Origin of the sequence: Aliikangiella sp. G2MR2-5 (assembly GCF_015687155.1) — a bacterium.
In the GTDB taxonomy this organism is placed as follows: Bacteria; Pseudomonadota; Gammaproteobacteria; order Enterobacterales; family Kangiellaceae; genus Aliikangiella.
In genome coordinates this window covers 57,672-519,044 of record NZ_JADPQF010000002.1, presented here as the reverse complement: position 1 = coordinate 519,044, position 461,373 = coordinate 57,672, and the positions used below count along the sequence as shown (strand labels likewise).

Here is a 461,373-nt window from a genome sequence, read left to right as displayed (position 1 = left end):
GGCGCCCATGTGATGCGACTGAAACGGCTGTTGCCTGGAAGAAAGCAGTTGAAAATCAGTCTGGACCGACTGCGTTGGTATTGACTCGTCAAGGAGTGCCTACCCAGCCAAAAACAGATGCCCAGTTAAGTCTGATTGAAAAAGGTGGTTATGTATTAGCGGATTGCGATGGTGAGCCTGAGCTTATTATTATCGCGACCGGATCAGAAGTAGAACTGGCAATGCAGGCCAAAGCTGAGCTATCTGGCAAAAGTGTGCGAGTGGTATCCATGCCAAGTTGTGAAGTGTTTGAAAAACAAGATGTTGCTTACAAGGAGAGTGTACTTCCTTCAACCGTAGTTAAGCGTCTTGCAGTCGAAGCGGCGCATGGAGATTTCTGGTACAAATATGTAGGCCTGAACGGAGCTATTGTCTCTGTTAACCGATTTGGAGAATCTGCCCCGGCAGGGGAGCTCTTCAAAGAGTTTGGCTTGACCGTTGATAATGTTGTAGAAAAAGCCAGGGGACTTCTTGGTTAGATTTTAGTTTTAAATGTTCTCGCGTAGTAAGGTAGGACGCGAGAACAAAATTAGCACGATTAAAAAATAAAGAGTGCAAAAGCACTGGCAGAAACAATAAAAATAATTGAAGTTAAATTTGAATATGGCTAGCCAGACTAGCCCAATTACAAACGTTTGAGGAAAAGCAATGACAGTTAAAGTAGCAATTAATGGTTATGGACGTATCGGTCGCATGGTTCTTCGTGCGATCTATGAATACAACCGTGAAGATGAGATCAAAGTGGTTGCCATTAATTCATCTCACCCGATAGAAACTAACGTTCACTTGACTAAATACGATACCACGCATGGTCGTTTTGAAGCGAATGTTGAAGGTGATGATTCGAATATGTATGTTAATGGTGACAAGATTGCCATGTTGGCAGACCGCAATCCAGAAAATCTGAAATGGTCTGACTACGAGGTTGACGTTGTTCTGGAATGTACAGGTCACTTTAAAGATCGTGAAGGCGCTTCGAAGCATTTTGTTGGTGGAGCAAAAAAAGTTTTGATTTCTGCTCCTGGCGGAAGTGATATCGACAAGACAATCGTGTTCGGGGTAAACGATGATACCTTGACCGCTGAAGACCGAATTGTTTCAAATGCTTCTTGCACAACTAACTGCCTGGCTCCTGTTGCCAAAGCTTTGCATGAAGGGTTAGGAATCAAAAAAGGTCTGGTTAATACTATTCACGCTTACACGAACGACCAGAACATTATTGATAACCAACATAAAGATTTGCGTCGTGCTCGTGCCGCTGCCATGTCCATTATTCCGACTAAAACAGGTGCAGCTAAAGCCGTTGGTCTGGTATTGCCAGAACTTCAAGGCAAGCTCGATGGTTTCGCACTACGTGTGCCAACAGTAAATGTATCGGTTGTTGACCTCACTTTTGAAGCTTCTCGCGATACTACTGTTGAAGAAGTTAACGAAATTGTAAAGAAAGCATCAGACAACTATGTGTTGGATTATAATGTAGAGCCTTTGGTTTCAACTGATTTTAATCATTCGCCAGCATCTTCATCTTTTGATGCAACACAAACTCGTGTTATTGACGGCAACATGGTTAAGATTCTGACCTGGTATGACAATGAGTGGGGCTTTAGTGTCCGTATGATTGACACTGCTATTGCAATGATGAAAGCTTAATCTTTGAATAATGGGTTAAGTAAAGCCTTGCTGTTTGTCGCACTCAGATTTTGAGCGATAAAAGCAGGGCTTTTGTTTATTACCTCTCCTAATACTCAGAAGGAAGGGTAAAAGAGTTTATTTTATTTTTGTTTATTACAACCGGAGCTATAAAGAATCATGTCAGTACTCAGAATGGCAGACCTTGATTTGGCAGGGAAGCGGGTGTTAATCCGCGAAGATCTTAATGTCCCTTTTAAAGACGGACAAATTACTTCTGACGTCAGAATTCAGGCGGCACTGCCGACGATTAAACTGGCACTGGAAAAAGGCGCCAAGGTGATGGTGATGTCACATCGTGGTCGTCCGACAGAAGGAGAGTTGAGCGAAGCTGATTCAATGGCTCCTATTGCTGATTACATGAATGGGTTACTGGATGCTCCGGTGCGTCTTGCCACTGATTACCTTGCAGGTGTTGAAGCCAATCAAGGTGAAGTTGTGTTGTTTGAAAACGTTCGCTGCAACATTGGTGAGAAGAAAAACGCCGATGAGCTGGCTAAAGCCTATGCTTCATTGTGTGATGTTTTTGTCATGGATGCTTTTGGTACTGCACATCGTGCGCAAGCTTCGACTCATGGCGTCGCCAAATTTGCTCCAATAGCTTGTGCAGGACCTCTACTTGCGGCAGAGCTTGATGCTTTGGGCAAGGCGCTTGATAACCCTGCTCGCCCAATGGTAGCAATTGTTGGCGGTTCAAAAGTTTCAACCAAACTGACCGTCCTGGAATCGCTATCGAAAGTGGTTGACCAGCTGATTGTCGGTGGCGGTATCGCTAATACTTTTATCGCTTCGGAAGGCCATTCCGTTGGTAAATCGTTAGTTGAAAATGACCTGATTGAGCAAGCCAGAACGCTTTCACAAAAAGCGATAGATAACGGTGGTGAAATTCCAAAAACTCTGGATGTAGTTGTCGGAAAAGAGTTTAGTGAGTCTACCGAGGCGACTCTGAAGGATGTCGCTGAGATTGCTGAAGATGATATGGTTTTTGATATTGGTCCGAAAACAGCAGAGAAGCTATGTGAGATACTGAAAAATGCAGGAACCATTGTCTGGAATGGCCCGGTTGGTGTATTTGAGTTTGATCAATTTGCAGAAGGTACGAAAAAAATTGCTGAAGCCATTGCCGACAGCTCAGCTTTCTCTATTGCTGGTGGCGGTGACACTCTGGCGGCGGTAGACAAGTTCGGAATAAAAGAAAAAGTATCCTATATTTCTACCGGTGGCGGTGCTTTTCTGGAATTTCTTGAAGGTAAAAAACTGCCTGCGGTAGAGATACTAGAGCAAAGAGCAAAAGACTAGCGAACAACTAAAACTATAAACAGAATTTTCAATTACAAACGATTTAAAAGGAATATTACGGAGAGTATAAGATGGCACTGATTTCAATGAGACAAATGCTAGATCATGCAGCTGAGCATGATTATGGCGTTCCGGCATTTAATGTTAATAATCTGGAACAAATGCGTGCAATTATGGAAGCGGCCGATGAAACTGACAGTCCGGTTATCGTTCAGGCTTCTGCAGGAGCGCGTAAATATGCTGGCGCACCTTTCTTACGTCATTTGATACTGGCGGCAATTGAAGAGTTTCCACATATTCCAGTGGTTATGCATCAGGATCATGGTACTAGCCCGGCGGTATGTCAGCGTTCTATCCAGTTGGGCTTTTCATCAGTAATGATGGATGGTTCTTTAGGTGAAGACGGTAAAACTCCAACATCTTACGAGTACAATGTTGATGTAACTCGTCGTACTGTAGAAATGGCGCATGCATGTGGCGTTTCGGTAGAAGGTGAGTTGGGGTGTCTGGGATCTCTGGAAACCGGTGAGGCTGGAGAAGAAGACGGTATTGGCGCTGAAGGAAAGTTAACTATGGAGCAAATGTTAACTGATCCGGAAGAGGCGGCAGACTTTGTTAAAAAGACTAATGTGGATGCACTTGCTATTGCTATAGGGACTTCACATGGCGCTTACAAGTTTACACGTCCGCCAACAGGTGATGTATTGGCGATTAGCCGTATCAAAGAAATTCATGCACGTATACCAAACACTCATCTTGTTATGCATGGTTCGTCTTCAGTTCCACAAGAGTGGTTGAAGGTTATTAATGAGTTCGGTGGCGAAATCCCTGAAACTTATGGTGTACCTGTTGAAGAAATCTGTGAAGGTATCAAGCACGGCGTACGCAAGGTTAACATAGATACTGATTTACGATTGGCTGCAACCGGTGCTATTCGTCGTAACCTTAAAGAGAACCCAAGTAACTTTGATCCTCGAAAGTACCTGGCTGTTTCGACTCAAGCAATGAAAGAAATCTGCCTGGCTCGATATGAAGCCTTCGGTACAGCTGGTAATGCGAGCAAAATCAAACCTGTTTCTTTAGAAACCATGTTTGAGCGCTATGCTTCCGGTGAGCTGGATGCAAATGTTAAATAAGGCTTTTTAGCTTGCTCAAAAAAAAGCCGAACCAATGTTCGGCTTTTTTATCTTTGTAAGCATTACTACAATTAAAACCTGAATTCAAAAACAGCGTAGCGCCGACTCAACGACATGTAATCAAGGCGAGAGTATCCTGCTTTCAATCCCCAGCGTTTAGAAAAATTCCATTGGAAGCCCATGCCCAGTTTGGTACCTGTTTCGGAAAAAGAGTCTGATGCAAGGGTAACTCGCTGGCTGTCTACCCGCTCGTATATGGTTGCATCCACTTGATGTAAAGCCAGACCTCCGGTGACAAACAATGCGGCATTATCACTAAAATTGAAAATATCATATTTGATATCGAGTTCTATAAGGTCCATATCTGCGTCGTAGTTTTCATCGCCAAATAAAGTATCAAAAAAACCAAGTTCAATACCATCACTGTAATTTAGTCTTACGCTCATTTTGTCGGAAATGTAATAGCCCAGCGCAAAATTAACATTGATTATGTCAAACTCACTTTCGGTTAAATCATAGCTGTCCATATGTTGGGTAAAGGAATCCGGTAATTCACTTCTTGCATCGCTGTTATCGTATTTGTACCAGTTTGTACCTGTGGCGAAGTTAATAAAGTATTTACCTTCTAGCGCAATGGAGTTCGGATTGGCAAAAGCGTTGATATTTACGCCTGAGTATCCGATGGTTATCGCCAAAATTAGAAAGTACTTAAATTTCATTTATCATCCTTATACTTGAACAGATTGTCAGGTTCCCTGTTGTAGCAAACTTTGACTGGAGGGTAATCTAACAACACTTGGTGAGTCGCAACAGATTATTGGAACAGGGCTGAAGGATCTAGAGAAAAATTCACTTTTCACCCTCCAAATAAGCTGCTAGCATTGTTCAGATAATATCTAATCACCCGAAATCAAAGGGTTTAAATTAAGTTCAGGAATTTTGTCCTCAAGGAATGTTAGATACCACCCGCGAAGTTGAAGTCCCGGAAGGGATCACTCTGGAGTTACCGATTGCAGGTTATGTGAGTCGAGCTCTGGCTTTTATTATTGATTTGTTTGCACGCGGTGCGATCATATATATCTTTTATTGGCTTATCATGATATTCGGAGATTTTGGTGCCGGTATCATAATGCTCATCATTTTTTTTGTTGAATGGTTTTATCCTGTTTTGTTTGAAGTTCTCTGGCATGGACAAACCCCGGGTAAGAGAGCGATGGAGCTGGTCGTTGTCAATGATGATGGAACGCCCATTGATTGGTCATCATCAATCATCAGAAATCTGTTGCGATTTGCTGATTTCCTGCCAGCACTATGGGGGTTTGGCGCCATCAGTATGCTACTAAATCGAGACTTTAAACGCCTCGGTGATATGACTGCCGGGACTTTGGTTATTCATAAGCAGCAAACAATAGTGCCAGGTAAGCGAGACAGGGTTGATGGTCTGGCACCGAAAGAATCTCTTACGCTTGATGAACAGAGTGCGATTATCGCATATGCTGATCGCCTGAATCGTATGAGTGATGCGCGTAACCGGGAGCTAGCGGGTATTCTTTCTCCCTGGCTGGATCAGAGTAAATTAAAAGCAAATAGTGAAAGTGCTGTGACTCAACTCAGTCGTATAGCGAAATGGCTACGTGGTCACGGATAGGAGTGAGGGATGAGACAGGAAGAGTTTGAGCTTCGATACAACCCTCAGTGGAATGAATTTGAGAAACAAATTCAACTAGCAAAAGGAAGTTGGCGGAAACGTAAACAGCACTCTTTAACGTTAAACGGATTTGCCGATAATTATCGCCTGCTGTGTTATTGCCTTTCTCTGGCAAGAGAGCGTCAATATAGTCCTCAACTGATTCAACGATTACAGGCTCTAGTTTTTTCAGGACACCAAACATTTTATCAAAAACGCTCTGGTCTCTTTCATCGTATCTATCAGTTTATATTGGTTGGGTTTCCGAGAGCAGTTCGAGAACAATCAAAATTTGTATGGACTGCTACTCTAATTTTCTACCTTCCAGCGTTAACTGTTTTTTTTATTACCTTACTATTCCCTGAACTTGTTTATTCCGTTATTGACCCAGACTCAGTTGCTCGCATTGAATCAATGTATGATCCGTCACTTAATCATATCGGTCGAGAAAGACAATCTGATACTGACTTTATGATGTTTGGCTTCTATATCAAAAATAATATTGGTATTGCATTTCAATCTTTTGCAGGTGGAATACTAGCAACTTTGGGAACACTTTTCTTCCTGATATACAACGGTGTCTTTTTTGGCGCAATTGATGCGCATATTATCAATATCGGTTATCAGCAAACCTTCTATGCATTTGTCGCGGGACACTCCTCATATGAACTTACCGGTATTGTCCTATCTGGTGCCGCTGGACTGCAGTTAGGTTGGGCCGTTATCGCTCCGGGAAACTTCACTCGCAAACAGGCGCTGGTCAATGCCGGACGAAGTGCGATGTCATTGGTCTACGGGGCAATCGTATTGCTTATTGTTGCTGCATTCGTTGAAGCTTTTTGGTCATCAAGCTCGAGCATCACTCCCTCAGTAAAATACTGGGTTGGCCTGGCGGGCTGGCTATTCATTATTCTTTACCTGACTTTAGCCGGAAGAAGAGTTTAAGAGGTTTCTATGGATCTGGAGAAAGTTACCGCCAAAATCAGGCCTAGAAAACAATGGGAGGCGATCGACCTTGGGATCGCGATGGTTCAAAAGCATAGCAAGCAACTGTACGCCATCTGGTTTATTATCACTTTCCCCGTATTTATATTGCTTTCCGCAATTTTTCGAGCAGATCCATTTTGGGTTATCATTATTTTCTGGTTACTAAAACCACTATGGGAAAGGCCATTATTGCATTTTCTTAGCCGGGATTTATTTGGAGAAAGGTTAACCATAAAGGACTGCGTCAAAGCTTTTTTTAAGTTAGCAATAATTCAGTGGTTTGCCAGTCTTACATGGCGCAGGCTAAGTTTTACTCGCTCACTCGATCTTCCCGTTATTCAATTGGAGGGGTTAAAAGGAGCTAAGAGAGGGCAGAGAATTAAAGTTATTCATTCTGCAGGCTCTGGTGGTACTGTCTGGTTGACTATTTTATTTTCAATGTCTGAGATGCTGTTCTATTTTGCTTTTCTCTCACTTGTCTATTTGTTACTTCCAGCTCCTTTTACTGAAAATATTGAAATTTACGAGTGGGTTGCATTTGAGTCGGAAGAAGGTGTTATTGCTCATCTACTGAACTTAATTAGCTACCTTTCAATGAGTTTGATCGCGCCATTTTATGTGGCCGCAGGCTTTTCTATATACTTGAATCAGCGAACATTGCTAGAGGCATGGGATGTTGAACTGGCATTCCGCCGGTTGGCAAAGCGATTAGGCGAGGTAGAAAAGCATCGAACCGTCAGGCTCGCCAGTATTACTTGCTTTGTAATCTTTATTGGCCTTTTAAACCCGATGAACAGTCAGAAGCTACTAGCAGAAGAGGGTGCTGCAGCTCAAAAAAAATTGGCGGTAACGGAAAGTGAATCAGAGCTAACTGATATTCTTAAGCAGTTGAATATGGACGCCGAGAAAGTTTCGAATAATAAAAGTGCTCATCAACTCGCTAAAGAACAGATTACAGTGATCAAAGGAAGTGAAGACTTTGGTGGTAAAGAACGTATCTATTTTGATCGACGAAGAGATAGTGGTAAAAAAGTTAAAGAATATCGGGACAGGGAACCTGCCTATTATAATCTATGGAATGCTATCGGAAGGTTGATTTCCTTTGTCGTGGAGTTTGCTTTATGGGTTTTTGTCGTCTTAATTGTGATCTTCCTGATCGCCAAGTATGGAAAATTTATCAACGGCATTAAGCCAAAGACAAATACTGGTAAGGCAAAGCCAAGACAGTTATTCGGTCTTGACATGCGGAATGAATCGTTACCGGATAAGCCATGGAATGTTGCTGCAACACTAATTGAAAAAGGAGATGTCAGGCAAGGCGTTAGCTTGCTTTATCGAGCTACTTTAATCTGGTTTATCGAGAACTCTGCTGTTGTTATTAAAGAAGGTGATACTGAACTTGAATGCTTGAGAAAGATAAAGCCCTATGCCAATGGTGAGCAATTAGAAATATCGGTCGAACTAACAGGCGTCTGGCGAAAACTGGCATATGCTCACTTAATGCCTGAAAAGGAAAAAGTCCTACAGTTATGCCAGCAATGGCCGCTTAAAATTTCTCAGATGGCAGCTCCTGAATCAAAGATGGGAGCAGGATTATGAAAGCTCATCTAAAGGTTTCACTTCCTGTTATTATTTTCTCTATTGTGGCTCTATTCGCGGCCTTCATTGCGCGCTGGTACTTTCATAATTTCGAAAAAACATCATATGAAAGATCTACGGGATATAGTCAGGAAGCTCGTCGAAATCCATTTTTGGCGGCTCAACGATTTCTTAGGTTGCGGGGTATTCAACTAGAGACTCGCAATAATTATAAACTTTTTGAAGAAGAACTAGGCCAATACGATACGGTGATTATTAATTCGTCCCGAGTTGGCATGAGTAGTCGAATCAAAGAGATAATGATCGAGTGGGTAAAGCAGGGGGGGAATCTGGTTTTACTAGCCACTGAAGCATTTGACTATGAACTTGAGTCTAGTCGCGATATTTTTCTAGATGAGTTGGGGCTACGTTACTATCCAGATAACTATGTACCAGAAAGTGATGATGAGGCCTTGTCAGAGTTTACCTTTAGCGAGTTTGATGAAAGTACTCAGGTGCATTTTAATTCGAGTGGTTATATTGAAGATACATCGGGAGAAGCATCTTTTGTCGCAGGTACCGAGTACGCTGACCAACTGATTCAATATCAGTTAGAAAGTGGACTGATTACTATTACTGTCGATTTCAGTATTTGGCACAATAATCGAATTGATCAGTTTGATCATGCCATGTTTTTAGTTCAGCTGATTGGAAATTCGGATAAAACCTGGTTGCTCTATAGCCGCGTTCAGCCATCGCTATTGAGCCTGGCATTCAAGCATGCCACTACAGTTTCTATTTCGGTTTTGGCCATATTACTATCTATTTTCTTGAGCAGTTTGTGGCGAAAAGGAGCCAAAACAGAGGATGACAAACCGATTAATCGAGAGATAATGCAGCATGTTCATGCTGCTGCCGAGTTTGATTATCGTCTCGATAAAGGGCAACAGCTGATACAAAGTTTAATGGATATTATTCATCAACAAATGACTAGAGTAAGCTATGGATATGCTCGATTAACACCTGCTAAACAGCTTGACAAAATAGCTCAGCATACGGGGATCGAGCGAGATAGAATTTCCAGTTTATTTGAAATAGAAAATCAAAATCACGAAAGCTTTCTTGAAAAAATAATACTGATTCAGCAGATTAGGAAACACTTATGAGTGAATTAAATAACAATACAGAATCGACTGTAAAGTCAGAGGCGTCGAACGCTATGGATAATGTTATCAGTGAAGAAGCCGGGTCAGACGAAAACAATCATGATGATATAAAAGTTGGCAGTTTTCCGAGCGAATCATTTGAACAAGCAGTAGAGTTAGCTAATCGCTTGAAGGACAACGTTAATCGAGCACTGATCGGTCAAGAAGAGACTGTTGAAATGGCTCTAACCTGTCTGATTGCTGCTGGTCATCTTTTGATTGAAGGTGTTCCGGGACTTGGAAAAACTTTACTTGTTCGTTCGATTGCAAAAAGTTTTGATGGTGAGTTTTCTCGTATCCAGTTTACTCCCGATTTGATGCCTAGTGATGTTACTGGGCACGCAATGTTTGACCCAAAAAGTGAAAAGTTTCGATTAAGGAAAGGGCCTGCATTTACTAATCTCTTATTGGCGGATGAAATCAATCGAGCACCGGCTAAAACGCAATCTGCTTTGCTTGAAGTAATGCAGGAAAAGAAAATCACCATCGAAGGCAAGTCACATCCGGTAAGTGACCCTTTTATGGTTTTAGCGACTCAAAATCCTTTAGAACAGGAGGGAACCTACCCGCTCCCGGAAGCTGAGCTTGATCGTTTTTTAATGAATGTTCATATTGGCTATCCTGACTTAAAAGATGAGGTGAAACTGGTAAAAATTCTTACCGAAGGGGAAGTGGATGACTCAGCACTTATGCGCGAAATAGAAGCAATTACTTCTCCCGAGTCTATATTGCAACTTCAAAAGGTTGCGGCGAATATTAAAGTGGATGACTCCTTGTTTGAATATGCGGTCAACATTGTAGCGGCTTCAAGAGATTGGTCTGGTGTTCAAATGGGAGCAAGTCCGCGAGCTTCAATCGCGCTGATACGTGCAGCCAGGGCATTAGCGCTGGTTAGAGGAAGTGATTTTATCAGCCCTGATGAAATCAAGTCGGTTGCTCTACCTGTTTTACGTCACCGGATTGTTCTTTCCGCAGAGTTGGAAATAGAGGGGATCAGTATTACCCAGGTTATTAGTGATTTGTTAGCGCAAGTGGCCGCGCCAAGAGAGTAACCGCTTACATGAAACTGACTTCTCGATTTTTCTGGCTACTTTCTGTATGGCTAACAGTTGCTTTGGTCGAAGCCCTGTTGAGGCTTAACAATTATTGGCAAAAGAAAACTGTTGTCGAAAACTGGTTCAGTGATTTGTGGTATCTTATGGCGATACTCATGGTTGCCTTGCTGATATTTGAATTCTTGTCGGTTTCCAGATCAAAAAAATTTAAAGTTGATCGAGATATTTCGCAAACTTTGCCGGTGAACTGTTTTAGTGAGGTGGTACTTACTATTAATAACCCGTTTGATCGAAGAATTGAATTAGAAGTAATTGAGCATTTACCTGAATTTTGTAGGGCCAAGGGTCTCCCGACGAAAGTCGTATTAGGCAGTGCTGAAACTGCCGTGTTGAATTACCAGATCAAGGCCGTTGAGCGCGGTGGACTTTCAATTAAGCAATGCGAGATCTGGTTAACTTCACAGTTTGGCTTCTTGCGACGTAGAATTTTTGTCGATTGTGAGACATTTTCCAAAGTCTACCCCAATTATCGAGCAATCAATCAGTACGTCTTATTAGCAACGGAGCAAAAGACTATTCAATTGGGAATTCGTCAAAGGCAGCAAAGAGGCGACGGTCTGGAGTTTCACCAGCTGAGAGAGTATCGAACAGGGGATAATTTGCGACAGATTGATTGGCGCGCTACTTCACGTTTGCGAAAACTTATTTCAAAAGATTATCAGCAGGAGCGCGATCAAAATATCATTTTTTTGCTTGATTCAGGAAGAAGAATGCGTACGAAAGATGGTGAGCTGTCACATTTTGATCAAGCTCTGAATGCAACACTATTGGTATCGTCAATCGCTCTACGACAAGGAGATGCCGTTGGGTTAAAAATTTTTGGCGCGAAAGATCAGTTTCTCTTACCTCGCAAAGGACCTGCAGCTATTAGTACCATGCTCAATCAAGTTTACGATCTCCATCCCGCCAATCGTGCTTCCGATCTTGTTGGAGCAGCGGAGTCTATCAACCAACAATTTAAAAAGCGTTCGCTCATTGTAATCGTTTCCAACGTTCGAACTGAAGATCAATACGAATTAAAAACGGCTGTTTCCCTGTTAAAGAGACATCACCTGGTCATGCTCGCTAACCTTAAAGAACAAGTGCTCGAAGATGTGAGTAGTGAAAAGGTTTATCAACTGGATGATGCACTCAAGTATGCAAAAACGCAGGATTATCTACAGCAAAGAGAAAAGCTTCATCAGCAGTTAGCACATGATGGGATCATTGCAGTAGATAGTTTGCCAAAAAATTTGATGGTCAATATGGTCAACCAATATTTTGATATTAAGCGAAGCGGGCGACTTTAGGCGCCATTAATTTTAATCGATTTTTCTCAATCTCCAGGATTTGAATCATTAAGCTTTTTATTTTTTGGCCACAAATCCGGTTGGATAGTCTGTTTGTATCCATGCCAGGTAGCGTAGCCAATAACCGGCATAATGACCAACATCGCGATATACGCAGTAATTAGGCAAACTAATAAAGATAAGACGATGGTGCTTGCCCAGATCATGAGAGCCATCTTGTTTTTCTTTACAGCATTGACACTGGTGAGAACTGCGGTGATGGCATCTGCTTTTCTATCCAGCATCATCGGCAGAGAAAAAGCGCTTGCACTAAAAACGATTAGCGCAAAAATAGAACCAACCACTGAACCGATGGAGAAAAAGGCAATAAAATCACTGATATGTGAATCAGTATTCATTGGGAAAAAAATATGTAAAGCTGAGCCTGCTCTTACCCAGATAAGAAAAATAATCAGTAGAACAAATGAATAAATCATTTCATTACCAAGGTGGCGTTTTCCCTCACGCAAACAGTAAGCAACTTTTGGTTTGTAACCTGCATTTATTTGGTGGCTGACTGAGTAAAGTCCAAGTGCCATAGCTGGAGCCATAAATACAAAACCGGAAAGCAGACTAAAGAGAAGAATCGCACCACCCCATTGCCAGCTGAGATAAGTAAGCAAATAGCTTAGTAAGGTAAAAAAGGCTCCAAAGTATAAACTGATGGTTGGCGCGCTTTTAAAGTCCTTCCAGCCTGACTTAATCCATTCGACCGCCGAAAAAAGCGGTAAGTCATTACAAGGTGCGACGAATGGCAACTCATGCTTGTCCACTCGCTTTGCTGTCTCGGCCATGTAACCTCCCTCAGAATACAGTACTATTATTTTTTATTGATATATCTCTTTCAAAAATACTCATTACTACTTCCAGCCTATATCGCTACTATAACCTGATATTTGAAAAAAATTCAAAAAAATACTTGAAAATATTTTGCCCGACCTTATATAAGTTTCAACAGCAAAGGATATAAAACCGGTTTTGTTTTTTTTGCTCAGACAGTTTAATGCATGGCTTGTCGCTGCCAATGGTCGTATTTTGCGGAGCGCAAGATTAGTCAGGTTGTGAATGATATTTTTCTGAGGAGAGTACAATGAACCTAGTAAATTTTAATCCCTTCAAGGAACTGGATTCCTGGTTGAATACTTATAACCAATCGCTCGCGACCGGAGGCCAAAAAGGTAGTTCCGACTGGCAGCCAAGAGTAGATATTACCGAGAATGAAGAAGCTTTTGTTATTAAAGCAGAGCTTGCCGGCGTACCTAAAGATGATATCAAAGTTTCGCTGGACAATAATATCTTATCAATCAGTGGTGAGCGTAAGTCTGAAATCGAGGATAAAAAACATCATCGAATCGAACGTTTTTATGGTAGTTTTTCTCGCAGTTTCTCTTTACCGGAAAATGTGAATGCGAATGCGATTAAAGCAGAAAATAGGGATGGTGTTCTGATCTTGAGCCTGCCCAAAGTAGAGCCAGAAAAGCAGGTTAAACAAATTGAAATACATTAATCGATTGTGATTGTTTTCAGCTTTTAGCATAAATTACGAAAAGCCGACTATTTAAGTCGGCTTTTCTATTGTAGGGTCTGAATTAATTTGCATTCACTGTACGCTCTGCAGCCCAGCTTCTTAGTGCTTGAATTTTTTCTGCCATAACAACCGATAGAGGACTGGTCTGAGTGATGGTGTCCAATATAGACTGGGTGCTCATTTGGTTTTTTTCTGCATAGGCACGGTATAAGGAAGAAACGACCGCCTGTTCTATTTCAGAGCCAGTAAAGCCTTCACTTGCCTCAGCCAATGACTTGAGATTTATCTGGTTGGTATCCTGGTCACGACGTTTTATATGTATGCTAAAAATTTCCATACGGGCTTCAAAATTGGGCAGATCGACAAAGAATATTTCGTCCATACGACCTTTCCGCATAAGTTCCGGAGGTAAGCGAGAAATATCATTAGAAGTGGCTACCAGAAAAACCTGGTTATTGTGTTCAGCCATCCAGGTGAGTAATGTGCCCAAAACTCGCTGAGAGGTTCCACCATCATTGTCTCCTGTGGAAATTCCTTTCTCTATTTCATCCAGCCAGAGAACGCATGGGGACATTAGTTCTGCCATTTTAAGAGATTCGCGAAGATTCCTTTCCGTTTCTCCATGAAATTTATTATAAAGTGCACCAAAGTCGAGGCGAAGAAGAGGTACACCCCACATTCCGGCTACTGACTTGGCTGCAAGACTTTTTCCCCCTCCCTGTACTCCGACGAGCATTAACCCTTTAGGAGGATCGAGTGGAATACTGCGATCAAGAAATACCGCTTCCCGCTGTTTGAGCCAGCTCTTGAGGCGATTTAGGCCGCCGACCTCACTGAATTTTGATGTTTCGTACTCAAAGCTGAGAACGCCGTCCATATCAAGTAACTCAAATTTGGCTTTGTTGATTGCGGGTAGCTCATCTTCGGTGATGGCTCCGTCGCTAATCACGTTTTTAATCAGTGTTCTGGCGTCGGCATAAGTCATACCAATAAGGTTTCTTACCATCTTCTTTAGTGTTGCGCTGTCAGTTTTTACTTTCTGCCCACTGTGCAAACGTGACCAGCGTTTGGCTTCATCCCGAATAAGTTTTTCCAGTTGCTCTTCATTCGGAAGTGAAAGTTGAAAACTTGCAGAAAAGCGTTTCACTTCTTCCGGTAAATCCAGAGAGTGGGAAATGAAAATCAATGTGTGAGCTACTTTTCCATGGTTCAGAGCAATCTCTTTTAACAGCCTGACTTCTTTGTGAGCGTCTTCGAAGTGAGGATGGAAATCGCACAAGGCAAAGATGCAGGGACGATGAGAAGCCTTTATCTGGGCGAGGGCTTCCAATGGTTCCTGAGTGTTCTCAATTTCCGCCAGGTCATGAGCCAAATCAATCCGACGCATTCCATCAACATGATCCCAGCCGAAAAGAGGTTTGTTATGGTAAGCGGCAATTTCTTCCAGCAATTGTAATGCGCGTGTTTCTTCATGAGTTTCAATCGTTATTATTGGATTTCCAGCTTTGATTAAAATGCTCAGGTCGTTGAAGTCGGTTTTGCCTGTCATTGGTATCCAGTTCCTTAATACTGCAAATTATTCTTACCTAGATTAATTAGGACTTTTAACGGCATTTGTTGGCATTAGCCTTTATATTCACTAAAATGCCGGAGTAAGCTTTGGGTTTTAAACCATCCCCTATACGGGCCTTAATTATTGTAATCTGTTTTGACTGAGTGTCTAGCCTATGCGCCAAATAAGCCTTGCCGACAAGTTGATTATGCTTGCGGATAATTCTCTGAAAACTCTGGCGGGAGGTTACCAAACCTCGAATAGAGTAAAGCCTGCGTCTCAGTCGGGCCAGCAAACTGAAGAGTTAACGGCTGAGCAAGCAAAACATTCCGCTGGACTTATGCGAATCAATCATTGCGGTGAGGTATGCGCGCAAGCGCTTTACCAGGGACAAGCATTGACTGCTCGCTTGCCGGAGGTAAGAGATAAAATGGAACAGGCAGCCATAGAAGAGAATGACCATCTCGACTGGTGTGCTGAGCGTTTACAGCAACTGGATAGTCGAGTTAGTCTGTTAAATCCTCTTTGGTATCTGGGCTCATTCTCGATTGGTGCAGTCGCTGGCGCGATTGGCGACAAATGGAGTTTGGGGTTTGTTGCCGAAACCGAGCACCAGGTAGTACGGCATCTGGATGACCATTTGCAAAAACTACCGGAAAAGGACTCTCAAAGCCGAGCTATTCTGATGCAAATGCGAGAGGATGAATTACAGCATGCGACCAATGCTATCGCTGCCGGAGGAGCTGAGTTACCGGGGCCGGTGAAAGGCGTTATGCAATTAATGTCAAAAGTGATGACATCGACGGTTTACTACATTTAATTGTTAAGTTAACCCGCTAACTATCACCCACCGGGTCCATTTCCAGTCGCCAGCGAACCTTTCTTGCCGAAGCGAGTTGTTCTATATCTTGAAGTGTCAGGTCCAGCAGGCGATGGAGTTCATTTCGTCTGGCAGTTTGCAAAAGTAGCTGATAACGGAACTTGCCTGCCTTTTTTACATAAAGCGCAGGGGCCGGACCTAGTTGTTCAACTTTCAGATCGCTGTAACGATCAAGTATTTCCTTAACGTCATTCAAAAATATTTTCACCGGCTGTATTTGTGGCGATTCAGCCTGAAACATGGCGGCGAAAGAGTGGGGGGGTAATTCTGTTTCCATGCGCTCGCGTATTGCCAGCTTGGCAAATTCGGCATATCCCTGGTTTATCACCTGATGCAACATCGGATGTTCACTATGGTGCGTTTGAATGATTACTTCACCTTTTTTATTGGCTCGCCCCGCTCGTCCTGCAACCTGGGTGATGAGCTGAGCAGAGTATTCCGGTGCTCTGAAATCAGCACTGTAAAGCGCGCCGTCCATGTCAATCAATGCCACCAGAGTGACATTGGGAAAATGGTGACCTTTGGCGAGCATTTGTGTGCCGAGTAAAATATCAACTTCACCTGACTTAATTGAAGAGACAAACTCCTGCATTGCACTTTTTCGGCGGGTGGTGTCTCTGTCGATGCGTGCCACTTTGGCTTCAGGAAAAATAGATTTGACCGTTTCTTCGAGTCTTTCCGTCCCCAGACCGACAGGGACCATTTCAGGGCACTGGCACTGGGGACAAACTTTCGGAGCCTGTCTGCTCGATCCGCAATGATGACATTGCAGGTAATGGTTTTGGTGGTGGTAGGTATAGTGGACATCGCAGCGTTGACAAGTTTGACTCCAGCCGCATTGATGGCATAGCAGAACCGGTGCATAACCGCGACGATTCAAAAACAGAAGTACCTGGCCACTAGAATCTAGGTGCTTTCTAATGGATTCAATTAGCGGAAGTGATAAACCTTGTCTTAACACCTGGTTTTTCAGGTCAATCACCTGAAATGAAAGAGGCCGATTCTGCTGGGCTTTGTGTTTAAGCTCGAGCTGGATAATTTTATTTTTTTCTACATTATAAAGCGTTTCTACTGAAGGCGTTGCGCTGCCCAGCAAAACCGGGATCTGTTCGAAGTTAGCCCGGACCAATGCCAGATCTCTCGCAGAATAGCGAAATCCCTGCTGTTGTCTGAACGACATATCATGCTCTTCATCTATGATTATAATACCCGGATTGGCCATGGGGACAAAAAGCGCGGAACGGGTACCTATTATTATATTTGAAGCTCCCTCACGGGCTTTAAGCCAGCCTTGCAAGCGCTGTTTTTCCGTCATGCCGGAGTGAAGCAGGGTAACTTCGGCATTAAACCTGTCCTGGAAGCGCTTGAGTGTCTGTGGTGTCAGACCAATCTCCGGGACCAGTACAAGTGCTTGTTTTCCTTGCGCTATTACCTTTTCAATTAACCTCAAATAAACCTCGGTCTTACCGGATGCTGTGACACCAAAAAGCAGGAAAGCCTGGTAGCTGGCAAATGATTCGGCAACCCTGTCGACAGCTATCTGCTGGGCGTCATTGAGCTGAATGCCGTGATTTTGATTGGTAAGTTCACCCTTGGTTTGACCTGAGGTATCACTAAAGCTACGTTCTACCCATTTTTTCCCCGCCAAAGACTTTATGGTGGTTGCCGGTATATCAAAAACCTTTAGCTTTTCGTGAACAATTCCATCGGGATGATTGGCAAGAGCTTGTAATGCTTGTCTTTGTTTAACCGCATTTTTGGGCAAAGTATTATTAGCGATTGCCTCCTTACCCTGCTCGCTAAGTCGCCAGCAACTGCTTCGTGCCAGTGTTGCTTCCTCCCCTTTCAATAAAGCGGTTGGTAACATGGTTTGCCAGGCTTCCCCTGGTGGAGCATGATAGTAACGAATCATCCATTGATTTAATCGCTGAAGTGTTGCCGGCAAAAGCGGCTTTTGATCGACAAACAGATGAATCGATTTCAGTTCCTTGAGTTCAGGCATATTGGCATCGACTTGAGTTACCTGCTGAATAATGCCGATTTTGAAGGTTTTGCCAAAAGGAACTTTTACCCGCATTCCGGCAGCTGGCTCGAAAGTTAGCGGCTGATTCCAGTAATAGTCGAAGCAACGCCGCAAAGGAACTGTTATAGCTACGCTGATAATCAAAGTTGAGCTGGTTGTTTCGTCTGACACAGATACTCATTGTCGTCGGGTAGTGAATAAGAGGCAGTATTGTGAGTGATAGCGAGTTAATACTCAAGGGGCCTGGCAAGTAGTTTTAGTCCGATATTGTGCTAATTGAATATAGTAATATCGTCACTGCAAATTTCTTCGGTTTTTACTAGTCCTCTTTCACTCAGATCTTCAAAACTATTGACCTGGTTACGCCCGGCAGATTTTGAATAGTAAAGTGCTTTGTCAACCCGGTTGAGAAGGTCATGCGGATTAAGCTTTGCATTGACTCGGGCGGTTCCTACACTGATAGTGACTTTGCCAACAAGTGGAAACTGGTAGCGTGCGACTTTATCTTTGAACCTGTTCATCACTGCAAGCGTATCCTCTGAGCTGATATTGTTCAGAACAATAACAAACTCTTCGCCGCCATAGCGAAACAAGGTGTCACTCTCGCGAAATGTTGCTTTCATTAATTGAGCTAGATGAACTAGTACTTCGTCACCATATAAATGTCCGAAGTCATCATTAACTTTTTTAAAATAATCAATATCAAAGAGAACAATAAAAGGCGCCCTATGTTTCTCTGCACGCCTATCGCGGTTCAACGAATGAAAAATGCTTTCCAGCTTTTTATCTAGTGCAGCGCGATTACCCAGACGAGTCAGTTTATCCATAGAGACCTGAGAGATAGTACGGTGTTGGTATTGATAGAGCTGAACCAAAAACGCGAGTCGCTGGTAATGGGACTCGTCGATCTCTCCTTCAATAACAAGTTGACCGATCGATTTTTTTCCGTCATCAAGATCGAAACGTGTTTTTTTTGTACTGATATTAATAAGACAGACTTTATCAGAGTGTTTATGCAGGTATACCCTAAAGGCCCCGGCCAAAATTTTAACTTGAGTAACCAGCTGTTTATCGAGCTCGGACAGACTGGTGGCAGAGGCTAACTCGAGCATTGGCAGGCAAAGTGTTGCATCTGCAAATTCTTGAGTTAATTTGAATTTCGACATATTCACACTCTAGACGTGGTTGCACTTAAGGTTATTTCACATGGCAGTCGATTATATTCTTTGTCGCTTATATTTTTTGTTGCCTTCAATAAATTAATTATAGCAGCTAACCTGGGGAACTAGTGGTTATGGCATTTAGGTATTTCGATAGTTATTTTAGGATAGAAAGGTGTTAAGACTTTGACGTTAACGTAAACGGTAAAACTTTTTTGGTGGAAAAATTATCTGCCGAGCTTACTTGATTTGTGTCAGAGTTTAAAGATCGAAAAGCTATGCCAAAATAAATAAAGAAAGCGTAGTGGAAGAGTTAAAAGCGCTTTATAATTCAGTGCCTATTTGAATCAGTTTGACTAAACTAGAAGACAAATTCACAACCATTCGTTATTTTAAACCAGATTAACTGAAAGCATCAGGCTAGTCATGCTGGGTTTAAAATATTTAGCCATAGTCGAAACAACATTTATCGATCAGAAATATCATTATGAATAATCAGAATTCTAGCAAACGTCCTCTTTATATTCGTTATGCCGGTCCAGTCCTACTGGAAACTCCTTTGCTTAATAAAGGGAGTGCTTTCTCGCTTGAAGAAAAGCGAGCTTTTAATCTGGAGGGATTACTACCGGCTGCGATAGAGACTATTGAAGAACAATCGCAACGCTCTTATCAGCAGTTTTCACAATTTGACAACGATTTAGACAAACATATCTATCTGCGTCAGATTCAGGATACTAATGAAACACTTTATTTTCGCCTGATAACCGATCATCTTGAAGAAATGATGCCAATCATTTATACACCAACCGTTGGTTTGGCCTGTCAGAAGTTTTCACAAATATATCGACGTAAACGCGGGCTCTTTATTTCTTATGAAGACCGTGAGCGTATGGACGATATGCTACAAAATGCGACCAAGCAAAACGTCAAAGTAATTGTTGTGACCGATAGTGAGCGAATTTTGGGGTTAGGTGATCAGGGGATTGGCGGTATGGGAATTCCCATCGGTAAGCTTGCCCTCTATTCGGCATGTGGCGGAATTAGTCCTGCTTATACGCTGCCGGTTGCGCTGGACGTTGGAACCAATAATCAGGAGCTGTTAGATGATCCTATGTACATGGGATGGCGTCACAAAAGAGTCAGTGGAGATGAGTACTTTGCCTTTGTCGACAAATTTTTAAAAAGTGTGAAACGCCGTTGGCCGAATGCGCTTATTCAGTTCGAAGATTTTGCTCAGGCTAACGCTACTCCATTGCTGAAAAAATATCAGGATAAACTCTGCTGTTTTAATGATGATATTCAGGGGACTGCGGCAGTAACGGTAGGGACTTTATTAGCTGCCTGTCATGCTCAGGGGACAAAGCTTAAAGATCATCGCGTAGTATTTGTCGGCGCCGGTTCGGCTGGATGTGGTATTGCGGAACAAATTGTCGCCCACATGATTGAAGATGGTATCAACGAAGCGGACGCGATTGAGCAGGTTTATCTGACCAGCTCAAAAGGGCTACTGACTGATGATATGCTGCTAAGAGATTTTCAGCAGAAATTTGCCAAGAAAAAATCCGAAGTTGCTAGCTGGAGTAGTGACGGCGAAAAGGTTACCTTGCTTGATCTGGTTAAAGCAAGTAAGCCGACCATAATTATTGGAGTTTCAGGTGTAGCCGGCTTGATCAGCAAAGAAGTAGTAGAAGCTATGTATGCTGAATGTAAAAGGCCGATCGTTCTTCCGCTTTCTAATCCTACCTCCAAAGTGGAAGCACTACCGAGTGATGTGATTGAGTGGACTGAAGGTAATGCTATTGTCGCGACCGGTAGTCCATTTGAACCGGTTGAGTACCAGGGCAACAGCTATCCGATCGCGCAATGTAATAACAGCTACATATTTCCTGGTGTTGGCCTCGGGGTCATCGCCAGCGGTGCAACTCGAGTGACAGAAGAAATGTTTATGACTTCGAGTGAAGCGCTCGCTGAGTGTTCGCCCTTAGTTAAAGGTGAAGGGGATGACCTGTTACCCGCACTCAATCAAATTCGTGAAGTGAGTAAGTATATTGCTAATAAAGTCGGGCTTAAGGCGATGGAGCAGGGAGTTGCGACCAAAATCGAACCGAAAGTCCTGGCGAAAAGAGTAGAGAAAAATTTCTGGATGCCGGAGTATCGGGAGTATAGAAGGACTTCTTTCTAGTTCTGGTTTTTGATAGGCGCTTTGTTTTGCACCGCTACGCTTGCGTGCGACCTACTTTTGTCAGGAGTAACAAAAGTAGGCAAAAGTACCCCTGTGTGCTAACAAGCCAGGCGAACAGCGCCTGGTACCTTGCGCGCTTCAAATAATGCTGGATTTTTTAAACGGCCTTCCTGGCCGTTAAAAAAGTTCGGCATCCTTGCCTCACCCCTTCGGGTCTTATCATCATTATTTTCCAGTGCTCTGCTTGTTAGAACACTTTAAAAAATCTGTGGACGATTCGCTCTGCTGTTATAACGGCCTTGTGGAGTGAATGAAACTTCAGAAAGAGTAGAGGAATGTTAGGGCATAGCGAGTCTGCTTTAGACTAGGCTTGTTCACTAAATCTAATTATCACCCATCAACATTCCCGGATGTTTCAACTTTACTCTTAACTTGCCGTGTGATTGATAAACAAAACCGTTTAACGACAGTCGATCACCGACTTTTTTATTGAGCAGTTCTTTTTCAAAATAGCTGTGACGATCATTCGGGAGCCCGACCCAAAGTTTATCGTCTAACACGAACCATAGATTTTTCTTTGACTGGTAGCGCTCGGTAATCGTTCCGGCAACCCATTGAAAGCCTTTTTTCTGGAGAATAGCATTTTTGCTCTTTGCCCGGTTTGCCTTAACGGACCAGAGTCCGGCTTTCATTTTGACTGCGTTATTTTCAATGGCTTTCAGGCATTGCCAGTAACCGTCGTTGGGCGGAATGACCAGCATTCTGGCGTGGCCCTGCTCCAGTAGTTTTGCGCTTAGCAGCTCGCCTTTTTGATTAAAAACATGGGCGAGTATTCGTCCGTAGCGATCTTTTTTTTGGTAATCGGTTTGCCAATAAATTGTTTGTGGCGGGCCGATAAGCTTTTCCAGCCGTTCTTTGGCTGCGACTGAAAATGGCTCGGCGGGTTTATCCTTGTTGGCGTTGATTTCCGGGGTATCGATATTGAGCAAGCGGAGCTTTTTACCATTTTCGGTATGAATTGTATCGCCGTCGGGGAGCCACTTCACTTTATCCACGCTGATATTCGTCGATTTTATAATGTCTTTGCTAGGGCAGTGGGCGGGAAGTGCTGCTGTTTTGAATGAGAAAAGACAGGCAATAAAAAAGACGCTAAAAAGCGTCTTTTTTGATATTGGGTCAAGTAACATGACTCGATAAAGCCAGGCTTACTTTTTAAGTGAACGTGCACCGAAACGTTTACGGAATCTGTCAACACGACCACCAGTATCAACCATTTTTTGCTTACCAGTGTAGAAAGGGTGGCAAGCTGAACATACGTCCAGATTGATGTCTTTACAAAGAGTTGAACCAACTTCAACTTTGTTGCCACAGCTACAAGTTGCAGTGATTTGCTCGTAATTTGGATGGATATCAGTTTTCATCGTCTAATCTCTATATTTTGGGTATCGCCATAAAAGCCAGACTGGACTTAAGTCTTATTTAAGACTAGTTCGACTGCTCAAATACCATACACCATTAATGGGACGCGCGATCTTACCGATCTTAATCAGGTAATGCAACCCCTGTGTGCCTTTAATGGCGGGCGATTAGGGGCTGAATTCGTATTTTGTTCGGAACAGCTGGTCAGGCAGAGATATTCGAAGGCCAAAGAATTTTTCTTTAACTGGTTGGATGAGTTGTTAAAATCCTCTAAACTGGCGGAATTACAGCAAAATTCAAGGGAAGTCCTATTAAAACCTATCGATTACAGAGTTCTGATGGCGCTGAGCATGATTTGATTGTTTCCGCAGGTAATCAGAATCCAAAGCAGCCCGTGTTCCTGTGTTTGCCGGCCATGGGCGTACCGGCTCGTAAATACTTACCCCTTGCCGAAAACCTTAACGCAGAAGGGGTTGCGACGGCGTTATTTGAATGGCGTGGATTGGGAAGTAGTAATTTGCGGGCTTCGCGCAAGGTAAATTTTGGCTATAACCATATCTTAAGTGATGATCTCCCCGTTGCCATCAAGCAAGTTCGTGAGGATTTTCCACAAAACCCGATGTACATTCTCGGTCATTCTCTTGGGGGACAGCTGGGGTTGCTTGCCCTGTGTCAATACCCGGATGAGTTTGAGGGAATGGTTGGAGTCGCTACTGGTACGCCATATTTTAAAGGTTGGCAGTTTCCCAGTAATTTAGGCCTGTTTATTTCGTCCAAACTGATGCGTTGGATTGCCGCTGCAATCGGTCATTTTCCTGGACGAAAACTGGGGTTTGCCGGACGAGAGGCTCGTCAGGTAATTAGAGACTGGAGTCGCTCGGTCAGCAGTGGCGAATATAGAGTGGAAGGTAATCCGCATGAATTTGAAACTCTCTGTCATCAGCTCAAAAAGCGAGCGCTATTGATTACTATCGACGATGACATACTTGCACCGCCAAAATCAGCTCAGAATCTCGGTAAAAAGCTCTCGGCAAGTGAAGTCACCTACATGCATTTAGGTAAGGGGGATTTTCCATCAGGGAAAACCGGTCACTTTAACTGGATGCAAGACCCTTTGCCGGTAGTTGAGCAAATACTAAAATGGAACTCCGACTAAGTCGGCTTTTTGCCCCACAAAATATAAAACGACGTATTTTTATAATGAATGGTCGTAATAGTTCAAAGATTCTTCGTAAATAAATCAAGCACTTGTAATAGGATTCCTCAACTAGAAAACTATACAGCAATAAAGTTGACGTTGAGGGAAGAGTGAAGCAAAGCCGTATCTTATTCGTACTATCCTACGTATTTTTCCCAGCTTTTCGATTGTGTTTGACCTGTGCAACATCGAAATCCTTTGAGGGGTTGATTGCCTCTTACTCTGTCTCATCAATACTCTCGACTTTTAGTTTATTCAACTTCCTTGCCTCTAGTTTTCAAATTTTATGTTCTCTATTTATTAATCAAAAGGATGCTTATCAATGATGACTTTGAGTTTGCGGGCTATTGGACTCGTTGCTTTGTTTTCGTCGACGACGATTTTAGCTTCGTCTTCTACTAGCTACCAATATGATGCAAGAGGAAGACTTGTTCAGGTGAAAAATTCAGCTAATGAAGAAATTAATTATACCTATGACAAAGCAGGGAATCGTTCTGCCGTGACCAATGGTGGAGCAGTTGAAACTCCAGAGCCAATTATTTCCAGTTTTAGTGTGCCTAGTTCGGTTGCCAGTGCGGGTGACTGGGCAACCGTTAGCTGGGTTTCCCAAAACGCAATTAGTTGTGAACTTGCCAGAAACGGAAGCACCAACGGATATACGGATTTACCTACTTCAGGGAGTCGGTCCTTTAGAGTTTTTGAATCGATGATTGTAAAGATTACTTGCGTGAACGGAAGCAAAAGCGCATTTCAATCAAAAATGATCCGAATATCTAGTGGCGGCTTTAACCTTCGATAGCCTCAGAAATAATTAACCTATAGTTTGCGAGAAATTCATGAACAAGATCATAAGATTCTTTTATTTTGTAGCTTCAATTGTGCTACTACATTCGAATGCTGCAGGCGCTACGGAGTCCGCCGAGTATCATATTAAGCCGCTTCAAATTGAACCGGATATCAATTCTGTTGACCTTCTCAGTGGTAAGTATAGACCTCAGCTACCCGTATTGAGCATTCCTGCCGCGCCAAACTTAAATTTTCAAACATTACAAAAACTGGATTCCAAAATTACCGGAACTCTTTGGAGAGATTCTGCTGGTGGTGGTGGTACATCACAAAGAAGAGAAACCTACTCTCTAACTTATGGAGCAAGTACTTCCGAATACTTCACTTGTCTTTCCTATGATTGCGTAGCTTCCAATTCAACAGGTTCGCAATTAAGAGGAAATATGCGTACCAAAAACTTTCTTTATACGCAGGGAGGTACAGGCATTGAAGTGAGATATAATCTGCAATCCTCATTATTTCAGTGGAATAATGCACTTGATAAAAAAGCCGAAGAGGGGACCTGGTATGCGAGCAGCATCAAGTTTCCTACGGGTGAAATACTATCGCTTACCTATGATACAACAACTGAAGGCGTTGTAACTTATCATCGTCCTACAAAGGTTAGTTCCTCTCTGGGATATGAACTCCATATTTCTTATCGGTCCAATGACATCACAACAGGTTCGTATGGTTGGGGCGCTCTTAAGCAAGCTTACATAGTTGCAACTAAAAATCCATCGACAGTTCTGGCAAAGTTTTCCCATCCTGGCAATAACGGATATTTTGATGATCTCAGTGGACGGACTTTTTACTACACAGGATTGATCAATGCGCTTGGTACTTCTGAACAAGCCAGAAATTATAAGTTTAAACTGCCTTCCTCAACTAACTATGTCACTAGCGTTTCTTCTGCAACTCAAAATTATGCGGGCATCAGCCACAGTAATTTTGTAACTTCAGTCGAAACGAAAGGGGTTACTTACAATTATGCCTATACCGCCAAATCAGGGACAGGTTATGACCCTCGCAAGCAGTTTTCTACACTCGTCATTACCGGTCCGGAAGGCTATTACCGAAAACTTGATTATGCAGTATGGGGGGCACCTAATCATCGTCAGTTGGTTACTGCTGAAACTGATAGTCAGGGCAACACAACCCGGTATGGCTATACCACAAATAATAGAATCAAAAAAATCATATTTCCCGAAGGAAACTCGGTTCATTATACTTATGACGCATACGGAAATGTCACATCTAAAACAACGAAAGCAAAGCCGGGAAGCGGGCTTGCGGATATCACAGTAGTTGCTAACTACAACACAGGTAGTTGTGTCTTATTTGGATGTTATCGACCTACCTATACCATTGATGGTAAGGGAAACCGAACAGATTATACCTTCGATTCTACTCACGGTGGTCTGCTAACAATGTTAGAGCCCGCTGACGCGAATGGAAACCGTCGTAAGACAACCTACACCTACTACTCGAGTCCTTACCGCGTAAAACAAGTTTCTGTTTGTGCGGAAAACGAATGTGGTACAGAGAATGAGCAGATTACCAAATACACTTATTGGGGAAATACAAGCCTACCTCTTACTGTAGAGCAAACTAACGGCGCTGGTACACTGAGCCAGATTACTACCCATCAATATGACAGTGCTGGAAGGTTAGTTTCTACTGACGGTCCTCTGGCTGGTACCGCGGACAAAACTTACAGTCGCTATGATTCTATTGGCAGAAAAACATGGAGTATCGGTCCAGTTAATCAAGCGGGGTATCGTGTTAGTAACCGCATGGCTTATCGTAATCAGGATGATCAACTTTCAAAAGTCGAAACTGGCACGGTGACTTCACCGACAAGCACGAACCTGTCGGTTTCACATACAAAAACTTTTCAATATGATTCATATGGCCTGTTAACACAGACTACCAAATCTTCACCTGCAGGAATCGTAGCTTTGTCACAGACCAGCTATGACGATCTCAATCGAATTCAATGCGAAGCAACAAGGATGAATCCATCAATATTCGCCTCTCCTCCATCTTCTGCATGTGTTTTGGGAACAGAAGGTAGTTACGGTAAAGATCGAATCACACTAACGGCATATGACTCAGAGTCGCGAGTTATAAAGAAAACTTCTGGATACGGAACACCAAGCCAGGGCAATGATATTCGAATGGACTACAGCGCAAATGGTCAAGTGTCGATTCGTATTGATGGTAATGAATACTATACGACCTATGATTATGACGGATTTGATCGACTATCTAAAATTACCTTCATGGACGGAACCTATGAAGCTTTTGAATATGATAAAAATGGAAATCAAACCAGTTATCGAAAAAGAGACGGAACAACTTTTACTCACGTATTTGATGGGCGAGATCAAACGCGCTATACATCGGTGCCAGGTGAATCAACTATCTATTTTAACTACGATGGACTAGGCCGCCAGACTTCCGTTAGTCGTGGTACAAGTACTGTTAGCTACGCTTATGATGGGCTGGGGAGAAAAAAATCCTCAACAATCGACGGAAAGACTCTATCTTACCTATACGATGCAGCCGGACGACGCTCGCGTTTGAAACACCCCGATGGTTACTACATCACATACAATTATGACGCTGTTGGTTCGTTGACTGCTCTGAAAGAGTATGGAAGTACTAACCTGGTAAACTACTCCTATAACTCTTTAGGGCGTTTAACAAGAATTACGCGAGGCAATGGTGTTGTTTCCAATCTTAAATATGATGAAGTAGGTAGAGCTAGCGACTTTGATCATATCGGTTTTAATAATACGGATCTATCCTACAATCCATCAAATCAAATTGTTTCGAGGCAGGTTTCCAATAACAGCTACCAAATAAAAATACCAACTGTTGGAACTGAGAACTACAGTGTCAATGAACTCAATCAATACACTCAGATTGCAGGTAAATCTTTACGCTACGATCTGAATGGTAACCTTGAAGGTTATGATGGCTGGAGCTATTCGTACAATGCGCACAACAGGTTGATATCGGGAGCAGCTTCCGGGAAATCATTGACTCTGAAATACGATGCGATAGGCCGATTAAACCAATCAACCTATAACGGTAGTTCTACCAAATTTCTTTATGATGAAGATGAATTGGTTGCCGAATATAGCACTTCGGGAACAATTTTAAGACGTTATGTTCATGGTATTGCCGAAGACAACCCACTGGTCTGGATGGAAGGGAGTTCCACAGGTAATAAGCGCTATCTTCTTTCTGATGAGCGCGGCTCGATTATTTCGGAAACGAATAATAGTGGTGGACTAGTTACTACTCATCAATATGGACCTTTTGGTGAGCCTGTTAATAATAGTTCATCACGATTTCGCTACACGGGGCAGATATTAATACCAGGGACCGAGCTTTATCATTTTAAAGCGCGAGTGTATCACCCTGAACTAGGGCGTTTTCTGCAGACAGATCCGATCGGCTACCAGGATGGGATGAATTGGTATGCTTTTGTTGGAAACGACCCTATGAATAGTTTAGACCCAAGTGGTATGGTTAAATTATCGTTAGGAATTAATGGGGAATTAGTAGCTGTGGCTGGCTTGAAAGTTGGAGTTAGTGTGTCCTTTGACACTGAGACTCTAGAACTAGGATTCGCTGCAGGAGGAGGGCCTAGACTAGGTGCTGGTCTCGGTATCGGTGTTAGTGGAGCTATTGAAAAAAGCGGAACATCCCCTGCGAAAAATGACGTGTTTTCAAGTACAAAAGTTACTGCTGAAGGAAATTTTGGTCCCGTGTCTATCAGCAAAACATTGGTATCTAGTGATGGAGCAGGAAAAGTTTCAGGGTTAGCTGATGGAACAACTAGTATAGGTGTCAGCGAAGCAGTTGTTGAAATTAAACCACAACTCAAAATAGGTGGCTCTATTGGTATTGAATCGACAGTAAACGTTACGTCATCAATTGTTCCAGATACAATTGAAGCTGTGAGTAATATTGCTCATGAAATTGCTGATACTTTAACTGACCAGTGCACATACAACAGAGACAAGATAGGTGGTTGCTAAGAGTGAGTATTGAAAAATCATATGCGAGAATTAGATTTTTAAGAGTAATGCTTTTCGCATGGTTAGCTGCTTTATTGATTACAATCTTTCCAAGTGGATTGATTAGTTGGCTGTTATTGTTGTTTTTCTCAATATGTTCGATTTATGCTCTCTTTATTCGCTGTGAAAATTGTGATGTGCTGTTATACCGGTATGACAAGAGTTATCACGGAATGCCGCATCCATTATTTATGATTCCACCTAGAAAGTGTCCAAAATGTGGCGTAAAAAGAGTGTGAGCGATTAAAGCTAGAAAAAATTTAATTAAAAGAGCTGGAAGGAAATATGGTAATTTTTTATTCCTAGAGTAATCTAATACAAGAATAGTTTCTTTCGGGCTAAAAAATACCTTGTTTTTTTAGCTCTTTCTAAAAATATGATACCTCACATCCAGCACGCTTTGATTGTAAGCCTGTCTATTATGATAGGCTTATTTTTTAATCTGACTATATTTTCTGTCGAAGTAATACTATTTTCAATTGACTACTATGTAAATGTGGGGGATGAATTCTTTAGAGTAGTAAAAGCATCATGAGTTGAAATGAATGAACTATGCTAAGTGATACTCTTTAATGATTGGGGCTTTGGTCACCTAAATAAAAATAATGGTTAGTAAGTTTTTTTGAATAACTAAATCATGCGTGGTCTCAGATTATTAACTAATCGTTAGTCGGATTGTTATAACAAAATGTCGTAATTTTTATTTTAAAAGCTAAGAATTAAATGCTTCAGTCGATTATTATTTTATCTCCTTAATAATGGAGTTAAAATATGTTGTATAGTGTAAAAATAAAATTACTTTACTATCTGATTTTTCTGTTTTTAGCTTCGCTAAAGGTAGAAGCCAATGTAATCGGATGTGACTCAAAAGATACCTATTCCGGTATTTTACGAATAGAAAAAGGTCCAACTACTGACTTGCCTGTATTAATCGGAACAGAGCAAGAGTTTAAAGCTTATGCAAAATTCCCAAACGATCGAAAAGCCTATTGGTCTGTCTGGAAAAAGTACTCATCTGGTTGGGGGCAAGTAAATTGGATGGAATACGAAAAAGATATTTACGAGAAGAGTACAAAGTATACTGCCCGAATCTATTCAAGCGGCAACTATATGACTGTTGTAAGAACAAAAATAGATGGAAAGGAAGATTATTGTAATAATCGCCAATGGTACGTTCAGAAAAAACCGACTGCATCCGCTAGTCATTCTTTGGGCGATATAACTGATATTGATGCTGGACTTGAAATACAGTTTACCGGAAAAGGATGGATCGACCAGTGGGCAGCCCAAATGTCTCTGAGCTATTCATGGGATTTTGGTGACGGCACAACATCAACCGAAAAAAATCCTGTTCACACCTATAAAATCGAAGGAGATTATACTGTAAAGTTGCAAACATATGATGGTAATTATTATTCCGACAATACTGTGATAGCAACTTTTCATGTTAGTGGCCCTCCCCGAAATGTCAGCAATATTTTGTACGAGTTTGGCGCATGTGATTTTTATACTAGAACAGGCTTGATTAGCTGGGAAGACAATCCTGATGCAGATGATTACCAAGTCGAGGAGTTGGTTGGTAGTGGCTGGCAATTATTGTATCAAGGAAGAACGACCGCAAGGTCATATAATAGTTCTGATTACGGGATACACAAACTGAGAATTCGTTCTGGAAACTATTTTGGGTTTGGAGAGTGGAAGGAATTTGAAGCGAATGTACCCAGTTGCTCTGGCACTAATCCACCTCATCCGTTTTAAAAGAATGGTAATTGGAGGTTATCGCTTGGAAGTTAAACATTGCTCGATTATTCATTTGTAGTAAGCGAGCTTACGTCCTGCTTTGAAAGTTTGAAGTTGCTTTTTGTCGGGTCTTTACAAAACAATGTCGATATTCTGCAATGAAAGTGAGAGGTTTATTAATATACTCCATGTTAATCTAAACGCTAGATTGTAAGATATTAAAGTTCGTCCTTTGTAAAAGGAAAATCAATCTTCATCATTTTCAACTTTTAAATTATTTTAACTTCTATGGAGAAAAATATGAATGTGAACACGCTACTTCTACTAATTGCATTAATGGGATTTGCAAATTCCAATGCATTAAATAACGAAAGCGATAGAATGAATAATAACCAGGAAGCAAGTGTGCAGCTTTATCCAGATCCACCGGTGTGTCCTATTTGTAGTGTCAACGACGATTAGAATCTCCTGTTTCCAGTTTTGTTCTCCACCAATAGGGGCATTTATGCCCCTTTCTTACTTTCTAAATTAGTGAACGATCCATCAATCAATCAGGTTAAAGTCAGTTTAAAATAATGCTGTGTCGTAATACTGCAAAACAATGTCGCAGAACTACAACCTAACTGGCGAAAGCTATCTAACTGCTTGTTTTAGAAGAAGTGTTTACTCTTTCGTGGTTGGCTAAATCTTATTAAGTTTGCAAAATTGCTTAATTTATCTCGCTCAAAATTAGATAAAGAGCAATGGCGTGTAATTATTTACATCCTAGGGTGCAGTAAATGGGTATAATGAAGCGGCTTGGAAACAAAGCGATTAAATAAAAATATAAATGTAAAGCAGGAGCTTATAGAGAAATGTTAAAAAAGACTTTTCTTAAAATCATCGCTATGGCTGGCTTGAGTTTTTCAACGCTCGCAATGGCAGATATCATGTATAAGTTTTTTCGTAGTTGGGATGAAGTGGTTGAGTTCTGTGAAAATAACCACTGCATAAGTGTCTCCGATATTTATGGAAGAGAATTCCCGACAGAGCTATATATGGTAACTTATGATGACAGTAATTCTGAACCAGGTTGCGCTCCAGATATGGACGGTGATGGAAATTTGACCTGTCGTCCAATTGAGCCTCCACCAAGAGAGCCAGACGACTAGTGATTAAGTGGTGACTTTATTTGATTAATCAAAAGCAGCAGTTTCTCTGGCTTCGCACGAAGTAATTTTGCGTGAAACTGTTTGCTGACATTAGGAAACCAACTAAGGACTAATAAAGTCGCTTTTCTACAGTAAATAGACGTTTTAGTACAACACCAAATGATTCCTATTTATCGCTTTTTAGTTGATTCTATAGAAGAGCGCAAAAGCGCCGATATAATTTATATAAAAGGAATCAAATATGAAACTAACAAAATTAAAAGCACTACTGCTCGGTCTCTCTCTGGGGTTATTGGCTACCTCTAGTGTTAGCTTTGCAGATGAGCCTGATTCGGGCGACGATCCCGTTTTTATCGTTCCACCAAAGGATATACCGGATGAAGATCCAGTGGATGAGGAAGTGCAGGATGGTTGTATCGAAATACTTGGAGTCACGTTCTGTGTTCTAAAATAAACTCCTTCATTCAAGTAGAGGTTGAGTTAACTTTGATGCAATTCTTCAATCTCTACGTGCGCATGTTTTTGAATGGAACTGTGTCCTATAGTTGCCACTTTAAATATCGCGTAATATTAATGGTGATCAAGCTTCATCGAGCTGGGGCATCTAACCCTGCGTATCGCTAGTTATCGATACTATTATCTTCATAAATCGCTGAATGATTCACCTGTCACACTAAACTGGTTAGAAAATAATGTTATGTCGTGATATTGCATAACTAAGTCGCATAATTACAATCGCACCCCGAAATTCAACTTAACTGATTGTTTTACAAGAAGTAATTTTTCCTTTTGTCGCTTGCTATGGATTACAACGCTTGGCTAAGTCATTGATTTTTTTCTCAATCGAGCAGAAGGGAAGACAAATGAATGTAATTATTTACATCCTGAGATAAAGCAAACGAGTATAATGACCCGGCTTGGAAACAAAGTGCTTAGACAAAAAAGAACAACTGTTAAGTAGGAGCTTATAGAGAAATGTTACAGAGAACTTTTCTTAAAATTATTGCCATTGCTTTCTTGAGTTTTTCAACACTATTAATGGCCGAAATATTGTACAAAATTTTTAGTAATTGGGATGATGTGGTTGAGTTTTGTGACAATAATCACTGTATCAATGTTGTTGATATTTATGGTAATGAGTTTCCGATTAAACGATATGGCGTGACATACGATAACAATGATCCAACTCGCGGCTGTTATCCCCATAAGGATGAGTATGGTCATGTATCCTGCCCTAACTCTCCACCCCCAAGAGAGCCTGATAATTAAAATTCAATTTCGGCAGGTGGAAAGATAGCAGTGAGAAATTACAAGATAACCGTCTTTCTCATTATTGGGATTTGGGCTTTGTCCGCTTCTACAAGCGTAAAAGCCCAATTCTCCAAAGAAAGTATTCGTTTGCACAGTGTTGAACCCGGCATTTCGAATCAAACGGTCAATGATTTCGCCGAGGATAAGTTTGGATTTATCTGGATTGCGACCTCTGAAGGACTCAACCGATTTGACGGATATCAGTCGCGAGAATATTTACCGGCAATTGATCGACCTTTTTCGTTGCCCCACTTTCACATCAACAAACTATATCTGGATCATAATGAAGTACTTTGGGTCGGTACAAAGAAGGGGCTAAGACAATACGACCATAACACTGACACCTTTCCGTTCATCGGCAATGGAGATGAGTACTTTTCTTATGCAGATATTAATGTTACAGAGATTTCTGAAGATAAGAATGGGGTAATATGGATAGGTACATCGTCAGGTACCCTCACTATCTCTGCTGATCGAAAGTCGATACAGCCAGCAGAAAGCAGCTATTCGTTGTTATCAGACATTGCTAAATTTTATGTTACCTCGATTCTTCATGATGATGAGGGTAACACCTGGATTGGAACAAAGAAGGGTCTCTATAAGCTAGATAAGAAAAATAACCGATTAGTTTCAATTTCCAAAGTAAACAATATCGAGCCTCATAAAGTCAGAACATTATCCACTGACCAGTCCTCTAATCTTATCGTTGGTACTCAAAGAGGTGTTTACAAACTGGAACCGACTACAGAAAGGCTCCTGGAAAAGGCAGATGATAATGAACTGGCAAACTCATTTATAAGAGCAGTAAAGCAATTACCAGATAAAAGACTTCTCATAGGAACTTATGGCAATGGTCTGTTTATTACAGACCAGATGTTAAATGTTCTACAAAGATTCACCAGTGAATCCAATAATCTGTTAAAGAGCAATATCATCATCAGGATCTTTGAAGACAGCAAAGGTGTTTTCTGGGCGGGTACAAATAGTGGACCAATAATCATAAAAACCAATAATCAAAAAATAGAGTCCTACACATGGCGCTCCAGTCCTGATTGTTTAATGGAAAAGGTCGTTTATGCAATATCAAGTATGAACAATGGTGAGCTTCTATTTTCTGTCGCCGGAAAAAATTTAGTGAAAGTGAATCTAGAATCGATGCAGTGTGAAAAAATTTCCAGCTTTGAAGGAGAGAAGTTTGAACAGCCTCTAGATAATATCGTCTCGATATTTCAAGATGAAGAAGGTGATCTTTGGATAGGTACTTTTAATAAAGGTATTGTTCATTACGATTACTCAGAGAAAAGCTATAGTCACTATGTTTATAAAGAAGGCGACGACTTATCACCAGCTTCAAACTCGATTAATCATATAACCGGTCAAGGAAATAATGTATGGATTTCAACTTACGATAAAGGTGTTAATCTATTTGATAAAGCTACAAAAAAGTTTAGTCGTATTCAAGTCGCGGCTGAAAACTTGTCAGGTTACTCACCTAATATTTCTCTTGTAGATTCAAAAGATGAGTTATGGGTAGGTACTAGAGAAAAGGGGCTGTTGAAGTTAAATAAGCAAACCAACACTCTGGAAAAATTTGATGTGAATGAAGGTTTTATTCCTTCAGCTATTTATGCCATTACAGAGACTAAAGCGGGGTCTTTATGGCTGGGAAGTAAAGGATATGGTGCAATAAAACTGGATTCAGAAAATAAAATAGCAAAAGTCTTTAATGTTAAGAACAGTAATATTTCCTCAAATATGATATGGAGTATTGCAGAGGATAACTCTGGTAATCTATGGATGGGATCCAGCAAAGGGGTGTCCAAATATAATAATGAAAAAAAGAAATTCACAAAATTTTCTCATCATGAGGGAATTCAGAATGAAGACTTAACATCCGCTATTAGTATTGATAAGAAAAACGGTGATGTCTGGCTGGGCGGTGAAAACGGTATTAATCGAATTATAGAAAACACAACAAAATACAATCGAGAAGGCTCTAATACACAAATTGTTTCTTTTCAACTCTTTTATGAAGAAATCGATTTTTCTGATAGTAGTGTCTTAGAGGTTTCAGGTAGTAGTATGTTTGATGCTTCTGCTTTAAATCTGGACCATGACCAGAATGTCTTTTCTTTCGAATTTTCTGCGATGGATTATCTTAAATCTGATGAGCTATTTTACGCCTATAGGTTAAAAAATCATGACGAACGCTGGAATATTGTTGATTCAAATAAAAGATATGTGAGCTATACCAATATTCTTCCCGGAAACTACGAATTTCAAGTTAAGGCAAGCGACAATAAAGACAACTGGGATGTGCCTGCCAGAACTATTTTGATTAAAATTGATAAGGCCTGGTGGCAAACCTATTGGGCGTTGTCTGCTTACCTTTTTATTCTTGTGCTATCGATTTTTCTGTTGGTTCAATTCAGGACCAAAATGCTTAGAAGAAAAGCTGAAGAATTAAAGAGTTCTGTAGCAGAACGAACAAAAGAACTTGCAATTGAAAAAGCACATGTGGAAAAACTGCTTGCCCACAAAAATAAAGAATTTGCCAATGTTTCTCATGAGTTTAGGACCCCGCTAACATTGGTTTTAGGTCCATTGAAGTCAATGCTTAAAATTGAATCGGACCAAGATAAGAAGCGTAAGTTAGAGACTATGCAAAGAAATAGTTATCGATTAATGCGAATGGTTGACCAATTGATCTACATGGAAAAGTTTAGAGCCGCAAAAGAGGGTGTTAGAAAAATAGTCGACTTGCAGGAGCTGATCAATCATCTTGCAGGTGCTTTTGAAGATCTGGCGAAAGAGAAGGGGATTTCCTTATTCTTGGAAAGAAACGAACCAATCTATGTTCAAAGTGCTCCCGATGCACTTGAAAAAATACTGTTGAATTTACTGTCTAACGCCGTTAAATACACCCCCTCGGGACAAAGCATCGGAATCTCTTCGGAAAGGATTGGTGATTGTGAGTGTCAGATAAAAGTTTCTGATTCAGGGATCGGTATTCCTGAAGATATGCAGCATAAAATTTTTGGTCGTTACGAGAGAGTTTTAAGTGAGTATAGTGAGAAAATTACCGGTGCAGGAATTGGTTTGTCTCTGGTTAAAGAATTAATTGAAGCACATAATGGTAAAATTGAGCTTGAAAGTGAGCCAGGAAAAGGATCCTGTTTTACGGTTTATCTTCCTGTACTGCCTTCTTCATTTGTGCTGGATAAAAAAGAAAAGGTAAACAATCCTTCAAATGAGTCTCTAGAACTGGAAATAGAAAATTTGATTGGACAGTCGGCTCAGGAAAATATGCTCGCAGAAGTTATCGATAGTAAGCCTGTTGTTGAAGATACTACAAAAGAGCAAGTCCTAATAATTGAAGATAATCCAGATATGCGAGCCTATATTGCAGAAACGCTTGCGCATGATTATCAATGTTTGACTGCTGAAAATGGACAGCAGGGGATAAACATTGCGTATGAGTCGATCCCGGACATAATAATTAGTGATGTAATGATGCCGCTTATGGATGGATTTCAGGTGAGCGAAACACTGAAGCAAGATGAAAGAACATCCCATATTCCAATTATTTTGTTAACTGCCAGAGGTGATAGAGAAAGTCGTCTGACCGGCTGGAAAAGTCAGGCTGATGAGTATTTAAATAAGCCTTTCGACGAAGAAGAACTGGCTTTAAGAGTAGCCAACCTGCTGACCATCAGGCGGATTTTGAGAAGTCGTTTTGGCCAGTTGATGAATAGTGGTGACTCAACTGAAGTAACACTATCACAAGTAGAAGATATAAGTGAAAAAGATAAAGCCTTTATTAGTCGACTCGAAGCCATTATCAATGACAATCTGGAGGACAAAAGCTTTAAGCTGCCAGAGATGGCTTCTCGAATGATGATGGGGGAGAGACAACTTCAACGTAAACTGAAAGCATTGCTCGATGTTTCACCAAATGAATACCTACGGGTTACACGGCTTAAAAAAGCGAAAGAGATGTTACAAAAGGGAGAAATTATTAAAGTTGTAGCTTACTCAGTAGGATTCTCATCTATTGCCTATTTTTCAAATTGTTTTAAGGCTCACTTCGGCAAGACGCCTAATCAAGTTCGCGAGGGAAAATGAGGCAATTTTCCTGCTCCTGGCAAAGCTCATTCTGACTCTCTGGCGTAGCTCTACCTATTGATGGTACAAGATTGATACATCAAAACTGAATCTACTATTAAATAATGCCCATTAGTCATGCTAGTATAACCGTTGGAACTGAGATCTATGTGAAGCGAAGGGGTATCCTTTCTAGTTAAATGGAAAGTGGTGCTTGTTAAAACAAAGGACTAATCAAAGAACATGTCTAACGTTGGTGTGCAGAACAATGACGGAAGCTGGATTTATTCCAGCGATACATGCTTGCCATTAGAAAAGGGCGGTGAGCTTTGTGGTATCGATCTGGTTTATGAAACCTGGGGATCTCTGAATGCAGATAAATCCAACGCCATTCTGGTTCACCATGCCTTGTCTGTAGGCGCTCATGTCGCCGAGTCTGAACGCAATCCGGAAAAGGGTTGGTGGAACGATATGGTGGGGCCGGGTAAGGCAATCGATTCAGACAAGTATTTCGTCATCTGTATTAATAACCTTGGTAGCTGTTTTGGCTCCACCGGGCCTACCAGCATTAATCCTGAAACGAGTAAGCCTTACAACGCTACTTTTCCTGAAATTACCATCGGTGATATGGTCAACAGCCAAAAACGCCTTATCGATGCTCTGGGGATTAAAACCCTTTATGCTATCGTTGGTAACTCCATGGGCGCGATGCTGTCGCTAATTTGGGCGATTGAGTACCCAGAAAATGTCGATCGGGTGATGCTCAGCTGTAGTTCCTATAAAGCTTATCCAGCCAATATTGCCAACCGCAATATTCAGCAGTCTGCCATTCGACTGGATCCGGCGTGGAACCAGGGAGACTACGAATCCAATGAACAGCTGGAAGGATTTAAGCTCGCCAGAAAGCTGGGACTTTATACTTATCGCAATTCGGCCGAGTGGAATCGACGCTTTAACAGCCATGACGATAAGGACACTGAAGATGGCGAGATCACGCGGTATATGGATTACAATGCCGAAAAGTTTGTCAAAATATTCGATGCTAATAGCTATCTGGCGATCACGACTGCTATGGACTCTTACGATGTCACCCAGAACTATACTTCTAACAAAGAAGCCTTTTCGAAAATTAAAGCCAACGTAGTCGTTGTTTCAGAGCAGTACGATATCCTGTTTACCCCGCAACAGCAGGAAGAGCTTTTTATGGCGTTGCAGGAGGCGGATGTAAACTGTCATTTTATCAGTCACCATTCCCAATTCGGACACGACGCTTTTCTAGTCGAAACCAATCGATTTGGTGGCTATATCCGGGAATTTTTACAAGACCTGCATTTTGAGGAGTTCAAAATACATAGCCTTTAACAGTTAAATAAAAATAGTGTGAAAGGATACACATCTTTAAACTGCTAAGGGCGTCATAATTTTCACTTCAAACTCATTAATCAAAGGAATGACCAATGAAAAAGTTCATCGCACTAATTGTGCTTTCTACATTAATTTCTTCTTGTGATGATGTTTCCAAAGGAATGGATGCTCTGGATGCACTTGAAGAATCGACCAATCAACTTGAAGTGCTTGAAGCCTTAGAGCCTGTCCCTACCGAAAAATTTAGACCGCTGTTTCCCGAAAAAATTAATAATGTTCCCAAGGATTTTGGTAGTGATACTGTTACTCGCTATGCAAAATCGGTAATTGAGGGGGATGAACCTCGTTACGAATATACGATGGTTATTCAGGATCTGGCTAATCCGGGAATGACGGCATTTATTTTGGAGTTTCAGGGATTGGACGCACTCGGAGTTAACGAAACGGACAAGGATGGTAACAAGTTGGTCTATACCAAATTTAAAGGTTACCCAAGATTGAATTCGATCCCTATGGAGAACGGCGTGCCGAGTATCAAGGTGTTGGTTGAGAATCGATTTATTTTAATTTTAAATGGCCAGTGGGATTCAACCTATGAGCAGATTGATGAAGCTATCAATCGGATTGATATCGGGCTGTTGACTTCGCTTGCTCAATCTTGAATTTAATCTTTTTTGGGAGGGTTGTCCGATTTTATTCATCTGAGTTTATTCAATTAAACAACCCTCCGCTTAACTTCGATTCCAGCGTCATTAATAAAATTAATACATCTGCCAATGCTGCACAAAGAGCTTCAGGTAGAGCGCCAGGTAAATCGATTCAAATCACTCCATTTCAATCCATAACGAGCCAGATATTTCTGCAGTCGACTGGAGTCGTTTACCATGCTTTTTGATTCGCGACTTTTATTAAAAAGATACCGGCCGGCCGCAGCCATGCTCGAATGCTTTTGGCAGACGCCAATCACATAGCTCAGCTGTTCAACTTCAAAGCGATCAAGGTTTTCCAGCTGTTCAGCATTCAGGTAGTTTTCCAGTTTGACTCTATTAAGTTTTTCCTCAGGATTTCGCCAGCTTTGGGTTAACCGGGATACTTCCTGACTGACATCTTCCACCCCAATTCTGCCCCCTTCGGCCAGTGTACTCATGCGCAAAATCGCAGCGTTAAGATCGCGAAAATTACCCTGCCAGCTTGATTGTGGCGACATGGCAAATTTGAGGAAAGCCTTTTTCGCTTCGGCATTAAATTCAACCCGCAAATTTTCTTTGGCTTCAAATAGTCTCAGTTCAAATTCAATATTGGGCTCAATATCTTCGCGCCGGTCAGCCAGTCCGGGGAGCTGATAGGTCCATAAATTGATTCGCGCCAGCAGATCTTCTCGGAATTTCCCTTCGCTAACCTGTTGTTGCAGATCGCGATTAGTTCCGGCAATCAGCTGAAAGTCAGAGCAAACTTCTTTATCGGCGCCCACCGGATAAAAGCTTTTGTTTTCCAGCGCGTGCAGCAGCATGGCCTGTTCATCCAGTCCCAGTTCTCCGATTTCATCGAGAAATAGAACGCCGCAGTCGGCACTGACCAGAAAACCTTCGCGCTTATTCTGGGCACCGGTAAAAGCGCCTTTAACATGGCCGAATAAAGCCGACATTGCATTGTCACCACGCAGGGTCGCACAGTTAACCGCGACAAAGCTGCCTTCAACCTGTTTTCGCAAATGCTTTAAATCAAAAATCCGTTGTGCCAGTTGCGACTTACCGGCGCCAGTTGGACCGGTGAGCAGAATGGAGGCCTTCGAGCGGATGGCGACTCGCTCAATCTGATCGATCATATGGTTAAAGGCTTTGTTTCTGGTTGCTATACCGCCTTTCAGAAACTCGGTGCCCTGCAACTGCTTCTGTTTAAAGCGGGCCGCGACTTTATCGTATTTACTCAGATTTAAATCGATAACCTGATAAGTTCCCAGTGCTTTGTTGTCTCCTTTGGCCGGAGAGGTCTGGATCAGCTTGCCCGGAAATATTCGGCTTTCCGCCAGCAGGAAACAAACAATCTGGGCGATATGGGTACCGGTTGTAATATGAAACAGGTATTCATTTTTCTCAGGCTGAAATGGGTGTTGATCGCAGATATCAAATAGCTTGGCGTAAACCTCTTCCAGATCCCATGGATTTTCGAACTCGGTTACATGGTGAACGACTTTGGTTTGCGGCGAGATTTCGTTGATATCCAGAATGACCTTATCGGCGAGGCGGCTACTGCGAGATTCATGGATCAAATGTAGCTCGTCTATCGGCAGATCGTCCTGATAACACAAGGCGACATTGGGTCGCCAGCGCTGCCAGCGGTCTTTTTTGCGGCCGACAAAGTCTTTTACCGTGCCCAGAATACTGAATGCTATTCGTTTGCCTGACATAAGTGATGCATATATTTCTATAAAGATATAGATATATCCTACAGGATATTTCAAAAAAATTCTTCAATAAGCTTGCTGCTCTTGCTAAAAGCAGAAATATAAAAATAAATCCTTTATATACAATGAGTTAAAAAATATTTTCGACCATTTTTCAAAAACTGGCACGCGCCTTGTAATAGTCTAACTGCACAAAGTCATTGTTTGCGGGTGTTTCTGGATAGCACCGCGGTACGTCAGGTTTTACCGACACGTATTCCACAGTGAAGTGCTCCATAACTTGGAAGCGAAAGCTTGAGGCTCAAAACCTCGCTCTTTTTAGGTAAGAGATAATTTAGTTGCTCAGTCCGGTAGAGCATTAGCCTTTCACGCTAATTGTCGCAGGTTCGATTCCTGCCTAAATGTTAAGTAACTCAATTGGATAGAGTAGCAGACCGTTAATCTGTTGGTTGTGGGTTCGAGTCCCACCTTAAACACCAAGTTAGAAAGTGCCGACTTGTCGGCAAGGGATTACAAGCAGACTTTAACCGCTGGTCCGGTAATTGCGCAGAGTACAACTTAACTACAGCAAGCAGGAAGCTTCCTCGTTAAGTCCTACCTTGCAGCTGGCTGAACCAAGTTAACAGCCCTTGTAATCATTTTATTGAAATGACTTTTAAGTCACAGCAAAGAAGGAAGAAAAACAATGTTTGGTTTACGAAAAACTCTGGTACTGGCTGAAAATCAGAAAGCTTACCTGATGCGTAACAAGCAATTTGAGCGAGTGTTAGCTCAGGGAAAACATTCCATCTGGGATCTGAAAAATGAAGTAACCTTCGAAATTTTTGATATCAGTACCATGTACTACACAGAAAAATTTGCCAAAACCCGTGTTAGCCAATTTCCGCAAATTGCCGAGTTGCTGCACGACTGGACAATTGCCAACGATGAGGTCGGTCTGTTTTATATGAACGAGCAATTGATGGGCATTGTCGTCCCTGGTGAGCGTGTTTTTGTATGGAAAGATGCCGGTGAAGCGAGACTGGAGCGTATCAATATTAAAGATAACGTAGACGTTACCAGTGAGCTGGTCACCGAAATTAACAGACGTAATGCCAATACTGCAACGTCTCTGATTAAAACCGCGAGAACCAAAGCGGTGGTGCCTGTTGCTGAAGTGCTGGTTTCCAGTGATCAGATTGGTCTTTTATACCTCGATGGCAAACTGGAAAGAATGCTCGAACCAGGTAAATACGGTTTCTGGCGATTGCTTCAGGAAGTTGAAGTTAAATTGTATGAAACCAAAACGCAGGCAAACGAAATTTCCGGTCAGGAAATCCTGACCAAAGATAGAGTGAGCTTGAGAATTAACCTGACTGCGCATACTCGACTGGTTGATGTCAGACAGGCAGCTGAAAAAGTGGTAGATGTTTATGATTACATTTACAAAACCATGCAGCTGGCGTTAAGGGAAGCGGTTGGTACCAGAACGCTCGACGAATTGTTGGTGGACAAGTTGTATATCAACGAAACCGTTAGAGAGCTGGTTGAAGCTGATTTGACCGAAGTTGGCGTCAAGCTGGAACGTGTTGGTGTGAAAGATATTATTTTACCCGGTGAAATGAAAGCGATCCTAAATCAGGTTGTTGAAGCGCAAAAAGCGGCAGAAGCAAACGTGATTAAACGTCGTGAAGAAACCGCAGCGACCAGAAGCTTGCATAACACCGCCAAAATGATGGAAAACAACCCAACGTTAATGCGTTTGAAAGAGCTTGAGTCTCTGGAAAAAATCGCTGAAAAAGTCGATAGCATTAAAGTCTACGGCGGACTCAACGGTTTGATGAACAACACATTATCTTTTAATGAGTTGGATGTTTAGTTTGTTGAGTGGGTTGGGCAAAAGTCTAACCCATCCTGCAGACAAACAAATTTGTATTAAGGGAAATTAAAATGAAAACAAGTATAGTAGAGGAAACTATCGAACCAGCGATTGATACAGCTATCGAAAAAGAAATCGCTCAAAAGCTTGTGCAGATAGAAGAGGAATACCAGGTCAAGGTGCTCTATGCTTGTGAGTCAGGCAGCAGAGCCTGGGATTTTGCATCACCCGATAGTGATTACGATGTCAGGTTTATCTATATTCACCAATCTGAGTGGTATTTAAGGGTGGATAAGGAACATCAACGCGACGTTATCGAATTACCGATAGTCGATGATCTGGATATTAACGGTTGGGAACTGCAGAAGGCTTTAAAACTGCTGCGAAAATCCAACCCTACATTACTCGAGTGGATAGCTTCACCTATTGTCTACAGTGCAGCGGAAGGGTTCAGGCGACAGTTGTCGCAACTGGCTGACGAATATCTATGTCCAAGGGCGAGTTTTTATCATTACCAGCATATGGCAAGCGGTAACTATCGCGAGCACTTAAAGCAGGATATGGTCAAAACCAAGAAGTACTTCTACGTGCTTAGACCTCTGCTGGCGATGCGCTGGATAGAACAGAGACAAACGCAAGTGCCAATGCGTTTCAGAGAACTGCTGGATAGCATGTGTGTCGAAGCCGAGGTGAAAGCGGTGATTGAAGAGCTGTTGGCGAAAAAAATTGAGGCTAAGGAAAGCCAGCTACAACCTAAAGTAGCGGTGCTCAATGAGTTCATTGAGCAGGAGCTTGCTGACGTTGATAGCAGGGTGAAAAAGCTGGAGAAAAAAGTTTCTGGTATTCATCCGATCAATGAATTTTTCCTGCGATGGCTAGAAAGCATTAAAAATTAAAAGCGGGGGCAGCTGTAGAGTAGTGGAGGCGAAAGCATATTGCCCAATATTCTGCAGAGGCTCTTTGAGGATTATTAAAATGAATTACCAATTATTTAAAGAAGAAAACAGAAAGCCCATTAAAGCCTGGGTGAATGATGTGCCTTTTGAAAAAGAGGCGCAGGAACAGTTAAAAAATATTTCACAAATGGACTTTATCCATTCGCATATTGCGGTAATGCCGGATGTGCATATGGGAAAAGGCGCCACTATCGGTTCGGTGATCCCATCGGTTGATGCGGTGATCCCTGCAGCCGTGGGTGTGGATATCGGTTGTGGAATGGTGGCTGTGAAAACCAGTTTAAAAGCCGAGCAATTGCCGGATAATTTATTTGCCATCCGCGCCGCTTTTGAAAAAGCGATTCCGCATGGTAGAACTGCGGGAAAAAGAGGGCGTAAGGTTCGTGATAAAGGTGCCTGGCATGATATTCCAACGCTGGTTTCCGATGAGTGGCAAAAACTGGCTAAGCGTTTTAAAGCGATCTGTGAAAAGCATCCGGCAATCGAAAAAAGTAACCATATTGTTCACCTGGGAACCATGGGCACAGGGAATCACTTTTTGGAGTTGTGTCTGGATGAATTTAACGCAGTCTGGATTATGTTGCATTCGGGAAGTCGTGGTGTCGGAAACCGGATCGGAACCTACTTTATCGAGCTGGCAAAAAAAGATATGGAAAGGAACGATGTTCATTTGCCGGATAAGGATCTGGCTTACTTAAAGGAAGGAAGTGAGCACTTTGATGATTACGTCGAGGCAGTTGAGTGGGCGCAGGATTTCGCAAGAATCAATCGTGAGATTATGATGACCAATGCGATTAAAGCGCTGAGAGATGAAATGGGAATTCCTTTCGAGTGTGATGAGTTGGCGGTTAACTGTCATCATAATTATATTTCACGTGAGCATCATTTCGGAAAGGATTGCTTTGTAACACGTAAAGGTGCGGTAAGCGCGAAAAAGGACGAGCTTGGAATTATTCCAGGATCAATGGGCGCCAGATCTTACATTGTGAGAGGACTAGGAAATGAAGATAGTTTTCATAGCTGCTCGCACGGTGCAGGACGCGTTATGTCGAGAACCAAAGCGAAAAAACTGTTTAATGTAGAAGACCAGATCAAAGCAACGGAAGGCGTTGAGTGTCGTAAGGATTCGTCAGTGATTGATGAGATTCCAATGGCCTATAAGGATATCGATAAGGTGATGGAAGCGCAGAAGGATCTGGTTGAAGTTGTGCATACATTGAAGCAGGTGGTTTGTGTTAAGGGGTAGGGATGCTCCTTTACATTCTCATATTACAGGCACTATAGTACCGTTATTTATGAAATTCACTGCATATAAAAACCGTAAGGAAAATATGAAATTTCACGACTATCATATGGAAAGCTACAAAGTCTCAAATAGGGGAGAAAAAATCGAACTTAATTTGGTCTATGATTATCCTGGAGAGGAAACTGACGATAGCCAAATTATTTTTAATGATGTGGCACTCTATCATTTCATTAATACTCAGGGAGCGATTATCAATGATATCGAGGAGGTTTCTTTAAATAGATTTATCATTTCTTTAGAAAAGGAACTGTCGGAGTGGAGCCGCATGTATGGAGTAAAATTTTGGCAGTCAGATATCGCTAGCTATATCGACGAGTTGAAATCTATGGGGTTACGAGTTTGGGAAATTACATCAGCAATTGGCTTTTATGGCTTTGTCATTGCTAAAGAGGTCAATTCAAGTACTTGATAATTTGTCACCGCGATTTGTTTTGCTACGTTTTTGTATATAATTAGTGTCATAAATAATAGCAGCAACGTAGCCTTGATGCAGCTTGCGGAATCAAGGAACATGTTTAAACGGAAATTTAAAAAAATTATGGTTGCATATAGACGAAATTTTGTTGCTGGAGACTCATATTTCTTTACTGTCAACTTGCAAGATAGAACAAAGAGAATTAATCAAATGCCATAAGCTCTACTGGTATTGATTTCTAATGATTCAGTTAGCAAGCATTTAATCTACCGGAGTCGACGAACCGGAGACTTAAAATCTCCTCGACCTGTTGGGCCTACCACTTGTGAGGTATATCCTGCTTACCTCCCCTCTATTAGAATTTAGTTGCAACTAGTGACTGCCATATCTCAAATCCGATTTTAAATGAGATGCTAACCGAAGCTCCCTAGCCATTGAATGGCCAGTCATCCCAACCAAGCTACCAAAAAGACGATAAAGCATGCTAGAACTCAGCACTCGCCAAAAAATCATTCTGGAGAAATGTTTCTCAGAGGAAGATTATTTTGATGCGCAAAGCTATATCGAAAAAAATGCCGGAAGAACCATTCCTTTTTGTGGTAACAGCAGTCCTGAGCAGCTGGATCGAATTCGATTCGCTATTATTAAACAAAGTGATGGCTGCCTTTCCAAGCTAAAAGAAGGGATAGATCTTGCTCATTCCGACTGGCGAAAACTATTGATATCGGCTGACTTTGGCATACATCCACAAGCTCACGATGACTGGTTTAAAAAGAAACTGAATATTATTGCCTGGTGGCGCTGTTAAATTTAAACTTGATGCCATGGTTTTGCATGGAGCGATAGTTTGAATAACTCGGGAAAGAAAGCAGCTCAGACTAGTATCAGTCGTGAATTGAATCATGAGTACACAGGTCACTGCGCCTGTCATTCAGTTACCCTCAATGTCTCTCTTCCTCAACCGATAGAAAACTTTTCTCCCAGAGCCTGTGACTGTGATTTTTGCACCAGCCGTCATATTGAATATATTTCGCATCCCGATGGTAAGCTTTATTTGAAGAGTAGCAATCCGCTGCAAGAGCTGCGTCAGGGCTCGAATCAAGCGTGTTTTTTAGCCTGTCCTAATTGCCAGGATGTTATCGCCGCTACTTTTAAAGTAAACCATATGATTATTGGTTCGTTAAACTCACAGCTACTCGATGAACGTACCAAATTAAAGCCTGCTGAAACTGTTTCTCCAAAGCAACTAAATGCCCGCGACAAAGTCGAAAGATGGCAAGCTCTTTGGTTATCTGTGAATACGAATTCGTGACATCTGTAAAACTTACTAAGGGAAAATAAAATGAAATTTATTACAGGATTATTTTTAATTTTTTTCAGTTTCGGCACCTGGGCCGCTGAAAACGAAGACTTAAAAGCTGAACTCTTAGCCATGCTTAAGGTCGATCAGCAAATTCGAGACCAGCATATCAAGGCAAAAACGCCTGAGGATGAAAAACGTCTGGGCACGGAAATGAGTCAGATCGATAGTAAAAACCTGATTCGTATCAAACAAATTATTAAAGAGTTTGGATGGCCAACAAGCAAACTGGTTGATGCAGAGGGGGTTAACGCTGCCTTTATCATGGTTCAACATGCTTCCGACAAGAGCTTTCAAAAGGAAATGCTACCTCATATTGAAAAAGCGTTTAATAACGATGAAGGTATCAATGGCGAAGCTTTTGCTCTGCTGACCGACAGAGTTCGAATTCGTCATGGAGAAAAGCAGATCTACGGGACTCAGGCGAATGAAGAGAATGGCGAAATGGTCTTTCTTCCGATTGAAGATGAAGCCAATGTCGACAAAAGACGAAAAGCGATGGGAATGCCGCCGCTGGCTTTTTACAAGAAAATTCTTGAAGAGGCTTATGGTTTAAAAGACCATCCAGATGTTGAGTTAAACTAATCTCAATACTTGAGTCACTCACGCTTGCTTGGTTCCTCCCCTTCTTGGTTTTTTAGCAAAAGAGGGGGAATTTCTAGTCAACAATAAGTCCCTCTTTTTCACTTCCAGCAAACAAAAAAGCGTACTAACTCTTTGATTTTTAAGATTTGTCAGGCTATTGTCAGGTTAGTGTCGTGGATTGGCTGCCGTTGAACCATCACAATTGGTTCCACAAACACTAACTGCAAATTGCTAAAGGTAGATTCTATGTGGGTGAAAAAATTCCGACTTCAAAAGTGCTGGTCACAAGAGCAATTGGCTGAAATGTCAGGCTTAAGCGTACGTACAATTCAGCGTTTGGAGAAAGGACAGCCGGCCAGTATGGAAAGCCTGAAAGCTTTGGCATCTGTGTTTGAACTTGATGTTACTCAACTACAACAGGAGCAAACAATGACGTCTGATCTATCCTCAAATGAGACAAGTATCGATAATTCGCAGAATAATCAGCAACAGGTGGCCGGGCAGCGCCAGTGGATTAGCTATGAAGAAGAGCAAGCTATTAAATATGTTGAAAACGTGAAGGGGTTCTATATGCACCTGATTGCCTTTATCGTAGTTATGTCCGGACTTGTTATGCTAAACCTCTGGGTCACTCCGAATAGGCTATGGTTCTTCTATGTGTTGGGATCCTGGCTGGTAGGGCTGGTAATGCACGCTGCATTTACCTTTCCCGTTTTGAAAATATTTAGCCCCGAATGGGAAAAACGTCAGGTTGAAAAGCGGCTGGGGCGTAAGCTTTAATTTATGCGTTCAATTTAGGCTGATTACTTGCTGGAATAATTCGCCTTTTGCTTCGTTTCTTTGACTATTGAGCAATGTTCAAAGGAGATATGCTGTGAAAGAGCTGGTTATGAGCGCAATGATGATGCTGGCATCGGTGCTATTTTTTATTGACTATCATCGCGGGAGTGAACCCGATATTTATCCTGCGGTAATCTATGGGATATTCGCTTTAGTATTGATGTATCAGGGGTATAACCGGTTTAAATTAAAAGAAAGTGAAGAAATGGAAAAGGGCCGTTAGGCCCTGATTCTCATCATTAAGCTGGGGGCAGTCTTTGCTTTGTGAAAGCGATTGGTTGTGAACCAAGAACCAAGAACCAAGAACCAAGAACCAAGAACCAAGAACCAAGAACCAAGAACCAAGAATCAAGAATCGGAAAAAGGAAAAAGTTGTCTGGCTATTGCTTGCCAGCTAGTTCGCGGAGCTGTCTCTGGAACCTGAGCGAGCACAAAATTAAAATCACAGGCCGGACGAAGCAAAGATACGGCCATAAGACGGCCTTGTAACTCTTCGGCTGGACATTGTTCGAGTAACCCGTAGGATTCAATCAGAAGCCTACATAGCTCAGCATTTCCCTGGCACATAAACAACAGCGGTGTCGCTAGCTCCAGTAGCCGACTTTTTCCAATTACAGCATCACCAAAGTCGAGTATGCCGGTGACTTTGTATTCACCATCTATCTCTTTCACCATCAGGTTCCATGGATGTAAATCCATATGAATAAAGATAGGAGGAGCTTCCTCTGCCAAATCATCCAATATTGAGTCATCGTCAGTTTTACTTGCCTTGAAGTAAGAGTCAATTTGCTCCACCAGATCCGGTGCGACATTTTTTCTCTGATGGCGAGGGACACAGTCATTTTTTAGTTGCTGATAATAATCTTTCCAGTTTGGTGCTATTTGTTTGGCGTTGCCGTGCATACCATTCTTGTCGACAGCAAGCTGGTGGATCTCTTTCATTAACTGGCCCAGGTGTTCAATTATGGAACGCTTGTTGGCAATCCCCAGCTTAGCCCACACCTGCGCAAGAGAAATGCCGTCGAGCCGCCGCATGATCAGATATAGCCAGTTATCAAGCTCACCATAATGAATTAGTTCGGGAATTGTTACCGACAACTTACCCTTCAGTAAGTCATTGGCAACAATCTCTGATTCGCCTTGATAGCGCCAGTTGGGAGGTACTATTTTAAGGATGAGGTTGTCATCAATTTGGTATAGCAGATTTCCCCCTTCATGAATACGACTTGCATTGCTATCGCTTAAATCATACTTGCGACAAATATATTCAACCGCCGGGCGCCAGTATGAGTCATCTGCGCTATCCAGCAGAAGACAAATCTCCTTATATTCCGGTGATGCAGGGAGCAGGTGAGTCATGGTGCAGAGTCTTCCTCCTGAATTGAGTTGTTGGATTAACGTAACTGGAAAAAATCTTCGGTTACAACTGCGCGATAGATATCTCCTTCTTTAAATCGCTTTACGGTGCCACTTAACAGTTGTTCCGGTTTTAAGTGAACTTGCTCTACTAACAGTTTGATATGTGGGAAGGTGATTTTTTCGAGGGCTTTTTCTATCGGCAACCACTCTACCTGTTCAATCATTTCAGGTAGAGAAAGTCTTTGCGGAGTCGCGTGGGCAATATAAAAATTGCGGATAGAAAAAATAGCATCCTTTTCATTTTTAAGCATAAAAATTCCGGCTAGTCTGGGTTCGGTAATCTCCAGGCTATATTCCTCTTCGAACAGTCCAAAACCTTGCGCAATACTCTGCGTACTATTTTGATACCAGCCTGGAGTGACCCAGAAATCCTTATCCTTTATTTTTACCAGCATCAACTCATTCTTTTCGTTAAAAACCAGAATACGATGGAACGTACTTACTTCTTCTTTAGCCCACAGCGACTGGGCAAACAACATGAGCAAAATAGCAGCAATCGTTTTCATCAGCGTTACTCTCTTTAGTAATTCTTTGTTTGGTATTTTTCTTACAGTATTTTTGTTGTCAGTATTTTAGATAATAAAACAGACTGGAATACTAACAAAACAAAGAAACAGATCGAGGTCTAGATTGTTACCGGAGGTGACAGAAAGCTCGGTAGCATATCTGCACTGGCCAGCAGGTTTCCACAAAAAGAAATGGCATTATTGACAATATGGCAGAAAATGGCGGGCCATATGGAGCCACTTTTAACGTAAAGATAAATAATCAGGAAGGACATTAATGCGGCTGAAATTGCTTGCGGTGGCACAATATGCGAGGCGCCAAACATTGCTGAGCTGATTACTGCAGCTAGCCAAACCGGGCGACGATTTGCCATCCAGCGAAACAAAAATCCGCGGAAAAAGATTTCTTCCACTATCGGGGTAAGTATGACAGTAAGTAATAGAAACAGCGCGAGCGTAATGCCACTTAAGGATAGGTCTTTTAGCGGGGGCTGCATAAACCTGGTCCAGCCGGGAATCTCCACTGCCAACCATTTCATTAGTAAAAGGCGGAGAACAAAACCAAGGCAAGCAACTAACAGGGCAATAGCAAGCCACTTTTTTGTGGTAGAAACAAATCCCAGTGAAGTCCAGTTGAGCCGGTGTCGTTTAAGTGCCATAAACCAGATGGCGGCTAAAATGGCTAGCCCTTTAAAAATTTGCCCGGACATTAACACCTTGGTATAAAAATCGGTGTCCGACTTTAAATAGACTTCAAATCCTACTGTCGACTTAACCCACAGCATGTGGGCTGCGGTTAACGCGATGTACAAAACGATAAAGGTGACTAACACCAGCAGCCCTTGCGAGAAGTTCCAGGGGCTTTCCAGTCGTTGATTTAGCATGTTTGATTTCCTCGATTAGTTTGATTGCTTGAGCTTAACCGAGTTTTTGCTAAGTGACTGTTTCTAATATGTTAGTTGATGTCAATTGACATCGACCAGGCCTAATTGCCGAGCTTTTTCGCTGGCCTGCTTTCGATTCTTTACCGCGAGTTTGCGGTAAATTGTTGAGTTGTAGGTTCTAACGGTGGCAGGTTCAAGGTTTAACTGGCGAGCGATCAACTTGTCCGACAGACCTTCCGCCATCAGTTGAATAATTGAAACTTCAAGTTCGCTCAGCTCCATGGGTGGAGAGTGTGATGATTGGTCGTGAGTATCAGCGTCGCTTACGGCAAGTTCATCTACTTTGGCTGACAAAAGGGTAAGGGATTGGGGCAAATAGCGGACCTTTATTCTTTGACCAATTAAAAGCTTTTCCACAGGAAAACCCTGTAGGTCCATTGTGATTCCACTGACACTGACTTGTTGCGGAGGCGAGAAAAGAATACGAAAGCCTGGTTTATTGTGGAGTATACCGATCCCGCGGACTTGCTCAACATTCTTATTCTTTAAATCATTTTTTAAATGCCAAAGTTGTCGCGGGTAGTGGCGCAGTAGATAAATCCAGAAAACCAGCAAAGGAATAATGACAAAATGCTGATCCTGCGGATAGGTTTGCGGAGCTTCTATCGCGATGATAATGACACCGGTCAACAGCAATATGGCGGCCAGCAGGCCGACAAGCCCCCACAAGATTTTCGTCTGGACGTAGTTAAGTCTTCGTTGCTCTTCCGGTGTCATAGGGTTCAACAATTTTATCAAACTTTACGCAGATAGAACCCGGCTGATAAAGCCTTTAATATAGCGAGTTTCCGGAATTGCCGGGTGGATTGGGTGGTCCTGTCCCTGATGGCACTGTTCAATAATTTGCAGTGTCTTGTCCAGATGACGGCTGCCGCCGCGGAGCGCATCTTCAAGCTCTGTTTCTTTTAAGTGCATTGAGCAAGAGGCCGATAGCAGAATGCCGTCTTTGTTGAGCAGACGCATCGCAGCTTCGTTAACTTTGCGATAAGCGTTAAGTCCTTGCTTGTGATCTTTTTTCTTCTTGATAAAAGCTGGTGGATCGACAATTACCACGTCGAATTTTTCGCCGGCTTGTTTCAGTTCTTTCATCGCGTTAAAGGCATCGCCTTCAACACAGGCGACTTTATCAGAGACTTTATTGAGTTCTGCATTTTGTTCCAGCTCGTCCAGTGCCTTGGCGGAAATATCGATACACCAGACATCTTCCGCGCCAGCGTTCGCCATTTGAATACCAAATGCACCAATATAACTAAACACATCCAGTACTCTTTTTCCCTGGACATATTGGGCTATCTGTTTGCGACTAACCCTGTGGTCGTAGAACCAGCCAGTCTTTTGACCCGTATGCGGGTGGATTAAAAACTGGGTATCATTTTCTTCGATTTGTAATGTTTGCGGAGTTGTTCCCGATGCTTGCTCGACCCCGCTTTCCAGGTTTTCCGCCTTGCGGGAATTGGCGTCGTTTCTTAACAAGATCGACTCAGGTTTGAACACTTTGGTCAGGGCATCGATGATCGCTGATTTTTGTTGCTCCATTCCTGCTGTAGTGATCTGTACTACCAGGTGGTCACCAAAACGATCAACGATCAAACCGGGAAGACCGTCACTTTCACCATAAATCGCGCGATAGAAAGGCTTGTTAAAAACGCGTTCTCGCAAAGATTTGGCTATATTAAAGCGGTGAACAAAGAAGGAGCGATCGATGGCCACCTTGTGATCACGATTTAAAATTCGTACACAAAGCAGGTTGTTCGGGTTGATATAGCCGACCCCCATAGCTTTCCCTGTATCAGCCTCTATAATCACCTGCTCTCCTGCGGAGAATGGTTTGAGTGGGGTGGCTTTGGTATCAATTTCATTGGAGTAAACCCAAAGGTGGCCACTCTTAATGCGTTTGTCTTCGTTTTTTCTGAGGCGTATCCTGGCTAAATTCATTGTTGTCGGTTTCTTATAGAACAAACCGTTATTGTAGCATTGATAATTTGTTTTCATTAGCACCGAGGCTGAAATTTACGATAGTTTATGGAACCTAAACTCGATAGTGCTGTAAACACTCTGTAATTTGCAATAAAACCAAAGGATGAATTGGCATGATACTGGAGCCACTTACTCTTTACCGAACTGAGGATTTTTTTATCTATCTGGATGATCATCTTGCGGACAATGGTGTCGGTGAAACATTCTTTTTTCACCCATTTGCAAAAGCTGGTGAGCCCTTTTCTGACTCCAGAAAGCCGGGCATTCGCTCTGGCATACAACAAAAAGCGGGCGAGCCAGAATGGAAGCGTTTCTGGTTAGCGACATCAGATGACGATGAAATTATTGGTCATGTGGATCTGAGAGCTTACAGCGAGCCAAACTCTGAACATCGAGTATTGCTTGGCATGGGAGTTAAGCGCGACCATAGAGGTAAAGGATTAGGAAAGGCGTTGATGGAGTTTGCCATTGACTGGGCCAGAAGTTGCGACTTTCTTGAATGGCTTGATCTTTATGTAATCAGCACTAATCTTCCTGCGTTGAAACTCTATCGTAATCTAGGATTTAAAGAGCTGTGTACAGTAGAAGACCGCTTTCGTGTGGACGGAAAATCTTACGGCTATACCATGATGACGTTGGCAGTATCCTGAGTTTACTTAATGTGAACTTTGACTAGAACTCAGCTCTTCAGTCATTAAGCGATAACAACCCGCAGCGCCAGCTGACACCCTGTCGGTTGGTCAGGGTTACTGAGTCTAACAGCTGATAATTTTGTTCAATGCTTTTCCAGTGAGCCTGACTTACCGGTTGTTCATGCATGGAAATCACAATATATCCGTCTTTTTTCAGCATTTTCTGATAGTGCCTGATGATAGCGATGCAGTCGTTGAAACAGTAAAGGCTTTCATTAAAAATGATGAGATCATAACAAGTGTCATTATTGAAACTCGAAGCGTCGGCAACAACAAACTCGGTTTTTTCATTGGCAAAACTCTGAGCTTTTTCAATCGCCTTTCCAGCGATATCTATCCCGCAATAGTATTGGTAGGGTAGCACTGATAGCCTCTGCTGTAAGACCCCCTGACCGCAACCGACATCAAGAATTTTCCCATAAGCTTCTGCGTGACCGGGTAAGTTCTCGGCTGAGCCCAGAGCACCTGACTGGTGATTGATAACGTATTGTGCATACCCCAGAATAACCGAGTAATGCGCTAATTCTGACAGACTGTCCAGGTAGTCCCACTTTCCTTTGTCATAAAGCTCATCCCACGCCTTTTGGTCGAGTTCTTTTACCTGAGGTTTGGACGAAGAAACCTTCTGAATTAAACTCGATGTTAGTTGCTTTAGCATAATCATTCCTTTGAAGCATTAGTGAATACACGTCATCTGGACGATTTACCATTCTGGCCCTTCTAATTTTTATGTGCAACTATTAAACGCGTTTAAAAAATACTTAAGACAAAGGAAAGTTTGAATAGGCCAATATCAGCCTATACGAATTAAATCTCGTGGAGCTTTGGTGATAATCTCGCAGCCGTCCTCAGTGACTATCACATCGTCTTCAATTCTGATGCCTCCCCATCCTGGAATATAGATACCCGGCTCGATAGTTATTACCATATTTTCCTCAAGCAGAATGTCACATTGAGGTCCAAGAAATGGTTGCTCATGAAGGAAAAGGCCAACGCCATGACCGAGGCCTTCACCTTGATGCTGCGCAAACTCACTTGCGGACAAGACCCTTTCACTTGCAAAGTAGGGGATGTTACCTTTGATGCCCGCTTTTACTGCTTCTATGCCGGCTTGTTGTGCTAACTTAACGGTATTATACACTTGCAGCTGTCTGGCCGATGGTTCTCCCACGACAAAAGCGCGTGTCATATCCGAACGATAACCATCGACTACTGCACCAAAGTCAATGGTCACCAGGTCTCCCGGATCCAGTGTTTTTTCTGAGGGCATGCCGTGAGGAAGTGAAGTTCGCTCTCCTGCGAGCATTATTGTGGCAAATGCAAACCCTTCTGAACCGGCCTTTTGTATTTGGTATTCCAGCTCCAGAGCAATATCTTTTTCAGTCATTCCGGGGCGCATTTGTTCAACCAGTTTGGCTAGTGTATTGTCGGCGATAGCTGCTGCTCTTTTCAGGGCTGAAATTTCAAATTCATCCTTAATCATCCGCAGCGCCTCGACCCAGCCAGCAAAAGCTTCCAGCTGGATATTTTTTAATGCTGCTGCAATGTCTTTTAGCATTCCATACCCCATTGCATTTCTTTCGAAAGCAAGGGTTCTGATATTATGCTGTTTGCACACTAGTTCAAATTGCTGCCCTAATGAAACTTTTTGGCGGTCTCGTTCTATTATTTCAAAACCGGGACACTCCTTTTCTGCCTGCTGAGAGTAACGATAATCAGTTATCAGATATTTGTCGCTCTGTGTGATTATTAGAAACGCGACATTAGGATCACTGTTCTCAAAGCCGCTCAGATAGCGAACATTCTCAACCTGATTGATTAGTAACGCATCAAATCTTGAGTCAGCCAGCTTTGCGCAAAGCTTGTTAACTCTCTGTTTTCTTGGGTCAAGCATAACCGGGACTCTTTTTTTGTTTATTGTGTACAATTATATCTATTGGTTGTCGCTTGGCAAGTCCTGTTCTCATTGACCAGGAAAACAGGAAGATCGCCACGGGAAATTATTATTTGGTATACTAAAAGCGAAATCCGTTTATTCAGGCCGATTGCTGGTTACAAGGGGGGCGTCCCGCTTGTAAGTGACAAAAGCGGTCAGCCTGAGTTGAAAGGTAAAATCAGAGAAACAGAACAATAAAAAGTAGGATATCGTCGATATGAGCTCCAAAGTCACGGATAAAATAAAAGAAGACTTAACCCACCAATTAACAACGTATAAGAATTTGCCTTTCAAACTCACGCTTGGTGCGATCGCTGATTATTACAATGTTTCTCTGACACCTGTGCGTCAAGTTGTTGAAGAACTGATCGAAGAAGACGTTTTGATCAGAAAGCCTAATGGCCGTCTGGAAAGAGTGGTTGAGCCAAGCGGGGACGCTGAAGGTGAGAAGGTAGCGAAATTTCAAAAGCCGGTTAAGCTTCACTCGGATCTGGATGAGCAGGTAACCAATTATGTTGTGCAGCTAAGTTTGCAAAACCATGAAGAATATTTACGTGAAGAAGCGACCGCCAAAAAATATAACACTGGCCGTACAATCATGCGTCAGGTTTTTTCTCGCCTGGCCGGTGCAGGGTTAATTGAACATGTGCCTCGTTGCGGCTGGAAGGTAAGAACTTTCCGCGAAAAGGATATGCTCGACTATCTGGAAATTCGAGAAATTCTTGAAGTCAAAGCGATGGAACTGGCAAGGCCCTATTTTATGCAGGATGAATTACATATGTTTCTCAAGGGCAATATCGCAAGCGATGATCCTGCCTTGGCCGAGCTGGATAATGACCTCCACAACTATTGGATAAGTCGTTGTGATAATCTTTACATTCAGGATTTTTTCACTCGCCACGCCGCATTTTACACAGCACTATTTGATTATGCTGCGCTGGGCGAAAAAGTGAAAACGGAAATGGCGCAGGAGCACATAGATATTCTTGAAGCATTGATTGCTGAAGATTATAAGGCAGCAGAAAGAGCGTTGGTTAAGCACATTCGGGATCAAAAGAAGAATGTAATGCGTCTGGTGCAGTTTAAGAAACGACAAAACCTGTATTCAAATCGCTAGCGCCAGATAAAAGCATGAGCTTGTTGTTAGTGGCTTAATTGGGAACGGCCACTCTATCTCCTTTAGCGGGAGGTGTTGAAGTTACCAGAAATATTAGTTCTTCTGTTCCCCGGTTGATAAGCTGGTGAGGCGTATTGGCCGGAACATGAATGCCTTGCTCAGGATGCAGCTGGTATTCTATACCCTTAATCTCCAGCGTGGCAGTACCCGAAAGAACAAAGAAAAATTGCTCAGCCCTCTGGTGCAGGTGTCTTATTTCACTGCTCCCGGCAGGAACTCTCTCCTGAATGATGCTCAGATTCTGCGATTTAGCAAGATGCCAGCCATCACAGTTTTCACCCCAGATATAGTGTTCTGTATTCTTTGTTGATTTAATCTTCATTTTTCTACCCGGCGGCATTTACGGCAAGGCGAAGAATAATAAACTAGAATCGCTCTATTGCAAAAGCATCCAGGTCCTTACTTGCGCGATGGTTATTCAATTCGCTGATCAGATCTGCAGTCACCGCGGCTTGAGTTAAGCCCAGATGCTGGTGTCCAAATGCCATGATCACCTGAGGGTGTTTTGGTGCCCTACCGATGACCGGTAGTGAGTCCGGTAGTGAAGGACGTCGTCCCATCCAATGAGTTGCCCCCGATTTATTTAAGCCGGGCAAAATTTGGCTGGCGTGTTCAAATAGAATATCGGCCCTCTGCCAGTTTTCCTCCGCATCCTTACTCGCCAGTTCGACGGTGCCGGCAAGTCGTAAGCCGTCTTCCATGGGAGTCATTACAAAAGAGCGTTCAAAGGAAGTTACCGGCCGGTTCAATTCAACATTGGGTTCTGGAAGGGTTAGGTTATATCCTCTTTCGGCTTCTAGTGGGACTGAATAGCCCAGCTGTTTGGCTAATGATTTTGAGTAGACACCACAGGCGATTACAACTTCTCTGGCTTGAATATTTTCACCGTTAGTGAGCAGTTCAACCCCTTTTTCTCCAAAAGCAAAATCTTCTACCTGAAGCTTTTTAAACTCGCCTCCAGCTTGAATGAAGGATTCGAAAAGGCTGGTTACCAGTCGATAAGGGTTAATTGTGTGGGCTGTATCCGGGTAATAAAGACCTCCTGCCACATCTTGCGTGAGTGCGGGTTCAAGCTCTCTTATCTGATCTCCAGTCAAATGCTCAACCTTGACGCCATGTGCACTGACTTTTTTCAGGTGTGCCAGATTTTTGACCGCTGATTCCGGTTTTTGGTAAATGGTTAGCGCGCCTTTTTGGGTCATCAGATGCTCGAGCCCTGTCCTCTTTAACAGTGCATCAAAACGTTCAATGGAGGGCCTGTTTAATCTTTTCAATGCATCTATTGTGGCTGCAGTTTTGTGTGGCATCGCTGCCCATGCAAAACGCATTAACCAGGGAAAAAGCTGAGGTAAGAAACGCCACCGCAAAGTCAGTGGTCCAGTGGGATCCATTAATAACCTGGGGACGCTTAACAGGGTTGAGAAGTTGGCCAGCGGCAAAATAATATCGGTGGCAAAGTGTCCTGCGTTGCCTTTTGAGCAGCCTTCACCGGGCCCTTGACGATCAATAAGAAGTACTCTCTTTCCTTCAAATTGCAGGCGTTCAGCAATACAGGTGCCAATGATTCCCGCACCAACAACGGCAACATCTGCGATGGGTTGTTTCACTTATTCTACTCCAAAAAATCCTGATAGCTTTTCCTCGGGGATACTGGTTTAGCAACAACTCTATCACAAGTGTTAACTCGTGCTTCCTCTCCTGAAGGAAGCGTCAGGAGAGGCTGGCTAGTCGCGTAGCAGTATTGAGTTTTAGTTAAGCCTCGTATCCAAAGGGATCATCGATTGAATATGAGGGTTCGGTAAACCATTTAGGGCCGGTTTCTGTCATATAAAAATGATCTTCCAGACGTACACCGAATTCACCGGGTAATACCATCATCGGCTCGTTGCTAAAACACATGCCGCTAGCCAGTGGAGTTCGATCATTTTTTACCAGATAAGGCCACTCATGGATATCGAGTCCTATGCCGTGACCTGTTCGATGTGGGAGCCCCGGGACCTGATAGCCCGGACCAAAGCCTTTGGACTCCAGATAACTACGGGCGGCAGTATCGACATCACCGCAAGGTGTGCCTGGCTGAGCCGCGGCAAAGGCTGCTGCTTGAGCTTCTTTTTCTATTTGCCAAATTTCTCTGTGCCTTTGTGTCGGCTCTCCAAAGACATAAGTTCGGGTGATGTCGGAGTTATACCCCTCAATCTGGCAGCCTGTATCAATCAATACCAGGTCGTTCTGCTCCAGTTCTTTTGGGTTGCTAACACCATGCGGAAAAGCGGTATCTCCCCCAAACAGAACAATACAGAAATAGGAACCACTTGCGCCAACTTTCTGGTGGGCCTGGTTAATGAAATCTTCGACTTCCTGGGTGGAAATTCCCGGGCGCAGGATTTTTGCAGCTGCTTTATGGACTTCCAGCGTCATATTTTTTGCTATTTGCAGTAATTCCAGTTCAGTTTCAGACTTCTGACTGCGACAGCCAGCAGTCACTGGCTTGGCGTCCACAAACTGTACTGCAGTACATGCTTTTCTTAAGCCATCAAAAATGAAAAAACTGGATGATTCATCAATTGCAAAGGTGGCGGTTTCCGGCGCAATCTCTCTGAGCAAGGAAGCAGTTAGCTCATATGGAGATTCATCTTCATGCCAGCCATGGATATCCCCGGAAATTTTCATAAAGCCTTTTAAGGTATCAATTTCAAAGTGGGGTGCGATGTAATGTAGTTGTCCGTCCTTGGTAAGCAGGGCCCCTACCATTCTTTCACTGGCGTACCAGCGGGTGCCACTAAAGTAATAAAGGTTTGTCCCTGCATTGAGATAAACCACATCAATTTGATTCCGGTTCATCAAATCAACAGCATTATTGATACGTTGCTGGTACTCAGAGAGTGCTATCGGTTGAACATCGGCTGTCATATCGGTTAATGAAGCCAATACTTGTGAAGGTTCGAAACCACCAACACCTATAGTCATAGGGACTCCTAATGGATTAAAATATCCAATAAAATATATTTTGTGTACACAGATAGCAAAGAATTCTTTAATATGGTTCCGTTTTGCTTCGGCCCAATGTACTTGATTAGTCTCACAGCAAGGGCTTTAGTAGTCGAAACCCGGTAAAAACAAGCTTCTGTTGTCTAAAATAATAGAAGCAAAATCAATTCACTACCGACGTTTTGGCGTACTATAACAAAATATTGTTTTATTGTACACAAAATAATGTTATTCTGTTTGCACTTTAGTGGCAATCAGTGGCTGAACTACGTGAGCACTATGGATGAGTCTGAAACGGATAATTCAGAAAACTTCACGGTGCAGCCACCTTTCTTTAGAGGTTTATAAAAATGCAAGTTAATTGGAGAGGGGTATATCCCGCAGTATCAACTCAGTTTAAGGAAGATTTTTCTGTCGACCATGCAGAGAATGCGAAGATGTTGGATAACCTGATCAATGAAGGTGTTCACGGCATTATCGTCTGCGGTACAGTTGGCGAAAACTGTTCGCTTTCGGCTGATGAGAAAAGAGCTGTGATGCAGCAAGCAGTGGAAGTAGCAGGAGGCCGAGTACCCGTATTGTCCGGCGTAGCTGAGACGACTACTGCACAAGCTGTTCAGTACGCACAAGATGCTGAAAAAATTGGTATCGATGGCCTGATGACCTTACCTGGAATGGTGTATCGTTCCACCGAAGATGAGGCTATTCATCATTATCAGCAAGTTGCTCGTAACTGTGGTTTGCCGATTATGATTTACAACAATCCGATAACTTATGGGGTTGATGTATCGATTGAAGGTATGAAAACCCTTGCTGCAGAAGACAATATTGTCGCTGTTAAAGAAGCGACTGAAGATACTCGTCGTATTACCGAATTATTCCGCGAGTTTGGTGATCGATATACCGTTTTTGGCGGTGTTGATGATATTGCGCTAGAAAGCTTGATGTTAGGTGCTACTGGCTGGATCTCTGGACTGACTAATGTATTCCCAAAAGAGTCGGTGGCCATATTTAATCTTGCTGCCGAAGGTCGTTTTGAAGAAGCACGTGAAATCTGGCGTTGGTTCATGCCACTACTTCGTCTGGATACTATTCCGACTTTGGTACAGTGCATCAAGCTTGCCGAGCAACTTGCTGGTCGAGGCTCGGAAAGAGTCAGAGCACCGCGTCTGCCGCTAAAAGGTGAAGAACGAGCTTACGTAGAACGTATATACAACGAAGCCGTAGCTAACCGTCCAAAGCTTTAATAGATTGAGCTAAATACCGGCTTTTTTGTTTTTGAAATAGCTAATGTTATTCAAGGCAACAAAGCTGGTGTGAACCCAAATTTCCTTCGATTGTAATTACCGAATGTTAAAACCAGAGTAAAAATTTATGCAGCAAAAAGTATTAATCAACGGTCAGTGGCAAGCCGCCAATGCTGAAAGCGAGTTCAGCGCGTTTAACCCGATGACAGGAGAGCAACTTTCAGAGGTTTATCCTGTTTCCAGTTGGAGTGATATTGACAAGGCTTTAAGCGCTGCCGTGGAAAGTTTTGTTCAGTTGCAAAAAATTTCTCGTGAAACAGTAGCGGCATTTTTGGAGCGTTATGCGAGCCTGATTGATTCCAACAAGAACGCAATTGTTGAAATGGCTAATCTGGAAACTGGATTGCCGCTATCGCCGCGACTGGCTGATGTGGAAATTCCGCGTACAGTTGGTCAGTTACGACAAGCTGCGCAAGCTGCACAGGAAGCAAGCTGGACTCAGCCGACAATTGATAGTGCAAACAATATTCGTTCCTTATTGACCGCAATTGGACCGGTAGCTGTTTTTGGACCCAACAATTTTCCTCTGGCTTTTGGCAGTATTTCGGGAGGCGACTTTGCAGCTGCAATTGCTGCCGGTAATCCGGTAATCGCTAAAGCTCACCCTTCTCATCCGGGGACTACTCGTTTATTTGCGGAGTTGGCACAAAAGGCTTGTGAGGAAACTGGTTTGCCGCAAGCAACAGTTCAACTTGTTTATGCTATGTCCAATGAGTCAGGACTTAAAATGGTAAGCGACCCGAGAATAGCGGCAACTGGCTTTACTGGTTCTCGACCGGCAGGGCTTGCACTGAAAAAAGCGGCGGAAGATGCCGGCAAACTTATTTATCTTGAACTATCCAGCGTTAATCCCGTGATTGTTTTGTCTGGAGCTCTCGAGCAGCGGGGTAATGCTATCGCTGAAGAATTTGCTCTTAGCTGTACAATGGCGGCAGGACAACTTTGTACTAAGCCTGGACTGCTTATTGTTCAGGAAAATGAGTCGACAGACAGTTTTGTTCAGGCGGCTTGTGAAAAATTTCAACAAGGGCCGGTTGGAACTTTACTTTCGCCAAATGCGGCGGATCATATTGCAGCAGCTTCCAGTGAACTGGTTGCAGCCGGCGCAACATTACTAACTTCTACGCGAGAACTGGAGGATGGTCGCTTTTGTCACTCCAATACTTTGCTTGAAGTTAGTGGTAAAAGTTTTATTGCTGATAGTAAAACTTTTCAGACCGAAATATTCGGTAATGCTTCTTTAATCATTCGAAGCGAGTCACTTGAACAAACTCAAAAAATACTGAGTTTGCTAGAGGGGAATTTAACCGGGTGTGTCTATTCTGCTGAAGATGGTATTGATGATACTGATTATGATCTGATTGCAGCGACTCTGACAAATAAAGTTGGTCGAGTAATCAATGATAAAATGCCAACCGGTGTCGCGGTTTCTCCTGCTATGAACCATGGTGGACCTTTTCCATCCAGTGGGCATCCCGGGTTTACCGCTGTCGGTTTGCCCGCAGCAATCAAACGATTTGCTGCGCTGAAGTGTTTTGATAACGTTCGACAGCATCGACTACCAGACTTATTGCAGGATAAAAATCCAGACGGAAAAATCTGGCGGTTGATTGATGGAGCATGGACACAAGGAGATCTGGGAGCTTAATTTTCTGATCGCTTTTTCGGTAAAAAAAATGTCTCAAGTTAATTTAAAAATTATCGATTCACACACCGGTGGTGAACCGACCCGAACTATCGTTGAAGGCTTTCCTTATTTGGGCGATGGTTCAATGGCTGAACGTTTAGTGCTGTTCAGGGAGAAATATGATCATTTGCGTTCTTCGTTGGTAAATGAGCCGAGAGGGAGTGATGTCATGGTGGGCGCGCTTTTATGTGAGCCGGTCAATCCTGATAATGCCGCCGGTGTTATTTTTTTCAATAACGTCGGCTACCTTGGCATGTGTGGTCATGGCACTATCGGTCTTGCGGTAACTCTTTATCATATGGGAAAAATCGGCCTTGGTGTTCACTGTATTGAAACTCCAGTCGGGGAAGTAATCGTTAATTTACACTCTCCAAATCGAGCTTCGATCCAGAATGTGGCCAGTTATCGGCTCGCTAAATCAGTCGATGTTGAAGTCGATGGCGTTGGAACGGTAACCGGTGATATCGCCTGGGGTGGCAACTGGTTTTTCTTGGTTGAGAAGCATGGCCAGAAGATGTCGCTGGATAATGTGACCCGGCTGACCGACTACAGTGAGCGAGTGCGCGATGCTCTATGGCAGCAAAAAATCACCGGAAGTGATGGCCAGATGATTGATCATGTAGAGTTATTTGGTCCGCCAACTTCCAAAGATATTGCCGACAGTCAAAGCTTTGTACTTTGTCCAGGTAGTGCCTACGATCGTAGTCCATGTGGAACTGGCACTTCAGCAAAATTGGCCTGTCTGATTGCAGATGAAAAATTACAGCCAGGACAAATCTGGCGTCAGCAAAGTATTATAGGCAGTGTGTTTCAGGGTTCAGTTGAAATAAAGGGAGAGCAAATTATTCCGACTATTAGCGGAGAGGCATTTGTTAATCTAAGTGCCGAAATTTTGTTCGATGAAAAAGATCCTTTCCGTTTTGGAATCGGCATTAGTTAATCGATAGCTGCCGTTTCTTCTATTCCAGATTTCCAAACTTAGCGAGGGAGAACTTTCTCACTAAGCAAATTATCTCGCCAAATAATTTTCTTGCCAGTCTGTTACTAATGTAATAGGCTGGGTATAAAGCTAACACCCGCTTATAGCAGCTAGATATAGTAGTTAAAAAATAGTAGCTCGACTCTGTCTTAGGGATTTATCTGCAAAATTGAGCAGAGCGATCTAACCCCCGCAGGAGTGCTGGGTCGTTTGTGCGTTCTAATGGCTTTTTTGAGCGACTAATTAAACAAGGAAAATAATGAAGAACAATAAACTGATTCTGGCGCTTACTCCACTGGTTTTTGCCTGTTCTGCTTTCGTATCAACAGCTGCGACTGGAAAGACAGAAGAACAATCCGAATCAATTCAAACTGTAATTCAACAAGTTGAAAATAGCCTGCGTGCGAGTAATCGTTTTCAAGGTGATCCTTTGTGGACGATAGAAGAGCGCATGAAGCATTATGGTGTACCGGGGGTTAGTCTGGCGGTAATTAAAGACTACAGAATTCATTGGCACAAAACCTATGGTGTTACCGATAAGGAAACAATGGCACCGGTAACCGAAGATACTTTGTTTCAGGCTGGCTCCATATCCAAACCGGTAGCTGCTTACGGCGCATTAAAATTAACCGAACAAAAGCTCCTTTCTCTGGATGAACCGGTTAACCACAAACTAGAGGGTTGGAAAATTCCAGAAAATGAATTCACCAAAAGTAATCCGGTGACGTTAAAACATTTGATGAATCATTCTTCGGGGTTAACGGTTCATGGATTTTGGGGGTATTCACAAGGGTTGAAAGTACCGACCATTGAGCAGGTGCTGGATGGCGAGAAGCCAGCCAATTCTGATCCGGTGCGTGTCGACTTCATGCCGGGTGATAAGTTTCGTTATTCGGGGGGCGGTTATACGGTTATGCAAAAGGCCACAACGGATGTGACAGATAAAGCCTACCCGGAAATTATGGCGCAGCTGGTTCTTTCACCAATTGGCATGCAGCGCAGCAGCTACGAGCAACCTTTGCCGCCGGAGAAGCTAAAATTTGCTGCCGCAGGTTATTTGCCCAATAAGGAACCCGTTCCCGGGAAAAGACATGTCTATCCGGAAATGGCAGCTGCGGGACTTTGGACAACGGCAGAAGATTTAGCAAAATTTGCCATCGACATACAGCTGGCGATTAAAGCTGATAAAAGTAAAGTTTTAAAACAGCAGACCGTCGAGCAAATGCTAACACCGTATGTCAGTCCTCAAACTGGTTTGGGATTATTCTTGCGTAATCCGAAATCAGACGATGTATATTTCGAACACGGAGGTTGGGATGAAGGCTTTAGTGCCGATCTAAAAGCGCACAAAAATAAAGGCTACGGTGTGGTTGTGATGATTAATTCGAATCATCCGGGTTTTATTAACGAACTGGTCAACAGCGTTGCCAGCGTTTACCAGTGGGATGAGTTTTTGCCTAAAGAGTATCAATCGCTTCCTATTTCAAAAAAAGACCAAGATAGAATTTCTGGTCGCTTTCGATATTCGGATGACATGCTGTTTAGCATTTATTCAACTGACGACAAAGTTTTTATGCAGTACCTCAACGGCGACCCCATGGAAGTTTTGAGAGTCGGTGACAATGTCTATGTCAGACGTGAGTTTGCGAGAGAATTTAGTTTTGTTAAAGGAGATAATGGAGCCGTTAATCTGGCGTTCAATATGGGAGATGAACCTCCTGCAATTAGAGCGAGAGTATCGAATGAAGTAAAGGTGCCATTTGAATTCATCATTCAAGGACAGTTAGGAAAAGCGAAAAATGCCTACCAGACAATGATGAAAGAGAGCCCGCAAAGCGCTCAGGAAGCGGAAAATAATATAGTTGAGTTTGCACAGAAAGAACTACAGGCAGGAAAAGAAGAGCAAGCTGAAGATTACCTTAAATTGGCCGCAGAATTATTTCCCGAAAGTGCATACCCTTGGTTGGAGATGGCGAAGTTACGTTTGAAACAGAAAGACCATACTGCTGCTATGTCTAATTTTAAAAAGGCGCTTTCGATACAGCCTGATAATGAAATGATTAAGTTGAGGATCAGAGAGTTGGAAACGAAGTCGAAATAGTCATCGTAATATTTCGACTCTAATTAAAGAATTACAAGATAACGAAGTGAGAATGTTATGCCTCTGTTTGTGTTGACATGCAATAGGGCTGCATTCTCACTAAAGGGGACCTTTTTAGTTTTTTTATAAAAGCTAGGAAAAATTTAATTTAAGAGCGTTTCGCAGCGCTGCGCTTTCCTGCGACAGTTTTTTGCTCCTGCAAAAACTGCATACAGTCCATCCATGGACATAAGTAACTTTTTGTCAAGAGCAACAAAAAGTCACCAAAAAATGCCCAACGCTCAGGCCACTGGGCCAGCGCAATTGACTCTTGATAAGGCCTTAGCACTTCCTGGTCGCCCACCAACAATTTGTATTCACGCCCCACCCTCTAGTAGGACCTCTCTAGGAACCATGAATAATACATTTTGAGTCGTGACTATAGTCGTTGGTAAAAACTATTTTTAGGGTTAATAAAACCAGAACTGATCGAAATAAATTAAAGGTTTGGATGGATTTTACAGCCTGAACTTAACTCAATTCGTAACCCCGGCGCGAAAGCAACCATTCCCAGCTTTGGCTGCAATTATACCTTGAGGGCGATAGCAATTATCAGTTTTATCCAGGTCAAAGTTTTAGGTGACATCAACGCGCTCATGTAAGAGTGCCAGCGCAGCGAAAAAGGGCGTTTTTGGGTACTTTTTTCGCTCTTGAAAAAAGTATCTCGCAGGAAAGCGCAGCGCTGCGAAATGCTCTTGAACTAATAATTTTGCTAAGCTTTTAAAAAAGCGAAAGTCCCCTTTAGATAATTTTATGCCACGTTAACTTTTGTCAGAACTCATCAAACATAAAATTTTGAATGCCCTAGTTTGAGTATAAAGAAATGCAATTTAAGTGAATATGACAAACAATAATTTATCGTTTATAAAGGAGGTTATTATTAAAAAAGGTTGAGTAATATTGCTTTATTAATTCATTGCGTTGTTTATAGGTGTTGAAGCCCAAGTTCTCTGTAACGAAAAAATGAATGATCTCTACTGTAGAGTAAGCGAAAAATATTAATCGCGAGTCAGCGGCACAAAGCTAACCGGTAGCACTTGCTTTTTTTTAACTTTTCCCTGTTTATCTTTAGTAACCAGCGTCAGAAACTGGATCTGATCTTGTTCTCCTACAGGAATCACCATTCGACCACCTGCTTTTAACTGGTCGATTAGCGGTTCCGGAATATGCGCCGGCGCTGCTGTCACAATGATAGCGTCAAAAGGCGCTAACTTTTCCAGTCCTCTATAGCCATCGCCGTGATAAACCGAAATATTTTCAAAACCGAGATTTTTCAACCTTAACTTTGCTTTTTCAGCGAGGGACTCGATAATTTCGATGGTATGAACCTTTTTACTCAGACGGCTCAAAATCGCTGCCTGATAACCGGAACCGGTGCCAACTTCCAGTACGACCTCTTCGCCCTTTAGTTGCAGAAGCTCGGTCATAATGGCGACGATAAAAGGTTGTGAAATGGTTTGTCCTTCGCCTATAGGCAGCGGACGGTTTTCATAGCTGTAACGCAGGTAGGGCTGGTCGACAAATTGATAACGCTTAACTGATTGCATCGCTTCCAGCACTTTGGGTGAAAGCGTATCGATCCCGGTTTCGCGGGATGTGGTTTTAGTATCCTTGATGATTTCAGCAATCAGCAGCTGCATTTTACTCTCGCTTTGGCTTTTAGCCTGTACATTAAACACACTCGTTAACAGCAGATAAAAAACAATGGAGGTTGTGAGTAGCTGCTGTTTCATCGAAATTCCCGAGTTTGTTAAATAGCAAACCAAAGCGGGTAAAGAACAATCCGTTTAGTCTATTCAGCGACTGACTGGCGACGAGTTATAAAATAAAACTAGCACAATTGCGCTATCAAGTGTGACGTTGGCGAAAGCATAGTATGAAACATTACTATTAACGACTTTTTAATAGCATGCTTTTATACAGATACCTGCTTTCATAAATTTCACAGAAATAAACGAAAAGGAATTCGTTCGTACAGCTTACTTTTCCAGCTAAGCAGTTCCTAATTAGCCTAGCTGTTTGGCCTTCTCGACAAAGTCATCCACATGACTTTGTTGTACATCATGGGATAAAACGAAACGAGCGATATCACTGCCCGGCATAATATAGAAGTAGGTATGTGCTTGCAGTGTCTCCACCCATAGCTGTGGTAGTCTGGCGAAAAACATATTGCTTTCTGCAGGGTAAAGGAGTTCGACACCGTCAAACCTTTGCAAACTGTCAGCCAGAGATGTTGCCAGCTGATTACTATGTGCCGCCAGGTCGAGGCCAAGATTATCGGTAAAAAGTGCTAAAAATTGCGCTGAAACGTAACGCATTTTTGAAAAAAGCTGTAGTCCCTGTTTTTGTAAGTGTTCAAATCCTTGAGCTAGCTCGGGATTAAGAAAAACAACTGCTTCACCAAACATCAAGCCAGCCTTGGTTCCACCCAGACTCAAAACATCGATGTCTTTGACTAGCTCTTCCAAAGGCACATTTAATTCAGCCGCTGCGTTATAAAGGCGACAGCCATCCATATGAAGTAATAAATCTAGCTCGTCACACACTGCGCGAATCGCCGAAAGTTCTTCCGGATAATAGACGGTGCCGAATTCGGTGGTCTGGCTAATACTCACCAGACGGGGTTTAGTAGCGTGCTGTCCCCAGCAGGCTTCCGCGTTGTAGACTTTGCGGATAGCCTCCGGCGTCAGCTTACCTTGCTCATGAGGGCAGGTTAGCAACTTGACGCCGCACCACTGCTCTGGCGCACCAGTTTCATTGCATTGGATATGCGCCGAGTCAGTGCAGATAACGCTTTGATAACTTCTGAGTGAAGCTTTGATCGCGAGGGTATTTGCCGCGGTGCCAGTGCCGACAAACCAGACCTTTGCCTTTTCCGAAAGTGTTTGCTGAATGAGTTTGATTGCTTTTTGAGTTATCTCGTCATTGCCATAAGCCGGAACATGACCGTGGTTGGCATCGACAAGTGCCTGCATGATTTTTGGATGGACACTGGCGTAATTATCGCTGGCAAATGAAATCATCGAAGATTCGTCCTGAGGAGTTTTTGATTCGTCAATTTAAACTATTTTTATGACGAATTGTAGTCCCGACAAGTCGTAACGAATGTTAAACAATCGATTTTATCGGTTGGCTCTCCATGCGAAATAGTCAATATATTTACTACCAATTGCTGCAATCCAGAGTATATAACTGGTCGCTCGACATTTGCTTAAAGGCTATCTCTGACCTATAACGATTATAGAAGGCCGATAGAGAAAATCCTATGCACAAGACCCTTTTAAATGCCGCTGACTTGACCTCTTCGATTGATGAGAAATCTCTGCCTTTTGCCAGATTCTCTGACTTACAAGCATCTAGTGAGTTTCTCGGTCAGGATCGGGCTATTGAAGCGATGCACTTCGGACTGACCACCAAGCAAAAAGGCTATAACCTTTTTGTGATGGGGGAGCGGGGAGACGGACGCCTGTCTATTGTTACCCACCATTTGGAATCCAAAGCCAAGATTGAAAAATGCCAGTCAGACTGGGTCTATGTGAATAATTTTGAAGAGCCGACAGATCCCTGGGCGATGCAGTTGCCATCTGGAGTCGCAAAAAAACTTTTGGACGATTGTAAAAATTTGATTTCGCAGCTGATGGTATCTTTGTCCGCTGCAATAGAAAACCCCGCCTACCAGCGAAAAAAAACTTCACTGGATAAATCTTTTAATCGCAAAGTCGAGGCGGTTATCAGTGAGATCGAGAAAATGGCGAGCAGCCAGAGTATTGCTCTCTATCAGGAAGGAGGGGATGTGTCTTTTTCGCCGATCATCGATGGTAAACCAGTCGACGATGTGGTATTCGCAGGCTTGTCGCAGTCAAATAAAGACCATTTTAACCGCCTGATTGACCGTCTCGAAGAAGAGTTGGTTGAATCTTTATTGGAAATGCCTCAGTGGAAGCGAAAGATTTATGACAAGGTAAAAAGGCTCAACAAAGAAACAATCAGTAAGGTTGTTTCGCAGCTTTTCGATGAAATTGAAGATGACTATTTGGGGCTGGCCGGTGTGCAGATCTATTTTAAGGAATCTCGAAAACACCTGGTGGATTTAATTTTGGACTATATAGGTTTGCTCGAATCGAGTGAAAGCAAAGATAACGAAAAGTTGAGGGATACTCTACTGCATAGTTTTGTTCCCAATTTATTGGTGGCTAATAATCAGGTATCGGGAGCACCGGTAGTGTTTGAATCTCGTCCCAGCTATTCGAGTCTTTTCGGTCAAATAGATTACTGGAACGAACAGGGCATCACCAAAACAAGCTTTCAACATATTCGTTGTGGCGCATTGCATCGCGCTAACGGTGGTTATTTAGTGCTGGAGGTTGAAAAATTGCTGGCCGACCCCGTGCTATGGCGGCAGCTGAAGCAGGCGCTACAAACCAAAGAAATCAAACTGTCACCGCCGACAATCGAATATTTGCCAGGCTCGACAACCGGACTAAATCCCCACGGAGTGCCGCTGGATGTAAAAGTTATTTTGGTCGGGGAAAGGGACTTCTACTATTGGCTGGAAGAGTTCGACAGTGAGTTTGGCGAGCTTTTTCGTGTACTGGTCGACTTCTCTGAAGACATGGAAGCTTCTCGGGAGAACATTGAGCACCTTGCTCGCCTGGTCAAGGCTCATTGTGAAAAAGACAATATTGGCGAGTTGAATAACCGTGGTTTCATCGAGTTACTCAAGTACAGTGCTCGTCGTTGCGGCCACCAAAATAAGTTATCGACCAGGCTATCGGAAATATTCGAAATCTTGAGCGAAGCTGAAGTAGTGCGTCGCGCTCGCGGTGATGATCAGTTAAGTGACAACAATATTCTTGAAGCGCAGGCTAACCGGGAATACCGCCATTCAAGGATCCGCGATGAAATGCTCGACAAAATAATTGAGGGTCAGGTGTTGATAGAAACTGCAGAGCGTCGAGTCGGTAGTATCAACGGTCTGACTATCTGGCGAATCGGTAGCAGCGAATTTGCCATGCCGGCACGTATTACCGCGACGGTTTTTCCGGGGAAAAAAGGCATTATCGATATCGAGAAAGAAAGTCAGCTTGGACTTTCGCTTCACTCCAAAGGAGTGATGATTATCTCTGGCTATCTGGCAAATCGATATGCCAAGGCGTTTCCGTTGACTTTGTCTGCCAATATTGTGATGGAGCAATCTTACGGCCTGGTTGACGGTGATAGTGCTTCGCTGGCGGAGATCTGTTGTCTTATTTCTGCGGTCAGCGATTGTCCCATTCGCCAGTCACTGGCGGTCACTGGCTCAGTTAGTCAGTTTGGTGAAGTTCAGGCTGTCGGGGGAATCAACGAAAAAATCGAAGGTTTTTTTAATATCTGTCAAAAGCGTGGTCTTGATGGAAATCATGGCGTGATTATTCCCAAGGCCAACAGCTGCAATCTGGTGTTAAATAAGCAGGTTATTGAGGCTGTCGAGCGAAAACAATTCAAAGTTTATGCTGTAGAAAACATTGACCAGGCCGTTGAGTTACTTTGTCTGGAGCCGGAGGAGTCGATAGATACGCTCAGTCGCCGAGTTAGTGGTGAGCTAGAAAAACTCTATCTGGCATCGAAAGTTAAAGCGACCTAATGTCAAAATACAAATGCTTTTCATATATCAATGGTGATTAGGAATCATTGAACAAAACCGTTAAACTATCGCCAATTTTAAGACACAATATTAATTAATATGCCCTGGCTACAACTAAGACTAAACACAACCGAGCCCCATGCCGATAATATCGGTGATGCCCTGATGGAAATGGGGGCATTATCCGTCACTTTGATGGATGCCGAAGATGTCCCTATATTGGAGCCGGCACCGGGTGAAACCCCTCTTTGGCAAAATGTTCATATGATGGTGCTGTTTGACGCTGAAACTGATACCCGAGGCATTCTTGATGCCTGGCAGCAGCATCCGCTCAGTCAACATTCCAGTAATGAAAAGTTTGAACTGTTAGAAGACAAAGACTGGGAAAGAGAGTGGATGGAAAGGTTTGAGCCGCTCCAGTTTGGTGAAAAACTCTGGATTTGTCCTAGCTGGAAGCCTGTGCCCGATGAATCTGCGGTGAATGTGATGCTCGATCCCGGCCTTGCCTTTGGTACAGGAACCCATCCGACAACCTCGCTCTGCCTAAAGTGGCTCGATGGACTCGATTTAGACGGGAAAACCGTCATAGATTATGGTTGTGGTTCCGGCATTCTGGCTATTGCTGCGCTAAAGTTAGGAGCGGCAAAAGTTTATGCAGTCGACATTGACGAACAGGCGATAATTGCCACTAAAGACAACGCCGAGCGTAATGGGGTTATGGACGAAAGACTTTTAGTCGGTAAGCCGGAACTGGTCAACGGGATCAGTACCGAAATAGTCGTTGCCAATATACTAGCTGGGCCATTAAAAGAGCTGGCTGCACAAATTTCAGCCCATTGCCAAAGTCATGGTAGACTAGCGCTATCTGGACTATTGGATGTGCAGTCGGAAGAAGTCAATTCTTGCTACCAGCAGTGGTTTGATATGGAGCCTGCTGTTTATGAGCAAGAGTGGACTCGACTTAGTGGTATTAAACGATAATACGACCGTTAAAAGTATTTAGTCCTGATTTCTCTACCTGACGAATAACTAGAAATACAAGGAAAGGTTTCGTGGCCGAACAAACACAATATACACGTTGTCCCAAGTGTGAGACCGCTTTTAAAGTTACCGAAAAGCTATTATCGATGGCGAAAGGTAAAGTTCGCTGTGGGGCATGTCTAGAAGTCTTTCAGGCGGATCAGTATTTTGTAAAGCCTCGCCAGGTTGTCTCTGCAACTTCTGCAGTGGCCAATACTGAAAGTGTCGCAAACAATGTCGTCGAGTCATCCGAAGTTGCCTCAGCAAGCCTGGGCGCTACCAAGTCTTCTGATGACGAAGTGGTAGCAAGCGATATTGAATCAGTTCCACAGCAGCAAGTATTCTCAGAACCAGAACCAGAACCAGAACCAGAACCAGAACCAGAACAGTCGCTTGCCGAAGATAAGGATTTGTTGAATGCAAGTTTTGGGGAAGATATTGAGTCACAAGTTTCTGTTGCGGAGTTTGACGATCCGCAAATGAGTCTGGATGACGACTTGGATATCGACGCGGCTCTTGATGAGCTGGATATGGTAGACGATATCGATAACGAGCCTCTCGATTTTGAATTAGACAGTGATGAAGTGATTGGTGAGGAGTTGGACACAACCGTCCCGGAAAGAGAATCGACAGAAACTAGTTTGTCTGAAGACTTTTTGACTGAAGAACCGATTGCCATTGAGCCTGAGATTGAATTGTCGGAGTTAAACGAAGTTGCTATTGAGTCTGGTGAAGTCGAAGATGTGGCTTTGCAAGCATTTGAGCTTGAAGCGGCAGAACAGGATGATTTGAGTCTTGATGATATGGATCTGGATGATATGAGTCTGGATTCTTTAGAAGAGAACGAATTTGATTTGGCGTTACAAAATGACGAACCGAGTGAAGAGGTTGTTAGCGAGCAACTTTCCGAAGTCGATGTTGCTGACTCGGCTATGGAAATTCCAGAAAACAATCTTGATGAAGAATCATTTGACGACTTTTTGGAAGATGCAGAAGAGTCGGTAGAAGAGTTGCTGGCAGAGGATTCTCTTGCAGTCGAAGTGCATGTCACAAATGACAAGCAAGCCGCGTTAAGCGAAGAGTCTGCGCCGGAAAACGAGCTGACAGACGACGTGTTTGATATTGATACAAGTTCAGGTGATTCAAATGAAGCCGACTTTGGGCTCCAAAATCAGACTATGGAAAGCTCTGAACTGGATTTGGACAGTCTTGAGGAAGATGCTGATTTGCTAGCTGATAACCTGGCAAACCAAATTGAAGAAGTAGATACAGAGCCCGATCCTCTGGATGAATTTGAAGAGCGTGTAGTCGACAAGAAAACTGGACTGCGGAATAGCATGATTGTTGTTCTTGTATTAGCATTATTGGGTTATGCAGGTCAAAGCTTCTGGAAAAATCGACAGACCTTATCGTGGGATCCTACCTGGGGATCTATGACCAAGTCGATTTGTTCTGCACTTCCCTGTGATCTTCAACCTCGTCGTGATGTTGCAAAAATCAAATTACGTCAACGAATTGTAAAGCCCTCTGAATCTGATGACAGCATATTGGAAATCAAGCTTTTATTGGTAAATGAGGCAAATTTTGCTCAACCTTACCCGGGTATCACCATCCGCTTCAGTGATAGAGATGGCAGTTTCGTTTCGCAGAAACGCTTTGAGGTGAGTGATTACTTCCCTGAAAAAGCTGAGCAGTTTATGCCGGCTAACGCTGAAGTTCACCTGACTTTTGAGACTAAGCTGCCACACCCTGATGCATTGGGCTTTGAATTTTTGTTTGATTAATATTTTGTTCCGATTTTGGAAGCATTTGACACTTTTTATGAATATTAACTAGCTATTTGATTCTCAAAAGAATTTCAAATTGCAAGTCTTTTTTATTGCTTTTTATGAGAAAAAAATCGGTAAATTAGTCTTTTTTCGCATTTTCATCATTGTTTAAACAGTGTAAAATCTGGTGCTTTCTTGACCAACCCCAGCTGTCGTCTCAGACAACCGACGATCCTGCTAATAAATGAGGATTTGATCCCGACATGAGGATTGGTTCTTACTCTTTAGATAACAATCTGTTTCTGGCTCCAATGGCTGGAGTGACAGACTTGCCTTTTCGTCGACTTTGTAAGTCGATGGGGGCGGGTGTTGTTGTAGGAGAAATGGTGTCGAGTGATCCTAGCTTGAGGCAGTCAAGAAAAAGCCAATTGCGATTACGTCATGATGACGAACCTGGCTTACGTATAGTCCAGATCGCAGGGGGCGACGCTGATATGCTGGCACAGGCAGCCCAATACAATGTCGAAAATGGCGCACAAGTCATTGATATCAATATGGGGTGTCCGGCAAAAAAGGTTTGTAAAAAAGCCGCTGGTTCTGCGTTACTTAAAGATCCAGTGCTGGTTGAACAAATTCTTAATGCCGTAGTCCAGGCGGTTGATGTACCTGTAACTCTGAAAATAAGAACAGGCTGGGATCCAGAAAATAAAAACGCAATAGATATTGCGCAAATGGCCGAAGCAGCGGGCATCCAGTCCCTTGCTGTACATGGCAGGACCCGAGCATGTAAATATCAAGGATTTGCAGAGTACGACACAATTGCACTGGTTAAGCAGTCGGTTTCAATCCCGGTGATTGCTAATGGTGATATTGATTCGCCGCAAAAAGCAAAATTTGTGTTGGATTATACCGGTGCAGATGGATTAATGATCGGTCGAGCGGCACAGGGGAGACCCTGGATATTCCGTGAAATTAATCATTATTTAGAAACTGGCGAACTAGCTCCGGAACCTTCAATTGAAGAAGTTGAGCAAGTGCTGGTGGATCACATTAAAGCACTACATGAGTTTTATGGGGAATTTCAGGGCGTAAGAATAGCGAGAAAACATACGGCTTGGTATTTGGCGGAACACTTATCCGCGCAATCATTCAAGCAGCAATTTAATCAGATTCAGTCTGCTGAGGCGCAGCTCGATGCGTTGACAGCTTATTTTAAACAAAAGAAATTTGATAAGGCACAAGTGGCATGAACTTAGATAGCATGGAAATAATGGAACAAAAAGAAACAGGCTCGTTTGAGATTACCAGTCAGCAAACGACTCTCCGTGAAAGTGTAGAGCAAGCGATGAAAGCTTATTTTGCACAACTGGAAGATGAAAAACCAACCGATATTTATAATATGGTTCTGGCCGAAGTAGAAGCGCCTTTGATGGAATGTGTAATGGCTTATACTCAAGGGAACCAGACAAAAGCTTCACAAGTTCTTGGTTTAAACCGAGGAACTTTAAGAAAGAAATTGAAAATGTATGGTCTAAACTAAGACCTGACGGATCGAATACAAAGCGGGCGTTTGCCCGTTTTGTTGTTTGTAGAATCCTGTAAAAAGCAAACCGCTTTTAAATTTTTGATTAATTAAGTGACCCCTTTCAAAGCAGATAGAGAAAATCATGAGCTCAATTCGACCTATCAAACGTGCACTTATAAGTGTTTCGGATAAAACCGGTGTTTTAGAATTTGCTAAAGCGCTAGCAGCAAAAAATGTAGAAATTTTGTCAACCGGCGGTACCGCCAAGTTGTTGATGGATAATAACGTTCCGGTGACTGAAGTTTCTAGCTACACCGGCTTTCCAGAAATGATGGATGGCAGAATTAAAACGCTTCACCCCAAAATTCATGGCGGTATTCTGGCTCGTCGTGGCCAAGATGAGTCCGTAATGGAGGAGCACGGTATTCAGGGGATCGATCTTCTGGTCGTTAACCTTTATCCATTCGAAGCGACAATAGCGAAAGATGATTGCTTGCTCGCTGATGCGATAGAAAATATCGATATCGGCGGACCAACTATGTTACGAGCAGCGGCCAAGAACCACAATGATGTTGTTGTGGTGGTGGAGCCAGAAGATTATCAAAAAGTGCTTGAGCAAGTTGAAACTAATGGCGGTACTGAATACAAGCTTCGTTATCAACTAGCATGGAAAACATTTGCCCACACCGCAAAATATGATGCGGCTATTTCTAACTATCTGGGAGCGCGCCTGGAAAACCTCGAGCAAGCAGAAACTTTCCCGCAGAGCTACTCGATTCAATATAAAAAGGCTCAGACGATGCGCTACGGTGAAAACCCACACCAATCAGCGGCTTTCTATGTAGAAGCCGAGCCGAAAGAAGCATCGGTTGCGACTGCTGTACAAATTCAGGGTAAAGAGCTTTCATTCAACAATGTTGCCGATACCGATGCAGCGCTGGAGTGTGTAAAGCAATTTGACGCACCTGCCTGTGTTATCGTTAAACATGCCAACCCATGTGGTGTTGCAGTTGAAGCCAATATTCTCGAGGCTTATAACAAAGCGTTCCAAACCGATCCTACCAGTGCTTTCGGTGGTATTATTGCTTTTAACCGCGAACTTGATCATGAAACAGCGAAAGCGATCGTTGACCGCCAGTTTGTTGAAGTCATTATCGCCCCCAAAGTATCGGAGCGTGCGAAAACGGTTGTTGCAGCCAAACAAAATGTTCGTCTTCTAGAGTGTGGCCAATGGGACGCACCTGCTGCCGCGTGGGATTACAAACGTGTCAATGGCGGTTTGTTAGTCCAGGATCGAGATTTGGGTGTCATCACTGCGGATGATCTTAAAATTGTTACTGAAGTTCAACCGACTGAGCAACAAATAAAAGATTTACTTTTCTGCTGGAAAGTTGCCAAGTCTGTTAAATCTAATGCGATTGTTTATGCTAAAAATGAGCAAACCATCGGTGTTGGTGCTGGTCAAATGAGTCGTGTTTACAGTGCTAAAATTGCCGGTATTAAGGCCGCAGATGAAGGTCTTGAAGTCAAAGGTTCGGTTATGGCATCTGACGCTTTCTTCCCGTTCCGTGATGGTATTGATGCAGCAGCTGAAGCGGGTATCAGCGCAATTATTCAGCCTGGTGGCTCAATGCGTGATCAGGAAGTCATTGATGCTGCTAACGAGCATGGTATGGCAATGGTCTTTACCGGAATGCGTCACTTTAAGCACTAAAGAAACTAAGCGCTAAGTGCTAAGAAATAAATCATAGCCCTCTCCCTAACCCTCTCTCAGGGGGAGAGGGGACAGAAAAGCTAAACTGGTGAGAGCAATTATTTAAAATCAAAACGGAAAAACTATGAAAGTTCTGGTTATTGGTGGTGGCGGTCGTGAACACGCACTGGCCTGGAAAGCAGCTCAATCTGAGCAAGTTGAAAAAGTCTTTGTTGCGCCCGGTAATGCAGGCACAGCGCTTGAAAGCAAATTAGAAAATGTTGCTGTTGGTGCCGAAGACGTTGATGGTTTATTGTCTTTTGCTAAAGAAAATGGCGTCGAATTGACTATTGTTGGCCCTGAAGCTCCACTCTGTCTGGGCGTTGTCGACAAATTTAATGAAGCCGGTTTGAAGTGTTTCGGACCAACTCAGGGAGCGGCGCAGTTAGAAGGCTCAAAAGCTTTTACCAAAGATTTTCTGGCCAGGCACAATATCCCTACCGCTGCTTACGGCAACTTTACCGATATTGCTCAAGCAAAAGCCTATGTCGAAAAGGTGGGCACGCCGATTGTTATCAAAGCTGATGGCCTGGCGGCAGGCAAGGGCGTTATTATTGCACAAACTCAAGAAGAAGCTTTCGCTGCGATTGATGATATGCTTGATGGCAACAAGTTTGGTGATGCTGGTCACCGCGTTGTTGTTGAAGAGTTCCTGGTCGGTGAAGAAGCTAGCTTTATTGTCATGGTTGATGGTAAGAATATTTTGCCTTTGGCGACATCACAGGATCACAAAGCGCGAGATAATGGTGATAAGGGACCCAATACCGGTGGTATGGGCGCCTACTCACCAGCTCCGGTTGTTACTCAACAAATGCATGATGCCATCATGGAGCAAGTTATTGTTCCTACTGTTGAAGGTATGGCGAAAGAAGGTCACCCTTACACAGGTTTCCTCTATGCTGGAATTATGGTTTCACCGGAAGGAATCCCTAAAGTACTAGAGTATAATTGCCGATTCGGTGATCCGGAAACCCAGCCTATTATGTCTCGTCTACAATCGGATCTGGTTGAGCTGTGTTTAACCGCACTCGACGGTAAACTGAATACTGCCAGTGTCAACTGGGATCCTCGTCCAGCGGTTGGCGTGGTGATGGCTGCCGGCGGTTATCCTGACAGTTATCCTAAAGGCGATATTATTTCTGGTCTCGATACAGAAATTGCTGACACTAAAGTTTTTCACGCAGGTACCAAAGAAGAAGACGGCAATGTGGTGACGGCCGGAGGTCGTGTTCTTTGTGTTGTTGCTTTAGGTGAGAATGTTACCAAAGCGCAGGCTTTAGCCTATGAAAGAGTGAAAACCATTTCGTGGGATAAGGTCTACTATCGCGATGATATTGGCCACAGAGCCATTGCTCGCGAGCGATAGCGCGATACAATATTCTTCAGCTTATGCTGAAAACAACGCTTGGAAAGGAGCCTTAGGGCTCCTTTTTTATAATTCTGAAAAAACATATCAAATGTGCGATAACTTATTTAAAAGGTATTAGTGATTCAAGGCAGAGAATTCTTTTCTTTTCTATACTTTGAGTGTTAGATAAAAGGGAAGTCTTTTGAAATTCAATCAGCACTCATTACTTGCATTTATTATCCTCACACTTCTGCTAGGAGTGTTATTTCTACTAGGAAATTGGCAGGCAATTTTTTATTCCAAAACTGAAGATATTCGGATTGCAGTTTCACGTACCCCGCTTTCGGCACCAATCTATATCGCCAAGGATAAAGGCCTATTTGACCCAAGATGTATTGATGTACAGTTAACGGAGGTATTTGGTGGTAAAGCGAGCTTTGAAAAAATGATTCGAGGAGAGGCTGATTTTGCAACCAGTTCTGAATCTGTAATTGCTTTCCAAAGCCTTAAAAGAAATGACTTTGCCAATATTGCGACTTTTGTGCAATCTGATAATGACGTCAAATTTGTCATATCAAAAAAATCCGGCATTATTGTTCCTCAGGACCTGGTTGGTAAAAAAATCGCTGTTACTAAAGGTGCCGCCGGGGAGTACTTCCTTTCTATCTATCTTGCTCTTTCAGGAGTCGATCTTAAAAATGTAGAAGTTATTGACAAAGCACCAGAGGCACTCGCCAAATCTCTACAGCAAGGAGAAGTTGATGTCGTTGTTCCGTGGGAACCTTATGCCTATGAAACCCTTCGCCTGTCTGATGGAGATGCTGAGATTTTACCGAGTAAGAACCTTTATACTCTAACTTTCAATCTGGTCGCAAAAAAGCTTAATCTTGCTGCGAAACCACAAGCGGCCAGATGTATTCTTATGGGGCTGAAAAAAGCTCAGGAGTTTATTGCAAAACACCCTGAAGAATCTCGTCAAATATTAATTAAGCGGCTTCGGTTAGATTCAAATTTTGTCAACTGGGTTTGGCAGGACTACATATTTAAACTGTCTTTAAGCCGATCTTTAGTATTGAATATGGAATCTCAAATTGAATGGGCTATCAGTCAGGGGATTGTCAAGTCGGTAGTCATGCCTGATTTTGAACATCTTATTGACCAGGAATATTTGATGGATGTAGTTCCTTATGCTGTTACTCTAAATTAACGAAATATAACTATAAAGTATATGCTGATTGATTGGACACTAAAAAAGAGGCTAGGACTGTTTGCATACGGCAATCTTGTTGTTGTTATCTTAGTCGTTTTAACTCTAGTTTACTCATGGTTGAAAATTGAAAAAGCACTGGAGCGGCAAGACTATGCACTAAAAGTGCAAAACATGAGTTTTTCGTTACAGCGAACTATTTTAAAAGAAGATGTTGCCCATTTAGAGGGTGCTATGAAATGGGAGACAAATTTAGTTTCGCTAACAAAAATATTAAATCAGCCTCCTGAGCTAACTCCCGCACAACAGACGTTGCAAAATAGCTTAATTACACAAAATAAAAGTCTTGATATTTTGTACCGGAAATTGATGGGAATTGCTTCTAAGACGATAGGTGGAAAAATCGAGAATTTGCTCACCAAAAGGTTGTTAGTACAGGTTGATATGATAGTTACCGATTCCCAACACCTAGCCGCGTTGGCTCGAAATGATATTAAAAAAATTGAGAAACGCCAGATCCTGATTATTTTGATAACACTACTTTGCGGAGTACTGATTCTTTTTGTAGGTGCTCACCGCATAGGTTTTCTTGTGAGTGAAGCGGTATATAATTTGAAGCAGGGAATCGATAGCATCAATAAGCGACAGTTTAAGCAACTTCCCTCAATTCACGGATTTGAAGAATTATCCAGGTTTATTGCACAATTCAATCAAATGAGTTCGCAACTGGAAAAAACGACGGTGACTCGAGATGTTCTGCAGCAAATCGTTGAAGAGCGAACAGCTGTGTTGAAGCAAATTGCTAATACCGATCATCTTACTCAGATTGCAAATCGTGTAGCATTGTTTGAACGAGGAAATATGGAATTTGCTCGCGCAAAGAAATACAACCATTCACTTACGCTTTTGTTGATTGATTGTGACTGGTTTAAGAAAATTAATGAAAACTATGGTCATTCCATTGGTGACAATCTACTTTTCCAGCTAGCGAGGATATGTGAAAGACAGCTAAAGGATGAAGACTTTTTAGCAAGATATAATGGAGCAGAATTTGCCATTTTATTACCTCATAGCGACATAACTGGGGGGCTGGATATTGCCTACGCCATAAAAGATGCAATTAGTGAAAATGCGCTTTACAAAGAAGAGGAGAAAATCGAGTTTTCAGTCAGTATTGGTCTGGCTGCATTAATGAAAAAACATGACTCATTTGAAAATATGCTTGCAGACGCAGAAGCCGCCCTGACCAGCGCTAAAGATAAGGGCAAAAACTGTATTGATGTTACCTCTCCATGACTCCATAGCGCTTCCTACTCCAGTTGTTACGCTTTTTTACATTTTCTCCTTTGCCTTAATTGAGTGAAAAGTAGACTATAGGTAGCTTTATCAGGTCCTTCATGCATGGCTTTTAGACCTATGCGCTTTTCTCTAAGGTGCGTTTTGGCGGCTGCTAGGGGTCAAATGAAAATTAAAAATAGAGGTGACTAATGGAAAGACGGGATTTTATCAAAATAACTGGAACTGGAATGGGGGCGCTTGTACTACCCATGACAGGCAATATTGTGACGGCGGCTGAGTTGCTTGATAAACCAATGGACGTCGGGCTAAAAAAGCAGTTAGCTGATATTGCCCTGAATGCTGCCAGATCAGCAGGCGCAAGTTATGCCGATGCAAGAATTGGCCGTTATCTGAATCAATTTATCACAACTAGAGAAAAGGTTGTTAACAATGTGGTTAATACCGAGTCTGCAGGGATCGGAATACGCGTTATTGCAAATGGAACCTGGGGATTTGCAGCAACCTCAGATATGACTCCTGATAGTATTGCTAAGACTGCGAAACAGGCAGTCGCTATCGCCAAAGCTAATTCCAAGTTTCAATCAGAACCGGTAAAGCTAGCACCTGTCAAAGGAGTCGGAGAAGTCTCCTGGAAGACTCCAATTAAAAAGAATGCTTTTGAAATTCCGGTAAAAGAAAAAGCGGATATGTTGCTGGAAGTTAATAATGCAGCCTTATCCAGTGGAGCAAATTATATAACTTCAGTGCTTTTTTTGGTCAATGAGCAAAAATATTTTGCATCAACGGATGGATCCTATATAGATCAAGATGTTCACCGTCTTTGGTCTCCATTTTTTGCGAGCGCAGTTGGTCCATCTGGATTTAAACAACGCAATGGCTTAGGTGATCCCGTTGGAATGGGCTTTGAATATCTTGATGGTCGCAAGGAAGATAAAATTCATGTTCAGGGTGCAAATATTGGCTATAAGAATTCTTACGACATGATTGAGGATGCTCGTAATGCGGGTGAACAGCTACAGAAAAAATTAAAAGCCAAGTCGGTAAAGCCTGGTAAATATGATTTGGTATTGGATCCGGCTCATCTGATGTTAACGATCCACGAATCGGTAGGCCACCCTCTCGAGCTTGATCGTGTACTAGGCTATGAAGCCAATTTCGCTGGTACCAGTTTTGCAACTTTGGACAAATGGCGTTCTAAGAAATTTCAGTATGGTTCTGAAATTGTTAATCTTGTGGCTGATAAAACTCAGGAACATTCGCTTGGTTGCGTTGGCTATGATGATGAAGGGGTTAAGACAAAGCGTTGGGATCTGGTTAAAGATGGCGTTTTGGTTAATTATCAGGCAACGCGTGATCAGGTCCATATGATCGATCAAAAAGAATCACATGGTTGCTGCTATTCACAAAGCTGGCGTGACGTACAGTTCCAGCGCATGCCTAACGTGTCTTTAATGCCAAATGCTAAAGAAGATTTATCTGCAAATGATGTTATTAAAGATGTAGAAGATGGCATCTATATTGTCGGTCGAGGTTCTTTCTCAATTGATCAACAAAGGTATAACTTCCAGTTTGGAGGACAGCTTTTCTATGAAATCAAAAATGGAAAAATCGTTGATCAAATTGAAGATGTCGCATATCAATCCAATACTCAGGAATTCTGGAATTCTTGTACGCAACTGGCAGGTAAGTCTGACTATCGTGTAGGCGGTTCATTTTTCGATGGTAAAGGACAACCTGTTCAAGTAAGTGCGGTTTCTCATGGTTGCCCCACAACGAGATTTAACAATATCAACGTTCTCAATACCAAACGTAAAGTTTAGTGGTCGCGCAAAGAATAAACAGAATTTAATGAGGTGAATCATGTCAATATTATCTGAAAAGGAAGCGAAAGCGATTTTAAAAAAGGTCCTGGCTTTTTCCAGGGCAGACGAATGTGAATGTAATCTAACGGGACAAAAAAGTGGCAATATTCGTTATGCACGAAACACCGTAACGACTGCAGGAGAAGTGAACGATTTAACGTTAGTAGTACAATCTTCTTTTGGCAAGAAGAGTGGCGTTGCAACAATCAATGAATTTGATGATGCATCACTGGAAAAAGTGGTACGTCGTTCTGAAGAGTTAGCAAAATTGGCGCCTGAGAATCCGGAGTATATGCCGATTTTAGGCCCTCAAAAATATAAGCAATCAAAAACAAATTTTTCATCAACGGCTAATATCACGCCCGAAGTAAGAGCGAAAGCTGCTGATGATAGCATTTCTCCTTCTAAGAAAAATAAACTGATTGCTAGTGGCTTTCTCAATGATAATCAAAATATGAGTGCAATCATGAACTCTAAAGGATTGTTTGCCTACAATGTATCAACGGATGTGAGCTTTTCGGCAACAATACGCACCGAAGATGGAAAAGGATCCGGCTGGGTTACTCGAGATTACTCGGACGTCAAGCATCTGGACACTGCAAAAGCTTCCAGAATTGCAATTGATAAGTCAACCGGCTCTGTTGATGCTAAAGAAATGGAACCAGGCCGATATACTGTCATTCTGGAGCCGGCAGCAAGTGTTCAGCTTCTTCAAAATATGGTCGGGAGTATGGGACAGCGAGGAGCTGATGAAGGAAGAAGTTTTCTAAGCTATAAACCCAAAGAGGGAGAGGAAAATCCACCCAAGAATAGACTCGGTGAAAAGATGTTTGATCAACGAGTGAATATTTATACAGATCCTGAGCACCCTGAGGTTCCACTTGCACCTTTTGGCGGTGATGGACATCCTCGTGAAAAAATGTACTGGATTAAGGATGGTAAAATTGAAAATATGCCGAACTCTCGTTATTGGGCGAAGAAAACCGGGGTCGAGTACAAACCGGGTAGCGGTCAATTTATCATGGATGGAGGAGACAAATCGCTACAGGAAATGATCAAAGGAACCCGTCATGGGATTTTGGTCACAAGACTTTGGTATATTCGTGCTGTTGATCCTCAAACACAGCTTTACACTGGGTTAACTAGAGATGGTACGTTTTATATTGAAGACGGTAAAATCAAATATCCTGTGAAGAATTTTCGTTTCAATGAAAGCCCGATTGTTATGCTAAATAATATCGAGGAGCTAGGAAAACCGGTGCGAATCAATGGTAATATGGTTCCACCAATGAAGGTAAGAGACTTCACTTTTTCCAGTCTTTCTGATGCTGTTTAACAGTTAGAAAACAATATCTAATGCGCTATTGTCAGAGTAGACGATAGCGCAAATAGCGTTACTCGAATAAATTTTTAATAATAGAAATTATAAAGTTACCATCATAAATACTGTTTTAAATGATTAGTCGTCGTCAGTTTCTTCAATATGCAACGCTTAGCTGCGCTACTGCATATTCGTTACCATCATTGCTACATGCGCAAGGTAGGAGCGATTTCGACTTCTATTTTACTCGATTGAGTTATGAGTCAGGAGATTGGGATGTTGACGAGCGGATGCCGGCGAACATTCTAAATTCTCTGATTGAATACACTACAATGCGCGTGGATATAAATGAGCGCATAATACCCTTATCCGATCCTGCAATGTTGAGTTCACCATTTTGTTATCTTGCAGGACACCGGCTGGTTGCGTTTGGTCACGAAGAAAGACAGAATTTTGAAACCTATGTTAAAAACGGTGGATTTGTTTTTGTTGACGACTGTAATCATGATATCGATGGAGTTTTTGCACAGAGTTTTGAAGCTCAAATGTCTGAAATATTTGGCCCTGATGCGTTAAGAAAAATTTCTAATGATCATGCCATTTATTCATCTTTTTTCAGATTTGACGGACCTCCTGATACTAGTATTGAGCTTAATGGCTGGGGGGATGATCTTGTTCATGATTACCTTAAAGGAATTGAAATAGACGGACGAATTGCCGTACTTTACAGTAACAAAGATCTAGGTTGTGAATGGGATTATGACTTTCGCAATAAACGTTTTATGTATGAAGATAATACGAAATTTGCGGTTAATATCGTCGTTTATGCCATGACAGCTTAACCGTTTTATTGGTAAGAGTATCTATCAGTATCCAGTAAAGGCACAAATGGTTGTAATTAATTCAGCGAGAAAATAATGTCTGAGTCAAGTCCGCGTGACGCGCTTGAGCGCGCCGAAGAAAATATCAATGAGAAACTTAATCTGCTTGCCGCTGTTGGTGATGAAGTAGGTAAAGTTATTGTGGGTCAAAAACAAGTAGTCGAAGAGCTGTTAATTAGTTTGTTGGCTGGTGGTCACTGTCTATTAGAAGGCGTCCCTGGATTAGCTAAGACTATGATGGTAAGTACTTTGGCTAAAGCTCTGGAGCTTGATTTTCATCGAGTCCAATTTACTCCCGATCTGATGCCAAGTGATATTGTTGGCACTGAAATTTTAGAAGAAGATCACGCGAGTGGGAAAAGGTTTTTCAAATTTCAGAAGGGACCTGTTTTTACCAATATTTTACTTGCAGATGAAATTAATCGAACGCCACCAAAAACTCAGGCTGCATTATTAGAAGCGATGCAAGAAAAAAGTGTTAGCTACGGTGGTAAAACCTATTCTTTGCCTGAACCCTTTTTTGTGCTGGCTACACAAAACCCGGTTGAACAATCGGGGACCTATCCTCTACCTGAAGCCCAACTCGATCGTTTTCTTATGTTTATACGTGTCGATTATCCTAGTGAAGCAGAAGAACTGGAAATTTTAAAGCGGACGACCGGTAATCGAAAAGTTGAGCTTGAACGACTTTTAAATGCAGACACTTTAGTTGAATTACAAAAAATGACTCGTAGTGTGGAAATATCAGACTCACTATTAGCCTATATTGCTAACCTTGTAAGAAATACTCGGCCACAATCGACAGTTATTGATCAGGTAAAGGACTTTGTCCGTTGGGGGGCTGGACCCCGTGCAGGTCAGGCTTTGGTTCTGTGTGCTAAAGCAAAAGCTCTGCTTGCAAAGAGATATAGCGTAACGTTGGATGATATTGCTTTTGTAGCACCTGCGGTTTTTCGACATAGAGTTTTGTTGAATTTTCAGGCTGAGGCTGAAAGATTATCTTGCGACCAGGTTGTTTCGACATTACTCGATGGAATAGCCAAACCGAAAAGTAAGCTTTAACAACAGGTTCTATTTTGGAAAAGTTTATTGATCCCAGGATACTTGCTCGCATTAAAGACCTGCCTTTAATTGCGAAATGTGTAGCGGAAGGTTTTCTATTTGGTTTGCAAGAAAGCAGGCAGCGCGGAGTTGGTGTTGAGTTTAGTCAATATCGACCCTATGAGACCGGGGATGAGCTATCGAGAATTGACTGGAAACTTTTTGCGCGTAGCGACAGATACTTTGTTCATGAAGCGGAACGTGAGAGTGAGATAGATGTCTGGTTCTTACTGGATAGTTCTGCATCGATGGCACAAAAGTCTGAGTCACAGGAAAGCATAGACAAACTGACTTATTCGAAATATTTACTCGCAAGCCTTGCTTATCTTTCAATCCAGCAAGGAGACTCGGTTGGGTTCATGAATTTTAGTAAGCAGAATTTCGAAATTGTCCCTCCAGGAAATGGAATTAAGCAATTTCAGCGACTTTTGATTCATCTATCTTCGTTAGAGGCAAAGAATTATTTTCCGGATATTCAGGAATTAATTCCTTACCTCCATTATTTTCAGAGGCCTTCACTCATTTTTCTTATAAGTGATTTTTCACAACACCACAACGAGATAAGTCAATTTCTCGGTAAGATTAATACTTCTTTAAGTGAAGTGGTTGCGATCCACCTCAACAGTCCTGAAGACGCTGATTTTACTTATCGAGGCGCTGTACGATTTAAAGACCTGGAAACCCGGGAAGAAGTTTTGGTAAATGCGAATGAGGCCGCAAAATATTATTCAATGGCTAGAGAAGAATATATTAAAGAGTTAAAAACTGAGCTTATGAGCAAAAATATTGGCTATGCAAACTTTAACACCGGTCAGCCACTGGATTATGTGCTAATGGAGTATTTGAAACAGAGAAAAAGAGCAGGCTAGTATGTTTGAATGGTTTGCAGGACTGAATGTTACTAATCTCTCTGGCCTTTTTGCTCTTGGCGCCATTAGTATCCCAGTGATAATCCATCTTATAAATCCTGGTAGAGGAAAGCTTGTCTGGGTTGGTGATCTGACAATTATTAAGCGATTGAAGGAAACCAGAATAAGGCAATTTAGACTAGAGCAATGGTTATTACTATTTCTTAGAATAACAATTGTCTCTATTGCTGCGATTGCATTAAGCGAGCTATTTCTTAGTAAAAGTTGGACTAGCAACAAAAAAAAATTGGTAATACTTTCTCCACAATGGCTTGAGTTGGTTTCAAATGCAGAATTCCACTCAATTAAGAACAGTTTCTCTGAAAGCGAAATCTTTGTGCTGGACTCGCCTGTAATTCCAGTAGATTTCGAAAAAACGCGGGCTCAAATAATCGAACAAATTAGTGAAGACAGCAAAAGCCTTCAATCGGTAAGTAAAATACTAGAATTTGTACAACAAAAGAAAGTGCCGGCTGAAAACATCTATCTCTATCTAGTTAATGATTTTTCTGCGTATGAAAATCCAGCCAAACTTAGTTATATTTCGAAAAACATTACAATTGTCGAAGAAGATGAAAACTCGGTAATACAGAATCGAAGAATTTTAAAAGGCAAAAAGCTTAGCTTGCTGATCTACGCCGGTTCAAAACGAAAAGTTGATGGGCAAATTCTCTACAAGGCTTTAGAAAGCTTACCTGCTGCCTATCGAGCTAACATTGACCTGACCTATATTGAACAGGATAGCCTTGGTAAATATTTAAGTAAAGAGCAGTTCTTTGATGTGGTATTTGAATTGACGGGAAGTAAACCTGAATTGACTCATCTGGTAGCAACAAGAGGTTTTCATTTTTCAGATGAGTCAGGTTTGAAGCAGGAAATTAATGAAACAATGGGAGATGCGTTTCAACGAGCTTTTATTGAAGGAGAAATGTTTCTGTTTCGATCGTTTGTTGCGCAAAATACCTCTACCAAGGCTCCGAGTAGCGAGTTTTTTCAAGCAATTTGGAAGAATATCCAGGGAAATGAGCTGTTAGTCCGTTTTCGGTGTGATGATAAGCAGTGTTTTAAGTTTAATAGTAGATTTCATCCCGAATGGACCAATATGGTTAGTCGCGAGTCATTTCCTTTTATTATTAATGAGCTGATCATGCGGCAACTGTATACGCCTGTTCAAAGTTCCTATTTGCCTGCGATTCAGCACAAAGTTGACAACAGAGAACAACTATCCTGGCAAACAGGGCGTGATAGTTTGTATGCCTATCTAATGCTTTTACTGGTAGTCCTCTGGTTGTTTGAAAGAATAATTGCGGAAAGATCAAGCTCTTCTATCAATGAAATGCATCGTATGGATGGCTCTGATAGGGCTGGTCGAGCATGATGAAACATTCTCAAGAAGATCCTGCCTTAGCTATTATCGAGCGATTGATAATGGAGTTTCGTCGCAGAGTGCGCTATCAGTCTCTGCTCGGTGCCATGCTTGTCGATTTTGCGACATTTGCTTCACTAGTGACTATCAACGTGGAGGCAGGTAAGGCTATTCTGACTAGTCTGATTTTCGCCCTCATCTATCTGGTCGTGACTCTATATTACAATCATAAAACTCGAATTAACCGGGTGAATATGGTTGAGCATTTAAATCGAAACTATGCAGAACTTGAAGAAAGTCTTCAGCTTGTACTGGCAAAACCAGAGTCGCTATTGAAAGAAATACAGCGCCAAAAGGTAACAGATAAATTGATTCAGCTAGAAAAATCTGGCGAATTAAACAGGCTATTACCGAAAATAAGTACTAAACGTAGCATTTCCTGGAGTCTGAGCATTATTGCTCTGATCATTTCGTTTTGGCTAATAATGAAGCTCATACAACAGTCGAGTTTTGGTGAAATAGATATAAATGAAGTAAATCAATCGTCAGATGCTCTGGTAGTGTTAAATTTTTCAAGACTCACTGTCTCTTCTCCTGATTACACAGGTCTTTCGCCAATAACCCAATCTGATCTAAATGTAAAGGTACTGGAAGGAGCCATGATCGAGTGGGAGGTTGGTACTACAAAATATATTGAGAGTCTCTATTGGCTTGGTGTTGATGGTAAGCCGCAGAAGATGACTTATATGGAAAACGGTAGATTTGGATTTCAGCATGAAGTCAAGGGATCCGGTTTTTATCGGCTGGCCTATTTTGAAAATAAACGGCTAGTTTATATTGGGGATATATATACGATCCAGGCAATAAAAGATCGCGCACCAAAGATAAAAATACTCACCCCGAAAACAACCTTGACAGAAATCAGAGAGAAAGCACCCAAAGATTTTAATCTGAAGGTACTGATTAACGACGATTTCGCGATTTCGAATACCGTCATCGAGGTGTCAGTTGCCAAAGGAAGTGGGGAGGCTGTCAAGTTTAGAGACAAAGTTTTTAAATTTTCACAGGCTGAAGATACTGAAAAAGGAACGTTATTTACCCGAAAGTGGAAATTAGCTGAACTTGAAATGGAGCCTGGTGATGAGGCTTACTTTCATATCAAAGCCTGGGATAACAGAACACCTGAATCTCAATTGAGTAAATCATCCAGCCTAATTCTTCGTTGGTTGGAAGAAAACGATGAAGAGACGCTGGCTGAAGGAATTCAAATAAGATTCATACCGGAATTTTTTCGAAGCCAACGACAGATTATTATCGAAACAGAACAGCTGATTGCTGATCGAAACGACTTAGAATCAATTGAATTTGAAGAAAAGTCTCACGACCTGGGATACTCACAAAAAGACTTAAAAGAGAAATATGGACAATTTCTGGGGGACGAGTTTGGTGAAGGAGAAGGCGCTATGCATGGGCTGGCCGATGGCTATCATGGCGGTGAAGATGTCAGTCAGGGGGAGGCGACTGCCGGATTGGCTCAGATGGAACACTCTGACGAAGAAAGGCATGAAGAACAACATGAAGAACAGGACAAAGCTAGTATAGCTGAATCTCATCAGGCAGAGCATATGCATGACTCTGAGTACCATCTGGAGGATTTGTCGGGGGCTAGCGATATCATTGCACAATATACCCATGAGCATGGCAGTGTTGAAGTTGCTCCTCTGTCAAAGTCTGATCCTAAGACCTGGATGAAAAAAGCCGTTCACGAGATGTGGCAAGCAGAAATGCATTTGTTACTCTCTGAACCAGAAAAAGCGTTGCCATTTGAATACAAGGCTTACGACTATCTGAAACGTGCGCGTCAGGCGGAAAGGATCTACGTTAAACGCCTTGGGTTTGAACCTCCACCAGTTAGTGAAGATAGACGATTGAGTGGAGAATTGGATGCGATCCTTTCTTATTCCCTTAATCAAAGCGCTGTCATTATGTCGAATAATCAGGAAGCTCTATTGCAAAAAGGATTTAGCGCGCTAGATTCAATTCCAATAGACCGACCCCTATTCTCGGAGCAGCGTAGCAATTTGCAGAACCTTCGAGAACTACTGCTTGAATTAAGCGAAAATAGACCGGTGCTGATCAACTATGCGGTTATTCTGGAGAAAATATTGGCCGCCAATCAATTGCAGCTGGAAAACTGTAGTGACTGTCTTGCCAGGCTTAAGCAAAAGCTGTGGCAAATTAAAGCGCTGCCAGTTGCGTTACCGAGAAATCGATATCGAACAGGGATTATTCCAGAGCAAGATTTTAATGAATTCAAGCAGTTTGTAGAATCATTTGATCCGGAAAAAAACGGGAATAAACAGCATGATTGATGGAGTTCTGTTGTCGGAGTATTTGCTTTTCCCTGAGTTTGGCGGGCTTCAGGTTATTGCTGTCATCATTGTTTTCTCCTCCTTATTGATATCGCTAACGAATACAAGCTCGCGGCTGAAAGGCATATCAAGAAAGTACCGATGGTTGGTTTTTTCTCTGAATTTGAGTGTGGCGCTGGCACTATGCGGCTTGATCTTGAAACCTGAAATAAAAGTTAGTGAAGGAAAGAAAGTTTATTTGATTACTGCAAATACAGACTTTAGTTCTGAAGGCTTGAACAAAATTAATACAAAGCTAAGCAGAGCATCTTTTTATTGGTTAGAACCTACAACTGAAATGATAGAAAGTTATGGCATTACCGGAGAACAAGTACTTCTTTCTGCAGCTCAACTTCAAATTAGAGAACCGTCAATTGGTCACTTAGTGGTACTTGGTGATGGCCTTACTGAGAATGAATGGCAAGCGATTAGTGCCGAAATTATCGAATTTATACCATCTTCTAGAGTTTCTGGAATTCTTTCACCAGAGTGGACCCAGCAAGTTAACATTGGAGAATATTTCAGGTTTTCAGGAAGATTGAATATTTCTGATGCCAAATCATCGGATGTTTTTGAAATGCAGTTGATAGACCCTGCAGGGCAAATGGTAGTTAAAAGAGCCTTATTGAACGCTGAATTTTTTGAAGTTTCTCATCGTCCAAAGTTATCAGGAAATCATTTGTATCGACTGCAGATTAGTCGCATGAATAAAACAATTAAGCAGGTACTTATCTCTGAAGAAATTGATGTTGAGGTTACCGGGCATTCTAAACTGAATCTATTGCTATTGCAGTCAGCTCCTTCTTTTGAATTGAAGAATCTACATAACTGGGCCGCGGCAAGTGGTGCAAAAATCTTGAGCAAGATTCAAATCAGTCGTGATAAATATATCACCAAAGCAGTGAACAGGGAGCTTCCTGTTTCAAAAAGTCTGGATTTGGAGTTTTTTTCGTCATTTGATCTGGTTGTTGCAGATGCTCGAATGCTAAGCCAATTATCAGAGAGTGAAACCGAAGCACTTATCAATGAAGTTAACAAGGGATTGGGGATGATCGTTATTGCAGACAATAGTTTGCTAGTGCAAAACACAGCCTCGGCAAAAATAAAACCGCACTGGTTACATCGACACTTTCAACTAGGGTATCCTTCGCCAAAAGAAGGAAGTGAGCCGGTTCAATTGTCCTGGCATGATGGGAATGGTGGCCTGGTTTCACCCAGGGAGTCGTTAGTTTCCAGAAGAGCCATAAAGTTTGAGCATCAAGATCGTCAGTTGATATCCCTGGTCTATTCATCTAAAGGTGAACCGCTGGTTGTCTCGAGAGCTCAGGGTAAAGGAAAAATTGCTCTCTCTCTGTTAACAGGAGTTGCTGGTTGGTCAACCAGCGGCGACAAAAGTAACTACAGTCTCTTTTGGCAGGCAATGATTAAGCAAGTTGCAAGGCTCGGTGAGATGAATCCAATTATCGCTCTGGATCAGAGGCACTCATCAAAGGTCGGAAAAGCTCAGCGACTATGTATACGCGGTGGTGATAAACACGAGCTGATATTCCTGAATCATGGGGGAGGTCAAAAACTGAAGCTTTCCCCGGCGCTGTCGGAGCCGAATAGGAAGTGTGCTCAGGTTTGGTTGACTCGAGAGGGCTGGTATCAGCTATCATTGAAAAATAACGGGTTAGTTGAAGCAAAAAAAGCTTTTTACAGCTATAGCAAAGAAGCATGGCATGCTCAGGAACAGAATGAAAAATTTATCGCCAGTTTAAACAGGGTAAAGAACTCAGAAGGGCAGTCCAGAATTTCTGTAGGAGACTTTACTCCGATCAATCTATGGTGGATGTGGAGTTTGTTTATTTTGAGCGCATCGCTACTCTGGCTCGAGAGAAAGTTAGGGCATAAAGAAAGTTAGGCTATAAAGAGAGTATATTGGAGAAATTTCAATAATTCCTGAAAAGTTATACCTGAGAAGTTATACCTAAAATAAGAGTTGCATACAAATTATGGTATTCTTGATAGTAGACAGGAGACATTAGACAAAGGTAATAAACTAATACATATTAGTGATGCAAAAACTTACAATTTACCTGTTTAAATGTCTGTATAAAACTTTAACCAAACAATATGATTTAATCTCCATAGCAACAGGTTTTAAAGGGGAGCAAAGGAAAATGACTCAAACTGCATTATTTTGGGATAAGATTTCCAAAAAATATGCCGCCAAACCAGTCGCGGATGAAGAGGCCTACCAGAAAAAGCTGGCGATGACCCAGGCCTATTTAACCCATGAGTCGAAAGTTTTGGAGTTTGCCTGTGGTACCGGCTCAACGGCTCTGGTTCATGCACCGCTCGTCTCAAGTTACACTGCCATCGATATTTCTCCAAAGATGGTCGAAATTTGCAAGAACAAGCTTTCGGATACAGAGATACACAATCTTGAATTCAAGGTGGCGACTCTGGATGATTATCGGCAGTTTGAAAACGAGTATGACGTAATATTAGGGCTAAGTATTTTACACCTGTTGTCCAATTATAAAGAGGTTATTGCGCAAACTTTCAAAATGCTCAAGCCGGGTGGTATTTTTGTTTCCAATACTGGATGTTTGAGCGACCACATGGCTTATATGCGATTTATTTTGCCATTGATGAAGCTGTTGGGGCTAGCGCCTCATGTTGAGTTTTTTAGTCGCAAAGAACTTGAACAAAGTATGCTAAGCTCTGGTTTCATTATTGAAAAAGCCTGGTTACCGCCAAAAAGTAAGACTTCCTACTTTGTCATTGCAAGAAAGCCTGAAAGTTAACTTTTGACGATAAAGAATAAGACTCTATGATTGTCACTCTATCGGGGATGATAAGTGATTGGATGATCAATCGATAACAATGTAAACTTTTTTACGAGCATTCCATCGTAGATAGACACCGTCAAAATGATAAATCCAAAGGCCATTACGTTTAACTTTTACAAAGCCTTCCGGCAAAAATTGTAGCGCTAGCCCTGTAGGAGGTGCTATTTTGGTGTGCCCGTGACCATGGCTTCTATAGAAATGTCCTTTGTGAATGAAATAATTCCCGCCCGCGTGGACAACTTTGCGAGTGTTTTTAGGCAATACGAACACTGCAGACGCATGCTTTTTGTTAACTACGACTGTTTTACTTCGCTTGTGGTGATGTGGCTTATGGACAATACAGCCGTTTAGAAGAACACTGGCAATAATTCCACTAAGGAGCAGGGTAGATCTTTTCTGCATGTTTATTTAACTCCGCTAATTTTAGTCTTTGTATTCATTAAACGAATAACTAATCCTTTGGTTGACTTGAAGTTCTAAAATTCAGCTAAACTTAGTGGATTGATGGTATGGAGCCAAGCTGATGGGAATCTACAACCGATATATTCTGCCTCGCGTAATTCATTTCACCTGTGGTTTAAAGCCCAATATGCGGCAACGAGAAAAAATCATTCCTATGGCTGAAGGGCGGGTATTGGAAATAGGTATCGGTTCGGGCCTCAATTTGCCTTATTACGATGCAACCAAAGTAGACAAGGTTATAGGTCTTGATCCATCCCTTGAAATTACACAAATGGCAAAAGATATCGCGCTTAAAGCTTCCTTTGATGTCGAGTTTATTGGTCTTCCAGGGGAGGAAATACCGTTGGATAGTAAAAGTATCGATACATTGGTAATGACATACACGCTGTGCAGCATTTCTGATTACCTGAAGGCTCTCAAACAGATGCTGCGCGTACTTAAACCTGGCGGCAAGCTGGTTTTTTGTGAGCATGGACTGGCGCCTGACCCTGTTGTTGAGAAGTGGCAACATCGACTGACTCCGGTTTGGAAGCGACTTGGTGGCGGCTGTCATCTGGATAGGAATATACCTGCCCTGCTGAGAGAGGGGGGATTTAATCATATAGAACTGGAAACAATGTATATACCAGGTTGGAAGCCAGTCAGTTTCAATTATTGGGGGATTGCAAAACCCTGACGGTTTCTATTGATAAGTCCCTTCTTTTTCACATTTATTTCACAGGTATAAAGCTAGGCTTTAGTTCTCAGATGATTGGAGGACAAAAGATGAAATTAGTATCGGTGATAGGTCGCAATATTTTTTTACTGGCTTTAGTCACATTAACGCTAGAGGTTTTTGCGGGAACAAAAGAATTGGACGAGCAATATGGAGATAAAGCGAATCACCGAATTCTGATGGTGGTTAGCAGTTATGGGAAAAAGCAGGGAGAGGAACAGCCCGGTTTCGAGTTTGATGAGCTTGCCAAGGCCTATTTGACTTTTAGAGATAGCGGTTTTGAGATAGATATCGCCAGTCCTCGCGGCGGTAAAGTTGAGGCGGATAAATTTAACGCTGAAAAAACTTACAACAAGGAACTATTGTCTGATAGTCAGGCAGTAAATAAAATTAATAATACTCGAGCAATCGAAGTTGTAAATAAAAGTGACTATGATGCTATTTTTATCGTTGGTGGAAAAGGAGCCATGTTTGATCTACCAAAGAATGAAAAACTTAAGCAATTGATCGCGGAGGTATACCAAACTGGCGGTGTTATTGGTGCTGTTTGCCATGGTCCAGCGGCACTTGTGAATGTTAAATTGAAAGATGGGAGTTATCTGGTTAAAGGGAAAAAAGTTAACGGGTTTACTAATCAGGAAGAAAAGCTTTTTGGTAAGAAATGGGTGAAGCACTTTGACTTTCTATTGGAAGATAAATTGAAAGAAAGAGGTGCAATATTCGAGAGTAGTCCTATGATGTTGAGCCATGTTGCTATCGACAATAGATTGATTACCGGGCAAAATCCGACTTCAACAGTTGATGTTGCCCGCGCTATGATTGGTTCCTTAGGTGGTGTTTTAGCCAAAGGTAATGATTATAGCGACGACATGACTTTGAAGCTGGTTGCGAAAATTATTCAGGGTGACAAATCAGCTCTCAAGCGTTACAGACAGGATAAAAATAATCTAGAGCCTTCTTTGCTTGGTATGTACGGTTTCTATATGGGAATGTCAGCTAAGAGCGATGATGCAATACGAACAGCACTTCAGTTGATGATTATCGCCCAGGAAGACATGCAGCATCCTAGAATGGGACTTGAAATTGCAAAGGCTCACCACAAGCTTGGCCAAGTTGAGCAGGCAAAAAGTGTTCTCAATAAGTTATTAAAAAACAATCCAGAATTTGTCGATGCTGAAAAGCTTTTGCAAGCTTTATAATGGATCGGCTCGTTAAATTACTCTGAGTTTTCAGGGTGTTTTTTTACAAGTGTTTGCTAAAACGGTTATGTATTTATGAACCAGAGTCTGTCGCTACAAGTGCTGTTGATTGAAGACAATACCGATCTTGCTGGTAATATAATTGACTATCTGGAACAGCGAGCTTGCACGATGGACTATGCAAAAAATGGTGCTCAGGGATTGAGTCTTGCATTGGACAACTACTACGATCTGGTTATCCTTGACTTAATGTTGCCCGGATTAGATGGTATTGAAGTGTGTCGACAGATAAGGAAGCTGGCCGAGCGTTATATTCCGGTTATTATGCTAACGGCCAGAGATAGCTTGCAAGATAAAGTATTCGGTTTTGAGCAGGGTGCCGACGACTATCTAACCAAACCCTTCGCGCTGGAAGAGCTCTTTGCAAGATGTCTTGCGATAAGCAAACGAAACCAAATTAACCAATCTTTTAGCTGTGAACTAGGTGAACTCAAGCTTGATAAGAAGAGGAAAGAGGCTTTTCGTCAGGGAAAGAGCCTGGAACTGAGTAGTATGGGTTATAAAATCCTGAGTATTCTAGTTGACGCGCATCCCCAGGTGATCACGCGTTCAGAATTGATAAATCGCTTATGGGGGGACAACCCAACAGAATCAGATTCATTGCGTTCTCATATCTATCAACTCAGAAAGGCATTAGATAAGCCATTCGAAAGAGCGCTGCTCAAAACATTACATGGCGTCGGTTTCGGCCTGGATATAGATTAGTGTTTAGCAAGGATAAAATATTGAGCTTATATCATCCTAGCGTCAGTTTAAGAAAAACAATTGTTCGTCACTTTGTTGGCATGGCTATTTTACTTTCCGTGTTATTTAGCGGCTTGAATTTTCTAAATTTGTATGCGTTAGAAGATGAATATTTTGAGCTTCGGCTGGAAGAGGAAGCGAGTTATCTTTTACAGGAATTTCAAAAAACAAAGGAATGGAAAACACCACGAGCCGAATATATCAAGCTTTACCAGAGGCTTGAAGAATTTCCCGGGGAGATTCGAGCTGTGCTTATCGAAGAGCCCGAACGTCGAGAAGTCAGAGGAGAGAATGAGCGCTACTATCATCTCTACCGCTTCAGTGGTAGTCAAGGACCCTTTCTAGTCGCAGAGGTTAGTGAAATGCTTATGGTGCGTTCCAGCCGTGAAGCGATTATCTGGTTTCTAGCTGTCTGGACTTTACTGATTTCCTTACTAGCTATTTTTTGGGGAGCTCGAATAGCTCAGCGGACAACAAAGCCGCTTACCGAGCTGGTCAATTTTATTAGCAATCTGGAACCAGATGAAGTTCGAGAAAACTTTAAACAGGAGTACCCGAACAATGAAATCGGGCAACTGGCCCATGCGCTTGAAGGTTATATGTCGAGAATTCAGAAGTTCATCGAGCGAGAACAAAATTTTTCTCGGGATGCGAGTCATGAATTACGCACGCCAGTAGCGGTCATTCGAGGCGCAACTGAGCTATTGATTCAGGATATTGATAAACTGGAAGTGGACCAAAAGCAAAAGCTCAATCGCATTATAAATGCCTGTACACAAATGGAACAAACAGTTAGCACCTTGCTTTCATTGTCTAGAGAGAATGAAGCAATCAGTTGTTGCGAAACTCTGGTGCTTCCAGTATTGGAAAAAGTAATAGTTCAACAGTCTCATTTGCTTCAAGGTAAGCCGGTTGAAATAGCAATTCATGTTGAGCGATTCGATAAATTAAATATCGGAGAAAGTGAACTTCATATTCTACTGACAAACTTAATCGGAAATGCTTTTCAGTATACGCAACGGGGCGAGGTTGCGATTCGATTTTCCAATAATCAACTATCAATTGAAGATTCTGGTGATGGCATTGATGAAAAATTAAAGAGGAATGTCACAGATACCTGGGTTAAGGGAAGCCAAAGTCAGGGATTTGGAGTTGGACTTTCTCTGGTTAAAAGACTATGCGAGTATCAAGGTTTAAAGCTCGATATTGAGCACCTCAATATTGGAACAAGAATAACAATAAGTCGCTTATTGAACTGACACTTCATCAATAAGAGAAATCGCCGTGTTAGACATTAAAGCGGATATCAGCTCTTTAATATAGCGAACCCTCTTGTCTTGCAGGGTTGTGACGTGTCATAAAGTTGTTTAGATTTATCTGAATTTATTGACTAAGCTTTAATAAGGCATTTAACGATTCTTATTTGAAAGCCTATGTTATCAAGTCGTGTAAATAATAATTCTTGTCGCCGGAATTTTGTTTTTTATTTCTTTTGCAGTTTACTCTGCGGTAGTCTGTTTGCCACGAAACTCTCTTCCAATGAATATGATGGATATGAATACTACACCTATAGAAACTCGATTGAATTGCGAGTTCAAAATTTTGGGCAAGCGGTCAAGTTGTTTGATTGGCTGGATAAAATCACTCTCACCGAGTCGGGAGAAAAGTTAATAGACTCAATTGTGAACTCCTCCTATTCACTACTAATTCACCACAGTCGCTCAGCCTATATTTCTGCTGGTGTTACCGGAGCTGACATTTCTGATAATTTAATCAACGGTGTTGGCGCATCAGCTTATATAAAGTTTTTTCTCGATATGGATGACCGCGGAAGCCATTGTGTATTGGCGATGAATGGAAGAGATTATATAGAGTATACTGCGCTACAAAACCTTTATCATGAGTTGGTCCATGCCAAACATAAGATGAGAGGAAGTTGGCTTTATTTTGACTCGGAAGGTCAGGCTATTCGAGAAGAAAACGTGTTTCGTCAGGAGTGGGCTAAATATCGATTTCAGAAAGCGCCGGTGCTTCGATATGATGAGTCTGATGATAATCCTTTAATACTGAATCAGAATGGACGTTGTATTCCTTTAACTTAGCAAATGAACAATTAAATTTTATCTTTTGCTGCGAGTAAGAAGTCCGTATTGTTGTAATGTTTATATTCCTGAAAGCAACTGTATACCAGCTTTATGGTATGATCGTTGTCAGATTTCACCGCCTGTTTTTTTATTAAAGAAATTTCATTCTCGTCCATCTTCGTTATTTTATTTTCTGAAGATACTTCCCAGGTTTTAGTGGTTTGATATGCAGCCCAATAGGCGATCCAGAAATATTTCAACGCCAGATCTTGCTTTTGAATATAGGGCATAAGAACTCGTAATGCGTGCGTTCCGGTAACACCATGGAGCAGAGTGAAATCCTTATCGCGCAGATACAAACGAATGGCTATAGCAGCGATGGTTTCCAGGTTTAACGACTGTGGCACTAAGGGGGTTGTTTCCCAGTTTGTGGCAGCGGAAACCTGATTCATTCGGTCAACGATGATTCCTTTCTCAAAGTGAAGCTGTTCAAAAAAATGTTGCTGACTATTAAGTATTTCGAGTGGAGACTGATTGCTATAACTTTTCGCTGAACCAAAAAATTCACAGGTTCCCAAAAACTGGTAATCTGCGCTCCAAAAAGCCAGAGCCATGGCAACTTCATCCGGTTGTTTAACTTCTAGTGCGTAAGCTAAACGGATTAAAGCATGAAATGCTGACGCAGCGACACCCGGGATCAGTCGGTCAATATGTTTGGCTACAGTTTTCTCAATTCCGTATTTTGCTATTTGAAATTCAAAATAAGCGAGGTATTGTGGGAAGTAGGAAGTATCACCGAGATCATTGTCGAAGTTGAAATCGCTAGCAAGATCCTGACGCTCAAAAGTTATCAGTTTTTTGGCGTAGTACTGATAGAAAGTCTCAAGACGGGAGCTATCTGCTCCAAGTTGACAAAGCGCCGTTAGCGCCATCGGCAAATGATTGGCAAGCCGATTTCCATAATGAGGATGGAATTGTGCTCCCTTTTGAATTAGTTCTATCAGATAGGGGGCCGCTTGTGTTGAAAGTATCACTGGTTACTCCCTTGTTCCAAGTGTTCAATTTCTTTGAACGATTAACTTCATTGTAAACAAAGATGAACTAGATTATCAAAAAAGCAGGGGCTAGCGAAACCACCTTCCGGGATTAAATGGTTTGCCCTGATGTCTGAGTTCAAAGTAAAGACCGGGTTGATGCTGGCCTCCACTTTGACCGACTGTCGCAATAGCTTCGCCAGCTTCAACCCAGTCGCCTACCTGTTTATAAAGTGCCTGATTATAACCATATAAACTCATGTAGCCTTCGCCATGATCTAGAATCACTAGCAGGCCAAAGCCTCTTAGCCAGTCGGCATAGACGACTCTTCCATAATGTATTGCGTTAACCGGTTTACCTTCGCTCGCGCCTATCACAACGCCGTTACTGCGTAATCCTTCAGCCAATCTGGAACCGTAGCTACGGATTCTCTTTCCAGCGGTTGGCCAGTTCAACTTACCTTTTAATTTTTTGAGACCTTCCATTGGTTGGGAAAAATCAACTTTTTCTATTGCCTCGCGAACACTATCAATTAACTCCTGTAATTCTTTTGCGTTAATTTGTAGTTCGGTTAATCGTTCGTTCTTCGCGTCGATTTCTTTGTTGAGGTTATCAACAATTTGCTTACGCTTATTTTTCAGCTTATTAAGGCGCTCGCTTTCTTCCTCTTTTGATTGCTTTAAAAGATTAAGGTTGCGAATTTCTTCCTGGATAGTTTTATCGATGTTCTCCAACTCCAAAAGTGTTTTTTGCAGTTTAGCAACCTTTTGAGATCGAGCTTTATTCATGTAATCGTAGTACACCAGCATTCTGCCCAATGCTTCTGGATCTTCCTGGTTGAGTAGCATTTTAAGGTATTCCTGACTACCGCTGATATAAGCGGCACGAATTTGCGAAGCGAGGGCTGCTTTTTGCTCTTTTTTGCTGGATTCAAGGTTTTTTTGCTGACGCCTCAGTTTTTTTAGTTCTCTTTCTTTTTGTGAAAGCTGGCGTAGGGTCGAGCGCAGTATTTTTGAGGTTGTTGCTATCTGTTTTTCTGACGACTGAAGACGTTTTAGTGCTGCACTTTGTTGTTTTTGCTTGCTTTTTAGCGTTGCCTGTAAAGATTTGATCTCTTTTTTGAGCTGGACCAGTTCCTGCTCTGCTTTTTCAGGATCATTCCCAGTCCCGTAGCCATTCTGCGAAAAAGTGGCAATGAGTCCAAGCAATAAATATTTCCCTAAATTAAATTTCAAAAAGCAACCTTGATAGTTTAATAGAAAGTCATTTAATGATTATCTGTATTTTCGTGTTTTGTTATTAGAAAAACGGGAGGTCTTTCCTCCCGTTGATTCTATTGTCAATTCATTATTTTCTCAATGAAATCCCACTACTCAGTGATATCCATTAGTGGTGTTCCAGTCATTTCTTCTGGTATTGGTAATCCGGCGGCCTTTAACATCGTGGGTGCTACGTCGGACAGGACTCCATTCTCTTTGCTCGGTCTGGCTTGCCGTCCAACATAGATAAAAGGTACCAGAAAATTGGTATGGGCTGTGTGAGGTTGGCCTGTAGTATGGTCTTCCATCTTTTCTGCATTACCATGGTCTGCTGTGATGAAAGCTTCTCCGCCTTTTTCTTTCAGTTTGCTGATAATACGTCCGAGGCACTCATCCAGGCAGCTAATTGCTTTAACGGTTGCGGCAAAGTTACCGGTATGGCCTACCATATCAGGGTTGGCAAAATTACAGATAATAAAGTCGTATTTTTCTGACTCGATAGCTTCGATAAATTTGTCGGTAAGCAACGGTGCATTCATTTCCGGTTGCAAATCATAAGTTGCTACTTTAGGACTGGGGATAAGCTCTCTGTCTTCTCCCTGAAAAGGGGCTTCGATTCCGCCGTTAAAGAAGAATGTTACATGAGCGTATTTTTCTGTTTCAGCAATCCGTAATTGAGTTTTGCCCAGGTCTTGCAAATGCTCGCCAAGTACTTTAGGCAAGTGGAGAGGGCCGTACGCACAACTGGTTTTAATATCTGCTGCGTACTGAGTCAACATGACAAAATGTACGTCTAACCGCTCACGTTTAAAACCTTCAAAGTCTATATCTACAAATGCGCGAGTCATTTCACGAGCGCGATCTGCACGATAATTCATAAAAATTACTGCGTCCCCGGATTCAACAGGTACAGACTGACCAATAACGGTAGGCTTTACAAATTCATCGAACTCTTCACGTGAGTAGGAGGCGTCGAGTCCAGCTGCGGCAGAATCGGCTCGATAATCACTTTGACCAGTAGTAATTACTTCATAAGCTGCCTGCACTCTTTCCCAGCGTTGATCACGGTCCATCGCATAATAGCGGCCAGTGATGCTTGCGATACGGCCGACGCCCTGCTGTTCGATCTTTTCTAAATATTGGGCTGCGCTCTGAGGAGGAGTGTCACGGCCGTCAAGAAAAGCATGCAGGTAAATTGCTTTTGCTCCTCTATCTTTGGCCATATTCATTGCTGCAATAATGTGATCTATGTGACTATGGACACCACCATCTGACAGTAGGCCCATGAGGTGAACCGCTTTTCCTGCGCTAATGGCCTTATCCATCGCTTCGACCAAAGCAGGGTTCTTCTGAAACTCACCATCATTGATAGACTTGGTAATACGGGTAAAATCCTGGTAGACAACGCGGCCGGCACCGAGGTTTAAATGGCCTACTTCAGAGTTGCCCATTTGTTGGTCTGGCAAGCCTACATCCAGTCCAGAACCTGAGATCAATGTTTTAGGACAGGTTTGCCATAGTTGATCAAAGTTTGGGGTTTGGGCCGCCATAATAGCGTTAGATTCGGCTGATTCACTGTATCCCCAGCCGTCCATAATAATCAAAGCTATAGGTCGCTTTTGCATTGGATTTACTTCTTTCATTAATTTGGATGGTTAATTGACGCACGATTATACACTATTGTTATTCGAATGTGGCTCTCAGCGGGAAACGAAAGCGAGTAGCCCGGAAAGCTTTCAGATTGTGATTTAGGTCGGTAACTTGTGAATTATTGCTAAACACCCCGAGGCAACTTGCCTATAATGACCTTTTTACTGGCTAATAGCACTTATTGGCTTTTGCCCATGCCAGCTTAATGACTGCATGTCAGCTTAATGACAGAATATATAAGCTTAATTACATAGCCGCTGCCCATATAAAGATAATAACTATTGGAGCCGTTGTTTTCTCATGACTAACAGCCGAGTTTTACCCTTCCACCATACAGGCTGGTTTTACCTGTTATTGATCTGCTTTGTGGCGGTTTTCGGACTTTTATGGGGCGGTCAATTTTCAGTAGTTGAACAGTGGAATCGTGATTTGCTTTATCGTGTCTTTCCTCAGCAAGAAAACACTTCCAAAGCCGCCAGTGTCAAGGTTGAGCTTTCAGACAGAGAAAGCTTAATCAGATTAATCAATCGCTTACCACAAACAAAATTTATTCTATCATCTAAGGCTCCAGAAAAATGGCTGAATAGCATAGCCGGAGTACTGGAGTCATCCGTTGGTAAAAATCAGTTAGACAACCTGGTTATACTCAGTACCCGGCAAACTACTGAGAATGGACTCTTTGCAAGAGCTGATAGCTGGACATTTATCGGGCACGGATGGCGATATCTCCAAGATGACAAAGAGCTGACCTGGAGAACCGACAATGATGTTGTAGTGGCACCGCTAATGAGTCGTGATGCTGCTTTTTCCGCACTATGGCACAGCGGAAAATACTTTCAGCCAGCTGCCGTAGCCTGGATACTGGCGGGTGTTGGTCAGGCCCAGCCTGAGCTCAGTGCGCAAGCAAATTTGGCATTAACCGTTGGTGAGCAATTTTATCCGTTGGGGTATAACGGGAAAGTTTACGGCGGAGGCAAGGCTGTTGACACTATTGGGCTAGATTCACTTTTACAAATGCAGCCGCAAAGCGCGCCAAATCTAATACTATTGCAGCACTCTGGTTTTGAGATTGATGAGCTTTTAAGCCAGATTGTCGCTCGACTGGAACAGAAAAACTATCTGACTCAAAGCTGGGCGACCATTTTGCTCAATACTTTTCTTTGGGTCCTGCTCACCCTGGCTGCGACTTTGGTTGCCAGGCAAAGGGGCGTTGTCCAAATAGTCAGCATTAGCGGTATAGTGACTCTTCTCGTACTTTGTCAATATCTGGCTTTTACTCAGCACCAGTGGTTTTCCGTGATCCCTCTAGCCAGTTTGCTCGCCATCGTATTTATTCTGGTCAATGCGTATTTTTATGAATATCGCCGTTTTTCCCGCTTGCAAGCCGAGCAATCGCGTTTATTGGCGCTAACGGCGCCATATCTTTATCAGGCGAGAGATTTTGAAAAGATTCAGCCCTGGTTGGAAAGTGTTGAGCCAGGAGAGCAGTTAAGTGAAACCCTTTTTGATCTGGGATTACGCGCTGAAGCGGAAAATAACCGGACCTTTGCCCTAAAGCTATTTGAATGGCATGAGCGCAGAACAAGTGGTCATAAGGGAGCGCTTGATAAACTCAACGAGTATCGCCAGTTAGAAGAAAGCGAAAATAAAGATGGGCTTGACTCAACACTAGTTATCCAGCCAGGACAAACGTCTCCGGGAAGTGTAACTAATCCTATTTTCCAGATTGAAAGCTTTGGACGCTATCAGGTTGAGGGGGTGCTTGGGCGCGGTGCCATGGGGATTGTCTTTCAGGGCGTTGATCCAAAGATTAATCGTCACGTTGCAATCAAAACTCTTCAGCTATGCGCTGAAGATGCAGACGAACATTTTACCGAGAATAAAGATCGTTTTTTCAGAGAAGCCGAAACTGCCGGTAATTTAAGTCATGCAAACATAGTCACTATTTATGATGTGGGTGAAGAAGGAGACCTTGGCTATATCGCGATGGATCTCCTTACCGGTGCGCCATTATCCAACTTTTTAAAACCTGAAAGCCGGCTACCGGTACCTTTGGTTTACCAGTTAATGATACAGATTACCGATGCGCTCGATTATGCACATAAACAAAATGTGGTGCATCGGGATATTAAGCCGGCAAATATTATCTATGATGATGATATTCAGCGAGTTACATTGACTGATTTTGGCATTGCCTATGTTACTGATCAAAGCAAAACTCGTACTGGTACTATCGTCGGAAGTCCATTCTATATGTCGCCAGAGCAAGTGATGGGGAAAAAAGTTGATGGCCGCAGTGACATATTTAGTCTGGGAGTAACTTTCTATCAGTTATTAAGCGGTCACTTGCCGTTTGGGGGAGAGTCCATTGCCAGTGTTGCCTATCATATTACCAAGAGTAAACAGGAATCAGTCCGCAGCTGGGATAGTAAGCTTCCCGCAAGCGCGGTCAGAATTACCAACAAAGCGTTACAAAAAGATGCGAGCAAGCGCTTTCAAACTATGCTTGAATTCAAACAAGCACTAATCAGTGCATTGAAGAGAGATTTTAGAAAGGCGCCGATAGTATGATATTTAGAGCTCAGGCGATATGCGAACAGGGCAAAGTCAGACCGAATAATGAAGATGCAATTCGGTATGGAAGTCTTGAAAATTCTGATGTTGCGAAGGGAAATTTGCTCTGGATGGCTGTAGCTGATGGCATGGGAGGCCACAAAGCTGGCGAAGTAGCCAGTTGCATGTTTGTTCAGCATGCCGAACAGTCTTTGCAGAAATGGCTGAGTAATTTGCATGAGCAACCAAAAGCACAACAAAGCGAACAATATTTAGCGAAGATAATTGAAGAGGCTAATAGCCTGATTTTTGAGGCGGCCAGAAACAATGAAGAATATCTTGGAATGGGGACTACAGGGGTACTACTGGTCTGTTGGCAAAACTTTGTTGCTTTTGCCTGGGTTGGAGATTCCAGGCTTTACCGACTGAGGAAAAATGAACTCCAGCAGTTAACAGAAGACCATACTATGATTCAGTACCTGCTAAATAAAGGCTCGATTTCCCAGGAGGAGGCCAGACGTTCAAATACCAGGCATCTATTGTCCAGGGCGGTAGGCGTCAAAGCGAACATTGAAGTGGACTCCGGAAGTACGTCGCTGAATACAGGAGATGCGCTTCTTGCTTCGACTGACGGACTGCATGAAAGCCTTTCCGATGGTGAAATGGCCGGATTTTTAGCGCAGGCAGCAATGGGTTACACCGTTGTTGAACCTATGGTGAGAAGGGCTATGGCTGAAGGTAGTCGAGATAATCTAACCTTGGGGATTATTTCAACCTTGCAAGAAACAGATTGAAATTTTATTCATTTTTAAGACAAATCACTTTAAATTAAAGCGGAGTTATTAATGGCTTACCTGGCACTTATTGTTGAAGATGTTGTTATCAACAAATGGGAAATTAACGATGAAGTTATTATCCTGGGGCGAGCAAAGGATTGTGATATTCAAATTGACGACCAATCGGTTAGTTCCAAGCATGCTCGTCTTGTTGTTGAAGCAGACCCATACCTTGACGGGGCTGAAAACATCTATATTGAAGATTTAAAAAGCACAAATGGTACTGAGCTTAACGGACGCAAAGTAAGCAGAGAGAAGCTGGCTGATGGCGATATGATTAAAGTAGGGTTTAATCAGTTTCGTTTTGTTAACAGTGATAGCAAAGGGCTCGATGATACTGCGGTAATTGTTAATTAGTGGTTTGGAGTTGAGGCGGAATATTTGAAGTAAACAATCGTTAACAAAGAATAACGACTGTAAACAATTAAACTAACCAGATAAAGGAACAGATATGGACGCAGGATATATAGTTTTAGGTATTTTAGGGGTAATTGTTTTTCTTGTCTTTCTTGGCGCCAAAACGGTTCCGCAGGGTCATGAATACACGGTAGAGAGATTTGGAAAATATACCAAGAGTTTACGTCCGGGTTTTAACTGGATCACACCTGTTATCGAAACCGTTGGCGCGAAAGTCAATATGATGGAGCAGGTACTGGACATTCCAGAGCAGCAGGTTATTTCTCAAGATAATGCGACGGTAACAATTGATGCTGTCTGTTTTTATCAGATAGTCAATTCGGCACAAGCTATCTATGAAGTAAATGATCTGGAAAGGGCAATGCAAAATCTTGTCATGACTAACATTCGTACGGTACTGGGTTCTATGGATCTGGATGAAATGTTGTCTAAGCGAGATCAGATTAACGCACGCATTTTAGGCATCGTAGATGAAGCTACAAATCCATGGGGGGTCAAAGTCACTCGAATCGAAATCAAGGATATTTTGCCGCCGAAGGATCTTGTTGATGCTATGGCACAACAAATGAAGGCAGAAAGACTTAAGCGTGCCAATATTCTTGAAGCGGAAGGTTTTAAACAGGCTGCAATTTTGAAAGCTGAGGGTGAAAAAGAAGCTGAAATTCGCCAAGCAGAAGGGGAAAGACAGGCCGCATTTCTGGAAGCAGAGGCCAGAGAAAGGCAAGCCCAGGCGGAAGCTGCAGCAACCAATATGGTTTCTGAAGCGATTGCGAAAGGTGATATTCAAGCGGTCAATTATTTCATTTCGCAAAAATATATCGATGCACTTACAGAAATAGGCAAAGCTGAAAACAGCAAACTGGTTATGATGCCGCTCGAAGCCGGCTCTGTTATTGGATCTATTGCAGGTATTGCGGAAATTGCCAAGGCAGTAAAAAGCTAAGTCGTCGCAGTGATTGAGGAGATAAATATGTTAGAGAATCTGGTTTACTGGCATTGGATGGTGCTTGGACTCGTACTCGTTATTCTGGAAATGCTTGCGCCGGGAGCCATTTTAATGTGGTTTGGCTTTGGGGCAATTATTGTGGGCGGGTTGTTGTTCCTTTTTCCAGAAATGGGATGGGAATGGCAGGTATTAATTTTCTCTCTCATTTCATTTGCCAGTATTTTTGCCTGGAAAAAATTACGTAAAAGTAGCCCAGATGATGACACTGAGTCCGGCACTTTGAATCAAAGAGGAAAGGCGCTTGTGGGACGCAAAGTGCCATTGAAGGAGGCTATTGTTAATGGCGTTGGCCGAATTCAAATTGATGATACTTTCTGGCGAGTTGAGGGCGATGACATGGAGGAAGGCCGGTTGGTGAGAATAACAGACACTGATGGAGCGACATTAAAGGTGGAGCCCTCTGAATAAGGTTTCCAGTGTTTTTAATTATGGCGCCAGGCATTGCCTGGCGTTTTTGTTTATTTCTGGATAACTTTATGGAGCCAAGGCTTTTCAAAATAGCGCTGTAAGTCAATAGATCACTACATGCAGTGTGTGTATAATGCTCAGCCCCTAGCCTGATTTCAAAAGGTTTCAGGCGACGAAAAGGTATTCGTCCAAACAGATATTTAAGGTAATTTATGAACGAATTTGTACAATTTGCAATCGATAACTGGCAGCTTTCCAGTGCGTGGCTGGTTGTTGCTATTGTGTTGCTAAGTATTCAAATCAAAATCACAGCTCACGGCCCAAAATCACTGACAACTCAGATGGTTACCGATATGGTAAATAGAGAGAATGCAGTAGTGGTTGATATTCGAGGGCAGGCTGATTTTGGCAAAGGACATATACAGGGAGCTTTGAATATACCCCTGAGTAAAATAAAAGAAAATACAAAAGACCTTGAAAAATATAAAGACAGTCCCATTATTATGGTCTGCGCTAACGGCATCCAGGTCGCTGCGGCTTGTCAAATCCTGAACAAAGCAGGTTTTCAACAGGTTCACAAGCTAGCTGGAGGGATGGCGTCTTGGATTGGGGATAATTTACCCGTAGTGAAGTAGTTAAAGGGGGGTGAGTAGAATAATACTTGCCAATTTCGCTTCCAGGGCAAATACCAGAAGATAATTAATTTTTGGAATAAAAGAGAGAAATCATGACAGATCAAGTAGAAAATAATCAGGAAGCAGCGGCAGAGGGTCAACAAGCAGCTCCTCAATTTGCGGTACAGCGCGTTTATGTAAAAGATATTTCATTTGAAGCACCTAATTTACCAGAGCTATTCAATGTCGAGTTCAAGCCTCAGGTAAAAATGGAGATGAACAGCAAGTCTCGTTTAGTTGCTGACAATAACTTTGAAGTTGTATTGAGCGTAACTTTAAGCGCAGAAGTTGAAGAGAAGACTGCGTTTTTGGCTGAAGTTCAGCAAGCAGGTATCTTCTTTATTAAAGACTTCAATGAGCAGCAAACGCATCAACTTTTAGGTGCAGCAGCACCAGAAGCTCTTTACCCTTATGTTCGCGAAGCTATTGCTAACCTTATCGGTCGTACAGGTTTCCCTGCAATTCAGTTGACTCCGGTTAACTTCATGGGACTTTACATGGAAAGAATGCAGCGTGCACAAGCTGAAGCACAGCAGCAAGCAGAAGCTCAAGGCGAAAACGCAGGCTCTGAAACCGTACAGTAATTTCTACCCACGCTAAGTGATAGTGAATTAATGACGGATATATTTAAAAGACCTATTGCGGTACTGGGCGCAGGCTCGTTTGGTACCGCATTAGCTATCTTGCTTGCCAAAAATGGCAACCCGACGACTCTTTGGGGCAGAGATGCCAAACAAATTGAAGACGCCAAACAGTCGGGATTCAATGCAAAATACCTCCCCGGTGTACCTCTTCCTGAAAGCCTTGAGTTAACCAGTTGTTTTGAAGCAGCGGTTAAAGGCGTACAGGATATACTGGTAGTGACTCCAAGCCATGCTTTCTCGAGTACTCTTGTTAAGCTTAAACCGCTGGTCGCTGAAGATGCTCGTATCGTTTGGGCCTGTAAGGGGGTTGAGCCAGAAACTGCAGAGTTTCTGGAAAAAAGGGTTATCGAGGTTTTTGGCGAAAGTTGTGCCAAAGCTGTTTTGTCGGGGCCTACTTTTGCCAAAGAGCTGGCGGTGGGCTCTCCAACAGCGATCACTCTGGCTTCTGATAACGGCCAGTTTGCTTCTGACCTGAGTCAACGTCTGGTCAATGAAACCTTCCGTATCTATTTGTCTTCCGATTTAAAAGGCGTGCAGTTTGGTGGAGCCTTTAAAAATATAGTGGCTATCGGTGCCGGTATGGCAGATGGGCTGGGGTTTGGTGCTAATGCCAGGACTGCTCTGGTCACCAGAGGGCTCGCCGAGATGATGCGTATGGGCGAGAAGCTTGGTGGACGCAAAGAAACTTTTACCGGTATGGCTGGGCTGGGTGATCTGGTTTTAACTTGTACCGATAATCAATCACGTAATCGTCGCTTTGGACTCGCTCTTGGTAAAGGAGCTAGCGTCGAGCAAGCTGCGAAGGAGATTGGGCAAGTTGTTGAAGGTGTGAGAAACACAAAGGAAGTTTTCCATCTGGCTAACAAGCTGGAAGTGGACATGCCTATTTGCCAGGCTATTTACAGGATCATATACGAAAATCAAGACCCTAAAATAGCGGCAAGAGAGCTGTTAACTCGAGATCTTAAAGTCGAAGGTGATTAACAGTCTACTCACTGTTTTTTCAAAACATAATTTTTTGCATTAATCTTCAGGCAAAAATGCCCCTTTGAAATCTAGCTGACGCCATGCTTCGTAAACAAAAACGGCCACGCAGTTAGATAAGTTCAGGCTGCGACTATTTTCCATCATTGGCAGTCTGAGTATGTTACTTTTGGGTAAGCTTTCCAATATTTCAACTGGCAGTCCCCGAGATTCGGGACCAAACAATAAATAATCATTTGCTGCGAATTGCGCCTGAGTCGGGTTTGCTCTGCCTTTGGTAGAACAGGCAAATAATCTTTGTGGTGATTCATTATCCAGAAATGTCTGGTAATTTTTGTGAATTTTCAGTGCCGCAAATTCATGGTAATCGAGCCCTGCTCTTCTGAGCCTTTTGTCATCTAACTCAAAACCGCAAGGCTCTATGATATGAAGGTTAAATCCAGTATTGGCACACAGCCGAATGATGTTACCGGTGTTAGGCGGAATTTCTGGCTCGAACAGGACTATATTAAGCATTTTGAAACTTGAATCGGATTACATTTAAATCTGGGTAGCTAGTTTACCCTGTCTTGAGCTTTCTTGTTAGTGTATTTCTACCCCACCCAAGGACTTTCGAAGCTTCTGCTTTTTTCCCAACCGTGATTTCCAGAGCCGTCTTAATCATCAATTGCTCGATATCTGATTGCGCTTTGATTAATGCATTATGATTGCCTTTTTGGTATTCGCTAATCAACTTATTGGCGAGTATATTTTGCCACTCGACAGTCGGCAGATTGGGAGTCGATTGATCGGCGATATCTGGCGGTAAATCCTGCGGTAGAATTATTTGTGAGTTAGCCATTACTGACAGCCAGCGACATGTATTTTCAAGCTGTCTTACATTTCCTGGCCAGTGATAGGCCTGTAGTATGGTAAGCGATTGTTCAGATAGCTGCTTGCGAGGCTCGCCAATCTCATTGGCTATCTTGGATAAGAAATAATCTGCCAGTAATGGTATGTCGCTACTTCTTTGTCTTAACGCAGGTAATCTCAATGGAATCACGTTGAGGCGATGATAGAGATCTTCCCTGAACTCACCTCTTTTTACTTTTTCGCCCAGGTCCTGATGGGTTGCTGCAATTATTCGAACATTGACTCGAGTAGGCTGAGTTGAGCCAATACGATAAAAGGAACCTTCGGACAATACCCTGAGTAATCGTGTTTGTGTTTCTAATGGCATATCACCAATTTCATCAAGGAAAAGGGTGCCGCCATCAGCTTGTTCAAATCGACCAAGGTAACGTGCATTTGCACCGGTAAAAGCCCCTCGCTCATGACCAAATAACTCTGACTCGATCAGGTCTCTGGGGATTGCTGCCATATTTAGCGCAATAAATGGGGCCCCTTTTCTGGGACTATGCTGGTGAAGTGCGTTAGCCACCAGTTCTTTTCCGGTTCCGGATTCACCATGAATGAGCACTGTGACCTGTGAATTGGAAAGTCTGCCAATTGCTCGATACAGATCTTGCATAGCTGGCGACTCGCCAACAATTGAAAAACGTTCAGAGTGCTCCTCCAATCTTTCCGGTGGTTGCTCAGTGTGTTTTGCATGCAGTGCTCTGTCCACTGTGGCAACAACTTCATCAAGATCGAATGGTTTTGGCAAATACTCAAATGCTCCTTGTTGGTAGGCTTGTACAGCACTATCAAGATCGGAATGAGCCGTCATGATGATCACCGGTAATTCCGGTAGGATTTCCTGGCAGTAATCGAGTAGCTCTATTCCGCTTTTTCCCTGCATTCGAATATCGCTCATCAATAAATCAAAAGATTGACGTTCGAGTTGAGTCTGAGCGTCTTCTGCCGAGTTAGCCTGGATTACAGTATGGCCAAGGTCGGATAGTAATTCATTAAGCACCCAGCGAATGCTGTCATCATCGTCGACTAGTAAAATGTTTTTGTTGTTGTATGAATTACTCATGATTATGCTCAAGCGGTAAAAAAATACTGAAACAGGTATTGCCTGGTTCGCTGGTGACTTCGATAATTCCTGCATGTCTTTGTACAAGCGACTGTGCAATACTCAGGCCAAGTCCGCTAGAGTTTTTGCCGGAAATGGTCGGGAAGAATATATCTCTTGTGATTTCGGGGGCTATTCCCGGGCCGTTATCGAGCACGTCGATTCTGATCACTTGCTTGTACTGAGTTTTGCCAATCGTATGCTGCATTAAGATTCGCGTTCGTAGTGTTATTTTCCCATTGTGGCTCACAGCCTCCACTGCATTTTTTACCAGATTAAGCAGCGCTTGCTGGATCTGGCCTGGAGATACTCTGATCTCGGGTAAACTAGGATCATAGTCACGTACAAACGTACTCTGTTCTTCACTTTGTAGTGTAATTATATCGACGACCTGTTCAGTGATTCGGTGGATATTGATTAATTGCGGCGGTTCTGGAGCCGCTGGCAAGAGTAGTTTGTCGACCAGGGAACCGAGGCGATCTGACTCCTGGATAATTATCTGGGTGTACCGACGGCTTACTTCATCCGGCAGTTTGCGCTCTAGCAATTGAGCCGCGCCTTTGATACCGCCTAAAGGGTTTTTTATCTCGTGAGCTAGATTTCTTATAAGGTGATTCGAAACCTCACTTTGGTGCTGAAGTTCCATATCTTTCCTAATATGAGAGTGATGTTCACTGGATTGGATTTCCAGAAGCAGGAATGACTCCCGATCGACTTCGCGGCCACTTGCCATCATGTTGACTCTGGTAATGCCGGTGGCTGTCCGCAATGGTGTATCTTCTATAAAGCATGACTGGTTTTGATCTACCAGTTGGCTTAAAGAGGAGTAATCAAACTCAAACCGAATCAATTCAAAAAAGTTTTGCTCGAGAATATGGCGAGCAGAAACACCCAGCAACCTTTCAGCTGACTGGTTCATCTGTTTTACCTGACATTGTTCGTTTAACAGAACGACAGCAGTGCTCAAAACTTCGATTGAAATCAACGGAATTAACTCTCTATATCGTAAACGTACTAACCAAAATGGTGAGATATTCTATTTTATACATTTCATTGCACCATTATAGTGCGTTATTATCCATTCGCAATAGCAATTGATGCAGCCTTACCAGGGTTAATCTAATATGGGGCTCGACTTGCGATTTATGACTTCACTAATCAAAAGCTTTCTTATTCAAATCTATTGCTGGCAATACCTGGGTGAGGCGTTCGAAGTGATCAGTATTCAGGGAAAAGCTGCTCCGGCATTAGTAACCGGAGCAACTGGCAGACTTTAGTAGAGAATTCGACTTCGAATTGTACCCGGAATCTGCTTGAGCTTTTCAAATGCATTGTTACTGGAAGACTGATCAATATCGGTAACTACATAACCTACATTTTTAGTTGTTTGCAAGTATTGGGCCGCGATATTGGCATTCTCGGAATAGAATACATCATTGATTTTAGCGAGAATTCCTGGCTCATTATGATGGAAGTGGCAGATTCTATGTTTACCAGCATGAGAAGGTAGAGCAACTTCAGGGATATTCACGGATGATAAGGTTGAACCGTTGTCACTATATTTGACTAGCTTCTCGCTAACCTCGATACCTATATTGGCTTGAGCTTCCATGGTACTGCCTCCAACATGCGGAGTAAGAATAACATTGTCGAAAGCGCGTAATGGCGACTCGAATTCATCCTGATTAGACTTAGGCTCTTTAGGGAAAACATCAATTGCCGCTCCGGTGACATCGCCGGATTCAAGTGCTTTACACAATGACTCAATTTCCACCACTGTGCCACGAGAGGCATTGATTAAAATGGCACCTTTTTTTAAGTGTGAAAAGGCTTCCGCATTCATCATAAGTTTGGTTTGTTCTGTTTCCGGAACATGGAAAGTGACAACATCGGAAGTTTCTAAAAGTTGATGATAGCTATCTGCTGCTACTGCATTTCCGAGCGCCAGCTTGCTTTCTATATCATAGAACTGCACGCTCATGCCGAGATTTTCTGCCAAAATTCCTATTTGTGTTCCAATATGCCCATAGCCAACAATGCCAAGAGTTTTTCCTCGGGTTTCAAATGAGTTAATAGCACTCTTTAGCCATTCGCCCCTGTGTGCGGCAGCATTTTTCAGGGGAACGCCGCGAAGGAGTAAAATCATTTCTCCGAGCACCAGTTCGGCAACACTGCGAGTATTGGCAAAAGGGGCGTTGAATACAGGAATGCCTCTTACTTCTGTGGCTTCTAGATCAACCTGGTTTGTACCGATACAAAAGCAGCCAATAGCAGCTAATTTCGGGGTATGTGCCAAAAGTGCTTCTGTTACCTGAGTTCGCGAGCGAATCCCGAGAAAATGGGCATCAGCCAGAGTGGATTTTAACTCGTCAAAAGGGAGCGACTTTGGCGCCGTAACAATATTGCTATAGCCTGAGTTTTCGAAAACTTTAACTGCACTTGCATGAATACCTTCAAGCAAGACTATTTTTATCTTTGCTTTGTCAAAAGAAGTTGCCTGGATGGTCACTGTTTTATTCCTATTATGGTTAGTAGGCTTAGGATAAGAAAAAATGTGTAGCAATACTATAGGTGAGAACAATCGATCTGTTATTTCGTCCAAATTATTGGTTATGCCTGCTATAAATGATGCAAATGTGGAGTGCATTGGGTGGCAGTTACTGATAGAATCCCGCCCAAATTAGGTAAAAGTACAAACTATGAGCAATTTGGACGTATCTTCCACAGTAAAACAGCTATTGATTGATATCCTGTCATTAGACTTGGAGGTTGAGCAAATGGCAGATGAAACTCTATTATTAGGAGATATTCCGGAGTTTGACTCTATGGCTATTGTCTCTGTGATTACTGCTCTGGAAGAAACTTTTGGCTTTATGGCTGAAGATGACGAACTTTCAGCAGAGGTATTTGAGTCTGTGGCGAGTTTAGTTGATTTTGTTAAAGAGAAACAAGCTGCCTAAACTACAGGCTTGGTCGCTTGCTTTGGATAGAAGTGATATAGGTTTGTAAAACCTGATTAAGGATAAATAGTGGTAAGCAGCAAATTGATTATTGCTGTGTGGACATTCAAGCTCAAGGAATGAGTCTCATCTGGTGTAGTGGCTTCTGCTACTATCTTGGCAATTCCCTGTTTGATTGACTAGTTTTACCTGTATTTAGTCTTGTTGCGATAGCATTTTATTTATTTGGGAGATGATTGACCGAAAATTGCTCAATTATTTGTCCAAATCGCTAAAAATGATATCATTACTCGGAGATGGAACTTAATAAGGAATGAAAATGATAAGAATTATCGGAATTTGTTTAGCACTGATGATTACTGGCTGTAGTAATCTTCCTGAATCCGTCAGCTATGGACCTGAAGTTAGCGAAAATTCACGTCTGCTAGTAGACCAGTATCATATCGGCGTTGATGATCAAGTTCAGGTGAATGTTTGGCGTCATCCGGATTTGTCTATCACGGTACCTGTCCGTCCTGACGGAAAAATATCGGTGCCATTGGTCGGAGAGGTTCTTGCGGGTGGCAAAACGCCGACAGAAGTTTCTGAAGATATCACACAAAAGTTAACCAAATTTATTAGGGATCCTCAGGTGGCGGTGATATTGGTCGAGCTAAGAAGCCACGAGTTTCTATCTCGAGTCAGAGTTACAGGTGCTGTGAGAGCGCCTCGTTCTCTCAATTTTCGCCAGGGAATGACCATTTTGGACGTCGTTTTGGAAGCCGGAGGGCTGAATGAATTTGCTGCTGGTAACAGCACTAAGTTGTTCCGAAAAATTAATGGTAAGATAGAGTCAATTGATATCGATATGTTCGATATACTCAATGATGGTGATATGCGAACCAATATTGCGATTGAACCAGGAGATATCATTTCGGTCCCTGAACGCACATTCTAAGGTAGTAGTTGTATATGGATATGTCGATAACCGATCTTCTCAAGAACCTGATGAGGGAAACTTGGGAAAGAAAAGTACTTTCAACAATATTGTTTGTAATTACAGCAATTTTATTTCTCGTATTGGCGCTAATCTGGCCCAAGGTTTATACCTCATCCAGTACTATATTTGTCGATAGACAAAATATTTTGCGTCCCTTAATGGAAGGGACTGCTGTCACTACTAGCGCTCAGGACAGAGCAAAAATTGCGCGTGAAATAGTATTTAGCCGTAAATCGATGAGCCAGATTCTCCAGGCTGCAGATTGGTTTGACTCTGAGCCCTCGGCAATTGAAAGAGATCAGAAGATTGAGTCGATTAAAAAAAGGACTGAATTTAGAAACTCTGGAGATAATTTACTTCGAATCTCTTTCAAAGACGAACTGCCTAGAAGAGCTTATGAAACCACCAAGCTCATGTCTGAAATCATCGTCGATGAAACTCTCCGAACTAAGCGAGAAGAGAGTCGTGCAGCATTTGAGTTTATCAATAGTCAGGTAGAGGAATACCATAAAAAGCTCCAAAACGCAGAACAAGCGATTAAGGATTTTAGATCTCGCAATATTGATGCGACTCCTGGCGCGGAAGCTGCTGCTGATGAACGCCTGTTACAACTCAAGCGTCAGCTAGAAGGCGTTGAAATGGAAATCTATGAAGAACGCTCAAAGCTTGAAGCCAGAAGAAGGCAACTAGCAGGCGAAAGCGGTACTCAAAACTCAGGAAGCATCGCTCGAGAAAGTCAGTTAAGTGCGCGAATTCAACAACTTGAAGAACGGTTAGCGGATCTTCGTCTTACCTATATGGAAGATTATCCCGACATAGTACAGTTGAAAGGTCAAATTCAGACACTTGAAGATCAAATTAAACAAGAAATTGAGACAAGAAACTCTGGTAGCAATTCTGGCAATACTGAACTGCGAGATGGTCCCATTGCCCAAGAGCTACGCCGTCAGATTTTACGCTCGCAAACAACCTTGTCTTCGCTCGACTCTCGTAAACAACAAATTGAAAACCTGATGGAAAGAGAAAGAGCGACGAAAGATCGAATTAATGCGGTTGAGGCAGAAATGGCTGAGCTAACTCGGGACAATCAGGTTAATCAGCAAATGTATCAGCAATTGTTAGAGCAAAGGGAGAATGCTCGTATATCAATGAATATTGACATCGAAAACCAGGGTCTAACTGTAAAGATTCAGGAGTCGGCTTCTTTACCTGTGACGCCAAAAGGTATCCGCTTTGCTCACATTGTTCTGGCTGGATTGGTACTGTCAATTTTCGTACCTATTGGTATCAGTTATGGTTTAAGTATGATTGATCAAAAGGTACGTGACGCAAAAGTGATCACTGAAGGGCTTGGATTACCTGTTCTGGCCTCTGTCTACACGGCAAGTACTCCAGCTCAAAAGAAAAGTAATTTTATGAAAGCTTCGGTAATTGGACTGATTGCATTTTCAATTTGGGCGCTTTATGGATACCAGATTTACCTAAGAGTGGCGGGAATATCATGAGTATTATCGAATCAGCCTATTTAAAATCCAAAGGCAAAAAAGATGGAAAGGACTCCGAAGATTTCATTGATGAAATTGTTCAATCTGAAAAAGAGGTTGCTGAGTCAAGATCTCGTCCGCCGAAAGATTTAGCATCTGCGCGCAACCAGATAACTCAGATGGCTCAAGATAAAATTTTTACCGCAGAAGAGTTGGCGGCTAAAGGTTTGATCAATCCGTCGATGAAAGATTCGGTTTTGCTCAATAAATATCGGAACTTGAGAACAAAACTACTGACTTCAACTGAGAAAGAAAACTTCGTAACTTTGGTGACTTCTGTTGTTCCATCCGGTGGTAACAGCATGGTGGCAACAAACCTGGCGGCAACCTTTGCATTGGATGAAGGCAAGACATCACTACTTGTAGATGCCAATATTAATAATCCGCAACTAGCTAGCTTGCTAGATGTAGAGTCTGATATTGGCTTGATCGATTATCTTGAGTCAGACGAATACGGCATGGAAGATGTGCTCAAGAAAACGCCAATACCAAGACTGCGCTTACTGCCCAGCGGTAAGGTGAGAGTCAGTGCTGCGGAATATTTCACATCAGAAAAAATGAAAAGTATGATGAAAGATATGGCAACCCGCTATCCAGAGCGCTTTCCTATCATTGATGCACCAAGTATTACCCAATCTGCGGATACTCGAATTCTAATCGAAATGTGTGACATGGTGATTTTAGTCGTACCTCATGGAAAATGTACTAAAGAAGAAATTCGTTACGCCGCGATGGCTATTGGAAATGAAAAATTAACAGGGATAGTTTTAAACGAGTTCTAATATGAAACGAAATGCGCTAGCAAAAGCGACCTTGGCTTTTTTGTCTCTCTTAAGTGTTGGCGCTAGCGCCGGAGAGTATACTTATTCGATATTTAACAACTCTCGATTTAGTGACAATATCGCCGAATCAGCTTCGGAAGTTGAGGAGTCAGGTCAGTCATACAATACGGGGATTTCTTTTCGAATACTATCTGACCCATCGACGCAATGGCAGCTGCAAGCCGATGGGCGTTTTTCTCGAGAAATCTACTCGCAGGATGGATTGGAAGGCCAGAACTATAAACTTTTTTCAGGAAGCCTGGTTTATCAGCCTCGCTCTTCAAATTTTTCCCTTCGGATTATGGATGAACTGTCTCAGACTCCAAGAAACCGGTTTTCCTCTCAGTCAGTTAACAATGTAAGAGACAACAATATTTTTACTGTTGCATCTAGTTACTTTTATCGTTGGGGGTCTTTGGATAGAGTTTACTTCGATGTTAGCTACAGCGATACAAATAGTGATGATGTCGCTATTGATAACGGAATCGACAGCGATAGTGATGGGCAAAGTGAATCGGCAATTGATGGTTCGAGAACTGTGAATGAGGCATCGATCAGCTATGAGAGACAACTCAATTCAACCAACCTGTTTTATCTGTTTGTTGAAGCCAGTGAAATAGATTTTGATGCAGACTTTAATTTCACCACAGGACAGGGCGCTAGAGACTATGAACAACAAGATGCATATATTCGCTGGGTTGTTCGTGGAAGGGCCACTCGAATCCAGGTGGATTTAGGTCGCTCTAATATCGAAGATGTTCTCGGCTATGAAGCGGATGCTGGTTTGAGCGAGGTCATTATTAACAGACAGATTAATCGCACACATGCGCTGGAATTTACCCGTCGTACAGGTTTTGATAACTTACTCGATGCGAATTTCGCAGATAATAGTTATGACCTTGATAGTCAGGCGAATGACCTTTTTTCTGCTCAGGAAATAACTGAAACTCGGGCTGCTTATTCTGTCAGTAGTGAGACACTAAATGCAGTATTCAGTTTGCACAAGTCGGACTTAAAGAGTGTCAACTCAACGGACACAGAGGAAAGATCGGGCTTTGAACTTAACCTGTCCTATCCGGTATCCAGGCTATTTCATTTACCAACAGAATCTCACCTATCTTATCTCTATCGCCTGACAGATAGTGATTTTTCTACTTCCCTGAGTGACATAACTGATACGCGTTCGTCACTTTCCAGGTTGACTTTTACTTATCAATATAATGCTAATTTAGCTTTGCTTGCTGAGATAGAAAGACGTTCATCTCAGGACAAAGCAGGGATAGAGATAAGTCGAGATACGGATTCTACATCTTTAGTTTTGGGATTTACCTATTCACCTTCGGGCCGTTTTTAAATAACTACAATAAAGAGGGGAAACATGGAAAATTGCGACCGTGTTATTGTCGATCGCAGACAGTTTATAAAACTTTCAGCTTATTCTGGTGCCAGTCTGGCTATTGGTATTCAGTTGCCTGGGTGCTCTTCCAAAAATGACAATGAATTGTCAGTTGGTGCCTGGTTGGCGATCAAAAGTGACGGCAGTGTTGTATTTAATCTATCTAAAGCCGAGTTGGGCCAAAATATTAAAACCTCACTTGCTATGCTTGTCGCCGAAGAGCTTGATGTTAATTTATCTCAAATAACGGTAAAGCTCGCTCAGTTTGACGAAGCCTACGGTTCCATGTCTACTGCAGGCAGCGCATCTATCAGAGAGCTTTGGCAACCGATTAGAAAGTCTGCGGCAATCGCTCGAAATTTGCTGTTACAAGCTGGGGCGGCAGGACTTTCTCTGAAAGTGTCTCAATGTGACACTCAAGACGGTTACGTGGTGGAGAAAGATGCTCAAAACAAGGTTAGCTATGGTTCATTAGTTTCCATCGCTGCAACGTTAGATATTCCCGAAAAAATCGAGCTCAAATCAAACCGTGAATTTTCTGTGCTGGGGAAAGAACAGGCCAGCCTGGACCTTGCGGACAAGGTTCGTGGAGGCGTTGAATATGGCATTGATAAGCAGATCGACGGACTCAAGTATGCTGCCATAAAACAGGCACCCTTTGGTGCCAAGTTGAAGTCGATCCAGCTCAATGTAAACGATGAAAAGCTCAAGGTTGTGAAACTGAAGAAGGCCGTTGCGGTGGTTGCAGACAACTATTGGTCTGCGCAAAGAGCAATTGATCGAGCTTCAGTTGAGTGGAGTGAATCCAAATATCAGGGGGAAAGCGACGGTTCAATTCGGCAGAAGTACCGTGAGCTATTGGACAACCCCGGAAAAAGCTTTTTTTCTCAGGGAGAAAAAGCCGCTGCCGGCCAACAGATTATCAGCGACTTTGAAATAGCTTCGCAGGCCCATGTTGCGATGGAGCCGATGAACTGCACTGTGGATCTAAATGATGAAGGATGCGATATATGGGTGTCCACGCAAAATCCCGCGGGTGTTCATGCTGCAGCCAAGGCGATTCTGGAAACAGGAATTTCAAAATGGTTTAACAAGATCGCGAGCTTTTTAGGCGCAGAAGACTCTATTCGCGTTCACCCAATGATGGTTGGAGGGGCATTTGGACGCCGCTTGCAGAGTGATTTTGTTGAACAAGCAGTGATTATCGCTGCTTCGATTGAAGGCGCGGTTAAACTTATCTGGTCGAGAGAAGAAGATATTCAGCATGACTTCTATCGTCCATTCACAGCTCATCGATTGATATGTGATTATAGTGAAAGTGGTGAAGTAGTTAATTGGCAGCATAGAGTAGTTGGACCTTCAAAAGGCCGCTCTGCTGGCGGAGCTAGCAACTTCCCATATAAGCATAAATTTCTGTCAGTTGAGTATCACCTGGAAAAGACTGGTGTGCCGGTTGGCTCCTGGCGTGGTATCGGCAATTCTCACAATGCCTTTATCATGGAGTCAGTAGTGGACCAAATAGCTAATGCTGTCGGGCAGGATCCGATTGCTTATCGATTGGCGAATCTACCGCAAGACTCGCGAGCCTACGGTGTACTGAATCGAGCGGTTAGCGAAGCAAAAAAGGTAGCAGGCGAGCAGTCCTACCTGGGAGTGGCACTTCATCAAGGGTTTGGTAGCTATTGTGCACAAGTGGCTGAACTACAAAAGAAAAATGAAACAATAAAGTTGGTTCGAGTTACCTGCGTTGTTGATTGTGGGATTGCGGTTAATCCTCTTGCAATCAGAGAGCAAATAGAAGGCGGCGTTATATTTGGTCTAAGTGCTTGTCTGGGAGCGGAAATCAATGTTAGGAATGGTATTGTGCAGCAATCCAATTTCCATGACTACCCGATTCCCACTATGCATGATGCACCAATCATAGACGTGCATATTGTAGATAGCGAAGAAAAGCCAGGAGGAATTGGTGAAGTTGGGGTTCCGCCAATCGCGCCCGCATTAGCTAATGCAATATTTCAGGCCACTGGAAAACGGTTCACGAGGCTGCCCTTTGAATCATCTCCGTTTTAATTTATCAGTGGTGGAATAATTACCGTAGAATTCGACTCTCATAGGGCGTAAAATACGCGCCCTGAGATATCTTTGGGATAAAGTTGCTCCCAAGAATGAGTCAAGGAAGTTAAACATGGAAAATCATCAGGTAAACACTTTTACCGTCGACGTCGAAGACTATTTTCAGGTTGAGGCTATGAGCCGGGCTGTTGACAGAGAGAAGTGGGATGACTATGAATGCCGGGTAGAGAAGAACACTGGTCAAATCCTGGAGCTAATGGAAAAGAAAGGCCAGATAGGAACTTTTTTTATTTTGGGCTGGGTCGCGAAACGATACCCCGAAATAGTTCGCGCAATTGCTGCCCAAGGACATGAAATAGCTTCTCATGGAATGACCCACCAGCTTATTTATCGTCAAGATATTGAAACCTTTCGACAAGAAACTTTGGATTCTAAAAAGTTGCTTGAAGATATTATTCAAAAGCCGATTAAGGGATATAGAGCGGCAACTTATTCAATCACAGAAAAATCCTTGTGGGCTTTGGATGTTTTAATTGAAGCTGGTTATCAGTATGACTCCAGTATCTTTCCCATGCGTCATGACAATTATGGTATTCCTGATATCAATCCTGACCCACATATACTGACTGCTCCCTGCGGTGAAACTATCGTTGAGTTTCCTATATCAACAGTAAAAGAAAAAGGTTTTACCTTGCCTATTGCCGGTGGAGGTTATTTCCGACTATTTCCATACGCGTTTACCCGCTGGGGACTTAACCGTATTAACAAAAAAAATAAACCGTTTGTTTTTTATATTCATCCTTGGGAGGTCGATCCGGAGCAACCAAAAGTTGCTGGTCTCAGTAAATTTTCCAAGTTCAGACATTACAACAATCTGGAAAAATGCGAGCAAAGATTAGAGAGATTAATGAGCGACTTCCGTTTTACCACAATGGAGCAGGTACTTGTTAATCTCGGACTATTGGAAGCCAAATAGAGGAGTTCAGCATTTTGGCTGAAAAAAACAAAGAAATAGGCCGCTTTTTCAAGCACTCGTATATATACGCTATTGGAAATGTCGTTAATCGAGTAGGAGCGTTTCTATTATTACCGGTATATACCAATTACCTGTCTGTTGAAGAGTATGGTGCGTTAGAGCTTTTTTATGGAGTGAGCGCGGTAATCTTTGGTTTTTTGTCGATTGGCATTGCGCATGCGACGCTTCGTTTTTATTTTGAATATGATGACGAAAAGGAAAGAAACGCAGTTGTTTCAACTAATTATATCGCTTCTTTTGCTATCTCGGTACTCGGCGTTCTGCTGGTTTCAATTTGGCACAACGAGCTAGCGCAGCTGGTATTCTCTTCAACTGCATTGTCTACCGGAATTCTAATTATTCTGGGTACAATTGTATTTGAGCTATCTTCTCAGATTTGTCTGGCATATGTCAGGGCTATTGAGCGCTCACTATTTTTTGTCTACATCGCAATCGCTAAACTTTTTATTCAAGTTAGCTTAAACGTTTATCTTGTAATTTTTGCTAATCAGGGAGTTGTCGGAATTCTGTTTGGAAACTTTATGGCAGTGTTTCTAGGCTGGCTTATATTGTCTATTTTTACTCTAAGACGTTGCGGTTTTGCGTTTCACCTGAATAAGCTTAAGGTTATCCTTCAATACAGTTTTCCATTTTTGCTGGGTACTTTTACATCGCTAATCTCCACTAACGCCGATAAGTTTGGATTGAATTATCTTGATGCGCTTGGCACTGTTGGAATCTATATGTTAGCGATGAAATTTAGTCAAATTGTTGAGCAGCTAATCGGAGAACCTTTTAGTCGTTCTTATGGTTCATTTCGGTTTTCAATAATGAAAAATGAAAATGCCCCTGAAATTCAAGCAAATATTGTTAAGTACCTCATGTATGGAACCGCATTCTTCGCCCTTTGTGTAAGCCTGTTCATAAAAGACCTGCTTATCATTATGTCTGATGCGGCCTACTGGCCTGCTGCCAGCATTGTTCCTATCATCATGTTTTCTTCGCTTATCAAGATTATGAACTATCCAGTTCAAACCGGAATTCTTTATGCAAAGAAAACAAAATACTTTTTTTACTTTGGTGTCGTATCTGCGTGTGTGAGCCTTGCGGGCAACTTAATGCTTATTCCGGTTATTGGAATTTATGGCGCTTGTGCGACGCTCATCTTAACCGACATGATTCAACTTACTTTGATGCACAGAAAATCTCAGCAGTTCTTCAAGGTTAAATATGATTTCAAGCGTTTGCTTGGATGTTTACTCTGGGCGGTAGCAGTATATCTGGGATCATTAGCTTATCAGGCGGAGGAGTTATACTTATCGATTCCTTTTAAAGCATTGCTAGCAGTGATATTTCTTATAATCATGTTTAAGACTCGCTGGTTTTTTAGCCGCGAAGAAAAACAATATGTCGCCAACTTACTCAATAACAAAATTTTAAGAAGAACAGTTAAAGCCTGAATTTGGGTTGAAGTATATTTATTTTATTAGGAGATAATTTATGAGGAAAAAAGCGTTGCTTGCAAAGGTGCTTAGCTTTTGTCTTCCTGGAAAGCTTTTTCCTCTTGTATCTTCTGCTGGAAAAGATTGTTTGACAGTTTTGGCATACCATCGAGTTGTCGATGACAGACAAAAAGATTACCTATTTGACTATGAGCTTGTCAGTGCGAGCACTGATGAGTTTGAGAAGCAAGTTAAATATGTAAAACGTCATTTTAATCCGATAAGCATGGAGCAACTGGTTGCATCTCTCGAACAAGGAGAAAGTCTTCCAGAAAGACCGCTGCTTATTACTTTTGATGATGGGTTTGATGATAATTATTATAATGCGTTTCCAATACTAAAGAAGCATCAGGTCCCGGCAACCATATTCATTAGTACCGGATATTTAGGTACAAAAGACATTATCTGGTTTGATAAATTTGTTAGAATAATCAACGCTGCATGCGGTGAGCGATGGCAAATAAAAAAGTTTTCCAGGGAATATGAAATTCCTGTAGACGAAATGTCACGAAGAAAGGTTGCTGCGCTATTGCTGAGAGAAATGAAGCGATTATCTAATCCAGAGAGAGAAGCAGTAATGCTTCAACTAAGTGAAAAATATGAAAGTAAGATATCTGACAGATTAAAGAGCCAAATGATGACCTGGGAACAGGTAGTTGAAATGAATGAAGATGTTATTTCATTTGGATCGCATACTGTATCTCATCCTATTTTGGCGAGATTAAACTCGCAAGCGTTGAGATTTGAACTCGGTCAATCTAAAAAAGATATTGAAGATAAATTAACGACTGAAGCATCGAGCATCTCATATCCAGATGGGAATGAGGATGCATATAATAAGGAAGTCTTGGCTGAAACTGAGAAGGCAGGCTATAAAGTAGGGTTTTCCTACCTGAGTGGCGTGAACAAACTACCTATTGTAGACAGGTTCGCACTACGTCGCTTGCATGTCGAGTATTATGTCGACTTTAGTCAATTCAAGGCGTTGTTGTGCCTACCAAGGATATTTAGTGAGCACTAAAATGGAACAAGCAAAATTAGTTAGTGTAGTATTACCGACACAAAATCGTGCTTTTTGTATCGAGAGAGCCGTTGAGTCTGTATTAAATCAAACGTATCAAAATATTGAAGTTATTATCATTGATGATGGCTCAACTGACAATACTGCGGAAATTGTCAAACAATGGCAAGGAAAAGTTTCTTATCACTTTGAAAAATGTGATGGTGCTTCAAAAGCGAGAAACGTTGGAATAAAAATGGCTAAGGGTGATTACCTGGCCTTTATTGATTCTGATGATTTCTGGGAGCGTGATAAATTACGACAGCAAGTTGAGTTGCTTGAAAAAAATCCAGAGCTCGGACTCTCATTTACCAATGGTGTTATCATTAATGAAAACGGCAAAGAAGGTAGAAAGTACGAGGTCATTCCTCATACAGGTGATGCAGTCTTTGGATTAAAGGAAGTTTTAGAAGATCCTTATTTTGGTTTGCCCACGGTTATTGTTAAAAAGGAAGTGATTGGTAAAGTTGGTCTTTTTGACGAAGAACTCAAAACAGCAGAAGATCTGGATTTCTTTATGCGAGTCGCTCTTCACTTCAAAGTTGGTTACCTGCACAACAAGCTTGTTAAAATTTATGTTACTGAAGGAAGCCTTAGCTCAGATGATACAAGCTATGAAGATAACATAAAAGTGGTCACACGGTTTGTAGAGACGAACAAAAAAGCTTGTTTAGATGCAGGGTTTGATGTGGAAAGTGCACTTAGCAATATTAATTATGAATATGCCAAGTCATTACTCTGGATGGGACGCAACAAAGCTGCCAGAGAACGCTTGATTGAAGCTTTTCGGCATAAGTTTCATCTCAATATTGCGTATCTATTCATAAAATCCTACATTAGATAGATATCAGGACATATTCTTGGAAACTGGTTTCAGCTCAAAATATTCTCCTCTACCCTGGTGGTTGTTGGCGGGAAAAGGACTTCAAAATGAAGTCCTTTTATTAGGAGTGTTTCCTAAAAAAGTTAAATCCTTTTTAGGTGAGCTGGCGAAAAATCTTGTTTGCATTGAATGTTTATCTTCTGCGCACAATAATATCATTGAACAAGCATTTTCCGTGATCATAGTTAGCGATTCGAATCTTTTTGAGAGTAACACAGAGGCATTTAATAAACTTCTTAGCGGAGATGCGAAAGTAATACTACTGAAAGAGAACTCTTTATCTATATCCAAGTTGAAGAGAATGCCACTAAATTGGTTGAGAGCACTATTCAAAAAAGAAAGTGATGAAGCTTTACTTTCAATCAGAGAGCGATACGTAAAGTGTTATCCATCTGTAGCTTATGACGGAATTGTCCACGATTCATTTCTTCCAGGTGATTACTCATCAAACAAAAATATCTTTCTTTTGAAAGAGAGACTCAAGATCTTTCTAAGGAACTCTCTTTTCTATAGATTTTTACACAATAAAAAAATTCTAATTTCGCTAGCTTCAAAAAATGATTTAGATTTGCTTGATGAAGTAAAAAGAACGCTTCTGGAAAAGACTCAACTCGGATTTAATGATACTTGCTACTGTTCGGGTGCACTTTATAAAAATGGAAAGATTGTATTTACATACAAAGACCGTCTAGAAAAAGATAACGCGCATGTTCTCGTTGTCGCATTGAGTGAGGCAGCTGTTCAACAAAGAGACAATGAGTTTAGTGCTGTAAAAACTTTAGTTAAAGAGTCTTCCCTTAGTCGGTTAATCCCGGGGCATATTGAAAAGTATATTGTTTGTGGATTTAACTGCTATTTTATGAAGCAAAGTATTGGTATGACCGTCGACATTAAAATGCCTGGCCTTGAAACAGTAACCAGTCATTGTTTTGACAATTTAAAGTTATTTAATCGAGCCGGATTACGAGAGTGTAAGCAACAAGTTTTTGTAGACAAGCTTGATTACCTCTTCAATGAGCTTAGTCGACGTAATCCTGGGTTCGATCAGCAAATTAGTCAACTTAAACGCGATCTTAATATTGAGCGATTTGTTAAAGGTATGCCCAGTGTTTATATGCATGGTGATATGAAGTTGGAAAACTTCATTATAAATACAGAGCTTGAAGTTGTTGGCATAATCGATTTTGAGCTTAGCGACCTAACTGGTTTCCCTTTACTGGATTTAATTTATCTACTTCTGTACAACAGACAAATGGGAGGGCAGGCCCGGTTTGTCGAAATCTACTCATTATTTGTCAATGAGGACTTTAGTCAACAGGAGAAAATAATGCTCGACGACTATCTACAAGCATTTGGTTTGAATCGAGCACAGCTTAGCTGGATACTAATTATATTTTTTGTACATCATTTCGCAGTTCGTTTTCAGATTGATAATAGTTCTGAGTTTGAAAGAAATGAGTTTAAACATTTATTATCTCTCGTAGAGCAAAAATTAACCGCATTAACATGTCAGGTGAATAATGATTAAGTTGGCTTTATATCTCGTTTTTATTTCTTCTTCATGTTTGTTTTTATACAACTATTTCGTCTATCCGCTTTTAATAAAGCTAATAAGTGATCAAAAACAAGACCCTCATGAAGGAAGAATTAAGTCCGCGGAAGAGTTAGATTATTTTCCTAAAGTATCTTTTATTATTGCAGCATATAATGAAGAAAAAGTTATTGAGCAAAAGTTGAAAAATACTCTGGAAATTGACTATCCATCCGAATTATTTGAGGTTATTGTTGTTTCTGACGGCTCATCTGATTCGACTTCTGAAATTGTCGAAAATTTTGGTAACGGTGTCATTGGGATGCACGATCCAAAACGGGGAGGAAAGTCTGCAGCTCTTAATCGTGCGGTAGAGCAGGCTCAAGGGGAAGTGCTGGTTTTTTCTGATGCAAATAATGACTTTAGTAAAGACTCCGTTAAGCAGTTGATTCGACATTTTGAAGATGAAGAAATAGGTGCTGTAACAGGAGCAAAACATATCTATGAAAATAATGAGCGTGAGTCTGCAGAAGGTGATGGTCTCTATTGGAAGTATGAGTCGCAAATTAAAAAGGCAGAAAGTAAATTAGGTTCAATCACTGCTGCAGAAGGCGAAATTCTTGCAGTTAGAACAAAATGTTTTAATCCGATAGATAGCCACAAAGTTAATGATGATGCTGCTATTACTTTTGACCTGGTAAAAGCTGGTTATCGTGTTCTTTATGAAGAGAATGCAAAGTCTTATGAACAAGCCTCTATTGATATTAAGGATGATATTAATGTTAAGGTTCGAATGACATTTGGTGGCTATCAGACGATTGCACATGAAAAGGATTTTTTGTTTCCACCTAAAACGCTTTTTGCTTTTAACTTTATCTCTCACAAAGTGCTCAGATGGTTAGCACCACATTTTCTTATATTGATTTTTATTACCAGTCTTATGCTTTGGCAGAATAAGTTTATTTTTCTGTTATTGCTAGGACAAGTAGCATTTTATAGTCTGTCACTTTATGGCTGGAAGAACCGGGGCAAAGAAAAACTGCCGTCCTACATTTATATTCCGATGTACTTTACCATTATGAACTATGCACTATTTATTGGATTCTTGCGCTATTTAAATGACTCTTCCAAAGTACAGTGGAAAAAAGCGGAGCGTTGATGATGTTTTGGTTGATGCTGATTTTAGTCGGTGGATTAATAGGACTATTTGGTCTTTGGGGGATTTTGAAGTCTCGCCATATGGATATATGGATTGCTTCCTATATTCGAACTAGAAAGTTGAGGCAGTCAAATGCAAGGCACAAACACATCTATGTGTGTCTCGCAGATCACTATGAACCCTACTTTAATAATGTGACTCAGGAAGTTGCTCGCGGACTAGTAGATAACTGGGTCGAACAATATCGAAAAGTAGCCAGTCAATTCAGTGATTCTAACGGACGCCCTCCACAGCATTCGTACTTTTATCCTGAAGAAGAGTACGACGAGTATGTTTTACAGCAGATTCAAAAGATTTGTGAAGATGGTTTTGGTGATGTTGACATCCACCTCCACCACGACAACGACACCGCCGAAAACTTAGAGAAAACACTCAACGGCTTTAAGCAGTTACTTAACGAAAAGCACAATCTATTGCGAAGAAACGAAAAGGGTGAGCTTATATACGGTTTCATTCACGGTAACTGGGCTCTTGACAATTCACGCCCTGATGGTCGTTGGTGTGGTGTAAATAATGAAATTGAAGTATTGCAGAAGACTGGATGTGTTTATGATATGACTATGCCTTCTGCGCCGAGTGATACTCAAACTAAAACGATCAATCAAATTTATTGGGCCGAGGAAAAGGGACACTGTAAATCACATGATACCGGAGAGAGAGCAAAAGTAGGAAAATGGTATCAGGATAAATTACTGATGATCCAGGGGCCATTGATGCTGAATTGGAAAAATCGAAAATTTGGAGTTATCCCGAAGATTGAAAGCAGCGAACTTTCAGGCGATGCTCCGCCTGGTTTGAGTCGTGTAAAGCTTTGGGAGGCTGCTAACATATGCGTTGAGGGAGCTGAAGAACATGTTTTTATCAAGCTCCATACGCATGGATTACAACCTAAAAATAGCCAGATGTTTTTTGAACGAAATGGATTTTTTGATTTGTGGTCGGCCCTTGATAAAAGTTTCAAAAATAAACCCGAATATACACTTCACTATGTAAGTGCCTGGGAAATGTATGAAAAAGTAAAATCATTGGTAGAAAAATAATAATGAAATCAGTATTGCATGTCATAGAGTCATTGGAGTTCGGTGGTGCTGAAAAAGTTCTGCTCCAGCTTGCTAACGATATGTCTTCTGATTACCATCAGTTTATCTGTATGACCAAGAGAGCAGGAGAGCTGGTAAAAGAAGCGAAAAAAGATATATCTTTGATCTGTCTTGAGGGCAAAGAAGGTAACGATCCAGAGATTGTCGGCAAATTAGCAAAGCTTATTATTGAACAGGGCATTAATATAGTACATATCCATAACTGGAGTGTTTATCTGGAAGCGACCAGAGCGATAAAGTTAGCCAGAAAACAAGGAGCTAAAATTGACTCAGTGATTCATACTGTTCATGGCCCATATATAGATTACTCAAGGTCTCTTTTATCCAGCTTTAAGAAATCGGTTAGACACTTTCTGGAAAGACAACTCTCACGTCAAGTTGACTGGCATGTGACTGTTTCTGACTCGATTAAGGAATATATTTTTTCCGATATTCGTTTGGAACCGAAAAAAGTTGTACGAATTCATAACGGCATTCATGGTCTGGAATCGAGCCCAACGGAACATCCTAACGGTTTAGTTAACGTTGTTGCTGTTGGCAGGTTAGCCTCGATTAAAAACTACCCTTTGCTCATCACCGCATTTTCGAAAATTCCTTCTCTGGAAAAAGCTCATTTGACGTTAGTCGGGGAAGGGCCTGAGCGAGAAGCTCTGGAGTCTTTGACCGAGTCTCTCGGCATCTCGAAAAAAGTCACTTTTTATGGTTTTAGTGATAAAGTAGGTGAAATTCTGAATAGTATGGATATTTTTGCTGTATCTTCTGATTACGAAGGAATTTCTATAGCTATTCTGGAAGCTATGAGTCTTGGGTTGCCGGTAATCGCGACAAAGGTTGGTGGTATACCTGAGACTGTTGACAACGGTATGACCGGACTAGTAGTCGAGCCTGATGTTGAACTGTATTCTTTGGCATTGGAGTCTCTGGTCGCTGACAATCGTTTGAGAGAAGAGATGGGTAGAAGAGGTTTTGACTATTTCAGATCTCATTTCTATCAGTTAAATGTGGTTAAGCAATACCAAAAGCTTTACGAAGGAAAGCAATTAGAAAATGTCGGATAATAAGAATAAACTGAATATTTTGTATCATCACAGAACTCAAGGACGAGGTGCTGAGGGAGTACACATTACCAGCATTGTTAAAGCGCTTGAAGCGATGGGGCATTCAGTGACTATTGTGTCGCCTGCTGGCGTTGATCCTATGGCTGAGGCAGGCAATGCGCCGGTAGATAAGTCAGAAGTTAAAACATCAGGCGTAAAATCCCTTTGGAAATTTGTTAGTAAAAATTTGCCTAACTTTTTGTTTGAGTTTGCGGAGATAGGATACAATCTTGTCGCAATGAAGGCGCTGGAAAAAGAACTCAAGTCCGGTAACTATGATCTCATTTATGAGCGCTATGCGTTTTTCATGGTGGCCGGTGCAATTAAAGCCAAAAAATACGGTATTCCGTTAATTCTTGAAGCCAATGAAGTCAGCGGTATCAAAGACCGTGCCCGTAAACAAACGTTTAAGCGACTTTGTGATAAATTTGAACGTTTCCTGTTTAAACGCTGTCACTCGATACACACGGTTTCTTCTTACCTGAAAAATATGATTGTGAAGCAGGGGGTTACCGCAGAGAATGTTTTAGTCACTCCCAATGCAATAGAGCCAGAAAAATTTAAAGGCAGTAAAGAGCCTGGCGAACTGGTTGAAAAATATGGGCTCAACAATAAAACTGTTATTGGATTTGCTGGCTGGTTTGATGATTGGGATAGGCTCGACCTGCTAGTGGAAGCCTTTGCTGATTTAGAAAAGCGTTATTCTGATTTAGTTGTATTGCTGATAGGTGACGGTGCCGTTCTAGAAGATGTAAGAGAGCGAGCTAAAACGCTTGGATTGGAAGATAAAATTATTTTGACAGGTGCTGTACCCAGAGCTGAAGTCCAGAAATATATATCGTTACTTGATATCGCTGTTATAACCCATTCAAACGAATTCGGCTCTCCTGTTGTTATGTTCGAGTTTATGGGGCTAAAAATCCCTGTGGTTGCCCCCAGGTTGATGCCGATTACTGACGTGCTGACACATGACGAAACCGGATTGATTTTCGATGTATTGGACATGAACGGGATGAAGGACTGTATTAGTCTTTTGTTAGATGATAGCGAAAAACGTAAAGCTATCGCTGAGAGTGCCTACAGTAAACTAATGCAGGAGCATACTTGGGAGAGTAATGCTAAAGATATAGTCAACCCCTTTATCAATCATTGACATCAGGTTTACCCAGTTGAAATCGCTCATTATTAACTTGATATATTTCTTAATGTCTCCCTTTCTGATCCGAAAGGGAAAGAAAAGTGGTGTCTATTTAACTTTTGACGATGGTCCTCATCCCGTGAACACCTTAAAAATAGCTAATGCCTTGTCTGACGCTGGTGTCAGAGCTTCTTTTTTCTGGGTCGGCGACCAAATTGAAAAGCATCCTGAAATTGTTAAAGAAGTCATTCAGCTAGGACACGATATTGGTTACCATTCATTCTCTCACAAGAGTTTAAGAAAAATGTCGCGCCAAGAAGTTGCCGCTGATTTTGCGTATATCAGACGCTTCGAAAAACAGTTTGGTTATCGAATTAAGTATTATCGTCCTCCCTATGGAGAGTTGACTTTAACTGGTCTCTTTATGGCTGTTCGATATGGATTAAAAGTTGTCATGTGGTCTCTTGATAGCAGAGATTCCTATGATGCTGAAGAAGAAGTTATGAACAATGTATCACCGAATATGGTGATGAAAGGAGATATCCTTTTATTTCATGACGACTATGATCTAAACGCGAAAATAATGCCGAAACTAATAAAAGAGTACCGACAAGCAGAGGTTTCTCTTTGCAGTTTAGAGAGTCAATAAAGCAGGGCTTAAATTAGAATGCAAAAAACTATTGGTAAAGTTGGCCTTGTTTCTGAATATCCGCCACCTAATGCAGGTATGACAGTGTTAGCCAATGAGCATTTAACCCGTATGCTCTCCGCTGACATTGATATCGTGCCAATAGTAACAAACAGAAAATTGCCTGCGCTACTCGAAAAAATTCGAGGCCTTAAAGGATTACTCAAGTTACTAGCGTTTATTCTGGATTGTAGAAAAATACTGAGTTGTCGAATCATTCATATCTTTAGTTCATCGGGATTGAATTTCTACTTATTCACCTTGATTCCAATGTTTATCGCCAGACTTGCAGGTAAAAAAATTATTATGCATTATCATGGCGGTGGCGCAGGGGATTTTTTTGCCGATAATCGAGGGGTTTTAACCTATGCAGTAAAACGTTCTTCGGCATTTATTGTTCCATCAGGTTATTTGCAAGCTACTTTCCGAAAATTTGGGCATGAAAGCAACATTATTCCAAATTTTGCCAATGTTGAGCGGTTTAGCTATCGCTTGCGCGAGCAGGTAAAGCCGATAGTCCTTTCGGTACGAAACTTAACTCCTGTCTATAATATTGCCTGTGCGGTAAAAGCTTTTTCTCACCTGCAAAAGTTTTTTCCTGATGCGAAAATGTATATTCTTGGTGATGGTCCGGAACGAGGAGCTATCGAGTCGCAGATCAAGTCTCTCAAATTAAACCATGTTGAGTTAGTCGGAAATGTACCTAATGAGGAAGTCGCCTCATATTTTGAAAAGTCGGATATTCTGATCAACACGCCTGTCATTGATAATATGCCTGGCTCTATTCTTGAAGCATATGCTAGTGGGGTTATGGTGGTGTCCACAAGCGTTGGTGGGATTCCTTATATTTTAAGCGACGGTGAAACCGGCTTGTTAGCCGATTCCAATGATGACGTTGCTCTGGCTGAACATATGAAGAAGCTCCTGGAGCAGCCTGAACTTGCCAATAAGATAAGCTTGCAGGCGAAGGCTTATGTCGATGACCTTGCCTGGGAAAAGATCAAGCGCCAGTGGCTAAAGGTTTATCAGGAGTTAAGCTGAACTATTTGTCCTCTTAGTGCTGATTGACCGTCGAAATAATAAATCGGCGCTTCCCAGATTCCGGTACAGCAATGTCATCAACATACTTCAAGCTGACCTCTGTCTTGTCATTAACCATTTTCTTGATTGAAGAGTGAATGTAGTCGGCTACTTCATCGGTAAAGGTAGTATCCTTTACTAAATGGACTTCAATTTCATCGATTTTGTGCTGTTGCAGTTGGAAGCTTTTCAGTCCTCGAATGTCACTCATCAAGATGGTGAAGTTCGGTGGTGTTAACACTCGATCTTCCAATACAATCATATCCGCTATTCGCCCCTGAACCGATTTCAACCTGGGTAAGTGCATACCGCATTTACACTGGGTAGGCTCTTCCAAAATACCCAGATCACCAATCTCGTAGCGAATAAACGGAAAGGCATGGTTAGATAAGTCGGTAATTAAAATTCTGCCCAGCTCTCCAGGCTTACATTGCTTGCCGTCATCATCGACTACTTCCAAAAGAATGACTTCGGAATGCAGGTGATAACCATTGTGAGCTTTACACTCTGCACCCATGTAAAATTCCCGACTACCGTACTGATCAAATACTTTTTCGCCACCGAATACGCGATTGATTGTTTCGCGCTGTTTTGGCCAGAGCATTTCAGAACTGGTCATTATTGCCTTGAGAAAGTCAAAATTAGTATCAGGATGATTCTTCTCTATATATTCTGCGAACACATTGACCCCACTGGCATACCCCCAAATACTGGTGGGCTTGAACTTAAGCAGGTCTTGATAATAGCTTTCCAGTATTTCGTCGGTTAAATAAGAAACGGGGTAATCTTTATATCGCTGCAAAAAGTAGACAATTTTGTTCTGGAGTGACTGCGACTGTGTATAGTCAAAGTGAGAGCCAGACATTTGCACCGTCTTTTCACCAAGTTTGGTATCGGCCCACTCGGCGCTTCGGTAAACAGTTCCACGATTCCAGTCCATTCCGCGCTTATCCCAAAAGTAAAACATTGGCTCACCGGTGGAACCTCCTGTACGACTTTCTACAAAGCGAGAGGGCTCGATATTGTCACTCTTAATTGAAGCCTGATTCTTACGAATATCGCTCTTGGTTAAGATAGGGAGGTTTTCGAGTTGCTTGAGCGACTTAAGCGGGAGTTCAATATTTCTCAACCTGTCGCTATGGAAAGGGGAGTGGCTTTTAGCCTGAGTCAGTAACTCATTGAGCTTTTCCAGTTGCCACTGGTCAATTTGTTCTCGACTCCAGTTTTGCGATTTTCTCAAGAAGTGGAGTCGTTCAATGGTCTTTCTGCCTCTTAGTCTGTCAAGGCTTCTGAAAAAAACATCCTGGTAAAAGTTCATGGTTCTTATCTTTGGTATCCGTTTGCGCGGATTATACCGCGAATTAATCTCATAATCTCAGCTACTGAGAATATTTTGCCAAAAATTTCCTTTCCACATGGTGATTACTAGTTGAGATGTGTACAATCTGCTAGTTCAGCCAATGCATCGATGGTCTTCATGTATTAGAATAGGGAAATTAAGAGCTGATATAACAAATATTTGCTGATCTACCAATCTGCTCACAGCAATTGGTGGTTTTCATGGATGAAGCCTTTTGATGAAAAGGCATTTTAAAAAGAGTCTGCCAGTTTAAGTCAATGATATTTCTTTACCTGATAACTTTACTTATCGCTCCGCAACTGTGGATCGAACCTTTTATTGGTTTACGTACAGATCTGATTGTTTATCCTCTCTGGTTTATTGTCTTGATGGCAACAGGGAAGATGAAGAATTTTACCCAGTGGGATGTACTGGATACTATTCTACTCGCCTATATTTTCTGGATAATTTTGGCGTCTTTTGCCAATGATACCAACGCATTAACTACAACAAGAATTGTGAATTATATCAAATGGTTCATCCTCTATAAATTGGTTGTTGCGAGCGTTGCCGATATGGAGGGAATACAGAAAGCTGCTTATCGTCTTGCCCTCCTGGTAATGGTAATCGTTGTCGAGGGGATCCAGCATAAACTCTCGCCCGATGGGCTGGGCTGGGCTGGTCAAACGCTTGGCTGGGTAGATCGAAGTGTGCTTGAGGCTGGAGGAACCGGTCGAACGCGCTGGATTAATATTTTTGATGGGCCGGGAGTATTCTGCGTACTTTATACTTTAGGTCTCCCTTTTATTTTGCAGTTCCTTGACAAGCATTATGGCGCTTTCAAGAAAATTCTCTCCATTGCTGCATTAGCGCCATTGCTTCTGGCTATCTGGTACACAGGCTCTCGCGGAGGATTTCTGGCGACTATGGGAATTGTCGGTATGTACCTCTTGTTTCGCAATATAGAGCGGCTCAACCTTTCTATTGGCAAAATTTTTGCGGTAGGAGGATTATGTTTTGCGGCGCTGATACTTGCTCCAAGCCATCTGACCCAGGTTAAAGATGATAATAACTCAGCCCAGCATCGGGTTGACATGTGGATGCAGGGTATTGAAATGATAAGTCAAAATCCGCTATTTGGTATAGGAAGGGGGAATTATGCGGATTACACAGGAAGCCTGATTGCGCATAACTCTGCAATTGAAAATATGGGGGAGCTCGGGTTTCCAGGACTGTTTTTGTGGATAGCGGCTTATTTCTGGGCTTTTCGGAATATCTACTTTTTCGTAGTTCATTCCGATAATAGTCAGGAGCAGTCAATTGCCCGCTCGGTTTCGCTGGCTTTGGTTGGTTATTTAATAAGTTCAATGTTTGTCACGCTGGAGTATGAAACCCAGTTCTTTTTACTCGGTCTGGCAGGTGTTGTTGCCAGGACAAATGGTGAGAAACTAAAATTTACTAAAAAAGATTTCTGGATGATATTTATGATCACACTTGGTTGGGTTGCGCTAATCAGGGTGTTCGTCTCTCTTTATTATTAAAACAAATAAAAAGTGTTATTTATATAAAAGATATTGAATTAATCCTGATTCTCAAAAAGAGATATAACGCGTTGAAATAACTCGCATTTAATAAAGTTTAAGGCTTTATATAAAAGTGGAGATAAATAGTGTGAGCTGGTTCAAAGTTTCAATCATGTTTGGTTAAGAAATCCCGAAATCCCCGATATAACTAGCACTCGGTGACGAAGGTCATCTTTGAAAGCTAAGGTATTGGGTAAAATTATGTTTTCTTCAAAAGTAAGCACAAATAAATTGGGTTTTCTTCAGCAAATCACAATCGCTGCTGCTTTGTCGTCTCTTATCGCTTGTAGTGGAAGCGAAGATGTTGAGCAGAAATCAAGCGAATCATCTCAAAATAAAGCACCAGTTATCAGCGGTAAATATCCTTCTTCTGCTGTGGCTGGCGAGTTTTATGACTACACTCCTTCGGCAAGTGATGAAGATGGAGATAGCCTTTCGTTCAGTATTCAAAATAAGCCTGACTGGGCCAGTTTTGACTCGTCTACTGGCCGCCTGTATGGGAGTACAGGACAAAGCAGTATAGGCGATTACGGCAACATTGTTGTTTCGGTTACCGACGGCCAGGATTCTGATGAGCTGAATGCTTTTAATATTGAAGTAGAAGATGGTAACGGCGCGGCTATATTGGAAGATATGACTTTTAGCTCCAAAGCAGGTATTACAATAGAGTTAACTTTGGGGCCGCTGACTGATAATGATGGGGATGAACTGACCTACACTATCAGTGGTACCAGCAATGTCACTCGCACCAGTCAGGAAAACGTGGTTACTTATCTTACTGATGAGGTAGGAACTGAAGTTTTTACTGTTTCCTGTTCTGATGGAATTAATTCTTCTGCTCAGGCAAGTGTAACAGTGGTTGTAACCGAGCTTGGGCTGGATGTTTACTACCTTTCACCTGAAGGTAGTGATAACAATGATGGCACCAGTGCTTCAACCCCATGGCGCACGTTTGAGCGTGCTTTTGATACTGCCGGTGGTGGGATGGAAGGTGGCGATGAGTTGATTTTGCTCGATGGCACCTACTCAATTGCAAATGGCACTGGCATTCTTCGTGAAGTGGATGATCATGGAAACCCTCTGGACTATTCAGGCTCAATACCTTCCGGAATTAATCGGGATTATCCAACGATAGTTCGCGCGGCTAACCCTGGCAGAGTCATTGTTGCGGGACCTGAAGGGGTTCGACCCATCTTCATAGGTCGTTCATCTCGCAAAGATCGTTACATTGAAGTCTCTGGTATGCGCTTTGAAGGCGGTGGTACCATGTTTAACTCTCAATATGTTGTGTTCCGTAATTCCGGTTTTCATGGTCCATTAACAATTGGTACTAATGACCATGACAATGGAAATACACATAACTTGATTGAAGATGTGTGGGTATGGACCAACAACTGGCGTGCAAGCGCAATGAACTATAAAGCACACTACAATGTGTGGCGACGTGTAATATTGCGTAGTGATGGTTGTGATGAAGCTGGTTGTGAAAGCGCACCAAAAGCAGATCCCAGTATTGGATTTACCGTCTATGACTCCCATGATGTATCAGTGCAAAATGTTATCGTAGTTGATCGTTTGATTCGTAACGACTCTCCTTATGGTGACTTTGCCACGGCTCAACATACTGCTGACAGTCAATATCATCTGGGTAGAAATGAATGGCTGGGTACTATGTCAATTAACTCACAAGATGCGGCGATGCATTTTGAAGCCGATAATGTGATAGGCGGTGGTGACCCTATCTGGACTATTAAGAATTTTGTTGCAGTGGGTAATCCTGACGGTGGTATTAATATTGGCAATCAACCCTATAACTATGGCAGTGCGGGAAGTCCTCCATCGGTTATAGAAAATTCGACTATTGTCCTTGAAAATCCAGCTGAAAATCGCAGTGGCATTCGAGTAAGTTCTGGTCAGCATAATGTAACTGCAAGAAATACATTAGCAATTGGCGCAACCCGAACCGGATTTAATATGTTGGCTTCAACAGCCGAAGATTCTGTTGCTTATAATCCTCAAGCAAGCGAAGGTGACTTTGATGTTGCCAACTGTATTGGACAGTGTGTTTCACTAAACTCTAATCCTTTAAATAATGGTTCTTTAATCTACCCAACAAGAGTTGAAGCGGGTTCAGCGGTAGATAATGCCATCAGCGGTGAGTCTGTTGGCGCCACTGTTATGTATCAATACGGTATCAGTGGGACAATACACGGCGAAGCTGGATATAACATGCTTTCAGATCAAGCTTTGTGGCCATGGCCAAATGAAGATCGCATTAAAAAGGAAATGTGTGAAGATATGAATATTACCCGAGGTTTTTGTTCTACTGGCAGTCAGCTAGGTTCAAGTAGTCAGGTAACCTTAACTTCATATATTTGGGAATCTTTAGGAAACCCCATGCCAACCAATTTGTACTGATTAAGCCAAGATACCCAATACCCTTGGCTTATTAAGGGCCCGGTTTTATATAAACCGGGCCTTTTCTTTTTGTGCTTTAACTCTAACCGTTGCTTTTGTATACTTCCGCCCGAAAACTGCGATAAATGGAGTTGTTGTGAAATATTTACCTTTATCACTTCTAAAGTTCTGGGCTTTGTTGCTGTTACTGGGACTTTCGGGTTGTACTAATTCGCCGAATGATGACCAGACGGAAACGATAAAATCTGAGTCTTCAAAAAAAGAAAATGCTAAACCATTTGTTCCGGAAGTCTATTATATTTCGCCGGAAGGGGATGACAGTAATGACGGGCGCAGTCAGAGTAAGCCATGGAAGTCTTTTTCATATGCTTTTAACCATAGTGACTTTGAGGCCGGTGACACACTTTTCCTGATGCCAGGAGATTACTCGATAGCTAAAGGTACCGGAATTCTTCGTTCTGTAGATTACCATGGCAAAGCGCTTCCTTATTCTGCAGGCATTCCATCGGGGAGAGGACGTGATTTTCCGACCCGGCTTAGTGCCCTTAAGCCAGGAACCGTTAAACTGACTGGTGAAGGAAATACACAACCACTATTTCTCGGTCGAAAGAGAGAAAAGGCGCGTTTTATAGAGATAGACGGCTTAAAGGTTGAGGGAGGCTCTGCTCTGTACAATACCCAATATGTTGCTATTAAAAACAGCGGGATCTACGGAGGGTTATACGTTGGAACTGGCGATCATCATCAGGGAAATACGCATAATTTAATTGAAGACGTGTGGGTTTGGGCGGCGAATCGTCGTGCAATAGCAATGAACTATCGTGCCCACTACAACGTATGGCGAAGGGTCGTTGTACGCGGGGAAGGTTGTGATAAAGCTGGTTGTGAAAGTGCTCCTAAGGCAGATCCAAGTATTGGATTTACTGTTTACGACTCTCACGATGTCTCGGTGCAAAATATGATGGTTGTCGACAGACTGCTTAGAGCAGACAAGCCGTATGGCGACTTTGCTACCGCTCAACATACGACGCGGGAGAGAGTAAAAGCTAGCAACCAATCTGGTAAGCCTATTGATGGGAGCCACTACTATTTAGGAAGAAATGAGTGGCTTGGTTCGATGTCTGTAAACTCACAAGATTTTAGTCTTCATTTTGAAGCAGACAATGTGACCGAGGGAGAAGAGCCTGTCTGGACCATCAAGCACTTTGTTTCTCTGGGTAATACACTAGGTGGTATTAATATTGGAAATAAACCTTATAACTATGATGATGCAGACCGACCACCAAGTATTATTGAAAATGCTTCCATATTTCTATCACAGGCAAAACCCAATGTAAGTGCTATCCGTGTTAGCCCGGAGCAGGACAGTGTCATTATCCGTAACAGCTTGACGATTGGAGCTACCAGGACTGGCTATAATGCGAGAGGCTCCGAAGTCAGTAATTCAGCAAGCTTTGACCCTAAAGCAACTGAAAAGCCTTTTGATGTTTCTGATTGTGATGGCGAATGTAAAGTCTTGCCCGCCAGTCCGATCAGGAATGGGTTTATTCAGTACCCGGTAGACGTCGAAAATGGCTCGAATATCAATAACTGGCTTGCACAAAACAACGTAGGGGCCAGAGTCGTTCAACGCTATGGTCGATCAGGAAGTTTTTTTGGTGATGAGGGGTACAATGAACTAACTGATGAATCGCTTTGGCCATGGACAAATGAAGCTAGAATCGTAGCTGAGATGTGCTTTGACGCTAAGGTTGAGCGAGGATTTTGCCAGGGCGAGAAGCCTTCCTTGTCGCAATATATCTGGGAGTTTTTTGGCTCCAGAAAAGTATTCTAAACTCACCTCAACGGAAGGGCTGAAAACCTAATTTTCACCAGCCTTTTTTTCCGCTCTTCCGGCTGACGTTTTCTCTGAAATATCCCATTTTGTATATCTCTAGACCAACCAGTGTGAATTGTTTCGCAAAATGCCACAAAGGGCATTAAGTTTGCCAAGTTTTACCGATACAAAGCGCATAATATGCGGTCAAATGGTCACTTAAATGAAACAAGATAAAGAATCCAATTTCGATATGAAAGTACTATTCAGGTTAACATTACAGGCACTTTTTCTGGCAAACTTGATTGCTTGTGCCAGCTCCGGTGGTGGAGATGAGCCCGAGCCACCTGCAAGTCAGAAATATACACTGGAAATTGGCGAGGTCAATGACGGAGAAATCGAAGTCAATAGCTCTAATATGTGTCAGGGTAATTGCGACTGGGAGTACGATGCAGATACTCGGGTTGAGCTAGAGGCTATAGCTGACAGTGGCTATCAGTTTGTAAGATGGCAAGGTGATGTATGTAATGGTTCTAACGACTCCCTCTGTAGCTTTTCTATGAGCAGGGATATTCTCATCACCGCTGAGTTCACATCATCAGACAATAGTATTTTCAGGCTTTCTGTCAAGCCTCAGACTGGAGGCTCCGTTGTTGGCGGGAACGATATTAATTGCGGTGCCGTATGCAGCGTTGACCTGGTCGAAAATACGCTAGTAGAGTTAACTGCAATAGCTGAATCCGGATATGAATTTTCTCATTGGAGTGATGAGCAATGTGGCAGCAGTCAAACCGACAGGTGTGAATTTAACCTGACCAGCAATGCTCAGATTGTTGCTCATTTTAGTGTTGTAGAAACCAATTGTGCCCAGTCGAATGTTCTTTGTGTAGATGATACTTCCGGTGCAATGCAGGAGTACGAAGTCATTCAGGATGCGATCGATGATGCCGGCCCTGGAGACATAGTTAAGGTCTTCGCTGGTACTTATGAGGGCTTTGATCTCTATCGCAGTGGTGATGAGTCTAACAAACTGATGGTGATGGCGGCAGAAGACAATGTTGTGCTCAATCGTCACGGAGATGCGAGTGACGCAATTATTCGGATTTCAGATGCGAACCACGTGATCGTTGATGGTTTTACTGTTGATAATCAAGATGGGACAACCTATGGAATCGCTGCGCGCGGCGCTTCTGCAACGGATCCCATGGTGGACGTAACCGTTAGAAATAACAAAGTTTTTAATTCTCCTTCTACCAATATCTATCTGTCACAATTATCCTATTCATTGGTGGAAGGGAATGAAGCCGCCTACTCTCAGGCCAGTCACGGAATCTACCTGGCAAATGGCGGCTCTGATAATACAACTTTAAGAGGCAATATCAGCTATCAGAATGCAAAGAATGGTATCCATTTTAACGGTGACCTGACCGTTGGAAGCGGTACTGATGGACTGCATACGGGAATTATTCTCGAGAAGAATACTATCTATGATAATGCAGCGAACGGTTTTGATATGGATGGGGTCCGCGACTCGGTTATTCGCAATAACCTGATTTATTCGAATGGACGTCACGGTATTCGCGGTTTTGTTATGGATGCTGCTTCCGGGCCTGCAAATTTTGATATCTACAATAATACCGTTGCGGACAATGGTGGCTGGTCAATTAAAATGACTGATGATGAGGGTGGACATCGAATTTTTAACAATATTCTTATCGACAGTAGCGGCAGTATCTCTCTCAATAGCAATCAGTTTACCGCTGATTATAATGCGACGAGTGGAACCTATCGCGTAAGCAGTGACTCAGAAGGAGCTACAATGTCTCTTACTCAATGGCAATCACAGGGCTGGGGGAGTCACTCGTTTGAATCAAGCTCGGATGCGCTCTTTAGTAGCAACTATCGGCTTGGCGCGGGAAGTCCTGCGATTGATGCAGGAGTAAACTCCTTTGACGGAGCTAACGCGCCAACTGACGATATACTAGGAGCAAGCAGACCTTCTGGAAATGGTATTGATATGGGCGCTTTTGAAAAGCAGTAAATCAGAGTTTACGGCTCAAGAAAAGAAAGAGGCGGTCACTAGGTGACCGCCTCTTTCTTTTGTAATTTCACAGTATAACCAATTAAAAAGGATTTTAATCTGTCAGAAATTCTTCGTTCCAGTTTTGTATGGATAAATAGTGATGCCAGTACCATGCACAGGGTTATTAATGCGAGTAGTATAAATGAAGGTAAATACTCGTGAAGTTCGTCGTAAATGACTTTGCCCATCAAATTATGGAGAAGGTACAAAGGATATGTGATTCCGCCGAGTAACAGCCAGAAACGTCGTTCCTTCACTTGAAGTTTATCCTTCGAAATTAAATAGAATATGAAGAAGAAAAGGCAGATTAATAGATCGGCAATGACTTTGTCGGCGATACTGACATCCTTGGCAAAGGAGTCAATAGTAATATAGCCGTTGTACAGTGCTAAAGGCAGGCTGATCGATAGAATTAAAAGGTTATACAGAGTGTAACCTTCCTTTTTGGCAAGGTAAAAAATGATCCCTGAAATGAAGTAAGGAGAATAATAGGGGGAAATAAACCAGCCCATAAAAGATGGCTGTTCGCACACAAAAAAGCAAAGGGTAGCGGCAAGCCAAAGCAATATCCAGGCGCGATAGTATTTAAAACCGCCAAGTAGAATGAGTAAAAATACACAGGCGTAGAATTTCAGCTCAGTTATTAAGGTCCAGTAAACGCCATCCACTGCAGGTTGATTTACGTATTCGTGCACCAGGAAGAAGTTGGCCAGAAAGCTGAAAATAGAGATTTTGGAACCTTCTGTGCCGATTGAAAGCAGTACAAAAGTGGTTATCACCAGGCACACCCAGAAAGTAGGGAGTATTCTGGTCGCTCTTGAAATCAGAAACTGAATTGCGGTTCGGTTGTTGGCTGATGCAAAAATAACAAAGCCGCTAATCAGGAAGAACAGATCGACACCCAGGTATCCAAACTTGGTAATTGAATAGACATTTTGGGATAGTACTGAGGTTTCCGGCAAGCTGGTACAGAACTTTGATTTGTAATGATAAATCAGAACAGAAAACGCTGCTATAAACCGGATTATATCCAGATTTACCAGACGCTGCCCGTAAGGGAGGCTATTGTTGCTTGCATTTGAAGAAGTCTTTCCTGACATCATGTTAATACCTGATCCATACTTAATTGGGGCGAATTGTAGTGATTTAGCGCTAATAAAGTAAATAGTCTTGGTATTATGAACATGAAAAAAATACCCTGGCAGCAAGGCCAAAACTAGCGTTTTCGATATGGATTATCCAGAATTTATCGCAAAACCGTGATTTAGTAGTATAATTTTCTCTCTTGAATCAGAGGATTGCACTTACTTAGGAAATATAAAGGTTGATTAAAAAAATCATAAAAAAGTGTCTCTATCATTCCGGGCTATTGGGTAGTCTACTTCGAAAAGGCGAGCGCAATGCGTTGACCGTTGTCCTCTTTCATCGAGTAATTCCTGTTGATGATCCTCGTTGGGCATTTGCGGACATGGAGTGGACTGTTAGCGATCAGTTTTTTCGAGAATGTCTGAAGTTTTTCAAGAAACACTATTCTGTTATTTCCCTATCCGACCTTGAAAATGCCGGAGAAGGAGCTCCTCTACCAGAAAATCCACTTTTAATTACTTTTGATGATGGATGGGCGGATAACTATGAATATGCCGATAAGATTGCGAAAGAATTTTCCGTGAGGCCACTGTTATTTGTAACTACCAGTGCCATTGATCAGAAGATTTTATCCTGGCAGGAAGCAATTTACAGCGCCTGGAGAAGTGGAGAGTTTAATCAGGAAGTGCTGGATGAGATTGTTCGTATTAGCCATATAAGTCTTGAACTGCCTGCCAGTGAAGGTGATTGCCGAAAAATAATAAATCGGTTGCAGTCAAGTGATATACAAGTTAAGGATAAATTAAGGTCTTTCGCACAAAGAATGACCTTTAAAAACTATGATCTACCTCAGATGATGACACGCGAGCAACTGCGAGCGATCAATGCATCTCAGTTTGATCTGGGGACACATGGTGAGGAACATGAGCCTCTCACTCAGGTGCTTTCAGACGCTGACGCTTTGTCGAACTCGGCCAAGGCACTCACTCAGATAACCTATCAGAAGCCGCCTCTTAGCATGTCTTTTCCACACGGCGTTACTAATGCTCACCTGCAATCTTTGGCGTTAGAGGCTGGTTATAAGTATATTTTTACCGGTGATATGGTGCTAAACCCGGTAACACCGAGGGATTACTACATTTTGGGACGCTATAATATTGCACAGCCTGATTTTGAAGATACTTCAGGCAGACTTGCGTCGGAAGAGCTGGCTTTCCATCTGTTTCGGCAACCGGTTAAGCAGCTGGACATTATTGGATCGCGATAGAATTATCCGTGAATATTTACGGTATTGAAACCGGCGTTATAAAAAACTTCCTATATTCCTTATACTTATTGCAATTTGCAATATTTGTGGGTGGCGGACTTCATTGTCTAATTGAATTTACCCTTTGATTTCAGTAGTATTGCGTCCTTGCTAAAAATAGTGGCTTATTGGAGTTATGTAAAACTCCATCCCGGAAAACAAGCAGAAGAGCAGGACGCGTTAACCTTTCAGGCTACAGGAGAAGCCAGGGAATGAGCAAACAGATTTTAAAACAGGCTAGTGGTGTAAGGGCGTAATCATATGTGCGGTGTAGCAGGTATTGTTTCTCTTGCCTTTGAAGATAGCCTTTCTTCAAAACAGAATTTGCTGGAAGCAATGGCTGACAGTTTGTACCACCGTGGTCCGGATGAAGCCGGGGTTTATCAGGATGGTCCTGTGGGCCTGGCACATCGACGTCTTAGTATTATAGACCTCTCTACCGGTCAACAACCAATGCATAGCGCTGACGGACAAGTTTCTCTAGTGTTTAACGGTGAGATATTTAACTATATCGAGCTCAGAGACACGCTTAAAGAAAAGGGACATCATTTTGTAACTTCCTCAGATACAGAAGTTATTATCCATCTTTATCAAGAATACGGACTTGATTTTGTTAACCAGCTAAATGGCCAATTTGCCATAGGCCTCTGGGACAGAGCTCGCCGGCGATATATTCTGGTGAGAGATCGCGTAGGGATTTGCCCACTTTACTATACCCAGCATGCTGGATTAATCTATTTTGCAAGTGAAATTAAGGCAATTAAAGCTGCATTACCCCAAAAGCTGGCCTTAAATCGCTCGGCACTCGATCAGATATTCACTTTTTGGGCACCTGTTAGTCCTGAGACTATTTTCGAAAATGTTTATGAAGTATCGCCAGGGCAAATGCTGGTGATAGAAAACGGCAAAATTGACAAACACCAATATTGGGACTGGTCTTTTGAGTCCGATAGCTACTGGACAGATTCAGAAGAGCAGCTTGCAGATAAACTGCACGACCTGCTTATTGATGCGACAAAGATACGTTTAAGGGCAGATGTTCCGGTTGGAGCCTACCTTTCGGGAGGTTTGGATTCATCTGTTTTGGTTTCGATGATACACCATTATGGCGGTGTGCCTCTTCGAACTTTTTCGCTGAATTTTGGAGAAGCAGAATTTGATGAAAAGTCCTACCAATCATCACTGATTAACCATTTACAGGCGGATCATAGTCACCTTCTGGTTAGGAATGAGGATATTGCGAACAATTTTTCTCAAACTATCTACCACACTGAATCTCCAATTTTAAGAACAGCACCGGTGCCGATGGGGCTTCTGTCAGGGTTGGTGCGTGAGAGTAACTTTAAAGTGGTTTTGACGGGAGAAGGAGCTGATGAAGTCCTTGGGGGTTACGATATCTTCAAGGAAGCTAAGGTTCGTCATTTTTGGGCACAAAATCCTGATTCTGCATTCCGACCATTGCTTCTTAAAAAGCTTTACCCTTATCTAACCTTACCGGATAGTGATCAGGGTACCTATTTGAAGCGGTTTTTTGGTGAAGCTCTTGATCAGCCAGATAATATTGTATTTTCTCATTTGCCGAGATGGACGACGACATCGAAAGCAAAGAACTTCTACTCTGAGAGCTTGAAAGGTTCGTTGAGAGATGATGCCAAAGAAAAGATGATTGCCAGTTTACCCAAGCGACTTGAACAAATGCATCCATTCAATCGAGCTCAGTATATTGAGTCGAAATCTTTGATGGGGGGGTATTTGTTGACATCGCAAGGAGATAGAATGCTGGCTAAGAATTCGGTTGAAGGGCGGTTCCCGTTTTTAGACCATAGAGTGATAGAATTTGCCAATCGCATTCCACCCAAGTATAAAATGAAGGGCTTAAACGAAAAGAGTCTTTTAAAAAAGGCTATGCAGTCTTATTTGCCAAAAGAGATTATTCATCGACACAAGCAGCCTTACCGAGCGCCAGATATGAAAGCGATGAGCGGAGACTTTCTGGGGCAAGATCTGAGAGCTCTGATAAGTGAAGAGGCTCTTGCAAAGGGTGATTTGTTTGATGGTAAGAAAGTAAAATTCTTATTGAAAAAGGCCGACTCTGGAAAACCATTGTCAATTCCTGAGTCACAAGCTCTGGTGGGGATTTTATCGACGCAGGTATTAATTTCCCAATTTATAGATGCATAGTTTTAGCAACAATTTATTAGATATTACTTATCCAAGGAAGTCAGAAAATGAGCCAAGTAGCAACTAACACAGAACAATTATTAAGAACTTTTATTCTTGAAAACTATTTATTTACCGACGACGAAAGCAAGCTCAATAATAGCGACTCTTTCCTTGATACAGGTATTCTGGATTCCATGGGGATTCTCGAATTGATCTACTTTCTTGATGAAGAGCTATCTATCAAAGTTGAGTCAAACGAAATGATCCCGTCTAATCTGGATTCGATTGACAACTTGATGGCGTTTATCGCGAAAAAAACTGCCTAAGTTTATTCAGGTAACTTAGGTCAATGAGTTTAGCTTTTGATAAAACACTTCCTGCACAGCTGAGAAGTATTGCAAGTCGCTTTCCTGATAATGTAGCGTTACTTGAAAAGTCAGACAATGTGAGCTACCTGCAGCTTGAGGAATTGATCGACCGAGCGGGAAGCTATCTTAAGTCAACTGGAGTGACTACCGGCGACAGAGTAGCGATAGTTATGGATAACTCCATTGACTATGTCGTTGCTTTCTACGCTATATGGAAGGTTGGCGGTATAGTTGTTGCCCTCAATCCCTTATCTAAACTTCATGAAATAGAAAAACTGCTAACTCAATCAGGAGCAAGTTGCCTGATACTGGATAAGGCATCCCTCGAAGATATATCCAAGCTAAAAGCATTGGACATCAGAATCATCACTCGGACCAAGCAGGAGGATGAGTCGATTACCTGCTGGCAGTCCGTTGTTGAGCATGAAAGTGATGGTTTGTGGTTTGACGCTAAAGGTGAAGACTTAGCACAGATTATTTACACTTCCGGTACTACTGGCAATCCTAAAGGCGTACTTCTGAGTCATGCTAACTTGATGAGCAATATGGTGGACATTATCGACTACCTCGCACTCACTGAAAATGATGCGGTACTTAATGTTTTACCATTTCATTATTGTTACGGAAACTCGGTACTGCACACGCATCTATGTGTGGGCGGAAAAGTCATTTTTGCCGGCTCGATGGCGTTTCCTCAAGAAATTGTCAACAACATGCATGAGTTCAAGGCGACCGGCTTTTCTGGCGTACCTTCTACCTATACTTTGTTTTTAACTCGTTCTGACTGGCCGCAAAATCCGCCTCCCTTGCGCTATGTAACCCAAGCCGGTGGGCCTATGGGGAAGCCTCTTACTGAGAAGCTTGTGGCAGCCTGTAACCAGAATACCCAGTTGTTTGTAATGTATGGACAAACGGAAGCTTCTGCCAGATTAACCTACTTACCTCCAAAAATGTTGAATAAAAAATTGGGGTCTGCAGGTATTCCTCTTAATAATGTGTGTCTCGAGATCAGGGATGAACAGGGGAATAAACTTCCTGCTGGGGAGCAAGGTGAGGTCTATGTTTCTGGTCCAAGTATAATGCAGGGGTATTGGCAAAATAGCGCTGCTAGTGATCAAGTACTGATCAAAGGGTGGCTTAAAACTGGCGATCTTGGATATCTGGATGATGACGGGTTTTTATTCTTGATAGGCCGCAATAGCGACATGATTAAAGTAGGAGCACACCGTATTAATCCGATGGAACTGGAAGAGGTCATCAACAAACTTCCCCAGATTCAGGAGTCCGCAGTTATTGGAATTGAGGACGAAATTCTTGGACAAAAACTGAGAGCGTTTATCGTTGGTGAAGAGTCCAAAGAAAATCTGTTTGCTCTTAAAAAACACTGTAATGAATATTTACCGCCACATAAGATGCCTAGAGAGTTTGTCTGGGTTGCAGCGTTACCGAAAACTGCCAGTGGTAAAATTAAAAGATTTGAACTTAACCGTTAATGGAGATAACTGAAATGACTACTAATCAATATGGCCTGGATCCGGTACTTGCTATCGACTTTGACCAGGAAGTAGAAAGAATTACTCAAAGAATGCGTGAAATTCTCAGCCAGGATCTCCATCGACGCGGCTTTGTGATCGCAATGTCGGGCGGTATTGACAGCTCTGTTTGTGCTGCTCTGGCTGTTAAAGCGCTTGGCCCTAAAAAAGTCTTTGGCTTGTTAATGCCGGAAAAAGATTCATCGTCTACCAGTGGTGATCTGGGTAAGCTTCTGGCTGAGCATTTGGGTATCGAATATACCGTTGACAATATTGCTGCTCCTCTCGAAGCTATTGGTTGCTATCAGTGGCGTGATGATGCAATTCGTCAAGTATTTCCAGAGTACACTACTGGTTGGAAAAATAAGATTGTTATCGCTGGTGGAATCGATGGTCAAATCAATCACTACAACATTGTTGTCGAGAACCCTGAAGGTGAAAGGTTTGAAGAGATGTTGCCACTAAAGGCTTATCTGACTATTGTTGCGGCAACAAATCACAAACAACGTATCCGTAAAACATTGGAATACTTTCACGCAGATCGTCTGAACTATGCTGTTATTGGTACACCGAATCGTCTTGAGTATGATCAGGGATTCTTTGTGAAAAATGGTGATGGCTCTGCAGATATCAAACCGATTTCTCATCTCTACAAGTCGCAAGTTTATGCTATGGCCAAACATCTTGGCTTACCTGATCCAATTTGTAATTCAACGCCAACAACCGATACTTATAGTTTAGAGCAAGGACAAGATGAGTTTTATTTTGCATTGCCATATAAGAAAATGGATATTGCTGTATGGTGCTACAATCATGGCAAGTCTGCAGCTGAACTTGCTGAAAAAATTGATATTACAGAAGAGCAGGCCAACTTTGTTTATCAGGATATCAAAGCCAAGCGTAAGACCACTCGCTACTTACACCTTGAGCCTCAGATGATCGAAAAAGTTGAACTGTAATTCTGATGAGTAACCAAGCCAAGCGCCAAAAAGCAATCATCGAAAAATTTTACGAGTCTTTTAGGGACTCGTTCTTCGACGAACCTGAGGCCCGTCATCCAGAAGCATTAAAAGCATTTCAGAAAGCTGAATTTGGTGAAGACACCTTACAACAGCTCGATGAGTTTAATCGCTGGATGTATGAAGAAAACAGCCGAAATAAGAGAATTTATGCTTTCTGTGAAGAGCAGGTTGTTGGTCAGCAAAGTGCGATTGGTTTGGAACTCTCTGTTCTAGGAGAAAAAGTCCCGAGTGCCTATGCGATTGATTTAAGAGTTCGCCCTGAGTGGAAAATGAAAGGCTTAGGAGTGGCGATGATTGGCTCAATAATGAAAAAGTATGAGCTGTTGATCGGACTTGGCGTTTCTGATGAGGCTTTTAGTATGTTCTCTCGTCAAGGATGGAAGGACATGGGCAAGCTTGACTATCTAATTAAGCCAGTTAGTTGGCGCGGCTTATTGACGAGCAAGTCAGGTGGGCTTGATCGTCTCAAGCGTTTAGCTGCGACAGCTTATTGTAAGTTGGGGGATTGGTTAAGTCGCAACAGCCACCGAGATTTCAAGCTGTCGCCTGTAGACCTCCTCGATGAAAATATTGACCAGCTTTATCAAGCTTATCAAAAGAGCCACATTACCTATCTTAGAAATGCGGAAGAACTTTCCTGGCGATACCAGAGCTTTAAATTTACCGGTGACTATGAACTTTACGAACTGAGTAACAACCAGGGTGTGACGGTTGCTTTGGCTGTATTGCATCGTATTATGCAGGACAACAAACAAGTCGTCATGATTTCAGAAATTGTCTCTGAAGAAAAGTACTACCCTCATCTGCTTTGTGCTATTGATCGTTTGCTTAGAGAGAAACCTGCTGATGTAATTTCCTATCAAGGTTGTGACAAAGAGTTTGTTAAGGCATTAAAGAAACAGCGCTATTTTGAGCGGCCCTACGGTTCGCGCTTTATGTTTTATACGGAAAATGAAGCTTTGGCTAGCAAATTATCCGATCGAAATAAGTGGCGTGTATCCAGTGGGGATTCTGACCTCGAATTTCACCTGTAGAAATCAGGCTTTATTCGTCAGATTCCTGGATGGTGGTTTTCGTTTTTCGAAGAATATCTTCAAGGATAAAGCGAAGCTTTTTTCTTCTTATTGACATCCAGTAGAGCTTTATCTGATCAGTGGCAAAAGCACTTTTATAGTGCCCGCCTCCCGCTAAAAAGTCATATTTTTCATACCCATTTTGAGCATAGTGGTTGATTGCGAGATAGTGCGAAACCAGGCCTGGACGTAACTTATTATCTTCTTTGTAGTTAAAACCGCATTGATAAAAGAAAACATTGTTTTGATAAACGAAGTTATATAGATATCCAATTTCTTCATCCCCACACTTTACTGTTACCAAATGGACTCTATCGGGGTCAAAATTTTTAGTGACTAATTGGTTATGAAAATGATCAAAAAACTGCGAAGCAAAAGCACCTTCATGTCCCTTCTCACGCCAGTTCTTCTGATGGAGGCGCTTGAGCGCATCGAGAGTTTTTGTTGCTGACTCTACCGAGCCGGCAATTGAGAAAGATATTTCGCCAATTTCCAGATACTTACGTAGACTTTGTCTCACTTGCGCCCGTTTATTCTTACTGAGCAAGTGGATACAATCATTCTCTTTTTCCCGAACCTGATGGAGATCGACGTAGAGCGAGTCCAGACTTCTGAGTAGTCTCTGGTTGAGCTTGTTCTCTTTTATAGGGAGTAGTTGTCTGGCCGCATCATCAATCGCCGACAGGTTGAGTTCGTCCCAATCGGCAACGAGTTTTGAAAATACTCCCGCATAGTCCTTTACTTGCGCGCTGTTTGCAACCAACAGTCGATTATACTCTATAGTAACTTCATCAATATCTTTGTCGCCAGTTTCGTTTAGAAAGCCCCGTTTACAATAGATAATTTTGTGCTGGAGACCGGTTTTTTTACCTACGAAATAGGCTGCGATTGGGGTCTGATCAATACTGGCAAAGATAAATTCTACTTGCTGATCCGGAGGTAAACAGTCTAACCAGTTTTTTATCCAGTACCAGGTTTGAAAAAACGAGTGGGATGAGCATTTTAGCAGATATTTCCAGACACTCTCGATTTGTTCCAGGTCTTTTGGAATAGTAAGTTTTTTGTAGTCCGTAACAGCTTTAGACATGGTTCGAGTTTTAAGGGCAGTGTTAAATGAATTTTAGCAGTTCAATCGCAGGTCGCTAATAATAATTGTAGATTATTGATTTACAAGTATTAATATTGAGTAATAGTACCACATATTCCAAAGAGAGATGCTTTTGTGAAGAAAAAAATACAAACAAATAAAGAGTTGGTCGTGAAAAGCTATTTTGGAACTGATGGGCTTATGGAGATTGCTGACTCATGGCAGCAGTTGTTTGAGTCATTGAGGACTCCTGTGTACAGTCAGTCTCCTTACTGGTTCCAGCAGTATATTCAATATCTTGAGAAGTCTCCGCAATCCTGGGTTTGGTTCTGTGTGTACAGCAAAGAAAAATTGATAGCCTTGTTACCGTTGCAGGAGAGAAGTCTCAAACTTGGAGGATTGAACGTAAAGTATCTTACTTTCTCAAGCCATAGTCACTTTGGACTTAAATCTTTTATTTTTGGAGAAGATATTGACTCGAGCAAAGTCGTTCGCAGTTTTTTAAAATATATCAGAAGCGACCGTTGGACATTTCTCGACTTGCACGGAGTTGAGAAGCCTGGTGCGAGCTACCAGTCAATTGTCAAACAATCAGCAATTATCTACATTGAGAGAGATGAGCGAGTCGTCGATATATTACTTATAGGTGACATGGATGGCTATCTGTCCAGCTTATCAAAAAGCTTCAGACGAAACTTGAAAAGAGTTTCCAGAAAAATCGAGTCGAAAAGTGTTGAGTATGAATTTAACCATCAGTGTGCTTTAGTGAAAGAGGCGTTTAGCAGATTTTTGCTTGTTGAAGCATCTGGTTGGAAAGGGCTTAATGGGACGCGTAGCGCAATAGGACTGCATAAGAATCTGACACAATTTTATCACTCACTTGTCTCGGCATTAAGGTTTAACGATGAATCAATGGTGGAAATTAATATAATGAAAATTGATGGCAAAGATGCTGCAGTACAATACGCAATTTGCATAGAAAAGACTGTGTTTTTATTAAAAATTGGTTACGATGAATTTTTTTCGTCATTTCAACCTGGAAATCTGTTATTGCTCGAGTCGATCCATCATTTTCACAAACGAGGGTTTGAGCAGATTCATCTTATTACGGATGCAAAATGGCATAACTCATGGCGACCCGGCCGAATCGAAACCAAAAGAATGATAATCGGTACTAGTTCAATGTTTAATATACTGGTCTTCAATTTACTTAAAGTAGCTCTTAAAGTTAAGTCACTGCTTCATCGAACATAGGCTAGCGGCTACGCGCTGACCTTCTACGACCTAAACTAAATCGAAGAAACTAAATAACTTCGCTTGCTAAGTGTGACACTAATATTTAGAAATTATTTGAATCAGCTACTATTGTCATATTGTTGTCATCAATAGCTTTCAAAATGGAGTTTCAATATCAATAACAAGTTCTGTTAGGATAGCTTAAGTGTTTGATTTGTTTGAAGGCTATAAAGGGAACTGAGTCTGGAATACTTGGTGTGAGATAGATATATGTCTAAAAAACTACTACTGGTTGACGACGAGCAGCCTATTCGAGAGATGTTAAGATATGCCTTTGAAAAAGAGGGCTATCAGATCGAAGAAGCTGAAAGTGCAAAGCAGGCTCGTGAAATAATGTCACGTAAGCGGCCTGATTTGGCTATCGTCGACTGGATGATGCCGGGCGAAAGTGGAGTTGAATTGGTCAGGAGCCTGCGCAAGGATGAACTTTATACTGATTTGCCGGTTATTATGCTGACCGCCAGAGTCGAAGAGAAGGATAAAGTCAAAGGACTTGACTATGGCGCTGATGACTATTTGACTAAACCGGTTGGTATCAAAGAGTTAATGGCTAGAGTAAGGGCCATTCTGCGTCGCTCCAGTCATGCTGATGAAGATGATCAACTCGTTGCAGAAGGACTAACGCTTAATCTGGCTACTAAACAGTTAAGTGTTGATGGTGAAGAAGTTCACATTGGCCAAACAGAGTTTAGTCTGCTCCAGTTTTTCATTGAGCATCAAAACCGAGTATACTCCAGAGCCCAGTTGCTGGACTTTGTCTGGGGACAGGCTGTTTATATTGAAGAAAGAACCGTTGATGTTCATATTCTGCGCCTAAGAAAAATTCTTAAGCCTTTTGGCAAAGACAAGTTGGTAAAAACTGTACGCGGAATGGGGTATATGTTCACTACAAAATCCAAGGCTGCTTCATAAGATCGGTCATATTCATGTCACATAGAATTTAGTTGCGTACATAGCGAGATCATAATGAATAATGCCTGGACGGTAGAGTTTTCCAGAATTCTGGTTGTTGTTACTGCCTCTATTCTCATTGGTTTATCGACTGGTTATTGGACCTTAGGATTTTTGATTCCTTCAACCATCTACATTGGCTGGACACTAGTTCAGATTAGAGGGTTTGAGCGATGGATCCGGCTTGGTGCTAAGACTAATCTCGCGCCAGACTCTTCGGGTATCTGGCAATTAATTGTGCAGCATATTCACCGAATTCAGAAAAAAGATAAAGAAAGAAAGGCGCGACTAAAAGGGATGGCCAGCCGTTTCGAAGCGACTATATCAGCCTTACCTGATGCGACTGTTGTATTAAATTCTCACCTGGAAATTGAATGGTCCAATGATGCGGCGAAAGAAGTTTTAGGGATCGATCTCAGTAAAGATCTAGGTCAACGGTTCGACAACCTAATCAGATTACCGGTTTTATCACAACTGTTAACTGGGAAGGTCGACAACCGCCAGCTCGAACTTATATCTCCGGTTGATGGCAATGTCACACTGATCGTTACTGTGACCGATTTTGGTGATGAGCAGAAGTTGGTTACTGCGCGAGATGTCAGTCAACGAATCGCGGTACAGAAATTACGTAAAGCTTTTATTGCCAATGCCTCACATGAATTGAGAACTCCGCTAACCGTCATTTCAGGCTATCTTGAAATGATGGATATTGATGAGAATCTACCAGTTTCGGTGCGCGAACCAGTTAATAGTGCGAGTCAGCAAGCAAAGCGTATGAAGAAGATTCTGGATGACCTTTTGATATTGTCCAAGTTAGAAGAGAAAGGACATAGCAAGGAAAGCGGCGAAAAAGTCAATATGCCGGAACTGGTTGCACAACTGACTTCCGATTTTGAAAAATCTCGTGCGAAAGGTTCCCATCAGTTCGAGCTTGAAATAGATCAATCTCTGCATATTAAAGCTGTTGAGTCTGAAGTTTATAGTTTGTGTCAAAACCTGTTAAGTAATGCCGTAAAATACTCTAACCCGGGTACTCTCATCGCAGTTCGTTGGCGTCATTGTGAAAACGGTGGGGCCTGTTTAAGTGTCGAGGATAGCGGAGAAGGAATTGCCCAGGAGCATATTTCTCGTTTAACCGAAAGGTTTTATCGAGTGAATGTTAATCGCTCTCGTCAAGTGGGTGGAACCGGTCTTGGATTGTCCATTGTGAAACACATTCTTGAAAATCATGGCGGGCATTTGAAAATTGAAAGTGAGTTGGGAAAAGGCTCGACTTTTACCGCCTGTTTTCCTGCATACAGAACTTGTAGTACAAAAGTTATCGACGGCTAGCCTTCAGCTGAATTCAAAAACTAAATTTTCCTCTTGCAATTAATCACCAGATCAGTTAATTTTTAAATACCGGAATGACAACGCTGTCATTTTGGTGTTTGTAATTGGATATAGTCGTGCTTTCGTCCCTGGCTGGTTGTTAGTGTTACAACCAGCTTTTTTTCTTATTGTTACTGTTCGCGGCACGACTAAAATTCTTTTACTATGTTTAAACCAATAGAAAGAATAAAGGCTGCCAGATAAAAAGTTTTGTGGTACTCAGTTCTTACTCGATTTATTCAATGAATTTCCACTTTTTTCTGGTGACATATCGGATTATTTAAGGTTAAGAAGCAAATACTTTTAATCGGGAGCAAAAGAATTGAAAGAATTGGGAATTTTTTTAAATACTAGCAAGATCTTTGTAATTCTTTGTTTACTTTCTCTTTTTTCCTGTAATCAGAATTCAAATGTAATCGTTAACGAAAAAAATAGCGATACCATCAATACTGCAACGCTCAATCAGAATGAGCTAAAATTACTGGCAGAAGCTCTGAGATTAAAATATACCGTCATTGATAATCGTCCCGATGAAAAATGTGACCAAGCTCAAGCCGACGGAAACTGCTTTTCTGCAGAAATCTCTTTGAGCCTGCCCTTTGATAGCAATAATCGTAATTGGCAGATATATTTCTCAAATATGTCTCCGGTACAAAAGGATTTTAGTCCAGAGTTCTCAATATCTCATGTTCAGGGAGATCTTCACAAAATTGAGCCTTCTAACCAGTTCAAAGGCTTCAGGAAAGAAAAAGTTTACCGCATTCCATTCAAAGCAGGATTTTGGCATATCTCTGAATTTGATTCCCCACCTAATTTTTTTATTCGTTCTGGTGACTTAAAGCCATTGCTTATTGAGTCAACAAAAGCGCTAATTGATTCCGATACAGGCCTGGAAAAGATGCAGCATGTCGAATCATTCACTAACAAAGAAAAGCAGTTTAAAAGAACGGATAAAGACCAATCTGAGTGGGTGACTAGTGGGGGGCTATATGCAAAGCTTCCAGGTGTTGAGCTGGAAAAGAAAAATGTATTAACTAGAATAATTCCCAAGCCCCGAACCATCAAAGTAAAGTCAAATGCTAGCCTTTCACTAGCAAACGGACTGAAAATTATCCCTAACTCATTTAATATTAACAGGTCAAACCCTGCGTTGATTCGTCTCGAAAAATTCGGTGTAGCAATAAGCCGAAAGGGAGGGGTACCCGTTGAAATAGTTAAAGTCGAGGGAAGAGGGCGTGAAGGTTATCAACTTAAAATCAGTGAACAAAAGATTTCCATCGAAGCATCGACAACAAACGGTGCATTTTACGCACTGCAAAGCCTGGCTGGTTTGATAACCATAGGAAATAGTGAGGTCACACAACTGACAATTATTGACTCACCTAGATTCAAGTTCCGTGGATTTCATCTGGATGTCGCCAGAAATTTTCGAAATAAAAATTTTGTTATTAAGCTTCTTGATCAAATGGCCGCTTACAAACTCAATAAATTCCACTTCCATCTCGGTGATGATGAAGGCTGGCGTTTAGAAATACCCGGACTTCCTGAATTAACAAAAATTGGCGCTGTTCGTTGCCTTGACTTAAATGAAGATGAGTGTCTGCTTCCACAGTTGGGAGCTGGTGTCGATAAAGGCAATCCTAACAATGGGTTTTATTCCTTGTCTGAATATCAAGAAATTTTACAGGCTGCAGCAGCTCGACACATCGAGGTTATACCATCATTTGATATGCCTGGACATTCACGTGCAGCGGTCAAATCGATGCAGGCTCGCTATCGAAAGTACATGAGAAATGGTCAAAAAGAGCAAGCTGAAGAGTATTTGTTATCAGACCCGGATGATGCCAGTAACTACTCGTCCGTGCAGTTTTACAGTGACAATACTTTAAATGTTTGTATGTCGTCTACGTATCATTTCATTGAAAAAGTAATCGATGAAGTTAGTGCTATGCATCGACAGGCCAATGTTCCACTGACAACCTATCACATTGGTGCAGATGAAACTCCGGGTGCCTGGAAGGACTCCCCTGAATGTAAAAAGCTTATTCAAGAGCAATCGCTAGCGATTGGAGAGTTAGGCAACTACTTTATACAGAGGGTAAGTCGTTTGCTAGCCAAGCGACAGATTGAAGTCGCAGGTTGGAGTGATGGCATGTCCAGGCTTAATCCTCAGACTATGCCTGATAAGGTTCAGGTTAATGCCTGGACTCCACTGTTCTGGAATGGCCATCAAGTGGCTCACCGATTAGCCAATCAAAACTGGGATGTGATTGTTTCAATACCTGATGCAACTTATTTTGACTTTCCTTATGCCGCAGATCCGAAAGAGCGGGGATACTATTGGGGAAGCCGGTATACTGATACCGAGCAAGTGTTTCAGTTGATGCCTGAGAACCTGCCATTGCATGCGGAATTTTGGACTGATCGAGAAAATCGGCCAATGATCCTGGATGATCGTCCCGGCAAAAACGAAAAAGGAGAGTTACTTCATAGTCCAATGCGTCAGGGAGTAAGATTTAAAGGACTGCAGGGACATCTCTGGAGCGAGATGGTGCGTTCAGATAAGATTGCTGAGTATATGATATTTCCCAGGCTACTTGCGTTGGCAGAAAGAGCCTGGCACAAGGCTCCCTGGGAACCGGACTATTTGCACCAGGGCGCTATCTATTCCGCAAAAACTGGTTATTTTACTAAAGAACAACGTCAACAAAGAGATAAAGACTGGCTCGCTTTTTCAACGGCTCTGGCAACAAAGGAGCTACCAAAACTTGATCAATTCGGTGTGTTTTACCGGCTTCCTTTGGTAGGGGCTGTTGTTGAGGGGGAAAGCCTTAAAGTGAATGTGCCTCTACCAGGTATTTCAATCGAATTTCAGCGGGATGATGGCGAATGGCAAGTAATCGAGCAAGCGAAAAATTATGTTCGTCTCCCGCTGTCGATAGAACTGCCTGGAGACGGAAAGATCAAAGTACGCACTTCTTCTTCGAATGGCAGTCGTAAAGGTCGGTATATTACTGTTAACTAATTTGAATCGTTAAAAGTATTCAGATAGACCTACGTGCATTCGAAGAAATGCCCATGCTTTTCAATTGTGTCCGAAAGGACTTTACAAAAAAATATAAATTAACAAATGACAGCGCTGTCATTTTAAGGTAAGCTTTAATTAGAAGCGATGAAGTAAGGTTTATGTAAAGGGTCAGGGTTTATAACCGATTGAGGACTGGTTGTGGTGTCAGATTTAGAAAAGGAAAATAACTTGTACCTGGGAATCGATGGTGGGGGAAGTAAGTGCCGAGCCATTATTTCTGATGATCAGGATCGAGTACTTGGCACGGGTGTAAGTGGTCCTGCTAACCCTTTACACGGTTTTCAAAAGAGTCTGGACTCGATACTCGCTGCCACTCATCTTGCTCTTAACGATGCGAATTTGGGTGAAAAACATATTGCTCAATTGATTGCCGGAATCGGACTGGCCGGTGTTAACCTTCCTGCTCTTTATCAACAAGTGCAGTCATGGCAGCATCCTTTCAAACAGATGCACCTGACGACAGATTTAGATATTGCCAGCCTTGGAGCTCATGGTGGAGACGATGGCGCGGTAATTATCGTTGGCACAGGATCCTGTGGATTTGTCAGTGTTGGTCAGCAGAAACTTACCTTTGGTGGACACGGATTTCCGATCGGCGATATTGCCAGCGGTGCATGGATGGGGCTGGAAGCAATTCGTCACACATTACAGGTTCTTGATGGATTTAAAGATTCATCCATACTGAGTGACTCAGTTAAAAGTTTTTATCAAGTGGATGAAGCCCTGACTTTGTCTGAAAAGGTTGCAGGACGTAGTTCCAGGCAGTACGCCAAGCTTGCAAAAGTCATCTTTAATGCAGCGGATGAAGGAGACTTAACTGCAAACGCAATTGTTAATCAGGGCATAGATTATATTTCCAGAATGACAAGAAGTATTTTATCAAAATCTCCGAAACGTCTAAGTATGATTGGTGGCCTGGCTCCTCTGGTATTAAGTCGACTACCTGACTACTTAAGTGAACAGTTTGTTGAGCCTATCGCTCAACCTGAGACTGGTGCGGTACTTTTTGCTCGCCAACAGCAAGCGCCTATATCTGGGACATCAAAGGTGGCGAGCTAGATAGATTTAGTTAGGAAATAAATTTAGTTAAAAATATATTTAGGCAAATAAATACTTAATAGATAGAGCGCAGTGGTCGTTGTAGTAGTCTCTTAATCGCTTACTCTGAAAATATTTTATCAATGAGATGAAAGAAATGGTTTCCAAAGTTACAACAATGAAAGAAAGTGATGGCTTTACTAGCTTAATGCAAAAAGAAGCGTCTGAAGCAGGAATAAAAATTTCCGAGCAACTTCATAGTAACGAAAAATTAATGCAATCACTTGCCAGCTCATTACGAGAGTTTTCTCCGCATGCAGTTATGCTGGTTGGGAGAGGTTCATCAGATCATGCCGGCGTTTTTGCTAAGTATTTAATTGAAATAGAGATAGGATTACCAACTTTTGCGGCGGCCCCTTCGGTTGCCACTATCTACAACCGGAGATTAAAACTGGACTCGACTCTTGTTATTGTTATTTCCCAGTCGGGACGCAGCCCAGACATTTTGCAACAAGCTCAACAGGCTAAAAATAGTGGTGCATTTTGTATCGCTCTACTTAATGACGAGTCTGCTCCTTTAGCAGACATTGTTGATTTTGTTGTACCTCTTAAAGTAGGAAAAGAACAATCAGTAGCCGCAACCAAAAGTTATCTGGCAACTTTAAGTGCGATTTTGCAACTTGTTGCTTACTGGCGACAGGATCTTGTCCTGACTGATGCGTTAAAACAGATCCCAGACGCACTAACCGCAGCAGTTAACCAAGCTCCTCAATTGATCATTGAGGATTTGAAAGGCGTGAATAATCTTGTTGTTCTAGGAAGAGGCTTGGGTTATGCAGTGAGCAAAGAAGTTGCGTTAAAGCTTAAAGAAGTTTTATCGATTCATGCAGAGGCCTTCAGTAGTGCTGAATTTCTTCATGGCCCGGTAACATTAGTCGAATCACAACTGAAAGTTCTCGAGTTACAGGTAGATGATGAGTCGCATAGTGCTCATCGTAAAATTATCGAAGAAATTAAAAAGCGAGGTGCTGAGCCTATTCATTTACACCAGAACAACAATGTTCATCCTCGTATTGCGCCGTTGGTTTTGCTTCAACGCTTCTATCTGGATATCGAAAAAATTGCCATCGCACGCGGGCTCGATCCAGATAATCCATGTGGACTGCTTAAAGTTACAGAGACCTTATAATGAATTCTTTTAGTCTTGCCGTAAGCGCTTTTTTTGACGGCGAAAAAATATTAGGTCCTCAGCGCGTTGATATTAACAATGGTCTAGTTAGTTATTTTGAATCGATCCCTGAAAGTGAAGTATCACACAAAGGATTATTAACCGCTGGATTTATTGACTGGCAGGTAAATGGCGGAGGCGGTGTGCTGTTTAATGAAAAGCCAACTTTAGACTCACTAATAGCGATATCACAAGCACATGTTCGCTTTGGCAGTACTGGCATTTTTCCAACCTTGATAACCGATGAATATTCAAAAATGGAGCTAGCCGCCAGCGCTGTTGCTGCGGCGCGTAGAGGAAATATTAATAATATTCTTGGTGTACATTTTGAAGGGCCACATTTATCTCTAGAAAAAAAAGGCGTTCATAGTGAACGTTTTATACGGCCAATCAGCCAGCGCGAAATCGATCTGTTTTGTAGAGAAGAGTTAGGTCGAGTAATAGTGACGCTTGCCCCGGAACAAGTCGATGTAGATATCATCGAACAGCTAACCGAAAAAAATGTCATTGTAAGTTTGGGGCATAGCAACGCCAGTTATAGTGGGGTCGTTGGCGCGCTAGCTGCTGGCGCTAGTGGGTTTACTCATCTGTTTAATGCCATGTCGCCTTTGACTTCAAGAGAACCCGGAATGGTTGGAGCTGCACTGACCAACCTGAAAAGCTACTATGGACTCATCATGGATGGTATTCATGTTCATCCTGCTGTGGCGAAACTTGCACTAAATGCTAACCCAAATATGACTCTCGTGACCGATGCTATGTCTGTCGTGGGTACTGATGAACAGAGCTTTGAATTGTTGGGGGAAACTATTACACGAACAGGAAGCCAATTAACGGATCCCCGAGGACGTTTAGCTGGCTCCGCGTTAGATATGGCTAACGCGGTTATCAATGCACAGAATATGTTGATGATTGACAAAACGCAGGCTCTCAATCTTGCCTCTAAAAATGTTGCTCATTTTTTATCAATGGAAAAGACTCTGGGAACCTTGTCGCCCGGGAAAAAGGCCAGTATGGTACTGCTCGAAGCAAACGGTAACGTGATAGCTTCATGGGTCGAAGGTGTTTTGGCTTACCAGCGAAAGAATTAATAACGATAAATATAAAAACTTTGGGAGAGAAGATGAATCAAGAAACAATTGCACTGGAGATGCCCGACTATCTCATTATATTTGGATTTATCGCACTTATCGTCGGTATTGGTTTGTACTTCAGTAAAAGAGCCAAGAGTACCAGTGACTTTTTTTTAGGAGGACGAAGTTTACCCTGGGTACTTGCTGGAACTTCCATGGTGGCAACAACCTTTGCCGCAGATACGCCCTTGGCGGTCACGGAACTCGTTAAGCAGGGAGGAATTGCTGGCAACTGGATGTGGTGGAATTTACTGGCTGGCGGGATGTTAACTACTTTCTTTTTTGCAAAATATTGGCGGCGAGCAGGGATACTGACCGATGTAGAACTTATTAATATCCGCTACTCAGGCCCTGAAGCAAAATTCCTACGAGGATTCAAAGCTATCTACATGGGGGTATTTGTTAACGCCCTGATTATTGGTTGGGTGAATCTTGCCTTGATGTCGCTTCTTCAAGTGTTTTTTGGAATATCTGATCAGCAAGCACTTTTCTGGACATTAGGTGCAATGTTGATTGTATTTGTTTACTCAGGATTTTCAGGTTTACTGGGGGTTGTTTATACCGACTTTGTTCAGTTTATTATCGCTATGACAGGTTCTATTGTACTGGCGGTAATGGTCGTGAATTCAGAACAAGTCGGTGGTATTGCCGGACTAAAAGCTGCACTCCCGGAAGAAACGCTTAGTTTTTTTCCAAGCTTTAATGGTGAAACTTCTGCCAGCGGTGTCTTAGCTGTGGGACTAGGCAGCTTTCTCGCTTTTCTGATATTGCCATGGTGGAACTCATGGTATCCGGGCGCTGAACCTGGTGGCGGAGGGTATGTCGTACAGCGAATGATGAGTGCCAAAGACGAAAAGAATGCCGTTTATGCAAATTTATATTTTCAGATTGCTCATTACTGTATCAGGCCCTGGCCCTGGATTTTAGTTGCACTAAGTTGTGTCATTCTATATCCGCAATTGCAAGGTACTGAAGCCAAGTTAGGCTATGTCATGGCAATGAAAGATTTTTTGCCAGTTGGTCTTAAAGGATTGCTACTGGCGGCATTTTTTGCAGCTTATATGAGTACCACTGCGTCACAACTTAATTGGGGGACCAGCTATATAATCAATGACTTTTACCGACCTTTCATTAAGTCGGAAGCAACTGAAAAAGAGTTAGTCACAACTTCAAGAATTTCAGTGTTAGTGATGATCTTGGTAGCCTTTGGTGTTACATCACAAATTAACTCCATTGCTGCAGTTTGGAATTTTTTACTACAAACAGGCGCTGGGCTTGGATTAGTTCTCATTCTGCGTTGGTATTGGTGGCGAATAAATGCATGGACAGAAATTGCTGGTACCATTGCTCCATTTATCGGCTACGCTATAGTTACTTTTGTCTTCGCTAAGCAGGTGGATCCGTCCTGGGGGGCGCCTATTATCGAAAACCCGAAAGGCTTCATCTTTACGATCGGATTTACGATTAGTTGTTGGTTAGTTGTAACCTTTATGACTCAGCCTACAGACGACAAAGTCTTACAGTCCTTTTATCAAAAAATAAAGCCTGCAGGAAACTGGAAGCCCTTTGTCAAAAATGATGAGAGTAACCAGAAATTATGGAAGTTGTTTGTACTATGGATTTCCGCGGTGATTATGGCCTACTCAATCCTATTTGCTACCGGTAGTTTGATTTTTCAAAACTGGAATGAAATGTTGCTGTATCTTGGGATTTTTTCAATTTCGCTAGTTAGCGTAAAAGTTTTGGCGAGCCAGGTTAAAGTTTTTGAATAGATCTTTTCTCGTCGCCAACTGAAGAGATCGGATTATTGACGTCGCTAAGGCGCCTGTAATTTTATTATGAAAGAAAAATATTCTACTAAAGTTGAGTCAAATTCAGAAATATTGAAAAGCACTGAATCTAATCCTGATAGGCTTTTGTCTCTGGATGCGCTTCGCGGCTTCGATATGATATGGATTTTAGGTGCTGAGCGAATTTTTGTCTCACTATTTGTATTAACTGGCTGGTCGTTTTTTCAAGATCTGGCCGTTCAGTTTGAGCATAGTCAGTGGCATGGCTTTACCTTCTATGACTTAATTTTCCCATTATTTATCTTTATATCTGGAGTTACTCTGGGCTTGTCGCGCAGACAAATTGCATCCTTTGCACAAAGCCAGCGACAAGCATTATATCTAAAAGCAACTAAGCGTCTTTTTATTCTCTGCATATTGGGGATTTTATATAACCATGGATGGGGACAGGGGATACCTGCCAACTTGCAGGAAATTCGTTATGCAAGTGTCTTAATGCGAATAGGAGTTGCCTGGTTTTTTACTGCAATGATTGTCTGGCATTTTAATTTGCGAATTCAGTTTATTTTCGGATTCACTATTTTATTAAGTTATTGGTTATTGCAAAGTTTTGTTCCAACACCTGCGGGTGGTATAGGCTATTTCAATCTATCGGACTCATGGAATGGCTGGGTTGATCAGAATTTTCTACCGGGTGCAACCTACCAACACCAGTCGGCTGATCCTGAAGGCATATTGTCACACTTTCCTGCGATCGTTAATGGTATTGCCGGTGCCATTGTCGGACAAACGGTTCGCTTGATTAAAGCCAAAAAAAAGCAAATTGGAATAATATCAATTGCTTCTTTACTCTGTATTGTTACAGGCTTTTTCTGGGGTCTGGTTTATCCTGTTAATAAATTTCTGTGGACTGGAAGTTTCTCTTTGGTCTCTATCGGATATAGTGGCCTGCTATTTGTACTTTTTTATACGATGTTTGATATCCTGCATTGGAAAAAGCTTGGTATCTTTTTTGCGATTATTGGTTGTAACGCTGTACTCCTATATTTAATGAGTAGTCTATTTGACTGGCAATATTTGGTAAATAGCATTATGGGCGGAATCTATTCGATGTTTTCGGAACACGCCCGTAATTTACTTAGCATAGCAACCCTTGTTCTCATACAGTGGTTGTTTGCACTGTTCCTTTTCAGCCGCCGATGGTTTTTTAAAATTTAGAGAAGCGCGTAAAAATTTTTGAAAATCAATGTGAAAATTTCCATTTGTACAAAAAACTAACAATTTTCTCTGGCATAAAAACTCAATTCAGTGTATGGTCTATACAATCAAAATGACAGCGTTGTCAATTTGAGAAAAAAAGAAAATTGAATGGATGGTTGAAGAGTGTTTCCGTCGTAGTAAAGGCCAGGCAGCTTAAGAGCAAAACATTGTTGTAACCATTAACGCGACAAGTGAGAAAAGGGGGAGAGGATGTCATCTCAAAAGTTTAAAAGACGGGTGCTTGCTACCAGTATTGCTATGGTACTGAGTGGCAGCATATCTGTATCACTGCATGCAGCAGAGCAAGAAAGCGAAAAAGATAAAAAAGAAGCAAGTGAACCAGCCGAGCAAAAAATGGTGATCCGGGGTATTCGCGGTAGCCTTAAAGCCAACATCAATATGAAGCGATTTGCTGATACTGTTTCAGACGCGATTACAGCCGAGGATATTGGTAAGTTTCCTGATAAAAATGTTTCTGAGTCATTATCCAGAATTACCGGAGTAGGGGTAAGCAGAGAATTTGGAGAAGGTGAAAAAATCACTATTCGAGGTTCTGATCCAACACAAAATAGAAGTTTGCTTAATGGTCAGAATGTGGGAACTGCTGACTGGTTCATTCTTGATCAGCCTTCTCGCGGCTTTAACTATACCTTGCTGCCTTCTTCACTGGTTAAAGGCTTGGAAGTTCATAAATCTCCAGAAGCTAATATTGACGAAGGTTCCATTGGCGGGACTGTAATTTTACGTACTCGTCGACCGCTTGAATTAGAAGCCAACTCAGTAAATGTTGGTATTCAGGGACAATACTCAGATACTTCGGGTGATATTGATCCGCAAATCGATGCGCTTTATTCCTGGAAAAACACAGAGGGCAATGCCGGATTTCTTCTTTCAGTAACCAAACAAGATCGCTTTGTGCAACGAGAAGGTCTGGAGGTACTGGGGTGGACATCCAAAGACTTGCATCCTCAAGGCTATCGTGCTCCTAAAGATATTGGTAATCCACTGTTTCGACAAAACAGGGAGCGACAAACAATCTTTGCCAGCGCCCAGTTTGTACCGACAGATAGTCTGGATGTGACTTTTAACCTGCTCGATTCAGAAATGGATGCGAATAACTCGAATCAGAACCTGTTAATTCGTCCGCAGAATGATTTGGCAGACTTAACAAACACTTCTATGGAAGGAATTAATATCTTCGCGGCAACCGTCGCAGCTGATGGTTCCTACGAATGGGATTTTATTAACCGTGAGTCGCGTACAGAAACCAGTTCGTATGATTTGGACATTAACTATGATGGTGATGGCTCCCGTTTACATATTCAGATAGGAACAACGGAAGCTGAAGGCGGAACTTACAATGAAACTTCATGGAGCTTTATTCCTAATGTTGATCCGTCCGAATCAGGCTACTCTTTCGATTTGTCAGGAACTCCAACCATTAATATCGGAGTCGATCCGACAAATGGTGCGTTGTGGGGACAAAACTGGACCTGGGGTGGTAACAAACCAACAACCGATGAAGAGACTTATGCTCAGCTAGATTATGTTTTTGACGTCGAATGGAATAATTTCACTTCCATTGAAACCGGTATCAAATTACGAGACCACGATCGTACCCAGGGACGTCAAGCATACAGTTGGCATGGTCCAGGTACTTCTGCAGATCCTGATTCAGCTTATATGTGGGATATTTTTGCACAATGCCCTACGCTAGATCTTTGTGGCCAGTCGGTAGGAACTGCTTCGATTGCGGGTAATGTAGTCGCCGGTAATGTGGTTAATCAGTTATTAGGTGATCGAGATGCATTTATGCGCCTAGGTTTTGCTGGCGACGCTGATTTTGCAATCAGTGATATCCTTGCAGAAAACTGGGCCATCAATGAAACAATTACCGCTGCTTATGTTAAAGGAAATTTTGAAGGAGATAATATTCGTGGAAATGTTGGTCTTCGCTGGGTGAAAACAGAACAATCTGCATCTTCCAATGAATTTAGCGGTGACTCCTGGGGATTCCATACCGTTGATCGAGATTGGCTAACGCCATCTTATCTGGCATGGGTTACTGAAGAGCGTAGCTACTCAGAAATATTGCCTAGCTTTAATCTTGCCTATAATCTTGATGATGATCGGATCATTCGATTTGCCGCCGCCCGGGTTATGGCGAGACCGAACTTTTCTGATTTGGCACCGAGTGTTGCGCTAGGAAATCTGAACGGCGCAGAGCCAACTGCTGTCGCTGGTAATCCGGGTCTTAAACCAACGATTGCAGACCAGTTTGACATTTCCTATGAGTGGTACTTTGATGATGCTTCAATTTTTTCTGCTACTTTCTTTTACAAAGATATCGAAAGTTACCGAGATACTACCAGTTATGTCGAGGCGTTTTATAATGAAACAATTTCTGACTATGTCGACGTTGAAGTATTTGTGCCTTCCAACGGGGTGGGGGGAACAACTAAAGGTATAGAACTGGGTTTCCAACAGCAGTGGGAAGCTTTTGGTCTTGCGGCAAACTATACCTATACCGATGCAGAGCATGACGCTGGACTATCAGTTGCCGGTGCATCAGAACATATGTTCAATACTACTTTTTTCTATGAGACAGACGACTTCGGTGCTCGTTTGATGTACAACTATCGTAGTGAATGGTTTAATGGACCACATTGGACTGGTGCTGAACTTTGGACGGAATCGTTTGGACAGATCGACTTTAGCTCATCATATAACTTAACTGAAAACGTTGATCTTGTATTTGAAGCTGTCAATCTGAATGATGAAGAAGTGGTTCGTTATGATGGAGACCCTGCTCGTCTTATGTCTATCTACCAAAATGGCCGAAGATTTGTTTTAGGAGTTAACCTTTCGTTCTAAGATAGTTGTGTCAGCTGAGTATTAAAAGACCGGACTTGTTCCGGCCTTTTTTATTTGCGCACAGTTTATAAAGCAATAAATAGAAAAGCCGTCTATTAATGACGGCTTGAAATATTAAATTTGGTATTAGGCAGCGTCGTTCAATGTATTTTTTTCTATCCGGCTTAACTGCAGTGCATTGTCCAGCATACGGTTGGAAAATCCCCATTCGTTGTCGTACCAGGCCATTACTTTGACCAACTTTCCATTCACCTTGGTTTGGCTGGCATCGAACACCGAAGAGGCCGGGTGGTGGTTGAAGTCAATAGAAACCAGAGGTTCATCACTATAGTCGAGTACTTTGCCCATAGCTCCTGAAGTCGCTGCTTTTATCGCGGCGTTTACCTCTCCAATACTGGTTTCCTTTTGTGCCACAAAAGTTAAATCAACCAGTGAAACGTTGAGAGTAGGCACTCGAACCGCCATTCCGTCCAGTTTGCCATTGAGTTCCGGTAAAACCAGCCCGACTGCTGCCGCAGCTCCCGTTTTGGTCGGGATCATCGATTGTGTTGCGGCGCGCGCGCGATACATATCCTCGTGATCAAGATCGAGTAAATTCTGATCGTTGGTGACAGCATGAATGGTCGTCATACTTCCTTGTTCAATACCAACCGACTCATTTAATATTTTTGCGATAGGTGCCAGACAGTTGGTTGTGCAAGAAGCATTGGATATCACCTGCATTTCGGCTTTTAGTGTCGAGTGATTGACTCCGTGAACAATGGTTGCATCGGCATTCTTCGTTGGTGCTGATACGATCACTTTTCTTGCACCCGCTTTAATATGTGCCAAAGCTAATTCTTTTGAGGTGAAGCGACCGGTACATTCCAATACATAGTCAACGCCTAGCGCTTGCCAGGGTAAAAGTTCCGGATCAGCCTGGTTGGTGTAGAGTATCTTTTCGTCATTGATAATAATATTCTCACCGTCCTGCGCTACCTTTTGAGCAAAGCGACCATGGACAGAGTCATATTTTAACAGGTGGGTGGCTGATTCTAGTTTACCCAAATCGTTGATAGCAACTAGTTGAATTTCATCGTGGTAGGTATTTTCGTAAAGCGCACGCACGATATTACGGCCGATTCGGCCAAAGCCGTTGATGGCTATTTTTAGTTTCATTGCTCGGTCCTCAAGTTGTTTCTTAGCCCGATAAATTTCGGTTGATGGATGAGGATATTTCGCGTGCTCTTCGTGTAATTTCAGACCAATTGTTATTTTTTATCAGATCTGATTCTGCTACCCAGGAACTGCCTGCGCAGATGACATTTTTTATTGTTAGATATTCCTGAATATTATTCTGATTGATTCCACCTGTTGGACAGAACTTTATTTCTGGTAGTGGTGCCGCGATACTTCGAAGCATTTTTTGACCACCAGCTGCTTCCGCCGGGAAGAACTTTAGAAAGCGGAATCCCTGTTGGTAAAGCGACATAACTTCACTTGGTGTAACCGCTCCAGGAAGTAGCGGTGTATCATGATAACGGGAGCCATCAATCAAGGACTTTGTCGCACCCGGACTAACCAGAAAATGGGCTCCGGCGGCAACTGAATTCTGTAATCGTGTTACATCAGTTACCGTTCCAGCTCCTACACACATACTTGGAACTTTCTGACTTATTGTTGCAATTGATTCAAGAGCGGATTCTGTACGCAAAGTGATCTCGATAATTTTAATACCTCCCTGAATTAGAGCATTCACCAGAGGAAGTGATTTTCTGGAATCGTCTATTTCGACCACAGGAATCACCGGTGATAGTGACAGGTATTTGGATAAAGATTCTTGTTCCATTAGTTGATACTCGATTAACTAAGGTGCCCAGTAAATATTTATTGGGATGTCTTTTAGTTGTAAAATTGCGCGAACAGGCATTTCCATAGTTGAGCCTGCTCGTTTTGCTTTTTGATATGTTTTGAGTTTTTTATCGCCGGTAATGAGCAGTTTGATCTGGCGGCTTCTTTTTATTGCGTTTATTGTTAGAGACAAGCGTTGCTGATACTTTCCCGCGGCAGCAGAATTGACCGCATCGATGGGACAACATAGAGTCGACTCGCTATTTAATCCCGTTTCTAGTCCAATTGAGTTTGGAAAAAGTGAAGCAGTGTGGCCATCATTGCCCATTCCCAATATTGTGAGATCAAATGGAGTATTTAGTTTTTTATAACAATTTTCGATTGTAGCGCATGCTTCGACAGGCGATTGACCATCAATCTTCATTGTCGTGAGGCGTGCATCGCGGGCAAGATTCTTAAGCAGGTTTATTCGAATAAGTCTTTCATTGCTAGCTTCGTTGTCAGGATTAACCCAACGCTCATCTACCATTGCTACTTTTATTCGTTGCCAGGGCAACTTTGTTTTTGACAAGGAGCAGTAAAGCGGTTTTGGTGTTGTACCACCTGAAACCAGAAACGTGGCCTCACCCTGTTGCTGGACTGCTTTCTCCAGTTGATATTGAGTGTTAGCCAACAGGGATTGATACATCTCCTGTTGACTCTGAAAAAAGCGCTCAATAATTTGAGTCATAGTAACTCCTTGTGTTCAAAATTGTCATAAACATTCATTCATCCGGGTTATGCCAATAGCGACCATCATTAGCTAGCAAACGATCCGATGACTCGGGTCCCCAGCTACCGGCACGGTAGAGCTCTGGCTGATAATTGTCCTTACGCCAGCCTTCGATAATAGGATCTACCCAGCGCCACGCAGTGTCGATCTCTTCTCTATGAATAAATAAACTGGGGTCATTGGCGATCACATCGAGTAACAAGCGCTTATAAGCATCACTTTGTAAGGATGTACTATTATCATTTAGATTGAGATCCAGTAATTCCTGTTTTAATTGCGTTTCTGCTTTATTGAGTTTTTTCGAAGTAATCGAAAGCTGAATTCTCTCTTCAGGTTGCAACCTTATAATTAATCGATTGGGTTGGCTAATTCCTGCTTGTGAGCTGAATAGTTGATGAGATACAGGTTTAAACTGAACAGAAATTTCTGCGCAGCGTTGCTTGAGTCGTTTTCCGGTACGTAAATAAAATGGAACACCGGACCAGCGCCAATTGTCCACAAAAGTACGAATTGCAACAAAGGTCTCGCAAAAACTTTGTGGTTTTTTCAGTTCTTCAAGATAACCCGGTACAAGGTTATCTGCCAATTGACCAGAAACATATTGGCCGCGAATCGTCTCCTGTCTGATAGAATCAACACTAACAGGTCTTAGTGCTTTGAGAACCTTAATTTTTTCCGTCCGAATGTTATCGCCAGAAAATTCATTTGGCGGTTCCATAGCTATCAGGCAAAGAAGCTGGAGCAGGTGATTCTGCACCATATCGCGCATTGCTCCTGCATCATTGTAAAAGCCGGCACGACCTTCAAGTCCTACGGTTTCACCAATTGAAATCTGAATATGATCAATTGATTTTCTGTCCCACATATTTTCAAATAGCAAATTGGAAAAGCGAAGTATCATCAAATTCTGTACTGTTTCTTTACCCAGGTAGTGATCGATTCGAAATATTTGCTTTTCATTAAAGTACTTACCAACTTCTGAATTAATTTCTTCTGCTGAGGTCTGGTTATATCCAATCGGCTTTTCCAGTACTACTCGACTATGCCTGTTAATTAACTTGAATCGCGCCAGCTGCCGACAACAAAGAGCGTAAAGAGATGGAGCGATGGATAAATAAAATATACGCTCTCGCCTGTTATCGAGTCTTTGCTCGAGTTGTTGCCAGTCATGTTTTTCATTTTCAATATCAAGTTGAATTGGGAAAAGCCGTTTTTTAAACTGTAGCCACGTTTCGCTACAGAATTCGTTTTCGCTCAGGTGTTCTTGCAAAGAATCCTTTAGTTTTGTTAGGTAAGAGTCCTTTTGGGAGTTGCTACGACATGTAAGATGAATTTTGAAATCTCCAGAAAGCGACTTTTCTGAGTATGAACGATATAAGGCCGGTAATAGTTTTCTAAGTGCAAGGTCTCCGGTAGCACCGAATATCACCAGATCACAATGGTTGGTCATAAGTTACCTCGCGCGGATAAAATTCGGTTTGATTGTTCGTTGAATATCTAATTTCAAAGTCAAAAATAGTTGCGCCTTCTTCTGCGCTTGATACCCGATCTCGAAAGATACTAAAAAGCTCTCGGCCGACAGAGTACTGATCTGAACAATCTCGTTTTACTAAAGCGGAGCGCTGCTTAATTTGCGCTTCGTCAAGATCGACAGAAAGCTGATTTTCTTGACAGTCTAAAGTAACCATATCTCCATCCCGAAGTTTGCCTATCATTCCTTCCTCTAGTGCTTCAGGAGATAAATGAATTGCAGCAGGAACTTTGCCTGACGCACCAGACATTCGACCATCAGTGACTAGCGCTACTTTATAACCTTGATCTTGAAGAGAGCCTAGTATCGGCGTGAGTTTATGAAGTTCTGGCATGCCATTGGATTTGGGACCTTGAAATATTACTACTGCAATAAAGTCCTGATAAAGCTGTCCTTGTTTAAATGCCTCGATCACTGCTTCCTGTGAATAGAATATTTTCGCCGGCGCAGTAATCGTTTGTTTGCTTTTTTCAACTGCAGAAGTTTTTATAATTGCACGACCCAGATTACCCGATAGCAATTTAAGACCTCCATTATTAGAAAACGGCGAATTGACTTCTCTGAGAGTATCTTTGTCCTTGCTCTTGCCTGTTTGAGCCTGCCATACGACTTTTTCTCGAATCACATTTTTTTTATCGCTTGCTTCTATCTTGATTTGCTTATCATGATTGTCAGTGATAATTACTTTTTGTTTGACTAGTTCTGGTACACGACAATAGTTCTCAAGGCCAAATCCCATGACAGTATTTACGTCGTTATGCAGTAAATTACCTGCTAGTAACTCTCTAATTAAAAACGCCATTCCTCCCGATTGATGAAATTGGTTTATATCTGCTTCGCCGTTCGGGTAAACCCGACAAAGTAAGGGAATAACTTTAGAAAGCTCTGCCATATCTTGCCAGGTTATTTGGATTCCTGCGGCACGTGCGATAGCGATTAAATGTAAGGTATGATTTGTAGAACCGCCGCTTGCGAGCAAACCAGTGATACCATTAACTATTGCTTTTTCATCAACAATATCGGCCAGGCAAATATTTCTGCCATTTTCTTTTGCGAGAGATGTGAGCCTAATAACCGCTTCTTCAGTGAGAGGTTTTCTTAGTTTGCTATCTGGATTTTCAAATGAACTTCCGGCAAGTTGAAGGCCCATAATCTCCATAAGCATTTGATTGCTATTTGCGGTACCATAAAAAGTACAGGTGCCAGGACTATGATAGGATTCACTCTCAGTTTTCAACAGAGTCTTTTTATCTACTTTTCCTTGAGCGTAGAGTTGTCTGATGGACGCTTTTTCTTTATTTGAAATTCCAGAAGTCATTGGGCCTGCCGGTATAAATATTGTGGGAAGGTGACCAAACGACAGGGCGCCGATCAATAATCCAGGTACAATTTTGTCGCATATACCTAGCAGCACGACACCATCAAACATTTGATGAGACAGAGCAATCGCGGTTGACATGGCGATATGATCGCGGCTAAATAGTGAGAGCTCCATTCCAGGAAGCCCCTGAGTGACACCATCACACATCGCGGGCACTCCGCCAGCAAACTGCACTGTGCTTCCATATTGGCGGGCAATTTTCCGAATAATCTCTGGATACTCGAAATACGGCTGGTGAGCTGAGAGCATCTCATTGTAGGCGCTTACTATTGCCAGGTTTGGGTCTTTGTTTTCACTAAGAGAAAGCTTTTCTTGAGCAGAGCATGCTGCAAATCCATGGGCGAGGTTTCCACACGCAAGTCGCTGACGGTATGGAGTCTCCGTTCTTTGCAGTGATATTTTTTTTAGATAACTGTCGCGAGATCTACAACTTCGTTCTTTGATCGTTCGGGTTACCTTGGCAACGATTGAATGAACCATTTTTTTCTCTATATTTTCCCGCCAGAACTATCCGGCCGTTGAGTGTTTAAAATAAAATTCGATAAGGTGTTTAGTTGACGAATCATGTTCAATATCGAGCTTTTTGTCTTTTAATTCACGCTGTATTTTTTCTGCTAGTCCCTTGCCTAACTCCACACCCCATTGATCAAAAGAACAGATATGTAGCAATACTCCCTGTACAAATATTTTATGTTCGTACATCGCTATCAATGCTCCCAGCGTCCAGCTATCAAGTTTTTTCAATAAAATAGTATTTGTGGGCCGGTTTCCTTCGTGCACCTTATGCGGCGCCAGTTGGTTAATAAATTCCTGTTGACGACCCTTGGCTTTTAAATCGGACCGAACCTGTGACTCATTCACGCCACACATCAATGCCTGAGTTTGAGCAAAAAAGTTGGCCATTAAAGTTTCATGATGGTCTTCCAGTGGGGTGACACTTTCTATTGAGCCAATAAAGTCAGCTGGTACAATGTTTTTACTTTGATGGAGGTATTGGTAGAAAGCGTGCTGACCATTGATTCCAACTCCGCCCCAAATTGACGCAACTGTGGAATAGTTTACGGGTTGACCATCCCAGGTTACCGACTTGCCATTACTTTCCATTTCTGCTTGTTGCAAATATGCAGCTAGCATGTGCAGTGTCTGATCATAGGGTAGGATTGCATGTGACTGACAGCCTAGAAAGGTGGTATTCCACATTGCTATCAATGCCAGTATGACAGGGGCATTTTCTTCTAGTGGTGCTTGCTGGAAGTGCAGGTCCATTTCGTGGGCTCCTTCGAGAAGCTCGGTGAACTTTTCAAACCCAAATTCCAGCGCAATTGGTAAGCCTATCGCTGACCACAAGGAGAAACGACCACCAACCCAGTCCCACATGCGAAAAATATTTTTTTCTTCAAAGCCTAGTTCGATTGCTTTTTGTGGTCTGGCGGTTACGGCAACAAAGTGTTTTTGAATTGCTCTTTCATCAAAAGCCGCAGAGACTAACCAGCGCATCGCTGTCTTAGCATTGGTTAGCGTTTCTGTGGTTGAAAAGGATTTCGAAGAAACAATGAATAGCACATTTTCCGGAGACAAAGGTCTTAGAATCTCAGCTATTTGAGCGCCATCGACATTAGAAACATAGTGAGTCTTTATACTGTTATCACTGTAATTTTTTAGTGCTTCGGTAACCATTTGTGGTCCCAGGTTGGAGCCACCAACCCCGAGGTTTACAATGTGGCGAATAGGTTGGCCGCTGTAACCAAGCCATTTCCCACTGCGAATCTGACTCACAAAGGTTTCCATTTTTCCAAGCTCGTTTTCTACTTGTTCGGTGACATTTTTGTTATCCAGAAATACCGGCGTTTTTGAGCGATTACGTAACGAAGGGTGCAGCACGGCTCTATTTTCTGTTCGATTGATTCTTTCTCCTGAGAACATAGCGTCACGCCAATTTTCGACATTACTTTCTCTGGCCAATGCAATCAGGTCCTGCATGATATTTTTTGTAATCAGATTTTTGGAGTAATCCAGCAGGAACCTATCTAGCTCCACTGAAAAATGCTCGAAACGTTGCTTGTCCTGCGCGAAGAGCTCTCTCATGTGCCGTCCTTTAATTGTTGCTGCATGACTATTTAGCGCTTGCCAGGCCTTTTGTTTTGTCGGATCTTGCATATCAAATCCTTGTCGTTTGCTGATAAAGAACACTATCTTGCTATTAGACTACTGTAGAAATGACAGCGCTGTCAATTGGTGCGTCAGAGTTTTTGATGATATAGTCCGCTTGATATTTATATTTGCAATATTCGGCGACTATTCTTGAGGGCTTGAGCCGAGCGAAAAGGGACAGCAGTTTTATGAGTGTTACCATCAATGATGTTGCCAAGCACGCCGGCGTATCGATGAAAACTGTATCGCGGGTGATTAATAACGAGTCCTCGGTGAGACAGTCTACCTATGACAAGGTAATGGCTTCGGTTAAGGCGCTCAACTATCGGCCGAACAATTCTGCGAGAAGTTTAGCTGGAACCCGATCCTATACGATCGGTTTTATCTATGACAATCCGAATGCCTATTATGTTATCGATATGCAAAATGGATTGCTTTCCCAGTGTCGAGAAAACAACTATGAACTTCTTATTCACCCCTGTAATCATCAAGCGGATGATTTGGAAGAAGAGCTTACACATTTAATTAACCATTCTCGAGTAGCGGGTCTGGTTTTGACGCCTCCATTTTCCGAGATGCCTAAAGTTTCCAGAATGCTGGAGAAAATGGCCTTACCTTACGTGAGAATCATTTCGGGGCTGGAAAAGGGCAAGCAGGCTGCTTCCTGTATTTTTGTAAACGATCATGAAGCAGCCTATAACATTACCCAGCACTTGATTGATCTTGGACATAAGCAAATCGGATTTCTTTGTGGCGGAGAAGAGCATCGCTCAAGCAGTGAACGTTTAAACGGATATCTGGCCGCACTTAGTGATAATCATGTCAAAACAAGTAAGCAATGGGTAGTCGAAGGGGAATATTCATTTGATTCTGGAGTCAAAGGAGCGAAGAAGCTGCTTGGCCGCAAAAAGAAACCGACAGCGATATTTGCCAGTAATGATGAAATGGCTGCGGGAGCCCTTTTTGCCGCAAGATTGATGGGAATATCTATCCCTGATGAGCTCTCTATTGTAGGTTTTGAAGATAGTCCTTTTTCCCGTCAGACATGGCCAAAATTAACGACTGCTCATCAACCCAACCAGGTGATAGCACAACAGGCGGCTAATTTACTCATCTCAAAAATTCAAGGACAGTCATGTGAACAGCTGGAGGAGGGTAATATGATCCGAAGCTTTAGTCCTGAGCTGGTGGTTCGAGACTCAACAGGTTGCGCGCCAAAGTAAACTGTATAGTGAATGCAAGCCTCCAGATTGTCTTCAATGTTGGCCAATAAGTTTATCTCAATACAATAATAACCTTGGGCATTGTCATATTTGTTTCTTCTGTAATATGACAGGTCAAAAAAGAACATCCATTAAGTTACTTGGTTTACTCTTGGTAGAAGAATTTATCTTATTGAAATATAAAGAAAATTTATTTTTATATTAAAGCGTGGTTATTTACTGTAACGGCTGTAATAAAGCAGTCATAAAAGCTTCATATACTGGTCACATCTTAATCATAGTATAGCCAACCGTTAAATCTTGAAATTTTGAACCATAACGGGGAATGAAATGAAAAAATCACTCGCTTTATTATCTTTACTAGCTGCTTCTGCAACTGCAACTACTGCATTTGCTGCTGGGCGCGACACTATTAATGTTGTTGGCTCTTCAACGGTATATCCTTTCTCTACTGTTGTCGCTGAACGATTTGGTAAGAGTACTAACTTCAATACGCCTAAGATTGAATCAACTGGTACTGGCGGTGGTATGAAGCTTTTCTGTGCCGGTGCTGGTATCGATACACCAGACATGTCTAACGCTTCTCGTCGCATGAAAAAATCTGAATTTGAAATGTGTCAGAAGAATGGTGTGACTGGAATTACAGAAGTTTTAGTTGGCTACGACGGTATCGTTTTCGCTAATGCAAAATCAGCAAAACAGATGACTATTTCACGCAAGGAGCTTTTCTTAGCTTTGGCCAAAGAAGTCCCTGCGAAGGACGGTAGTGAAAAATTAGTTGCTAACCCATACAAATTATGGAGTGATGTAAATCCAGATCTTCCTTCGACTAAAATTGAAGTATTGGGACCTCCTCCAACATCAGGAACTCGCGATGCTTTTGCTGAGTTAGTACTTGAAGGTGGCTGTAAAAAGTTTGCATGGATTAAGGCAATTAAAAAGCAAGACAAGAAAAAGTATAAGTCGATCTGTCACTCGGTGCGTGAAGACCATGCTTATATCGAAGCTGGTGAAAACGACAATCTGATCGTTCAAAAGCTAACGGCTAACCCAAATGCTTTTGGTATTTTTGGTTTTAGTTTCCTTGACCAAAACGCCGACAAGCTTCAAGGTTCAGTTGTTGATGGTAGCGCACCTAGCTTTGAAGGTATTGCTGATGGATCTTACACTGTGTCGCGTCCATTGTTCTTCTATGTTAAGAACGCACACGTTGGTAAAATTCCAGGAATTAAAGAGTTTTTGAAAGAATTCACCAGTGAAGAAGCTATGGGTGAAGAAGGCTACTTGACTGACCGTGGTTTGATTCCATTAGGAAATGAAAAACTGGGTCAGATTAGAAAAGATGTATTGGGATTAAAACCTTTACAACTTTAATCTATACTGCAAAAAGTTTAAGAAAGGGGCAGCCTTAATTGTGCTGCCTCCTTTTTTTGGGAAAAGTCATAATGAATTCGTCGACACTGGTTTTAACTTTACTGATATTGGCATTGTTTAGCTATTGGCTCGGTATTCAGCGATCACTTAAGGTTGCTGGGGGGGTAAGTCGTGCGCGTTTACTGGTTTCTTTGCCACGCCAGTTTGGCTTATTGACGGGGTTTTGGTGCGCTCTTCCAGCATTGATTGTTCTACTTCTCTGGAACGCCTTTGAGAGTCAAGTTGTCGACTCCTTACTTATTTCTTCCTTTTCCCAGGATATACAAGCTCTGCCTAATTCCGAGTTGGGACTTTATTTAAACGACATTAAAATATTGGCCGAGAACTTGAGTGCCGGGCTCAGTTCTGAAGGAACAGAAAGCGAAAAACAGCAGGCTGCGCTTTATCTTTTGAATATTCAGAATAACTCCGCCTGGATCCGCACTGCACTGATTTTGGTTATTGCTGTTGCCAGTGTGGCATTCGTGGTTAGCCGCTTTTCAATGGAGTTTCGGGCAAGAGCAGAGTTGGAGAAAATCGTCCGCTGGTTACTTTTGGCATCTTCCGGTATCGCCATTTTGACAACGCTAGGAATTATTCTTTCGGTTTTATTTGAGTCGATTCAGTTTTTTAGTGCGGTTCCACCCTGGGAGTTCCTATTTGGTACCCATTGGAGTCCGCAAACTGCCATGCGCACCGATCAGGTGGCAGGCTCTGGAGCTTTCGGTGCGGTTCCTCTGTTCGCGGGCACCCTCTTGATTACTTTTATTGCCATGTTGATAGCTGTTCCTGTTGGAATGATGACTGCTATTTATTTGTCGCAATATGCTTCTGCAAAAATTCGCTCGATTGCCAAACCCATGTTAGAGATTCTGGCTGGCGTTCCTACTGTTGTGTACGGTTTTTTTGCCGCGTTAACTGTCGCACCTTTTATTCGTGATATGGGAAGTCTACTCGGACTTTCGGTTGCTTCTGAAAGTGCCTTAGCCGCGGGTGTGGTTATGGGGGTAATGATTATTCCTTTCGTTTCTTCCCTCTCTGATGACGCAATTAATGCTGTACCAAAAGCGCTAAAAGAAGGCTCTCTGGGAATGGGCGCAACACAGTCTGAAACTATCAAGCTGGTGCTTCTTCCGGCTGCCTTGCCGGGTATCGTCGGTGCTATTTTACTTGCGGTTTCTCGCGCAATCGGTGAAACCATGATAGTAGTTATGGCGGCAGGAATGGCTGCTAACTTAACAGCAAATCCCCTGGACTCAGTGACAACAGTAACTGTACAAATCGTAACTTTATTAACTGGCGACCAGGAATTTGACAGTCCTAAGACTTTAGCCGCATTCGCTTTAGGCTTAATGCTATTTATCACTACTTTAGCGCTCAATGTCATCGCGCTTAAAGTAGTAAGAAAGTATCGAGAGCAGTATGACTAAGCAAACTCAAACATCAGCAGAGCTGACAACAACAGAAAAAGTTGCCTTTAGCCTGAAAAAACGCCACCGCAAGGAAAAGCGCTTTCAATGGATGGGGAGGCTGGCAATAGGTTTTGGCTTCATGCTGGTTTTAATCCTGTTGACAGATATCTTTATCAAAGCGATGCCAGCTTTTCATCAGCATTGGGTTAAGCTAGAGATAGATTATAGAAAAGACTGGATGAAGATAGATTCTTCTGAGTCTGTGCTTGCAGGTGAAGGAAGCTATCGGACAACGCTAAAAAAATCAATCTACCAGATGTTTCCAGAAGTCAAAGACAGGAAACAGAAGCGTAGCCTCTTTGCTCTATTTAGCACCAATGCTGAATTTACCATTAAAAACTACCTTATGGAAAATCCAAAGGTGCTAGGAAAAAAGGTCGACGTTTTTGTCAGGCTGGATGACGATATTGATACTTATTTAAAGAGCGTCAATATGCCGGGAGAAGAGTTTTCCAGGGTAAATCAAGCACAAGCCGGTTGGGTGTTAGAACTGTTTGAACTAAAACGAATAGAGAAGCGTTGGAACACAAGCTTTTTCTTAAATGGTGATTCTCGAGACCCTGAGCTAGCAGGGGTTAAAGGCGCGCTCACCGGAACACTACTAACAATGCTGGTTACTTTGCTGTTATCTTTTCCATTGGGAGTTGCGGCGGCATTATATCTTGAAGAGTTCGCTCCAAAGAATCGTTGGACTGATTTGATAGAAGTAAATATAAATAACCTGGCTGCTGTACCTTCGATTATCTTTGGACTCCTGGGGCTTGCTGTCATTATTAATATGTTTGGTTTACCTCGTTCTGCACCTCTGGTCGGTGGTATTGTATTAACACTGATGACTTTACCGACGATTATAATTGCCAGCAGAGCGTCTATCAAAGCTGTTCCTCCTTCAATTAGAGAAGCTGCTCTTGGGCTAGGCGCATCACGTATGCAAACTGCATTTGGACATGTTTTGCCGATTGCCATGCCTGGAATATTGACTGGTACTATTATCGGAATGGCTCAAGCCCTTGGCGAGACAGCACCACTATTGATGATCGGAATGGTCGCCTTTATCGTTGATATTCCAGGAGGCATAACTGATCCGGCTACAGTTTTACCGGTGCAAATTTATTTATGGGCTGATAGTCCAGAGCGAGCGTTTTTGGCGAAAACTTCAGCCGCTATTTTAGTTTTACTCAGTTTTCTTTTAGTCATGAACTCAATTGCCGCTTTCTTGCGCAAGAAGTTTGAAAAGAGTTTATAGGTGAGCAATATGATTGATTTGTCTTCATCAGAGAGTTTGGTATCTGACGACATTAAGATTAACAAAACCGTTGGCAACATTTATGCTGACGATGCAAAAATGTCAATGCGCAATGTAAATGTATTTTATGGCGAAAAACAGGCGATTAAAGATGTAAGCCTGGACCTGGCTAAAAATCAGGTTACTGCATTGATCGGTCCCTCAGGGTGCGGCAAGTCAACTTTTTTACGTTGCTTAAACCGTATGAACGATACAATTCCAATTTGCCGAGTTGAAGGTGAGTTGAAGCTCGATGGTGACGATATCTACGCCAAAGGTTTAGATCCGGTGTTACTACGTGCCAGAGTTGGTATGGTTTTCCAAAAACCAAATCCTTTCCCAAAGTCAATTTATGATAATGTCGCTTACGGACCGAAAATTCACGGTTTGGCAACAAATAAGGCAGAGCTCGATGAAATAGTCGTCACCAGTTTGCAACGTGCAGGACTTTTCAATGAAGTGAAGGACAGACTGGATTCTGCCGGTACAGGTTTATCCGGGGGACAGCAACAGCGCCTCTGTATTGCTCGCACTATAGCAGTAAGCCCTGAAGTGATTTTAATGGATGAACCGGCTTCCGCGCTTGATCCGATTGCTACAGCAGTGATTGAGGAGTTGATTGACGAGCTAAAGGAAAAATATACGATTGCGATTGTTACTCACTCAATGCAACAGGCTGCTCGGGTTTCACAAACAACAGCCTACTTTCATATGGGGCAGTTGGTGGAAGTCGGAGAGACCGATCAAATATTTACCAACCCAAGCCACGAGCTGACCGAGAACTATATTACAGGCCGCTTCGGTTAAGGAGTTTTAATGATGGAAAATGATTTACACTTGACGCAACATATTTCCAAGCGTTTTAACGAAGAGCTGGAGGAGGTCCGAAGTCAGGTTTTGAAGATGGGCGGTCTTGTTGAACAGCAAGTCAATGATGGCCTAGAAGCTTTGATGCAATCGGATTTTACTTTAGCAAAAAAAGTTGTTAACGGTGATGTCGAGGTTAATTCTCTGGAGGTTAATATTGATGAAAGTTGCACCCAGATAATAGCAAGACGGCAGCCTGCTGCGAGTGACTTACGCTTGATGGTAAGTATCATCAAGACGATTACCGATTTGGAAAGAATTGGTGATGAAGCTGTTAAGCTTGGGAAAAATACGCTTAAGTTACCAGAAGAAAGCAAAGTTGCTCGTCAATATGTCGAGCTAAAACACCTCGGCGAGCATGTTTTGAAAACGCTTAATAACGCTTTAACAGCATATGCTCGCCTGGATGTGCAGGCCGCGATTGAAATTATCGATAATGATAAAGCGATCGACGAAGAGTTTGATGCCATTTCGCGGTTGTTAATCACTCGTATGATGGAAGACCCGCGAGAAATTAAAAACTCATTAAGGATTTCATGGTGTGCCCGTGCCCTGGAAAGAATTGGCGATCACACCAAAAATATCTGTGAATACATCGTATATCTGGTTAAAGGTAAAGATGTACGCCATACCAGTCTTGAAGAGGTGAAAAGACAGATTCAGGAATAATTTTCCTCAGCTTACAGGAGCTGATGACCCAGAGGTGATCTTCTCCTGTAAAAATGGCTTATTCCGCTTCTTCTACAATTTCGAAACTATGTGAGATCTCAACCGAAGCCTGCAGCATCAAAGAGGCTGAGCAATATTTTTCCATTGATAGCTGGCAAGCCCGTTCTACCTGTTTTTCTTTGAGAGACTTACCGGTGACCACATAGTGTGCATGAATCTTTTTAAAGACTCTGGGAGGATTTTCCGCTCTTTCGGCGTCGAGATGGCAGACGCAATCAGATATTTGTTGACGTGCTTTTGCCAAAATCATAACTACGTCGATCGAAGAACAGCCTCCTACCGCCATCAGCATCATGTGCATTGGTGAAGGTGCTTTGCCTTCTCCATCCATTTCAATTGACTGTCCAGCTTCGTTAGTTCCTTTGAAAGTGAGTCCTTGTTGCCATTGTGTGACGACTTTCATAAACCTCTCCTAATGAGATTGTGTTAAATTAATTAGGGCGTCATTATGCGTATTCTTGTGAAATAAATCATCTTATAGAATGAATTAAACGCGATCATTTAATTGCGAGCACTGGGAATCAGGTTTATCTGATAAGATTGAGAGCAAGTCGACAGATGAACCCAAGGTCAAGTTGATGCATCATGGTGACGAGGGTAATATTCTCTGGTTACATGGAATTTAGCGGGAATTTCCCGAATAAAGTAAAACCATAGTATGAAAGGTGCTAGTATTAGCATTATGCAAGGGAACGACCTAGCGAGCGCTTAACTTTTAGAAGTGCTCGAAATATTAGAAATACAGGCAAAGAAATAACAGGGTGTTGGAAACAATATGGCGTTAATCAAAGAACCTTTGACATTACCTCACAATATAAAGAGCGATCCGACATTGGAGTGGTTCGTCTCCCAGTGCCATAAACGTCGTTATGCGCCGAAAACTACCATCATTTTTGCTGGCGATAAGCCGGAAACCCTCTATTTTATTATTAAAGGTTCGGTTAGCGTACTAATAGAGGATGACGATGGAAGAGAGTTAGTGCTTGCTTACCTGAACTCGGGAGATTTTTTCGGTGAAATGGGGCTGTTTGATAGCCTGACCGACCGTAGTGCTTGGGTGAGAGCGAAAACCGAAACTGATGTTGCAGAAATTAGTTATGCAAGATTCCAGGCGCTGGTTAAAGAGCGCCCGGAAATAATGTTTAGACTGGCAGAACAAATGGCACTTCGCTTGCGAAAGACCAGTCGGAAAGTCGGTGATCTGGCATTTATGGATGTTACAGGTCGGGTCGCCAGAGCGTTGCTTGACCTGGCAAAGGAGCCTGATGCAATGACTCATCCTGATGGAATGCAGATAAAGGTTACTCGTCAGGAACTTGGAAGAATAGTTGGATGTTCCCGTGAAATGGTGGGTCGAGTATTAAAAGTTCTGGAAGAGCAGGAACATATTTCTGTTAAAGGGAAAACGATGGTGATATACGGCACCCGTTAATTGACATATTTTCTCTATTTATAAAAAAGGCCGAATATACGGCCTTTTTTAACCTGGATTCAGTCTGCTATTTAGAAGAGGCTTTCTTCTTCGCTAACACTTTCTTCTTCCTGATTAAATGGGTTGTCCAGAGGCTTATCTGCATAGTCTTTTGGAGCATTCTCGCTTCTGAATTTTTCGAAAACCGGGTTTTCTGTTATTGTTGAAGCTAATAATCCTGTTTTAGGATCTATTTTGACTTCTACGATCCCTTCCGGGCGAGTGAAGTCTGCCTGGGGGGTTCCGTCCAGAACTTTTTCCATAAACTTTTGCCAAATTGGTAGTGCGGCCTTACCACCGAACTCGCGGTTGCCAAGCTTTCGCGAATGATCTTTAAAACCTACCCAGGCAGAAGCAACATGCCTTGTGTTATAACCGCTAAACCAGGCGTCCTTGGCGTCATTAGTTGTTCCTGTTTTACCTGCAAGATCGTGTCTTTTAAGAAGAGGGCTTTTAGTTCTGGTTAATTGCAGTGTTGCGGTTCCACGATGGATTACATCTTTAAGAATATCGTGGATAAGGTAGTGGTTTCTCTCTTCAATAACCCGAGGCGCAATATATTCTTCAGGCACGGAATGCAATGGGTAATTAACAAATGAATCTTCATTGGTGCTTGCGCTAGGTTTGAGATCCTCATCTAGAGCACCTAACCTATTTTCTACTGTATTATCGTTATCTGTATTTTCCTGTTGGGCTGCTGAAGCAGACACGCAGTCTTTGCAAACCTGTAGAGGCTGGTGTTCTCTAATAATACGTCCATTGGCATCTTCTACTCTTGATAAGAACCAGCTGTCCACTTTGTAACCGCCATTCGCCAATGTTGCGTACCCGGTTGCTACTTCCAGAGGAGTAAATGACGCAGAGCCCAGTGCCAGTGAAAGGAAGGGTTCCATGTGCTCTCCTGGAAAGCCTACTTTTTCAAGATAGGATTTTGTATATTGAGGGCCTATTTCTCTAATCAGGCGAACAGATACGGTATTTTTTGAGCGCCTTAACCCTGTTCTCAAGCTGGTCGGCCCAAGGTATATTCCGCTGTCATTTTTAGGACGCCAAAAGTTTTCAGCAGTTATGTCAGTTTCAATGATAGGCATATCATTGAGTAATGAGGCGGGAGTATACCCCTTTTCAAATGCAGCTGAGTAGACGAACGGCTTGATATTACTTCCGGGCTGTCGTCTGGCTTGAGTTACCATATTAAACTTACTCAAACTGTAGTCATAATCACCCACTAAAGCTTCTATCGCGCCATTTATTGGATTTAGTGAAACGAACCCACCACTGACATCGGGAACTTGGGCTAGTTGATAAGCGACCGCTGCCTCCTGGGCCTGTTCTTCAACTTCAGTCTGCGGAGTGGTTGACTCATCTGCTGTCGCTTTCTGTTTCAGTCTGACAAGATCTCCTACCTTTAATACCTGGTCAACCTGTTTTATTGGAGGTCGGCGATTGTTCTCATCAACATACTCTCGTGCCCACTTAACATCTTCAAGTTTTAGCTCGGTTTTTTCCCCTGATTTTAACAAAAGTGAAGCTTTATCTTCTTGCACCGTAAGAACAATTGCTGGTTGAAGATTCGCTATTACAGGAATATCCGATAACCAGGATCTCAACTCTGTTTCCTTGGTATTTTCGGTAATCGAGTACTGATGCTCTGGCCCACGATACCCATGGCGCCTGTCATATTCTTCGAGTCCTCCTGTAAGCGCGTCCTGTGCTGCTTTCTGAAGTCTGCTATCGAGTGTTGTATAAAATTTAAGACCATCATTATACGCAACATCGATCCCGAATTCGTCTATGGCATACCGACGGACCATTTCCCCCAGATAGTGTGCTTCTACACCGATTTCCATACCGTGTTTTTGAGTCTCTACTGGTTCCGCCATCGCTTTCTCGTAGGCCTCTTGAGTAATATGGTTTTCAGCCAGCATACGTCCGAGTACATGAGCTCGTCGCTTGGCAGCATTTTCTGGACTGGATATTGGATTATACTTTGACTCGCCCTTAGGAATTCCTGCCAGAGTTGCCAACTGAGCTAATGTCAGCTCATCTAGCGTAGCACCGTAATAAACCTGGGCTGCCGCCCCTAGCCCATATGCTCTGTGACTGAAGTGTATTTTGTTGAGGTAAAGCTCAAGGATTTCATTCTTACTCAATTCAGACTCTATTTTCCAGGCGAGGAATATTTCAGTAATTTTACGAGAAAACCGTTTAGCCCGAGAAAGGTAGTAGTTTCGGGCGACCTGCATTGTAATGGTACTGGCACCCTGACTTTTGGTTCCGGTTGCTGCAAGGTTGATAAATGCTCTTAATAAGCCTTGAAAATCTACGCCGGAATGTTCGTAAAATCTTTTGTCCTCGGTCGATAGCAGCGCATTTATGAAATCTCTGGGAACTTGGTCTAAAGTAATAGGTATCCTGCGAGTTTCACCAAACTCTGCTATTAATTTATTGTCGGAGGAATAAACTCGCATGGGCGTTTGTAAGCGGATTTTCCGGATTGATTCTACATCCGGCAGACTTGGCTCGACGGTCAGATAAAGTCCAATAAATCCCATGCTAAAAAGGATTGCAAATAGACTGAATAAATAGGCGATTTTGGGTGCTATCTTGGCAATATGCTTCATTTTATAAATTATGAAAAAGGATCCTACTGAAGATGACCAAGTATATCGCTATTTGTTCGCTGCTTTAACCAGAAAGCGAATATTTGTCGAGAGGGTTATCAATTTTGCTAACTGTTCACGCATTTTTTTATTGGATTGTTAGATAATTTGATAGCTAACTATGTGATTTAAAATGAGAAGGCTGGCGCATGGATCATAAATAAGCCTTGACAATAATGTGAAATAGCGCCAAATTGAGTGAATAAAAATAGAAAACAGGTGAATTTTCTTATAGTTAGCGCTATTATTTAAAGTAAAAACACAGTTCCCGCCTGTAACTGGATAAAACTGATAGGAAAACTAGAATATGCTGGCTAATTTGTTTGGCTCCAAAAAGACCTCTCTGGTTGGGATCGATATCAGCTCGACAGCTTGTAAGTTGCTCGAATTGGGTAAAGTGGGATCTCGCTATCGAGTCGAAAGCTATGCAGTTGAGCCGCTGCCTCAAGAAGCGATGGCTGATAGAGATATTAAGGACCCTGAAGTTGTTGGTGAAGCCTTAAAAAGAGTAATCAGTCGTTCAGGAACCAATATCAAGCATGCCGCCGTCGCTGTCGCCGGCTCTTCTGTCATCACCAAAACCATCCAGATGGATAAAGGTTTATCAGAAGATGACATGGAGCAGCAGATTGAAGTTGAGGCTGATCAGTATATTCCCTATCCTCTTGAAGAAGTTGCCCTGGATTTTCAAGTATTAGGTGAGTCAGAAAAGGTTCCCGATAAAGTTGATGTCCTACTAGCGGCGTCTCGCTCAGAAAATGTCTATAGCAGAGTAGATGCTCTAGAGTTAGCTGGATTAACGGCTAGGGTTGTGGATGTGGAAGCTTATGCTATTGAGCGCTCGTTCAGATTGTTGGCTAATCAACTGCCGGATCAAGGTGAAGGGCAGGTAATTGCAGTGGCTGATATTGGTGCAACCAATACAAGCCTCAGCGTTATGGAAGATTTCAATACAATTTATACGCGTGAACAAACATTCGGCGGGTCACAATTAACTGAAGAAATACAAAGGCGGTATGGTCTTTCGTTTGAAGAAGCCGGTATGGCTAAAAAGCAAGGCGGCTTGCCGGATGATTATGAGCCGGAAGTACTTGAGCCTTTTAAAGAAGCAATTATTCAACAAGTTAGTCGCTCGCTGCAATTTTTCTACGGGTCTAGTCAGTATGGTGAAGTTGACCACATTGTTCTGGCTGGTGGTTGTTCCGTGATTGAAGGTCTGGAAGAAATGATTGAAGAGCGACTTGGTACTACTGCCAGTATTGCTAACCCTTTCGCCGATATGTCGCTGTCTTCAAAAGTTAATGCTCAAGCTCTCAGCTCTGACGCGCCGTCACTGGTGATATGCTGTGGATTGGCATTAAGGAGTTTTGACTAATGGCAAATATCAATTTACTTCCATGGAGAGAAGAACAGCGCCAGGAAAGACAACGACAGTTTGTCAGTGTGCTTGGCCTGGTTGCACTCTTTGGCGTTGTATTAATGTGGGGTGTTTATACTTTCTATAATTCACTGCTAGACGACCAAAGGGAAAGAAATCGGTTTTTACAGACCGAAATTAGAAAGCTTGATTCTAAGATAAAGGAAATTCAACAACTTGAAAAAGAGCGACAGCAGTTGGTAGAAAGAATGACCTTAATCCAGGATTTACAGAAAAGCAGGCCACAGGTTGTTCATGTTTTTGATGAGATAGTAACCAATATTCCCCAAGGGGTTAATCTAAGTCTGGTAAGTCGGAAAGGAGATGATCTCGTGTTTACCGGAATTGCAGAGTCGGCACCAAGAATATCGAAATTTATGCGGAATATCAGTCAGTCAACCTGGCTTAAACCTGGACCGCTCGATAACATCCAGGGCGACAAAAATTCGGGAGCCAACCGGAAGAAATTTACCCTCCGAACAAAAATAAGTGCACCAGACTCTGCGGAAAAGGAGGCTAAGTAATGGACATAAAGGATCTGAATAACCTGGATGTCAGTGATCTGGACTTCAATAATATGGGCTCGTGGCCCGTTGCCGCTAAAGCGGTCGTGGCTGCTCTGGTGCTAGCAATCGTGGTGGGCCTTGGCTACTACTTATTTATCAAAGACCAATCGGCTATGCTGGTTGGTCTGGAAAGAAAAGAAGTAGACTTTAAGCGCGAGTTTGAAGAAAAACAGGGTAAGGCGGTAAATCTTGCTAAATACAAGGAACAAATGGCGACTATTCAGGAAAGCTTTAAAACCTTGCTGCAACAACTACCCAAATCGAGTGAAATGGCCAGTCTTCTGGATGATTTTTCTTATGCGGCTACCGGCTCAGGCTGTGAGATTATAGAGGCCAAGTTTTTGCCTGAAGTTAATTCCGAATTTTATGCACAAAAACCGATTAATATTGTTGTAAAAGGTGGGTATCATCAGATAGCTAACTTTGTATCGAGAGTATCCAGACTGCCTAGAATTGTTACTCTACACGATTTTGATATTAAAATTACTGATGGAACTGTCCCTTCTGCTCCTAATGAGAGAATGCTTTCATTTACGGTAAAAGCGAAAACCTATCGCTCGGATACGGGGGAATAGTCGTGAGAACAGTTATTTTGAAAAAGACTAGTATCATTTTGCGCACTTTTTTATTCGCTTCGGCAACCACTTTGTTAATGAGTTGCTCAAGTAATACCGAAGATTTACAGGCTTGGGTGGACCGGGTTAAAGCAAAGCCTCCTGGTAGAATCAAGCCGATGCCCGAAGTCAAGGAGTATAAGCCTCATGACTACTCATCAGCCCACCTGAAAAGTCCTTTTGCGGATTTAGAGCCCGAACTGGAAGCGCAAATCAAGCAATTGGTAGAAGGATGTGACGAGACTATTCAGCCAGATACCTCGAGACATAAGGAAGATCTGGAGCGCTATTCGCTTGATTCTATGGAAATGGTAGGCAGTGTTGAAAATAAGTCCAAGCTTTGGGGGTTAATAAAAATGACTGCTGGTCCTGCTGAAGGAAATATTTTTCATGTCAGGCAGGGCAACTATTTGGGCATTAACCATGGACGAATAGTTGAAATTAGTGAAGATCAAATCGAGATAACTACATTGGTGCCAGATAGTAAAGGCTGTTGGGAACAACGTACTGTATATATGGCGTTAGCCCAGGAATAACAGGCTTTAGGAGAAATTATGAACAACCGAGTTAAAAATAGTAATCAGATTACTCGAGGAGCAATTGCGATGGCCGCTCGCCTTTTTAAAGTCTTTGTGATGGGCTTGTTAGCCTTTACTAGTATCAGTACTTTTGCTGCCCAAATTCAGGATATCAGCTATAGCGTAATGCCTGGAGATAAGGTTGAAATCAGAGTCAAAATGGACTCAGCTCCACCGGCATTTCAAGAGATCACGACAGAAAATCCAGCGCGAATATGGATGGATCTGGAAGGTGTTAGTAGTGCTCTTGCTAAAAAAACACAGAATGTAGGAATCGGTGTGACTCGCTCGGTTACCGCGGTTGAGGCAGGCAACAAGACTCGCCTGGTAATTAATCTGGTAGAAATGACTCCTTATAATACACGTGTCGATGGCAATGAACTCGTTGTAACCGTTGGCCACGGAGTGGAAAAGTCTAACGGCGGTGGATTCAACAGTTCTGTAGCATCTTCCTCGACGCCGACTGAAACATACGGTAGCAATAACGATATTGCAAGTATCGATTTTAGAAGAGGGGAAGCTGGAGAAGGCCGTGTAGTTGTTGAGTTAAACAATTCAAACTTGGGGATTGATTTACGTCAGGAAGGTAGGACTATTTTAGCTGATTTTGTTAATGCAAAAGTTGCCAACGAGCTAATTCGAAAGTTGGATGTTGTCGACTTTGCGACTCCCGCCAGAATAATTTCGACCAGCCGCGTTGGCGGTAATGTTCGCCTGTCGATTCAAACATTAGACGAGTTCGAGTACTTGGCCTATCAGGCTGATAACACCTACATTATTGAGCTTAAACCTTTGACTCCTGAAGAAGTTGAAAGAAAGAAGCTCGATGAGCCTGTATACACCGGAGAGAGACTATCTCTTAACTTTCAGGAAATACCTGTCCGAGCCGTATTAGCAATTATTGCAGAGTTTACCGGGTTGAACCTGGTAACAAGCGATACAGTTACAGGCACTATCACTTTACGTTTGCAAGCTGTGCCATGGGATCAGGCGCTTGATATAGTGTTGAAAACCAGAGGTTTGGACAAACGTCAAAATGGCAACGTCATGTTAGTCGCACCAGCAGACGAAATAGCTACTCAGGAAGCTATGCAGTTGCAAAACGAAAAACAGATTGAACAACTTGCGCCATTAAGAACTGAGTTTATTCAGATTAACTATGCAAAAGCACAAGAGCTTGCTGATTTGGTTAGAACTGATGGGGCGAATTATTTATCAGATAGAGGAAGCATCTCTGTTGATACACGAACAAATCATCTGATTATTCAGGATACTGCTAAAAAGCTCGATCATATCCGTTCTATGGTTAGAAAGCTGGATATTCCGGTAAGACAGGTATTAATCGAGTCCAGGGTTGTTGTGGCTGATGACGGCTTTGAAGAAGAGCTTGGTGTTCGTTTTGGTATTACCGATACAGGCAGTAATGGCGCGCTTTCAGGAGATATCATTGGTTCTGATGGCGTGTTCTTTAGTGGTTCACCTGCTGCTCGAACTTTCGCGGTCGACATGCCTGTTGTAAGTCCTGCAGGTAGTGTTGGACTAACCGTTGCACGCCTGGATGATGGTACTATTCTGGACTTAGAGTTATCTGCCTTGGAAAGTGAAAATCGGGGAGAAGTGATTGCATCGCCTCGAGTAATTACTGCAAACCAACAAGAAGCTTACATCGAATCTGGTGAAGAAATCCCTTATTTACAAGCGAGTAGTGCCGGAAATACGAATGTTACCTTCAAAAAGGCTGTTTTATCGCTAACAGTTACTCCACAAATCACTCCAGATGATCGTATAATCCTCGATCTTGTAGTAAAGCAAGATTCTCGAGGTGAGCAGACGACTTTTGGTCCTGCCATCAATACTAGGGAAGTTGGGACTCAGGTTCTTGTCGAAAACGGTGAGACTGTAGTTTTAGGTGGTGTATATCAGCAACGTACTAATCATGACGTTTCTAAAGTACCATTCTTAGGTGATTTACCTGGAATTGGTGTATTATTCCGCTCAACTACAGATTCTTCAGCGAAACAGGAGTTACTCATGTTTGTGACGCCTAAGATTGTTAAAGAGTCCGTTAGATAAATACAACTTAAATTGATTCAAAGTAATAACCCGCTATCGCGGGTTGTTGCATTTCTGCTAGGGAAATTTGTAGTATTTTCTTATGATGAAAGGTAAAAGAAATATATTCCTTGTCGGGCCTATGGGGGCAGGGAAAACGACGATAGGTAAACAGCTGGCCCAGAGCCTCCACCTGGAGTTCATCGACTCTGATCAGGAAATCGAAGCGCGAACGGGTGCCCCGATTGACTGGATATTCGATATAGAAGGTGAAGAAGGATTCAGGAAGCGCGAGAAAAGCGTAATCGCCGAATTAACTCAAAAGCAAGGAATTGTTTTGGCTACTGGTGGCGGTGCTATTCTGGAACAAGAAAACAGGACCTTTCTTGCTGGTCGCGGTATTGTGGTGTATCTGGAAACCTCTATAGAGCAGCAGCTCGAAAGAACGCGACGAGACAAAAGAAGGCCGCTATTACAAAGTAGCGATGATCCAGAGGCGACCCTGATTGCACTGCATAAAGAACGAGATATTCTTTATCGAGAAATTGCTGATGTAATTGTCGCTACTAATGAAAACTCAATTAAGTCTGTTGCTAACAAAATAATTTCACAAATAACTCAGGATTAGTCCTATACAACTGTTATGCGCAGCTTAAAACTAGAGCTCGGTGAGCGAAGTTACAGTATCCTTATCGCTCCTGGTCTGCTTGCAAAGGCCGGGCTGATCGCTGGTGAGTGTGAAGGGGAAAAGGTCTTAATACTGACTAATCAAGTAGTGGGGCCGTTGTATTGTGACTCAGTCAGAGACGCCCTGTCTAATGCGAACAAGAAAATATTTGAGTTCGTTATTCCAGATGGAGAAGTTGAGAAAAGTCTGGAAAACTTCTCCAAAGCGCTCGACTTTCTAATTGAAAATCAGTTTCGGCGAAATGATACTATTTTGGCCCTTGGTGGCGGTGTTGTTGGTGATTTGAGCGGATTCATTGCTGCAAGTTATCAACGAGGCATGCGTTTTATTCAGCTGCCGACAACTCTTTTGTCACAGGTTGATTCTTCTGTAGGTGGAAAAACAGGGGTTAACCACCCCCAGGCCAAAAATATGATTGGTGCTTTCTACCAGCCTCGACTGGTAGTAATTGACACCGATACTTTGAAGAGTCTACCGGAAAGAGAGTATCTGTCAGGGTTGGCGGAGGTTGTTAAATACGCTATTTTGGGCGAGAGCAACATCTCTGAAGCACTCCTAAATCAAACGCCTGCAATACTCGCTCGAGATGCCGAAATTATATCTCTTCTGATTGAATTAAGCTGCCGCAAGAAGGCTCAGGTTGTCGCTGACGATGAGAAAGAGCTTGGTGCGCGCGCGCTACTGAATTTGGGACATACCTTTGGTCATGCTATAGAGAAGTTGACGGAATATAGGCGTTACTTGCATGGTGAGGCTGTGGCTATCGGCATACAAATGGCGATCAGTTTGTCGCTCACCAAGAATCTTATTCATATCGAGAAGGCCTCTGAGTATCGACGGATTCTGGAAAAGCTTGGCCTGCCGGAAGTTGCTGAAGGAGGATATTCCGTCGAGGATATGCTTGAGTCTATGAAGCTGGATAAAAAGAATTTGTCGGATAAGTATCGATTGGTATTGCCACGAAATAATGACTGTATTATTGTCGAGGAAGAAGATTCAAACGCACTTAGGGAAGCGATTGGCGCACATCTTGCCTAGCAGAACTTATCGCTACCCTCTTTGTCAAAAGCTAATAAAAACAATAGGTAACAGGTAAAGTTATTGCGTTACATTACTGCTCATAAGCGCCAACTACTGGATTCACTGGAAAATCAGGTTCTATACGCTGATTTGGTCTGTGTTTTGGTTGGTGAGAGTGGTTGTGGCAAAAGCTTTTTACTCCAACGCTTACAAAAAAGACTTGAAAGCGAAGTCTTTATTTCACAAGTCCAAGCACAACCTGCAATGACCAGGGAGCAGCTTGAGAAAACTATTTGCCTTCAGTTAGGTTTAAGCTGGCAGAATTCAGAATTATCACTGCTTGAAAAGCTTAAGCAACAAGGCGAAAGACGGGCTTTATTAACTGTTGATGATGCTGAGGTACTAAGCCAAAGCTGTCTGGATTACTTGATGGCTTTGGTAGAAGAGCAGTTTGAACGAAAAGAAACGCGACTTTTTGTTGTAATGGCTGGAGAGTCTGCTTTAGCCAACAAGCTTAATAGTACTCCTACTCTCAAACAGAACCCTTCAATTTGTGCTCTTTTCGAGCTTTTGCCATTTGATCCTACTGAGCTTGTTAACTTGCTGGCTGATTTTCAAAGGACAAATGAGCAGGCGATCAGAACGTTATTTGATGAGCAGAAGTTGAGCTACTTTTATGATCTTAGCAGAGGTAATTTGGGGGAATTGAAGTACCATCTGAAGCGCTGGACAGAGGAGCAATCCCAAGTTGCGAGCACTAACAATTTTCCCAAAAAAAGCTTACTGACTGGAATGGGCTACTTTCTTATCGCTATTTTGCTCATTTCTGCGCTGATTTTCCAGGACGAAATCAATCAGGTTATTACTCCTGAGCCCAAGAAAGAACTTGCTGAACTCGATAAAAAGGGAACTTCATCTAAGGATAAAAAGCTAAATAGTGAGCAAAAGCCGAAAAGTAAGCAAAAACCGAAAGAAACTGTTTCCTCTGAACAAAGTGAAGTAGAGAACGCTACTGCCGCTACCAAGGAGCTGACTCCTGGCTTACAAAGTACTGACTCCTTAGATAGTTCAAAACAATTATCTTCTGTTAGTCGGAAAGCTCTTAAGGAGCCTGTTACGACTAAAGAAGAATCAATAAATAGGGTTCAACCCGAAGAAGAGGCACAACGTGAACCTGCGACAAATAGCTCAATAGCTGTTGAAAGCAACGTTTCGAATGACGAGCAAGCTAAAGTTAGTTCCAGTGATGTTTCTAGCTCCGAGCCTGTGGCTCTGCAAAATACTGACAATACTGTCCAGAGAAATGAGCCTGATGTAAAAACGTCAGACGAGGTGTTGCCGAAGAAAGAGGAAAAGACAACTAGCAGAGGTTTGGAGGAAGACAAGGAACTTATTTTAACCCTGCCTGATAATGGATATACCTTACAGTGGGCCGGGGTAAGCAAGTTAGAAGCTGCCACCAGATTTAGGGATTCACATCCTTTAGCAGGGCAGATGTATATTTATCAACGCCAGAGCTCTCAGCCAAAACTGTTTTTGATCATCAGTGGCCATTTCAATTCCAGGCTGGATGCAGAAAATGCCAGCGTTATTTATAAAAAGCGTAATTATCCTGGAGCTCCATGGATAAAATCTGTTAGGGCAGTAAAAAAGGAAGTTGTTGAGTTAGCCCGTTAATACGCAAAATATACTGATATCTGTCATTTTCATCTTTTCAGTGGTCAGGTAGAATTGCCACAATTTAATCAATAATGGTTTTTGTATGCTTAAAAATGACCGCTATATTAAGGCAGCTCTTTCTCAGCCCGTCGATATGACCCCAGTATGGATGATGCGTCAGGCTGGACGCTACCTTCCAGAGTACAGGGAATTGCGAGCAGAAGCTGGCGACTTTATGAGTTTGTGCACCAATCCAGAGCTTGCATGTGAAGTCACACTGCAGCCTTTAAGGCGGTATGAACTAGACGCAGCTATCTTGTTTTCTGACATTTTGACTATCCCCGATGCTATGGGGTTAGGGCTTTATTTCAAAAGTGGAGAAGGTCCTGCATTTAAACAGGCTGTTAAAACCGAGAGCGACGTGAAAAAGTTATATGTGCCGGATATATATGAGAAGCTCAGATATGTAACCGATGCCGTCACTTTAATCCGCAAGGAGCTTAAAGGAGAGGTTCCGCTTATTGGTTTTTCAGGAAGTCCCTGGACCTTAGCGACCTACATGGTTGAAGGCGGTACCACCAAAAACTTTGGCGAAGTCAAAGGAATGATGTTTAGCCAACCAAAAGTTATGCATGAACTACTTGATGTATTGGCTAAGTCGGTAATTGCCTACCTAAATGCTCAGATTGAATCGGGCGCGCAAGCGGTAATGCTTTTCGATACTTGGGGTGGAGTGCTTTCTACTGCCAATTATCGAGAATTCTCACTCAACTATATGCAACAGATCATTGATGGATTGAAAAGAAATCATGACGGGCAACAAATTCCAGTTACTCTGTTTACTAAAGGAGGCGCTGGTTGGCTTGAAATGATGGTTGAAAGTGGTGCTGATTGCCTTGGGCTGGATTGGACTATCGATATTGATGAAGCAAGGAGCCGTGTAGGTGAGAAAGTAGCATTGCAAGGTAATATGGACCCTTGTGTTCTATACTCTACTCCTGAGAGAATTGAAGCTGAGGTTGGAGATATTCTGAGCAAATTTGGCTCAGGCAATGGTCATGTGTTTAATTTGGGACATGGCATCCACCCGACGATAGCGCCGGAAAATGTGAAAGCTTACGTAGATGCCGTGCATCGCTTGAGTGTACAGTATCACTCCTAGTAAATATCAGGATTAAAGGTTACCTGGGGATTGTTGTCACTTGGCTTTTGATAATTTAAGTAAAAGATTGAAGGGAAAGGAGTAGTTTGTATGCGATCTGGATTATTAGCTCTAGCTCTGCTTGTCGCAACGGGATGCGGTAGCGGTGGGTTTGACTCAGCACCTAGTGGCTCTTTCAGTGGTAGTGGTGGTGGTTTTGGAACTGGAAGTGGTGGCGGATTCGGTGGTGGAAGTACCAACGAACCGACATTTATACTTGCCGCAGATAATGGCCTTAGAGATCTAATGTACTCTGGTGATGGCGGTGTGGCCACATTTGTAACTACCAGTGATATAACTGGAGATAATCCGGACACTATTGACCAGCTATTTTCCGTTAACTTAAACACTGGCGTTGTTGTTCAGATAAGCAATAATACTGACGTAGAAAGTAACACAATCAAATACGGTGATGTAGATCTCTCTGACGATGGTCGTTATGTGGTTTTTACATCTAGTGACGATATAACCGGTGATAACCCCGATGGCTTCGTCAATATTTTCCGGGCTGCAACTGATGGCTCTGGAGTTATTCAGGTGACCAATACAAGCAGTGTTCTTGGTCCTTTCAATGTGCAAATCTCCGCCGATGGTGCGTTAATAAGCTTTATTTCCGAAGCAGATTTGACCGGTAATAATCCGAGTAATTATATGCAGATCTACACTGTTAGCGGTACCGGCTCTAGCATTTTCCAGGTGACTAATGATTCAGTAAACCATTTTGACATGGCGATGTCCGATAATGGTTCATGGATTGCCTTTTATTCAGGGGGAGATCCCTTTGGAACTAACTCCGATAACTTTACTGAATTATTTATTGTTGGGACCGACGGAGCAAATCTATCTCAGCTTACCCAGTCTGACGATAACTTTAAGCATACGATCAAAATCTCTGATGATGGATCCCGTGTGGCCTTAGTTTCTTCTCTGGACTTAGCACAGGGTACTACCACCTCGGGAAGGTACCAGGTTTTCGTTGTCAATTCTGCGACAGCGGAAATAGCTCAGATTACAGCCATCGACAGTGACCACTATGAAAACGTTTTGGATTTGTCTGGTGATGGTCAGTATGTTGGATTCCTTTCAAGAGCTGATATCGTCGGTTTCAATTCTAATGGCGTGGACACTATTTATTGGGTCCATCTGGAAAGTGGCAATATTGGACAATTACTTAGAGATGGCACCGTCGCTTCGGATGTTTCCGGTCGTACAGCGCAGGAATTTGTGTTTACCAATGATGGAAGTTACGTTCTTTTTGAAAGTGACGATTTCTTATCTTCTGATGCAACCGGCATTGATGACAAGTTGTTTGTTGCGGTCAGACAGTAAATGCTGCGATTACTTTCAAGGCCGTCATTAAAGACGGCCTTTTAATATCTTGATTATCCAGTCTTCATTCAAACCTCATTGTTGTTTTAAAAATAGACACTTGCAAACGATATGGGCAAGTCTTTTTCGTCCGTATATTAAAATTTCTGATACCCAGGTTAAACGGGTCGAGCTCGATGATGGTGACTTTATTGACCTCTGTATATTTAATTCCGCGGCAGATTCAACTGTGTTACTTTTGCATGGCTTGGAAGGCTCTTTAAATTCTCATTATATTCAAGGTCTGGTCGCCCAGCTGGTTAGACAAGATTATCGAGTCATTGTTAAGCATTTTCGTAGTTGTAGTGGGGAAAATAATCGCTTACTTAAAAGTTATCACAGTGGTTCAAGCGATGATTTAGAAATCATTATTCAGTTTCTTCAACAGCAAAGATTAGGTGTCGACTTTATTGTTGGTTTTTCCTTGGGAGGTAATGTTCTCTTGAAATGGATGGGTGAACTCGGAGAAAAAGCGAGGATCAAAGCTGCTGTTGCAGTTTCTGTTCCTCTGCTGCTAGAAGAGTGCTCTAACGCTATTAACCAGGGGGTTTCCAAAATCTACCAATACTACCTGCTGAATTCATTAAAGAGAAAGTACCTAGATAAATACAACTTGCACAGTCACTCACTACCATTAAGTGTGAGTGAAATTAAATCAATCAAAAGTTTCTGGCAATTCGACCAATTACTTACTGCGCCAGTCAATCACTTCGAAAGTGTCGACGACTACTATCAAAAATCTTCCAGTCGACAGTTTCTAAAAAAGATTCGTAGACCTTGTCTTATTATTCACGCAAAAGATGATCCTTTTATGAATGAAAAAGTGATCCCACGAGAGTCTGAATTATCATCCTCAATCACTTTTGAGCTATCTGAGAAAGGAGGACATGTCGGGTTTATAGAAGGAACGTGGCCCTGGAAAGCTGAATATTATCTGGAGCGGCGGATACCTGAGTTTTTGGGGAATTTCAGGTAATACAGTATGATGGTGAAAATCTCTGATACATTTGAAAGATTATGCAACGTAGAGAGTTGATAAAAGCAGGGGTGGGAGTGGCTGTCCTGATGCTTGGAGGTGGCGGTGCCTATCAGGTATACCAGCAGTCTCAGTTGGATTATTCTGGTCTGGATGATCTGTCATTTTTGTCTAAAGATGACCAGCTTGTATTAATAGTGCTATTTCCTGTGATTTGTTCGGATCTACCAGAAGAAATCAATGTTGAGCTGACATTGAAAAAAATCGATCAGGCTATTGATCGCTTGCCGCAGTCTACGCAAGACGAGTTGAAAGATTTATTTGGTCTGCTTTCCTCTCTTATCGGGCGACTCGTGATAGCTGGGTTATGGGAAAATTGGCAAAACTCATCACGTAGCGAACTCCACAACTTCCTGAAAAAATGGCGGAAGAGTCCTTTAGCTCTTTTACAAAAAGCTTATATTGGTTTGTGTCAATTAATCTGGGGGAGCATCTATTCCCAGCCTGAACATTGGACTGCCATTGGCTATTCAGGCCCACCTTTCAGGCGCTGACAGGCTTTCTAATGATCTCTTATCCAAACGTCTTCGATCTGTCAAAACAAGCTGTTGATAAAACGCTGGAATGCGATGTTCTGATAGTTGGCTCCGGCGCGGGAGGAGGCGTTGCCGCGGAAATTCTTTCAAGAGCGGGTTTGTCTGTAATTATCATTGAAGAAGGGCCGCTAAAAACAGCTAACGACTTTAATATGCTGGAAAGCGAAGCTTATGCCGAACTTTATCAAGAGGTGGCTTCGAGAAAAACGCTGGATCAGTCAATACAAATTTTACAGGGGAGAGCGGTGGGTGGCTCGACTACCGTCAACTGGACTGCCAGCTTTCGTACTCCCGATCAAACTTTAAACTTTTGGCAAAGAAACTTTGGCGTGTCAGGCCTGGATAGCGAAAATCTACTCCCCTGGTTTGAGTGGGTTGAAAAACGACTCAATATAGAACCCTGGGAGATTCCTCCCAATGCAAATAACCGTCTTCTTGCCGAAGGTGCGGCCAGACTGGGCTGGAAGCACCATGTGATCAGTCGCAATGTAAAAGGGTGCGCCAACCTGGGGTATTGTGGAACTGGTTGTCCTTTGAATGCTAAACAGTCAATGCTTGTCACTTGTATTCCAGCCGCCTTGAATTTGGGAACGAAGTTACTGACTCGTGCCAGGTTGGAGTCTTTGCTCTTTGATAAAGAGAGAGTCACCGGTGGAAAAGTCTCTGCAATGAACGAAAATGGGCAAGTCGCACAATTAAATGCTTACCAGATAAAGGCTGCCCATACGGTGCTTAGCGCAGGAGCTATTGGCACACCTGCGATTTTGTTACGCAGCAATTTTGACAAAAAAAATTCAGCTGTCGGCAAGCGCACTATGCTCCATCCTGTTACTGCGAGTATTGCTGAAATGTCTTTTGATGTCAGTCCACACTCCGGTGCACCGCAAAGTGTTTATAGTGATGAGTTTTTGTGGAGAGATGGTATCAGTGGTGAGCTGGGTTATAAAATAGAGGTACCGCCACTTCATCCAGTATTAGCTTCCACGTTGCTAAGGTTTCACGGAAGTTGGCATTATGAAATGATGCAAAAATTCAATCGATTACAAGCAAATTTGTCTCTTCTTAGAGATGGGTTCCATGAAGAGAGTCAAGGCGGAAGAGTCCTTCTCGATAATTATCAGTATCCCCATCTGGACTACCCGATTTCAGGATTACTTTGGCAAAGTATGAAGCATGCAATGAGCTCAATGGTAGAACTACAGTTTGCGGCTGGCGCAAAACAGGTAATGCCGTTACATATGGACGCTCCTCTTTATCAAAGCTGGAATCAGGCAAAAATGAATATTCAGCACTTGCCTGCAGAACCCTTACGCTGGCAAGTCATGAGCGCTCACGTAATGGGAGGATGTGCAATGGGAACTGAGTCTGATAGTCGATCGGTTTGTGATTCTTCTGGTCGTGTCTACAACAGTGATAGTCTTTCGGTGCTAGATGCGTCTCTTTTTCCAACAAGTCTGGGGGTTAATCCGCAACTAACGATTTATGCAGTGGTTGCCAAACTTGCTTCCAGTTTAGCGATTCGACTTGGAGGACAGGTACCTGTGGGCAATATTTCGGTCGAAGAATAACTAGCAGAGATCGGGAATTTAATAGAAGAACGAGTTAAAATACAATGAGTATTGCAATCTCTACTAAGGAAAACTGGAAATGGCAAAGGTAGTATTATATCCCGGAACATTTGATCCTATAACAAATGGACATATGGATTTGATTCAAAGAGCATCTAAGCTTTTTGACAGAGTGATTGTTGCCGTAGCCAGATCATCAGGCAAAAATCCGCTATTCACGGTAGATCAGCGAGTTGATCTAGTCAGAGAGGTTGTCAAAGGAATGCCCAATGTTGAAGTCTGTGGCTTTAGTGGGCTGTTGGTTGATCTGGCAAAAGAAAAAAATGCAAACGTATTTTTGCGAGGCTTGAGAGCTGTTTCCGATTTTGAGTATGAATTTCAATTGGCCAACATGAATCGAAGGCTGGCTCCGCAAGTAGAAAGCTTATTTTTGACGCCAGATGAAAAATACTCTTTTATTTCTTCTACACTAGTCAGAGAAATTGCTGCTTTAGGTGGTGATGTTGACCAGTTTGTTCCTGTAGCGGTACAAAATGCCCTGGATCAAGCCTTTAGCGCTAAGAATTAGCGCTGTTCATCTTGGTTAAGACGATTATGCTGGTGTACAATAGCGTCCTTGAAGTTATTAGCCTTACTGAATTGAAGAGATTGTACTATGTCACTCATTATCACTGATGAATGCATAAACTGTGATGTTTGTGAGCCAGAGTGCCCAAACGAAGCGATTTATCAGGGAGAAGAAATCTACGAAATCGACAAAGACAAGTGTACTGAGTGCGTTGGTCATTATGATGAGCCACAGTGTCAGCAAGTATGCCCTGTTGATTGTATTCCTCTGGATGAAGATAATCCTGAAACCCATGATGAGTTGGTTATCAAGTATGAAAAACTTACTGGAAATAAGTTTGAAGGATAACCCTGAGTTTTAAAACTATGCGTTTATCTGGTCAGAGGTATTGAATATAACCAATTGTGACCTCATCGGGCTAGACTTAGCCGATATTGCTGGTTTATAGTTAGCCTAGTTTTGATACTCTCCCGGTATCACCCTTTTCTAATATGTTTTAGAGAAGCTTTACTGGGAGGATGGCAAAGAATCTAATTAACTTAAATATAATAAAAAAGCCTGATTTATATATAGATTTTAGCGACCATCACTTTTAATTATCCCGCTTCAAGCTGGTTGCTTGGTCGGAATGGGTAGATTATTCCCATATTAAAAATAACCTGATTTTTGTACAGGACTAAATATGCGTAGACAAAGAAAACAATTTGATGACGAAACTGAAGTAGACATGACGCCAATGCTGGACATTGTATTTATCATGTTGATTTTCTTCATTGTTACTACTTCCTTCGTAAAAGAAGACGGTATCGTACTCGACCGTCCTGCAGCGAACCCGCCACAGGATCAACAGGAAACACCGAATAGACCGATTGTTATTGCTATTAATGATAATAGTGAAGTGAGTATTGGTGGGCGTCTGGTAGATGTTGAGGCTGTACGAGCGAACGTTGAGACGGCAAGGTCGCAAAAGCCAAAAGCGCTGGTTATCGTGCAGGCACATGAGTCAGCCAAGTCTGGCGTTGTGGTAAGAGCGGTGGACCAAGCGAAGCAGGCTGGAGCTGAAAAAGTAACGGTCGTGAAACCAGCGTCCTAGCTGGACTCGGTATTTTAGTAAAGGCGGCTTTAACAGTCGCCTTTTTTTTGCCTCGATACTATTTGCAAAACAGGGGAGTACGATGAGTAAAGTGATCACCTTGATGTTGATTGCTCTAGCGGCTCTTTATTGGGCTCAAACTCAGAAGCTTAAATCCATTGCTATTCGCGCCGCCCGTCACCGCTGTCGACAGGCCGGAGTTCAGTTCCTCGATCATACTGTGGTTCATAGTCGAAAGCGGCTGCTAAAGGACAAGCTTGGAAAGTGGCGACTATCCCGCGAATATACATTTGAGTTTACGTCGACAGGAGAGGCTCGTTTTCAGGGAAAAGTCATATTGTTAGGTAAGCAGCTTCACTCGCTGGAGCTGGAAACATTTCCGATAAACTAGCAAAAAGCTCTTTTTGGTTTGATGGCGTTAGTCTCTTGAGTTTGACTTTGCTATATTAGCAGAATCTTTATACTTTTCATTAAGTTACCCTGGGATGGTATGTCAACTATTAAAGCGCTAAGTGTCAATGGTCTGCAAGTTAAAATATCTGGTAAAAGCTTGCTAGATAGAGTTTCTTTTAGCTTGCCGCCAGCAAGCAAGGTTGCCTTGGTCGGACTGAATGGCGCAGGTAAGTCAACTCTATTAAGCGCTTTAACAGGAAAAATTAGGCTTCATGCTGGAAAGGTTCGCTTTGCAGAACTTTCTCCTCAGGATCTCGCATTTAAGGCGCTCCTTGGTGTGCAGCAAGCCAATATGCAGCCATTAAAGGGAATGACGGTGACGGACTACTTAAAATTTTGTTGGCATATAAAGTCCCGTAGTGCGAAGAATTGGGAAAATGCACTGCAAGTGTTAGTAGAGCGGTGGGGTTTAGGGCCTATTCAGAACCAGCTAATGACTAAACTGTCGCAAGGAAACTTACAGAGGGTTGCTATTGCTCAGGCTTTCCTACCGCAGAACCAGTTCATTTTTCTGGATGAACCCACTCAGGCACTCGATCCGTTTGAGCAAGCTCGCTTTGTTAAAAATGTTGAGGACCTCTCGAGCTTTTCCCTTTGTCTGTTTTCTTCACATCACATCAATGAAGCAGTGGCTGCAGCTGATCATGTGATTATGCTTCACCATGGTAAATTAATTTGTTTGCTCAATTTAAAGAGTGAGTATCAGGAGTGGCTCTTGATCGATAACAATAGAGCTACTGAAATAGAATCAATTTGGCGTGACTCAGGTATGCAGTTAGAGTTTGCGGGGCATCGGCGATCACTCTATAAGTTGGCTGCTGATGGTGATAATCAATTCGAAATAAATCAGTTGAAATCGAACGCTCAGACAAATCAGTACCCTGTGGAGTGGTTAGGAAAGGCCAGCACTGCGATTATGCCTCTGTTTTCTGCATTGGCAAATGAGGCGGTTTAGCTATGAGGTCACTGATTCCAATATTCACTAGAATGGCTTCTCGACATTGGAGTTACTGGCTGACTCTTGTCCTGTGTTTTCTGGCTATTGGAGGATTCTCTCGCCTCTCATATCAGAATTTTTTGCATCTGCAGGCACAGAATATTGACAGGCTTTCGGTATTTAATGAGGTACTGCTGCCGCTGGCGGGCATTGTTATCTTGATGCTTATTCTAATGTCTATTGTCAGTGTCTGTTTGATACTTCCTCAGCTTGAACTTAAAGGTCACTCATTTCTGGTCATTCATTCTCCTTTAACGTCAAGCCGCTTAATAGGCGAGCTTTTATTGGCAAGCCTGCGGTTGTCATTATGGCCTCTGGTGTATGCTGCGTTAATTTTTCTAATAATTTTCTGGCACAGTGAAATTGATAGCTGGCGACTGACAATTATGTGTCTGGGTATTTTACTGTGCTGGCTTGCCTCTATTCTGATAGTTATTGCGGTATGCAGTAAACCGAGAGGCTCCATTTTTACAATGTTGATTGCGTTATCTATTCTGGCATTCATATTGGCCATTGAACTGGGAGCGAGTTTTTCCTATCCGGAAGTTAACTTTCGAGGAATATTTATTCCTTTTCTACGGTTGAGGGAGGGGGTTCTGAAATATGCGGATCTTCTAGGATATGGCGGCTGGTTTATATTGCTATTTTCAATCGCCTGTCTAAGGTTAAATTACTGGCGTCTAAGGCCAGTGAGATCAAGCTGGCTATTCTCTTTCGCAGGCACTCTGGTTATCCTTGCTGCAGTTTGGCTTCCTGGCAAAGTAGATATTACAAAAGATCAGCGAAATACATTTTCGTCCGAACTAGTATACAAGCTGAATAGCCTGGCTGAAGATTGTAACCTTGTTGCTGTAGTCGACACAGATATTGCCCGGCAGGAAGTTGCTCGAGGTTTTGAGCTTTTAAAAGGCTTTTTACCGAATGCGAGTTTAGCCTTTAAGAACCGGCAAAGCTTAGGCCCGAATTATGCCCAGTCAGGAGAGTTCATTCAATTTTCAGTAGGTAAGCAGACGCAACTAGTGGCCTATCCGTTTGCGGTTGATGTCAAGACTGCTTTTGAGCAGGCGTTGGATACTTTGCTATCTCGTCGAGAGCAGACAGTTACTTTTTTGGAGGGACATGAAGAGGCATCTCCATTTGGAAAGAGTACATCCGATGTTACCCAGTTTTATACAGATCTAAAGTCGGCTGGTTGGCCTGTTATCGTCCAGGGATTAACAGGAAGAGCTCTCGATCAGACAACCCATCTGCTGGTTGTTGCCTCCGGTAAACAACCCTGGCTTCCGGGAGAGGATGCCAAGGTGATTCGCTATTTAGAGGCTGGTGGAAATATGTTGCTATTACTCGATCCGGACAGTCTAATTCCCGAGACAATAGAGCGCTATATTGGATTGGAGAGAGCCAAAGGAACTCTGGTTGATTGGCAAGGATATCAAAGTGGGACCCCTCACCCCGCAATACTTATCGCTCGGCAATTTGAAGAACATGCTACAACCGCCAACTTAAAGCAGTTGTTAGCCTTCCCTTGGACTATGGGGTTTGAGCTTTCTCCGGAGCTATCAAGTGGCTTTCAATCTCAAGCGATTGTGAAAACCCATGCTGGTGTCTGGAATGAGACAAAAATAGAAGAGGAGTCGCTAGCGCAGCAAACTGAGCAAGGAGAGCTTGTGCAATCTTTTAATGTAGCAATGAGTCTGGAGCGGGAACTCGAAAAAGGAAAGAAACAGAAGATCATTGTTGTTGGTGACAGTCACTTTTTATCTGATTCAGCAATTAACAACTATGCGAATCGACAGTTTGCATTGAATCTGATTAGTTGGTTAACTAATAGCGCGATTCTCAATGAAAACAGATATCAAAGTGACCGTTATTTTGCTCCTTCGCGCTGGGGACACTGGATGATGCTCTGGGGGTTTAGCTTTATCATGCCTTTGTCCCTGATGTTAATTCTGGGGGGAAGTATTTTGCGTGAACAGATGACGAAAAGGTACTCAGAGTAACTCTGAATGAATATTACTCAGCGCCAAGCATTGAATATCATTATTATGGCTACCGCTGTAATGTTTCTTCTTTTTTTATTGATTGGTAAAAAGCTCGAGAAGAGTATTCAATCGCCAGAGCGTATAGAGAGCTCCCAACTGGTTAAAGTTGACTTTGGCAAGCAGCAACTGATTTATAGCGGAAAAAAATGGGACTTTGTCGGTGATGCCGGATCGTCTGTGCCGAGTGAGGTCGCGGCCAAGTGGCGGCTACTGTTAGCCTCTGAATCTCAAAACGCTACTTTACCAGGTGGTTCGTCCCATTCGATATTACTTTATTTTGAGGGAAAAAGTCAGCCTCTACTCTGTCAGCTACTGGTCGGTGAAAAAGAACTCCATTTCTTTTTTACTTCTGATATGCGCAGAGTGGATATTCCTATCCAGCAACGGTTCGACTATTTGCCTAGAACTTTTTTTAATGAGTGAGTAACTGTGCCAGAGCTACCAGAGGTTGAAACTAGTCGAAGGGGAATTGAGCCTTATTGTCTCGGAAAGAAAATTACCGGGGTAACTGTTAGAGAGTCGCGCTTAAGGTGGCCGGTCGACAAAGCTATTTCCCAAAAAGTTACTAGCCAAACTATTTCCCAAGTGGCGCGTCGGGGAAAATATCTTCTGTTGAAGGCAGAGAGCTGGATAATAATGATCCACCTGGGTATGTCCGGAAGCCTGCGAATTGTGTCGCAAGATGAAGTCGCTGGCAAACATGATCATGTGGATATACAGCTGTGTAGCGGGAAATGCCTCCGCTTTAATGATCCCAGACGGTTTGGCTCTATCCTTCTAACCAAAGTCAACGAAGAGCATAGCCTGCTGGCTAAGTTGGGTGTTGAGCCTTTATCGAAAGAGTTTAATCTCGACTATTTGTGGCAGATTTGTCAGAAGCGCAGTGCACCGATTAAAAGCGTCATAATGAATGGACAAGTTGTGGTGGGGGTTGGAAATATATATGCGCAAGAATCTCTATTTCGAGTTGGAATTACCCCTTCTCGAGCAGCCAATAAAATTAGTAAAAAACGATTAGCCTCTTTAGTTGATGAAATTAAACTTGTCCTGACTGAAGCAATCGAAGCTGGTGGAAGTAGCTTGAAGGATTTTACCAAAGCAGACGGAAAGCCCGGTTATTTTCAGCATACTTTCAAGGTCTATGGAAAAGCAGGCGAGCAATGTCCAGTTTGTTCGACCCCGTTAAAACATACAGTGATTGCCCAGAGAGCAACTGTATATTGCGCTAAGTGTCAGAAGTAAGAATCATGAAATCGAAAAGTCTTTTGCCGTTGGTTATATGTGGGAAGGGTAGAATAGGTGGCCCGTTAATTAGGCGATTAGCGGATATTGGACTCAATCCGGTTACAGCAAGACTGGACCTGGAAGCAGGCTTGGTTTTAAACACTTCTACGGCTTCTGCTAATGAGTGCCTTGTTAATGATTTCGATAATAATAAAGTTGAAGTTCACCTTCTGGTTATATGTATTTCTGCCTATGGTAAGCCATGGAATTGGGGAGATATTTTTAACGGACTAAAAAAGCAGGTAGATGCAGGTTCGCTTGTGGTAGAAAATCTTATTTTGGTTTCATCAACTAGAGTTTTCGATGGCATTGAATGTGGAATGATTACAGCGTCAACCAGAGCTAAAGGATGCTCTCAAAAAGCAAAAGAATTGCTCAAAGGCGAGTTAGATGCTTTTGAGGTGGCGTGCCGATGCTATATAGTCCGAGCGAGTGGTTTATATGGCCAAGATTACAAGGCCTATTGGCCAGTATTGAATCAGGCATTTGACCGGCCACGATTCGGAACATCACAGGAGCTGCTGATAGAGCGGCTGGAATCTTTGTGTACTCAATATAATGATACAGATTTGGCGTCAACAATTGAGCTGCTGACAGATGGAGCTGTGTATTTCAGGGGTAGTAAACTCTTATTTTCTGTGAGCTCAGGTGAAATTGGTAAGCTAGCTGAAAACTATAAAATACTTCAGTCGTCAATATCCGTAATCAATGATTAGTTGGAAGGGGCGTTCATCGGTTGCAAAAACAAAAAAGCCTGGAGAGATCCAGGCTTTTTCAGGCTACTCGGTACACGAGGGATAAAATTAAGATTTACTTAATTTTAGCTTCCTTGTACATCACGTGCTTGCGAACAACTGGATCGTACTTTTTGAACTCAAGCTTGTGTGGAGTGTTCTTTTTGTTTTTGTCTGTGGTATAGAAATGGCCAGTACCAGCAGATGAAACTAATTTGATTTTATCGCGCATGGTTCAGTCCTCTTATACTTTGTCGCCACGTTGGCGAATGCTTTCTAATACAGCATCGATACCTTTTTTATCGATGATGCGCATACCTTTAGCAGATACACGTAATTTAACAAAACGGTTTTCACTCTCAACCCAAAAACGGTGAGTGTGAAGATTAGGCAAAAAACGACGGCGAGTGCGGTTTTTTGCATGAGATACATTGTTTCCTGTTGCTGGTCTTTTACCAGTAACCTGACATACTCGTGACATTACTCTAGCCTCTTAAAATTCGGTACATAACGGCAATTTATCGCTTTTGATCAAAAGATCGGCGCCTTCCTGCCGCTGAAAGGGCGCACTTTATACCAAATACCCGCAGAGAATACAACTTTTTGCTCACAAAATTACCAGTTTCTGTGGTTTTAACTCTATTTGGGGTAAGAGTCGTGCTATTTGCACAGAAATGAAAGCCATCTGCCTAAACCTTACCTAGCTCTGCCAGAGAGATAACTTCATGTCCGGCTACTATCATATGGTCTAACAGCCTGACATCGATTAACCTTAAAACGTGTTTTAAAGTCTCGGTAATATCGATATCTGCAATACTTGGCTCCGCCACGCCCGATGGGTGATTATGACAAACAATCAGCGCCGCCGCATTATGTTTAAGCGCTTTTTGAACGACAACCCGAGGGTGAACTGAGGAGGCGTTAATTGTGCCGAAAAATAGCTCCTCAAAACCAATGACTCTATGCTGGTTATCCAGAAAAAGGGCGGCAAATACTTCGTTTGGGTAGCAGATTAAGCGGCTTTGAATATAGGTCTTTACCTGAGAGGGGTTGGTCATTACTTCACCTGATTCTAGCACTTCAGCAAGATGACGTTTACTCATTTCCAGGCAAGCCTGAAGTTGCGCGTATTTAGCTGTACCAAGCCCTTTTATCTGGCAAAAGGATTTTAAGTCGCAAGCGAGAAGCTTTTTCAAGCTTCCAAAGTACTCAAGTATTTCCCTTGCTAGTTCTATGGCATTTTTTCCCTGAATTCCAGTGCGTAAAAAAATGGCGAGTAGTTCTGCGTCGCTTAATGAGGTAGGGCCTTTTGTTAACAATCGCTCACGAGGACGTTCGTGAGCCGGCCAACGGTTGATAGGACACATGGTTAAATCCTTTTAACTTGCGTGATATTTTCTTTAGTGTGAAGTTTAGAGGGCGGTATTTTCTTTGTATGTAAGCAAGTTATGATAAAAAGAGTGAGAAATCACTCAAAAGGTTTGCTATTATTCGTGTTAGTAAGTATTCAGTTCGCCTTTGGAGCTGTTAACTGTTCTTTCTCTAAGGTCATATCGTTTGTCTAATAATAACTCTTCTCAACAAATTACCAGGATTGTATTAGGGATAACTGGCGGAATTGCTGCATATAAATGTCCTGATCTGGTGCGTCGATTAAAAGAGCGTCAATTTGATGTGCGCGTTGTGATGACTGCAGCAGCGAAGGAGTTTGTGACTCCGATGGCTCTTCAAGCCGTATCAGGCTTTCCTGTTCATGATGAACTCTTCGATCCTGAAGCTGAAGCGGCAATGGGTCATATTGATTTGGCGAAATGGGCTGATATATTCCTTATCGCACCGGCATCAGCCAATACTTTGGCTAAACTTGCTCACGGAGAAGCTGACAATTTGTTAACCACAAGCGTGCTGGCATCGAAAGCCAGACTGATAATTGCTCCGGCGATGAATCAGCAAATGTGGGCGAATGAAAAAACTCAAAGGAATATTCGCGCTTTGGAAACAGGTGGTGCTTTGATTTTAGGGCCCGGGGTTGGTGAGCAGGCATGCGGTGATGTTGGCGCTGGTAGAATGCTGGAGCCTCTTGATATTGCCGAAAGAGTAGAGAGTCTAAATGAAGTGTCAGGTGTTCTTGCTGGCAAGCGAGTAATGATTACTGCAGGCCCGACGGTTGAAGCGATCGATCCGGTTCGTTATATTTCAAATCATAGTTCCGGAAAAATGGGGTATGCTCTCGCCCGCGCGGCAATTGCTGCTGGAGCGGAAGTAGATCTGGTGTCAGGACCAGTTAATATACACACGCCCGCCGGAGCAAATATTTTTCCTGTCAAAAGTGCGAAGGAAATGCTTGAAGTTGTTCAAAATAGGGTATCTGACTGTGATATATTCATTGGCTGTGCAGCCGTTGCAGATTACTCTCCGGTTGATGTTAGTAGCCAGAAAATCAAGAAGAATGATGAAGTAATGACGCTAAAATTAAAGCGTAATCCAGATATTTTGGCCTGGGTTGCAGCTCAGAAAGTGCGTCCTTTTGTTGTAGGTTTCGCAGCAGAAAGCGAAAAGTTGAAGTTTTACGCTGAAAAAAAGCTTAATAATAAAAAGCTCAATATGATCTGTGCCAACGATATTAGTTGCGAAGGTTTAGGGTTCAATAGCGATAACAATCAATTATTAATTCTTGATGATAAAGGACAAGAAAAAAACCTTCAAATTGCAGCAAAAGAAGTGCTTGCTGCAGATATTATAAAAGAGATCAGTTATCGACTGGGCTAGCTCGAGCCATGCTCTGTTTAAAGTTTAACCCAGGATAGTTTGTTGTAGTCAGTTGCCATTTGGTTACGGAGATCCAAATTGAAAATTAACAAAGACAAAGAAAAGCAGAAGAAAAAACAGTCTGTGAAAGTCAAAGCGAAAACGCTACTTTCTCATTCGTTACCCTATTTAATCTTATGTGTGTTGACAATTATTTTTGTCGCAGTTGTTCAGTACTATTTAGTTGTTATCGCTCCTGCCAAAGAGCGAAATGAAACTTTTGTTAAAGTTACGATGAGTTCCTACATGGAACTGGTTCTTAGCAGGCTTGATAGTATTAGCTTCGCTGCTCAGTCATATTTAAATGACCATGATTTAAAAAGCAAGCTTAGGCTCGGTAATCCTGATGATTTGCTCAATATAGAAAAAGATCTGACCGAACGCTTGATTGATGTGACTGGAGTAAGGGTATTAAATCAGGAAATTCTCGATGTACAGCCGCAGTCAGTACCGGTGATTACTAATGTGACTCTAGAGTTAATCCGCACCCTTAAAAATAGTGAAAAGGTTATACATGAAGCGATTAACGCTGGTCAGGCATCACAACATGTCGCTGTTCTATTCGGGGTAAAAGGAACTGGCAAAGTTATCCTTATTGGCGTTGACTATAAAGTTTTTTCCAAGGCATTGCCGCAGGAACGACTAGTGCCAGGGTATTATGAGTTTCAACAAAATTTTGCCAATCAAAATCGTACAATTGTTTCCTTAGGGGATAATGCTTTTAAGCAAGGAGAGCCATTAGGAGTTGCCAAGCTGAATAAGACCCAGTGGAGAATCGCTTTTTGGCCTGCTAACCCTGCCAACTTTAATTCTGAAATGGAGTTAATATTGTTTTTTGGTGGACTATTTTTGGTTATGACTTTAGTCGGTGTTGGCGGTTTTATTGGCCTTAAGCGATTGCAAGATATGGTTCGCTCTGATGCATCGGCTTTTGTACGCTGGCTTTTAGATTCGAGTAAAGGGCAACAGATATCGAACCTTGAATATCAGCTTCAGGTTTTTGAGGATATGGCCAAAACCATAGGTCGAGAGGGAGTCAGTCTTGGGGCGTCAACTAGAGCTACGCAACCTAAAAAAGCTAAAGAAGAAAAGAAAGCTATTAGTCATGAGCCGAGCTCGATAATTGAAGCATTAGGTTCTTCGAGTGAAGGACTGGAAGTTGAAACTGTCCAGCAAGGCGCATCAGGTATTATTATTCCTGATTCTATTTTCAGAGAGTATGATATTCGAGGCGTTGTCGGTGATTCGTTAAATGCGGAAATAGTCAAAGAGATTGGGCGGGCCATAGGAAGTGAAGCGTTTGAGCGAGGAGAACAGCGAGTAGCGGTTGCTCGTGATGGACGCCTATCTGGACCAGAGCTTCTCAATGCGTTAAAGCAGGGACTAATGGAAAGTGGTCGTGACGTTATTGATGTTGGGGAGGTGCCAACACCATTACTATATTTTGCAACGAATTATCTTGATGCTTCCAGTGGTGTTGTTTTAACAGGAAGTCATAACCCGAAAGATTACAATGGCTTAAAAATCGTTATTGGCGGAAAAACTCTTTCAGGTGCCGAAATTCAGGATCTGAAAAAGCGTATTGAAACTGACAATATGGTTAAAGGACAGGGTAGTCATGAAACGGCATCCATTACCCAGGATTATGTTAGTCAGATAACCAGTGATGTAGCCCTTGTTCAACCTCTTAAGGTTGCAATTGACTGTGGTAATGGCGTGGCAGGAATGATAGCACCTCAATTATTACAAGCGTTAGGTTGTGAAGTTATTGGTCTGTACTGCAAAGTTGATGGAAACTTTCCGAACCATCATCCCGACCCAAGCAAGCCGGAAAATCTTCAGGAGCTGATTGAGCTGGTCAAGTCTGAAGGCGCTGATGTTGGCCTGGCGTTTGACGGCGATGGTGATCGACTTGGCGTTGTTGACTCTGAAGGTAATATTATTTGGCCGGATCGCCAGATGATGCTCTACGCAATGGATGTACTTTCGAGAAATCCGGGGGCAGATATTATTTTTGATGTGAAATGTACCAAACATTTGGCTAAGGTTATTTCTGCTAACGGTGGTCACCCGATAATGTGGAAAACGGGTCATTCATTGGTTAAAGCCAAAATGCGAGAGACAGGTGCTCTCCTTGCAGGCGAGTGTAGTGGACATATTTTCTTCAAAGAACGCTGGTATGGGTTTGATGATGCTTTATACACCGCTGCTCGTCTATTGGAAATATTGTCAGCAGATACTCGCAAGTCAGCAGACATTTTTAAAGCGTTACCGAATAGTGAAGTTACACCGGAGATTAATGTTGCTATAGCGGATGACAAAAAGTTTGAATTTATTGAGCGCTTGTCGAAGCAAGGGGCATTTGGTGATGGAAAAATGATTGATATCGATGGGGTGAGAGTCGAGTATCGTGATGGTTGGGGGCTGGTTAGAGCTTCCAATACTACGCCCAGTCTGGTGATTCGATTCGAGGGTGACTCTCCGGATATTATTGAAAGAATTAAACGAATATTTAAACAACAAATGCTGATGATAGACAGCAGTTTAAGATTGGATTTTTAGGGGTTACCAGTGGCAGAAAAAAAATCAAACCGAAAGCAGGATATTCTGCAAAATTTGGCATTGATGTTGGAAAACGACTTAGGTGATAGAATCACCACCGCTCGTTTGGCAAAAGAGGTTGGTGTATCTGAAGCCGCTCTTTATCGGCATTTTCCAAGCAAAGCCAGGATGTATGAATCACTGTTGGATTTTTGTGAAGAAAGTTTATTTAGCCGAATAAATACTATTGCGGGAGAGAATCAGACAACTGATAAGAAATGCTTTATGGTCTCATCCTTGGTTTTAAGTTTTTGCCAGAGAAATGCGGGAATTTCGCGTTTGTTAACCGGTGAAGTTTTGCTGGGAGAAACAGACAGATTGAAAGCTCGAGTTTCGCAAATATTTGATAAACTAGAGTTAAGTTTAAAGCAGATAATAAGAAATGCGGCCATTAATTCTGGAGAGTCAGCTGTTGACGCAGGAGAAACTGCGAAACTGTTGTCTTCGGTAATTGAAGGAAGAGTGCAGCAGTTTGTTCGCTCCAGCTTTAAAATTGACCCAATGGAAAATTGGGAAAGTCAGTGGAGAATATTGGGGGCCGGAGTTAAGCTGAGCGGGTAGACATTTGTATTGCTTCATTATTTGTCTTTTAAAAATGCTACCATCTGGTAGCATTTTTATCAGGATTTTTCCTGAACCAGAATAATAAAGTTAGAACGAATTTTTTTCACCATATCGCTCCGACATAACTCTACTCCCTGATCCGACTGTGCACAGCTCACTTCTAGAACTATTTGATTGCCTTTGTCTCTATTAGGAATTCGAGAAAATGAGAGTGCAACATCGGTATTTTTTTCAGGCTTACTTGTTAGAATTAGTGTATTTGTAATGATTTCTATTTGCCCGGAAGCGTTATCTTTTGCGTAAATTTGCGCTAACTGCCAGGCTTTCTGACAAGCCGTAGTCGATGGACACTCGTAAATAACCGGTTCAATTATTTCTCTTTCGTTTTCTTGATTTCGCTTCAATGTTTTGCGAAGAGACTCTAGTTCTTTGTAGCGAATGATATCTTTTTGGTAGCGATCGGCAATGATGATTTTTTCTTGTTCTAATGTTGCTGAGTTGCGGTTATTCGCATCAATTTGATCTTTGGTTGAATCTATATCATTGTGCAGACCTTTAGGGATGTTTTGACCGAGACGCTCATGAGTTGCAGCTTGACGCTGTAGATCCTGCAGTTGAAGCTTGAGCAAGTCTTCCTTACTTTTCTGGATACGAATACGTTGTTCTAAACCCAACAACTGTGCATCACGATTACGAATAATATCACTGATGGAACTGAACTGCCGCAATAGTTCCGCATCATCCCTAATTCGTTGCTGAAGAGCGATCGCTTCTTTTTTCTTTTCCAGTTCTTGCAGGCGGACTTCCTCTTCTTCTGCAATGGTTTTTCCTGGTGGTACTCTACGAATAACTCGACCAGTATCACTTAAAATTTCGTACCCGCGAGTTACCATATCCTTGGTAACCTGGTCCTTCATGACGGTATTGCCTTCGGCGTTCTTATATCGATAAAACTCTTTAGCTATTACCGAAGTGGATATCGATAATGCTATAAAGATATAAAAAACGCGTTTAAAATAGGTCATAATGATTAACGTATGCTTTAAAGACACTGTAGATGAGTTTATACAATACCATATTGATTGCGGTAGTCAGCTATTGGTTGTCTAAACTGTGACAGCTGCGGCTGATTTTCAATATATCCCTCAAGATCCCTTAAGGAAATAATAGCATAGACTGGAAGTTTAAATTCTTTTTCAACTTCCTGGATCGCAGAGAGTTCAGATTGGCCCTTCTCTTGCCGATCTAGAGCAATGAGCACACCGGCTGGTTGCGCGCCGGCTTGTTGAATAATTTCAATAGACTCTCGAATGGCCGTACCTGCGGTAATGACATCATCAACAATCATCACTTTTCCCTTTAACGCAGCGCCTACCAGGCTTCCTCCTTCGCCATGAGCTTTGGCTTCTTTTCGATTGAAACAAAAAGGAACATTCATCTGGTGGTTGTTTGCCAGTGCAATTGCCGTTGCGGCAGCTAGAGGTATTCCCTTATATGCTGGTCCGAAAAGCATATCGAAATCGGCTCGCGCGTCTACTAACGTCTGTGCATAGCAATTGCCCAGTACAGCGAGATCTTCTCCTTGATTAAAAAAACCGGCGTTAAAAAAGTATGGGCTGATTCTTCCTGACTTAAGCGTGAACTCGCCAAATTTCAGCGCTTCACGTGTGATTGCCAGTTCGATAAAAGTTGATTGATTACTTTGCATACAGGAGGTCTTTAACTTTTTGTTGCTTCAGGTTAGAAACGTCTATTTTAACCTCTATAGCTCGATACAACAAATTAGCGAGACCTCAGGAGCAAAATTTATAAGAATAAGCCTTTAACATGAGGAATTCTATTGAGTGATTTGTAGCCAGAGTAGTTTAAGACGTTCTTCTAGTGCGAGTGAGCTAGTAGCCAGCGCACGGCTGCTAGGAATAAAAGGAGGTCTGTCGAGGTTGCTAAAGTCAGTCTCGAACCCCATCGGTGCAGGTATTACTTTTAACCCTTGTTGGCGAAAGTTATCGACTGCTCTTCTCATATGCCAGGCATGTGTCACCAATATGACTTCTTCAACTTGCTCATTAAACAGGAGCTGGCTGCTCAATTGAGCATTTTCCCAGGTATTCTTGCTTTTCGACTCTATCCAGCGTGAAGCTGTACCAAAGTTTGCTGCCATTACCTGATTCATTAATACCGCTTCAGAGGTCGCTTCATTGTTGACGCTTCCTCCGGTAACCAGGACTGGGATCTGAGTTTTCTGGCTGAGCCAACTAGCATATCTAATCCTTTCGAGTGATGCGGCATTGACCGTATCTATATCACCATACTCTGGCGCTAATGCTTTACGCCCACCGCCTAATACGATTATTGCCCTTTTAGCGCTACTATCTTTGGAAAATTGCCTAATCTGATCGCTAGTGAGCGCTTTATATGACTCTAAAGACTCTATAAGACTTGCTGCAACTGGCGGCAGGCTAAATACTAAAAGAGATGACAGTGATACAAAACAAAGAGTGATTGCTGTCCACTTGAATTTTCTAAGAAGTAGTAATGCTAAAAATATAAGCAAAAAGTTGCTCCCAGGCGGGAGCAACAACAAAGAAAAGATATGACTGATCGTCGATGAGTTATCCAAGGCTCTATTCCGTAAACGGTTACCTAATCGATACGTTTAACTTTGCCTTTGGCATTTAGGCCTTCAATTTCCATATCAAATGAGCCGAAAACCCCCCTGCTTATAGTGACTTTTGGATTATCTAGTTTGACATAGCCACTTCGCGAATTCATGACTTTCCACTTTTGTCCATTTTCCAGTGTAAGTACGGCGCCTTTTTTCCAGCCTTTAAACTCTCCAATAATTCGGCTTTCCAAAGATTCCATTTGACTTATTTCAGCGACACTTTTGCCAAAGGCATCTTCACCGCTTAGAGCTCTGGGACTCTGCGTTTGGGTTACCTCTTTCCCTGCAATTTTTGCTTCTTGAGGGGGCAAAGGCGAGGCTTTGGAAGGCAATGAGGTTGTTGGCTTTACTAGTTTTTCATTGCGCTGCTTTTTGTAATAGCTTGCAACTGTGTCATAACAATCAAGTCTATCAGAGTCACTTTCAATTGCTGAGCAGCGAGCAATATCATCGTTAACCCCGGCTAATACCGGTAGGCTGATAATACCCATAATTAAAACAAGCGCTTTTTTCATTTTATTTTCCACCATTAAAATCACTCTGACTTTTTTCTCTTTTTGGACCAAGCTGGGAGAAGAAAATTCCCATTTCGAAAAGAATCCACATAGGGATAGCAAGTAGAACTTGAGAAATGACATCGGGGGGAGTGAGTAACATGCCAATTACGAAAACCCCGACAATAACATATGGTCTTTTTTCACGCAGACTTTCGACTGTAGTTAAGCCTGACCAGACTAGAAGTACTGTAGCAACCGGGATTTCAAAAGCCACCCCGAATGCAAAAAACATCTTTAGAACGATACTAAGATAGCTGCTAATGTCCGGTAGAACTTGCACCCCTTCAGGACCTGCGGCCGTTAAAAAGGCCCAGGCGAGTGGAAAAACCACGAAGTAGGCAAAAGCAAGGCCACAATAAAACAATACTATACTGGAAAAAAGAAGCGGAAATGCGAAGCGCTTTTCATGACGGTAAAGTCCTGGTGATATAAATGCCCAGACCTGGTGCAGTATGTAGGGCATAGCGACAAATACAGCCAGTATTGCCGTCATTTTAAACGGTGTTAAAAACGGGGCTACTATATCGGTAGCTATCATAGATGAGTTTTCAGGTAATCTTTCGCGCAATGGCTCTGCCAGTAATAAGTAGATATCATTTGCCCAATAGAACATGCCAAGAAAGACGACTAGTATCGCGACAACGCATCTTAAAAGACGATCGCGCAGTTCTAGAAGGTGACCTAAAAGTGACATCTCTGATTGTTGAGAAATTTGATCCTGGGCGTCCAATTGTTCTGTCATTAGCTATTATTTGAATTATCCGAGTTGACCGGCTTACTTGATTTTTTGGAGGTTACATCAAGATTAATTGTTTGATTCAAGGACTCTTCTGCAGTTCCCGCCAGCGAATTTATTGCGCTTTGGGTTTCATTTAAAGACTCTTGAAGTTCATTTGCTCCAAGCCCTTGCTTCAGGTGTTCCTGTTGTTCTTTTATTTGTTGCTGTAATTCCTGTACTTTGAGTTCCCTATCAATTTCTGTCTTGATAGAGTTGAAGCTCTGTTTAGCTTTCCCAACCCACATACCGACAGTTCTAGCGGCCTTGGGTAAGCGTTCAGGACCAAGCACTATCAATGCAATCACACCAACAACTAGTAACTCAAGAAAACCCATATCAAACATCGTAATTTATCTTTCTGAAGTGGTTACAGATTACTCAGATTTTTCTTTTTCTTTTATGACTTCGCCTTCAACAACATTGTCCTCAGACTTTTGTTCGATATTGGCTTGCTTAGCTTCTTCGTCGTTAACTGCTTTTTTGAAACCCTTAAGAGCTCCACCAAGATCTGAGCCGATATTTTTTAGTCTTTTTGTGCCGAAAAGTAAAATAACAATCAATAAAATAATGAGCAATTGCCAAATACTGATACCCATAATGGTTCTCTCTATGTAGTCATTTTGTTGACCTGGAGACGTTTAATATCTCGTCCCTTTAAGGTCTATTAAGTTAATTACGCGAACGGAAGGTGACCGCCGCCCAATATGTGGAAGTGAATATGAAATATTTCCTGGCCACCACCACGCTCAGTGTTAATTATGGTTCTAAAGCCCGAGTCCAAGCCTTGATCCTTCGCAAGTTTCGGTAACAATAGCATGATTTTACCCATCAGACCCTCATCTTCTGGTAACAAATTATTGAGGCTTGCAATATGTTTACGCGGAATCACCAGTAGGTGGGTATCGGCTTTTGGGGCAATATCCCTGATAACAAAAACGTCATCGTCTTCATAGACGCGCTCTGAAGGTATTTCATTTCGTTCGATTTTACAGAATAAACAGTCGTCCACAGGGGTCTCCTTGAGCTATGGGGGAACCTTTATTTTTTGAAAGATACCACAAAACAGGTAATTGACAAGCCGAGCAGGCCCACACTAAGCCATTGATTATCTGTTATATTTGTTATACCAAAAGTCCAAATTAGGGCTATTGTCGCACCCAGTATAGAAAGACTTATCTTTTGAGCGGACTCTTTTTGAGCATTCTTAAGTTCGGTCAACCTATTTTGTAGTTTTTGTTGTTGCTCTACTCTACTCTTGGCGGTATCTAAAAAGTGGCTTAACTTGTCAGGCATTTCTGGAAGTTGTTCGAACCACTGCGGGGCTTTCTGCTTGATTTTGTTCCATACTGCTACCGGCCCATAGGCCTCGGCTAACCAGCTTTTTAAAAATGGTTGTGCGGTTTGCCAAAGGTCAAGTTTGGGATATAACTGTCTGCCCAGACCTTCGATGTAGAGCAGGGTTTTTTGCAATAATACCAGTTGAGGCTGTACTTCCATTTCAAAACGTCGTGCAGTTTGGAAGAGTTGAACCAGAAAGTGACCAAAAGAAATTTCGTCCAGCGGCTTTCCGAAAATAGGCTCACAGGCAGTGCGGATGGCTGATTCAAACTCTTCGATGGAAACGTCTTGCCTGACCCAGCCTGAATCAACATGTAGCTCAGCGATACGACGATAGTCTCGATTAAAAAATGCAACGAAATTCTGTGCCAGATAACGCTTGTCAGACTCATTGAGAGTCCCCATGATGCCACAATCGATCCCTATATATTTGGGATCTGCGGGATTTTCTGCATCCACAAAGATGTTGCCTGGATGCATATCTGCGTGAAAGTAGCTGTGCTTGAATACCTGGGTAAAGAATATTTCGACGCCGCGATGAGCCAATAATTTTCTATCAACCTCGGCTCTATCAAGCTCGTCAATATTCCCAATTGGAATTCCATGAATTTTTTCCTGAACCATTACTCGCTTTTGGCAAAGGTCCCAATGAACTTGCGGCACATATAAGATTGAGTTATTTTCAAAGTTACGTTTTAGCTGACTGGTATTTGCTGCTTCGATTCTTAAGTCCAGCTCATTAAACAGGGTTGTCTGATAATCCCTGATAATGGTTCTTGCATGTAACCTGCGTCCAGTAGACGAATATTTCTCAAACCATCCGGCAAGCAGATGGAGAAGTTTCAAGTCGGCGACAATTTTCTTTTTTATTCCCGGCCGAATAATTTTCACCACGACCTCTTCACCGCTTAATAGCCTTGCACTGTGGACTTGAGCGACCGAGGCAGAAGCGAGAGGCTTGGGCTCAAATGCACTAAAAATAGAGTTAATCGGTGCACCCAGCTGTCTCTCGACAATATCTAGCGCCAACTGAGAGTCGAACGGGGCAACCTTGTCCTGGAGTTTTGATAGTTCCTCGGCAATATCATCGGGGAGCAGGTCTCGTCGTGTGGAAAGCATCTGGCCGAGCTTAATGAAAATAGGACCCAACTCGGTAAGCGCCTGATTGAGTCTTTGACCTCGATTGAGCTTCCTGTTTTTGTTGCTGGACAGGGCAAATAGCTTCATTAAGCCCGTTAGTCGGGATAATGGGGTTGGTGCTAAAAACTCTTCTAATCCGTGTCGAATCAGAGTTCGATTGATGACGAAAGCACGGCGTAAGGTAAGCAGGCTGGTCATTTGTTTTTTAGTCTCGTTATTCTGGCGGCGAGTCGATCAACCTGGCTTCGTATGTTATCGACTTCTTCAAAAAATGCTCCGATCTCATATTTACCCGGCGTGACCTTGATTTCTTCCTGCAAGTACTCGGGGATATCCTGCTTTGTTTGAACAATCGCATTTTGTACCAGGTTGTGAAGTTGTGACACACCTCTTGATACCAGTGCGCTAATTTCATCGCCAAGTTTATCGGCAATCGGTTTTTGCCAGTCAGGATCAAGGCCTTCGAGCAACTTCTGAAATCGTTGCGCAGTTTTGATTTCTCCGGAAAAATGAAGATCGCCAGTAAAAATCGAATCGCCGGAATGATCCGCTGTCGCAGCGCCAAGAAAAGCTGAAGCCTTACCGCTTATTGAAGCAGAAACCGGCTGAGTGCTAGATTCAGTGATCACCATTGTTCCATTAGGAAACCGCAGATAATATTGCAGCCCAAGATCGCTAATTTCGAGATGAATAGTTTTTCCTGCAAACTGCTCCAACTGACTTGCCGCTTCGCAGTCCAAAGCCAGAATTCTATTTCCAATCTGTTCGGCCAAAGCCGAAGTTATACGGTTAACAGGAATCATCAGTGTATTCTCAATCTAGAAGTATGCTCAATCCAGAAGTATTTTCAATCCAGAAGTATGCTCATATCTATTGGTTAGTATTTGAAGCCGCGATGAAGAGCAACTATACCACCTGTTAAGTTATGGAATTCGTTATCTTCGAATCCGGCTTTGGCAAACATGGATTTTAAGGTTTCCTGATCGGGGTGCATACGAATCGACTCAGCTAAATATTGATAGCTGTCAGGATCACCTGTAACCCATTGACCTATTTTCGGAAGTACCCGAAATGAATATTCATCATATACTTTACTGAGTACCGGATTGGTAGGCTTGGAAAACTCTAAAACCAACAATCGTCCTCCGGGTTTTAGAACGCGAAACATGGAAGCTAAGGCTTTTTGTTTATCAGTAACATTTCTCAGTCCAAAAGCGATGGTAATGCAGTCAAAGGTATTGTCTGCAAATGGCAGGCATTCGGCATTCACCTGAGCGAAGTCGATGTTTCCGCTAAGCCCTTTGTCGAGCAGTCGATCGCGTCCGACTTTCAACATGGAACTGTTGATATCTGCCAGGGTCACATGTCCACTTTCTCCTACACGAGGAGAAAAGAGGGCAGTTAAATCACCGGTACCACCAGCGAGGTCAAGTACCTTATGGCCTTCGCGTACTCCGCTCATTTCTATGGTAAAGCGCTTCCATAGGCGATGGATGCCTCCAGACATCAGGTCATTCATGATGTCATACTGCTTGGCTACCGAGTGGAATACTTCTGCAACCTTCTTCTGTTTTTCTGAGGTAGGCACCTGCTGAAATCCAAAATGGGTCGAATCAGCCTGAGTGTTTGTTTCTGGCTGCTGAGCGGTTGATTGAGTGGTATCTGGCATGATTATATAAGCGCTTGAAAAAAATTGATAATCTCTGATAGCGAGTATACCAAGTGTTTATCCACAGGTCAGCCTAATTCCCGACGCCTGCTTGATCCAGATCCAGAGTCTTGAGTTTTGAAACCCTTGCTACTACCAAGCGAAAGGCCTTTTTGCGATAATGAGCACCTGTTTTCCATTTAATTAAAGTAATTAAGCTTGTCAAAGTCATCTTTACTATCTGCTCCTACACCCTTGGTGATGGGGGTTTTAAATGTCACTCCGGACTCTTTTTCGGATGGCGCAAAATATCACCACCTGGATCTGGCTGCCAAGCGAGCGCTACAAATGATCGAAGAAGGAGTGGATATTATCGATATTGGCGGTGAATCAACTCGTCCTGGAGCTAGTGAAGTTGAGCTTGATGAAGAGCTGAAAAGGGTGGTTCCTTTAATTGAAAAAATTGCACCTCTGGGAGTCCCTATTTCAATCGACACCAGCAAACCTGAAGTAATGCGGGCAGCCATTAATGCCGGGGCACACATGGTTAACGACGTACGCGCACTTCAGGAAAATGGCGCAATAGATGCTGTTGCCGAGTTGGGTTGTCCGGTATGCTTAATGCATATGCAGGGGCAGCCGAGAACGATGCAGAATAACCCGGAGTATATTGATGTTGTTGAAGAAGTGGCTGACTTTTTGGCGAAAAGAATCACAGCATGCACGGCAAAAGGAATCGACAAAGATTTAATTTGTGTTGATCCGGGGTTTGGATTTGGTAAGAGTTTGGCGCATAATCTCTCCCTGTTGAATAATTTGTCGCATCTCGAAAAGTTAGGAGTCCCGGTTTTAGCTGGTATGTCGCGTAAATCGATGCTTGGACAAATTACCGGAAAAGATGTCAATGAGCGTCTGGCTGCGAGCCTGGCTGTCGCTTTAATAGCAATGCAAAATGGCGCAAAAATCATCCGCGTTCACGATGTGAAAGAAACTGTAGATGTAAGAAACGTATATCTGGCGGCCTTGTCCGCCAACTAGTGAAAACTATAAGGCTATCTGTTTTCACTTAATCAATTAAGAAGTTGTAAACCCAGGAGACATAGATGTCCGCAAGAAAATATTTTGGTACCGATGGTATTCGAGGAAAAGTCGGAGATTACCCAATAACCCCTGAATTTGTCATGAAACTTGGCTGGGCTGTGGGCAAGGTTCTAGGAAATAGTCGACGAGACCGTATTGTCATCGGCAAAGACACGCGAATATCAGGTTATATGTTTGAATCAGCGCTGGAGTCAGGGATTATTGCCGCCGGTATGAATGTTCAACTATTGGGGCCAATGCCTACTCCCGGGATTGCCTATATGACCCGAACATTCCGAGCTGCGGCAGGTATTGTGATTTCTGCTTCGCACAACTCCTATCTTGATAATGGTATCAAGTTCTTTTCTCATGATGGATATAAGCTGCCGGACGAAGTCGAATTGGAGATTGAACATCAGCTTGATCAAGAAATGACCACAGTGTCGGCCGATAAATTGGGGAAAGCAAACATAGTAAAGACTGCATCTGGTCGTTATATCGAATATTGCAAGGCGAGTGTTCCAACGGTACTTTCGCTGGAGGGGCTAAAAATAGTCGTCGATTGTGCTAACGGTGCGGCTTACTCTATAGCACCTAAAGTGTTTCGTGAGTTGGGAGCCGATGTTCAACCCATTTTTAATCAGCCTGATGGCCTGAATATCAACAAAGGCTGTGGAGCGACCGACCTGACCGCTCTTTCTAAAGTCGTTGTTGCAAATGGTGCTGATCTTGGCCTGGCACTGGATGGTGATGCCGATCGCATCATGATGGTGGATCATACTGGCGAAGTGGTGGACGGAGATGAGCTACTCTATATCATTGCTAAAGATGCCGACAAGCGAGGCGTTCTTGGCGGTGGCGTTGTTGGGACCTTAATGTCCAACTTTGGGCTGGAAAAAGCTTTTGAAGCAGACAATATTCCATTTTTAAGGGCTAAGGTTGGTGACCGCTACGTTATGGAGCTGTTAGCTGAAAATGACTGGAAGTATGGTGGTGAATCTTCCGGACATCTGGTGTGCCTGGATAAAAATACTACCGGTGACGGCATTATTTCGGCACTTCAAGTTCTGGCAGTGATGGCTGCTGAAGAGAAGACTTTGGCCGAACTCAAAGGCGGAATGACCAAAATGCCACAGACAATGGTCAATGTGAAAATATCTGAAAAATGTGACCCTATGAAAAGTGATGTTATAGTGAGCGCGGTCAAGGAAGTGGAAGCTGAACTGGGCAATACTGGCAGAGTGCTATTGAGAGCTTCTGGCACCGAGCCTTTAATTAGAGTGATGGTCGAGGGAGAAAATGCTACGCAAGTAGAAACCCTGGCTAATCAGCTGGCGAAGGTGGTTGAAGCAAACCTTTAATTGCTTGGCTATGATTAAAGAGTAAAAGAAGAGTAAAAGAATAATTAAACAGGAGAGCCTATGTTAAGTTCAGTCACTGTAAAAGATTATATGACTTCAGCAATGATCACTCTTCGTCCAGAGGTCGATATTGTTGAGGCTGCGCAAACGTTACTCGAATATCGTTTGTCTGGCGCACCGGTTTTGGATAGTCATAATCGACTGGTTGGATATTTGTCCGAAAAGGACTGCCTCCACACAGTATTAAGTGCAGTTTACAATCAGGACTATGGAGATCTGGTGGAAGATCGAATGTCAAAAGATTTAAAGACTGTTCATCCTTCTGAAAATATTACTGATGTTGCTGAACGCTTTTTGAAAGACGGGGTTCGTATGTATCCTGTTGTAGAGAAAGATGTTCTGGTTGGCATGATCTCGCGGCAAAGCGTTTTAAACGCATTTTGCCGAATCAGCCAAACTCATCCCGCAAAGTAAGTTGCATCTTAACCTGCTTCCTCTGGTCGCAAGTGGCCAGAGGAAGTACGGAAGTCTGATAACACTGCAAATATTGCAAACACGCCTGACTTTAATATTGACTATTGATTGCCTGCAAGTGGCTATTCCCTGCTTGTCCAAACTCAAATATTGGATGAAACCCGCTTTCAGATTCGGCCTATTTACACTTGGTAACTTTTTAAACGCCAATATGGTTGAAAATTAAAACAGCAATCCTCTATATTGTTGGGTTAAACCGCAGATTGCCATAGAATCGATGCTGAGAAGTGATACAGGCATTAGCTATATGATTTCTTGACGACTGGATTTGTTAACGATTTTGATTTGTTAACGACTGGCTCTCCTGCCGATTCGATGTTTTAACATAACAATCTATAATTCAAAGGTCTCAATGATGAAACTTTCGCGACGCTCAAACTTGCTCAAAACCCTTACTTTCGGGTTAATGAGTGGACTTTTGCTAGGCTGCGCCTCTACCCAGACCAAGGTGGATACGCCCGCACAGTCACAGGAAAAGATTTTTAATCTGCCTTACCACATGGAAACTCTGGATAACGGCCTTAAAGTCATTGTCGTCAAGACAGACTATCCGGATCTGGTTTCACTGCACATCCCGATGCAAACCGGATCTCGTAATGAAGTCGAGGAAGGCAAATCCGGCTTCGCTCATTTCTTCGAGCACATGATGTTCAAAGGCACCAAAAATTACCCGCAGGAAGAATACAGCAAGCGTTTGAAAAACGCCGGTGTTGATGGCAACGCTTACACCAGCGATGACCTGACCAATTACCATATCGCTTTCCCGAAAGAACATCTGGAAGAAATGCTGATGTTGGAAGCCGATCGCTTTCAGAACTTGCATTACAGCGAAGCGGAATTTCGAACTGAAGCGCTGGCGGTAAAAGGAGAGTACTTGAAGAATTCATCAAGCCCTTTCCGTAAAATGTTTGAAGGGATCCGTGATAAAGCTTTCCAAAAACATACCTACAAGCATACAACTATGGGCTTCTTGCGCGATATCGAAGATATGCCAAACCAGTTTGAGTATGCCAAAACCTTTTTTAAACGTTGGTACACGCCACAGTTTGCCAGCGTGATCGTGGTCGGTGATGTTGATGTGAAGCAAACCGCCGAGTGGGTGAAAAAGTATTGGGGTGTTTGGAAAAGAGCTGAAAATAATGTCTCAATTCCAAGTGAGCCGCCACAGCAAAAACAGCTTTATGAGCACATTCATTTTGAAAAAACACCGAACACCTATTTAACCATGGCCTTCAGAGCGCCAGCTCTGGATGAAGAAAAGAAAGATAAGCCTGCGCTGGATTTAATGAGCGAAGCCTATTTCTCTCGCTCATCAGATTTGTACAAAGATCTGGTGATGGATCGACAGCTAGTACAATCAGTCGGTGCCTACTTCCCTGACCGCAAAGACCCGCAACTTTTTTACATCTATGCGCAACTTAAAGATGCCAAATTTGCCAATGATGTTAAGCAGGCGATCACTGATACGCTGGTAAAAGCACGAACTCAGTTGGTCGACAGCAAAAAGCTTGAGGATATTAAAAATAATGTTAAATATTCTTTTGCCCGTACCCTGGACTCGACCGGAAGTATTGCCGATACGCTAGCAAGCTATGTTCACTTTGAAAGAGATCCGGAGTTTTTGAACCGTCTTTACCAGACTTCGGCGACTATCACACCGGAAGATATCAGAAAGTTTACGGCCAAGTATTTTGTCGATAAAAATCTTACCATGGTAACTATGTCTCCGGCCGAAAAGCTCGATGGCTTTGATCCAGAAGTAAGTCTTGATGCGCCTAGCCAGATGAAAAAGTCTGCAGATAAGAGTGCAATCAAATCTCTACTCAAGCCGACCAGTTCAGATCTGATCGACATTACCTGGTGGTTTGCCACGGGGGCAGCCCAGGATCCAGAAGGTAAGAAAGGTCTGGCAGCGCTGACTTCAATGATGATCAGTGGTGGCGGTAGTGTTTCGCATACTTACAACGATATTCAAAAAGCCATGTATCCACTAGCAGCTGGTTTTGGTGGTAGCGTAGATAAGGAAATGCTGGTTTTCCGCGGCAACGTGCACAAGGATAACCTGGATAAATGGTACGCGCTGGTCAGCGAACAGCTTTTACAGCCCGGCTTTAGAGAAGACGACTTTAAACGATTAAAAGACCAGCTGATCAACAGTATCGAGAACAGCCTGAAATCAAGCAACGATGAAGAACTGGGTAAGGAAGTTCTCTACGAAGCTTTATATAAAGGTCATCCATATGGCAGTTTAAATTCAGGCCATGTTGCCGATATCAAGAAGCTGACGCTGGACGATGTTAAGGCTTTCTATCAGGCACAATTAACTCAGCAGAATTTAACTGTTGCTATCGCCGGAAATTATTCCGACGCGTTTAAAAACCAATTGCTGGCTGATATGGAAAATTTGCCGAAAGGTGAAGCCGCTAGTCAGTCGATTGCGGATGCGCCGAAGCTGAAAGGTCGTCACGCGACTATCGTTGAAAAGAACACCATGTCGACTGCGGTTTCTTTCGGTTTTCCGATTGACCTTAAGCGCGGTGACAAGGACTGGGTTGCATTATGGCTGGTTCGTTCCTGGTTAGGTGAGCACAGAAACAGTAACTCTTACCTGTACCAGAAAATTCGTCAGGCTCGTGGCATGAACTACGGTGATTACGCCTATATCGAATATTTCCCCGGTGGTATGTTCCGTACCAAGCCGACCATTAACGTGCCGCGTTCCGAGCAAATTTTCCAGGTTTGGATTCGACCATTACGAACTGAAAACGACGCTCACTTTGCGACGCGTACTGCGGTTTGGGAAATGGAGAAGTTGATCGAAAATGGTCTTACTCAGGAGCAGTTTGAGTCGACCCGAAACTTCCTGAAAAACTATGCGCCGCAACTGGTCGATAGTCAGAGTCGTATTCTGGGCAGTTCGGTTGATTCGGCTTTTTACGGTACCGATGAGTTTGTTGACTATGTGAGAAAAGGTTTGAGTGAACTGACCCTTGAGCAAGTTAACGCGGTGATTAAAAAGCATTTGCAACTGGATAATGTTCACTTTGTCTTTATTACCAAAGATGCAAAAGCGATGAAGCAGCGCTTGAGTAGTGAAGCTGAATCACCGATGACTTATAACAGTGAAAAGCCTGCGGAGATTTTGAATGAAGATAAAATCATTGCCAAGTATCCACTGAAGTTAAAAGCGAAGCAGATTAAAGTTGTGCCAATTGATAAGGTGTTTAACTAGGTCTGAATAAGATAGTAAAAACTCTTCCTCCCCTAATTCGAGGGGAGGGTAGAATTGCGGTTAGTGGTGTTAATGTATTACGACTAATTAACCATTAGCCGCTTCTTTTTCCTGCTGAAAAGTTTCCGTTAGTTCCAGCTTTACTGATTGCATGATTTGCTTTTCTAGATTTCTTGCCATTAGGTACCAGGGAGGCTCGCCATCTCTTTTCATATTGACCGAATAATGGAAACCAAAGGTGATAAAGTGCTCTGAAGTTAGAGGGATTGCATAGTAAGGATCAAATGAAGAGTAATGGTTTATTTGGTAAGTTAAAAACTCCTCACACCCCAAACTTTCTAGCTGATAGTTTTTTGAAGGTTGTTTTAGTAAAAACTCATCATCTTGATCTTTATTTGACTCTTCACAAATTGACTCGACTCGAGCTTTGACTTCTTCTCGAAGTTGTTCCGCACTAAACAGATTAATATTTGGCTTAATGATTCTTACTATTTGCATGATTAGGTGCAGAGTACCCAAGTTAGGGTGCATAAAGGTGGAGTAATTATAAAAGCGATCAAAAATTATTTTTGAAGTGTCATTATCATTCTTTTTGAATCTATTGAATTGAGAGTCATCATATAAATTAGTCTGTAACTCAATATCACCTTGAAGGTTAGGAAGTTGTTTCCAATTACCATTAGGCACTGCAAGCGAAAGCCGATTGCCAGAAAGGTCAAACTCCAACGATTCCAAATACTTTAAGTTTGGTCCTTTGGGGCTGTTATTGGTTGAAAGTAATGGGCCGAACATTATTTACACCACTCGTTTCAACATTTTCAATGCACCGTCTTTCAATGCACCGCCAACTTGCTTGCCATAATTCTTAAGTCCAGGATATGGGCGGGTATGAGGGCTCAATTCTGGGCTGGAAAAAGATAATGGAATTAAACCGGGAACAATCGCCAACGGCATTACTGCTAACCTAGCTAAATTTTTAAAGTTAAATTGCTTCATATCCGTTATCGCATTCATTCCAATTACTTGGGGCACCGCATCGAAAGGATTGGCTTTCACTCCTTCTTTGTGCAGCTTTACACCAGCTTTGTTTAAAATATTCTTAGTCACTGCCATATTGGCGCCTGGAGCTTGGAAAAATACCGTATGATGGTCTAGTGGCGTTCCCTTTGTCTTATTATGATAGTTTACGCCTTCGCTGTAAATTATCGCACCTTGGCTATGCGCTACCGTCTTAACTGGCTTTCTGCGTGATTGGCAATCATCGAGTACTTTAGCAAAACGCTTGGTCATACTATTGGTAAGTTTACCTCCAATTTTGTCTCGCAATGATTCAAATGTGTCTCCCAATACATTTACTGTGGGGTTATGAAACAAGGTAAATTCGTTGATCTCCTCGCTATACGCATCTTGAAGGTGAGTAGCCATGAGTCCCTGAGCATTCTTTCGGTCATTACTTTGGCCGTTAACAGCCATATGAGGCGTTTGTACTCGAGTTACATACCTCTTTTTAATCTCCCACGTGCCAACTTTGTTCTTTTTAACCAAGTGCAATCCCGGCAATTCGTGTTTCTTGTTGGCATCTGGATTGTACTGAATCTTATCAATACAAACACACCCTGATTCAATTTTATAATCCACTAAAATCCCGTCAATTGCGTGCATTCTATATTGATGCGGGTTGGATTTATGGCGACCAGCGTCGAGGTTTCTGGGATTGCTTCTGAGTGAGAGTAGCTTTTTAAAGAAGCTCAGGCTGGTGTAGTCATCCTGGATACTGTTGTTGAGAAAATCGAGAACTTCGGGTTTGGTGTAGAGTTGATAACCTGCACCGTTTAATGTTGGGTGAAAGGGAACGTAGCCTTGGGAATTAAGTTGGGAGTTTAACATCATCCGCTCCATGGAAAGTTGTTAGTGTTGATCTTCGATCTTAGGCTAGTGGATTAGGTGAGCTTATACAATCCTCAGAATGAGAACTAACGAGCAATTTTTGGACGGCATTTACTATTTATCTATAAATAGAGATATCAGCGCCGGTTCTGTATAGGACCTAAAGAGCAATCGAGTTATAGGAAACAGTTTAATTATCAGTTGCAATAAAAAAGCTGCGAAAATCAGCTAGTTTTTTTACAGCTCTTCTAATTTTCTTGATAACAAATTTGTTAGTGCGAGTTTCAATGTTCATCAATGGAAGAATAAAGGCATCCACTTGAACGTCTCGTGATTTTTAATCTCATGTAGAGAAATTTTATCTGCAGCGCTTAATAAAATTACTAGAATATAACTGGTTTATTAATTGATAACTGCTGCTATTTTGCTACCTTGTCAGCTTTAATTTGTCATCGTTAAATTGTTAACCATTATATTGGACACTTGGTAATTCCTGCATAATGTAAGGGCTTCACAACCTTTCTCATAAATCCTCACTTTTTTTTCACTACCTCTCTGTTGTTTAAAGTCTTTCGTTCGGGACATGGTGTTAGTTGGTTTTATTGGCTGTTTCATCAGCGAGTTTTTCATCGATATAAATCCGGAAATAAATTATTTAAGTCAACTTTTTTAGTTGGGACCATCGCTGCAACAATGAGCGCCAGATTGTGATTCATCACTATTTATGTGTGACTCATCACAAGTCTTTTGTGTGCAGTGATTTTTTCACGTTAACGTTTTGCTTCACAAAAAAAATCGTGAAGCAAAATTCGCTCACAAAAAAATTGAAAAATGAGATAAAAGCATGCTTCTGATGAATATTAGGTAATAGACCAAAAACTAAGGAACTAATAAATTTTAACTACAAAGAGGAAAAAATCATGGAAATAACACGGCAATGCCGGCTTTCTTTAAACAGTAGACCGGTGTATCAATCCGTTCTCTTATTATTGCTTACATTTATCTTTAATTTAAATCTCGGAGCTGAGATGTTGGTGTCTGTCCCGACACCGACACTAATACCTGAAAATCCCACGATTTCTGTTGGACGCCAATTACAGCTACAAGTTTCAGGGCTTGCGAAAGGAGATCGTGTTACTTGGGCATCGAGTAATACCAGTATTGTCGACTTTGAAAAAGTGGAGGCGGATGATCCCGCAACTGTTCACATTCTTGGTAGAAGTCCTGGAGTCGCGACAATTCAAGCAACGATCATCCCTTATCAAGGGAAAAGCTTCATACTAAGCAACACTGTTACTGTGTCGATGCCGATCATAAAAATAAACCCGGCGGAGTTGAGGCTATGGTATAAGAAAAGAAATTCTCTAGATGTTGTGACAATTGATACCGATATCGAGTTTCCCCCTATACTGCCCTCGGCTGTTTGGTCTTCCAGTAACCCTGATATCGTAATGGTTCAACAAGATGGTACGGTAAGTGGCGAGAGTGTGGGGAAAGCTGTAATTACAGCATTAATTCAATTTCCGTCTGGTCAGACTATTTCAGCATCTTCCAATGTAGAAGTTATCATTCCTTCATTAAAGATTGACACCAGTACTAATCTAATTTTTATTAGTGGTGTTAAGCAATTAGGAGCTTACCTTTATGATCCGAAGGAAATTCCTGTTGTTAATAAAGTTTCCGTTAGGCCATCTTCGTGGTTGAGTCAATTCCCATCTAATCTGCAAATTTCCAGCGAAGGTAAGATAAGAGGCTTGCATCCTGGTAGTAGCTTAATCACTGCTAGTTTCCAATACTTTAATGAGGTGCTCATGCTTGAAGACAGCCAGCTATTCAGTACACGCGAATTGCCTGCGCTCGATATGAGTCCTAAAGAGTCATTGTTAACTTTTAACAGTACGCAAGCATTTACAGTCGATGTGTTTGGTGGTGATGACTTTGAATGGGAAATGGAGTGGTTTAGTGCCGATCCGGAAATAGCAAGCATTGATGCGAAAAGTACTGATTCAGAAAAAAGTTCAGCTATTGCTACCGCTCTTTATTCAGGCAGAACGACAATCACAGCCCGTATGCTAAGCCCTGAATTTATTGACCAGTTTCCTGATAAAGAAATACTGATAGAAGAGACTGCCACATTAACATCCTATGATCCTGAAAATACCTATATTGAGATCAGACCGCCTAGCATTAATTTGGAAAATATTGGTGATACTGCCCAATTAGTTGCATTCACGCATGGCTATAAAGGTGAAGTCGAATGGGTTTCAACTAATCCGGAAGCCGTTACTGTTGACGAGTATGGAATAGTAACTCTTCAACCGGGCGCAAATGGTGATGGGATTGATTCAGCCACTATCATGGCGAGTTTTAAAAATCCGGATGTGATCCATGTGCCGGGAAATTCGCTTGCGCTTGGAACGCACACAAATCCTGAAGCTATTCGTATTGATGGCGACTACCTTCCTCCGGGAGAGGCAAGAGTTGAGTATATTGACACCGAGACAGATGCATCAATCGAAATGGACTTTTACTATAGCGTACTCGACGACTATCCGGATATTGGTGCTGGCAAGGTATTGATCACGCCGAAAGGGTCGATGGTGCTCAACCGCTATGAAGTATCCGAGCCCGGCGTCGCTTACACTTTTTACGGTCGCCTGCCGAAAATGACTGAGATTTACGAGGATCTTGATCTTTCACCTGCGCCGGAAGAAATCACTACCCGGCTAAAATTTTACGAAGAAAAGTCCCACCGTTCGATTTTTAATATGGAATTTAATTCGTCGTCGGCAACTGCAACTAATCAAGGAAAAAGTGCCGGTTGCGATTTGAGGCTGGACTTTGAAATTGGTAAAAACGCTGAGTTCCGATTTAAAGTTAAAAACGGAGTGCTTGCAGCAGCACATCTTTACACAGGGATAAGCGCAGTAGCCAAAAATGAGCCATATCAATCCTCAACTTCCGTTGAATGTAGCATTGATATTATTAAGCCGACAGCAATTATCGGCTGGCCGATTCCACAAGTCTTTATTACTGTGGTGGAGACCTTCTACATTAAAGCCGCAGCCGGTATCGAAGTAAGTGTTAATACGTTAGAAGTTCCCACGCCGGAGTTTACCACTTCTGCCGGTGGTTCTGGCGAAATGAACTATGATGGTGAAACTGGCTTCCTCGATTTTTTTGCATCAAATGATCCTGCTACATTCGATCCACGGTTGAATTTTTTAGATGTTCTGCCGAATACTGCTGCGGAAATAGATCGTTATATCGGACTTAAAGCGGGATTGAAAACATTTGTTCTTTGGGGGGTACATTCTGTTGTCCCGTTGACTACAAGAGTGATCTTAGGACCCGAGTGGGCAGACGCTGCACTGGTTGGTATTACTATCCCGGAGTTTGAGCCAAAGCTGGGCTACAAGAAAAAATGGTTTACTGATTCTGTTTTACCGGTAACCCATCCTTACTATCAAGGTCCTGAAGGGGAACTATATGGAAAGGTGACTTTCACCGCAGTGAAAAATATTGAGACCGGAAAAATTCTTAAATGGTTTATCGCTTTGTTAGGAGGACAAGCTGAAATACGCAACATCACAGAACCAAAAGATTTATTTGAACTCGGTATAAAGCTTCCAGAGATGTATAACCTGACTGCCACAGAGTCAAAGATTTATTTTGATGGGGACGGCTCTCAATATCCGAAGCAAACAACCTTTAACTGGGAACTGACGCCTTACTGGAATATGGAACTTCCACTTAATGCAGGTATTCCATTAAACAAAATAGAAGTTTGGCGACGAAAAGTTGGCAGTGGAAACGATAATTTCGAACTAGTGGAGGAGGTGATGTCGCGTGATTCCTGGACTTTTGTTCCTGAGTCGACTGAGCAAGGCGAGTGGGTTTATCGCTTTCTGATTTACCGAAACCCCTGGCTAGTTGGAGCACTCGAGAGTTATGTTAAGCCTTGGGCTTCTGCCGAGGTAAAAGTAGAAGTTCTTTCGGTTCCTGTACTCGCTTTGAGTGCAACACCTGCTGTGATAAGCGCATTACCTAACACAACGACTGAACTTCAAGTTTATGTAGTCAATACCGGCACTGGCGATCTCACTTTTGGATTGAATAATGGCGGCTATAGTTTTATTGAAGTGCCAGATGACCAGTTTGAATTACCCGGTACATTGGCGACCCTTATTCCTGTTAGCGTCACCTGTCCAAACCAAACCACTACACTGGAGGGGCGTATTGAGTCAATTGACCAGGCCAACCGTCACTCCAGTGCATCGATAACACTGCATTGTGAAATTGTTTCTGTTTATCCGCGCAGTGCGAATAAAACTGGCAAGGTTGGTTCAATCTCCAATCCTAATTTTCCTGATTGGGTTGATGAAACATTTCATCTAAAAAATACGACAGAGACGTCGGTTGACGTTACTACGACCTCGGATCTGACCCTTTCAGGAAGTCATACACTAACACTTCAACCTGGTGAACATGCCGTTTTTGAGGCAGGAAAACGCTGTTGGCAACCGGGGAAAACAACGCATACGATTACGGTGACGGCAGGAGGATTTGATTCCGTTGTTCCATTTACGATTAACTGCGTACCTCCTGGTGACTCTGACGGCGATCCCCATTTGGTCAATTTCTCAAATACCAAATTTGATTTTCAGGCGGCAGGAGAGTTTGTGCTATCAAAAGCCGGTGACGGACCGACAGACTTTCAAGTACAAGTGCGTCAGGTTCCCTGGGAAAATCGAAACGTTACCGTTAACTCAGCAGTAGCGATGAATGTCCACGGTCAGAGAGTGGGCTTATATACGCCAGAAGAAATCCCGAATGGTGGCGCCGAGCTAATGGTCGACGGAATTCCGGTTTTGCTTGAGGTTGGTGAGGAGTTTGTTTTGGCAAACGGCAGTGGACCCGGAAAAATTAGTCGATTAAATGACAATCAATACCTGGTTGTCTGGGAAAAAGATCAAGACGCCGAAGATCCGACAGCTGCATCGGTACTGGTAAAAATATACCGGCGTGCGCCTCAGCAACTAAGTAATATGGATATTGGTGTAACGCCTTATGAAGCAGATGCCGAGTTGTTAACCGGGGTTTTGGGGAACTGGAATAATCTAGCAAATGATGATTTCAAATTAAGAAATGGCGATCAAATTGAGCCACCACTGTCATTTGAACAACTCTATGATTGTAGCAGTCAGGACTGTTTTGCCTATGGCAACAACGGGTGGATAATCCAGTCTTCGAATGAGTCTCTGTTCGATTATAAAGAAGGTATGGGGCCTTTCAGTTATGCTCCTGCTGAAGGAACAATTTTCCCTGCGACTCAAGTTACACTGGATGATTTGGATCCTGAGCAGAGAGATTGGGCCGAAAGTGTTTGTCGGACTGCGGGAGTAGTTGATCCGGATCTTCTGCAAGCTTGTATTATTGATGTGGCGTTAACTGGCATAGAAGATTTTGCACAGTCCGCTGCAAACCAGGAAATTTCCCCGGCTGCTGATAACAGTTCGTGTAAAACTTTGAAGGCAAGCGGCGCGAATTCGAATGGAAACTATTTTATCGACCCTGATGGAGATGGCAACTCAATTGAAGTTTATTGTGATATGACGACTGGAGAAGGCGGCTGGACTTTCCTTCACTTCGCCAATGGAATTCCATCCACCTATATGACCGATAATGATTCGTGCAAAGCCGTGGGCTTGCAGATTTTTGCACCACGCAGCAAGCAGGACTACGAGCTCGGAAAAAGTTATGTGCGAAGTATCGGACAGGCAAATAAGATGGGACCACTTGGTGTTTATAATACGGTTAACAGTACACAAAACAACCGTGCTGTCGCTGCTGAGAATTTACCGATGAATACCTATTCACCGAATAATGCTTCAGAAATTGAGAATGGCTGGGTATCAACGGCTGGTGCTAACTGGTGGATGTCGGATGCTTCAGATGTCGATGAGCCAAACGGAGACTATACCGCTAATAGCTGGCTTGGAAGCTTTGCTTTTGATCCAAATGGTTATCTCACTTGGTATAACGATGAAGATAATGGGTACTACACCTATAGCAGTTATTTGTGTATGCATGAGGATAATCTGACATTGAGTCATTAACGAGTAACGTGTTAAACCTTTGATTAGGTTAGTTCGATAAATAAGCAAGTATGAGTTGAGTAATTAGCTCGTACTTGCTTTTAAAATGATCTTTTAACAGAATCGGACCTACACATTTTGGTCTTTCTTTTTATTTATAAAGAGAGATTTTATTGGGGAAATTAATTTAAGTCAGCCTGTGTGGTAGTTTATTTCTGAGCTCTCTTAGCTAAGCTTTAAACTCTGTTCTCTTTACTCTCCGTTCTATTTCTTTACATGTTTTCGTAACCTTGTTATTTTATTCCTCCAAATTATCTGAATTCTTTTATCTTGTTTTGAGAATGTCGCTGGTTTTAAGGGGAATAACGATACTAGTATAATGTGAGGATAGCTTGCGCTTAACTTAGCCGATCTTTGTAGATCTATTTATTCCGCGAGATGCGATTTAGAACTTTTTGATGAAGATTTTCAAACAACTGAAACAGAATAATAAAGTCGGCATTTATCTTAAAGCCGACATTCACTCTAGTCTCATTTCATCCACCAAAAAACTACAATACTTTCTCAATTCGGTCCGCACTTTTCGGTAGATGATTTTCAACTTCCTCTAACTCTTTGTTTTTGATGAAGAAAAAACATATCCGAAAATTGTTCTCCGTATTATGTGGAAATTTGGGCCGTAGTTTTCTTGTCAAGAAAAGATTAAATGCTTAATTAAGTCATTGAAATTAATAAGATATATGGCATTATCAAATAAATGAATAAATTTCATAATCGGACCCTATGGTCCGTTTATTTCAATGTTAACTGTATAAATATGACACTACCGGAAGGCTGGACAGATGACATGTCTGTCGAAATTATCGAAGGAAAGACCGAAGAACAACTTACATTTGCTTTGATGGACTCACTTCGTAAATCAGAATCATACGAATCAATGATCAGAATGTGCGTATCAGATTATGGTTTGGCTGAGGATGATGCAGATTTAGCAATTGATCGAGTTCAAGGCGGAATCGTTAGAGCGCTTACTGGCCTAATTGATAATCGTCCTGACGCAACAAAAGATCCTTTAGCACATTGTTCATTTAATGAAGTTTGGAAGACGCTACCCAAAAAGCACTGGTGGTCTTCGAAACGAGAAAGTAAGGGAGTTTGGTCTGATTGGTATACTCAGAATTCAAACAACAGTTAACAAGAAATTGCAAAATATTCAGGTTAAACTACAACCTGAATTTTTGAATTGAGCGTTAAGTTTCTTATACAAGGATGGGTATGCTTCAAGTAAAAATTCCTCAAAATTTATCCCTCAGAAATGCATTGAATTTCTGTAATCGATTATGGGATTTAGAGTACTCTGATGAATATGCGTTTGATTTTGCTAATCTTGGCCGAGTTGAGCCCTTTACAATGGCCTATGTGGCTAATGAATTAAAAAGATTTAGGAAATCCAAACCTAAAAGTAAGTTTACGGCCTTAAATCATCAAAATAAATCATATGCTGCACATATGGGGTTCTTCAGAGCATTCGGGCTTAAGTTTGGGAATGAGCCGGGAGAGGCTCCGGGTAGTAGTACTTATCTACCCCTTACAATATTAAATGTCGCAGATTTACAGCAAGAAGCTGCAGACTCATACGACCATGTAGGCAACATAATTGAAGCGAAGTCGGAGAAAATTGCAAAAATATTAACCCGTCAAAATAGTGGTGATTTGATCGACACTCTTACGTTCTCTATTAGAGAAATACTTAGGAACGTTGTTGAACATTCGGAATCTGAAATCATTGAATATTGTGCTCAGTATTGGCCGACTAAAAATTTAGTTGAACTTGCTATTTTGGATACAGGCAATGGAATTATGCATGGGCTATCTACCAACCCATTCCTAAATATAAGTCATGAGAGAGATGCTTTATACCTAGCTATGCTGCCCGGAGTATCAGGAAAAATGTATAAGGGGGTTAAAAAACGAAAGCATGATGAGTGGCAAAATTCTGGGTTCGGCCTTTATATGACCAGTCGAATTTGTCGCAATGGTGGAGATTTTTTTATCGCAAGTAACGATAAAAGTATATTTTTAGATCGCACGTCAAAAAATGATCTAGAGTGCAAATATAAGGGAACTGCTTTGAGGCTTAGGATAGATACAAGTAAAATTTATTCGTATAGCGAAATGCTCGCCCAATATCGAAAAGAAGGCTATGAAGCAGCTAAGAAGTTTTCAGGTAAAGATGCAATTGAACCATCTATAGCTTCCACTATGCTAGCTCGGGACTTCCAAGAAACTTAACAAGGTCATTAAGTCGGATTTCGTAACAGTTGGCTCGGTTCCGCTTCGCTACACATTTTAGCCAACTGTTACTCACCGCTTATGTCGGCGTCATGTCGCCTTATGGCCGAGTTGAGACCAAAATATTGGGTAAAATTAGGTAGTTTTTTATTAGGAACTATCTTAACGCGGAAATTCACCAAGCTTAAAAGAACTTGAGACATTTTCTTAGAATCGTGATTTGTTGAAGATACTAATAAGTTTAATACTAAGTGGCCCATGAACATTTACAACTAATTTACAATACATTTGAGTTCTTCTAAATTAGAATAGTTGTACAGCGAAATAACTGAAAGAGAAAAAGGGGTCATGTCTATTTTATAAAGTATAAGTGCCTTTAAGGAGTTTGAACCGGTTAGTAAGGGGTCGTGTCTATTTTATAAAGTATCCGTGCTTTTAAGGATTTTGAACTGGTTATTGAACGGAATCGGACCTACATAGCTGATCAGAAGAAAGAGCCCAAGCCTATTGTATACAAATCTAAATTTCATAAGACATCGGATTTGATGCAGGCCGAACTATCCTAACCTCTAGGATGTTCGCAGTTCCCACCAGAAACCGGGTTATCACCACACAGATAAGCCCGCCTTACAATTCTAAATTTCTCAATGGCTTATGGGAAATTACAGGTAGTTGATGTAGGATACTGTCTTAAAGTGAGCTTTCTATAATGGCTCTATGTCTCGGTGAGAAATTCAATTTCTAATGTCTATTAATAGATGACATCACCATACAATGTAGTCGACGCGAGTAGTGCGCGTCTCAATCTGACGTTATAAAAATAAGGAATAGTAATCAACAATGAGAAGTATTTTAACCTTTTTAATATTAATCAATATAACCTCTGTTAGCTGGGCTTTTGGAGAAGAAATACAAACTACAATCAATTCAGAATCATTAGGGGAGTCAAGAAAGGTTTTGGTAAGGCTCCCCAGTGAGTACTCTAAAGATACCAAAAAATCATTCCCTGTATTGATCACGCTTAATGACGAAGACAATTTTAAGTGGGCCAGTAACATAGTTGAAATTCAGGCATCAAGGTTTGGTATCGAGGACATGATAGTTGTCGGACTTCCTCATAGCGGAAATTATAGTAAAGACAACTATCCATTTAAGAAAAAAGGGAGTGCAGAACTAAACCCCCAGGCACAGAAGTATTCGAAATTTATCAGAGAAGAAGCGCTTCCTTATATTGAAAAAAATTACAGAACTAACGGAGGCAGGTTTATTATTGGCCATTCATTATCAGGACTGTTTGTGACCAATCTGTTTATGCAATATCCCGATATGTTTTCTACTTATGTGATTTTGAGTCCATCCGTTCAACATGCACCACAACTTCCAGTTTTATTAACAGATTTTTTCAAAGAGAATCCAAAATTGAATGGTAGCGTGTATATTTCATTGGGTGATATGGAGCATCAGCAAATACAGTCTGAATATAAAGAGCTTAAAAAAGTATTTGTTGAGCACGCGCCCAGTAACTTGCTGTGGTCAGTTAACTATATGGATAATACGGATCACCTACTTGCCGCGTTCAAAGGAACTTATGACTCGTTAGCCTGGATTTATAGCGATTGGTACATCCATGATACTGAAATGCAAAAATATAGCGTTGATGATTACGTAAGTCACTATAACGCACTCTCCAAAAGGCTAAAGTACAAGATTCGACCAAGGGAACGCTATTTAGTGAGCTTTAGTGGATTTGCCAGGAAGCGGTTGAATGATACAAAAGCCGCTGTAGAATCTTTAAAAGCCGCGATTTATTATTATCCGGAGTCTCAAGTTTCAAAAGATAAACTGGAAGTGTTAAACAAATAATTCGTGTAGCAAGCCAGGTCGACGGGACAATTTTAATCAGGCTCCCGTCGCTTTGCTCTTAATTTCGACCCGCTTAAAAGTTTACCCGCTTAACAGTTGACCCGCTTAACCGTTGCCCCGCTTAACCGTTGCCCCAGCCTGGGGCATTTATCCTGTTATGAGCCGAATTACCAATCAAACAATCATTTCACCCGCCGAGCCTTAAACATCCTGCCTTTTATTTTATCGTTATTCAACAGCTCGAGCGCCAGCGCGGCCTTGCTTGAATTAACTGCAACGTAGCTTAAGCGTTCAAAACGATCGATCTTACCGATATCACTGCCGGCGATCTGTTTCGACGCTGTCAGCGCGCCTAAAATATCACCGGCGCGAAGTTTGTCTTTACGTCCACCGTTGATCTCCAGCGTGACTTTATCGGGTTTTACCTTGTAGTCCTTATTCGTTTTGATATCACTCGCCTGCTTAAACGACAGACTTTGCTGGCATTCGTTTTCAATCGCGATCACCTTGGGCATTTCGGAAGCTTGAAACAAACTGTAGGCGTGGCCCTTGGCGCCGGCGCGACCGGTGCGGCCAATTCGATGAACGTGTACTTCGGCATCATGCGACAACTCAAAATTAATCACCATGGGCAAGTCTTTGATATCCAGTCCGCGCGCGGCGACATCGGTGGCGATCAGGATATTACAACTTTGATTACTGAACTGGGAAAAGACCCGGTCCCGATCTTTCTGGTCGAGGTCTCCGTGCAGCGCCTTGGCGGCGATGCCGCGGGCGTTGAGTTCCCGCGCCACCTCGTTACACAGCTGTTTGCGGTTGCAGAAAATAATGCAGGATTCGGGCTGTGCCTGACCCAGGAGCTTAAACAAAGCGTCGATACGCGCCTCGGGCTCAACTTCGAAAAAGACCTGTTCAATATCGCTGTCTTCATGGCGACTTTCCACCCGCACATCAATCGGCTGCTTTTGTACCGAGGCGCTGATACGCTTAATTTCATCGGGGTAGGTGGCCGAAAACAGCAGCGTTTGCCGCTGCCTGGGCACGCGTTCAATAATGGTTTTGATATCGTCGATAAAACCCATATCGAGCATGCGGTCGGCTTCATCGAGCACCAGAGTCTTTAACTGATTAAGGCGTAAACTGCCTTTGGCCAGGTGCTTTAACAATCGTCCCGGTGTGCCCACAACGATATGCGGCGGACAATCTAAGGAAGCCAGTTGTCCACCCATGGGTTTACCACCGCAGAGCGGAGTGATCTTGGTGTTGGGGATGGCGCGAGCCAGACGACGTAACTCGTTACACACCTGGTCCGAGAGTTCCCGGGTGGGGCAAATTATCAGCGCCTGGGTGGTGAACTCGGTGACATCAAGCTGGTGCAACAGGCCAATGCCAAACGCAGCGGTCTTACCGCTACCGGTCTTGGCCTGGGCAATCAGGTCTTTCCCTTTGAGTATCTCCGGCAAACTATGCTGCTGGATCGGCGTCATTGCGCTGTAATCGAGAGTCTTTAAATTGGCGAGCATCGCTTTTGACAGCGGCAGGGTCGAGAATAAAGCTGGGGTCACTAATAATAATCCTAAATAACTGAAAAAAGTTCAGGCTGGTTGAACGAGCCGATAAGTCAAACATCGGTCCTGGAGGCAAATCCGGACGAGGGTGATTAAATTGTGAGCGATTATACGCGGTTTGCCTGATAAAGATAGCAATAGGGCATGTAAAAGTAGATACGTAAAAGTAGATACGTAAAAGTAGATACGTATAAGTCGACAGGTATAAGTCGATAGGTATAAGCGTTGAGTATCGAGCAACGAGCAACGAGCAACGAGCAACGAGCAACGAGTATCGAGATAAACGCGTACGCTATTTTCTCCTTTCTCCTTTCTCCTTTCTCCTTTTCTCCTTACCTCTGCCTCAGCTGGAAAAATCCCGGCACACTTCTATACTCTAAACACCATCCTCCTCGCATAAGGAAATCTCAATGACTAAATTTACACTCAACGGCAAAACCGTCACCTATAAAGGTGATGCGAATAAGACGCTACTCTGGTTTGTCCGTGAAGACGAAGGTTTAACGGGGAGTAAGTTTGGTTGTGGGGTGGCCATGTGCGGAGCCTGTACCATGCATCTCAATGGCAATCCTGTGCGCGCTTGTTCGACCCCCATGTCGGCGGTAAACGGTGCTACCGTGACCACTATCGAAGGAATCAGCTCCAAAGTCGCCAATGCCGTTCAATCGGCCTGGGAAACGCTGGATGTGGTGCAATGCGGTTATTGTCAGTCGGGACAAATCATGTCGGCAGTCGCCTTACTGAAAAATAATCCGTCGCCTTCGGACGCTGATATAGACTCTGCGATGAACGGAAATTTATGTCGATGTGCGACCTACCATCGCATTCGCGCGGCTATTCATAACGCTGCATCTCAACTGGCTAAGGAGGCTTAGTCATGAACCTGTTTCGTTTTATACCACAACCATTGAAGGTGAGCCGTCGTCAATTTATCAGGGTATCTTCTCTTGCCGGTGCCGGGTTTGCCATTGGCGGGATCAGCTTGCCCTTAAGTGTGAGTGGCAAGGCCGCTGAAGATGCCCCGGAAAAAGCCGTCGAACAGGCCGGTTATGGTCACTTTATAAAAATCACCCCCGACAATAAAGTGACTGTCGTTATTAAACATCTGGATAAAGGGCAGGGGGTTACCACCGGGTTAACGGCAATTGTCGCCGAAGAACTGGATGCCAGCTGGGAGCAGATGCATTGGGAGTTCGCGCCTGCCGATGCGACCAAATACAACAATTTATTCTGGGGACCGGTGCAAGGGACCGGCGGTTCTTCTTCGATTGCCAATTCCTGGATGCAACTGCGTCAGGCCGGTGCCGCTGCCAGGCAGTTGTTGATTCAGGCGGCAGCGAAAAAATGGAAGGTGTCGGCTGCTGACATTTCAGTTTCTCAAGGCCGGGTGAAACATACTTCCGGTAAATCGTTTTCTTTTGGTGAGCTCGCCAACCTGGCGGCACAGGAAATACCTCCGCAGAATCCGGTATTAAAAAATCCGGCTCAATTTACGCTTATTGGTACACCTCACATTCCCCGTATCGACAGTAAAGAAAAGTCACGCGGCAAAGCGCAGTACACCATCGATGTAAAACTGCCCGGAATGCTGCGCGCGGTGATCCTTCATCCACCCAGATTTGGTGCAACAATAAAAAGCGTTGATAAAACAGCGGCGATGAAAATAAAAGGCGTCAGGCAAGTGGTAGAAACGCCGCGCGGCGTTGGAGTGATTGCCGACTCCTACTGGACAGCACTGCAAGCGCGCAATGTCCTGAAAGTCGATTGGGACGAATCTCTGGTGGAAAAAAGGAGCTCGTCGGATCTGTGGCGAGAATATAAAGATTTAGCCAAAAAAGAAGGTGGTGTTGTTCGTAACGATGGTGATGTGAACGCCGCTTTTAACAATGCGGACAAAACGATTGAGCTGGCATTTGAATTTCCTTACCTGGCGCATGCCACCATGGAGCCATTAAATTGTACGGTCCAAATCAAAGGTGATCATTGCGAAATATGGACAGGATCGCAAATACAAACGCTGGATCAGGGCACCCTGGCACAGATTACCGGTTTACCTTTGAGCAACATCAAAGTGAATACCCAGTTTGCCGGTGGCAGCTTTGGTCGCAGAGCGGTGCCGGATTCGGATTTTGTGCTGGATGCCGCTTTGATCGCCAAAGCATCGGGACTGAATGTTCCAATTGCCATGCAATGGGCTCGTGAAGACGACATGCGCGGCGGACGTTATCGGCCAATGGCTTATCACACATTTAAAGCCGCTATCGATAAAAAAGGCAATTTGTCCGCCTGGCATCAACGGGTAGTGTCGCAATCTCTTCTTCGTGGAACACCCTTCGAAGGGATGATTCAGGGGCCGGTGGATCCCACCATTACCGAAGGCGGACACACGCTGCCCTATCATATTGAAAACTTGAAAGTGGATGCGCACGAAGCGAAGGTCGGTATTCCCATTTTATGGTGGCGTTCGGTCGGTCATACTCATAATGCTTTTGCCACCGAAGTGTTCTTCGACGAAGTTGCAAGATCTTTAGAACAGGACCCGGTTGAATTTCGACTGAAACTGTTAAAAGATCATCCTCGCCACGCCGGTGTATTAAAACTGGCGGCGGAAAAAGCCGGCTGGGGTAAAAAACTGCCAGCCAATAAATCCCGGGGTGTAGCGGTGCATGAATCGTTTAACTCTTTTGTGGCACAGGTAGCTGAAGTAACGGTGAATAAAAACGGCAGTTTTAAAGTGGATAAAATTGTTTGCGCCGTGGATTGCGGTATCGCTGTTACGCCCGATGTGATTAAAGCGCAAATGGAGGGCGGAATTGGTTTTGGATTAGGCGCGGTATTGGGAGAGCAGATTACAATTGCCGACGGAAAAGTGGAGCAGTCTAACTTTTTTGATTACTTCCCCATGCGTATGGAAAATATGCCGGAGATTGAAGTGCATATTGTAAAATCAGCCGAAGCGCCAACCGGCGTCGGAGAGCCGGGCACACCTCCGGCGGGACCTGCGGTCGCCAATGCTTTACGTCATTTCAGCAAAAAGCCGATTACGGTATTACCTATAGGTAACAAAATAGATTTAGCTTAGTTATTAATGTGTTATCACTACAGCAAGAAACCTGTTTGCAGGTTTCTTGCTCACTACAAACATAATAGCGCTTGCCAAATTTTTTACCGCTAGTAACATTTTGAGTTAATTAATAACGTGCAGATTAAGTTTCGTTTTAGCAAGGTAGCCTCGATTAACAATCGAGGTTCCTCTCAATGTTTCAACGTTCGCTAATTGCTGAATGAATCACTCAATTCAATAATGTTTTCATTCTTTTTGATGGATCAATAACCCCACCAAAAACCTCGATTACGCGAAACGCTAATCGAGGCTACTCAAACCATTGATTCAATTAAATATCATCGATAAACTGCTGAAATGGTGGCTTATCCAAAATTGGTGTCAGAGTTAATTAATTCGTTCCTCCAAAAACGATGTTAGATTTTAAACAAGAAATCTGATATCGAAGAACTAAATATGTAACATAACAGGCGCTGAAAAAGACGCCGAAAACAAAATTAGTACTACTTCAGCACTTTTTAACGAGACGCTACCTTCCCAAGTCAGTAACCATAATTGTTAAAAAAGTACTTGCCCCTCACGTTACGTCATAGTTGATACTCGGGCTTCTTTTGATATGCAGCATTAACAGAAAGGTAAACGCTTTGAGCGATGATAGAGTTTATACCGTAAGTGAGCTAAGTAAGTTCGCTGGAGTTAGTATCCGAACATTACATTATTATGACCAGATAGGGTTGCTTAAGACTGTTCGTCGTAAAGATAATGGATTTCGGGAGTATCACAACCGACACGTTATGATATTGCAACAGATCCTCCTATATAGAGAACTTGATTTTAGTATTGAGACGATACGGGAAATATTAGCGTGTGATGATTACGATTTACTCAAAGCCTTTGATGATCAGAAATTAATGCTGCGTGAGAGAATTGATAAAGCACAATTAATGATCAACAGCATCGAGGAAACTATGAGTAATTTTCGAGGAAAATTAAATCGAGAGATCATGTTCGACGATATTCCTAAGGAAAAAATAGAGCGCTGGGATCAAATTCGACAAGATCAGGGCCAAAAGACGGTGTCGGAAACAATGCTTCAAAATTCAGAAAAATTAAGTGAAACTGAGGCTGAATATTTAAGTGAGGAGAGCCAGCGTTGGTGCAATGAATATTCCAAATTATTAGATTTACCAATTGAATCAGAGGAAGTACAGGAATGCGTGCTTCAGCATTACAAGATTGCTAATAGAGCTTTATATACTACTCATGAAGGATTCGAAGGTATTGGCTACCATGGTTATACAATGTTCGCTTCTCAGATTTTAGATGACAAAGTTACGTATGAGTTGCACGAACACTATGGACAAGGTTTAGCAGAGCATTTAAATAAGGCAATGTTATTTTTTGCAGAGAATACGCTGAAAGATAATCTGGCCGAATTAAGAAAGCTTGGTTTAGATGACAAACCGAAACATTGAAACCTGAGTAGTAATTACAACTGATGTTTAAGGAGAAGAAAACGCCCACCGCTTACTTGGAAAGAGAAGCGAAGGGCTTTACTGTAATTTATTCTAATTTGCTGTCGTTGAAGAGGTTGTTGCCACAACCGCACCAGCAGCGGCTGCTGCTTGCTGAGCCTGCACGCCAGCTGTCACTGATGCAGCCTGATTTGGTGTCGCTATAATACAGGCGCCATACCCAAGCCCGGGCAATTTATTTTCCCAAAGCTTTTCGCCGTTATCAGGATTTAAGCAAAACAGGTGACCACCAGCAGTTGCATATAGCTTGTCATCTTCAAGCACAATATTGGTCAGTTGACTGGATTTTAGCTTGGTTCGCCATAACTCAACACCATCTGCCTGTTGCAAGCAGACTACATGACCACTCATTCCAATATAAATCTTATCCATTAGCTTTACCTCTTTGATATCTTACCCTTTAACGGCTTAGTTGCAGCTTTATTCCAAGTTAGACAGGGTCCAAAATTGAATAGGTCGGTAGAATTCCAACCTAGCTTTTTTCGGACTGGTCTTCATGAATAGACTTCACATCGATCAGGGTACCGTTTTTCTCCATTTCAGCTTTTCTTTCTTCTTCCAGCCGTTTCATCAGCTCTTTACGTTTATCGCAGGGTTCTTCGCAGTCGCAGACTTTTTCCAGGCCCAGATCCGAAATGCCGCCGCAGCTGCCTTTGATTTTTTTACGTTGAAAGATATAGCCGACCGCCATAATGAGAACGACGATTAGCATAAGGGTGAATGTAATAAGAAAAACTTCCATAACGGGCTCTATAAATTAACTGCAAAAAATAACTATTTATCTACTAATTTTACCGTAGATTGACGCGATCGGTTAACGATTAATTGTGTCACATCGGGGCGGGAGTAGTGACCCGCTGGATCAAAGTTTTGCCTTTCTTGTAAAACCTTGTCAAAACTCAGCTCGGCGATAAAGATATCTTCACTTTCGGTTTGCGGCGGTAATACCCAGCTGCCGTCGGGGGCGGCGATACAGGAGCCACCGTTGGCAAGCCAGCCCTTATCTGATTGCAGAATTTCAGGGATGTCTATATCTGCATGCTTAGCGTCCTGTGGGCGCATAATCGCGCTGACAGAAAGGACAAAGGAGCGACCCTCTTTGGCGATAACCGGAGTAATATCGGCGGTATTTCGCTCACTTCCCGGCCAAACGGCAACATGCAGGTTTTCACCCTGACCGTATAGCGAAGCACGGGCAAGCGGCATCCAGTTTTCCCAACAGTTCAAACCGCCAAGAGTAAAAGGTTCCAGTGAGTGGGTTACCAGGCCATGACCGTCGCCGATAGACCAGCTGAGTCTTTCTTCATAAGTAGGCATCAGCTTGCGGTGTACTGACTGGATTTCGCCGCTTTGGTCGATATAAATCAGTGAGCAATACAGACTGTGTCCACCGCGATCAGAAGCTCGCTCAATTACACCCAGATAAACGGCAATGTTACCTGCTTTTGCACAGTCGCAAACGCACTGCAGATCGCCTCGCTCGATATTTACCGCTTGCTTGATATATTCTGCCTGAATGGCTTTTTGACGCGCATCGTTAAAAGCGGCACCGCCGGTCAGCTCCAGCCAAAAAGGGTAACCGGGTACAAGCGCTTCACCAAAGACGACTAATCCGGCACCCTGGTTACTTGCTTTCTCAATGCTTTGACAAACCTTGACCAGAGTTTCTGCCCGTTTAAACCACACCGGAGCAATTTGCGCCAGCGCTACTGTCAGTGAAGTTTGGCTCATCGTCAAAATCTCCTTGCACGCTAGTCTTTCAGGTAGGGCTCAAATGCTGAGGAATATTTTTCCTCAAACTGTTCACCATTCTTTACCAGTATAAACACAGGCAGTTGATGCTTTTCGGCATATTCTAAAGAAGCCTTTGGACCCATGACCATCATCGCAGTGGCTATCGCGTCGGCCATCATATTTTGTTTATGTAGTACAGTAACTGAAGCAAGGTTGTGCTCAATTGGATAACCGGTCGTCGGATCGATGGTATGCGAGTAACGCTTACCGTCTTTTTCAAAATAATTACGATAGTCTCCGGAAGTTGCCACGCTGATATCTTTTAACGACAACAGTCTTTGAATGGAGCGGTCTGCGGTCGATGCCGACTCAATGGCCACCGTCCAGGCTTTGCCTTTCGGATTAACGCCTTTTACGACAATTTCACCACCAATTTCTACCAGAAAGTTCTTATGTCCACTCTCCGCGACGATACGTGCGATCTCGTCAACGCCATAACCTTTGGCTATTGCTGACAGATTGATGGAAAGTTGCTCGTCACCTTTTTTAATGCAGCCATTTTCAATCGCTATTTTTGAAAAGCCGATCTTTGCCAATAAAGCGGTTATTTCTTGCTGGCTCGGGATCGCATTGTTGGTCTCTTTTTTATCAAAGCCCCACAGTTCAATAAGAGGCGCTAAAGTGACATCAAACTTTCCCTGTGTTGACTCGGAAATGTCGACTGCCGCTTGAATGACTGTCAGTGTATCTTTCGAGAGAGGGAGGCAATCGAGTGATTGATTGTGATTAAACAGACTCAATTCTGAGTCATCTATATAGGTTGACATCAATTGATTAATTTCTTTGAGTCGTTCATCAATTCGCTTTTGCAATGCTTCTGCATCACCACGGTCTTCGGCTTTAACGTTGTAAGTCGTCCCCATGGTATAGCCTTGCAAGTGGATATACTCTGGCGCTTGTTCGCAGGCAGAAAGAAAAAAGATAAAAGTAAGGACGGTTAGAATTCTTGATGTCATAAATATTCGCCGTAATAAAAGTTCTTATCGCTATTTTAATCAATTAAATGAGTACAAACAAAAAAGGGACAGATTAACTGTCCCTTTTCTTCAAATTCCTGATTAACCACCAAAGTCATCAAGGAAAATGTTGTCTCTTTCTACGCCGAGGTCTTCAAGCATTTTGATTACCGCTGCGTTCATCATTGGTGGTCCACACATGTAGTACTCACAATCTTCAGGTGCTTCATGATCTTTTAAATAGTTTTCATAAAGAACATTGTGAATAAATCCAGTGTAACCTTCCCAGTTGTCTTCAGGCATTGGGTCGGAAAGTGCGACGTGCCACTCGAAGTTTTCGTTTTCAGCTGCGATGCCGTCAAAATCTTCAACGTAGAACATTTCTCGCTTACTACGTGCTCCGTACCAGAAAGATACTTTACGGTCAGTATTCAGGCGTTTGAACTGGTCAAAGATATGAGAGCGCATCGGCGCCATACCTGCACCACCACCGATAAAGACCATTTCATTCTTGGTTTCTTTAGCGAAGAATTCACCGTAAGGACCAGAAATAGTTACCTTGTCGCCTGGCTTAAGGTTAAAGATGTAAGAAGACATCTTACCGGCCGGCAGGCTCATGTTACGAGGTGGTGGCGAAGCAATCCGCACGTTCAGCATGATGATACCTTTCTCTTCCGGGTAGTTCGCCATAGAGTAGGCTCGCATCACAGGCTCATTCACTTCAGAAACTACATCCCACAATTTAAAGTGATCCCAGTCTGGATGATATTCAGGATCGATATCAAACTCGCTGTACTTCAATTTGTAAGGAGGACATTCAATTTGAATGTAACCACCTGCACGGAAAGGAACACTTTCGCCTTCAGGTAGTTTCAACTTAAGTTCTTTAATGAAAGTTGCTTTGTTGTCATTGGAGACAACTTCACATTCCCATTTTTGAACGCCGAAGACTTCTTCAGGCAGTTCGATATCCATATCCTGCTTAACGTTTACCTGACAAGATAAACGATAACCTTCACGCGCTTCACGCTTGTTGATATGGCTTTCTTCTGTCGGCAGTAAAGAACCCCCGCCAGATTTTACTTTACATATACACTGACCGCAGGTACCGCCGCCGCCGCAAGCAGAAGGAACGAAGATCCCTTTGTTTGCCAGTGCGCCGAGTAGCTTGCCGCCAGCTTCGGTGGTGACGGATTTGTCGTCATCACCATTAATACTGATTCTTACGTCGCCACTGCTTACCAGGCTCTTTTTAGCCGCCAGTATGATTAACACCAGTGCCAAAATCACCAGTGTAAACATGGAAACGCCAACAATTATTTCTTGCATAGTCTTAATTTCCTTCTGTTAAAGCTGGACGCCGGAGAATGACATGAAAGCTAAAGCCATCAGGCCAACCGTGATAAAAGTAATGCCCAGACCGCGCAGACCATGTGGCACATCACTGTATTTCATTTTTTCGCGAATACCGGCAAGCGCCACGATAGCCAGGGCCCAGCCGAAACCGCTCCCCACGCCATAGACAACAGATTCAGCAAAGTCGTATTCACGTTGAATCATGAACAGGCTGCCACCCAGGATTGCACAGTTAACCGTGATGAGTGGCAAGAAAATACCCAGCGCTTGATAAAGTGCAGGTACAAACTTGTCCAGGAACATTTCCAGAATCTGAACAATCGCAGCGATAACGCCAATGTAAACGATCAAACCGAGGAAGCTTAAATCAACTTCCGGTAAGCCGGCCCAGCTAAGTGCGCCTTCCTGTAGCAAATAAGTATATAGAAGGTTGTTCACCGGTACGGTTATCATTTGTACGACAACAACCGCTACGCCCAGGCCAATTGCGGTTTGAACCTTCTTTGAAACCGCCAGGAAAGTACACATTCCAAGGAATGCGGACAATGCCATATTGTCTACAAAGACAGAGCGAATAAATAAACTAATATAATGTTCCATTAGTTAGACTCCTCAACTTGCTCTGGCTTCCAGGTACGAAGTGCCCAGATAATCAAACCAATCACGAAAAATGCGCTTGGCGGGAGTAGCAACAAACCATTAGTCTGATACCAGCCACCGTCTTTGATTGGGTGCAAAATGGTGTAGCCGAGAATACTGCCTGAACCAAATAGTTCACGAACAGTTCCGACGACGATTAATATCGCTGAGTAGCCAAGGCCATTACCGATACCGTCGAAGAAACTTGGAATTGGGCTGTTCTTCATCGCGTAAGCTTCTGCTCGACCCATAACGATACAGTTGGTAATAATCAGACCGACAAATACCGATAACTGCTTTGCGGTTTCAAAAGCGTAAGCTTTTAAAATCTGGTCAACAATAATTACCAGTGAGGCAATTACAGTCATTTGAGCAATGATACGGATACTTGAAGGAATTTGTGCACGAATCAAACTGATCAACAGGTTTGAAAATGCAGTAACTAATGTCAAAGCGAGACTCATAACCAACGCAGTTTCCAGCTTACTGGTAACCGCCAGCGCTGAACAAACTCCAAGAACCTGTAAGGCAATCGGGTTATTATCAGAGATTGGTTTGGTAATGACGCTTTTGATTTCTTTCATGTCAAAAGTTGCAGTCGCAGTAGTCATTATGCTTCTCCCTTATCAACATCAAAGCGAGATAAGAATGGACCAAAGCCATCATCACCCAGCCAGTACTTCAACATATTGTTGATACCATTTGTAGTCATTGTTGCTCCGGAAAGGGCATCAACTTCAGTGTCTTTGGTTGCGCCGCCTTTCACTAGCTCGAGTGCTAGTTTGGCGTTGCTATCAAGCAACTTCTTACCAGGCCATGTTGCCAGCCATTTAGCATTATCAACCTCTCCTCCAAGACCAGGTGTTTCACCATGCTCGTAGAATTTCAGGCCAACAACGGTCTGTTTGTCAGACTCGAGGGCAACAAAACCGTATAGCGTTGAGAATAAGCCGCTACCGTGAATCGGGAGAATGATGGTTTTAACCTTACCAGCATCTTTAACCAGATATATTGAAGCAACTTTTGAACGACGTTTGATACGGGCAGTGTCTTCTTCAATGATGACACTAGTCGCCGGATCTTTTGCCATTTGGCGCTGGTCAAAAGTCTCAGCATTCCCAACTTCGACAAACTTTCCTGTTTCCAGGTCCACAAACTTTCTTTCGAAGTTTTCAAAAGTCTTGGCAACGTCAGTTGTTTCATCGAGCATATTGGCTGCGATTAAAATGTTTTTCTTTTTGTCGAGAGACGCGTTGGCTTTTTGTTGGTCTTTTAGTGATACCGCGGTATAAGAAACCAGTACCGAGCAAACCAGACAAAGGGCAACGGCGACAAAAATAGTTTTGAAAAATGAATCATTATTAGCTGACATAGCGTTTAGCCCTCCGCTTAATGTTCGCCTGAACAATAAAGTGGTCAATCAGTGGAGCAAACAAGTTAGCAAATAGAATGGCTAACATCATGCCTTCAGGGTATGCCGGATTGGCAACACGTATCATGACACACATGGCTCCGACTAACGCTCCGAAATAGAACTTACCTTTGTTGGTAAGAGAAGCTGAAACCGGATCTGTTGCCATAAACATCATGCCGAATGCAAAACCGCCAGTAACCAGATGCCAATGCCATGGCATGGCAAACATATGATTAGTGTCGCTGCCAACAGTGTTGAACAGTAACGAAGTGGCAATCATTCCAAGCATGACGCCAGTGACGATGCGCCAGGAAGCAATACGGAAATAAATCAACGCCAGACCGCCAATTAAAATCATAAGAGTGGAGACTTCTCCGATAGAGCCAGGCAGAAATCCGAAGAATGCGTTTTTCCATGCTTCACTTTGCACTGCTTCAAAAAATGACATGCTAAATGCTGTGTCATACGCGCCAGTTGCAGCTGCCGCAAGCGGGGTTGCGCCTGAGAAGCCGTCTACTACATTCCACACATCGCCGGTCATATCGGCAGGATAAGCGAAGAACAGGAATGCTCGTCCTGCAAGTGCGGGGTTGAGGAAGTTTTTACCGGTCCCACCAAAGACTTCTTTGGCTATAACGACACCAAAAGAAATTCCCAGAGCTGCTTGCCACAACGGAATATCCGGCGGAAGTATCAATGCAAATAAAATCGAAGTTACAAAGAAACCTTCATTAACTTCATGACCGCGAACTGAAGCGAACAGAACTTCCCAGAAGCCACCGACGATAAAAGCCGTCGCATAAATAGGCAGGAAGTAAAGGGCTCCGATGAACATTGAACTGAGAACATCTTTTGAATATTCTGCGCCAAATAAACTCATCATCCAACCGCGCCAGCCTTCTAGAGCTGTAGTGTTAGTCAAAGCCATAGCATCAACAGTCTGGTATCCAACGTTATACATTCCCCAGAACATGGCCGGGAAAGTACAGAACCAGACAAAAATCATGATACGTTTGAGGTCAATATTGTCACGAACGTGTGAGGCGTTCTTGGTAACATGACCAGGGGTGTATAAAATGGTCGTTACCGCTTCGTAAAGCGCGTACCATTTTTCGTACTTACCACCTTTTTCGAAATGGGGCTCGAGGTGGTCAATGTATTCTCTTAAACCTTTCATTAGCCTTCCTTCTCGATAGTGGTTAAAACATCACGCAAGATTGGGCCGTATTCGTATTTGCCTGGACAAACAAAAGTACAAAGAGCCATATCTTCTTCGTCAAATTCTAAGCAGCCTAACTGTTGTGCCGTATCTGTATCGCCAACAACTAGCGCTCGGATCAATTGAGTCGGCAGAATGTCCCATGGCATAACTTGTTCATAGGTGCCAATGGGCATGATCGCTCTTTCACTGCCGCCAGTAGACGTGGTCATGTCGAATTTCTTATTAGGGCTTAAATGAGAGCTAAAAGCTTTAGTCGCAGAGAATTTGTCGGAGCCCAGATGGATCCAGCCAAAGAATTCCTTCTCTCGACCCTCTTTTAAAACAGAGATTTGATTGTGGTAACGACCAAGATACGCTCGGTGATGAACGGCAATATGTCCGTTAAATACAGAACCGGAAATCACGCGCTCGTCATCATCATTAATGTTACCGGCAATCAGCTGGTCAGTATTTGCGCCGATACGAGTCTTAATTAGGCGAGGCTCCTTCACCAGAGGTCCAGCCAGGGAAATCACTCTATCGGTGAATAGTCGGCCGCTAGTGAAAAGCTTGCCGACTGCAATTACATCCTGGTATCCAATGTGCCAAACGCTGCGTTGGTCATTGACCGGCTTAAGGAAGTGAATGTGAGTGCCTACATTACCTGCCGGATGAACACCGGAAAAAGCGTGGTAAGACGCAACCGGATTTTGTGCCAGATCGTGGTTGTTTTCACCATTGTGACAAACAAAGAGTTCGCCTTCGGTCAGGTGTTTCAGTACTGTCAGGCCGTGATTAAAGGCTTCGATCTCCTGAGCAACTACTACCATAGGGTCGGCTGCCAGAGGATTAGTGTCCATTACCGAAACAAAGATTGCGGCAGGTGCTGCATCCAGCTCAGGAATCTTGCTCATTGGTCGAACACGTAGTGCTGTCCATAAGCCTGACTCAACCAGGTTTTCGACAACTTGTTCACGCTTGAGCTGATTTAGCTGGGCTGCATCATACTTGGAGAACTCTTTGTATTCATCGCCTTCAATTTCAACAACTACAGAGAGTAACTTTCGTTTTGCCCCCCGGTTTATTGCCTTGATAGTGCCGCTTGCAGGGGCAGTGTAGGTGACGCCGGCAGTTTTCTTATCGACGAAGATTTCGTCGCCGCATTTGACCTTGTCGCCAACGCGAACCTTCATCGACGGCTTCATTCCCAGATAGTCTTCACCGAGGATGGCCACTTCAGATACTGCGGGTCCGTCAAGAATTTCTTGTTTGGGACTACCATTTATAGGCAAGTCCAGACCTTTGCGTATTTTGATCATAGAATTTTCAGTGGTAAAAAGTTAAATGTGAAACGTCTAACTATAGTCGATAACGATCATTCCTGCGCAATACAGGCCCACTAGAATCTAAGGGGGTAGCGCTACCAGATAGACAAATTTTCGTCTTAATTTTTGCTCAAACTTAATGTGAAATATCGAGTATCTCAAGACCCCAAATTTGAGCGCGCGTATTATACGGGGTTAGGCGGTTAAATGACCAGCGAAAAGCTAAAAAATCCTCGGAATTTAATGATATATACTCTCTATTGCGACATTTATTGGCAATTTAACCTATACTGGTACCTGAACTACTGTTATCTTAACTAATTGACATTAAATACTTTATTGGGGAAGTAAGCTTGCTTCCATGCGGGGATCCTCTTCAAAAGTAATACCTTAAGTTGAGTACGATATGGATTTAGGGGTGTTTTTAGCTTGAAGGCTGTCTTAATTGTTCTTCTTTGCCCGTGTTTACTATTGGCTAGCTGGGGCCGTGCTGCAGAAACGGCTGACGAGCAGGTCATGCGGCCAGTTATTATATCTCGTTTGCTGAATCAGGTTCGCTGGAGCCCTGAGCAATTGAGTAAAGCTTCAAATGAGAAGTTTGTTTACTGTGTAACCGGGGATTATTCTATATATCGTGATTTTAAACGGTACCTTAAGGGTTTGACTATCGCCAACCTGCTTATTTCTATTGAAGCTTTGACCGAGGGCGAAAGTGCAGATCACTGTCATGCTATTTTTTACAAGTCTCCCAGCAAGCAGGCTGCAATTTCAATTGTAAACGACTACGGGAATTCCGGAGTCGTTCTCACTGGCGAAGGTCGTGGGGTCGCTCAGGCCGGGTTTCATATCAGTATTTTTGTCGGTAAGGATGAGTTTTTTGACTTTGAGTTAAACCTGGATGCGTTTCAAAATAGTGAGCACGGAATAGATCCCAGTTTATTTTCGTTGGGCAAAGTTGTTCCAGGAGAAGTTGCAAGAAGAGCAAGCCTGATGAGATCCTTGTTAGGTTACACAGAATGGCCGACCGATGCCCCTTTAAGTGAAACCTTTGTCCTTTGTACTTTCGAGCAATCCTTGTTAGTAGACTATGCCTCCTTTCTTCTGGAAAGCAAATCAATTCAAGGAAAGCTATCAAATATCAAGCAAATAGATAAGTTTACTGTTAGCGATGGATGCAACGCCCTTTTAGTTACCGAGGCTGAAATAGAGCAACTGAAAAAGATAGCATTACAAAGAAAGCGAGAGAAAATTCTGATAGTTGCTGTTGGAGAGCGGTTGTCTGAAAACGGGGCACATTATAATCTGGCAACTGTTGATGATGATACCAATAGCCGCTTCCAGGTTAATTTACTGGCCATGAATGAAACAGGCCATAAACCCCATTATCAGCTGTTAAGCTCTGCACATATAGTGTCTTTCGACGTGCCTTTGCTAAGCCAGCTCTTCTTCCAAATGCTGCAGCTAACCAATGTGCCGAAGCAAATAGACACTACCATGCCCAGACGAGTTTGCTATTGGAGTTCACAGCAAGAGTTCTCGGATGTATCCGAATATATGAAATTGCTAGATAGGCAAAATCACTATCAAATGATTTCTGTTGCAAAGTTAGATGAGCTGGATAAATGTTTTGCATTAATCACACATGAAACAAGCTCAACAGAGCAACTTGAATTAGAAAGAAAACAAAAGGAGAAAGGGTTCCTTTATATATCGCAAAATAAAACGAGTAAGAATATAGGCGCACATTACAATATTAAAACCGAGCCAAACCGGATCGTACTGGAATTGTTTGATGAAAACCTCGGGTACTCAGGGTTCACTCCAGCTCCCCTGCTAAGAAGTAAAGGAATACTTGTTGGGAGGAGGGACCAATGATTAATCTGGGACGCTCAATAAGAACCCGTCTGGTAGTCATCATCTCTCTGATCTCTGCATCGGCATTAGCAATCGGCATGATTAGTATTGGGGTCAATTTTTACCGGACTACCAAAGATGCAATGATCGCCGATGCCGAAACTCAGGCCGCTTTTCTGGCGACTAACGCGGCTGTACCTATTAGCCTGGGGGGGACTGATGTCCTCAAACAGCTGCTTGGCTCGGTCAACCTTAGTGGTGAATTTGGGGCTGGTATTTTTGACAGCTCCAGAGCGCTTCTTGCGGTGCGAGATGAACAGGATGCCGAGTTTTATATCAGCGGCGCCGAATATCATGACAAAAAGCGGGTTTACTGGTCTTCCGACAGGCTTTATGTTTGGTATCCGATTGTTCAAAGAGACGGTGAATATTCCGGAGTTGTATATTTAAAAATATCCACAGAAGATTTTTATACCAAGATCAGAGACTTTGCTCTGGTCAGCCTGATTATTGCTGTGGCATTAATATTCATGGTTTACCTGACTTCCTTGCGCTTACAACGGACCATTTCAAACCCTATTGTCGAGCTTGATGAATTCAGCCGTAAAGTTAGTGGAAGTGGTAACTATGCAATTAGAGCGCCTGGTTATGGTGACAACGAAATAGGATCTCTGGCTCGCTCTTTAAACCGAATGCTTGAGACTATAGAAGTTAATCAGAAAGAGAGAGATTCTGCTAATGAAGCCCTGCAGCTAAATAAAAAGCGACTGGAAAGAGCGGTAAAAGATCTTCAGTATCTAGCGAATTATGACTCACTGACCCAGTTACCTAACCGTGCGTTGTGTATGGATCGAATCAAATATGCGCTTAAGCGTGCATCTCGGACTAGTACAATGGTCTCTATCCTCTTCTTGGATTTAGACCACTTCAAGGATGTCAACGATTCTCTGGGGCATGCGGTCGGAGATCAGCTGCTTAAAGCTACCAGTCAACGCCTTTTAGACAGAATACGGAGTGAAGATACTCTGGCCAGATTGGGTGGAGATGAGTTCGTTATTATTCTGAATGAAATTTATGATACCGAAGACGTTATTTCCATTGTGGAAAAAATAGTTTCCAGTTTTGAAGCCCCTTTCAAATTATCCAGCTACGAAGTCAACACTACCGTAAGTGTCGGTGTTTGTATGTTTCCGAATGACGGAGCTGATGTCGATTCATTAATGAAAGCTGCTGATGCGGCAATGTATAAGGCCAAAGAAGTTGGTCGTAATACCTATGAGTTTTATGAAGCGCAGTTGAATCAACTCGCCATAAGGCGACACCAACTGGCGAATGAGCTGCGCCAAGCAATCAAAAATGAGGAGTTGAGTCTGGTATTCCAACCTCAATTGAATATTGCGCAAAACACCGTTATTGGCGCAGAGGTATTGATCCGCTGGTACCATCCTATTCTAGGCAATATTTCACCAGCAGAGTTCATTCCTATTGCTGAGAACACAGGGCTTATTAAAGATATCGGTATTTGGGTCATGGATAATGCATGTCGTAGAATTGCAGATTGCCGTGATATTGGAATTGATATCCGTCTGGCGGTGAATTTATCTGCATTGCAATTCAGACAGGCAGATTTACCTGAATCGATCGCTCGAACGCTACAAAAATATCGCATTCCACCACATATGCTTGAAGTAGAAATTACCGAAAGCATGTTAATGCGAGACGTTAGCCAGGCTATCTCGATTCTCGAGCGACTCAAGGAAATGCAAATTCGTATTGCTATTGATGACTTTGGGACAGGGTATTCGTCATTATCCTATTTAAGGCGATTCCCGTTGGATGCTCTTAAGATCGACAGGTCATTTATTGATGAAGTTGTGGTTGACGCAGATGATACGGCCATTACTCTGGCGATCATCTCTATGGCTAAGAGTCTGCGCCTGGAAGTTATCGCAGAAGGTGTAGAAACTGCACAGCAAAAAGCGTTTCTGGCGGAAAATAATTGTGATGATATTCAAGGATACTTCTTCGCTAAACCCATGCCATATACTGAATTTGTCGACTTTTTGAAGCAGAATTCTGAGGGTGAAGAAGGAGTAAATCAGTCTGCAAGCTGACCTGCTAAAACCAACCTGCCGGTAAATTGCAAATATTCTTGATTCTTACCGGCTTTTCTCTTGTATATCTGAAATATGTCAGGTAAGATTTGCGCCCTTTTCGGTGGTTCCTTTATTGTCGAGGGCCATCTTGTTGAGTAATTAACCTTCGAAGTGTTGAATGAGTAACTTGAGAAAGAAGCTTATAGCCGGTAACTGGAAAATGAATACTTCCAGGAGTGAGGCGATTCAACTGGCAAGCAATGTTATTGCTGATTCATTGCCAAAAGAAGGAGCTGAACTGCTTATTTGTGTACCTTTGGTCCACTTGGCCGATATTGGCAAGCTAACTGCCAATACCCACATCAAGTTGGGGGCGCAGGATGGGCATTGGGAAAGCAATGGAGCGTTTACCGGAGAGGTAAGTGTCTCTATGCTGAAGGACTATCAGGTGGATTATTTACTGGTTGGTCATTCAGAAAGAAGAGAAATGTTCGCAGATGATGATGCAAGAGTAGCAAAGAAGTTCGCTGCTGCTTTGAAAAATGGGATAACGCCCATATTATGTATCGGCGAATCTTTGGAGCAAAGAGAGCAAGGGGTGACCCTTGAAGTGCTGCAAACTCAAGTTAAAGCTGTTATTGATGAAGTAGGAATAGAAGCTTTCTCAGATGCTGCTATTGCTTATGAACCAATTTGGGCTATTGGAACTGGAAGGACCGCAACTCCAGAGCAGGCTCAGGAAGTCCATTTTGAACTTCGTCGCTGGTTAGCTGAATATAATCCTGAAATTGCAGACGGGATTCAGATTTTGTATGGTGGTAGCATGAATGCTGCCAATGCTGATGAGTTGTTATCACAAAATGATATTGATGGCGGACTTATTGGTGGAGCTTCGTTGAAAGCTGAAGACTTTTTAACGATTTATTCTTTTGCAGGATAAACGATGGAAATTATATTAATTATCTATTTGGTTGTTTCGATTGCTTTGATCGGAATTATTTTATTGCAGCAAGGCAAAGGTGCCGAGATGGGCGCGTCCTTTGGTGCTGGTGGTGCAAATACTGTTTTCGGAGCCGCAGGTTCAGGAAATGTATTGACTAAAACCACGACTATTTTAGCTATTCTGTTCTTTGCTATTGCTCTTGGAATTAGCTATATGAATTCGACTGGCGATGAAGCTAAAGATGCAGTTCTGGATACAGCCCCGGTTGTCGAAGAACAAACTGCAGAAAAAAGCATCGAATCTCAATTGCCTGTGGAGCAAGGTGGTATTGAATCAGAAGTGGCGCCAATGGCTGAAAAGAAAACTGAATCGGTATCAGAGAGCGAAGCGGTTGAAAAATTGGAAGCTGAAGCTAAGAAGCTTTCCGAAGATACTACTAAAGCTGCAGAAGAGACTAAAGAAGAAGTAAAAGATAAGGAAGACGGCAACAACTAATTGCCAGTATCCTGAGTATCGTATTTACGAATTTGCCGAAGTGGTGGAATTGGTAGACACGCTATCTTGAGGGGGTAGTGACCATCGGTCGTGCCGGTTCAAGTCCGGCCTTCGGCACCATCTATAAAAACCGCCTGTTCAGGCGGTTTTTTATTATTGATTTTTCCTAATAATTCAGCTCAATTTTTGTTTCTGTCAATAGACAAAGCCTGCCTTGATCGCGTAGAATACCCAGAATTTGCCGCGGTCGCGGACAAATTGCGAAATTCATATCAAAAGCGGAAGAGATCATCATACTTTTCCGCTTTTTAGTATCTGTTTTAGCCGGAGGCTATCTTGCACAATCCAATGATGTCTAAACCTGCAATTCTGGTTCTCGAAGACGGAAGTATTTTTCACGGCACCTCTATCGGTGCTGATGGTGAGTCGGTTGGTGAAGTTGTGTTTAACACTTCAATGACCGGCTATCAGGAAATTTTGACTGATCCTTCCTATGCACGTCAAATGATTACGTTGACCTATCCACATATAGGAAATACAGGGATCAACTCTGAAGACGAAGAGTCTGATCAAATCTGGGCGGCTGGATTGATCATCCGTGACTTGCCACTAGTGGCAAGTAACTGGCGAAGCGAAATGTCACTGAGCGAGTATTTAGTCAGTAAAAATGTCGTCGGCATCGCCGACATTGATACTCGTCGTTTAACACGAATTCTACGTAATAAAGGTGCACTTTCTGGTTGTATTATTGCTGGAGAAGGTGTGAACGAAGAGCAGGCTCTTGAAAAAGCGAAAGGCTTCGCTGGTTTAAAGGGAATGGATCTTGCCAAAGAAGTGACCACCGATGAGCAATATGAGTGGAAGGAAGGAGTCTGGACCTTAGGTGAAGGACACCGCCAAATATCCGATGATGACATTAAGTTTCATGTAGTCGCTTATGATTTCGGTGTGAAGAAGAATATCTTGAGGATGCTCGCTGAGAGAGGTTGCCGCTTGACCGTAGTTCCTGCTCAAACGCCAGCGGAAAAAGTACTGGAAATGGATCCTGATGGAATTTTCCTGTCCAATGGACCAGGGGATCCAGAGCCTTGTGATTATGCGATTGAAGCAATTCAAAACTTCTTGAAAACAGACCTTCCTATTTTTGGTATTTGTCTGGGTCATCAGCTATTGTCCATAGCTGCAGGCGCTAAGTCACTTAAAATGAAGTTTGGTCATCACGGCGCAAACCATCCGGTTGAGGATGTAGAAAGTAAAAAAGTAATGATTACCAGTCAGAACCATGGTTTTGCTATCGATGAAACAACATTGCCATCGAACATAAAAGTCACTCATAAGTCGCTTTTTGATGGCAGTTTGCAAGGAATTGAGTTTACTGACAGGGCTGCATTTAGTTTTCAGGGACATCCTGAAGCGAGCCCCGGGCCTCACGATGTAGCGCCACTGTTTGATAAATTTATTATGCAGTTGAGCGAGCGAGCCGCAAAGTAAATAAAATTGGGTAGGCTAACTACCTCTGTTAATTTAAGTCCACCGAGTAACGACTAATACGGTAATATTGAATGCCAAAACGTAACGACATTGAAAGTATCTTAATTCTAGGCGCTGGTCCCATCATCATAGGTCAGGCTTGTGAGTTTGACTACTCTGGCGCGCAAGCATGTAAAGCATTAAAAGAAGAAGGGTATCGAGTTATTCTTGTTAACTCGAATCCGGCGACGATCATGACCGATCCGGAAATGGCCGACGCAACTTATATTGAGCCGCTTCATTGGGAAGTGGTCGCCAAAATTATCGAAAAAGAAAAACCTGATGCAATTTTGCCGACTATGGGCGGACAAACAGCACTGAACTGTGCGCTTGACCTGGCATCTAGAGGTGTTCTTGAAATACACCAGGTTGAAATGATAGGCGCGACCCGGGAAGCGATCGACAAAGCTGAAGATCGTGAGCAATTTGCAGAAGCGATGAGAAAGATAGGGCTAGATATGCCGAGAGCTGGGATTGCCCACTCGATGGAAGATGCCTATAAAGTTCTCGATGAAGTTGGCTTTCCTTGTATTATCCGTCCTTCTTTTACTATGGGAGGAACTGGTGGAGGAATTGCTTACAACCGCGAAGAGTTTGAAGAAATATGTAACCGCGGTCTGGATCTGTCACCGACTACTGAGCTTCTGATTGATGAATCACTGATCGGATGGAAAGAGTATGAAATGGAAGTTGTTCGTGACAAGAATGACAACTGCATTATTGTTTGCTCTATTGAAAATCTTGACCCTATGGGAGTGCATACTGGAGATTCAATTACTGTTGCACCAGCTCAAACACTGACCGACAAAGAATATCAAATTATGCGAAACGCTTCTTTGGCGGTACTACGCGAGATAGGCGTTGAAACTGGAGGCTCGAATGTTCAGTTTTCGGTTAATCCCGAAAATGGGCGCATGATCGTCATTGAAATGAATCCTCGAGTTTCTCGTTCATCAGCTCTTGCCTCAAAAGCAACAGGATTCCCTATTGCAAAAATTGCGGCGAAGCTAGCAGTTGGCTATACCCTGGATGAGCTTCAGAATGACATCACCGGTGGACGAACGCCTGCCTCCTTTGAGCCATCGATTGATTATGTGGTAACCAAGATTCCACGTTTTAATTTTGAGAAGTTTCCGAATTGTGACGATACATTGACCACTCAGATGAAATCGGTCGGTGAAGTTATGGCCATTGGTCGCAATTTTCAGGAATCAATGCAAAAAGCGCTGCGCGGACTGGAAACCGGTGCAGATGGCTTTGATCCATTACTGGATCCTAAAAGAGAGGGCTGGAAAGCCTGGTTGCACCAACGACTCCAGGTTCCTGGAGCCGAACGAATTTATTATCTTGCTGACGCTTTCCGCCAAAACTATTCGGTTGAGGAAGTTTTCCAGATTACATCGATTGATCCCTGGTTTCTTGTGCAAATAGAAGAGCTGGTGAAACTTGAGAAGGACTTTAGCAAACTGAGTGTTGGCGATCTGGATAAAGCGACTTTACGTTTAATGAAGCGAAAAGGATTTTCTGACAGACGACTGTCTAGCCTGTTACATATTTCAGAAAAAGAAATGCGTCGTATCCGCCACAAACTGGATTTATATCCGGTTTATAAACGTGTCGACACCTGTGCTGCAGAGTTTGCGACGGATACCGCTTACATGTATTCGACTTATGATGAAGAATGTGAAGCCGAACCTAGCGATAGAGAAAAGATTTTGATCCTCGGTGGTGGTCCTAACCGAATTGGCCAGGGGATAGAGTTCGATTATTGTTGTGTACATGCGGCATTCGCTATGCGTGATGATGGCTATGAAACTATCATGGTTAACTGCAACCCGGAAACAGTATCAACAGATTATGATACTTCTGACCGGCTATATTTTGAGCCAGTTACCCTTGAAGATGTTCTTGAAATAGTCAATAAAGAAAAACCGAAAGGGGTAATTGTTCAGTACGGAGGACAAACTCCGCTAAAACTGGCTCGCGAGCTTGAAGCTGCGGGAGTACCAATTATTGGAACCTCTCCTGATGCTATTGACCGCTCTGAAGACAGAGAAAGATTTCAGCGAGCTATTGAAAAGCTTGGATTGAAACAGCCTCCTAATCGTACTGCGACCAATGCCAGAGACGGTGTACGTCTGGCTGAAGAAATCGGATATCCATTAGTTGTTCGCCCTTCCTATGTTCTAGGTGGACGAGCTATGGAAATTGTATTTAATGAAGACGAATTGCGTCGTTATATGAATGATGCCGTTTCTGTTTCCAATGAGTCTCCGGTATTACTGGATCGATTCCTGGACGATGCAATTGAAGTTGATGTTGATGCCATTTATGACGGTGAAACGGTAATCATTGGCGGCATAATGGAGCATATCGAGCAAGCGGGTGTTCACTCTGGTGATTCGGCCTGCTGTATTCCTCCACATACTTTGAGTCAGGAAATCCAGACTCGCCTGGTGGAGCAAATTGAAGCTATGGCCAAAGAGCTCGGTGTTCGTGGTTTGATGAATACTCAGTTTGCTATTCAGGGCGAAGAAATTTATGTGCTTGAAGTTAATCCAAGAGCATCGCGAACTGTCCCATTTGTTTCCAAAGCTACTGCGCGCCCTCTAGCCAAAATAGCGGCAAGTGTAATGGCTGGCAGGTCTTTGAAAGAACAAGGTGTTACCAAACCTGTTTCAAGTGATTTCTTTACCGTTAAAGAGCCGGTTTTCCCATTCAACAAATTCCCGGGCTCAGATCCTATTCTTGGACCGGAAATGAAATCCACCGGTGAAGCGATGGGGGTTGGAGATTCGTTTGGTGAAGCCTATTATAAAGCTCAGTTGGGCGGAGGCTCTCAGGCACCTCGTGGTGGCAAGGCAATTTTGAGTGTGAAAGAGAGTGATAAAGCGAAACTGCCGGAAACTGCGAAAGCTCTTATTGAATGCGGTTTTGAGATTCTGGCGACAGGCGGTTCTGCTTCGACTTTAATTAAAGAAGGAGTGTTCTGTCAGCGAGTGAACAAGGTTTATGAAGGGCGCCCTCATCTGGTTGATATGATTAAGAATGATGAGATCGATTATATTGTTAATACTACCGAAGGTAAGCAAGCGGTAGCCGATTCATTCCAGATCCGTCGTTCAGCACTTCAATACAAAGTGGCCTATTCGACAACACTGGCTGGAGGCTTGGCTACAGCGAAAGCTGTTCGCCATCAAACAAGACAAAAAGTCGTTTCAGTGCAAGAATTGCACAAGAGAATTAAATAGTAGGGTTTATTAAAGATGAACATGACACCTATGACAAAAGCCGGTGCGGAAGCACTGAAAGCGGAACTGAATGATCTTAAACAAGTTCAGCGTCCAAGGGTTGTAGCTGCTATTGCTGAAGCACGCGAACATGGCGACTTGAAGGAAAATGCAGAGTATCACGCCGCAAGGGAGCAACAAGGTTTTATTGAAGGACGAATTCAGGAAATAGAAGGTAAGCTTGGAAGTGCGCAAATTATTGATGTAACAACCATTACCAATAACGGCAAGGTTATTTTCGGGTCTACTTTAGATTTGATGAACCTCGATACAGAAGACGAAGTTTGTTATCAAATTGTTGGCGATGATGAAGCTGACTTAAAACAAAACAAAATTTCGGTAAACTCACCGATCGCTAGAGCTTTGATTGGCAAGGAAGAAGGAGATGTTGTGGTAGTAAAAACTCCTGGCGGTGATGTTGAATATGAAGTGCTGGAAGTTAAGTACATTTAATTTTTTCGTCAACTACTTTTATTAGAGGCCTGCTTTATGCGGGCCTTTTTGTTGATAGCTATCTCGACGACATGATAAAAAATCGTTATAAATCCTGCCAATCATCATGTTTTGAGAATATTTTCATTGCTTATCTTTTATTCAACAAATCACTTGAGACAGATCAAGTTAACACTCAATTCGCAGTATTAGAATCCTCCGCAAATAGTAACCGGAGGAATTACTATGAATATCCACAAGCTGTCCATTTTAGTTTTATTGGGATTAATCAATATTATCGTTGCAACTAGCGAAGCGAAAGTCCTGACTCTGGCTGAGTCGATCAATAAAGCGGGACAACAGCGTATGTTATCTCAGAGAATCGCAAAGAACTATCTGTTAATTACCCATAGAATTAATAGTAAAGATGCCGAAGCTGAACTTGATGAGAGTATGGCGATCTTTGAAGAAAACCTTTTCAATCTCAGAGACTCAATAGTGACACCTTCGATTAAAGAGCGCCAACAATCTTTGCAGCGAAAGTGGATTGATTTTAGAAAATTTGTTTTGGACAATCGCAGTAAAGATAACTCGCGAAAAGTACTGGAGCTTAGTAATGAGTTGCTTGGTACTGCACATCAGCTGGTACTTGCTTTGCAGGAATCTTCCGCTAAGAAAAGTGCTGAATTAATCAACATATCTGGGCGACAGCGGATGCTTTCCCAAAGGATAGCGCTTTACTATATTGCCAGTTATGTTGGACTGAGAGACGCTAAAGTTCATGAGACCTTTAATGTCGCTGTGAGTGAATTTAATGAAGGGTTGCGTTATCTGGTTGCTTCTAACGAAAACTCTAATCAGATCAAGTCTTCATTGCTGGAAGTGGAAAAGCAATGGAAGTTCTACAAGGGCAAATTTGTTGGTATTGGAACTGAGCGATATGTTCCAAGGGTGATTAGAGTCATTACCGAAGGATTTCTTAGAGACATGGATCGAGTCACCAGTTTGTACCAAGAAACTTTAGGGGCGTGAAAGGCTTTTTCCGTTCCAATGCAGAAATAATAGACAGTAGAGGTCGTGTAGATGCAGCTTTGTGATTATTTAAAAAAAGAACACTGTTTAATTCTTTCAGTAATTCAGCATTCAAAAAAGCTTGTATCACAGGCTCGATTAATGGAGTGGAAGACATTTTCTCATCAGGTGGAATTTGTTATCGAGTTTATCGAAAATTTTACCGATTCATACCATCATTACAAAGAAGAAGAGCTGTTGTTCTCAGCCCTTAATAAGCCTGGAGTGCTAACCCATTGCAATCCTGTGGGACAAATGCTTTATGAGCATGAGTCAGCAAGAAAGGCGGTTAACAATATCAAGTCAGGACTTAAAGAAAGATGTATTGAAGGAATATGTTCCGGACTGGAAGAGTACGGCGCACTATTGGAACAACATATTTTTAAAGAAGACAATATTCTTTATCCTATGGCTGAAAGGAGTCTTGACGAAGTGGCTCAGGAAAAGGTTCTACAGGCAATGCAAGAAGTAGACGCGCGAATGGAAAGAGAGCTCTTGTTTGAGAAGTACAATGCCGCGCTGGCTGAATTCGGTGACTATGAAAATAAACACTGCCAGATTTAACAGCTCTCTGGTACAAAATTTAACCGTGTCGCTGGACCTTCCCATCTAGTCATGAGATTATTCCCTCTATAAAAAAGAATAAGACATACTATGGTAATCAATGGACAACAGTTACTCAGGGAATTACTTTGACGAAGAGTTTTACGCCACGACTATCGAGACTATCCAGGATGGTGTCTTTGTCGTAAAGCGAGATAAATTTGTACTGGTAAATCAGGCTTTTCTCAACATTCTGGGAAGACGGCGCTCTGAAGTTATGGGGAGCCAATTTCAGGACTATGTGGCGAGTGAGTATGTCGAGTTAGTTCAAGAAAGATATCGAGCGCGGCTCAGAGGCGAAAATCCTCCGAATGAATATGAGATAGAAATCCTTAACGCAAAGGGGGAGCGCCTGGTTGTCCAGTTAAAAGTTAATGTTTTTACTGCAACCGATGGTGATGAGTGTGTTGTTTGCAGTTTACGCGATATCACCCTTCAACAGATGCTACTTAACCGACTGAAGCAATCGGAAAGTGAGTTTCGTAAAATTATCGAGAATATGCCCGGTATCTTTTATCGAACTGATGCCAATGGGTTAATCACTATGGCTTCTCCATATTCGGCAGATATTTTAGGCTACGATGAAAAGGAAGTAATTGGCCAGCCTTTATCACAATTTTATTCTGAGCCACATCAACGTGCTGAGGCACTGACCAAAATCATGCAAGGAGGCGGCAAGCCGGTCGAAGTTGAGTCTATGCTCAGAAAGAGAGATGGCTCAACCATTTGGGTCGCCACCAGTGCTTTCGCTCGTTACGATAAAGATGGCTGTTTCGACGGAGTCGAGGGGATATCGAGGAATATTACTGACCGTAAAAATCTGGAAGCAGAACTTCGCGAAATGGCTGTCCGCGACCAGCTTACCGGGTTGATGAATCGTTTTGGCTTGCATGAGCACTTGGAAACAGCCTTAAGTCGTGCCAAACGTAAGCATAACCAGGTCTCTATTGTTTATCTTGATCTGGATGACTTTAAGCAGGTTAATGATCAGTTTGGTCATATTGCCGGAGATAATTACCTGGTAGAGTTTGCCAAGCGATTAATCAAAAGTTTTCGTGAGTCTGATATTGTTGCGCGAATCGGAGGTGATGAATTTCTGATTCTACTGGATGAGAACACGCTGATCGACTCTATAGACAGCTTTTTGTCACGTTTGAAGCGAATTATGAGTGAGCCCTACCATCAAGAGTCGCAACTGATGGAATTTAAGTACAGTTTAGGCATCGCTACCTTTCCAAAGCACGGCTCTGACGCGTCGGAACTGCTTAATTACGCGGACCAGCAAATGTATTGCTCAAAGAAATTATAGATAGGAAGTAATAATTTCTCAGGTCTATTAATTGTCGGAGGGGCTCCGACATTGGTTTCCATGACTACACTTTAATTCTTTAGAAAATATTGAATTATGGTAGTTTTGGTTTAGTATTAGATAAATATATTGTTCTTAGGTAACGGTGTTTTTGCTATGATGCAGCAGCAAAAAGGCATAGTTAAGTACCTGTTCATCTGCGCAGGATTGTTGCTAGTTGCAATTGGTGGTGTAGGAATTGTCGTACCTGGTTTACCGACAACAATTTTTCTTTTAGGCGCTGCTGTATGTTTTGCAAAGTCTTCTCCCTGTCTTCATTCCTGGCTAGTATCTCATTCTATTTTTGGCCCGATCATTAAAAACTGGCAAGAAAACCGTAGCATCCCCAGAAAAGCCAAATTTCTTGCCATTGGCTCCATGTTAGTGGCGTGTATTTACAGTTGGCTGATTATTGAATCAACTGAATTGCTGTTAGCAATTTATGTCATTATGCTTTATCCATTGTTTTTCGTTTATCGTCTACCAAACTCGGAAGATTTGAGTCGGGAAAGTAGCCTTTCTTGAAAGTGTCAGGGCTTATGAGATTGAAAAATCTGTATCGGATTTTCCATCTTTAGTTGATCCACACGACTTTATTCGATTTAATAATTGCCGAATATCCCTTCCAAATAGCAAATGAGCGGTTTGTTTGAAAGTTGGGGGACCAGAGTAAATCGAAGAAAGTGAAAGAATATAGTCAGCCTATGCAAAAATACGAAGAGCTTTTAGTATCACTCCGAAAAATTATTCGTTCAATCGATCTACACTCTAAAAAGCTCAATAAGGACTCAGGACTAACGGGCCCCCAGTTATTGGTCCTGCAGGAAATTCAGTCAAATAAGGGGGTCTCTGCCAAAGACATAGCGACCAAAGTTAACCTAAGCCAGGGAACTATTACGACTATTTTGGACAGGCTGGAGTCTCGTCAGACAATAGAGCGGACGCGTAGCGAGTTTGACAGGCGCAAGGTTTCAATACATCTAACTGGTAAGGGCGAGTCGCTGCTCGAAAAATCACCTAAACCACTTCAGGATCACTTCATTGAGCGTTTTCAAGCACTCGAAGATTGGGAGCAAAATTTACTTTTGTCGAGCTTCAGTCGTGTTGCCACAATGATGGATGCTGCCGATCTGGACGCTGCCCCCTTGCTTGAAATTGGCCCAATTGTGGCAAAATCACCAGAAGAACACTAGTTCTGTCACTAAAGCTATATTTAATAGGTTGATTCGATCGATCTGCTTTCGCTATGCCTGTGCAAATGCAAACGAATGCTTTGTGTTAGCCTAATATTCGCTTTTATTTACTAATTTTAATATTAAGATGATTTGAGTACAAAGTATAATTGTTGTAGTATTAGTGCGACCATTTACAGCATTTGTGTCTGTCATGAGCTTTTCATACGTTGAAAAATTGCTGCTTTTAATGATTTTAACTTTGGTTTCGCCATTCGTTGATGCCGAAGGGCTTAAGTTGAGCCCGGAATCTCAACTGGTTAAAGAAGGGTATTATAGTTTGAGATGGAATAAAAAGATCTCAAATGATAAGTGGCTGCTTCAAGTTGCTGATACTCCCGAGTTTAACCGGTTAGTAAAGACTTATCCGCTTAATTTGGCTGGTGAAATAGCGCTAAGTGGTTATTCTGATGGGGTGTTTTTTGCTCGAATTGTTGATTCTGGCGGAGCTTCACAAAGCAATCCTGTGACTATTACCGTTCATCATCGCGAATTGTCGATGGCTTTCAAACTGTTTGCACTTGGTGCGGGCCTGTTTATTTTTCTGATTGTCCTAATTTTCTTTCCACAACTAGCTCGCGTTTACAAGGCGGGCGAAAAGCAACCTGAGTAGACGGTAACCCCCTATGGAACTAGTTACTATTCCCAGTCACTGGGCATTCTTGATATTAGGCGTTTTCGGAATCTTTTGGGTTGGCTTCGGTTGGTGGTTAGGCAAAAAGAATGAGTCCCTGGACGATTTCATGCTCGCAGGAAGGAACGTGGGGTTTGCTTTTGCGTCGGCCACAGCGATGGCGACCTGGATAACATCCAATACGACTTTAGTTGCTCCTCAACTAACTTATCAGTTTGGAATATGGGGAATGGTTGGCTATTCGATGGCGGCGCTGGGATTGATTTTATTTGCGCCTTTGGCCAAACGAATAAAGTTACTCATGCCTCAAGGCTATACTTGCGGTGATTTTATACGCTTGCGATATGGCAAAGTGGCCTGGTTTGTATTTTTGATAGTTTCTCTTTTTTACGCACTTGGCTGGTTAGTTAGCCTTGGCATGGCAGGCGGGATTTTGTTATCTGCACTGAGTGGAATTGACTATCACATTGGAATGAGCGCCATTCTTATTATCTGTGTTTTATATACCCTGCTTGGTGGACTCAGAGCAGTTATTGCTACTGATTTTATTCAAACAATTATTATTCTTTTTGGTGTTTTACTAATTGGCTACATTTGTGTACGTGATGTGGGTTTGGAAAATATTCATACTGCTGTAAGCCGAGAAAGTCCTGAACTATTAAATCTGCTCTTTCCCGCTGCGATCATGTTTTTATTCAATAATATATTTTTTGGCATCGGCGAAATATTTCACTCGAACGTGTGGTGGTCTCGGGCTTTTGCCTTTAAACAAAATTTGGGGCAGCGTGCTTTTCTCCTATCTGGATTGTTATGGTTGCCAATTCCTATTGTCACCGGATTCGTTGCACTTTCTGCAATGGCGCTTAATATTTATCCTCCAAGCGCTGATATGATTGGTCCTATGATTGCCGCAAGGTTGCTTGGTGATATCGGTGCGATTTTCGTTTTTGTTGTGGTTTTTTCGGCATTAGCATCAAGTCTTGATTCTTTGTTGGCTGCTACAAGTGACCTGCTAACTAAAGATATATATAAAGGCTTATTCAGGAAAGATGCCACTAAAAAGCAACTTCTCAAAACGAGCAAATATATGATTGTGGGGCTTGGTGGATTTACCTGGCTTTTATGTTTACCAAAAGTTGCAACGCTTGGTGCGTTGTTAAATTTCACCGGTGCTTTTGTGGCAAGTACCATCTGGCCAATCGTATTTGGACTTTACTACCGTCGTCTTGGGGGGATTACTGCTGCTCTTGCAATGGCGATTGCATCAGCTATTGGCCTGGTCGGCTATTTTAAAATTGGTTTTTATGTCGCTGCATTGCTGTCATGTTTAGTATCCTTAGTGATTTGCCTATCAGGTATTGCATTAAGGAATGAGAACTTTGACTGGCAGCTACTAAGCGCCGAAGAGGTGAAAAATAATGATTGAGTTCAGCTCATTTGAGTTGCTGGTTTATGCAGCTTTGGGGGTGACCCTGGTGTCGCCATTTGTACTTTTGTTACTGGTATTTATAGATTGGAAAAAGGATCAGTTATGGTAGATTCGCAACTAAAAGAAGAGGTTTCATTCTCTAGAGAAAGCCTCGACGTATACGGTGATGCACATCCCAAAGCTTTATTAAAGAATATTCAGGAAGAAGGAGACTATCTTAAGCTACTTGAGTCGCAGCACATAGTCTCCAGTGATCAATTTGAAAAAAATACCCTGTTGCAGTTATTTCGATTGGCGGCGAAATACGAGAGTAATCCAGAAAGGTATTCGACACCTTTAAAGGGAAAAATTTTAATCAGTGCTTTTTATGAGCCCAGCACCAGAACTCGACTTTCTTTTGAAAGTGCCTGGCATCGTTTGGGCGGAGATATTATGTCGATCACCGACCGGGCAACGACAGGAATTGCTAAAGGAGAATCTCTCGCTGATGTTGCTGAAATGTTTAACAATTATGGCGACTGTGTAGTTTTAAGAGATTCAAGCGAGTCATCTGTTCAGGAAATGATGGGTAGCTTGCGGATTCCAATTATCAACGCGGGAAATGGAATTGACGAGCATCCAACACAGGCATTAGCTGATCTCTACACAATTTTCAAATGGAAACCTGAGCTTTTAAAAAGTGAACTGGATGAGAGTGACAGGATCAGGGTTGGTATCGTAGGTGTACCAAACAAAATGAGAACCGTTCGAAGCTTGCTAAAACTATTTAGTTTTTTTCCTGAAATATTCGAAGAAGTTGTCATTATTCATGATGGCAGCAGTGATTCAATATTTGATGAACATCAGTTAGAGCAATTAGAGGATAGAGGATTGAACGTTCGAGTTTCTACTCAGTTTAATAGTTCTCTTCCTGAACTGGATGTGATCTATATTAACGCAATTGCATGGGTTGGAAATGATTATCAATCATTTGGAGAGAGCTTTATTCTCGATGCTAATTCACCGATTAAAGAAGATGCAATTATCTTGCATCCTTTAGCCCGAGGAGAAGAGTTAGCAACGGAACTGGATGAAACATCCCATAATTGGTATTTCGCTCAGGCGCGAGGCGCGGTTTTTTTGAGAATGGCATTGTTGACCTGTATGTGTCAGCGAATGGAAAGAGTGATGGATGTTATCTAGAGTCTGCGCGGTTTACTTGTAGGAATTTTTTATAAACGATTTAGTCTTTGGCTGAGTCTGTTGTATCTAAGAAACATATTTTATTGGAGTAGATTATGTGTGGAATTGCTGGTGTTTTTCACCAAGCAAACAATCAACCAATAGATTCGCAACTATTGGTCAATATGGCTGCGATTCAACATCACCGAGGTCCGGATGATTTCGGTTACGTCAATCCAGAAGGACTTGGCCTGGGTATGAGTCACGCCCGACTTTCAATTAACGATTTGAATAAAGAGCGAGGAAGGCAGCCGCATTGTAGTGAAAACAATAAATACTTTCTTGTTCACAATGGCGAGTTTTATGATTTTCAAAAGATTAGAGCTAGTCTTACTAGCCAGGGAGCTGAATTTAACACCAAAAGTGATTCTGAAATCATTTTACATCTTTATCCCCGCTACGGTATTGAAAAAACGATTGAACAGTTAAGAGGAGAGTTCGCTTTTGCACTCTTTGATAAGGACGAAGACTGTTTGTATTTAGTTCGAGATCGTTTTGGTATAAAGCCTCTCTATTGGACTCAAATGGATGAGGGGATTGTTTTTGGTTCCGAGTTAAAAGTTTTGTTTGCCCATCCAAAAGTTAAGAGAGAGATGAGCGCAGAAGGAACCTATCATCAACTTATCCAGGTCATGGTACCCGGAAGTACAGCATTTAAAGATATACATCAGGTTCCTCCAGGACACTTAATCAAAATTCAAAGAAAGAATGGACGTTTAACAGTTCATGAACAAAAATACTGGGATATTGATTTTCCTGTCGCCGGTGAATATGTTAATCATAAGGATGAAAACTACTATATCGACGGTTTAAGAGAAAGTTTACTTGAAGCTGTTGACCATCGTTTACAAGCGGATGTTCCGGTTGGTTGTTACTTATCGGGAGGAATTGATTCTTGCTCAATCCTGGGATTGTCTGCAGCCGTCAGGCAGGACCCGGTAAAGGCTTTTACTATTGGGTTTGATAGTAATGATTATGATGAGACTCCTATCGCCCGAGAAATGGCCGATAAAACCGGAGCCGATCAAGTTGTACTTTCTCTTTCTGCTGAGCAACTCTATCAAAATTTCGAAAGAACGATATGGCATACAGAGCGAACAATTTACAACACTCTGGCCGTTGCAAAATTATTAATGAGCGAAAAAGTTCGCGAGAACCACTATAAAGTTGTACTTACCGGGGAAGGTTCGGATGAACTTTTTGCTGGCTATCCCGCCTTCCGCCAAGATATGTTTTTATACGGTCTGGAGGATTTACCGGCAAGTTTGAAAAGCGAATATCAGGCAAGCTTACAAGCAAACAATGCCTTGTTTAAAGGCGCGATGCTTCCTCGGGAAGCTTATTCTTCACAAGCTATGAATAATGTCGTTGGCTTTACTCCAACGTGTCTGCAAAACTGGTTACATTGCCATGAGTCTGCGATGCAGCTTATTAATCCTCAATGGAGAGAGGAGTTAGTGAATTACGATGCAGGCGCGGCAATAGCTAATACATTTGATGAGAGTCAACTGGATGGACGTCATCCATTGGATAAAGCACAGTATGTGTGGATAAAAACGATGCTTGAAGGTCAGATCCTTACCTGGGGAGGCGACAGAGTTGACATGGCAAATTCAATGGAAGCTCGTCCTGCTTTTCTGGATCATCATCTTGCAAAATTTGCTACTCAGGTTCCACCGCAGATGCGCATAAAAGGTGCAACTGAAAAATATGTTCTAAGGGAAGCAATGAAAGGATTACTCCCTGAGTCACTGTATAAACGTCAGAAATTTGCCTTTATGGCCCCTCCTGCACATACTGATCAGAAAAAGTGGCAATCTATGATGACGCTAATTAATGAATTTGCCAATGAAGAAAAAGTAAAGGCTGCAGGGTTATTGGATTTTCAGGCGATTCAAAATATGTTAACCAGTCACGACGATCCTGCTATGCAGCGAGATGTAAAAGTTCAACTTGACGCTGTGATCAACCATGTTATCGGCGTTCAGTTAATGCATCATCATTTTATAGAGCAAGATATTCCGAAGCTGGCCGCGAAAAAAGCAAAACAGTTTGGTTGGCATGCTTAGTCAAGTGCTAAAAATTCAGAGGAGAAATCATTGAAAATCGATATCAAGCGAGTGGAGTCTGATTTATTCCAACTTTCCAAGTTTGGTTTTAATGAAGCAGACAAAGGCGTATATCGACAAGGTTTAACTGATGTTGATATGGAAGCTCGTCGCTGGTTATTGGAAAAGTTTAATCAAGTTGGAATGGAGTCTCATATTGATGGTGTAGGAAATGTGTGTGGACGGTTTGGTAACTCATCCAAGCCGGCAGTCATTATTGGATCTCATATAGACTCGGTACCTGCTGGTGGAATTTTTGATGGAACTCTTGGCGTTATTGCTGGCCTGGAGATTGTCAGGGTATTAAAAGAAAATAATATTGAACTTGAACATCCAATAGAAGTTATTGGCACTAGCGAGGAGGAAGGACGTTTTGGCGGCATGTTGGGAGCACAAGCATTGACAGGCCAGCTTACCATTGAATGGTTAGAGTCAGCTAAAGATCCTAATGGAGAAAGGTTGGTTGATGCGCTTAAAAAAGCAGGTCTAGAGCCTTATGAAGCGATGCATGCAAGGCGCGACCCTAAATCAATTAAAGCTTTTCTGGAATTGCACATCGAACAGGGACCAGTATTAGAGGCCGAGAACAAGCAAATTGGAATAGTTACCGGAATTTCAGGAGTCTATAAGTGGCTAGTCAAGCTTATCGGAAAAGCCGATCATGCAGGTACGGCACCCATGAATATGCGTAGCGATGCATTTATGGGAGTAGCAGATTTCGCTCATGAAATTTCTCGAATTATTGATGAAGAAGGAAGCGAGCTGTCGCGCCTGACAATTGGCAGTGTGGAACTTAAGCCTGGATATGCTCACACAATACCGGGAGAAGCTGACTTTACGCTGGTGGGACGAGATCTGGATCCCGGTACAATGGAGAATTTGGCGAATGCTTGCCGTAAAGTGTTATCTGCTATAGCTCGGAAACACCATCTGATGTTCGAGTACGAACAGATGAGCTGGCTCGAACCGAGGCACTTTTCCAGTGAGGTTTATACAGAGATAGAGTCGATAGCCAAAAACAAAAATTTAGACTATATGCTGATGCCCAGCGGGGCAGGGCATGATTGTCAGTTTTTTGCAGATATCGCTCCCACAGGCCTGATTTTTATTCCGAGTGTCGGTGGTATTAGTCATGCTCCGGATGAGTGGTCACATTGGGACGATGTTGAGTGCGGGTGTAACCTGCTATTGGATACTGTTTTAGAGTTAGCCAGGAGTTAGCCATCGGCTTTCTAAATTTGTATAAATCGATCAGGTAAATTTTCTAGTGTTGAAAGTGATTGGCTACGCTTTACTTTTACCATAAATTTTGAATTCTTTTCTGAACATCATTGATTACATTATAGTCAGCCTTTTTCTCTGCAACTTGAGTTAAAGAAGCAGGCCAATGAATGGCATTTAAATAGGCAGACACGCTTTGAGTTAAAAAACGACTTTTTCCGCCGTAGACATGCCTATCGCCATATTTGGTTTGTTCAGGTATCCAATATTTTAACGGTTGAATCAGATGGAGCTTTTGCTTAGCGCGAGTTATAGCCACATTAAGGAGTCTTCGCTCTTCTTCGATCGCTTTTTTATCGCCAGTAGCATATTCGTTGGGAAAATTTCCCTCTGCTACATTCATAATGAAAACGTTTTTCCATTCTTGTCCTTTAGCGCTATGTACGGTTGATAAGATAAGAAAGTCATCATCTTTATGTGGTTTGTCTGAAAGATCACCGCTCGCAACCGGAGGATCGAGTGTTAATTCGCTGATAAACCTTTCTCGACTCTGATATTGCTGACTTACTAACGCTAACTGGTTTATATCATTCTCCCGGATATACGCATCTTCATAATTTTCTTCTAGTAGCTCAATATAAAAGTTTTTTATTTGTTCCATTTGAGATGGCCAGGTGATATTTGGATCTTGAAATTTATCTAATAGCGAGACAAATTTTTGCCAATAGTCCTCGGCTGCAGGCGGTGGAGTATATTGAAATAAACTGGAGGAATTAAATTGAATTAACTCAAAATAGTCGAGTACTTTATTTGCAATGCCTGGTCCTATTCCTGGAAATAACTTGAGAACTCTAAAACCAGAAAGCCGATGTTTGGGATTATCGATCCAACGAATAATTGATAGCAGGTCTTTTACATGAGCTGCTTCAAGAAATTTTAGTCCGCCGTATTTTACAAATGGAATATCATGACGCATTAATTCAACTTCCAGGCGATCACTATGATGACTACTGCGAAATAAAATTGCCTGTTGACGCAATTCAACACCATTCTCGCGCTCGAGCAAAATTTTCTCTACTATATATCTAGCCTGATGAATATCATCTTCAACGGTAATCAATAAAGGCCTTTCTCCTCCTAACTTTGTACTAGTTAAACATTTTTTATATCCAATGCTACTTTCCTTAAGTAATTGATTTGCGAGGTCTAGAATCGGCTGTGTCGAACGATAATTTTGTTTTAGCGTAATTACTTTTGCAGGAGAGTTAAACTGAGACGGAAAATTTAATATGTTTTCTATTTCTGCACTTCGAAATTTATAGATTGACTGAGCATCATCACCAACCACTGTAACACCGTGACCATTAGGAAACAGTCGAGTAATTATTCCTGATTGTAAAATATTGGTATCCTGATATTCGTCGATTAATAGATGATCAAATTGACTAGCAACCATTTGTGCAATTTTTGAATCCTCAAGTAGATGAAACCAGTACAGTAATAAATCATCATAATCTAGCAGCGACTGCTGAAATTTTTTTTCAGTGTATTCGGAGAAAAGGCTACTTAACTCTTCTTTCCAATCCGTGCACCAGGGAAATTCTTCTTTTAATATTTTCTCCAGTTCTCCTTGTGAATTCACACAGCGAGAGTATATGTTTATGCAGGTTGCTTTTTTAGGGAATCTCTTGCTGAGTGAAGAAAAACCTAAATCATAACGAAGCACATCGATTAAATCCTCTGCATCACTTCGATCAATAATTGTAAAGTTAGATTCGATACCGATTGCTTTGGCATAAAATCTTAGTAGACGATTGGCAATAGAGTGAAAGGTGCCCATCCAGGGGATATGAAGCGAATTTATTTTTTTGTTCTTCTCTTTTAGTTGCTTGGCAACTATTTGTCTGGTTCTTTCTACCAGTTCTTTTGCCGCGCGCCTTGAAAAAGTCATTAGAAGAATTCTTTCTGGGTCGACTCCAGATACAATCAAATGTGCTGCTCTATGAGCCAAGGTATTGGTTTTTCCTGTACCAGCTCCGGCGATAATTAATAAAGGAGGAGATTCAAATTTGTTTTTTGAGTTGAACTCTCCAAATTGGACTGCCTTTTTTTGTTCTGAATTAAGTTGGATATTACAGAGTATTTCTAAATAGCCAAAGAATAATTATTTGATTTGAGCGGTTGCTTCACTGACTTTGCTAGTTGAGCTACTGTGGATTTTGGCTTATTTACAATCTGATCAACTTTGGGCTTGTGTGTAGTAAGTCTGTTTGTCTTGAGATTCATGTCTATTGGGCGTTTTTCAGGCGAAGATGAAAAACGTTTTAATTGACGGTGTGCCAGCGAAAAATCATTTTTAACAACTTCCGTCGAAATACGAGAAAGCGGATCTATAATATTACGGTTTCCTGCTCTAGTGATTGAGCCTATAGTGAATAAAAACTGCCAGCAGCTATCTGCTTTTAGCTTCTCTTGACTGAGCAAATTATGAGCATTCGAAATATGTTCATGGTCAGGAGTTCTTTTTGACTCCGTGGAAGAAGAGTCGACTGAGCTTTCTTTATAGTCACTTTCGTACTGCCTTCTAAGTAAACTACGAACTCGTAACGACTGAATTCTCAGATCCATACTAAGATGTAAGGGGAGCGGTACTACTCGAGTAGCTTTTCCATTGCTTTCTCGCACTGTTATCAGGCCCTTTTTTAAATCAAGATCGCCTATTCGCAAGTTAACCACTTCCTGAAGTAGTAACTCACTTTCATACGCGAGCTTCACTATCAATTGAGTAGTTCCTTTCATCAATTTGATTACTTCACTGGTTTCTTTTGAGCTGATTCGAGAAAAAAATTCGCGGCGTGGGGTACGCCGCGCAAAGTGGAGATTCCCAAATTCAACCTTCAGGAAATTTTTAAAGCAAAACCTTATTGTTTTCTCTGCAATACGCTGCTGAGGAAGACTCATCCCTTGGTCATGGGCGAGATGAGAAAGAAAACATTCCAGGATTTTGCTGTTTATCTTTTCAGGTTTACAAGTTGGATGAAATTGAAACAGGCGTAGTGTCCAGAGTAAGCAAAGGCGCTTTTGCTCTTCTGAAAGCAAATTCGTAAGCTCTATCTTATCTATCAGTTGTTGTTGATAACAAGAAATCGCTTCTGTTTTATCTACACTAAATAATTCAATTTGGCTCTGGCAAGACTGCTCATTATTAACCAGGCTAATAGTAAGCTGATCATTTAACGGCTGATTGTCCATTGCCCATCCTTAAGTTGTTACTGTAGAACAAATACTATACCTATTAGTACTATTTAGGCAAGTAGTATTTGCGTGAAAGGACAAACTTTGCGCTTAAATATCTTCTTTAGAGTGTCTGGTTCTTAGTTAACTAACTGACAAAAAAGAATTATTTTTTCTTTAGAGATTTAATGGAAGTTACCAGTATTTGGGTGTTATCTGTGACGAGCCAGTGTATATCCAGAGAATAAAGTTGTACCGCATATTCTTTTTCGTCCTTTTTATTTTTGCGGTAGGCGGGCCTGGGATCCTGTGCGAGCACTTCGTCGATTAACTCCATCAGGAAAGGATGCTCTGATTTGCTCTGTTCACAAAAGGATTGAGCCTGGGCGCTAAATTTCACTGTCATCAATGCTGGAGGTTTATCATTTGCGAACCCTGCTGATGCACCACTAAGGCTGTCTGCATAGGGAATATAAGGTTTGATATCAAGCACTGGTGTTCCATCAAGAAGATCAATTCCCCCGAGTTTGAGTAAAAGCTGATTTTTAGTCTGCTCGATTTTTAATAGTTTAACTACCGATAACCCTATTGGATTCGGTCTGAAAGTAGAACGGGTTGCAAAAACACCAACCTTTTTGTTCCCTCCTAATCGGGGGGGGCGAACCCTGGGAGACCATCCTTGTTCGAGTGTTTGATGGAAGACAAAGCTTATCCACAGGTGGCTAAAGTCTTCCAATCCTGCAAGCATTTCAATCTGGTCAAAGGGTGGGCTAAAAACAAGCTCTCCAATTGCATGAGGTGCTAGCCCTGGCTGCCTGGGAATAGCAAACTTCTGTTTAAAAGGGCTTTTAATTATGCCAATGGGCTCAAAAGTAAATTGACTCATTGATGGTAAGTGTCAGGGTTATGGAAAAGTATAATCGAAATGAGAGTTTACACTAATTTCTATGCATCGAAAGCTTGAAAAGCTTTGTCAGGTATGACTCAGCTATTTCGCGATATTCTTTATGGAGAGAGATATGATATTTAGTTTTAAGATATTCGTTTTTTTAAAATGTTTATCGCTTCTCATTTCGCTTATTTATTATTTAATGTGTTATTAAATTGATTTTCCCTTGCACTCGCCTCCAATAATCCATAAATTGACAATATCTTAAAATGAGATACGTAGAATTAAAAAATAAACTTACCAGCGGAAGTAGTATGAGCAGTATTTTTAATTTTGAGAAGTTTGCGCAAAATCTGGGGAATGTCTGTCATAGCTACTGCTATCAGTGCCAATGTAAAACAACCTGGAAGTTTGGAAAGCTAACGGAATGGGCAAGGTTGTTCCGAATCAAAACTCTGCCACTAAAAAAGGAATATTTTATTTTTTGCGAGCCGTGCGGAGATGATCACGAGCTGGATACAATGGAATTCAAGAAAGTGGAGAAAATAGTTAAATCATTAGGCTCCATAGATGATACCCACCTAAAAGAGAGTATCTTTAAGCGTATTCATCAAAAGCAGCAGAAATTTGTTAAGACTTTTTACATTGATAAAGCCTAGTTCAATATTCGATAGATATTTGCTGCACTAGCTTCGGTCATTTTATACTGAAGTTATACTTTCATCATGTCCACATCAAATTATGAATAAGGAATTCAGAGACTCGTTGCTGAGAAGCTTTGACGAGCCACCAAGCAGAATCAAAACTGATTGTGTAAAGTGGGACAAAAGACTCCACAAGTTTGGTCGAGAGGATATCATCCCCCTGTGGGTTGCCGACATGGATTTTGCAGCTCCAGCAGCAGTTAGGGAAGCTCTCCAGCATCGCCTTTCTCATGGAATATACGGATATACTTTTCGAACGCGCGGTTATATAGAGTCGGTTGTTAACTGGCTCAGCCGTCGTTACCAATGGAAGGTTTCGGTAAGAGACTTGATTTTTTATCCTCCCGGAACTGTTGCCGCGGTAAATATGCTGGTGAACCTGCTTACTCAGCCCGAAGATGAAGTCATCGTACAGGTTCCATCTTATCCTCCCTTGATGAACATCGTCAGAAATAATAATCGACGTCTGATCGAAAACCCGCTTGTCCTGACCGATAATGGCTACAAAATGGATCTTGAGCTATTGGAGAGTCAAGTCAGCGATAAAACCAAATTACTGATCCTGTGCAGTCCACATAATCCAACAGGAAGAGTTTGGTCGAAAGAAACCTTAGCTGAGCTTGCCAGGATATGCTTGAGACATAACATAAAGGTCGTAAGCGACGAAATCCATGCGGACCTGACCAGGCCAGGGATAAAACATTGTCACTTTAATGCTTTGCCGCAATCTGAGAGGCCTTCGTCAGTTACCATCATTTCTACTTGTAAGTCTTTCAATCTTGCCGGACTTCCTCAATCAACCCTGATTTGTGATGACCAAAATTTAAGGAAAAAGATACAGCAGCAAGTCGACAACTCACAGGTTAATCTTGACAGTCTATTTGTTGCTATTGCTACCGAAGCGGCCTATTCACAAGGAGAGGAGTGGTTAGATTGCTTACGTGAATATTTATATGAAAATCGAACTTATCTTGAATCATTTCTGAAAGATAATATTCCGAAAATAAGATTGTTGCCCGCGCAAGGCACTTATCTGGCATGGCTGGACTGTCGTGCGCTCGGACTGCCTAATGCTCAGTTACAGGATATTTTTATCCATCAGGCTAAAGTCGGACTTTATGATGGATTAGACTTTGGCCGTGGAGGAGAAGGATTTTTCAGATTAAACTTTGCTTGTTCAAGAAGCTTACTAGATAAAGCGCTCAATCAGATTAAAACGGCTATAGATAAATTATAACCCTCCAGATCCATTAGATTCCGGAGGGAATTATTTGTTCTGTATTGGCGGTGTATTCCCTCTTAACAAGCCAAGCTGGACGTTAAATTGATTTTGGTTGATGAAACGGAGTGACAACTGAAGAGCCATCGGTAGCGAAGTTTGCTTCTTGATGTTTTTGACTCATTACCTCGCGAACGATATCCTCCTGGCCGACTTCAACATCCACCATAATCAGAAAGTAGCCCTGTTCTAGCTTGTCGTGGAACCGCCGGATTTTGTAGTTTTCCGTCTGAATTCCGATGAAGCCGCCAAGCCACCCTCCGAGAAACACGCTAAACAGCATAACAAAGCCGACTGCTGCGCCGCTAATTGTGTCACCGAAGACGGGGACTATTGAAAGTACCCAGGCAAGGAGGGCTCCTGTCCCTAACCCAAAAATAATCCCTCGCTCCAGGCTATGAATGATATCTGATTTATGAAACCAGTTTGCTGAATGAATATGGCGGCGATAAAGCCCGCTTTCTCTTTGCTTGCTAAGCACATGAAAGTTCCAGTCTACTACTCCGGCCTTATGTAGGTCATCGGCAATGCTCTCAGTACTTTCCATAGTATCGGTTAAATAATAAAGTCGTTTCATTATGAGCCTCCCTATTAATAAATCCGATGGATTAATTTATATTGAACCCTACTTTAAAAGATAGCTATTTCCTTGGGATAGAACCATAAAGCCTGCCCTTATATAGCAGATTAGCTTGAGATGAGTCGCGAATATTCGCTCAGGGTATTACTGAAAGTTTATCTTCACCTTTTTGGAAGCTGAATAAGGATTGTTTTTTATTGTGTGCAATATTAAAATGGTTGGCTGGTTTGGAACCTACTAGCTACTTATTGACCTTATGCTCACATTTATTGATCAAAATACAATTGAAAAAGTGTGCCAGTTTGACACTTTAATTCCGGCTCTCAAGCGGGCATTTGCCTCTGCCACTATCAACGTTCCTATGCGTCATCATCATGATTTTCCGAACCCCGTAGAGGGTGAAGAGTCAACTTTGTTGCTAATGCCGGCGTGGGATCCAGGTAAAGATCTTGGCGTAAAAATGGTAACCGTTTCACCTAATAACGGAAGATATAACCTTCCTTCCATTCAAGGGATTTATCTGTTATTCGATGCCCACAAAGGGGGATGTCGGGCCTTGCTCGATGCCAAGTCGTTGACCGCTTTGCGTACTGCCGCTACCTCAGCGCTTGCATCGTCACTGCTATCGCGCCCTGATAGTCGAACATTGTTGATGATTGGGACTGGCGCACTCTCGTCCAAATTGATAAAGGCTCATGCGACCGTCAGACCCATCAACCGGGTTCTCATTTGGGGCCGTGACAAGCAAAAAGCCTTGAACCTCAGGCAACAATTAAGTACGGAGGACTTAGAGATTGAAGTCGTGGACACCATTGAGCAGGGGGTTGCCCGGGCTGATATATTAAGTTGCGCCACGTTAAGCAAGTTGCCATTGATTAAAGGAAAATGGTTGCGACAAGGTCAACATCTGGATATGGTCGGCGCTTATCGCCCCGACATGCGTGAAGCGGACGATGATTGTCTAAAAAGGAGTGAAATTTTTGTCGATCATTACGCTGGGGCTACCAAGGAGACAGGTGATATTGTAATCCCTATGAGTGAGGGGGTTATTGATAAAACAGATCTTAAAGCTGAATTGTTTGAGCTGTGTGCCGGGACCAAAACAGGGAGAGGTTCAGCCGCGGAAATCACCTTTTTCAAATCTGTCGGTCATGCGCTGGAAGATCTGGTTGCGGCAACTTTGGTCGCCGATAAAGTTTTGTAGTGTGTTTGAATATTCGTTTGAAAAAAGCTATTCGAATTTTAAAATTACGGGTTTAAATCTATATTCCCGTTATTAACAATAAAGCAGTCAGGAAATAGACGTGAGTGATTTTATTCAAAAGTTTAACCAGTCCCGCATCTATCAGATTCCAGCGCGGGCCAGGGAAATTGAAACTATCGATATGCATACTGCAGGTGAGCCGCTGCGTGTCATTACTGCGGGGTATCCACAAATTAACGCAGGGTCACTACTTGAGTACCGGCGAATTTTAAAAGATGAATTTGACGACTTAAGAAAAGCCATCATGTTCGAGCCGAGGGGGCATGCTGATATGTATGGTTGCCTTTTACTCCCGCCATTTAATAAGGAAGCCGACTGCAGCGTTATTTTTATGCATAACGAGGGTTACAGCACCATGTGCGGGCACGCGGTCATCGGTATTATGACATTGGCGGTAAAAATGGGCTGGGTGGAGGCTCGAGAGGGACTGGCCAAACTTAAAATCGAAGCACCTTGCGGGCTGATTCTGGTACAGGCTAAAGTGACGGGAGAGGAGGTTATCGCTTCTTTTGAGTGCGTTCCGTCTTTTGTCGGCGCTTTAGACGAGCAAGTGTATCTGCCAAGTCTGGATAAGGAGGTTCGCTACGATCTCGCCTTTGGCGGTGCTTTTTATGCGTATGTCGACGCCGCGCAGCTAAACCTCAGTTTAACCGAAGGTAATTACGCCAAAATTATTCAACTGGGCACGGAAATCAAAAATGTAGTGGTCACCAGTAGCAACAAAATTATTCACCCACAAAATTCTGAATTAAGTTTCCTCTACGGCACGATTTTTATCAGTAATCCCTTAAGCGAAAGCGCTGATAGTCGTAATGTTTGCGTATTTGCCGACGGTGAGGTGGATCGCTCGCCGACTGGCTCCGGTGTCTCCGGCCGCATGGCAATCCATCATGCCCGAGGCGAGCTGGATGTGGGTGAAGGGATGGTGATAGAGAGTTTAATCGGAACCCGCTTTAAAGCGAAAGTTGCCCGTACATTAACGCTTGGTGAAATAGATGCGGTGGTTCCCTATGTTGAGGGGCAGGCATATATTTGCGGCGTTAACCGCTTGATTCTGGACCCGGCCGATCCGCTTAACCAGGGATTTTTATTGCGATAAGATTTAAATTTAATGCCGAGAATCAAGCGTCAGTCACTCAGGGGTGATATGATGGCGACAAATTCTTGAAAGCATTAATCCGATTATGTCGACTAGCCAATCCGCCGATAATCAGTGTTCAAATTCTGAGGAAGCCAGCATTCAGCTTCCTCAAAAGTCCGCTTCAATTTCTTCAATGGACAGACAACAAAAGGTTCGCCGTATTATTCTAATTGAAGGTATGGCCAATCTTGTTGTTTTACTGGCAAAGTCAGCAATCGGTTTTACCACAGGTTCCATGGCGATTATTGGCGATGCATTACACTCGTTAACTGATGTAGCCAACAATATTGTTGCCTGGGCGGTCGTTAAACATTCCGAGAAGCCTGCCGATAAGGAACACCCTTACGGTCATCACAAGTTTGAGACTCTCGCTGTTTTAGGCTTGGCGGTGTTGCTGGTCGTGCTGGCATTCGAACTGGCCATTAATGCTATTCGTGGTAGTAATGAAGTTCCGGTTACCTCCAATTTTGAACTCGCGGTAATGGTAGGAGTTTTGATGGTGAATATTGGGCTGGCTAGCTGGCAGCGTTTTTGGGCGAATAAACTGGATTCGAGTATTCTCAAAGCGGATGCCCATCATACATTTGCCGATGTATTGACCACTATAGTAGTCATCGGTGGCTGGCAACTGGCGGTTAACGGTTTTCCAATTCTCGACAAAATCTGTGCGCTAGGAGTTTCAGGACTAATTTTATATCTGGCTTACGAGCTGTTTAAAAAAGCGGCGCCGATACTGGTTGACGAATATGCGGTCGATCCCGATCAGGTGAGTAAACTGGTTTTAAAATACGAGCCGGTGGAGAAAGTTTCCCGAATTCGCTCGCGCTGGATCGGCAACCATGCCACTCTGGATATGATTATCCATGTCGCGCCGGATTTGACTACAGAAGAGTCACATCAAATTTGTGATGAGCTGGAAGATGCGATCGAAGCGGCATTTAATATTTCTGATATTTCCATTCATGTTGAACCTTATAAAGATTAATGACCACGCGAGTGAATCTGTTTTATGCGATACATTTCAAGTTTAACGATACTTTTAATAACAGTCTTCAGTTTGTCGACGATGGCTGAAAATGAAGGTGAAAAAGTCCAGCCGGATAATTTATTTCCTAAAGTTTTACTGGAAACTAACGTCGGTAATATTGTGGTTGAACTCAATCGACATCGCGCGCCGATTACCAGCAATAATTTTTTGACCTATGTTGTTAGCGGACGTTACGACGGTACGGTGATTCACCGAGTTGTCCCTGAATTTGTGGTGCAGGGTGGCGGCTATGATATTTTGTATCATCCTAAAAAGCAGGACAAACCGATATTCAACGAGTCGGGTAACGGACTAAAAAATACGGCTTATACGATTGCCATGGCACGTGAAGAAGATCCGCATTCTGCGACCAATCAGTTTTATTTTAATCTTGCCGATAACGACAACCTGGACCCGGGAAAGAGCTGGGGATATAGCGTTTTTGGATTGGTTCTGGAAGGGGAAGAGGTTTTAGACACAATCGGAAGAGCGGAAACTCATTATCATACTGAACTGGGCTGGGATGAAGTACCGGTAAAGCAGTTTGTGGTTAAAAAAGCTACGTTGATAAATGAATAAGGACGTTTGCTTATGGTAAGTAAATAAGTTCTGAGTTGAATATCTCAATTTGCTTTGATAGATTTGTAAAAATTCGCGTTAAACAATAATAAATATGCGCAACTCAAATATTAGAGCATTCTTTTTTAAGTTTGGAAATAGCTGCTACTGGGGCTCTTCAATAATTTTTGTTCTTTACGGAATTCTCCTGGATATGAATCCTACTGACAATGAATCGTGGCCGGAGTTTGGCCGATATTTTGTTGGTTTCGTACATAAATATCAGTGGTACTTTTTTCTATTAATAATTACATTAGTTGTGCTTGGTTTTTTTATTAAAAAGCTCGCTGGTGACGAATGGGCTTGGAATAGGCTTCAGTTCCTTATTGATGCATATCAAGAAAAAGTTTTCAAAAAGTTTTCTGATGACCCTCGCCATTTTCATAGAGTAACATTGTTTCAATATCAAAAGTTTCGTTGGAGGCTTGGAACTAGACCTGGTAGGTTTGAAAATAAACTTTTTCATAAAATTTGGCCATATAAAAAAGAAAGTCATCCTTTATCTGGCTGGCTTGTTCCTGTATTGCGATCTGGTCATACGACACAAAAAGCATCTTCAGTATTTCTTTGTAATAAAGATCATGCTGTTGCAGAAGGTATTGCTGGCATGATTTTCATTCGCTCTGGCACCACAGTTACTCAACCATTACCTGTTCCAAGTCAATCTGCAGGAAAAAAAGAAATAAAGAAATATTGTACAGAGTCATCTATAACTATAGATAGATACTATCAAATGTTCAGGAATGGGCAGCCTCCACCAGCAACAATTGGTGGATTTCCAATTGAAAAAAATGGTAAATTATGGGGAGTTTTAGTTCTAGATAGTACTTCAGAAACCGGAGTCGATACTTCTTCTATAGATGATTACTCCATTTTGATTTCATTGATAGGACAGATTTTGGAGAGAACTTAATGAACCTTTCAGAATGGGTTACGCTGGACGATCTGAAGCTCGATCAGCCAAAAGATGATGTAATAAATGGAGTTAAGGTAAAGCTTACATTATCCCCTTTTGAAAAGCCTCATGCTATTCGTGCTTATAGGGATGATGAAGAGTGTTTAGGTATTATTGAGTTCAAATATCTTAATGAATTTGAAAAAACCAAAGCTAAAAAGGTAGATTCAAACCTTACGTTTTATGTTGGAAGAAAGACAAATCGGATATATAAAATAGCTTTAGATTTGAGTGATTTTTCTAATAGTGAAATAACAGAGCTTCATTTAATTACGCAAAAAATTGACGAGTTTGAAAGCCTTGTGGAGCCTGGCGATAAGCACACTGGGTTTGATATCGCACGAGGATCTGTAGAGCATTTTGAGAATGATTTGGTGCAACAGTTTGCCCATGCATAGAATGTATTAAATTTATTTACTGGCAAACCAAGATTCCAGGATCAAAGCCGCTGCAATACTGTCAATTTGTGATTTTTTAAGCTTCTGATAACCCCCGAATTCAAACAACTCTTCTCTGGCCGCAGCACTGGTCAATCGCTCATCGAGCATTTCAACCTGCACACCGAAGCGGCCATGTAGCTGGTTGGCAAATTTTCGTGCGCGCTTGGTAATCTCCTGATCACTGCCATCCATATTAAAGGGTTCACCGACTACAACTTTGTCCGGTTGCCATTGTTTGAGGAGCTTTTCGACCAGCTCCCAACTGGGTTTACCATCTTTGGCTTTGAGCGTATCCAGCGGATTGGCGGTTTGGGTGATCGACTGGCCGACAGCGACACCTATTCGGGCTAAACCGAAGTCGAAAGCGATAATTTGACTCATGCGTGTCCGGAAGTATGGGTAAGTGTTGTGATATCGACGCCGAGTAATTCAGCTGCTTTTTCCCAGCGCTTATCGATATCTGTAGAAAAAATGATTTCAGGATTAAGAGGCACTGTTAACCAGGAGTTTTCCATGATTTCGTATTCTAATTGACCTGCTTCCCAACCTGCATATCCCAAGGCAATAATCGCGTCATCATCGACTTCATGACGACCAATCGCATGCAGTATATCTGAGGAGGTGGTGACTGAAATGTTGTTTTCCAGAGAAATACTTGATTTCCACAATTTATCTGCACGGTGGATCACGAAACCGCGATCGACCTGAACCGGACCTCCGGCAAAAACCGGATTAATGTTGTGGTTATGGCTACAAGGAATTTCCATGTGTTCCAGAAGGTCGGAAGTAGAGAAATCTAACGGGTGATTAATTACCAGCCCCATTGCGCCATCTGCATTATGTTCACATAAAAGAGTAACGCTTCGACTGAAATTGGCATCTTTCAGCGAAGGCATTGCGATCAGCAAATGATTTTTTAAACTGGGAAACTTGCTCATACTATTATTGTTGGTCCGCAAGTAGGAAAAAACAAGGGAATTTGCACTAAATAACCTTTATTTTCGCTATTTAACAGGCAAAAAAGAGTGTTTAGTTAGTTTTTAATGAATAATCAGGTTGGAAGCGCCAGACCCGGATAATTTCAAGTATATCGGTATCTTTGGTCATTTCCGGGGTAAGAGGAGGAAATGGAGCTGACATTCTGACAATGCGGAGTGCCGCATCATCCAGAAGCTTTTTGCCTGAACTTTTTACAATTTTAAGATTGTGAATTGTTCCATCCTTGTTGAGGGCTACCTTAAGCGTCAGATTTCCATAAATCTTTTCCTTTTTCGCCTTTTCTGGATAGTTGAGATTGCCGACATTCTCAATTTTTCGACGCCAGCTATCCAGGTAAAGTGCGTCAGATGAGCGGTGGATCGATGCTGAAATATGTCTTACCCTGGCTTTGCGCGCCTGATTGACATTCTGCGAATCAAGATTCGCAATGAGGCCTGAAAGCTGGTAACTCTTGTTAATCAAGGATGCGGTATCAGGAACCTGCTGGCTATTTTCAGTTTGTTCGAGTGGTCGCTTGTTTAGCTGCTCATTTCCGCGGGAAGCAATGAACTCGTTTGAAGAATTTTGGGTTTGTGAAGCCGCGGGTTGCTGCATAGGCTCCGAGGCCAACGCATTGGGGTCATTAAATTGTGCCATCTCTTTAGTGCTAGGCATAAGTAAGTCTTCACTATCACCTCCACCTTCTTGGTTAGACTGTCCAATGAAGTCTGCCTTCTCGGGTTTCTTTTCTGCTGCGAACTGAGCGAGAACCACATTGAAGGATTTTTCATACTTGCTTGGTTTCAGGTCTGGTAAGGTAAAGACCACTCCGAATAAGAGTAATGCGTGAAAAGCGAGCGCCAAAAACGCACAAAACATCATTTTGTCCACTTGCGATACTTTGGCTTGTACCTGATTATCGATGGTGCCGTGATGATTTTGCATGATTTTAGCTAATACCTTTTTCTACTTTCCGCCTAACTGGCTGCCTTCTCTCTTAATTTTAGCTCGATTGAGTCAAATAGTTGAGAGGCTATCTGAGTATCAAAAGCTGCGTCAATCTCTTTTATACAGGTAGGGCTGGTGACGTTAATTTCTGTGAGGTAGTCCCCAATCACATCGAGGCCAACAAACATCAAGCCTTTCTCTTTTAAGGTCGGACCAACCTGTCTTGCTATCCACAAATCTCGATCGCTCAGTGGTCTGGCTTCTCCTCGGCCACCGGCGGCCAGATTTCCACGTGTTTCTCCCTGGGCTGGAATGCGAGCCAGGCAGTAGGGGATAGGCTCGCCATCAACCATAAGTATTCGCTTGTCTCCCAGCTTTATTTCTGGAATAAAAGCCTGCGCCATTGCAGTGGTTCGACCGAGGTTAGTTAATGTTTCGATTATTACGCCTATATTAGGGTCTCCAGCTCGAACTCTGAAAATTGAACTTCCGCCCATTCCGTCCAGGGGCTTTAGAATGATGTCTTCGTGTTCTTTAAGAAAAGCACGGAAATCTTTTTCGTTGCGACTAACAAGCGTCGTTGGGCAGCATTGAGGAAACCAGGCGGTAAATAGTTTTTCGTTAGCATCGCGTATGCTCTGTGGATTGTTTACCACAAGTAATCCCTGTTCCTGGGCTAGTTGCAGTAAATAGGTCGAATAGACAAACTCCATATCAAATGGCGGGTCTTTACGCATCAAAAGTACATCAAATTCATTTGCATTAAGCTGTCCGATCGGCTCTTTTGTAAACCAGACAGAAGGATTGTCCTCAACAGTCAGTCGATGAGTATGTGCTTTGACTTTACCGTCTTTCAAGTAGAGATCCTGTTGCTCCAGATAGAAGAGTTGATGACCTCTTGATTGAGCTTCCAGTAGCATGGCAAAACTACTGTCTTTTTTGATGTTTATTTGTTCAATCGGATCCATCAGGATAGCTATTTTTAAAGACATTCTTTCTCTCGACTATACTAATATTGAGACGAAGGTTACACGGACCATTCTATTATAGATAGTTGAAAATCGAAAACAATAGTTTGAGCTTAAATATCAATAGGTTATGAGGCCTATTTAAAGTCAAATAGCTGTCATGTATCTTAAAAGCTTGATTCTTAAAGTTTTCTTTTTTAAGCTAGCAGGATATACAAGTCTTTGTGACTTACTCTCAATATCCTAAAATCAATGTGGATTAGCCACCGCATTTATGTTACAAGTTACCTAGGCACTCTCCATCTTTTGAGGGGGGTGTAAGGCTTTAATATTGAATGATGGGCGATATACGAATCTCCCTGATGAGGAATGATCGATGGAAAATAGTTTTCAAGGTCTCAAAGCAATGGTTATCGACGACAGTAAGACAATTCGTCGTACTGCCGAGACTTTGCTTAAAAAAGTAGGCTGTGAAGTCGTTACTGCAGTCGACGGCTTTGATGCACTAGCCAAGATCGCGGATCACAAACCTAATATCATCTTTGTCGATATTATGATGCCCCGATTGGATGGATACCAAACCTGTGCACTAATAAAAAATAATAAAGAATTTCAGGACACGCCGGTGATCATGCTATCGAGTAAAGATGGCCTGTTTGATCGTGCAAAGGGTCGTATTGTCGGTTCAGATCAATATTTAACCAAGCCTTTTAGTCGAGACGAACTTCTAAGCGCTATTACTGATCATGTCAGTCTCGCGTAGCGTCTTTTGTGTTAAAGCATTAGCCTGACTTAAAAAGAACAAAGTCAAGCGGGGGAAATAATTAAATGTCTAAGATTCTAATCGTAGATGATTCACCTACAGAAATTCACGTTTTATCAACAATTCTAGAGTCAAACGGATACCAGGTTGTAACTGCTGAGAGTGGTGAGTCTGGTGTTGCTGTGGCCAAGGAAGAGTTACCTGACTTGGTATTGATGGATGTTGTTATGCCTGGGTTAAATGGGTTCCAGGCAACACGCCAGTTAAAGAAAGATCCTGCAACTGCGCATATTCCGGTTGTTATAGTAACAACCAAAGATCAGGAAACTGACAAAATCTGGGGTATGCGTCAGGGTGCTAAGGACTATCTCACCAAGCCGGTGGAAGAAGGAAACCTAATTAATACGATCCAAGCCATCTTAGGAAGATAGACCATTTTATGAGCGAGACAGATTTACAAGCATTCGAAACGCTAAAACAAATAGAAAAGCGTAGCTTTGAAAGCGCTGAAGTTGTTACTCGTGAAGAAGACTTAAGCCGATTCTGGACTGGAATCGGCTTTCGTGTTTCAGGCAACGAATATGTGGTGCAGCTTAAAGAAGTGGCGGAAATTATTGCCATTCCACGTTATACCAAAGTTCCGGGCGCGAAAACTTGGGTCAGAGGTCTTGCAAATATACGGGGTACTTTGTTACCCATAATGGATCTTCATGGATTTTTAGGAAGAAAAGCACCACATGCTCTGCGCAGACAGAGACTTTTAGTTGTTAATCACGATGGAATACATTGTGGTGTAATCGTTGACGAAGTATTAGGGTTGAATCACTTTGAAAACGAAGAGTGGGTAAAGGATGTGCCCGTAGATGATGAGGCGATGAAGCCTTATCTGAAAGGTGGGTTTTATGTAGGTGAAAACTTGAGGAATGTTTTCAGTTTACATACCTTGGCAGAAACACCGTCGTTTCGCCAGGTCGCACTAGTATAAGAAGACGGGCTTACAATCTTTTTGAATCAATTTCGTATTTCAGGAATTAAACTATGAGCGCAGACGATAAAAAAAGTCAAATAGAGGCGGGATCGAATACCGGCGTATTCATCTGGTCACTGCTATTTTTCATATTGGTTGGAGCTGTCAACCTTTGGTGGGGGTTGAGAGAAAGTCAATTCAACCAGACGAGGTTGACCAAAGCGGGTAACCTTCGCGTATTGTCACAGCAGGTTGCAAAAAACGCATCCGAGGCTTCGCAAGGTAACGCCGAGGCTTTTGAGCAATTGAAAATTTCCCGTAAAGGATTCCAGGCTCAGTTTAACCACATTAGTCGCGGAGATGATTCAAAAGGTTTGCCACCTTCGCCGGAAGATATCCTTAGAAATCAGGTTCGTCCTGTTGGTGACTTATGGAGTGAACTGGACAAAAATGTTGAGATCGTTTCTAACGGACAAGAAACGGTAATTGGTCTGCATGATATCGCGGCTGAACTTTCCGCAACTATTCCTCAGATGCAGTTCCTTTATCAAAATGTTCAGGATATTTTGCTCGACTCAAATTCAACGCCTGAACAGGTAATGTTTGCGACCCGTCAGTCTCTTTACGCGGAAAGAATACTGCGCTCTTTCCAAAAAGTACTCCAGGGTGGTGAAGATGCTTCAATGTCGGCGGAAAACTTCGGACATGACGTGGATGTATTTGGTGAGGTCTTAACAGGAATGCTTGAAGGCGATGCCATGTTAGGAATCGATCGTGTGACTAACGCTGAAGCGCGTCAGTCTCTTGAAAGTATCGCGACCCATTACGAAAGCGTAAAACAAAATGTGGATTATGTTATCCAGTCAACGGAAGAACTTTTCGGTGTTCATACGGCATCGGACCAAATCTTTATTCAAGCGAGCGACATGCTAGCTCTAACCGAAAAACTTCAAGCAGCTTATGAAAATACCGGTGACGATTTCACCAAGCCGGGACACCCATACTGGTCAGCCGGTGCAGGTGGATTTGTATTGATATTCCTGATATTACTTTACGGTCGCCAACGTAAGGATGACAAAGTTCGTACTGAGCGTGCTCGTGAAACCGCAGACAACGAAAAGTTGCAAAATGAAAGAAACCAACAGGCGATCATCCGACTACTGGATGAAATGGAAGGACTGGCAGACGGTGATCTGACAACAAACGCAACGGTAACCGAGGATTTCACTGGAGCGATTGCCGATGCGATGAACTTTACAATCGACCAACTTAGAAGCCTGGTATCGACCATCAAAGACTCGGTTGTGAAACTGGCAAATGCAACCGATGCTACGCAGAACATCTCGATGGAGTTGGCACAAGCATCGCGCAATCAGGCACAGGAAATTACCGGAGCCTCGGCCGCGATCAACGAAATGGCGGTATCCATTGAACAGGTATCTGCTAACGCATCCGAATCATCAACGGTAGCGGAAAAATCGGTAGAAATAGCGAAAAAAGGTGGTGAGGTTGTACGAAATACAATTCAAGGTATGGATACTATCCGTGAGCAAATACAAGAAACATCCAAGCGTATAAAACGTCTGGGTGAATCTTCCCAGGAAATCGGGGATATCGTATCTCTGATCAACGACATTTCCGACCAAACAAACATTCTGGCACTTAACGCTGCAATCCAGGCATCGATGGCGGGTGAGGCCGGTCGTGGTTTCGCGGTTGTTGCGGATGAGGTACAGCGACTGGCGGAACGTTCCGGTAACGCGACTAAACAGATTGAGGCGCTAGTAAAAACCATCCAGACAGATACAAACGAAGCGGTAATTTCGATGGAAGCATCGACTGCAGAGGTGGTTCATGGAGCTCGATTGGCACAAGATGCGGGTGTTGCGCTGGAAGAAATCGAGCGCGTATCGAAAAGTTTGGCGGACTTGATCCAGAACATATCTAATGCGGCAAGACAACAAGCTGCATCAGCAGGTCACGTATCTAACACGATGAATGTAATCCAGGAAATTACTAACCAAACATCTGAAGGTACACAGAATACCGCAAGCTCGATCGGTAAACTGGCTGAACTGGCGGATGAGTTGAATAACTCAATCGCAGGTTTCAAGCTACCCGAAGAAGCATAAACTGGCACCAAACGATATTGGCTTTTTTAGAAGTTAAGGAAAAGCATGGCAGCTTACGAACTTCCTGAAATGGAATCTGAAGAGTTTGCCCTTTGGCAAACTCTTTTAGAAAAACGAACAGGGCTCTGGTTGCCGGAAAGTCGTAAGGTTTTTTTGATTGCCGCGTTGACCCGACACCTTAAAGATAAAGGTCTAAAAAATTTTTCTGAGCTGTATAGCAAGCTGGATGCTGGAGCAATTACGGTTTTAGATTGGGCAACCTTGGTTGATTCGTTAACGGTTCATGAAACCTGTTATTACCGAGATTCCGCGTCACTCAATTTGGTCGCAAATTATTGTCGAAATCGAGCAATTGAAGGCTTTCAAAGCGAGCCGAATAAGCCACAGCATATTCAGCTGTGGAGTGTTGGTTGTTCAACCGGTGAAGAAGCCTATACTTTGGCCATTGAGCTGGACAAAGTGAATCATGGATTACGTGAATCGCAGGGAAAGGATATTTATTACGGTGTAACAGCGATAGATATCAGCTACCCGTCATTGGCGGTAGCAAGAGAAGGTATTTATGCTGCGCGTCAGTTGGATTTTGTGCCACAGGCTGCGAAAAACTTATACTTTGATCTGTTAGCTGATGACTACTATCAGGTTAAAGAGCCCATCCGGCAGCGAACTTGTTTTATACAAGGTAATGTGCTGGAACTGGGAGAAAGAAATAAGCAATTATTTGATGTCATCTACTGTCAGAACGTTCTCATCTATTTTCGTAGTGAGCGAAAAAAAATGGTGGTCAATCAACTGACAAAAAGACTGAAGCCTGGTGGCTTGCTAGTCTTGGGTCATGGGGAGGTTACCTTGTTTGAGAACGGTGAACTAACAAGATTAGATAACAAAGATTGTTTGGCTTATTTAAAAAAGTCGAACGATAACTGTTAACAACAATGACGGAGTGGTCATGAGTGACAACTACGACCAGTTAGCATTAAGCTGGGTTAGAAAAGAAATCAATAATACGCTGGATCAGGCTCGGCAGGGCTTAGAAAATTTTGCCGAAGATACGCAGGATCAAACCCAGATTCAATTTTGCATCAACTGTTTGCATCAAGTGCACGGTACTCTGCAGATGCTTGACTTTTCCGGGGCAGCACGTCTTGCCGAGGAAATGGAGAAGCTTGCCGATAAAATGTCTAATGACTCATCTTTAGCGGTTGAGTCTTCATTCGAAATATTAATGCGCGCCTTACTTCAATTACCCGGTTACCTCGAGAGAGTAGAGGAAGGGCAAAAAGATATACCTGTTGTGCTACTGCCTCTTATCAATGAAATTCGAGCTGCGGCTAACGAAGCACCAGTAGACGCTCAGGATGTATTTAGTGCTGATACAAGAAGTGTATTACCTCCAAGAGCAACAGAACAGGTTAGTGAAACTGATAAAACAACGGCTTTTCAAGATAATGCCAAAAAGCTTCGAGCGCATTTTCAAAAAGGGCTAACAGGAATTATCCGAGGCCAAAAGATAAAAGAGGGTCTTGCCAGAATTCATAAGGTTCTGCTTAGACTCGAAGGCTTAACTGAAGGCGCTTCGGTAAGTCGACTTTGGTGGGTTGCTGACGGTTTCATTTTCTCTATTTCTGAAGGCGGTCACTATAAGAAAAAAGAGGCTCATCAATTACTGGCGCAGGTCGATAAGCAAATAAAGCGTTTGGCGGACGTTGGTGCCGAAGCTTTGAATGATGTTATTCCTGAAAAACTTCTTTCTCAATTATTGTATTTTGTCGCAAGATCAAACTCGAAAAATGAACGTATTATTGCACTCAAGCGAGAGTTTGACCTGGATAAGTACCTACCTTCCGATGAGCAGTTGGAGAAAAGGCAGGCTAAATTATCCAAGCCGGATTCTAGTGCGGTTACCAATGTTGTTGGGGCAATCAATGAAGAATTGGCTTCGGTAAAAGATCAGCTTGATCTGTTTGTCCGCGCACCGTCAAAAGATATTTCACAATTACAAATTTTGGTCGATTCATTAACTCGAATTTCTGATACTTTGACTCTACTTGAGTTAGCGATCCCTAGAGATGTCGTTCGTCAACAAATCTCGAGCATCCAAAAACAGATAGACCTGAATAAAATACCTGATGACTCCATGGTAATGGATGTTGCTGGAGCCTTATTATTTGTTGAAGCTAATCTTAAGAATGTAGATCTTGAGGCTCATGACGAAGCTGAACCTGGTGCCGACCTTACCGAAAAAGGTGAAGCTAAAGCGAAAGAGTCTGAAGTCGATGAAGCGACAGAAGCTCTTATTAAAGTTGCTCGCAAAAGTATGCTTTCTGCTAAAGACCACATGATTAATTATATTGCTTCAGGATTTAATCGAGAGGCAATTGCTGAAGTACCGAAGCAACTGGAAGAAGTCTTGGGCGCGGTAAAAATTATTCAATTTGATGAAGCCGCTGGCATATTGAAAGTAGCGAAACGGTTCATTGAAGAACGCATTATTAATCTTAATTATCAACCAGATGAGTCTAGTCTTGACGCATTAGCGGATGTAATTACAAGTGTTGAGTATTATCTAGAAGCTTCTGAAGAAGGAAAACATAGAGGTATTGCTTCAATATTGGCAGGTGCGAAAAATAGCCTGGCCAAACTGGAAGTGGAGCTTGCTACACCACCTGAAGCACCATCGACACCTGCAGCTTCGGCGTCAGTTGAAGAGCTTTCTTCTACCGAGCCCGCCAAAGAACAAAGTGCTGTCGCCAGTACTCCGACGACCCAGCAAGAGTCAAAACCTGCACCTGTTGCCGATGTTATTCCTTTAGCAACCAGTTCTGCTGATAAAGAAGTTGATGAAACCTTGATCGATGATGAAGTACTGGAAATCTTCCTTGAAGAAGCAGAAGAAGAAATTGAGGCTATTAACGACATGTTGCCGCGTTGGGTTAATAATACCCAGGATGAAGAGGCGCTCACCACTATGCGTCGTTCGTTCCATACGCTAAAAGGTAGTGGTCGACTGGTTGGTGCAAAGGTTATTGGTGAGTTTAGCTGGGCGATAGAGAACCTGTTGAATAAGGTAATTGAAGAGTCAGTACCGGCAGAAACTCCTGTTATCGAAACGCTAAACAAAGCGCATACTATTTTACCTCGTTTGGTAGAGTGTTTCGCTCAACAAAAATCATGTGGTGATGACTATTTACAAATAGTTGCTCGTGCTGAGCATATAGCTGCTGGTAAACCAATCGCTGAATTCAGTTATGAATCCCCAAAACCTGTAGTTGAAAAAGCAGTTGAAACTGTTGCAGCTGGTGAGCAAGCTTCCAAGCAAGCGGGTATTGCAGAGTCAATCGACCCGGTATTATTGGAGATTTTCTCTACAGAAGCAGAGACTCACCTGGAAGCGGTGAAACAATTTATAGATCAATCTCCAAGTCAGGGAAGTGTTGCCATAACTGACGAACTCATTCGTGCGTTACATACCCTTAAGGGTAGTGCCAACATGGCTAATGTAGGCAAAATAGCTGTTATTGCTGGACCTCTGGAAAGTTTTGCTCGTCTGGCTAAAGGAAGCAATCAACGGTTCAGCCAGATAAACCTTGAAACTTTGAGAAAAACCCATGCCGCTTTAAGCGAATATTTGCAGAAGCTGAAGACCGGCGCGCCAATTGCCGAAGATGCGCTTAAAGTTGTCCAGTCTGAAATAGAAAATATGGAGCTTGAGTCACCTGTTTCAGGGGAAGTTTCAGCACAACATCGTGATCAACAGCTGGTCTCCATTTTCCTAACCGAAGGTCAGGATATTCTACAAGAGGTGTCTCAGCTAAATGAAAAACTGAGTAGTTCTCTTGGGCATAGAGAGTTAATCGACAATATTCGAGTTGAACTTCATACATTCCTGCGCGGCGCAGAAATGCTGACAATCGATGAGTTGCAGCGGCTTGCTTCGGTATCTGAAAAAATGGCATCTATCGCTGCGAGTCGCGGTGAAGTCGATATGACTTTCTGTAATCTATTGAATGAAAGCGTCGACTCTTTAGATGGAATGCTAAATAGACTGGCATCCGAAGAAGATCTATTTGTTCCGGATGAACTAGTCACAAAAATTGAAAACTGGATAGAAGGTCCGGTGCTAGAGGCGGGCACACCTCCAGAGGATATGGACGTTGAGCTGGTTGAGCTTTTTGTAGAAGAAGGAGAAGAGCTGATAGAGTCTGCCAGAGAGCTATTGGTTCGTTGGAAGGATAACCTTTCCAGCAAAGAGTTACATCAGGAGTTGAGACGGATTTACCATACGGTTAAAGGTAGTTCCCGAATGGCAGGTGCTATGTCGGTCGGAGAACTTGGATACGCTGCCGAAGATATGTTCAACACGGTATTAGAGTTTGGTCGAGAGCTAGCTCCAATTGACTATGAACTGGTTGAGTTGGCGACCAACAAGCTGGAAGTGATGATTGCCGAGCTTAAGCGTTTAAGCTGGCCTGCAGAAGCAACTCGTGAAGTTGAGTTATTAAGGAAGCGTCTGGCTGGCGAGCCGGTATCAATTAGTGAAAGTCCGTCTATTGAAGCTCCGACTAAAGTAGTAGCACCTGAGAGCGAAACTATAGAGTTGGCGGACACAGAAATACCTGCAGAGGAGCTTGAAGTTACAGCAGAGCCGTTGGAGCCTTCTGACGAACTGTTGGAGCCCGAAGAGGAACTGTCTTTATCTTTGGGTGTTGAAGAAAGTGAAACTGACGAAATTCCAACTCTAGATGAAATGCTTGAGTCGGAAGGTGCTTTTGAAACAGAAGAAATCACAGAGTCCTCATTAGAGTCTGTTGAGGTAGTTGACGATATTGAAATCCCAACTCTGGAAATGGAGCCAGACGAAAGTGAGCTCATCCTTGAAGTAAGTGGCGAGCAACCAGAAGAACTATTAGAACTTGAAGAGCTTCCGGTCGATCATGAATTGACGGAAGCTGAGAGTGAAGTGCTGGAGTCCGAGCAAGAGGCAACCGCAGAGCTCGAATTAAATGAGTTGCAAATTGAAGCAACCGAGGATGCAGGTGATGTGCTTGATACTTATGAGTCAATGGATACTGACGAACAGTTAGAAACCTTCGATGTCCTTGAGTCAGAGTCGGTTGAGCTTTCCGCAGAGTCTCAGCCGAGTGACGAGTCTCAACCCAGTGGCGAGTCTCAACCCAGTGAAGAGTCTCAACCCAGTGAAGAGTCTGAACTCGATGATCTTGGTTCTATGGAATTTGAAACTACACTCGAAGAGACTGTTCAAGCAGAGGAAGATGATTCTGAAGAGCTAGCAGAGCTTGATGAGCCTTTTACAGCTGAAGTAGAAACGACCGAAGATGAGTTGATTGAATCTGCTGAACCTCAGGCAATTGAAGATGATATTCAAATCGAGAAGCCTCAGGAAGAAGCTCTTGTCGTAGAAGATACTATTGCACCGGCTACTCCAGTGGTGGTTACCGGAGATATACAGAAAGTTGAGCTTGATGAAGATGGCGAGGAAGTCCTTGAGATCTATCTGGAAGAAGCGGACGAACTACTTGTATCTCTTGATGAAGCATTACACGACTGGTCGGAATCTTTAGACAATAAGGCAGCTATTGATCTGTTGCAGAGAACCTTGCATACCTTTAAAGGTGGTGCGCGTCTCTCTGATCTTGTTGTTCTGGGTGACTTGACTCATGAAATGGAAACCTATTTCGAAAAAGTTAACCGTGGAGACCTGGAAGCCAAGCCTGAAGACGTTAACTTCCTGCTTGAGGGCTATGATGTTATCGCCGGTCTTGTAAATGAGGTTACAGAAAAACGTCAAATGACTGTCCCTGCTGCTTACATGGCTTCATTAGAAGCCTTGATTGCGGGTAAGCCAATCAGCAGCGCTGAGCAGGCGGTGGCAACAGATAAAGTTGAACCAACTGTTGAGCCTGAAGCGGCTGAAGAGGCTACTGCTGATTCGCCTAAAGAAACAGAAGCTAAGTCCGCAGAAGTTGTTTCGTTTGAAGAAAAGAAGCTGGAAAAAGCAAAGGCAACGCAGCCTACAGAAATTATTCGTGTACCGGCTGAACAGCTGGAGTCATTGGTAAATCTTGCAGGTGAAACCAGTATTTTCCGAGCGCGTCTCGAGCAGCAAATGTCGGTGCTTAAGTACAATCTTGAGGAAATGAGCTCAACGATTGAACGCTTGAAAGATCAATTAAGAAATCTGGATATAGAAACAGAGGCTCAAATTTTATATCGCCGGGAAATTTCAGGAGGAATGGAATATGACGACTTTGATCCGCTGGAAATGGACCGATATACCCGTCAACAGGAATTGACTCGAGGTCTTGGTGAGAGTGCTGTTGACTTGGTGAGTTTAAAGGAAACTCTCGATGCATTAACTTCCGATTCGGAAACCTTGCTATTACAGCAAGGTCGAGTGAATACCGAAATGCAGGAAAGCTTGATGCGTACCAGGATGACGCCATTTGAAAGTCTGGTTCCACGACTCAGAAGGATGGTTAGGCAGATTAGCACTGAGCTTGGTAAAACGATTGAGTTAACTATCAGCGCTGAAGGTGAGATGGATAGAACTGTTCTCGAGCGGATGATTGCACCACTTGAGCACATGCTTAGAAATGCGATGGACCATGGTATTGAGCCTCCGGAAGAAAGACGGGCAAATAATAAGCCTGAAACTGGTAGCGTTAAAATTTCACTATTCCGAGAAGGTGGTGAAGTATTTATCAAGATACAGGACGACGGGCGAGGCCTTAATCTAGAGGCTATTCGTAAAAAAGCGACCGAGAAAGGACTGATCAATGAAAGCTCAGATCTCACCGATCACGAGTTGCAACAATTAATTTTGGAAGCAGGATTCAGTACCGCAGAACAGATTACCCAGATTTCTGGACGCGGTGTTGGTATGGACGTCGTAAATAGTGAAATAAAGCAGATGGGTGGTTTGATAGAAATTGATTCGACTTCAGGAGTCGGAACAATATTCACGGTGAAGCTGCCATTTACAGTATCGGTTAATCATGCATTGATGGTTCAACTTGGAGATGAAGTTTTCGCTATTCCACTGTCAAATATTGAGGGTATTGTTCGAGTAAGCCCATTTGAGTTGGAAGAATATTACAGCAATGATGATGCAAACTTTGAATACGCAGGTATTGATTATTCAATGAAGTATCTCGGGCAATTGCTCGACCATAATAAGTCGGCCAACTTTGCTGGTGTTACTCAACCCTTACCGGTGCTTCTGCTTCATGGAGCGGATCATCCTACAGCACTGCAGGTTGATGAGCTACTGGGAAGTCGTGAGATAGTTGTGAAGGCGTTAGGAAGCCAGTTGAGCACTATCAGCGGTCTGTCTGGCGCAACCATTCTTGGTGATGGCCGAGTTGTACTTATTCTGGATATGCCGGCATTGATTCGTCGAATGGATGCTAAGATCATCGAAGGTATGGATGTTGCGCAAGTTGTGGAAGAGGATAAAGTTCCGACAGTTATGGTGGTTGATGACTCGATTACTGTGCGTAAAGTTACTACTCGTTTACTGCAGCGTCATGACTTCGATGTTATAACCGCAAAGGATGGTGTTGATGCATTGAACGTATTAGGCGAGCAAAAACCTGATGTTATGCTTCTTGATATTGAAATGCCTCGAATGGATGGTTTTGAGTTAGCAACGATTATCCGTCATGACGAAGCGCTCAAAGATTTACCGATTATCATGATCACTTCTCGAACAGGAGAGAAGCATCGTGAGCGAGCTGAGCAGATCGGTGTCAACCAATACATGGGTAAACCATATAACGAAGTTGATTTGTTAGATGCAATATCATCATTGTTGCCGAATAAAGCTTGAGGAAGAAAGTGAGCGGTTTAAAAATCGGACTGGTTACTTCGGTTGACGAAGAGAGTGCACAACTAGTTAGTTTATTGGAAAGTCAGGCTGCGCAGATAGTTTATAATATTTCGCCTGCAGAAATCCAAGACGAGCACATCGGTGATCAATCCATTCATGTATGGTTGCTAAATGTTGACGATGATTCCTGGCATGATGCAGTCGATCACTTGCTGGATGAATCTGAGATCCCCGTTTATTTCAGTGAACCAGGTACTTTGACTAAACAGTCTCATCCTGAGTATTGGTGTGCCAACCTAATTGAACGTCTCTATGAAATTACCGGATTAGAAAAGTCGGAAGTTGAGTCTGAGCCCGAACTTGAGTCTGAGCCCGAAGCTCTTTCCCAAGCAGGCCCTGAAATTGAAGGAGAGTCTGGGGAAGAGGTATCTGGTATGCAAGCGTCAGACGAAGTAGCGTCTGCAAATGAGTTGAATTCGCTGACTCTTGCTGAAGGGGCGTCGTTAGATATAGAAGAAATGGAAAGAAGCCTCGACGAGTCGTTGAATGAGCTGGAAATTACTTCTGTCGGGCTGCCAAAAGATATCGCCGCTGAACTTGTCTCTGAGCTTGAAGATATTTCACCTGTGTTAAGCGAAGATGTGATGGGGTTGGAGCAAGTAGAAACGACCCAGGATATCCAGCAAAAGGCAGACGCAGATGCTGAGACTGAGCACGAACCTCTAGTTGAAGAGGTCGTAATTGAGCAAGAATTACAGCAAGAAGAGTTGGTGGGCGAGAATGAGTCGTCTGATTCGTTAGATGAGTTCGAGCTACAACTTGATCAACTTGCAGAAGAGTCGTCTGAAAATGATGATGAAGAGCTTGAGCTGGAGTTCGACCAGTTCGATAATAATCTGGAGTCGGCTATTGCGGAAAAATCGAAGCAGACCCAGGAGCAAAACAGACAAGCATTGAATGATGATCTTCAAGGTTCCCTTGATCTGGAGCTAGACGACGATGATCTGGATATGAGTCTTGAACCTGATTGGGAAAGTAGTGTTTCTTTTGAGGAAGAAGAACTGGAAGATGAACCGGAACAAAGGCCGGCTGCAGATACTGGAATAGAAAATAGTGAAAGTGAGTCAATCAGTACTGAGCATCTATCTTTAGAGCCTTTGGCTGAAGAAACTCATTCACCAGGAAAAGCTAATTTTTTGTCTGACGATAATAGTCTAGAAGAAGATGTCGAAAATGACAGTGCACCTCAGCCAGAAGAAAAACTTTCTGAGCAAGCTCATGTTGAAACCTCCACGGTTAGTATGCCTGAAACTAATCTTTCATTGGAACCTATGGAAGGGGAGCTGAAAAGTTCCGGGAAGGCAAATTTTCTTGATGATAGCTTTGGTGATGATAACTTTGATGATAGTAGCTTAGATGAGAGTAGCTTAGATGAGAGTAGCTTAGATGAGAGTAGCTTAGATGAGAGTAGCTTAGGTGAAAATGACTTCGATACACTCAAAGATGACGCAAGTCGTGATGTCAATACAGCTGTGCCTTCTCCAGCCTCTGATTTATCTTCTCTCGAGCTTGAAGAAGATAGGGTAAATCTTGATGAAGTTCCAGATGACCTTGAGCTTCTACAAACCGAAAGTGAAACTGAATTATCTCCGGAAGCTGTAAGCAATTTTGCAAAGCAAGCTGTTGAATCTGTTTCTTCAAAGCAAAAAGCTGAGGATGAACACCCTCCGCATGCTTTTGAGCAGTCTTTAGATGATGCTGAGAGCTATTGTGAGCCTGAATTGTTGACTTCAGATGATTCTAGTGAGGATGCTCTGGCGCTAGATTCATTTGAGTTAGATGGTGTAGTGGTTGAGGCTGAAGAGGAAAACACTTCTGATAATTTGCTTGAAGAAGAACAATGTTTTAGTCCTGTAGATGGAACTGTCCTATCTGAAGAATCGCAGCAAAGTGAAGAAGTATTTGAGATTCCAATGCTGGATGAAACTGCCTCTGGAATTGAGTTTGAAGTAGAAAAAACTCCAATTGTTGTCCATGAAAAAATCCCGTGCTGGGTCATCGGTGCGTCCTTGGGCGGTCCGGCTGCGGTTAAGCGATTTATGCAATCATTGCCCTCGGATATTAAAGCCAGCTTTATTATCGCTCAGCACATCGACGAAAACTTCTTACCTGTTTTGGCTGAAATTTTGACCAACAGTAGTGACTTTGAAGTGACAGTGGCTAACGGAAGTAATGAAATGTCCCGCGGCAAATTTTATATTGCCCCTTTAAAAGGGAAAACAGTATTTCTCAAAGATGGATCTATGCTAGTTGACCATTCGCAGAAGTGGAGTGGTCCATACTCTCCTTGTATAGATGATGTCATTGAGTCAGTCAGCCATGCATATGGAGAATCAGCGGGAGCTATTATATTCAGTGGAATGGGACAGGACGGAGTAAACGGTGCTCGTCGACTGCGCGAAAAAGGTGGGCAAGTGTGGGCTCAATCGCTTGATACTTGTGCTAATCCGACGATGCCTAGTGCGATTATTGACAGTGGTGAAGTTGATTTTATTGGAACACCGGAAGATTTAGCGCAAAATTTGGTAACATATTTAAGCGCCCACGCTTAGGACTGCTTGTAAAATAGTGGTAAGCTTCAGGTGCGACAGAAAGAGGTTAAAGTTTTATGGCAACACATAGTGAAGAAGTGTACAGCTTGATGATCCCGACCGTTCAGGGAAACATTCTCTTGCCTAATACGAATGTTGCGGAAATTGTTCCGTTCAGTAACGTTGATCTCTTTGAACAGGGAGACAGACCTAAATGGTTTTTGGGACATTTGTTATGGCGAGGTAAAGATATTCCTCTTATCTCTGTCGATGTAATTAGTGGATCAGAAGATCCTCAAGCAAACAAGCGTTCACGTGTCGCTATTACACACACGCTCAATGCAAATACTGAGCTTCCTTATATTGCCATTGTCGTACAAGGGATTCCGCGACTTTCTCACGTAACTCCTGAAAATATCAAGTGTATTGACGCTGATGTAACATCTGGCGCTGAAAAAATGAAAGTAACTGTTGACGGAGTTGAAGCTGCTATTCCTGATCTGGATAAACTTGAAGAAATGATATTGGCTACTGAGAGTGCCGCATAATTCTCCTCCCTCTTTAAACCTCATTAAGTTCCACTGGCCGACAATTGTACTTGGCGGTTGTCTGGGGCTTGTGCTCGCCTATTCAGTTCTCTCAGGTGACTCACACGGAAGAGTCAATCTACTCTATTTGCTGATAATCTATTTAGTCATTCCACTGGCAAGTACTATTGTTTCATTGTTAGCGCATGTGTCAGGCAAAGAAGTAAACATTGCCAGATTTATGAGCTGGTTACCATTTCGCTCTGATGAATTTATTTCACATCAACGTAACCTTCAACAGTTGAAGTTGAATAAGCAATGGTTATTTATGCAAAGCCAGCTTGCGGCAGTCGCTTATTCTATAGGAAGTCTTTTAGTTTTTGCTGTATTGCTGATTGCGACAGATATTAATTTTGTTTGGCGAAGCACAATCTTAAGTGCTGAGTCGCTCAATGAGGTTTTAACAGGGTTATCAATTCCCTGGGGCTTTTGGGAACAGGCTCAACCAAATTTGAATATGTTGTTGCAAACTCGAGATTCAAGATTAGCTACCACAACGTCCAATGCCCAGATATATGGAAGCTGGTGGCAGTTTATTTTGGCAATTCAGCTTTTTTATTGTTTCTTTCCAAGACTTTTGTGTTATCTCTACGCTCGCTTTCTATTCATTCGAACGCTCAACAATGATTTGGAGTCTCGACTTGAAAAGGAAAAAGATAAGGTAATTAAAAAGAACAGTAATAGTATACGTAATATTAAAACTGTTCAGAATTTGGAAGGAGATTTCGTATTAACCAATTGGGCCGGGATCGATTTACAATTAATCAGAGAGTTTTTACCTGACTGGTTCGATATTACAAATGAAGAAAAACAGTTAAAAGCAGGACCTCTGGCTAGTGAGTCGGAGCAAAAAATTGCCGAACGTTGGCAAGGTAGGCAACTCATAGTAGTTAAGTCCTGGGAACCTCCTCTGGGTGAACTTAAAGATTATATGGAAAGCGGACAAGGATATATATTTCCAGTGGACTGGGAAGCAGAAAAAGTTAAGGTACTTCAGCCGAAACACTTTGACGAATGGTTACGCTTTGTTTCTCACTTGTCTCGCTGGCAAGTATTTTGTCCGTTGGCCTTGCATGAAGAAGAAAAGGATGAGGTAAGTGATGATTAAGCGCGCCTGCTTTGCGGTAGTTGGTCATCCCAACAAAGGAAAGTCGTCAATTGTATCTACCTTGTGTCATAACGACTCAATTGTTGTATCCAGTCGAAGTGGAACGACAACCCACTCAAGTAGCTATCGTGTTGAAACACAATCCGCTGGGTATGAACTAATTGATACGCCCGGTTTTCAGCGTGCCAAAAAAGTATTGGCCTGGTTGACGGCGCATGCAGAGAGTGCTGCGCAAAGGGCTGAAGCGGTGAAAGCTTTTGTCGAATCAAGCGAGTGTTATAGCCAATTTCCAGACGAAGTTGAGTTGCTAAAACCGATTGTGAACGGGGCTGGGATTCTTTATGTGGTTGATGGTTCCAGACCTTTTGGCATCGAATATGAACCTGAAATGGAGATACTACGTTGGACAGGCCAGCCCAGCATGGCGTTAATAAACCCGATTGAAAATGAGTCGCATGTCGAGGAGTGGCAAAAAGCACTAGCACAGTACTTTAAAACAGTGCGAGTTTTTAATCCGATGACCGCGGACTTCGACAAACAGATTTCTTTATTGGAGACCTTTGCCCACTTACAGCCTGATTGGTTGGAAAATTTATCCTTGGTTGTTGATGACCTGAAAAAAGATCGCGCAAACAAAGCGAAAGATAGCGCCGAGGTTCTTGCCAGGTTGTTAAACGATCTAACTAGTCATAGTGAAAAACAAAAAGTTCTTTCACCTGAGCAGGCCAAAGCAATTAAACCTGTTTTACAAAAAAAATATCAAAGCTGGATGCAAGATAGAGAGCTGAAGGCAGTAAGAGATCTTTTTCTGGTTTATCAACATCATCAAGTAGAATTTGATATGAACAAACTGGACTTGCCGCCCGACTTATTCGACCAGAGAAAATGGTATGCCTGGGGACTAGACAAAAAAAGGCTGGCCTCTGCTGCGACTATGGCCGGAGCTACCGCTGGTGCTGCAATTGATCTTGCAGTCGCAGGCCATAGTTTTATGCTGGGTGCAATTGGTGGTGGACTTGCCGGCTTTGGTAGCGCCTGGTTTGGTGCCGATAAATTAGTCGACTTAAAAGTTCAAGGTATTCCTCTTGGCGGTTATCAGGCATGCTATGGACCGATAACTAATCCCAACTTTCCCTACGTAATTATCGGCCGTTTCAAGTATTTTCATCAACAGGTAAGCCAACGAAACCATGCTGACCGTCATTCAGCTAAATTTGAATCCGGAGATTTCAAACTATCATTAGACAAAATGAACAAAGATAGGCAAAAAGCTCTCCATCGAGCATGTCAGGCACTGGCAAAGCAAAAATTTGTAGAAGGGTTATCCGAAATTCTATTTCCAATTTTAACCGCTGATAGTGAAAATTGACGGTGACATTCTGAATTTATAATTCTTCAAGCTTTTTAATTGAAATTCCATATATTCGCTTACAATTTCCAACTCGACCCTCAAGAAGTTTTTTTCTAGGCTATTTCTTATCTTCACACGAGAGAGTGATATATCTTGAGAACGAGTTTCAGAGTCTGCTTTTATTGCATTTTGCCATTGTTGTTGCTCTCTTCAGGAGCTGGGGCGAAAGATGATAGACCTTTTCGCGAAGGAGAGGCACAACAACTCTTTTCCGAAAAGCAGCAACGTGAACACTTGTATCGCGTGAAAATAAATGACGAACTGACGCGCGTTGATGTAGAAATCTGTTTCAGAGGAAAAGTCCCTGAGTACCTTGTTGTAGATTCCCATAGTGCTTTAGACAAGCTAATAGAGTTTCCGAAGACGGCTCAAGGGTTTATCGAATTCCAGGGACGCTACTGGAAAACAGAGAAGCTACCGAGTAACGCCTGTATCGAGTATGCATCCGATATTAGCGAACACCTTATTGAGCGAGTCGATGGCGAAAAGATGGAGAAAGTGAACTATCAGGCTGAAAATGGCTGGCTTTGGCTTCCTGAAAGTTTGGCAAAAGATGAAGTAATACGTGTTGAGTTTGATTTGAAACCGCGGTTTTTTATTTCCGTTCCCTGGCAAGCCGATGCTCAGTCAAATCGCAAGTTTAAGCTGTTCCGAGCACCTCATCACTGGGGAAGCACAATGGTTTTCGGCGATATAGGTGCTGAGCAAATTTCTCTGGGTGATGAAAGAAAAGTCAATCTTGCGTTGTTAGGTAACTTTAAAGATCGTTTTGCGATAAGGCAGTGGATTGTTGATAGTGCAAAAACTTTAACGGACTACCTTGGATATTTTCCTGAAAAACAATTACAAGTGATAGTTATTTCTAGTGACAAATATTCGGGAAGTCCTGTTCCTTGGGGAGAAGTCAATCGGGGGGGAGGTAATGCTATCAAACTTGTGATTTCTCCTGAATATTCAATTAGTGCTTACTATCAGGATTGGACTGTGTTCCATGAATTCTCGCATTTGTTACTTCCAAAAATAGAGTATAAGTCGAGTTGGCTGGCTGAAGGTTTAGCCTCCTATTTGCAATACCTGCTAATGAGTAAAGCTGGTGTTTTAACCAAAGAAGTTGCCTGGCAAAAGCTCTATCAAGGTCTAAAAAGGGGAGAAAACGGTACAAGTAAGCTACGTCGGGAAAAACTTACAGAAACTTTGCAGCGAAAAAGAGAGCGTGGCAAGCAAAGAGATAGAACAATGCGTATTTACTGGACTGGAGCCGCCTATTTTCTATCAATAGACCGAGAGCTCTACAAGGCTTCTGGGGGTAAAAGCGGACTTAGAGAAGTGCTTGCAGAGTTTAACCGCTGTTGTACAGATAGTGGAAAACTATGGACCGGTAGAGAACTGGTTTCTCAACTGGACAGGTTATCTTCATCTAATTTGTTCAGTTCTCGCTTTGAAGCCTTTTCGCGGAGCGAAAGCTTTCCAGACTATGAGTCGGTATTCGAGTCTCTCGGAGTAAAGATTGACACGCAGCATAGCGAACCCTCTGTTCAATTAGTTGAGTCAGTAGAGGTAGATATTAGAAATCTGATTAATTGAACTTCATTTTCCTGGTTATAGTACGACTACTCACACAAAGTAGCATCATCATTCGAGTCGATTTACTTAAAATCTACTCAAGACTCCCCATTTCTGGCCGATAAAGAAGCAGACAGGTAATTCCTGATGCTATCTATTCTTTACCAAGAATAGCTTGGTCAGTCGAATGGCCTTAGAGCCAAATAACAAAAATCAGTGTTTCAAGTAGATGTATATCAGAAAACAACTAGAACAAAGATCACGTTTAGGTGATTTATTACTCAAACGCCGAGTTATTAGTAAGGGACAACTGGAAATAGCCTTGGCAATGCAGACCAGTCAGGGAGTTCGCTTGGGAGAAGCGCTGTTGGCATTGGGTTATATCGATCAGGATACTCTTACTAAAGCTTTGCGAAAGCAAAGGTGGCTGCGTGCGGTCATAACATTTATTACCTTAATCATAGCCCCATTTAGTCCTGCCTTTGCCTCCAATCAGGGTAACTCAGGTAAAGTGTCAGCTGCCTCCAGTGAGATCTCGGTGACCATTTTGCCGAAGACTTTGCTTAATGGAAAAAGTAATCTGAAGCTTTCCGAGAATAAGGCTCAAGTAACAGACTCGCTTTGTACTAGCAACCTGGGAATGGCATTTTTTCAACTCAACGTGGCAGGCTCGGGGAGTGAGGGAAAACTTGTTCTCAGTGATACTGAAAATAACCAGCTATCGTATCAGGTGGAGTATCAGCATGAAGGTAGCGCCTTCAAATCGCTTTCGCCTTTAAAATCATCTGCTTTATATAAGAATAGTTTTAGTCACGATCCTTATTGTAGTAATACTGAAAACAGTCGATTAAAAATCTCTTTAGAAAACGGGCGGAAAATCAACCAGAAAAATGGCTATTCTGGAACCTTGACCGTTACTATCGCTGCTGAATAACATACCCCTGCCAATATACTTTCCGGAGTAGTCTCCTGTCTCCTAGTCCTGTATAATTTCTGTGTAGCTAAAAGGATTAAAAACACCGGTATAAAAATAATAAATACTGCTGGTATATGCGAAGGAAACGTTTCGAAAATTAATATTTAGGGCGGTTCTGTGCGAATACTTATTTTGATTTTAGGGTTATTCTCTTCTTTGTCTGCTTTGGCGGGAATATCTATCAGCAAAGCGATTGTTCATTTCGAAGCAGGTGGACAGGTTAGCGAAGATGTCGAAGTCTTTAACCAGGGTGATGAAACGCTCTATATCAGAATTGAACCTAGCATAATTAAAAATCCTGGTAGTGAGCAAGCGCAACGAGTTTCCTATCGTAATCCGAAAGACGCTGGACTTCTGGTCACGCCGCAAAGAATGGTGATTGCTCCTGGAGCAAGAAAGCGGGTGCGATTCGTCAGGCTGGATGATGCTGCTGAAGCGAAAGAGGACAGAGTCTTTCGTGTACTTATAAAGCCTGAAGTCGGTAAGGTCTCATCTCGAGAAACAGCAGTCAAAGTCATTATTGCTTACGAAGTTCTCGTGTTGTCACAACCTGGAAAAATCAAACCGGATCTTCAACATAAAATAGACAATGGAAAATTGTATCTATATAACGCCGGCAATACCAATATACTCATCCAGAATGTTTACCAGTGTCCGCCGGGGCAGTCTTTTCGCGATGAGCAACACCAGTGCAAGGAGCTCAGCGGAAAGCGACTTTATGCCGACACTCGATGGGAAAGTGAGCTGCCGTTAAAAACCAATGTTACCATTCACTATTCGATAGGGCTGGATAATCGCGAGTTGGTTATCGATTTTCCACGGCAAGATCAGACAAATAAAAAAACAGCGAAAAACTAATCCTCGCGCCAAAAATAAAATAAAAAATGAGGACTCTTTGGGATTTGAAAGCTTTATTTCCGCCAACTAAACTTGGCATCATTTACGTTTGCATGATGCTACTTTGGAATGCGCCTCTGTTAACAGCTGCGGAGGCAGATCCTGTTATTTTTGTAGATGCAGAAACTTTCAAGAATGCGCAAGCTGAGCCGGTAATTACAACTGAAGCTCCGGCTGGATTTGAAGATTTAATGGCTGAGCAAAGTGCTTTGGTTGATGTGGTTTATCAAGGAAGAATGCTCGGGTCGGTAATGGTTGTTTATACTATCGATTATATTCGCTTTGAAGAGCCTACAAAGCTGCTGAGCTTACTTGAAAATGTCAAGTCGCCGGATAGATTGTTAAGCGCGCTATCACTACCTCTTGCTACGAACACCGCACAGATCTGTTTTTATCAGGGACAGGCTAGTTGTGGTGTTCTCTATCCTCAAACTGTTGGCGTCATTTTTGACGAAAGTCAATTGAGGGTAACCCTATTTATTAACCCCGAGCTTCAGTCTGAACAAGCACTTGCGCTAGAGAAATACTTGCCACCGTCTGATGCAGGGCCGTCGCTCATCAGTAGCTTTTCTTTGGTAGCCAGTGGTGGCGATCAAAGAGAAGATGTTCACACTGCACGCCTTAACAATACTTTTGGTTTTGGTAACCATCGTTTGATAGCAGATTTTGAATCAGATAGTGAGAGTGGAGAGCGTCTTGATCAGCTATCTCTCACGTTTGAGCAACGTGACTTAAGTTATCAGATAGGAACGTTTAGAACGACTACCTACGGAAATAGTTTTTATTCACAAAATGATTTCATGGGACTCAGGGTAGCCTCAACCCTGGCCAGCCGCACCGACCTGGAGCAGGTATCCGGAACTCAATTATTTGTGTTTTTGAACGAACGCTCCCGAGTTGAAATTTACGTGGATGGTGAGTTAATCGACGCGCAAAGTTATCCGGCAGGAAATATCGAACTGGATACGAGAACCTTCCCTGAAGGTGCCTATAATCTGGAATTAAAAATTATCGGTGATAGCGGTCAGGAGAGAACCGAAACACATTTCTACTCCAAGTCGCTACAATTACCGCCGCAGGGCGAGTGGCTCTATTTTGTTGAGCTAGGCTACCCGGAAGACGACTTGCGGCTGAGTTATCCAACCAAAAAACAGGAAAATATGTTTCGAGCAGGAGCATTGTTTAAACCTAAAGAATTTCTCGGGCTCAGTACGAGCTTAACTTCCAGTCGTATTCAGCAAGGTTTAGAGGTGGGTAGCTACTGGTTTGGTGACGGGGTTGAATTGCAAACCAATCATGCTCGAAATTCTGATCAGGACTATGCTCATGCCTATTTGGTGAATTTGAGGATGCCAAACTTTTATGTTTCAGCCAGCTATCGTCGAAACCATATCAAATCTGTGCAAGATATCGATCTGGATTACGCGATTTTAGGACCCAGAGCGAAACAAACCAGTTTGAATATTGGTGTTCCGTTAAACGATGCCAATCTGAATATTTTTTCTCGAAGCAGTGAGAGTCTCTTCTCCGATAAGTATCGTGCTATCGGCGTAAGCTTTCGTAAAAATTTGATGCGTACAGGTGGCCTATTTGTAGACTGGACTTTGGATGCGAGCAAGGAAAATGACGAACGTCGGATCGCTGCGGGTATTTCTATCAGATTTATTCAGGGCAGGGTCGGCTTTGATTCTCGCATGAATTTTGAAAATAGAAGAACTCAGAACGAAGACTTTTCTCACTGGAATAACAGCGCTCGAATCAGTTATTCAAATCCTGAACTTGCTCTAGGGCGGCTGCATTCATCTTTAGGAGTTAACCGAAGTGAATTCCAGTCGAGTGCCGAGCTTCAGTCAACCATCAATAGTGATTTTGGCTACGGTCGACTGATACTGGATCGAATTCAGCCTGAAGCAAGCGCTGATTCTCAAATTAGCAATAGTGAAAACCAGTCCAACTATTCTATCGCAACCCAGGTTAATCTGGTTTCCGGTGGAGGAGAGGTTGCGCTCGGAGGCGATCGTGTCGAGCGTTCTGGCGTTATGCTCGATCTACGTGATTTCAGCGACAAAAATCTAAGCTTTATCGTTACCGTTAATGGCGCTGAAAAGGCGAGAATCCAGTCGGGTGCCAGTAGCTTTATCGCGCTGCAGCCTTATCATACTTATCGACTCAGCTTAACACCAAAAGGTCAAACGCTGGTTCACTTTGATTCGACACCAAGAGAGTTCACTTTATACCCGGGTAATGTCAAAAGTTTGCAGTGGAAAATTCAACCAATCAAGGTTGCAATTTTTCAATTAATCGACCCTGAACAGAAACCTTTTGCCAATGCTTTTTATCAGGAAAACGGCGAGTATGGACGTTCGGATGATCAAGGCTGGGTGCAGCAGGAAGTGCCGGTTAGTGGGCTGGAAATGAGCTTTACCAATATTGAGGGAAGTGTGTGCCGGGTTGTTATATCGCCGGATGATTTGACTGAAGGAGTTAACTTTTTAGGGCAAAGGGGTTGTAACGATTGACCAAAAGTAGTCCATTAGATTCTTAATCATTTCTTTGACTAGTCACATGGATCAAGCTTGTAGCTCAGTTGTTTGTATCCTTTCATCACTTTATCTCTTGGTCGGGAGAAGTGTCAGATAATAAATTCAACTGAGCACTTCAGGTAAAAAGATTGTGATGCACTTGTTAATTGAACCCGTGGTTGCTTTAGGGTATTTCGATTGCATCTGCTTCACGAATTTTACAATCGCTGGTTTAGTGGTTTTGATTCGTCCAAAGTGTTCAATAGCTGATTTTCTTGAGTAACCTGAATACGCAATTTCGGTGAACTCTTTATGAGTATCGATTCCAATAAAAACTATGGTATCGCTGTTCATGCTAGCCTCAGCTTAAATGGTGTTTGATGACTCATATATTATGGCACTGGCTGAAAAGCTAACCCACGATAGGGAGCTAGCACTGAGTTTAATAAAGACTCCAAAGGGAGTCATTATGTTAAAGCTACTTCCTTAATTTCTTTTCCCATTCTACCGCCCAGTTTCTTAAAGGGTTAAGTGTATCCATTAACGAACATCCCAATTCAGTTAATTTATAACCTTCTTGTGATCTACAAACTAACTTCGCTTCTGTAAGCTGTTTAATTCTTGCGTTTAGAACGGATGGAGACATACCGTCACACTGTGCCTGCAACTCCCTAAAACTAAGAGCTTTCGTATTAAGTTCCCACATAACTCTCATGTTCCATTTTCGACCAAGAAGATCAAAAACCGCCATGATAGCTATACCTGAATTTGAACCTCTAACGGGTTTATTTGGTAATGGTGTCGTCATAACTCTTGCGCTTCTAAAAAAGTAGCGGTACGATATGCTACTAAATAAGTAGCGATTTTATATTAATCCATCAAAAAAGCGAGATAATTATGTTTTTAGTCGATATGATTTTTACGGATGTGGAAAAGATCACGCCTGAATTAACAACTCAGCACAAGAGTTACCTGGAGGAAGAATACAAATCTAACAAATTGATGTTTGGTGGCAGGAAAGTGCCAAGAACTGGAGGAATTCTTATATCCATGCATTCAAGTGAGCAAGAGCTAGTTCAAGTTTTGAAGTCAGATCCATTTATCAAAAGTGGTGTGGCAAGTTATTCTATTACTGAGTTTGTACCTGTTATGGCTTCTAAAGATTACTCAAATATTGTAGCCTAGCAAGCCAATTAAGCGGGACTTAGTAATTGTTTTGCAGCTTCCGCTTGCATTTAGGTCAATTGATTAAAATATTTTCATTAGGGCGCTAAGCACCCGTCAATCTACTCCGACGTCAATTTATTCCGGCGCCAATACCAAAGTCAGCGTCCCCTGATAGTATCCCGGATTAGCGGCCTGTAAGGTTTGTGCCAGAAAGCTCACTGATATATTGGCGTTCAATTGCGAAGGACAATCCAGACTCTGACTCGCTCTGCGCTGATTTGCTAAAGGTATTCCCGGAGAAACTTTTTTTCCACCAGTAGTTCTTGGTCGATTGTTAAACTTCAGTTCATAAGCCAGGCTATCAACGCCATTGGTCACTTCGAATGCGCCTGCCGGACCGCTTCCCCAGAAAGTCACATTATATCGTCCTCGCGGGATCACATTGATACAAATGTTATCGTTGCTTTGTAAGTTCCCAAAACCGGAATAGCGACCAAAAACAAAATCATCCAGATTAGACACTTTGACCTCGGCAATAACCAGGTTTTGTCCAAAGAACAAAGCGAAGCCGAGTAACAGTTTGAAAAGTTTTGTGAGTTTTTTAGCAATCATTCTTCGTGCCTACTCGGGAATGATTGTCAGGGTTAAGGTACCGGTATAACTGGCCGGCGGAACCGAGAGTAAAGCCGGTTCTTCAATTAACATGCTGAGATTGGCATTGGTCGTCAGGCAACCGAAAATATTCCAGAAAGCATTGGATGCGGTCTGCCCGGTTAAAGGTTGGGCGCTGACGAGTTCAACTCTACCGGAAGTTGATGAGGTGTCGTTATAAAAAACGCGATAAGGCAGATAGTCGACGCCGTTGGATAGTGCAAAAGAATTGACATTGGAATTATCGCCACTACCTGTTGCTGTTATTCGATAATTATTGGTGCCGTAAAGGCCGATACAGATATTTTGATCTGAGGTCAGAGAGCCGCCTGTCCAGTTGCCAAAGTTAATATCGGCAAGACCGGTAATTCTGGTGAGTAAACCAAGTGTTAGCGTGATCTCGACATCGCCTTGAGAATTACTGCCAAATTCCCCTTGCGTCGCTCCGTGGCAAAAAGAAGCCTTGGCCAGTAGGATGAATACCAGCAGGATAGAGCTAGAGTATCTGAGCCATTCCATGATGTTAGCCATTTTACGATGCTCCCCGGAAAACACCGAATAAGCGAACCGCCCGACAAAGGGGAAAATGCCGGGCAGTTGCTGATTGGTTTTATTCAGGAGCTACCAGAATGGTCAATGTACCGGTATAAGAACCTGGAGGCACTGCTGCGAGATCTGCGTTGGCAACGTTAACGTTAACTTGTGCGTTGTCTGCTGCCGCGCTACCGCAGGTATTATCGGTATTGTTTGCGCCGGTCACTCCGTTAAGTGTAGAACCTGCTGTCATAGCAACAGCGGCGCTACCTGCATCAAGGTTTTCAAATGAAACAGAGTAATTCAGCGTATTACCGCCGCCGGCAAGTTCAAATGCACCGCCGGTACCACTACCGCTCATGGTGACGTTATAGCCGGTACCGCCATTGCGATAAATACAGAAGCTGTCAGAGCCATTCAAGTCTGCAGTACCGCCGTTAAAGGTACCCAGAGCAATATCATTCAGGTTGTTGATTTGGATAAGATCGCCAACGGATAAAGAGATCAGTAAGTCTCCTTCCGAGGTAGTTCCCAGTGAGCCTTGTGTTGCAGCCATTACTGAAGTTGTGGTTACACCTAAAGCGAAAAGTGAAGTTTTGATCAAACGCGAGTATTTCATAATAAAACCCTTAGTTGACTGATTTTTTATTTTCTTATGAGACGCTACTTCTCAAAACGCCTCTCGACCCCTGTTATTATTTCACCCGCTCGATCCCTGTGGGATATTTTCACTGTAATTCTATTTTAATAGTTAAAGTATTACAATAGCTTTTTTTCTTAACTCATTGAATAATAAGGAATAATCGTGATAAATAGTGTCACCCTTAAGTGACAAAAATTGTCATGCAAGGAGAACTTTAATAAACATGAATTTTTAACATGTTGATTTTTAAGTAAAAAAAAGGAGAGCGTGATGAAAATCACAAATACTGAATAGAAAAAAGTGTCAAAATTTGGACACTGGTCAGATTTTGTCTGCTAACGTATTGTAAATATTTACAATACTAAAAGATTATAAATCGCCGTAGTGGGATTGCAGAATGGCTATTGCTGCTAATCCAGCAGTCTCCGTTCTCAGAATTCTAGGGCCTAATTTTACGCCTTGCCCACCGAGTAGCTGAATAATTGAGTGGTCTGTAGCTGAAAAGCCGCCCTCTGGCCCGACAAAAAGCACTATTCTATTGCATTCCAATTTGTCACCAAAGCGGGTATTAGCTGATGGCTCCAAAAACAGCTTGGAGGAATCTTCTTCGAGTTCTACATCTTTTAACATAGAAATAGAGTTCAATTTAGGTATGCTTGCTCGACCAGATTGTTCGCACGCACTTTCAATGACCTTTTGCCAATGCTCCTGCTTTTTAGCTTGCCGTTTGGGATCCAGTTTAACGTTGCTTCGTTCGCTAATGACCGGAGTGATTTCTTTTACGCCTAACTCGACACATTTTTGAATAACCCAGTCCATTTTGTCGCCCTTTGCAAGTGCTTGAACCAGGTGAATATTGAGTGATGATTCATTCTGCGCGAGAATTTTCTGGCCAGTAAGAACCCAGGCTTTCTTGCCTTCAGTGCGCAAAATGGTTGCTGGATAATCGTAGCCATCGCCATTAAAAAGGGTGAGTGAGTTGCCAACTGAATAACGCAGTACCTGAATGCAGTGATGACTTACTTCTTTGGGAAGCTCCAGCTCTTTATTACTTTCTAGTGGTATTGAAGCAAAGAAACGGTGGCTGCGCATAAATGAGTGATCCGTGAATACAGAAAAGAAGCCTATATCCATCGAGGGCTGGGAGGCCCTCGATGAGTGACTACTTGTTACTACAAACAGATTTGTCTGTTAGTAGCGATAGTGATCCGGTTTATAAGGGCCATCAACACTTACATTAATGTAGTCGGCTTGTTCTTGCGTTAGAACAGTCAGCTTTGCACCAATTTTTTGCAGGTGAAGACGAGCGACTTTTTCATCCAGGTGCTTCGGTAAAACATAAACCTGATTTTCATATTGATCGCCATTTTTCCACAGCTCAATTTGCGCCAATGTTTGATTGGTAAAAGAGTTAGACATAACAAAGCTAGGGTGGCCTGTGGCACAACCTAGATTTACCAATCTGCCCTCGGCCAACAAAATAATACGTTTACCATCTGGGAAAATAACGTGATCGACTTGAGGCTTAATATTCTCCCATTCATATTGCTTTAGCTCGGCAACCTGAATTTCATTGTCAAAGTGACCGATATTACAGACGATGGCTTGATCCTTCATCGCCAGCATATGGTCGTGACGGATGATGTCATAGTTACCGGTTGTCGTAACAAAGATGTCTGCTTGATCAACAACATCTTCGACAGTGACCACTCGATAACCTTCCATTGCTGCTTGCAAGGCACAAATAGGATCAATTTCGGTAACAAAAACAGTAGCGCCTTGACCTCGTAGAGATTGAGCGCAACCTTTACCCACGTCACCATAACCACAAACGACTGCGATCTTGCCCGCAATCATTACATCGGTTGCCCGCTTGATTCCGTCGAGTAAAGACTCTCGGCAACCATATAGGTTGTCAAATTTAGACTTAGTAACAGAGTCGTTAACATTGATGGCTGGGAACGGAAGCGTACCTTCTTTGGCCATCTGGTTGAGTCGATTAACCCCGGTAGTGGTTTCTTCTGTTACACCTTGAATAGAGTCACCTACGCGATCATAAAACTCAGGATCTTCTGCCAACTTTTTCTTAATAGAAGCATACAGGAATGTTTCTTCTTCGCTTCCAGGATTATCCAGAAGACTAATGTCCTTTGCTGCCTTACGGCCGAGAATAACTGCCAGTGTTGCATCACCACCGTCATCCAGAATCATGTTAGCCGTTTCACCATTCCCCCAATCCAAAATCTTGTGAGTGAATTCCCAGTACTCTTCTAAAGTCTCGCCTTTATAAGCGAAAACAGGAATACCCTTGTCAGCGATTGCCGCTGCAGCATGATCCTGAGTGGAATAGATATTACAAGAAGCCCAGCGTACTTCGGCGCCAAGCTCAACAAGTGTTTCGATAAGTACCGCAGTCTGGATGGTCATATGTAATGAACCAGCGATGCGAGCACCTTTTAATGGTTTGCTGTTGCCAAACTCTTCGCGCATGGCTATCAGGCCAGGCATTTCGGTTTCCGCAATAGCGATTTCTTTTCTGCCCCATTCTGCTTGAGACAGATCCTTTACGTAAAAGTCGTTGTTACTCATTTTACTTGCTCTCCAGTTGAATAGAGCGCCCTTGAAATGTTTATTGCTTGCCAATTGAGCGTGACGGTAAAAGCAAACCTTTATCAGGTTTTCCCTAAACCGCTGCAGCGCCCCTCAACCGACAAGATAGGAAAAGCCAGCAATTAATCGCTGGCTTAAGCATAGTAGAAAAGAATTCTGATATTCGAAGATTCGATTCTTGAACCTTTTCTTTGATGAATTTAGATGCCTGCGTCAGCTCTAAGCGCTTCTGCTTTGTCTGTTTTTTCCCAGCTAAAGTCAGCATCTTCTCGACCGAAGTGACCGTAAGCAGCTGTTTTCTTATAGATTGGACGAATCAGGTCAAGCATCTTGATAATCCCGTAAGGTGTCAGATCGAAATGACGCTTTACTAGCTCAGCAAGTTTCGCTTCTTCGATTTTCGCAGTACCAAAAGTGTTCAGGCTGATACTGGTTGGTTCTGCAACACCGATGGCATAGGAAACTTGAATTTCACAGCGATCTGCAAGGCCTGCAGCTACTATATTTTTAGCAACATAACGACCAGCATAAGCTGCAGAACGGTCAACTTTAGATGGATCTTTTCCTGAGAATGCTCCACCACCATGGTGAGCTGAACCGCCATAAGTATCGACGATTATTTTTCTACCGGTTAATCCACAATCTCCAACCGGACCACCGATAACAAAGTTGCCAGTCGGATTGATGTGGAATTTTGTATCGGCATGTAGCAGCTCTTGTGGAAGAATAGGCTTTATAATAAGTTCTCTGACCGCTTCCTGAAGATCGCTCTGACTTACATCAGGATTATGCTGTGTCGAAAGTACTACTGCGTCTATTGCTACTGGCTTGCCATTGTCATAGCGAAGCGTTACCTGGCTCTTGGCATCTGGACGTAACCAGGACAAGGTGCCATTTTTTCGAACCATTGCCTGGCGTTCAACCAGTTGATGAGACCAGGTGATTGCCGCCGGCATCAGAACATCTGTTTCATTTGTCGCATAGCCAAACATTAACCCTTGATCGCCAGCGCCCTGTTTCTCTTTCTCTTCTCGATCAACACCCTGGTTAATATCTGGAGATTGTTTGCCTATAGCGTTGATAACAGCGCAAGTTTGACCGTCAAAGCCCATTTCAGAACTGGTATAACCTATATCACAAATCGTAGAGCGAACCACATCTTCAAGATCAACCCACGCGCTGGTTGTTACTTCACCTGCGACAATCGCCATTCCGGTTTTAACCATAGTTTCAACCGCAACACGGGCGTTTTTGTCCTGCTTTAGAATCTCGTCAAGCACGGCATCGGATATTTGATCGGCAATTTTGTCTGGATGTCCCTCGGAAACAGACTCTGATGTGAATAAAGAATACTCTGCCATCGGTAAAAAACCTCATATTATTTGGGCGTCTTTCCATTTTTCAGGTCGTAACGCCAGTTTAATTGTCGCTCTAGGAAATTATCTTAGCCCGGGCGACTTGTGACCAAAAAATAAGCGCACATTGTACCGTCTAACGCGAGTATTTACACGGATTTTAAGTATATTTCACTATAGCGGACAGTTATTGGGTGTAAAAGCGCAAATTACTTTGCTTATCAATCATCAGAGTAGATGTGTTCTGACTCAATGAGGTGCCAACATGAATTAATTAATTTACCTATTATCATATAGTTATGTGTACTAGCCGACACTCCTGCTTGCTGCTTGCTGCTTGCTGCTTGCTGCTTGCTGCTTGCTGCTTGCTGCTTGCTGGCGCTGGAGGCATGGTAATAAGATGAAGGGTCATCAAGACCCATGGTTGTGAGGCCGACTAGTTGAAGTTGGTCGAAAAGACCGCAAAGTGGCCAGTAAAATGGCTTAAATGATTGCTTGTATGAGCGGTCTAGCTATTGGTTGTTTTGGACATCTTTATTGGATTGCTGTATTGGATTACTGGAAGGGCGGAAGTCCAGATTCTGGGAAACGCTTTTGGGATGAGAGCGATATGGAATCTTTGTAAATGCCCTGCCACTGTCTACTAACTATCTACTAAACGTCGATAAAGATATTGAATTGTCTGAATAGGTACCAACTACACCTGTAAGTTATTGTGCATTAATTCATATCTTTGATAGAGTGCTCGTTTTTCAAAAGTCCCGTTTAGCGATGAAATTTTCTCAGCCTTTAGAAGATGTAACTTTAATCAAGCGCTATAAACGCTTTCTTGCGGATGTATCTCGTGATAAAGGTGAAATATTTACTGTACACTGTCCTAATACTGGCTCGATGAAGAATTGTTGGGGGGAAGGCTGGAAAGCCTGGATTTTAGACAGTGAGAATCCAAAGCGGAAATATCGTTATACCTGGGTTATGACTGAAAACCAACAAGGGCAAAAAATCGGAATCAATACTCATCTCGCGAATCAACTGGCTGTTGAAGCGCTCGAAGCAGGAAAAATTGAACAATTTGCTGATTTTCAGTCTCTTCGGCGGGAAGTTCGCTATGGGGAAGAGAACAGCAAAATTGATATTTTGCTGAAGGATGTAAACGGCTCAAAAATATTCATAGAAGTAAAAAGTGTAACTTTGCTCGAAAGCGACTCGATCGGGTATTTTCCCGATGCGGTAAGCGAGCGCGGACAGAAGCATTTGCGCGAGTTGATCGGTTGCGTAGAGCAAGGTCACCGAGCGGCATTGCTGTTTGTGGTGCAGCATGAAGGTATCAAGAAAGTCGCTGCAGCAGAGCATATTGATGAAAAGTATACTAGATTACTTAAGGAAGCAGCTGAAAGAGGCGTCGAAATTTTGGCCTACGCAGTAAAAATGTCACCATCTAAATTTGAGATTGATTGTGAATTGCCGGTTGTAATACCGAGTTAAATGCTTATTAATATATAATCCATGGTAATATGTAGATATGTTTTATAATAGATCCGTGATAGTTTTACTTAACAGCCAGGACGCAAGAACTGCCGGATAAGTATCAAGCTGCTTGAATAGACAAAATACAATAATAAAAAAGAGCAGTAATATTTCTTGTAAGGGTTTGAAGTGAACAAAGATAGTCACCTGTTGAAAGTTGGGGAGTTTGTCCTGAATGACGACAGTAGGGTTCTTTTCCACAAAAATAGAGAGGAAGTGGTGTTGTCACCGACGCTCCACTCTCTATTACGATTCTTTATCGATAATCAGAATACTGTACTTACCAAAGAGCAAATTATTAATCATGTTTGGAAAGGTAAGATAGTTGTTGAGGCCAATGTTAATCAGAATATAAAGAAGCTGAGAGATGCTCTTGGTGATTCGGTCAACTCTCCTCGTTATATAGAGACTGTTACTGGCGAAGGATTTCGCTTTATAGCAAATTCTGAGGCATATAAAGCAACGCCTGTAGAGAGTAAAACAAAGAAGTCTGTGCTGCTTATTTTTTTACTGAGTGTAATATTTGTATTGGCGCTGATAACTCTCTTTAATCGAGACAAATCCGAGAGTATTAATTTTTTAAAAGAACTTCACCCTATAACGACTTTAAAAGGTATTGAGCTATATCCGGAAATATCACCTGATAAAAAGTACTTGCTTTTCAATCACAAGAAGTCCGGAAGCTGGGATATATACATAAGACCAATAGGTAAAGAGTCTTATAAGGTTCTTCTTGGATCAGAAATGGATGAACTATTTCCTGCATTGTCTCCCAGTGGTAACAAGCTTTCTTATTTCATAAGCAGTAAGAGTGGCGTTGAAAGCGAATGTGGGCTTTATATTGCAGATATCAACTTTGAATCGTTGGAGCTGACAAATTCTAGGCTGGTTAAGTCCTGTGTATCTTCTCAAAGTAGAATGAGTGCTGAATGGATTGATGAAGACAACCTGTTTATGAGTATAAATGAGGACGTTAAGTCTCCAGCGAATATCTACAAATATGAAATAAGCTCGAAAGTTCAAACTCTAATCTCAAAACCAGATACAAAAGGGTTCGGTGACTACATTATCACTGTTTCCGAAGATCGGGAGTATCTCGCCTATGTTAGAGATATTGCTTGGTCTTCATCAGAAATTTGGGTTTATAGCTTGTCAGAGAAAAATCACCGACGAGTAAAGTCTACACCACTTCTTCTATCGGGAATAGATTGGCAAGACGGTTGGATTTATTTTCAGTCTGGAAGCCATGAAATATCCAGGATTGATAAGTTTGGAGCAAATGAGCAAATAGTTGCGAAGACTCCGCAGAGTATTTATTTACCTTTTGCAATTGATGACTCGAAAATGGGCGTTGTTGTAGGTGATATGGTTGTTGTCGATATCAGTCGATACGATATAGAAAAGAAACTCAAAGACGTTATTATTAGTTCGAGTTTCAATGATTACAATGGTGCTGGTGCTGGAGGTAACGTCATATTTGTATCAAACCGTAGCGGAAATCCTCAAATTTGGATGAAAAACGGTCGTTCCGAAACTGTACAAATTACCTCATTTGATAAATCTTACGAGTTGAGCTGGTTATCACTATCCTCTAATGGCCAGTTTGTAATTTTCGGTAAAAGCGGACAAATCAATGTCGTTGATCTGGATGGTAATACTATTTTCAATTCAGAGGACTACACTGAACAGGTTCAAAATAACCCGGTGATTGATATTGAAAATGGTCGCTTCTTCTATTCCATACAATATGCAGGTCAATGGACAATCGAATCCCGGTATTTTGCCTCTTTAGGGGAAAAGCATGTCCTATTTCAAGGAATAACGGCAAGACCCTGTTTGAGTGGAGAGTGCCTGCTGTATTTCAGAGAAAAGGATCCTTATATCTACAAGTATAATCCTTCAAAGAATACTAGCCTAAAATTGACAAAAGTTGCTGCTCTTATGTCGTCAGAGCAATGGGATGTTTATGATTTAGAGTCAATTGTATTTCTCGAAAGAGAACCCCTAAGCGGCAAGAATAAAGTTGTAAGGCTAAACATATACACTGGTGAAAGGGAAGTATTGCTAACAACTAATGCTAAAAGCTTCAGTTTAGACAGGAAGAACAAACAGATTTATATCAACACAATCTCACAAGGAAATACCGATATCCTGTATTTTAAACGCTAGTGCGTTATAAAAATCCATATTGGAGATGATTTGAACGTAAGGACAGAAATCTGGATTCGGGTTTATATATTTATATCAGTTTATTGTAATTTATTACGGTTTTATTTGAATCAAAAAGGTTAAAGTCGTTATTGTCAGTACTGACTTGTAGTAAATGTTAAAAGGTGATGACAATGAACAAAACTGTATCTGCTCTACTTTTATTAGGTGCGCTATTTTCTTCCAGTGTTTACAGTGCTGACGGTGATGAACAATCGAGCGATGAAAGTACTTCGCTTTACTCGCAGCTATTTGAGCAGCTAAGTTATAAATGTACAACATATCCCAATTGCGATATAGACTATTCAGAAGAAGATCAAATGGCGATTGCCTCTGATAGCGAGGTAATGAATCAGTCCTCAACCAATGAATCAAAAGATGCTAGTGACTTAAACTAAAAACCTTACTTTATCTTTTCTAAAAACGCAGGTCCGAAATGCCTGCGTTTTTTTGTGTTACTCTCCTCATGTATTTCAAAACTGTCAAATTTCTGAAAAATTTTGAATTTTTGTCGCTTCAGTAGCAATTTATTCAATTTTATTCCCATAAATCAATATTTTTATCTCAATTTATGTTCTTTTAAATCAATAGGTTAGTTGTTTTTATATTGTTTTATTAGTTTTTGCGATATTTCGCATGTAACTTGATAAGTGTGTTCAGTTGCTCTCATCTTGAGATGGCTGGTTTAAGAAGATTCAAATGATAAACACGATTGTTATCTTCGAATGAGAAAAGAGTTACATTGGAGAATTACTTTGAGAGTAGTAGCTACAGAAAAAATAAAAGAAGCTCAGCAGCGCTACCCAGCAGCGCATATGCATTTGGACGGTTGGTATCAGATTGTTTCTCAAACAAGCTTTTTAACTGAACATGCTCTAAGAGCTACTTTTGGCGATATACGGGGCTTTAATTTTCAATACAAGTTCCCTATTCCCGAAACAACGCTTTTGGTTCACACCTTAATTAATTTCGAATCGCAAGTGGCCTATATCGAACAGATTCGGCCCGGCAACCACTAGAGGACACAAAGATGCAAGAAACATTGGAAAAGGCGGTTCATCATTGGAACATGGTTGCTCCAGTGATCGATACTCCAAAAAGTTACGACGATTATCAAGCGCTATTGAGCAACCTTAAAACTACAATGGAGTTGGTTGAAAATCGTTCAAACAGTCCATTGTCTGGGCTGATCAAGGCAATGTCACGCGCTGCAGAGGAGTATGAAAAGAAGTTCATCATTCCGCAGCAGGGTAATGCGCTATTAGCCTTACGTTATTTGATTAAACTACACAACGTGAAGCAAGCAGACCTAAAAGAAATTGGTAGCCAGGGCGTTGTCTCAGAGATTTTGAACGGCAAAAGGTCTTTGACTATCCGTCACGTAAGAGAACTAGCGAAAAGATTTAATGTTTCGCCAGGTACTTTCATCGACGCGTAGCGATAGCAACGTCCACGCTTAAAGATTCACGGTTATGTGATTTCCCCGAAAATCTGATCATTGGAAACGGCATGATCAGTACCTGGTTGAAGGCCCCGTTAGGGGCCTGGGTTTTTCTATCCCTCTTTGATCTGAGGTCTCTCAAATGACACTAAGCCGGTTAGTTGAGAGTGACATGGAGCTTTTCAGCAAATAGTCAAATTTATCATTTGTGGCGAAAACTAATGCGAAATTATAGATCGCGAAAAGTGTGATTTTGTTACTTAAAGGTGAATACGTGAAAATGGGTGAAAAGATAAGATTTGACAGAGTCTTGTTGAAAGTATTTTTATCTACAATAGTAATAATGGTGGGATACGAATCATTAAAAGCTTTGTTGTTTAAAGGGACCTTGAGCCCGTGGGAACCTGATATCGTTACTATCTTGGTTACCGCATTAGTTACAACTATTGCTGTATCCCTGGCTTTAAAATGGGCGAATTTTGTTTATGCAAACACCAAAGAAGTTGAGTTCAGGGAAAGAGCGCTAGTATCATTCGAGTTAACACTAAGAGCGGTCAATCATATTGTTAACAATTCGATTAATCAATTGCAGGCTGTTAAGTTGGATATTGAAACCGAGGGAGCGGTTAACCCGGAGACACTTCGTCTTCTGGAACAGAGCGCGGAAGAGGCTGGACGCCAGATGAGATTGCTTAACCAGATTAAGGAGCCCCAGAAAAAAGAAAGTTATGAAGGTATCTTCCCGCAATAGACAGTACTAACGCATTCCTTCAGATACCCACCAAATTAATTGAAATACTTTTGTCAGATTTCCGTCACCAAAGGTAAATATTCTTAAATTAGCATTCCCTTCGAATTATTTGATGAGTTCACTTACAAAAATGTAAATCTCTTGTCGAGATCGTGAGTTCGTCATTTTTAAATGAACGAGAGGCTAATTTATGAAGTTTAACAACCTGATTGCAGCAAGCATCGCGGGCCTGGTGACTATACCCTGCGTATCAGCTGGGGTACTACCTGATTATCAATCGCAAAGCCAATGGTTTCAAAACGGCGAAGCAAAACTTGACTCCAGAAAAACGCTAAAAACAAAGTTTAAAGCAAAAAACGTTATTCTATTTGTTGGTGACGGTATGGGAGTTTCAACCCTGACCGCCTCCAGAATTTTGGAAGGCCAATTGGCCGGACTACAAGGTGAAGAGAATCAACTGTTTTTCGAAAATTTTCCCTATACGGCTTTAGTCAAAACCTATAACGTGGACGCACAAACTCCTGATTCGGCCGGGACTATGACAGCGATGATGTCAGGTATAAAAACCGATGTTGGAGTTATTGGGGTCGATGAAGATATTGTCCGAGGCGATTGTTCTAGCGTCTATGGAAATGAATTGGTTAGTGCGTTGGAATTAGCTGAGATAAAAGGCCTGTCTACCGGTATTGTGACAACGGCCCGGATAACGCATGCGACACCCGCAGCGACCTACGCCAAGTCGGCAGATCGCAACTGGGAAGATATTTCAGATATGCCGCAGTCTGCAGTTGATGCTGGTTGTAAAGATATTGCAGAGCAATTGATTTACTTTGAAGACAATTTAGAAAGCCGTTTCTTAGGCACTGACATTGATGGTATTGAAGTTGTTATGGGAGGAGGACGCCGTCACTTCTTACCAAAAGATGAAGCTTTTAATACTAATGACGCCGTCAGTACTGTTGAAGGAGATCGGACTGACCAAAGAAACCTTATCGCTGAATGGTCCGAAAAGTATGAAAACGGTGAGTTCGTTATGGATTCAAAAGGATTCGATTCTATCGATCCAGAAAGTAGCGAAAGAATTCTCGGTCTATTTAACGAGTCTCATATGCAATATGAGGCTGACCGAGAAAATGATCTGGCAGGAGAGCCTTCATTAAGTGAAATGACAGGCAAAGCGATAGAGCTCCTGGATAACAATAAAAAAGGATTTTTTATGGTTGTCGAGTCTGGTCGAATTGATCATGGACACCATGCCGGAAGCGCATATAACGCATTGACTGAAACGATAGAATTTGCCAAAGCGGTTGAAACTGCCGTGGAAAATACCAATCCTGAAGAAACTTTGATCATTGTTACTGCTGACCATAGCCATGTATTTACCATCGCTGGTTATCCAAAAAGAGGAAATCCTATTCTAGGCAAAGTTGTACCTGTTGGAAGTGAGGAGCCCGCACTTGCCAGCGACGGCATGCCTTATACAACTCTTGGATACAACAACGGTCTGGGCTTCAGGGATCTGGGAGTCGAGACTGATGCTGATGCTTCGTATGGCGATATCGCCTTTGCTGGTCGAGTCGATCTGACTGGCGTCGAAACAACTGTTTCAGGATTCCACCAGGAAACAACCGTACCGAAAAGTTCTGAAACTCATTCCGGTGAGGATATCTCTATTCATGCTATTGGCCCGGGTGCGTATTTTGCCCAGGGTAATGTCGAACAAAATGTTGTTTTCCACATGATTAATCAGGCACTTGGCCTAATCGCGAAATAATTGGGAGAGAAAAATGAGTTATTTTAAGCTATCTACAGTAGCTGTTGTTGCCTCGCTCATGCTTGGTTGTGTGGAAGATGGTAGTGATGGACTTAACAGTTTGGTTAACCAGAGCCAATTGGAAATAGGCAACGAGTTTTGCCGAAATGGAGGGCTGCAAGTTGACTCGGGCGTGGATATGGATGCAAATGGCATTCTGGACTCTGGCGAAATTGAGTCAACGGAATATCTATGTAACGAGCCGATAACGCAGCTTAAGGCAAATGATATTCTGGAAAGTACCGCCAACCCCTGGTTTGTCGAGTCTGAATGGGAAGTGGAGCAGGCACAACAAGATATTGCTTCAATAGTAAAAGCAAAAGGGCGTGCAAAAAACATCATTCTTTTTGTTGGAGACGGTATGGGAATATCGACACTTACCGCGGCTCGTATTCTTGATGGACAAAACAAAGGATTGCCTGGTGAAGAAAATCGGCTGAGTTTCGAGGAAATGCCATTTGCAGGTCTTGCAAAAACTTACAATGTTGATGCACAAACTCCTGATTCAGCTGGCACCATGACTGCAATGATCAGTGGCGTAAAAACAGATGTGGGAGTTATTGGTGTTGCGGAAGGCGTCGTACGTGGCGATTGTAAAAGTGTCTCTGGCAACGAACTAGTCTCTGGCCTTGAGTTGGCAGAAATTGCCGGAAAGTCTACCGGGATTATTTCTACCGCAAGAATCACACACGCAACTCCTGCTGCAACTTATGCTAAATCTGCCGACCGTAATTGGGAAGATAATTCTGACATGCCAGCATCTGCAATCGAAGAGGGTTGTGAAGATATTGCTTCTCAGTTGATTAATTTTGAAACGAATCTTGAAGCTCGATTTACAGGTCTTAATATCGATGGGATCGAAGTTGTGATGGGAGGCGGCCGTCGCCACTTTCTGCCTAAAGATCCAGAGTTTAATTCGCCGGATGCGGTAAGCAGTGTTGAAGGCGACAGAACCGACAATCGCAATCTAATTGAAGAGTGGCAATCGTTATATCCTCAAGGCCATTATGTGTACGACCAGGCCGGATTTAATGCTCTTGATAGTGAGTCGACTGAACATCTTTTCGCATTGTTCAATGAGTCGCATATGCAGTATGAAGCTGACCGTGAAAATGACATTGCTGGCGAACCTTCTTTGACTGAAATGACCAGTAAAGGAATCGATATACTGGACAATAACAAGAATGGTTTTTTCCTGGTTGTTGAAGCTGGACGAATTGATCATGGACACCACGCCGGTAATGCTTACAACGCATTGAATGACACTATTGAGTTATCTGAAGCGGTAAAAGTGGCGATGGAAAAAACTAATCCTGAAGAAACGCTAATTATTGTGACTGCGGATCACAGTCATGTGATGACTATTGCTGGATATCCTAAGCGTGGAAATCCGATCTTAGGAAAAGTCGTTTCTGTAGGAGAGACTGAAGCAGCCCTGGCTGCTGATGAGCTCCCCTATACTACGCTTGGTTATACCAATGGCAGAGGGTTTAAGGATTTAGGTGTTGAAACTGACGCGGACGCCGGATACGACTATGACGCAGTAACTGGACGCGTTGACCTGACTTTGATCGACACTTTGCAACCAGGGTTTCACCAGGAATCTTTGGTTCCTCTTTCATCTGAAACGCATGCGGGAGAGGATGTTGCAGTTTATGCTCAGGGGCCGGGAGCTCATCTGGTAAATGGTACCAATGAGCAACATCTGATTTTCCACATTATGGACTTTGCTGGAAATCTGGTTAACAAAGCTGAAACGGCAGTTAACTGATAAATCTAAGACTTATGTTAAAACACAGGGAGACGCGAGCAGTTGCTCGCGTCTTTTGCTGTAAACGGAGTATTCAATGGAAAACACAATAAAATACAAACTATTCTGGACATTTTTAGTGACAGCTTTATGTGCACAGTTTTATACCAATATGGCTTTTGCGGGGCCAGCCAAAAGAGTTAGTTTTGCAGAAGATGATTCTCAGTGTCGTATTCTGCCTTCCTTAATGGGGGCTAAGTTTCTTGTACAAAAGATTGAGAAAAAATCGAATCAGGTTGTGGGCCAGGAAACAGTAATTTTGTGGCGTTATTTGAATCAGGTTGCATACGAATTTCCAGCGCGTGGACTGACTGAAGTATGGAATCGAGTGAGCAATGGTCAAATACGTCCAGTCAGGCATTTCGATAATTACCAGAGAGGAATCGAATATCAACCAATGGAAGTAAATCAGGGGATAGGCAGTAAAGACTGGTCAGGAAAATTCCAGATAATCACTGATGATCAGCTCAAGGAAATGACGATTAAAGAAGAAAAAAACATTGATTGCGACAAACAGATTACTTACATGCTTGAAAGTGAAAAAACATTAGTTATATGGAACGAAAAACTTAGGCTCCCTCAAAAGTACGAGGTAGAGACGGATGGATTTCAATTTCGCTGGACACTTGAAGAGATTGTTTCTGATAAAACAATGGTCGTTAAAGTATTTAAATTGCGGAGTGACTATCAGCTTACTGATTACGCAGATATCGGTGACAATGAATCAGACCCTTTTTTACTTAAAATGGTTAATCTAGGATTTCTGAGTCATCAATCGGCTATGCTAGGAAGTGTTCCACATCAAAATGTGGCTAATTCTTCTGGTAGACAGTCATTACGTAAGCACTAGTGCTTCCCACAATAGTTAATTCTGAGTAACCCCTTATTTAAAAAGATATTCTTGAAATATTTGGTGCTAAAAAAAGCAGAGATGGAAGATTGTGCTAAGTTAAAACAATAGAGTTTTACTTAGCCTTTTCCATTTCACGTCTACCCAGCTAATCAAAATTTCAAGGAATAAGACAATGCTCGCCTGCTATAACAATATTCTAGAGACTATCGGAAATACTCCCGTCGTAAAAATCAATCGACTCGCGCCGGAGCATGTCAATATTTTTGTGAAAATAGAATCTTTCAACCCTTTAGGCTCAGTTAAAGACCGGCTCGCGCTTGGGGTTATTGAGCGAGCTGAAAAAGACGGAGTGCTTAAACCGGGGATGACTGTTGTTGAAGCTACCAGCGGCAATACCGGGCTCGGTTTGGCTATGGTATGTGCACAGAAAGGTTATCCTCTGGTGGTAACCATGGCAGAGAACTTTAGCATCGAGCGTCGCAAAATGCTGAGGTTTCTGGGAGCAAAAGTGGTTCTTACGCCGGCTGAAAAGAAAGGCAGCGGCATGTTAGCCAAGGCTACTGAACTGGCTGAGAAGCATGGATGGTTTTTGTGTCGTCAATTTGAAAATGAAGCCAATGCCAATATTCATTCGCAGACTACTGCGAGGGAAATTCTCCAGGCCTTTGAAACGACATCTCTGGATTACTGGGTAACCGGATATGGTACGGGGGGGACCCTAAAGGGCGTTGCCAGAGTGCTTCGGGAAGAGTCTCCGAAAACTCAAATTATTGCATGCGAGCCTGAAAATGCACCTTTGCTGTATACCGAAAAATCTAGCAAAACGCTACCGACTCCACCGATGGCGTGCCACTCTGCATTTCGACCACATGTTGTGCAGGGGTGGACTCCTGACTTTATTCCAAAGCTAACCGGAGATGTTGTCGCAGCAGGCTTTATTGACAAAATAGAGCTAATCAATGGTGAAAAAGCGCTTGAATGTGCACGCCAACTAGCTAAAAAAGAGGGAATATTTTGTGGTATTAGCTCTGGAGCGACATTTTCCGGCGCTCTGCAAGTAGCCAGAGAAGCTCCTGAAGGCAGCAACATATTATGTATGCTGCCTGATACCGGGGAAAGATATCTGTCTACCCAGCTTTTCGACAACATCAGTGAAGAAATGACAGATGAAGAGTGGGATATATCGCGATCCACCGCAGGGTTTCGATTTGATTTAAGGACATCCATGCCTCCATCTCAAGTTGAGAAAGATTCAGTATTAGATCCCAGAGCTGTGAAATTTGTATCTGAACTAATTAGTGATCGCTCACGACCAGTGGTTTTATTTGCGCTTGAATGGTGTGAGTTTTGCTGGTCAGTAAGAAAGTTTTTTACAAGGATAGGCGTGCAGTTTGAGTCTGTTGACCTTGATTCGCTCGAATATCAGAAAGATGACTGGGGAGGAAAAGTTCGCCAGGCGCTAAACGCCCATACAGGTAGTGTTACAATACCTCAGATCTTTGTGGGAGAACAGTTTATTGGTGGTTGCACTGATTTATTTGACTCGTTCAATCAAGGTGAGTTGCAAAAGCTATTCAGTGAGCTAGATATCACGTTTGAACAAAGTGACTCCTTTGATGCATATTCTATGCTTCCTAAGTGGATTCAGCCCAGATAGCAAACTCACTGTAGAAAATTCATTACTGTATAGGCCATTTAATCGACAGCCCGCGCGAATCTGCGCCTCAAAAAAGCCTCAGATTGACTCAAGTCAATATTGACTGGAAAGAGATAAGTTAAGTTGCAACCTTGGGCTAGTTTATCCTGAACGCTTTAGAGGATGTCGAAAAGTGGATAAAAAACCGATTGTTTATGCCTGTAGCGGATGCTCCAATCTGGCTTTGATGGCGAATGATATTGCGTTGAACATGAATCGAGACGGTATCGCCGAAATGTCTTGCATTTCCGGGGTGATAGGTAAAGTTGCACCCATCATGAAAATTGCTGAGTCTGGACGACCAATTATCGCTATTGACGGTTGCAGTTTATCTTGCACCAAAGCATGCATTGACGCCAGTGGGCTCGAGCTTGCTCTACATATTGACCTTAGTTCATTTGGTCTTGAAAAAAGAAGCAACCAGGATAGTGCTTTTAATGAAAGCCTGGTGGCATTAAAAATGACCTATGACATGTTAGACAAAGCTGGTTTTTCTATTCAGGCAAAAGAAGAGGAATAGCTGTATTGCCTGAAAGATAATTGATTAAAAGCCGATACTTACACCTAGCTGAGTTTGTGATATTTCACCCTGTCTAACTAAAGACTCGTAGTTAAAAACCCTATTTCGCCCTTGTTCTTTGGCATAGTAGAGAGCCTTGTCTGCAGAATCCAGGACTGCAGGAGGGTAGTCATTGTCGGTTATTTTGGCGTAACCGATGCTTACTGTGACTTTCCCTACCAACGGAAATGTGTGAGTTTCAATTGTTTTTCTCAGTCTTTCCAGAGTTTGCGAAGCAAAGTCATCTGGAAGAGGTTCCAGAATGACAACAAACTCTTCACCGCCAAAGCGAAATATGTAGTCCGTTTGCCTGAAACATTGACGCATTTTATTAGAAAGTAAAAGAAGAACGCCGTCTCCAAAAACATGACCATATTGGTCGTTTATTCGTTTGAAATGATCAATATCAACGATGGCCAGCCAGGCTTCGGAATAAGGCTTGAGTTGACGTTTTTCATTCGATTCAATTGAGCAAAGAGACTGTAGTTGCCTGTTACGTTGAGTCTGAAGTAATCGTTCGAGTTTTTGATCGAAAGTTCTTCGGTTGAACAAGCCTGTCAATGAGTCTTTCTCGCTTTCATCCAGAATGTACAAGTAATTCTCATAGATTCTTATCATCGCTTCCAACTTGTCAGTATAGCGATCGAGAGGGACGTCGGAAAAAAGCTCCAGCGCAGATACGACTTTATGGTCGCAAATAATTGGAAAGACCAACTGATATTCACTAGTGTTTCGGAGGCCTGTCGACATTTCTCCCGTCTCAAGACAACTTATAATTTGTGGATCTTCTTTTATCGCCCGCGGGGTTTGACGCCAGCTTACATTAACTCTCCCATTTTCTCTACGAACAAGAAGGCTCAGGGCTTGTTCTATATAGGTAGCGCCGTCATCATTCACAATACGGTAAATATTGATACGGTCGCAAGGTATTAGTTCTGCCAGGGTTGCCAGAAGACTGTACTCTAAAGAATCTACGTCTCTACTTTTGGTAATCCTGATTACCGACTTAAGCAGTTCACTTTCCATTTCTATACTTCCTGTTAACTTCTCAATTCTTAATTATTAACTATAGTTATCGTGACGTGAGATATCACCGTATATTTCCAAAAAAGTTAATGGGGAACGTTTTTAATTCGACAGAGAAAATGAGCTTCCAAAGAAAAGCAGGATGGGTGGTTTGTGATAAATCATAAGAACGATAAATTCTAAATAATTGATGTTGATAGTTTTTATTGTTGCTAGTAGAGCAACGGTTTTTTGCAATCTTTATCGAAAAGATGACTGAACTCTCTGACTGTTAGACTAACCTTCTCATTATTTCCAAATTTATCGAAGAACACTTTTCCTGATTGACCATGAAAAGAAAGAAGAGAATGTTGTTCAATTGATTTCTTAATCAGGTTAAAGTCATTGGTGACGATTGGTTTACTTATCTGTGTTATAGCTCGCACCGCTTGAGAAAACGTTGTGGAGTATTTTTTCTGATGTTTGTGAGTTGCGGCAATTAAATAGACTGAGTCATAGATAAAAAGTGAAGTATAGGTGGAATGACTAATCGACAATAGCTCTTTAATCCCCTGAAGAAGATTGTTGGTGTTAGTCTGAATTTGAGGAATGACTGCTGTTAAGCATAAAGATTTATCGATTCCTATTTTGTCTTTAGTCCAGTCAGCATGTTCCGGTAAAATAAATACCGGCAGTTCTCCTTCCCAGAATTGAGAAAACTGTTCAATAATATGTTTTAGCTGTTCGTTAGGAAGCGAAAGAAAAACTGCTTGAGAGCCTGATTCCTGAATGCTTCTAATTTCATCTTTAAGTGAATAGGTCTTGTAGTTCACTGGAAGTTTTATCGCGTATGACCGAGTTATCTGAGCATTGATTTCCGGAAGTCTTCGTTTTAGTGCATCATGTATTTCAATTCCGAATATATTTTGCTGATAGAAAGATGCGACTTTAACAATATGATTTTCCTCAATAAATTTAATGATTTTTGACGAAATTTGTTCATTTGTTGCTGCCAGACGGAAAACCAGATCATTGTCTTCCAGACTAGAGATTGCATTGGCATTTGCGGCGGGAGGAAAAAGAGGAAGAAGTTTTTTTACTGCGATCGACTTTGCCAGATCGATTACAGACCATGAAGCAAGCGGTCCGACTAATGCGATAATTTCATAGTCATTAATTAATTCATTTAATTTTTGCTGTTGATTTTCAAGAATAAAGTCATCATCTGCGACGACGATTGCCAAGGGTCTTCCATTAATTCCTCCTGCCTGATTAATTTCAGACGCGGCAAACTCTGCCGCAGCCACCAGCTCCATCGCTTTTAATCTCTCACTGGTGAAGGGTACCATTAATCCGATATTGATCGAATCTTTAGAAGGTGCTGTCTTGTTAGACCAGAACAAAGGCACCGCCTGGTTTTTTGCTATTTCAACATGCATCAACTCTTTTAAGGAAAGGTTAAGTAAGCTGTTATTTCCAAGCGTTGGGAGAGGATTGATTAAAAATACGCAAATAAAGAAAACTTCCACAAATATTTTGAATTGTGATCGGAGTCGAAAAAAAAACGACTTTGACGGTAAAAAATGTTGTAGAAGCATAATTATTTAACGCTCTCGCCAAAATAGTGTTATGCTGGTTTTTCTAGTATAGCGTTTCACCGAGTAGCTTCCAAATAAGGTTTTGGGAGTGGTTATTACTCTGGAGGTATCTGAATGAAAAAAACACTCATTTTTATCTGCACAATAAGTCTTATTTTTGCTTTGAGTGATGTATCTGCGAAGGGGCCAAAAAACAAAGAAAAAGAAGATGGAGACAAAAAAGAGAAGGTGCTACCAAAAGGGTTGCAGAAAAAGCTTGAAAGAGGTGGACAGTTACCGCCTGGCTGGCAAAAGAAACTCGTTAAAGGCTATCGTCTCGAGGATGACATCTATCGGCATGCGCATGTGATAGATCATTCAAGATATCCGGATGTGCCCATTGGTGTCGAGGGCAGCGTCGTGGTCAGAATAGATGACAGACTAGTTCGTCTCGCTCGCGCTACTAGAGAAATTCTGGAAATAATCAAATAAGTGTCGGTGAATAACCTCTCTACCTTAAGTCTGTTGAGTGGCGCTAAATTCGCGCGCCACCATCCACTTCAAGAACTCGTCCACTCAGATAATCATTAGAAAAAATAAACTTTACTGTACTGGCAATTTCATCACTGTCTCCCATTCGTCCGAGAGGAATAAAAGCTTCTGCTCTTTTTATTGCTTCTTGCGGCATGCTTGCAGTCATTTCGGTGGCTATAAAGCCTGGTGCAATCCCACAAACCCGAATGTTGTGCTTGGCTAGCTCCTTTGCCCAGGTGACGGTCATTGCTGCAACACCTGCTTTGGCTGCTGAATAATTCGTTTGACCAAAATTGCCGGCACGACTAATACTGGAGATATTAACTATGACGCCTTCTGATTGGGTTTCTATCATTTGACATGCGGCTTCTCTTGCGCATAAAAAGACTCCGGTAAGATTAACATTGATAACCGACTGCCAGTCACTCAATGAAAGTTTATCTTGAACGTGACTATCTTTTGCTTTGACCAGTAGTCCGTCGCGCAAAATTCCTGCATTGTTAATTAACCCGTTGACCTTACCAAAATGAGCGACAATCGATTCAAATAGTTTGACCACCTGACCTTCGTTTGAAATATCAGCTTTGAAGCATTCGACTTTGCTCGCGCCAAGTTCCAGACAAGCTTGCTGTTCGATTTTGAGGGCTTCGATATTGGTATCCACCAATGCGAGCTGTCCTTTTTCTTTTGCCAATGTTTTGGCCATAGCCAGTCCAAGACCGCGAGCTGCGCCGGTTATGACAATCACTTTGTTTTCTATATTCATTTGTTAGCTACTCTATTAAGAAGGTATTCGTGCGACGGGCTTTGTATTATGCACAATCAATCGAGCCTGAAAAATCTCCCGGGGATCTGCATTCCGCCTAATCTAAATGATAGGCGAATGAAAAAGAAGTGTTAGATGGAGGATGAAACGACAGTCATTGTTCAGGACGGTTATTTCACTTTTGAACTGATTCCCCTTATAATCCCGCCTTAACAAGCTCTCGGGGTGCCCAAGCGATTAAGCTTATCGTGCTGAGACTGGCTAAGACGATGATTTAAAACGGATTATCAATTAAACCGTTGCGTTATCGCTGCCTAAACCCGTAGAACCTGATCCGATTAGTATCGGCGTAGGGATGAGCGACAATTCGAGTTTCCAATTTTTTCTACTTCTAACTCGTCTTCATATCGCCTCGCTATGCCAGTTTATTGAACCTGAATTTATCAGTTTAAACTGAGGAACATTTGATATGTACGACGATTCGATAGCTGGTCCTTCATCAGTTGATAAGGCCAACTCTAGCACTAATACTGAGCCTAAACACACGATTACTCGTGCTCCTTTGCCTGCAAGTAAAAAAGTTTACGTGACTTCTGAAACCATGCCGGAAGTCAGTGTGCCTATGCGGCAAATTGATTTAACCGATGGCACGCATGTAACCGTTTATGATACATCCGGGCCTTATACTGACCCCGCGGCTGAAATTGATGTTCGCAAAGGCTTGAATGATGTTAGAAGTCAATGGATCGAGGCGCGTGGCGATACCGAGTTTTACCAGGGACGTGAAGTCAAACCTATCGACAACGGTATTACCGACGAGACCAAGGCGTTTGAGTTTTTTAATCAGGATCTGCAACGCAAACCACGTCGCGCCAAAGCCGGGCATAATGTAACTCAGATGCACTATGCCCGCCGCGGTATAATCACGCCGGAAATGGAATACATTGCTATTCGTGAAAATCAGGCCAGAGAAGCTTTAAAAAACGAATTTACCACCGAAGAGCGAAATAAACGATTAGCCGGTAATCCTATGGGAGCGAACCTGCACCCCGGCTCTCTAGAACCAATTTCGGCCGAATTTGTGCGTAAAGAAATTGCCGAAGGGCGAGCGATTATACCGGCGAATATCAACCATACCGAACTGGAGCCGATGATTATCGGACGGAATTTTCTGGTCAAGATAAACGCCAATATCGGCAACTCGGCGGTGACTTCCAGCATCGAAGAAGAAGTGGAAAAACTGGTCTGGTCGATCCGCTGGGGCGGTGATACGGTGATGGATCTCTCTACCGGTAAACATATTCACGCTACTCGTGATTACATTGTTCGTAATTCACCGGTACCAATTGGTACTGTACCAATTTATCAGGCGCTGGAAAAAGTAAACGGTGTCGCCGAAGACCTGACGTGGGAAGTTTTTCGCGATACTTTGATTGAACAGGCCGAGCAGGGCGTTGACTATTTTACCATCCACGCCGGTGTCCTTTTACGTTATGTACCGTTAACTGCAGAGCGCGTTACCGGCATTGTTTCTCGTGGTGGTTCCATCATGGCGAAATGGTGCATCGCGCATCATAAGGAAAATTTCCTTTACACCCATTTTGATGAAATCTGTGAAATCATGAAAGCTTATGATGTCAGTTTTTCATTAGGTGATGGTCTGCGTCCCGGCTCGCTTGCCGATGCCAACGATGCGGCACAATTTGGCGAGCTGGAAACTCTGGGCGAGCTTACCAAAATTGCCTGGGAACATGATGTTCAGGTGATGATTGAAGGACCGGGTCATGTGCCAATGCACATGATCAAAGAGAACATGGACAAGCAACTCGAGCATTGCCATGAAGCGCCATTTTATACGCTTGGGCCGCTGACTACCGACATTGCGCCGGGTTACGATCATTTTACTTCCGGGATTGGCGCCGCCATGATCGGCTGGTTCGGTTGCGCCATGCTGTGTTACGTCACGCCGAAAGAACATTTGGGTTTGCCAAACCGTGATGATGTAAAAGAAGGCATCATTACTTACAAAATCGCAGCGCATGCTGCCGATGTGGCAAAAGGTCATCCGGGTGCGCGTTATCGTGACGATATGTTATCCAAAGCGCGTTTTGAATTCCGCTGGGAAGATCAGTTTAACCTGGGACTGGACCCTGACCGCGCGCGTGAATTTCATGATGAAACCCTGCCGAAGGATTCTGCCAAGGTGGCTCATTTTTGCTCCATGTGCGGCCCAAAATTCTGCTCCATGAAAATTTCTCAGGAAGTCAGAGATTATTCTGATGAACAGAAAAGAATCGAACAGGGTATGCAGCAAAAGTCGGCTGAATTTAAAAGTCAGGGCGGCGAAATCTACGTCGAACAAAAAGACTAGTCGGTCAATATTTGATGTCGCATATTCTGGTATCTAATCAGCAAAACATTGGTATCGTTGGCGCCGGTATTATGGGGCGTCTGCTCGCCTGGCGGTTAATGCAAAGTGGTCATAAGGTTACCCTGTTCGATAAAGATCCAATCGAGCAGGGGAATGCTGCGGCTTATACTGCAGCAGGTATGCTAACGCCATTTGCTGAAATCGAGTCGGCTGAGTTACTCATTTTTCAAATGGGAATGCGCTCGCTTCAGCTTTGGCCCGAGTGGCTCAAAATGTTTAACGCCGAGGTCGGTTTTTATCAAAAGGGCAGCCTGGTTATTAGCCATGCGCAAGATAAAGCCGACTTGCTTCGCTTTAACCAGCAGCTCAACTATAAACTGGCGCAGGATGAACAGGTTAAGGTTCGACTAGTTGAAGAGATGGAACGCCCTCGGCAAATTAGTCATGACGAGCTTTTTGAACTGGAACCGGAAGTCGCGTCCCGCTTTCATGAGGCGACCTGGTTGCCACAGGAAGCCTGGCTCTGTACCAAGTGTGTTATGAAAACACTGGCTGAGCGATTGTTGGAAGAAGGCGCCTCCTGGTATGCGCATAAAGCCATCGAGCAACTGGGTGAAAACTTTGTTCAGTTTGGCAGGCAAAGGCTCGAATTTGATCGCGTTATCGATTGTCGCGGATTAGGTGCGCGCGAAACGGTTAAAGGCCTAAGAGGTGTGCGTGGCGAACTACTTCTACTGGAGGCGCCAGATGTCAATATTTCTCGTCTGGTGAGACTAATGCACCCGCGTTATCGTTTGTATCTGGTGCCCAAAGGTCGTGATAATCTTTATACAATTGGGGCAACACAAATTGAAAGTGACGATATGGGGCCGCTCACTGTTCGTTCGGCATTGGAATTACTGACGGCTGCTTATAGTCTTCATCCCGGCTTTTCCGAAGCGAGAATTGTGGAAAGCAAAACCAACTGTCGGCCGGCGCTCTCCAATAATTTGCCACAAGTCAGGAAAAGTAATGGTGTGTTACAAATCAACGGACTCTATCGTCACGGCTTTCTTTTAGCGCCCGCCATCGCCGAAGAGGTTTGTCGCTATATTGATCAGGGCGATGATGCAAAGTCTGCTTTTGAATCATTATTTCAATTTGAAAGTTTTCAGGAGAATTTTGTCTGATGCCGCAAGTTATTGTTAACGGCCAAATTACCGATGTCGTCGAGAGCAATCTGGCCGAGTTTTTATCTGCCCGTCAAAATGCGCAAAGCAGTTTTGCAGTAGCGCTCAATGAAACATTTGTTCCAAAAGCCGAGTATCAGAATACTTTGCTAAAAGAAGGTGACCGGATTGAGCTGGTTTCGCCAATGCAGGGTGGTTAAGTTTAAAAAGCTTATTTGAAATTTTATCCAGAAACCTTATCCAGAAATTTTATCCAGTAATTTTATCCAGTAATTTTCGCCGAACTGAGCGAGTTAATGAGAAAACAAACCATGTGGCAACTTGCAGATAAAGAAATCGAAAGCCGACTGTTAATTGGTACTGCGCTTTATCCATCTCCTGAAATCATGCTGGAATCGATAAAAGCTTCCGGTTCTCAGGTGGTAACTGTTTCGCTTAGAAGACAAAACCCGATGGCTTCCGGTGGTCAGGACTTCTGGCAAATGATTCAGTCACTTAACTTAAATCTGTTGCCAAATACTGCGGGCTGTCATTCCGTTAAAGAGGCAGTTACTACCGCACAGATGGCGCGAGAACTCTTTAATACCAACTGGATCAAACTGGAAGTAATTGGTGATGACTACAATTTGCAACCGGATCCTTTCGCCTTGCTGGAGGCAACTAAAGAGTTGATTTCTCAAGGCTTTGAAGTTTTTCCCTATTGCACTGATGATCTGGTTTTGTGCGAAAAGCTGGTGGAAGCTGGATGTCGCATTCTTATGCCGTGGGGAGCGCCTATCGGGACGGGGAAAGGTTTGATTAATCCTTACGCGTTAAAAACGATTCGCGAAAGATTGAAAAACGTTACGCTTATTGTGGATGCAGGAATTGGAGCTCCGTCTCATGCGGTTGAAGCTATGCAGTTAGGTTACGACGGAGTGCTATTGAATACCGCCATTGCACAGGCCAATGATCCGGAGAAAATGGCGACTGCGTTTAAGCATGCGATGGCTGCTGGCAGGTTGGCATTTGAGTCCGGCCTTATGCCGGAGAGGGATATGGCGCAGCCGAGCACGCCGACTATTGGTACGCCTTTTTGGCATCAGAATTAGAGTGTGCTCAATAAATCCGACAAACTTTTTTACTTACTGGGAACCGAGTTTTTTTGAAAGTAGTGTTTCAATGAAAAAAGTCGTGCACAACCGATTACTTTGATTGATTTCATTCAGCAGATTCTAAAGTAAATAGCTGAATTCTCTACTATACTCAATTATAAAGTCGATAGACTCTCTCCAGGTATTTCAATGCGTCGCCACTTGAAACAAGCAGTATCGATTACGCTGCTGATAGGTGTGGCTCTTCTGTTGTTTTCTACTTTTGTGGTCTCCGCTGGAAAATCAGTCATTCTGGCAAAAATAGACGGTGCCATTGGACCGGCCAGTGCCGATTATTTTATCCGAGCCATCGACGAGGCTGAAGCCATTGATGCCAAGCTCTTGGTGCTGGAACTCAATACGCCTGGTGGTCTTGATAAGTCCATGCGCCATATGATCCAGGCAATCCTCGACTCAAAAGTGCCCATAGCTGTTTATGTGTCCCCTAAAGGAGCGCGTGCGGCTAGTGCGGGTACCTATCTGGTTTACGCTAGTCATATCGCGGCAATGGCCGATGCGACCAATCTTGGCTCAGCAACACCGGTTTCTATTGGCATGATAGAGCCGGGCAAGCCGAACAAGAAGCCGACTGATCCGGAAGCCACTGATAGTGAGCCTGAACCGGCGAATGATCAGACTGCAATGCAACGTAAAGTGGTGAACGATGCTAAGGCATACATTCGTAGCTTGGCTCAGCTACGTGGTCGTAATATCGAATGGGCGGAACAGGCGGTCGAAAGTGCGGCTAATTTGTCGGCTAGCGAAGCGCTCGAGAAGAGTGTAATCGACGTCATCGCCTATGACCTGGAGCAACTATTTGAAAAACTCGATGGCAGGGAAGTTTTAGTAAATAAAGCCAAAGTCACGCTGGATATGAAAGCGCTCGAATTAATCCGTCTGGAAACTGACTGGCGAACAGAACTGCTGATGTTAATTACCGATCCGGCGGTGGCTTATCTGTTGCTTCTCGCCGGTGTCTACGGATTGATGTTTGAGTTTTTGAATCCGGGGAGTTTGCTACCGGGTACAATCGGCGCCATCTGTCTTTTGGTTGGCCTCTATGCGCTCAACCTTTTGCCGATTAATTACGCCGGACTCGGGCTACTTTTGTTGGGAGTGACCCTGATGCTGGCAGAAGCGTTAGCGCCCAGCTTCGGTATTCTCGGGCTCGGGGGTATTGCAGCGTTCGCAATCGGTTCTTTTATGTTGATGGATTCTTCTTTGCCTGGTTATCAGATTGCCCCCGCACTAATCATCACTACGACACTTGCAAGCGCTTTAATTCTGATTTTTCTGTTTTCCATGATAATCAAGTCCAGGCGGAGTCCAGCGGTCAGTGGTAAAGCGGAACTGGTTAATCATTCAGCCGTTGCTTTGGAAGATTTTGAAGGGCGGGGACGAGTCATGATTCGTGGTGAAGTCTGGCAAGCACAAAGTGATACACCAATTCATCAATCACAATCCGTTACTGTGACTTCGGTTGACGGACTCACCCTTAAAGTTAAAGTGGAGGATTAGGATGTTCCCTCAAATCGGTCTTTTTTTTGGTATTATCGCCATATCAGTTTTGTTCAGTATTTTTAGAGTACTACGAGAATACGAGCGCGGCGTGATTTTTATGCTGGGGCGTTTTTACAAGGTAAAGGGTCCTGGATTAATTATTGTCATTCCTTTTATCCAACAAATGGTCAGGGTCGATCTGCGTACGGTAGTGATGGATGTTCCAACCCAGGATGTAATTTCTCGCGACAATGTTTCGGTAAAAGTGAATGCGGTTATTTATTTTCGCGTACTCGATTCTCAGCGGGCAATAATTAACGTTGAAAACTATCTTGAAGCCACCAGTCAGCTGGCACAAACAACATTGCGTTCGGTATTAGGCCAGCACGAGCTTGATGAAATGTTAGCATCTCGGGAGAAGCTTAACGCTGATATTCAGGATATTCTCGACAAGCAGACTGACGGATGGGGAATCAAAGTCTCAAACGTGGAAATCAAGCATATTGATCTGGACGAATCCATGATCCGCGCTATCGCCAAACAGGCGGAAGCTGAGCGGGAGAGACGGGCCAAAGTGATCCATGCGGAAGGTGAGTTACAGGCATCTGAGAAATTATTACAAGCGGCTAAGAAACTGGCCGAGCAGCCGGAAGCTATCCAGCTAAGGTATTTGAGTACTCTGTCGAATATTGCCGGAGATAAGAGCTCAACCATTGTTTTTCCATTGCCGATCGATATTTTTAACAAATTAAAATAGTCAATTAAGAGTTAACTTATTGAAGGTTTTAGTGTCGAGAAGCAAAAATGACGACACACTTTTTTGCAATGCAATGCAATGCAATGCATTGCATTGCTTGCAGTGCCTCTGCGTTGTTTTTTGTGTTAGTCTTTCGGCGTCAATCACTGATATTAATCACCGGCATTTAGCCCAATTTCACGTTCGACAAAAATATAGAAAACTATGCAGATTACATCAGAAGAAGAATTACGAGCGCTTTATGGCTTTCCAAAAGGTAGAGCGAAAGATAAACAATTGGCAAGGCTGGAAAAGCATAGCATTCAATTTATTTCACTCTCACCCTTCGTTCTTATTTCCACATCCGATAAACAAGGAAGGCTCGATTGTTCTCCGCGAGGAGGGGAGCAAGGTTTTGTCAAAGTGCTAGATGAACAGACGTTACTTATTCCTGACTCAAAAGGTAATAATCGCCTGGATAGTCTGGTTAATATCGTTGAAACTGGCAATGTTGGCTGTTTATTTATGATCCCCGGTGTTGATGAAACTTTAAGAGTTAATGGTGATGCTTGTCTTTCAATTTCTAAAGAGCATTTGGCATTATTTTCGGGCTGGAAAAATCCGCCAAAATCCTGCATTAAAATCAGTATCACAGAAGTCTTCCTGCATTGTGCCAAAGCCTTGATGCGTTCAAAACTATGGCACAGTGACAGCCAGATAGTAAGAACCGAGCTGCCCACCATGGGAAGAATGCTCAATGATCAACTATCTATCTATGAAGAGCCGGAAACTCAGGCACAAATGGTTGAGCGCTATCAGTCGGATTTATAAAAATAAATACTATCAACTCAGAAGTTGATTTCAGTAATTTAACAGGAGTTTACCATTAACAAGTTAGGAAAAATTTTCGCAATGGTCTGTCTACTCGGACTGCTGGGCGGATGTATCAGCGCGACAGGCCGGCTTTCAGTCGAACTTCAAAAACAAATTGAAAGAGAAGTTCGCCAGTCATTTGATGCACTGGTTAGCGCTTCAAAAGCGCTGGAGTCAAAAAAATATTTCGATCTGATTGACGCTGAAAAATTTATCGGTTTAAACGCCGATGGTTCGAACTGGAATTCTGTCGATGATCTAAAGGCTTTGATTGAGCCGGGCTTTAATATGGTAGAAAAAGTTGACTCGATTGAGTTTACCAACGTCAAAGTTTCGGTTATCGATCAGAATACAGTAATACTCGTCAATGAATACCAGCAAAGTCTCAGGCTAAAGAATGGTGAGCAATATGTTGATGCCGGTGGCGGTACTCAAGTGTGGTCGAAATCCACAGGAAAGTGGTTGTTGGTGAGTATTTCTGCCAGTTCCAGACAGTAGCGCACGATTTGAAAATTAATTTTAAATGCGGTTATCAATTAGAATGGTATACTCGTTCCGGACTGTCGTTTAAAGAGTATTAATATATGAATATATGGGTCGATGCAGATGCTTGTCCTGGAGCCATTAAGGAAGTTTTGTTTCGGGCGGCTAACCGTACAGGCATTCTGCTGACGCTGATCGCTAACCAGCATATTCGTGTGCCGCAATCAAAAAATATTCGCATGATGCAGGTACCTTCCGGTTTTGACGTCGCGGACAACGAAATAGTTAAAAGAACCGAAGCGGGAGATTTGATTATCACCAGTGATTTGCCGCTTGCAGCTGAAGTCATTGAAAAAGAAGGGCTGGTGTTAAGTCCGCGCGGAGAGCGTTTAACCAAAGACAATATCGGCCCTCGTCTTAATATGCGTGATTTTATGGAAACCATGCGCGCCAGTGGCGTTAATTCCGGTGGACCTCCAGCAATGACCAAAAGTGATGTCAAAGCCTTTGCCGATCAGCTGGATCGACTGTTGGCAAAGGCGCCTAAAAATTAGTGGTTATGGAACTGTAAAAAATTGACGAGGCATTTCTTAAACTAACAATTAATTTGCAATGGAGGGCCAGTGAAAGTTCGTAGAGCTACACTCAATGATTTATCCTGTCTGGTGGAGTTTACCGCCGAAGAAGCCAGAGAAGCTGAGGGCAGCATCAAAGTTCCGGCAACTTTGGAAAAAGGAATTCTTGTCGCACTGGAAGATCCTTCAATTGCAACCTACTGGGTTTTAGTCGATGAAGACGATAATCCGGTCGGTAGTGTTTCAGCCATCAAGGAATGGAGCGACTGGAACGCTGGTTATTATTGGTGGATTCAGAGCATGTACTTGTCGCCCTCACAAAGGGGAAAAGGCCGAATGTCTTTATTGCTTGATGCGGTGAAAGGAGAAATGAAAAAGCAGGGTGGTCTGGAGTTACGACTTTATGTTCACGAAAATAATACAGCTGCCATTGATGCGTATGAAAAATCGAACTTTGAACACTCACCTTATCGGATAATGAGTATTGGTTCAGAATTAAACTGACATTAGCTTTAAATAGATCTGGAAGATAGTGAGCGGGAGGAATAGAGTCATTACGCGGACATTTCCTGGTTGCATGGGATATGTGTCCAGGTAGCTTGAAGTGGAAGTTCAACTAAATCCCAAAATTAAAGAATACCTCCTAAATATAGCGGCCACTTTCCCGGTGATAATGTTCTTACCACGCTTCACTATCTTTCTATCTATATGATTTTAAAATAATTTCTATTATTGAGATGTGTATTTATCGTCAGTAAATCACGATAATAACGAGACTTTACTTTAACTTTCACGTCTAACTCCCTGCTACCAGAAAAAAAGCTCTTTTGCTGATAAAAAAAATTCCGTATTATCGTGATTTACTGAAGATAATAAGCTGTTACGCATAGGATAGGCATGAGATTTTCAACTACATATTTTGAAGTTTATCCTTATGAGGACGACGAGGTTAATCCTGGGATACTCGGCAAGTCGCTGTGCAAGTGGGTAAAGGAGCAGCTGTTGGGTACTCGCTTTGAAGTGACTGAAACCATTGCTGAAGATTTTGGTTATTGTTTGATGATACATCGTAAGCCCTATTGGTTGTGGGTTGGTTGTCAGGGTTTAAGTGATTTTAACTATCCTGAAAATGGATTATCTGAAGACATAGCTACGAAATTTCCTCTTGATCAGATCGAGTGGAATCTATGGGTTGCAACAGAGATGGGCTGGTTGAATAGATTATTGCGTCGCGACAATAGGAAAACCGATAGACAAGATTTGCTGAAACTACTTGAAGATCGGTTGCTTTCAATTGGTGTTATTAATATATAAGATAAATAGGTAAGCATTGCGTAACAACAGCAGGCAGATTGACTAGCGCAAGCTCCGGCGAAGCCTCCGCTTACACTAGCAACTGCTGTCTACGTTAGAAGCCACCACGAGTTGAGCTTATGGAAATTGCAAAGAAAATAGGAAGTATTTTACTTGGTCTGATAATTCTTGCTGCTTTGGTATATGGAGGATATTGGATTGTTGTGGAATGTATTGCGCTGCTTTCAAAACTCCAAAAGGAAGTATTGGCAGCATTAATTGGTGCAATGGCTACGGTTTTTGCAGGCATTGCAGCAGTAATTATTAGTCAAAAGCAATCAAAGCAACGAGATATCGATGAGTCACACAGGCCCAAAAAGGTAGAAATATATAAAAAGTTTCTTGATGCTGTGTCTGGATTGATGGCAGCACAGAACGAAAACGTAACTAAGAAGGGTATGACCGATCAAGAGTTGGTTGATTATTTAGTTGAGTTTAAATCGGAATTGCTTTTATGGGGGTCGCCTTTGGTGATAAAGCGGCAGCTTGAATTTGAAGAAGTATCCAGAAAGAATGGAAATATTTTTACTGCCGTAAATAATCTATATAAAGCCATTCGAGAAGATATTGGGTTAAGTAATAAAGGGCTCAATTCACATGAGCTAGTGAAAATGTATCTTAGTGATCCCGGCGAACTTGACGAAATCTTAGCTTCTAACAAGTCAATGCAGCCGACCGCTGACGCGTCGGCTGATTGAGGCGTTACATTGCTTGGAGGTTAAGTGCTAAAAGATCTAGTTAAAGAAAACAGCCTACAGAACCATATTAAGCTATTAGAAGAGCTTTCTAGCCCTTGTGTGTATGGTGTAGTAAATGGAAGTGCGAATGGTCTTGGTTGTTCTAAAGTGGGCGGTCTACCGCATGCAGATAAAGATTTTACTTGGCCTAAATACAAGGGGGTTCCCTTGGAATTTGTTGCGCAATTAAACCTGAGTGACCTGGAAGGCACCAACTTACCTGATACTGGTCTCTTGTTGTTCTTTTATTCAAATGGTGTCTGGACTGACAAAAAAATGCATAAAGATTTTGTTAGGGTGATTTATGTCCATGACATGGGGTGCCTTGAAGTTAAAGAGCCTGAGTATGAATATAAAAAACGTTTATTTGGTTTGTTGAAACCAAAAATGATACCGCAGGTCTTTGACGAGTACGGTATTGGATTTTGTGGCGGTGATTCTCTACCTGATTTAGATAATATCGATACAATTCCTTCTCTCTCATTATTTGATAATGATGACGAGTTATTGGATTCATATTGCGGCTTAAAATGGGGGCTTTCGGAGAAGGCAGTCTTGCAAATTGGAGGCTATCCAAATCCAGTTCAGTATGATGGCATTGCGGCTGGTGCTGCGTCAATTATGGAAAAAGGGGCTGCTACTGATTGGGAGTTATTGCTAGAAGTTGATAGCAAATTAGGGTTTATGTGGGGGGATGCAGGCAGGCTTTATTTCTACGTGCATAAAGATGATTTAAAGACTGCGGAGTTCGCTGACGTTTGGATGGAGTTTCAATGTCATTAAGGCATAAATGTAGCAAGTTGCTCAATTTGACGCCTGGCGGCGCAAATTAGCAAGGCGTTAGAAATCCATGGCGAATATTGTGCAGTCTTCTAGAAAACAATTGAGTATGTATGCTTCAGGTGATTACATAGGAAAGATTGAGACGGTTCGTAAACTAGTAGATCCCATTCAATTTAGATTAATCCCGGCTCACATTACTCTATGCAGAGAAGATGAGTTGAAGGACTTAAATCACATTAACAAACGTCTATCTCAAATTAATTTTCCAACGTTAAAAATCAGATTTGCCAAGGCCAAACGTTTTGGTAGCCATGGTCTCATGATGGAGTGCATAGAGGGAGAGCGGGACTTTCTTCAAATTAGAGAGTTTATTCTCGAGTCGACACAAATCAGAAGACAGATTCCACATGTTACATTAGCGCACCCAAGGAATAATAAGGCAAGTAGTAATTCACTTACCAATACTTTTATTTTGCCAGAAAATTTAGAGCTAGAATTTCCGACCATACATCTAATTGAGCAAATTAACAGCGAACCATGGCATGTACTTTCAACGTATGACCTACAATAGAGAATTTCTAACAGGCTGTTCAAAAGAATTTTTTTAGTTTGAGGAGCCTTTCAATAATCCTATCCTGAAATCTATAGACCAAGGAATGAGCTTTATAATTAATCTTGCAAAGCAAGAAGTCGACTCTAGCTATGTAAACAAAGAGACCATCATTCCTGGCTTAGATGCGCCAATTGTCGATGTTAACGGCTCAAAAGTCGGATTGATAGACTACAAGTTGAATCGTGAGCCTAATACATATGTAAAGCGTGCAGTGTTGTATAGTGAAAAAGGATTGTATTCATAAGCTTTGATTACGCCTAAGTCACAACCCACAGATAAAAAAGGAATGCTGTTAATGACAGCAATTATTGCAACTGCTAACGACGGTGCATTTTAAGTGCATACAAGGCGCCGCTGTCGGACAAATTTTACGCTGCTCTCCAAAGTTAATGCAGGAAGCGGCGCTACATGAAGAAATAGAATCATCGAAGATAATAAAAAGTTCTCTGATGCACTAGCAGAAATTTTAATAACACTGTAGGAAATTAGAAGTAAGTGGTGTAGGATAGCGGCCCTAAATCAGGGGGCGAACTTTAATTCATTATCTGAAATTTATTTAAACTACAGTAAGTTGCTCTCACAAATCTTTCTCAAACGTCTCCAATAAAGCTAGATTCAAATCGAAAATCTATAAAATGAAGTAAGGACAATCTGATGTACAAAATTAAGTGTTCGCTGCTGAACATTATTCACTCTCTTTTTTGTTTAGTCATGCTGAGCTTTTCAATATCGTCACAAGCAGACCAGACAGATGAACTTATCGGCAAACTGATGGCGGAACGAAATATACCAGGCCTACAATTGGCGGTCGTCAAAAATGGGAAAATTATTAAAACGGGCAATTATGGTCAATCCAATTTACAAGACAAGATTGCAGTGCAAAGCAATACCTTGTTCCCAATCAATTCAATGACGAAGGCGTTTACCGGTGTTGCTCTGATACAGTTGGTGGAAAAAGGTCTGCTTTCTATAGATGATCCTATCGGTAAACATTTACCTAACTTACCTGAAAAGTGGAAAACGCTAAAAATTAAGCAGTTGATGGCTCATACCTCAGGCCTACCAAAAATATTAAGTGGTCGTTTGGTTGATCTTATTGTACTGGGTGATCAAGATGCCTCCTGGGAAAAGGTACAGAAGCTTCCTTTCATATCTGAACCCAACACGGAGTTTTTTTACAATCAGACGGGTTATGTGGTGATTGGAAAGATCATCGACAAGTACGTCGAAAAAGGCTTTCCTGAGTTTATCACCGAAAAGCAATTTAACGTCGTAGGAATGGATTTGACCGCCAAAGCGGGATTTGATTATCTGGAATACGTTGTCCCAAACCAGGCTCGACAATATTTATTCGCAGGGGAAAATAAGTACAAAAACTTTTATGGTGAGTTTCCTTATATAATGAGAACAGCTGCAGGAATGAGTTCTACGGCGAGTGAATTGGCACAATTTCTGATCGCATTAGAGTCAGGGAAGTTAGTTGGTAATTTAAATCTGCTTTGGACTCCTGTTACTTTAAATAACGGTAAAACCGGTGGGTTCAATGATTTTGAAAATGGCTATGCAATGGGATGGCAGGTTATTGATAGGCCAAAGCATCGCGCCATTAGTGCCAGTGGCGGTAATGCTGTTACCATGATTCACTACCCAGAAGATCACGTGTCAGTTGTGGTCCTAACTAACCTTATAGGTGCCTTACCTATACAGTTTGTCGATAAGATAGCAGAACAATATATCGAAGGGTTTAACCTTTAATTCCGGACTTCGATAACCGTTTTTTAGCACAATTAATATAGATGGCAACTCACAACGAATTGGAATCGGACACGTAGCAGTTTGCTTGCTTCGACCAGGTTTCACTTTATTGCAGCAGTGGCCTTTTCTATAGGATCCAATTGAGACTGGATTCGAAATAAGTGCGAGCCAGTCTTAACTTCTTCTGACAATCCGTTGGTCCGATGGAGAATGCTGTTTTGTTTTTAGAGCAAGTATGCTTCTGCCCAATAATTCATTTTACCTACCTTCATTTTTGAGAATTATCCCCTTTACCGAGATTTCTTGTCGCTTTGCAGTTATAATGCGGCGCCCGGTAGCGGCGACAGCAGTGACCGTGTCTGCAGGGTTAGTAAGTGCTTCCCTTGGATTTGCGGGAAATTATTTTAATATCAAGTAGTTAGATATGCTTCATCAGAACAAAAATCGACCAGCTATTTTAGTGATCGCAGCCAGCGACTCCGCTGGTATGGCCGGTATTGCGCAGGACGTCAGAACGCTGTCAGCGTTGGGAATGCATGCTTGCACCGCAATAACGGCAACTACGGCGCAAAATAACTATAAAGTGATCGCGATTAATCCCGTTGACGAGGAAAATCTCTCCTCCCAGCTTGAGGCGGTCAAAGAACTGGATATCGAGTGGGTCAAGGTTGGTTTGCTCGCCAATATGGCACAGGTAAAGCTGGTGGCCAAATTCATTCAGGAAAACAACCTGAAACTGATACTGGATCCGGTACTTAAAAGCAGTAGCGGCTTTGAGTTTTTCCCGCAAAAAGATTTAGCCGCTTACGTTGACACCTTGTTGCCGGTTGCGACCTTAATTACGCCAAATCGTGAAGAAGCTGCTGAGCTGGCATATCTGGGTGTTAACTCACCCGAAGAGGTCGAGCTGGCGGCAGATTCACTAATGCTACTCGGTGCGAGAAATGTATTGATTACCGGTGGTGATGTCAGTGGCAACCTGTGTCAGGATTATTTTGCCAGTGATGAAAAGTGTTTCTGGTTGACCAGTGAAAAGCAGATGAGCCGCAACACCCGCGGGACGGGTTGCGCCATGTCTTCAACCATAGCCGCCTGCCTGGCGATGGACTATTCGCTATTTGATGCAGTAGTGATCGGAAAAATGGCTGTCAATCAGGGGATCGCGGACAGCTATAAAGTCGGTGAACATAAAGGCCCGATACATATTAGCCATTTCCCCAATAAGGGACATCATTTGCCGGTATTATCTGGAACTGCCGATGTCTCCGTGAACAAAGAGCGCTTTCCTGGCTGTTTGCTGGTGGCGGGTGAGCAGAAAAATCTGGGACTTTATCCTGTCGTTGATAGTGCCGACTGGATCGAAAGGCTCTTGCCTCTGGGGGTTTCCACCATTCAGCTGCGAGTAAAAGATCTGCGCGGTGCGGCGCTTGAAAACGAAATAAAGCGCGCGGTAGAGGTTGCTCGTTTTCATGATTGTCGCTTGTTTATCAATGACTACTGGCAGCTGGCAGTCAAGTACGGCGCCTATGGTGTTCACCTCGGTCAGGAAGATCTCGACACTGCGAATCTCGATGAAATTTTGCAAGCCGGATTGAGGTTAGGAGTGAGTTCCCATTGTCACTACGAAGTAGCCAGAGCTATTCAGTACAAACCTTCCTATATTGCATGTGGACCTGTGTATCATACTAACACCAAGAAAATGCCCTGGACTCCGCATGGAGTTGAAGGATTGTCATATTGGGTTAACGCACTTGATTATCCTGTAGTCGCTATTGGAGGGATCAATGGTGAGAGATTGGCTGAGGTTATTGCTACCGGGGTTAATAGTGTTGCTATGATCACTGCTATTACCGAAAGTCAGCAACCTGATGATGTTACTAAAAGCTATCTTTCTTTGTTGGCTGAAACGCAGCCGGTTTGAAAAATGTGAGAAATGTCTCACAAAACATTCAGAATCTGACTAGCGACGAGAAACTCAACAATCGGTAAAATGCGCTCAATATAATATCCAGTTCAGGCATTCAGGGACGGTTAAATGTCATTTTCACCTAGAAGCACAGATAAACAATCTCAAGAATTTAGTCGAAGCGGCCGTATTGTTCGTTCGAAAGGCGAATTTTTTTATCGCACTCGAGAGCAAAAGTACGTTGGACCTTTTGCTACAAAGACTGAAGCTATGTTTGATATTAATGTATTTATCGAAGCCAAAAAAATCGAAATGGAAATTCAGAACGAATTTTTTGGTGATGTAGCCTAAACCCTGATATTCATTGTCAAAGAAGTTGTGGGGGCCTTGAGTTGGCAGTTATTGCTGCTCCAGCCTGGTCCTGAGCAAAGATTCAAGTCTTTCCTGATCGGCAGCAAATAACCTGATACCTTCAGCTGTTTTCTCTGTTGCCATCGCATCCTGATTAAATTCCCAACGAAACACCTGCTCAGTCATTTTCTCTGGTTTCGGCTTGATTGATTCCGAAGGCTTTAATTTTCGTAAAACAGGTTCCTGACACCTACATAGCTCATCCATTAAGGCGGGACTAATTGTTAGCCGGTCGCATCCTGCCAGCTCGATAATCTCTTCTTTATTTCTAAAGCTAGCACCCATCACCACCGTTGGATAGCCATAGTCTTTGTAGTAGGTATAAATTCGCGTGACTGAAGCTACGCCCGGGTCTTCACTGGCTGGAATACTTTCTTTTCCGGTTGCCTTTTTATACCAGTCAAGAATTCTGCCGACAAAAGGAGAAATTAAGAAAACACCTGCTTCAGCGCAAGCACGCGCCTGAGCGAAACTGAACAGTAAAGTCAAGTTGCAGTTTATCCCCTCTTTTTCCAATACTTCCGCCGCCTTAATTCCCTCCCAGGTCGATGCTATTTTGATTAATACTCTGGATTTATCGATACCGAGAGACTGGTATAGCTCGATAATTTTGTGTGCCTTTAATATTGTTTTTTCTGTATCAAAGGACAGTCGAGCATCAACTTCTGTGGAGACTCTCCCCGGGATTAGCTCAAGTAACTGTTGGCCGATAAGGACTGCTAGATAGTCTCCGGCTTCGATAACTTGAGAGTCTGGCTGACTGGCATTTTGTTGGGCATATGCAATCGCTCTGTCAATTAAGCCCGAATACTCCGGAATAGCTGCGGCCTTTAACAACAGGGACGGATTAGTTGTAGCATCCTGCGGGGCAAAATCGGCGATAGCATTAAAGTCGCCTGTGTCAGCGACCACCATGGTCATGGATTTCAGTTGTTCAAGTTGATTAGACATACCGGCTCTTGTTGGTTACAACAAATGGAGTAACAGGCTCTCTACAATAGAAGCTTGCTATAGGCAGGTCAACAACAAGAATATGACTCTTTGATATAACCACTATTCCGGTTGACAAACTCTTGATTAAGAATAGTGGCGATCATGAAAAAGAAAAATTAACAGGGCTTTATTGGACGGCCTTCCTGGTTCCAAAGAACATGAAATTTGTGTCCGGCAGGCTGGTCGATACGTTCAAAAGTATGTGCACCGAAAAAATCTCTTTGACCCTGTAGCAGGTTAGTAGGCAACGTTTGGCAGCGAAAAGAATCGTAGTAAGCCAGCGCGCTGCTAAAGGCTCCGCATGGAACGCCAACAAGTGTCGCATTAGCAATCGCTTTTCGCCAATTGGTTTGGTGAACGTTAATTTGTTCAACAAAAAATGGATCAAGTAACAGGTTGCTGAGTTGTTCATCGCGTTCGAAAGCGTCAGCGATGGGTTGCAGAAATGCCGCACGAATAATGCATCCGGCTCTCCAAATTTTGGCAATACTTGCAAAGTTCAGGGTCCACTTATACTCCTGGGCCGCGAGCTGCATCAACTGGAACCCCTGAGAGTAGGCACAAATTTTTGAACAGTACAGCGCGTCGTGCAGGCATTGAACGACACTCTCTCTACTGTCTATTAAGTGACCTTCAAACTGAGGGCCCTGAAGCAGCTTGGCTGCTTTCAAGCGATCTTCTTTCAAGGTAGACAGAGAGCGAGCATAAACTGCTTGAGCAATTGTAGGTGCCGGGCTGCCGAGTTCCAGACTGGATACCGCTGTCCAGAGACCGGTTCCTTTTTGACCCGCTTTATCCAGAATCAAATCAACTAATGGTTTTTGAGTTTCATCATCGACTTTACTAAGGACTTCAGCAGAAATTTCTATCAGATAGCTTTCGAGTACCCCTTCATTCCATTCACTAAAAACGCCGGAGATCTCTTCAGGTGACATTTGCAGGGCTTCACGCATAATATGATATGCCTCGCAGATAAGTTGCATGTCAGCATACTCGATCCCATTGTGGACCATCTTTACAAAGTGGCCTGAACCACTCGGGCCGATAAAAGCAGCGCAAGGTTCACCTTCTTTTACCGGGTTTCCGGGTTCAAATCGCTGAATTGCTCGCCCTGATACAGGATCAACTTTCGCTGCTATTGCTTTCCAGACAGGCTCAATTCTAGTCCAGGCGTAGGGGTCGCCTGACGGCATTAGAGACGGACCAAAACGCGCGCCAACTTCTCCACCAGAAACGGCCGTCGAGAAGAAATAAAATCTGCCTCTATATTCCTTTTCTCTTCTTACAGTATCGGTCCACAAGCTATTGCCGGTATCAACCACAATATCATCTGCTTTAATTCCCGCGTCGATAAGCTTGTGGCAAACGTCATCGACTATATCGCCAGCAGGAATAGAAAGAATAATCAAGTGCGGTTCGGATAGTTTGGACAATAGTTCGGTATAGGAGCTGCAACCGACAATCCGTTGTTCCCCTGATTCAGCTTTATCTTGCGCGATAGCCTCGTCGATTTTGTGATGGTCTAAATCGAATGCTGCGATGCTATAACCATTGTCGGCCAGGTTAAGTGCGAGGTTTTTCCCCATAACGCCAAGTCCGATAAATCCGATATCACAAAGTTCGACAGGTTCTGGCTGGGACATTGAGGCTCTCTTTAGTTAGCATGAAACTTATTATCGATTATTTTAGCGTATTAATGATTTTTTTTCATTTTGCATTCGAATGCAGAAGAGGGGATGTATTGCATTTTACGATAAATTGTTATGCTATTTGCGGACATTAAAAAGGGCGCAAAAAGCGCCCTTTTATTGATTGAAACTAGCTGTTAATTAATCAACCAGTCCATATTCATTTTTCAGAATTTCAATAATTTCTGCTTTTGGATTTTCAGATAGTACTATCTTTTCCCCGGTAATTTTTTCGGCTATCGAAGTGTAGGTCTCAGATACAGCCATCAACACCGACTCAGGAAGTTCATTGTCTCGTGCTAAAGCCGCACGTTCTTCCATTCGGTCTTTATTCAGGAGAATATCAGGATCAGGGAAGTGATTGAGAAGTTGCTGGCGGAAAGCCTCTTTCGATTTTTCAACGATCTTTCCTTCACGTTGAGAAGGGCCATCCCAGATTCTTGATGAGTCAGGTGTACCGACTTCATCCATGTAGATAAGTTTTTCGTTTCCGGCCTTGTCTGTTACGTAGCCAAATTCAAACTTGGTATCAACGAAAATCTGATCAAGCTTGGCAAGCTCATCGCTGATCATGTCAAAGCCTTCTTTAAGTAACTTTTCATAGAGGTCAATATCTTCTTTGCTACGGAAGTTGAAAGCTTGATAGTTCTCTTCAATATTCTGACGAGTAATGTTGACATCATCCTGGGCTGGCACTCCAGGAATCCCTTCTAAAATGCCTTTAGTCGAGGGAGTAATCAATAGCTCTGGAAGTTTTTGATCTTTCTGCAGGCCCTCGGCGATTTCAATACCACAGAACTCTCGTTCACCTTTTTCGTAGGCTCGCCACATTGAACCGGTGATATATTGGCGTGCGATGGCTTCGATCATCACTGGTTTTGCCTTTTGCACAATCCATACAAACGGATGTGGAATATCCAGAATATGACTGTCCGCCAGTCCATTTTCCCGGAACAATTTGAACCAGTGGTTTGAGATCGCATTTAGTGCAGCCCCTTTTCCAGGAACCCCATTCATACCGCCTTCACCGCGCCAGATACAATCGAAAGCGGAAATCCGGTCACTGATGACCATAATGGCCAGAGGTGCATCGGGGGCGACATCGTAGCCTTTTTCTTTAATAAGACGCGCGCTGTCTTCTTCGGTTAACCAGTAAACCGAACGTACTTTACCACTGTGGACTGGCTGATTGGTACGGATTGGTAAGTCGTTATTAACGGCTAATACCTTATCGGCTAGTCTGTTATCAGCAGAACTCATATCAAATTGTCCTCTTTAAGACGTAAATTTTAATCGTTAAGGATAGTCTAAAAATCGTTTGTCAGGAGTGTTTGAACAACTCAATTAAACCTGTCGCTATGAGACAGTTTATTTTTAGAGGCGGGATTATACCAGAAGGGAGGACCGGTGCAAAAATAGGCAATAGCTAAAATCAACTGAATAATTGACCGGCGCTATCCTGAGCAAATCGTTCTTTGAAGAGTTTTATGCTTTGCGCCAGGTCACTCCGCTTTAAAGAGAAATTAACCTGGCGACCTGTTTTGCTGATCGCAACGGGAACGAATCAGTGGAAATGCATATGGCGCGGGGATTGCTCAAAGCCCTTTGGCATTAAGTAGTCGCGATACAGGTAGCGATAAAGTTTTCTGGGCTTTACACTGACAACCTTCTCTTCTTCTCCATTTTGTGAATGCGAATCCGCTTTTAGCGTTTGTAGCCACATGGAGTATTCTTGCTGATGCCTGGTCGCTATTTGATTCAGAAGTGATAGATAGCTTTCAAAATCATTATTCTTTAACGCGAGAGCGAGACTTCTGAAGTTGGAAATGTCATTTTCTGCAAGGAATCGAATCACAAGATAAGACCAGCGATAGGTCCTGTCGAGTCCATCCTGGTAGGTTGTCGCAAACTCTGTCTCTAGTGTCGGCCACTCGGCTTGCGGAGTTTCGCTGAGTAGCTTTAATGCACGAGGGTTGTCCTTCCCTTTGGAAATATATTCCGCCAGACCTTCTGACCACCACACCAGTTTTTCAGGGAAGTGGCCGAATGCGCCGTATTTAACAAATCGACCATCCAGATAGTGGACATATTCGTGATTTAAATTCCAGACACCAAAATCGGGGCGCTCCCAGAACATCTCGAAGGAGAAAAACGTTGCCTGATTATTTTTTTCCCAAGGATTTCCTTCGATATACATTCCACCATTATCAGTATGGATATTGAAGGTGAGGGCACCATATTCGTTGTACTGGCTGTAGTTATCAAATATTACTACTCGTAAGGAGTCATTAAAATCATCGTCGGCCGGGAGCCTGTCTGTGGCCAATAGTTGATGAAAGCTATCCTCTTGAGATGTCAATTTTTGACAGGTGAGACTGAGTTCTTCGCCACTCATCTGGTTGGCCCGGATAAAGAGCGATGGGGAACATTCGTGTTTTATTGGCAAAGCGGTGTCTATTTTGGGAATGCTACAGAACTCTGAAAATGACTCCTGACAGTCATCCTGAACTCGGAACGAGTTTACCAGGTAGCGGCGGGAAAAATAAAAAGACTTATCTTGCTCTGAAAGGAAGTCTGCTGTGGAGAGGAATTTCTGTACCGCAGAATCCAGTTTCTCCTGTGACTCTTTACTGCTGATTCTGTGAAGGTAGCCTGCAGACCAAAGCGTGTGTTGAAGAACCCAGTCCTTCCTGGACTGTATCTCCAGAAGCTCGGTCAGTGCATTCACCAAAGAATCTTCTTTCAACAGAGCCTCTTTCATTGACTGACTTCGTCGAGCTTCGTAGGACAGGAACGCAATGCTGCGTAAAGTTTCCCATAAAGTATATTCTGCCTGGGTTGTCAGTTGGGTCGTCTCTGTTTTGGTCAATTGGCGCAGTATTCGGGCTATATTATTGCGATGTTGCGAAATCATGGGGTGATATTTTTTATCACTGAAAAATAGATAAATGCTGACAAGATAGTTTTCCTGAAGGCGCAAGGCGCTTTCATTTGTTGAAAAGAACTCTGCATTATCCGTTAGCTGGAGCAATAGGCTGTGGAGCTGTCCGGTTTGTTGCTCGGTAAGCTCTGGATTGTCGGCAAAATAATAAAAGCTTCGGAGGTAGTAAAGCAGAGAGCTAACATTTGCAAGCTTTTGCTGACCGTTCAAATTTGATTGCAGAACAGCGAGTAGTTCATTAATTCTTTCACTATTACCGTGCTCAAAGGTTTTGCTCCAGCCTGCCTGAGGTTCTGACAAGATAGTTTCCAGAGGAGCCCTTTTATAGATGCAGCCAGCCAGAACGAGAGCGCTGACCACTAATATATTTAGACGTATAAACTGTTTTATACGAGATAACCGTTTAATTCGAGACAAATATTTCAATCGAGACAAGACCATCCACCACTTTTTCTACTGAATAAATTAAATATTATTGTGTGCAATGATATCTTTTGGGTAGGTAAATTCAAGTGATTTATTATTGCCGATATCGGATTACCTCAGTATATTAGCCCGTTTGCTCTCTCCTTTTAACTTTTCAGGCTTTAAAATCAATGAGTTATAACGGTGAAGTTGCTGCTTTGGCTACCGCGCTATGTTGGGCGGTATCGGTTATCTATTTCCGTAAACTTGGTGGTGCTTTTAATCCTCTTAGTCTCAATCTTTGGAAAGGCGTCCTGTCCATAGGCGGGCTGACTCTTTTGCTAGTTTTTAACGCAACTAGACTGCCACAAATCTCTACAATACTCTGGCTGTTGCTCAGTGGTTTTATTGGTATTGGAATTGGAGATACCGCTTTTTTCTCTGCCCTCAACCGAATGGGAGAAAGAGCAACATTACTTCTGGCTGAGACCCTTGCGCCGGTTTTTACCGCACTGTTGGCGATGTTTTGGATCAATGAATGGCTTTCTGTTGTTCAGTGGCTTGCTATTGCTATTATCCTGTTTGGTGTTGATATTGTTGTTCGCGCAAAGAAAGGCAGGAAGCGGGCTATCGACTTTAATCCGGGTGGTCTGGGCTTTGCTGCGCTGGCTGCACTGTGTCAGGCGGTTGGTGCTGTTATCGGGCGTGACATGCTGGTTTCTGAATCTGTCGATGTGATCAGCGCCAGTCTTATTCGATTGAGTGGCGGCTTAATTTTTATTTTACCGGTACTCTGTTTCTCCCGTCAGCGCTGGCTGCCTCAGGTTCAAACGCAAGGTTCGTCCCAAGCTCAAACCCAAACCCAAATTTGGCGATGGCTTTTGCTGGCAACCTTTATTGGAACTTTCATCGCTATGACCCTGCAGATGTATGCTTTCGCAAATGCACAGGCTGCAATTGTACAAAGCCTGTTTGCCAGTTCGGTGATAATTTCCCTGATTTTGGGTAAGTTGCAAGGGCAGGCCACTTCAACAAAAGCGTGGCTGGGTAGCGGGATTGCGGTGCTCGGAGTATTTCTGGTTTTTCTGGGCCCACCTGGTTGAAGGCTTTAAACCGTTAATTTTCATTAACTGTCTTCAACCAAGCGCCTTCTTTGAATCTCGAGTTGGAAACCTGATGTAAAACGATTACTAGAAGTAAAAAAGTATGTGTCGTTTTCCACTCTGCTCTAATGATTTCAATTGATGATTTCGACCCCATCTGTCAGGTTAATAGTACCTTGAGTTCTTGGGATTAAATTCATACCAAAGTACACTCCTCCGGGGCCTCTTCGGTAAGAAGCCAGTGTTTTTAACGGTTCACCGATACTACTTTTCTTACCGGTATCAGGATCGACTGTCGTTAAAATACAGCGGCTGCAGGGTTTAACCAGGTCGAAGATGATTTCACCAACACGAAGTTTTTTCCATTCATCTTCTGCAAAAGCGTGACACCCCTTGACGACGATATTGGGGCGAAAGTTGCGCATTTCTACAGGGGTATCAAGACGTGAATTCAGATCCGCTAATGAACCTTCGGTAGTCAGTAGTAGCGGAAAGCCGTCGGCAAAGCTGACTACATCGCCTGCCTGGGAGTAATCAGGATCAGTTGGTCGCAAAAATGACTGATCATAACTTACTAACCTGATTTCTGTTTTCAGATATTCAGAAAACCACAAGGATGCTTCTGGACTAGTTTCAATTCCTCGACATTTGTCACCCCAAACTTCAACAAATATACAACTGTTTCTGTTTACAGGCGCTTCCTTGATTTTGATTTCTGACATGCCCGGAGCATTTAGCACCAAGTCATCACCTTCGGTTTGTATTGATATTAAAGCGAGCTGGGGATACTTCCGCTGACTGATAAACAGGCCATTTTTGTCGACCAGCATTTTCATTCTGTCGCCTTCCAGACCAAATGGTGTGACCCGGGCACTGACGTGATGAATACCTGCAATCGATTTTACCGGGTAGGTTAAAATTTGTGTTATGGAGAGATTGATGCTCATTATTTATTCTGTTTGAGAAATCATTTTAGCTCCATCATACCCAGATTTGGGTAAAGGTCATACCCCTGTTAGAATGATGTCGTTTAAATAGGAAAAAATCTGCTAACATCTATACTTTGTTCAGGTTAGTTTACCAATAAGAGTGAACTTAATTCATCTAAATTAGAGAACCTTTAAATAATATGACAGACAGTAAAAAAATAATCGTCGGGAGTGAAGAGTGGTGTGGTTTTCCTGAGCTGGGGATACCCGCAATCAAAGCAAGAGTAGACTCAGGAGCAAAGACATCTTCTTTGCATGCTTTCAATATTCACACCTTCAAAAAAGATGCGGAACTTTGGGTTAGCTTTGAGATTCATCCCATCCAGCAGAGTCGCCAGCCTGTGATTCGTTGCGAAGCTGAGGTTATCGACAAGCGCAGAGTCAAGAGCTCAAGCGGTGAGTCGGAAAGACGTTATGTTATAAGGACTAAGTTGACCTGCGGCGAGCAGAGCTGGCCGGTCGAGTTAACCCTGACCAACCGGGATTCAATGGGATATCGCATGCTGCTTGGTCGTGAAGCAATGAAAGGCCGAATGTTAGTGGATCCTTCTGCCAGCTTTTGTCTGGGAGCGATTAGTCACAGTCAGTTGAAAGAGCACTATCCAAAAATCGCGGCACCGGTTGATGGTGGTTTGAAGATTGGAATATTGGCGAGCAACCCTGATCTTTACAGCAATAAAAGAATTGTTGAAGCTGCAGAACAGCGTGGTCACACGGTAGAATTTTTTAATATCAAGCAGTGCTACATGAAACTTGATGCCGTTTCGCCGGAAGTGCATTACCGGGGCGGACGTGTGCTTGATAAACTGGACGCTGTAATTACCCGTATTAGACCCAGCTTGACCTTTTATGGTTGCGCCCTGACTCGTCAATTTGAAAGTATGGGAGTTTATACCTGTAATAACTCTGAGGCGATTTCTCAATCGAGAGACAAGTTGTTTTCTTTACAGTTGATGCTTAAAAGCGGTATCAATATTCCAACGACTGGATTCGCCAATTCGCCTATCGATACCAGTGATTTGATTGATATGGTTGGAGGCGCCCCTTTGATCGTCAAGCTGCTGGAAGGTACTCAGGGAAGGGGAGTTGTTCTGGCTGAAACCCGAAAGGCAAGTGAAAGTGTGATCAATGCTTTTAAAGCATTGAAAGCGAATTTGCTTGTGCAGGAATTTATCAAAGAGGCTAATGGCAAGGACCTGCGCTGTTTTGTTATTGACGGAAAAGTTGTTGCTTCTATCGAAAGAACTGCAGCGCCAGGCGAGTTTAGAGCCAATATCCACCAGGGAGGAACCGCAGCAATTGTTAAGATAACGCCTGAGGAGCGAAAGCTGGCGGTATTGGCAGCGAAAACTCTCGGGTTAAAAATTGCCGGGGTCGATATTATTCGTTCGACTCACGGTCCGCTGCTGCTCGAAGTCAACTCTTCTCCAGGCCTTGAAGGAATTGAAACAGCGACAGGTAAAGATGTCGCTGGCATGATGATCGCTTCGCTCGAAAAGAAGCTAGGATGGAAAAGGGAGCTGGCAACTATTAACTAGGCACGGCCATATGATGAAAGGTGCTTGTTGATACAGGCACCTTTTACGTTAAAGTCAAAACCTGTTTTTGCCGTCAAAAAGTGAGTTAACCTCGATTAACCTATCGAATGGTGAGTCGGTAATCCAAGCTCGTCAGTAAGTAATTCGATAAATCGTTGTGCCGTTTTGCCCAGAGCTTTTTCGGCACGCCACACCAGGTGCGGGGTAAAGGTAAATCGCGAACCGTGCTGGTAATTCACTTCTCTTAAACTACCCTGATCCAGCTCATTTTTGACCAGATAGTATGGCATCCAGCCGAAACCTATTCCTTGTAGTAAAGCCTGTTTTTTGCTTTTAAAATCACTCAGGAAAAACATGGTTTCACCGCCGAAGTGCATATGCTCGACATCGTAGTGTTCTTGCTCACTGGAGTCGTGCACGCTAAGTTCAACATATTTCTGCAGCTCTGTAATACTGACTTCGTCCACACTTGCCAAAGGGTGCTCTGCGCTGACACAAAGCAAACACTCTACCTCTGGCAAGGGTTGCGATAGGAGCTGGGTTGAGTTCTGGAATTCTTTAACCAGCATGAGATCTGCCTGGTTCTTGTCAAAGCGGTACTGTACGCCGCCAAGATACTCCATGGTAAGAGATATTCGGGTTGGAATATCCTCTTGCAGCAAGGTTTTCATTGCCGACATGATCGGAGGAATTTCCAGTATCCCGTCAATGACCACTTCAAAGCTGGGCTCCCACTCCTGGTTGAGCTGTTGCGCCAACTCTTCAATATGTTCTGCCTGGTTGAGAAGCTTTACTCCTTCATCAAGAATCATCTGGCCCTCAGCGGTCAGTACCGCCCGGTATTCACTGCGATCGAAGATATCAAGATCCAGCGCTTCTTCCAGCTTCTTTATTTGGTAGCTTATCGCTGATTGCGCACGATGCAGAGCTTTTGCTGCCGCGGCAAAGCTTCCACGTTCTACAATGGTTTTTAATACACGAATCGAATCAAGGTCTAGTTTCATGATAATCAGCAAATTGGATTATTTTATATACCCTATAATAAATATAATTGCTCAAGTTGTCCGATAAGTAAGGGTTATATCGACCTTATCTATGGTATTTTGACGAAAAAAGCAGCAAAAACGGTGCTTAAAAGCTCAAATCAGCGTAGAATACGCGACCTATTTTTCGCTGGCGCAAACTGCCGGATTATTCAAGTTCCCGAGGCTTTGATTTAAGTGATTGAAAATTTAAGAAATATCGCGATTATCGCGCACGTAGACCATGGTAAAACAACCTTGGTAGACAAGTTATTGCAGCAGTCGGGAACTCTCGACCAGCGCGCTGAGCCAACAGAAAGGGTAATGGATTCAAACGATCTTGAGAAAGAGCGTGGTATTACCATCCTTTCCAAAAATACAGCCATTCGTTGGAATGATTACCGAATCAATATCGTCGATACTCCCGGACACGCTGACTTTGGCGGTGAGGTAGAGCGAATCATGTCTATGGTTGACTCTGTTTTGCTTCTGGTTGATGCCGTTGACGGTCCTATGCCACAAACGCGATTTGTAACTCAAAAAGCATTTGCGCAGGGGTTGAAGCCGGTTGTTGTTGTCAACAAGATCGATCGTCCCGGTGCTCGTCCAGACTGGGTTATTGACCAGGTTTTTGATCTCTTCGATCAACTCGGCGCAACAGATGAGCAGCTGGATTTCCCAATTATATATGCATCAGCACTTAATGGTTATGCTTCTGAAGATGACAGCACGCGAGACGGTGACATGACACCATTGTTTGAAGCGATTGTTAAGCATGTGTCACATCCTGACGTCGAGGTTGATGGCCCGACCCAAATGCAGATCACATCTCTCGATTATTCAAGCTATGTTGGTGCAATCGGTGTTGGCCGTGTTACCCGCGGTAAAATCCGTAAAAACCAGCAACTGACCAGCATTGATGCTGAAGGTAAGCTGAGAAAAGTTAAGGTTGGTCAGGTTCTTGGCTATATGGGTCTGGAACGTAGCGAAGTTGAAGAAGCAAGTGCAGGTGATATTATCGCTATAACCGGCGTTGGCGAACCAAAGATTTCTGATACTCTTTGTGATCCTGAGCATGTTGAAGCACTCCCTGCACTGACTGTGGATGAGCCGACCGTTAATATGACTTTCCAGGTCAACACTTCTCCTTTTGCTGGTAAAGATGGCAAGTTCCTGACCTCTCGTCAAATCTTGGAGAGATTGGAAAAAGAATTGATCCACAACGTGGCTTTGCGCGTAGAGCAGCTGGACGACGCTGATAAGTTTAAAGTCTCTGGTCGTGGTGAACTTCACCTTTCAGTGTTGATCGAAACCATGCGTCGTGAAGGCTTTGAACTTGCGGTGTCTCGTCCCGAAGTTATCATGAAAGAAGTTGACGGCGTGATGATGGAACCTTACGAAAATGTGACCGTTGATATCGAAGAAGAGCATCAGGGCACCATCATGGAAAAGCTGGGTGAACGTAAAGCAGAAATGCGTGATATGCAGCTTGACGGAAAAGGCCGTGTCAGAATTGATTTTTACATTCCGTCACGCGGACTGATTGGCTTCCAAACTGAATTTATGACAGCAACTTCTGGAACAGGATTGATATACCATACTTTCGATGCTTATGGCCCTGCTATTCCGGGTGCCCTGGCACAGCGTCATAATGGAGTAATGATTTCTAATGGCACGGGCAAAGCACTGGGTTACGCCTTGTTTAACTTCCAGGAGCGTGGCCGCCTATTTATCGGTCACGGTGTTGAAGTCTACGAAGGAATGGTTATCGGTATTCACTCACGTGACAATGACTTGACGGTTAACCCGCTTAAAGGAAAGCAGTTAACCAATGTGCGTGCCTCAGGAACCGATGAAAATATTCAGTTGTCACCACCGATTGTGATGACACTGGAGCAAAGCCTGGAATTTATCGACGACGATGAACTGGTAGAAGTGACACCTAATTTCATTCGTATTCGAAAGAAACACTTGACCGAAAATGAAAGAAAAAGAGCGTCTCGCGCGCCTAAAGACTAAGCAGGATATTTTCGTCTAGTTATAAAAATAGCAGTCGGCCCTTTATGGGCCGATTTGTTTTTTGACTGAATGAATTACTAAATAGTGCTCCTAAATCTTATAACCGGATGATACCTTCTCGGCTATTCAATACATCGGAAAGCTACAGGCGAAATAAAGAATTCGCCCCCGGCTTATAATGAAACTCCCACCCTGTTCCACTCCGAATGCCTACCACTAAAGTACTGTTAATATAAGTTTTAACCTGATGCCTATTACTTTTCGGGACGGGAAGAGGGGATAATATTTTGCAAAACGGATGACCTGCTGCGAGGATTGCCTGGGCTCGAGGAATTATCGGGACTCTGGCAGCAGGAGAATGACAATTGACGTGCTCGATGGTGAGGTTCAGTGGATCTTTGCCGTAAGCCGCAAAAAGATCACCTTTCAATTCCGTGGTAAAAAAATACTGTCGGTTGACATTAATTTTAATCAGAGAGGTATCATCCATAATTTCCGGCAGAAAAAAAGCGTTGAGCGCATATCTGCCTCTAGCTGAGCGTTGAATACTAAACTCTTCCAGACGAATATGTTGAGGGTTGGCGGGATCAAAAGAGATCAGGTCAACATCAACGGAGCCTCGTCTAAGCGGTCGAGCTGCAGAGATTGTTCTGTTTACCATAAACTGATGAGAACGAATAAAACTTAGCGGGTTTTGAATAAAGCTTCTATTATTGCCGTTGGCCATTATCCTCTCCATCTTCTTTTCATCTCTGAATTAATTATAGAAGAGAAAGCTGGATCAACGACCAGGTCCAATAAAAACAGTCGATTAGATTCTTTCAATTTACTTTGACATGCGATTAAATAATAAAGCGTATATTAAAGAAATAAGTTACATGAATATTGAAATTATTAATAAGGAAAACTCTGAGAATTTCCAGACTCTGGTTGACGGTGTCAGACAGTTTAATTATGAAAGTGCAGGAAAAGAATCAAGTTTACCGCTTTCTGTAATTGCCCGATGTAAAGATGGAAATATTATTGGTGGTGTATCGGGACGGACTATCTATAAACATTTTTTAATCGAAGTTGCCTGGGTGGATATGTCTACTCGCGGAACCGGCCTTGGCAAACGATTAATGTTTATTGCCGAAGAGGAAGCTAGAAATAGAGGCTGCATTGCCGCACAAGTGGATACGCTGTCGTTCCAGGCTCCCGGGTTTTATCAGAAATGCGGCTTTGATGTTGTCGGTGAAGTTCCTGAAATAAAAGGGACTCCGGGAAGATTCTTTTTACTAAAGCAATATGAATGATAGTTAAGAGCGAATCACGATTCACAATGATTCGCTTCTTTTATCTTCTCCAGATGTTGATATGTTGTTGCTACAATTAAAGCGGTTAACTCTATCTTTCAGGATTCGGTTGTAACTTGCAACCAGCGCCTGAAGTCTTCATCCATGCTGATTCCCCAGTGCCGAACTAGGGCCTGGTAACGAGGGTAGTCCCCCCGGCGCAAGAACAGCAGCATTTGTTCGACTTTTTCTCTTTCCTCTTCCATCATGTAGCGGACGGCAAAATAACCCCAGGAGTAAACTCTCTCGCTGCCGCCATTGTGCTCATAACTGGTATCAAATAGTTCGCTTAGTTTAAAAGGGACTTTGGATTTATTAATTGCCTGAAGCGCACGTGAGTTTTGCTTTCCCCAAGCTATATACTCTGCAACACCTTCGGTCCACCAGACAGTATGCGGTAAAAGAGGTGCGGGTTTTGCGCAGTTTTCTGGTGGAGAATGAGAGTCATGCAATGACGCACAAAAATCACCATAAAGATTAAATCTACCATCAAGGTAGTGCACATATTCGTGTTCCAGATTCCAGATAACTTTTCTGTTATTAACTTCTCTTTGATAGGTAACAAACTCTGCCTGGTTATGTTCTTTGTCGGGTAGGCCTTCCAGGTACATACCACCATTGTCTGTTGGCATGTTGAAATGTTGTTTGGCATTTTTTACAAAAGAGTCCCTTGAGGCATATACATTCACTCGAATCGACAGGTTATGGTCATTTTCAACTGGTTTGCCTTTAGTATTAAAAACGCCATGGAAGATACTTTCGATCTCAGATAACTTACTGCAAGTCGATTTCTGTTCCTGCAGGGTGAGATTCTCGGATCGAATAACCGCTGTATCTGAGCAAACGTAGGATTGTCCCAAAACTTTATCCAGATGTGGCTCGCTCGCATTAGAAGTCAGAGCCGATAGTGCATAAAAGGGAGCCAATAGATAGTTAAGTTTCATAATGTTTAGTGATTGTTTCAATAACTTTATTTTTCAAGCATAAGACAATAATGATTATTGTGCGCAATGTCAAAGGTGTTGTTGTGTGATTTCTTTTCTCGGCTGATGAAAGTCCAGCATTGCTCGCTATTTCAATACGTTATGATTAAACTTGGGAGTGAACCTTTAATTATATTTTTGTTCAAACATAGATCCATACTGATTAAACCAAGATCGTTTTAGCCTGAATAAGTTGAGACAAACCTTGTAAGGAGACTTATGACAAGAAGAATACTTATCCCGACAATTGTATTAGCGCTTTCCGGATGTTCGCTCGAAATGTCTCGTACGCTACTGGGATATCAGGAACCTCCACCTAAGACTACTATCGGTGAAGAGCTAGTACTCGAATACGAGCGCTGTGTGAAGATAGGGCAGGAGAAGAACTGTGCTCAAGCGGCGTTTGATGTTGTCAGGGTCGTTAAGGGGTTAGAGCCAAGAAAAGTGCCAAAAGGTATTGTCATTATACTTGAGGGCGATGGCGGTCACGGGGATGAATCTGAGAATGAAAGTGATGACTCTAAGAAGACTAAGGGACAAAAAATTCAGGAAATTCTAAAACCTGAGCAAAGTCAATCGAAAGACAAGGAAGAAGGAACTGACTAGTGCTGAGATATATTTTCTGCTGCGCCGAGAATCATCTCTTAAATTTCTAATTGTTGAAGTGCTCTGCTGCTCAATCGGATTATTTAATGTCAGCCATCGTTCCTTGAGTGTGCTAGGCTTAATCAAGCGACTATTTTGCTGTGATGCGAGGAATAATGCTGAAACTCTACCCGGAAATTAAGCCAAACCAATGTTACCAACTGGATGTCGGAGACGGGCACAATCTTTATGTGGAAGAGAGTGGAAGCGAAGACGGTTTGCCGATCGTTAGCTTGCATGGTGGCCCAGGAGCGGGTTGTGATGCTAATTTTAGACGCTATTTTGATCCAGAAAAGTATCGTATCGTTTTATTTGATCAACGGGGAGCCGGACGATCAGAACCACATGCTTCTCTCGAAAACAATACCACGCAAGCTCTGATAGATGATCTGGAAAAAATCAGAAATCACCTGAATATTGAAAAATGGGTGGTAATGGGAGGAAGCTGGGGATCAACACTCGCTTTGGCTTATGCTCAAGAACATAGTGAGCGAGTGCTTGGGTTGATATTGCGAGGGGTTTTTCTGGCTAGAAGAGAAGATGTCGAGTGGTTGTATCAGGGCGGAACCAGTAAGATATTTCCTGACTACTGGCAGGAATTTGTTCAGGTTATTCCCGATAACGAAAGAGATAACCTGATCGAAGCCTTTTATTCTCGACTGACAGGGCAGGATGAACTCGCCCGGATGGGGGCTGCCAAGGCATGGTGTATTTGGGAGGGTAGAGCGGCAACGCTGGAGCCTAATCCTCATCTGGTAGACAAATTTTCTGAGCCTCATATTGCTCTTAGTATGGCTCGAATTAGTGCGCACTACTTTCGCAATCATTGTTTCATTGAAGAAAATCAACTTCTGGACAATGCTCATCGGCTAAAAGATATTCCTGGAATTATTGTTCATGGTCGCTACGACATGATCTGCCCGCTGGAAAATGCCTGGGCATTGCAGAGTGAATGGGAAGGTTGTGAGTTGCACGTTGTGCGCGATGCTGGACATTCTGCAAGTGAAGCTGGGATAATCGATGCACTTGTTAAAGCCACCAAGGAAATGCATCAGCTTATTACTCATGATTGCACTGATTCAGCGGGTAACTAACGCCAACGTCGTCGTCGAAAACAAAGTCATTGGAGAAATTGAGCAGGGAATTCTGGCTCTTATCGGCGTTGAGAAAAATGACCAGAAATCTAATGCAGATCGTTTGCTCGAACGCTTAACCGGCTATCGCATTTTTTCCGACTCGGAAGATAAAATGAATTTGAGCGTTGCCGATATCGGTGGCGGTTTACTCCTGGTGCCTCAATTTACCCTCGCCGCCGATACTCGCAAAGGCAAGCGCCCAAGTTTCTCGACCGCGGCTCCGCCACAGGAAGGTGAGGCGCTGTTTGATTATTTTCTTGAACAGGCAAAATTGAAATATCCCAAAGTTGAAAGTGGCCGGTTCGGTGCCGATATGAAAGTGAGCCTGTGTAACGACGGGCCGGTGACTTTCTGGCTAACCGCTTAACGGAGATTGTTCTCTACCCTGCGGGAAGGGCTGGCTAATAGCCCGCCGCCTGGCCATCCTTGCGAGATTCTGATGCGCCGTAATAGACTTTATTCTCAGGGTCAAACATAATCGCCTGATAGCCGCCGTAGCCGCCTCGGTCATAGCGAACTTGGTGTCCTTTGGCCATAAGCTCTCGTATGGTTTGATAGGGAATATCCGACTCAAGCGCGACCACACCGCCGTCTTTAATAAACTTTCCCCGGGCTTCGGTTGGTTCGGTTGAACCAAAATGCTGCCAGCGAACTGCGTCACCGGCTTCCTGCAGCCCCATTCCAAAGTCGATGATATTAGTAATAATCTGCACATGTCCTTGTGGCTGCATTGCGCCTCCCATCAATCCAAAACTGATATAAGGCTTACCATCTTTCATCACAAATGCCGGAATAATTGTATGGAAAGGTCTTTTACCCGGAGCATAGACATTGGCATGTGATTCATCCATTGAAAACAGTTGACCACGGTCCTGAAATACGAAACCCAGGCCAGGAACAACAACACCAGATCCCATGCCGCGATAGTTACTCTGAATTAGGGAAACCATATTGCCATCTTTATCTGCCGTCGTTAGATAGATGGTATCGCCCTGATAAAGCGCAGGGTTACCGGCATCGACTTTGCGAGAGGCTTTAACTCCGATCAGTTTTGCTCGCGCTTTCGCATAATCTTTTGAAAGTAACCCAGTAATCGGAAGTTGGTTGAAGTCAGGGTCGGCATAAAACTTGGCTCTGTCTTCAAATACCAGCTTTTTCGCTTCAATCATCAAGTGAAGAGATTCACTGCTCAGAAATCCTGATTTTTTCAGATCATAGTTTTCCAGAATGTTGAGCATTTGCAGGGCTGCAATTCCCTGTCCGTTCGGAGGAAGCTCAAAAACATCGTAGCCGCGATAATTGGTAGACAGCGGAGTAACCCACTCTGAGCGATGGCTCGCAAAATCTCTATATCTTAAAAAGCCATTGTTGTCTTGCATAAAACGATCGATCTGCCTGGCTATTGTTCCCTTATAAAAAACATCGCGACCTTGCTTTGCGATAAGTGAAAGAGTCTTACCAAGCTCCGGGTTTCTGAAAACTTCACCTTTGGCTGGTGCTTTTCCATTGATGGTGAAAGTTGATTCAAAGTTTCCAGACTGAGGGGATAATCGAGGAACGCTCAATTGCCAGTAGTGTGCTATCAGCTCACTAACAGGAAACCCCTGGTGGGCATACTTTATTGTTGGAGCAAGTATTTCTTCCATTGGCAACTGACCAAATTTTTTATGCATTTCAAACCATCCATCGATTGTTCCCGGAACTGATATCGGAAGCATTCCGTAAGCAGGTATCGTATCTGTTCCTAAGGTTTTCAACTCTTTTTCAAGTTGTTCGAATGATAGTCCGAGTGGCGAGCGTCCACTGGCGTTAAGACCATAAAGTTTTTGTTTTTTGTTATCCCAGATAATAGCGAAAAGGTCTCCGCCAATACCGTTGCCGGTAGGTTCCATTAGTCCTAATGCGGCGTTGGCGGCAATAGCTGCGTCGACTGCGCTGCCGCCAGATTTCAAGATATCGAGGCCAACCTGTGTTGCCAGTGGTTGACTGGTCGCTACCATTCCGTTTTGTGCAATCACTTCAGAGCGTGTTGCGAAGTTTTTTCCGGTTATCCTGTCGGTAGCAGAAACGTTGCTGGAAAATGAGTACAAGAGGAAGAAGAAAAACAAGCAGGAAAAAGAACCAGGCCCCAAGCGTAGAGTTATAGTATCCATGGATATCTCATTTTTTTTATTTTGTTGCAAATAATACTAGTCTTTTCCATATCTAATCGCAAACCTGAAAAAAATTGTCGTGATAAGGTAAGTTGATAACAAGTCAAAATATTAAGTAATAAATCATACAGATTTTTGTGATTTTATTTTATCAGTTAGGTTGATATACTAATTTTTATTTTGTCATTAACGGATTTAATATGAACTGGCAGATTGATAACTTTATTGAAAGTTGCAAAGGTTCGAGCGCACAAGCTTACGAGGTTTTCAAACTGCTACTTGAAGCTCTTGATTCCAGGGAGCAACGAACCGAAGCGATAAAATTTTTACATCAGCTAAGAAGTTATAGCTTTGCTAACCCCGATGAAATAAGCGCGGATTCGACGCATTTCAGAATGATCCAGCAGTCTGTTCTGTCTGCCGGTGAACAAAGGGTTCAACTCGATCTTTTTCAGTTTCCCAGTACGTTTTTGCCAGAAGCCTGGTCATTCACTTTCTACGAAGGTTTGATTCGTTATCCTGCAGATGAATATCGTACTAAGAAGGTCGTTGAATTAGGATGTGGTATTGGCTGGATTACTCTTGCTTTGGCTCTTCGCTATGGACCTGAAAAAATATACGGGGTCGATATCAATCCGAAAGCAATTGTTTGTGCTCGCCTCAACTTTTATCTCAATGCATATAATGCAGATGCTAGTGCACGGGATTTTGGTCGAGGTCAAACCATTGTCAATAATATTGAATTCCATGAGTCAAACTTATTCGGTTTTTTTAAAGAAAAGACGGTTGAATTCGATAAGATTGTTGGTTGTATTCCTCAAGTGCTCAACCCTGAGCCTGAAGCAATGGAAAAGCTTGTAGAAGAATCCGCCAGTGATGAATACCTGTATTCTTTAAGTAACTATTTCGCTAAGCAGGGATTCGTTGAAGACCAGTTTGGACTGGGATTAATTGCCAGTGCGGTTGAACAGTCTATTCCTTTGCTAAAACCAGATGGCAAGTTGATTCTCAACTTAGGTGGTCGACCCGGGCGAGCTGTACTGGAAAGGTTAATGCGTCGACGGGGATTCGAAGTCAGGCGAGTATGGCAAACCCAGGTTGAGCAGGCTGCGGATACTGAAATCGATGCTTTGGTCGATATTGAAAAATCGGTTGGCCACCGGTTTGAATTTTACATGTCAGATAACTCGGATGTTTCTATTGATGCGACTACCGCTGCAGCTTATGCAAAGGCTGGCGGAAAAATATATCATTCGGTTGATGTTTATGAAGCAAAACTGGTTTTTCCAAACAAGGTGAAAAATATTTTCAAAGCGCTCGCCTCTCTCAATGACAAATCTGTCAGTAGCGCCATCGACCTGACTTATGACAATTATTCCGACGCAGAAGAGCGGTATTCCTTTTTATCTTTTCTTGCAGGGCAACTGGAAAGAGTGACAAACTACCCTTATGGTGACACTGAAGGCCTTAAATATTTTCGCCAGCAATTGGCCGAATTTTTTAGATACTATCTTAGAGTTGATGTTGGAGAGGAGCAGGTGTTTATCACTCCCGGAAGGCGAGAGCTTGTTTCTAGTCTGTTTTCTAACTTTAGACCTCCAAAGTCGCTGGTCTGTAAATCACTCGGGTATCTAGTATCGAAGGAAAGTCGTTCACAGTCGGAAATCATTGAAGCGCCGGAGCAAGTTGAATTTCTTACTGCACTTATTGAAAAGTTAAAGCCTGAGCTGGTAATCACTCAACTTGATTTTAATGAAGCGCAGTCGAGCCAGTTGGTTGAGCAGCTCATTGCCTGTGCAGAGAAAAATAATGTGCTTTTGTTGTTAGACTTGACTGAGTCCATTGATCTTAGCAGTCAACCGAGAATCCACGGTGTCTACCGCTACCTGTCATCCCACTCTATTTCTAATAATCTCATTTTGATGGCTGCTCTGGTGAATAATCATGTTTATCAAAACTACTCACTCAACATTACACTTGCCAACAACGCATTTGTTATTGAAAGTTTAACCAATGCAGCTGAACTAACCTATAGCAGAACGCCGGTATTAAAACAGCTTTATTACGCTCACTTGCTTGAAGAGCTACTCTTTTTCCAGAGAACACGCTCGACAAGTGCGATGGAGAAAAAAGCAAAGAAAATTGCCCCGGAAATGCCTGTCAAGTTATGCAAAGATGCAGAGCGAGCCTTTTCCCATCCTGCTATCACCGGTAACCATCTTTCTTTTAACTGTTCGTCTGTGCGCCTGGATTTTGGAGAGAATGAGCTGGCTGCTCCTGATTTTTTCGATATGTCTCTATTTGAAAGCTACCTTGTCAGAAAATGTGTTGGAGATGAAGGCGAGCCGAAACCGGCAATTTTTGAACAATTGCACAGGCGGTTTAATTTACCGAAACATTTTACATCTAAAATCGTTTTAGGTAACGGCGTTGCACCTATTTTTTCGGCTCTTCTTGAGCAATGTGCAGAGGAAGGCAAGAGTATCATTATTCCTAATGGTAGCTACGGCTATTTTGTTGCAGCGGCAGAGTATCTACAGGTTAATGTTATTCAGTTGCCAACAGAATCCTCCAACCAATTTAAAATCGATAAGAATCATTTGCAAAATATTCTTAGTGAAAACCAGGGGGCCTGGTTGTTCATTAATGGTCCGGTAGTTAATCCAACCGGTGCTATTTACTCTTCGAAGGAAATGAATGAGCTGTTGCAAATTGCCTGTCAGAATCAGGCAACAGTCATCCTGGATACTATATTTGCTGGTTTGGAATTTGACGACTCTCTAATTTGGGATTTTGCGGAAAGTATTAGTAATACCTTTATCTCAGAACAGGCAAGATTAATACTTTTGGGAGGGGTATCCAAAGAATATGCTGCGGGTGGGATCCGTTTTGGTTATGCCTGGTCGACAGCAATGGATACTATAAACAAGCTTGATATATCTCTAGTCCATAAACCTCACTTCACTCTGGGCTACGCGGTGCGAAAGCTTCTTGAAGCTCATCTGAAAAGTGATCCGGTGTTGCTCGAGCATTTGAATAAGCAAAGACTTATATTAAAAGAACGCGCCACAACATTAACTAATGTATTAAATGAAAATGGTTGGCATGTTATAAAACCGGAGGGAGGTCTATTCTTGGTGGCCAAACCATTAACCTTTATCAATGAAAGTGGTATGGAGCCAGTCAAAGCTGCGGATTTAATAGCGAGTAAACTATTTGATGAGAAGAATCTAGCCATCAATAACTCGACCTGGACGGGGTTACCTGGTTATTGTCGATTCGTATTGTCTTGTAGTGAAAATGATTTTGCCGAAGCGATCATTCGGCTACAACAATTTAAACTGAGTTCATAGCCTCGGCTTGGTCAACGTCTAATTTAAGAGTCGAACAACAATTTAACTTTCTTCTGGAGCAGAGCGGCATTCACCTGTTCAGCCGGAACCGGTTCTCCAGCAATCAATTTGATTTTGGCCATGAATTTTCTTGGCCAGCCTTTCATTGCGGTTCCATTTTTTCTACTGAACCAGGAGCCCCAGAGCCCTTTTAGTGCAAGCGGATATACGGGAACTGGCGTTCGTTCTATGATTTTTTCAATGCCTTTTTTAAACTCGCCTATTTCTCCGTCAGGAGTCAATTTGCCTTCGGGAAAAATACAAACCATTTTCCCTCTTTTCAGTTCTTCAGCTATTTTATTAAAAGCGGTTTCCATCAAAGCTTTGTCTTCGTGGGCAGGCGCGATGGGAATGGCGCGTGCCATTTTAAAAAACCAGCCGATAACTGGAGCTTTAAATATTTTATGGTACATGACAAAGCGAACATTTCTTTTACAGTATCCGGCGATAATTAATGCGTCAACAAAACTGACGTGGTTGCACACTAAAACGCCTGCTCCGTGTTTTGGGATGAGATCGAGGTTAGTATTTCTTATTCGGTAAATAGTATTGATCAGCAGCCAGGTGATAAAGCGAAAAATAAATTCAGGGGCTTTGGTGAATATGTACAGCGCGATTAGCAAGTTGACTCCCGCAGTGATTAAGAATAATTGTGGTATCGAAAAACCACTTTTCAAAACTGCTATCGAAAATATGCCCGAGAGTACCATAAAAAAAGCGTTCATTATGTTGAGGCCCGCGATTAAGCGAGATATATGTTTAGGATCGCCAATTTTTTGGATTAATGCGTACAAAGGTACGGTAAATAGCCCACCAAAGATTCCAATGAGAATGGCATCAGACAGTACCCGGATGGTTCCTGGTTGTTCAAATACGGTTTTGAAATTGTAGATGACATCAAGTCCGGTATTGGGGTTGGCAAGATAGATATCGTAACCAAAAAAACTTAAGCCAAATGCGCCGATTGGTACTAACCCGACTTCTACACGACCTGCTGAGAGCTTTTCGCAAAGCATTGCGCCAATTACGATTCCAAGTGTGAGTGATGAAAGTAATAGGCCGACGACTGATTCATCTCCTCCAAGCGTGGATTTAGCGTAATTGGGGATTTGGGTAAGGAATACAGCGCCGTAAAACCAGAACCAGGAAATACCCAATATCGAAAGGAAAACTGCTTGGTCTTTCGCCATAAACCTGAAGTTTCTGGCAATTTCGGTAAAAATATTCCAATTGATTTTTAGTTCAGGGACAACCGCAGGCGTGTTTGGAACTTGGCGACTTGCTATATAGCCAATAATAGCTAAAGATAGGAGTGCTATCGAAAGGAAAATCTTCCAGTCACCTGAAGCCCATAAAACATAGGTTCCAAAAATATTTCCGATCAAAATAGCGACAAAGGTGCTCGACTCTACCAGCGCATTTCCTCCTACTAGCTCCTCGGTATGCAGGTGTTGTGGTAGTAAACCATATTTTAACGGGCCGAAAATCGCTGATTGGAAACCCATAAGAAAAAGAACGCCAAGTAACCAGATTGCGTTGTTGAAATAGAGCCCCACAACAGCAAGCGACATTATAAATATTTCTGCTAACTTGACTCTTCTTATTGAGCGAGATTTCTCGTATTTTTCGGCTAGTTGTCCTGCTGTGGACGAGAAAAGAAAAAAAGGCAGGATAAACAGTATTGCTGCAAGGTTAACCGCGATGTCTGAGTCAAATGGCAAGCTTTCTGCCAGTTTGTGTGACATCATTATCATTAACCCTGTCTTGAACACATTGTCATTCAAAGCTCCGAGTGCCTGAGTAACAAAAAAGGGCAGAAAGCGCTTTTCTTTTAGTAGAGAAAATTGGCTATGCGACATTTTTTATTATCCTTATTTATTCGTGTCTGCGAGCGGAGAAAAGCCATCAGGACCACCATATTTATCAAGCTCATCTTCAAACGATAAATAGTGGACGTGTCGGTCGTAGAAAACGTGAACCTGTGGTTTTTGTAAAATATCATCCTGTGTTGACTCTCGAGTAATATGAACTTCATCAGCCCACTTTTCACCCAAAAAGAAGAGCGGGGTGCCGCAGTGAATACAGTGTCCTCTCTTGGCTTTTTCCGATGAGTCAAACCAGGCGATGTCTTGCTCTCCGCTAACGTACTCAAAACCATTCTTGTCTACGCCGAACCAGGTTACTACGGGGGCTCCCTGGGTGTGCCGACATTGGGTACAGTGACAGTGAGCACACCACTTAACTGGCAATTGAACTCGGTATTGGACTCGACCACAATAGCAGCCGCCGCTGATTGATTTGGATTCTATTGAATGATGCTCCATTTCGAATTTACTCGTATTTGCTCAATTTGTGTGTTGGTCACTCGGCATACTTTTCGGCTTCAACTGCTCTTTGATAAGCATCACTGAAACGTCCATGTACAATAAAATGATGTGCTTCTGTGATTAGAGCACTATCCCACGTCATAAAGGAGTGGTGCAATGGCATAATAATAAAGTCGGTCATTTTGCTACATTGAGTATTGGATAGCTCAACTACTCCATCGCCAGGAGCATCACCGGTTGCACGTTTATAATACCAGCTCACCGGGATCACCAGACTAAACTTTACATCTCCAGCAATAATGCCTGTTTCAATTTCTGGCTCAGGAAGCGACTCAATTAAAAGGCTGTCAGGAGTAAGATCTTTGGTAACTTTGGGAACAAAGTGTTTTAGCCACCAGTGGGAAAGCATGAATGATGCCGTTTGCGTACCCTTGTTTGGAGAGCCGAGCATGACGCATCGACCTTTGGTTCCACCTTGCTGCCACTCGGGGTGACGAGCAAGTAAGCCCCGAATTAAGATGCCGCCGAATGAGTGGCCGATAAAGTGCAGTGGCTTTTGCGGGTCGAGCCATTGTGAAACCTTGGAGTCAAGCGTATCCAGGATCGTTTGATATTCGTTGGTGATGGCGTTATACCCCAGGTTCAAGATAGAGAACCCCCGGGAACTAAAATGAGAAGCCATCTTTAACATACTGCGAGGTGTACGGCCAAGACCATGTAAGAGCAGCAACTGAGAGCTACGATGGTCGCATTCTTCCTTCTTGACTGTTTGATTAATTGAGTCGATATTGGTCATTCCAGATTGAATAATTTGCAACTATTGTTATAGCTGTTTTCTGCCACCTGATGCAAGCTTTGTTCTCTTGCTCTGGCAACCGCTTCTCCAATATGCGGTAGATACTTAGGTTCATTACGGCCGTCCTTGGGTTTCGGACGCAAGTCTCGCGGAGTCAAATAGGGACCATCCGTCTCTATCATCAAACGATTATCCGGAATTAAGTGAACCATGTCATATAAAGCCTGACCGCGTCGTTCGTCGCAAATCCATCCGGTTATCCCTATCGAGAGCCCCAATTCCAGGTAGGCTTCCATGGCCTCGATTGTACCTGTGAAACAATGTGCGACTCCGCCTTTGAGTTTGGGTATGTAATCTTTTAGGATTTGATACTGGGTATCAAAAGCGTCCCGTTCATGCAGAAAAACCGGTTTTTGAAGTTTCACTGCCAGCTCCAGCTGTCGCTCAAAAGCATTAATTTGCTGATGCCTTGGTGAAAAGTCTCGATTAAAATCCAGGCCACACTCGCCGATTGCGACAACTTCTGGCTCTTCTGCAATAGCAGATATTTCGTTTAAAGCCTCATTACTAAATGAACCGGCGTCATGCGGATGGCATCCCGCCGTGCAATAAAGTCCATCGATATCACTACTGGCTATTTGAAGAGCCTTTTTGCTTTCGGCTAAATTCGTTCCGGTAATGATTAGCTTGTCCACACCGGCAGCTAACGCAGAGGCTATAACTTGGTCACGATCACTATCAAATCGTTTGTTGGTAAGGTTGATGCCTATGTCTACCCACTTCATCTTCTGATCCAGCTTATCCTGATTTTAGGGAATATTTTACCTAATTGAACGATGTTAGCCAGGGAGAATATGAGTATAATGTTTAAAAAATTAAGTTTTACCTACCAGAATTGAACACTTGAAGCCAATAACAAAGAAAATGGAAAATTCGACCTTTATACATAAATTGTTAAAAAGAAGAGTACCGCAAATACTAGGTGCCTATATTGCAGTCACCTGGATGTTAATTGAGATCGGCGACTGGATGGTTGAGCGATTCGGTATTCCTGAATCTGTAACTTCTTATATTTTTATTGGAATGGTATTTTTCATTCCTTCTGTTTTCTATTTGTCATATCAATATGGGAAGCCAGGAAGAGACCCTTGGCACAAGGTAACCTTTTATGCGGTACCTTTGAATATTATAGTCTCCTGCGTAGCAATGTTCTATCTAGTTAATCCAGTGGTGGCAACCGAAATGAAAACTGTCACTGACGAACAGGGTAAGGTGCAATCTTTTGAAGTGGCTAAAAAGGAATATCAGCGAACAATACTAAGTTACTTCTGGAAGAATAATACAAATGATGCATCGCTGGATTGGATGCAATATGGTTTCGCCTGGATACTGAATAAAGAGCTAGATCGCAATCTCTTTATTCACTCTGACACTCCTTTCAATTACTCATCAATTCTCACTAAAGCTAAAAACTCGGGTTTCCCTGATATCGTTAATCTTCCTCGCTCTCTAAAAACCAAGCTTGCCAGGGACAGATACAAGCAGTATTTCATTGATGGTTCTTTTGATAAAGAGAATGAGCAATATGTACTGAGTGTCGAAGTATTTGATATAGCTGAAGGTCATTCCATTGCATCTCTATCTGCTAGTGGAAATGATTACTTTGAACTGTTGGAAGAGTTAAGTACCTCTATACGAAGTGTTTTGAATATCCCTAGAAGCAGCGGAAATTTAAAAATCTCGGAATACTTAAGCGAATCACATGAAGCAATAGAACAATTTATTAAGAGTTATCTGAAACAGGTCCTTGAAAACGATTATCAGGAAGCCAAGGTTTTGTTGGAAAAAGCAATTGCACTTGATTTTAGTTTTGTTGATGCGCTTGGTCGTCTGGCTTTTGTACAAAGAGTATCAGGTAATACTCAGGAAGCAGAAAAGTCGATCAAACAGGCGCTGGTGCACCAGTATAAAATGACGCCTCAGGAACAGTTTCAATATAAAGCTAAAATTTATGGTGTTAAGGGAGACTATGAGTCTGAAGTCAAAGTTTATGATATGTGGTTAGAGCTCTATCCTGATGATATAGATGCCCTAAAAGCTCAATCAAAAATACTATTGATAGTAGGAATGGATCATGAAAAAACTCTCAAAAGTCTAACGCGACTAAGAGAGCTTATGCCAGATGATTTTTCTGTTCTCACCAGTCTTTCTGATTTATATGTTCTTAGACAGCAGCTTGTTCAGGCTGCTAACACTCTGGAAAGTTTGCTTGACAATATGCCTCAAAGTGTCGATGTGATGCTCAAGCTGGCCGATGTTTATAACAGAATGGCCGATTTTGATAAATCGGTAAAACTTCTTGAAAAAATAATCTTGCTTGAGCCTGGCAACCTGACTGCTCAGCTCCAACTGGTTCGTATAAATTTAAAATTAGGCCAACTTGTAGAAGCGAAAGAGAGGCTGGACGGGCTATTAGCTGATGCTAAAAGTGACAATCAAAAGTTTACTTTGTTAGGAACTTATCTGCAGTATTACTCATTGAGCGGAAAATTTGATGCGTTAATAGATATGACTTATGAAATGGCTGAAAGCTCGTCTCATTTAACACCCGCTCTCAAACTTTTTGCAATAGATTTCCAGCGCGGTATGTTTTGGGCCGCTATTGGCGAGTTTGAAAAAGCCTTTGCACAAATTGAAGAAATCAGGTCCAAGCTTCAGCCTCCATTGGATGGACTCATGGACGCGGGAATAGTTTCGATATTGTCCGTAAAGAAAGATTTTGATGCAGCGAAGGAGACAATAGTAAAGTTAAAAGCGTATTTTAAAAAGTATCCAAACCCTATAATGGAAGCTACATTAGATTCGGCGCTAGGTTTCGCTGCACAGGCAAGTGGAGACGCAGAGCTAGCAATTACTCATCATCGCAAAGCTCTAGAAAAAATGACTGGGTCTATTATCAATAGCTTAAACGAAGATGCTATATTACAGCAAAAGATTGTTTTGGCCGAAGCGATTTATCAAAGTGGAAATAAGGAAGAGGCTGAGAAGTTACTGGATGAAGTAATCATTCACTATCCAAGTATGCCACTTGCATGGAATAAGAAGCTTTTGATCGCTCTGGATGCCAACGACATGGTGGAAGCAGAAAATGCTATCAATAAAATTGAAAAAGTCTGGCAGTCAGCAACTCCACAGTATATCGAGTATCAAAAATACTTGAGGCTATTAGAGCGCTATCGGGACCTTGCTAAACTCAAAACGACAAGTCAGAATGCTGGATAAGGTGACAAAAGAAAGAAGAATTCAAGAGACTCTCAGAAAAATTCCTCACGGAAAGGTCGCCACCTATGGTCAGGTTGCCGACTTGGCAGGTTTACCCGGCCGGGCGAGGCTGGTTGGTAAGGTTTTGCGAGAGTCTCCGGCAATACTCAGACTCCCCTGGCAGAGAGTTTTGCGCAGTGGAGGCTGTATCGCATTTGAGAAGGGAACTCCTCAGGCCGATAAGCAGAAAGCAATACTTCAGGAAGAGGGGATTGTTGTAGTAAATTACAAAGTCGACATGAAAAAATTTGGATGGCAACCTGATTTGTCAGAGTTACTTGTAATGAAATATTAGTTGTAAGACTAATTTCTTTTATTTGGTCTTTCTCCGACTTTCTCTCATTTTACGCTAAATAACTGAAAACGACCCCTTACATTTAGTTACATATTTTCAATAAGATACCCAATCAAATAAGCAATTAATCTGAACTGCTCTCGTTAGCTAAATGATCATTGATTGACAAAGGCAAAGTGAATTCTTAACCAAAATTTAGTTGCTTTAACCGTTAAGTATAGATGTCGAGAAACGAGTTCATATATAAGTCAATGATTTTATTAGTCTTGTTTATTGGTATATTTATTGCCTGAAAATAATTCTTAACATGAACTAGTGAAATAAATCGAACAAAGGAAAGTTAATTTGAATAGAATGTCACAGTTTTTAACTCATGCCATCCTGGAACCTGAAGCGTCTCGCCAAAGCGAAGAAAAGCAGTTAGCAAAAAATATATCTGGTGACTTTTATGTTGATCCTGCTTGTTATGCTAAAGCAGAAAAACGAGCTGACTGGTATCTAAATCAAATCCATTTATTAGCAAAGGCAGATGATAGTCTGGAAGAATTGACTAAAGATTTTTTCAATTGGAAAGAGAATTACAAAACTACCGGTTTGTTAAGTCTCTCCGAGCTGGAAAGTAGAGCACAACTACAGGCGAGTGTAGATAGCTGGACTTTTCTTGAAAAGTTAGAAGCTGATAATAAACTGAAAGAGTATCTTGAGAAATCAATCTCCTATCTCTTTATGCGAGATCTGGGAAAATCATTGAATGATCGAGATACTAAAAAGAAGCTAAATTCAATTGTAAAACGAATACATCGCTGGCTACGAAGCCGCTCTGAGCCATCTGATCAATCAACCGCACAAAAATTCAATGAGCTATGGCTTTACAGGAAGTCCAGAGAAATTGGTATTTCTTCTACTATTCAATGGTTGATGGGGAAATTGGCAACTGTTCAGGAAAAAATGCCCGAGCACCTTGACAAAACAAATGGCATGAGAAAACTGGTTAAAATCATAGCTGGAGTAATCCTTCATCAACTGATTGATTTGCCACAGGAACTCGATAAAAAATCTTTAGCTAGAAGGCTCGATAAAGCTATTCGATTAGGATATTGCTACGGACTCACTTATCCGCTGGTTGATGATTTGCAGGATTCTTCAAAGGCTCTCAGTTTTCAGGATAAACAAAAATTTAATCAAGCAATAAAGCAGAGCTTTCTGCAGGGAAAGGTTGTCGACTGTCCAGAATTTTCTAAGGACGTTCAGGAATCCATGAAGTTTGTATATCGTGAGTTGAGAGAGTCATTTGAAACGATTAAGGAAAGTCAGAGTGAAGAATACGCGAGAGAATTTTTTGAACAAGCGTTTATCTTTTTTACCGCACAGGACATAGACCGCCAACGTCGACTCGAGCATGGAGACTATTCAATAGAAGAACTTTACAATCCCATTATTCTTAAATCTGCCGGTTGCAGGTTAGTTGCAAGAGAGCTCGTTGATAGTCGCCGCAATGACTCATTTGACTATCGGACCTTTTGCTTCGGAATCTATAATCAATTTAATGACGATATCAAAGATATCTTTGATGACTTGCGTGAAGGAAATGTAACGCCTTATAGTTACTATCTTTTTCACCAGAAAAGCGAAGGCAAAATAACGCTCAATCCATACCGTATCTACTGGGCTGTTGTTTATTATCTGATAAATAATGTATTTGAGAGTCATCCACTGAGTAAGCAATTGCTGCTGGAGAGAAGCATCAATGCGCATAAAAATTTACGCTCATCTATCGGAGAAGAACAGTATCTCGAAGTCGAAGTTTCATTGTTAAAAACCGGAAATGAGCCCTTTGATAGACTCATTCATCAATTAGTTCGTACACCAAATGATATCGCCTGGTTTGACAAGTTGGTAAGTAGAGAAGTAAGTCACTTTTTTTCCACCAGGGAAGAAGATAAAAAGAAATTCAGAGAAAAATATCAAAATACTAGAAAGTTTGTTGATTCCCATGTTTTGCTCCCTCAGCACGCCAGACTGAAGAGTCAGGAATTAAGACAAGCTGCCAATTACAGTCTGGAAGCTGGCGGCAAACGAATACGCTCAGTAATGGCATATGTTTTCATGACTGAAAAGTATGGTTTTTCGGATAGAGAAACTGTTCCAGTTCTTCAATTGTTAGAGCAGATGCATACGGCATCAATTATTTTTGATGATAAACCATCTCAGGACAATGCGCCCATAAGAAGAGGCAGGCCTGCTTTACATACTGTTTGTGAAAGTGAGGCAAAGGCTGAACTTGCAGGGCTCTATTTGATGATGAACGCCGTTGAAGTTCAAACAAAAGTGAAAGGGGTCAAGCCTGAATATGTACTTGAATCTATTCGCTATGCAGCTAATACAACTCAGGCTATTTGTGAAGGACAGTTGCTCGATCTCGAGTCAGTGGCTGAATATACTGATGCACAAAAATTGCACGATATTTGTTTCCTGAAAACTGCTCTGGCAATTGAGGCCGCGGTAATGATTCCGGCTATATTAGCGGGAGAAAATGATATACAAAAAGGAAAAATCAAGTCATTTTGTCATCACCTGGGATTGGCTTTCCAGATTAAAGATGACTTGCTGGATGTAGAATCTAGCACTGAGGTTTTGGGAAAGCCCGTTCAGCACGATTCTGCGAGAAAAAAGGCTTCATTTGTAACCTGTCTAGGAGAAAAAGGGGCTAGAGATAAACTCATCGAACACTATTTCAAGGCTAAGGAAATTGCTACTACAATAGAGAACATGCCCAAATTTATTAGTGGGCTCGTTGACTATTTGGTTAATCGCGTAAACTAATTGCAAGCTAACGAAATTTTTAAAAGTGATGGACCACCAGGGGAGCTTCGCTCAATAGGCGGAAAGAATATATTTTAAAGAGTTGGGGCAATATGGTTTTGTTATTTAGCGCTATCACAGGATAGCGAGAGCAATTTAATTAAGAGCTGAACACTTGAAGTGATCCAGGTATTCATGCAAACTCCGGTAGTACTAAAACAATAATAGGGAGTTTATATGTCAGATCAGCATTACGCCCCACCGCAGGCAAATCTTCAGTCAAAGGGAGAGCTGGAAACATTACTTCAGCCATTGAGAGAAACCAAAGGATGGGCAAGAATGTGTTCAATCATGGGGTTCATTGGATGCGGGTTTATGATTCTTGCCGGTATTGCGATTATGGTTGGTGGCGCAGCATTCCAGCAGGCTGCCAATACCAATACACCGACAGGAATGGGAATAGGGATAGGGATAGGGATGGGACTGTTTTATCTGGTTTTTGCTCTGCTATATTTTTTTCCTAGCCTGTATCTATTTCGATATTCGAGTCGTATTCAACAAGCATTGGTCAGCCAGAGTATTGCCGATATCGCGGCAGCCCTGGAACAGCAAAAATCTTTCTGGAAATTTGCCGGGATTATTGTTTTGATTATGTTTGTGTTTTTTGCAATTGGAATGGTTTCAGCAATACTAATCCCTCTGTTAGTTCAGCACTAAAAGTATTCATGGGATTTGCCTTTAGAGTCCCGAGGCTGATAAACACGATTATCAGCCTCGGGAAATATAGGATTAAATCTAACGATTAAGTCCGAATTGAAGGTCGAAAAAATTCTTTATTAAATTGATTCGATGCATCCCTGTCTTTTTACCCCGAATACTATGCTTTTTGCCAGGGTAGTCCATAACATAAAATGGAATATTGTTATCCTGTAAAAGCTTGTAAAGTTTGGTGGAGTTCTTGAACAATACATTGTCATCAGCCATTCCGTGATAAATTAATAACGGACCTTTTAAATTTGTTGCGTAAGGAAATACTGACGAATTTTTGTAAGCTTCACTATCTTTGTCAGGATGTCCCATATAGCGTTCTGTATAGTGTGTATCATATAATTCCCAGTCTGTAACTGGTGCGCCTGAAACACCCGCTTTGAAATAATCTGGGGCCTTGAACATTGCCATTAACGTCATGTAGCCGCCATAACTGTGACCGTGGATTCCAACTTTTTCGCTATCAACCCAGGAAAACTGGCGCAAATATTTTACTCCTGCCACCTGATCATCTATTTCGACCGAGCCCATAGCGCGATAGATAGGATCTTCAAAGGCTTTACCACGATAGTTTGAGCCTCTATTGTCCAGAGTGAAAACTACATAGCCATTCTGCGCCATAAATTGTAAGAAGTAACTTTGCCAGCTCTTAGTAACCATTTGGGCATGAGGTCCTCCGTATAAAAATACCAATACTGGATATTTCTTATTTTCATCAAAACCGGACGGTTTGTACAAACGATAAAAGAGCTCAATCCCTTTGTCATTTTTGAAGCTACCAAATTCAGGTTGGATAAAGTCGTTGATGTATTCTGCCAGGGGATGATTCGCATCAACTTTATTCTCGTTAAGCCACGCGATAAGTTTGCCATTATTGTCCTTTAAACTTATTTGAGGCGGCGTTTTTGGAGAGGAGAAATAGTCGATATAGGACTGACTATCATCTGAAAAAACAATTCCGTGAACACCTTCTTCTTGAGTAATTTTATTAATTTTACCTCCATCCAAAGAGACAGAGTAAAGGTGAGTTTCTAGTGGTGAATCTTTTGTTGCGGTAAAATAGACAACTCTATTTTTCTGATCAAGGTTCTCAATATTTTTAACTACCCACTTGCCTTTAGTAAGTTGCCTGATTTGTCTTCCTCTATTGTCATAGAGATATAGATGGTTAAAACCATTCTTTTCTGAAGCCCAGATAAACTCCTGATTATTTTTGAGAAAATAGAGGTCGTTATTTAAGTTAATCCAGGTTTTGTTTTTTTCATTGATTAAGGTAATTTGTTCTTCGCTTTTCCAGTTATATCTGTTCAGCTTTAAGGTTTTTTGATCTCTGCTCTGCCATTGATAAGTAAGTCGATTGTTATCTTCCGTCCACTTGACTCTCGGCAGGTAAAAGTCCTTGTTTTTTCCCAGATCAATCCACTTTACTTTACCACTTTTTAATTCAGTAATTGCCAGCGATATTTCGACGTTGTTTTTTCCGGCAAACGGATAGCGTTGTTTAATCATTTTTATTTCGTCAGCATATATTTCCGTTCGTGTAACTTCTTCTACCGGACTTTCATCAACTTTAGTGAACGCGATTTTGCTTTCATCATTTGACCACCAGTAGCCAGTCATTCTATCCATTTCTTCCTGAGCAACAAATTCGGCCATTGCCATTCTAATATGGCCGCCACCTTCTTTAGTGATCTGCTTTTCAGTGCCTGTTCTAAGGTCGTAGACGTAGAGATTTTGATCTCTTATGAAGGAAACATAATTTCCTTTGGGGGAAAAGCGAATGTCGGTTTCAAATTCGGGCGTGGAAACCAGTTTTTCAGCCTTTTTCGATTGAAGATTATAGTAGTAAATATCGCCTGCTAGTGGAAATAATAGCGCAGTACCATCTTTGGACCAGCGGTATCTAACAATTCCGGTTCCACTTAAGCGCATACGCTCGCGACGAGCTTTTTCCTCATCTGAAAGGTTCTCATTGCCTGAGTGCAAATCGTCCGAATTGACTAGCATGCGAGTCTGGCCGCTTGGGATATGATACTCCCACAGATCGAGTCGTTCATAGTCTGTCTCTTTTCCCTTCAGGAAAGTGACTCTACTCCCGTCTGGAGAAATCTGGAGCCCTCTCATACTAGGTCCGGTTAACGAGGGAGACGAGTAAATTCGTTCGACGGTGAGCTTTTTTGCAGAAAGGAAGGGAGTGAAACCAAATATCAAAAGCCCCATTCCGATTAAAAGATTGCCAAGTTTGTATTTCATTAATTTGCCCGATCAATTTTCTGTAATAAGGCAGTGTAACCAGAAAAATAGAGTAGTCCAAGGGATGGCTAATGAATTTTCGGAATTTGAAAGTAGTTGACCGTCGTGGGTAAGACCTGATTGCCCATAGTCTCAGATTTGAATGGTGTCTCGCAAACACTTGAGTTATTTCAATTAGTAGCTATCAGGCAATGTGTGATCAAAGATCGGGAAAAACCTTAAATCACTTGATAAAAGATGCATATGCATCAATAATGAAGAGTGTTCAATGAGCTAGAGGCATGCGGTATGACCTGGATAACAACCATTCCTTTCGATAAGGCAACGGGAAAACTGAAGAAACTCTATCATAGAGTTGTTGGGCCTGATAATAATGTAGACAATATTTTATTGGTGCACAGCTTAAGGCCCCATAGCCTGGAAGGGCATATGGCTCTCTATAAAAATGTACTTCACCATAATGGTAATCAACTGGAAAAACACTGGTTAGAAGCTTTGGGGATCTATGTCAGCTATTTGAATGATTGTAGCTATTGTGTGGAACATCATTTTCAAGGATACAAACGCTTGCTCAATGACGATACTAGAGCGGAAGCCTTTAGAAAATCTATTGTTGATGACCGACTTAGTGACTCATTATCAGAGAAATACGAGACGCTTTTTAGCTATGCTAAAACTCTTACTCTCGCTCCTAATCAGGTTGAAGAGTCGTTGCTTAAAGAAATGAAACAAGCTGGATTTAGTGATGGAGAGATACTCGAAGTGAATCAGGTTGTCGCCTATTTCAACTACGCAAATCGTACAGTTCTAGGCTTGGGGGTTTCTACCCAAGGCGATATTCTGGGACTTTCTCCCAATAATAGTGACGAGCCTGACAATTGGGTACATAGCTAGTATAGAGCTGGGCAAGACATTATTTTATAAAAATCTTTATGCACGTCAGAACAAAGCTGGCTTGCCTTTTGTGTCGAGATTGAATGAATCCGTTTGAATGAGATAGAATCAGAGTAGTTGAATCTGTCCGGGATGTTTGCTGCTTGGCTGCCAAAGTTCTATCTAATTTATTTTATACTTTTGTATTTCTGTGCCTGTTGCTTTTTGTTCTCAGTGATCGGGAGCCTGGCGATAGCAGCACTAACGCCACGCAAACCAAAGCTCGGCAATCATCAACGAATGCTATTCATGACTCAAAACTTAAAAGTCAATATCCGGACTTCTATCAGGCTTATAATGAGGCACTAACAACAACTTCTACCAATGCTAAGCTGATGGCAATTCAGAAAGCGCTAAAGATTGCTGAAAGAAGCAATGTTGAAGAGAAACAGCCATTGAGACATCTCTATATTATGGCGGCCGATATTCATCAGGAGCGTTGGCATATGCGCTTTGCCTTGGACAATCTTGTCAGAGCACAGTCTTTGGGGTATGAGCGTAGTACCGACTCCAGAATTAAGCAGCTCAGGGAATATCTAGCCAAAATAGAGAGCGAGAGAAGTTTCAACAATGACTATGTCGCTACAAGAGGGAGTGGACCGGCTAAAAGTTTGACGGGAAAAGTCATCGTGGCCTATGTCTTTATTGATGATGGTATCAATACAAGGTGGAGCAAAACTGCTATTCAGCGAAGTCAGCAAGTGCTGGGAGAAGTTGAGGCTTGGAATCAGGACAAGGGTATTAGCTACAAGGTTGAAGAACTGAGCTTTACAAATAAAACGTTTCTTGTTCAAAGGAATCCTCATATAAATCGTCTTTCAAAAGTTTCCTACAAAAGTCCTCGCAAAGAGATAGAGTCATTTGTTAGTGCGATAGCAACTGGACTGGGGGAAAGAAGCATAGGAGATTTTATTGACAAGCAAATTCAAATGGAAGAAGCGGATCAGGGAGTTGTTATTCTTCATAGTAATTTTGATCAACGATCATTTGCCCGACGTTGTGGATATACCCATCAGAAAAATAGTTATAGAAATGGTAGGCTAATTACCGAGTTTATTTCACGCTGTCGGGATGAATATGTGATGCTAATGAATCAGGTGAAACGAAATCGTTGGGATAAACTCCATTATACTCAAGCACATGAAATGCTGCATTTATTTGGAGCCGATGACCTCTATAGTATAAAAGACGCTGCTAACTATGCGGTGACTGATATTATGAATTTTCATAGTAAAAAACTTGATGATAGTGAGGTTCACCCTATTACTGCCTATGCTATTGGCTGGAAGCATGAGAAGCCAGAAGCCCCATTTACAATATTAGAAAAATAATCAGAGGAAAAATTTATGGAAATAAGTTCACTCGAACAAACTTTTACATTTCTAGCGATCAATTTGGTATATGCTCTAGTCACACTCATTGTCAGCGTTTTCGCTCTAGTTGTTATTGATAAGTTTATTTTTACAAAAATAGATTTTATTGAAGAAATTAAGCATGGAAATATTGCAGCCAGTATTTTTCAGAGCACGCTTTTAATCTTTATCGGATTGGTCGTTGCAGTATCGATGAGTTAGTTTTTTGTTACTATTTACTTAATATTGTGCACATAAAGAGGTAATCTGAAGGTAAGTGTTGTTTGCTTTAGTTCTAGTGTACTTTGTTAGATAAAGTTAGCAAATTATAAAAGATGCAATGGTAAAGGAGTGTTCTTTTGAAAAAAAGTTTATTTATTTCAGGCCTACTTGTAGCCATGGTTGCTTGTGGCGGAGGCAGTGGAGACGGTGAAACGCCTCCTACTTCAGAATATATGTTTGAAATTACCGGACCGGCAGACAATACTGCCCGGGTTGGAGAGTCTATAGGTTTGGTTTTAATCGCTCCTGAGTCTGACATATCAGAAATTCAGTGGCAACAGATTAGTGGACCTAATATTGATTTTCTGGGGGCAAATCGAAAGGTTATTGGTTTTGATATTCCACAAATTGGAACCTACGATTTCAGAGTAACATTTAAAGACTCAGACGGCGGATCCAGAACAACAGATTATACATTTTCAGCTACCGATAATGAGCCTGTCTATATAAACGCGCGATTAGACCATGAAGCTAACAGTCAATCAAAAATGTCACTGGTTGCCTATGATAATTTTCCTGGAACTATCACAGATGTTCAGTGGACTCAGGTTTCGGGGCCGAATGCAACAATTGATGCAACTGATGAGCTAATTATCTACTTCACTGCTCCAACTGTTACCACCGATCAGTTGTTAGAATTTGAGGTGACAGCGAGCGATGATCAAGGTAATCAGGATACAGATTCTATATATATATTGCTTGAGCAGGAGTCCATAAATTCTGAGAGTTTATTTACCGATGGGCGATTTGCTGATATTTCATTGGCTGATGTCTATGCTTACAATAAAAGTAGTATTTACGCGGACGATCTTGAGTATTGTATTTATTCGAATTCAACAACCGAATACTGCAATTTAGGTCGTTTACCTTTTCTGGGAACTGTTAATGCTTCGCCATCAATAGATCAGGTGATGGATCGAGTTCTGGTTTCACATGACTGGATGGGAGCAAGGTTTAGAGATTTTCTGGAACAGGTTGATGTAAGTGGAGACATCAGAAGTTTATTGGGTTCGACACGAGCAATCGTGATTTCCTATGATATTAAGCCTTCGTTCTTCTGGTCTGGAACCGGCGCAATTTATCTAGATGGAAAATACTTCTGGGCAACACCTGAAGAAAGAGATACTTTGAACATCACTCCGGACTTCAGAAGTGATTTCGATAAAGATCTACAAATTAGAGACCCTTGGCGAATTGTTAAAGACAACGACTACGCTTACTATAATCCAGAACTAAGCTCTCGCGAGCCGAGAACTCTGGTCGATTCGGCTGCTTATACTTCACGGGTTCTTTACCATGAGCTAGCTCACTCAAGCGACTTTTTTCCGCCGAGAGTCTGGTCAAGTGCACAGGATTCTGATTATCCCTGGACTTATTCAACCCTTAACAATCCAGATTCAACAGCTCTTGCGAGTAATTATCGACTCACTTCTCAAGAAATGTATGAACTTGGTGAAGTAATGTTTCATGGCGCTACGGCTACCCAGACGCAAATGGATTATACTCCAGCACAGGTTAGCGATTTTTTCTTTCCCGATAATGCAACAAATACTTATAACTTTAGTACTATTCGTGAAGATTATGCGATGCTTGCGGAGGAATACATGATGTCCTATCGGTTTGGTGTTCAATATGATCAGGGAATTACCGGTTTAGCTCCTGACTATATTGTTTCGACGGCTGAGCGGGGGAGAGTTGGCCACAGTCGGATTATTCCTCGCGCAGAGTTTGTAATCCAGAGAATTTTGCCAAATGTTGATATCGTTGCGGCGTCGGCGTCTTTGTCTGCACCTATTACATTGACATCGGGAGTTAGCTGGTTAGACTCTATCGTTTCTCCTACAAGCGCAAAACAGATGGCTTCAAAGCAGCGTCTGGCCAGGTTTACAGACTTTGAAGAGTTTCGTCATGGAGAGCATGGTCTGGTGATTCGCCATCCTAACTTCTCTAAATAGGCTGAAAGTAATATCGAGCTAAAAAACCGCGATCTAGATTGCGGTTTTTTATTTATTCTCAGTTTAAAGAAATGTTTTTCCAACCATTTTTTTCCAGAATTATTTTTTCTGTTGGCCAATAGTGAAGGTCTTGTTTAATAGTTGTCACAGATTCTCTCCCCATTAAATCGATCATTCTTATTTGAATGTAGGTTTTGCTCTTATATTTGTTCGCTAACTCAAGAAAAGCTTCCATTGAATCGACCGTCTCTCCTTCAAATTCTACAATTCTGTTCATTGGTCTCAAATTATGTCGATTGGCAGGTGAGCCAAACCAATACCATGAAACATAGACTCCTTCATTTTCAATTCCATATTGAGTAGAGAGCGCTCTATGAGGTTTTTGCAATAGCGCTCCGGCCCATATTACAACCTCTCTGGTATCCAGCTGTGTGAGCTTTTTCGTTTCAATTTCTTCAACGATTTCTTTTCCCTCACGCCACAAGCGGATATTTACTTTGGGTTTGATAATTGCTTTGTCAAGCTCAGAGAAGTCGGTTATCGGGAAGTCATCGACTGCCAGCAAAAGATCTCCTTCCTTCAACTTATTGAAAGCATCCGAGCCGGCAAACATTTTTGCTATCTGTAATACCTGAGCATTTTTATTACTTTGCTGAAGAGCATTGCTCCATTTCTCATTTAGTCCATAATTGATTGCTTTCGCGATACTAATTGGGCGTAGCTCCACTTCTAGTGAATAATTTTCTATGTATCCTTTATTTTTCCATTCTTCTACCATAGCTTCTACCAGGCGAATTGGTAGACCTCTGTCAATGGTGGAGTTTGAGCGGCCAAAGTTATAATTAGTCCACCAACTTCTTACACGGTTGTGCTTGTCTACCAATACGCCACTTGCGACCTGAGGAGGATTATTGATAGCGATACCATTGACATTGGTTTCTCTGAATTGAGGGACTGAGGGTAAAGGGAGTACGAGTGGGTCTACAGAAGAGACACTTAATTTTTCTCCAATTATCCGATTGGCATTTTGATAGCCTACCAACCAGACACTTTCGCCTGCCGTAAGTGGCCTGGTATTCAGTTCAGCTTCCGCTAATACAGTATTTTTCAATAGCGAAGAATCATATTGTATCAGGGCAAAACTATGGGTTGGGTGTATAAAAAGTACTTCTGCAGGGAGCTCCAGAGAGCCTGCAAAAGTAATTTCAACATCAGCCATTTTTACCGGAACAGTATTACGATCAACAACGACCAGCCCTTTCTCAACGTCAACTATAAGACCTGTACCAAAGTAAGAAGGATAATTCTGGCCATCAATATGGTAAGGAATACTGGTCTTAACCATTACTAAAGATGAGGCCAGATTATTTACTTTCTTATTACTGTGTTGCGGGATTGTTACATTGCTAGCCCTGAGGTCCAGAGGTTGTGTTTGCCACTTCAGTTTTTTGCACGGCCAGATTCCTGCTTTATCGTCTCGCCGACAAAGTCTGCTGGAGTGCCAGTTAGTTTGAAACTTAACGTTTGCAATCTGAATATTCTGCGGTGTTCGAAAATGAAAATACTTTATTCTAAAATATTCATTCTGCTTGATTTGTATCAGCTGATCATATAGCTGTTGAATACTTTCAACAGGTAAGCCATTGAGTGAAGTGATTATACTTCCATTTGTTATACCTGCTTTTGAGAGCAGGTATCCTGGTGATGCGACTAGTACTCCCTTAACTGGCAAATTTGCTTGTCTGGCAAGTTGATAAGAAAAGTTATTTAAAACTGCTCCCCCAACTTCAAGAAATTCGTCGGGAGTAATTTCGTGCAAATCTGAAACAATTAATGTCTCAGATATCAATTTTCCCCGACGGGAAATTTTTATTGTAGCTTCTTTACCAACATTGGAGTCCAACAAAAATTCTACAGCTTCATATCGAGTGACATAGTCACTGGAATGATTTTTCATGTCAATGGATACTAGTATATCTCCAGGCTTCAGTTTGCCATGTGCGCTACTACCTGGAAGAACAGTATCTACTGTAAGTAATCCATTTCCCTTATTTCTTTTGCGAAATTGTGTCTCAATTGATGGGTGCAATCCAAGGCGTCTTGCCTCATCATAGGTTTGGTACGTGAAAGTAACACCTAGTGTACCTCTATCAATTTTTTGATTAGACTGGATCAGTTCTAGTGCATAGGCTACCTTGTAAAGCGGTAAGAAAAAACTGGAAGCACTTCGGTTATTACCTCCAGCATTTAGCGCGACAACGTTGCCTTTAATATTGATGACCGGAGAGCCCGAAGAACCTCCTGAGGTATCTGCGGCTGATTGAAAATAGAAAGTATTGAAGTCATTGTAGCCTCCATATTGATACATTGGGGCGCTGCGATCCAGTCGAGCCAGAGTTGCTGAGAGAATTGACATATGCTCGCCTGAATCATTGCCAATAACTCTAATTTCATCCCCAACTTCTGCTTCATAGGGGGCTAACTTTAAAGCGTTAGGCTCAATAAATTCCAGTGACTGCGGATCATATTGGAAAAAGCCAAAGTCGTGAACAGGATCTCTGTATAATGGTTTAAGTTCCACTTCTTCGCTGTTAGAGAAAACAGCTTGAGCGGTGACAGGTCCCGCACTTACTACATGGCGATTGGTCAGTATTATTCCTCGTTCCGCATCCACAACAAAGCCCGTTGCCTGTGTAACCGTACTACTTGCTGTGTCAAAAGGGCGTACCGCGTTTACTCTGATACTAACTACTGAGTTAGTCACCTTCTTAATCGTCTGATTCCATTTTCTGCTTTCTGCTGCCAATGCTTTTGTGCTAAGAGCAGGAAGGTTCAGGAAAGCTATTGAAAGAATTATGAGTAGATAAACGAGTTTTTTAAGGTACATTAAAACATCCTGTATAGGTGATGCCGGTAACACTATATTAATCAAGTGCTTTTATGTTAATCGTATTGGATGAGCTTAACTGTGAAAATTGTTCTGGCATAAAGTATTCTAGCAATTCGTTTAGGAAAAGGTATCCTTGTTCACTCGGGCAGAGCACTTCATTCGAATCATCGATTAGTCCCGCAGATTTAGCCTGTTCGATTGCAGTTGACAGGTATGAATAGATGAGGCCGGTTGATTCGAAAAAGAGAGATTGAGGCACGCCATTCTTCAGGCGCATTGCATTCATCATAAATTCTAGAGGCAATTCATTTTTCGGGATTACTCGACGCGAACTCTCAACCGAAGTAGACGGATTTAAATAATCTCTGGGATTACGCTTTTTACTTTTACGTATAATTTCCTGAGTATCCGCGCGAGTTATTTTGCCATGGGCACCGGCTCCAATACCGAGATAGTCTCCAAATTGCCAGTAATTCAAGTTGTGAACCGAAGGCGTGGTCCCCGCTCTTGAATAGGCTGAAATTTCATATCTCTGATAATTTGCATTTCTCAGTTTTTCAAGTCCTTGCTCACTTATTTCGTCCATAATGTCATCAACCGGTAGCTGAGGAGGTTGATGGTAGAAGAGTGTATTCGGCTCCAATGTTAGTTGATACCACGATAAGTGTTCTGGAGCGAGTGCTATTGCCTTGTCGAGATCATCCATCGCCTGTTCAATATTTTGTTCTGGTAGTGCGTACATCAGATCCAGATTGATGTTTTGACATTGTGCATCTCGGGCCATTTCGAAAGCTCGATAAACTTCTTCTGCTGAGTGGATTCGACCCAGGCTCTGAAGGTGTTTGTCACTAAAACTTTGAACTCCCATTGAAATACGGTTAATTCCGGCTTGAATAAATCCAATGAACTTTTCCGCTTCCGCCGTACCAGGATTGGCTTCCATGGTGATTTCTATATCTGAGTGAAAAGGCAATAGAGCTCGAATACCACTGAGCAGCTTCTCATAGCTGAGGGGACTTAACAGGCTTGGTGTACCACCACCGATAAAAATACTGATGAGTTGTCGCCCCCACACTTCCGGCATTTCCTGTTCGAGATCGAAAAGGAGGCGGTTAATGTATTCTTCTTCCGGTAGAGCACTTTTGGCCTGGTGAGAGTTAAAGTCACAATAAGGACATTTTTTAACACACCAGGGCACATGAATGTAAAGTGAAAGTGGAGGTGGTTGTGATATTGACATACAGGCTTACCTGAAGGACTACAACTTAAAACCGGAAACAGTCAGCAAGAGGTAAATCACTCTCTGCCACCATACAGTTGACTGAATAATAATTGAAATTGACGGAGCGCTTTTCCACGATGGCTCACCCTAGCTTTCTCATCCGGACTGAGCTGTGCTGCTGAGCGTTGTTGTTGCGGACAGTAAAAAATTGGATCGTAGCCAAAACCGCCTTCTCCTAGCTTTTCGTCCATTATTAGCCCTTCCCAGGCTGCTTGAGCAATTATCGGAGTTGGATCTTCTGCATGACGCATATAGACAATAACGCATTGATAGCGCGCACTTCTTTTATCCCGGGGAACTCCTTTCAAGGCGGTTAGTAGCTTTTGTAGATTTTCCTCATCAGTTGCGCTTTCGCCAGCATAGCGCGCGGAATATATTCCCGGGCTACCATGAAGGTAATCGACCTCAATACCGGAGTCATCTGATATTGCGGGTTTCCCTGTTTGTGCACATGCATTGCGTGCTTTCTTGATAGCGTTTTCAACAAAAGTCAGGCCATCTTCAACAGCATCAACGACCTCATATTCTGATTGAGGAACTATTCTAAGTTTATAGGTATTGAGTATATGACTGAGTTCTTTTAGCTTTTTTTGATTGCCGCTGGCAAGAATAATTTCGTCGGGCTGAATAGGCATGTCAATGTGTGAGTTGAAATTCGATAGTCCAATTATAACAAGTGTTCAGCAAAGGAGCTAACGACGTTTGCGCCGTTAGCCTGTGCTTAAGTGGGCTAGTTTGAATATAGTGTTTGTGAAAACGCCAGCGGAATTAGCTTACCCGTCTTTTCCGACTGTATTTGAAGGTCAAAAGTAACTTTTTCTCCATTATTAAAAGAAAATGTCGCTATATAGTAGATGGCACTTTCTTCCTTAATCTCTTTGAACGCTAGTTCCTTCAACTGTCCAGTTAAGTTTTTACCGTGCCCAAAAATATTAGCAATCACAGGCTTCCCTGATTTCTGTACCGCAATATTTATTAGTCCGGTTCTGCCGCCGCGAGTGATTCCATATTGCGCGGCAACTTCCGCGGGAATATCAATGCTGCTTAATGCATTATAATGGATGGTTACCTCTCCCACACTATGCTGGTTAGCGTTTAAATGCAGTGAGCCACACAGAATGACCAGGCTAGCTAGAATTTTTGCTCCAGGCTTAAGTCGGACTTTTACTTTTTTCATCAATAAATAGGGTTTGCTCATAGATAGAATGTTCATTATTGGCTCCTTGCAGGACTATTTAACACCTGTCGCACTATTGTAGCGCTGAATGACATGAGATATCCAGCTATTGGCTGTTAATGCACAATAGGAAGGAGGAGAGAGGAGGTCGGAAATATCTTGTATTTCCGACGAGCTGACTTTGATTTGTCTGCTAGAGCTAACGATTTGCAGAAGAGATTCGGACAATATTAGATTTCTCTTTTCGAGGTCGTTTATCTTGTAATGAAGAGAGGAATTTATCGGAGGTTTCAGTTTCCATCTCTATCTCTTCAATCAAACGATTGAGTCCTTTAATTTTTCCATCGAGATTCGCTCTCGATTTGGACAGTTCTGCGAGTTCCTTCTTATGGTTATTGATGAGTTCTCGCTGAACTCGTAACTGATGGGTTAGCGGACTAGCAACATTCTGAGTCCAGGAAATCAATTCTTGACGAGTAGTCTTGAAGAAAGACATTACATCGGTCACCGTTCCGGAGAAAAATCGCTTAACAGCAACGCTGTGCTCAGTAAACGTTGTGAATAAATTATTGTGAAGCTTTTCGGACTCTTTAATGATGGCTTCAAGATCTCTCCCTAATTTTTTTGCAGGAAACAGCTTGGGCTCCAGTAATTTCATATCGAAATCATCGGCAAACTTTTTATACAGCGACAAGGCCATTTTATTGGTCAGCTCAGCCTCTCTTGTCAACTCTTTCATAATGGTCCTAACGGCCACAAAGAATTGTCTCATGTGACGGAACAGGCCGACCGTTGTTTTACTGTTGACCAGTTCTCTTAAAGTAACTTCTACTTCTTTGGAAAGTACCGATGCACCGATACTTGATAAAAGTATTTGAGTCTGTCGCTCCAGCAAACGCTGACTAGGACGGATAGCCACTAATCGGTGTTCGAATTCCTTGATATCCTTTTCATTGGCCTTAATTAGCTCTGCAATTCGTGCTTTGCTATCTCCGGTTAAAGACTCGAGCTCTGCTCTTTGCTCTAGTAGTTTTTCCGATTTGTTATTCAGCAGTTGTTGCGCATCACTAATCAAACTGGTTGCTTCTTCGATAACGGTTTGCCAGATGACTTCTTCTTTATTTTCAAGCAAGCTTTCTGATAGCAGCGATTCCAGCTCGCTGATTTGGCTACGAATGAGCAAGGAGCGGTCATTTCTAACTTTTGCCACCAGCGCTTTTTGGGCGGAGACCGTTATCACCTGTGAAGGATCGATTTCCAGTTGACGCGCGGTAATAGAGACCATTTTCTTTACCGCCTTGTCGACCTTCTTACGGCTGCTTAGCTCGTCCCATAAAGTGTCTACTTTGTTAAGCACGGCATAAGTACCCAGTGCATTATCTCTTTCAAGATTCTTGATATAGCTTTCCCAAATTGCCATATCAGAGGCTGTTACGCCGGTGTCGGCGCCAAGTAAAAATACTATTGCCTGAGCTTGCGGTAAAAGCTTTAAGGTGAGTTCGGGCTCCGAGCCTAGAGCATTTAGGCCAGGGGTGTCGAGGATGCATAATCCTTTTTTCAACAATTCATGTGGGAAACTAACCAGTGCGTGGCGCCATGCGGGGATCTCGACCTTGGTTTCATCGTGCTCACTTTTTTCCAGCATTTCTTCTTTAAAACCCAGAGAGATGGCTTCTTCTGGGGTAACCTGTTTAGTTTGAGTGATTGTGTGTAAAGCGAGAGACATTTCTTGTGCACTTGCGGTCATCAACGGAACTTCTGTCCACTGAGCCGGCATCTTGCGGTATTCGCTAAGTGTGGTGGCTTCGAGTCGAGTTTCAATCGGCAGCAAGCGTAAATAGGGGCGACTTTCTCTTCGATCATAAAAAAGCTCGGTCGGACACATTGTTGTCCTGCCTGCTTCCGAAGGAAGTATCCGTTGTCCATAATCGGAAAAGAATAACGAGTTAATTAGTTCTGTTTTTCCGCGAGAGAATTCTCCAACAAATGCCAGGGTCAGATATTCACTTTTTAGTGGTTCCTGAAGGTCGAAAAGACGCTGATCAATAGTTTCTGAAAAGAGCTCATTACGCCTAAGCCAGAGTCTGAAACGACTCAATATGCGTCCAATATCAGACTTCCAAGACTCAAAGGTATCTATATTATCGTAAAATTCATTCGACATAGGCTTAAACTTGTTTTTTGAATCGACCGCTAATTTTCATGGATTTAATGTATTAACGGCAGATTAGTTTTTTTCTGTAACAGAATCTCTAAAACCAATGCAATCAACAGGTTAAGACTCTCTTTTGGCACATTATAACCGAACTAGTATAACAGAAATACGTTAATAATCCGCAGTATAGGTCACAAATCTACAGTAAAATCTAGGAAATTGGCAGGAGCTTATGGTTATGTGGTCAAAAAATGGTCTTAAAAGGTGCTGAGTAAAGTCCTGATTAAGGTACTTCTTACCGTTTTGCATCAAATAGCATGATATACAGCCGGAGTGTGTACTTACTTGTGTGAAGCTTCATACTAGTCAACTCCTTTTTTTATCAGGTATTCAGCGTACTCTCTGTCGCTTCCCTGAATGTGGTTGGTTAGCCAGTAGGTCAGAAATTGCATGATTTCGAGACTAATTGAGCCTCCTGGGTCTTGCGCAAATTCAACATGGAATTGGCCTATTCGGTCGATCATTCGCTGATGCTCTTTTTTGTGCTCTTCTGTTTGAGGATATCCGTATTTTTCGAAGAGCTGCTCTTCATATGCAAAGTGTGATTCGGTATATCCAGTGAGACCGGCCAGGATTGCGGCTACTACACTTGCAGACTCTCCGCTAGCCATGGCTTTGTTTAACTGGTTAATGAGTTTAATGAGCTGCTTATGCTGCTCATCGATTGAGGGAATGCCGATACTATATTTGTGTGACCATTCAATAAGCGACATTGTAAGCTCCATTGCCCACTAGCGAGCGTTATTCCGGCAAACAATTGACTATCCGGCATAGAGTGAAGCTAGAGAGCACTTATTTTGTGCGATCGGCGTCAAAAGCAAGCCGGAGTGCAAAGTAAGGAAGCTTTCGTTGCAGCTCCTTACTTCTATGACTTGCTCTATTTTAGATTAGTTCAGTGGGAAAAGGTTAGCCAGATCTAAATTACTGAATTATAGAATTAGTGGGTACAAATAGTATGCTATTGCACTACGTAAAAAATAGAGCCCGATGAGTAAAAGCATAGGAGATAAATCAAATCCCCCCATCGGCGGTAACATTCCTCTGACTTTTGACATCAAAGGCTCGGTTAACTGACCAATAACTGCAAAAACTGGATTGTAACCGCCAGCTGGAGCCACCCAGCTCAAAATAACGCGCACAAATATTAGAAAAATATAAAGCCCAATTGCAGCCTCGAAAACTTTGATAATGGAAACCAGAAGAAGTGGAATGACTCCGATACCACTCAAAGTTCCGTGCTGAATCGCAATAATTATTATCAGCTTGAGTAGCATGACTAGCCAGGCTACTAGCAATGTCGAAAAATCGATCCCTGCGTATCCTGGAACAATCCGCCGAGCTGGCTTGACCAAAGGGTCGGTTATTTTTACCACAAACTGTGACATGGGGTTGTAATAGTCAGCGCGAAAATATTGTAGAAAAAAGCGCAGCAAAATTACACTCACGTAGAGGCTTATTAGCATTTCTGTGAGTTCAGCAAATGGGTTCATCTTACTTAATTACCTTGTCTGTGTTTTAGTGATTACTCATGAATGAGTGGTTATCTAAAGAATTGCGGTTATCTAAAGATAGAGTAGCCGCTCTTAATTATATATGGATCGTCTAGTCACTTTCCCAGTTCTTTTCCACGATTTGTCGCTGCTTGTACTGCTTTTTTAACAATTCCTTCGAAGTTATCATCGATAAAGCTAGTTATTGCCGCCGCAGTCGTTCCTCCGGGAGAGGTCACTTCCCTACGTAACTGAATCAAAGTCTTTTCAGGGCTGGCCTGGGCTAATTGCGCTGCTCCGCTTACCGCTTGAGTAACAAGTGTCAAAGCGCTTTCTTCATCGATTCCACTGGCTACTGCCTGTTCGGCCATCGCTTGCATCAACAGAAAAACATAGGCTGGAGAGCTGCCTGCAATAGCAGTCACCGTATCCATCTGTGCTTCGGATTTAATCCACGCTGTAATACCGACAGATTCAAATATTTTTTCTGACAGCTGCTTTGCGGCTTCTGTTACTACTGGAGTCGCGTAAAGCCCGGTAGCGCCTTGCTGAATTAACGCAGGAGTATTCGGCATAGCACGAACAATCATTAGTTGTTGATTGAGTTCTTTGTTGAGTCGAGATGTAGTGTAACCAGCTGCTACCGATATTATCAGTTTATCTGCAAGCGATATCTTTGCCAGTTGAGCACAAACATCTGGCAGTTTTTGCGGTTTTACCGCTAAAACGATGATGTCGGCAAACTTCGCTGCTTCGCTATTGCTATGAGTTACCTTGATAGAGTATACATCTTTTAGTTTATCAAGTTTGCCGGCGCTTGGATTGCTAGCCATTACTTTACTCGCGGGCCAGCCACTCTGGACAAGTCCTCCGATGATGGCACTAGCCATATTTCCGCAGCCGATAAAGGCTATATTGGATTTCTGATATATAAGCTCTGTCATTATATTGTGTAATTTATTGATGTTTAATTCTGATTGTCCGGCTTGCGAGGTTTTCTTTGGCCAAAAATTCCGGTACCTACGCGAACCATATCTGAGCCGGCAAAAATAGCGGCTTTAATGTCACCGCTCATCCCCATCGAAAGTCTATCCATCTGCGAATGTTTTTGTTTTAGTTCATTAAATATTTGAGTCACTTTTGTGAACTGCTCCAATTGGCGGTCAAATTCGCTTACAGGGGGAGGGAGCACCATTAATCCTCTTAACTCGATATTGGGCAGTTCTTCGGCAAGGTCAAGTAATTGCGGTAATTCCTGAGGATTTGCTCCCTTTTTTTGGGGTTCAGAAAAAATGTTCGCCTGAATACATATTCTAAGTGGCCCCAACTGACCGGGCCGTTGCTCACTTAGGCGGCGTAAAACCTTCTCACGATCAACACTCTGGACCCAGTCAAAGTTCTCAGCGATGGCTCTGGTTTTATTACTCTGAATTGGTCCGATGAAATGCCAAATCAGTGGAATATTTTTGCAGGCGTCAATTTTTGTCAGCGCTTCCTGTAGATAGCTTTCGCCAAATTCTGTGATCCCGCTCTCATAGGCTTCTTGTATTGCGCTAGCCGGATGTGTTTTACTGACAGCCAATAATCTTACCGAGCCGGCCGGACGGCCTGCTTCTTCGGTGTACTGGTCGATATTTTGTCTAACGATTTCTATCTGATCTGCTATAGTCATAGTAGCCGATTTGATGTTTTTTTGAGCTCGAAATGAGCCTTGAATTACTCAAAAACTTTAAAAGTATCAATCAATTAAAAGATCCGCTAGTATTCTATCACTGAATCCAACTAGCATCTAACAAAAAGAACACTGGGGTATTCACTCTATGGATATAACCGAATTACTCGCATTTAGCGTAAAAAATAACGCTTCAGACTTACATTTATCCGCCGGATTACCGCCGATGATTCGAGTAGACGGTGATGTTCGACGTATCAATGTACCGCCAATGGATCATAAAATGGTGCACAGTCTGGTATATGACATTATGAACGATAAGCAGCGTAAGGATTTCGAAGAGTTTTACGAAACAGACTTTTCGTTTGCTTTACCGGGAATTGCGCGCTTTCGTGTTAATGCGTTTAATCAGAACCGCGGAGCCGCGGCCGTTTTTCGTACCATTCCTTCTCAAGTGTTAACTTTGGAAGAGTTAGGTGCTCCCAGTGTGTTTAAAGAGATGTGTATGCATCCACGAGGACTGGTACTGGTGACCGGACCTACTGGTTCAGGGAAGAGTACAACGCTTGCCGCTATGATCGATTATATCAATGATAATCACTACGGACACGTGTTAACTATTGAAGATCCAATAGAATTTGTGCATGAAAGTAAAAAGTGTTTGATAAATCAGCGTGAAGTACACCGCGATACACTCGGTTTTAGTGAAGCTTTACGTTCCGCGCTGCGGGAGGATCCGGATATTATCCTGGTAGGTGAGATGCGTGATCTGGAAACCATCAGGCTGGCTTTAACCGCTGCGGAAACTGGTCACCTGGTTTTTGGAACGCTACATACATCGTCTGCAGCAAAAACAATTGACCGTATTATTGATGTGTTTCCTGCCGCAGAAAAAGATATGACTCGCTCCATGCTTTCTGAATCGCTGCAGGCCGTAATCTCTCAAACTCTGCTCAAGAAAAATGGTGGGGGCCGGGTGGCGGCTCATGAAATAATGATTGGTACGCCGGCTATTCGTAACCTGATCCGAGAGGATAAAGTTGCACAAATGTATAGTGCTATTCAAACCGGTCTTGGGGTAGGTATGCAGACTCTTGATCAATGCTTGAAGGACTTGTTGGCTAAAGGGTTAATCAACCGACAAGATGCTAAGGATAAGGCGAAGAATAAAGAAGATTTTTGATCATTTTTAATGCTTGTTAAATGTATACAGAATGTTGCATTTCATTTGAATTTGACAAGACAATTCATAGCGAACTGCGTGCTCGAAGTTTGCTTATTAAAATCTTGCAATGTTGAAAAGAACTATGAATCGGAGTAAACAAAATGGACTTTGAAGGTCTGTTAAAGTTAATGGTAACCAAAAAGGCATCTGACTTATTTATTACTGCCGGAGTGCCACCCAGTATTAAAATTCACGGAAAAGTAATGCCCGTTACTCAGCGCGCGTTGACACCTGAAAAGGCGCGAGAAGTGGTTCTTAGCGTAATGAATGAAGAACAACGCAGAGACTTTGCTCGAATAAGAGAATGTAATTTTGCTATCAGTGCGGCTGGAATTGGACGATTTCGTGTCAGTGCATTTCAACAAAGAAACCATGTCGGTATGGTGCTTCGTCGAATAGAAACTACAATTCCTACAATTGAAGAGTTGCGACTACCTAATATTCTAAAAAAACTGTCTCTTACCAAGCGAGGCTTGATCATTTTTGTCGGAGCAACCGGTACCGGTAAGTCAACCTCATTAGCATCGATGATTGGTTATCGTAATCGTTCGACAACAGGACACATTATTTCCATTGAAGATCCGATTGAGTTTGTCCACAACCATGACAAATGTATCATTACTCAGCGTGAAGTAGGGATAGATACCGAAACATTTGAGGCGGCGCTGAAAAACACATTGCGCCAAGCGCCAGATGTTATCTTGATTGGTGAGGTACGTACTTCTGAAACTATGGACTATGCGGTGGCATTTGCAGAAACAGGGCATCTGTGTATGTGTACTCTGCATGCGAATAATGCTAACCAGGCGCTTGATAGAATCCTGCACTTTTTCCCAAAAGAAAAGCACAACCAGGTGTTAATGGATTTATCTCTCAACCTTCGAGCTATTATCGCGCAACAATTAATACCGACTCCTGATGGTAAAGGTCGAAGACCAGCGATTGAAATCATGATCAATACGCCTTTAATTTCCGATCATATAAGGAAAAGTGAACTGCACCTGCTTAAAGAAGTCATGAGTAAATCTAACGAACAAGGGATGCAGACTTTCGATCAAAGCTTATTCCGTTTGTTTAAGTCCGGGGAAGTTACCTATGAAGATGCACTACATCACGCAGATTCTCCTAATGATTTGCGCTTAATGATTAAGCTGGATGCAACTGAAAGTAGTGGGGCTGCACTAGACGGCGGTCTTGGAGGAATGACTCTGGAAGAGCAGGACCCACACTAGGTTCGTTGTTTATCTTAAGACCTGTTAAGTTTTCAGAAAAGGAAATCTTGTTTCCTTTTCTGATAGCTATCACCAAATAAAGTCTAACTTTTAGAAATTAGGCAGAATTACGTTTTTCCGGTAAAGTGGCCGTTGACTATTCTTTGTGAGATCTTGATTTGGCCATTCCGTACACTCTGCTAGCTACGCTATTTGCATTTATTATTTTTGCTTTCATTGCTCGCCGATTAGTGAAATTACCTGCCAATGTCTGGCTTCTTTTTTTAGCCCAACCGCTTGGAATGTGCTCTTCGGCGATCATCGTTTTTGCCGGGGGAATCGTTGCCACAAAAATCGCGGCCAAACCTGAATTAGCGACTTTGCCCCTTACAGTCATGATCCTGGGAACCGCCAGTGCGGTAATACCTGCATCTATGCTAATGAAAAAAGTCGGAAGAAGAAAAGGGACTATGATCGGACTTGGAGTGGCGATTCTGGGCGCAATACTTTGCATGTTTGCCAGTCTCAACGCGGAATTTGGATTGCTGGTTTCAGGTAGCTTTCTGTTGGGTTCGAGTATGGCCTTTGTCGCTCAAATGCGATTTGCTGCAATTGAAAGTCTGCCCGATATTAAGGACTCTCCGAAGGCAATCTCTGTTTTAATGATTGGTGGTATATTTGCGGCCATTCTTGGACCGGAAGCCGCTATTGTTGCTAAAGACTGGATTGATTCACCTCACGGGTTTGCTGGCTCATTTTTAATATTGGCAGTTTTTCTTGTGGTGGCTCTAACTCTGATAAGTTTGCTCAAGCCTATCGGTTTTTCGCAGGAGAGTCAGTCTCACGCGGGACGACCACTACTACAAATTATACGTCAGCCGGTTTTCATTATTTCTGCATGTGCCGGAGGCATAGCTTACTCGGTAATGAGTTATATAATGACAGCAACGCCATTGAGTATGCATGAGGTTGATGGCCATAGTTTGCAGCATACTAAATGGGTTGTCCAAAGCCATATTATTGCGATGTATTTGCCTTCTCTTTTTTCTGCATCTTTAATTCGCTATTTAGGACTGGCGAAACTGATGATTATTGGAAGCCTTCTTTATCTTGCTGTAGTAATTATAGGGATTTCTGGCAATGATTACTTGCATTATTGGTGGGTAATGGTTCTGCTTGGGATTGGCTGGAACTTTCTGTTTACTAGTGGCACTCTGTTGTTACCTGAGGCTTACTCTGCCAGCGAAAGGTTTAAAACCCAGGCAGTTAATGACTTCTCCATATTTTTTGCCCAGGCAATGGCTTCCTTGTCTGCTGGCTTTGTCTTGTTTGGCTATGGTTGGACAATACTACTAAACATCGCAATTCCCGCTGTGTTGATAATGTTTGCTGTGAGTATCTGGTACTTGACTGGGCAGAGAAAGAATCTTCGCTCAACAGAAAATTAAAGCTTTTTACTATAGTAGTGAAAATTATCAATTCGCTTAAACCCATGACTTTGATAAAGTTTTGCAGCTAAGTGATTGGTAACTTCTGTTGCCAACTTGATAGAAAAAATATTTTTAGTCCGCCCATTTTTTTCAACTGTTTTTAAAAGCTTTCCTGCGATACCTCGGCACCGATATTCCCTGGATACAAAAAGATCATTCAGTATCCAGACCTTTTGCATAGCTACTGAGGAAAAACTTGGATAGATCTGAACAAATCCGGCCAATTTACCTTCTGATTTTGCTACAAAAAGCAGAGAATCAGACTTGACTAGTCTTTCTTTGATAAAGGCAGTACATGATTCTTCTGTTGGGCTGGTTGCGTAAAAACGACAATATTGCCGAAATAGCTCAGCAAGCTCTCCAAGATCTTCAATGGAGGCTTCTCGAATTTGAGTACTATTTGAATCAGACATCTGCGAGAATTGAGTCGACGATGGATATCAGTGTGAAAATAAAAATAATTACCATAACTATACCAACAAAAATGTAAGTGCCGGGATGACCATTTTCAAAGTCCTGCTGTCTTTTGCTTTCACTTTGTACTCCGAACATAGCTGCAATAACGCTTTGTAAAACGCTTAATATCCCTGGCGAAGATTTAGTTTCTTCATTCAAGTTATCTGGTTTTTTATCTGAGTTCTGTTGCATGTTAATATCTTTTCTATAGATTGATTCTTGTGTGATTTGGTTTCACTATCGAATTAAGCTGATTCCTGATTATTTTTAAGCACTTCTCTTGAGCGTAATCGATTGTGAATTTTTACTATCTGCATTGCCATTTCCAATGACTGGTCAGCATTGAGTCTCGGGTCGACCAGCGATTTGTAAGCCCTTTGCAAGTCAATTTCTGTCAATCCTCTTGCTCCCCCAACACACTCGGTGACATGTTCACCAGTTAGTTCAAAATGTACACCACCTAAATGGGAGCCTAACTTCTGATGAATCGCTAATGTTTCAGTTACTTCACCAATGATGGCGTCGAATCGACGGGTCTTAATACCGCTTTTTGTAACCGATGTGTTGCCATGCATCGGATCGCAACACCATAATGGCGATCTGCCTTCATTGAGTAGTGCTCTTATTAATGGGGGTAAAGTTTGTCTGACTCTATCTTCTCCCATTCGAGTGATCAAAACTAATCTGCCTGGCTCATTGTCAGGGTCAAGTGAATTACAAAGTTTCAGCAATTGCTCTGCCGAAGTACTGGCACTTAATTTAATTCCTATGGGGTTTGATATTCCTCGCATGTACTCGATATGAGCAGAATTTTCCTGAGCTGTTCGCATTCCGATCCATGGGAGATGGGTTGAGAGGTTATACCATCGTCCAGATTCGTCTTTGCGGGTCAAAGCCTGCTCATATTGCAGGTGAAGTGCTTCATGACAGGTATAGATTTTATCTTTTACTGATGCATTTGCGTGATGATTTGTCAGGTTGTCCAATAGTTCAATTGAATGGCGAATCTGTTGAAGAATCTGGTGATACTCTTCAGCCTGAGCAGAATGAGAAACAAAGTCGAGATCCCAGTTGGCCATATCTGAAAAGTCCGCAAACTTGTTTTCAACTAGTGTACGAATATAGTTTAATGTCAATGAAGCAAATGAGTAGCCTTTTAATAGTCTGCGAGGATCTGGCTCTCTGTCCTGAGCGGTAAACTGCGGAGAATTAATTAAGTCTCCACGATAACAGGGTAGGCTAATGCCGTTAATCTGTTCTACCTCTGCCGAACGGGGCTTGGCATACTGGCCTGCCATTCGACCAACTTTTATCACCGGCTTATTTAATCCATGAATCAAAACCAGCGACATCTGAAGAAGAATTTTTAGTTTGCTGGATATCGCTTGTGCATTACAGTCGGAAAAAAGTTCTGCACAATCGCCTCCCTGGAGAACAAATGTTTCTCCTTTAGCTGCACTGGCAAGTTTGGCTTTTAGATCATCTATTTCCTGAGGGCTAACTAATGGAGGAAGCATCGCCAATTCTTGTAAAACCTCCTTCAGTTGCTCCTGGTTCTGATAGGATGCCTGTTGTGCTATTTGAAAGTTAAGCCAGGAGTCTGGCGACCAGTTTGACATAAGGTTTCTCGTTTCAAGTCATAGTGAGTCAGACAATAAGATGGCTCGCTCAAGACCGTAATTTGCAAATCATGAATTAGTAAATCATGAATTAGCTAATCTAATTATAGTAATAATGGTAACACTGCTATTTTGCTTGATCGAGCCTAATTGCAAGATTTGTTAATTGACAGGGTGAGCGACTTCATCAGAATCAGGCCTTGGCTATCTAACCTATAGCCCGTACAATCAGCTTCATTGATTAAATCTAGTTATTTATCTTTGAGCCATCTCATGTCTAAAGTGAAAACCCAATATGTATGCACCGAATGTGGTGCGGTTTCCCCAAAGTGGTCGGGACAATGCATGGAGTGCCAGCAGTGGAACTGTCTGGTCGAGCAAGTTGAAAATAAGAAGCCCGCGCAAAATGCACGTTTTGCAGGTTATGCCGGAGCGCAAAAGCAGTTGCAAAAACTTAGCGAAGTTAAGCATGAAGAAACGGCCCGTATTCCGACCGGGCTTGGAGAGTTTGACCGAGTACTCGGTGGTGGGCTGGTTGCCGGCTCGGTGGTATTAATTGGCGGAGATCCCGGAATTGGCAAGTCAACCATTTTGTTGCAGTCAATGTGTAAACTTAGCGAGTCACTGGAAGCCGTCTATGTGACGGGGGAAGAATCGGCACAGCAGATTTCTATGCGTGCCAGCCGCCTTGGATTAAATGGAGAAAAATTGAGTCTGCTCACCGAGACCCAGGTTGAAACCATTATTGCCACCGCACAACAGGTTAACCCCCATATTATGGTGATTGATTCGATTCAAACTATTTACACCGAGCTGTTACAGTCGGCACCGGGCGGTGTTGCCCAAGTGAGAGAAAGTACTGCGCAACTAGTGCGCTTTGCCAAGCAAAAAGGCATTGCGCTTTTTGTTGTTGGCCATGTTACTAAAGACGGTGCACTTGCTGGGCCGCGCGTGCTGGAACATATGGTTGATGCGGTTCTTTATTTTGAAGGCGAAAGAGACGGCCGATATCGTATCTTGCGAGCGGTTAAAAACCGTTTTGGTGCGGTGAATGAGTTGGGGGTCTTTGCCATGATGGAAGAAGGATTAAAAGAAGTACAAAACCCTTCAGCCATTTTTCTTTCTCGCTATCAGCAGGCCGCAGCAGGAAGCGTTGTTACTGTGACCTGGGAAGGCTCTCGACCTTTGCTGGTGGAAGTGCAGGCGCTGGTTGATGAGTCTCATCTTGGCAATCCTCGCCGAGTTGCAGTTGGTTTGGAGCAAAATCGACTGGCCATGCTACTTGCGGTGCTTTCCAGACATGGCGGGGTTTTTTGTCAGGATCAGGATGTTTTCCTCAACGTGGTGGGAGGTGTCAGGGTGATGGAAACCAGTGCCGACTTGGCGTTGGTGTGTGCGGTGACTTCAAGTTTGCGAAATCAGATCCTCCCTCAGAGTCTGATTATTTTTGGTGAAGTAGGATTGGCGGGGGAAATCAGGCCCGTACCTAATGGGCAAGAGCGAATTAAGGAGGCGAAAAAGCACGGATTCGAAATCGCAATTGTTCCCAAAGCTAACGTGCCCAAAAAAGTGCCGGAGGGAATTAAAGTGATCGCCGTTTCGCAAATAGGTGAAGCTTTGGCAGCATTAACTGAAATTTGAACTTTTCCCTAATCAAATGAATCAGAAGAACACACCGTTGGTTATTTAAATGACTACTAACTGCGTGTTGAAAGATTTTCCGATATAGGAACGTTTTTCTTATTTGAGGAATCTCTTTTACTCATTTTTAATTTGTATAACCAGTTTTCGATACTATCAGGCGCAAATTTTGGAACATTAATTGCTTAACGGAGCGTTTCAGAGTTTATAAATAAAAGGAATGATATATGTTGCATCTAGTTCGATTAATTCTACTGAGCTGTTTGATTTGTTTTTCATCGAATGGATATTCATTCGAAAAAGAGCTTAAAAAAGTAAAGGTTAATTTTTATGCAAGCGAGACATTAAGTCTTTACGAGTTTGTATTGGGGCTTGGCGGCAAAGGTTATTCCTCACAAACGCTGACGGAAAAGTTTTACGCTAGTTCTTTTGCTTCTGATGAAGCTCAAAAACAGTTGTCCAGACTCAATTCAGTCAATTTAAGTTACGATTATCATTTTAACAGCGCTGTAAAACATCGATACAATGCTCGTCAAGTAAGAGAAATCATGACTATGATTGCGGCCAGATCAGATAGTCTGGATGATTTTCAGCGTCGTAGTTTTGGAATTATCAGCACAAAAGATCATAAAGTACTATTTGAAGTATTAAGTTATTTCTCTCCGATATACCATGAACTGTTTTGGCAACCATCTCAAAGCTTTTTGCAGAAGAATATTAAAGCATTGACAAGTCGGGCTGAAGAGATTCAATTTGAATACTATTTCAATAAAGTTGTTAATTTTTATCGTTCAGACTGGGATAAAAATATTCCATTCGAAGTATATTTAACGCCAATTCCTTTTCAAAGTGGACATTCTCTCGCGACACCACAAGGTAACCTCCTGTCTGTCTCGTTTTTGCAGGGACAAACTGCCGACAGTCAACTTTCCATTGTTTTTCATGAGCTCGCGCATGTACTTTATGTCAACCAGTCTGCGAAAGTGCAATCAGAATTGGAAGATGCCTTTGTAGGTTCCGACTCTTTAAACAAAAATATGGCATATCAGTTATTCGATGAGGCTGTGGCGACAGCAATTGGAAATGGTTGGTTTTATCAAAAGATTAACGGAGAGCTGGATAAGAGCAGCTGGTATCATGAGCCAACGATTGAGAAACAGGCTCGTGCGATTTATTCGCAAGTGGAAAAGTCGCTTGCGCATGATAAAAAACTGGATAACGACTTTATTGCGGAGTATGTAGCAACCTATGAGAAGAACTTTCCGTCCAGTTTTCGTCAGGTCAAACACATTCTGGCGAATACCAAGTTTCTATGTGACGCAGACAAATGTCCTGAAGACGCTATTGCCAATGTCTTCTTTAGCAAGTTACCTTTATTGAGAAGCTTTTCTACCAGCTCGCCACTGGCTTCCGCTGAAAAGCAGGAAGAAGTACTTGACTCTATCAGCACACAGATTTTTCTAGTTAACGACATCGCACAGTTGAAGGTCTTGATACAAAGACTATCGTGGATAAAAAAGCTTGAACCAGACTTAAAAGCCAATCAAATTCTAACCAATATCAATGAGAATGGTGTCGCGCAAATAATACTATGGAAAAGTAATATCGAAAATTTTGCTGATGCCGTTGAGCTACTCTTAAGTCTTGGCCAGATTGAGGAGATGCCTAAACTGTTGCAGATTTAATTATTGCTCGTGTGCATCCACCAGGTGGGCGAAGTCGCGCTCGAGTAGCTCGGTTTCTCCCAGGTTTAACTCAACCAATCGCCTCAGGTGGGTAATACTATCGAGATCAATATGTTTACATCTTAAGCCGAGTTGGTCTCCTCTAACATTTTTAAGCTCAAGTTCCATATCTATGATATGTTCATGCTCATCTAGCGGGATATGGAGATGATAGCTTTTTCCGACTTCAACTTTACATGGACGAGCCAGAGATAACAGAACTCCCTGTAATGAGATATCGTGTAGATGACACTCAACGGTGAGTTTATCGCCTGAAAGGGTCGCGTTGGTATCAAATGCGATTCGGTTAAAGCGTCTTCGCTCGTCAGTCACGACAATCTCTCCAAAAGTTCAGTTGAAATCACGCACCACTAATAGTCTAAATGTAGCATAACAGACAAATTTACGCTGGATATTAGTTCCTGGGTTAATTATTTACCCAGAACCTATTAAAATAGGCCTGCTATTATTTGTTTATTCACTACTAGGAAAATATATGTCGATTCAATGGTACCCGGGCCACATGCACAAGGCTCAAAAGGAGATAAAGCAGGCTCTACCTAAAATCGATCTGATTATCGAAGTGATCGACGCTCGCATTCCTTATAGCAGTGCCAATCCGGTTATTGCTTCGTTATCGGAATTCAAAGGAATGGCCAAACCTATTATTAAATTAATTAACAAGACTGATCTGGCTGATCCTCAGCAAACAGAAGTTTGGCGAGAATACTTTGAAAAACAGACCGCAATGGCCGCCTTGCCAGTGACTGGGCATGACACGGGTAAACTCAAGAAAATCATCGAGTTAGCTAGAAAAATGGCGCCTGAAAGAGTTGAAAAAGAAGCGAATGTCCGTGCCATGATTATGGGGATTCCCAATGTAGGTAAGTCTACCATTATTAATGGTTTGAGCGGGCGCAAGATCGCTAAAGTGGGAAATGAACCTGCAGTTACCCAACGCCAGCAGCGGATTGACCTGCCTGGAGGAGTAACACTGTTTGATACACCAGGGATACTTTGGCCGAAAATCGAAAATGACCATAGTAGCTTTCGGCTCGGAATTACCGGCGCCATCAAGGATACGGTGCTTAACTATGATGAAATTGCCTTTTATCTAGTCGAGTACTTACTCGAATATTACCCCGAGCTGCTCCCAGGTCACTATGGGCTCGATGAAAGCTGCAGCCAGACATTGGATTGTATCGAAGCTATCGGCCGAAAACGGGGATGTTTGGGTTCTGGGGGACGAGTCGATCTGGATAAGGTTTGCAAAATAATTATCAAGGATTTTCGTTCTGCGGTGTGGGGAGGTATTACTCTGGAAACACCTTCTATGGTAGAAAAAGAATTAGTTGAAGTTGCCGAAAAAATCAGACTGAAGGAAGAGAAAAAAGCAGCAAGAAAGAAAAAGCGAAGGCGTTAGTAGAAAGATGTTTGAGCCAAAAAACCTTTTAAAACTTGCTACTACGCAGATGCCTTTTGGTAAATACAAAGGCTGGATATTAATTGATTTACCGGAACCTTATCTGGTCTGGTTTTCTGGACAGGGATTTCCGCCAGGTCAACTAGGAGAATTGTTGCAGTTAGCGCTCGAAATTAAAATAAATGGTCTTGAAAAGCTGGTATATCCGTTAAAAAAAGCAACATCACAAAAGAAATGATCTTAAAAAACACTATCTCAAAAAACAATCTCTAAAGGCTCATCTCAACCAGGTTGCTTTCCTGTCTATTGTTTCGCTTAAATTTGCAGGTGTTCCGGATACTTTGTATGAACGAAAAATTGATCCAGATTAAATTTCACTCAAGCAGCCTGGGATAGTATTATCTGAATAATAACGACATTTGAGGGATACTTATGGGCCGAGATATCTTAGAAAGAGAATATTCAGCTAAGGATTATGAGCAGTTTAATCGTAGAATTCATGATCAGGTTGATATCCTCAAGCAGGTAATCGCAAAGCCCGAATTTGGCAAAGAACCAATTTCAATTGGCGCCGAACTCGAAATGTATCTGATGAATTCTCAGGGCGATGTTAGCCCGGTCAATCTTGAGTTGTTAGAGTTATTACAAGATATACAATATCAAACAGAATTGAACAAGTTTAATCTCGAGCTTAACCTCTCTCCGGTGCCTGCAAAAGGCAAGCCATTTAATGAACTTACCAAAGAGATCATTACCAAGTTCAACCGTCTTTCGAGTGTTGCTTCAAAAATAGATACTCGTCCTTTGGCTGTCGGAATTTTACCTACGCTTCAGGAGAGACACCTAAGTAAAGAATATATGACCGATGTTGGAAGGTACAGGTTGCTTGCCAGAGAGCTTCTCAAGCATCGAGGAGAACCTTTTCATATAAAAATTGATGGTGACGACCCTGTAGACTTTTATTCTTCGGAAGTTTGTGTAGAAGGCGCTAATACCTCATTTCAAGTTCACTTAATGACCGAAAAGGACAAATTTGCCAACACCTTCAATGCCGCCCAATTAACTTTGCCGATGGCTGTTGCTACTGCGGCTAACTCTGGTGTATTTCTTGGTAAATGTTTATGGGATGAAACTCGAGTTGTATTGTTCAAACAATCAATTGACAATCGTGTTCCCGATGCTTCCGGTTGGCGACAACCTTCTCGTGTAACTTTCGGCCATGGCTGGGTTCGCAAAAGTGCGTGGGAACTTTTTTCAGAAACGGTTAATCTTTACCAACCGATTTTTCCCGAGCTGTTTGACGATGATTCGTCTGGTTTACCTGAACTGGCAGAGCTTAATTTGCACATGGGTACTACCTGGCCCTGGAATCGAGCTGTTTACTCAAATAAAGGTAACGGGCATTTAAGAATTGAATTCCGCGCTCTTCCGGCGGGACCAACAGCTTTGGATATGAGTGCTAATGCTGCTTTTTCTATTGGTATGGCTGTTGGGCTGGAAGAAAAAATTGATGAGTACCTTTCACGTATCCCTTTTAGATTCGCAGAATATAATTTCTACCGCGCAGCTAAATGTGGAATGAGAGCGACCGTACTATGGCCACAGAATTATCAAAATAAGCCTGTAGAAGTTCCAATTAAAAATATTATTGATGATATGTTACAAGTGGCAAGCGATGGTTTAAGCAAGCTTGGTGTCGATAGAGATGAAAGGGATAAGTACTTGCATATTATTCAAAGACGGCTTTCCACAGGCATTAACGGTGCGACCTGGACCAAACAGACGTTGAGACATTTACGTAAGTCGATGAATAGTGATGAAGCGAGTTCAAAACTACTTGATCTCTATTTTGAAAATCAGATGGGAGGACAGCCGGTATCTGAGTGGGAGCGAATCTGGAAGTGATGCGGTTAAATTCAAAAATCACCTATTACGATGATAACTTCCGAAGTCAGATTAAGGAGACTGCTCTCGAATTTTTACGCCAGCTGGATGGTTTAACTATTTTTGATATTCGTGGTGAGGATCAGAGCAGAACCCGAGTCGTAACTACGCTAATCCATGGCAATGAACCGTCTGGATTGATCGCATGTCACTTATGGTTAAGAAGTGAAAATACGCCTGCCACTAATTTACGGATAATCATCTGTAATCCGGAAGCTGCTCGTAGTAAACCAATTTTTACCAATCGCTATTTGTCTAATAGTGAAGATCTGAATCGTTTTTTTAATGCTTCAGATGATGACAGTCGAGACGTCGCCTTACGTGCATCGATGATTTCTGCTGCGATTAAAGAAGTATCGCCGGAAGCTATTCTTGATTTGCATAATACATCGGGAGTGAGTCCCGCGTTCGCAGTAGCTGTCAGTGAGGATGATAATGTCCTCGATCTGGTTTCACTTTTTACCCAAAAGCTCATTTTAACCGGGCTCAAGGTTGGTGCTTTAATGGAAATGAGTTTTGGCGCACCAATTGCCACCATCGAGTGTGGTGGGGCTAGCGAGATTGAATCTCATCAGGTTGCTTTTAATGGCCTCAATCGTTTTTTTATGCGTAAAGATATTTTTGATCGTCATGCTAATCAAGTACAGGTTCACCGACATCCAATTCGTATTGAATTAGTCGGAGATGCTTCAGTAGGCTTTTGTCATCATCGCTTACCAACTACTGATATTACCTTGAGAGCAGATGTTGAGCAGTTAAACCGGCAACATACGCCTGCAGGTGAATTCCTGGGGTGGTATAATCCAAAAAATGAACTGCCTTTAAAGGCTGTCGATGAGCAAGGAAAAGATCAAATTCGTAAAATAATAGAGGCCAAAGACGGTTGTCTTTTTGCTCGAAGCGGGTTACAACTCTTTATGGTGACTACAATTCCAGAAATCGCCACCAACGATTGCCTGTTTTATGCGACAATAGAATAATTTCCTGCTACTCAAAAGATGGCATTGCAATTGTCATAATCAGGCCCAATGAGGCATTTTACAGATTATCATCTATTATTAACTCAGCCGATAAACCTGAGTACAATGAAAGCTAACTAATTATTGTTGGCTGTCTCTAGATTCATCGATGTAGTACAAATCAATTCGAAAAATAAAAAGGATATTCATCATGCGTACTTTTTTCTTCATCCTGCTTTTATTTCTTATCACAAGCTGCACCGATAAACCGAAAGTTAAGGAGCCGGTTATTCGTCCTATTGCCTGGATTAAGGTAGAAAATTATCGGTTAGAACAAGTGCGACGTTTATCCGGAAGTCTTGATGCGGTAGAAGCCGCTAACTTAAGCTTTCAACTGAATGGAAAGGTGGACAAGGTATTAGCTAATCTTGGAGATTCAGTTAAGAAAGGCGATGCACTAGCTATGTTAGATACGAGAAGCTTTGAACTAATACTGCAAGGTGCTCAAGCACAGCTTCAACAATCCAAAGCCAATTTGACTGAAGCGGAAAATGAGTTCAGGCGATATCAGGAACTGGTAAAGAAAAAACTTGTTTCACAGTCAGGGTTCGATAATGCGAAGGCCGTATATGAGTCGGCACAAAGTGCAGTGGAAGTTTCTATTTCACAATTAAATATCGCACGCAAAGATTTGCAGGATACCATTTTGATCGCGCCTTATGACGGTAAAATTAGCAAGCGAGAGGTCGAGCCTTCCCAGCAAATTACCGCTGGTCAAACCGTTTTTGAAATAGAAGGTGAGCACGGGTTGGAAGTTAATGTGCTTGTTCCCGAAAATCTGGTACAGCTATTGCTTCGAAATAAATCTTTTCCAGTTCGCTTTCCGGCAAATCGGGAATTAAGTTTGTCGGCAAAAATTGCGGAAATTGGAAGCAAGGCAGTCGCTGCAAATGCTTTCCCGGTGACCTTAACACTGGAAGAGCAGGATCCAAGACTCAGGGCAGGAATGACTGCGGAAGTTGACTTCACATTTGAGGGGCAGGGACGCACAGGCTATACCGGAGAAAGTATTAAAGTTCCTGTGTCGGCAATTTCTGCAGGCACTGATGAGTCTTCATATGTTTTCGTTTATGACCCGGATAAAGGTATTGTTAATAAACGAGAGGTACAGACAGAAAATATCATTAATAACGAAATCTTTATTTCCAGCGGAGTCCAGCCGGGAGATATTGTAGCGACAGCCGGTGTTGCTTTCTTAAGGGATGGACAAAAAGTAGTTTTGCTCGATGACTCTGTTCAACGATTTAATTAATTTAATCCGCTGGCTTAAAAAAGAGAAACTACTATGAATCTTACCCAAACAGCTTTTCATTATCGAAAACTGGTTTTTATGCTAGTTGGCTTGCTTCTTGTGAATGGTATTGTTGCTTACTTCACTTTACCATCACAAGAAGATCCTACCATCACGATTCGTGAGGCCACGGTCAATACTCATTTTCCAGGGATGTCTCCCGAGCGAGTCGAAAAATTAATAACAAAAACGCTGGAAGAAGAAATTCGAAAAATTCCTGAGGTCGAGAAGATCCGGTCTACCTCATCAACAGGACAGTCTTTAATTCATGTCGAAGTTTATGATCGCTATTTTAATCTGGATGCTATCTGGCAAAATTTAAGAAATAAAGTGGCTGCGGCTGAATCTCAATTGCCTGAGGGTACTCATAAGCCCATTGTCAACGATGAGTTTGGTGATGTGTCGGTGATTACATTGGCGCTGACCGCTGACGGCTTCGAAATGAGTCAGATGTTCGATATTTCCAAACACGTCCGTGATACTCTTTATACAGTTGAAGGAACAAAAAAAGTTGATATTTTAGGCGTTCAGGACGAAAGGATCTTTCTGGAAGTTTCCAATGCTCGTCTGGCACAACTGGGTATTCCACCCAAAGCAATCATTTCTGCACTACAAACACAGAACATTGTACGTCCAGGAGGCCAGGTTGATACCGGGAAGAAAGCTTATGTTGTGGAGCCTACTGGCAACTTTGATAGTGTCGATGATATTGGCAACACGCTTATTGCTATTCCTGGGAGCCAGGATGTTATTCCCCTGAAAGATATTGTTGAAATACGTCGTGACTATGTCGACCCTCCACAGAGACTGGCTTATTTCAATGGAAAACAATCGGTCATTTTTGCGATATCCATGTTGCCAGGATATAACGTGCTGGAGTTTTCTCCCAGAGTTGTTGAGAAAGTCTCTGAGGTAGAAAATACCTTACCTATCGGATACCAGCTCGACTATGCGACTTTTCAGGCTGATCAGGTTAAACAAACTGTTTACGGCGTTTCAATGAATGTATTGCAAACGCTTGTTATTGTTCTGGTTGTCGTTGTTCTGTTTTTAGGTATGCGTACAGGCTTGATTGTTGGAACCATTGTTCCTCTGGTCATGCTGGTTACGCTTTCGTTGATGCAATTTGGTGGACTTGCACTGGAAAGAATGAGTCTTGCGACTCTGATTATTTCTTTAGGGTTGCTGGTCGATAACGGGATCGTTATTGCAGAAGATTTTAAACGCAGATTAGAGCAAGGAGAAAGCCGAGAGCAGGCCTTAAAGTCCTGTGGCAAAGAGTTGGCAATTCCGTTATTTAGCTCTTCGCTGACGACAATATTGGTTTTCTTACCGTTAATGTTAGCGCAACATGTCGCAGGTGAATATACGCGAACAATTTCACTGGTTATTTTAATTACCTTACTCTCCAGCTGGGTTCTCGCGCTTTGCGTTACACCAACTCTTTGCTACTTCTTTATTAAGGTTGAACGACAACCAAAGAATAATCTGAGCAAAGAAGGTAGTGATGAGATTGAAGAAAAGGTCGCTGCGAGAGGCTATTTGCTATATCGGAAATTTCTGCTCTGGATTCTTCATCATCGACTAATGTTTGTTAGTGGGATGTTTTTACTATTGTTTGCCTCTTTTTATTCGATGAAGTTTGTACCAAATCAGTTTTTTCCAGACTCCGATCGGATGCAAATATTGATTAATGTTGACCTGCCTGCAGATGTCTCCGCCAGACAAACTGATGCCACCATGAGAAAAATATTTCAGTTTATTGAAAATAAACAAATGTTTCCCGAAATTGAAAGCTATTCTGGATACGTAGGCTTTGGAGGGCCGCGATTTGTGCTTTCGCTTTCACCTGATGATCCGGCTGACAATAAAGGTTTTATTGTTCTGAATTTGAATAATACAGCGAATATCGGTCCGTTGATTGACAAGCTTTATCGAAATCTAATGGAGCAGTTTCCCGATATATTTGTTCGAGTGAAAAAAATGTTTCTTGGTCCGTCTGACTCCAGTGTTTTGCAGATTCAGGTCAAAGGGCCCGATGCTGATATTCTTTATGCTAAAGCGGAGCAAATTGTAGATATGTTCCATCAAATTCCGGGAACTATCGATATTAGACAGGATTGGGAACAGATTATTACCAATGTTGTGGTAAAAGTTGATCAAAAACGAGCACGTCGTGCAGGTGTGACCTCGCAGGATATAGCACAAGCCCTGGAAGGTTATTTTAGTGGTGCGGCTATCACTGAGTATCGAGAACAGGATGATATCATTCCGATCATTTTTCGTGCTGAAGTAGCGGAGCGTTTTAATCTTGACCGATTGCGAACAATTGGTGTTTACTCTGAGACAAGAGGAGTTGCCATTCCCTTATTTCAAATAGCCGATTTTGAGCCTGACAATCAATACGCAAAAATTCAGCGCGAGAACATGTTCAGAACGATTTCGATTGAAGCCAGAAACACAGCGATGACTGCAGAAGATCTGAAAAGTGTTGTAAATGCCAGGCTAGAAGAGTTAAAAACGGATTTACCGGTTAATCATCAGATAGAATATGATGGTGTCATTGTTCAGTCCGCTGAAGCTCAACAAGCACTGAGTGCAAATATGCCTCTGGTTATTGGTGCAATCATTATTTTACTGGTGGCTCAGTTTAATTCTTTTAGAAAGCCGCTAATTATAGTCATGACCATTCCCCTTTCTTTTATCGGGGCTGTCGTTGGCTTGCTGGTGATGAACGCGCCATTTGGCTTTATGGTGACACTGGGACTCTATAGTCTGGCGGGCATTATTGTAAATAATGCGATTGTCTTAATTGATCGTTTTGAACTAGAAATTGCTGCGGGCAAAAAGCCATTTGATGCTATCGTTGATTCCTGTATCACTCGCTTACGACCAATTACCATGACCACAATAACAACCATGCTGGGACTACTCCCGCTGATTATTTCGCAGGATCCTTTGTTCTATGGTATGGCTAACGTTATCGCATTTGGTCTTGGCGTCGGAACTGTTTTGACTTTAGGTATCGTTCCGGTTCTTTATTCTATCTTTTACCAGGTAGAAAGGCCTGAAGCCACCGCATAGACGTTATTTGAAACTCTACTCGACCTTATTTTCTATGAACAAGGTCGAGTAAGTTAGAACGAGTTATTGATTACCGACTAATTGATTACCGACTAGATTGGTAACTGAATAGTCGATTATTAATCGCTGCTCGACAGTCAGATGGTCACTATCTTAATTGGTGACTGTTACTGATTTCACCATTGTGCCATGAATCATTCGATAAACGACATCCTGGCCGTCTACGATTTTTCCGAAAATACTGTAATTACGATCAAGATGCAGATTTCTGGCTGTGTTGATGTAGAACTGGGATGTCGCTGTGTCTTTTCCAGAGGTTGCCATTGCTACGGTCATTGGCTCATGCTTGAGGAAGCTGATCTCTTCTCTAATCGTTTTTCCACTGGAGCCATTTCCATTTCCGATGGTGTCTCCTCCCTGGGCTACGAAGTTTCCGATAACCCGGCTAAAGTAACTGTTATTGAAGTGTCCCTCTTTCGCATTGTTAACAAAATGCCAGGCGGTATAAGGTGCGTCAGCGAGTAGTTCAATCGTAAAATCGCCTGCAGTGGTACTCAGGGTAACTTTTTTACCAATGACCTGTTTGACCTGGGCAAAAGAGGGTGAGTCGGCACGGCTCTCCGGCTTTTCTTCTTCTTTTGCGAGCAAACTTTTGGCAAACTTACTCACTCGAGGATCCGGATCTCCACTAAAAAACTGAATAAGATTGGAAAAATCTTCTTCTTTTTTATTATTTAAAAGTGTTAGTAACTGAATTTTTACATAGGCGGACGGATGCTTGAATAGCTTAACAACCCAGCTCATCTCATTTTTCGTTTGCCTTTTAACCAGTCCTTTCAAAGCTTCGACAACCATAGCGTCCTGCTCACTTTTTAATTGGTTTTTAAACAGGGAAATAAGGTTGGCATCTTTTTGTTCTGAACTTGCGAGGACATTTAGCGCTGTTTGCGCGATAAGCGGATGTTCTGACGCTTGCAATTTACCTAACTGAATCAGGGCTTGCGGAATATCTAGCATATTTCTCATCGCGCCAATGGCTGCAATTCTTTCGTTTAAATTGCCGTTCTCTGTCTGTTCAATTAACCAGGCAAGGAGTTCTCTGTTTTGAGTTTTATCTTCCGCACTAACTTTGCCAATTAAACGGCTTAAAACGTTTCTGGCTAGCGGAGACATGGGTTTTGAGATTAAAGAGGTTAACTGCGCGGATTGAATACGTTTCTCTATACCCGGAATTCGGCTCAGAAAATAACCGACTCTGGCGGCTAAATCGTCTCCGACAGCAAATAGCGATAATAATCGCTGGTAATCTATTGTCGCATAGTCATCCACCAGCTCCCGGTGAAATGTCAGTGCAATGGCCAGCCCCTGAAACAAGGAAGCTTGTGCCGTTCTTGATTTTTCCTGAGTCAATCGTTTCAGCATTCGGCTAACTAAATTATTCTGCCCAAGATTTCCTAAACCTAGATAAATTTCATGTTTCACCAGATCGTCATTTTCTTCTTCCAGTCGTTGCCATAAGTAATGGGCTGACTCTTTATTAGCTGTTAGTCCGAGTGCAAATGCGGCATGCTGTCTCAATATTGGGTTGTCATCTTTTAGAAAAGGTATCAGCGAGGAGATGACTGCTTTGCCGCCAATTCTTCCTAATCCGACAATAGCCGAATTTACGACATGTATGTCTTTGCTTTGAAGCACCTTGGCAAAAAACTCTAAATCCGGGTTTCTGTCATCTACAAGCTGGTAAATTTGTTGTATTATTTCTGACTGATCACTTGTGGTTTGGCCTGAATGTAAACTCTTCGGGTCAGATGCGTCAGCTTCTAACCTGGGCTGAAAGTCACTCGGTTGTGCCCAAAGCTGGTTGCTTGCAAGTAACAGGCTTGTGATAATCAGTCGCAGCGCCGATGAGCGAGCTGCAGAGCAGAATGAAAGACAAATCAAGGATAAATTGGAGTGAGTTCGCTTCATGATTTTAATGGTAGGTCTTCAATTGATATTTGCGGTGGCCTCATTGTCTGACAAATATTGAGAACTAACAAGAGGCTCATACATTTGTATTTGAGCATGAAAAATCAACCAATAAAGAGATATAGGTAATCGCGTTATGGCGCAATACATTTATTCAATGAGTCGGGTCAGCAAAATTGTTCCGCCTCAGAAAACCATCCTCAAAAATATATCCCTGAGTTTTTTCCCCGGAGCCAAAATTGGCGTTCTGGGATTAAACGGTGCAGGTAAGTCGACTCTGTTAAGAATTATGGCGGGTGTCGATACCGAGTTTGAAGGCGAAGCAGTTCCTTTAAAAGGGATCAATATCGGCTATTTACCGCAAGAACCTCAACTGGATGAAAGCAAAGATGTTAGAGGGAATGTTGAAGAAGGTGTCGGCGAAATCAAAGCCGTTTTAAAGCGTTTCGACGAAGTGAGTAATGCTTTTGCTGATCCCGACGCCGACTTTGATGCGCTGCTAAAAGAGCAGGCTGAACTGCAGGATAAAATTGATGCGGCAGGTGGTTGGGAAATCGATCGAATGTTAGATAAAGCGGCAGAGGCGTTACGCTTGCCGCCATGGGACGCAGAAGTTAAGCACTTGTCCGGCGGTGAAAAGCGCCGAGTCGCCTTATGTAAGTTGTTGCTATCTAAGCCAGACATGCTCCTTCTTGACGAGCCAACCAACCATCTAGATGCTGAGTCGGTTGCCTGGCTAGAACGCTTTTTGCAGGATTTCAAAGGAACTGTTGTCGCCATTACCCATGATCGCTATTTTCTGGATAATGTTGCTGGCTGGATCCTCGAGTTGGATCGTGGCGAAGGTATTCCGTGGGAAGGAAACTATTCTTCCTGGCTGGAGCAGAAAGAAAAACGTCTTGAAATTGAAGAAAAGCGTGAAACTGCACGTATTAAGTCGATGAAAGAAGAGTTGGAGTGGGTTCGTTCTAACCCTAAAGGTCGTCAGGCTAAGAGTAAAGCCCGTATGGCCAGGTTTGAAGAACTTTCATCTCAAGAGTACCAGAAGCGTAATGAGACCCGCGAGCTGTATATCCCGCCGGGACCAAGACTTGGTACTCAGGTTATTGAAGCCAACCATATACAGAAAAGCTTCGGTGATAAATGTCTGGTTGAAGATCTGAATTTCCGCCTGCCTCAGGGTGGTATCGTCGGAATTATTGGGCCAAATGGTGCAGGTAAGTCTACTTTGTTTAAAATGTTAGTTGGTCAGGAAAAGCCTGATGCCGGTGAGTTGGTTGTCGGTGAAACAGTAGAAATTGCTTATGTCGATCAATCGCGAGATGCTCTCGATGGTAATAAAACAGTGTGGCAGGAAATTTCTGATGACTCGGACACAATTATCGTCGGTAACTATCAGGTGCCGTCACGACAGTATGTAGGCCGCTTCAACTTTAAGGGCGGGGATCAGCAAAAGTTTATTAAAGATCTATCCGGGGGTGAAAGAAACCGGGTTCACCTCGCCAAGCTACTTCGCAGTGGCGGAAATCTGTTACTACTTGATGAGCCCACCAATGATCTGGATGTTGAAACACTTAGGGCACTGGAGGAAGCTTTACTTCAGTTCCCGGGATGTGCCGTCGTGATTTCTCATGACCGCTGGTTCCTGGATCGAGTGGCGACGCACATTCTGGCATTTGAAGGAGATAGTAAAACTGTCTGGTTTGAAGGAAACTATGCGGACTATGAAGCTGATCGTAAACGCCGTCTGGGGGCGGATGCTGATACGCCGACACGAATTAAATATCGTAAAATAGGCTAAAGCTGAAAGGGTTAATCAGCGAGCGCTGGTTAACCCTAATTCGGCAACCAGCGTTTAAGCGCCCGAACCTATTCGAATTTAAGCAAATCGATTTTTTCTCCAAGCAAGCTTTCAAACTTACCCTTGGCCTTATCCGGAGCACTTGAGTAATAACTTACTTTTCCTTTGACGTCGGATTGATTACGTTGTCCTTCAATTCTACGCTGAACTTCTTTGGCAACAGGTAGTGCGCTTTCAAACAAAGTGACTTCTTCACCAACGATCTCTTTAATTGCTTCTGTTAGAAATGGATAATGAGTACAACCTAACACTAATGCGTCGACTTTTGCCTCCACAAAAGGATTCAGCTCTTCGGCAATAAGCGCCATTTCTGCTTTTCCTATTTGAGGGGCTGTTTCAACCAGATTGACAAACAGGTGAGAGGCCTTTTCTATAATATCGACCCTGGGTAGAAAGCGTTGCTTTAGTGTCAGATACTTTTCACTGTCCAGGGTTGCCTGGGTGGCCAATACGCCGACTTTTTCTCTGCTGCTAAATTCGGTCGCCGGCTTTAAAGCCGGTTCTAGCCCAATGATCGGCAGGTCGAGATTTTTTCGCAGAGAGTGAACTCCTGCAGCTGTGGCAGTATTGCATGCAATTACTATCGCCTTAACTTCCAGTGATAGAAGGTAATCGGCGATATGATGTACTCTTTGTTCAATAAAGCCGGCAGACTTCTCACCATATGGCGTATGTAAACTATCCGCCAGATAAATCAAATTCTCGTTAGGCATTATCTCGCGGATAGCTTTTAAAACGCTAAGCCCGCCGACGCCAGAGTCGAATATACCTATAGGTAGACTGCTAATAAACTTGCTCCAATAGCTAATAACAAATAAGTGCATCTCGATTATAAACTAGAAATTTAATTCTGAGCCATTCCTTTGGTATGATGATGAGAATGATCTTTACAACTATTTCAATCAGGCTATGCATCATCACTTCTCAAAATCCTTAACGGTGTTAATCCTCACTGCGCTGATCACTAGTTGTGCGGCTTACAGGCCTTCTAACCCGGATAACATCTGCGATATCTTTCTGGGAGAAACTGACTGGTATGAAGCTGCGCGTGATGCACAGCACAAATGGGGAACTCCTATATTTGTCATGATGGCAATCATGCATCAGGAGTCGCGTTTTATCGATGATGCACAGCCTGAAAGGGACTGGTTTTTAGGATTTATCCCCCTGCCACGAGATTCGAGCGCTTATGGCTATGCTCAGGCACAGGATCCTGCATGGGAAGAGTATATGGAGCAAACTGATAATTCGGGAGCCGATCGAGATGATTTTGAGGATGCTATCGACTTTATTGGTTGGTACACCGATGGAAGTCAAAAGCGCCTAAAACTTTCCAAATGGGATGCTTACGGTCAATATCTCGCGTATCACGAGGGTAGAGGAGGTTATTCCAGGAAAACACACAATAAAAAGCCCTGGCTTAAAAAAGTAGCTGCTAAAGTTAAAAAAAGGGCAAGCCGATATAACGCTCAATTAAAAGGTTGCCGAGCCAGGTTGGACGATAAGGTTGATAGCTGGTTTTAACCGGAAAATAATTTGCTTATGGGGAGGGAACATTGATGAGTCAAACTGTTACTATCCCTGTCTGGTTATTTTTTCTACTCCTTTTTATCTCTCTAATCGTTTTTATAAACCGATTGTTATTTCCTGGCGTACGCTGGTTTTTTCGAAAAAAAGTTAACAAAGCTATCGAGGAATTGAATCAGCGTCTCAATATTGAAATCAGACCCTTCCAGTTAACCAAAAGACAGGTGCTACTTGACAGACTTGTACATGATTCACAGGTACTGACTTTTGTTCAAAAGCAGTCATTGGAGGATGAAATTCCCAGAGAGGTTCTTCTGGAAAAGGTTCGAAGGTATGCCAGTGAAATCGTTCCCTCATTTAATGCTTATATCTACTATAGAGTTGGCTACTGGTTATCCAAGAAGCTGACTAAATTGCTGTATAGCGTCAGGGTAAATCAGGATCAGCAAGAAAAACTGATTAATCTGAATAAGGAATCAACAGTTGTTTTTGTGATGAACCACCGCAGCAATATGGACTATATACTGGTTTCATTTCTGGTTGCAGAAAAAATGGCGTTGTCTTATGCCGTCGGTGAGTGGGCAAAAGTTTGGCCTCTGCACAGTCTGATAAAATCCATGGGGGCCTATTTTGTTCGCAGAAATTCGCGAAATCCCCTCTATCGGAAGGTTCTGGAAAGATATATCGATATGGCTACTCGAGAAGGCGTTTGTCAGGCAGTCTTTCCTGAAGGAGGCTTGACGCGCGATGGAAAACTGAGAAGTCCGAAGTTAGGATTTCTTGATTATATGTTAAGAAATTACGACTTTGAGCGAGATCGCGATATTATTTTCATTCCTGTTGGCATCAATTATGATCGTGTACTGGAAGACCGAACGCTACTACTTTCTTTACGCGAGAATGAAGCTAAACCCGGACGCTGGTACACTGTTAAAACCACCTTTCGTTTCATTTGGAATAACCTTCGTCTTGCTCAACGCCATCAGTGGCAGCGTTATGGTTTTGCCTGCGTTAATTTCGATGAACCCATTTCATGTCAAAATTATTGTCTAAAAAATTCGGTTAACTTTTCTTTATTATCAACAAAAAAGCGGTTTGAAGCAGTTGAAAGTCTGGCATGTTACTTGATGAATAGTGTTGAGAAAACAGTGCCGGCGGTTCCTGTAACCTTGATTTGTGCCACTCTTTCCCGGTTTCTGATTGCTAGCGAGCAAAATCAGGTTGAGCGCAGTTTGATTGTTGAAGAAGCTCAACAGTTAATGTTCAGAATTGAGAAAGAGGACGGAAAAGTTTTATTTCCCAATAAAGATAAGAAAGTAATGCTCGAAGCTGCGATTGACCGACTGATACTGCGCCGAATAATATCTGAAGAAAATAAAATGCTTAGAGTATCTCCTGAGCAGGATGAATTGATTAGCTATTATGCCAATTCCATTTTCTGCTGGAAGTAATCGTTTTATTAATACTAATTATCGGCTAGCTTAATGATGGTAACTTTTTCAATAGTTGAACTACCGGTTCCGGTTTAGACAGGTAGTATCCCTGGATTTTTACTTCGCCAACCGAGCGAATAAAATCAAACTGTTCTTTTGATTCAATTCCCTCGCATACAACTGTCATTCCAAGTGCTTTTCCCATATCGATCGAAGCAAGTACTATCGCTTGATTGCGTTTATCTTTGACAAGGTCTTTCATAAATAACTTATCTAGCTTTAGAGTATCTATCGGAAAATGTTTTAAGTAGCTTAGCGAAGAGTAGCCTGTGCCAAAATCATCTAGCGCCAAACTAAAACCGAATGACTTTATCTCAGCCAATATCTTTTCAGCGAGCTTGTAATCCTCGACCAGAAGGCTCTCGGTTACTTCGAACTCAACCAGGTGATTCGAAATTCCGCTCTCTTTCACCAATGCGTCGAGTGTCGTTGCCAGGTCGTAATGCCTAAATTGACGTGCAGAAAGGTTGATAGCCAGTTTGAATTCTCTACCTGTAGAGTTATTGATCTGTTTTATCGCTTCGACCGCTCTTCTGACTACCCAGTTACCCAGCTTGAAAATAATTCCACTTTCTTCCGCGATAGGGATAAATAGATCTGGTGCAATAAACTGACCGTCTTCGTTCCTCCATCTAAGTAACGCTTCAAATTTCTCAATTTGTCCTGTTTCCGAATCGGCCTGAGGTTGTAAGTAAATTTCCAGTGAATCGTTATCGATTGCATCTCTTAATGCTCGTTCAATTTTAAGGCGATCGACAGCTGCATGATTCAGCGCCTCAGAATAAAAATGAAAGTTATTTTTACCTGAATCTTTTGCCGCATACATAGCCATATCTGAACACTTTAATAAGCCGTTAGTGTCCAGAGCATCTTCAGGGTAAAGTGCGATTCCTATGCTTGTAGAAATATACAATTCATGCGGGCCTACTGCAAAAGGACTGCTTCCGGCCGCCCGAATTTTTTCAGCAATAATTCGAGCATCATTATTGTGGACAATCTTGGAGAGCAAAATAACAAACTCATCTCCGCCCTGGCGAGCGAGAGTGTCGGTTTCACGGATTATAAAATCAAATCGTTTGGCGACCTGTTTAAGTAATTCATCACCAATATCATGTCCGAGGGTATCATTAATATATTTAAAGTTATCCAAATCGATAAATAACATTGCAACTTTGTAGCTCTCTCTTTGGGCAAGTAAAATTGCCTGAGAGGTTCTTTCTTCGAGTAGTATTCTATTCGCTAGCCCTGTGAGAGAGTCGAAATGAGCTTGTTTTTGAAGTTCATATTGTGTTTGCTTCAAGTCACTGATGTCAGCATAAATCCCTGCATAATTAGTGATTTTCCCTTCCTCGTTTCTAATTGATGTTACAGTCAATAATTGGGGGATGGTTTCTCCAGACTTTGTCTTTTCCCAAATTTCTCCGTGCCAACTACCTTGTTTATCAAGGCGCTCATAAAGCTTTTCGTAAAACTCGGGTGGGTGAACTTCTGAACGAATTAGCTTAGGTTTCCTGCCTATTAGCTCTTCTTTTGAGTAACCGAAAAGTTCAATGAATGCAGGGTTAGCATCAATTATACGGTAGCTTTCGTCGGTAATGATTACTCCTTCCTCAATGCTTTCCAGCAATGCATTACTAAGTTTTAGCTTTGAGTTTAGTTTTTCCAACGCTTTGGCTGATTTGATTCGTTCACTAATATCGGTTGCGATACCCCCGACTGCATGAACTTCACCTTTTTCGTCAAATAACGGGAACTTGATGGTGACAAAATACTGTGGCTCACTATCAATACCTTCAACTTCTTCTTCAAACTGAATGGTTGAACGAGTATTAATTGATTGTAAGTCATTTCTTCTAAAGTTTTCAGCAACTGAATTTGGTAATAGATCAAAATCGGTTTTGCCAATGATTTCTTCAGGCTCTCTACCAAAGTATTTTGCAAAAGCGGAGTTTACAAGTTGATAGCGACCGTCGACGCCTTTTATGTTAATTAAAGTACCTGAGTTTTCACTTATTGCGTTAAGGTATTTTCTACCTTTAACCACCTTGTCTCTTTCTGCTTTAATTCCCCGTATTTGCTCTTGTAGCGCTTCGGTCATCTGGTTGAAGCTGTTACTTAGTTGTGAAATTTCGTCTGTACCTTTACTCTCAAGTTTCTGCCCGTAATCGCCTGCTAGTATGCTTTTAGTAGCATCGACAAGTTGGTTGATTCGATCGGTAATTATTCGTTTTGTAAAAAAATTCAAAAAGAAAGCTTCTGTTAGAATCATTGCAATGATTATGATGATTGCTAGCTTTATCTGTTCGTAAAGTGGTGCAAATATCTCATCCTCATAGACCACTGCTGCAACATGCCAGTTGAATTCTTTCAGGTTGACCAGGTATAGCAGGGTTGCTCCAAAATCAAGACGGCTGATTTCAGTAAATGTGTTTGTTGGGATCTTATCTATTTCATTGGCCAGGATTTCAAAAAAGGCTATCTTGCTATTATTGCTAAAAGAAAGTCTTCGGTTGTCATCAAGAAGCGTCAGGAATCCGGATTCATTCAAGGAGTACTCGGAAATCATCTTATTATATGGTTTTAAGTCAAATAAAATTTCTATTTGACCAAGTCGATGTGAGCGACTGGATACTTCCTGGCCGAAAAGCAAATGAAGGTTGCCCTTGCTTTTTACCACCGAAGGTTGTCTTTTTTCCAGATTGTAGGAACAGTTTGTATTTAGCGAGTTCTCCGCTACTTCCGATATGGGAGAATAAATAAGCAATGGACGGTTGTCTCGATCGCAAACCTTTAAGGCCAGATAAGCACTATTTCGAACATGCTGACTTTGAAAAAACTGAATAATATCCTTTTTATTGTTTTCTGCTTCACTCATCAAGTCGTAGCTTGAATTTAAAAAGAATGCATCAAGCGATGGAAGTTCGCTAATTATTTTTAAGTCCGTCTTTAAGCGTGAAAGTTCATCATCGATAATAGATGAGGCTGCATTTACACTGGCTTTCATGTTATCCAGTGTGAGCTTCTGTACCATGCTGGACATTCGATAAAAACTGATGGTTTCAAAGCAAAGTACACCAACAATCAGCACAAAAATACCACGAATCAGAAACTTGATGTGGAGTCTGGTTATCAGTTTTTTATATAAAGTGCTAATCATTCTTTTACAAAATTTGCATTGGAAAGCACTTCATAGTCGAGGTGCCCATTAGCTCCAAAGGTATTAATATCAATTTCTTTCTTTACTGCTGCAGTAATAATTTTTTGAGTGGTAAAAAGCATAAATGCTTGTTCATGAATAAACCTATCGAGTGCCTGGAGTCTTTTTTCATGTTCTTTTTCATCAGCCGTATTCAAGGTATCCTGCAAGCGGATATCAAGCTCTTTGTCATTCAGAAGTGACCAGGGACTATTTGAGTCCAGAAAAAGGCCGGCGTGAAATGCCAGGTTAAACACAGGGTTATCTACAATGTTGATAACCAGGTCAAAATCGGCTGGCTTTCCTGTTTGAATCTTATATCCAACAACTCGGTTTGCCCATTCAGAGCGACTGACAACTTCCAACTCCAGTTCCACCCCGACATCTTCGAGGTTTTTCTGAATTACTTTAGCTGCAGGCTCTGCGATATCTGCCACCAGACTCTTTAATTTTATTGGAGATTCTAGCCCTAAATCATCTATTAAAGCTTTAGCTTTGTGCGGTGAATAGGAGTAGGGTTTCAACTCCGGATTGAATCCGAATTCTCCCTGTTTACCAAGCGAAGCCATGGGGATAGCGTTCCCGAAATCAACAAACCTGACCAGGTCTTCTTTATTTACCGCATAGTTAAGCGCTTTGCGAAAATCAAGAGATGCCAGAGGGCCCTGGTTTCGAAGCATCACCCAGTAACTACTTAGTACCGGACGTTTTATTATTTTGGCATTGCCTCTCGCTCTGCGCATAAGCTGGGTTGTTTGATTTCCACTTAAATTGGGAATGAAATCTACCTTATCTTCAATAAAGCTTTTTATCCATTGAGATTTTGGAATCACCACAAATTTGACTTCATTGATCTTTGGAATACCCTGGGCCCAATAATCATTATTCCTGGTTAGCAAAATGTGGCTACCTTCAGACCACTCCGAAAATCGAAAAGGCCCTGTTCCTATCGGGTGTTTTCGAAAGTGTTCTATACCCTTCGCCTGGATATAAAGTGGCGGGCAAATTGAGCCAAACATATTGAATCTGTTTAAAAACATTCCGTCTGGCTTATAGGTTTCAAAATCAATTTGAAAAGGCTTCGCTGGATCGAAAATAAGTCTTTTTAAGCTGCTAAAAATCCATCGATTACCGGCGTTGTTATTCGGATTAAGAATGTAATCAAAAGTAAACTTAACAGCATTGGCATTAAACTCTTCCCCGTTGTGAAATTTGACACCCTCACGTAGATAAAAGCGCCAGCGAGTAGCTGAAAGTTTTTCCCAGTGAGTGGCGAGTCCTGGTTTAAAATTGCCATCCAGATCCATATATACCAGCGTATCGAATATTTGAACGATAACGGAATAAGAGTCTGGATCAAATGACGGTGATAAGGAGTCGATCGCCGGAGGGTCCTGACTGAAATAGGCAACTCTTATTCGATTTGATTTTTTCGTAACCAAGGGCAGGGATTTCTCAGCTGAGGTTGTTCCAGAGTTTGTAAAATCTGCGGATTTTAATTGTGGCACTTGAGCTAAGAATCCTGTCAGCAAAAATAGCATTATCGCTGGCAGGCGCAATTGGCAGCACTTTAACGAGGATAAGATATTCTGCGACCCGAAATCTCTTATGGAGATAGATCTGTTTGGCGGTAATAAAGGCTTGCAGGTAAAAGGCAATAAGGTCTCCAAACCGTGTGTTCTTAAAGGGTGAAAAATTCTTAATTATCAATTCATTATTTGCCATTGTGACAAAAAATACAAATATCGGCTACTGATCGCCCAATCTCTTTATGAGAATGGCTATTTTTGTCTGTCTAGTCTGTTTTCATATTAGACATTAACTTAAATGATGCAGCTGTAAAGGGTAGATGATGACTATTTTACACTCACAGCATTGTCTGCTAGTTTTAAACCTTGATATATCTAATTTTTATAAAATTCTCACAGTGGGATTTCTGGAAGGAATAAGAATATTATTAGTTTTTTATTTCTTTTCTGAATCATTTGTTGGACATTGGCTGAGAGCGACAAAAGTTAAAAAGGGAGATTTTATGTATCTGGTAACAAACAGAAAGCTATTAACGGGGAAGAAAGGTCTGGAGCTATTTGGCAAAGATCCCAGTGAAAAAGGTCCGATGGAGCTTCGTCTGGTAAAGGTTACGCGTAAGCAGGGGCAGTGGACTTGCAAAGTTGAGGGAGATGAACTTCCTAAGTCTGAAGTCATAAAACTTAAGAATAAGTATGGTTTGTCTATCAATGAAAAGGAAAACTGGCACGCGAGTCTTAAAATTGCGTGTGAAATCTTTGCCCGAGCAGTAAAAGAAAAAAAATCAATTTTGTTTTTCGTGCACGGCTATAACAACGATGTTAAAGATGTTTTAACCACTGCACAGCAGATAGAGAAAGCACACAATGTGATTGTCGTCCCTTTCACCTGGCCGGCCAATGGCGGAGGTGCCGTTAGCGGAACCTTGTCCTATAAGAGTGACAAATCCGATGCTAGAGCGTCTGAGGGGGCGCTTGATCGATTCATTGGCAAAATCCAGTTTTTCCATCATTTACTGGTTGAAGGCGGAAAAGCTGAGGCAATGAAAAAAGCACACGACAAGTTTCCGGATAATCCCGTAGCCGCTCAGTCGATGTATTCCAGATTAATCGCTAAAAAGTGTCAAACCGGAGTTTCTTTGTTATGTCATAGCATGGGCAATTATGTCTTTAAAAAAACACTGGGTTCCAGTGGTAGTTCCTCTGCGAAGCTGGTTTTTGACAATATTTGTCTGGTTGCTGCAGATACCAACAATTCTGCACACTCGGTCTGGGTTGACAAGTTAGATGTACGTAAGCGGGTTTATATTGTAATCAATGAAAATGATTACGCGCTCAAAGCGTCGAGAATCAAGCCCGGGGACGAGCAAAAAGCAAGATTAGGGCATTTTTTGAAAGGGTTGAACAGTGAAACTGCCTACTATATCGATGTTACCAAGGCCAAGTTAGTTGGTAGCGATCACAGTTATTTTGTTGGTGGTGCCTTAAACAACAAAAAGATCAAGTGGATATTTAGCAAGATGTTCAAGGGGGAAACCGTTGAAGAAAGGTTGAACTTTGATGCCTCGCGAAATCTATATCAGCTCTAGAGACGAGATATTTGGTGGTTTTCGACTGAGGACTAATCTAAGGAGGCTCGAATATAAGTAAGACAAATCGCAAAAGTCGATATATAATTTGAATAGTCTATCATATGGAGTTGATTCGTATTATTTAATGATGTGGCACTCATCCAGGCGTAAGCTGGTTTCGTTGTATTGCATATTTATGCTCTATTTTCCAGGAGTGTCACATCTTCTGGCAGATTCTCTCGAGCTCAATTTATCTGAGGCTCACGCTCAATACACCATCGAAATTACCAAGCATGTCAATTGGCCCAATGATGACGAAATTACATCCTTCGTTATAGCTATCCTTGGTGGTGAGCAAAGATTATTTGAGGCGTTTGAACAAAGTCAGAACCTTACTGTTCGCGGAAAAGGATTTGAAATCGTCGAGTTTGATCAGGCTGACTTTGACGCCGGCAAATATACTACTGTTTTTATCGGAAGCCGAGGCCGCTTTAAGAACTCACAGTTGTTTGAAAGCTCTCAAAATGTACTATTAATTGTTGAAGGAAGAGTCAGTAGTCAGGTGCAAATGTTCAACCTGATAACCGAAAATAATCGACTCAAACTGGAGATCAATCGAACCAACCTGGCTCAACGAGGCTTTTCTGTTTCTACCAGCTTATTGGAGTTCGCGGGCTCTCGACAGGACCTTGGAGAAGAATTGCGAGAAAGAGAGAGCAAACTGAATGTACTTTTAAGTCAGGTTAGCAAGAAAGAAGAAGATTTATCAAAGCTCATCAAGAAGCTTGAAAGCAACCAAAAGCTTTTGCTTAAAGCTCAGACTCAACTTCAACAAAACGAGTTGATCATCAAACAGAAACAGAATGATCTGGAGGCGCTTAAAACACAAATAGAAGAGTCGCTGAGTGAAGTAGAGCTAAGCGAAAATGCGTTAAAAGAAAAGCGAGTTGAGTTAGAACGTATGCAAAAACAAGTTGAGGCAAAGGAGGCTAATATCGCCAAGCTTCAACAAAATATTGAACAAAACAAGGCTTTCTTGGCAACACAGATCGAAAAAATAAAAGAGCAACAGAATGTCATTGAGAACCGAGAACAAACCATTGATGAGCAGCGTAACTGGATGGCTGGAATACTTGTCGTGTCCATTATTTTTTCTTTAATGATCTATGGTTTGCTTCGGTCAAATAATTTGAGAAATCGGGCTAACCTCGAACTCAAAGCGGCTAATGAAAAGCTTTATCAGTTGGCTACTACCGATGATCTAACCGGTTTATATAGTCGTCGATATTTCTTCGAGTTGGCGCAAAAAGAGTTTTTGCGATCACAACGAAATCACTTTTCCGCAGTTTTTTTAATGATAGATATCGACCATTTTAAAAGTGTCAATGATACATATGGCCATCCTATGGGTGATGAAGTTATCCGTCGAGTTGCCAATATTTTGCAGGAAAGTTTGAGAAAATATGACATTGCCGGTCGCTTGGGGGGAGAAGAGTTTGCAATGATGCTAATGGATTGTGACAGTGAACAGGCAATGGAGATTGCTCATCGAATAAGTGATAAAGTTGAGTCTGAAAAAGTGGCGTACCATGGCGCTTCTGTTGGAGTCACCATTAGTGTTGGTCTAAGTCAACTGAAGTGTGAAGATACACAGGTTGAGCAAGTAATTATGCGTGCCGATAAAGCCCTGTATCAGGCGAAAAAGGGAGGTCGCAACAGGGTGGCGGACTTTTCTTGTCAGCATATGCAGGTCTAATTGAGCTAGTTATCGTCTTAGGGATAGAGAAAATCTTAACTGACGTTAAGCATCACTTTCCGTAATTCTAGCTGATTTGTTTTTTCTTAGACTAATAGTGAGAAGGGGGAGTTTACAAACTTTAAACCAAGTATCGACCTAATTTGAGAAATTTTTGCTCAGTCTGAGTCTGTAAATAATATTGTATAACAGGCTTCTTCTTTGTCGTCTAAATCTTCGCGTACTGAAATCTGATATAACTTCCCACTCTGTCAAGACTTGTTATGTGGCTATATAACTATTTTAGCCTTTTTACTTTAGAGTGTTTTTCAGATGCGTATTCATGATAAATATCATCTAAATATTTTTCTAATTTACTTTCATCTATATCTGAAGGAATCATTACATCATAGACACGTGAGCGAATACCTGTGTCGGACTCATTAAACAGCTGCCATTCATGTTCTGATTTTATGACAGACATTTGTTTACCAAAAACATCAAACTTGATAATCACGCCTAATTCTCCTGGATACCAACAGCTTGTTAGTTGCTTTTCTAATTATTATAGAAGTTAACATTTGCTTCGCCTTTACTATCTTTGCTCATTTCAAAAGACGAAACACTTTCGACTTGCACGAAATACATATCTTCATACTTTTCCCACTTCCTTGAAGCAAGTGCGGCTTTCAACTCTTGTATATTTACCAGTTCAGTTCCAAACTCAGTGACCAAAGTAATAACTTTACCAAAGAACTCTTCTTCATTATATCTACGAGGAATCTTTGATTTGATAGAGATGCCAAAATGAACACATCCTCCACGATGAAATTCTATGGTTTCGGCACCTCTCAATATTCGAACTCCTTTTTCCCCTTTAATCTTCTCTGCATTGCTACTTGTATTCAGATACTGTCCAATAAATTCTTCTTGTGATTTTTCATCAAATACGCATTCTTCTTCAGCTATCGCATAAAAAGAAAAAAGAACAATTAATAGTGTGATGTATCTCATGTGTATTTAACGCTCACAGCAGGTGAGCGTCGTAAGCTTCACTTGCCTGTTCTTGTTAATACGTTCCAAAGACTTCTTCTTTGCCAACTTGAACCTTGCCATCTTTATTCGTGGTTATTAGTTCCCAGTATTTTTCGGACTTCTGAACTCGTTGCATACGGTCCAGATATTTTCCTTCGCTAAATGTGTAAGTCACTTTAGGGTCTTGATACCAATCTGGGTACACATCAAAATCAACTTCTTCTAAATAATTAAAGCTTATAAATTTATAACACTTTACAGGATTGAACGAACACCCTCCTGTAAATTTGACTGTGTTCAATTGGATAGAAGATATTCCTTCAAAGTGTTTCTTATCTACAAGAATATCTTTTCCATCAATAGTAAGCCTCAAAGTCTCCAGCTTCCCAGTTTCTCTATTTACTTCAATAAATACCTTTCCTTGGTCAGTCTCAAAAGAAACATTATTCCAAAAATAGACGATGTCTTGACTTGCGAAACAGCTCGACGATAACAAGAACGAAAAAAATGCATATTTGATTATTGATAGCTTCATAGTATTAACAGATTATTATCTTCACTAAATCACGATAATACGAAAATCTCTAAGATACCAAAAGTGCTTTTTATATTAAAAACAGCCGGTTAAACGATAAAGATAAAGTAAAGTCTTGTTAATATCGTGATTTACTGACGATAAATACACATTTCAAAAGTAGAATACCCATTAAAATCAAATAGATAATTAGGTTTTGAAGCGTAGTAAGAGCATTATCACTAGGAAAGTCCTGGTTACTTTTAAAGAGGAAACCTTTGATTTTTCGGTTTACATGAATTTTACGCTCTAAGATATCAGCCGATGTTGGTTTCGCCTGAAATTAACAAACCGGCAAAGTCAAAATCATGCCCGGACTAATCCAGGCTAGTCAAAATCATCCATGTTAAAAAATGAATTAGCCGCTAGAGTTTAAACTGTCCAACCAACTGCGACATCATATCCGACAAGGACTTCAGGTTTTCAATTTCTTTTTTATCTTGCTCGGAGACCTGATGCAGCTCATTGGCTAAGTCAGAAATTTTTACCGCTGACTCATTGATATGATTAATTACCTGAGCCTGCTCTTCGGTTGATGTTGCTGTCTGGAAGTTACGATTCTGGATATTGGCAAACTTTTCCTTTATTGCCATTAAAGCTTTTGAGGCCTCCTCGGCTGCTTGCGCGACTCCGGCGCTTGACTCTGTTGCTTTGGCTACAGATGATCGCGATTTGGTGGCAGACTGTTGTAACTGCTCTATCTGAACGCGAATTTCTTCAGTGGATTCTTTGGTTTTACTCGCAAGGCTTCTGACTTCATCAGCTACTACGGCAAATCCCCGGCCTTGTTCACCGGCCCTGGCTGCCTCAATCGCTGCATTGAGTGCGAGTAAGTTTGTTTGCTCTGAAATGCTGCTGATAACATCCACTACAGAGTTGATCGAATCGGTTTTACTGTTTAGATCGTTGATAACAGACTCTGTTTCCTGCATTAAAACAGAAAGCTCATCCATTATCTCCGTTGTTTGCGCGACTTGTTGGGAAGTATGGATCGACTCTTTGACTGCTTCTTCGGTTTCTGTCGCGGTCGACTGGGCAACAGACGAGACCTCGCTAATGGTTTGTCCCATTTCAGTGATTGCGGTTGCAACCTGATCGGTATGTTCTCGTTGCATAGAAGCAAAACCAACGGTTTGTTCCGATGACTGAACCAGACCTCGTATGCTGGTAGACAGCTGTTCCTGTGCCTGCTTTATTTCGGCGACCAGTCTTCCTACTTTTCCAATAATTGCATTAAATCCCTTTGCCAGCTCTCCGAGTTCATCTTGACGCTCTTCGTTTAGCTTTTGCCGCAAGTCGCCACCTTTTCCCGACATTTGTATCAGGCGCTCACTCACATCATTGATGGCGTTGGTGACCTTTCCGATTACCACATAAAGTATTACCAGAGAAATTAAAGCAATAATGACGTTAAGGAGAATTGTGAAATAAATCGAGCTTTTGACCGGGCCGGTAATTTCAGAAAGCGGTTGTTCTATGAGTAGGTGCCAGTCCAGATCTTTTAGCGGATAACTGGCAGCGTAAAAACTTTGACCATCTCTTTCAAAAGTCATTATAGACGTTGTTTGAGAGCCGCTAAGTAAGCTTGAAAAGTCTGGATATTGGCTGAGCTCGGAAAGTTTTTTCTCCAGCAAACTCCTATTTTTGTGCGCAGTAATCAGTCCATCATTGGAGACCAAAAAAGCATAACCTTCCTGACCAACCCGATTGCTAGTGACAATTTCACTGATGACCGACACGTCATATCCTAGTCCGGTAACACCTACAACCTGTCCGTTTCTTTCTACTCTCACATTGATGAAAGCGGTTAATCTGTTTGAGTTTTCATCGACATCAATAGCCACTTCAAATGCTTTGCCTGAATTGAGGAAGCTAAAAAACCATTGGTCTCTTTCTGAAGTACGAGAAAGGGTTTTAGTGATACCGGATTCGGTGTAGTACTTCATGGTTTGATTTGAAACCCAATAGACCGCAGCGGCGTTGTTTCGACTTTTCATCTGTGAAAAATAGGCCTGAATCGGAGCAAGCTGAGACTCCGGCTCTCCTTTACCCACCCACTCGGTTAAAAAATGGTTTTGTGCCATTCCCTTCGATAGGGCGATAGGCACATTCAACTCTGCACGAATTTTGGCTTCGAGCTTTTCCAGTATGTTGGGAAAGTATTCTTTTTCACTGAGTTCGGAAAATAGAGAAGAAAACTGCTGGTTGTTTACCAGAGATGAAACTAGTGCGGTAATTACCAAAGCAAGTGTGGCAACCCCGATCAATAATTTTCTGATAGTAATCTGGCCAAAAAGCACGGCACCCATCCTTTTGAATTGTATGGAATTAACTATCAGTTTAGTTGAATTATTGAAATGAGATTCAATAAAAAAAAGTGACCGGTGATATATTTAAAAATGTTATTAAAAATTGCTCTTCGATTCCGCGAGCGTCTATTGAGGGCCTGAGCGCCTATTGAAAGAAGCACCTACTGGAGCTTCCAGCGTTTAGCCGTTATTTCCATCACCGTCATTATTATTTGCTGGTGGGCTCTGCTCATTATTGGTGTCTATCGCGGGAGTATTCGCTAAACTTGTGGATAACGGGGGGTTTTGAGTTTGACTGGTTCGGTCTTCGAGCTGTTGACGAAGTTCTGCAACTTGTTGTTTTAGATCGCTGGCTTCATTTTTTAGTCGGTTGTTCTCACGTCCCAGCCATCCTGCACGCCCTTGTTGTTTTTTTAACTCTTCTTCGTTATCTGCCAGCAGCTTCTTTAATTCTTTAAGCTGTTTCTGTGCTTCTTCTGCGCCGCTTGATTGAGCCGCTTTTGCATCGCTGATTTGTTCCTGGAATGAACTAATTTGTTGGTTAGCCTGCAATAGTTTTTGCTCTAGTTCTTTTACCTTTTCCTGTGCACTGTTAAGTTTTTGTTCGACTTCGGTAGTTGCTTCAACAACAGCTCGTTGAGACAGTTGCTGAGCCAGATAATTGCTGGCCGCTGCTGCGCCCGCTACTACCAGCACGAAAAAGGTAATACTCAATGCATGGTGCTTGATTCGGCTTTGAGAGGCGCCGCAAAAAGGACATTCACTCTGTTTTTTTGCCAGCTCTCTTTTGCATCCGATGCATTTTCTCATGATTTAACCCTTAATTGTGCTCGTTCGCGACTATATTGATTATTGTTGTGAGTATTCTTTCGAGGGCAGAATAGCATGAGCTTCAAGACGAGAAAAGTGCATGCTTCATGATAAATTCTCGTCGAACATCGAATTTGTGGTGGCTTAATCTCCATTATTTTCGTGAATTCGTGAGAGAGATTTTACTACTCCTCGCAGCATGGCGACTTCCTGGGCGGTCATTTCAGCCTTGTCGAACAGCGCCCTCAGTCTTTTGATTGTGTCAGTTGGCTGATTGGGACGTATATATCCACTTCTTTCCAGGCGTGACTCAAGATCAGCATAGAAATATTCCAGGTCTTTCTGTTTTGCCAGCAGTGGTTCCGGATTTGTGGCTGTTGAACCTGATTGACTAAAGCGAGAATCTGTTTCTTCGTTATCCGAAAATCTAAAGAGGTTGTTAAAGAGTTCGTAGCATACGATTTGTACCGCTGCCCCCATGTTTAAAACTGAATAGGAGGGATTTCCTGCGATGTACAGGAAATGCTGGCAAAGACCAAGCTCATCGCTGGATAAGCCGTCGCGCTCGCGGCCGAAAACAATCGCGACTTTTTCCTGAGGGTGCAACTCTATCCATTTGGCGACCTCTCGCGCTGAACTTTGCGGACGAGAGTAGCTATGTTCTTGTCTGGCGGTAGTAGCGAACACTTGAGTGCAGTCGGCTATTGCTTCTTCAAAGGTAGCGACCACTACAGCGCTTTCCAGCAAATTTTTAGCCCCTGCCGCTCGGCTGCTAGCTTCCGGGTGAGGATATTTTTCTGGTGATACCAGATATAGCTCGGAAAGTCCCATCGTTTTCATGGCCCTTGCTGCAGCCCCAATGTTACCTGGGTGGTAACTATTGACCAGAACAATACGGATGTTTGAAAGTAGGGAAGGGGTTGATTTTGTCATGGTTGGAAGAGCTCTGGATATTCTGTTCGCACATTAAAATTGAGGCAATAAGCTCTATTTTATCACAAGCTGATTTGATAGCGTTTAATAGACTATTGTCGATCCAACATTTCGGCTACAGAGACGAACTAAAGTATTCTTCGAGACATCCAGTATCTTTGGCGCCAGTAAATGTCGTCCATTCTTGAGATCATAACGCCACTACTGGTAGATGCATGCATGAACTTCTGTTCGCCGAGGTAGATTCCGACGTGCCTGACTCTGTGGGTTGTTTTAAAAAAGACTAAATCACCTGTGCTTAGTTCGGCGTGCGAAATCAGGCGACCGAAGCGAGATTGGGCGATAGTCGTCCTAGGGAGATGTGTAGAAAGCCCCTTCTGCATAACAATTTGAACAAAAGCGGAGCAGTCAATTCCCTTTTTTGAGGAACCTCCAAGACGATATGGTGTTCCCTGCCATTGGCTATACTGTCGGAGTAAACGCTGTTTAACTGACTGCTGCTTTTGGGAAACTCCTTTAGTGGCTTTAACCATTTTACTTGGTCTAGAAGGCTGGTTGCTTAAGGCCTGTCTGATGCGAGCTATTCGAGCAGCCCTGTCACTATCTTCAGGTTTAAGCTCTCGTGGTGGATGGTGGCTACAGGATGCGGTGAACAACAACAGAAGCAGCCACGGTGGTCGTAGTGCAAAATTCATGGCTCCTCCTGAGCAAGTCTAACGAATATTCAATTTTACAAAGAGAAAACTGAATTTTGGATGAATCGTGTGGTTTTTATTATTTGACTGACAGAGTGTTTTTAAAATTGTTATTGGAATAAATCTCCTGATTTGTGAATTTCCGAGCTTCAGTGCTTTTAACCAGCGAGTATTTATGTTTATGATGTCTTTTCAACCCTGGTATTGATAATACCGTGCGAGGTGCAAACAGCCTTGCCGGCAAATAAAGCGAGATGACATGAAAGAAGTGTTTTTGTTTGATAGTGGAAGTGATTTCGATACTTTCAACTCGCCATGGCAGAGCCGGGAGAGAACCTTGTGGCTTGAGATGCAATCAGTTAAGCGTAGTTATCATGAGGAAGTGGTTAGTCAGTTGATGCAATTGCCTGCTCACCTTGTGTTGGAAAATTATGGCGCGCTTGATTATGACCCGCAAAAATATCCCGTATTTCTTATCAAATCAAAGGATTGGCAAGCAGATAAAGAGGTGATATTGATTACCGGTGGCGTTCATGGCTATGAAACCAGCGGTGTTCATGGCGCTATTCGCTTTGCAGTAGATGTTGCCCACGATTATAAAGAAGATTTTAATTTTGTAATTGCGCCCTGCGTTAGTCCTTGGGGATACGAAACCATCAATCGTTGGAATCCCGGTGCGGTGGACCCTAATCGTTCTTTTAGAGAAAACAGCCCGGCACAGGAGTCGGCACTTTTGATGAATGCAATCAAAAAGATGAACCTGAATATTCTGGCTCATTTTGATTTGCATGAAACTACTGACACCGATAATACTATTTTTCGTCCTGCTTTGGCTTCAAGAGATGGTATTGAGCAGAAAAACTGGAATATTCCTGACGGGTTTTATGCGGTAGGAGATTCAGAGAAGCCGTACGATGGTTTTCAAAAAGCGATCATTGATTCTGTTAAAAGGGTCACTCACATTGCCGAGGCTGACGAAAGTAATCAGCTAATTGGCGAAACGATAACGCAATTTGGGGTGATCAACTATGCAACTCGAGAGTTAGGGCTTTGTGCCGGATTCACCAATCGAGAGTACTGCACGACTACTGAAGTTTATCCTGATAGCGACAGAGTTGATGGTGAAGAGTGTATTCTCGCCCAGGTAGCTGCTGTGAGAGGTGGCCTGGATTACCTGCTGGCACAGCGTTTTGAAGCTCACTAGGTTTTAAAGCTGGACATGTTTTATAGCTAATCACTCGGAGTATCTGGAAAACAGTATCAGGCAGAATCCGAGTCTTTTATTTTGCCTGGCCCCGGAAGTCTGCTTGACAACAGGTTGTATCAGATTTCTTTTAAGTTGGATTCGAATTGTTTTTTTAGCGGACTCCCTATTTTTCATTTTCAAATAACTGTACTGCAATTTGAGCTATCCGAATGACTTGATTCCACTGCTCCTTGCTAATCTCGGGATAATTTTCTATTACCGGTGCAGGTACCTCTGAGTCACCGAATGCAGTCCATAACAGGGTAGAGACTAAATGTTTTTCCTCACCCATAATTAGTCCCTGAGTTTCGCCGTCATCTGAATCTGCGCAGAAGTGACCCAGTCTTAGATATTTTGCGGTGTCATTGTTGTCAGGAGTTGCTGAGAACTGGTCTAAAAAAGCTTTCCTTAAATGAATATTGAAATTGTCTAGCTCGCTATCTTCAAGCCATTGATTCGATGAACTTGTCAGAAGATATAGTAGTTTGTTTTTCATCGGACCCGTCTCCGTTTTTTCATTGGTGTCTAGTCTGATTTATCAAACTCGATGATGCAATGGTTTAGCTTATAAACGTTGCTTTATCTTATTACCCTGAAATCAATTCGAATATCATGCTTATCTTCGCCTACCAGGGGGCTCAAAGATAACAGGGATAAATTTGACAAGAGAGTTCAATTTATTCGCAAATCGAAATAATTATTATCAAAAAACACGTTCATTTATCTCTTGTTGAGAGTGGTTGCTGAAAAAGTGCTCAGGCTGTATTAGGTTAGATTAACTGGTTGAAGGTCGTACCAGTGGTTTGCGCGGAGTATCTGAGCGAATACAAAAATAAAACTATAAACCTAAAATAACAGGACCAAAATAATGACCAATCAACAATGTTTGTGGCGCATGACCACTATTCTGGTATTGTGCTTTTTTTCTGCTGTAAGCTCGGCAAATGTTTGTGTAAAGCTCCCGGATATGGAAACTGATTCATTTCAGTTTGAAGACGATATCTTGATCGAATCGGCTGATGGTACCAATCTGGCGGTTAACCTGTTTAGCCCGAAAGCTGTCCGCCCGGACGCAGGGTATCCGGCAATCATTTTTATCAACAGCTGGGTTCTGGAAGAGCATGAATATTTTCTGCAAGCCAGCTTTTTTGCCAAAAAGGGATATCTGGTATTAAGTTATAGTGCGAGAGGCTGGGGGTGCTCTGAAGGCCTGGTTGATGTCACTGGTGATAATGATATGGCTGATCTTAGCGCGGTAATCGACTGGTTGTCGGCCAATACTTCGGTTGATGTGCAAAACATCGGGGTCAGTGGAATTTCCTATGGTTCCGGTATCAGTTTAATGGGACTTGCCAAAGAACCACGCTTGAAAACTGCTATCGCAATGAGTACCTGGGCCTCGTTGACTGATTCTCTATATCAACAGGAAACTCCACGCTTATTCTGGGGGTTTCTGTTAGTGTCCAGTGGCTTTTTGACTGCAAATCTTGACCCGATGATTGCTCAAAATTTCTTTGACCTGATTTTTCACAAAAATATTGATCGGGTTACCGAGTGGGCTGAAGCGCGTTCAACGAAAAATTTTGTCCATCTCATCAATGAAAGAAATGCCCCTGTGTATCTGGCGAACAATCTTGGAGACAATCTTTTCCAACCGAATAATCTGCTGAAGTTTTATGAGCAATTAACGGTTCCAAAGCGTCTTGACTTCAACCAGGGAACTCATGCTATTAGCGAAGGATTTGGTTTATTTGGGCTGGAAAGTTATACCTGGGAAAATGCTCATCGCTGGTTTGATTATTGGTTAAAAGGTGAAAATACAGGCATTATGGGTGAGCCTCCCGTGACCATGAAAGTTGCCATGAGCGATGAAAGAACGGAGTTTTCTAGTTGGCCGACGAATAAGGGACAGGAAGTAACATTTTATCTCGGGCCACGAGGACTCTTTTCTCAGGGGAAGCTTTTGTCTGAGCCTTACTCGTCCTGGTTTGCTAAGTCGAACCATATATACAGCGGACTGGACACATTGGCTACCAGCGGAATTCCTTTGATTAGTGAAACTCTCGAGTCGACAGTCCAGTTACCGGTAAAAACTCCAATTGGGCTGGTCAGCAGAGTGAATGGTATCGTTTTCAAAACTGAGCCGGTGAGTCGGGAAACTAGAATTCGTGGAATTGGCAAAGTAAAACTCAATGTCAAAGCGAGTTACGGTAAGTTCCAGCTTATTGCATATTTGTACGATGTTGCGCCAGATGGTACCGGTACATTAATCACTCATGGACCAATAACAAAATATAGTGCGCCAAAAAATGAAAGGCTTGAGCTAGAGTGGGAGCTGGTCGCTGCAGCCTATAATGTGGCAAAAGGTCACAAAATAGCTTTGGCTATTGATACTTTTGACGCTCTCTATGCAGTGCCTACGCTTGTACCATATCAGCTTTCATTTGAATTTGGTGGTCAGGTGGAATCAACATTAAAGCTACCAACAGTGGACTGAGGTATTGAGCGATTGAACGAATGAGTTATTGAGTTAATGTTCAGTAGTTGCTGTTCTGAAAAATATAGGTCTTGCACGATGTAGGATGGAAAGTTGTGGTGGACGGGAACAGTATTTAAAACGCTATCTCGGGATAACCTCAAAATTTGTTACTACTTGAAGTTAATTGCCTGCAGAGTGTTTCGCGCGACTATGCACGAGGCACTCTGACTTCGGCAAGAAAAGCTAAGAGTAACTAAAGAAGAGCTACGAAACTTTCTTATCCCAAAGGTCATCGCTGTCGACAACTTTTAGCATTGGCTCTTCCTCGCTATTACGTTTAGGTGCGTGTTCAAGTTTATCGACTATTTCTTTTGAAAGTTCCGAATCAATTTGCAGATAAATGGCTTTTCTCAATTTAAGCAATGCAGTTACCATTTTTGAGTTGCTTGCATGCTCCACTAGCGACTCGTTAACCAGCTCTTTGGCAAGATCATGGCGATGGCAACGTAGATAAAACTTAGCTGCCGATTGAATGCATTTAAACTGAGTTGATATGGAAACTCTGCGAGGAAGTTTCAGTTCTTTAACTTTAGGCATGCTTGTATATTTTTTTGAACCATTTTTTTCAACTTCCTTTAATTTATTACGCAACATTTCTTCAAACTTTCTAACGCTTAACTGGTTGTTTACGCGTCCAAATATGACTCCGCCGAGTAGCAATACCCCCCCACTCAGAGTGATCAGCGCGACAATGTTCGATTGCCACCAGGAGTTGGATTCAGTATCTGATTTTACTGTTTCTCCTTGTAATACCGGAGGCTGAGCGTCAGTTTTTGAGTCATCAATGGTGATAGTTTCATTTGAGGCAGGAACGGTAGTTGCAGACTCAGGAATTGTTGGTATGGTTTCCAGTTCTACGCCGGACTCACCTGTAACTTGAGTTTCTGCCAGTTCAATTTCAGGAAGTGTGGTCACGGGTTGCTTATCCAGTTTAGCCAGTATGGTTTCGAGTTGCGCCAGCTGTCTTTTCATTTGTTCGTTGGCAATCGCCTGTTGTTCAATCGTTTCATTTAGCTGTGCAATCTGACCTTCCAGGTTTTCAATTTTGGATTGTGCAGCGCTGTCTCCTGCCGATATCTTGGCAGGAAAATCTTGCAGTTGAACTGTTTGACTTGATGTTTGTATGGCTTGCACAGATTGTTCTGCTTGAGCACTTTGAAGGCTGCTATTTTCGGGCGCGTTGGAAGCGAAAGCTGTATCGGTTGTATAGTTGATTAAAGCGCCTTCTTTTAGCAGGTTTCGATCACCATTAATAAAAGCGTGAGGATTACTATTAAAAATAAGCGACATCTTTTCGTTCTGAGTTAATCCATTCGCTTTCCAGTTCTTGGCAAGTGTCCAAAGACTTTGCCCTCGAATGACACGGCTGTTGCTGACCAGCTTTTCTCTAGCTCCAGCTGTAAGTTGCATTGTGGGGTTCGCAATAGTTCTAACTACACGCGATGATTCTACAGATGTTGTCATCGATTGAGGTCCCGTCTTGTTTATTTCTTGCGAAGCAACAGAGTAATCCAGGAGTAGGGTAATTTCTTTGTAGAGCTGTGCGCCTTGATAATCCAGTTGCAAGATAAAGTCGACGACGGGTTCCTTGATTGGCTGGAGACTAGTCAGTTGCAAATAAAATCCCTGAGGCGTTTGTACTACTTCGGAGGAAAATTTGGGAAGCCATAGAGGATATTCAATTCCAAAACGAGCATGCTCTGTCGCGTTCGCCAGGCTTACTTTCAAGCCTGTCAGATCCGGCTCTTCCGTCATGATGGGAATGCGGATATTCATTGGCTTATTTAGTTCGGCTTTACTGGAAATTTGACCTAAGCCAATTGCCTGAGTTGCCAGAGGGGATAGCGATAGTCCGAGCGCTACAGCAAGTGTTATCTTCTTCATTTTGACCATTACAATCATACTCCAAAAAGACTAATCTCCTATAGAGATAAGTATGGCCGTTTTTACAAGATTTTGTTCGAGATAATTTAGACCGATTTGCTTCTTGCAGGAAATTATTAATCCTAGTCGGTTATATTAATATCGGTTATATAACTGAGCTGGATTCTCAATGTGTGTAAACCGGGCGTCGCTTCGATAAACAATTGGAGAAAAGAAAGGAGGACATTAAAATGCCCTCCAGATTTGAAATTGAAGAATAATGAGAAAGTTAAGACTCCGAAATAAACCGGAGCCATAATTTAAATTCTACGTCTTCAAACGACAGGGCACCGTTCAGATCCTGAAAAATAACTCCTTCTTTAAGGAGTGAGCGCAGAGACGATTGTGCAGTTGCCTTACTCACGCCAAAAGTGCTCAACAAATCATTTTGATAAATATTGACGCCATTTGATGAGGCTATCAGCTTCAACGTATTTTGTTGAGCAGCAGTGTAGCGATTCAGCAATTGCGCATTGTAGGTTTTTTTGCGGATGACATCGCAAATAATTTCCTGAATTCTGTTAAGGTCGATAATATCCTTGTTTTGATGCAGTCTGAAAATTTCATGACATACTTGTTGAATAAAGCGAGTTTCGCCGTCAGCTTCATGATACAGATGTTCGAAAGCACTAATTTCGACCCGAAGGTTTTTAAGAGCCATGCGCTCATTAACCCATAAGTAGAATTCATTCTTGCTAATTGGCGGTAGTTCAAATTCGGTACCCAGCTTGAAAAATGCTCTTCCCGAGTCATTAAACATGGCAAGTAATATATTGCGCTTTGATCCAGTATATACGAACGAAGTGTTGACCCGCTTATTAGCAATAGTTCGCAACAGCTCCTCTATTTTTTCCGATTCATTCAACGAGACAATTTTTTGAAATTCATCAATTGCAATCACTGCTTGTAAATTGTGATCGGCTAAAAATTCGAAATAATGGCTAAACAGAGACTCTATTGCCTGAAAGTAGTCCTTTTCAGTGGCTTCAATTTTTAATTGAGGCTTTCCGCTTAATACCAGACTCACCTTTGCGTTGGCAAAATAGTTTTGCAGCTTATCAACCAGACGACTCAGTTTCTTCAGGTTGCTTTCAAAGCCCAGCAGACTTTCTTCTATTCCTTTAACAATTTTTAAATAGAGCTCGCGAATATTGGATACCGAGTAAATGTCTATGTGGGTTTTCAATATGTTTTTTGGTAAATGGTGAGTAAAAACCTCTTTGAGCAAAGACGATTTTCCAATTCGTCTTTTAGCGAACATGATGATATTGGTTTCATTTTCGATATGTTCCACCAGATCGGCAATTTCCTGTTTACGACCACAGAAAAAATCACCGGCAACTTCGATGTCAAATTTAAACGGATTCTTAATGCGCATTTTCGCGACTCCTGAGCTGATAAGATAAGCGGGAGGCTCTCTTTACAGCCTGATTTACAAAATAACACAAAACCAGAGTTCTGCTTTCCTATCTGGTTAAGGCTGAATTCCTGATAAAGATCAGTGCTGAAAAGTATTAATAATAAATACTATAAGGTATTTTAGCTGAAAATCAATATCTCAATACATAAAAGTATTTAAAAATGATACTTAACTCTAAAAATGCCCATATTTAAAGCCTAATTGCAAAGCTGTGTTCAATAAAAAGCATACTTGATCTCGATCAAATAAAAATGAGAATTATTCTTGTTTGTGTTGTTGGGAATGATTATCATCTGCGTCATTGTCTGGTGAAGATAATTTCACCGCCATTTTTAATGCTTATTTGATTATTAAGGGATTCACTATGAATAAATCGACTACCGCGGCAGGCCTGGTTTTTTGTGCGACTCTTGTGGCAACCCAGCTCTCGGCCGAGGAGGAAGGATTTGAAACTGAAGCCGAAGAAGAACAGATTATCACAATCATTGGTACCAAAGAGCGCCTTTCGCGTAAAGGCCGTCTCGCTGATGTGATCGAAAAGACAGAGTTGATCTCGGAAGAAACCATTGACCGCAAACAGGCAATGACTCTGACCGAAGCGATAACCAATGAACCGGGAATTAGAGTCAATAACGAATGCTCCATGTGCGGTATGAAGCGGGTGATGATTAACGGTCTTAAAGGCGAGCATACCACGGTACTGGTTGACGGAGTCCCCATGCATTCGGTGGTTTCTTCTTACTATGGAATGGATGCAATCACGGCCACAGGTATTTCGGAAATAGAAGTTGCTCGCGGAGCAGGAGCTTCTTTGATTGCACCGGAAGCCATTGGCGGAACGATTAATCTGGTAACTCGCAATGCGACCAGGGATTTACTGCAACTTAATGCAGCCATGCATGATGATGGTGATCAAATGTTCTCCATGCTCGGTACTGTAGTGAACAAAGACAAAAGTCTCGGTTTAACCACCGCCCTTCAATATCAGGACATCGACCAGTCTGATGAAGATGATAACGGAGTGAGTGAAAATCCTGCGATGGAAAATACTTCATTGATGCTGAAACTCAATTATGAAATGAATTTTCACAATAACCTACAGGCTCGCTACTCCTATTTTGAGTCGGATGTTTTCGGTGGGCCAACAGGAGAGAACTGGGATACGGTAATTGCTTCAGAGGCTAATGTTGCAACGCCGTGGGGCAACTTTTTTGAAAATGGTGATGTGCGTGAGCAATTTCTTGCTAATCCCTGGGAAACTGCAGAAATGATTCAATCGGATCGCGAAGAAATTATGTTGCGCTGGATCCATGAAGTTGACGACGATAACCACTGGCAAGCAACTTATAGTCGTGTCGATCACGGTCAGGATTCTTTCTATGAAGGATTTGATTATAACAATACCGATATTATTGATTTCTTTGATTTCAAGTGGACTATGACATTCGGCATCGATCATTTACTGACTTTCGGAATTGACAAGAAAAGCGAAGAAATGCGCTCACAGTCTGAGGCGCTGCGAATATTGCAAGCGCAGGATCCCGAAATTACCGGAGACAGTTTCGATACTGATTCTCAGGGCTTTTATATTCAGGACACCTGGTATGTCAACGACAAGCTGGAGCTTAATCTTGCAGTTCGTTTTGATAATCTGCAAACAGACTGGATCGAACAGACAACCGTTGAAAATGAAATTGACGAAAATCTGGTGACTCCTAGATTACATATGCGCTATGACCATGGGAACGACTGGACATCTCGTCTTTCCATCGGGCAGGGATTCAGAACGCCGGCAACATTTTTTGAATCCGATCACGGCATACTCGATGACGGTTTTGAAATTGCAGTGACCGATATCGAAAAATCGCTCAGCGTTAGCTATGGCTTAAGTTATGAAGGGGAGGAGTTTAACTCGACAATTTCCCTTGCTGTGAGTGAGATTGAAAATCTGGCTTTTATTGATTTTGAAAACTTCGAGCGTCCTCACCTTGTTAATGCGGAGGATACAATGAGCGTTTCGACTATTGACTGGGTATTCGGTTATGAAATCGATAGTGAGTGGAGTATCGACGGAGCTCTGGAGTTTTACAATTATGAACGCAACTACCAGCAAACGTTTGCGGTTGTTCCTCTGGAGCAGCGCGCGCGTCTGGGCATCAAGTATGAAAAGGAACGGTGGAAAGCAACACTTGATACAACCTGGATAGGTTCCAGGGACCTTGCCGATTATGGGTATCAGGATCGCTTTAACATATTTGATGATGCCAACGGCAATAACCTGGTCGATGATGGGGAGTTGTCCGCTCTCAAGTCGACCAATGCCAAAGCTTTCTCTATGGTCAATTTTAAAGTTTCCTACAAAGTTAATGACTCAATGTCTGTTTATCTTGGCGGCAAAAATCTGCTTGATTTTACTCAAGTTAAAGATCTGGATAGTACTCTTTACTGGCAGAGCGATAATGGTGAACCGGTTTATGATGTTGCCCACATATACGGTCCATTGAAAGGTCGTGAATTTTATCTGGGATTTAAGTACGGACACGGTGAATAAATCATGTTGAAGCTCTGTTGTCTCTGTCGAGGTATCACATTGCAGAGAATTTTAAACTTTGTTTTTTCTATCTTCATTGTAACTGGTGCATCCTTTGCACTTGCCGAGGCCCGAGGCGGAATTAATGCCGCTCCGGTTACTCACCAACTTGCAGGAATAAAGTTGCACAGTTTACAGTCGGAGGACGTTGTCGACTTAGAGGGTTATATCGGAAAGCCTTTGCTGCTGAGCTTTTATGAAGACAAATGTCGATGGTGCCTGCGTCAAATCAAGGCGTATAACAGGCTAAATGAAAAATCGAGAATGCAATTTGTCATGGCTGGAATTGGTGATAGTAACAGGCTGCTTCGTCTTTGGGCAAAGCGTGCGCGACCAGAAATTCCCATTCTCAAAGCTTCGCAAAAGCTACTTGAATTAATTGGTGATGTGCCAGCAACACCCTATACTTTAATATTTGACAGTCGTGGACGCTTTGTCACAAAAGTTACTGGCTATATGGATGAAGATAAACTCGAATTACTATCAAAGTCACTGACGTGTGAGACCTAATTGTAGGTTCTAATTGTTCATGCATACAAATAAACTATGAATCTGAATGTTCTGGATCTGCTTTACGACAGCAATATCCATGCGATCCCGGTTAGTCAAGTCGCTCGTTTTTTTTGAACTATACTATTAAATCAAAGGTGACAATTCAAAAGTGACGTTTCAAAAGTGACTATATGCTTGACCAGGATAAAAGTGGAATCATGTTAGACGGAACTATTGACTTTCATAGGCGGGAAGTTTGACTTGAAAATTTTCATAAAATCAGAATTGGCGGTTAAGAAGAAGGTAACTAACTGCCTGTGGCTTTTTGGCTTCATGGTTACCTTATGTTTGCAGGCCGCAGAACAGAGTGAACTTCAAGGGCTGGCAGTTAAAGAAGAACTTAAAGTGCCAATATACCTCGCGGCACTCTACTCGAGAGAAACTCTTGAGTATCCGGAAGAATGGATTACTTCCGACAAACCGAGAACTATGGAGTTTCGTTTTATAAACAAAAAAGTTTCCTCAAGACTTTTTTACAGGATGATGCTGGAGAACATTTTAGTCAACAATGAAGGGAATGACCTGGAGGAAAATCAGGAAAGTATTCAAGAATTATTGCTAGCTATTAGACATACCTATGTCAAGGGAGATATTCTTCGATTTATTCTCGAGAATAACAAGTCCCTTAAAGTAACAATCAATGACGTAACTATTTATCAGCAAAGTAGCACAAGGCTATATCCCATACTGGTTCGAATTTGGACCGGCAAGTCGATAAGAGACACCCGTTTTTATGAGGAGCTAACCTCGCCCGTAGATGACAGGTTGGCAGCAAAACTTTTTGATACCTTTTACTCTTCGCTTCGACAAAAATGGGCTAAAAGTATTCTGGAAGAAAAGCAGAGAGAGGAAAATGAAGAAAGACTTAAAGAGCTGGCTGAAAGGGAAAAAGAAAAGCGAATAGCCGAATCACGGGTTAAGAATCAAAGAGTAGCGGTTAGAAGCGATAGAGTCGAAAAAAAGGTTGTTTCGCAAAATTCTTCTAAAAATCAGGGACGAGCTAATAGCAAAGCTCAATCAATAAAGTCTAAGCAAACGCAAAAAGTAGCCGAAGAGAAAAGAAGGAGCGATAAGATTAACGAAAAAACAGCTTTTCTGAATAAGGTGAAGGGGCTTGTCGAAAGCTCAAACCCTAAGCCGCCGGTGTCTTTGAAAAATTTACCGCAGGAGCCTGTGCTGATAGAACTTAAATTAAGTGGTGAAGGAAGAATTAAAGAACAACGCTTTCAGTCTTCTTCTATCCCATCCCGCTTAAGAGCAGCGATATTAAAAAGTATTGAGCTGACTTCTCTCCCTACGCCTCCTGGCAACTTGAGTGATGAAGAACTTGTTGTAATGGTGGCGTTTCACTTTGCCGAGTGTAAGCGCGTTGTTTTTTTATGGGAATGTCCTCAAAGAGCACATGATATTGAGAATAAATCAACTATCGGCGTCAATGGAAAGGCACCCAAGCTGTCAGAAGCACAGAGTAAACAATATTCAGACTATATAAATCTGCTTCGAAGTGAAATTGAAAGTGTATCAATCAGACCTCCATCGAGGCTAAGGAGTCTCCCTAAAAGTGATATTCAAGTTCTGGTCAGCTTGAACAGTGATTTAAAGGTGAGTGATGTAGATATCGTTTCTAAGGTTGATCCTCTTTTACAGACAGTTGTTTCGAGTGAAATATTAAAGCTCTCTAACCTTCCAAAACCTCCTCCAGGTTTGTCAATCACTTCATTCCAGATCAAAGCCAGTTTCAATTTTAAAGACTGCAAGCGAAGTTCAATGTTCTGGGTTTGCTTTTAAAAGTCTTTTCATTGTTTGCGGCTAAATAAAATCATTTTAAATGCAAATAGGTAATTAAAAACATAAATATGGTTGTAAAAATGCATAAGTTATTGTTTGAACCTTATGCAGTAAATTAACTTTTTACTTTAACTATATGTTTTGCAATATAAATATATTGTTCTACGCTTAAAGCTAACTATTGGTTTTGTTAGAAAAAGAAGGGGTTGGTTTTATGTTAAATAAAATCAAAATGATGAGGGGCTTTACACAATCGCTCCTTATGTTAGCTCTGTTTTTGATTGCTTTTACTGGTTCGGCTGAAGTCAGAGTTAACGGGTTTGCAAATATAATTGCGGGAACAACACTCGACGATGATGACCAGCTGTTGCAATATGATGGTGACTTTAGCTTTGAGTCAGAGTCGCTGTTCGGGTTACAGTTCTCTACCGATCTGGGAGATGGTTTATCAGCAACTGCACAACTGGTTGCAAGGGCCCGAGATGAATGGTCAACAGACTTTACCTGGGCGTACCTGAGCTATGAATTATCTGATAGTTCCAGTCTCCAGTTTGGCCGTATAAGAATTCCATTTTATCGCTATTCTGAATTTCTTGAAGTCGGTTATGCTTACCACTGGATAGCTCCACCTCGCTCCGTTTATGATTTACCTTTGAATAACTTTGAAGGAATCTCCTACACTTACAATACAACCTTCGGAGACTTTGACAGTGCGCTTCAGATTGCAACGGGAAGTACTGATGAAACATTAAAGTTTGATGTTGATGGCGAGGTAATAGAGAGACCTTCGGACGTAGATAATACCACCAGTTTTGTGTGGATGTTGTCAGATTTTAACTGGACGTTCCGATTAGGCTACACCATTTGTCCGAGCTGTACTCTGGGCTTGCCTACTGATGCTGCTGCCAGCTTAGTGCCAGACGCAAATACTATTCTACTCCTCGAAGATGATGCATCGTTTACAAACCTTGGGGTAAGGTATAGCGGAGAACGCTGGTTTACTGAGTTCGAGTTTACTCAATTTTCTGCTGACGATAGTATATTGCCTGATGAGACCGACTCCGCCTATATTACTTTCGGTGTCAATACTGATAATGCAGTTTACTTTCTTACCTATGAAATAGAAGATGCAACTCCTAAAACTGCTCTTGACCTGGTCGGGATTCCCAGCCCGACACTTGATGCTGTGGCTTCAGCATTTCATGAAGATACCGAAACAATTTCTTTTGGAATTCGATATGACTTTCACCCCTCTGCGGCATTCAAAATCAATGTTTCCCGATTTGAAGATAATCTTACTCAGGAGTCGGTTAATTTGCTGACTACTGGTGTTTCGCTAGTTTTCTAAGGGAGGGGTCCAATGAAATTTGTAAAATTAGTAATAACGCTTTGTGCACTTTTCTACGCGAACAATAGCTTTGCAGATGTCGCAATCATTGTTCATCCTTCTAACAATAGCACGCTATCAAATACGGATCTGGCTCGACTATTTTTAGGGAAAATGAAGTCTTTCCCCGGGGGTGGTAGCGCTACGCCGATAAATTTGTCTGAAGGTGATGCTGCTGCTGATGAGTTTAATCAAAAGGTGTTAAAAAAGTCTGCTAGCCAGCTTAAGGCCTATTGGTCTAAGTTAATTTTTACAGGCAAAGGAACGCCGCCGGAAAGCATGGCGACGGCTCAAGAAGTTAAAAAAGCTGTCGCAAGCAATCCTGATTATATTGGATACATTAATGCATCTGATGTTGATGACAGTGTTAAGGTTATTGCCAGGTTTTAGCGAAAAAATGCAATAGAATTCTTATTTGTCGAGCACATTGCTATGGGTAGATAGTGCTTAGTAAATAGTTGAGAAAAGCTGATGAATTTATTTAAAAGGCTAACCATTCGTCAGAAAGTACTAATGATCCCTACCATAGGGGCTTTGAGTTTTCTGGTTTATATAGTCTTATCCACTCTGACTGCATTTGATAATAAAAAACTTCTGGAAACGGCTCGTGATACTTACTTTCCAGCGTTGCAGTTGGCCGACAAGAGCATTGTTGAATTTGAAAGAATTAAAGAAAATCTTAGTAGTGCGGTAACGACTGGCGATGAAGATAGTATCACTGCGGCTCAGGCCAGAGCAGAAGAGCTGGACAAATATTTGCAGGATATAGTATCAATAAATACTGCCTATATAGAAGAAGTTGAACAATTTAAAAGACAATACAAATCCTACTATCAGGGGGCATCAGATATTTCGCGACAAATGATTGAAGGCAGTGCCGACTTTTCTTCAATTGGAAAGCAGGCTCAGGAATTGAATCAACTATTTGATAGTGCTTTAGCCCTGCTAGAGGGATTTCGTTCCAAACTTGATGGTGTCTTTAAGAATGCTATTGAAACAGCCAATAATCAAGCACAGGACTTAGTAATGATTGGTTTTA

388 protein-coding genes, 3 tRNA genes, 1 pseudogene and 2 riboswitches (2 of these 394 running past the window's edge) are annotated in these 461,373 nt (G+C 42.4%); of the genes and pseudogenes, 265 read left to right on the top strand and 127 right to left on the bottom strand.

What is annotated here, in order from left to right; translation table 11 throughout:
- The 4 genes from tkt to fba form a co-directional block, all read left to right on the top strand.
- Positions 1-518 carry the 3' portion of a transketolase gene (gene tkt, locus IYN84_RS09635; protein ID WP_196138990.1) on the top strand. 1,474 nt of this gene lie to the left of the window's left edge, so the window shows 518 of its 1,992 coding nt (coding positions 1,475-1,992); its start codon lies beyond the left edge, outside the window; its stop codon occupies positions 516-518.
- A 169-nt stretch (positions 519-687) separates the two neighbouring features.
- Positions 688-1,689 (top strand): type I glyceraldehyde-3-phosphate dehydrogenase, encoded by a 1,002-nt coding sequence (gene gap / locus IYN84_RS09630; protein ID WP_196138989.1) that lies wholly within the window; start codon positions 688-690, stop codon positions 1,687-1,689.
- 159 nt (positions 1,690-1,848) lie between these two features.
- The gene (locus IYN84_RS09625; protein ID WP_196138988.1) at positions 1,849-3,027 is read left to right on the top strand and encodes a phosphoglycerate kinase; all 1,179 of its coding nucleotides are present in this window, start codon (positions 1,849-1,851) and stop codon (positions 3,025-3,027) included.
- A gap of 71 nt (positions 3,028-3,098) precedes the next feature.
- Positions 3,099-4,163 (top strand): class II fructose-bisphosphate aldolase, encoded by a 1,065-nt coding sequence (gene fba / locus IYN84_RS09620; RefSeq protein WP_196138987.1) that lies wholly within the window; start codon positions 3,099-3,101, stop codon positions 4,161-4,163.
- Between the two features lie 71 nt (positions 4,164-4,234).
- Here the strand turns inward: fba and IYN84_RS09615 are convergent, their stop codons facing one another.
- Positions 4,235-4,882 carry an outer membrane protein gene (locus IYN84_RS09615; RefSeq protein ID WP_196138986.1) on the bottom strand — a complete coding sequence of 216 codons (648 nt, stop codon included), beginning with the start codon at positions 4,880-4,882 and terminating at the stop codon, positions 4,235-4,237.
- Between the two features lie 233 nt (positions 4,883-5,115).
- Between IYN84_RS09615 and IYN84_RS09610 the strand changes: the two genes are divergently transcribed.
- The 6 genes from IYN84_RS09610 to IYN84_RS09585 are packed head-to-tail and all read left to right on the top strand — an operon-like array spanning position 5,116 to position 12,024.
- The gene (locus tag IYN84_RS09610; protein ID WP_196138985.1) at positions 5,116-5,811 is read left to right on the top strand and encodes an RDD family protein; all 696 of its coding nucleotides are present in this window, start codon (positions 5,116-5,118) and stop codon (positions 5,809-5,811) included.
- 9 nt (positions 5,812-5,820) lie between these two features.
- A complete protein-coding gene (locus IYN84_RS09605) occupies positions 5,821-6,795 on the top strand; it encodes a stage II sporulation protein M (RefSeq protein WP_196138984.1) in 975 nt (324 codons plus the stop codon).
- 9 nt (positions 6,796-6,804) lie between these two features.
- Positions 6,805-8,436: a hypothetical protein gene (locus IYN84_RS09600; protein WP_196138983.1), complete on the top strand. Its 1,632-nt coding sequence runs from the start codon at positions 6,805-6,807 to the stop codon at positions 8,434-8,436.
- Positions 8,433-9,581: a DUF4350 domain-containing protein gene (locus IYN84_RS09595; RefSeq protein WP_196138982.1), complete on the top strand. Its 1,149-nt coding sequence runs from the start codon at positions 8,433-8,435 to the stop codon at positions 9,579-9,581. The genes IYN84_RS09600 and IYN84_RS09595 overlap by 4 nt, the downstream gene beginning before the upstream one ends.
- Positions 9,578-10,672 carry a MoxR family ATPase gene (locus tag IYN84_RS09590; RefSeq protein WP_246722766.1) on the top strand — a complete coding sequence of 365 codons (1,095 nt, stop codon included), beginning with the start codon at positions 9,578-9,580 and terminating at the stop codon, positions 10,670-10,672. The genes IYN84_RS09595 and IYN84_RS09590 overlap by 4 nt, the downstream gene beginning before the upstream one ends.
- Before the next feature lie 8 nt (positions 10,673-10,680).
- A complete protein-coding gene (locus tag IYN84_RS09585; protein ID WP_196138981.1) occupies positions 10,681-12,024 on the top strand; it encodes a DUF58 domain-containing protein in 1,344 nt (447 codons plus the stop codon).
- A 26-nt stretch (positions 12,025-12,050) separates the two neighbouring features.
- Here IYN84_RS09585 and IYN84_RS09580 read toward each other — a convergent pair whose 3' ends face one another.
- Positions 12,051-12,857 carry a DUF2189 domain-containing protein gene (locus tag IYN84_RS09580; protein ID WP_196138980.1) on the bottom strand — a complete coding sequence of 269 codons (807 nt, stop codon included), beginning with the start codon at positions 12,855-12,857 and terminating at the stop codon, positions 12,051-12,053.
- A 296-nt stretch (positions 12,858-13,153) separates the two neighbouring features.
- On the opposite strand from IYN84_RS09580, the gene IYN84_RS09575 reads away from it, so the two are divergent.
- Positions 13,154-13,570 (top strand): Hsp20/alpha crystallin family protein, encoded by a 417-nt coding sequence (locus IYN84_RS09575; protein WP_196138979.1) that lies wholly within the window; start codon positions 13,154-13,156, stop codon positions 13,568-13,570.
- Positions 13,571-13,652: 82 nt separating this feature from the next.
- Here IYN84_RS09575 and IYN84_RS09570 read toward each other — a convergent pair whose 3' ends face one another.
- On the bottom strand, positions 13,653-15,140 hold the full coding sequence (locus IYN84_RS09570) for an AAA family ATPase (protein ID WP_196138978.1): 1,488 nt from the start codon (positions 15,138-15,140) through the stop codon (positions 13,653-13,655).
- Positions 15,141-15,318: 178 nt separating this feature from the next.
- Here IYN84_RS09570 and coq7 point away from each other — a divergent pair, with 178 nt between their 5' ends.
- Positions 15,319-15,963 carry a 2-polyprenyl-3-methyl-6-methoxy-1,4-benzoquinone monooxygenase gene (gene coq7 / locus IYN84_RS09565; RefSeq protein ID WP_196138977.1) on the top strand — a complete coding sequence of 215 codons (645 nt, stop codon included), beginning with the start codon at positions 15,319-15,321 and terminating at the stop codon, positions 15,961-15,963.
- Positions 15,964-15,979: 16 nt separating this feature from the next.
- Here coq7 and priA read toward each other — a convergent pair whose 3' ends face one another.
- On the bottom strand, positions 15,980-18,217 hold the full coding sequence (priA, locus tag IYN84_RS09560; RefSeq protein WP_196138976.1) for a primosomal protein N': 2,238 nt from the start codon (positions 18,215-18,217) through the stop codon (positions 15,980-15,982).
- Between the two features lie 101 nt (positions 18,218-18,318).
- Entirely contained in the window at positions 18,319-19,212 is an 894-nt protein-coding gene (locus IYN84_RS09555) for a GGDEF domain-containing protein (protein WP_196138975.1), read from the bottom strand.
- Positions 19,213-19,693: 481 nt separating this feature from the next.
- Between IYN84_RS09555 and IYN84_RS09550 the strand changes: the two genes are divergently transcribed.
- The gene (locus tag IYN84_RS09550; protein WP_196138974.1) at positions 19,694-21,388 is read left to right on the top strand and encodes an NAD-dependent malic enzyme; all 1,695 of its coding nucleotides are present in this window, start codon (positions 19,694-19,696) and stop codon (positions 21,386-21,388) included.
- Positions 21,389-21,771: 383 nt separating this feature from the next.
- On the opposite strand, the gene IYN84_RS09545 is transcribed toward IYN84_RS09550, so the two are convergent.
- Both IYN84_RS09545 and rpmE read right to left on the bottom strand, forming a co-directional pair.
- Entirely contained in the window at positions 21,772-22,443 is a 672-nt protein-coding gene (locus IYN84_RS09545; protein WP_196138973.1) for a thermonuclease family protein, read from the bottom strand.
- A 150-nt stretch (positions 22,444-22,593) separates the two neighbouring features.
- Entirely contained in the window at positions 22,594-22,809 is a 216-nt protein-coding gene (gene rpmE / locus IYN84_RS09540; protein WP_196138972.1) for a 50S ribosomal protein L31, read from the bottom strand.
- A 353-nt stretch (positions 22,810-23,162) separates the two neighbouring features.
- On the opposite strand from rpmE, the gene IYN84_RS09535 reads away from it, so the two are divergent.
- The 11 genes from IYN84_RS09535 (at position 23,163) to IYN84_RS09485 (ending at position 39,257) form a co-directional block, all read left to right on the top strand.
- Positions 23,163-23,963, top strand: a complete 801-nt coding sequence (locus IYN84_RS09535) for an alpha/beta fold hydrolase (RefSeq protein WP_196138971.1) — start codon at positions 23,163-23,165, stop codon at positions 23,961-23,963.
- A gap of 364 nt (positions 23,964-24,327) precedes the next feature.
- A complete protein-coding gene (locus tag IYN84_RS09530; RefSeq protein WP_196138970.1) occupies positions 24,328-24,804 on the top strand; it encodes an RHS repeat domain-containing protein in 477 nt (158 codons plus the stop codon).
- 37 nt (positions 24,805-24,841) lie between these two features.
- Entirely contained in the window at positions 24,842-28,885 is a 4,044-nt protein-coding gene (locus IYN84_RS09525) for an RHS repeat domain-containing protein (RefSeq protein ID WP_196138969.1), read from the top strand.
- Between the two features lie 810 nt (positions 28,886-29,695).
- The gene (locus tag IYN84_RS21435; RefSeq protein WP_196138968.1) at positions 29,696-30,682 is read left to right on the top strand and encodes a PKD domain-containing protein; all 987 of its coding nucleotides are present in this window, start codon (positions 29,696-29,698) and stop codon (positions 30,680-30,682) included.
- Between the two features lie 282 nt (positions 30,683-30,964).
- Entirely contained in the window at positions 30,965-31,126 is a 162-nt protein-coding gene (locus IYN84_RS09515) for a hypothetical protein (protein WP_196138967.1), read from the top strand.
- 392 nt (positions 31,127-31,518) lie between these two features.
- On the top strand, positions 31,519-31,815 hold the full coding sequence (locus IYN84_RS09510; protein ID WP_196138966.1) for a hypothetical protein: 297 nt from the start codon (positions 31,519-31,521) through the stop codon (positions 31,813-31,815).
- A gap of 241 nt (positions 31,816-32,056) precedes the next feature.
- Positions 32,057-32,269, top strand: a complete 213-nt coding sequence (locus tag IYN84_RS09505) for a hypothetical protein (protein ID WP_196138965.1) — start codon at positions 32,057-32,059, stop codon at positions 32,267-32,269.
- A gap of 521 nt (positions 32,270-32,790) precedes the next feature.
- On the top strand, positions 32,791-33,084 hold the full coding sequence (locus tag IYN84_RS09500; protein WP_196138964.1) for a hypothetical protein: 294 nt from the start codon (positions 32,791-32,793) through the stop codon (positions 33,082-33,084).
- 30 nt (positions 33,085-33,114) lie between these two features.
- Positions 33,115-37,251 (top strand): two-component regulator propeller domain-containing protein, encoded by a 4,137-nt coding sequence (locus tag IYN84_RS21155; RefSeq protein WP_196138963.1) that lies wholly within the window; start codon positions 33,115-33,117, stop codon positions 37,249-37,251.
- A 222-nt stretch (positions 37,252-37,473) separates the two neighbouring features.
- On the top strand, positions 37,474-38,592 hold the full coding sequence (locus IYN84_RS09490; RefSeq protein WP_196138962.1) for a homoserine O-acetyltransferase: 1,119 nt from the start codon (positions 37,474-37,476) through the stop codon (positions 38,590-38,592).
- A gap of 95 nt (positions 38,593-38,687) precedes the next feature.
- A complete protein-coding gene (locus IYN84_RS09485; protein ID WP_196138961.1) occupies positions 38,688-39,257 on the top strand; it encodes a hypothetical protein in 570 nt (189 codons plus the stop codon).
- Between the two features lie 131 nt (positions 39,258-39,388).
- Here IYN84_RS09485 and rtcR read toward each other — a convergent pair whose 3' ends face one another.
- Complete coding sequence (gene rtcR / locus IYN84_RS09480; RefSeq protein ID WP_246722764.1) at positions 39,389-41,056, bottom strand: RNA repair transcriptional activator RtcR; 1,668 nt, start codon at positions 41,054-41,056, stop codon at positions 39,389-39,391.
- Between the two features lie 274 nt (positions 41,057-41,330).
- Between rtcR and IYN84_RS09475 the strand changes: the two genes are divergently transcribed.
- The 11 genes from IYN84_RS09475 to IYN84_RS09425 all read left to right on the top strand — a co-directional run bounded on the left by IYN84_RS09475 (position 41,331) and on the right by IYN84_RS09425 (position 48,542).
- Positions 41,331-41,401 (top strand) — tRNA-Glu (locus tag IYN84_RS09475).
- Between the two features lies 1 nt (position 41,402).
- Positions 41,403-41,478, top strand: a tRNA-Asn gene (locus IYN84_RS09470).
- Between the two features lie 206 nt (positions 41,479-41,684).
- Entirely contained in the window at positions 41,685-42,857 is a 1,173-nt protein-coding gene (locus IYN84_RS09465) for a slipin family protein (protein ID WP_196138960.1), read from the top strand.
- Between the two features lie 71 nt (positions 42,858-42,928).
- A complete protein-coding gene (locus IYN84_RS09460) occupies positions 42,929-43,753 on the top strand; it encodes a nucleotidyltransferase domain-containing protein (RefSeq protein ID WP_196138959.1) in 825 nt (274 codons plus the stop codon).
- A gap of 79 nt (positions 43,754-43,832) precedes the next feature.
- Positions 43,833-45,059, top strand: coding sequence for an RtcB family protein (locus tag IYN84_RS09455; protein ID WP_196138958.1), 1,227 nt, complete (start codon positions 43,833-43,835; stop codon positions 45,057-45,059).
- 85 nt (positions 45,060-45,144) lie between these two features.
- Complete coding sequence (locus IYN84_RS09450; protein WP_196138957.1) at positions 45,145-45,528, top strand: hypothetical protein; 384 nt, start codon at positions 45,145-45,147, stop codon at positions 45,526-45,528.
- A 487-nt stretch (positions 45,529-46,015) separates the two neighbouring features.
- Positions 46,016-46,342, top strand: a complete 327-nt coding sequence (locus IYN84_RS09445) for a hypothetical protein (protein WP_196138956.1) — start codon at positions 46,016-46,018, stop codon at positions 46,340-46,342.
- Between the two features lie 39 nt (positions 46,343-46,381).
- Positions 46,382-46,846 (top strand): aldehyde-activating protein, encoded by a 465-nt coding sequence (locus tag IYN84_RS09440; protein ID WP_196138955.1) that lies wholly within the window; start codon positions 46,382-46,384, stop codon positions 46,844-46,846.
- Positions 46,847-46,876: 30 nt separating this feature from the next.
- The gene (locus IYN84_RS09435) at positions 46,877-47,479 is read left to right on the top strand and encodes a DUF6624 domain-containing protein (protein ID WP_196138954.1); all 603 of its coding nucleotides are present in this window, start codon (positions 46,877-46,879) and stop codon (positions 47,477-47,479) included.
- Between the two features lie 246 nt (positions 47,480-47,725).
- Positions 47,726-48,259: a helix-turn-helix domain-containing protein gene (locus IYN84_RS09430; protein WP_196138953.1), complete on the top strand. Its 534-nt coding sequence runs from the start codon at positions 47,726-47,728 to the stop codon at positions 48,257-48,259.
- A gap of 94 nt (positions 48,260-48,353) precedes the next feature.
- Positions 48,354-48,542, top strand: a complete 189-nt coding sequence (locus tag IYN84_RS09425) for a hypothetical protein (protein ID WP_196138952.1) — start codon at positions 48,354-48,356, stop codon at positions 48,540-48,542.
- Positions 48,543-48,667: 125 nt separating this feature from the next.
- On the opposite strand, the gene IYN84_RS09420 is transcribed toward IYN84_RS09425, so the two are convergent.
- The 5 genes from IYN84_RS09420 to IYN84_RS09400 all read right to left on the bottom strand — a co-directional run bounded on the left by IYN84_RS09420 (position 48,668) and on the right by IYN84_RS09400 (position 53,123).
- Positions 48,668-49,678 carry a phosphotransferase family protein gene (locus IYN84_RS09420; RefSeq protein WP_196138951.1) on the bottom strand — a complete coding sequence of 337 codons (1,011 nt, stop codon included), beginning with the start codon at positions 49,676-49,678 and terminating at the stop codon, positions 48,668-48,670.
- 35 nt (positions 49,679-49,713) lie between these two features.
- The gene (locus IYN84_RS09415; protein WP_196138950.1) at positions 49,714-50,244 is read right to left on the bottom strand and encodes an NUDIX hydrolase; all 531 of its coding nucleotides are present in this window, start codon (positions 50,242-50,244) and stop codon (positions 49,714-49,716) included.
- A gap of 119 nt (positions 50,245-50,363) precedes the next feature.
- On the bottom strand, positions 50,364-51,128 hold the full coding sequence (locus tag IYN84_RS09410) for a CPBP family intramembrane glutamic endopeptidase (RefSeq protein WP_196138949.1): 765 nt from the start codon (positions 51,126-51,128) through the stop codon (positions 50,364-50,366).
- An 81-nt stretch (positions 51,129-51,209) separates the two neighbouring features.
- Positions 51,210-51,905, bottom strand: coding sequence for a response regulator transcription factor (locus IYN84_RS09405; RefSeq protein WP_246722822.1), 696 nt, complete (start codon positions 51,903-51,905; stop codon positions 51,210-51,212).
- A 24-nt stretch (positions 51,906-51,929) separates the two neighbouring features.
- Positions 51,930-53,123, bottom strand: a complete 1,194-nt coding sequence (locus tag IYN84_RS09400; protein ID WP_196138947.1) for a class I SAM-dependent rRNA methyltransferase — start codon at positions 53,121-53,123, stop codon at positions 51,930-51,932.
- A 155-nt stretch (positions 53,124-53,278) separates the two neighbouring features.
- Between IYN84_RS09400 and IYN84_RS09395 the strand changes: the two genes are divergently transcribed.
- On the top strand, positions 53,279-53,815 hold the full coding sequence (locus IYN84_RS09395) for a GNAT family N-acetyltransferase (RefSeq protein ID WP_196138946.1): 537 nt from the start codon (positions 53,279-53,281) through the stop codon (positions 53,813-53,815).
- A 37-nt stretch (positions 53,816-53,852) separates the two neighbouring features.
- On the opposite strand, the gene IYN84_RS09390 is transcribed toward IYN84_RS09395, so the two are convergent.
- Positions 53,853-54,515 (bottom strand): bifunctional 2-polyprenyl-6-hydroxyphenol methylase/3-demethylubiquinol 3-O-methyltransferase UbiG, encoded by a 663-nt coding sequence (locus IYN84_RS09390; protein ID WP_196138945.1) that lies wholly within the window; start codon positions 54,513-54,515, stop codon positions 53,853-53,855.
- 135 nt (positions 54,516-54,650) lie between these two features.
- Complete coding sequence (locus tag IYN84_RS09385; protein ID WP_196138944.1) at positions 54,651-55,751, bottom strand: Xaa-Pro peptidase family protein; 1,101 nt, start codon at positions 55,749-55,751, stop codon at positions 54,651-54,653.
- Positions 55,752-56,010: 259 nt separating this feature from the next.
- Between IYN84_RS09385 and IYN84_RS09380 the strand changes: the two genes are divergently transcribed.
- Positions 56,011-56,910, top strand: coding sequence for a GntR family transcriptional regulator (locus IYN84_RS09380; RefSeq protein WP_196138943.1), 900 nt, complete (start codon positions 56,011-56,013; stop codon positions 56,908-56,910).
- 34 nt (positions 56,911-56,944) lie between these two features.
- Here the strand turns inward: IYN84_RS09380 and IYN84_RS09375 are convergent, their stop codons facing one another.
- From IYN84_RS09375 to IYN84_RS09365, 3 genes are all read right to left on the bottom strand, one after another.
- The gene (locus tag IYN84_RS09375) at positions 56,945-57,292 is read right to left on the bottom strand and encodes a cupin domain-containing protein (protein ID WP_196138942.1); all 348 of its coding nucleotides are present in this window, start codon (positions 57,290-57,292) and stop codon (positions 56,945-56,947) included.
- Positions 57,293-57,335: 43 nt separating this feature from the next.
- Positions 57,336-58,577, bottom strand: a complete 1,242-nt coding sequence (locus IYN84_RS09370; RefSeq protein ID WP_196138941.1) for an FAD-dependent oxidoreductase — start codon at positions 58,575-58,577, stop codon at positions 57,336-57,338.
- Positions 58,578-58,722: 145 nt separating this feature from the next.
- Entirely contained in the window at positions 58,723-59,937 is a 1,215-nt protein-coding gene (locus IYN84_RS09365; protein ID WP_196138940.1) for a Xaa-Pro peptidase family protein, read from the bottom strand.
- Positions 59,938-60,308: 371 nt separating this feature from the next.
- Between IYN84_RS09365 and dapA the strand changes: the two genes are divergently transcribed.
- The 4 genes from dapA (at position 60,309) to IYN84_RS09345 (ending at position 66,032) form a co-directional block, all read left to right on the top strand.
- On the top strand, positions 60,309-61,205 hold the full coding sequence (gene dapA / locus IYN84_RS09360; RefSeq protein ID WP_196138939.1) for a 4-hydroxy-tetrahydrodipicolinate synthase: 897 nt from the start codon (positions 60,309-60,311) through the stop codon (positions 61,203-61,205).
- 127 nt (positions 61,206-61,332) lie between these two features.
- Entirely contained in the window at positions 61,333-62,913 is a 1,581-nt protein-coding gene (locus IYN84_RS09355; RefSeq protein WP_196138938.1) for an aldehyde dehydrogenase (NADP(+)), read from the top strand.
- Between the two features lie 28 nt (positions 62,914-62,941).
- Complete coding sequence (locus IYN84_RS09350) at positions 62,942-63,892, top strand: 4-hydroxyproline epimerase (protein WP_196138937.1); 951 nt, start codon at positions 62,942-62,944, stop codon at positions 63,890-63,892.
- 298 nt (positions 63,893-64,190) lie between these two features.
- Positions 64,191-66,032, top strand: a complete 1,842-nt coding sequence (locus IYN84_RS09345) for a serine hydrolase (RefSeq protein ID WP_196138936.1) — start codon at positions 64,191-64,193, stop codon at positions 66,030-66,032.
- Positions 66,033-66,180: 148 nt separating this feature from the next.
- On the opposite strand, the gene IYN84_RS09340 is transcribed toward IYN84_RS09345, so the two are convergent.
- From IYN84_RS09340 to IYN84_RS09330, 3 genes are all read right to left on the bottom strand, one after another.
- The gene (locus IYN84_RS09340; RefSeq protein ID WP_196138935.1) at positions 66,181-66,399 is read right to left on the bottom strand and encodes a hypothetical protein; all 219 of its coding nucleotides are present in this window, start codon (positions 66,397-66,399) and stop codon (positions 66,181-66,183) included.
- 670 nt (positions 66,400-67,069) lie between these two features.
- On the bottom strand, positions 67,070-67,804 hold the full coding sequence (locus IYN84_RS09335) for a protein-L-isoaspartate(D-aspartate) O-methyltransferase (RefSeq protein WP_246722762.1): 735 nt from the start codon (positions 67,802-67,804) through the stop codon (positions 67,070-67,072).
- Between the two features lie 273 nt (positions 67,805-68,077).
- Positions 68,078-69,094, bottom strand: a complete 1,017-nt coding sequence (locus tag IYN84_RS09330; protein WP_196138934.1) for a low specificity L-threonine aldolase — start codon at positions 69,092-69,094, stop codon at positions 68,078-68,080.
- Between the two features lie 242 nt (positions 69,095-69,336).
- On the opposite strand from IYN84_RS09330, the gene IYN84_RS09325 reads away from it, so the two are divergent.
- From IYN84_RS09325 to IYN84_RS09240, 18 genes are all read left to right on the top strand, one after another.
- Complete coding sequence (locus tag IYN84_RS09325; RefSeq protein WP_196138933.1) at positions 69,337-71,694, top strand: AAA family ATPase; 2,358 nt, start codon at positions 69,337-69,339, stop codon at positions 71,692-71,694.
- Between the two features lie 99 nt (positions 71,695-71,793).
- Positions 71,794-72,675: a 50S ribosomal protein L11 methyltransferase gene (gene prmA, locus IYN84_RS09320; protein WP_196138932.1), complete on the top strand. Its 882-nt coding sequence runs from the start codon at positions 71,794-71,796 to the stop codon at positions 72,673-72,675.
- 71 nt (positions 72,676-72,746) lie between these two features.
- Complete coding sequence (locus IYN84_RS21675; protein ID WP_196138931.1) at positions 72,747-74,498, top strand: zinc-ribbon and DUF3426 domain-containing protein; 1,752 nt, start codon at positions 72,747-72,749, stop codon at positions 74,496-74,498.
- Positions 74,499-74,746: 248 nt separating this feature from the next.
- Complete coding sequence (gene dusB / locus IYN84_RS09310) at positions 74,747-75,733, top strand: tRNA dihydrouridine synthase DusB (RefSeq protein WP_196138930.1); 987 nt, start codon at positions 74,747-74,749, stop codon at positions 75,731-75,733.
- The gene (fis, locus tag IYN84_RS09305) at positions 75,730-76,023 is read left to right on the top strand and encodes a DNA-binding transcriptional regulator Fis (protein WP_246722759.1); all 294 of its coding nucleotides are present in this window, start codon (positions 75,730-75,732) and stop codon (positions 76,021-76,023) included. Before dusB ends, fis begins: the two co-directional genes overlap by 4 nt.
- 127 nt (positions 76,024-76,150) lie before the next feature.
- The gene (gene purH / locus IYN84_RS09300; RefSeq protein ID WP_196138929.1) at positions 76,151-77,722 is read left to right on the top strand and encodes a bifunctional phosphoribosylaminoimidazolecarboxamide formyltransferase/IMP cyclohydrolase; all 1,572 of its coding nucleotides are present in this window, start codon (positions 76,151-76,153) and stop codon (positions 77,720-77,722) included.
- A gap of 124 nt (positions 77,723-77,846) precedes the next feature.
- Entirely contained in the window at positions 77,847-79,127 is a 1,281-nt protein-coding gene (purD, locus tag IYN84_RS09295; RefSeq protein WP_196138928.1) for a phosphoribosylamine--glycine ligase, read from the top strand.
- Positions 79,128-79,311: 184 nt separating this feature from the next.
- A complete protein-coding gene (locus IYN84_RS09290) occupies positions 79,312-80,316 on the top strand; it encodes an ABC transporter substrate-binding protein (protein WP_196138927.1) in 1,005 nt (334 codons plus the stop codon).
- 21 nt (positions 80,317-80,337) lie between these two features.
- The gene (locus IYN84_RS09285; RefSeq protein ID WP_210330366.1) at positions 80,338-81,612 is read left to right on the top strand and encodes a GGDEF domain-containing protein; all 1,275 of its coding nucleotides are present in this window, start codon (positions 80,338-80,340) and stop codon (positions 81,610-81,612) included.
- Between the two features lie 191 nt (positions 81,613-81,803).
- Positions 81,804-83,435 carry a TldD/PmbA family protein gene (locus tag IYN84_RS09280; protein ID WP_196138925.1) on the top strand — a complete coding sequence of 544 codons (1,632 nt, stop codon included), beginning with the start codon at positions 81,804-81,806 and terminating at the stop codon, positions 83,433-83,435.
- 40 nt (positions 83,436-83,475) lie between these two features.
- The gene (locus IYN84_RS09275) at positions 83,476-84,813 is read left to right on the top strand and encodes a TldD/PmbA family protein (RefSeq protein ID WP_196138924.1); all 1,338 of its coding nucleotides are present in this window, start codon (positions 83,476-83,478) and stop codon (positions 84,811-84,813) included.
- A gap of 119 nt (positions 84,814-84,932) precedes the next feature.
- Positions 84,933-85,640, top strand: coding sequence for a DUF4159 domain-containing protein (locus IYN84_RS09270; RefSeq protein ID WP_196138923.1), 708 nt, complete (start codon positions 84,933-84,935; stop codon positions 85,638-85,640).
- Positions 85,641-85,715: 75 nt separating this feature from the next.
- Positions 85,716-86,741 (top strand): MoxR family ATPase, encoded by a 1,026-nt coding sequence (locus tag IYN84_RS09265; protein ID WP_196138922.1) that lies wholly within the window; start codon positions 85,716-85,718, stop codon positions 86,739-86,741.
- Positions 86,742-86,755: 14 nt separating this feature from the next.
- Positions 86,756-87,649: a DUF58 domain-containing protein gene (locus IYN84_RS09260; RefSeq protein WP_196138921.1), complete on the top strand. Its 894-nt coding sequence runs from the start codon at positions 86,756-86,758 to the stop codon at positions 87,647-87,649.
- Between the two features lies 1 nt (position 87,650).
- On the top strand, positions 87,651-89,066 hold the full coding sequence (locus IYN84_RS09255; RefSeq protein WP_196138920.1) for a BatA domain-containing protein: 1,416 nt from the start codon (positions 87,651-87,653) through the stop codon (positions 89,064-89,066).
- Complete coding sequence (locus IYN84_RS09250; protein WP_196138919.1) at positions 89,063-91,426, top strand: hypothetical protein; 2,364 nt, start codon at positions 89,063-89,065, stop codon at positions 91,424-91,426. Before IYN84_RS09255 ends, IYN84_RS09250 begins: the two co-directional genes overlap by 4 nt.
- A complete protein-coding gene (locus tag IYN84_RS09245) occupies positions 91,419-93,368 on the top strand; it encodes a hypothetical protein (protein WP_196138918.1) in 1,950 nt (649 codons plus the stop codon). Before IYN84_RS09250 ends, IYN84_RS09245 begins: the two co-directional genes overlap by 8 nt.
- Positions 93,369-93,627: 259 nt before the next feature.
- Entirely contained in the window at positions 93,628-94,257 is a 630-nt protein-coding gene (locus tag IYN84_RS09240) for a class I SAM-dependent methyltransferase (RefSeq protein WP_196138917.1), read from the top strand.
- A gap of 66 nt (positions 94,258-94,323) precedes the next feature.
- On the opposite strand, the gene IYN84_RS09235 is transcribed toward IYN84_RS09240, so the two are convergent.
- The gene (locus IYN84_RS09235; protein WP_196138916.1) at positions 94,324-94,704 is read right to left on the bottom strand and encodes a DUF6515 family protein; all 381 of its coding nucleotides are present in this window, start codon (positions 94,702-94,704) and stop codon (positions 94,324-94,326) included.
- A gap of 121 nt (positions 94,705-94,825) precedes the next feature.
- Here IYN84_RS09235 and IYN84_RS09230 point away from each other — a divergent pair, with 121 nt between their 5' ends.
- The 5 genes from IYN84_RS09230 (at position 94,826) to IYN84_RS09210 (ending at position 99,584) form a co-directional block, all read left to right on the top strand.
- Entirely contained in the window at positions 94,826-95,440 is a 615-nt protein-coding gene (locus tag IYN84_RS09230) for a class I SAM-dependent methyltransferase (RefSeq protein WP_196138915.1), read from the top strand.
- Between the two features lie 89 nt (positions 95,441-95,529).
- Positions 95,530-96,678 (top strand): DJ-1/PfpI family protein, encoded by a 1,149-nt coding sequence (locus IYN84_RS09225; protein ID WP_196138914.1) that lies wholly within the window; start codon positions 95,530-95,532, stop codon positions 96,676-96,678.
- A gap of 75 nt (positions 96,679-96,753) precedes the next feature.
- A complete protein-coding gene (locus IYN84_RS09220; protein WP_196138913.1) occupies positions 96,754-97,443 on the top strand; it encodes a response regulator transcription factor in 690 nt (229 codons plus the stop codon).
- Between the two features lie 20 nt (positions 97,444-97,463).
- Complete coding sequence (locus IYN84_RS09215) at positions 97,464-98,741, top strand: HAMP domain-containing sensor histidine kinase (protein WP_196138912.1); 1,278 nt, start codon at positions 97,464-97,466, stop codon at positions 98,739-98,741.
- Between the two features lie 327 nt (positions 98,742-99,068).
- Positions 99,069-99,584: a M91 family zinc metallopeptidase gene (locus IYN84_RS09210; RefSeq protein ID WP_210330365.1), complete on the top strand. Its 516-nt coding sequence runs from the start codon at positions 99,069-99,071 to the stop codon at positions 99,582-99,584.
- An 11-nt stretch (positions 99,585-99,595) separates the two neighbouring features.
- Here IYN84_RS09210 and IYN84_RS09205 read toward each other — a convergent pair whose 3' ends face one another.
- From IYN84_RS09205 to gpmI, 3 genes are all read right to left on the bottom strand, one after another.
- A complete protein-coding gene (locus IYN84_RS09205; RefSeq protein WP_196138910.1) occupies positions 99,596-100,600 on the bottom strand; it encodes a questin oxidase family protein in 1,005 nt (334 codons plus the stop codon).
- A 90-nt stretch (positions 100,601-100,690) separates the two neighbouring features.
- The gene (locus IYN84_RS09200; protein ID WP_196138909.1) at positions 100,691-101,836 is read right to left on the bottom strand and encodes a murein hydrolase activator EnvC; all 1,146 of its coding nucleotides are present in this window, start codon (positions 101,834-101,836) and stop codon (positions 100,691-100,693) included.
- 134 nt (positions 101,837-101,970) lie between these two features.
- A complete protein-coding gene (gpmI, locus tag IYN84_RS09195) occupies positions 101,971-103,485 on the bottom strand; it encodes a 2,3-bisphosphoglycerate-independent phosphoglycerate mutase (RefSeq protein ID WP_196138908.1) in 1,515 nt (504 codons plus the stop codon).
- Between the two features lie 325 nt (positions 103,486-103,810).
- Here gpmI and IYN84_RS09190 point away from each other — a divergent pair, with 325 nt between their 5' ends.
- From IYN84_RS09190 to gpsA, 8 genes are all read left to right on the top strand, one after another.
- A complete protein-coding gene (locus IYN84_RS09190) occupies positions 103,811-106,081 on the top strand; it encodes a serine/threonine-protein kinase (protein ID WP_196138907.1) in 2,271 nt (756 codons plus the stop codon).
- Positions 106,078-106,857: a PP2C family serine/threonine-protein phosphatase gene (locus tag IYN84_RS09185; protein ID WP_196138906.1), complete on the top strand. Its 780-nt coding sequence runs from the start codon at positions 106,078-106,080 to the stop codon at positions 106,855-106,857. Before IYN84_RS09190 ends, IYN84_RS09185 begins: the two co-directional genes overlap by 4 nt.
- A gap of 51 nt (positions 106,858-106,908) precedes the next feature.
- On the top strand, positions 106,909-107,256 hold the full coding sequence (locus IYN84_RS09180; RefSeq protein ID WP_196138905.1) for an FHA domain-containing protein: 348 nt from the start codon (positions 106,909-106,911) through the stop codon (positions 107,254-107,256).
- Positions 107,257-107,350: 94 nt separating this feature from the next.
- Complete coding sequence (locus IYN84_RS09175; RefSeq protein WP_196138904.1) at positions 107,351-108,259, top strand: SPFH domain-containing protein; 909 nt, start codon at positions 107,351-107,353, stop codon at positions 108,257-108,259.
- A gap of 27 nt (positions 108,260-108,286) precedes the next feature.
- The gene (locus tag IYN84_RS09170; RefSeq protein WP_196138903.1) at positions 108,287-108,730 is read left to right on the top strand and encodes an NfeD family protein; all 444 of its coding nucleotides are present in this window, start codon (positions 108,287-108,289) and stop codon (positions 108,728-108,730) included.
- A 212-nt stretch (positions 108,731-108,942) separates the two neighbouring features.
- Positions 108,943-109,365: a rhodanese-like domain-containing protein gene (locus IYN84_RS09165; RefSeq protein ID WP_196138902.1), complete on the top strand. Its 423-nt coding sequence runs from the start codon at positions 108,943-108,945 to the stop codon at positions 109,363-109,365.
- 92 nt (positions 109,366-109,457) lie between these two features.
- The gene (gene secB, locus IYN84_RS09160; RefSeq protein ID WP_196138901.1) at positions 109,458-109,988 is read left to right on the top strand and encodes a protein-export chaperone SecB; all 531 of its coding nucleotides are present in this window, start codon (positions 109,458-109,460) and stop codon (positions 109,986-109,988) included.
- A gap of 30 nt (positions 109,989-110,018) precedes the next feature.
- Complete coding sequence (gpsA, locus tag IYN84_RS09155; protein WP_196138900.1) at positions 110,019-111,032, top strand: NAD(P)H-dependent glycerol-3-phosphate dehydrogenase; 1,014 nt, start codon at positions 110,019-110,021, stop codon at positions 111,030-111,032.
- Between the two features lie 39 nt (positions 111,033-111,071).
- Here gpsA and trmL read toward each other — a convergent pair whose 3' ends face one another.
- From trmL to glnL, 3 genes are read right to left on the bottom strand one after another with little or no spacing between them, the layout of a single operon-like run.
- Positions 111,072-111,548: a tRNA (uridine(34)/cytosine(34)/5-carboxymethylaminomethyluridine(34)-2'-O)-methyltransferase TrmL gene (trmL, locus tag IYN84_RS09150; RefSeq protein ID WP_196138899.1), complete on the bottom strand. Its 477-nt coding sequence runs from the start codon at positions 111,546-111,548 to the stop codon at positions 111,072-111,074.
- 43 nt (positions 111,549-111,591) lie between these two features.
- A complete protein-coding gene (gene ntrC / locus IYN84_RS09145) occupies positions 111,592-112,992 on the bottom strand; it encodes a nitrogen regulation protein NR(I) (protein WP_196138898.1) in 1,401 nt (466 codons plus the stop codon).
- On the bottom strand, positions 112,985-113,998 hold the full coding sequence (glnL, locus tag IYN84_RS09140) for a nitrogen regulation protein NR(II) (RefSeq protein WP_256435597.1): 1,014 nt from the start codon (positions 113,996-113,998) through the stop codon (positions 112,985-112,987). The genes ntrC and glnL overlap by 8 nt, the downstream gene beginning before the upstream one ends.
- Before the next feature lie 157 nt (positions 113,999-114,155).
- Here glnL and IYN84_RS09135 point away from each other — a divergent pair, with 157 nt between their 5' ends.
- The gene (locus tag IYN84_RS09135) at positions 114,156-114,308 is read left to right on the top strand and encodes a hypothetical protein (protein WP_196138896.1); all 153 of its coding nucleotides are present in this window, start codon (positions 114,156-114,158) and stop codon (positions 114,306-114,308) included.
- Here IYN84_RS09135 and serA read toward each other — a convergent pair.
- On the bottom strand, positions 114,305-115,534 hold the full coding sequence (gene serA / locus IYN84_RS09130) for a phosphoglycerate dehydrogenase (RefSeq protein WP_196139188.1): 1,230 nt from the start codon (positions 115,532-115,534) through the stop codon (positions 114,305-114,307). The two genes, IYN84_RS09135 and serA, sit on opposite strands and share 4 nt — an antisense overlap.
- A gap of 196 nt (positions 115,535-115,730) precedes the next feature.
- On the opposite strand from serA, the gene IYN84_RS09125 reads away from it, so the two are divergent.
- The 17 genes from IYN84_RS09125 to IYN84_RS09045 all read left to right on the top strand — a co-directional run bounded on the left by IYN84_RS09125 (position 115,731) and on the right by IYN84_RS09045 (position 135,078).
- Positions 115,731-115,991 (top strand): acyl carrier protein, encoded by a 261-nt coding sequence (locus IYN84_RS09125; RefSeq protein WP_196138895.1) that lies wholly within the window; start codon positions 115,731-115,733, stop codon positions 115,989-115,991.
- 319 nt (positions 115,992-116,310) lie between these two features.
- A complete protein-coding gene (locus IYN84_RS09120; protein ID WP_196138894.1) occupies positions 116,311-116,928 on the top strand; it encodes an XrtA/PEP-CTERM system exopolysaccharide export protein in 618 nt (205 codons plus the stop codon).
- A 14-nt stretch (positions 116,929-116,942) separates the two neighbouring features.
- Complete coding sequence (locus IYN84_RS09115; protein ID WP_196138893.1) at positions 116,943-118,475, top strand: XrtA system polysaccharide chain length determinant; 1,533 nt, start codon at positions 116,943-116,945, stop codon at positions 118,473-118,475.
- Positions 118,472-119,296 carry a CpsD/CapB family tyrosine-protein kinase gene (locus IYN84_RS09110; RefSeq protein WP_196138892.1) on the top strand — a complete coding sequence of 275 codons (825 nt, stop codon included), beginning with the start codon at positions 118,472-118,474 and terminating at the stop codon, positions 119,294-119,296. The genes IYN84_RS09115 and IYN84_RS09110 overlap by 4 nt, the downstream gene beginning before the upstream one ends.
- 1 nt (position 119,297) lies before the next feature.
- The gene (locus IYN84_RS09105) at positions 119,298-120,689 is read left to right on the top strand and encodes a hypothetical protein (protein ID WP_196138891.1); all 1,392 of its coding nucleotides are present in this window, start codon (positions 119,298-119,300) and stop codon (positions 120,687-120,689) included.
- Positions 120,690-120,713: 24 nt separating this feature from the next.
- On the top strand, positions 120,714-122,801 hold the full coding sequence (locus tag IYN84_RS09100) for a molybdopterin cofactor-binding domain-containing protein (protein ID WP_196138890.1): 2,088 nt from the start codon (positions 120,714-120,716) through the stop codon (positions 122,799-122,801).
- Positions 122,802-122,916: 115 nt separating this feature from the next.
- Positions 122,917-123,780, top strand: coding sequence for an XrtA system polysaccharide deacetylase (locus IYN84_RS09095; RefSeq protein WP_196138889.1), 864 nt, complete (start codon positions 122,917-122,919; stop codon positions 123,778-123,780).
- A gap of 14 nt (positions 123,781-123,794) precedes the next feature.
- Positions 123,795-125,279, top strand: coding sequence for a lipopolysaccharide biosynthesis protein (locus tag IYN84_RS09090; RefSeq protein WP_196138888.1), 1,485 nt, complete (start codon positions 123,795-123,797; stop codon positions 125,277-125,279).
- Between the two features lie 40 nt (positions 125,280-125,319).
- Entirely contained in the window at positions 125,320-126,342 is a 1,023-nt protein-coding gene (locus IYN84_RS09085; protein ID WP_196138887.1) for a polysaccharide deacetylase family protein, read from the top strand.
- Positions 126,332-127,225, top strand: a complete 894-nt coding sequence (locus tag IYN84_RS09080) for a glycosyltransferase (protein WP_196138886.1) — start codon at positions 126,332-126,334, stop codon at positions 127,223-127,225. The genes IYN84_RS09085 and IYN84_RS09080 overlap by 11 nt, the downstream gene beginning before the upstream one ends.
- A gap of 16 nt (positions 127,226-127,241) precedes the next feature.
- On the top strand, positions 127,242-128,792 hold the full coding sequence (locus IYN84_RS09075) for a phosphotransferase (protein WP_196138885.1): 1,551 nt from the start codon (positions 127,242-127,244) through the stop codon (positions 128,790-128,792).
- Positions 128,785-129,954, top strand: a complete 1,170-nt coding sequence (locus IYN84_RS09070; protein ID WP_196138884.1) for a glycosyltransferase family 2 protein — start codon at positions 128,785-128,787, stop codon at positions 129,952-129,954. The genes IYN84_RS09075 and IYN84_RS09070 overlap by 8 nt, the downstream gene beginning before the upstream one ends.
- Positions 129,954-131,054: a hypothetical protein gene (locus IYN84_RS09065; RefSeq protein WP_196138883.1), complete on the top strand. Its 1,101-nt coding sequence runs from the start codon at positions 129,954-129,956 to the stop codon at positions 131,052-131,054. Before IYN84_RS09070 ends, IYN84_RS09065 begins: the two co-directional genes overlap by 1 nt.
- 2 nt (positions 131,055-131,056) lie before the next feature.
- Entirely contained in the window at positions 131,057-132,172 is a 1,116-nt protein-coding gene (locus IYN84_RS09060; protein WP_196138882.1) for a glycosyltransferase, read from the top strand.
- Entirely contained in the window at positions 132,162-133,364 is a 1,203-nt protein-coding gene (locus IYN84_RS09055; protein ID WP_196138881.1) for a glycosyltransferase family 4 protein, read from the top strand. Before IYN84_RS09060 ends, IYN84_RS09055 begins: the two co-directional genes overlap by 11 nt.
- A gap of 16 nt (positions 133,365-133,380) precedes the next feature.
- Positions 133,381-133,998, top strand: a complete 618-nt coding sequence (locus IYN84_RS09050) for a polysaccharide deacetylase family protein (RefSeq protein ID WP_196138880.1) — start codon at positions 133,381-133,383, stop codon at positions 133,996-133,998.
- Between the two features lie 18 nt (positions 133,999-134,016).
- A complete protein-coding gene (locus tag IYN84_RS09045) occupies positions 134,017-135,078 on the top strand; it encodes a glycosyltransferase family 4 protein (RefSeq protein ID WP_196138879.1) in 1,062 nt (353 codons plus the stop codon).
- A gap of 13 nt (positions 135,079-135,091) precedes the next feature.
- On the opposite strand, the gene IYN84_RS09040 is transcribed toward IYN84_RS09045, so the two are convergent.
- Positions 135,092-136,435, bottom strand: coding sequence for a phenylacetate--CoA ligase family protein (locus tag IYN84_RS09040; RefSeq protein ID WP_196138878.1), 1,344 nt, complete (start codon positions 136,433-136,435; stop codon positions 135,092-135,094).
- A gap of 299 nt (positions 136,436-136,734) precedes the next feature.
- Here IYN84_RS09040 and IYN84_RS09035 point away from each other — a divergent pair, with 299 nt between their 5' ends.
- The 4 genes from IYN84_RS09035 (at position 136,735) to IYN84_RS09020 (ending at position 144,314) form a co-directional block, all read left to right on the top strand.
- Positions 136,735-137,997: an O-antigen ligase gene (locus IYN84_RS09035; RefSeq protein ID WP_196138877.1), complete on the top strand. Its 1,263-nt coding sequence runs from the start codon at positions 136,735-136,737 to the stop codon at positions 137,995-137,997.
- A gap of 243 nt (positions 137,998-138,240) precedes the next feature.
- Positions 138,241-140,457 carry a putative Ig domain-containing protein gene (locus tag IYN84_RS09030; protein WP_196138876.1) on the top strand — a complete coding sequence of 739 codons (2,217 nt, stop codon included), beginning with the start codon at positions 138,241-138,243 and terminating at the stop codon, positions 140,455-140,457.
- A gap of 136 nt (positions 140,458-140,593) precedes the next feature.
- Positions 140,594-142,291 (top strand): hypothetical protein, encoded by a 1,698-nt coding sequence (locus tag IYN84_RS09025; RefSeq protein ID WP_196138875.1) that lies wholly within the window; start codon positions 140,594-140,596, stop codon positions 142,289-142,291.
- 205 nt (positions 142,292-142,496) lie between these two features.
- The gene (locus tag IYN84_RS09020; protein WP_196138874.1) at positions 142,497-144,314 is read left to right on the top strand and encodes a right-handed parallel beta-helix repeat-containing protein; all 1,818 of its coding nucleotides are present in this window, start codon (positions 142,497-142,499) and stop codon (positions 144,312-144,314) included.
- Positions 144,315-144,352: 38 nt separating this feature from the next.
- Here IYN84_RS09020 and IYN84_RS09015 read toward each other — a convergent pair whose 3' ends face one another.
- A complete protein-coding gene (locus IYN84_RS09015; protein ID WP_196138873.1) occupies positions 144,353-145,459 on the bottom strand; it encodes an acyltransferase in 1,107 nt (368 codons plus the stop codon).
- A gap of 221 nt (positions 145,460-145,680) precedes the next feature.
- Here IYN84_RS09015 and IYN84_RS09010 point away from each other — a divergent pair, with 221 nt between their 5' ends.
- From IYN84_RS09010 to IYN84_RS08985, 6 genes are all read left to right on the top strand, one after another.
- Positions 145,681-146,709: a polysaccharide deacetylase family protein gene (locus IYN84_RS09010; protein WP_196138872.1), complete on the top strand. Its 1,029-nt coding sequence runs from the start codon at positions 145,681-145,683 to the stop codon at positions 146,707-146,709.
- A gap of 300 nt (positions 146,710-147,009) precedes the next feature.
- Positions 147,010-148,929 carry an asparagine synthase (glutamine-hydrolyzing) gene (gene asnB, locus IYN84_RS09005; protein WP_196138871.1) on the top strand — a complete coding sequence of 640 codons (1,920 nt, stop codon included), beginning with the start codon at positions 147,010-147,012 and terminating at the stop codon, positions 148,927-148,929.
- A 47-nt stretch (positions 148,930-148,976) separates the two neighbouring features.
- Positions 148,977-149,237, top strand: coding sequence for an acyl carrier protein (locus IYN84_RS09000; RefSeq protein WP_196138870.1), 261 nt, complete (start codon positions 148,977-148,979; stop codon positions 149,235-149,237).
- 23 nt (positions 149,238-149,260) lie between these two features.
- The gene (locus IYN84_RS08995; RefSeq protein WP_196138869.1) at positions 149,261-150,772 is read left to right on the top strand and encodes a class I adenylate-forming enzyme family protein; all 1,512 of its coding nucleotides are present in this window, start codon (positions 149,261-149,263) and stop codon (positions 150,770-150,772) included.
- A gap of 14 nt (positions 150,773-150,786) precedes the next feature.
- Positions 150,787-151,770 carry an NAD(+) synthase gene (gene nadE / locus IYN84_RS08990; protein ID WP_246722757.1) on the top strand — a complete coding sequence of 328 codons (984 nt, stop codon included), beginning with the start codon at positions 150,787-150,789 and terminating at the stop codon, positions 151,768-151,770.
- A 5-nt stretch (positions 151,771-151,775) separates the two neighbouring features.
- Entirely contained in the window at positions 151,776-152,867 is a 1,092-nt protein-coding gene (locus tag IYN84_RS08985; RefSeq protein ID WP_196138867.1) for a GNAT family N-acetyltransferase, read from the top strand.
- 10 nt (positions 152,868-152,877) lie between these two features.
- Here IYN84_RS08985 and IYN84_RS08980 read toward each other — a convergent pair whose 3' ends face one another.
- Positions 152,878-153,993 carry a GNAT family N-acetyltransferase gene (locus tag IYN84_RS08980; RefSeq protein ID WP_196138866.1) on the bottom strand — a complete coding sequence of 372 codons (1,116 nt, stop codon included), beginning with the start codon at positions 153,991-153,993 and terminating at the stop codon, positions 152,878-152,880.
- A 171-nt stretch (positions 153,994-154,164) separates the two neighbouring features.
- Here IYN84_RS08980 and IYN84_RS21670 point away from each other — a divergent pair, with 171 nt between their 5' ends.
- The 10 genes from IYN84_RS21670 (at position 154,165) to IYN84_RS08930 (ending at position 170,022) form a co-directional block, all read left to right on the top strand.
- Positions 154,165-155,247, top strand: a complete 1,083-nt coding sequence (locus IYN84_RS21670) for a GNAT family N-acetyltransferase (RefSeq protein WP_196138865.1) — start codon at positions 154,165-154,167, stop codon at positions 155,245-155,247.
- Between the two features lie 252 nt (positions 155,248-155,499).
- A complete protein-coding gene (gene phoB / locus IYN84_RS08970) occupies positions 155,500-156,201 on the top strand; it encodes a phosphate regulon transcriptional regulator PhoB (RefSeq protein ID WP_196138864.1) in 702 nt (233 codons plus the stop codon).
- Between the two features lie 54 nt (positions 156,202-156,255).
- Positions 156,256-157,572, top strand: a complete 1,317-nt coding sequence (gene phoR / locus IYN84_RS08965; RefSeq protein ID WP_196138863.1) for a phosphate regulon sensor histidine kinase PhoR — start codon at positions 156,256-156,258, stop codon at positions 157,570-157,572.
- A 361-nt stretch (positions 157,573-157,933) separates the two neighbouring features.
- Positions 157,934-160,636: a family 20 glycosylhydrolase gene (locus IYN84_RS08960; protein WP_196138862.1), complete on the top strand. Its 2,703-nt coding sequence runs from the start codon at positions 157,934-157,936 to the stop codon at positions 160,634-160,636.
- A gap of 204 nt (positions 160,637-160,840) precedes the next feature.
- Positions 160,841-161,758, top strand: coding sequence for an N-acetylglucosamine kinase (gene nagK, locus IYN84_RS08955; protein WP_210330363.1), 918 nt, complete (start codon positions 160,841-160,843; stop codon positions 161,756-161,758).
- Between the two features lie 136 nt (positions 161,759-161,894).
- Positions 161,895-162,926 carry a glucosamine-6-phosphate deaminase NagB-II gene (gene nagB-II, locus IYN84_RS08950; RefSeq protein ID WP_210330362.1) on the top strand — a complete coding sequence of 344 codons (1,032 nt, stop codon included), beginning with the start codon at positions 161,895-161,897 and terminating at the stop codon, positions 162,924-162,926.
- Complete coding sequence (gene nagA / locus IYN84_RS08945) at positions 162,926-164,056, top strand: N-acetylglucosamine-6-phosphate deacetylase (protein WP_196138860.1); 1,131 nt, start codon at positions 162,926-162,928, stop codon at positions 164,054-164,056. Before nagB-II ends, nagA begins: the two co-directional genes overlap by 1 nt.
- A gap of 32 nt (positions 164,057-164,088) precedes the next feature.
- On the top strand, positions 164,089-165,870 hold the full coding sequence (locus IYN84_RS08940; RefSeq protein WP_210330361.1) for a sodium:solute symporter family protein: 1,782 nt from the start codon (positions 164,089-164,091) through the stop codon (positions 165,868-165,870).
- Between the two features lie 66 nt (positions 165,871-165,936).
- Complete coding sequence (gene nagX / locus IYN84_RS08935) at positions 165,937-167,106, top strand: transmembrane glucosamine N-acetyltransferase NagX (RefSeq protein ID WP_196138859.1); 1,170 nt, start codon at positions 165,937-165,939, stop codon at positions 167,104-167,106.
- Between the two features lie 252 nt (positions 167,107-167,358).
- The gene (locus tag IYN84_RS08930) at positions 167,359-170,022 is read left to right on the top strand and encodes a TonB-dependent receptor (RefSeq protein ID WP_196138858.1); all 2,664 of its coding nucleotides are present in this window, start codon (positions 167,359-167,361) and stop codon (positions 170,020-170,022) included.
- A 126-nt stretch (positions 170,023-170,148) separates the two neighbouring features.
- Here the strand turns inward: IYN84_RS08930 and gap (IYN84_RS08925) are convergent, their stop codons facing one another.
- Genes gap (IYN84_RS08925) through pgi form a run of 6 tightly spaced genes read right to left on the bottom strand, consistent with a single transcriptional unit; the run spans position 170,149 to position 177,693 of the window.
- Positions 170,149-171,180, bottom strand: a complete 1,032-nt coding sequence (gene gap / locus IYN84_RS08925) for a type I glyceraldehyde-3-phosphate dehydrogenase (RefSeq protein ID WP_196138857.1) — start codon at positions 171,178-171,180, stop codon at positions 170,149-170,151.
- 22 nt (positions 171,181-171,202) lie between these two features.
- Positions 171,203-171,850 (bottom strand): bifunctional 4-hydroxy-2-oxoglutarate aldolase/2-dehydro-3-deoxy-phosphogluconate aldolase, encoded by a 648-nt coding sequence (eda, locus tag IYN84_RS08920; protein ID WP_196138856.1) that lies wholly within the window; start codon positions 171,848-171,850, stop codon positions 171,203-171,205.
- An 18-nt stretch (positions 171,851-171,868) separates the two neighbouring features.
- Positions 171,869-172,582: a 6-phosphogluconolactonase gene (gene pgl / locus IYN84_RS08915; protein ID WP_196138855.1), complete on the bottom strand. Its 714-nt coding sequence runs from the start codon at positions 172,580-172,582 to the stop codon at positions 171,869-171,871.
- Positions 172,583-172,616: 34 nt separating this feature from the next.
- Complete coding sequence (gene zwf / locus IYN84_RS08910) at positions 172,617-174,074, bottom strand: glucose-6-phosphate dehydrogenase (protein WP_196138854.1); 1,458 nt, start codon at positions 174,072-174,074, stop codon at positions 172,617-172,619.
- On the bottom strand, positions 174,058-176,016 hold the full coding sequence (locus tag IYN84_RS08905) for a dihydroxy-acid dehydratase (protein ID WP_196138853.1): 1,959 nt from the start codon (positions 176,014-176,016) through the stop codon (positions 174,058-174,060). Before IYN84_RS08905 ends, zwf begins: the two co-directional genes overlap by 17 nt.
- 27 nt (positions 176,017-176,043) lie before the next feature.
- Complete coding sequence (gene pgi, locus IYN84_RS08900) at positions 176,044-177,693, bottom strand: glucose-6-phosphate isomerase (RefSeq protein ID WP_196138852.1); 1,650 nt, start codon at positions 177,691-177,693, stop codon at positions 176,044-176,046.
- Positions 177,694-177,875: 182 nt separating this feature from the next.
- Between pgi and IYN84_RS08895 the strand changes: the two genes are divergently transcribed.
- From IYN84_RS08895 to phoU, 6 genes are all read left to right on the top strand, one after another.
- Positions 177,876-178,910, top strand: a complete 1,035-nt coding sequence (locus tag IYN84_RS08895; RefSeq protein ID WP_196138851.1) for a LacI family DNA-binding transcriptional regulator — start codon at positions 177,876-177,878, stop codon at positions 178,908-178,910.
- Between the two features lie 330 nt (positions 178,911-179,240).
- Positions 179,241-180,284: a PstS family phosphate ABC transporter substrate-binding protein gene (locus tag IYN84_RS08890; protein ID WP_196138850.1), complete on the top strand. Its 1,044-nt coding sequence runs from the start codon at positions 179,241-179,243 to the stop codon at positions 180,282-180,284.
- A 71-nt stretch (positions 180,285-180,355) separates the two neighbouring features.
- Entirely contained in the window at positions 180,356-181,753 is a 1,398-nt protein-coding gene (pstC, locus tag IYN84_RS08885) for a phosphate ABC transporter permease subunit PstC (RefSeq protein ID WP_196138849.1), read from the top strand.
- A complete protein-coding gene (gene pstA / locus IYN84_RS08880) occupies positions 181,746-183,041 on the top strand; it encodes a phosphate ABC transporter permease PstA (RefSeq protein WP_196138848.1) in 1,296 nt (431 codons plus the stop codon). Before pstC ends, pstA begins: the two co-directional genes overlap by 8 nt.
- Before the next feature lie 9 nt (positions 183,042-183,050).
- Positions 183,051-183,887, top strand: a complete 837-nt coding sequence (gene pstB, locus IYN84_RS08875) for a phosphate ABC transporter ATP-binding protein PstB (RefSeq protein ID WP_196138847.1) — start codon at positions 183,051-183,053, stop codon at positions 183,885-183,887.
- Positions 183,888-183,896: 9 nt separating this feature from the next.
- Positions 183,897-184,616, top strand: a complete 720-nt coding sequence (phoU, locus tag IYN84_RS08870) for a phosphate signaling complex protein PhoU (RefSeq protein WP_210330360.1) — start codon at positions 183,897-183,899, stop codon at positions 184,614-184,616.
- A gap of 58 nt (positions 184,617-184,674) precedes the next feature.
- Here the strand turns inward: phoU and IYN84_RS08865 are convergent, their stop codons facing one another.
- On the bottom strand, positions 184,675-185,079 hold the full coding sequence (locus tag IYN84_RS08865; protein ID WP_196138846.1) for an OsmC family protein: 405 nt from the start codon (positions 185,077-185,079) through the stop codon (positions 184,675-184,677).
- A 372-nt stretch (positions 185,080-185,451) separates the two neighbouring features.
- On the opposite strand from IYN84_RS08865, the gene crp reads away from it, so the two are divergent.
- Positions 185,452-186,108, top strand: a complete 657-nt coding sequence (crp, locus tag IYN84_RS08860) for a cAMP-activated global transcriptional regulator CRP (RefSeq protein WP_196138845.1) — start codon at positions 185,452-185,454, stop codon at positions 186,106-186,108.
- Positions 186,109-186,179: 71 nt separating this feature from the next.
- Here crp and IYN84_RS08855 read toward each other — a convergent pair whose 3' ends face one another.
- Positions 186,180-188,771, bottom strand: coding sequence for a penicillin-binding protein 1A (locus tag IYN84_RS08855; RefSeq protein WP_196138844.1), 2,592 nt, complete (start codon positions 188,769-188,771; stop codon positions 186,180-186,182).
- Positions 188,772-189,117: 346 nt separating this feature from the next.
- Here IYN84_RS08855 and IYN84_RS08850 point away from each other — a divergent pair, with 346 nt between their 5' ends.
- From IYN84_RS08850 to IYN84_RS08745, 22 genes are all read left to right on the top strand, one after another.
- Positions 189,118-190,185, top strand: coding sequence for a pilus assembly protein PilM (locus IYN84_RS08850; RefSeq protein WP_196138843.1), 1,068 nt, complete (start codon positions 189,118-189,120; stop codon positions 190,183-190,185).
- A complete protein-coding gene (locus IYN84_RS08845; RefSeq protein ID WP_196138842.1) occupies positions 190,185-190,751 on the top strand; it encodes a PilN domain-containing protein in 567 nt (188 codons plus the stop codon). Before IYN84_RS08850 ends, IYN84_RS08845 begins: the two co-directional genes overlap by 1 nt.
- A complete protein-coding gene (locus IYN84_RS08840) occupies positions 190,751-191,368 on the top strand; it encodes a type 4a pilus biogenesis protein PilO (RefSeq protein ID WP_196138841.1) in 618 nt (205 codons plus the stop codon). The genes IYN84_RS08845 and IYN84_RS08840 overlap by 1 nt, the downstream gene beginning before the upstream one ends.
- A gap of 2 nt (positions 191,369-191,370) precedes the next feature.
- Entirely contained in the window at positions 191,371-191,943 is a 573-nt protein-coding gene (locus IYN84_RS08835; RefSeq protein WP_196138840.1) for a pilus assembly protein PilP, read from the top strand.
- An 18-nt stretch (positions 191,944-191,961) separates the two neighbouring features.
- Positions 191,962-194,058: a type IV pilus secretin PilQ gene (gene pilQ / locus IYN84_RS08830; protein ID WP_210330359.1), complete on the top strand. Its 2,097-nt coding sequence runs from the start codon at positions 191,962-191,964 to the stop codon at positions 194,056-194,058.
- A gap of 85 nt (positions 194,059-194,143) precedes the next feature.
- Complete coding sequence (aroK, locus tag IYN84_RS08825) at positions 194,144-194,665, top strand: shikimate kinase AroK (RefSeq protein WP_196139183.1); 522 nt, start codon at positions 194,144-194,146, stop codon at positions 194,663-194,665.
- Between the two features lie 15 nt (positions 194,666-194,680).
- On the top strand, positions 194,681-195,763 hold the full coding sequence (gene aroB, locus IYN84_RS08820; protein WP_196138839.1) for a 3-dehydroquinate synthase: 1,083 nt from the start codon (positions 194,681-194,683) through the stop codon (positions 195,761-195,763).
- Between the two features lie 63 nt (positions 195,764-195,826).
- Positions 195,827-197,422 carry an AAA family ATPase gene (locus IYN84_RS08815; protein ID WP_196138838.1) on the top strand — a complete coding sequence of 532 codons (1,596 nt, stop codon included), beginning with the start codon at positions 195,827-195,829 and terminating at the stop codon, positions 197,420-197,422.
- 85 nt (positions 197,423-197,507) lie between these two features.
- A complete protein-coding gene (gene hemE / locus IYN84_RS08810) occupies positions 197,508-198,566 on the top strand; it encodes a uroporphyrinogen decarboxylase (protein WP_196138837.1) in 1,059 nt (352 codons plus the stop codon).
- A 90-nt stretch (positions 198,567-198,656) separates the two neighbouring features.
- On the top strand, positions 198,657-199,934 hold the full coding sequence (locus IYN84_RS08805) for a hypothetical protein (RefSeq protein WP_196138836.1): 1,278 nt from the start codon (positions 198,657-198,659) through the stop codon (positions 199,932-199,934).
- 49 nt (positions 199,935-199,983) lie between these two features.
- Positions 199,984-200,949: a hydrolase gene (locus tag IYN84_RS08800; protein ID WP_256435587.1), complete on the top strand. Its 966-nt coding sequence runs from the start codon at positions 199,984-199,986 to the stop codon at positions 200,947-200,949.
- A gap of 41 nt (positions 200,950-200,990) precedes the next feature.
- The gene (locus tag IYN84_RS08795) at positions 200,991-201,503 is read left to right on the top strand and encodes a hypothetical protein (RefSeq protein ID WP_196138834.1); all 513 of its coding nucleotides are present in this window, start codon (positions 200,991-200,993) and stop codon (positions 201,501-201,503) included.
- A gap of 11 nt (positions 201,504-201,514) precedes the next feature.
- Positions 201,515-203,113 (top strand): GMC family oxidoreductase, encoded by a 1,599-nt coding sequence (locus IYN84_RS08790; protein ID WP_196138833.1) that lies wholly within the window; start codon positions 201,515-201,517, stop codon positions 203,111-203,113.
- A 79-nt stretch (positions 203,114-203,192) separates the two neighbouring features.
- Positions 203,193-203,681: a pantetheine-phosphate adenylyltransferase gene (coaD, locus tag IYN84_RS08785; RefSeq protein ID WP_196138832.1), complete on the top strand. Its 489-nt coding sequence runs from the start codon at positions 203,193-203,195 to the stop codon at positions 203,679-203,681.
- 87 nt (positions 203,682-203,768) lie between these two features.
- Entirely contained in the window at positions 203,769-204,029 is a 261-nt protein-coding gene (locus IYN84_RS08780) for a YfhL family 4Fe-4S dicluster ferredoxin (RefSeq protein WP_196138831.1), read from the top strand.
- A gap of 334 nt (positions 204,030-204,363) precedes the next feature.
- Positions 204,364-204,774 carry a biopolymer transporter ExbD gene (locus IYN84_RS08775; protein WP_196138830.1) on the top strand — a complete coding sequence of 137 codons (411 nt, stop codon included), beginning with the start codon at positions 204,364-204,366 and terminating at the stop codon, positions 204,772-204,774.
- An 82-nt stretch (positions 204,775-204,856) separates the two neighbouring features.
- Positions 204,857-205,165, top strand: coding sequence for a DUF3301 domain-containing protein (locus IYN84_RS08770; protein ID WP_196138829.1), 309 nt, complete (start codon positions 204,857-204,859; stop codon positions 205,163-205,165).
- A 99-nt stretch (positions 205,166-205,264) separates the two neighbouring features.
- Entirely contained in the window at positions 205,265-206,182 is a 918-nt protein-coding gene (locus IYN84_RS08765) for an ATP-binding cassette domain-containing protein (RefSeq protein WP_196138828.1), read from the top strand.
- Between the two features lie 2 nt (positions 206,183-206,184).
- Complete coding sequence (locus IYN84_RS08760; protein ID WP_196138827.1) at positions 206,185-208,224, top strand: hypothetical protein; 2,040 nt, start codon at positions 206,185-206,187, stop codon at positions 208,222-208,224.
- A gap of 6 nt (positions 208,225-208,230) precedes the next feature.
- Positions 208,231-208,689, top strand: coding sequence for a hypothetical protein (locus IYN84_RS08755; protein WP_196138826.1), 459 nt, complete (start codon positions 208,231-208,233; stop codon positions 208,687-208,689).
- Between the two features lie 6 nt (positions 208,690-208,695).
- Positions 208,696-209,508: a bifunctional DNA-formamidopyrimidine glycosylase/DNA-(apurinic or apyrimidinic site) lyase gene (gene mutM, locus IYN84_RS08750; protein ID WP_196138825.1), complete on the top strand. Its 813-nt coding sequence runs from the start codon at positions 208,696-208,698 to the stop codon at positions 209,506-209,508.
- A gap of 5 nt (positions 209,509-209,513) precedes the next feature.
- Positions 209,514-210,266 carry a hypothetical protein gene (locus tag IYN84_RS08745; protein WP_196138824.1) on the top strand — a complete coding sequence of 251 codons (753 nt, stop codon included), beginning with the start codon at positions 209,514-209,516 and terminating at the stop codon, positions 210,264-210,266.
- 94 nt (positions 210,267-210,360) lie between these two features.
- Here the strand turns inward: IYN84_RS08745 and rpmG are convergent, their stop codons facing one another.
- The 3 genes from rpmG to radC form a co-directional block, all read right to left on the bottom strand.
- Complete coding sequence (gene rpmG, locus IYN84_RS08740) at positions 210,361-210,516, bottom strand: 50S ribosomal protein L33 (protein ID WP_142892448.1); 156 nt, start codon at positions 210,514-210,516, stop codon at positions 210,361-210,363.
- 12 nt (positions 210,517-210,528) lie between these two features.
- Complete coding sequence (rpmB, locus tag IYN84_RS08735; protein ID WP_196138823.1) at positions 210,529-210,765, bottom strand: 50S ribosomal protein L28; 237 nt, start codon at positions 210,763-210,765, stop codon at positions 210,529-210,531.
- A 208-nt stretch (positions 210,766-210,973) separates the two neighbouring features.
- A complete protein-coding gene (radC, locus tag IYN84_RS08730) occupies positions 210,974-211,651 on the bottom strand; it encodes a DNA repair protein RadC (protein ID WP_196138822.1) in 678 nt (225 codons plus the stop codon).
- A 190-nt stretch (positions 211,652-211,841) separates the two neighbouring features.
- Here radC and coaBC point away from each other — a divergent pair, with 190 nt between their 5' ends.
- From coaBC to slmA, 3 genes are all read left to right on the top strand, one after another.
- The gene (gene coaBC, locus IYN84_RS08725; RefSeq protein WP_210330358.1) at positions 211,842-213,053 is read left to right on the top strand and encodes a bifunctional phosphopantothenoylcysteine decarboxylase/phosphopantothenate--cysteine ligase CoaBC; all 1,212 of its coding nucleotides are present in this window, start codon (positions 211,842-211,844) and stop codon (positions 213,051-213,053) included.
- Positions 213,054-213,131: 78 nt separating this feature from the next.
- Positions 213,132-215,654: a phosphomannomutase/phosphoglucomutase gene (locus IYN84_RS21545; protein ID WP_305852095.1), complete on the top strand. Its 2,523-nt coding sequence runs from the start codon at positions 213,132-213,134 to the stop codon at positions 215,652-215,654.
- Between the two features lie 9 nt (positions 215,655-215,663).
- Positions 215,664-216,254 carry a nucleoid occlusion factor SlmA gene (gene slmA, locus IYN84_RS08715; RefSeq protein WP_196138821.1) on the top strand — a complete coding sequence of 197 codons (591 nt, stop codon included), beginning with the start codon at positions 215,664-215,666 and terminating at the stop codon, positions 216,252-216,254.
- A gap of 59 nt (positions 216,255-216,313) precedes the next feature.
- On the opposite strand, the gene IYN84_RS08710 is transcribed toward slmA, so the two are convergent.
- From IYN84_RS08710 to ubiE, 11 genes are all read right to left on the bottom strand, one after another.
- Positions 216,314-217,282: a hypothetical protein gene (locus tag IYN84_RS08710; protein ID WP_196138820.1), complete on the bottom strand. Its 969-nt coding sequence runs from the start codon at positions 217,280-217,282 to the stop codon at positions 216,314-216,316.
- A 38-nt stretch (positions 217,283-217,320) separates the two neighbouring features.
- On the bottom strand, positions 217,321-217,965 hold the full coding sequence (pyrE, locus tag IYN84_RS08705; RefSeq protein WP_196138819.1) for an orotate phosphoribosyltransferase: 645 nt from the start codon (positions 217,963-217,965) through the stop codon (positions 217,321-217,323).
- A 129-nt stretch (positions 217,966-218,094) separates the two neighbouring features.
- Complete coding sequence (locus IYN84_RS08700) at positions 218,095-218,811, bottom strand: YdcF family protein (RefSeq protein ID WP_196138818.1); 717 nt, start codon at positions 218,809-218,811, stop codon at positions 218,095-218,097.
- An 89-nt stretch (positions 218,812-218,900) separates the two neighbouring features.
- Positions 218,901-219,437, bottom strand: coding sequence for a hypothetical protein (locus IYN84_RS08695; protein ID WP_196138817.1), 537 nt, complete (start codon positions 219,435-219,437; stop codon positions 218,901-218,903).
- Between the two features lies 1 nt (position 219,438).
- Positions 219,439-220,221 (bottom strand): twin-arginine translocase subunit TatC, encoded by a 783-nt coding sequence (gene tatC, locus IYN84_RS08690; RefSeq protein WP_196138816.1) that lies wholly within the window; start codon positions 220,219-220,221, stop codon positions 219,439-219,441.
- Entirely contained in the window at positions 220,221-220,601 is a 381-nt protein-coding gene (gene tatB / locus IYN84_RS08685; RefSeq protein ID WP_196138815.1) for a Sec-independent protein translocase protein TatB, read from the bottom strand. Before tatB ends, tatC begins: the two co-directional genes overlap by 1 nt.
- 30 nt (positions 220,602-220,631) lie before the next feature.
- Positions 220,632-220,853, bottom strand: a complete 222-nt coding sequence (gene tatA, locus IYN84_RS08680; protein WP_196138814.1) for a Sec-independent protein translocase subunit TatA — start codon at positions 220,851-220,853, stop codon at positions 220,632-220,634.
- Positions 220,854-220,930: 77 nt separating this feature from the next.
- On the bottom strand, positions 220,931-221,266 hold the full coding sequence (locus tag IYN84_RS08675) for a histidine triad nucleotide-binding protein (RefSeq protein WP_196138813.1): 336 nt from the start codon (positions 221,264-221,266) through the stop codon (positions 220,931-220,933).
- Positions 221,267-221,295: 29 nt separating this feature from the next.
- A complete protein-coding gene (gene ubiB, locus IYN84_RS08670; protein ID WP_196138812.1) occupies positions 221,296-222,933 on the bottom strand; it encodes a ubiquinone biosynthesis regulatory protein kinase UbiB in 1,638 nt (545 codons plus the stop codon).
- Complete coding sequence (locus IYN84_RS08665) at positions 222,930-223,538, bottom strand: SCP2 domain-containing protein (protein WP_196138811.1); 609 nt, start codon at positions 223,536-223,538, stop codon at positions 222,930-222,932. Before IYN84_RS08665 ends, ubiB begins: the two co-directional genes overlap by 4 nt.
- A gap of 74 nt (positions 223,539-223,612) precedes the next feature.
- Complete coding sequence (gene ubiE / locus IYN84_RS08660) at positions 223,613-224,404, bottom strand: bifunctional demethylmenaquinone methyltransferase/2-methoxy-6-polyprenyl-1,4-benzoquinol methylase UbiE (RefSeq protein WP_196138810.1); 792 nt, start codon at positions 224,402-224,404, stop codon at positions 223,613-223,615.
- Positions 224,405-224,602: 198 nt separating this feature from the next.
- Between ubiE and folP the strand changes: the two genes are divergently transcribed.
- The 4 genes from folP (at position 224,603) to IYN84_RS08640 (ending at position 230,590) form a co-directional block, all read left to right on the top strand.
- Positions 224,603-225,421: a dihydropteroate synthase gene (gene folP, locus IYN84_RS08655; protein WP_246722756.1), complete on the top strand. Its 819-nt coding sequence runs from the start codon at positions 224,603-224,605 to the stop codon at positions 225,419-225,421.
- Positions 225,422-225,486: 65 nt separating this feature from the next.
- Positions 225,487-226,824, top strand: coding sequence for a phosphoglucosamine mutase (gene glmM / locus IYN84_RS08650; RefSeq protein WP_196138809.1), 1,338 nt, complete (start codon positions 225,487-225,489; stop codon positions 226,822-226,824).
- Positions 226,825-226,884: 60 nt separating this feature from the next.
- Positions 226,885-227,298, top strand: a complete 414-nt coding sequence (locus tag IYN84_RS08645) for a CBS domain-containing protein (RefSeq protein WP_196138808.1) — start codon at positions 226,885-226,887, stop codon at positions 227,296-227,298.
- A 415-nt stretch (positions 227,299-227,713) separates the two neighbouring features.
- Positions 227,714-230,590 carry a pitrilysin family protein gene (locus tag IYN84_RS08640; protein ID WP_196138807.1) on the top strand — a complete coding sequence of 959 codons (2,877 nt, stop codon included), beginning with the start codon at positions 227,714-227,716 and terminating at the stop codon, positions 230,588-230,590.
- 87 nt (positions 230,591-230,677) lie between these two features.
- Here IYN84_RS08640 and IYN84_RS08635 read toward each other — a convergent pair whose 3' ends face one another.
- Together IYN84_RS08635 and IYN84_RS08630 are read right to left on the bottom strand one after the other, a co-directional pair.
- Complete coding sequence (locus IYN84_RS08635) at positions 230,678-231,382, bottom strand: hypothetical protein (protein ID WP_196138806.1); 705 nt, start codon at positions 231,380-231,382, stop codon at positions 230,678-230,680.
- A 3-nt stretch (positions 231,383-231,385) separates the two neighbouring features.
- Positions 231,386-232,477, bottom strand: coding sequence for a hypothetical protein (locus IYN84_RS08630; protein ID WP_196138805.1), 1,092 nt, complete (start codon positions 232,475-232,477; stop codon positions 231,386-231,388).
- A gap of 1,028 nt (positions 232,478-233,505) precedes the next feature.
- Between IYN84_RS08630 and IYN84_RS08625 the strand changes: the two genes are divergently transcribed.
- The 4 genes from IYN84_RS08625 to IYN84_RS08610 all read left to right on the top strand — a co-directional run bounded on the left by IYN84_RS08625 (position 233,506) and on the right by IYN84_RS08610 (position 242,730).
- On the top strand, positions 233,506-238,596 hold the full coding sequence (locus IYN84_RS08625) for an Ig-like domain-containing protein (RefSeq protein WP_196138804.1): 5,091 nt from the start codon (positions 233,506-233,508) through the stop codon (positions 238,594-238,596).
- Between the two features lie 796 nt (positions 238,597-239,392).
- Positions 239,393-239,770 (top strand): hypothetical protein, encoded by a 378-nt coding sequence (locus IYN84_RS08620; protein WP_196138803.1) that lies wholly within the window; start codon positions 239,393-239,395, stop codon positions 239,768-239,770.
- A gap of 80 nt (positions 239,771-239,850) precedes the next feature.
- Entirely contained in the window at positions 239,851-240,867 is a 1,017-nt protein-coding gene (locus IYN84_RS08615; protein ID WP_210330357.1) for a hypothetical protein, read from the top strand.
- A gap of 840 nt (positions 240,868-241,707) precedes the next feature.
- Complete coding sequence (locus IYN84_RS08610; protein ID WP_196138801.1) at positions 241,708-242,730, top strand: alpha/beta hydrolase; 1,023 nt, start codon at positions 241,708-241,710, stop codon at positions 242,728-242,730.
- A 182-nt stretch (positions 242,731-242,912) separates the two neighbouring features.
- Here the strand turns inward: IYN84_RS08610 and dbpA are convergent, their stop codons facing one another.
- Positions 242,913-244,295 carry an ATP-dependent RNA helicase DbpA gene (dbpA, locus tag IYN84_RS08605; protein WP_371734834.1) on the bottom strand — a complete coding sequence of 461 codons (1,383 nt, stop codon included), beginning with the start codon at positions 244,293-244,295 and terminating at the stop codon, positions 242,913-242,915.
- A 413-nt stretch (positions 244,296-244,708) separates the two neighbouring features.
- On the opposite strand from dbpA, the gene IYN84_RS08600 reads away from it, so the two are divergent.
- The 3 genes from IYN84_RS08600 to IYN84_RS08590 all read left to right on the top strand — a co-directional run bounded on the left by IYN84_RS08600 (position 244,709) and on the right by IYN84_RS08590 (position 248,837).
- Positions 244,709-245,173, top strand: coding sequence for a (2Fe-2S)-binding protein (locus tag IYN84_RS08600; RefSeq protein ID WP_196138800.1), 465 nt, complete (start codon positions 244,709-244,711; stop codon positions 245,171-245,173).
- Between the two features lie 2 nt (positions 245,174-245,175).
- Positions 245,176-247,380: a xanthine dehydrogenase family protein molybdopterin-binding subunit gene (locus IYN84_RS08595; protein ID WP_196138799.1), complete on the top strand. Its 2,205-nt coding sequence runs from the start codon at positions 245,176-245,178 to the stop codon at positions 247,378-247,380.
- Between the two features lie 626 nt (positions 247,381-248,006).
- Positions 248,007-248,837, top strand: a complete 831-nt coding sequence (locus IYN84_RS08590; RefSeq protein ID WP_196138798.1) for a MerR family transcriptional regulator — start codon at positions 248,007-248,009, stop codon at positions 248,835-248,837.
- Between the two features lie 93 nt (positions 248,838-248,930).
- Here IYN84_RS08590 and IYN84_RS08585 read toward each other — a convergent pair whose 3' ends face one another.
- From IYN84_RS08585 to IYN84_RS08540, 10 genes are all read right to left on the bottom strand, one after another.
- Complete coding sequence (locus tag IYN84_RS08585) at positions 248,931-249,269, bottom strand: PQQ-binding-like beta-propeller repeat protein (RefSeq protein WP_196138797.1); 339 nt, start codon at positions 249,267-249,269, stop codon at positions 248,931-248,933.
- Between the two features lie 100 nt (positions 249,270-249,369).
- Positions 249,370-249,639 (bottom strand): (Na+)-NQR maturation NqrM, encoded by a 270-nt coding sequence (gene nqrM / locus IYN84_RS08580; protein WP_196138796.1) that lies wholly within the window; start codon positions 249,637-249,639, stop codon positions 249,370-249,372.
- A gap of 32 nt (positions 249,640-249,671) precedes the next feature.
- A complete protein-coding gene (locus tag IYN84_RS08575) occupies positions 249,672-250,628 on the bottom strand; it encodes a carbon-nitrogen hydrolase family protein (protein ID WP_196138795.1) in 957 nt (318 codons plus the stop codon).
- A 20-nt stretch (positions 250,629-250,648) separates the two neighbouring features.
- Positions 250,649-251,647, bottom strand: coding sequence for an FAD:protein FMN transferase (locus IYN84_RS08570; RefSeq protein WP_196138794.1), 999 nt, complete (start codon positions 251,645-251,647; stop codon positions 250,649-250,651).
- 102 nt (positions 251,648-251,749) lie between these two features.
- The gene (gene nqrF, locus IYN84_RS08565) at positions 251,750-252,976 is read right to left on the bottom strand and encodes an NADH:ubiquinone reductase (Na(+)-transporting) subunit F (protein ID WP_196138793.1); all 1,227 of its coding nucleotides are present in this window, start codon (positions 252,974-252,976) and stop codon (positions 251,750-251,752) included.
- A gap of 18 nt (positions 252,977-252,994) precedes the next feature.
- Positions 252,995-253,603 carry an NADH:ubiquinone reductase (Na(+)-transporting) subunit E gene (nqrE, locus tag IYN84_RS08560; RefSeq protein WP_196138792.1) on the bottom strand — a complete coding sequence of 203 codons (609 nt, stop codon included), beginning with the start codon at positions 253,601-253,603 and terminating at the stop codon, positions 252,995-252,997.
- Complete coding sequence (locus IYN84_RS08555; RefSeq protein ID WP_196139178.1) at positions 253,603-254,226, bottom strand: NADH:ubiquinone reductase (Na(+)-transporting) subunit D; 624 nt, start codon at positions 254,224-254,226, stop codon at positions 253,603-253,605. Before IYN84_RS08555 ends, nqrE begins: the two co-directional genes overlap by 1 nt.
- Before the next feature lie 26 nt (positions 254,227-254,252).
- Positions 254,253-255,014, bottom strand: coding sequence for a Na(+)-translocating NADH-quinone reductase subunit C (locus IYN84_RS08550; RefSeq protein WP_196138791.1), 762 nt, complete (start codon positions 255,012-255,014; stop codon positions 254,253-254,255).
- Complete coding sequence (locus IYN84_RS08545) at positions 255,004-256,233, bottom strand: NADH:ubiquinone reductase (Na(+)-transporting) subunit B (protein ID WP_196138790.1); 1,230 nt, start codon at positions 256,231-256,233, stop codon at positions 255,004-255,006. Before IYN84_RS08545 ends, IYN84_RS08550 begins: the two co-directional genes overlap by 11 nt.
- On the bottom strand, positions 256,233-257,576 hold the full coding sequence (locus tag IYN84_RS08540) for a Na(+)-translocating NADH-quinone reductase subunit A (RefSeq protein ID WP_196138789.1): 1,344 nt from the start codon (positions 257,574-257,576) through the stop codon (positions 256,233-256,235). Before IYN84_RS08540 ends, IYN84_RS08545 begins: the two co-directional genes overlap by 1 nt.
- Before the next feature lie 477 nt (positions 257,577-258,053).
- Between IYN84_RS08540 and IYN84_RS08535 the strand changes: the two genes are divergently transcribed.
- The 18 genes from IYN84_RS08535 to IYN84_RS08450 all read left to right on the top strand — a co-directional run bounded on the left by IYN84_RS08535 (position 258,054) and on the right by IYN84_RS08450 (position 279,089).
- Positions 258,054-259,457, top strand: a complete 1,404-nt coding sequence (locus IYN84_RS08535; RefSeq protein ID WP_196138788.1) for a YfiR family protein — start codon at positions 258,054-258,056, stop codon at positions 259,455-259,457.
- Positions 259,454-261,550: a bifunctional diguanylate cyclase/phosphodiesterase gene (locus IYN84_RS08530; protein WP_196138787.1), complete on the top strand. Its 2,097-nt coding sequence runs from the start codon at positions 259,454-259,456 to the stop codon at positions 261,548-261,550. The genes IYN84_RS08535 and IYN84_RS08530 overlap by 4 nt, the downstream gene beginning before the upstream one ends.
- A gap of 160 nt (positions 261,551-261,710) precedes the next feature.
- The gene (gene tpiA, locus IYN84_RS08525; protein WP_246722755.1) at positions 261,711-262,472 is read left to right on the top strand and encodes a triose-phosphate isomerase; all 762 of its coding nucleotides are present in this window, start codon (positions 261,711-261,713) and stop codon (positions 262,470-262,472) included.
- Positions 262,473-262,475: 3 nt separating this feature from the next.
- Positions 262,476-262,970 (top strand): preprotein translocase subunit SecG, encoded by a 495-nt coding sequence (secG, locus tag IYN84_RS08520; RefSeq protein WP_196138786.1) that lies wholly within the window; start codon positions 262,476-262,478, stop codon positions 262,968-262,970.
- 34 nt (positions 262,971-263,004) lie between these two features.
- Positions 263,005-263,090, top strand: a tRNA-Leu gene (locus IYN84_RS08515).
- Positions 263,091-263,321: 231 nt separating this feature from the next.
- A complete protein-coding gene (carA, locus tag IYN84_RS08510) occupies positions 263,322-264,461 on the top strand; it encodes a glutamine-hydrolyzing carbamoyl-phosphate synthase small subunit (protein WP_196139176.1) in 1,140 nt (379 codons plus the stop codon).
- A gap of 71 nt (positions 264,462-264,532) precedes the next feature.
- The gene (carB, locus tag IYN84_RS08505; RefSeq protein WP_196138785.1) at positions 264,533-267,751 is read left to right on the top strand and encodes a carbamoyl-phosphate synthase large subunit; all 3,219 of its coding nucleotides are present in this window, start codon (positions 264,533-264,535) and stop codon (positions 267,749-267,751) included.
- 15 nt (positions 267,752-267,766) lie between these two features.
- The gene (gene greA, locus IYN84_RS08500) at positions 267,767-268,243 is read left to right on the top strand and encodes a transcription elongation factor GreA (RefSeq protein ID WP_196138784.1); all 477 of its coding nucleotides are present in this window, start codon (positions 267,767-267,769) and stop codon (positions 268,241-268,243) included.
- Between the two features lie 225 nt (positions 268,244-268,468).
- The gene (locus IYN84_RS08495) at positions 268,469-269,254 is read left to right on the top strand and encodes a type IV pili methyl-accepting chemotaxis transducer N-terminal domain-containing protein (RefSeq protein ID WP_196138783.1); all 786 of its coding nucleotides are present in this window, start codon (positions 268,469-268,471) and stop codon (positions 269,252-269,254) included.
- 51 nt (positions 269,255-269,305) lie between these two features.
- On the top strand, positions 269,306-269,857 hold the full coding sequence (locus tag IYN84_RS08490; RefSeq protein WP_196138782.1) for a hemerythrin domain-containing protein: 552 nt from the start codon (positions 269,306-269,308) through the stop codon (positions 269,855-269,857).
- 100 nt (positions 269,858-269,957) lie between these two features.
- Complete coding sequence (locus tag IYN84_RS08485; RefSeq protein WP_196138781.1) at positions 269,958-271,205, top strand: GGDEF domain-containing protein; 1,248 nt, start codon at positions 269,958-269,960, stop codon at positions 271,203-271,205.
- 156 nt (positions 271,206-271,361) lie between these two features.
- Positions 271,362-271,769 (top strand): YbaN family protein, encoded by a 408-nt coding sequence (locus IYN84_RS08480; RefSeq protein ID WP_196138780.1) that lies wholly within the window; start codon positions 271,362-271,364, stop codon positions 271,767-271,769.
- A gap of 179 nt (positions 271,770-271,948) precedes the next feature.
- Positions 271,949-272,437 (top strand): MarR family winged helix-turn-helix transcriptional regulator, encoded by a 489-nt coding sequence (locus tag IYN84_RS08475; protein ID WP_196138779.1) that lies wholly within the window; start codon positions 271,949-271,951, stop codon positions 272,435-272,437.
- Positions 272,438-272,630: 193 nt separating this feature from the next.
- On the top strand, positions 272,631-273,089 hold the full coding sequence (locus tag IYN84_RS08470) for a hypothetical protein (protein ID WP_196138778.1): 459 nt from the start codon (positions 272,631-272,633) through the stop codon (positions 273,087-273,089).
- A 13-nt stretch (positions 273,090-273,102) separates the two neighbouring features.
- The gene (locus tag IYN84_RS08465; RefSeq protein WP_196138777.1) at positions 273,103-274,536 is read left to right on the top strand and encodes a sodium:solute symporter family protein; all 1,434 of its coding nucleotides are present in this window, start codon (positions 273,103-273,105) and stop codon (positions 274,534-274,536) included.
- A 105-nt stretch (positions 274,537-274,641) separates the two neighbouring features.
- Entirely contained in the window at positions 274,642-275,721 is a 1,080-nt protein-coding gene (locus IYN84_RS08460) for an aspartate carbamoyltransferase (RefSeq protein ID WP_196138776.1), read from the top strand.
- A gap of 95 nt (positions 275,722-275,816) precedes the next feature.
- Positions 275,817-277,829 carry an asparagine synthase (glutamine-hydrolyzing) gene (gene asnB / locus IYN84_RS08455; protein WP_196138775.1) on the top strand — a complete coding sequence of 671 codons (2,013 nt, stop codon included), beginning with the start codon at positions 275,817-275,819 and terminating at the stop codon, positions 277,827-277,829.
- A gap of 30 nt (positions 277,830-277,859) precedes the next feature.
- The gene (locus IYN84_RS08450) at positions 277,860-279,089 is read left to right on the top strand and encodes a Zn-dependent hydrolase (protein WP_196138774.1); all 1,230 of its coding nucleotides are present in this window, start codon (positions 277,860-277,862) and stop codon (positions 279,087-279,089) included.
- Positions 279,090-279,165: 76 nt separating this feature from the next.
- Here IYN84_RS08450 and IYN84_RS08445 read toward each other — a convergent pair whose 3' ends face one another.
- The 3 genes from IYN84_RS08445 to tsaA form a co-directional block, all read right to left on the bottom strand.
- The gene (locus IYN84_RS08445) at positions 279,166-281,220 is read right to left on the bottom strand and encodes an ATP-dependent helicase (RefSeq protein WP_371734850.1); all 2,055 of its coding nucleotides are present in this window, start codon (positions 281,218-281,220) and stop codon (positions 279,166-279,168) included.
- A 14-nt stretch (positions 281,221-281,234) separates the two neighbouring features.
- Complete coding sequence (locus IYN84_RS08440; protein ID WP_196138772.1) at positions 281,235-282,341, bottom strand: tyrosine-type recombinase/integrase; 1,107 nt, start codon at positions 282,339-282,341, stop codon at positions 281,235-281,237.
- Positions 282,342-282,489: 148 nt separating this feature from the next.
- Positions 282,490-283,209: a tRNA (N6-threonylcarbamoyladenosine(37)-N6)-methyltransferase TrmO gene (gene tsaA / locus IYN84_RS08435; protein WP_196138771.1), complete on the bottom strand. Its 720-nt coding sequence runs from the start codon at positions 283,207-283,209 to the stop codon at positions 282,490-282,492.
- 317 nt (positions 283,210-283,526) lie between these two features.
- Here tsaA and IYN84_RS08430 point away from each other — a divergent pair, with 317 nt between their 5' ends.
- Together IYN84_RS08430 and IYN84_RS08425 are read left to right on the top strand one after the other, a co-directional pair.
- Positions 283,527-283,871, top strand: coding sequence for a hypothetical protein (locus IYN84_RS08430; RefSeq protein WP_196138770.1), 345 nt, complete (start codon positions 283,527-283,529; stop codon positions 283,869-283,871).
- A gap of 82 nt (positions 283,872-283,953) precedes the next feature.
- Positions 283,954-285,153: a MalY/PatB family protein gene (locus IYN84_RS08425; RefSeq protein WP_196138769.1), complete on the top strand. Its 1,200-nt coding sequence runs from the start codon at positions 283,954-283,956 to the stop codon at positions 285,151-285,153.
- A gap of 82 nt (positions 285,154-285,235) precedes the next feature.
- Here the strand turns inward: IYN84_RS08425 and IYN84_RS08420 are convergent, their stop codons facing one another.
- Positions 285,236-285,772 (bottom strand): hypothetical protein, encoded by a 537-nt coding sequence (locus IYN84_RS08420; RefSeq protein WP_196138768.1) that lies wholly within the window; start codon positions 285,770-285,772, stop codon positions 285,236-285,238.
- 259 nt (positions 285,773-286,031) lie between these two features.
- Between IYN84_RS08420 and IYN84_RS08415 the strand changes: the two genes are divergently transcribed.
- The 6 genes from IYN84_RS08415 to IYN84_RS08390 all read left to right on the top strand — a co-directional run bounded on the left by IYN84_RS08415 (position 286,032) and on the right by IYN84_RS08390 (position 291,178).
- Positions 286,032-286,979, top strand: coding sequence for an ornithine cyclodeaminase family protein (locus IYN84_RS08415; RefSeq protein WP_196138767.1), 948 nt, complete (start codon positions 286,032-286,034; stop codon positions 286,977-286,979).
- A 100-nt stretch (positions 286,980-287,079) separates the two neighbouring features.
- A complete protein-coding gene (locus IYN84_RS08410; RefSeq protein ID WP_371734830.1) occupies positions 287,080-288,138 on the top strand; it encodes a proline racemase family protein in 1,059 nt (352 codons plus the stop codon).
- 85 nt (positions 288,139-288,223) lie between these two features.
- On the top strand, positions 288,224-289,165 hold the full coding sequence (locus IYN84_RS08405; protein WP_196138766.1) for a cation diffusion facilitator family transporter: 942 nt from the start codon (positions 288,224-288,226) through the stop codon (positions 289,163-289,165).
- An 81-nt stretch (positions 289,166-289,246) separates the two neighbouring features.
- Positions 289,247-289,786 (top strand): peptidylprolyl isomerase, encoded by a 540-nt coding sequence (locus tag IYN84_RS08400; RefSeq protein ID WP_210330356.1) that lies wholly within the window; start codon positions 289,247-289,249, stop codon positions 289,784-289,786.
- Positions 289,787-289,979: 193 nt separating this feature from the next.
- Entirely contained in the window at positions 289,980-290,738 is a 759-nt protein-coding gene (locus IYN84_RS08395; protein ID WP_196138764.1) for a hypothetical protein, read from the top strand.
- The gene (locus IYN84_RS08390; protein WP_196138763.1) at positions 290,738-291,178 is read left to right on the top strand and encodes a hypothetical protein; all 441 of its coding nucleotides are present in this window, start codon (positions 290,738-290,740) and stop codon (positions 291,176-291,178) included. Before IYN84_RS08395 ends, IYN84_RS08390 begins: the two co-directional genes overlap by 1 nt.
- 12 nt (positions 291,179-291,190) lie before the next feature.
- On the opposite strand, the gene ruvX is transcribed toward IYN84_RS08390, so the two are convergent.
- The 4 genes from ruvX to gshB all read right to left on the bottom strand — a co-directional run bounded on the left by ruvX (position 291,191) and on the right by gshB (position 294,138).
- Positions 291,191-291,601 (bottom strand): Holliday junction resolvase RuvX, encoded by a 411-nt coding sequence (gene ruvX / locus IYN84_RS08385; RefSeq protein ID WP_196138762.1) that lies wholly within the window; start codon positions 291,599-291,601, stop codon positions 291,191-291,193.
- Complete coding sequence (locus tag IYN84_RS08380) at positions 291,598-292,158, bottom strand: YqgE/AlgH family protein (RefSeq protein WP_196138761.1); 561 nt, start codon at positions 292,156-292,158, stop codon at positions 291,598-291,600. Before IYN84_RS08380 ends, ruvX begins: the two co-directional genes overlap by 4 nt.
- Before the next feature lie 91 nt (positions 292,159-292,249).
- Complete coding sequence (locus tag IYN84_RS08375) at positions 292,250-293,143, bottom strand: energy transducer TonB (RefSeq protein WP_196138760.1); 894 nt, start codon at positions 293,141-293,143, stop codon at positions 292,250-292,252.
- Between the two features lie 32 nt (positions 293,144-293,175).
- Positions 293,176-294,138: a glutathione synthase gene (gene gshB, locus IYN84_RS08370; protein WP_196138759.1), complete on the bottom strand. Its 963-nt coding sequence runs from the start codon at positions 294,136-294,138 to the stop codon at positions 293,176-293,178.
- A gap of 352 nt (positions 294,139-294,490) precedes the next feature.
- Here gshB and pilG point away from each other — a divergent pair, with 352 nt between their 5' ends.
- The 14 genes from pilG to IYN84_RS08300 all read left to right on the top strand — a co-directional run bounded on the left by pilG (position 294,491) and on the right by IYN84_RS08300 (position 317,477).
- Complete coding sequence (pilG, locus tag IYN84_RS08365; RefSeq protein ID WP_196138758.1) at positions 294,491-294,877, top strand: twitching motility response regulator PilG; 387 nt, start codon at positions 294,491-294,493, stop codon at positions 294,875-294,877.
- Between the two features lie 65 nt (positions 294,878-294,942).
- A complete protein-coding gene (pilH, locus tag IYN84_RS08360) occupies positions 294,943-295,308 on the top strand; it encodes a twitching motility response regulator PilH (RefSeq protein ID WP_196138757.1) in 366 nt (121 codons plus the stop codon).
- 8 nt (positions 295,309-295,316) lie between these two features.
- Positions 295,317-295,862 carry a chemotaxis protein CheW gene (locus tag IYN84_RS08355; protein WP_196138756.1) on the top strand — a complete coding sequence of 182 codons (546 nt, stop codon included), beginning with the start codon at positions 295,317-295,319 and terminating at the stop codon, positions 295,860-295,862.
- 53 nt (positions 295,863-295,915) lie between these two features.
- A complete protein-coding gene (locus tag IYN84_RS08350; protein ID WP_196138755.1) occupies positions 295,916-297,976 on the top strand; it encodes a methyl-accepting chemotaxis protein in 2,061 nt (686 codons plus the stop codon).
- A 45-nt stretch (positions 297,977-298,021) separates the two neighbouring features.
- Positions 298,022-298,906, top strand: a complete 885-nt coding sequence (locus IYN84_RS08345) for a protein-glutamate O-methyltransferase CheR (RefSeq protein ID WP_196138754.1) — start codon at positions 298,022-298,024, stop codon at positions 298,904-298,906.
- A 19-nt stretch (positions 298,907-298,925) separates the two neighbouring features.
- Positions 298,926-305,825: an Hpt domain-containing protein gene (locus tag IYN84_RS08340; protein ID WP_196138753.1), complete on the top strand. Its 6,900-nt coding sequence runs from the start codon at positions 298,926-298,928 to the stop codon at positions 305,823-305,825.
- An 8-nt stretch (positions 305,826-305,833) separates the two neighbouring features.
- The gene (locus IYN84_RS21665) at positions 305,834-308,437 is read left to right on the top strand and encodes a chemotaxis protein CheB (RefSeq protein WP_196138752.1); all 2,604 of its coding nucleotides are present in this window, start codon (positions 305,834-305,836) and stop codon (positions 308,435-308,437) included.
- 56 nt (positions 308,438-308,493) lie between these two features.
- Positions 308,494-308,964 carry a chemotaxis protein CheW gene (locus tag IYN84_RS08330; protein WP_196138751.1) on the top strand — a complete coding sequence of 157 codons (471 nt, stop codon included), beginning with the start codon at positions 308,494-308,496 and terminating at the stop codon, positions 308,962-308,964.
- On the top strand, positions 308,954-310,111 hold the full coding sequence (locus IYN84_RS08325) for a DUF2868 domain-containing protein (RefSeq protein ID WP_196138750.1): 1,158 nt from the start codon (positions 308,954-308,956) through the stop codon (positions 310,109-310,111). The genes IYN84_RS08330 and IYN84_RS08325 overlap by 11 nt, the downstream gene beginning before the upstream one ends.
- Positions 310,104-311,480 (top strand): DUF3482 domain-containing protein, encoded by a 1,377-nt coding sequence (locus tag IYN84_RS08320; RefSeq protein ID WP_196139174.1) that lies wholly within the window; start codon positions 310,104-310,106, stop codon positions 311,478-311,480. The genes IYN84_RS08325 and IYN84_RS08320 overlap by 8 nt, the downstream gene beginning before the upstream one ends.
- Positions 311,481-311,615: 135 nt before the next feature.
- Positions 311,616-313,106: a hypothetical protein gene (locus IYN84_RS08315; RefSeq protein ID WP_196138749.1), complete on the top strand. Its 1,491-nt coding sequence runs from the start codon at positions 311,616-311,618 to the stop codon at positions 313,104-313,106.
- Positions 313,107-313,314: 208 nt separating this feature from the next.
- A complete protein-coding gene (locus tag IYN84_RS08310; RefSeq protein WP_196138748.1) occupies positions 313,315-314,019 on the top strand; it encodes a hypothetical protein in 705 nt (234 codons plus the stop codon).
- Positions 314,020-314,178: 159 nt separating this feature from the next.
- A complete protein-coding gene (locus tag IYN84_RS08305; protein ID WP_196138747.1) occupies positions 314,179-314,919 on the top strand; it encodes a molecular chaperone in 741 nt (246 codons plus the stop codon).
- Positions 314,920-314,963: 44 nt separating this feature from the next.
- A complete protein-coding gene (locus tag IYN84_RS08300) occupies positions 314,964-317,477 on the top strand; it encodes a TcfC E-set like domain-containing protein (protein WP_196138746.1) in 2,514 nt (837 codons plus the stop codon).
- 481 nt (positions 317,478-317,958) lie between these two features.
- Here the strand turns inward: IYN84_RS08300 and IYN84_RS08295 are convergent, their stop codons facing one another.
- Positions 317,959-318,288 (bottom strand): helix-turn-helix domain-containing protein, encoded by a 330-nt coding sequence (locus IYN84_RS08295; RefSeq protein ID WP_196138745.1) that lies wholly within the window; start codon positions 318,286-318,288, stop codon positions 317,959-317,961.
- A gap of 89 nt (positions 318,289-318,377) precedes the next feature.
- On the opposite strand from IYN84_RS08295, the gene IYN84_RS08290 reads away from it, so the two are divergent.
- Positions 318,378-318,665, top strand: coding sequence for a YciI family protein (locus IYN84_RS08290; RefSeq protein WP_196138744.1), 288 nt, complete (start codon positions 318,378-318,380; stop codon positions 318,663-318,665).
- Between the two features lie 117 nt (positions 318,666-318,782).
- Here the strand turns inward: IYN84_RS08290 and IYN84_RS08285 are convergent, their stop codons facing one another.
- The 7 genes from IYN84_RS08285 to IYN84_RS08255 all read right to left on the bottom strand — a co-directional run bounded on the left by IYN84_RS08285 (position 318,783) and on the right by IYN84_RS08255 (position 324,862).
- A complete protein-coding gene (locus IYN84_RS08285; RefSeq protein WP_196138743.1) occupies positions 318,783-319,259 on the bottom strand; it encodes a hypothetical protein in 477 nt (158 codons plus the stop codon).
- A 9-nt stretch (positions 319,260-319,268) separates the two neighbouring features.
- Positions 319,269-319,829, bottom strand: a complete 561-nt coding sequence (locus IYN84_RS08280) for a hypothetical protein (RefSeq protein ID WP_196138742.1) — start codon at positions 319,827-319,829, stop codon at positions 319,269-319,271.
- 79 nt (positions 319,830-319,908) lie between these two features.
- Complete coding sequence (locus tag IYN84_RS08275; RefSeq protein ID WP_196138741.1) at positions 319,909-320,451, bottom strand: hypothetical protein; 543 nt, start codon at positions 320,449-320,451, stop codon at positions 319,909-319,911.
- Between the two features lie 393 nt (positions 320,452-320,844).
- Positions 320,845-321,567: a 16S rRNA (uracil(1498)-N(3))-methyltransferase gene (locus tag IYN84_RS08270; RefSeq protein ID WP_196138740.1), complete on the bottom strand. Its 723-nt coding sequence runs from the start codon at positions 321,565-321,567 to the stop codon at positions 320,845-320,847.
- Positions 321,568-321,666: 99 nt separating this feature from the next.
- Positions 321,667-323,064: an adenosylhomocysteinase gene (gene ahcY / locus IYN84_RS08265; protein WP_196138739.1), complete on the bottom strand. Its 1,398-nt coding sequence runs from the start codon at positions 323,062-323,064 to the stop codon at positions 321,667-321,669.
- 16 nt (positions 323,065-323,080) lie between these two features.
- A riboswitch (S-adenosyl-L-homocysteine riboswitch) is annotated at positions 323,081-323,186 on the bottom strand.
- A 99-nt stretch (positions 323,187-323,285) separates the two neighbouring features.
- Positions 323,286-324,446, bottom strand: coding sequence for a methionine adenosyltransferase (metK, locus tag IYN84_RS08260; RefSeq protein ID WP_196138738.1), 1,161 nt, complete (start codon positions 324,444-324,446; stop codon positions 323,286-323,288).
- Positions 324,447-324,661: 215 nt separating this feature from the next.
- Positions 324,662-324,862 carry a hypothetical protein gene (locus IYN84_RS08255; protein ID WP_196138737.1) on the bottom strand — a complete coding sequence of 67 codons (201 nt, stop codon included), beginning with the start codon at positions 324,860-324,862 and terminating at the stop codon, positions 324,662-324,664.
- Between the two features lie 349 nt (positions 324,863-325,211).
- Here IYN84_RS08255 and sfsA point away from each other — a divergent pair, with 349 nt between their 5' ends.
- The 11 genes from sfsA (at position 325,212) to IYN84_RS08200 (ending at position 337,059) form a co-directional block, all read left to right on the top strand.
- Positions 325,212-325,925 (top strand): DNA/RNA nuclease SfsA, encoded by a 714-nt coding sequence (gene sfsA, locus IYN84_RS08250; RefSeq protein WP_196138736.1) that lies wholly within the window; start codon positions 325,212-325,214, stop codon positions 325,923-325,925.
- A 171-nt stretch (positions 325,926-326,096) separates the two neighbouring features.
- Positions 326,097-328,136 (top strand): winged helix-turn-helix domain-containing protein, encoded by a 2,040-nt coding sequence (locus IYN84_RS08245; protein ID WP_196138735.1) that lies wholly within the window; start codon positions 326,097-326,099, stop codon positions 328,134-328,136.
- A 173-nt stretch (positions 328,137-328,309) separates the two neighbouring features.
- Entirely contained in the window at positions 328,310-328,573 is a 264-nt protein-coding gene (locus IYN84_RS08240) for a hypothetical protein (RefSeq protein WP_196138734.1), read from the top strand.
- 327 nt (positions 328,574-328,900) lie between these two features.
- Complete coding sequence (locus IYN84_RS08235; RefSeq protein WP_210330355.1) at positions 328,901-329,194, top strand: hypothetical protein; 294 nt, start codon at positions 328,901-328,903, stop codon at positions 329,192-329,194.
- A gap of 11 nt (positions 329,195-329,205) precedes the next feature.
- On the top strand, positions 329,206-329,613 hold the full coding sequence (locus IYN84_RS08230; protein WP_196138732.1) for a type II toxin-antitoxin system HigA family antitoxin: 408 nt from the start codon (positions 329,206-329,208) through the stop codon (positions 329,611-329,613).
- Positions 329,614-329,896: 283 nt separating this feature from the next.
- Positions 329,897-330,367 carry a hypothetical protein gene (locus IYN84_RS08225; RefSeq protein WP_196138731.1) on the top strand — a complete coding sequence of 157 codons (471 nt, stop codon included), beginning with the start codon at positions 329,897-329,899 and terminating at the stop codon, positions 330,365-330,367.
- A 190-nt stretch (positions 330,368-330,557) separates the two neighbouring features.
- On the top strand, positions 330,558-332,141 hold the full coding sequence (locus tag IYN84_RS08220) for an alkaline phosphatase (protein WP_196138730.1): 1,584 nt from the start codon (positions 330,558-330,560) through the stop codon (positions 332,139-332,141).
- Positions 332,142-332,154: 13 nt separating this feature from the next.
- On the top strand, positions 332,155-333,951 hold the full coding sequence (locus IYN84_RS08215; protein ID WP_196138729.1) for an alkaline phosphatase: 1,797 nt from the start codon (positions 332,155-332,157) through the stop codon (positions 333,949-333,951).
- 76 nt (positions 333,952-334,027) lie between these two features.
- Positions 334,028-334,840: a hypothetical protein gene (locus IYN84_RS08210; RefSeq protein ID WP_196138728.1), complete on the top strand. Its 813-nt coding sequence runs from the start codon at positions 334,028-334,030 to the stop codon at positions 334,838-334,840.
- 175 nt (positions 334,841-335,015) lie between these two features.
- Entirely contained in the window at positions 335,016-336,500 is a 1,485-nt protein-coding gene (gene cysK / locus IYN84_RS08205; protein ID WP_196138727.1) for a cysteine synthase A, read from the top strand.
- 172 nt (positions 336,501-336,672) lie between these two features.
- Entirely contained in the window at positions 336,673-337,059 is a 387-nt protein-coding gene (locus IYN84_RS08200) for a putative zinc-binding protein (protein WP_196138726.1), read from the top strand.
- A gap of 24 nt (positions 337,060-337,083) precedes the next feature.
- On the opposite strand, the gene IYN84_RS08195 is transcribed toward IYN84_RS08200, so the two are convergent.
- Together IYN84_RS08195 and IYN84_RS08190 are read right to left on the bottom strand one after the other, a co-directional pair.
- Positions 337,084-338,124: a GGDEF domain-containing protein gene (locus tag IYN84_RS08195; protein WP_196138725.1), complete on the bottom strand. Its 1,041-nt coding sequence runs from the start codon at positions 338,122-338,124 to the stop codon at positions 337,084-337,086.
- Between the two features lie 212 nt (positions 338,125-338,336).
- Entirely contained in the window at positions 338,337-339,542 is a 1,206-nt protein-coding gene (locus IYN84_RS08190) for an ABC transporter substrate-binding protein (RefSeq protein ID WP_196138724.1), read from the bottom strand.
- Positions 339,543-339,815: 273 nt separating this feature from the next.
- Here IYN84_RS08190 and IYN84_RS08185 point away from each other — a divergent pair, with 273 nt between their 5' ends.
- The gene (locus IYN84_RS08185; RefSeq protein ID WP_196138723.1) at positions 339,816-340,172 is read left to right on the top strand and encodes a hypothetical protein; all 357 of its coding nucleotides are present in this window, start codon (positions 339,816-339,818) and stop codon (positions 340,170-340,172) included.
- Positions 340,173-340,215: 43 nt separating this feature from the next.
- Here IYN84_RS08185 and IYN84_RS08180 read toward each other — a convergent pair whose 3' ends face one another.
- Positions 340,216-340,980 carry an SDR family oxidoreductase gene (locus IYN84_RS08180; protein ID WP_196138722.1) on the bottom strand — a complete coding sequence of 255 codons (765 nt, stop codon included), beginning with the start codon at positions 340,978-340,980 and terminating at the stop codon, positions 340,216-340,218.
- 211 nt (positions 340,981-341,191) lie between these two features.
- Positions 341,192-341,353: riboswitch (TPP riboswitch) on the top strand.
- 96 nt (positions 341,354-341,449) lie between these two features.
- On the opposite strand from IYN84_RS08180, the gene thiC reads away from it, so the two are divergent.
- The 18 genes from thiC to IYN84_RS08090 all read left to right on the top strand — a co-directional run bounded on the left by thiC (position 341,450) and on the right by IYN84_RS08090 (position 357,318).
- The gene (thiC, locus tag IYN84_RS08175; RefSeq protein WP_196138721.1) at positions 341,450-343,351 is read left to right on the top strand and encodes a phosphomethylpyrimidine synthase ThiC; all 1,902 of its coding nucleotides are present in this window, start codon (positions 341,450-341,452) and stop codon (positions 343,349-343,351) included.
- 14 nt (positions 343,352-343,365) lie between these two features.
- Positions 343,366-344,520, top strand: a complete 1,155-nt coding sequence (gene thiO / locus IYN84_RS08170) for a glycine oxidase ThiO (protein WP_196138720.1) — start codon at positions 343,366-343,368, stop codon at positions 344,518-344,520.
- Positions 344,520-344,720, top strand: a complete 201-nt coding sequence (gene thiS, locus IYN84_RS08165) for a sulfur carrier protein ThiS (RefSeq protein WP_196138719.1) — start codon at positions 344,520-344,522, stop codon at positions 344,718-344,720. The genes thiO and thiS overlap by 1 nt, the downstream gene beginning before the upstream one ends.
- A 96-nt stretch (positions 344,721-344,816) precedes the next feature.
- Positions 344,817-345,611 (top strand): thiazole synthase, encoded by a 795-nt coding sequence (locus tag IYN84_RS08160; RefSeq protein WP_196138718.1) that lies wholly within the window; start codon positions 344,817-344,819, stop codon positions 345,609-345,611.
- Between the two features lie 192 nt (positions 345,612-345,803).
- On the top strand, positions 345,804-347,171 hold the full coding sequence (locus IYN84_RS08155) for a nodulation protein NfeD (RefSeq protein ID WP_196138717.1): 1,368 nt from the start codon (positions 345,804-345,806) through the stop codon (positions 347,169-347,171).
- Between the two features lies 1 nt (position 347,172).
- On the top strand, positions 347,173-347,910 hold the full coding sequence (locus tag IYN84_RS08150) for a slipin family protein (protein WP_196138716.1): 738 nt from the start codon (positions 347,173-347,175) through the stop codon (positions 347,908-347,910).
- A gap of 204 nt (positions 347,911-348,114) precedes the next feature.
- Positions 348,115-348,720 carry a pyridoxamine 5'-phosphate oxidase family protein gene (locus IYN84_RS08145; protein WP_196138715.1) on the top strand — a complete coding sequence of 202 codons (606 nt, stop codon included), beginning with the start codon at positions 348,115-348,117 and terminating at the stop codon, positions 348,718-348,720.
- A gap of 81 nt (positions 348,721-348,801) precedes the next feature.
- Positions 348,802-349,260: a nuclear transport factor 2 family protein gene (locus IYN84_RS08140; RefSeq protein WP_196138714.1), complete on the top strand. Its 459-nt coding sequence runs from the start codon at positions 348,802-348,804 to the stop codon at positions 349,258-349,260.
- Positions 349,261-349,346: 86 nt separating this feature from the next.
- Positions 349,347-349,799, top strand: coding sequence for a YaiI/YqxD family protein (locus IYN84_RS08135; protein ID WP_196138713.1), 453 nt, complete (start codon positions 349,347-349,349; stop codon positions 349,797-349,799).
- A 69-nt stretch (positions 349,800-349,868) separates the two neighbouring features.
- Positions 349,869-350,324, top strand: a complete 456-nt coding sequence (locus IYN84_RS08130; protein ID WP_196138712.1) for a GNAT family N-acetyltransferase — start codon at positions 349,869-349,871, stop codon at positions 350,322-350,324.
- A gap of 393 nt (positions 350,325-350,717) precedes the next feature.
- Positions 350,718-351,134, top strand: coding sequence for a hypothetical protein (locus IYN84_RS08125; RefSeq protein ID WP_196138711.1), 417 nt, complete (start codon positions 350,718-350,720; stop codon positions 351,132-351,134).
- Between the two features lie 119 nt (positions 351,135-351,253).
- Positions 351,254-351,871, top strand: a complete 618-nt coding sequence (locus tag IYN84_RS08120) for a hypothetical protein (RefSeq protein WP_210330354.1) — start codon at positions 351,254-351,256, stop codon at positions 351,869-351,871.
- 24 nt (positions 351,872-351,895) lie between these two features.
- Positions 351,896-352,693, top strand: coding sequence for a YwqG family protein (locus tag IYN84_RS08115; RefSeq protein WP_196138710.1), 798 nt, complete (start codon positions 351,896-351,898; stop codon positions 352,691-352,693).
- A gap of 79 nt (positions 352,694-352,772) precedes the next feature.
- A complete protein-coding gene (locus IYN84_RS08110; protein WP_196138709.1) occupies positions 352,773-353,264 on the top strand; it encodes a 2'-5' RNA ligase family protein in 492 nt (163 codons plus the stop codon).
- Between the two features lie 85 nt (positions 353,265-353,349).
- Complete coding sequence (locus tag IYN84_RS08105; protein ID WP_196138708.1) at positions 353,350-353,550, top strand: hypothetical protein; 201 nt, start codon at positions 353,350-353,352, stop codon at positions 353,548-353,550.
- A gap of 410 nt (positions 353,551-353,960) precedes the next feature.
- The gene (locus IYN84_RS08100) at positions 353,961-355,061 is read left to right on the top strand and encodes a serine hydrolase (protein ID WP_196138707.1); all 1,101 of its coding nucleotides are present in this window, start codon (positions 353,961-353,963) and stop codon (positions 355,059-355,061) included.
- A gap of 424 nt (positions 355,062-355,485) precedes the next feature.
- Entirely contained in the window at positions 355,486-356,982 is a 1,497-nt protein-coding gene (gene thiE, locus IYN84_RS08095; protein WP_196138706.1) for a thiamine phosphate synthase, read from the top strand.
- Between the two features lie 114 nt (positions 356,983-357,096).
- Entirely contained in the window at positions 357,097-357,318 is a 222-nt protein-coding gene (locus IYN84_RS08090; protein ID WP_196138705.1) for a DUF6316 family protein, read from the top strand.
- Between the two features lie 48 nt (positions 357,319-357,366).
- Here the strand turns inward: IYN84_RS08090 and tal are convergent, their stop codons facing one another.
- From tal to IYN84_RS08070, 4 genes are all read right to left on the bottom strand, one after another.
- Complete coding sequence (tal, locus tag IYN84_RS08085) at positions 357,367-358,329, bottom strand: transaldolase (protein WP_196138704.1); 963 nt, start codon at positions 358,327-358,329, stop codon at positions 357,367-357,369.
- A 158-nt stretch (positions 358,330-358,487) separates the two neighbouring features.
- On the bottom strand, positions 358,488-360,014 hold the full coding sequence (gndA, locus tag IYN84_RS08080) for an NADP-dependent phosphogluconate dehydrogenase (protein ID WP_196138703.1): 1,527 nt from the start codon (positions 360,012-360,014) through the stop codon (positions 358,488-358,490).
- Positions 360,015-360,200: 186 nt separating this feature from the next.
- Positions 360,201-361,319, bottom strand: coding sequence for a phosphoribosylaminoimidazolesuccinocarboxamide synthase (locus tag IYN84_RS08075; RefSeq protein ID WP_196138702.1), 1,119 nt, complete (start codon positions 361,317-361,319; stop codon positions 360,201-360,203).
- 304 nt (positions 361,320-361,623) lie between these two features.
- On the bottom strand, positions 361,624-363,300 hold the full coding sequence (locus tag IYN84_RS08070; RefSeq protein WP_196138701.1) for a collagenase: 1,677 nt from the start codon (positions 363,298-363,300) through the stop codon (positions 361,624-361,626).
- A gap of 296 nt (positions 363,301-363,596) precedes the next feature.
- On the opposite strand from IYN84_RS08070, the gene IYN84_RS08065 reads away from it, so the two are divergent.
- The gene (locus tag IYN84_RS08065) at positions 363,597-364,508 is read left to right on the top strand and encodes a DMT family transporter (RefSeq protein WP_196138700.1); all 912 of its coding nucleotides are present in this window, start codon (positions 363,597-363,599) and stop codon (positions 364,506-364,508) included.
- 134 nt (positions 364,509-364,642) lie between these two features.
- On the opposite strand, the gene IYN84_RS08060 is transcribed toward IYN84_RS08065, so the two are convergent.
- Positions 364,643-365,455, bottom strand: a complete 813-nt coding sequence (locus IYN84_RS08060; protein ID WP_196138699.1) for an MOSC domain-containing protein — start codon at positions 365,453-365,455, stop codon at positions 364,643-364,645.
- A gap of 182 nt (positions 365,456-365,637) precedes the next feature.
- Here IYN84_RS08060 and IYN84_RS20945 point away from each other — a divergent pair.
- Both IYN84_RS20945 and rimK read left to right on the top strand, forming a co-directional pair.
- Positions 365,638-366,045, top strand: a pseudogene (locus IYN84_RS20945) (ATP-dependent zinc protease); the annotation flags it as partial.
- Positions 366,046-366,129: 84 nt separating this feature from the next.
- Positions 366,130-367,035 carry a 30S ribosomal protein S6--L-glutamate ligase gene (gene rimK / locus IYN84_RS20940; RefSeq protein ID WP_210330385.1) on the top strand — a complete coding sequence of 302 codons (906 nt, stop codon included), beginning with the start codon at positions 366,130-366,132 and terminating at the stop codon, positions 367,033-367,035.
- Between the two features lie 95 nt (positions 367,036-367,130).
- On the opposite strand, the gene IYN84_RS08050 is transcribed toward rimK, so the two are convergent.
- A complete protein-coding gene (locus IYN84_RS08050; RefSeq protein ID WP_196138697.1) occupies positions 367,131-368,039 on the bottom strand; it encodes a LysR family transcriptional regulator in 909 nt (302 codons plus the stop codon).
- Positions 368,040-368,255: 216 nt separating this feature from the next.
- Between IYN84_RS08050 and typA the strand changes: the two genes are divergently transcribed.
- Positions 368,256-370,076, top strand: a complete 1,821-nt coding sequence (gene typA, locus IYN84_RS08045) for a translational GTPase TypA (protein WP_196138696.1) — start codon at positions 368,256-368,258, stop codon at positions 370,074-370,076.
- A gap of 142 nt (positions 370,077-370,218) precedes the next feature.
- On the opposite strand, the gene IYN84_RS08040 is transcribed toward typA, so the two are convergent.
- Entirely contained in the window at positions 370,219-370,803 is a 585-nt protein-coding gene (locus tag IYN84_RS08040; RefSeq protein WP_196138695.1) for a hypothetical protein, read from the bottom strand.
- 151 nt (positions 370,804-370,954) lie between these two features.
- On the opposite strand from IYN84_RS08040, the gene IYN84_RS08035 reads away from it, so the two are divergent.
- Entirely contained in the window at positions 370,955-371,371 is a 417-nt protein-coding gene (locus IYN84_RS08035; protein ID WP_196138694.1) for a GNAT family N-acetyltransferase, read from the top strand.
- A 98-nt stretch (positions 371,372-371,469) separates the two neighbouring features.
- Here the strand turns inward: IYN84_RS08035 and IYN84_RS08030 are convergent, their stop codons facing one another.
- A complete protein-coding gene (locus IYN84_RS08030; RefSeq protein WP_196138693.1) occupies positions 371,470-372,354 on the bottom strand; it encodes a collagenase in 885 nt (294 codons plus the stop codon).
- A 258-nt stretch (positions 372,355-372,612) separates the two neighbouring features.
- On the opposite strand from IYN84_RS08030, the gene IYN84_RS08025 reads away from it, so the two are divergent.
- The 3 genes from IYN84_RS08025 (at position 372,613) to dtd (ending at position 374,541) form a co-directional block, all read left to right on the top strand.
- On the top strand, positions 372,613-372,999 hold the full coding sequence (locus IYN84_RS08025) for a hypothetical protein (protein WP_196138692.1): 387 nt from the start codon (positions 372,613-372,615) through the stop codon (positions 372,997-372,999).
- A 155-nt stretch (positions 373,000-373,154) separates the two neighbouring features.
- Entirely contained in the window at positions 373,155-374,132 is a 978-nt protein-coding gene (gene pip / locus IYN84_RS08020) for a prolyl aminopeptidase (protein WP_196138691.1), read from the top strand.
- Positions 374,104-374,541, top strand: a complete 438-nt coding sequence (gene dtd / locus IYN84_RS08015) for a D-aminoacyl-tRNA deacylase (protein ID WP_196138690.1) — start codon at positions 374,104-374,106, stop codon at positions 374,539-374,541. The genes pip and dtd overlap by 29 nt, the downstream gene beginning before the upstream one ends.
- Positions 374,542-374,575: 34 nt before the next feature.
- On the opposite strand, the gene ggt is transcribed toward dtd, so the two are convergent.
- Positions 374,576-376,327, bottom strand: a complete 1,752-nt coding sequence (ggt, locus tag IYN84_RS08010; protein WP_196138689.1) for a gamma-glutamyltransferase — start codon at positions 376,325-376,327, stop codon at positions 374,576-374,578.
- A 200-nt stretch (positions 376,328-376,527) separates the two neighbouring features.
- Here ggt and IYN84_RS08005 point away from each other — a divergent pair, with 200 nt between their 5' ends.
- Complete coding sequence (locus IYN84_RS08005) at positions 376,528-379,680, top strand: aminotransferase class I/II-fold pyridoxal phosphate-dependent enzyme (protein WP_196138688.1); 3,153 nt, start codon at positions 376,528-376,530, stop codon at positions 379,678-379,680.
- Between the two features lie 23 nt (positions 379,681-379,703).
- Here IYN84_RS08005 and IYN84_RS08000 read toward each other — a convergent pair whose 3' ends face one another.
- The 4 genes from IYN84_RS08000 to IYN84_RS07985 are packed head-to-tail and all read right to left on the bottom strand — an operon-like array spanning position 379,704 to position 383,627.
- A complete protein-coding gene (locus IYN84_RS08000) occupies positions 379,704-381,578 on the bottom strand; it encodes an MFS transporter (RefSeq protein ID WP_196138687.1) in 1,875 nt (624 codons plus the stop codon).
- A gap of 12 nt (positions 381,579-381,590) precedes the next feature.
- Positions 381,591-382,043, bottom strand: coding sequence for a GFA family protein (locus IYN84_RS07995; protein WP_196138686.1), 453 nt, complete (start codon positions 382,041-382,043; stop codon positions 381,591-381,593).
- 37 nt (positions 382,044-382,080) lie between these two features.
- Positions 382,081-382,863 (bottom strand): triacylglycerol lipase, encoded by a 783-nt coding sequence (locus tag IYN84_RS07990; protein ID WP_196138685.1) that lies wholly within the window; start codon positions 382,861-382,863, stop codon positions 382,081-382,083.
- On the bottom strand, positions 382,839-383,627 hold the full coding sequence (locus tag IYN84_RS07985) for a TatD family hydrolase (RefSeq protein ID WP_196138684.1): 789 nt from the start codon (positions 383,625-383,627) through the stop codon (positions 382,839-382,841). The genes IYN84_RS07990 and IYN84_RS07985 overlap by 25 nt, the downstream gene beginning before the upstream one ends.
- Before the next feature lie 139 nt (positions 383,628-383,766).
- Between IYN84_RS07985 and IYN84_RS07980 the strand changes: the two genes are divergently transcribed.
- From IYN84_RS07980 to IYN84_RS07965, 4 genes are all read left to right on the top strand, one after another.
- Complete coding sequence (locus tag IYN84_RS07980) at positions 383,767-386,124, top strand: tetratricopeptide repeat protein (protein WP_196138683.1); 2,358 nt, start codon at positions 383,767-383,769, stop codon at positions 386,122-386,124.
- Positions 386,114-386,458, top strand: coding sequence for an MGMT family protein (locus tag IYN84_RS07975; protein ID WP_196138682.1), 345 nt, complete (start codon positions 386,114-386,116; stop codon positions 386,456-386,458). Before IYN84_RS07980 ends, IYN84_RS07975 begins: the two co-directional genes overlap by 11 nt.
- A 354-nt stretch (positions 386,459-386,812) precedes the next feature.
- Positions 386,813-389,281 (top strand): polyprenyl synthetase family protein, encoded by a 2,469-nt coding sequence (locus tag IYN84_RS07970; RefSeq protein WP_246722783.1) that lies wholly within the window; start codon positions 386,813-386,815, stop codon positions 389,279-389,281.
- A gap of 216 nt (positions 389,282-389,497) precedes the next feature.
- Positions 389,498-389,977, top strand: coding sequence for a DUF5362 family protein (locus tag IYN84_RS07965; protein ID WP_196138680.1), 480 nt, complete (start codon positions 389,498-389,500; stop codon positions 389,975-389,977).
- 78 nt (positions 389,978-390,055) lie between these two features.
- On the opposite strand, the gene IYN84_RS07960 is transcribed toward IYN84_RS07965, so the two are convergent.
- A complete protein-coding gene (locus IYN84_RS07960) occupies positions 390,056-392,281 on the bottom strand; it encodes a S9 family peptidase (RefSeq protein WP_210330353.1) in 2,226 nt (741 codons plus the stop codon).
- A gap of 288 nt (positions 392,282-392,569) precedes the next feature.
- Here IYN84_RS07960 and IYN84_RS07955 point away from each other — a divergent pair, with 288 nt between their 5' ends.
- From IYN84_RS07955 to IYN84_RS07940, 4 genes are all read left to right on the top strand, one after another.
- The gene (locus tag IYN84_RS07955) at positions 392,570-393,175 is read left to right on the top strand and encodes a carboxymuconolactone decarboxylase family protein (protein WP_196138679.1); all 606 of its coding nucleotides are present in this window, start codon (positions 392,570-392,572) and stop codon (positions 393,173-393,175) included.
- Between the two features lie 143 nt (positions 393,176-393,318).
- The gene (locus IYN84_RS07950) at positions 393,319-394,545 is read left to right on the top strand and encodes a hypothetical protein (RefSeq protein ID WP_196138678.1); all 1,227 of its coding nucleotides are present in this window, start codon (positions 393,319-393,321) and stop codon (positions 394,543-394,545) included.
- A gap of 15 nt (positions 394,546-394,560) precedes the next feature.
- A complete protein-coding gene (locus tag IYN84_RS07945) occupies positions 394,561-394,788 on the top strand; it encodes a DUF350 domain-containing protein (RefSeq protein ID WP_196138677.1) in 228 nt (75 codons plus the stop codon).
- 137 nt (positions 394,789-394,925) lie between these two features.
- Positions 394,926-396,803, top strand: a complete 1,878-nt coding sequence (locus tag IYN84_RS07940) for a hypothetical protein (RefSeq protein ID WP_196138676.1) — start codon at positions 394,926-394,928, stop codon at positions 396,801-396,803.
- A gap of 58 nt (positions 396,804-396,861) precedes the next feature.
- On the opposite strand, the gene IYN84_RS07935 is transcribed toward IYN84_RS07940, so the two are convergent.
- From IYN84_RS07935 to IYN84_RS07895, 9 genes are all read right to left on the bottom strand, one after another.
- On the bottom strand, positions 396,862-399,690 hold the full coding sequence (locus IYN84_RS07935; RefSeq protein ID WP_196138675.1) for a trypsin-like peptidase domain-containing protein: 2,829 nt from the start codon (positions 399,688-399,690) through the stop codon (positions 396,862-396,864).
- A gap of 37 nt (positions 399,691-399,727) precedes the next feature.
- Positions 399,728-400,933 (bottom strand): radical SAM family heme chaperone HemW, encoded by a 1,206-nt coding sequence (hemW, locus tag IYN84_RS07930; protein ID WP_196138674.1) that lies wholly within the window; start codon positions 400,931-400,933, stop codon positions 399,728-399,730.
- A gap of 56 nt (positions 400,934-400,989) precedes the next feature.
- The gene (gene rdgB / locus IYN84_RS07925; RefSeq protein WP_196138673.1) at positions 400,990-401,610 is read right to left on the bottom strand and encodes an RdgB/HAM1 family non-canonical purine NTP pyrophosphatase; all 621 of its coding nucleotides are present in this window, start codon (positions 401,608-401,610) and stop codon (positions 400,990-400,992) included.
- A 95-nt stretch (positions 401,611-401,705) separates the two neighbouring features.
- Positions 401,706-402,188 carry a DUF4426 domain-containing protein gene (locus IYN84_RS07920; RefSeq protein WP_196138672.1) on the bottom strand — a complete coding sequence of 161 codons (483 nt, stop codon included), beginning with the start codon at positions 402,186-402,188 and terminating at the stop codon, positions 401,706-401,708.
- 163 nt (positions 402,189-402,351) lie between these two features.
- Positions 402,352-404,316 carry a dynamin family protein gene (locus tag IYN84_RS07915; RefSeq protein WP_196138671.1) on the bottom strand — a complete coding sequence of 655 codons (1,965 nt, stop codon included), beginning with the start codon at positions 404,314-404,316 and terminating at the stop codon, positions 402,352-402,354.
- A gap of 353 nt (positions 404,317-404,669) precedes the next feature.
- Entirely contained in the window at positions 404,670-405,080 is a 411-nt protein-coding gene (locus tag IYN84_RS07910; protein ID WP_196138670.1) for a bacteriohemerythrin, read from the bottom strand.
- Between the two features lie 216 nt (positions 405,081-405,296).
- Entirely contained in the window at positions 405,297-405,857 is a 561-nt protein-coding gene (locus IYN84_RS07905; protein WP_196138669.1) for a YggT family protein, read from the bottom strand.
- Between the two features lie 116 nt (positions 405,858-405,973).
- Complete coding sequence (gene proC / locus IYN84_RS07900; RefSeq protein ID WP_196138668.1) at positions 405,974-406,801, bottom strand: pyrroline-5-carboxylate reductase; 828 nt, start codon at positions 406,799-406,801, stop codon at positions 405,974-405,976.
- A 23-nt stretch (positions 406,802-406,824) separates the two neighbouring features.
- Positions 406,825-407,529 (bottom strand): YggS family pyridoxal phosphate-dependent enzyme, encoded by a 705-nt coding sequence (locus IYN84_RS07895; RefSeq protein ID WP_196138667.1) that lies wholly within the window; start codon positions 407,527-407,529, stop codon positions 406,825-406,827.
- Positions 407,530-407,677: 148 nt separating this feature from the next.
- Between IYN84_RS07895 and IYN84_RS07890 the strand changes: the two genes are divergently transcribed.
- From IYN84_RS07890 to IYN84_RS07880, 3 genes are all read left to right on the top strand, one after another.
- Complete coding sequence (locus IYN84_RS07890; RefSeq protein WP_196138666.1) at positions 407,678-408,712, top strand: type IV pilus twitching motility protein PilT; 1,035 nt, start codon at positions 407,678-407,680, stop codon at positions 408,710-408,712.
- A 143-nt stretch (positions 408,713-408,855) separates the two neighbouring features.
- Positions 408,856-409,986 carry a PilT/PilU family type 4a pilus ATPase gene (locus IYN84_RS07885; RefSeq protein WP_196138665.1) on the top strand — a complete coding sequence of 377 codons (1,131 nt, stop codon included), beginning with the start codon at positions 408,856-408,858 and terminating at the stop codon, positions 409,984-409,986.
- Between the two features lie 158 nt (positions 409,987-410,144).
- Positions 410,145-411,413: an MFS transporter gene (locus tag IYN84_RS07880; RefSeq protein WP_210330352.1), complete on the top strand. Its 1,269-nt coding sequence runs from the start codon at positions 410,145-410,147 to the stop codon at positions 411,411-411,413.
- On the opposite strand, the gene IYN84_RS07875 is transcribed toward IYN84_RS07880, so the two are convergent.
- From IYN84_RS07875 to IYN84_RS07865, 3 genes are read right to left on the bottom strand one after another with little or no spacing between them, the layout of a single operon-like run.
- Positions 411,410-411,868, bottom strand: coding sequence for a GNAT family N-acetyltransferase (locus IYN84_RS07875; protein WP_196138664.1), 459 nt, complete (start codon positions 411,866-411,868; stop codon positions 411,410-411,412). The two genes, IYN84_RS07880 and IYN84_RS07875, sit on opposite strands and share 4 nt — an antisense overlap.
- Entirely contained in the window at positions 411,861-412,103 is a 243-nt protein-coding gene (locus IYN84_RS07870; RefSeq protein ID WP_196138663.1) for a DUF2970 domain-containing protein, read from the bottom strand. Before IYN84_RS07870 ends, IYN84_RS07875 begins: the two co-directional genes overlap by 8 nt.
- A gap of 53 nt (positions 412,104-412,156) precedes the next feature.
- Entirely contained in the window at positions 412,157-413,530 is a 1,374-nt protein-coding gene (locus tag IYN84_RS07865) for a 3-deoxy-7-phosphoheptulonate synthase class II (protein ID WP_196138662.1), read from the bottom strand.
- A gap of 273 nt (positions 413,531-413,803) precedes the next feature.
- On the opposite strand from IYN84_RS07865, the gene radA reads away from it, so the two are divergent.
- Together radA and IYN84_RS07855 are read left to right on the top strand one after the other, a co-directional pair.
- The gene (gene radA / locus IYN84_RS07860; protein ID WP_196138661.1) at positions 413,804-415,171 is read left to right on the top strand and encodes a DNA repair protein RadA; all 1,368 of its coding nucleotides are present in this window, start codon (positions 413,804-413,806) and stop codon (positions 415,169-415,171) included.
- A gap of 227 nt (positions 415,172-415,398) precedes the next feature.
- On the top strand, positions 415,399-416,856 hold the full coding sequence (locus IYN84_RS07855; RefSeq protein ID WP_196138660.1) for a hypothetical protein: 1,458 nt from the start codon (positions 415,399-415,401) through the stop codon (positions 416,854-416,856).
- On the opposite strand, the gene IYN84_RS07850 is transcribed toward IYN84_RS07855, so the two are convergent.
- A complete protein-coding gene (locus IYN84_RS07850) occupies positions 416,857-417,228 on the bottom strand; it encodes a PilZ domain-containing protein (protein WP_196138659.1) in 372 nt (123 codons plus the stop codon). It lies immediately after the preceding gene.
- 163 nt (positions 417,229-417,391) lie between these two features.
- On the opposite strand from IYN84_RS07850, the gene ylqF reads away from it, so the two are divergent.
- The 6 genes from ylqF to IYN84_RS07820 all read left to right on the top strand — a co-directional run bounded on the left by ylqF (position 417,392) and on the right by IYN84_RS07820 (position 425,656).
- A complete protein-coding gene (ylqF, locus tag IYN84_RS07845; RefSeq protein ID WP_196138658.1) occupies positions 417,392-418,318 on the top strand; it encodes a ribosome biogenesis GTPase YlqF in 927 nt (308 codons plus the stop codon).
- Positions 418,319-418,325: 7 nt separating this feature from the next.
- On the top strand, positions 418,326-418,556 hold the full coding sequence (locus tag IYN84_RS07840; protein ID WP_196138657.1) for a DUF3820 family protein: 231 nt from the start codon (positions 418,326-418,328) through the stop codon (positions 418,554-418,556).
- A gap of 194 nt (positions 418,557-418,750) precedes the next feature.
- Complete coding sequence (locus tag IYN84_RS07835; protein WP_196138656.1) at positions 418,751-420,223, top strand: glutamate--cysteine ligase; 1,473 nt, start codon at positions 418,751-418,753, stop codon at positions 420,221-420,223.
- A complete protein-coding gene (locus IYN84_RS07830) occupies positions 420,223-421,242 on the top strand; it encodes a succinylglutamate desuccinylase/aspartoacylase family protein (protein ID WP_246722781.1) in 1,020 nt (339 codons plus the stop codon). The genes IYN84_RS07835 and IYN84_RS07830 overlap by 1 nt, the downstream gene beginning before the upstream one ends.
- Before the next feature lie 190 nt (positions 421,243-421,432).
- Complete coding sequence (locus tag IYN84_RS07825) at positions 421,433-422,533, top strand: efflux RND transporter periplasmic adaptor subunit (RefSeq protein ID WP_196138654.1); 1,101 nt, start codon at positions 421,433-421,435, stop codon at positions 422,531-422,533.
- A gap of 33 nt (positions 422,534-422,566) precedes the next feature.
- The gene (locus IYN84_RS07820; RefSeq protein WP_196138653.1) at positions 422,567-425,656 is read left to right on the top strand and encodes an efflux RND transporter permease subunit; all 3,090 of its coding nucleotides are present in this window, start codon (positions 422,567-422,569) and stop codon (positions 425,654-425,656) included.
- Positions 425,657-425,809: 153 nt separating this feature from the next.
- Here the strand turns inward: IYN84_RS07820 and IYN84_RS07815 are convergent, their stop codons facing one another.
- A complete protein-coding gene (locus tag IYN84_RS07815; protein ID WP_196138652.1) occupies positions 425,810-427,624 on the bottom strand; it encodes a peptidylprolyl isomerase in 1,815 nt (604 codons plus the stop codon).
- A 136-nt stretch (positions 427,625-427,760) separates the two neighbouring features.
- Between IYN84_RS07815 and ettA the strand changes: the two genes are divergently transcribed.
- Positions 427,761-429,425 (top strand): energy-dependent translational throttle protein EttA, encoded by a 1,665-nt coding sequence (ettA, locus tag IYN84_RS07810; protein ID WP_196138651.1) that lies wholly within the window; start codon positions 427,761-427,763, stop codon positions 429,423-429,425.
- Between the two features lie 68 nt (positions 429,426-429,493).
- Here the strand turns inward: ettA and murI are convergent, their stop codons facing one another.
- Positions 429,494-430,309 (bottom strand): glutamate racemase, encoded by an 816-nt coding sequence (gene murI, locus IYN84_RS07805; RefSeq protein ID WP_196138650.1) that lies wholly within the window; start codon positions 430,307-430,309, stop codon positions 429,494-429,496.
- 115 nt (positions 430,310-430,424) lie between these two features.
- On the opposite strand from murI, the gene IYN84_RS07800 reads away from it, so the two are divergent.
- Together IYN84_RS07800 and IYN84_RS07795 are read left to right on the top strand one after the other, a co-directional pair.
- Entirely contained in the window at positions 430,425-431,009 is a 585-nt protein-coding gene (locus tag IYN84_RS07800) for a transglycosylase SLT domain-containing protein (RefSeq protein WP_371734826.1), read from the top strand.
- A gap of 35 nt (positions 431,010-431,044) precedes the next feature.
- Positions 431,045-432,463: a 1-acyl-sn-glycerol-3-phosphate acyltransferase gene (locus IYN84_RS07795; RefSeq protein ID WP_196138648.1), complete on the top strand. Its 1,419-nt coding sequence runs from the start codon at positions 431,045-431,047 to the stop codon at positions 432,461-432,463.
- Positions 432,464-432,488: 25 nt separating this feature from the next.
- Here the strand turns inward: IYN84_RS07795 and IYN84_RS07790 are convergent, their stop codons facing one another.
- Positions 432,489-435,662 (bottom strand): EAL domain-containing protein, encoded by a 3,174-nt coding sequence (locus IYN84_RS07790; protein WP_196138647.1) that lies wholly within the window; start codon positions 435,660-435,662, stop codon positions 432,489-432,491.
- Complete coding sequence (locus tag IYN84_RS07785) at positions 435,659-437,209, bottom strand: ABC transporter substrate-binding protein (protein WP_196138646.1); 1,551 nt, start codon at positions 437,207-437,209, stop codon at positions 435,659-435,661. The genes IYN84_RS07790 and IYN84_RS07785 overlap by 4 nt, the downstream gene beginning before the upstream one ends.
- Positions 437,210-437,733: 524 nt before the next feature.
- Here IYN84_RS07785 and IYN84_RS07780 point away from each other — a divergent pair.
- Together IYN84_RS07780 and IYN84_RS07775 are read left to right on the top strand one after the other, a co-directional pair.
- Positions 437,734-438,816 (top strand): alpha/beta hydrolase, encoded by a 1,083-nt coding sequence (locus tag IYN84_RS07780; RefSeq protein WP_196138645.1) that lies wholly within the window; start codon positions 437,734-437,736, stop codon positions 438,814-438,816.
- 127 nt (positions 438,817-438,943) lie between these two features.
- The gene (locus IYN84_RS07775) at positions 438,944-440,554 is read left to right on the top strand and encodes a YfiR/HmsC family protein (protein WP_196138644.1); all 1,611 of its coding nucleotides are present in this window, start codon (positions 438,944-438,946) and stop codon (positions 440,552-440,554) included.
- 277 nt (positions 440,555-440,831) lie between these two features.
- Here IYN84_RS07775 and IYN84_RS07770 read toward each other — a convergent pair whose 3' ends face one another.
- The 7 genes from IYN84_RS07770 to IYN84_RS07740 all read right to left on the bottom strand — a co-directional run bounded on the left by IYN84_RS07770 (position 440,832) and on the right by IYN84_RS07740 (position 446,889).
- On the bottom strand, positions 440,832-441,050 hold the full coding sequence (locus IYN84_RS07770; RefSeq protein ID WP_196138643.1) for a hypothetical protein: 219 nt from the start codon (positions 441,048-441,050) through the stop codon (positions 440,832-440,834).
- Positions 441,051-441,091: 41 nt separating this feature from the next.
- The gene (locus IYN84_RS07765) at positions 441,092-441,547 is read right to left on the bottom strand and encodes a hypothetical protein (RefSeq protein WP_196138642.1); all 456 of its coding nucleotides are present in this window, start codon (positions 441,545-441,547) and stop codon (positions 441,092-441,094) included.
- Between the two features lie 55 nt (positions 441,548-441,602).
- Positions 441,603-442,103, bottom strand: coding sequence for a hypothetical protein (locus tag IYN84_RS07760; protein WP_196138641.1), 501 nt, complete (start codon positions 442,101-442,103; stop codon positions 441,603-441,605).
- 404 nt (positions 442,104-442,507) lie between these two features.
- Positions 442,508-444,442 (bottom strand): methyl-accepting chemotaxis protein, encoded by a 1,935-nt coding sequence (locus tag IYN84_RS07755; RefSeq protein WP_196138640.1) that lies wholly within the window; start codon positions 444,440-444,442, stop codon positions 442,508-442,510.
- Positions 444,443-444,631: 189 nt separating this feature from the next.
- The gene (locus tag IYN84_RS07750; protein WP_196138639.1) at positions 444,632-445,261 is read right to left on the bottom strand and encodes a hypothetical protein; all 630 of its coding nucleotides are present in this window, start codon (positions 445,259-445,261) and stop codon (positions 444,632-444,634) included.
- A 144-nt stretch (positions 445,262-445,405) separates the two neighbouring features.
- The gene (locus IYN84_RS07745; RefSeq protein WP_196138638.1) at positions 445,406-446,194 is read right to left on the bottom strand and encodes an RNA methyltransferase; all 789 of its coding nucleotides are present in this window, start codon (positions 446,192-446,194) and stop codon (positions 445,406-445,408) included.
- A gap of 128 nt (positions 446,195-446,322) precedes the next feature.
- Positions 446,323-446,889 (bottom strand): NlpC/P60 family protein, encoded by a 567-nt coding sequence (locus IYN84_RS07740; RefSeq protein WP_196138637.1) that lies wholly within the window; start codon positions 446,887-446,889, stop codon positions 446,323-446,325.
- A 259-nt stretch (positions 446,890-447,148) separates the two neighbouring features.
- Between IYN84_RS07740 and IYN84_RS07735 the strand changes: the two genes are divergently transcribed.
- Positions 447,149-448,093, top strand: a complete 945-nt coding sequence (locus tag IYN84_RS07735) for a M14 family metallocarboxypeptidase (RefSeq protein ID WP_196138636.1) — start codon at positions 447,149-447,151, stop codon at positions 448,091-448,093.
- A gap of 166 nt (positions 448,094-448,259) precedes the next feature.
- On the opposite strand, the gene IYN84_RS07730 is transcribed toward IYN84_RS07735, so the two are convergent.
- Positions 448,260-448,631 carry a hypothetical protein gene (locus IYN84_RS07730; RefSeq protein WP_196138635.1) on the bottom strand — a complete coding sequence of 124 codons (372 nt, stop codon included), beginning with the start codon at positions 448,629-448,631 and terminating at the stop codon, positions 448,260-448,262.
- A 372-nt stretch (positions 448,632-449,003) separates the two neighbouring features.
- Between IYN84_RS07730 and IYN84_RS07725 the strand changes: the two genes are divergently transcribed.
- Positions 449,004-450,632, top strand: a complete 1,629-nt coding sequence (locus tag IYN84_RS07725; protein WP_196138634.1) for a CocE/NonD family hydrolase — start codon at positions 449,004-449,006, stop codon at positions 450,630-450,632.
- Between the two features lie 246 nt (positions 450,633-450,878).
- On the opposite strand, the gene IYN84_RS07720 is transcribed toward IYN84_RS07725, so the two are convergent.
- Positions 450,879-452,567 (bottom strand): FimV family protein, encoded by a 1,689-nt coding sequence (locus IYN84_RS07720; protein ID WP_196138633.1) that lies wholly within the window; start codon positions 452,565-452,567, stop codon positions 450,879-450,881.
- 259 nt (positions 452,568-452,826) lie between these two features.
- Positions 452,827-453,975, bottom strand: a complete 1,149-nt coding sequence (locus tag IYN84_RS07715; protein ID WP_196138632.1) for an ATP-binding protein — start codon at positions 453,973-453,975, stop codon at positions 452,827-452,829.
- 406 nt (positions 453,976-454,381) lie between these two features.
- On the opposite strand from IYN84_RS07715, the gene IYN84_RS07710 reads away from it, so the two are divergent.
- From IYN84_RS07710 to IYN84_RS07685, 6 genes are all read left to right on the top strand, one after another.
- On the top strand, positions 454,382-456,568 hold the full coding sequence (locus tag IYN84_RS07710) for a TonB-dependent siderophore receptor (RefSeq protein ID WP_196138631.1): 2,187 nt from the start codon (positions 454,382-454,384) through the stop codon (positions 456,566-456,568).
- Positions 456,569-456,607: 39 nt separating this feature from the next.
- On the top strand, positions 456,608-457,117 hold the full coding sequence (locus IYN84_RS07705; RefSeq protein WP_196138630.1) for a redoxin domain-containing protein: 510 nt from the start codon (positions 456,608-456,610) through the stop codon (positions 457,115-457,117).
- A gap of 243 nt (positions 457,118-457,360) precedes the next feature.
- The gene (locus tag IYN84_RS07700) at positions 457,361-458,947 is read left to right on the top strand and encodes a chalcone isomerase family protein (protein WP_196138629.1); all 1,587 of its coding nucleotides are present in this window, start codon (positions 457,361-457,363) and stop codon (positions 458,945-458,947) included.
- Between the two features lie 214 nt (positions 458,948-459,161).
- Positions 459,162-460,295 carry a porin gene (locus IYN84_RS07695; protein WP_196138628.1) on the top strand — a complete coding sequence of 378 codons (1,134 nt, stop codon included), beginning with the start codon at positions 459,162-459,164 and terminating at the stop codon, positions 460,293-460,295.
- Between the two features lie 12 nt (positions 460,296-460,307).
- Positions 460,308-460,724 (top strand): phosphate ABC transporter substrate-binding protein, encoded by a 417-nt coding sequence (locus tag IYN84_RS07690; protein ID WP_196138627.1) that lies wholly within the window; start codon positions 460,308-460,310, stop codon positions 460,722-460,724.
- Positions 460,725-460,805: 81 nt separating this feature from the next.
- On the top strand, positions 460,806-461,373 hold the 5' end (the start) of the coding sequence (locus IYN84_RS07685; protein WP_196138626.1) for a methyl-accepting chemotaxis protein. The gene runs 1,052 nt beyond the window's last position; the window shows 568 of its 1,620 coding nt (coding positions 1-568); the start codon lies at positions 460,806-460,808; its stop codon lies off the right edge, out of view.

What these genes read in the sequence shown, in the direction of transcription:
- gap (WP_196138989.1), top strand. Translation starts at nt 688, where the DNA reads ATGACAGTTAAAGTAGCAATTAATGGTTATGGACGTATCGGTCGCATG.
- IYN84_RS09625 (WP_196138988.1), top strand. Translation starts at nt 1,849, where the DNA reads ATGTCAGTACTCAGAATGGCAGACCTTGATTTGGCAGGGAAGCGGGTG.
- fba (WP_196138987.1), top strand. Translation starts at nt 3,099, where the DNA reads ATGGCACTGATTTCAATGAGACAAATGCTAGATCATGCAGCTGAGCAT.
- IYN84_RS09615 (WP_196138986.1), bottom strand. Translation starts at nt 4,882, where the DNA reads ATGAAATTTAAGTACTTTCTAATTTTGGCGATAACCATCGGATACTCA.
- IYN84_RS09610 (WP_196138985.1), top strand. Translation starts at nt 5,116, where the DNA reads ATGTTAGATACCACCCGCGAAGTTGAAGTCCCGGAAGGGATCACTCTG.
- IYN84_RS09605 (WP_196138984.1), top strand. Translation starts at nt 5,821, where the DNA reads ATGAGACAGGAAGAGTTTGAGCTTCGATACAACCCTCAGTGGAATGAA.
- IYN84_RS09600 (WP_196138983.1), top strand. Translation starts at nt 6,805, where the DNA reads ATGGATCTGGAGAAAGTTACCGCCAAAATCAGGCCTAGAAAACAATGG.
- IYN84_RS09595 (WP_196138982.1), top strand. Translation starts at nt 8,433, where the DNA reads ATGAAAGCTCATCTAAAGGTTTCACTTCCTGTTATTATTTTCTCTATT.
- IYN84_RS09590 (WP_246722766.1), top strand. Translation starts at nt 9,578, where the DNA reads ATGAGTGAATTAAATAACAATACAGAATCGACTGTAAAGTCAGAGGCG.
- IYN84_RS09585 (WP_196138981.1), top strand. Translation starts at nt 10,681, where the DNA reads ATGAAACTGACTTCTCGATTTTTCTGGCTACTTTCTGTATGGCTAACA.
- IYN84_RS09580 (WP_196138980.1), bottom strand. Translation starts at nt 12,857, where the DNA reads ATGGCCGAGACAGCAAAGCGAGTGGACAAGCATGAGTTGCCATTCGTC.
- IYN84_RS09575 (WP_196138979.1), top strand. Translation starts at nt 13,154, where the DNA reads ATGAACCTAGTAAATTTTAATCCCTTCAAGGAACTGGATTCCTGGTTG.
- IYN84_RS09570 (WP_196138978.1), bottom strand. Translation starts at nt 15,140, where the DNA reads ATGACAGGCAAAACCGACTTCAACGACCTGAGCATTTTAATCAAAGCT.
- coq7 (WP_196138977.1), top strand. Translation starts at nt 15,319, where the DNA reads ATGCGCCAAATAAGCCTTGCCGACAAGTTGATTATGCTTGCGGATAAT.
- IYN84_RS09555 (WP_196138975.1), bottom strand. Translation starts at nt 19,212, where the DNA reads ATGTCGAAATTCAAATTAACTCAAGAATTTGCAGATGCAACACTTTGC.
- IYN84_RS09550 (WP_196138974.1), top strand. Translation starts at nt 19,694, where the DNA reads ATGAATAATCAGAATTCTAGCAAACGTCCTCTTTATATTCGTTATGCC.
- rpmE (WP_196138972.1), bottom strand. Translation starts at nt 22,809, where the DNA reads ATGAAAACTGATATCCATCCAAATTACGAGCAAATCACTGCAACTTGT.
- IYN84_RS09530 (WP_196138970.1), top strand. Translation starts at nt 24,328, where the DNA reads ATGATGACTTTGAGTTTGCGGGCTATTGGACTCGTTGCTTTGTTTTCG.
- IYN84_RS09525 (WP_196138969.1), top strand. Translation starts at nt 24,842, where the DNA reads ATGAACAAGATCATAAGATTCTTTTATTTTGTAGCTTCAATTGTGCTA.
- IYN84_RS21435 (WP_196138968.1), top strand. Translation starts at nt 29,696, where the DNA reads ATGTTGTATAGTGTAAAAATAAAATTACTTTACTATCTGATTTTTCTG.
- IYN84_RS09515 (WP_196138967.1), top strand. Translation starts at nt 30,965, where the DNA reads ATGAATGTGAACACGCTACTTCTACTAATTGCATTAATGGGATTTGCA.
- IYN84_RS09510 (WP_196138966.1), top strand. Translation starts at nt 31,519, where the DNA reads ATGTTAAAAAAGACTTTTCTTAAAATCATCGCTATGGCTGGCTTGAGT.
- IYN84_RS09505 (WP_196138965.1), top strand. Translation starts at nt 32,057, where the DNA reads ATGAAACTAACAAAATTAAAAGCACTACTGCTCGGTCTCTCTCTGGGG.
- IYN84_RS09500 (WP_196138964.1), top strand. Translation starts at nt 32,791, where the DNA reads ATGTTACAGAGAACTTTTCTTAAAATTATTGCCATTGCTTTCTTGAGT.
- IYN84_RS09490 (WP_196138962.1), top strand. Translation starts at nt 37,474, where the DNA reads ATGTCTAACGTTGGTGTGCAGAACAATGACGGAAGCTGGATTTATTCC.
- IYN84_RS09485 (WP_196138961.1), top strand. Translation starts at nt 38,688, where the DNA reads ATGAAAAAGTTCATCGCACTAATTGTGCTTTCTACATTAATTTCTTCT.
- IYN84_RS09465 (WP_196138960.1), top strand. Translation starts at nt 41,685, where the DNA reads ATGTTTGGTTTACGAAAAACTCTGGTACTGGCTGAAAATCAGAAAGCT.
- IYN84_RS09460 (WP_196138959.1), top strand. Translation starts at nt 42,929, where the DNA reads ATGAAAACAAGTATAGTAGAGGAAACTATCGAACCAGCGATTGATACA.
- IYN84_RS09455 (WP_196138958.1), top strand. Translation starts at nt 43,833, where the DNA reads ATGAATTACCAATTATTTAAAGAAGAAAACAGAAAGCCCATTAAAGCC.
- IYN84_RS09450 (WP_196138957.1), top strand. Translation starts at nt 45,145, where the DNA reads ATGAAATTTCACGACTATCATATGGAAAGCTACAAAGTCTCAAATAGG.
- IYN84_RS09445 (WP_196138956.1), top strand. Translation starts at nt 46,016, where the DNA reads ATGCTAGAACTCAGCACTCGCCAAAAAATCATTCTGGAGAAATGTTTC.
- IYN84_RS09435 (WP_196138954.1), top strand. Translation starts at nt 46,877, where the DNA reads ATGAAATTTATTACAGGATTATTTTTAATTTTTTTCAGTTTCGGCACC.
- IYN84_RS09430 (WP_196138953.1), top strand. Translation starts at nt 47,726, where the DNA reads ATGTGGGTGAAAAAATTCCGACTTCAAAAGTGCTGGTCACAAGAGCAA.
- IYN84_RS09420 (WP_196138951.1), bottom strand. Translation starts at nt 49,678, where the DNA reads ATGACTCACCTGCTCCCTGCATCACCGGAATATAAGGAGATTTGTCTT.
- IYN84_RS09415 (WP_196138950.1), bottom strand. Translation starts at nt 50,244, where the DNA reads ATGAAAACGATTGCTGCTATTTTGCTCATGTTGTTTGCCCAGTCGCTG.
- IYN84_RS09410 (WP_196138949.1), bottom strand. Translation starts at nt 51,128, where the DNA reads ATGCTAAATCAACGACTGGAAAGCCCCTGGAACTTCTCGCAAGGGCTG.
- IYN84_RS09405 (WP_246722822.1), bottom strand. Translation starts at nt 51,905, where the DNA reads ATGACACCGGAAGAGCAACGAAGACTTAACTACGTCCAGACGAAAATC.
- IYN84_RS09400 (WP_196138947.1), bottom strand. Translation starts at nt 53,123, where the DNA reads ATGAATTTAGCCAGGATACGCCTCAGAAAAAACGAAGACAAACGCATT.
- IYN84_RS09395 (WP_196138946.1), top strand. Translation starts at nt 53,279, where the DNA reads ATGATACTGGAGCCACTTACTCTTTACCGAACTGAGGATTTTTTTATC.
- IYN84_RS09390 (WP_196138945.1), bottom strand. Translation starts at nt 54,515, where the DNA reads ATGCTAAAGCAACTAACATCGAGTTTAATTCAGAAGGTTTCTTCGTCC.
- IYN84_RS09385 (WP_196138944.1), bottom strand. Translation starts at nt 55,751, where the DNA reads ATGCTTGACCCAAGAAAACAGAGAGTTAACAAGCTTTGCGCAAAGCTG.
- IYN84_RS09380 (WP_196138943.1), top strand. Translation starts at nt 56,011, where the DNA reads ATGAGCTCCAAAGTCACGGATAAAATAAAAGAAGACTTAACCCACCAA.
- IYN84_RS09375 (WP_196138942.1), bottom strand. Translation starts at nt 57,292, where the DNA reads ATGAAGATTAAATCAACAAAGAATACAGAACACTATATCTGGGGTGAA.
- IYN84_RS09365 (WP_196138940.1), bottom strand. Translation starts at nt 59,937, where the DNA reads ATGACTATAGGTGTTGGTGGTTTCGAACCTTCACAAGTATTGGCTTCA.
- dapA (WP_196138939.1), top strand. Translation starts at nt 60,309, where the DNA reads ATGCAAGTTAATTGGAGAGGGGTATATCCCGCAGTATCAACTCAGTTT.
- IYN84_RS09355 (WP_196138938.1), top strand. Translation starts at nt 61,333, where the DNA reads ATGCAGCAAAAAGTATTAATCAACGGTCAGTGGCAAGCCGCCAATGCT.
- IYN84_RS09350 (WP_196138937.1), top strand. Translation starts at nt 62,942, where the DNA reads ATGTCTCAAGTTAATTTAAAAATTATCGATTCACACACCGGTGGTGAA.
- IYN84_RS09345 (WP_196138936.1), top strand. Translation starts at nt 64,191, where the DNA reads ATGAAGAACAATAAACTGATTCTGGCGCTTACTCCACTGGTTTTTGCC.
- IYN84_RS09335 (WP_246722762.1), bottom strand. Translation starts at nt 67,804, where the DNA reads ATGAAACAGCAGCTACTCACAACCTCCATTGTTTTTTATCTGCTGTTA.
- IYN84_RS09330 (WP_196138934.1), bottom strand. Translation starts at nt 69,094, where the DNA reads ATGATTTCATTTGCCAGCGATAATTACGCCAGTGTCCATCCAAAAATC.
- IYN84_RS09325 (WP_196138933.1), top strand. Translation starts at nt 69,337, where the DNA reads ATGCACAAGACCCTTTTAAATGCCGCTGACTTGACCTCTTCGATTGAT.
- prmA (WP_196138932.1), top strand. Translation starts at nt 71,794, where the DNA reads ATGCCCTGGCTACAACTAAGACTAAACACAACCGAGCCCCATGCCGAT.
- dusB (WP_196138930.1), top strand. Translation starts at nt 74,747, where the DNA reads ATGAGGATTGGTTCTTACTCTTTAGATAACAATCTGTTTCTGGCTCCA.
- fis (WP_246722759.1), top strand. Translation starts at nt 75,730, where the DNA reads ATGAACTTAGATAGCATGGAAATAATGGAACAAAAAGAAACAGGCTCG.
- purH (WP_196138929.1), top strand. Translation starts at nt 76,151, where the DNA reads ATGAGCTCAATTCGACCTATCAAACGTGCACTTATAAGTGTTTCGGAT.
- purD (WP_196138928.1), top strand. Translation starts at nt 77,847, where the DNA reads ATGAAAGTTCTGGTTATTGGTGGTGGCGGTCGTGAACACGCACTGGCC.
- IYN84_RS09285 (WP_210330366.1), top strand. Translation starts at nt 80,338, where the DNA reads ATGCTGATTGATTGGACACTAAAAAAGAGGCTAGGACTGTTTGCATAC.
- IYN84_RS09280 (WP_196138925.1), top strand. Translation starts at nt 81,804, where the DNA reads ATGGAAAGACGGGATTTTATCAAAATAACTGGAACTGGAATGGGGGCG.
- IYN84_RS09275 (WP_196138924.1), top strand. Translation starts at nt 83,476, where the DNA reads ATGTCAATATTATCTGAAAAGGAAGCGAAAGCGATTTTAAAAAAGGTC.
- IYN84_RS09270 (WP_196138923.1), top strand. Translation starts at nt 84,933, where the DNA reads ATGATTAGTCGTCGTCAGTTTCTTCAATATGCAACGCTTAGCTGCGCT.
- IYN84_RS09265 (WP_196138922.1), top strand. Translation starts at nt 85,716, where the DNA reads ATGTCTGAGTCAAGTCCGCGTGACGCGCTTGAGCGCGCCGAAGAAAAT.
- IYN84_RS09255 (WP_196138920.1), top strand. Translation starts at nt 87,651, where the DNA reads ATGTTTGAATGGTTTGCAGGACTGAATGTTACTAATCTCTCTGGCCTT.
- IYN84_RS09250 (WP_196138919.1), top strand. Translation starts at nt 89,063, where the DNA reads ATGATGAAACATTCTCAAGAAGATCCTGCCTTAGCTATTATCGAGCGA.
- IYN84_RS09245 (WP_196138918.1), top strand. Translation starts at nt 91,419, where the DNA reads ATGATTGATGGAGTTCTGTTGTCGGAGTATTTGCTTTTCCCTGAGTTT.
- IYN84_RS09240 (WP_196138917.1), top strand. Translation starts at nt 93,628, where the DNA reads ATGACTCAAACTGCATTATTTTGGGATAAGATTTCCAAAAAATATGCC.
- IYN84_RS09235 (WP_196138916.1), bottom strand. Translation starts at nt 94,704, where the DNA reads ATGCAGAAAAGATCTACCCTGCTCCTTAGTGGAATTATTGCCAGTGTT.
- IYN84_RS09230 (WP_196138915.1), top strand. Translation starts at nt 94,826, where the DNA reads ATGGGAATCTACAACCGATATATTCTGCCTCGCGTAATTCATTTCACC.
- IYN84_RS09225 (WP_196138914.1), top strand. Translation starts at nt 95,530, where the DNA reads ATGAAATTAGTATCGGTGATAGGTCGCAATATTTTTTTACTGGCTTTA.
- IYN84_RS09220 (WP_196138913.1), top strand. Translation starts at nt 96,754, where the DNA reads ATGAACCAGAGTCTGTCGCTACAAGTGCTGTTGATTGAAGACAATACC.
- gpmI (WP_196138908.1), bottom strand. Translation starts at nt 103,485, where the DNA reads ATGCAAAAGCGACCTATAGCTTTGATTATTATGGACGGCTGGGGATAC.
- IYN84_RS09190 (WP_196138907.1), top strand. Translation starts at nt 103,811, where the DNA reads ATGACTAACAGCCGAGTTTTACCCTTCCACCATACAGGCTGGTTTTAC.
- IYN84_RS09185 (WP_196138906.1), top strand. Translation starts at nt 106,078, where the DNA reads ATGATATTTAGAGCTCAGGCGATATGCGAACAGGGCAAAGTCAGACCG.
- IYN84_RS09180 (WP_196138905.1), top strand. Translation starts at nt 106,909, where the DNA reads ATGGCTTACCTGGCACTTATTGTTGAAGATGTTGTTATCAACAAATGG.
- IYN84_RS09175 (WP_196138904.1), top strand. Translation starts at nt 107,351, where the DNA reads ATGGACGCAGGATATATAGTTTTAGGTATTTTAGGGGTAATTGTTTTT.
- IYN84_RS09170 (WP_196138903.1), top strand. Translation starts at nt 108,287, where the DNA reads ATGTTAGAGAATCTGGTTTACTGGCATTGGATGGTGCTTGGACTCGTA.
- IYN84_RS09165 (WP_196138902.1), top strand. Translation starts at nt 108,943, where the DNA reads ATGAACGAATTTGTACAATTTGCAATCGATAACTGGCAGCTTTCCAGT.
- secB (WP_196138901.1), top strand. Translation starts at nt 109,458, where the DNA reads ATGACAGATCAAGTAGAAAATAATCAGGAAGCAGCGGCAGAGGGTCAA.
- gpsA (WP_196138900.1), top strand. Translation starts at nt 110,019, where the DNA reads ATGACGGATATATTTAAAAGACCTATTGCGGTACTGGGCGCAGGCTCG.
- trmL (WP_196138899.1), bottom strand. Translation starts at nt 111,548, where the DNA reads ATGCTTAATATAGTCCTGTTCGAGCCAGAAATTCCGCCTAACACCGGT.
- ntrC (WP_196138898.1), bottom strand. Translation starts at nt 112,992, where the DNA reads ATGAGTAATTCATACAACAACAAAAACATTTTACTAGTCGACGATGAT.
- IYN84_RS09135 (WP_196138896.1), top strand. Translation starts at nt 114,156, where the DNA reads ATGGGGCTCGACTTGCGATTTATGACTTCACTAATCAAAAGCTTTCTT.
- IYN84_RS09125 (WP_196138895.1), top strand. Translation starts at nt 115,731, where the DNA reads ATGAGCAATTTGGACGTATCTTCCACAGTAAAACAGCTATTGATTGAT.
- IYN84_RS09120 (WP_196138894.1), top strand. Translation starts at nt 116,311, where the DNA reads ATGATAAGAATTATCGGAATTTGTTTAGCACTGATGATTACTGGCTGT.
- IYN84_RS09115 (WP_196138893.1), top strand. Translation starts at nt 116,943, where the DNA reads ATGGATATGTCGATAACCGATCTTCTCAAGAACCTGATGAGGGAAACT.
- IYN84_RS09110 (WP_196138892.1), top strand. Translation starts at nt 118,472, where the DNA reads ATGAGTATTATCGAATCAGCCTATTTAAAATCCAAAGGCAAAAAAGAT.
- IYN84_RS09105 (WP_196138891.1), top strand. Translation starts at nt 119,298, where the DNA reads ATGAAACGAAATGCGCTAGCAAAAGCGACCTTGGCTTTTTTGTCTCTC.
- IYN84_RS09100 (WP_196138890.1), top strand. Translation starts at nt 120,714, where the DNA reads ATGGAAAATTGCGACCGTGTTATTGTCGATCGCAGACAGTTTATAAAA.
- IYN84_RS09095 (WP_196138889.1), top strand. Translation starts at nt 122,917, where the DNA reads ATGGAAAATCATCAGGTAAACACTTTTACCGTCGACGTCGAAGACTAT.
- IYN84_RS09085 (WP_196138887.1), top strand. Translation starts at nt 125,320, where the DNA reads ATGAGGAAAAAAGCGTTGCTTGCAAAGGTGCTTAGCTTTTGTCTTCCT.
- IYN84_RS09070 (WP_196138884.1), top strand. Translation starts at nt 128,785, where the DNA reads ATGATTAAGTTGGCTTTATATCTCGTTTTTATTTCTTCTTCATGTTTG.
- IYN84_RS09065 (WP_196138883.1), top strand. Translation starts at nt 129,954, where the DNA reads ATGATGTTTTGGTTGATGCTGATTTTAGTCGGTGGATTAATAGGACTA.
- IYN84_RS09060 (WP_196138882.1), top strand. Translation starts at nt 131,057, where the DNA reads ATGAAATCAGTATTGCATGTCATAGAGTCATTGGAGTTCGGTGGTGCT.
- IYN84_RS09055 (WP_196138881.1), top strand. Translation starts at nt 132,162, where the DNA reads ATGTCGGATAATAAGAATAAACTGAATATTTTGTATCATCACAGAACT.
- IYN84_RS09045 (WP_196138879.1), top strand. Translation starts at nt 134,017, where the DNA reads ATGCAAAAAACTATTGGTAAAGTTGGCCTTGTTTCTGAATATCCGCCA.
- IYN84_RS09040 (WP_196138878.1), bottom strand. Translation starts at nt 136,435, where the DNA reads ATGAACTTTTACCAGGATGTTTTTTTCAGAAGCCTTGACAGACTAAGA.
- IYN84_RS09035 (WP_196138877.1), top strand. Translation starts at nt 136,735, where the DNA reads ATGATATTTCTTTACCTGATAACTTTACTTATCGCTCCGCAACTGTGG.
- IYN84_RS09030 (WP_196138876.1), top strand. Translation starts at nt 138,241, where the DNA reads ATGTTTTCTTCAAAAGTAAGCACAAATAAATTGGGTTTTCTTCAGCAA.
- IYN84_RS09020 (WP_196138874.1), top strand. Translation starts at nt 142,497, where the DNA reads ATGAAACAAGATAAAGAATCCAATTTCGATATGAAAGTACTATTCAGG.
- IYN84_RS09015 (WP_196138873.1), bottom strand. Translation starts at nt 145,459, where the DNA reads ATGATGTCAGGAAAGACTTCTTCAAATGCAAGCAACAATAGCCTCCCT.
- asnB (WP_196138871.1), top strand. Translation starts at nt 147,010, where the DNA reads ATGTGCGGTGTAGCAGGTATTGTTTCTCTTGCCTTTGAAGATAGCCTT.
- IYN84_RS09000 (WP_196138870.1), top strand. Translation starts at nt 148,977, where the DNA reads ATGAGCCAAGTAGCAACTAACACAGAACAATTATTAAGAACTTTTATT.
- IYN84_RS08995 (WP_196138869.1), top strand. Translation starts at nt 149,261, where the DNA reads ATGAGTTTAGCTTTTGATAAAACACTTCCTGCACAGCTGAGAAGTATT.
- nadE (WP_246722757.1), top strand. Translation starts at nt 150,787, where the DNA reads ATGACTACTAATCAATATGGCCTGGATCCGGTACTTGCTATCGACTTT.
- IYN84_RS08985 (WP_196138867.1), top strand. Translation starts at nt 151,776, where the DNA reads ATGAGTAACCAAGCCAAGCGCCAAAAAGCAATCATCGAAAAATTTTAC.
- IYN84_RS08980 (WP_196138866.1), bottom strand. Translation starts at nt 153,993, where the DNA reads ATGTCTAAAGCTGTTACGGACTACAAAAAACTTACTATTCCAAAAGAC.
- phoB (WP_196138864.1), top strand. Translation starts at nt 155,500, where the DNA reads ATGTCTAAAAAACTACTACTGGTTGACGACGAGCAGCCTATTCGAGAG.
- phoR (WP_196138863.1), top strand. Translation starts at nt 156,256, where the DNA reads ATGAATAATGCCTGGACGGTAGAGTTTTCCAGAATTCTGGTTGTTGTT.
- nagB-II (WP_210330362.1), top strand. Translation starts at nt 161,895, where the DNA reads ATGGTTTCCAAAGTTACAACAATGAAAGAAAGTGATGGCTTTACTAGC.
- nagA (WP_196138860.1), top strand. Translation starts at nt 162,926, where the DNA reads ATGAATTCTTTTAGTCTTGCCGTAAGCGCTTTTTTTGACGGCGAAAAA.
- IYN84_RS08940 (WP_210330361.1), top strand. Translation starts at nt 164,089, where the DNA reads ATGAATCAAGAAACAATTGCACTGGAGATGCCCGACTATCTCATTATA.
- nagX (WP_196138859.1), top strand. Translation starts at nt 165,937, where the DNA reads ATGAAAGAAAAATATTCTACTAAAGTTGAGTCAAATTCAGAAATATTG.
- IYN84_RS08930 (WP_196138858.1), top strand. Translation starts at nt 167,359, where the DNA reads ATGTCATCTCAAAAGTTTAAAAGACGGGTGCTTGCTACCAGTATTGCT.
- gap (WP_196138857.1), bottom strand. Translation starts at nt 171,180, where the DNA reads ATGAAACTAAAAATAGCCATCAACGGCTTTGGCCGAATCGGCCGTAAT.
- eda (WP_196138856.1), bottom strand. Translation starts at nt 171,850, where the DNA reads ATGGAACAAGAATCTTTATCCAAATACCTGTCACTATCACCGGTGATT.
- pgl (WP_196138855.1), bottom strand. Translation starts at nt 172,582, where the DNA reads ATGACTCAAATTATTGAGCGCTTTTTTCAGAGTCAACAGGAGATGTAT.
- zwf (WP_196138854.1), bottom strand. Translation starts at nt 174,074, where the DNA reads ATGACCAACCATTGTGATCTGGTGATATTCGGTGCTACCGGAGACCTT.
- IYN84_RS08905 (WP_196138853.1), bottom strand. Translation starts at nt 176,016, where the DNA reads ATGGTTCATTCAATCGTTGCCAAGGTAACCCGAACGATCAAAGAACGA.
- pgi (WP_196138852.1), bottom strand. Translation starts at nt 177,693, where the DNA reads ATGCAAGATCCGACAAAACAAAAGGCCTGGCAAGCGCTAAATAGTCAT.
- IYN84_RS08895 (WP_196138851.1), top strand. Translation starts at nt 177,876, where the DNA reads ATGAGTGTTACCATCAATGATGTTGCCAAGCACGCCGGCGTATCGATG.
- IYN84_RS08890 (WP_196138850.1), top strand. Translation starts at nt 179,241, where the DNA reads ATGAAAAAATCACTCGCTTTATTATCTTTACTAGCTGCTTCTGCAACT.
- pstC (WP_196138849.1), top strand. Translation starts at nt 180,356, where the DNA reads ATGAATTCGTCGACACTGGTTTTAACTTTACTGATATTGGCATTGTTT.
- pstA (WP_196138848.1), top strand. Translation starts at nt 181,746, where the DNA reads ATGACTAAGCAAACTCAAACATCAGCAGAGCTGACAACAACAGAAAAA.
- pstB (WP_196138847.1), top strand. Translation starts at nt 183,051, where the DNA reads ATGATTGATTTGTCTTCATCAGAGAGTTTGGTATCTGACGACATTAAG.
- phoU (WP_210330360.1), top strand. Translation starts at nt 183,897, where the DNA reads ATGATGGAAAATGATTTACACTTGACGCAACATATTTCCAAGCGTTTT.
- IYN84_RS08865 (WP_196138846.1), bottom strand. Translation starts at nt 185,079, where the DNA reads ATGAAAGTCGTCACACAATGGCAACAAGGACTCACTTTCAAAGGAACT.
- crp (WP_196138845.1), top strand. Translation starts at nt 185,452, where the DNA reads ATGGCGTTAATCAAAGAACCTTTGACATTACCTCACAATATAAAGAGC.
- IYN84_RS08855 (WP_196138844.1), bottom strand. Translation starts at nt 188,771, where the DNA reads ATGAAGCATATTGCCAAGATAGCACCCAAAATCGCCTATTTATTCAGT.
- IYN84_RS08850 (WP_196138843.1), top strand. Translation starts at nt 189,118, where the DNA reads ATGCTGGCTAATTTGTTTGGCTCCAAAAAGACCTCTCTGGTTGGGATC.
- IYN84_RS08845 (WP_196138842.1), top strand. Translation starts at nt 190,185, where the DNA reads ATGGCAAATATCAATTTACTTCCATGGAGAGAAGAACAGCGCCAGGAA.
- IYN84_RS08840 (WP_196138841.1), top strand. Translation starts at nt 190,751, where the DNA reads ATGGACATAAAGGATCTGAATAACCTGGATGTCAGTGATCTGGACTTC.
- pilQ (WP_210330359.1), top strand. Translation starts at nt 191,962, where the DNA reads ATGAACAACCGAGTTAAAAATAGTAATCAGATTACTCGAGGAGCAATT.
- aroK (WP_196139183.1), top strand. Translation starts at nt 194,144, where the DNA reads ATGAAAGGTAAAAGAAATATATTCCTTGTCGGGCCTATGGGGGCAGGG.
- aroB (WP_196138839.1), top strand. Translation starts at nt 194,681, where the DNA reads ATGCGCAGCTTAAAACTAGAGCTCGGTGAGCGAAGTTACAGTATCCTT.
- hemE (WP_196138837.1), top strand. Translation starts at nt 197,508, where the DNA reads ATGCTTAAAAATGACCGCTATATTAAGGCAGCTCTTTCTCAGCCCGTC.
- IYN84_RS08805 (WP_196138836.1), top strand. Translation starts at nt 198,657, where the DNA reads ATGCGATCTGGATTATTAGCTCTAGCTCTGCTTGTCGCAACGGGATGC.
- IYN84_RS08795 (WP_196138834.1), top strand. Translation starts at nt 200,991, where the DNA reads ATGCAACGTAGAGAGTTGATAAAAGCAGGGGTGGGAGTGGCTGTCCTG.
- IYN84_RS08790 (WP_196138833.1), top strand. Translation starts at nt 201,515, where the DNA reads ATGATCTCTTATCCAAACGTCTTCGATCTGTCAAAACAAGCTGTTGAT.
- coaD (WP_196138832.1), top strand. Translation starts at nt 203,193, where the DNA reads ATGGCAAAGGTAGTATTATATCCCGGAACATTTGATCCTATAACAAAT.
- IYN84_RS08780 (WP_196138831.1), top strand. Translation starts at nt 203,769, where the DNA reads ATGTCACTCATTATCACTGATGAATGCATAAACTGTGATGTTTGTGAG.
- IYN84_RS08775 (WP_196138830.1), top strand. Translation starts at nt 204,364, where the DNA reads ATGCGTAGACAAAGAAAACAATTTGATGACGAAACTGAAGTAGACATG.
- IYN84_RS08770 (WP_196138829.1), top strand. Translation starts at nt 204,857, where the DNA reads ATGAGTAAAGTGATCACCTTGATGTTGATTGCTCTAGCGGCTCTTTAT.
- IYN84_RS08765 (WP_196138828.1), top strand. Translation starts at nt 205,265, where the DNA reads ATGTCAACTATTAAAGCGCTAAGTGTCAATGGTCTGCAAGTTAAAATA.
- IYN84_RS08760 (WP_196138827.1), top strand. Translation starts at nt 206,185, where the DNA reads ATGAGGTCACTGATTCCAATATTCACTAGAATGGCTTCTCGACATTGG.
- IYN84_RS08755 (WP_196138826.1), top strand. Translation starts at nt 208,231, where the DNA reads ATGAATATTACTCAGCGCCAAGCATTGAATATCATTATTATGGCTACC.
- IYN84_RS08745 (WP_196138824.1), top strand. Translation starts at nt 209,514, where the DNA reads ATGAAATCGAAAAGTCTTTTGCCGTTGGTTATATGTGGGAAGGGTAGA.
- rpmG (WP_142892448.1), bottom strand. Translation starts at nt 210,516, where the DNA reads ATGCGCGATAAAATCAAATTAGTTTCATCTGCTGGTACTGGCCATTTC.
- rpmB (WP_196138823.1), bottom strand. Translation starts at nt 210,765, where the DNA reads ATGTCACGAGTATGTCAGGTTACTGGTAAAAGACCAGCAACAGGAAAC.
- radC (WP_196138822.1), bottom strand. Translation starts at nt 211,651, where the DNA reads ATGTGTCCTATCAACCGTTGGCCGGCTCACGAACGTCCTCGTGAGCGA.
- IYN84_RS08710 (WP_196138820.1), bottom strand. Translation starts at nt 217,282, where the DNA reads ATGACCTATTTTAAACGCGTTTTTTATATCTTTATAGCATTATCGATA.
- pyrE (WP_196138819.1), bottom strand. Translation starts at nt 217,965, where the DNA reads ATGCAAAGTAATCAATCAACTTTTATCGAACTGGCAATCACACGTGAA.
- IYN84_RS08695 (WP_196138817.1), bottom strand. Translation starts at nt 219,437, where the DNA reads ATGAAAAAAGCGCTTGTTTTAATTATGGGTATTATCAGCCTACCGGTA.
- tatC (WP_196138816.1), bottom strand. Translation starts at nt 220,221, where the DNA reads ATGACAGAACAATTGGACGCCCAGGATCAAATTTCTCAACAATCAGAG.
- tatB (WP_196138815.1), bottom strand. Translation starts at nt 220,601, where the DNA reads ATGTTTGATATGGGTTTTCTTGAGTTACTAGTTGTTGGTGTGATTGCA.
- tatA (WP_196138814.1), bottom strand. Translation starts at nt 220,853, where the DNA reads ATGGGTATCAGTATTTGGCAATTGCTCATTATTTTATTGATTGTTATT.
- ubiB (WP_196138812.1), bottom strand. Translation starts at nt 222,933, where the DNA reads ATGACCAGCCTGCTTACCTTACGCCGTGCTTTCGTCATCAATCGAACT.
- IYN84_RS08665 (WP_196138811.1), bottom strand. Translation starts at nt 223,538, where the DNA reads ATGATTCCTGTTAACCGTATAACTTCGGCTTTGGCCGAACAGATTGGA.
- ubiE (WP_196138810.1), bottom strand. Translation starts at nt 224,404, where the DNA reads ATGCCAGATACCACTCAATCAACCGCTCAGCAGCCAGAAACAAACACT.
- glmM (WP_196138809.1), top strand. Translation starts at nt 225,487, where the DNA reads ATGTCCGCAAGAAAATATTTTGGTACCGATGGTATTCGAGGAAAAGTC.
- IYN84_RS08645 (WP_196138808.1), top strand. Translation starts at nt 226,885, where the DNA reads ATGTTAAGTTCAGTCACTGTAAAAGATTATATGACTTCAGCAATGATC.
- IYN84_RS08640 (WP_196138807.1), top strand. Translation starts at nt 227,714, where the DNA reads ATGAAACTTTCGCGACGCTCAAACTTGCTCAAAACCCTTACTTTCGGG.
- IYN84_RS08635 (WP_196138806.1), bottom strand. Translation starts at nt 231,382, where the DNA reads ATGTTCGGCCCATTACTTTCAACCAATAACAGCCCCAAAGGACCAAAC.
- IYN84_RS08630 (WP_196138805.1), bottom strand. Translation starts at nt 232,477, where the DNA reads ATGTTAAACTCCCAACTTAATTCCCAAGGCTACGTTCCCTTTCACCCA.
- IYN84_RS08625 (WP_196138804.1), top strand. Translation starts at nt 233,506, where the DNA reads ATGTTGGTGTCTGTCCCGACACCGACACTAATACCTGAAAATCCCACG.
- IYN84_RS08620 (WP_196138803.1), top strand. Translation starts at nt 239,393, where the DNA reads ATGACACTACCGGAAGGCTGGACAGATGACATGTCTGTCGAAATTATC.
- IYN84_RS08615 (WP_210330357.1), top strand. Translation starts at nt 239,851, where the DNA reads ATGCTTCAAGTAAAAATTCCTCAAAATTTATCCCTCAGAAATGCATTG.
- IYN84_RS08610 (WP_196138801.1), top strand. Translation starts at nt 241,708, where the DNA reads ATGAGAAGTATTTTAACCTTTTTAATATTAATCAATATAACCTCTGTT.
- IYN84_RS08600 (WP_196138800.1), top strand. Translation starts at nt 244,709, where the DNA reads ATGACTAAATTTACACTCAACGGCAAAACCGTCACCTATAAAGGTGAT.
- IYN84_RS08595 (WP_196138799.1), top strand. Translation starts at nt 245,176, where the DNA reads ATGAACCTGTTTCGTTTTATACCACAACCATTGAAGGTGAGCCGTCGT.
- IYN84_RS08585 (WP_196138797.1), bottom strand. Translation starts at nt 249,269, where the DNA reads ATGGATAAGATTTATATTGGAATGAGTGGTCATGTAGTCTGCTTGCAA.
- nqrM (WP_196138796.1), bottom strand. Translation starts at nt 249,639, where the DNA reads ATGGAAGTTTTTCTTATTACATTCACCCTTATGCTAATCGTCGTTCTC.
- IYN84_RS08575 (WP_196138795.1), bottom strand. Translation starts at nt 250,628, where the DNA reads ATGAGCCAAACTTCACTGACAGTAGCGCTGGCGCAAATTGCTCCGGTG.
- IYN84_RS08570 (WP_196138794.1), bottom strand. Translation starts at nt 251,647, where the DNA reads ATGACATCAAGAATTCTAACCGTCCTTACTTTTATCTTTTTTCTTTCT.
- nqrF (WP_196138793.1), bottom strand. Translation starts at nt 252,976, where the DNA reads ATGCAAGAAATAATTGTTGGCGTTTCCATGTTTACACTGGTGATTTTG.
- nqrE (WP_196138792.1), bottom strand. Translation starts at nt 253,603, where the DNA reads ATGGAACATTATATTAGTTTATTTATTCGCTCTGTCTTTGTAGACAAT.
- IYN84_RS08555 (WP_196139178.1), bottom strand. Translation starts at nt 254,226, where the DNA reads ATGAAAGAAATCAAAAGCGTCATTACCAAACCAATCTCTGATAATAAC.
- IYN84_RS08550 (WP_196138791.1), bottom strand. Translation starts at nt 255,014, where the DNA reads ATGTCAGCTAATAATGATTCATTTTTCAAAACTATTTTTGTCGCCGTT.
- IYN84_RS08545 (WP_196138790.1), bottom strand. Translation starts at nt 256,233, where the DNA reads ATGAAAGGTTTAAGAGAATACATTGACCACCTCGAGCCCCATTTCGAA.
- IYN84_RS08540 (WP_196138789.1), bottom strand. Translation starts at nt 257,576, where the DNA reads ATGATCAAAATACGCAAAGGTCTGGACTTGCCTATAAATGGTAGTCCC.
- IYN84_RS08530 (WP_196138787.1), top strand. Translation starts at nt 259,454, where the DNA reads ATGATTAATCTGGGACGCTCAATAAGAACCCGTCTGGTAGTCATCATC.
- tpiA (WP_246722755.1), top strand. Translation starts at nt 261,711, where the DNA reads ATGAGTAACTTGAGAAAGAAGCTTATAGCCGGTAACTGGAAAATGAAT.
- secG (WP_196138786.1), top strand. Translation starts at nt 262,476, where the DNA reads ATGGAAATTATATTAATTATCTATTTGGTTGTTTCGATTGCTTTGATC.
- carA (WP_196139176.1), top strand. Translation starts at nt 263,322, where the DNA reads ATGTCTAAACCTGCAATTCTGGTTCTCGAAGACGGAAGTATTTTTCAC.
- carB (WP_196138785.1), top strand. Translation starts at nt 264,533, where the DNA reads ATGCCAAAACGTAACGACATTGAAAGTATCTTAATTCTAGGCGCTGGT.
- greA (WP_196138784.1), top strand. Translation starts at nt 267,767, where the DNA reads ATGAACATGACACCTATGACAAAAGCCGGTGCGGAAGCACTGAAAGCG.
- IYN84_RS08495 (WP_196138783.1), top strand. Translation starts at nt 268,469, where the DNA reads ATGAATATCCACAAGCTGTCCATTTTAGTTTTATTGGGATTAATCAAT.
- IYN84_RS08490 (WP_196138782.1), top strand. Translation starts at nt 269,306, where the DNA reads ATGCAGCTTTGTGATTATTTAAAAAAAGAACACTGTTTAATTCTTTCA.
- IYN84_RS08485 (WP_196138781.1), top strand. Translation starts at nt 269,958, where the DNA reads ATGGACAACAGTTACTCAGGGAATTACTTTGACGAAGAGTTTTACGCC.
- IYN84_RS08480 (WP_196138780.1), top strand. Translation starts at nt 271,362, where the DNA reads ATGATGCAGCAGCAAAAAGGCATAGTTAAGTACCTGTTCATCTGCGCA.
- IYN84_RS08475 (WP_196138779.1), top strand. Translation starts at nt 271,949, where the DNA reads ATGCAAAAATACGAAGAGCTTTTAGTATCACTCCGAAAAATTATTCGT.
- IYN84_RS08470 (WP_196138778.1), top strand. Translation starts at nt 272,631, where the DNA reads ATGAGCTTTTCATACGTTGAAAAATTGCTGCTTTTAATGATTTTAACT.
- IYN84_RS08465 (WP_196138777.1), top strand. Translation starts at nt 273,103, where the DNA reads ATGGAACTAGTTACTATTCCCAGTCACTGGGCATTCTTGATATTAGGC.
- IYN84_RS08460 (WP_196138776.1), top strand. Translation starts at nt 274,642, where the DNA reads ATGGTAGATTCGCAACTAAAAGAAGAGGTTTCATTCTCTAGAGAAAGC.
- asnB (WP_196138775.1), top strand. Translation starts at nt 275,817, where the DNA reads ATGTGTGGAATTGCTGGTGTTTTTCACCAAGCAAACAATCAACCAATA.
- IYN84_RS08440 (WP_196138772.1), bottom strand. Translation starts at nt 282,341, where the DNA reads ATGGACAATCAGCCGTTAAATGATCAGCTTACTATTAGCCTGGTTAAT.
- tsaA (WP_196138771.1), bottom strand. Translation starts at nt 283,209, where the DNA reads ATGAGTCAATTTACTTTTGAGCCCATTGGCATAATTAAAAGCCCTTTT.
- IYN84_RS08430 (WP_196138770.1), top strand. Translation starts at nt 283,527, where the DNA reads ATGAGCAGTATTTTTAATTTTGAGAAGTTTGCGCAAAATCTGGGGAAT.
- IYN84_RS08425 (WP_196138769.1), top strand. Translation starts at nt 283,954, where the DNA reads ATGAATAAGGAATTCAGAGACTCGTTGCTGAGAAGCTTTGACGAGCCA.
- IYN84_RS08420 (WP_196138768.1), bottom strand. Translation starts at nt 285,772, where the DNA reads ATGAAACGACTTTATTATTTAACCGATACTATGGAAAGTACTGAGAGC.
- IYN84_RS08415 (WP_196138767.1), top strand. Translation starts at nt 286,032, where the DNA reads ATGCTCACATTTATTGATCAAAATACAATTGAAAAAGTGTGCCAGTTT.
- IYN84_RS08405 (WP_196138766.1), top strand. Translation starts at nt 288,224, where the DNA reads ATGTCGACTAGCCAATCCGCCGATAATCAGTGTTCAAATTCTGAGGAA.
- IYN84_RS08400 (WP_210330356.1), top strand. Translation starts at nt 289,247, where the DNA reads ATGGCTGAAAATGAAGGTGAAAAAGTCCAGCCGGATAATTTATTTCCT.
- IYN84_RS08395 (WP_196138764.1), top strand. Translation starts at nt 289,980, where the DNA reads ATGAATCCTACTGACAATGAATCGTGGCCGGAGTTTGGCCGATATTTT.
- IYN84_RS08390 (WP_196138763.1), top strand. Translation starts at nt 290,738, where the DNA reads ATGAACCTTTCAGAATGGGTTACGCTGGACGATCTGAAGCTCGATCAG.
- ruvX (WP_196138762.1), bottom strand. Translation starts at nt 291,601, where the DNA reads ATGAGTCAAATTATCGCTTTCGACTTCGGTTTAGCCCGAATAGGTGTC.
- IYN84_RS08380 (WP_196138761.1), bottom strand. Translation starts at nt 292,158, where the DNA reads ATGAGCAAGTTTCCCAGTTTAAAAAATCATTTGCTGATCGCAATGCCT.
- IYN84_RS08375 (WP_196138760.1), bottom strand. Translation starts at nt 293,143, where the DNA reads ATGCAAAATCATCACGGCACCATCGATAATCAGGTACAAGCCAAAGTA.
- gshB (WP_196138759.1), bottom strand. Translation starts at nt 294,138, where the DNA reads ATGTCTTTAAAAATAGCTATCCTGATGGATCCGATTGAACAAATAAAC.
- pilG (WP_196138758.1), top strand. Translation starts at nt 294,491, where the DNA reads ATGGAAAATAGTTTTCAAGGTCTCAAAGCAATGGTTATCGACGACAGT.
- pilH (WP_196138757.1), top strand. Translation starts at nt 294,943, where the DNA reads ATGTCTAAGATTCTAATCGTAGATGATTCACCTACAGAAATTCACGTT.
- IYN84_RS08355 (WP_196138756.1), top strand. Translation starts at nt 295,317, where the DNA reads ATGAGCGAGACAGATTTACAAGCATTCGAAACGCTAAAACAAATAGAA.
- IYN84_RS08350 (WP_196138755.1), top strand. Translation starts at nt 295,916, where the DNA reads ATGAGCGCAGACGATAAAAAAAGTCAAATAGAGGCGGGATCGAATACC.
- IYN84_RS08345 (WP_196138754.1), top strand. Translation starts at nt 298,022, where the DNA reads ATGGCAGCTTACGAACTTCCTGAAATGGAATCTGAAGAGTTTGCCCTT.
- IYN84_RS08340 (WP_196138753.1), top strand. Translation starts at nt 298,926, where the DNA reads ATGAGTGACAACTACGACCAGTTAGCATTAAGCTGGGTTAGAAAAGAA.
- IYN84_RS08330 (WP_196138751.1), top strand. Translation starts at nt 308,494, where the DNA reads ATGGCAACACATAGTGAAGAAGTGTACAGCTTGATGATCCCGACCGTT.
- IYN84_RS08320 (WP_196139174.1), top strand. Translation starts at nt 310,104, where the DNA reads ATGATTAAGCGCGCCTGCTTTGCGGTAGTTGGTCATCCCAACAAAGGA.
- IYN84_RS08310 (WP_196138748.1), top strand. Translation starts at nt 313,315, where the DNA reads ATGTATATCAGAAAACAACTAGAACAAAGATCACGTTTAGGTGATTTA.
- IYN84_RS08295 (WP_196138745.1), bottom strand. Translation starts at nt 318,288, where the DNA reads ATGACGACACCATTACCAAATAAACCCGTTAGAGGTTCAAATTCAGGT.
- IYN84_RS08290 (WP_196138744.1), top strand. Translation starts at nt 318,378, where the DNA reads ATGTTTTTAGTCGATATGATTTTTACGGATGTGGAAAAGATCACGCCT.
- IYN84_RS08285 (WP_196138743.1), bottom strand. Translation starts at nt 319,259, where the DNA reads ATGATTGCTAAAAAACTCACAAAACTTTTCAAACTGTTACTCGGCTTC.
- IYN84_RS08280 (WP_196138742.1), bottom strand. Translation starts at nt 319,829, where the DNA reads ATGGCTAACATCATGGAATGGCTCAGATACTCTAGCTCTATCCTGCTG.
- IYN84_RS08275 (WP_196138741.1), bottom strand. Translation starts at nt 320,451, where the DNA reads ATGAAATACTCGCGTTTGATCAAAACTTCACTTTTCGCTTTAGGTGTA.
- IYN84_RS08270 (WP_196138740.1), bottom strand. Translation starts at nt 321,567, where the DNA reads ATGCGCAGCCACCGTTTCTTTGCTTCAATACCACTAGAAAGTAATAAA.
- ahcY (WP_196138739.1), bottom strand. Translation starts at nt 323,064, where the DNA reads ATGAGTAACAACGACTTTTACGTAAAGGATCTGTCTCAAGCAGAATGG.
- metK (WP_196138738.1), bottom strand. Translation starts at nt 324,446, where the DNA reads ATGGCAGAGTATTCTTTATTCACATCAGAGTCTGTTTCCGAGGGACAT.
- IYN84_RS08255 (WP_196138737.1), bottom strand. Translation starts at nt 324,862, where the DNA reads ATGGGTCTTGATGACCCTTCATCTTATTACCATGCCTCCAGCGCCAGC.
- sfsA (WP_196138736.1), top strand. Translation starts at nt 325,212, where the DNA reads ATGAAATTTTCTCAGCCTTTAGAAGATGTAACTTTAATCAAGCGCTAT.
- IYN84_RS08240 (WP_196138734.1), top strand. Translation starts at nt 328,310, where the DNA reads ATGAACAAAACTGTATCTGCTCTACTTTTATTAGGTGCGCTATTTTCT.
- IYN84_RS08235 (WP_210330355.1), top strand. Translation starts at nt 328,901, where the DNA reads ATGAGAAAAGAGTTACATTGGAGAATTACTTTGAGAGTAGTAGCTACA.
- IYN84_RS08230 (WP_196138732.1), top strand. Translation starts at nt 329,206, where the DNA reads ATGCAAGAAACATTGGAAAAGGCGGTTCATCATTGGAACATGGTTGCT.
- IYN84_RS08225 (WP_196138731.1), top strand. Translation starts at nt 329,897, where the DNA reads ATGGGTGAAAAGATAAGATTTGACAGAGTCTTGTTGAAAGTATTTTTA.
- IYN84_RS08220 (WP_196138730.1), top strand. Translation starts at nt 330,558, where the DNA reads ATGAAGTTTAACAACCTGATTGCAGCAAGCATCGCGGGCCTGGTGACT.
- IYN84_RS08215 (WP_196138729.1), top strand. Translation starts at nt 332,155, where the DNA reads ATGAGTTATTTTAAGCTATCTACAGTAGCTGTTGTTGCCTCGCTCATG.
- IYN84_RS08210 (WP_196138728.1), top strand. Translation starts at nt 334,028, where the DNA reads ATGGAAAACACAATAAAATACAAACTATTCTGGACATTTTTAGTGACA.
- cysK (WP_196138727.1), top strand. Translation starts at nt 335,016, where the DNA reads ATGCTCGCCTGCTATAACAATATTCTAGAGACTATCGGAAATACTCCC.
- IYN84_RS08195 (WP_196138725.1), bottom strand. Translation starts at nt 338,124, where the DNA reads ATGGAAAGTGAACTGCTTAAGTCGGTAATCAGGATTACCAAAAGTAGA.
- IYN84_RS08190 (WP_196138724.1), bottom strand. Translation starts at nt 339,542, where the DNA reads ATGCATGTTGAAATAGCAAAAAACCAGGCGGTGCCTTTGTTCTGGTCT.
- IYN84_RS08185 (WP_196138723.1), top strand. Translation starts at nt 339,816, where the DNA reads ATGAAAAAAACACTCATTTTTATCTGCACAATAAGTCTTATTTTTGCT.
- IYN84_RS08180 (WP_196138722.1), bottom strand. Translation starts at nt 340,980, where the DNA reads ATGAATATAGAAAACAAAGTGATTGTCATAACCGGCGCAGCTCGCGGT.
- thiC (WP_196138721.1), top strand. Translation starts at nt 341,450, where the DNA reads ATGTACGACGATTCGATAGCTGGTCCTTCATCAGTTGATAAGGCCAAC.
- thiO (WP_196138720.1), top strand. Translation starts at nt 343,366, where the DNA reads ATGTCGCATATTCTGGTATCTAATCAGCAAAACATTGGTATCGTTGGC.
- thiS (WP_196138719.1), top strand. Translation starts at nt 344,520, where the DNA reads ATGCCGCAAGTTATTGTTAACGGCCAAATTACCGATGTCGTCGAGAGC.
- IYN84_RS08160 (WP_196138718.1), top strand. Translation starts at nt 344,817, where the DNA reads ATGAGAAAACAAACCATGTGGCAACTTGCAGATAAAGAAATCGAAAGC.
- IYN84_RS08155 (WP_196138717.1), top strand. Translation starts at nt 345,804, where the DNA reads ATGCGTCGCCACTTGAAACAAGCAGTATCGATTACGCTGCTGATAGGT.
- IYN84_RS08150 (WP_196138716.1), top strand. Translation starts at nt 347,173, where the DNA reads ATGTTCCCTCAAATCGGTCTTTTTTTTGGTATTATCGCCATATCAGTT.
- IYN84_RS08145 (WP_196138715.1), top strand. Translation starts at nt 348,115, where the DNA reads ATGCAGATTACATCAGAAGAAGAATTACGAGCGCTTTATGGCTTTCCA.
- IYN84_RS08140 (WP_196138714.1), top strand. Translation starts at nt 348,802, where the DNA reads ATGGTCTGTCTACTCGGACTGCTGGGCGGATGTATCAGCGCGACAGGC.
- IYN84_RS08135 (WP_196138713.1), top strand. Translation starts at nt 349,347, where the DNA reads ATGAATATATGGGTCGATGCAGATGCTTGTCCTGGAGCCATTAAGGAA.
- IYN84_RS08125 (WP_196138711.1), top strand. Translation starts at nt 350,718, where the DNA reads ATGAGATTTTCAACTACATATTTTGAAGTTTATCCTTATGAGGACGAC.
- IYN84_RS08120 (WP_210330354.1), top strand. Translation starts at nt 351,254, where the DNA reads ATGGAAATTGCAAAGAAAATAGGAAGTATTTTACTTGGTCTGATAATT.
- IYN84_RS08105 (WP_196138708.1), top strand. Translation starts at nt 353,350, where the DNA reads ATGAGCTTTATAATTAATCTTGCAAAGCAAGAAGTCGACTCTAGCTAT.
- IYN84_RS08100 (WP_196138707.1), top strand. Translation starts at nt 353,961, where the DNA reads ATGTACAAAATTAAGTGTTCGCTGCTGAACATTATTCACTCTCTTTTT.
- thiE (WP_196138706.1), top strand. Translation starts at nt 355,486, where the DNA reads ATGCTTCATCAGAACAAAAATCGACCAGCTATTTTAGTGATCGCAGCC.
- IYN84_RS08090 (WP_196138705.1), top strand. Translation starts at nt 357,097, where the DNA reads ATGTCATTTTCACCTAGAAGCACAGATAAACAATCTCAAGAATTTAGT.
- tal (WP_196138704.1), bottom strand. Translation starts at nt 358,329, where the DNA reads ATGTCTAATCAACTTGAACAACTGAAATCCATGACCATGGTGGTCGCT.
- gndA (WP_196138703.1), bottom strand. Translation starts at nt 360,014, where the DNA reads ATGTCCCAGCCAGAACCTGTCGAACTTTGTGATATCGGATTTATCGGA.
- IYN84_RS08075 (WP_196138702.1), bottom strand. Translation starts at nt 361,319, where the DNA reads ATGAGTTCTGCTGATAACAGACTAGCCGATAAGGTATTAGCCGTTAAT.
- IYN84_RS08065 (WP_196138700.1), top strand. Translation starts at nt 363,597, where the DNA reads ATGAGTTATAACGGTGAAGTTGCTGCTTTGGCTACCGCGCTATGTTGG.
- IYN84_RS08060 (WP_196138699.1), bottom strand. Translation starts at nt 365,455, where the DNA reads ATGAGCATCAATCTCTCCATAACACAAATTTTAACCTACCCGGTAAAA.
- IYN84_RS08050 (WP_196138697.1), bottom strand. Translation starts at nt 368,039, where the DNA reads ATGAAACTAGACCTTGATTCGATTCGTGTATTAAAAACCATTGTAGAA.
- IYN84_RS08040 (WP_196138695.1), bottom strand. Translation starts at nt 370,803, where the DNA reads ATGGCCAACGGCAATAATAGAAGCTTTATTCAAAACCCGCTAAGTTTT.
- IYN84_RS08035 (WP_196138694.1), top strand. Translation starts at nt 370,955, where the DNA reads ATGAATATTGAAATTATTAATAAGGAAAACTCTGAGAATTTCCAGACT.
- IYN84_RS08030 (WP_196138693.1), bottom strand. Translation starts at nt 372,354, where the DNA reads ATGAAACTTAACTATCTATTGGCTCCCTTTTATGCACTATCGGCTCTG.
- IYN84_RS08025 (WP_196138692.1), top strand. Translation starts at nt 372,613, where the DNA reads ATGACAAGAAGAATACTTATCCCGACAATTGTATTAGCGCTTTCCGGA.
- pip (WP_196138691.1), top strand. Translation starts at nt 373,155, where the DNA reads ATGCTGAAACTCTACCCGGAAATTAAGCCAAACCAATGTTACCAACTG.
- dtd (WP_196138690.1), top strand. Translation starts at nt 374,104, where the DNA reads ATGATTGCACTGATTCAGCGGGTAACTAACGCCAACGTCGTCGTCGAA.
- ggt (WP_196138689.1), bottom strand. Translation starts at nt 376,327, where the DNA reads ATGGATACTATAACTCTACGCTTGGGGCCTGGTTCTTTTTCCTGCTTG.
- IYN84_RS08005 (WP_196138688.1), top strand. Translation starts at nt 376,528, where the DNA reads ATGAACTGGCAGATTGATAACTTTATTGAAAGTTGCAAAGGTTCGAGC.
- IYN84_RS08000 (WP_196138687.1), bottom strand. Translation starts at nt 381,578, where the DNA reads ATGTCGCATAGCCAATTTTCTCTACTAAAAGAAAAGCGCTTTCTGCCC.
- IYN84_RS07995 (WP_196138686.1), bottom strand. Translation starts at nt 382,043, where the DNA reads ATGGAGCATCATTCAATAGAATCCAAATCAATCAGCGGCGGCTGCTAT.
- IYN84_RS07985 (WP_196138684.1), bottom strand. Translation starts at nt 383,627, where the DNA reads ATGAAGTGGGTAGACATAGGCATCAACCTTACCAACAAACGATTTGAT.
- IYN84_RS07980 (WP_196138683.1), top strand. Translation starts at nt 383,767, where the DNA reads ATGGAAAATTCGACCTTTATACATAAATTGTTAAAAAGAAGAGTACCG.
- IYN84_RS07975 (WP_196138682.1), top strand. Translation starts at nt 386,114, where the DNA reads ATGCTGGATAAGGTGACAAAAGAAAGAAGAATTCAAGAGACTCTCAGA.
- IYN84_RS07970 (WP_246722783.1), top strand. Translation starts at nt 386,813, where the DNA reads ATGTCACAGTTTTTAACTCATGCCATCCTGGAACCTGAAGCGTCTCGC.
- IYN84_RS07965 (WP_196138680.1), top strand. Translation starts at nt 389,498, where the DNA reads ATGTCAGATCAGCATTACGCCCCACCGCAGGCAAATCTTCAGTCAAAG.
- IYN84_RS07960 (WP_210330353.1), bottom strand. Translation starts at nt 392,281, where the DNA reads ATGAAATACAAACTTGGCAATCTTTTAATCGGAATGGGGCTTTTGATA.
- IYN84_RS07955 (WP_196138679.1), top strand. Translation starts at nt 392,570, where the DNA reads ATGACCTGGATAACAACCATTCCTTTCGATAAGGCAACGGGAAAACTG.
- IYN84_RS07945 (WP_196138677.1), top strand. Translation starts at nt 394,561, where the DNA reads ATGGAAATAAGTTCACTCGAACAAACTTTTACATTTCTAGCGATCAAT.
- IYN84_RS07935 (WP_196138675.1), bottom strand. Translation starts at nt 399,690, where the DNA reads ATGTACCTTAAAAAACTCGTTTATCTACTCATAATTCTTTCAATAGCT.
- hemW (WP_196138674.1), bottom strand. Translation starts at nt 400,933, where the DNA reads ATGTCAATATCACAACCACCTCCACTTTCACTTTACATTCATGTGCCC.
- rdgB (WP_196138673.1), bottom strand. Translation starts at nt 401,610, where the DNA reads ATGCCTATTCAGCCCGACGAAATTATTCTTGCCAGCGGCAATCAAAAA.
- IYN84_RS07920 (WP_196138672.1), bottom strand. Translation starts at nt 402,188, where the DNA reads ATGAACATTCTATCTATGAGCAAACCCTATTTATTGATGAAAAAAGTA.
- IYN84_RS07915 (WP_196138671.1), bottom strand. Translation starts at nt 404,316, where the DNA reads ATGTCGAATGAATTTTACGATAATATAGATACCTTTGAGTCTTGGAAG.
- IYN84_RS07910 (WP_196138670.1), bottom strand. Translation starts at nt 405,080, where the DNA reads ATGTCGCTTATTGAATGGTCACACAAATATAGTATCGGCATTCCCTCA.
- IYN84_RS07905 (WP_196138669.1), bottom strand. Translation starts at nt 405,857, where the DNA reads ATGAACCCATTTGCTGAACTCACAGAAATGCTAATAAGCCTCTACGTG.
- proC (WP_196138668.1), bottom strand. Translation starts at nt 406,801, where the DNA reads ATGACAGAGCTTATATATCAGAAATCCAATATAGCCTTTATCGGCTGC.
- IYN84_RS07895 (WP_196138667.1), bottom strand. Translation starts at nt 407,529, where the DNA reads ATGACTATAGCAGATCAGATAGAAATCGTTAGACAAAATATCGACCAG.
- IYN84_RS07890 (WP_196138666.1), top strand. Translation starts at nt 407,678, where the DNA reads ATGGATATAACCGAATTACTCGCATTTAGCGTAAAAAATAACGCTTCA.
- IYN84_RS07885 (WP_196138665.1), top strand. Translation starts at nt 408,856, where the DNA reads ATGGACTTTGAAGGTCTGTTAAAGTTAATGGTAACCAAAAAGGCATCT.
- IYN84_RS07875 (WP_196138664.1), bottom strand. Translation starts at nt 411,868, where the DNA reads ATGTCTGATTCAAATAGTACTCAAATTCGAGAAGCCTCCATTGAAGAT.
- IYN84_RS07870 (WP_196138663.1), bottom strand. Translation starts at nt 412,103, where the DNA reads ATGCAACAGAACTCAGATAAAAAACCAGATAACTTGAATGAAGAAACT.
- IYN84_RS07865 (WP_196138662.1), bottom strand. Translation starts at nt 413,530, where the DNA reads ATGTCAAACTGGTCGCCAGACTCCTGGCTTAACTTTCAAATAGCACAA.
- radA (WP_196138661.1), top strand. Translation starts at nt 413,804, where the DNA reads ATGTCTAAAGTGAAAACCCAATATGTATGCACCGAATGTGGTGCGGTT.
- IYN84_RS07855 (WP_196138660.1), top strand. Translation starts at nt 415,399, where the DNA reads ATGTTGCATCTAGTTCGATTAATTCTACTGAGCTGTTTGATTTGTTTT.
- ylqF (WP_196138658.1), top strand. Translation starts at nt 417,392, where the DNA reads ATGTCGATTCAATGGTACCCGGGCCACATGCACAAGGCTCAAAAGGAG.
- IYN84_RS07840 (WP_196138657.1), top strand. Translation starts at nt 418,326, where the DNA reads ATGTTTGAGCCAAAAAACCTTTTAAAACTTGCTACTACGCAGATGCCT.
- IYN84_RS07835 (WP_196138656.1), top strand. Translation starts at nt 418,751, where the DNA reads ATGGGCCGAGATATCTTAGAAAGAGAATATTCAGCTAAGGATTATGAG.
- IYN84_RS07830 (WP_246722781.1), top strand. Translation starts at nt 420,223, where the DNA reads ATGCGGTTAAATTCAAAAATCACCTATTACGATGATAACTTCCGAAGT.
- IYN84_RS07825 (WP_196138654.1), top strand. Translation starts at nt 421,433, where the DNA reads ATGCGTACTTTTTTCTTCATCCTGCTTTTATTTCTTATCACAAGCTGC.
- IYN84_RS07820 (WP_196138653.1), top strand. Translation starts at nt 422,567, where the DNA reads ATGAATCTTACCCAAACAGCTTTTCATTATCGAAAACTGGTTTTTATG.
- IYN84_RS07815 (WP_196138652.1), bottom strand. Translation starts at nt 427,624, where the DNA reads ATGAAGCGAACTCACTCCAATTTATCCTTGATTTGTCTTTCATTCTGC.
- ettA (WP_196138651.1), top strand. Translation starts at nt 427,761, where the DNA reads ATGGCGCAATACATTTATTCAATGAGTCGGGTCAGCAAAATTGTTCCG.
- murI (WP_196138650.1), bottom strand. Translation starts at nt 430,309, where the DNA reads ATGCACTTATTTGTTATTAGCTATTGGAGCAAGTTTATTAGCAGTCTA.
- IYN84_RS07795 (WP_196138648.1), top strand. Translation starts at nt 431,045, where the DNA reads ATGAGTCAAACTGTTACTATCCCTGTCTGGTTATTTTTTCTACTCCTT.
- IYN84_RS07790 (WP_196138647.1), bottom strand. Translation starts at nt 435,662, where the DNA reads ATGATTAGCACTTTATATAAAAAACTGATAACCAGACTCCACATCAAG.
- IYN84_RS07780 (WP_196138645.1), top strand. Translation starts at nt 437,734, where the DNA reads ATGTATCTGGTAACAAACAGAAAGCTATTAACGGGGAAGAAAGGTCTG.
- IYN84_RS07775 (WP_196138644.1), top strand. Translation starts at nt 438,944, where the DNA reads ATGATGTGGCACTCATCCAGGCGTAAGCTGGTTTCGTTGTATTGCATA.
- IYN84_RS07765 (WP_196138642.1), bottom strand. Translation starts at nt 441,547, where the DNA reads ATGAGATACATCACACTATTAATTGTTCTTTTTTCTTTTTATGCGATA.
- IYN84_RS07760 (WP_196138641.1), bottom strand. Translation starts at nt 442,103, where the DNA reads ATGAAGCTATCAATAATCAAATATGCATTTTTTTCGTTCTTGTTATCG.
- IYN84_RS07750 (WP_196138639.1), bottom strand. Translation starts at nt 445,261, where the DNA reads ATGAGAAAATGCATCGGATGCAAAAGAGAGCTGGCAAAAAAACAGAGT.
- IYN84_RS07745 (WP_196138638.1), bottom strand. Translation starts at nt 446,194, where the DNA reads ATGACAAAATCAACCCCTTCCCTACTTTCAAACATCCGTATTGTTCTG.
- IYN84_RS07740 (WP_196138637.1), bottom strand. Translation starts at nt 446,889, where the DNA reads ATGAATTTTGCACTACGACCACCGTGGCTGCTTCTGTTGTTGTTCACC.
- IYN84_RS07735 (WP_196138636.1), top strand. Translation starts at nt 447,149, where the DNA reads ATGAAAGAAGTGTTTTTGTTTGATAGTGGAAGTGATTTCGATACTTTC.
- IYN84_RS07730 (WP_196138635.1), bottom strand. Translation starts at nt 448,631, where the DNA reads ATGAAAAACAAACTACTATATCTTCTGACAAGTTCATCGAATCAATGG.
- IYN84_RS07725 (WP_196138634.1), top strand. Translation starts at nt 449,004, where the DNA reads ATGACCAATCAACAATGTTTGTGGCGCATGACCACTATTCTGGTATTG.
- IYN84_RS07720 (WP_196138633.1), bottom strand. Translation starts at nt 452,567, where the DNA reads ATGGTCAAAATGAAGAAGATAACACTTGCTGTAGCGCTCGGACTATCG.
- IYN84_RS07715 (WP_196138632.1), bottom strand. Translation starts at nt 453,975, where the DNA reads ATGCGCATTAAGAATCCGTTTAAATTTGACATCGAAGTTGCCGGTGAT.
- IYN84_RS07710 (WP_196138631.1), top strand. Translation starts at nt 454,382, where the DNA reads ATGAATAAATCGACTACCGCGGCAGGCCTGGTTTTTTGTGCGACTCTT.
- IYN84_RS07695 (WP_196138628.1), top strand. Translation starts at nt 459,162, where the DNA reads ATGTTAAATAAAATCAAAATGATGAGGGGCTTTACACAATCGCTCCTT.
- IYN84_RS07690 (WP_196138627.1), top strand. Translation starts at nt 460,308, where the DNA reads ATGAAATTTGTAAAATTAGTAATAACGCTTTGTGCACTTTTCTACGCG.